This window comes from Enterobacter sp. BNK-34 (assembly GCF_048684445.1).
Classification (GTDB): domain Bacteria; phylum Pseudomonadota; class Gammaproteobacteria; order Enterobacterales; family Enterobacteriaceae; genus Enterobacter; species Enterobacter pseudoroggenkampii.
Window position 1 is genome coordinate 4,439,970 of sequence record NZ_JBLQUA010000001.1, and the last position, 410,817, is coordinate 4,850,786.

Consider the following 410,817-nt stretch of genomic DNA (forward strand, 5'->3'; position numbering starts at 1 on the left):
GCTGTCGCGGCGGATCACCGCTTTGAGCGTGTTGAGGGCGTTGAACAGGAAATGCGGATTGACCTGGGCATGCAGCAGCTTAATTTCGGACTGCGTCAGCAGCGCTTTCTGCCGTTCATACTGCCCGGCCAGAATTTGCGCGGACAGCAGCTGGGCGATCCCCTCCCCCAGCGTGCGGTTGATCGAGCTGAACAGACGGTTTTTCGCCTCATACAGCTTGATGGTGCCCATCACCCGCTGATTCTCGCCGCGCAGCGGAATCACCAGCGTGGAGCCCAGCTTGCACTGCGGATGCAGCGAACAGCGATAAGGCACCTCGTTACCGTCGGCGTACACCACCTCACCGGTTTCAATGGCGCGCAGCGTGTAGGCTGAGGAGATGGGTTTCCCCGGCAGATGGTGATCGTCCCCGGTGCCGGTAAAGGCCAGCAGCCGCTCGCGGTCGGTGATAGCCACCGCGCCGATATCCAGCTCCTTGTAGAGCACCTGCGCGACCTTCATGCTGTTCTCTTCGTTGAACCCCTGGCGCAGGATCCCTTCGGTCGAGGCGGCGACCTTCAGCGCCGTCGCGGAAAAGGCCGAGGTGTACTTCTCAAACATGGCGCGCTTGTCGAGCAGAATGCGCATAAACAGCGCCGCACCCACGGTGTTGGTTACCATCATCGGGGCGGCAATACTGCCGACCAGGTGCAGCGCATCCTCAAACGGACGGGCAATGAGCAGAATGATCGCCATCTGCGCCATTTCGGCTACAAAGGTAATGGCACCGGCGGTGAGCGGGCTAAAGACTTTATCCGGGCGGCCGCGTTTGATCATGTAGCTGTGCACGAGCCCGCCGAGCAGACCTTCCACGATCGTGGAGATCATGCAGCTGAGCGCCGTCATCCCGCCCATGGAATAGCGATGCAGCCCCCCGGTTAAACCGACAAGGCCACCGACGACGGGACCGCCCAGCAGCCCGCCCATCACCGCGCCGATAGCGCGCGTATTGGCAATAGAGTCTTCGATATGGAGACCAAAATAAGTCCCCATGATGCAGAAAATAGAGAAGGTGACGTAGCAGAGCAGCTTATGCGGCAGACGTACGGTGACCTGCATCAGCGGGATAAACAGGCGCGTTTTGCTCATCAGCCAGGCAATGACAAGAAACACGCACATCTGCTGAAGCAACAGCAGCACCAGATTAAACTCGTACATACTCAAAACCGCACACGCTAAAAACGCGTAACATACACTGATGCGGGTTTACTTTCTTTGAAGCATTCCAAAAAAGCGCAAAATCGTGTCCGTTATCACACCTTTTTCTGAATATCGCGCATGCTTCGCATTGTTTGTTCAAAAATCAATCAATCTTTCCTGGTTCGCCAAAGTGAGTCTACAGTTAAGCTGGGGACGCGTAAGCCAGGGGGCGAATATGGCGCTTTACACAATAGGTGAAGTGGCACTCCTTTGTGATATCAATCCCGTTACCCTACGGGCGTGGCAGCGACGGTATGGATTACTCAAACCGCAGAGGACCGACGGTGGGCATCGCCTTTTCAATGAAGCCGATATCGACCGCATTCGCGAAATTAAAAGCTGGATCGACAACGGGGTGCAGGTCGGCAAGGTGAAGTCCCTGCTGAGCCACGACGACCCGGACACGCAGCACCTCTGGCGCGAACAGCAGGAAACCCTGCTGCGACTCCTGCAGGCGGGCAACCTTCAGCGCCTGCGCGCATGGATAAAAGAGCAAGGCCGCGATTATCCGGCACAGACGCTGATCAACCATCTTTTCATTCCGCTCCGTCGACGCCTGCAGTGTCAGCAGTCCACCCTGCAGGCGCTGCTCAGCATGCTCGACGGGGTGCTGATCAACTACATCGCCGTCTGCCTTGCCTCGGCAAAGAACAAAGCCGGAAAAGATGCGTTGGTGGTCGGCTGGAACGTGCACGATACCACCCGCCTGTGGCTGGAAGCGTGGATTGCCACCCAGAAGGGCTGGCGCGTGGATGTCCTGGCGCATTCGCTGGCGCAGCTTAAGCCTGAGTTTTTTGAGGGCCAGACCCTGCTGGTCTGGTGTGGTGAAGTACCGTCCGCCACGCAGCAACAGCTGCTGACGGAATGGCGTGAGAATGGTTACCCGGTTTATTCCCTTGGCCCGGATGAGCCATAACGGCATTTTATGGTTCATTAACAGCTGCGCTTCACCGTATAATTGTTCCGTTAACAACAGGAGCACATGATGAAGGCAACCAAACTGGCCATTATTACCCTTTTTGTCCTGATGGCCGTAAGCGGTATCGGCGGCGTGATGCTGGCAGGATACTCGTTTATTGTTCGCGGCGGTGTCGGCTGAGGTATAGCGCGAGCCGCTCAAAAAGGCGATCGACGACGATTGCCGCCAGCGCGACCAGCACCGCTCCCTGCACTATATAAGCCGTATTAAACCCGCTCAGGCCGATAATAATCGGCGTTCCCAGCGTATTGGCACCAACCGTAGACGCAATGGTCGCCGTCCCGATGTTAATGATGACCGACGTGCGGATCCCGGCAATGATAACCGGTGCCGCAAGCGGCAGTTCAACCTTGCGCAGCCGCTGGCCGCGACTCATCCCCATCCCTTCAGCCACGCTCAGCACCGACGCCGGTACCGCCGCGAGGCCCGCCAGCGTGCCCTGCAGAACCGGCAGTACGCCGTATAAAATCAGCGCAATAATGGCAGGCTGCTGGCCAAAGCCCATCACCGGAACCGCTATCGCAAGCACCGCCACCGGCGGAAACGTCTGTCCAATGGCCGCTATCGTCTCTACCAGCGGACGAAACTCACGGCCCGCAGGCCGCGTGACCGCGATGCCTGCCCCTACCCCCAGCACAACCGCGATGGCGCTTGAGAGCGCCACCAGCCAGAGATGCGCCAGGGCGAGATTAATAAAGCTCTCCTGCTGATAGACCGGCCGCGGCAGCCCGGGAAAAAGGGCGTTAAACAGCGCCGCGCTGTGAGGCATCAGAAACAGCAAGGCGACAAAGAGCGCTACCAGCCAGAGGAGCGGATCACGCAGTGCCTTCACGCGTCACCTCCCCGGCCAGCAGATCGCGAAAATGTAAGGTTCCGCACGGCGTCCCGCGAGCGTCCGAGACGGGCAATACCTCGCACTGGCGCGCGACAAACGCGGACAGGGCATCCCGCAGGCTCATCTGCGCCTGCAGCGGTTCGCCGCTTAGCGATGTCTCCTCCCGACGCATATAGTCGCTGACCGTCCGCAGGGAGAGCAGCCTCACGCCCAGCTCGCTGCGGCCAAAAAACTCGCGCACAAAGTCGTTCTTCGGCCAGGTTAACAGCTCAAGCGGCGAGCCCTGCTGCACCACTTCGCCATGATCCATCAGCACCAGATGGTCGGCCAGGCGCAGGGCTTCATCAATATCGTGCGTCACGAGTACGATCGTGCGTCCGAGAATGCGGTGAATACGGGTCATCTCCGCCTGCAGCGCCCCGCGCGTGACCGGATCCAGCGCGCCAAAGGGTTCATCCATCAGCAGCACCTGCGGGTTGGCCGCCAGCGCGCGCGCCACGCCCACGCGCTGCTGCTGGCCTCCGGAAAGCTGGTGCGGATAGCGGTCGCGCAGCGCGGGCTCGAGCCCCAGCAAAGACATCAGCTCATCCACCCGATCGGCAATTTTTGCCCGCGACCATTTTTCCAGCTGCAGCACGGTGGCGATGTTCTGCGCCACCGTCCAGTGTGGAAACAGGCCGATAGACTGAATGGCATAGCCCATCCGACGGCGCAGCTCCAGCACCGGCAGGCTGCGGATCTCTTCTCCGGCAAAGCGGATCAGCCCGCTGTCGTGCTCAACCAGACGGTTGATCATCTTCAGGGTGGTGGATTTTCCCGAGCCTGAGGTGCCAATCAGCACGGAAAACGCCCCCTCGGCAAAGTTCAGGTTCAGGTGGCTCGCCGCCGGGCGACCGGCAAACGTTTTACTGACATCGTGAAATTCAATCATTGGCTCTTCTCCTGAGCAGCGCGAGCCATAAGGCAAACAGCGCGTCGACGACAACCGCCAGCGCAATCGTCGGAACCACGCCCAATAACACCAGATCGAGCGCACTGCTTAGCAGCCCCTGGAACACCAGGGCGCCAAAGCCGCCCGCACCAATCAGCGCCGCAATCACCGCCATGCCGACGGTCTGTACCGTTACCACCCGCAGGCTGCGCAGCAGCAGGGGCAGCGCCAGCGGGAGCTGAATTTTCCAGAAACACTGCCGCGCGCTCATGCCCATCGCATGGGCGCTTTCCAGCACGTCAGGTGCGACCTGGCCCAGGCCCGCGACCACGCCGCGCACCAGCGGCAGCAGGGCGTACAGCACCAGAGCGATAAGGGCGGGCGTTAACCCCGTTCCGGCTATGCCGAGCGTCCCCAGCACCGGAAATGACTTCACCAGCCCGGCCAGCGGCGCAATCAGCAGGCCAAACAGCGCAACGGAAGGAATGGTTTGGATCACGTTGAGCACGGCAAAGACACCGCCCTGACGTGAAGGATGGCGATAGCACCACATGCCCAGGGGGATCCCGAGCAGCAGCGCCGGAAAGAGCGTGCCGAAGAGGATCGTCAGGTGTTGCGCCAGGGCATCGTCAAACACCTCCTGGCGGTTGGCGTACTCTTTTAACAGCGAGAGATTGTTCAGTTCCCCGCTGAACAGCAGGAACAAGGGAATGCACCATATCTGCGCGTTGAGCACCCAGCGCCAGACGGCGCTGGAGATGAGTCGACGAATGGCATCGCTGCTGACCAGCAGACAGAGCGCCAGCCACAGCCAGAGGCCGCTACCCACCGTGGTTCTCGCCAGCGGACTTTCTGCCGACGCCATGTGCGTCGCCGCCAGCCCGCCACTCCAGAACAGAATGATAAACAGCCCTTCAGCGAGGAGCAGCGTCAGCCACTGCGCCGTGCGCCCTTGCCAGAACGATAGCGCAACCCACGCGGCCAGCGCCGCCGCCAGCCACCCCGGCGTGAAAGACCAGACCTGCCAGAGCGCTTTGCCCTCCCCCGACATCAGACGGTTTGGGGCTACGTTGACAAACGGCAGCGCGACCGCCGCGATGGCCACGCAGGCCAGCAGCAGCAGGACGCGGTTATGACATTTTATTGGCACAGCCCTTTCCCGTTACTTCACAAGCCCTTGTTGTTTCAGGAAGTCGGCGGCCACTTTTTTGGCATCCAGCCCCTCGACGGCAATGCTGGCATTCAGCTGTTGCAGCGTTTTTTCATCCAGTTTTTCGAAGACCGGTTTGAGCCAGTCGGCAATCTCCGGATAGGCTTTCAGCACCGCCTCACGCACGACCGGGGTCGGGGCGTAAATCGGCTGTACGCCTTTAGGATCGGTCAGGGTTTGCAGGCCGAGCGCCGCCACCGGACCGTCGGTACCGTAGGCCATGGCCGCGTTAACGCCAGAGGTTTGCTGCGCCGCCGCTTTGATGGTCACCGCAGTATCCCCGCCCGCCAGAGAGAGCAGCTGCGCCTGGTCGAGCTTGAAGTCGTAGGCTTTTTCAAACGCGGGCAGCGCGTCGGGACGCTCGATAAACTCCGCAGAGGCCGCGAGCTTGAAATCGCCCTTCTCTTTCAGGTAGCGGCTGAGATCCGCAAGCGAGGTTAACTTGCCTTTCTCCGCCACGTCCTTGCGCACGGCGATAGTCCAGGTGTTATTGGCGGGAGCCGGGGTCAGCCAGACCAGTTTGTTCTGTTCCGCGTCGAGTTTTTTGACTTTCTCATACCCGGCGTTAGCGTTTTTCCATGCCGGATCGTTTTCTTGTTTGAAGAAGAACGCGCCGTTGCCGGTGTATTCCGGGTAGATATCCAGCTCGCCGGAGGTGATCGCACCGCGCACGACGGGCGTAGTGCCGAGCTGAACTTTATTGACGGTTTTCACGCCGTGGCTGTCCAGCACCTGCAAAATAATATTGCCGAGCAGCGCCCCTTCGGTATCGATCTTTGAGCCCACCTTTACCGGCTCCGCCGCCTGTAGCGGCAGACTTAGCGCCGCCAGCAGCACCACAGATCCCAACATCCCCTTTGCAATCGTCATTCTACTATCCTCATTTATTTTGCTGCCTTTTTCAGAGGCTTGAGAGAAAAGCGTAGCTTAAAACGGCAGAATTAACCGTCAAAATGCCTTTTTAGCATAAGGTAAGACGCCTCCCCCGCAGGACGGGGGGAGGCAAAGGAGGGACAGGTTACAGCAGTTCGAACTCGCCTTTATTCACGCGGGCGGAGTCCACGCCGATAAAGACGTTAAACTTGCCCGGTTCCGCGTCATATTTCATCTGCTGGTTCCAGAACTTCAGCGCATCCACGTCGATCGGGAAGCTGATAGTTTGGGTTTCGCCAGGCTTCAGGTTGACCTTCTCAAAGCCGCGCAGCTGCTTCACGGGACGGCTCATCGACGCGGTGACATCCTGAACGTACATCTGAATCACCGTTGCCCCTTCGCGCTTGCCGGTGTTGGTCACCTCAACGCTAGCGGTGACTTTGCCGTCACGCTTCATCGTAGGCGCTGACATTTTCACGTCAGAGACCTTGAAGGTGGTGTAGCTCAGGCCGTAACCAAACGGATACAGCGGGCCGTTAGCTTCGTCGAAGTAACGAGACGTGTACTTGTTCGGCTTGTCGGCGTTGTACGGGCGACCGGTGTTCAGGTGGCTGTAGTAGACCGGGATTTGCCCGACGGAGCGCGGGAAGGACATCGGCAACTTGCCCGACGGGTTGTAATCGCCAAACAGAACGTCGGCGATGGCGTTACCGCCTTCGGTACCGGCGAACCAGGTTTCCAGAATGGCGTCAGCCTGCTGGTCTTCTTTCACCAGCGCCAGCGGACGACCGTTCATCAGCACCAGCACCAGCGGCTTGCCGGTGGCTTTCAGGGCGGCGATCAGATCGCGCTGGCTCTGCGGAATGGTGATATCGGTCCGGCTGGAGGCTTCGTGCGCCATACCCTGCGCTTCCCCCACGACCGCGACAACGACGTCAGACTGCTTCGCGGCGTTCACCGCCTCGTCAATCATCTCCTTCGGCGTGCGCGGATCGACCTTGACCGCTTCCTCGTACTGGTTGAGGAAAGTGACGATGTCTTTATCGTTGGTGACGTTCGCCCCTTTGGCGTAGACCACTTTGGCGTTATCACCGACGGCACTCTTGATACCGGTCAGCACGGTCACCGACTGGTCAGCCACGCCTGCGGCAGACCAACTGCCCATCACGTCGCGCTTGCTGTCGGCCAGCGGGCCCACCACGGCAATGGTGCCAGATTTTTTCAGCGGCAGCGTGTCGAGGCGGTTTTTCAGCAGCACCAGGCTTTCGCGCGCCACGTCACGCGCTTCTTTGCGGTGCAGACGGCTTTCGGCGTTGGTATCTGCCGGGTCAGACTCTTTCGGGCCCAGGTGGCTGTACGGATCGTTAAACAGCCCCATGTCGTATTTCACGTTCAGCACGTGGCGCGCGGCATCGTCCAGCTCCGCCATCGTTACCTTGCCGCTCTTCACCAGCCCCGGCAGGTATTTGCTGTAATACTCATCGCTCATGCTCATGTTGATGCCGGACTTGAGCGCCACGCGCACCGCGTCTTCCGGATCGGAGGCGGTACCGTGCTTGATCAGCTCTTTAATCGCGCCGTGGTCAGAAACGGTGATGCCTTTAAAGCCCCACTGGTCGCGCAGAACGTCTTTCAGCAGCCAGGAATCGGACGTCGCCGGCGTGCCGTTCAGGGAGTTCAGCGCCACCATCACCGCGCCGCTGCCCGCATCCAGCCCTGCCTTGTACGGCGGCATATAGTCGTTAAACAGGCGCTGCGGGCTCATGTCGACGGTGTTGTACTCTTTACCGCCTTCCACTGCGCCATAGGCTGCGAAGTGTTTGACGCTGGTCATCACCGAGTAGCGGTCCGCCGGGCTTTTGCCCTGCATCGCTTCCACCATGGTTTTGCCCATCGTGGAGGTTAAATACGTATCTTCACCAAAGCCTTCCGAGCCGCGGCCCCAGCGCGGATCGCGCGAGACGTCCACCATAGGTGCCCAGGTCATGTTCAGGCCGTCGTCCGCCGCTTCATAAGCCGACACGCGCCCGACGGTTTTCACCGCGTCGAGGTTAAAGGAAGACGCTAAGCCGAGGCTAATCGGGAAGACGGTACGCTGGCCGTGCACCACGTCATAGGCAAAGAACAGCGGAATTTTCAGGCGGCTGAGATCCATCACCTGGTCCTGCATCTTGCGGATATCCTGGCGGGTGACGGTATTAAAGATGGCCCCTACCTGACCGTCTTTGATCATCGCCCGGATGGCCTCTTTCGGGTTATCCGGGCCGACGCTGATAAGGCGCAGCTGGCCGATTTTCTCATCGACCGTCATTTTCTTGAGCAATTCCGTGACAAACGCATCCCGTGCTTCAGGCGTGAGCGGGTGATTGCCAAACAAATCCTCTGCCAGCGCAGGTTGCAGCGCCAGGCTGACGGCGACACCTACAGAACATAGCCATTTCATGTCGTTTTACTCTCTCATCAATAACCGCCGGACGATCTCGGCCATACCGTGCGAAAAGCGCAGTGTGCCACAAACCCTCAGAACGTTGCAGGGTTATTCTCTGATTTTTCTCGTGAATACTCGACCGCTTAACAGTTAATCGCGCTATGCTTTACAGCGAGAAATTTGCCCCACCACAAGGAGTGGAAGATGTCTTCTGTTCGAACAAACGATAACACGGCTTTTATTAACGAACTGTCGCGCCTGGTTGGCTCCTCTCACCTGCTTACCGACCCGGCCAAAACCGCCCGCTACCGTAAGGGTTTCCGCTCCGGCCAGGGCGAGGCGCTGGCGGTTGTCTTCCCCGGCACGCTGCTGGAGCTGTGGCGCGTGCTGAGCGCCTGCGTCGCCGCCGACAAGATCATTTTAATGCAGGCCGCCAATACCGGCCTGACCGAAGGCTCCACGCCGAACGGCAACGATTACGATCGCGACATCGTGATTATCAGCACCCTGCGCCTCGACAAGCTGCACCTGCTGGACAAAGGCGAGCAGGTGCTCGCGTTCCCCGGCACCACGCTCTATTCCCTGGAAAAAGCGCTTAAGCCGCTGGGTCGTGAGCCGCACTCGGTGATTGGCTCCTCCTGTATTGGCGCCTCGGTGGTCGGTGGGATCTGCAACAACTCCGGCGGCTCGCTGGTGCAGCGCGGCCCGGCCTATACCGAGATGTCGCTGTTTGCCCGTATTGACGAAAACGGCAAGCTGACGCTGGTCAACCATCTGGGGATCGATCTCGGCGTGACGCCGGAACAGATCCTCAGCAAGCTCGACGACGATCGCGTGAAGGACGAAGACGTGCAGCACGACGGCCGCCACGCGCACGATCACGACTACGTGACCCGCGTGCGGGATATCGACGCCGATACACCGGCGCGCTACAACGCCGACCCGGACCGCCTGTTTGAATCCTCCGGCTGCGCCGGGAAGCTTGCCGTTTTTGCCGTGCGCCTGGATACCTTCCCGGCAGAAAAAAAGCAGCAGGTATTTTACATTGGTACCAATCAGCCTGAGGTTCTGACCGAGATCCGCCGTCATATTCTGGGTGAATTCACCCACCTGCCGGTGGCGGGCGAGTACATGCACCGGGACATTTACGACATCGCCGAGCGTTACGGCAAAGACACGTTCCTGATGATCGACAAGCTGGGCACCGACAAAATGCCGTTCTTCTTCACCATGAAGGGCCGCACCGACGCGATGCTGGAGAAAGTGTCGCTGTTCAAACCCCACTTCACCGACCGCTTTATGCAGAAGCTGGGCAACGTTTTCCCGGCGCATTTACCGGAGCGAATGAAAACCTGGCGCGACAGGTACGAACACCACCTGCTGCTGAAAATGGCCGGAGACGGGATCGCCGAAGCGCAGTCCTGGCTGACTGAATTTTTCAAAACCGCTGAGGGTGATTTCTTTGCATGCACGCCGGAAGAAGGCAGCAAAGCCTTCCTGCACCGCTTCGCTGCTGCGGGTGCCGCCATCCGTTACCAGGCGGTGCATTCCGAAGAGGTGGAAGATATTCTGGCGCTGGATATCGCTCTGCGGCGTAACGATACCGAGTGGTTTGAACACCTGCCGCCGGAAATCGACAGCAAGCTGGTGCATAAGCTCTATTACGGCCACTTTATGTGTTATGTCTTCCATCAGGATTACATCGTCAAAAAAGGGGTCGATGCACACGAACTGAAGGAGCAGATGCTCGCCCTTCTGCGTGAACGTGGCGCACAATATCCTGCGGAACATAACGTCGGACATCTTTATAAAGCCCCCGACGCACTTAAGCAGTTTTATCGCGAGAATGACCCTACAAACAGCATGAATCCCGGCATCGGTAAAACAACGCGGAAGAAATACTGGAAAGAAAGCGCGGACGCGGAGCAGCGCATAACGCAAGCGTCTGATTAATTCCTACAGCCAAATTTGAGAGATTGTTAAGCGCTCCTTAATCGTAATAGAGTAACTGTCTGACGCCGGAGAAACGTTTCTCCGGCTTTCTATAACGAGGAGCAGGCTCATCATGTCGGCTATTGATGTTTTATCCGAGACCGAACTGGAAGTGCGCGATGCCCTTCCCGATGATGTGCATGCCATCGCCGCGATCTATGCCTGGCATGTGCTTCACGGGCGCGCGTCATTTGAAGAAGTCCCCCCCACTATCGACGAAATGCGTCATCGAATGAAAAGCGTGGCTGAGAATGGTTTACCGTGGCTTATCGCGCTGTATCGCGGCATCGTGGTGGGCTACTGCTACGCCACGCCTTACCGTCCGCGACACGCCTACCGCTATACCCTGGAAGAGTCGATTTACGTGGATGCCAGCATCACCGGGCGCGGTTTTGGCACGGCGTTAATGTCTGCGCTAATTGAACGCTGCGAACAAGGTCCGTGGCGGCAGATGATTGCCGTGGTGGGAGATGGCAATAATAATGCCGGTTCGTTACGCCTGCATAAAAAGCACGGCTTCGTGATTGTCGGTCAGCTGCGCAGCGTAGGCTATAAGAAAGGCGACTGGCGGGATACGGTGATTATGCAGCGCCCGCTCAACGATGGTGACTGGACGCTGCCGGAATAAAAGCAAAACGGTAACCTGGGTTACCGTTTTTAGTGTTTTCTCCCTCTCCCTGTGGGAGAGGGTCGGGGCGAGGGCATCAGCGCGCAGAGGCGCATCAGTCGTTCTGCGCCGTCGCCATCTGCTCCGCTTTCTGCTTTTTATACGTCAATGCGGCGGCCGGAACGGGCTGCACTTTTCCTGTTTCAATCCAGGTACGCAGGCGGCTCGCATCCGCAAAGTGCGTGTATTTGCCGAAGGCATCCATCACCACCAGCGCCACCGGCTTACCGTTAAACACCGTGCGCATCACCAGACAGTGCCCTGCCGCATTGGTAAAACCGGTTTTTGTTAACTGAATATTCCAGTTATCACGGTAAACCAGATGGTTAGTATTGCGGAACGGCAGCGTATAGGCCGGGTTCGCAAAGGTCGCCATCTCTTCACGGGTGGTACTGAGCTGACCAATCAGCGGGTACTGTTTGCTGGCAATCAGCAGTTTCGTCAGATCGCGGGCCGTGGAGACGTTGCTGATCGACAGACCCGTCGGTTCAACATAATGCGTATTGTTCATCCCCAGCGATTTGGCTTTGGCGTTCATTGCGCGGATAAACGCGTCGTAGCCGCCCGGATAATGGTGCGCCAGGCTCGCCGCCGCGCGGTTTTCAGACGACATCAGCGCCAGCAGCAGCATATTTTTACGGCTGATTTCACTGTTCAGCCGCACGCGGGAGTAGATCCCTTTCATCTCCGGCGTGTGGCTGATATCCACTTTCAGCTTTTCGTCCAGCGGCAGATGGGCATCAAGCACCACCATCGCGGTCATTAATTTGGTAATCGAGGCGATCGGGCGCACCAGGTCCGGATGGCTGGCGTAGATCACCTTATTGGTGTTGAGATCGACAATCATCGCGCTGCCTGAAGCAATTTGCGGTTGGGCAGCGGCAGCGGTCACCGCGGGCGTTTTGGCGACGGCCGGCACGGCAGCGGACGCACCCAGCAACAGCGCCAGGCTAAGTAAAGAGACTCGGAATTTCAGCATGGTGAGACTTCTGATAATTATTCACGCACGTCATGACGTACACCGCCTGTATCAACGGATAAACACAGGCTGGCTTCGGCATCATAGCCGTCAGCGGGCGTTGTCGCCAGAGGATAATCGTGAACAGATGCTGCATTGCTGGCATTTACGCCAGCAATGCAGTGAACTCAGAAGAGACGGTATCCATAACCCCAAAGGATCACCGTCAGCGCCAGTAGCGCCTCCAGCACCAGCACCCCGATAGCGAGTGTTGAACTGGAAAAACTCAGGCCTTCTTCTTTATTGATATTCAGGAAGGTTGGAACCCCCAGATACAGCAGATACCCGGTGTAAAAGAGGGCAATGGTACCGATCAGCGCGCACAGCCAGACCAGTGGATAGAGCGCAACAATACCGCTTAAGAACAGCGGGGTCGCGACATATCCGGCAAAGACCATACAGTGCGCCAGCGATGGACGTTGCGGGTAGTTACGCGCCATCCAGTGAATGACTCGCCCCATGACCGCCACACCCGCCAGCATCAGACCATAAAAGACGATGGCCAGATAGAGTCCGGTAAACCAGGAAAGCTGAACCACGGTGCCATCACCGAAGTTCCAGCCGATTTGTGTCGTTCCGATAAAAGCGCATATTACCGGCACCGCAGCCATCAGCAGCACGTGGTGCGTGTAATGATGCGAGACCGTTTCGTTCTCACTTTTAATGACATGCATTTCACGATCGGGATGGGAGAAAAGTCCCCAGACATGGTTCATAGCGCCCCCTTGTTGTCGGCCCGTCAGCGATACCTTAAGTATAATGCAGGCTTTAGATTATTTTATGTACAGTGGGAAATTTCCGTTGATTTCCCCGCTGTTGATTCATGGGGTATATGATTAAACGAGGTACGCAGAGGGAGATAACAGTTACGTAATGGATATTAACGCACTCATTGAACAATATGGCTATGCCGCGCTGGTCATCGGTAGCGTGGCAGAAGGCGAAACCATCACCCTGTTAGGCGGCGTCGCCGCGCATCAGGGATTGCTGAAATTCCCGCTGGTCGTCGCCGCGGTTGCGCTGGGGGGGATGATTGGCGATCAGCTGCTCTACTTTCTCGGGCTGCGCTTCGGGCCAACGCTGCTTAAGCGTTTCACAAAGCATCAGAAGAAAATTCGCCGCGCTCAGCGGCTCATTCAACGCCACCCCTATCTGTTCGTCATTGGCACGCGCTTTATGTATGGCTTTCGCATTATCGGGCCGATACTCATTGGTGCCAGCCATCTGCCACCAAAAATTTTCCTGCCGCTCAATATTGTGGGTGCGATTGCCTGGGCGCTGATCTTTACGACGCTCGGTTATGTGGGGGGCGAAGTGATTGCGCCCTGGCTGCATAATCTCGACCAGCACCTCAAGCACTGGGCGTGGCTGATTCTGGTGGTCGTGGCGGTGATTGGGGTTCGACTGTGGCTGAAGCAACGGGAAAAGAGGCGGGATGAGGAGTGAGTGCGGCCTGATGCCCTCACCCTAACCCTCTCCCACAGGGAGAGGGAACTAAAAACACCCTCTCTCACAGGGAGAGGGGAACCTACCCCTCCGGCTTAAACTGCGGGTTCGCCAGCATAAAGCCCCCGTCGACGATAAACGATTGCCCCGTCGTGTAGCTGGCGTCGCTGTCGCACAGCCACGCGACCAGGCTGGCAATCTCTTTGGTATGGCCCGGCCTTGCCAGCGGGATTTCCGGCATTGAACCGTCCTTCACTTCGCTGTCGTCCATGTCATTCATCGGCGTGGCAATGGCACCCGGCGCGACGGCGTTCACCAGAATATTGTGCTTAACCAGCTCCATCGCCATGGATTTGGTTAACCCGCCGAGCGCGTGTTTCGCCGCAGTATAGGCGCTGGCCTCCGGAAGCGGCGTGTGCTCATGCACCGAAGTGATGTTTACAATCCGTCCCCCTTTCCCCTGCTTCACCATCTGCCTTGCGGCAATTTGTGAACAGAGAAACGCGCCGTCCACGTCGACGGTGAAAATGTTCCGCCAGTCGTCAAACGGCATCTCGAGGAACGGCGCTTTGGTCATCGCCCCTGCATTATTGACCAGCACGTCCAGCCGACCAAAACGCGCAATCAGCGTTTCAATAGCCTCAGCGCCTTCCGGCAGCGTGCTTAAATCAAGATGGATAGCCTCCGCGCGCTGCCCCTGCGCTTCGACTTCGCGGCAGGTTTCCAGCGCCCCTTTCTCATCCGAGTGCCAGGTGACGCCAATATCAAACCCGCGCTCAGCCAGCATCAGGGCCGTGGTTTTCCCAATCCCGGAATCCGATGCGGTAACAATCGCTACTCTGGTCATACTCACCTCCTGAAAAACTGCAAAGAGGTAAGTATAGATAATGGCCTTTTTTAGCCATGATGATAGCCACCGCCCAGCGCCGAGGTCAGCTGCAGGGTAGCGTCGACATATTGCCCCTTCAGCAGCACGCCTTCGAGGTGCTCTTTGAGGGCCGGTATTCTGGCTTCACTGACACGGGAGCCCGCAATTATCCCCGCGCTGAAACGCGCCTGTGCCAGCGCCACAACCCGTGCCGCATCTTTTTCAACATGCTGCTGATGGCTGTTCTTCGCCATTAGCGTTTCGACTTCGCTGGCGGTGCGTGCCACCTGATTGACGGCCTCCACCACCGCTTTGTTGTAGTTGGCTACCGAAAGGTTGTTCTGCGCCTGGGCGATATCCAGGCTGGCGTTCAGCCTGCCGCTGTCAAAAATCGGCAGCGTCAGCCCGGCGGTGACGCCCATCTGCTGCGCGGATGAACGGAACAGATCGCTCAGGTGGAGGGCATCCTGCTGTAAGAACGCCATCAGGTTCACGTCAGGATAGAACGCCGCTCTGGCGGCCTCTACCTCGCTCATGGAGGCTTCGATATACCAGTGCGCCTCCTGAAGATCCGGACGGCGTGCCAGCAGTTCATATCCGAGCGTCGACGGTAACGAGGCTTCCACCGTCGGCAAGGCGTGCCGCGTTAGCTTCACGGAGGAGGAGTTCGTCAGCGCGACCAGACGCGCCTCTATGGCTTTCATCTTCCCGTTGACCTCGGCCAGCTGCTCTTCGGTTTTGCTGGCGTTGATATCCGTTTCGACACCCTCCACGGAGGAGGTGATGCCGTGCTGATACAACTCGCGATCGGCACCGATAATATTGTCCTGCTCATGTTTGATCTGCGCGAGAACCTCCCCCGCGGCGGCCTGAGTTTGCCACTCCCAGTAGAGCCGCGCCACGCTGCTGGCCAGCAGCTGACGGGTCTGCTCCAGCTCCGCTTTTTGCGCATTCACTTTGCCAATCCGGGCTTCGACCTGCGCGCGATTTTTACCCCACAGATCGAGATCCCAGCCTGCGGTCAGGCCAAAGGTGCCGTTGGTGTACCACGGCCCGGTGGTCCCTGCCGCCGGGTCGGTAATGGCAAAGGGCCCCATCAGCCCTTCGGCGGACATTTTCTGGCGTTCAGCATCGGCGGAAAAATCAATTTGCGGACCGTCGGCAGCCATAGCCGCTTTGGCCTGAGCTTCGGCAAGCGTAATCCGCTGACGGGCAATCTGCATATCCGGCGCATCGCTTAATGCTTTTGCAATAAGCCCGTTAAGCTGGGGATCGTTATACGCCTTCCACCACGCATTTTTCGGCCAGTCGGTATAATGCAATGAGGTATTCACAGACTTGGCGGCCGGTTGTGTATTTAGCGGAGAGACGGTGGCATGTTCAGGTGCGCAGGCTGCCAGAATTAATGCAAAGGGGACACTCAGAGATAAAATAAGAGAACGTTTCATTACGCCATATACTCAAAAAATAAAGGCGAAAAATACGCTTGATACTATTTATTTTTTTAGTAATGCGTGGCAATCCGTAAATTGTTATACATTTACATAATCAGAAAATTATTCACCAAATGAATAAATTACTTTGACTGAATAACCCGTGCAATATCAGAGGACGTCTGTAATGTACGAATCTCCTGAAATAACCCCAGCGCTTCATCGTACTCTTTACGTAAATAACTCAGCCACTGCTTAATTCGCGCGACGTGATACAAACCGGTGTCCCCCTGCTTTTCCAGACGACTGTATTTTTGCAGCAGCGTGACGACGTCTGCCCAGGGCATACGCGGTTCGTTATATTTCACCACCCGGCTGAGGTTCGGCACATTCAGTGCGCCGCGGCCAATCATGACCGCATCGCAGCCGGTGGCATGCAGACAGGCCTGCGCGCTCTCGTAGTCCCAGATTTCGCCGTTGGCGATCACCGGAATGGTGAGGCGTTTGCGGATCTCACCGATCGCCTGCCAGTTAATGCGATCGGCTTTGTAGCCATCTTCTTTGGTACGGCCATGCACCACCAGCTCGGTGGCCCCGGCCTGCTGCACCGCATCGGCGATTTCAAACTGCCGCGCGTCGCTGTCCCACCCAAGGCGCACCTTAACCGTCACCGGCAAATGCGAAGGCACGGCCTCGCGCATGGCTTTCGCGCCGCGGTAAATCAGCTCAGGATCTTTCAGCAAGGTCGCCCCGCCGCCGCTGCCGTTGACCAGCTTCGACGGGCAGCCGCAGTTGAGATCCACCCCGTAAGAGCCCAGCTCAACCGCGCGGGCGGCGTTTTCCGCCAGCCATTCCGGATACTGGCCGAGCAGCTGAATACGCACCAGCGTGCCGGAAGAGGTTCGGCTCTGGTTGTGCAGCTCGGGACACAGTCGGAAGAAGGATTTTACCGGCAACAGCATATCGACCACGCGCAGAAACTCCGTCACGCAGAGATCGTAATCGTTCACCTCGGTCAGAAGCTCGCGCACGAGGGAGTCGAGCACGCCTTCCATTGGGGCCAGTAAAACACGCATAGCAGTACCTGTGAAAAAAGACGCGCTATAGTAGCCGCTCTCTATATCGCTGGGAAGCGCTTCTGTTCAGGCAGAAAGTCACCCGGCGTTGCCCCAACAATGGCGCGAAACGCCGCCGCAAATGCCGCCGGGCCGGAAAAGCCCAGCATCCAGGCCACCTGCTTAACCGGGTATCCGTTGGCGAGCAGGTCCAGCGAGGCACAAATCCTGGCACGCTGTCGCCAGGCCCGGAAGCTAAAGCCGGTATCGTTGATAAACGCGCGTGAAAACGTGCGTTCAGACATCGCGGCCCGTTCCGCCAGCCTTTCCAGAGAAAGATCCCAGAGATTGTTGGCAATGATGTCACAGGCAATGCGATGTAAGCGCTCATCCACGGGCATCGGTAATTCGGCCGAGATTTGCTGAGCTTCACTGAGGATATCGAGCAGCAAAACGGCCATGCTGCGCTGACTGGCTGGCCGGTATTCCGCGCTGAACAGCCCGGCAATCAGCTCTTTGAACAACGCTGTGGCCATAATCACATGAACCTCGTCTTTCCGTTTAAAAGGCTCGCATTGCGCTATCAGCGCCGGGCTAAACCAGACCGCGCGCAGCTCCGTTGTGGATAACACGCTGTAGGTATGCTCCTGAAAGGGAGGGATCCACAGCGCGCGCTGTGGCGGTATGACCCAGCGTTTGCTGCCGGTTTCGACCAGCATGACCCCTTTGATGGCAAACAAAAGTTGTCCCTGCGAATGCTGGTGAGGCGGATCGACTTCGCCGCGCGTATAGCGAATCGCCCCTCTTGACCATCCGATAGCATCGTCGTGAATTGGCGTTTTATCGATAACGGTTGGCATTTCACATTCCCCCCTTCCTCTTATGATGCTGCTTGTACATGTAACCAGAGAGAGACGCAATGCACATCCATTTTATTATTCATGAACATTTCGAGGCGCCAGGCGCCTATGAAATCTGGGGGAAAAGTCGCGGCTGCAGTCTGAGCTACACCAGAGTGTATCAGGGCGATCCTGTACCCGAAACGCCAGGGCACACAGACTTGCTCATCATCATGGGAGGCCCGCAGTCACCCGCCACCACGCGTGAGGAATGCCCCTGGTTTGATGCGCAGGCGGAAAAGACGCTCATCAGCCGCGCGATAGAGGCGGGTAAAACGGTGATTGGCGTTTGTCTGGGCTCGCAGCTTATCGGCGAAGCGCTGGGCGCAGCGTTTTGTCATAGCCCGGAAAAAGAGATCGGCAAATTCCCCATCAGGCTCACAGATGCAGGCAAGGCGAACCCGCTGTTTGAGGATTTTGGCAGCGTGCTGAACGTCGGTCACTGGCATAACGATATGCCTGGGTTGACGCCACAGGCTAAGGTGCTCGCTTACAGCGAGGGCTGTCCCCGCCAGATCGTGCAATACAGCGAACGGGTTTACGGTTTCCAGTGCCATATGGAGCTGACGCCGGAGCTGGTAGAGTTGCTGATTGAGCATTCGCAGAGTGACCTCCGCCGCGCGGGTGAATTCCGTTTTGTCGAAACGGCAGAAAAACTCCGCTCCCATGATTATTGCGAAATGAACCAGGTGCTGTTTTCTTTTCTCGATAAACTGACAGCCTGTCGCTGATACCTTCTCTGGCACGCCGTTTCGCCAGCGCAATCCCTTTCCTCTAAACTGTAGCCTGCACCGTTATGGTGATACCGGACGTTCCATTCCGGAATGTCTGGTGTGCTCAAAATTCATGATGTGATCCATGGCACATTTTTAGGTTTAATTGTATGATGAATGCGTTTCAGCAAGGACTATCACCATGAGCAAATCATTGAACATTATCTGGCAATATCTGCGCGCATTCGTCCTGATTTACGCCTGTCTGTATGCCGGGATTTTCATCGCGTCGCTGCTGCCCATCACCATCCCCGGCAGCATTATCGGCATGCTGATCCTCTTCGTTTTGCTGGCGCTGCAAATCCTGCCCGCAAAATGGGTCAACCCCGGCTGCTTCGTCCTCATTCGCTATATGGCGCTGCTTTTCGTGCCTATCGGCGTCGGGGTCATGCAGTATTTTGATTTGCTCAAGGCCCAGTTCGGCCCGATCGTGGTCTCCTGCGCGGTCAGTACGCTGGTGGTTTTCCTGGTGGTGAGCTGGAGTTCACATCTGGTGCATGGCGAACGTAACGTGATCGGGGAGAAAACAAAAAAATGATGGCCAATATCTGGTGGTCGCTGCCGTTAACCCTGGTGGTGTTCTTCGCCGCGCGCAAGCTTGCCACACGTTTCAAAATGCCGTTGCTGAACCCGCTGCTGGTGGCGATGGTGGTGATTATTCCGCTCCTGCTGCTTACCGGTATTCCTTACGAGCGTTATTTTGCCGGCAGCAAAATTTTAAACGACCTGCTGCAGCCCGCTGTCGTGGCGCTCGCCTTTCCTTTATACGAGCAGCTGCACCAGATCCGCGCCCGCTGGAAATCCATCATTACCATCTGTTTTGTCGGGAGCCTGGTGGCGATGATCACCGGTACGTCGGTGGCGCTGATGATGGGTGCCTCGCCGCAGATTGCCGCCTCTATTCTGCCAAAATCGGTGACCACGCCTATCGCGATGGCGGTTGGGGGCAGCCTCGGCGGTATTCCGGCCATCAGCGCGATGTGCGTCATTTTCGTCGGTATTCTCGGCGCGGTGTTTGGCCACACCCTGCTGAACGCGATGCGTATTCATACTAAAGCGGCACGGGGGCTGTCGATGGGCACCGCCTCCCACGCCCTGGGCACGGCCCGCTGCGCGGAGCTGGATTATCAGGAAGGGGCGTTTAGCTCCCTGGCGCTGGTGATCTGCGGGATTATTACCTCCCTGCTGGCCCCGTTCATTTTCCCGCTGATTCTGGCGGTGATGGGCTAAAATTTGCGATGCGTCGCGCAAATTTCATTTTGATTTCATAAGTTGCATACATAATGAGAAGTGGATCACATATAAAGCCCTGACGGCTCCGTAAACTACCGATCCATTAACCTTTATGAGGCAAACGCCATGCACCCACGTTTTCAAGCTGCTTTCGCCCAGCTTGCAGAGAATTTGCAGTCAGCCCTTGCTCCCGTTCTGGCAGATGCGCACTTCCCCGCCCTGCTGACCGCGGAGCAGGTCACGATGCTGAAACAGGCAACGGGACTGGATGAAGACGCGCTGGCTTTCGCACTGCTTCCTCTGGCTGCTGCCTGCGCGCGGGCCGATCTCTCCCACTTTAACGTCGGGGCCATTGCGCGCGGCGTCAGCGGCACCTGGTACTTCGGCGGCAACATGGAGTTCCTGGGCGCAACCATGCAGCAGACCGTTCACGCCGAGCAGAGCGCCATCAGCCACGCCTGGCTGCGCGGTGAAAAAGCCCTGAGCGCCATTACCGTTAACTACACCCCCTGCGGCCACTGCCGTCAGTTTATGAACGAGCTGAACAGCGGGCTGCAGCTGCGCATCAATCTGCCAGGCCGCGCGCCGCACACGCTGGGGGATTATCTGCCTGACGCGTTTGGCCCGAAAGATCTGGAGATCAAAACCCTGCTGATGGACGAGCAGAACCACGGTTTCGCCCTGTCCGGCGATGACCTGAGCCAGGCGGCGATTACCGCCGCCAACAAGAGCCACACGCCGTACAGCAAGTCCCCGAGCGGCGTGGCGCTGCAGTGCCGCGATGGCCGAATCTTCACCGGCAGCTATGCGGAAAACGCCGCGTTTAACCCAACGCTGCCGCCGCTGCAGGGCGCACTTAACCTGCTGAGCCTGAACGGCTATGACTATCCGAACATTCAGCGCGCCATTCTGGCCGAGATTGCCGATGCGCCGCTGATCCAGTGGGATGCCACCGCCGCAACGCTCAAAGCGTTAGGCTGTACGACAATTGACCGCGTACTGCTGGCGTAATCCTTCCGGCGGGCAGAAATGCCCGCCAGTTTGCTGAAAAACCCCTCAGTTGAGTCGCTGTTTCTTGCGCTAACCAGGCGGGTAAAGTAGCCTGAGTTAAATTTCATCCACGCACGAGCCATCTGCATGTTAAAGCGCGTTTTTTACAGCCTGTCTGTCCTGGTCGGCATACTGCTGTTGATCGTGCTCGGTCTCGACCGCTGGATGAGCTGGAAAACCGCCCCCTACATCTTTGACGACCTGCAGGACCTGCCCTATCGTCAGGTTGGCGTGGTGCTCGGCACCGCCAAGTATTACCGCACCGGCGTCATCAACCAGTATTACCGTTACCGCATTCAGGGCGCGCTGAACGCCTACAACAGCGGCAAGGTGAACTACCTGCTGCTGAGCGGGGATAACGCCCTGCAAAGCTACAATGAACCGGTGACGATGCGTAAGGACCTGATTGCAGCGGGCGTGGATCCTGCCGATATCGTGCTCGACTACGCCGGGTTCCGCACCCTGGACTCCATCGTGCGCACGCGCAAAGTCTTCGACACCAACGACTTCATCATCATCACCCAGCGCTTCCACTGCGAACGCGCGCTGTTTATCGCCCTGCACATGGGCATTCAGGCACAGTGCTACGCGGTGCCGTCGCCAAAAGATATGCTGAGCGTGCGCGTCCGCGAGTTCGGTGCCCGCTTTGGTGCCCTGGCCGATCTGTATATCTTCAAACGCGAACCGCGCTTTTTAGGCCCGCTGGTGCCGATTCCGGCGATGCACGAAGTGCCGGAAGACGCCCAGGGTTACCCGGCCGTCACGCCCGAGCAGCTGCTCGATATGCAGAAAAAAGAGAAATAACAGCACCGCCTTTATACTTTCTTTACGCCGGGCCTGACGCTTTTTATCTCCCCTTTACGTCGGCTCTTTTAAGCTGAGTTCACTGCCGCTACGGCTTCATTGAAGAATGACTATGAACTCGATAATGAATGCGTTTTTCCTCAAAAGTCTCCGTCCGTATTTTAACCTTCCCGGTTTATCACTTCCTGGCGCACTCAATTCCGGTCTCTGGCTTGATGAAAAAATTGACGCCCTGCAGCACAACATTTCAGTGGAAGTAGCCGATTACCTGGAACGTTACCCGCAGACGAAACATGTAGACGTTTACCTGAACGATATCAACGGCACGATGCGTGGCAAGCGTCTGTCGGTGGAGAGCATGCTGAGTCTGGAAAAAGGCTGTTACTTTCCCCTTTCGGTCTACTCGATGGATCAGAAGGGAAAAATCGCCGCCCCGCTTCATGATGAACCGGACCGACTCTGCGTTCCGGTCGCCGGCTCCCTGCGTCCCTGCCCGCAGGATCCGCAGCACAACGCGCAGATCCTGCTGACGATGAAAGACAGCGACGATAGTCCCTGCCCGCTTGAGCCGCGCGTGATACTGCAGAACGTACTGGCCCGCTTCCACCGGCACGGCCTTTTCCCGGTGATTGCCCCGGAAATCGAGTTCTATCTGACGGGGCATGACGATCGGGATCCGCAAAATCAGGGCTGTTTTCATATGGATACCTCGTCGGCGCATGCCGCGCTGTTTGACGAACTGGAACAGCTGGCGCACCTGCAGCACATCCCGCTGTCAGGGGTCGTAGCGGAAGCCGAGTCCGGTCAGTACGAATTAAACCTGAAGCACAGCCATCGCGTCGTTGAGGTCTGCGATAACGTGCTGGCGCTGCGTCGCCTGACCCGATACGTTGCCGAAAAGCACGGCCTGCAGGCCAACTTTATGGCCAAGCCCTTCAGCGAACTTTCCGGCAGCGGCTTGCACTTCCATTTCAGCCTCAACGACAGCCGCGGCGAAAACGTCTTTGCTTCCCCGGTTAACGCGCTGAACAGCATGGTGCGTTTGTGCATCGCGGGCCAGCTGGCGCTGATGCCCGCCTCTATCGCCATTCTTGCGCCAGGCGTCAACGCGTTTCGTCGCCTGCGTAAAAACCTGACGGAACCCGTATTTAACTCCTGGGGCTATAACACCCGCTCCGCCGCTTTGCGTATTCCCTGCTCGGAAGACCACAACCGTCGTATCGAGTACCGGCTGGCCGGGGCTGACGCCAATCCGTATCTGGTGGCTGCTACTATTCTGACCGGCATGCTGTACGGGCTGGAAAATATCGACGAGGAGGAGTTGCCCGAACCGCAGCACGATCAACCTGAACTGCCGCTGTTTCAGCAGGAGGCGATTGAGACTTTTGCCCGCTGTCAGTACCTCACCGACAGCCTGGGCGACGCCTTTTCCGAACAGTGGATCGCCTGCAAGCTCTCTGAACTCGACTGGTTTGAACGCATTGTGACCCGAGAGGAGTCACAGCTGGCATAAGGCATAAAAAAAGCCCGCTCGGTGAGCGGGCCGGGTATCGCGAGAGACGATTATTTCTTACGCGCGTACTTCAGTGAATCCAGCGCAACCGCGAAGATAATGATGGCGCCTTTGATGATGTACTGCCAGTACGGGTTCACGCCGATATAGGTCAACCCGTAGTTGATGACGGTGAAGATGATCACACCAGTCACCACGCCGAGTACGGTACCCACACCGCCGCTGAAGGAGACGCCTCCCACCACACAGGCTGCGATCGCATCCAGCTCGTACATGAAGCCAAGGTTGTTGGTTGCAGAGCCGATACGGCCGGCTTCCAGCATCCCGCCGAAGGCATAGAACACCCCGGAAAGGGCATAGATGATGAGCAGGTTCAGGGCAACGTTTACGCCGGACACTTTCGCCGCTTCCGGGTTACCGCCGATGGCGAAGATGTTTTTGCCAAAGCGCGTTTTGTTCCACAGGATCCAGACGAAGGCGACCGCAATCAGCGCATAGAAGGTGATATACGACAGGCGGAAGCTGCCCAGCGCAATAAACCCTTGCGTAAAGGTCGAGAAGCCGCTGTCAAAGCCCGAGATGGGTGAAGCACCGACAAAGTCGTAATACAGGGAGTTGATACCGTAAACGATGATCATCGTACCCAGGGTGGTGATAAATGGCGTCACGTTCAGGTAGGCGATGATGATACCGTTGATCAGACCAATCACCGCACCGATGGCGCAGACAATCAGGATCACCACGAAAATCGGCATAGTGGCCATTTCCGGGAAGACCTTGTTGGCGTTTTCCATCGACTGCAGCAGGGTTGCCGCGATAACCGCCGCCAGACCCACCTGACGACCGGCAGAAAGGTCCGTCCCCTGGGTCACGATCAGGCCCGCCACGCCCAGCGCAATGATAATACGCACGGAGGACTGGGTCAGAATGTTACTCAGGTTCAGCAGGCTTAAGAACGTAGGGTCCTGGAAAATAATGATAGCCAGCAGTACTAAAAGAACAACGTAAATACCGCCTTCTTTCAGGTAAGTGAGAAAACTTTTTTTATTTAACGCACTCATGAGGAGCCCCTGATCTTAAAGGTGCAAAGACGCAAGACGCAAAATTTCGTTTTGCGTTGTCGTTTTGGTGTCAACAATACCGGCGACGAGACCATTGCTCATAACCAGGATACGGTCTGTGATCCCTAACAATTCCGGCATTTCGGAAGAAATAATAATGATCCCTTTATTCTTTTTCGCCAGCTCGGCAATCAGCTGATAAATTTCAAACTTCGCGCCGACGTCAATACCGCGGGTCGGTTCATCCAGCATCAGAATTTCTGGCTGGGTTAATAACCAGCGGCCGATAATAACTTTCTGCTGGTTACCGCCTGACAGCGAACCAATTTGGGTGCGGTGGCCTGGCGTTTTCACGCGCATGGAGTCAATCACCCATTGGGTATCGCTCTTCATGCGGGAGTTATCCAGTAGCCCGACTTTGTTTTTGTAATTGCGAATGTTAGAAATTAACGAGTTAAAGTTAATATCCAGATAGGCATAAATACCGGTCGAACGACGCTCTTCCGTCACCAGCGCAAAACCATTATTAATGGCTTCGTTGGCGTTGTGGTTATTGATTTTCTTTCCGTGCAGCGTAATGGTGCCTTCGGCTTTCTCACGAATGCCAAACAGGGTTTCCACGATGTCGGTACGCTTTGCCCCCACCAGCCCGGCAATCCCCAGGATTTCACCCTTGTGCAGGTCGAAGGAGACATCGCGGATAGACGGTTGACGCAATGAGGTCAGATTGCGCACTTCCAGAATCACTTCACCCGGCTTGTTTTCTTTGTCCGGAAAGCGCTGGTTCAGGGAACGGCCGACCATCATGGCGATGATCTTGTCCATGTCCAGTCCTTCCAGCGGCTGTGTGGCAATCCACTGGCCGTCGCGCAGGATGGTGATCTCATCGCACAGCTGGAAGATCTCTTCCATTTTGTGAGAGATATACACAATGCCGCAGCCGCGATCTTTCAGCTTGCGAATAATGGTAAAAAGGTGATTAACCTCTTTTTCCGTTAATGACGATGTCGGTTCGTCCATGATGACGATTTTCGCATCATAGGAGAACGCTTTGGCGATTTCGATCATCTGCATCTGGGAGACGGATAATGTTCCCACGCGGGCGCGCGGATCGATATCAATATCCAGCTCGTCGAAAATCGCTTTGGTGTCGCGATACATTTTGTCCTGATCGACAAAGACACCTTTGGTGGGATAACGCCCCAACCACATGTTATCCATGACTGAACGCTGCAGCACCAGGTTTAATTCCTGGTGAACCATCGAGATACCGTTTTCCAGTGCTTCTTTCGCTGAATGGAAATCGATCTCTTTCCCCTGAAAAAGAATGCTGCCAGAATCTTTTTGATAGATCCCAAAAAGACATTTTAATAATGTTGATTTACCCGCACCGTTCTCACCCATTAAGGCGTGAATAGAGTGAGGACGAACTTTTAAATTAACATTATCGAGTGCCTTAACGCCGGGAAATGACTTGTTGATACCGCTCATTTCCAACAGGTATTCACCGGATGACTGAGTAGTTGTGCTGACCATAATTATACCTTGTTGGCCTCGCATATCGCGTTATAAAAGGGCGCAACGAATTGCGCCCAGTGGAGACAGTACCGCTAACTTATTTACCGATAAACTCAGCCAGGTTGGACTGGTCTACGCCCACGTAAGGTACGCGAACGATTTTGTTTTCAATTTTCCAGTTGGTGCCGTCTGCCGCACCTTTGCCATCGGCCAGGTTTTTCGCCAGATCGAAGGTCGCTTTCGCCTGGTTGTTGGCATCGTTCAGAACGGTACCGGCCATCGCACCGGATTTAACCAGCGCCAGCGCTTCTGGCAGCGCATCCACACCGAATACCGGGATGGACGATTTGTTGTGCGCTTTCAGCGCTTCTACCGCACCCATTGCCATCGCATCGTTGTTGGCGATAACCACTTCGATTTTGTTCGCGTTAGGGCCGGACAGCCACGCGTCCATCTTATCTTTCGCCTGAGCGGTATCCCACATCGCGGTATCTAACGCCAGCTGCTGGGTTTTCAGACCCTTGTCGTTCAGCTCTTTGATAACGTAAGTGGTACGCGCTTCAGCATCCGGGTGGCCTGGTTCGCCTTTCAGCAGCACGAACTGAATCTGACCGTCTTTGTTCAGGTCCCAGTTCGGGTTCGCCGCCCAGTGTTTGGCGATCAGATCGCCCTGAATAATACCGGACTCTTTGGAGTCGGTACCGACGTAATACGCTTTATCGTAGCTATCCAGCGCCTTACGGGAAGGTTCTTTGTTGAAGAAGACGATCGGCACGTTCTGGCCGCGCGCTTTTTCAATAACCGTGCCTGCTGCAGCCGGGTCAACCAGGTTGATGGCCAGGGCTTTCACGCCTTTCGCCAGCAGAACGTCGATCTGATCGTTCTGTTTGGACTGGTCGTTCTGGGAGTCGTTCATCAGCAGCTGAACGTCTGGCGCTGCTTTCGCATCTTTCTCAATCGCTTTACGCACAACAGACATGAAGTTGTCGTCGTATTTATAGATGGTCACACCAATACGGGTATCCGCAGCGTGCGCTGCTGCACCAAAAAGCATGCTTGCCATTACAGCAGACAGGGTCAACACCTTCTTATTCATGGTATCTCCGGTTTTTTTATGCAGGGTAGTTCTTGTGAATAACGATCGGCGGGCAGGTGTTAATAAAACGTTACTGACAGCCGAAGTTCACTTATAAAATTTCTATCTTCCGTGTTCGGTAACGCTCCAGAAATGCGTTTTATTCGTTGTTTGCGGCACGTTGGCTATAGTGAAAGTGAATAATCACCGTTACATAGCGTTTCAGCTCCTAAAACGCTGACATCATAGTCAGCGCCTTGTTAAGATACTGTGAATTTACTCACAGATTGAAAACGGTTACATCACCTCATGTAATCAGTTAGTGATCGGAACCACAGTTTGCCTGGCCGCGACGGAGTGGCGGCGCACTAAAGTCGGCATGAAACAGTGCGTTGCGCCCGGATCCAGCAGCCCTGCCGCCCCCTGTAACGCCAGCTCAGTCGCCAGTTTCGCCATAGAGGCAATGGGGTAGCGCACCGTTGTCAGCTGCGGGTCGGTGTAACGGGCAATCGGAATATCATCAAAGCCAATGAGTGATAAATGCTGTGGCACCGCAATGCCGTTATCCTTCAGCGCAGTCAGGGCCCCTGCCGCCATGCTGTCGTTATAGGCAAACACCGCAGACAGCTGCAGGTTGCGGCCCAGCAGCTCCACCATCGCCGCTTCACCGCCCTGCATGTCCGGCGTACCGGTTCCCACCCAGCTTTCGGATGGCATAATGCCGTGCTCTTTCAGGGCGTTTTGCCACCCTTCGCGCCGCAGGTCATCATCTTCGATCTGATGGCTGGAGGCCAGATAACCGATCCGCTGATGCCCGTTGTTAATGAGCATTTTCGTGGCCATCATGGCACCGCTGACGTTATCCAGCCCGACGCAGCGATGGGCATAGCCGGGGACGATACGGTTAATCAGCACCATGCCCGGGATCTGATCCATAAAGCCGGTTAGCTCTTCATCGCTCAAGGCTTTTGAGTGGACAATCAAGGCGTTACAGCGCTGGCGAATCAGCACTTCGATGGCATGGCGCTCTTTTTCCGCCTCATGATAGCTATTGCCGATCAGGACATATTTCTGATGCTGCTGGGCGACCACGTCGACCGCTTTCACCAGCGCGCCGAAAAAGGCATCTGATACATCCATCACCACCACGCCGATGGTGTCGCTGACCTGCGTCGCAAGCGCCTGCGCATTGGCATTTGGCCGGTACCCGAGCTGGGTCACGGCTTTCATTACGGTTTCACGGGTTTCAGGGCTGACCAGCGCGCTGTTGTTCAGCACGCGCGAGACGGTAGCCACAGAAACGCCCGCCTGACGGGCGACGTCACGAATGGTGATCATATTCACCATCCTTCAAAGGATTGCAGCAACTCACAGACACCCCCTGTGTTTAGCAAGGTGGCTATTTTGGCAGCGAGAGAAAGGGGACTACGTGAAGAAGCTCACACTCATGAAAACGTTTACATCCGTTTTGTTAATGATTGTGATCCAGATCGTTATCTGGATGTGTTTTTCAATGATACCCCTGAAGCATGTGCGGTTAACTGACGCCACACCCACTCCAGCGGTCCCTGGCGGAAATAACGTAGCCAGAGAAAAGAAAACGCCAGGTTAACCACCCAGACCGGGATAACAAACGCCAGCAGCGTGAGGCGGTCGAATTTCATAAACAGGCCAAAGCGATAGAAAAGCGTGGTGCAGAGAAGCGTTTGCAGGAGGTAGTTGCTCAACGCCATACGGCCCACGCAGGCGATAGCGCTGACGATCCACAGGCGGGAAAGCGTTGGCCAGAAGCCATAGATCAGCGCCGCGTAGCCGATGGTCTGGAACGGTGCGCTCAGTTCGCGCGGCACCTGGAGCAGGAACGCGCACCAGCGGTAATCCCAGTGGATGTGCCACTGCGTAATGACCGCCGGGAGGTTAATCAGCACGCCGAGCAGCACCAGCCCCACACCCGTTCGCCGATAGTGACGCAGGCTGAATTCGCCTTTCAGCCAGCCGGTGCGCATCAGTGACGCGCCCATCAGCATCATGCCCGCCAGCTGCCAGCCGTATTGCGCGCCCAGCGCAAGGAGGTTGTCCCCCAGCATATCCGCGCGGTTGCTTATCGCTTCCGTACCGCCTTTCAGCTTCCAGAACTGCTCGTACTGCAGGTTAGCGGCATCCGGGATCCAGGCACGGTTTGTCGTCTCGCCGGAGATCATCCCCAGCAGCAGCAGTACAGCAAGCCCCATGACATAGAGCATCACGCCAGTGTTAAACAGGCTTTTAACGCTGTGCGCATCGCGAATCAGACGCCAGCAGATGAGCCCGACTAACCCATACGCGAGAAGAATATCGCCGTCCCAGAAGAACAGGCCGTGAATAAAGCCGAGGATAACCAGCAGCGTCAGGCGCGACTGGATCCAGCGCGTACCGCGTTTGAGGAGAAGCTGCAGGCCTGCGCCAAACAGCAGGGCAAAGAGCGTGAGGAATTTGACCTGCGCAAAGAGATCGAGGATCGCCCACGTCCAGGCATCACTGCGGGTGATGTCGCCATACCATGCAGGATTGAGATAAGCCGCCTTCGGCAAACCGAAGGCGGTGATATTAAGCAGCAGGATACCGAGAATGGCGACGCCGCGAACAAAATCGAGCGTGACGTTTCGCTCCATGGTCCCTGCCCTGTAAGACTTAGTTGTGGTGACGTACGGCGCGCAGGAACTCCTGGCGGGTATTCTGGCTCGATTTAAACAGACCGCCCAGCGAGGTAGTGGTGGTCGCACTGGTGGCATCGCGCACGCCGCGCGCCTTCACGCAGTAGTGAACCGCATCGATAGAGACGGCTACGTTATTGGTGCCCAGCAGCGTTTGCAGCGCGGTCAGGATTTGCTGGGTCAGGCGCTCCTGCACCTGCGGACGCTGAGCGAAGAACTGCACGATGCGGTTGATCTTCGACAGGCCAATCACCGTGTCTTTAGGGATATACGCCACGGTCGCTTTACCGTCGATGGTCACGAAATGGTGTTCGCAGGTGCTGGTCAGCGTGATATCGCGAACCGTCACCATCTCATCCACTTTCATCTTGTTTTCAATGACGGTGATTTTCGGGAAGTTGGCGTAATCCAGGCCGGAGAAAATTTCGTCGACGTACATTTTCGCGATGCGGTGCGGCGTCTCCATCAGACTGTCGTCACTCAGATCGAGATTCAGCAGCTCCATGATGTCGGTCATATGACCGGCAATCAGACGCTTGCGGGTTTCATTGTCCAAGTCCTGTACGGGCGGACGCAGTGGCGTTTCAAGACCGCGCGCAACCAGGGCTTCGTGGACCAGGGCAGCTTCTTTACTGAGTGATGACATTTTGTTCTCCTGCAGGTGTGGCGTCTTTTGCCCTCGTTGTGGCAAAAGTATGCGTTCATTGTGCGTGAGGCGGCGCACATAATCCAGTATTCACGACGATAATTATTGCAATTGCTGTTGCCTTTCAGCGTGACGATTCCAGACCAGGGCTCCTCCAACGAACAGCGCCACGCCCGCCAGCCCCAGCGCCGGCTCCAGCCGGTGGGTAAGCCAGGTTGATAACGCCGAAGTGACGGGGCCAATCAACTGCCCAATCGCATACCCGGTGGTGAGCAGGCCCGCCATATAGCGCGTGTGGTTTGGCGCCAGCTCGCGACCGTATAAAAGAGAGAGCTGCACGGCACACAAAAAGCCGCCGCCCACCAGCAGCCCGCCCGTCAGTAACCCGCCAATCCCCGGCAGCAGCCAGGCCGCCAGCACGCCCGCCCCCTGTAACCACAGTACGATAGCCAGCCTGCGGTTAGCCGTTGAGGTATGGCGTAACAGAATACTGAGCGCAATCCCCACCACGGCGGCGAGACCAAAAATCGGCCAGACAAACTGGGCAAACAGGCTGCCGGGAAAACGCACGGCCGCCATTTGCGACAGGAAGGTCGCCGGAAGGATATAGCCAAACCCGGCCAGGCTGTAGCTCCAGACCAGACGCGTTAAATCCGCCGTCAGCACCAGCGGCTCCGGCGCGGTGCCGGGTCGATGGAGCTGTCCGGATCGCGGCAGGTAGCGCGCCACCAGGGCAATCAGCACCAGCGCCAGCACGCCGTAGATTTGCCATGCCGCCCCGGCCGACAGGGACTTCGCCTGGATATAGACGGCGAGCAGCCCGCTCAGGGCGATGCCCGCCCCCGGTCCGGCAAACACCGCAGCGCTCAGGCCCGGTTTACCGAGCTGCCCCAGCCGTTCGTTAGTCCAGGCGGCAATGAGTACCATCGACCAGCCGCTCATGCAGCCGATGACAAAACGCAGCAGGCCGTGCACGACGGCGTTATCCGCCGCCGCGGAGAGCAGCGTCAGCGCCACCGCGCCGGTGATGCCAAGCCAGAGGCGCGTTTCCACAAAGCGGTGCGCACGCATGGCATCCCATGCGCCCACCAGATAGCCCAGGTAATTCATCGCCGCCACCAGACCCGCGCTGGTCAGCGTAAGCTGTCCGGCAGCAATCATCAGCGGCACCTGGGGCGTAAAGGCAAAGCGCCCTATCCCCATCGCCACCACCAGCACGACAAACCCACTGAGCGCAATACGCAGCGCCATGACCGCTCCAAATGTTAAAGAAAAGTAAATTTATGATGCAGCATCTCGCCCTCTGGCGAAAGTGAAAGTTACTCACAGGCCAATGAAAAGGCTGTATTATGGTTTTTATGAATACGCATTCTCATTAAGGAGCCCTGCATGGAACTGCTCGAAGAGCACCGTTGTTTTGAAGGTCGACAGCAGCGCTGGCGGCACGACTCCACCGTCCTGAACTGTGCGATGACGTTCAGCATTTTCCTGCCCCCGACGGAAAATCCGCCGGTTCTGTTCTGGCTGTCAGGTCTGACCTGCAATGACGAAAACTTCACCACCAAAGCGGGCGCGCAGCGTATTGCCGCCGAGCTGGGCATTGCGCTGGTGATGCCAGACACCAGCCCGCGTGGCGATGATGTGGCCGACGATGCAGGATACGACCTGGGCAAAGGCGCCGGGTTTTATCTCAATGCGACCGAGCAGCCCTGGGCGCGCCACTACCGCATGTATGATTACCTTCGCGATGAGCTGCCCGCGCTGATACAGTCCGGGTTTGCGGTAAGCGACCGCTGCGCCATCAGCGGCCACTCCATGGGCGGACACGGCGCGCTCATCATGGCGCTGAAAAATCCAGGAAAATACGTCAGCGTGTCGGCATTTGCGCCAATTGTGAACCCTACTCAGGTGCCGTGGGGGCAGAAAGCCTTCGCGAACTATCTGGGGGAAGATGAAGCGAATTGGCAGGAATGGGACAGCTGTGCGCTAATGCTGGCCAGCAAAGCGGAAGCGGCGATTCCCACCCTTATCGATCAGGGTGATGCGGACCAGTTCCTCGCCGGACAGCTGCAGCCTGCGGTGTTTGCTGAAGCCGCGCGCCAGAAGGACTGGCCGCTGACGCTGCGCATTCAGCCGGGATACGATCACAGCTATTACTTCATTGCGTCCTTTATTGAGGATCATCTCCGCTTCCATGCGGAGCATTTGTTCGGGTAAGTGCGGCCGATTGCCGGGTGGCGGCTTTGCCTTACCCGGCCTACATTCGCGGGTTTTGTAGGCCCGGTAAGCGAAGCGCCACCGGGCATAAAGGTTACATCAGAACTTATAATCCACACCGACAAAGTAGCGACGGCCATCTTCCGTGTAGCTGTAATCGTCGCGGCTCAGATCTTTGTCCAGCAGGTTTTGCACGCCCGCACGCAGCTTCACGCTTTTCGTCGCCTGCCACGCGGCGCCGGTATTCCAGATAACATAGCCACCCGGCGTTGGGTCGCTGCTGGTCAGCGCGCGTTTCTCACCGGTGTAGTTGCCCTGAACATAGAACGACCAGTCCTGCGTCGCCTTCCAGTCAACGGTCCCGTTGGCGGTGTGGAACGGCAGATCGGACAGCGGCTTGTTGCCGCCGTTGCTGATATCACGACCGTCGTTGTAGGTGTAGTTCAGCGTCACTTTCCAGTCGTCCGCCAGCGGGAATTTCAGCTCGGTCTCCACCCCACGGATGCGCGCCTTGTTGACGTTGTAATAGCGGAATATCGGTTCACCGTCAGCATTCAGGCCAACGTAGTTAGGGTAGCTCTGCGCCTGCTTCGCATTGGCCGTACGGCTGATGCTGATGCGGTCATCGACGTTATTCTGGAAGGTGGTCACGCTGGCCTGCACGCCCTCTAACCAGCCCTCTTCCCCGCTGTAGTAGAGACCTAACTCGAAGCTCTCGCTGGTCTCTGGTTTCAGATCCGGGTTACCGACAATCTCACAGGCACCTCGGCACGAGCCGGTGACCCAGTCCGGGCTCAGCTGCAGCAGTGACGGCGCTTTAAACGCGGTCGCCCAGCCCCCTTTCACCGTTACGGTATCGGTCGCGTTGTAGACCAGATAGGCGCGCGGGCTCCAGTGGTCGCCGTAGGTATCATGGTCATCCATACGGATGCCGGTGGTCAGCGCCAGAGGTTCAAAGATACGCCACTCGTCCTCCAGGAACAGGGCATACTGGCTTGTCGACGTACTGCTGCCGGAACCGCCCGTCAGGTTGACCGGATCCTTCAGCTTATCGTGACGCCATTCGCCGCCGAAGGTCATCAGCTGGTTGATGTCGCCCAGCGGCAGCACGTATTTCCCGTCCACCGCGTTGCTCTCGGAGGTGATCGGATTGCTGTTGCCCGGGTTTTTGTTATCCACCTTCTCGCCGTACACCTTCAGCTCGCTGTTGCCGACGCCCCAGCGGCCGTTGTGGCTGAGAGAGTAGTTCTGACGCTCAAGGCGGTTTTTGTCGAGAGAATCCGAGTCACGATCCTGACGGTCGAAACCGTAGCCCGCCGTAAAGTCATGATTTTCAGACGGCGTCCAGGCGAATTCCACATTCGCATCGCGGCTGGTGAAGCCTTCAATGCGCGGTGTTTCACCGCTCGCCGTGGTAGAGGACTTCTGCTGACCGTCTTTCTCACGCTTTGCGAGGCTACCGTAGGCTTTCAGCCCCAGCAGACCGTCCACCAGCGGACCGCTGGTATAGAATTGACCGTTGTAGGTGTCTCCACGGTCGCGATGTTCCTGAACCGTGGAATCTGCGCTCAGGGTACCCGTCCATTTCTGGCCGATTTTTTTGGTGATAATGTTCACCACGCCGCCCAGCGCATCGGAGCCGTAAAGAGAAGACATCGGTCCGCGCACCACTTCAATTCGTTCGATGGCGTCAACCGGCACCCAGTTGAGGTCGAAATCATTATGGCGGAATACCGCGTTACGGGAATTGACGCGCTTGCCGTCAATTAGGATCAGCGTGTAGCTGCTGTCCAGTCCGCGAATACTTACCCCTTTACGGTTGTCCCCTTCGCTCGTGAGCTGCACGCCCGGCACATCCCGTAACACATCTTTCAGGTTCTGAACGGGTTTGCGCTGCAAATCTTCCTGGGTGATGACGCTGATGCTTGCCGGTGCGTCTTTCAGGTTTTGCTCGGTCGCGGAGGCCGTGATAACCATTGTGTCGCCGGATTCCGCTGCGATAACAGGCAGGGCCAGGGACATTGCGGACGCGCAAAGTCCTCCCCTGACGAAGGGATTCAACCTAAACATTCCATATCTCCATGAGGTAAATACAACTCAATCAAATCATCATTGCTCACAGCGTCTTCCCTGCCGCCCACATCTGCGGTGGGTCGGTAGCACGCTTATTTTTGATAACGATAAAGCAAACGATAATTATTATCAATTGAATTGTTAAGAAATATATCTTTGTTTCAGAATGTGGGAATAAAAAAGCCCGCTCAAACGAGCGGGCTAATAGAGAGGAAGTGCGGTTATTGTTTAAATCGTTCCGGGAATTCCATTTCACTGTAGCGAACGAATTTTGTTCCTTTCGTCAGCTTGTAACCAAACCAGATAACGAGGAACAGCGGAATACCAATGTAGGTCGCCGTGACGGCGCCCCAGTCAATGGTGTCCGCCAGGAACGCTTCATAGTTCTGTCCCAGCGTAATGATCAGGCACAGAATGAAGGCGAAAATGGGACCCAGCGGGAAGAAGCCGGAGCGATACGGCAGCGAGTTAATATCGTGACCCTGTTTGACGAAGCCGCGGCGGAAACGGTAGTGGCTAATGGCAATCCCCAGCCAGGCAATAAAGCCCGTCATCCCGGACGTGTTAAGCAGCCACAGGTACACCGTCTGGTTGCCAAACATAGAGGTCAGGAAGCACAGACCGGCAATCACCGTGGTGGCATACAGCGCGTTACGCGGAACGCCGCCACGGGACAGCTTCGCGAAGATACGCGGGGCTTTACCGTCGCATGCCAGCGTGTAGAGCATACGGGTGGACGCGTACATCCCGGAGTTACCGGCTGAAAGCACAGCGGTCAGGATAACGGCGTTCATCACTGCCGCAGCAGAAAGCAGACCGGCGTGCTGGAAGACCAGCGTGAACGGGCTGACGCTAATGTCTTTAACGTCATTACGCAGCAGGCTGGGATCGGTGTACGGAATGATCAGGCTGATAATCAGGATCGCGAACACGTAGAACAGCAGGATTCGCCAGAAGACCTGACGAACCGCGCGCGGAATATTTTTCTCCGGGTTCTCGGATTCACCGGCGGCGATACCAATCAGCTCGGTCCCCTGGAAGGAGAAGCCGACAATCATCGCCACGCCAATCATCGCCGACAGTCCACCGGCAAACGGCGCATCGCCTGTTGTCCAGTTACTCCAGCCCGCAGGTTCTGCGCCTTTGAAAATACCAACGATCATCGCCACACCGACGACGATAAAGATGATGACGGTTGCCACTTTGATCAAAGAGAACCAGTATTCCGCTTCGCCGAAACCGCGCACGGAGATGTAGTTCAGCAGGAAGATGACGGCCAGGAACAGGGCGCTCCAGATCCAGCCCGGCGTATCGGGGAACCACCAGTTCATTACCAGCTGCGCGGCGACAAGGTCAACGGCGATAGTGACCGCCCAGTTGTACCAGTAGTTCCAGCCCAGCGCGAAGCCGAAGCCTTCTTCAACGTATTTTTGACCGTAGGTCGAAAACGAACCGGATACCGGCATGTACGCGGCCAGTTCGCCGAGACTGGTCATCAGGAAGTACACCATCAGTCCAATCAGGATATAAGAGAAAAGTGCCCCACCCGGGCCGGCTGCCGAAATCGTTGCGCCAGAGGCAACGAAAAGACCTGTACCGATTGAGCCTCCAATGGCGATCATCGTCAGGTGACGCGCCTTGAGTTCACGACGTAGCGTGGGCGCTTCTGTGGTTTTAATTTCTGAAACCATATGAAAATGCTGTCCATTTAATAAATGAGGCGCGATTGTAGCAGACGATCCGCGTTCCTTCCGGCAGAAATACTCAGTTATAAGAGAGCTTCATGACTCGGCCAGGATTATAAGTAAAGCATAATTTTTCCCTCTCCCCTTTGGGGAGAGGGTCAGGATGAGGGGAAGATTACATCTCGCAGTAGCGCAGAAAACGCTGCAGCGAGCTGGAAAGGTGTTTCTGACGATGATGGATGCACCACAGCGTGCGCACCAGCTTCGGCAATGGAACCGGGATTTCAACCAGCGACCCCGTTTCAAGCTGTTCGGCAATGACGCGCCGGGAAAGACAGCTGATCCCCAGGCCATGACGCACCGCGTGCTTGATGGCCTCAGAGTTCCCCAGCTCCATCCCTAACTGGAAATGCGGCAGATGGGAAAGCAGCAGATAATCGACAATTTCACGCGTGCCGGAGCCCTGTTCACGCAGGATCCACTGCGCCTGCGCCAGGCGCTCCAGCGTCACCTCGCCCTGCAATAACGACGAGGCCGGGGACGCAAACACCACCAGCTCATCTTCCAGCCAGGGCTCGGCAATGATATCGACGTTATGGCAGGGTCCTTCGATGAGACCAATATCCACGCGGAAATCGATCACCGCGTTGATGACGTCCTGGCTATTGCCCACGCTCATCTCCAGCGGCAGAGTCGGGAAATCCCGGCGGTAGCGGGCAATCACTTCCGGCAGGATGTAGTTCCCGATGGTGCTGCTGGCATAGACGCGGATCGCACCGTTGTCTTCGCGGAACAGCTGCTCGATTTCGATAGCCTGCTCCAGCAGCGCCAGCGCGCGCGGATAAAGAAGACGGCCGTGCTCGTTCACCACAAGCCGCTTCCCTACCCTGTCGAAAAGCTGAACGCCCAGCTGTCCTTCAAGATCGGTCAACGCCGCGCTGACCGCAGACTGCGAGAGCGCCAGCATTTGTGACGCCTGGGTCGTCGAGCCGCTTTTCAGCACCTCGGCAAACACTTCCAGCTGACGCAATGTAATGTGCATGGTTGCTTACCACTTATATAGATTGATTATAAGTATATAATCAATTTTATTTTTAAGCCAGAGCGCCGTAACCTTTAGCCAGACAAAGGAGAAGGTTATGTCAGAAATCACCTTACAACATCATCGTACAGTGTGGCACTTCGTGCCGGGTCTTGCGCTCAGCGCCGCAGTGACCGCCGTCGCGCTATGGGGCGGCAGCATCCCGGCTATCGCAGGCGCAGGTTTTAGCGCGCTGACGCTCGCCATTTTGCTGGGCATGGTCGTGGGTAACACCGTTTACCCACATATCTGGAAATCCTGCGACGGCGGCGTGATCTTTGCCAAACAGCACCTGCTGCGTCTCGGGATCATCCTTTACGGCTTCCGTCTCACCTTTTCGCAGATTGCGGATGTGGGCGTGAGCGGAATCGCCATCGACGTCCTGACCCTGACCAGCACCTTTTTGCTGGCCTGCTTTATCGGCCAGAAAGTCTTTGGCCTGGATAAGCAAACCAGCTGGCTGATCGGTGCCGGGAGCAGTATCTGTGGAGCCGCGGCGGTGCTGGCAACAGAGCCCGTCGTTAAAGCCGAAGCCAGCAAGGTAACCGTGGCGGTGGCGACGGTGGTGATCTTCGGTACGCTGGCGATCTTCCTCTATCCGGCCATGTATCCGCTGGTGGCGCACTGGTTTAGCCCGGAAACCTACGGCATCTATATCGGTTCGACCATGCACGAAGTGGCCCAGGTGGTGGCGGCAGGACATGCCATTAACCCGGAAGCTGAAAACGCGGCGGTGATTGCCAAAATGCTGCGCGTGATGATGCTGGCCCCGTTCCTGATTTTCCTTGCCGCTCGGGTTAAACAGCTGGCTCCGGCGGGCGGCAGCGAGAAAAGCAAAATCACCATTCCGTGGTTTGCGATCCTGTTTATCGTGGTGGCGATTTTCAACTCCTTCCACCTGCTGCCGAAAGCCGTTGTCGATATGCTGGTAACGCTGGATACCGTGCTGCTGGCGATGGCCATGGCGGCGCTGGGTGTCACCACACACGTCAGCGCGCTGAAAAAAGCCGGTGCGAAACCGCTGCTGATGGCGCTGGTGCTCTTCATCTGGCTGATTGTCGGAGGCGGTGCCATTAACCTCGCGGTGCACAGCCTGATGGCATAAACCATCTCGTCCTTCTCCTGCTAACCCGCTATCATAAGCGTTTCGGGTTAGCAGGAGTTTTTTTATGAAATATGTTGGAGCGCACGTCAGCGCTGCAGGTGGCCTTGCGAATGCCGCCATTCGCGCCGCCGAAATCGAGGCGACCGCTTTCGCCCTGTTCACCAAAAACCAGCGCCAGTGGCGCGCCGCAGCGCTCACCGCCGAAGTGATTGATGATTTCAAGGCTGCCTGTGAGAAGTACCACTACGGGCCAGGACAAATCCTTCCCCACGACAGCTACCTGATCAACCTCGGTCACCCGGTTGAAGAGGCGCTGGAAAAATCCCGCGAGGCGTTTCTTGATGAAGTACAGCGCTGCGAACAGCTCGGGCTGACGCTGCTGAACTTCCATCCGGGCAGCCATCTGATGCAGATCGACGAAGATGCCTGCCTGGCGCGCATTGCCGAGTCCATCAACATCACCCTGGACAAGACCAAAGGAGTCACCGCGGTGATTGAGAATACCGCCGGTCAGGGCAGCAACCTCGGCTTCAGGTTCGAACATCTGGCGGCGATTATCGACGGCGTGGAGGATAAATCCCGCGTTGGCGTGTGCATTGATACCTGCCACGCGTTTGCCGCCGGCTATGACCTGCGCACAACCGAGGCAACGAAAAACACGTTTGATGAGTTCGAGCGCATTGTGGGCTTTAAGTACCTGCGCGGCATGCACTTAAACGATGCGAAAAGCGCCTTTGGCAGCCGCGTTGACCGCCATCACAGCCTCGGCGAAGGCAACATCGGCCACGATGCGTTCCGCTTCATTATGCAGGACGCCCGCTTCGACGGTATTCCGATGGTGCTGGAAACCATTAATCCGGACATCTGGGCAGAAGAGATTGCCTGGCTGAAGGCACAGCAAACCGCTGAACAGGCGGCATAAAAAAAGCCGGGTGCGTAATGCAACCCGGCTTTTTTGTTGTTTATCGCTTACGCTGCTTTTGCCACGACTTCCGCTTCCGGACGTTTCAGCACTGCGTAAGAGAGACCCGCCACCAGCGTACCGGCAACAATCGCCAGCAGGTAGCCCAGCACCGGCGTGATAGCGCCAGGGATCAGCAGCACGAACAGACCGCCGTGTGGTGCCATCAGCTTCGCGCCAATCGCCATGGAGATTGCCCCCGTTACCGCGCCACCCGCGATACAGCAAGGCAGTACACGCATTGGGTCACGGGCCGCGAACGGAATTGCCCCTTCGGTGATGAAGCACAGACCCAGCACCAGCGCCGCTTTGCCGCCTTCCTGCTGTGCTTTATCGAACTTACGACGGGCAATAATCGTCGCCAGGCCGAGCGCCAGCGGAGGCACCATACCTGCCGCCATGATGGCTGCCATTGGCGCGTAGGTCTGGGTACTCAGCAGGCCAACACCAAAGGCGTAAGCCGCTTTGTTCACCGGACCACCCATGTCGGTACACATCATGCCGCCGAGGATTGCACCCAGCAGAACCGCGTTTGCGGTACCCATGGTTTGCAGCCAGTGGGTCAGACCCGCCAGGATGCCCGCAACCGGCTTACCAATCAGGTAAATCATCGCCAGACCGACCACCAGGCTGGAAATCAGCGGGATGATCAGGATCGGTTTCAGCGCTTCCATACTCTGCGGCAGCTTGAGCTTCGAGCTGATGAGCTTCGCGACGTAACCGGCCAGGAAGCCCGCGATAATCCCGCCGATAAAGCCGGAACCCGTGCTCACGGCCAGCATACCGCCGATAAGGCCCGGCGTCAGGCCAGGACGGTCAGCGATGGAGAAGGCAATAAAGCCCGCCAGTACCGGCACCATCAGAGCGAAGGCTGAGCCACCGCCGATCTGCATCAGCGCAGCCGCCAGCGTCCCTTGTTCTTTAAACGCGGTGATACCAAACGCGAACGAGAGAGCGATACACAGACCACCCGCCACCACCATCGGCAGCATGTAAGACACGCCGGTCAACAGATGGCGATAGGCGCCCGCAGACTCTTTCTTACCTTCCGTCGCGGTTTGACGCGCGCCGGTTGCCTGATACGGCTTCGCTTCCACCAGCGCTTTATCAAACTCCTGCGCGGTCTTTTTCAGCGCCAGGCCGGTAGACGTACGGTACATTGGCTTACCGGCAAATTTCGCCAGGTCCACTTCAATATCCGCCGCCACGATCACCAGATCGGCCTCAGCCACTTCTTCTGGGGTGATAGCGTTGCCGGCACCGACGGAGCCACGCGTTTCAACTTTTACCCACCAGCCGCGTTTTTTCGCTTCGGTTTCAATGGCTTCAGCCGCCATAAAGGTGTGAGCCACACCCGTCGGGCAGGCCGTCACCGCAACAATGCGTTTTGGACCCGTGGCCGCAGCCGGTGCCGTCGCGACAGGCGCGCTGTAGACAGACGCGTGACCTTTCGCTTCGCTCAGGAACAGTTCCGGGTGTGCCACCGCGCGATTAATATCACCCAGCCACACTTTTTTGCCGTTCAGCGCACTGTCAGCCGGGATTTTGTCGCCCAGTACAATGGCCAGTTCTGCATCGCCTGGATTATCGATAATCTCCAGATGTGCTTTTTGTGCCGCAGCGCCCAGCAAGGTCTTCGCCATATAGGCGCGAGCCTGTCCGAGACCGGAGTCAATGATCAGCAGCGTTTTCATTATTCCTCTCCTGCTGTTAGTTAAAAGGTTTTAAGTCAACGCGCGCCATCATCGCGGCTAACTGGGTACGATCGGTAATACCGACATTGCTCTGGCTGACGGCCAGGGCAGCAACGGCAGTGGCAAGACGTAAAGTATGTTCACTGGATTCACGCATCAGCAGACCATAAATCAGGCCGCCAACCATGGAATCCCCTGCGCCAACGGTACTCACAACTTCCATTGACGGCGGTTTGGCGATCCATTCGCCAGACGCGTTAACCCACAACGCGCCTTCTGCACCAAGCGAGATCACCACGTGAGCGATACCCTGCTCGCGCAGCGCATGGGCAGCGTCAATCACATCTTTTAATTCTGGCAGCTTACGACCCGCCCAGATCTCCAGCTCGCGGCGATTCGGCTTCACCAGCCACGGCGAGGCTTTCAGGCCCGCAACCAGCGCATCGCGGCTGCTGTCAAAAATGATGCACGGGCACTGGCTGCGCAGGCGCGTCATCCAGTCGGTAAACGCTTCCGGGCTCACGCCGGACGGCAGGCTGCCGCTGACGCAGACCATGTCAAACTGACCGAGCCAGGTCAGAGAATCGTTAACAAAACGCTCCCAGTCTGACGGCGTCACTTCGAAGCCAGAGAAGTTCAGGTCAGTCACTTCACCGTCTTTCTCCGTCAGCTTAACGTTGATGCGGGTACGGCCCTGAACAATCTGAAAACGGTTGGCAATGCCCAGCTCGCTGAACAGCTGCTGGAAACCATCCTGGTTATCTTTACCGAGGAATCCACCCACGGTGACGTCGATACCGAGATCCTTGAGCACTTTCGCGACGTTAATCCCTTTACCCGCAGCATGCAGGCCAGTGGTACGCACGAGGTTGACTTCGCCGCGCTCAATTTCCGGGCAAAATCCTACCAGGTCATAAGCCGGGTTCAGCGTAATAGTCGCAACACGTCTGCTCATTATGCGCCCTCCCCCAGACCCGCCGCGATGGCATCGCCAATCGCTTTCAGCGCCTGTTCAGCATCAGCACCCTGTGCGGTGAAACGCAGACGGTGCCCTTTCTTCACGCCCAGCGCGACAACTTTCATCAGACTACGGCCGTTGGCCGGTTTGCCCGTGCCATCAAGATTCGCCACGGTGATCTCACTCTCGAATTGTTTAATGGTATTCACCAGCATGGTGCCCGGACGGGCATGCAGGCCGTGCTCGTTACGTACCACGAACTCAGCGGTCTGCACGTCTTCAGTCGGCGCATCATCACTGGTCAGCAGTGCCAGCACGGTGGAGGCATCAGCGTTCAGCAGTTTTTCAGCTTTGTTGTTCAGCAGCAGATCGCCCAGACGCTTCAGCACGGAAACCGGCTGTTCATCGTTCATCGCCACGGTCACCAGCATGGCTGCAGGCTCGCCTTCTACTTCAAACGCATTGGCCGCGCGGCTCACGGCGATAGCGCTGCGCAGGTTGCCTTCAGCACTGTCGTTCAGCCAGATACCCTGACCCAGATTCAACGGCTTATCGTTAATCACGCGCGTCACAAACGTGGCATCCGCCGCGCCGGCTTCTTTCAGACGGCCCGCGTTCAGCGCCTGCAGCGTCACCAGATCGGAGGCAACCACATCCAGCGTCAGCGTTTCATTATCCAGTTTCAGCGCTTCGCTCTGTTTTTCGCCCATCAGCAACGCACGCAGCTCTTCAGCTGTGGTGGCGGACTTAAGCTGTTCAGCCACATCGTCATCGCTCAGGACATGCGTCAGCTGACGCAGCAGGCCTAGGTGTTCGTCGCTGCTGGCCGCGATACCGATGGCCACATAGGCTACCTGACCGTCGCCCCAGAGCACGCCCTGTGGGAACTGATAAACCTTAACGCCGGTTTTCAACACCTGATCGCGGGTATCGGTTGTGCCGTGCGGAATGGCAATGCCATTGCCGAGGAAGGTTGAGGTCTGCTGCTCGCGCGCCAGCATGCCGTTGACATAGCCGTCCGCGACGTTACCCGCCTGCACGAGCGCAGCGGCAACCTGGCGAATAGCCTCTTCTTTATCCCCGGCCTGAGCGCCCGGGTGGATATCCTGAACAGATAACTGGAACATGGTTCTCCACTCCTGCTGAACTTGAATCGTTTCAGCTTTAATGAGAAAAAATGCGCTAGCCTGCTCCGTTTGTTAAAACAAGATAGCGCTGAAACGTTTCAAAAAGTCTTGCGCTTTCTGCAATGTCTTGCAAGTAAACTCGTATTTCCGATCTCAGAATTTAGAGATACAGCACATTTCTTCTTCGTTCAGCTGAATTTTGCTGAAGTTCAGCAAGCCAGTTTCAGCTAAGGTCAGCCGGGTGAGAGGTAAGTTGAAATGCCATTTTGATTTTTCGTGGCATCATTGACCGCACCCACTGTTTATTTTTTAGCTGACGGCGTAAACTCCGCCCCTCTCTGCTACTCGCTAATTATAAAACATGCATAACACCCCTGCGGCGGTCTCGCCGAAGCCCTTTGATTTGACCTCTGCGGCATTCCTCGTTGTTGCCTTCTTCACGGGCATTGCCGGCGCGTTACAGACGCCGACATTGAGCTTATTCCTGACAAATGAGGTTCACGTCCGTCCGGCGATGGTGGGATTCTTTTTTACCGGAAGCGCCATTATCGGCATCCTGGTCAGCCAGTTTCTGGCGGGGCGATCCGACAGAAAAGGCGATCGTAAGAGCCTGATCGTTTTCTGCTGCCTGCTGGGGGTCATGGCCTGCGTTCTGTTTGCCTGGAACCGCAACTATTTCATTCTGCTCTTCGTCGGGGTATTTCTGAGCAGCTTTGGCTCAACGGCAAACCCTCAGCTGTTCGCCCTTGCCCGCGAACACGCCGACCATACCGGACGTGAAGCGGTGATGTTCAGCTCTGTCCTGCGTGCGCAGGTATCGCTGGCATGGGTGATTGGTCCACCGCTGGCCTACGCGCTGGCGATGGGTTTTGGCTTTACGGTGATGTACCTGAGTGCGGCCGTTGCGTTTGTGGCATGCGGCGCGCTGGTGTGGTTCTTCCTGCCGTCCATGCGCAAAGAGCCCAAAGTGGCAACGGGCGTGCTGGAAGCGCCGCGCCGTAACCGCCGCGATGCCCTGCTCCTGTTTGTTATCTGCACGTTGATGTGGGGCACCAACAGCCTGTATATCATCAATATGCCGCTGTTTATTATTGATGAACTGCACCTGTCGGAGAAGCTGGCGGGCATCATGATGGGCACCGCGGCCGGGCTTGAGATCCCGACGATGCTCATCGCGGGCTATTACGCTAAGCGCTTCGGAAAGCGGTTTTTAATGCGCATCGCCGCTGTCGCCGGTCTGCTGTTTTATATCGGTATGCTGACGGTACATACGCCTGGGCTGTTGCTGGCGTTACAGCTGCTGAACGCCATCTATATTGGCATTCTCGCCGGGATAGGCATGCTCTATTTCCAGGATCTGATGCCGGGTCAGGCAGGCTCAGCCACCACCCTTTATACTAATACCACCCGCGTGGGCTGGATTATCGCGGGCTCAATGGCCGGTGTCGTGGCCGAAATCTGGAACTATCACACGGTGTTCTGGATTGCGCTGGTGATGTGTGCGCTGACGATGGGCTGCCTGGCGAGAATTAAAGACGTTTAAGGCGCGGTGAGCGTTTCAAGTTCAAGAAGGTACGTCATCGCCTGCTCTCGCGTGCTGCCGCACATTTCGGCAGCGGGCTGAAGCCCGGAGCAGACTTTCGGGCGCAACGGTGAGCCAAAGATCATGCACAGGTTCGTTTCCGAGAGCTGAACGCAGCGGGTATTGGCAGGCTTGCCCTCGGGCATTCCTGGAATGGGGCTTGAAATGGACGGTGCAGTACAGCACGCGCCACAATCGGGACGGCAATCCATAAATGCTCTCTTTCGCTGACGATCGCCCGCGAGTCGGGCATCGCGCGCACAGTAACACCTTTTGCGTATTGATAGCAAAAGCCACGAATTCCTCTTGCCTGAAAGGCCGCGCGCGAGTAATTTGGCGCGATATTTTTTACCTCCCGTAAACAGGATTACTGCAATGCCAAGAGCGAACGAAATTAAGAAAGGTATGGTGCTGAATTACAACGGCAAACTGCTGATTGTGAAAGATATCGACATTCAGGCCCCGAGCGCCCGTGGTGCAGCAACGCTGTACAAAATGCGTTTCGCCGATGTGCGTACCGGCCTGAAAGTGGAAGAGCGCTTTAAAGGTGACGATATCGTCGATACCGTGACCCTGACCCGTCGCTATGTTGATTTCTCCTACATCGACGGCAACGAATACGTGTTCATGGATAAAGAAGATTACACCCCGTACATCTTCACCAAAGATCAGATTGAAGAAGAGCTGCTGTTTATCCCTGAAGGCGGCATGCCTGACATGCAGGTTCTGACCTGGGACGGCGTGCTGCTGGCGCTGGAACTGCCTCAGACCGTCGATCTGGAAATCGTTGAAACGGCGCCTGGCATCAAAGGCGCATCCGCCAGTGCCCGCAACAAACCGGCTACCCTGACGACCGGCCTGGTTGTGCAGGTACCGGAATACCTCTCTGCTGGCGAGAAGATCCGCATCCATATCGAAGAAAAACGCTATATGGGTCGCGCTGACTGATTGCGGCGTTTGTCGGGTGGCGCTACGCTTACCCGACCCACGAAAAAAACCGGCCCTGAAGCCGGTTTTTGTGTTTTTGTAGGCCGGGTAAGGCGAAGCCGCCACCCGGCAACTCCGGTTACAGAAGTTCCGGATACTTCGTCATTTTCAGCGCCAGCTCAACGCCGCGCACTTCCGCCATGCCTTTAAGACGGCCAATCGCCGAATAGCCCGGGTTGGTTTTCTTACGCAGATCGTCCAGCATCTGGTGACCGTGATCCGGACGGAACGGGATAGGACGCACATCGCCCGCCTGCTTACGACGCGCCTCTTCCGCCAGAATGGCGTCTACCACCGCCACCATATTCACATCGCCGCCCAGGTGCGCCGCCTCGTGGAAGGTTTTTGGATTCTCTTCGCGGCAGGTCGCTCGCAGATGCGTGAAGTGGATACGATCGCCGAAGGCTTCAATCATCCGCACCAGGTCGTTATCCGCACGCACGCCGTAGGAGCCGGTACACATGGTAAAACCGTTGTAAATGCTGTTTACCGTCTCTTTCAGCCACTGCATATCTTCAATCGTAGACACGATACGCGGCAGGCCGAGGATAGGACGCGGTGGATCGTCCGGATGCACGGCCAGGCGAACCCCTACCTCTTCCGCAACCGGCACGATAGCGCGCAGGAAATACGCCATGTTTTCACGCAGCTGCTGCTTATCAATATCGCCGTATTCCGCCAGGCGCGCGCGGAACTGATCCAGCGTATACCCCTCTTCAGCCCCGGGCAGGCCCGCAATAATATTACGGGTCAGCTTTTCGATGTCCGCATCACTGGCAGCGTTAAACCACGCGCGCGCCTGCTGCTGCTCTTCCGCGGTGTAATCCGCTTCGGCGCCAGGGCGTTTCAGAATGTGCAGCTCGAATGCCGCAAAGGCAATCTGATCGAAACGCAGCGCTTTCGAGCCGTCCGGCATCTGATATTCAAGGTCGGTTCGCGTCCAGTCGAGGATAGGCATGAAGTTATAGCAGACCGTATCAATGCCGCAGGTCGCCAGGTTACGGATGCTCTGCTGGTAGTTAGCAATCCAGGTCTGGTACTCCCCTGAATGGGTTTTAATGTCTTCATGAACCGGGATGCTTTCCACCACAGACCAGGTTAACCCCTTCTCCGCCAGCAGCGCCTGACGCTGTTGAATTTCCTCTACCGGCCAGACCTGACCGTTTGGAATATGATGCAGCGCCGTGACGACACCCGTTGCGCCAGCCTGGCGCACATCATCAAGAGAAACCGGATCGTTCGGCCCGTACCAACGCCAGGTTTGTTCCATTGCCTCACCCTCTTAAGTTGTTATACCAATATGTGCTACTGCAATGACGACTACCATACATGTTTGCCGTGAAGGGTCAATACACCGCCACACATTGATTGATCAAACTCACATAACGGGGATATTTACGGCTCACCAATTTTATTTGCTGTCATATAACTTTACACTGGCATTGTTAATTAATGGTTAATCAGGTGTGTACCTCATGAAGACAATTGCCTCCACCGCCCTTCCTGCCCGGGTTCAGCAACCGCGCTACGATCGCACGCAATTACGCTCCCGCATCGTCCACTTTGGCTTTGGCGCGTTTCACCGTGCGCACCAGGCATTGTTAACAAATCGGGTGCTGAATGAAAAAGGCGGCGACTGGGGGATTTGTGAGATTAGCCTTTTCAGCGGCGATGTGCTGATGAGCCAGCTGCGCGCGCAGGATCATTTGTTCACCGTGCTGGAGAAAGGTGCAGAAGGCAATGAGGCCATTATCGTCGGTGCCGTCCATGAATGCCTGAACGCAAAGCTGGACTCCCTGCCCGCCATTATTGAGAAATTTTGCGAGCCTCAGGTTGCGATTGTCTCGCTCACCATCACGGAAAAAGGCTATTGCATCGATCCCGCGACCGGAAAACTCGATCTGAATAACCCCCGGATCGTCCACGACCTTGAAAACCCCTCCGGGCCACATTCGGCCCCAGGGATCCTGGTCGAAGCCCTCCACCGCCGCCGCGAGCGCGGCTTGCCTGCGTTTACCGTGCTGTCCTGCGACAATATCCCTGACAACGGGCACGTGGTGAAAAACGCGGTGCTGGGCATGGCGCAAAAACGTTCCGCAGGGTTATCTGAATGGATTGATAGCCACGTGAGTTTCCCGGGGACGATGGTCGACAGGATTGTGCCCGCCGCAACGGAGGCCTCGCTGGCGGAAATCACCGACGCGCTCGGCGTGGAAGATCCGTGCGCCATCAGCTGCGAGCCGTTCATTCAGTGGGTCGTAGAAGATAATTTTGTCGCCGGGCGTCCCGAGTGGGAAGTGGCGGGTGTCCAGATGGTGCAGGATGTGCTGCCGTGGGAGCAGATGAAATTACGCATGCTCAACGGCAGCCACTCTTTCCTGGCGTATCTGGGGTACCTCGCGGGCTACGCCCATATAAATGAATGCATGGAGGACTCGGCGTTCCGTGAAGCCGCCCGTCGACTCATGCTGGACGAGCAGGCCCCAACATTACGCATTAAGGATGTCGACCTCACCGCCTACGCCGATAGCCTGCTGGAGCGCTTTGCCAACCCGGCCCTCCAGCACCGGACCTGGCAAATCGCGATGGACGGTAGCCAGAAACTTCCGCAAAGAATGCTGGACGGGATCCGCGTTCACCTTGAGCGAAAAACACCGTGGTCGCTGCTGGCCCTGGGCGTGGCCGGCTGGATACGCTACGTCAGCGGCACCGACGATCATGGCAACGCGATTGACGTACGCGATCCCCTTAGCGATAAAATCCGCGCCATCGTCAATGCCAGCAGCGACGCCAACCGCGTCCACGCGCTGCTGGGGCTGAGTGAGGTCTTCGGTCACGATCTTGCGCATAATCGCGTTTTTGTGGAGGCTGTCAGCCAGGCCTATGAGCGCATAACCCGCCACGGCGCACGTCAGGCTGTTATCGAAACGTTAAATCTTTAACGATTATTGCGCTTAATGCGAACGGATGAGGCCTCCGTTCGCCCTTCCCCTTCTCACAGGGCACGTTTTTCGCCAGGATAGAGAATAGTGTTATAGCATCACCATTCTCATCCGGAGCGCACGTGACCAAAACCAACCTCATCACCGGTTTTCTCGGCAGCGGTAAAACCACCTCAATTCTCCACCTGCTGGCAAATAAAGATCCGGCCGAGAAATGGGCCGTGCTGGTCAATGAATTTGGCGAGGTGGGCATTGACGGCGCGTTGCTGTCATCCAGCGGCGCAATGATTAAAGAGATCCCCGGCGGGTGCATGTGCTGCGTCAATGGCCTGCCGATGCAGGTCGGGCTCAATACCCTGCTGCGTCAGGGCAAACCTGACCGCCTGCTGATTGAACCCACCGGGCTGGGTCACCCGAAGCAGATCCTCGATTTACTGACAGCCCCGGTTTACGAGCCGTGGATCGATCTGCGCGCCACCCTGTGCCTGCTCGATCCGCGTCAGCTTCTGGATGACAAGTCGCTGGCCAATGAGAACTTCCGCGATCAGCTCGCTTCGGCTGACGTTATTGTCGCGAATAAAGCCGATCGCGCCACGGCTGAAAGCCAGACCGCGCTGGAGTCGTGGTGGCAGCATTTCGGCGGCAATCGCACACGGGTGCAGACTACCCAGGGGAATATTGATAGCGCCCTGCTTGACCTTCCTCGTCTGAACCTGGCTGAGCTTCCGGCCAGTGCGGAACACGCTCATCGCCATCCGGTGAAACAGGGTTTAGCTGCCCTTAGCCTGCCAGAACACCAGCGCTGGCGCCGTAACCTGAACAGCGGTCAGGGATATCAGGCCTGCGGGTGGATTTTTGATGCTGAAACCGTTTTCGACACCATTGGGATCCTCGAATGGGCCCGACTTGCGCCCGTCGATCGCGTGAAAGGGATCATGCGCACGCCAGACGGGCTGGTGCGAATCAACCGTCAGGGCGACGATTTCTTTATTGAAACGCAAAATGTGGCGCCGCCTGACAGCCGTATAGAGTTAATTAGTGCGGTTAACGCCGACTGGAATGCCCTCCAGTCCAGCCTGTTGAGGATTCGTTTAAGTTCAGGCGGCTAACGTTGCCCCTGTTTTCACACTATACAGAACGTTATGACAACTCGATTTCCCCTGATATTACTGCTTAATGTCGCCGGTCTGGCGCTTTTCTTCTCCTGGTATATCCCGGCGGATCATGGTTTCTGGTTCCCGCTGGATTCTGCCATTTTCCACTTCTTCAACCAGGAGCTGGTGAAGAGCAACGCGTTCCTGTGGCTGGTAGCAATTACCAACAACCGCGCCTTCGACGGCTTCTCGCTGCTGGCGATGGGCTGCCTGATGCTCTCTTTCTGGCTGAAAGAGGACAAAGCCGGGCGCCGGCGTATTCTGATTATCGGTCTGGTGATGCTGCTGTTTGCCGTCGTCATTAACCAGCTGGCCACCGCGATTATTCCGGTTAAGCGCTCCAGCCCAACGCTCTTTTTCACCGATATTTATCGCGTGAGTGAACTGCTGCATATTCCAACAAAAGATGCGTCGAAGGACAGTTTCCCCGGCGATCACGGCATGATGCTGCTTATTTTTTCCGCAATTATGCTTCGCTATTTCGGCAGAAAAGCGTTTGCCATAGCCCTGATTATTTTTGTGGTTTTTGCCTTCCCGCGCGTAATGATTGGCGCTCACTGGTTCACCGATATTGCCGTCGGTTCGCTCTCCGTTGCGCTGATTGCGCTGCCGTGGTGTTTGATGACCCCACTGAGCGACAGGATAATAGCGCTGTTCGATCGTTATCTTCCCGGTAAAGCGCAACAATAATTGAACAAATAACTAACCTAAATTAACGTGAGCTATCAGGGATCGACATGATCCCTGATAGTCTTCCCGCCACGATCTTTTCCCAGTGTCATATTCTTGTCATCACATTCATGATAAAAATGAAGCAATTGCGCGATAAAGCCTCGGATCTGACCGCATTTTAAGCAATTACGGATTTTTACTTTCTGTATCACATTTTCTTATAAAAAAAAGGCTTTTTTTACTCGCAATACCCCTGGCAATCGGTTAATCTCGAACTCGTTTTGCCCCATAGGGATAATTATTTCGATGGTGAATAATTTTGTGCGCTATGCCACAAATGTGACCAGAAAGAATTGTCTCAATGTGAACAGATAATTAGTCTCGTCACGTTTGGCATTTTTATAACGATATTTGTCGTTAAGGACTTCAAGGGATAATAAACAAAATGGTCAAATCTCAACCGTTTCTGAGATATATCTTACGGGGGATCCCGGCGATAGCAGTCGCGGTACTGTTATCTGCATGTAGTACATCGAACACCGCAAAGAATATGCATCCTGAGACGCGTGTTGTGGGAATGGAAGATTCCTCGTCACTGCAAGCCTCTCAGGATGAATTTGAAAATATGGTACGTAATCTGGACGTGAAGTCCCGCATTATGGACCAGTATGCTGACTGGAAAGGCGTGCGCTATCGTCTTGGCGGCAGCACAAAAACAGGTATTGATTGTTCCGGTTTTGTACAGCGTACGTTCCGTGAGCAATTTGGGTTAGATCTTCCGCGTTCAACCTATGAACAGCAGGAGATGGGCAAGTCGATTTCACGTACCAAACTGCGCACCGGTGATTTAGTCCTGTTCCGTGCCGGTTCTACAGGTCGACATGTTGGCATCTACATTGGTAACGACCAGTTCGTACATGCCTCCACCAGCAGCGGTGTGACCATTTCCAGCATGAATGAACCATACTGGAAGAAGCGCTACAACGAAGCACGCCGCGTACTGACCCGCAGTTAATATGACTATTGTATCGTTGGTTATCCCTTGGCTGACGATATGATGAAAAAAAGCACTGCTTCGGCAGTGTTTTTTTTTGCCCATTACACTGAATACATCCAGCGGCATTTCAGGAATCACGACGTCTATGCTCACCCGCTACTTCTCCAGTAATCGTAAGATACTGATCCTCAGTATTATCACGGGTCTCATCACCGCCCTGCTCCTGGGTTCACTGCAATTTTCCTGGAGTTACCACAAGCGGGAAGTCAAATTCGACACTCTGGTGAATGATGTAAGCGCCTATATGGGGAGCTATTTCGACGATTTAAAAAAAGCGGTCAATGTTCTCCAGCCCCTCACGCTGAACACATGCCACGACGTCAATCAGGAACTCACCTCACGCGCGGCCTTCAGCATTAACGTTCGCGCCTTCCTGCTGGTCAGGGACAAGATGGCGTTCTGCTCTTCCGCCACGGGCCCGATGAATGTCCCGATGGAGACGCTGATACCTGAGCTGAATATCGATAAACCGATCGATATGGCGCTGCTCCCGGGTACCCCCATGCTGCCTGATGAACCTGCAATTGCGATCTGGTACCGCAACCCATTAGTAAAGGGCGGCGGTGTGTTCACTTCAGTGAATATTAATCTGACGCCTTACCTGCTCTACACGGAGCGCCAGGACGAGTTCGCGGGTATAGCCATCATCATCGGCGATAACGCATTGTCGACCCAGTCCAGTACCCTGGTTCATGCGCACGAATTACACGACATCCCGGTCCGCACGGCGACGCTGAAAGACGTCCCCCTGACCATCAACCTGTATGCGGACGCATGGACCAGCGATGAAATTCTCTACGCCGTGTTCTTCGGGCTGGTATGCGGCATTTGTGCCGGATCGCTCAACTACTACATCCTCAGCATTCGGCTCAACCCGGGTAAAGAGATTTTAAGCGCCATTAAGCGCGGCCAGTTTTACGTGGTCTATCAGCCCGTCGTTGATGCCAAATCGCTCAAAATGACCGGGCTTGAAGTGCTGATGCGCTGGAAGCACCCGACAATGGGGGAAATTCCGCCTGACGCGTTTATCAATTTTGCCGAAGCGCAGAAGCTGATTGTCCCACTGACGCTGCATCTCTTTGACCTTATCATTCACGATGCACCCGTGTTACAAACGCTGTTACCCCCGGGTGCCAAGGTGGGCATTAACATTGCACCGGGGCATCTGCACGCGGAAAGCTTCAAGGACGATATGCGCACCGTCAAAGCGCTACTGCCGCCGGATTATTTCCAGATCGTGCTGGAAATTACCGAACGCGACATGCTGAATCATCGGGAAGCCAACAGCCTCTTCGAATGGCTGCATAACGAAGGGTTTGAAATCGCCATTGATGATTTTGGAACCGGCCACAGCGCGCTGATTTACCTTGAGCATTTCACCATGGACTACCTCAAAATCGACCGTGGTTTTGTTAATGCGATCGGTACTGAGACCGTGACGTCGCCGGTGCTGGATGCCGTTCTGACGCTGGCAAGACGACTGAATATGTCGACCGTCGCCGAAGGGGTAGAGACGCCGGAACAGGCGGCCTGGCTGCGCGAACACGGCGTTAACTTCCTGCAGGGATACTGGATTAGCCGTCCGATGCCGCTGGCGCAGTTCCGCGAATGGCGTCCTGATATTTCGCCCGAGGGCGATTAATTTCACATTGTCCGCGACGTCACTTATTATTCAGCTTAACCGAGCCGGTCTGTAAAAGAGGGAGCCGCCGCGAGATGCTTATGCGCTTTATGTTGCTGATGTTGGCATTCACCAGCCTGTCCAGCCAGGCGCAAGCCATCAAAGAAAATATCGCCTTCGCGGTGATTGGCGAGCCGAAATACGCGGTCAATTTTACGCACTTCGATTACGTCAACCCTGCCGCGCCGAAGGGCGGTAAGGTGACGCTTTCCGCCACGGGAACCTTCGACAACTTCAACCGCTTCGCCCTGCGCGGCGTGGCGGCAGCGCGGACGGAATCGCTTTACGATACGCTCTTTGTCACCTCTGACGATGAACCCGGCAGCTACTATCCGCTGATTGCCGAGAACGTGCGTTACGACGATAACTTCGCCTGGGCGGAAATCTCGCTGAACCCGCGGGCACGTTTTCACGATGGCACACCGGTTAAAGCCAGCGACGTTGCGTTCACCTTCCATAAATTTATGACCGAAGGCGTGCCCCAGTTCCGCATCGTATATAAGGGCGCGTCCGTCAGAGCCATTGCGCCGCTCACCGTGCGCATCGAGCTGAGCGAACCCAATAAAGAGAACATGCTGAGCCTGTTCTCGCTGCCGGTAATGCCTGAATCGTTCTGGAAAAATCATAAGCTAAGCGATCCCCTTTCGACTCCCCCACTGGCAGGTGGCCCTTACCGCATTACCGACTGGCGCATGGGGCAATATGTCGTCTATTCCCGCGTCAAAGACTACTGGGCGGCCAATCTGCCGGTAAACCGCGGACGCTGGAACTTCGACACCCTTCGCTATGATTACTACCTCGACGATAACGTGGCGTTTGAAGCGTTCAAAGCCGGGGCCTTCGATTTGCGCGTCGAGAGCAGCGCCAAAAACTGGGCGACCCGCTATATCGGCAAAAATTTCGCAAAAGGCTATATCGTCAAAGACGAGCACAAAAATGAGTCTGCCCAGGACACCCGCTGGCTGGCGTTTAATATTCAGCGTCCGGTATTTAATGACCGCCGGGTGCGGGAAGCCATCTCCCTGGCCTTTGATTTTGAGTGGATGAACAAAGCGCTGTTTTACGGGGCCTACAGCCGCGCCAACAGCTATTTTCAGAATACCGAATACGCCGCGCGCGATTACCCGAAAGCCGACGAGCTGGTCCTGCTGGCACCGCTAAAAGCGGAGGTTCCGCCGCAAGTGTTCACCACCGTGTTTCAGCCGCCCGCATCGAAGGGTGACGGCTACGACCGTGACAACCTGCTGAAGGCCAGCAAGCTGCTGGATGACGCGGGCTGGCACCTGAAAAATCAAAAGCGTGTGGATGCCAAAACGGGTAAGCCGCTCAGCTTTGAGCTGCTGCTCTCGTCCGGAGGCAACGATCAGTGGGTGCTGCCGTTTAAGCACAATCTTGAGCGGCTGGGTGTGACTATGAACATTCGCCAGGTGGATAACGCGCAGATCACCAGCCGCATGCGCAGCCGTGATTACGACATGATGCAGCGCCTGTGGCCCGCCCAGCCGTGGCCCAGCTCGGACCTGCAAATCTCCTGGGCCTCCAGCTACATTGACTCCTCGTACAACGCGCCGGGGGTAAAAAGCCCGGCGATTGACGCGCTGATTGCGAAAATCGTGGCGGCGCAGGGGGATAAAGAAAAGCTCCTGCCGCTCGGGCGCGCCCTCGACAGGGTCTTAACCTGGAACTACTACATGCTGCCGATGTGGTATATGGGCGAAGATCGCCTTGCGCGCTGGGATAAGTTCTCCGTGCCTGCCGTGCGCCCTGTCTACTCCCTGGGCTTTGATACCTGGTGGTATGACGTTAACAAAGCCGCCAGACTTCCCGCTGAGCGGCGATAAGGAATTATCATGGGTGCCTATCTTCTCCGCCGTCTCCTGCTGGTCATCCCCACCCTGTGGGCCATCATCACGATTAACTTTTTTATCGTGCAAATCGCCCCCGGTGGGCCGGTCGATCAGGCCATTGCCGCCATTGAATTTGGCAACAGCGGCGGCATGCCCGGCGGCGGCGGTGAAGGGATGGGCGCCAGCCATGCGCGAACCGGCGTAGGGAATATCAGTGAAAGCCACTACCGCGGCGGACGCGGGCTGGATCCGGAAGTGATCGCCGAGATCACCCACCGCTACGGCTTTGACAAACCGATTCACGAGCGCTATTTCAAAATGCTCTGGGATTACATCCGCTTCGATTTTGGCGATAGCCTGTTTCGCAGTGCGTCAGTGCTGACGCTGATCAAGCAAAGCCTGCCGGTTTCGATCACGCTGGGGCTGTGGGGAACGCTGATTATCTATCTGGTCTCTATTCCGCTCGGGATCCGCAAAGCGGTGTACAACGGCAGCCGGTTCGATATCTGGAGCAGCACGTTCATCATTATTGGCTATGCCATCCCGGCGTTTCTGTTTGCCGTCCTGCTGATCGTCTTTTTTGCCGGGGGAAGCTATTTCGACCTCTTCCCGCTGCGGGGGCTGGTTTCCGCCGATTTCAGCTCCCTACCGTGGTATCAGAAAATCACCGACTACCTCTGGCATATCACGCTGCCGGTGCTGGCCACGGTCATCGGCGGGTTTGCGGCCCTGACCATGTTGACCAAAAACGCCTTTCTCGATGAAATTCGTAAACAGTACGTCGTCACGGCCCGCGCCAAGGGCGTGAGCGAGAAGCAGATCATGTGGAAACACGTGTTTCGCAACGCCATGCTGCTGGTGATCGCCGGATTTCCGGCCACGTTCATCGGCATGTTTTTTACCGGCTCGCTGCTGATAGAGGTGATGTTTTCGCTCAACGGCCTGGGGCTGCTGGGCTATGAGGCTACCGTGTCGCGCGATTATCCGGTGATGTTTGGCACACTCTATATTTTCACCCTGATTGGCCTGCTGCTGAATATCATCAGTGATATCAGCTATACGCTGGTCGATCCCCGAATCGATTTTGAGGGCCGCTGATGCCGCGTTTAAGCCCCGTCAATCAGGCCCGCTGGGCCCGTTTTCGCCACAACCGCCGCGGCTACTGGTCGCTGTGGATTTTTGCCGTGCTGTTTGCCTTAAGCATGTGTTCGGAGCTGATCGCCAACGACAAACCGCTGCTGGTGCATTTTAACGACCGCTGGTACGTGCCGGTTATCGCCAGCTACACCGAAAGCGACTTTGGCGGCCCGTTTGCGACCCCGGCTGAATATCAGGATCCGTGGCTTCGCGATCAAATCGACAGGCACGGCTGGGCGCTCTGGGCACCGGTGCGCTTTGGCGCAAACAGCATTAACTTCGCCACCACGACCCCCTTCCCTTCCCCGCCCTCCGCGCAAAACTGGCTGGGAACCGATGCGAACGGCGGCGACGTGCTGGCCCGCATCCTGTACGGCACGCGAATCTCGCTTCTCTTTGGGCTGATGCTGACGATCTTCTCAAGCGTCATGGGCGTCGTGGCGGGCGCCGTTCAGGGCTACTACGGCGGGAAAATTGACCTGTGGGGCCAGCGGATTATTGAAGTCTGGTCAGGCATGCCGACGCTGTTTCTGATCATCCTGCTTTCCAGCGTCGTACAGCCCAACTTCTGGTGGCTATTAGGCATCACCGTCCTGTTCGGCTGGATGGCGCTGGTGGGCGTGGTGCGGGCGGAGTTTCTGCGCACCCGAAATTTCGACTATATTCGCGCCGCGCAGGCGCTTGGCGTGAGTGACCGCGGGATCATCTTCCGCCATATGCTGCCCAACGCGGTGGTAGCAACGCTCACCTTCCTGCCGTTTATTCTGTGCAGCTCCATCACCACCCTCACTTCGCTGGATTTTCTTGGTTTCGGGCTACCGCTGGGTTCCCCGTCGCTCGGCGAACTGCTGCTGCAGGGTAAAAACAACCTGCAGGCACCGTGGTTAGGCATCGCCGCCTTTCTTTCCGTGGCTGTTCTGCTGTCGCTGCTGATTTTTATTGGCGAAGCCGTGCGCGATGCCTTCGATCCGAACAAGGCGGTATAAAATGCCCCAGCCTCTTCTCAGTATTGATAACCTGTCGATTGCTTTTTCAACGCAGGGCGAGACGCGCACCGTGGTCACCGACCTGTCGCTGCAGATCCAGCGCGGTGAAACGCTGGCCCTGGTGGGTGAATCGGGTTCAGGCAAGAGCGTTTCGGCGCTCTCCATCCTGCGGCTGCTGCCCTCTCCGCCGGTGAGCTATCCGCAAGGGGATATTCTCTTTCACGGCAGCTCGCTGCTGCACGCCGACGAACAGACCCTGCGCGGCATTCGCGGCAACAAAATCGCCATGATCTTCCAGGAGCCGATGGTTTCCCTCAACCCGCTGCACAGCCTGGAGAAACAGCTCTATGAAGTGCTCTCCCTGCACCGGGGGATGCGCAAAGAGGCCGCACGCGGAGAAATTCTGGACTGTCTGGAGCGAACAGGCATACGCAACGCGGCCAAACGGTTGAATGATTTTCCGCACCAGCTCTCCGGCGGCGAACGCCAGCGCGTGATGATCGCCATGGCCCTGCTCACGCGCCCCGAACTGTTGATTGCCGACGAGCCCACAACGGCGCTGGACGTAACGGTACAGGCGCAAATACTGACGCTGCTGCGGGAACTGCGTGACGAGCTGAACATGAGCCTGCTGTTTATTACGCATAACCTGAGCATTGTGAGAAAGCTGGCCGACAGCGTCGCGGTGATGCAAAACGGACGCTGTGTTGAACAGAATACCGCGTCAACGCTGCTGAGCGCGCCGCAGCACCCCTATACGCAGCGCCTGCTTGACAGCGAACCCTCCGGCGACCCGGTTCCTCTCACGGCTGACAGCACACCGCTGCTGCGCGTTGAGGATCTGTCCGTCTCGTTCCCGATCCGCAAAGGTATTCTGCGGCGCATTGTCGATCGGAACCCGGTATTGAAAAACATCCGCTTCTCGCTGCGCCCGGGAGAATCCCTGGGGCTGGTGGGCGAATCCGGCTCGGGTAAAAGCACCACCGGTCTGGCGCTGCTGCGCCTGATCGCCTCCCAGGGCGAGATCCTCTTTGACGATATGCCGCTGCACCGCTGGAACCGCCGTCAGATGCTGCCCGTGCGGCCCCGCATGCAGGTGGTGTTTCAGGATCCTAACTCCTCGCTTAACCCGCGGCTCAGCGTGTTACAGATTATCGAAGAGGGTCTGCGCGTCCATCAGCCCGACCTGAGCGCGCAGCAGCGCGAGCAGGAGGTCATTCGGGTCATGGCCGAAGTGGGTCTAGATCCCGAGACGCGCCACCGCTACCCTGCGGAATTTTCCGGTGGGCAGCGCCAGCGTATCGCCATTGCCCGCGCGCTGATCCTGAAACCGGAGCTGATTATTCTGGATGAACCGACGTCGTCGCTGGACAGAACCGTTCAGGCGCAGATCCTGGCCCTGCTGAAAGGGCTTCAGGAAAAGCACCGGCTGGCCTATATCTTTATCAGCCACGATCTACAGGTGGTGCGGGCGCTATGCCATCAGGTGATAGTGTTGCGACAGGGAGAAGTGGTCGAGCAGGGTGAGTGCCAGCGCGTATTTAGCGCGCCAACGCAGCGCTACACGCGCCAGCTGTTGTCGGCAGACTAGCGGTCAGAACGGGTACTGGCCGGAGAAAGGCTCAGCGATGGCAACGCCAAAATTCTTCAGACGGCAGGTGGCGGCAAATTCGTCCTGGCTTTTCACAAACAGGCACGGCTCACCTTCACACTCCAGGACGGAACTGTCCACTTCGATATCCGTCAGGGCCTGACTGAGACGCTCCATCACCCGCCATGCATTTTCGTCGCTCGGGCTCAACAGCTTGAGTGCCACCAGACAATTTTCACAGCCCGCGACGTTTTGCGGAATCGGTTCAACTTTCAAACCTGCAAAACCCGCCGACCAGCGATAGCTCTGGGGCAAGCGATGGACAATGGAGAGTTGTAATGTATTCACGTTCGTTCCCCGGAAGCAAAATTTACTTCACAATTTATTTACATTTATAGTAACACATCATCGCCAGCCTGCACTATTCAGCGCTTTTTTATCCGTTTCCAGGCTCGCGTCGGCGCTATATGTACCCGTTTCTGCGATCTAACTCAACCTTTTTGAATACAATGATGTGACTTTTTACACAAATAGATTTTACATAAAATAAACAAACACGGAATAAACGAACGAGGGTTTGGTTGATATGCATCAACAAAAAAGGCCCTGCCGGGCCTTCTCTGTGTTTTAGTGGGCCGCTTTTCGCGGTCGACTGGCGTAAAGATAGAAGAGTATCGAGCTGGTTGCGCAAAAAGCCATCGCCCACAGCATGGGCCATGCCGTCGTAAAGGTGGCCATCGAAAGCAACGCGCCAACGATAGCGCCGATGCCGAAGCGGAACGTCCCTGCCAGAGATGATGCGGTCCCCGCCATGTGCGGGAACTCATCCAGGATCACCGCCATCGCATTGGATGACACCATCGACACGCAGCCGACAAAAGCCGCCACGCCGACCACCAGCGCCCAGAAGCCCACGCCCAGAAACGCGCTCACCACCAGCCAGATCGCCATCACAAACTGTATCCACAGCCCGGCGCGGAACATGTTCAGCGCCCCCACCCGCCGGACAAAGCGGCTGTTGATGATGGTCATGATGAACAGGAAGACAATGTTCAGGGCAAAGTAATAGCCGAAGTGCTGCGGGGAAACGTGGTTCAGCTCGATGTAGACAAACGGCCCGGCGCTCAGGAAGGAGAACATCCCGGCGAAGCTGAACCCGCTTGCCAGCATATAGCTGAGCACGCGCTTGTGGCGAAACAGCGAGGCAAAGTTGCCGATGGTGGTTCGGATGTGGAATTTCTGCCGGCGCTCGACGGGAAGCGTTTCATCAATAAAGAAGAAAATCATCGCGGAGGCCAGCAGCGCGGCCAGGGCCAGGATCCAGAAAATCACATGCCAGCTAAACCACACCAGCACCGCACCACCGGCCATGGGTGCCACCAGCGGCGCAATCGTCGTCACCAGCATCACGAACGACATCATGCGGGAGAACTCTTCCTTCGGGTAGATATCGCGCATCAGGGCGTTAATCACCACGCTTGCCGCTGCCGCCGCCAGACCGTGGAAGAAGCGCATGACAATCAGATGATCGATGGTCTGCGCCAGCGCACAGGCAACCGCAGCGGCCGCAAAGACCAGCGTCCCGCCCAGAATGACGGGCTTGCGTCCAAGGCTGTCCGCCATCGGGCCATAAAACAGCTGGCCGAGGGCAAAGCCAAGAATATAGGTGCTGAGCGTCATCTGCGCGCTGCCCGCCGGGACGCCAAACTGTGCAGAAATCACCGGCAGCGCAGGCAGGTACATATCAATAGACAGCGGCATCAGCATGGCCAGCAGGCCAAGAATGAAGACGATTTTGAACGACGAGTGTGGCCTGGTGGTCACAGAGTTCTCCTGAAATTAGTGCGAAGGCAGACCGACGCTGGCGATCTCTTCTTCCGTTAACGGGCGATATTCGCCTGGCGCCAGCTCGGGATCGAGTTCGATCGCACCAATCCGCTCACGATGCAGGCCAACAACGTGGTTCCCCACCGCGGCAAACATACGTTTCACCTGATGGTAGCGCCCCTCGCTGATGGTCAGGCGGACCTCCGTCGGGGTGATGACTTCGAGCACCGCCGGTTTGGTCAGATCTTTTTCATTATGCAGCTGAACGCCTTTCGCGAAGTGCTCTGCCGTGTCATCCGACACCGGCGACTCCAGCGTCACGAGGTAGGTTTTCTCGCAGTGGTGTCGTGGAGAGGTGATGCGGTGCGACCACTGCCCGTCGTCGGTCATCAGCACCAGACCGGTGGTGTCGATGTCGAGGCGGCCTGCGGCATGCAACTTGTGCGCCACCGGTTCGTCGAGGAAATAGAGCACCGTCGGGTGATCCGGATCGTCCGTTGAGCAGACGTAGCCTTCCGGCTTATTGAGCATGAAGTAGCGCGGACCGTGCTGCTGGGTCAGCGGATTGCCGTCATACTCCACCTGATGGTCAGGTTGCAGTTTGAACGCGCTGTCTCTCACAATGTCGCCATCCACGGTAACGCGGCTGGCGCGAATTTCGCGCCCGGCAATAGCGCGGCTTACGCCGAGTTGCTGAGCGATAAACTTATCAAGTCGCATGAAATCTTTTTAGCCTTAATGGTGCAGGAAGTCGGACAACAGGTCCGATAAAAGAAGCAGTCTGGAACGGTTCAGTATAATGGTCTGGTTGCGCCACTCAAGGGAAAAAGTTTCGTGGCATACTATGTGCGGAATAACGAAACCGAGACCCCATGACTTTTACACTTCGTCCCTATCAGCAGGAAGCCGTTGACGCCACCCTCGCCTGGTTCCGTAAACATCGCGAGCCGGCGGCGATTGTGCTCCCGACCGGCGCAGGCAAAAGCCTGGTCATTGCCGAACTGGCGCGTCTGGCCCGCGGCCGCGTGCTGGTGCTGGCGCACGTTAAAGAGCTCGTCGCGCAAAACCATGCCAAGTATTGTGCGCTTGGGCTGGAAGCCGACATTTTCGCCGCCGGGCTAAAGCGTAAAGAGAGCCACGGCAAAGTGGTGTTTGGCAGCGTGCAGTCGGTGGCCCGCAATCTGGATCTGTTTCGCAGCGAATTTTCGCTGCTGATTGTCGACGAATGTCACCGCATCAGCGATGACGACGACAGCCAGTATCAGCAAATCCTGTCACACCTGAAAGCGGTGAACCCTCACCTGCGCCTGCTGGGCCTGACGGCGACCCCGTTTCGCCTGGGGAAAGGCTGGATCTATCGCTACCATTATCACGGCATGGTGCGCGGCGATGACAAGGCCCTGTTTAGCGACTGCATTTACGAGCTTCCGCTGCGCTACATGATTAAACATGGCTACCTGACGCCGCCTGAACGGCTGGATATGCCGGTGGTGCAGTACGACTTCAGCCGCCTGCAGGCGCAAAGCAACGGGTTATTCAGCGAAGCGGATCTTAACCAGGAGCTGAAAAAGCAAAAGCGCATTACGCCGCACATCATCAGCCAAATAGAGGAGTTTGCGCAGACGCGCAAAGGGGTGATGATCTTTGCCGCCACCGTTGAGCACGCGCGGGAAATCACCGGGTTACTGCCTTCCGGCGACGCGGCGCTCATCACCGGCGAGACGCCCGGCCCGGAGCGCGACAGCCTGATTGACGCGTTTAAAGCCCAGCGGTTCCGCTATCTGGTTAACGTGTCGGTATTGACCACCGGCTTTGACGCACCGCACGTCGACCTGATCGCCATTTTGCGCCCGACCGAATCGGTGAGTCTGTATCAACAAATTGTTGGCCGCGGCCTGCGCCTGGCCCCCGGGAAAACCGACTGCCTGATTCTGGATTATGCAGGTAACCCGCACGATCTCTATACGCCTGAAGTCGGCGCGCCAAAAGGGAAAAGCGACAACGTGCCCGTGCAGGTCTTTTGCCCTGCCTGTGGGTTTGCCAACACTTTCTGGGGCAAAACCACCGCCGACGGCACGCTGATCGAACATTTTGGCCGCCGCTGTCAGGGCTGGTTTGAAGATGATGACGGGCATCGCGAGCAGTGCGATTTTCGTTTCCGCTTTAAAAACTGCCCGCAGTGCAACGCCGAAAATGACATTGCCGCTCGCCGCTGTCGGGAATGTGACACGGTGCTGGTTGACCCGGACGACATGCTGAAAGCAGCATTAAAGCTGAAAGATGCGCTGGTACTGCGCTGTTCCGGCATGGCGTTGCAGCCCGGCGCCGATGAAAAAGGCGAATGGTTGAAAATCACCTATTACGACGAAGACGGGGCGGACGTCAGCGAGCGCTTCCGGGTCCAGACGCCTGCTCAGCGAACGGCCTTCGAACAGCTGTTTATCCGCCCGCACACCCGCACCCCGGGCGTGCCCCTGCGCTGGATCACCGTGGCCGATATCGTGCGCCAGCAGGTGCTGTTGCGCCATCCGGATTTTGTGGTCGCCCGTAAGAAAGGCCAGTTCTGGCAGGTGCGCGAGAAACTCTTTGACTACGAAGGTCGCTTCCGTCGCGCCAATGAATTGCGCGGTTAGCGGGACTTTTCATTGATGTGAGGGGCATTTGAGTATAAAATGCCGCCCGCTTCACATCCGTGAGGCAGAACACTCACCTGCTGCTGGGTCGCCTGTAGTAGGGTTTTAAATACAGAGAGAAATCAATGTTTACTATCGAAGCAGAAGTACGTAACGTGCAGGGTAAGGGTGCGAGCCGCCGCCTGCGTACCGCTAACAAGTTCCCGGCTATCGTTTACGGTGGCGAAGCTGCTCCAGTTGCAATCGAACTGGATCACGACAAACTGTGGAACCTGCAGACCAAAGCTGAATTCTACAGCGAAGTTCTGACCATCGTTGTTGGCGGTAAAGAAGAAAAAGTGAAAGTTCAGGCTGTTCAGCGTCACGCGTTCAAGCCAAAACTGACTCACATCGACTTCGTTCGCGCGTAATCGCAAACCTGTCGAAAAAAACCCCGCTTCTGCGGGGTTTTTTGTGCCTGCTATTTACCGCCCGAGGTGCGGCGCTGAAGCTGATCGCGCAGATTCGGCGGCGTACCCTTAATGGTCAGCGTATCGGTGGCCGGATCCCAGAAGATACGTTCCCCCAGCAGCATCGCATCAAAGTTGATGGTTAACCCGCCGCCGCTGCCGGCAAACTTGGTTAACTGGCGCAGCGTGCTGCGATCCGCCGGGAAGCTCTCTTCAAGCTCATAGCCCTTTTCTGCGGTAAATTCCTGGAAGCTGACTTCGCTGACGCCTGCCAGCTCTTTTGACAGCGACTCCAGCTCAATCTCTTCCCCTGCCTGCAGCTGTTCGTTGCAGTAGCTGTAAACCTGCTGGCGCACCGTCTGGCGCTCGGATTTATCGAGCTGCGCTTCTGCTGTGAAATCGTCAACCGCCTGGAGCAGCCCTTTGTTCTGCGCTTTGGCGTTAAGCCCTTCACTGGCACCGAGGAAGTCCATAAAGAAATCCGCCACTTTGCGGCCCACGCGCCCCTTCAGGAATGTCAGGTAGCGGGTCGATTCCGGGTTGGTTTCCCACTCGGTCAAATCAATACGCGCCACGATATCCGCATGGTTGATATCCAGATAATGCGTCGAGCTGATGTCCAGCTGCTCATTCACGCGCATGCTGCTTAAGTTATTCAGTACGGTAACCAGCAAATACTCGACCGCCAGGTAGCGGTAGTGGCAGAACAGCACGATCCCACCATCGGCGAACGGATATTTCGCCAGCTCGTCGCGCAGACGCCCGGTTGCCGCACGGCTAAACGCCAGAAAATCCTCTTCACCCTGACGCTGCAGGCGCAGGCTATCGGCCAGCTCACTCTCTTCGCTGAACAGGCCATAGGCTTTATTTTTGGCGCTGTAGACGCGATGCAGCTCTGCCATCATCTCCACAACGGTCGCCGTGGGTTCCAGTAACGAATCGCGCAGCACCACTTCAAGGGTTTGCTCATCACGCTTGATAAGCTGGTGCAAGGCAATCTGGTTGATTTCCAGACTCATGATAAACTCTCCTTTTAGACCGGGCGGTATTCAACCACCACCAGGACATGTGTGCAACAACAGATAAAAAAGGGGAAAAAAAGCTGTTGCTACGGTAATATGTTGCCCTTTCATCAACAAACTGATTTTGATTTATGCCACAACATTCCCGCTACAGTGATGAACACGTTGAACAACTGCTCAGTGAGCTGGTCAACGTACTGGAAAAACATAAAACGCCGACCGATCTCTCCCTGATGGTTTTGGGAAATATGGTCACCAACCTGATTAACACCAGCGTTGCTCCGGCTCAGCGTCAGGCGATCGCAAAATCGTTCGCCCAGGCTTTACAGTCGTCCGTCAGCAACGACCCGGCCCATTAAGGGATACGAACAACAGTTTATGGTGACGAATCGTCAGCGCTACCGTGAAAAAGTCTCCCAGATGGTCAGCTGGGGGCACTGGTTTGCCCTGTTCAACATTCTGCTGGCGACGGTCATTGGCTGTCGTTATCTGTTTGTCGCAGACTGGCCAACAACGCTCACCGGGCGTATCTACTCCTGGATAAGCGTTGTCGGTCACTTTAGCTTTTTGGTTTTCGCCACCTATCTGCTGATCCTGTTCCCCTTGACGTTTATCGTCATGTCGCAGCGTCTGATGCGATTCTTGTCCGCCATCCTTGCGACGGTGGGGATGACGCTGCTGCTTATCGACAGTGAAGTGTTCACCCGCTTCCACCTGCATCTCAACCCCATCGTCTGGGAACTGGTGATTAACCCCGACCAGAACGAAACGGCCCGTGACTGGCAGCTGATGTTTATCAGCGTCCCGGTGATCCTGTTGATTGAGATGCTGTTTGCCACCTGGAGCTGGCAAAAACTGCGTAGCCTGACCCGGCGACGCCACTACGCGAAGCCCGTCGCCGCGCTCTTCTTCGTCTCCTTTATCAGTTCGCACATCATGTATATCTGGGCGGATGCGAACTTCTATCGTCCTATTACCATGCAGCGCGCGAACCTGCCGCTCTCATATCCGATGACGGCCCGTCGCTTCCTCGAAAAACACGGCCTGCTTGATGCGCAGGAATATCAGCGCCGTCTTATCGAGCAGGGTAACCCGGAAGCTGTCAGCGTGCAGTATCCTCTGAGCGACCTGAACTACCGCGATATGGGACGAGGCCAAAACGTCCTGCTGATCACCGTCGATGGACTGAACTATTCCCGTTACGAGAAGCAGATGCCTGCGCTGGCCAATTTCGCGAGTCAAAACGTCTCGTTTACTCAACATATGAGCTCCGGTAACACAACCGACGCGGGCATCTTTGGCCTTTTCTATGGCATTTCAGCCGGCTACATGGACGGCGTACTGTCTACCCGCACACCTGCGGCGCTGATCACCGGGCTGAATCAGCAGGGCTATCAGTTAGGGTTGTTCTCATCCGATGGCTTTAACAGCCCGCTCTACCGCCAGGCGCTGCTGTCTGATTTCTCACTGCCGACGGCACAAAATCAGTCTGATGCGCAGACCGCCAGCCAATGGATAAACTGGCTGCAGCGCTACGCCCAGGAAGATAACCGCTGGTTCTCATGGGTTGCCTTTAACGGCACAACGCTTGCAAACAGCAATAAGAGTGATTTTGCGCGCCGCTACGGCCGCGCGGCGGGTGATGTTGATGCGCAGATTGGTCGCGTGCTTGACGCGCTACGTGAGTCCGGCAAGCTTGATAACACCGTGGTGATCGTGACCGCAGGCCATGGCGTCCCGTTAGGTGACGAGACGAAGAGTATGAGCTGGTCACGCCCGAACCTGCAGGTTCCGCTGGTGATCCACTGGCCGGGCACCCCGGCGCAGCGCATCAATATGCTTACCGAGCATAAAGATGTGATGACCACCCTGATGCAACGCCTGCTGCACGTCAGCACGCCAGCAAACGAGTATTCGCAGGGCCAGGATCTCTTCAGCGCCGCGCGCCGCCATAACTGGGTCACGGCTGCGGGTAATAATACGCTGGTGGTGACTACGCCGAAGCTGACACTGGTGCTGAACAACAACGGGAATTATCAGACGTATAACCTGCAGGGTGAACGACTGAAAGCCCAGAAGCCGCAGCTGAGCCTGCTGCTGCAGGTTCTGACGGATGAGAAGCGCTTCATCGCTAACTGATTAATAATAAACCAGTTAGCGACGGATTCCCTTGCATTCAAAACGGAATCGAGTAGTATTCTTTTCATGCGTCGGCACGTAGCGCAGCCTGGTAGCGCACCGTCATGGGGTGTCGGGGGTCGGAGGTTCAAATCCTCTCGTGCCGACCAAAATCACATTGAAAACCAGCCTCTTATGGCTGGTTTTTTTATTTCGCCTCGTCCGGCGTTTTGCGCAGGTACACCAGCGTAACCAGACAAATCACCGCTCCGGCATAGAACGTATATTCTGCGCCAAACGTCTCCCAGATGGCTCCTGCCCCCAGGCTGGCGACTAACAATCCCACGCCGCTGACCAGACTAAAAATGCCGTAGGCGGTACCGCGCAAATCCGCAGGCGCAGTTTTCGCAATCATTGCCGCCAGCAGCCCCTGCGTCATCCCCATATGCACTCCCCAAAGCGCAACGCCCAGAAGCATTCCAGCCCAGTGGGTGCTCAGCGCCAACACAACATCTGCTCCAATCAGCATCACCAGCCCCCACTGCAGTAATCGGGTGTGGCACATCCCGTCAGATAACTTGCCAAACGGATAGGCAGAGAGGAAATAGAGCAGATTCATGGCCACCATCACCAGCGGGATCAGCGCCAGCGGCACACCCGACTGCTGAGCGCGAAGCACAAGAAATGCTTCACTGAAACGTGCGAGCGTGAAGATGGCCCCCAGACCAATAACCCACCAGCAGCCTTTCCCGAGGCGCCTGAGGTTCTCTTTTTTGATAGGGTTCGTTCGTTTGTGCTCGACAGGGGTTTTAGGCTCATGCAGGCCGAAGAAAAGCAGCGCCACGGCGAGCACGCCGGGGATCACCGCGATCCAGAAAATGGTACGAAAATCATCGTTCCACAGCAGCATTAAGCCTACGGCCAGCAACGGCCCGAGAAATGCGCCAATGGTGTCCATCGACTGACGCAAACCAAAGGCCGCGCCGCGGAGTTCCGGCGGCGTAACGTCAGCGACCAGCGCATCGCGCGGCGCTCCCCGGATCCCCTTCCCCACCCGGTCGATTAAGCGAGCCCCAAGGATCATGCCGGAGGAAGAGGCAATAGCAAACAGCGGTTTACTCAACGCGCCAAGACCGTAGCCCAGAACAGCCAGCCCTTTACGCTTGCCCAGATAGTCACTGATGGCGCCGGAAAACACCTTGATAAACAGCGCCGTGGCCTCAGCCAGGCCTTCAATCAAACCAATGAAAATCACGCTGGCTCCCAGCGTCGTAACCATAAACAACGGCAGCAGGCTATGAATGATCTCCGAAGAGATATCCATCAGCATACTGACGCCGCCCACAACCCAGACTCCTTTCGGGATCCGGCTGAGCGTTGCAAACCGGGATAACATTGCGCATCTCCTGCTTTATGTCGAACAGTCTTGTTCGAAACAGAATATCCTGGAAATGCGAATAAAAATCATCTGATATAAAAAAAGCCAGCCCGCAGGCTGGCTTCATTATCTGAGGTGAAGGCTTAGTGCTTCTCACGTCCGCCCAGGAAGAAAATGCCCAGCGGGATGGCCAGCAGAACGGTGAACACCAGACTGTAGACGAAGATCATCGCCGATTGCAGGACATACATGCTGGTTGTCCAGGCAGAGAGAGGAATGTTGTACTGTTCGATGACGCCAACAATGGTGGCCCGCCCCACGCATGCGGCAGCAATCATAAACACGACCAGCAGCGCCAGGAGGAACTTGCGGCCTTCAGGCGTTTTCAGTTTTGCTCGAACCATCTCTCTTCCCTTTTACAGATGAATAACATTATAGAGGATCTAAAATAACACAAACGCCTGCCGGACTCCACGCCAGGACAAACATCTACCTAAATGGCAAATATGTGGTTTATTACGCTATTCATATTGAAAATGTAAGTAAATAACACCAATCATTCATAATTGATATGTTAACCTGTGCAGGATCGTTTTGACATAAAGGAATGACAATGAAAAACGCACCTAAATTTGCCATCGCACTCATCGCCGCCGCGTGTGTCAGCACCAGTGCTTTCGCCAGCGAAACACCTAAAGAGCAGCCGCTGGAAAAAGTCGCCCCGTATCCGAAAGCGGATAAAGGGATGAAGCGTCAGGTGATTCAGCTGCCGGCACAGCAGGATGAAGCGAATTTCAAAGTGGAGCTGTTAATTGGCAAGACGCTGGAAGTGGACTGCAACCAGCATCGCCTGGGTGGTCAGCTGGAAAGCAAAACGCTGGAAGGCTGGGGTTACGACTACTACGTCTTTGATAAAGTCACCTCGCCGGTCTCCACCATGATGGCCTGCCAGGATGGCAAGAAAGAGAAGAAATTTGTGACAGCGTATCTGGGCGACAATAGCCTGCTGCGCTACAACAGCAAGTTGCCGATCGTGGTCTATACGCCTGAAAACGTGGAAGTGAAGTATCGCGTATGGAAGGGAGAAGAGACTGTCGGACAAGCGGTAGTACGTTAAAAGTCGGGTGGCGGCTTCGCCTAACCCGACCTACAAAACAACACCGAACATAGGCCGGGTAGGCGTCAGCGCCACCCGGCTTTTTTACCTTACAGCGCGATATCCGCAACCGGTTTGTTTTCCGGCTGAGGCTTCAGCTCCGCTTTTGGCGCAGCATCCGCAGCCTGCGGTTTGATGTACTGCAGCTGCAGTACGCGGCTGGTGTATTCCAGCTCCTGCTCCGTCGCGCTCACGTTGCCGTTCAGCTTCGTGCCATAGGATGGAATAATGGTTTTCAGCTTCGCCTGCCATTCCGGGCTGGCGATTTTATCTTTAAACACTTTTTCCATCAGGTGCAGCATGATTGGCGCAGCGGTAGACGCACCCGGTGACGCACCCAGCAGCGCGGCGATGGTGCCGTCCTTATCGCTCACCACTTCGGTGCCCAGACGCAGCACGCCACCCTCTTTCGGATCGCGCTTGATGATCTGTACGCGCTGACCCGCCTGCCACAGACGCCAGTCTTCTTTCTTCGCCTGCGGATAGTACTCTTTCAGCGCCTCGAAACGATCGTCGTCAGAGAGCATCACCTGGCTAATCAAGTATTTCACCAGGTCGAAGTTATCCAGACCCACGTCCATCATCGGCTTGACGTTAGAGGTGGTGGTTGCGCTGAGCAGGTCCCACAGGGAACCGTTTTTCAGGAACTTCGTGGAGAAGGTCGCGAACGGCCCAAACAGCACCACGCGTTTGCCGTCAAGCATACGGGTATCGATGTGCGGAACAGACATCGGCGGTGCGCCAACAGAGGCCTGACCGTACACTTTTGCCAGATGACGGTTCACCACTTCCGGGTTATCGGACACCAGGAACTGACCGCCCACCGGGAAGCCCGCGTAGTCGTCAGCTTCCGGAATACCGGACTCCTGCAGCAGCTTCAGCGCCGCGCCGCCCGCACCGATAAAGACAAACTTCGCCTTGATGACGTGCTCGGCTTCGTTGTTTTTCAGATCGGCAACGGTCACGCTCCAGCTGTTATCCGCGTTGCGCTTGAAACCACGCACTTCAGTGCTGAGCTGCAGGTTGAAGTTCTCTTTTTTCTTCAGAGACGTCACCAGCTGACGGGTAATTTCACCGTAGTTAACGTCGGTACCAATTTCGGTACGGGTCGCCGCCACTTTCTGATTCGGGTCACGACCTTCCATGACCAGCGGAGCCCACTCTTTAATCTGCGCGTGGTCTTCAGAATATTTCATCCCGCGGAACAGCGTGCTCTGCTGCAGAGCGGCGTAGCGCGCGCGCAGGAAGTTGACGTTCTGCTCACCCCACACAAAGCTCATGTGCGGTACGGTGTTGATGAAGGAGTGCGGGTCGTGCATCACGCCGCTGTTGACCTGATGAGACCAGAACTGGCGAGAAACCTGGAATGCTTCGTTGATCTCTACCGCCTTCTCGATACTAATGGAACCGTCCTTTTTCTGCGGCGTATAGTTCAGTTCCATGAGTGCCGAATGGCCGGTACCGGCGTTGTTCCAGCCGTTCGAACTCTCCTGCGCCACGCCATCAAGGCGCTCGACCATGGTCATTGACCAGTCCGGCTGCAGTTCTTGCAGATAGGTTCCCAGCGTGGCGCTCATGATACCGCCACCAATTAAAAGGACGTCCGTTTCCTGCTCTTTTGGTGCGTCAGCTTTCGCCGCCATGGAGACGGTGTTAAGCCCCACGGCCAGAGAAAAGAGCATGGCAGTCATTTTTTTCATAATTTATGCCTTAGTGTAAAAGTGCTTGATGCGTGGAAATTGCAGGTGAAAAAAGCTGCGGGGGCACGGTAACAACTTTTAAATATTGTTTAAAGGTTACGAAATTATTGTAATTGTGAAATTTAATGATGGATTGTTTGTGAGGAATTATCGATGCGTCTGGTAAAGCGCGGTTTTACTGGCTAGTATGTTGCGTTTTGTGATCGCGCGCACGGAAGCCTGCCCTAACCAGCGAACTGTTATGTCCTTACCCCATTCTGCCGTATCCCCCGAAGACCGCGTAGCCAACGTACTGCGTTCCCCTAAGCAGCTGACGCGTGAAACGCTGGCGGGCGTGATTACCGCCCTGGCGCTGATCCCCGAGGTCATCTCATTTTCGGTGGTGGCGGGCGTTGACCCGAAGGTCAGCCTGATCGCCTCCGTGGTGCTGTGTCTTGCCCTGTCCGTGCTGGGCGGTCGTCCGGCGATGGTCACGGCCGCGGCCGGTTCCGTGGCGCTGGTTATTGGGCCCATGGTGCATCAGCACGGCGTACAGTATATTCTTCCCGCCGTGCTGATGGCAGGCGTAATTCAGATTCTGTTTGGCGTGCTGGGCATGGCAAGGCTGATGCGCTTTATTCCCCAGTCGGTCATGACCGGGTTTGTTAACGCCCTGGGCATTTTGATCTTCTTCGCTCAGGTGCCGCATTTCTGGAGCCGAAGCCCGCTGATTGTGGGCCTGTTCGTGCTGACGCTGCTGATCGTGCTGTGGGTGCCGCGCTATCTCAAAAGCATCCCTTCCCCGCTGATTGCGATTGTTGTGCTTACCGTGTTCACCGTTTCAACCGGTCAAATCCTGCCGACCGTGGGCGATGAAGGCTCCATGAGCGGCGGTTTACCGGGTCTTACCGAACTTCTGGTCCCCCTCAATGTACAGACGCTGAGCATTATCTGGCCGTGCGCGTTGAGCATCGCCTTTGTCGGCCTGCTGGAATCCCTGCTGACGGCAAAGCTGGTGGATGAGCTGACCGCAACGCCGTCGAGCAAGCGCCGTGAGAGCATCGGGCTGGGCGTGGGTAATATTCTGGCCGGATTTTACGGTGGTATTGCGGGCTGCGCGATGATTGGGCAAACCATCGTTAACGTGGAGATGGGAAAAGGCCGAAGCCGCATTTCAACCCTTGCAGCGGGCATTGTGCTGCTGATCCTGGTCACGGCACTCAGCGACGTGATGGCCAACATCCCGATGGCGGTGCTGGCGGGCATTATGGCGATCGTCGCCGTCAAAACCTTCAGCTGGCACAGCCTTCAGCCCGCCACGGTGAAAACGGCCCCGATTGCAGAAACGGTCGTCATGCTGGTGACCGTTGCCGCCACGGTATCAACCGGCAATCTGGCGATTGGCGTGCTGGGCGGGATTATCGTTATGGCGCTACTCCCCGCCCGCATTAAGCGTCGGCTTAAAGAAGAAAAATCGTCGCCAGCCCAAGAAAAATAAAGAAACCGCCGGTATCGGTGATGGCGGTGATCATCACGCTCGACCCCACCGCGGGGTCGCGCCCCAGTTTGGTCATCGTCAGCGGGATAATGACCCCCATCATCGATGCCACCAGCAGATTTAGCACCATCGCCAGCATCATCACCCCACCCAGCGCCATATCGTTATACAGCCACCAGGTAATGCCGCCCATAATACCGCCCCATACCAGGCCGTTGATCAGCGCCACGCCCATCTCTCTGAAGATCAGAAAGGCGAAGTTACCGGGCTGAATATTTTCCAGCGCCAGCGCGCGGACGATCATGGTGATGGTCTGGTTTCCGGTGTTGCCGCCGATTCCGGCCACAATCGGCATCAGCGAGGCCAGCGCCACCAGCTGCGAAATGGTGTGTTCAAAACCGTCAATCACCCGGGAGGCGATAAAGGCGGTACACAGGTTAATGGCCAGCCACGCCCAGCGGGTTTTCACCGCCTTGCCGACGGAGGCATGGACGTCATCTTCGGCGCTGATCCCCCCGAGCGCACGCAGATCGTTGTCGGTTTCTTCGTAGACCACATCAACGATCTCATCGATGGTCAGACGCCCCATCAGTTTGCCGACGGAGTCCACAACGGCGGCACTCACCAGGTCATCACGTTCGAAGGTACGCGCCGCTTTCTCCGCATCGTCTTCCGGGGAGAAGACCATCGGCTCGTTTTCCATCACCTCGCTCACCTTCCGCTGGGTGCTGTTGAGCAGGATGGTTTTCAGCTCCAGTTCGCCGAGCAGGGTTTTATCCCGGGAGGTGACAAACAGTTTATCGGTGTTGTCCGGCATTTTTCCCAGGCGACGCAGGTAGCGCTGCACGGTACCCAGCGTCACGTCCGGGCGCACCGTGATAACGCCGAACTCCATGATCGCGCCGACGCTGTTTTTCTCGTAGTGCATCACCTGACGCACGCGCGCGCGTTCATCGGCAGGCAGTGATGCCAGCAGGCGACCGGTCAGGTTGCGCGGCAGGTGCTGAACGAGGTAAATCTGCTCGTCGATATCCAGGGTTTGCAGAGCGTCAAGAATATCCCGGTCGCTCATCTCGTCGATCAGGTCATCCCAGACGTTTTCAGAGGCCTCGAGCAGCACCTGCCCGCGCTCGTGATCCTGCACCAGACGCCACAGGGCGTGACGTTCTTCCGAGGGAAGCGCTTCCAGGGTATCCGCCAGATCCGGCGGGGGTAAGTGAGCAACCAGCGCACCTACCTCAGCAATATCGTCGGCTAAAGTGCCGACATCATATTGCTCAGCCAGGGTGAGTTTGCCTAATAGCGTAGAGGTGACCGCTTTATCGGTCGTGAGAAGCCAGATCAGTCGCGCGCGCTCCTGGTCACGCTGTCTGGCGCTGTTTTTCTTTAATACCGACATCAATCATAAATCCATTAAATGAGTTGGGGTTAAGCATAGCGCGGGGATATGTAAATAAGAATAAACAACGGGGTGGGATGGAGAAAAAAGCGGCATTACGGCCACGATCTATCCCCTCTCCCTGTGGGAGAGGGTTAGGGTGAGGGCTTCAGGCCGTACGCGCCACCGCGTCACGCGAGGCTGCATCGCGCTCTTCACCGGTCAGCTCGCTCAGCCTGCCGTCGCGCATCTCCAGCAGGCGGTCAGCATGAATGAAGTAGTGATCGTCATGGCTGATGGCGAAAATGGTTTTGCCCATCTCCTGCATCAGCGGCAGCAGCACCTGATAAAACTCGCGTCGGAAGTGCGGGTCCTGATCCGCCGCCCACTCATCCAGCAGAATGATGTCACGCTCTTCCGCTAGCGCCAGCAGCAGCGCCACGCGCTTTTTCTGCCCTTTGGAAAGCTTCAGATTCAGGATCTTCCCGTCCTGTAACTCCAGCTTGTGCGACATCTGCAGCTGCGCCAGCCATTTTTCCACCAGCGCAGGATTGGCCTGCTGCCCTTCCGGACCCAGCAGCCGATCGAACAGCCAGACGTCGGTGAACACCGCCGAGAAAAGCTTGCGGTAATCCTCGGGTTTCTCCGCGCTCAACGCTCTGCCATCCAGCAAAATCTCGCCCGACTGCGGCTGATAAAGCCCGGTAAGCAGCATCGCCAGCGTCGATTTACCGCTGCCGTTGCCGCCGATCAGGAACAGCAGCTCGCCGCGACGGATTGTCAGGTTGACTGGCCCCACGGAGAAGGCGCTGTCCTGATAGCGGAACGTGACGTTACGCAGCTCCAGCGTCTGCCAGTTCGGGAAGGCCTGCGGGCGCGGAAATTCGGCCTTAAACGGCGCGAGATCGAATTTTTTGAGCTTATTAAAGGCCACCTGCGCACTCAGCAAGGTGGGCAACGCGCCGACCGCCGAGAGCAGCGGCGTGCGCAAAAACAGCAGCGTCAGCGAGTAGGTTGCCGCGACGTTGGTGTCCGCCCAGCCCAGGCTGTTCGCCATCCAGAATACCAGGCCAATGGCACCCAGCATCATGATGTTTGACCAGTTCACCGCACTCAGGTGGAAGGTATCGGCGCGAATAATATGATGACGATATTCGCGCGCGTCCGGGATATAGAGATGGTTAAAGATATACTCGGCGCGCTCGCGGTTCAGGGTGAGCTCTTTGCGCCCTTCCAGTACCGTCTGGTAATCGTTATAGAGCTTATCTTCGGTTTCACGCAGCACCGCCATGTGTTTGTAGACGCGCGACACCAGCACAAAGCCGCCCCAGATGGTGATGGCAATCCACAGCGCGGTCACCGCCAGCATTTTGCTGGAGAGCCAGGCGAGATAAGCGGCCGATCCAAAGGTCAGAATGATCCCCTGCACCAGCTCCGGCAGACGAACGAACGCGATGGTAATGGCGCGCACGTCGCTGGTCAGCCCCGCCAGCAGGGAAGCGCTCCCGAGCTGCTCAACGCGCTCTATCTGGGTGTCCAGGATCCGCTTGATAAACTCACTGCGCAAACGGAAAACGAAATGGTGCCCAAGCGCGGTCAGCGCAAGCTGGGAACCGAGCGTAACCGCCATCAACAGGAGCAGCAGACCGAGAAACTCCGGCAATACGGAGAGCGAGGTGTCGACCATTTCAATCAACCGCACGTTAATGAACGCGATCAGGCCAATACCCAGCGCGGCGCTGGCAAGGCTTAATGCCATTACGGCAATGAAGGGCCAGCGATACTGACGCCAGACAAGGAGAAGTAGTTGCATGCAGGCAATCCGGACAATAAAAATCAGCCAGCAGTGTAAACTGCCAGGCGCGTACATCAAGAATAATTCTTATTTTTGTTTACGCATCCCCGCCTGACGGAAGGTCAGGTTATAACGGTACTCGCCCGTGAGGGGGTGGATCCCGGGTTTCAGCGGCTGAATGCCGTGATAATAAAGCCGAGATTCCCTGCCCCACACCACCACATCGCCATGTTCCAGCATGATGCGTTTGAGCGGATCGTTGCGGCGTAATCCCCCGAACTGGAAGACGGCGGGCAGACCTAACGATACAGAGACGATAGGCGCGCGCAGATCGGGCTCATCCTTGTCCTGATGCAGCGAGAGCTTCGCACCGACGGCGTAGCGGTTAATCAGACAGGCATCAGGGCGAAAGTCAGGATAATCCGCCGCCACGGCAGCCTCGTGGCAGAGAGCCTGAAAAACGGCAGGCATCGGGGGCCACGGCTGGCCGGTCGTGGGGTCGTGCGGGGCATACAGATAGCCCCGCTCGTTCGTCGCCCAGCCCAGTTCCCCGCAGTTGGCCATGGCCACCGACATGGTGTAGCCGCCCGGCGTCACCATATGGCGAAACGGCGAAACCGCCGTCACCTCGTCGATACCGGCAAGCAGCGCCGCCGCACGGGAGAGTGCAAAGCGGCGCAGGATCGCTGCCCCCGGCGCAAGCGGCTCCTGCCAGGGTTCAGCATCCGCAAAAAGATCGAGCATTATCCCTCCTGGCGTTTCGCCTCACGTTTCAGTAATAGCGCTTTTCGCGCCGTCCCCCAGCGGTAGCCCGACAGCGCACCGTCGTTACGAACCACCCGATGACAGGGGATCACAATTGCGAGCGTGTTTGCCGCACAGGCGCCTGCTACGGCGCGTACCGCATTAGGTTGACCAATCGCCTGCGCCACCTGCTGGTAACTTGCCGTTTCGCCGCAGGGAATGTTGCGAAGGGCCTGCCAGACGCGCTGCTGGAACGCGGTTCCGCGAATATCCAGCGGCAGCGCAAGCGGTACATCGCGGTTATCAATACTGGCAATCACCTGGTGGATCCGCTGCACAAAGGCGTCGTCCAGCGGTGCGTGCGCAGCTTTTGGAAATTGCGTGGCAAGCTCTGCGGTTACTTCCGCATCGGTGTCACCCAGCAGAATCGCGCAGATTCCCCGCTCGCTTTCTGCGACCAGACAGCGTCCTAACGAACAGTCATCGATGGCATACCGCACGGCCACCTCTCCTTTACGGTACTGCTTCGCCGTCATGCCCAGCGCATCGTCGGCTTTACGATAATAGCTGCTGCTGTCAGGAAACCCCGCCGCCAGCACGGCGTCGGTAATTTTGTCTCCCTGTGCAAGCGCGGCGCGCAGGCGCTGGCCCCGTGCCGCCTGCTGCCAGGCTTTTGGCGTCATGCCGGTCACGGCCTTAAACAGACGGTGGAAATGGAAAGGACTCATGGCAACCTGCTGCGCCAGCCCTTCCAGGGTTAGCGTAGGCTCCTGCTCCAGAAGACGGCAGGCCTGTTCCACTTTCGCCAGCTTCTGCGCCTGCGGATCGCGTTTGTCCGGCATGCAGCGCTTGCACGGACGAAAGCCGGCCTGTACGGCATGATGGGCATCAGGATAAAAGCGGACATTTTTACGCAGCGCGTGGCGGGCACGGCATGACGGGCGGCAGAAAATACCCGTGGTCTGCACGGCGAAGACAAACTGATCGTCAGCGATCGGATCGCGGGCCAGCACGGCCTGCCAGCGATCCTCATCGGTAATAAAGGTTGAGTTTCTCATTATCGGCTCCTCTTACAAGCATACATAGAGCGTGCCTGAGCGCCACTGATAAAAAACCCGCAACCTTGCTTTTTAATTTTTGTCGCTAACCAGGAAACTGTTGAACTGCGGCGAGCTCCAGGTTTTGAACCCGTCGCCCTCTTTGGTGATCATATAAACCGCCAGCCCTTCCTGACGAACCACCTCTTTGGCTTTTTCCGGACCGAGAACCATTAATCCGGTATCCCAGGCATCCGCTTCCAGCGCGGTGGGGGCAATGACCGTCACCGAGACCAGGTTATGCGTGATGGGGCGCCCGGTCTGCGGATCGATAACGTGCGAAATACGCTTCCCCTCAAGCTCGTAATAGTTACGGTAGCTGCCGGAGGTACTGATGCCATGTCCGTTGATATCCACTATCGCCTGCACGGCATTTTGCCGATCGGTCGGCTTTTGAATCGCTACGCGCCACGGCTTATCGCTGGCGTTCATGCCCCGACTGACCAACGCGCCGCCCACCGAGACCAGATAACGGGAAATTCCTTCCTGGGCCATCAGCGCAGCAAGATGATCCGCCGCATAGCCTTCCCCGACCGTCGACAGATCGACAAACAGATCGGGGATATCTTTTTGCAGGTACTGTTGCCCGTACTGATTGATCACCGTCAGATGCTGCAGCCCTGTCCTGGCGCGGGCGTCATCAATGGCTGCCTGTTCGGGCGTCTTCACCGGCTGTTTATTCGGGCCAAATCCCCAGAGGTTTACCAGCGGTCCGACGGTCACATCCATCGCCCCGTTGGTTTTGTAACCCACGCGCATTGCCTCGGTCACGATATCGGCCATCGCCTCGCTCACTGGCCACAGGGAGGTGCTGGTTGAGAGGTTAAAGCGCATCAGCGCCGAGTCATTTTTATAGGTCGACAGCAGCTGATCGTCGGCGTCCAGCTGCGACTGGATTTTGCCGCGAAGTTCGTCTGTGCGTGTTTTATCGAGGTTCATCACGCTGACGCGCCAGAAGGTCCCCATCGTTTTGCCTTCGAGCACCGTCGCGGCGGGTGCGTCGGTTTTCGCCACGGGTGTGGGATCGTTACACGCGGTCAGGAAAAAAAGCATAGCCAGAAAGCTGGCGCGTAAAAAAGTCATGTCCATTCATTATTATCCTCATGCCAGGGCGGCAAGAGTACACCAAAACGGGTGAGTTGTGAGAATCAGAGAGGCACAAAAAAGGGGCCATCAGGCCCCTTACGTCACACGATGACGCGATTAGAACTGGTAAACCAGGCCCAGCGCGACGATATCGTCAGTACCGATACCCGCCTGACGGGTAAATTCATTTTCATCAACCAGGTTGATTTTGTAATCAACATAGGTGGACATGTTTTTGTTGAAGTAGTAAGTCGCACCCACATCAACATATTTCAGCAGATCCTGATCGCCGTAACCTTCGATGTCTTTGCCTTTAGACTGCAGGTAAGCCACGGATGGACGCAGACCGAAGTCGAACTGGTACTGAGCAACCACTTCGAAGTTCTGCGCTTTGTTAGCGAAGCCGTAAGCGGTAGTCGGGTTGCTGCCGTTAGAAGTACCGAAACGGGTTGCGTTGTAGGTCTGAGAGTACTGCGCTGCCAGATAGATGTTGTTGGCATCGTATTTCAGGCCACCAGAATAGACTTCTGCGTGATCGCCATTACCGTATACGCCAGCTGCATTCTGGTCGGCGGTACGTTTGGAGGAGGACATCGCACCACCCACGCTGAAGCCTTCGCCCAGGTTATAGGTCACGGATGCACCGTAGCCGTCGCCGTTCTGGTTCAGCAGGCTGCGACCGTTAGTGTTTTCACCCTCTACGCTGCCGTTTTTGCCCTGATACTGCAGAGCAAAGTTCAGGCCGTCCACCAGACCAAAGAAGTCCTGGTTACGGTAGGTCGCGACGCCGTTAGCACGTTGCTGCAGGAAGTTGTCAGCGCCGTAGGTATCGCCGCCAAATTCTGGCAGAACGTCAGTCCAGGAAGTTACGTCGTAGATTACGCCGTAGTTACGACCGTAATCGAAAGAACCCGCCTCAGCGAATTTCAGACCCGCAAACGCCACACGCGTCCATGACTGATTGTCACCTTCAGTGGTGTTGCCCTGAATCTGGTATTCCCACTGGCCGTAACCGGTCAGCTGATCGTTAACCTGAGTTTCGCCTTTGAAGCCAAGACGCATGTAGGTCTTGTCGCCGTCATTACCCTTGTCGTCAGAGAAATAGTGCAGACCATCAACTTTACCGTACAGATCTAATTTGTTGCCATCTTTGTTATAAATTTCGGCCGCATTTGCTGCGCCTGCCACCAGGAGTGCTGGTACCAGGAGGGACAGTACTTTAACTTTCATTTTATTAACCCTCTGTTATATGCCTTATAATTGCCACTGCTTACTGGTTAACCCTCATTAACCAGTCGGCAATTTCATTCTCCGCAAAATCACAGAATAATCCAATGCGAATATGATACGAAAACTTTGAAGATGTTTCATTTATCCATGAACATGTTTCAAAATGTAAATATCAAGGAACTTTTACAAAGCACAAATAGCTTAGAAATTTAGCACTTATAATCAAAAGAAAAATAACACACATAAAAATCAACTACTTATAATAAAAATCGTTACAGCACTGAATGACAAAACAAGATCGCGCCTAATCTCTAAAATATCTCTCGCTATCATCATTAACTTTATTTATTACCGTCATTCAGTTTTGAATGTCTGTTTATCCCTAATTGAGCCGAATGCTTCGCATTCGGTTTTTTTTTACCTTTCTTTACGTAACTTTTGATTTTTTGTGCTACCGCACCGAAACTGTAACGACTATTAACTAAATCCTCACCGCTATCCTTCGCTGGCGAAATATTGATGTAAAACTTAATTTCTTGTTAATTCGTGCTATTTGCTGGCTAAGCGCACTTATTATTTGTACGCGCACGGCGTGTTTGTACATGTTTAGTGCGCCACCTGCCGCCGATATTGTCCGTTGAAAAAGTCGACTCTTCCCGGGCAGTGGCGCTGGAAATTCAGTTATTACCCTTTATACTGCCCTATCGCCACAGAGCATGACCATGACGGGTTAAAGATATCAATGAGTCAGACTGAAACTACCGCCCCGAGCAAATTTTCCCTCCTTCCCGGGAGCATCACCCGTTTCTTTCTTCTTCTGATCGTTGTGCTGTTAGTGACCATGGGGGTGATGGTACAAAGCGCGGTTAACGCCTGGCTGAAGGATAAGAGCTATCAGGTCGTCGATATCACCCACGCCGTGCATAAGCGCATCGATACCTGGCGCTACGCCACCTGGCAGATTTACGACAATATCGCGGCCGCCCCGGCCTCCTCGTCCGGAGATGGACTTCAGGAGACACGGCTTAAGCAGGATGTCTACTATCTCGAAAAACCGCAGCGTAAGACCGAGGCGCTTATTTTTGGCTCTCACGACAGCGCGACGCTTGAGATGACGCAGCGTATTTCGACCTATCTGGATACCCTCTGGGGTGCCGAAACGGTGCCATGGTCGATGTACTATCTGAACGGTCAGGACAACAGCATGATCCTGATCTCCACGCTGCCGTTAAAAGATCTCTCTTCCGGGTTTAAAGAGACCACCGTGGGCAGCATCGTCGATTCCCGCCGGGCAGAGATGCTGCAGCAGGCGAATGCCCTCGATGAACGTGAGAGCTTCTCTTCCCTGCGTCGTCTGGCCTGGCAAAACGGTCATTATTTTACCCTGCGCACTACGTTCAACCAGCCAGGACACCTGGCGACGGTGGTGGCCTTCGATTTACCGATTAATGATTTAATCCCACCGGACATGCCGCTCGACAGCTTCCGTCTGGAGCCCGACAGCAGCACCCAGAACATGCGGGCGGCGTCTGACAAAGAGGCCGCAGAGAGCGTATCGATCTCCTTTAACGGCTCGAAAATCGAAATTGCCTCATCGCTGAATTCGACCGGTATGCGTCTGGTGTGGCAGGTGCCGTTTGGCACGCTGTTGCTCGATACCCTGCAAAATATCCTGCTGCCTCTGCTGTTAAATATCGGTCTGCTGGCGCTGGCGCTGTTTGGCTACAGCACCTTCCGTTTCCAGACGGGGCGTCAGAGCGACGCCTCTGCGGTGCCGGCCGGCACCAGCAATGAGCTGCGCGTATTGCGTGCATTGAATGAAGAGATTGTTTCCGTGCTGCCGCTTGGGGTCTTAGTTCACGACCAGGAGGCGAATCGTACGGTGATGAGCAACAAAATTGCCGACCATCTGCTGCCGCATCTTAACCTGCAGAACATCACCACCATGGCGGATCAGCATCAGGGAGTGATTCAGGCCACCATCAACAATGAACTGTACGAAATCCGTCAGTTCCGCAGCCAGGTGGCTCCCCGCACGCAAATCTTCATTATTCGCGACCAGGATCGCGAAGTGCTGGTCAATAAAAAGCTCAAGCAGGCACAAAGACTGTATGAGAAAAACCAGCAGGGGCGCGCCGCATTCATGCAGAACATTGGCGATGCCTTCAAGCAGCCGTTAAAAACGCTGGCAACCCAGGCGGCGGCGTTAAACACCGCTGAAAGCCACCAGCTTGCCTGCCAGGCCGATTCGCTGGTCAGAATGGTCGATGAGATCCAGCTGGCGAACATGCTGGAGAATGATTTCTGGAAGGGTACGCCAACCCTCTTCTCCATTCAGGAACTGATCGATGAAGTGGTGCCGGAAGTGCTGCCCGTCATTAAGCGCAAAGGGTTGCAGCTGCTGATCAATAACAATCTCCCTGCGAATGACGAACGCCACGGCGATCGTGAAGCGCTGCGGCGCATTCTGCTGATGATTATTCAGTACGCTGTGACCACCACGCAGATTGGCAAGATCACCCTCGAAGTTGGCACTGAGGAGTCAGCAGAAGACCGCCTAACGTTCCGCATCCTGGACACCGGGGAAGGCGTCACCACGAGTGAAATTGATAATCTGCACTTCCCGTTCCTGAATGACACGCAAAGCGATCGCTACGGCAAGGCCAATGCCCTGACCTTCTGGCTGTGCGACCAGCTGGCGCGTAAGCTCGGCGGCCATCTGAATATCAAAGCCCGTGAATCCCTCGGCACCCGTTATTCTCTGCACGTGAAAATGGCGGCCAATCCGCAGGAAGAAGATGAAGAACGTCTGCTGGATGATGTTGTGGTGATGGTCGATGTGACCTCGAACGAGATCCGCAATATTGTCGTTCGCCAGTTAGAAAACTGGGGTGCGGCCTGCATCACGCCGGATGAAAGACTTGCAAGTCAAGAATTTGATCTGTTTTTAACTGATAATCCGTCTAATCTTACTGCCTCCGGCTTGCTTTTAAGCGATGATGAGTCAGGCGTGCGGAAAATCGGCCCTGGCCAGCTGCGCGTCAACTTTAATATAAGCAATGCAATGCAGGAAGCTGTACTACAACTAATAGAAGAGCAGCTGGCGCAGGAAGAGATAGCGGAATCCCCGTTAGGCGGCAATGAAAATGCCGAGCTTCACGCCAGCGGATACTATTCACTCTTTGTTGATACAGTACCAGATGATGTTAAGCGGTTGTATACTGAGTCCGCTGCGAATGATTTTGCAGCGCTGGCACAGACAGCACACCGGCTTAAAGGGGTGTTTGCCATGCTTAATCTGGTTCCCGGCAAGCAGTTATGTGAAACGCTGGAACATCTAATTCGTGAGAAAGATGCCTCTGGCATTGAAAAATACATCAGCGACATTGACGCCTACGTCAAAAGCTTGCTGTAGCAAGGTAGCCTTATACATGAACAATATGAACGTAATTATTGCCGATGACCATCCGATTGTACTGTTCGGTATTCGCAAATCACTTGAACAGATCGAGTGGGTGAATGTAGTCGGTGAATTTGAAGACTCTACAGCACTGATCAATAACCTCCCAAAGCTTGATGCACACGTGCTCATTACCGATCTCTCCATGCCTGGAGACAAGTACGGTGATGGGATCACGCTCATCAAATATATTAAACGCCACTTCCCGGATATCTCGATCATTGTTCTGACCATGAACAACAACCCGGCGATCCTGAGCGCGGTACTGGATCTGGACATCGAAGGGATTGTGCTGAAACAGGGCGCACCGACCGATCTGCCAAAAGCGCTTGCTGCGCTGCAGAAAGGCAAGAAGTTCACGCCTGAGAGCGTCTCTCGTCTGCTGGAAAAAATCAGCGCGGGTGGCTACGGTGACAAACGCCTGTCGCCGAAAGAGAGTGAAGTTCTGCGCCTGTTCGCCGAAGGTTTCCTGGTGACCGAGATCGCCAAGAAGTTAAACCGCAGCATTAAAACCATCAGCAGCCAGAAGAAATCAGCGATGATGAAACTGGGCGTGGACAACGATATTGCACTGCTGAACTATCTCTCCTCCGTCACGCTGAGCGCAACGGACAAGGATTGATCTCAACGGGTGTGCGGCCTGATGCCCTCACCCACCGGGAGAGGGTGAAAAGCTTAAAAGGCCCTTGCGGGCCTTTTTTATATTCTTGTTTTTCTCACGCGCTCCGCGTAAATCGACAATGTCTGCTTCAGCACGTCCAGCGTCACCGGTTTCGACAGACAGCTGTCCATGCCTGACTCCAGACAGCGCTGCTTCTCTTCCGCCAGCGCGTTCGCCGTTACGCCCACCACCGGCAGCGTCAGGCCCAACTGTCGGATGCGCTGCGTCAGACGGTAGCCGTCCATGTTTGGCATGTTGACGTCGCTAAGTACGATATCAATATGATTTTTACTCAGCACGTTCAGCGCATCCACACCGTCATTGGCCGTTTTGCACTGGTAGCCCAGCGATCCAAGCTGGTCAGCCAACAGGCGGCGGTTAATCGGATGGTCGTCCACCACCAGAATCATCATATCGTCATTCACTGACGCCAGAGACTCGGGTGACGGCAATCCGCCCGCGCCGTCGCGCTCTTCCAGCTCCACTTTGTAGATGCGCGCCAGCAGGCTCAACAGCTCGTGCGGGGTGGCGACACTGTGTACCCATTCCCCAGGCGCACGCTCGACAGGAATGCCGATGTGGCGACGACAGAAGAGCACCGACCCTCTTCCCTGCCACGGCTGATCCGGCATCTCGTCGGCGATCAGCACATCGTCCACGTCCGGCGTTTGACCTTCATAGCGGCACACCCTCACGCCGCTGTGGGCAAGCAGCGCCGTCAGGTAGTCATTCAGCGAGGCGTTATGCACCGCCAGCCAGCAGCGCTTATCGCTCAGCCCGTCTACCGTGGATTTTGCCGGATACTGCGCCGAATAGAGCGGAATGCGGATGGTGAACTGGCTGCCCATGCCGGGCTCGGTATCCACCGAGATATCACCGTCCATCATGCTGACGAGCTTCTCACAAATCGCCAGCCCCAGTCCGGTTCCCTGGAAGTTACGCTGCACGCCGGTACCGACCTGGAAGAACGGATCGAACAGACGAACCACTTCTTTCGCCGGGATGCCGACGCCCGTGTCGCGCACGCGAATGCTCAGGTAATCCCCCGCCCGACAGACGTGCAGCACAATACAGCCGGTATCGGTGAATTTAATGGCGTTGCTGAGCAGGTTAGAGATGACCTGCTGCAGGCGCATCGGATCGCCGTGCAGCGTCAGCGGCACATCCGGCTCAATAAAGCAGTAGAGCCCCAGCTGTTTACGCACGACCAGTGGCAGATAGTTGGCGCTGATATGGTTCATGACCTCGCGCGGCGAGAACTCCCGCGGCTCGATTTTCAGCTGCTCAGACTCAATTTTAGAGAAGTCGAGAATATCGCTGATGATTTTCAGCAGCAGGCTGGAGGAGTTGTTCATCGCCGTCACCAGCCTGTCGACCCCTTTCGGCAGCTCTTTCGTCTGCAGCAGGTCGAGGTTACCGATGATCCCGTACAGCGGCGTTCGCAGCTCGTGGCTGACGGTCGCAAGGAACATGGATTTCGACTGGCTGGCCTGCTCTGCCGCCTGCGCCATCTCCTGCAACGACTCTTCCATTTTCACGCGCGCGGAGACATCCACCAGCACGCAAATCGCCACGTTTTCATTGCGATAGCGGGAATGGACAAAGCTAATCTGCAGGTTGGTGTGCGTGCTGGTAAGCACGTCGACAAAGTTAACCTGCTGACCGCAGATAATCTGCGTCAGCCTTTGCCGGTCCTCATGCGTCAGCATATTCAGGTAGTTATGCGCCAGTTCGTTACTCAGGATGTTGGTCCCGTCCTGGGTACGCAGAATACAGATCCCCACCGGCGCCGAAGCGACAATCTTCCGGTTAAACTGCTCGTGTTCCTCCAGCCGCTGGGCGTCGCTCTCGGCGGGAATAAAGATTTTCCGCTCATACATGCGCGCCAGGGTGAACAGCGCCCCACCCGCGATCAGGTTCAGCAGAATGGCATTCATGATGAGAATGCGTATCCGCTCAAGCACCATATCCACCGGCAGCGAATAGACGATACTCAGCGAGGAAGGCGGCAGGCTCTTCTTCAGCACCAGCTCGCGGAAACCCGAGGTATAGCCAAACCACGACCGCTCCTGCATCCAGTGGGGTTCGACGTTAAGCCGGTTATCCGGCCCGGCAAGCGAGATCAGCTGATGACCGTTTTCATCCAGAATGGTCACCCCCATGGGCAGGCTGCCCGGGGTGAAGAAGTTTTCCATGCGAATGGTCTGCTCAATCCCCAGCAGCGCCTGCAGGCGATTACCGAGATACACCGGCGTCAGGGCGTAGAAATAGCCTACGCCCGGACGCGGGCCCTGGCTCACCCAGAAGATGTTATTGCCGCGCTCGTCCTGCGGCGCATTGCGGTATTTGACAATACGTTCATGCAGGCTTTTCAGCGCATCGTCACGCTCAACGGGCACGTCGCGCAGGCCAAAGTCAGCCATGCAGAGATTCTCGCTGCCAATCAGAAAGACGCGGTTCAGGTCATAGGCGGCGGAGAAATTGTCGCGCCAGTAGCGCATAAACCAGGCAAGGGACTCCAGCGACCCGCGCCAGGAATTGCTCATGGTGGAGCAATCGGAGTCCGGGAACAGCGGCTGGAAGTCCGGAACTTCGGTTTTGTCATCACGCCCGCGAAGCGCAAGGATGCCGTTTTCCGCCGTCAGACGATTTTCGGCAATATACTTCAGCTCCTTCATCACGTCAGACGTTCGCTGAATGTAACGCTGGGCCTGGTCGGAGCTTAAGTTAAACTCCTGGCGGATCTCCGCTTCTTTCTGGTGCAGCGCGTTAACGATGTAAAACACCGAGAACAGGGCCACCAGCAGCCAAAGCAAGAGCGCCAGCGCCCGAAACAGATAGCGAGAGACTTTCAGCGTAGTACGAAAGGAGACGAGGTATTTCAAGGGGGCGAGGCTCCGCCGTCGGGGTCAAAAGAATGTGGTTAAGGTAGCGGTAAACGCGCCAGGTCGCAACGTTGACTTATCTGCTTGTGCAAAAGAAAAGGGCCGGAATCCGGCCCTTTTTTGCATCAGAAGACATTACTCGTCAGCGTCATCCGCTGCGTCATCGTCAGTGTCGACTTCCGGCGCGATATCATCATCGCCTTCCGCAACGCTACCGTCGATGGAATCGAGCTCTTCCTCATCCACCGGCTCAGCAACACGCTGCAGACCCACCACGTTCTCATCTTCCGCTGTACGGATGAGGATTACGCCCTGGGTATTACGCCCTACCACGCTGATCTCAGACACGCGGGTACGCACCAGCGTACCGGCATCGGTGATCATCATGATCTGGTCCGCATCGTCCACCTGCACCGCGCCCACAACGGAACCGTTGCGCTCGGTAACTTTGATAGAGATAACGCCCTGCGTGCCGCGAGACTTGGTTGGGTATTCCCCTTCCGCCGTACGTTTACCGTAACCATTCTGCGTTACGGTCAGGATAGCCCCTTCACCGCGCGGAATAATCAGAGAAACCACGCTGTCTTCGCCAGCCAGCTTGATACCACGCACGCCCGTCGCGGTACGACCCATCGCACGGACGGCGTTCTCTTTAAAGCGCACCACTTTACCGGCCGCAGAGAACAGCATCACTTCATCAGAACCGGAGGTCAGATCCACACCGATCAGCTCGTCGCCTTCGTTCAGGTTCACGGCGATAATACCGGCAGAACGCGGACGACTGAACTCGGTCAGCGCGGTTTTCTTCACGGTACCGCTGGCGGTCGCCATAAAGACGTTCACGCCCTCTTCGTACTCGCGTACCGGCAGGATGGCGGTGATACGTTCGTCCGCTTCCAGCGGCAGCAGGTTAACGATTGGACGACCACGTGCGCCACGGCTCGCTTCCGGCAGCTGATAGACTTTCATCCAGTACAGACGACCGCGGCTGGAGAAGCAGAGGATCGTGTCATGGGTGTTAGCCACCAGCAGGCGGTCAATAAAGTCTTCTTCTTTAATACGTGCCGCAGACTTGCCTTTACCGCCACGACGCTGTGCTTCGTAGTCGGTCAGCGGCTGATACTTCACATAGCCCTGGTGAGACAGGGTGACCACCACGTCTTCGCGGTTGATCAGATCTTCAATGTTGATATCAGAGCTGTTCGCGGTGATTTCGGTGCGGCGCTCGTCGCCGAACTGATCGCGGACCAGTTCCAGCTCTTCACGGATCACTTCCATCAGACGCTCTGCGCTGCCCAGGATGTGCAGCAGCTCAGCAATCTGTTCCAGCAGCTCTTTGTATTCGTCGAGCAGTTTTTCATGCTCAAGGCCGGTCAGTTTCTGCAGACGCAGATCCAGAATCGCCTGGGCCTGCTGTTCAGTCAGGTAATACTGACCGTCACGCACGCCGAATTCAGGTTCCAGCCACTCAGGACGCGCCGCGTCATCGCCCGCACGTTCCAGCATCGCGGCGACGTTACCCAGATCCCACGGACGGGAAATCAGGGCAGCTTTCGCTTCCGCCGGGGTTGGTGCACGACGGATCAGTTCGATGATCGGGTCGATGTTGGCCAGCGCAACCGCCAGCGCTTCAAGGATGTGCGCACGGTCGCGCGCTTTGCGCAGTTCGAAGATGGTACGGCGGGTCACCACTTCACGGCGGTGACGCACGAACGCGCTCAGGATCTCTTTCAGGTTCATGATCTTCGGCTGACCATGGTGCAGTGCAACCATGTTGATACCGAAGGAGACCTGAAGCTGAGTCTGGGAGTACAGGTTGTTCAGCACAACCTCACCCACCGCGTCGCGTTTAATCTCAATCACGATGCGCATACCGTCTTTGTCAGACTCGTCACGCAGCGCGCTGATGCCTTCAACGCGTTTTTCTTTTACCAGCTCGGCGATTTTTTCAATCAGACGCGCTTTGTTCACCTGATACGGGATCTCGTGAACAATGATGGTTTCACGGCCGGTTTTAGCGTCCGCTTCCACTTCGGCGCGGGCACGGATGTAAATCTTGCCGCGACCGGTGCGGTACGCTTCTTCAATACCACGACGACCGTTGATGATCGCCGCCGTCGGGAAGTCCGGGCCCGGGATGTGTTCCATCAGCCCTTCAATGCTGATGTCTTCATCGTCGATATAGGCCAGGCAGCCGTTGATCACCTCGGTGATATTGTGCGGCGGAATGTTGGTTGCCATACCGACCGCGATACCGGACGAACCGTTAACCAACAGGTTCGGGATCTTGGTGGGCATCACATCTGGGATGCGCTCGGTGCCGTCGTAGTTATCGACGAAATCAACGGTCTCTTTTTCCAGGTCGGCCATCAGCTCATGAGCGATTTTCGACATACGGATTTCCGTATAACGCATCGCCGCAGCGGAGTCGCCGTCGACTGAACCAAAGTTACCCTGGCCATCTACCAGCATGTAGCGCAAGGAGAATGGCTGCGCCATACGAACGATGGTGTCATAAACGGCGGTATCACCATGCGGGTGATATTTACCGATGACGTCACCGACGACGCGGGCAGATTTTTTATAGGCTTTATTCCAGTCATTGCCCAATACGTTCATGGCGTATAGTACGCGACGGTGTACCGGCTTAAGGCCATCGCGGACGTCCGGCAGCGCACGGCCAACAATGACCGACATCGCATAGTCCAGATAGGAGCTCTTCAGCTCTTCCTCGATGTTAACCGGTGTAATTTCTCTCGCAAGGTCGCTCATCTAACCGCTATCCCTCTACTGTATCCCGGATTCAAAGGTCGCAAATTATAACACAGCCGAGGTGATTGAGGTAAACCTATACGCTTTATTCACGGGGATTGCCTGATATACTCATTCGTCTTGCTAAATAAGGAGTAAAAGCGCCCATGAATGCCGAAAAATCCCCGGTGGTTCACAACGTTGACCACGAAGAGATTGCCAAATTTGAAGCGGTGGCGTCCCGCTGGTGGGATCTCGAAGGTGAGTTCAAACCGCTGCACCGTATTAACCCGCTGCGTCTGGGCTATATCGCGGAGCGTTCCGGCGGTCTGTTCGGTAAGAAAGTGCTCGACGTCGGCTGCGGCGGCGGTATCCTGGCGGAAAGCATGGCGCGCGAAGGGGCGAATGTTACGGGCCTGGATATGGGCTTTGAACCGCTGCAGGTGGCCCGCCTTCATGCGCTGGAGTCCGGTATACAGGTGGAATACGTGCAGGAAACCGTAGAAGAGCACGCGGCAAAACACGCCCATCAGTACTATGTGGTGACCTGCATGGAGATGCTGGAGCACGTTCCCGATCCGCAGTCGGTGGTGCACGCCTGTGCAAAACTGGTAAAACCGGGCGGCCAGGTCTTCTTCTCAACCCTCAACCGCAACGCTAAAGCCTGGCTGATGGCCGTTGTCGGCGCGGAGTATGTGCTGCGCATGGTGCCGAAAGGGACCCACGACGTGAAGAAATTCATAAAGCCTGCAGAGCTGTTAAGCTGGGTTGATCAGACGTGGCTCAAAGAGCAGCACATCATCGGCCTGCACTACAATCCGCTGACCAATAAATTCAAACTCGCACCGGGCGTTGATGTTAACTATATGTTGCACACAACCGCCAAAAACGACTAACGTCATTCGTTATTCTTATAAAGATTGCGCGACATCATGTTGCGCAATTCTGACCTCTCGTTGAAGAAATCAGCACTCGATCAAATTTTGAATTTTTTTTCTTAATTATTGACATGTCTTCCAGGCCTTACGGTACGAGGACTTAGCCTTTTTTACCCTTTCACAACCTCAATTTAACGTCAAAATCAACCCTTGTGCTGAAAAGATTCGATACTAGAATACTCACCATATAGCGTTTTTCTTATCGCAAACCCCCTATATGTAGTATTTATCCACAGAGTTAGTCACAAGACGGATCTGTGGATAAGCGGGGGATATTTTTTATTTCACGGACAGGTAAAACCCACATGAATCAGAGTCTGCTGGTGACAAAGCGCGACGGTACTACCGAGCGTATCAATCTGGACAAAATCCATCGAGTTCTCGACTGGGCAGCAGAAGGACTGAACAACGTATCTATCTCCCAGGTTGAACTGCGTTCTCATATTCAGTTCTACGACGGCATCAAAACGTCTGATATCCACGAAACCATCATCAAAGCGGCGGCAGACCTCATCTCCCGCGAAGCACCGGATTATCAGTACCTCGCTGCACGTCTGGCGATTTTCCACCTGCGTAAAAAAGCCTACGGCCAGTTTGAGCCGCCGAAGCTTTACGATCACGTGGTGAAAATGGTTGAGCTGGGCAAATACGACACGCATCTGCTGGAAGACTATACGGAAGAAGAGTTCGAGCAGATGAACGGGTTTATCGATCACTGGCGCGACATGAACTTCTCCTACGCGGCGGTGAAGCAGCTCGAAGGCAAATACCTGGTCCAGAACCGTGTAACCGGTGAGATCTACGAAAGCGCCCAGTTCCTCTACATTCTGGTGGCCGCCTGCCTGTTCTCTAACTACCCGCGTGATACCCGTCTGGATTACGTGAAGCGTTTCTACGATGCGGTATCGACGTTCAAAATCTCTCTGCCGACGCCAATCATGTCTGGCGTGCGCACCCCTACCCGTCAGTTCAGCTCCTGCGTCCTGATCGAGTGTGGTGACAGCCTGGATTCCATCAACGCTACCTCCAGCGCCATTGTGAAATACGTTTCCCAGCGTGCCGGTATCGGCATCAACGCCGGCCGCATCCGTGCGCTGGGCAGCCCGATTCGCGGCGGTGAAGCGTTCCACACCGGCTGTATCCCGTTCTATAAGCACTTCCAGACGGCAGTAAAATCCTGCTCTCAGGGCGGCGTGCGCGGCGGTGCTGCGACCCTGTTCTACCCGATGTGGCACCTGGAAGTGGAGAGCCTGCTGGTTCTGAAAAACAACCGTGGTGTCGAAGGCAACCGCGTGCGTCACATGGACTACGGCGTGCAGATCAACAAGCTGATGTACACCCGTCTGCTGAAAGGTGAAGACATCACCCTGTTCAGCCCGTCCGACGTTCCAGGCCTGTATGACGCGTTCTTCGCCGATCAGGACGAGTTCGAGCGTCTGTACACCAAATATGAAAAAGACGACAGCATCCGCAAGCAGCGCGTGAAGGCGGTAGACCTGTTCTCCCTGATGATGCAGGAACGTGCCTCTACCGGCCGTATCTACATCCAGAACGTTGACCACTGCAACACCCACAGCCCGTTTGACCCGGTTGTTGCACCAGTGCGCCAGTCTAACCTGTGCCTGGAGATCGCTCTGCCGACCAAACCGCTGGAAGACGTGAACGACGAAAACGGCGAAATCGCGCTGTGTACGCTCTCCGCGTTCAACCTGGGCGCGATTAAAAGCCTGGACGAGCTGGAAGAGCTGGCCGTGCTGGCGGTTCGTGCCCTCGACGCCCTGCTGGACTACCAGGATTACCCAATCCCGGCAGCGAAACGCGGTGCGATGGGCCGCCGTACCCTGGGTATCGGCGTGATCAACTTCGCCTACTGGCTGGCGAAAAACGGCAAGCGTTACTCCGACGGCAGCGCTAACAACCTGACGCACCAGACGTTTGAAGCCATTCAGTACTACCTGATGAAAGCCTCTAACGAGCTGGCGAAAGAGCAAGGCGCGTGCCCGTGGTTCAACGAAACCACCTATGCGAAAGGCATTCTGCCGATCGACACCTACAAAAAAGACCTGGATGCGATCGTCAGCGAGCCGCTGCATCTCGACTGGGAAGGCCTGCGCGAGTCCATTAAAACGCACGGCCTGCGTAACTCCACGCTCTCAGCTCTGATGCCGTCCGAGACCTCTTCGCAGATCTCTAACGCCACCAACGGTATCGAACCGCCGCGCGGCCACGTCAGCATCAAAGCGTCGAAAGACGGCGTGCTGCGTCAGGTCGTACCGGACTACGAAACGCTGGGCAACAACTACGAGCTGCTGTGGGAAATGCCAAACAACGACGGCTACCTGCAGCTGGTGGGTATCATGCAGAAGTTTATCGACCAGTCGATCTCTGCCAATACCAACTATGACCCGACGCGCTTCCCGTCAGGCAAGGTTCCGATGCAGCAATTGCTGAAAGACCTGCTCACCGCCTACAAGTTTGGCGTGAAAACGCTGTACTATCACAACACCCGTGACGGTGCGGAAGACGCGCAGGACGACCTGGTTCCGTCAATTCAGGACGATGGCTGCGAAAGCGGCGCATGTAAGATCTAATGTAAATGCCGGGTGGCGCTACGCTTACCCGGCCTACGTTTTTAGGACACACTCATGGCATATACCACCTTTTCACAGACGAAAAACGACCAGCTCAAAGAGCCGATGTTCTTCGGCCAGCCGGTCAACGTGGCACGCTACGATCAGCAAAAATATGACATCTTCGAAAAGCTGATTGAAAAGCAACTCTCCTTCTTCTGGCGCCCGGAAGAAGTGGATGTCTCCCGCGACCGTATTGACTACCAGTCGCTGCCGGATCACGAAAAGCATATCTTCATCAGCAACCTGAAGTACCAGACGCTGCTGGACTCTATTCAGGGCCGTAGCCCGAACGTGGCGCTGCTGCCGCTGATCTCCATTCCAGAGCTGGAAACCTGGGTGGAAACCTGGGCGTTCTCCGAGACGATCCACTCCCGCTCTTACACCCACATCATCCGCAACATCGTGAACGATCCGGCGGTGGTGTTTGACGATATCGTCACCAACGAGCAGATCCAGAAGCGCGCGGAAGGCATTGCCCATTACTACGACGAGCTGATCGAGATGACCAGCTACTGGCATCTGCTGGGCGAAGGCACCCACAACGTGAACGGTAAAACCATCACCGTAAACCTGCGTGCGCTGAAAAAGCAGCTGTACCTGTGCCTGATGAGCGTCAACGCGCTGGAAGCGATCCGCTTCTACGTGAGCTTCGCCTGCTCCTTCGCCTTTGCCGAGCGCAAGCTGATGGAAGGCAACGCCAAGATTATCCGTCTGATTGCCCGCGATGAAGCCCTGCACCTCACCGGTACCCAGCACATGCTGAACCTGCTGCGCAGCGGTACGGACGATCCGGAGATGGCGGAAATCGCCGAAGAGTGCAAACAGGAGTGCTACGACCTGTTCGTACTGGCGGCTCAGCAGGAGAAAGAGTGGGCAGATTACCTGTTCCGCGACGGCTCCATGATTGGCCTGAACAAAGACATCCTGTGCCAGTACGTTGAGTACATCACCAACATCCGCATGCAGGCTGTCGGTCTCGACCTGCCGTTCCAGACGCGCTCTAACCCTATCCCGTGGATCAACACCTGGCTGGTGTCCGATAACGTGCAGGTCGCGCCGCAGGAAGTGGAAGTGAGTTCTTATCTGGTCGGTCAGATTGATTCTGAAGTCAACACCGACGACCTGAGCAACTTCCAGCTCTGATGCCACGCGTCACGTTAAGTCTTTCCGGCACTGAGGTACTGTGTCGGGAGGAGCACCCTTCTCTGCTGGTGGCGCTTGAGGCGCATCAGGTAGAAGTAGAGTACCAGTGTCGTTCCGGCTACTGCGGCTCCTGCCGCTGCCGTCTGGTCGCAGGCCAGGTAGACTGGCTGACCGAGCCGCTGGCCTTTATCAACGAAGGGGAAATTTTGCCCTGCTGCTGCCGGGCAAAAGGCGATATCGAAATCGAGATGTGATTGCCCTTATTCCCTCTCCCTGTGGGAGAGGGTTAGGGTGAGGGCATCAGGCCGCAGAGCCTGATTGTCGGGTGGCGGCTTTCGCCTTACCCGACCTACAAAACCTACTTCCGGTGAATGAATTCAACCGCTTTATCCGGGAAATCCGTAAACAGTCCGTCCACGCCTGCCTGGTTATACAACACCTCATAAAGCTGATTCACATCCGTGGCATACGGCGGCAGCTGGTCTGCACGCACGGTATACGGATGCACCTGCATCTTGCTGGCGTGCGCCTCTTTCACCATCGCCGTCAGCTTCACGTGGCCCGGCGCTGAACCCTCCGCCACCAGCATGTGATAATCCGGCCCGATGCCGTCGGCGTACTGCGCAATCTGCTTCATCGCGCCCGGCTTAAACATCCAGTCGTAGTTGTAGTTCACCCACTTCCCGTCCGGCTGTTTCTCCTGAGTTTCATTCCAGTCAGTGTAGGCAATCAGCTGCACCAGGTTGAGGTTCATGCCCATCTTCGGCTCCAGCTCGGTTTTGATGCGCTTCAGCTCGGCGGCATCAAAACACTGCAGGTAGACTTTGTCCTTCTTGCTGGTGTAGCCGTACTGCTTCAGCACCTCCAGCGTCTTCGCGGCAATGTCTTTCCCTTCCTGATGATGGAACCACGGCGCTTTGATCTCCGGGTAGATACCGATATTTTTACCGGTTGAGTGGTTCAGCCCCTGAACAAACTCAATCTCTTCCTGGAAGGTATGAATGCGGAAGTCAGATTTGCCCATCGGGAAACGTCCCGGATAGACCTGCACCTTCTTGCCGTTTTCAATCTCGAAGCCTTCGGTAAACTTCAGGGAACGGATCTCCGCCAGGGTGAAATCAATGGCGTAGTAGCGGCCATCTTTTCGCGCGCGGTCCGGGAAACGCTCCGCCACGTCCGTCACGCGGTCCAGATAGTGGTCATGCAGGACCACCAGCTGGTCGTCCTTCGTCATCACCAGATCCTGTTCGAGGTAATCCGCGCCCTGCGCATAGGCCATCGCTTTCGCCGGCAGCGTATGCTCCGGCAGATAGCCACTCGCGCCACGGTGGGCAATAACGATTTTATCCGCCGCCAGCGCGGAGCCTGTCATCAGGCCCGCCAGCAGCAGGCCTGTCGCTAACTGAGTTAATTTCATCGTAAAGCTCCTTATTGACGACGTGCCAGCACTTCCGCGTGGTGACGTTTCTCACCGATCATCACAACAATCAGCAGCAGTACCGCCAGCACGCTACCGCCGATCATCACCATAAAGCCGCCGTCCCAGCCGAAGAAGTCAACGGTGTAGCCCACAATGGCGCTCGCCGCGACCGAACCGCCGAGGTAACCGAACAGGCCGGTAAAGCCTGCCGCCGTGCCTGCCGCTTTTTTCGGTGCCAGCTCCAGCGCATGCAGGCCGATCAGCATTACCGGACCATAAATCAGGAAGCCGATGACGATCATGCAGGCCATGTCTACTGATGGGTTGCCCGGCGGGTTGAGCCAGTAAACAACGGTCGCGATGGTCACCAGGGTCATAAAGAACACGCCCGTCGCACCGCGGTTACCCTTAAACACCTTGTCCGACATCCAGCCGCAAAGCAGCGTGCCTGGGATCCCGGCGTATTCATACAGGAAGTACGCCCAGGAGGATTTATCCAGCGCGAAGTGCTTCACCTCTTTCAGGTAGGTTGGCGACCAGTCGAGGATGCCGTAGCGCAGCAGGTAAACGAACACGTTCGCCACCGCGATGTACCACAGCAGCTTGTTCGGCAGGACGTACTTCATGAAGATCTGTTTTGCGGTCAGCTCCTCTTCGTGCTCCTTGCTGTAATCATCCGGATAGTCGTTTTTGTACTCTTCAATCGGCGGCAGGCCGCAGGACTGCGGCGTATCACGCATCAGCGCGAAAGCGAAAATCGCCACCACGATGGCGCCAAAGGCAGGCATATACAGCGCAGCGTGCCAGTCGTTGAACCAGGCCATCCCCAGCAGGAACAGCAGCGGCGGAATACCGCCACCCACGTTATGGGCACAGTTCCACACCGACACGATGCCGCCGCGCTCCTTCTGCGACCACCAGTGCACCATGGTGCGTCCGCACGGCGGCCACCCCATCCCCTGGAACCAGCCGCAGAGGAACAGCAGCACGAACATGATGGCAATGCTGGAGGTTGCCCACGGCACAAAGCCCATGAACAGCATCACCGCGGCCGCCAGGATCAGACCGGCGGGCAGGAACACGCGCGGATTCGAGCGATCCGACACGGAGCCCATGATGAATTTGGAAAAACCGTAGGCGATGGAGATCCCCGACAGCGCGAACCCCAGATCGCCGCGGGAAAAGCCCTGCTCCACCAGATACGGCATGGCGAGCGCGAAGTTTTTACGTACAAGGTAGTACGCCGCGTACCCGAAGAAGATCCCCAGGAAGATTTGCCAACGCAGACGGCGATAGAGCGGATCTATTTCTGCCTCTGGCAGACGCGCCCTGTGGGGCGCAGGTTTGAAGATACTGAGCATAACAGCCTCCGTGGCCTTGAAATGAATGAGCAGGTGGCTCGCACCTGAATTCCAGAGGCGGGGATGTTAAGAAATCACGGTGATTGTTACTGTGAATCAACGCACAGATTGTTACAGAAATATGACAGAATGCGCAAAAAAGCGCATGAAATCACGTTTCACTTTCGAATTCCGCGCGTTTATGTTCGAAATCAAACAAACCACAAAATTAATATGGCTAAATGATAAAAAACGAACATAGAGGGTAAACAATGACCATTCACGATCCTCGCTACAGCGATGTGATAATCATTGGCGGTGGCGCAACCGGCGCCGGGATCGCACGCGATTGCGCCCTTCGCGGCCTGAGCGTCACGCTTCTGGAACGCCATGATATCGCTACGGGCGCAACCGGGCGTAACCACGGCCTGCTGCACAGCGGCGCGCGGTATGCGGTCACCGACGCTGAATCCGCGCGCGAATGTATTGCTGAAAACCAGATCCTCAAGCGTATCGCCCGCCACTGCATTGAGCCGACGGACGGCCTCTTTATTACCCTTCCCGAAGATGACCTGGCCTTTCAGGACACCTTTATTACCGCCTGCAGCGCCGCGGGCATTCAGGCTGAGGCCCTGGATCCGGCGCTGGCGCGGCGGCTGGAACCGTCGGTTAACCCGGCGCTTATCGGCGCGGTGAAGGTCCCTGACGGCACCGTCGATCCGTTCCGCCTGACCGCCGCCAATATGCTGGACGCCCGCGAGCATGGCGCGCATATCCTGACCGGGCATGAAGTGACCGGGCTTATCCGCGAAGGCCATCGTATCTGCGGCGTGCGGATTCTTGATACGCAATATAACGAACACAGCGAGCTGTATGCCGCCGTTGTGGTCAACGCGGCGGGGATCTGGGGGCAGCGGATTGCGGAATACGCGGACCTGTCGGTGCGCATGTTCCCGGCGAAAGGCTCGCTGCTGATCCTCGACCACCGCATCAATAACCACGTGATCAACCGCTGCCGCAAACCGTCTGACGCCGATATCCTCGTGCCGGGAGATACCATTTCGTTAATCGGGACGACCTCAACCCACGTGGACTACAGCGAGATTGACTACAACCGCGTCACTGCTGAAGAGGTGGACATCCTGCTGCGCGAAGGGGAAAAACTGGCGCCGGTGATGGCGCAGACGCGCATTCTGCGCGCCTACGCGGGCGTGCGTCCGCTGGTCGCCAGCGACAACGACCCGAGCGGACGTAACGTCAGCCGGGGCATCGTGCTGCTCGATCACGCCGAACGCGACGGCATGGACGGGTTTATCACCATCACCGGCGGCAAGCTGATGACCTACCGCCTGATGGCCGAGTGGGCGACCGATGCCGTCTGCCGCAAGCTGGGCAATACCGAACGGTGCGTAACGGCAGAACAAGCCCTGCCCGGCTCGCGTCAGTCCACCGAGAAGACGCTGCAAAAAATTATCTCCCTGCCCGCGCCGCTGCGCGGGTCCGCTATTTACCGCCACGGCGACAGAACGCCACAGTGGCTCGGTGAAGGACGACTGAGCCGCAGCCTGGTGTGCGAGTGCGAAGCCGTCACCGCCGGTGAGGTGCAGTACGCGGTGGAGAATCTGACGGTCAACAGCCTGCTCGATCTTCGCCGTCGCACCCGCGTCGGAATGGGCACCTGTCAGGGCGAGCTGTGCGCCTGTCGTGCCGCCGGTCTGCTGCAGCGTTTTCACACCACCACCGCCACCCAGTCGCTCGATCAGCTCAGCGCGTTTTTAAACGAGCGCTGGAAAGGCATTCAGCCTGTCGCCTGGGGCGATGCCCTGCGCGAAAGCGAATTTACCCGCTGGGTCTACCAGGGGCTTTGCGGTCTTGAGAAGGAGCAACGCGATGAAATTTGATACCGTAATCGTCGGCGGCGGGCTGGCAGGCCTGCTCTGCGGCATCAAACTCACGAAGCAGGGGCTGCGCTGCGCCATTATCACCCGGGGCCAGAGCGCCCTGCACTTCTCGTCGGGCTCGCTGGATCTGGTGGACGAAGCGTACCGCGATAAGCTGCCGCCGGAGCACCCGTATCACCTGATTGGCGCGCAGCATATTGACCGCTTTGCGCTGGAAACCGAAGCGCTGCTGGCGGACTGCGGCGCGCGTCTGCAGGGCAGCGCCCGGCTCAATCACCAGCGCGTTACGCCGCTCGGCACCCTGCGTTCCGCGTGGCTCAGCCCGGAGGAGGTGCCCATTGCCCCCATTCGCGCGGGACGTGTGCGGGTGGTAGGGATTAGCGGCTTTCTGGATTTCCAGCCCCATCTCGCAGCGGCGTCGCTCTGTCGCCAGGGCGTTAACGCGGAAACGGCAGAGATAGAGCTGCCCGAGCTTGATGTCCTGCGCGATAACCCGAGCGAGTTTCGCGCGGTGAATATCGCCCGTTTTCTTGATAACGAGGACAAATGGCCGCTGCTGTATGACGCGCTCAGGCCGCTCGGCGAAACCTGCGATGCCCTGCTGATGCCCGCCTGCTTCGGTTTACGTGACAACCGGCTCTGGCGCTGGCTCTCGGATCGTCTGCCCTGCTCGCTCGGCCTGCTGCCAACGCTGCCCCCTTCCGTACCCGGCATTCGCCTGCATACCCAGCTCCAGCGTCAGTTTGTCGCGCAGGGCGGCGTGTGGATGGCGGGTGATGAGGTGAAAAAAATCACCCTGACCGACGGCGCGGTGAGCGAAATCTGGACGCGCAACCACGACGATATTCCGCTTCGCGCCCGCTATACGGTGCTGGCAAGCGGCAGCTTCTTCAGCAACGGACTGCTGAGCAGCCGGGAGGGCATCCGGGAAGCCATTATGGGGCTGGATGTTCGCCAGCATGCCTCACGCGCGGACTGGTATCAGAGTGATTTCTTCTCGCCGCAGCCCTGGCAACAGTTCGGCGTGATTGTCGATAACCAGCTGCATCCGCAGCTTTCCGGTAAACCCGTCAGGAATCTCTTTGCCATCGGCTCGCTGCTGGGCGGGTACGATCCCATTGCCCAGGGATGCGGTGGCGGGGTCTGCGCCGTCACGGCGCTGTATGTGGCAGAGCAGATTAGCCAGCGCACGGAGGCTGAACAATGAACGACACCCGTTTTGAAAGCTGCATCAAATGCACGGTGTGTACCACCGTCTGCCCGGTCAGCGGCGTTAACCCACGCTATCCCGGACCAAAGCAGGCCGGGCCGGACGGCGAGCGCCTGCGCCTGAAGGACGGCAAGCTGTACGATGAAGCGCTGAAATACTGCATTAACTGCAAACGCTGCGAAGTCGCCTGCCCGTCGGATGTGAAAATCGGCGATATCATTCAGCGCGCCCGGGCGCGCTACAGCACGCAAAAACCGACACTGCGCGATGCGATCCTGAGCCACACCGATCTGATGGGCAGCGTCTCGACGCCCTTTGCCCCCATCGTGAATGCCGCGACCGCTCTCAAACCGGTGCGTCAGCTGCTGGATGCCACGCTGAAGATAGACCATCACCGCAGCCTGCCGAAATATTCTCACGGCACCTTCCGCCGCTGGTACAAATCCGTCGCGGCGCAACAGGCGCAGTACGCCGACCAGGTGGCCTTTTTCCACGGCTGCTATGTGAACTACAACCACCCGCAGCTGGGTAAAGATCTGCTGAAGGTGCTGAATGCCATGGGCACGGGCGTTCAGTTACTGAACAAAGAGAAGTGCTGCGGCGTACCGCTAATTGCCAACGGGTTTACCGATAAAGCGCGCAGGCAGGCTCAAAGCAATGTCACCTCTCTGCGCGAAGCCATTGTCGATAAAGGTATTCCGGTGCTGGCGACCTCGTCCACCTGTACCTTCACCCTTCGCGATGAGTATCCGCATCTGCTGGACGTGGATAACACCGGCCTGCGCGAGCACATCGAGCTGGCGACACGCTTCCTGTGGCGCAAACTGGATAGCGGGCAGACGTTGCCGCTGGGGACATTACCGCTGAAAGTGGTCTATCACACGCCGTGTCACATGGAAAAAATGGGCTGGTCGCTCTATACGCTTGAGCTGCTGCGGCTTATTCCAGGCCTGGAGCTGACGGTGCTGGATTCGCGCTGCTGCGGGATTGCGGGGACCTACGGCTTTAAGCGTGAAAACTACGAAACGTCACAGGCAATTGGCGCCCCGCTGTTCCGTCAGATTGAAGAGAGCGGCGCGGATATCGTGGTAACGGACTGCGAAACCTGCAAGTGGCAGATTGAAATGTCCACCAGCAAGCGCTGTGAACATCCGATTACCCTGCTGGCGAAGGCGCTGGGCTGAACAGTGCCGGGGCGAAAGGCCCCGGCACAGGTTTTACTCGATGAACAGCGACTCGACCACATGGATCCAGCCGTGCTCGCTGGCAACCTCTTTGCCATTCAGCCAGCGGCGCAGCATGTTCAACGCCATCATCGCGCAAACCTCCTGACGCACCGCCAGGCTATGGCGGGTGATGCTCATTTTAACCCGCAGCGCCCAGGTGCCTTCCGGCGTCGCCAGCGCGAAGTTAAGGTATTCCTCGTCCAGCCCCCCGACAAACAACGCCAGACCGGCAAAATGCTTCACCCTTCTCTCGGACGCCCAGCGGGCGGTTTGCGCGAGAGTCTCCTGCTGGAACGGCACCACTTCGCTGGCCAGCAGCGGCGCGTTGACGCGCGACAGCTGCAGCGCCAGCAGGCCACCGGTGAACTGCTCGCTTAAGGTCACGCTCAGCTGACGCGCCTGCAGATGCGTCGCAATCTGCGCGGGCAACCCTTCCGTCCCTTCAAAGATCAGGCTTTCGCCCGCCACGCGCTGCACCTCGGGCCACAGGGCCAGCATCGCCTCTTTCTGTTCGGCCGGGCCTGTCAGCTTAAGTTCAATGATCGGCATGGAGGAGCGATAGCCCATGGACACGCCTGGCGGCAGCGGAAGATGATCGAGGCTCTGGGCCAGATCGCTTTCCGAGCGGCCAAAGGTGGTCAGACGCAGGCACAGCGGCGGTTCAGGCAGGGTAAAACGATCGCGAAGGCGCGGCAGGATCTGCTGCTCGACCATCACTTTAAATTCTGAGGGCACACCCGGCGTAAAGAACATCAGGCAGCGGTTCAGCTGCATAGCAAACCCGCACGCGGTACCCACCGGGTTATCGACCAGTTCAGCACTGGCGGGAATTTCAGCCTGTTTGCGGTTGCTTGGGGCCATGACGCGGCCACGTTCGGAGAAAAAGCGCTCCATCTGCGAAAGCCACGCCTCGTGCAGCACCAGCCCTTCGCCTTTTGCGGTCGCGGCGGCCAGCGCGCTGAGATCGTCGCCGGTGGGGCCGAGTCCGCCGTTCACAATCAGCACGTCGCAGTGCTCGCTGCGCTCACGCAGAATAGCGACCAGCGACTCAAGATTGTCGCCTACGGTATTGCGGCGCGTTAACGGTAATCCTTGCTCAAAGAAAAGATCGGCAAGCCAGGCAGCATTGGTATCAATAATTTGTCCATGCAGCACTTCGTCGCCGGTGGATAACATCTCCACGTTAATCATTATGTTCTCCCGCTTATATGGTCAAAACACTATAGCGCAAACGCGGGGTGGAGAAGAGAGAAACTGGCGCGACAGAACGCCGCGCCGGAGTGATTAGAAGCCTGCGCTAACGCCCACGTACGGGCCGTCGGCCAGCGCGTTGTCACGGTTGCCGTCTTTACCGGCCAGGTTCAGATAGCGATAGCCAGCTTCGATGGTAATCGGACGCATGATGGTCCAGCGCGCACCGGCGTTGGCCTCTTCATAGCTTTCGATACCGCTGGAGAGGGAGTCCGGCGAATAGTAGTACTCACCAAACAGGCCGACGCTGTCGCCAATTTTCCACTGCAGGCCGCCGCCCACTGCCGCCGCGTACCCTTCATCACCGTCATTTGGGTTGGTATAGATACCTTTACCGCCAACGGTGGCCAGGAACGGGCCAAGAGGAACGTTGAGACCCAGGCCGAGGCTGGCCGCGTCGCCGTCGTCATCGTTATGCGTCCAGCCGCCGGTCATCGCCAGACCGGATGTCTCGGTACCCATGCCAAAGCCCAGGTGGGTATAATCCTGACCCGCCGAGCCGTTAATGCTGATGGCGTTCGCCGCCGCCGATACAACCATCAGGCCGAAGCCCAGTGATGCCACTTTTTTCATTGTCGTGATCCCGCACAATTATTATAAAGAAGTCCCAAAACCGCGAGATTTTAACCGGAGTCTCCCGGGGATCAAGCACTCTGCGTGCGGCCGGTCAGTAGATTGTAACTATTTGAAACGGCTATTATCCCTTCAGCGATGCGTTCACCCACTGCTGCAGCGCGCGGCGTGAGACTTTGATGCCGCCATTTTTGAGTTCAGTCGGCAACAGCAGCCAGCGGACGGGTTGCTCAAAACGCGCGACCTTATCCCTGACCCAGTCGGGTAAGCAGGTGATATCCGTTCCCGGTTCGCACTCCACCACCGCCACCGGACGTTGCCCGAACTCAGCGTCGTCCAGCGGGACGATAAACACCTGGTTAACCTGCGGGTGCGTGGCGATAACGCGCTCCAGCGATTCCGGCTGGATCCCTTCTCCGCCGCTAAAAAAGAGGTTGTCCATGCGGCCGAGGATCGTCAGACGGCCGTCATGCCATTCGCCGCGATCGCGTGTGGCGAACCAACCCTGCGCGTTGGTCAGCGGAATCATTTCGCCGTCTCGCCAGTAGCCTGAGGCCATGCTTTGCGCCCGGATCCAGACTTCACCGTTAACCACCTGCACCTCTCTGCCCGGCAGCGCACAGCCCACGTCCGGCTCGCCGTCCGCCTCTTTCGCACAAACGGTAGAGGCAAACTCGGTCAGACCGTAGCCGCAGAAGGTGCGTATATCCTGCTCTCGCGCCTGTTCGGTCAATTCAACAGGGATGGCCGCCCCGCCCAGCAGCACCGCTTTCAGTGCGACAGGCTGGTGCGCATTCAGCAAGCGCCAGAGCTGGGTCGGCACCAGTGAGGCGTGGGTGCAGCCGCGCAACGCCTGCTCAAGAGGCTGTTTCTCGCGTACGGTTAACCGCGCGCCGGCCTGCAGCCAGCGCCATAAAATTCCCTGGCCGGAAACGTGAAACAGCGGTAGCGAGAGCAGCCAGTCGTCGTCTTCACCGTAGGGCATCAGCGACAAAACGCCGCGCGCGCTGGCGAGATGCGCCTCGCACGTATGCACCGCTGCCTTAGGCCGCCCGGTGGAGCCGGAGGTCAGCGTCATGGAGGCCAGCCGCGCCGGTTGCCACGCAGCGCAATACGCATCGGCTGTCTCGTGCATGCGCAGGGCAGGAAGAGCGTCGTAGCTGCCGTCCAGCACCAGCGCAAAGCGCAGCGTCATCTGCGGGAGCAGCACGTCCAGCAGCGGACGCGGCAGCTGCGGATTAGCGGGAAGAATACGCGCCCCGCACTGGAGCAGCGCCAGCCACGCCAGCAGGGTTTGCGGATGATTATGGGCCTGCAGCAGCACGCCGCAGCCCTCCTCCACGCCCTGCCGGTGAAAGCCTGCCGCAAGGCTGTCGATGCGTGCGCACAGCTGTTGCCAGCTGAGCACCTCGTCGTTCAGCCTCAGGGCCGGTTTATCGGCAAACAGCGCGCACCAGTGTCGCCACGGCCAGTCGGTAAAACTCATCGCAACGGCTCCAGCGCCGCGACGTCGAGGCACGGCAGCGCGCTGTCCGGCCAAGGGCGGAGAAGCTGAGCCTGCATCAGGTTCAGCGTGTCGAGGCCAGGAACCGTATCCGGCGTTAGCCAGGCGGCCACGCGCGCCAGCTGGGTTAGCCCAAGGCTGGACTCAATTGACGAGCTGATCACCGCCGTCAGCCCTAAGGCGTGCGCCGCCGCGACCTGCTCGCGCACTTTCGCCAGGCTGCCGGTCAGCGTCGGTTTAATCACTACCGCGCTGACGCCGGGCTCGGCAGCAAATTCAAAATCGGCCTCGCGCAGGCTTTCATCCCAGGCGATGGCAATCCCCGTTTCGCGGGCGAACGCGCGCGAATCCTCGCGGGTTTTGCACGGCTCTTCGAGGAAGGCAATGCGGCTGCGGTACGCCGGATTGACGTACTTCGCAAACTGCTGCGCCTTAAGCGGGGTCCAGGCGCGGTTGGCGTCCAGACGCAGATGCAGATCGGGGATCGCCTCCAGCAGCAGGTTGGCGACCATGCCGTCACGCACCGCTTCATACAGCCCGACTTTGATTTTCGCCACCTTCTCGCCCGGCATGGCGGAGAGCAGCGCGAACAGCTCGTCCGGATCGCCCGTGCAGAGCGGCGCCGCGCGGTAATTCCCCGCTTCCGGCAGGCTGCCGTCCAGCTCCGCCAGCGCGCAGCTGATACCAAAAGCCGCGGAAGGCACCTCCGGCAGCGCCGGATCCGCACCCTCGCGCCACGCGTCCGCCCACGCCAGCAAGGCCGTCTGAGCGTCATCCAGCGACTCGAGGCTAAAGCCCGGCAGAGGCGAAATCTCGCCCCAGCCTTCCCGCTCGCCCTGCTGCAGATGCACGAAGAAGCCGTCACGGGTTTTTAACCGCCGTTCACGCAGCACCACGCCCGCGTCCATCGGTATCTGCCAGCGGTAAACCTGCGCGCGACGCATTACGGATTCCGTTTGTATTTGCTGAAGTTTGGCTGGCGTTTTTCGTTAAACGCGTTGCGCCCTTCCTGACCCTCTTCGGTCATGTAGAACAGCATGGTGGCGTTACCCGCCAGCTCCTGCAGACCCGCCTGACCGTCGCAGTCGGCGTTGAGTGCCGCTTTCAGGCAGCGCAGCGCCATCGGGCTGTTTTGCAGCATTTCACGGCACCAGCGCACGGTCTCTTTTTCGAGCTCGGCAAGCGGCACCACGGTGTTCACCAGGCCCATATCCAACGCTTCCTGCGCGTTGTACTGACGGCACAGGAACCAGATTTCGCGGGCTTTTTTCTGACCGACGATGCGCGCCATGTAGGAGGCCCCCCAGCCGCCATCGAAAGATCCCACTTTCGGGCCCGTCTGGCCAAAGATGGCGTTCTCGGCGGCAATGGTCAGGTCGCACATCATGTGCAGCACGTGGCCACCGCCGATAGAGTAGCCCGCCACCATCGCCACCACCGGTTTTGGACAGGTGCGGATCTGACGCTGGAAATCGAGGACGTTCAGGTGATGCGTACCCGCGTCGTCCTGGTATCCGCCGTAGTCACCGCGCACTTTCTGATCGCCACCGGAGCAGAACGCTTTCTCGCCTTCGCCGGTCAGGACAATCACGCCGATGTTGTCGTCGTAGCGCGCATCCGCCAGGGCCTGAATCATCTCTTTCACGGTCAGCGGACGGAAGGCGTTACGCACCTGCGGGCGGTTGATGGTGATTTTGGCAATGCCGTCGGTGGATTTGTGGTAACGAATGTCGGTGTAGCCTTCGGAGCAGTCCTGCCATTCAACCGGAGCGTAAAGCATGTGTTCATCAGGGTAGATCATAGAGTGTCCTTTATTCGAAGACGCAGTATCTGAGCCAGACTTGCCGCAACCGCATCGGGATTTTCCCGGTGGGCGTTGTGTCCGGCGTTGGGAATTGCATGGCGAACGGCGTTCACTTCCGCGGCAAGGGCCGCGAACTTCTCATCACGTTCGCCATAGAGATAATCAAAAGAGAAATCGCGCGCGCTCAGGGCAGTACGCAGGTCGGGCTGCACGGCCAGCGACGTTGCCTCGAGCATCATCGCCAGCATCGCGCCGTTGTTCTGGCTGCGCAGGGTAATCAGCGCGTCGCGCTGGACGTCCGTCAGGGAGGCAAACACGGGCTGTTGGTACCAGTCAGCGAACACCTTATCCAGCGGTTCGTTGCGAAAACGTGCTGCCCAGCGGCGGTCGGATGCCAGCCGCGCCTGTCGCACATCGGCATCCTGCAGGCCCGGATGTCCCCCTTCTACCGTCAGGCCCAACAGCCCCTTTGGCTGCTGGCAGGCATGGAACATCGCAATGCGGCCGCCGAGGGAGTACCCGACGAGCCAGAATTTCAGTATGTTGTAACTAATCAGAGTTCGGGTGAGCAACGCGCTCATCTCGTCAAAGCCCGCGACGCCCAGATTCCGGGATCCACCGTGCCCCGGCAGATCCAGATACAGCCGGGGGTAGTCACGGAGTCGCTCACCAACACCCTGCCACTCGCGGCAATCTCCGGAAAAACCGTGCAAAAAGACCAGCCAGGGATAGCCTGATTTTCCGTCATGCTGCACGCCCGAGAGGATCACAGCTGGCTCACCTGCGCCAGCAGGCTTTGCAGGGTCTGCGCACCGTCAGCATCGTTTACCACCAGCTCAATCAGTGTCGCACCCGGCTGCTTCCAGGCGCTGCTTAACGCCGCGTCCAGCTGTTCCCAGCTTTCCGGGCGATGATATTTCAGGCTGAACATCGCCGCGGCGTGTTCGAACTGCACGTTCTGCGGCATCAGATAGAAGCGCTCGCGCTCGCTCTGCGGCGTAGGCAGCAGGGAGAAAATCTGCCCGCCGTTGTTGTTGACCACAATCAGCACAAACGGGGCTGACGCCTGACGCAGCAGCGCCAGCGCGTTGAGATCGTAGAGCGCGGAGAGATCGCCCACTATCGCCAGCGTTGATTTCGCGCTGGCGCGCTGCACGCCCGCCGCCGTGGAGATCAGCCCGTCGATACCGCTGGCGCCACGGTTGCTGTACACCGGGTAGCCCGCGGGCAGCTTCGAAAAAGCGTCAATCAGCCGCACCACCAGGCTGTTGCCGACAAACAATTGCCCCTGTTCAGGCAGGCACTGGCGAATACGGTGCGCCAGTCCGGCCTCGCTAAACGCTTCACAGTGCGCTTTAGTCAGTTCCCACGCCTGGCGCGAAAGGTCCGGGATGGCCACCGCCCAGGGCTTGCGTTTTTCAGCCGGATGAAGCGTCAGCCAGGCGTCGATATGGCTGACCAGACGACGTCCGCGATGGTGCGCCGGGTCAAGCCGCCCTTCCAGCGCGTCCACCAGCCAGTACTCTTCCGGCGTGCAGGTGGCCTGCCACTGCAGTAACCGTTTGCCGGTTAAACTCGATCCAAGCTGAACCACAATCTGCGCCTGCGCCAGCTCGGTGACCGCTTTGGCATTACCCAGCCAGAGGTCGGCGCACGGCAGCGGCTGACCGGTCTGGGAAAGCACGTCGCCTATCAGCGGCCAGCCCAGGGTTTGCGCCCATTCGGCGACCAGCTTGCCTTCGGCGGCGCTCATGCGCCCGGCAATCACCACGCCGCGCTTCTGCCGCCAGAAGAACCAGTCGCGCTGCTTCGCGCTCTCAAGGTGCGTCTGCTCGCGAAGCCACGGTTTTTCACTCTCCCACCAGTCGCCAAGGGATTGCTGCCAGTCAAGACCCGTATCGTCCAGCTCACCGTACAGCGGCTCGGCAAACGGGCAGTTAATGTGCAACGCCCCGCTGCGCAACGTCTCCAGAGCGTGATCGACGGTGGAGACCAGCCAGCTTGCCGGAATATCCTGGGTGGGACGGGGCAGCGAAATCGTCTGCGAAGGATGCGAAGCAAAGAGCCCCGGCTGACGGATGGCCTGATTGGCGCCGCAGTCGATAAGCTCAGGGGGGCGGTCGGCCGTCAGTAAGATCAGTTTTTCACCGGTTAACCCGGCTTCAATCAGAGCCGGATAGAGGTTCGCCACGGCGGTACCGGAAGTGACGATCACCGCCACGGGTTCTTTGCTGACCTTCGCCAGACCCAGCGCGAGATGCCCGAGACCACGCTCATCAAAGTGGGTGTGGTGAATCAACGCCCGGTTTTCAGCGGCCGCCAGCGTAAGCGGCGTTGAGCGAGAGCCCGGTGCAATACACACGTGCCTGACGCCATGGCGCGTCAGGGCTTCAAGGATCACCGCCGCCCAGCGTCGGTTAAAAGAACTTACTGACATGAGATTGTCCGGTATCAAGAATGCGACACAGTATAAATAATAGAAAAAATTGGAATTTTGATATGAATCGGGATTGCGCGATTCAGTATTAATCCCTTAGGAGCAGAGAGCGCAATCCGGCGGCTTTGTTTTCGATCTCCTGCCACTCCTGTTCCGGGTCAGACCCGCTGACAATGCCGGCACCGGCATAGAGCCGCAGGGAGTCATCCTGGACGCGCGCGGAGCGCAACGCCACGCAAAATTCACTCTGGTCAGGCGATAAATACCCGGCAGAACCGGCGTACCACTCGCGGTTAAAGGGCTCAACCTTCTGAATAAACTCGCGCGCAGGCTGTCGGGGTAATCCGGCTACGGCCGCGGTCGGCTGTAGCATGAGCAGACACTGCTCATCATCGGCCTGTTTGAGCTCGGTCCAGATACAGCGGCGCAAATGCTGCACTTTACGCAGGCGCACCACCTGAGGGGGCAGTACCTCAAGCGTCTGCGTGTAGTGCTGAAGACGCTGACAGATATCTTCCACGACCAGCATATTTTCGCGCTGGTTTTTATCGTCGTTAAGCAACCACTCGCCGAGACGCTGCGCCTGGCTATCATCGGTATGGCTGGCAACGGTGCCCGCCAGCGCTTCCGTGCGCAGCAGCGTGCCGCGCCGCCGCCAGAGACGCTCGGGCGTCGAGCCAAGAAACGCGTTGCTGGCGTTGAATACCATGCAGAAATGGTAGCAGTGTAAATTCAGGGCGCGGCTGGCCGCCATCAGCGCGACAGGGTTAACGCGCTGTGTAACCTGAATATCGGTTGCCCGGGCGAGAACCACTTTTTCAAAATCACCGCGCGCGATGGTCTCTGTCGCCATGCGGATAAGCGTCATCCATTCGGCCTGCTGCGGCTGATGGGTTTCGTGCTCAACCTGAACGGACAGCGGACGGATAGATCTCGCAGGACGGAGCTGCTGTAAAAAATCCAGCGCGGCGCGGGCATCCTCCTCAAGCGAGCGGTCGCTCCACAGCTGCAGGCGCAGCGTGGCGTTGCCGGCGGTGCGTCGCCAGAGCAGCCGCGGTAAAAAGAGGCTGCTCTGCTCCGGATTAAAGGCGTTCAGCCCGCAGATACAGGTATCACCTGCTGCGTTTTGCTCGCGCAAAAACTGCGAGGCTAACGCCAGAGAGGAAAAAGGGATAACCGCTCCCAGCGCAGCCAGCTCTTCATCGCCGTTACGCTGCTGCCAGTAAAACTGCGGATAACACTGCTGCTCGCCCAGCCAGGCGAGGGGATCAAAGGCGTCGTTTAACGGGAAAGAGACGTCGAAATGACGTATGCCGGGTGCTGCGGGTAACGCTTGCGATAGCTGGGTACGCAGTTGCTCCAGCGCGAGGAAAATCGAATTCACGCGAACCTCTCCCTGTTAAAGCCTCGTATTATACGGGGTACCATACGAAATATCAGTACCCACGTATAGGGAGTGGTTAAACGGCTTAACGACGGGCCAACAGCAGCCCCAGCACCAGGCCTACGGCAGCACCTACTCCAATGCCCTGCCACGGTTTTTCATGCACGTAATCATCGGCACGGTACACCGCTTTTTTAGCGCGGTAGTAGTAGGTATCAGACGCATGGCTGACGCGGTTTTTCACTTCATGCAGCGCCTGCTCGGCGCGGGCTTTTAGCTCAATATATTTCTGATCGGCAGGGTCGCCCGAGGAACGTAACACCTCTTCCAGCGTTTCGCTCAGTAAGGCCAGGTCGTCGTCGATACGGGTATCCCAGGATTGAAATGACATATTTTTCTCCATGTTAGTACACCAGTCCGCTAACTATAGCCAACGACTCGCTATTACGCCTGCTTCGCTTCTCGCGCCATGCCGACGTGGGGAATACCATCTTCATCGTACACCTCGGTGACGGGCACGAAACCAAAGTGGCCGTAGAAGGACTGCAGGTGCGCCTGCGCACCCAGGTATAACGCCTTGTTCGGCCACTGTTTCTGGCACGCCTCCAGCGTTTTTTCCATCAGCTGATAGCCGAGTTTTTCACCACGCGCGCTACCGCTGATGATGACGCGGCCAATGACAACAGGCTCAAAATCGTCTTCGCTTTTCAGAATCCTCGCATACGCCACCAGCTCGTTATCCCGCCAGCCGAGGATATGGCGGTTCTCGCCAACGAGGTCATCGCCGTCTATGTCCTGATACGGGCAGGTCTGTTCAACCACAAACACTTCGCAGCGCAGCTTCAGCAGGGCGTAAAGTGAATGAACGGTGAGGTCACTATGGTGTAAATCTTGCCACTGGATCATGTCAGTCTCCTTCCTGGGGTTCATCACGTTATACTAAACCCCTCCCCGTTCGGCAAAGGGCTGATTGCGTTATGGAACTGATTTTTCTGGGTACGTCCGCTGGCGTGCCAACCCGCTCACGGAACGTGACGGCGATCCTGCTGGATCTTAAGCACCCCACCCGCGGTGGGCTGTGGCTGTTTGACTGTGGTGAAGGGACGCAGCATCAGCTGTTACATACCGTTTATCACCCCGGCAAGCTGGATAAAATTTTTATTACCCATCTGCATGGCGACCATCTGTTTGGCCTTCCCGGTCTGCTGTGCAGCCGCTCGATGGCCGGTAACGCCAACCCGCTGACGATTTACGGGCCAGTGGGTATTCGCGAATTTGTTGAAACCACGCTGCGCCTGAGCGGGTCGTGGACCGATTATCCGCTGGAGGTCGTTGAGATTACCGAAGGCCTGGTATTCGATGACGGGGATTATCGGGTTACTGCTCAACCACTTAATCATCCAGTGGAATGCTATGGCTACCGTATTGAAGCGCATGACAAACCCGGCGCGCTGGATGCCGCTGCGCTGATGGCCGACGGCGTAAAACCCGGACCGCTGTTCCAGCGTCTGAAGCACGGTGAGACCGTCACGCTGGAGGACGGGCGCGTCATTAACGGCCAGGATTATCTCGCCGCACCGCAGCCCGGCAAGAAGCTGGCAATTTTTGGCGACACGGCCCCGTGCCCGGCGGCGCTCACGCTGGCCCAGGGCGTGGACGTGATGGTGCATGAAGCGACGCTTGAAAAGGCGATGGAAGAGAAAGCCAACAGCCGGGGACACAGCTCCACGCGTCAGGCGGCGCAGCTTGCCCGTGACGCGGGCGTCGGGAGGCTCATCGTCACCCACGTCAGCTCGCGCTACGACGCGCGGGGATGCGCAAGCCTGCTGGCAGAGTGCCGCACGCTGTTTCCGGAATGTGAGCTGGCCGAAGATTTCGCTCAGGTCAGCGTTTAGTCCTTCATTTTTCCCTCAGGATGCCGATAACGATTAAAAGGTCAGCATTTCTCTCGAGGGTAGAATGGATAATTTCCAGAAAGATATTGATGACAGGGCGAATCTGACCCTGTCGAACCGTTTTGAACTGTTGCTGTTCCGTCTTGGCACCTCTCTGAACGAAAATAAATCTGAGCTGTTTGGCATTAACGTCTTTAAGCTGCGTGAAATTGTGCCGATGCCGGAGTTCACGAAACCCGCCGGGATGAAGTCACCGCTGATGGGAATGGTGAATATTCGCGATCAGGTGATCCCGGTGATTGACCTGGCCGCCGTGGCGGGCTGTAAGCCCACCACCGGGCTGAACATTCTGCTGATCACCGAATACGCGCGCAGCGTGCAGGCGTTTGCCGTGGAATCGGTTGAGAACATCATGCGTCTGGACTGGAAGCAGGTGCACGCGGCGGAAACCGCCGTCAGCGGCCGCTACATCACCAGTATCGCGTGTCTTGACGAGAAGACCGATACCAACGATCTGGCGATGGTGCTGGACGTTGAGCAGATCCTGTATGACATCACCCCGGCCAATCACGATCTGCACGCCACGAACCTGAAGACCACCAAATTCCATATCAAGCCAGGCGCTGTCGCCATCGTCGCGGAAGACTCCAAAGTGGCGCGCTCGATGCTGGAGAAAGGTCTGCAGGCAATGGAGATCCCGGCCCAGCTGCATATCACCGGCAAAGAAGCGTGGGAGAAAATTGGCGTGCTGGCGGCACAGGCCCAGGCTGAAGGGGTTCCCATCACCGATAAGATCGCGCTGGTGCTGACCGACCTCGAAATGCCAGAAATGGACGGCTTTACGCTGACGCGCAAAATCAAAACCGACCCGGTACTGAAAGATATTCCGGTGGTGATCCACTCTTCCCTTTCCGGCAACGCCAACGAAGACCATATTCGCAAGGTGAAGGCGGACGGGTATGTGGCGAAGTTTGAGCTGAACGAGCTGTCGTCAGTGATTGAGGAAGTGCTGGACCGCTCGATGAAGAAGATTGACGGGCCGTTGATTAGCCGGAAGCAGCTGGCTTAAGCATGGTGCGGGCTGGTGCCCTCACCCCGGCCCTCTCCCACAGGGAGAGGGAGAAAACCATAAAAAAACCCGCCGAGGCGGGTTTTTTGTTTTTACATTAATGGCATTGCTCGCTGCACGATCTCAATCAGCGGTTGCGGATAGATACCGAAGATCAGCACCAGCAGCGCGGAGATAAGCACTACGATACCACCGGCGCTGTACTGCCAGTTGGTTGGGGCATCGCGGTTGAGCTGCTGAGGCGCGCTCAGGTACAGGCTCACGGCCACGCGCAGGTAGTAGTAGAGACCAATCGCGGAGCCGATCACCACGCCCGCAGTCAGCCACCACAGGTGCGCCTGCACACCGACGGCCAGCACGTAGAACTTACCGATAAAGCCGAGCGTCATCGGAATACCTGCCAGAGAGAGCATCATCACCGTCATCACTGCGGACAGGATCGGACGGTGCCAGAACAGACCACGGTAGGAGAACAGTGAATCGGCATCCGGACCACGGTACGGGCTGGACATCAGACTCACCACGCCGAAGGCGCCGAGGCTGCTGAACAGGTAACCGGCCAGATAGACGCCCACGGCTTCCATCGACATCTCACCGCTCTGCAGCGCAATCAGCGCCACCATCAGGTAGCCCAGATGAGAGATAGACGAGTAGCCCAGCAGACGCTTGATGTTGGTCTGGCTCAGCGCCATCAGGTTACCGAAGATGATGGAGACGAACGCGATAATGCCCAGCACCACGCGAACCGCTTCGCTGTCACCTACCGGTGCGTACAGGAACAGACGCATGACCACACCGAAGATAGCGATTTTGCTCGCCGTCGCCAGGAAGGTCGACACCGGAGCCGGAGCGCCCTGGTATACGTCTGGCGTCCACAGGTGGAACGGAACCAGAGAGAGTTTAAAGCCGAGACCAACGATCATCATGCCCAGACCCGCCAGCAGCAGCGGCTCATGCAGCATGCCGTCACCGAGGCTCTTGCCGAGCGCCATGAAGGAGAGGTTACCGGACTGTGCGTACACCAGCGCAATACCAAACAGCAGGAACGAGGACGCCGCCGCAGACAGGATGGTGTACTTGATGCTTGCTTCCAGGGAGCGCTTCTGGCGGAAGGCGTAACCAATCAGACCGAACAGCGGCAGAGAGATCAGCTCAATGCCGAGGAACAGCGCGGCCAGGTGGTTCGCATTCGCCAGCAGAATGCCGCCCAGCGCGGCAATCAGAACCAGCAGGTAAAACTCTTCTTTGTTGTCGTTGTAGCCTTCGAGCCACGGGTACGCAAAGGTACAGGTTGCCAGGCTCGCCAGCAGCACCAGACCGGTATACAGCATGGCGTAACCGTCAACGCGCATCAGCGGGGTGACGTCCATCGCCCCACCCTGACCAACAAACCAGAGAGAGACTAACGCGGCGTTCAGGCCGATGACCGACAGCGTGGCATTCAGGAAGTGATTGCGTCGCCACGCAATGGAGAGCATCACAACCACCACCGTCAATCCGACGATCAGCAGCGGTAGCAGCGCGATCAGTTGTTGTGGAGTTATTGTCATGGCGAATTACGGCCTTGTAGTAGAAACAGAATTAACAAACCACTGCTGGATATTGCCCATCGCGCTGTGCGAGGTATCCAGAATCGGCTGCGGGAAGAAGCCCAGCAGCACCAGCAGTACGACCAGCAGCAGGATGATGAACAGCTCACGCAGCGACATCCCCGGCAGTTCTTGTGCAGCAATTTCGCTCTTCGCTTTACCGAAGTACGCGCGGTGCAGCATCGCCAGCGAGTAGACGGAAGCGAACACCAGACCAAAGGTGGAGATCACGGTAATCACCGGTACCACTTTGAAGCTGCCGAACAGAATCATAAATTCGCCGACGAAGTTACCGGTACCCGGCATCCCCAGAGTCGCCACCGCGAAGAACATGGAGAGCGCTGGCAGCCACTTAATTTTGCTCCACAGACCGCCCATCATACGCATGTCACGGGTGTGCAGACGTTCATACAGCTGGCCGCACAGAATGAAGAGACCGGCTGCGGACAGACCGTGCGCAATCATCTGGATCACCGCCCCCTGGTACGCCAGCTGGCTGCCGGTGTAGATAGCAATCAGCACGAAGCCCATGTGGGAAACGGAGGTGTAGGCAATCAGACGCTTGATGTCGTACTGCGTGAAGGCCATCCAGGCACCGTAGAAGATACCGATCACACCCAGCCACATGGCAATCGGTGCGAATTCTGCGGAGGCGTTCGGGAACAGCGGCAGAGCGAAACGCAGCAGACCGTAGGCCGCCGTTTTCAGCAAGATGCCCGCCAGGTCAACGGAACCCGCCGTTGGTGCCTGAGAGTGCGCGTCTGGCAGCCAGCCGTGCAGCGGAACCACCGGCATTTTCACCGCGAAGGCGATGAAGAAGCCCAGCATCAGCAGGTATTCAACGCCGTGGGACATTGGCGTCTTCAACAGTTCTTCGTAGTTGAAGGTCCAGGTTCCGGTCGCGTTATGGTGAACAAACACCAGCGCCAGAATGGCAATCAACATCACCAGACCACTCGCCTGGGTATAGATGAAGAACTTGGTTGCCGCCGTGATACGCGTTTTACCGTCGGACGCCTTGTGGCCCCACAGCGCGATCAGGAAGTACATCGGCACCAGCATCATCTCCCAGAAGAAGAAGAACAGGAACATGTCGATGGCAAGGAACACGCCGATCACGCCGCCCAGGATCCACATCAGGTTCAGGTGGAAGAAGCCCTGGTATTTTTCGATTTCACGCCAGGAGCAGAGTACCGCCAAAACACCGAGCAGACCGGTCAGCACCACCATCAGCAGCGACAGACCGTCAATCGCCAGGTGGATCGTAATGCCGAAACGTGGGATCCACGGCAGGATGAACTCAGACTGCCACTGCGGAATGCCCGCAGACTGGGTCAGTGAGTAACCGCCCTGCAACCACAGTTGCAGGCCAAGCGCGAGCGTCAATCCCATGGTGATCAGCGCAATCCAGCGCGGCATCTTCACGCCAAAGCGTTCAGTCTGCCAGCACAGGAAGCCGCCGATGAAGGGAATTAATATTAGCCAGGGTAGTAACATGGCGATTTACATTCCTTTTTAAGGCCCCCAGTAGGGGCCTGATTTTCAACGAATTCGAATAAAATTCACTTAACGATCAACGCAACACCATCAGCAGCGCCAGCACGACAACCGCACCGATGCTCATGGACGCCACATACCAGCGCAGGTAACCGTTCTCGCTGTACAGCAGGCCTTTACCTGCAAAGCGGGAGAGGATCGCCGGGATATTCATCAGGCTGTTCAGTGGGTCGCGCTTCACCAGCCACGCAATGCCCAGGAACGGCTTAACGAAGATCATGTCGTACAGCCAGTCGAAGCCCCACGCGTTGTACCACCAGGTGCCCAGCAGGCGGCCTGGCGCACTGTTGGCAACGGCAGTCACCAGCGTACGTTTGCCCAGCCACAGCCATGCAGCGATCAGGATGCCCACGATAGCGACCACACCGGAGGTGATTTCAAGCGTCAGAACGCGACCGTGCTCAAGCTCGGTGGTGTCTGGCAGTACGCCCTGCAGCGGCGGCACAATCATCGCGCCAACGAAGGTGGACAGTACCAACAGCACAATCAGCGGCAGGTGATGGGTAATCCCCTTCCCTGCGTGAGCGTGAATTTGTTCTTTACCGTGGAATACGATGAAAATCATACGGAAGGTATACAGGGAGGTCATGAACGCACCGACCAGACCCGCAACCATCAGATTGATATGACCATTCGCCATGGCACCCGCAAGGATTTCGTCCTTACTGAAGAAGCCCGCGGTGATCAGCGGCAGTGCCGCCAGCGCCGCGCCGCCCACCAGGAAGCAGACATAAACCAGCGGAATGGACTTACGCAGTCCGCCCATTTTGAAGATGTTCTGCTCGTGATGGCAGGCCAGGATCACCGAACCGGATGAGAGGAACAGCAGCGCTTTAAAGAACGCGTGCGTCATCAGGTGGAAAATGGCTGCGTCCCACGCCTGAACGCCCAGCGCCAGGAACATGTAACCAATCTGGCTCATGGTGGAGTACGCGAGGACGCGTTTGATGTCGGTCTGCACCAGCGCGGCAAAGCCTGCCAGCACCAGCGTGACCGCACCGACGATACCCACCAGATGCAGAATTTCCGGGGTCATCAGGAACAGGCCATGGGTACGCGCAATCAGGTAGACACCGGCGGTGACCATGGTCGCAGCGTGGATCAGCGCGGAGACAGGGGTTGGACCCGCCATCGCGTCGGCCAGCCATGTCTGCAGCGGCAGCTGCGCGGATTTACCCACAGCACCACCCAGCAGCATCAGCGTTGCCCACCACAGCATGTTGTTACCTGCAGCGAAGTGCGCTGGCGCCAGTTCCACCATTTCGCGGAAGTTCAGCGTGCCCAGTTCGTTGTAAAGAATGAACAGCGCGAAAGCGAGGAAGACGTCACCCACGCGGGTCACGATGAACGCTTTCATGGCCGCTGCGCCATTCTTCGGATCGGTATAGTAGAAACCGATCAGCAGGTAAGAACACAGACCCACGCCTTCCCAGCCCAGATACATCAGCAGCAGGTTATCGGCCAGGACCAGAACCACCATGCTGGCGATAAACAGGTTGGTGTAGGCGAAGAAGCGGGAGTAACCCTCTTCACCGCGCATATACCAGGAGGCGAACATGTGGATCAGGAAGCCAACGCCGGTAACCACGGAAAGCATGGTCAGCGAGAGGCCGTCCAGCACCAGGTTGAAACCGATGTTGAAATCACCGACCGACATCCAGGTCCACAGCGGCACGCTGAAAGGCTGACGCCCGTTGTTAAAGAAGTCGATACCCGCATACGCTGTCACCAGCGCGGCCAGGCCAACAGAGCCCATGCCAACGGTTGCAGACAGATTCTCAGACCAGCGGCCGCGAGAAAACGCCAGCAGCACGAAGCCAATCAGCGGGAAAATAATGGTTAAGGCAAGCATGTTCATCCACGCAACTCACTTACTGAATCGATGTTCAGATTCTGGCGGCGACGATGGAGCTGCAGCAACAGCGCCAGGCCAATACTCGCTTCGGCAGCCGCGAGGCTGATGGCGAGAATGTACATCACCTGACCATCGGTCTGGCCCCAGTAGCTTCCGGCGACCACGAAGGCCAGCGCGGAGGCGTTAATCATGATTTCCAGCCCGATCAGCATAAACAGCAGATTGCGGCGGATAACCAGACCGGTCAGACCCAGAACGAATAAAATCGCAGCGAGGATCAGTCCATGTGTTAAGGGGATCATGCGCGCTCCTCCGTTTTTCTTTTCGCGCGGTCGTCAGTGCGGTTGCTCAGCACCTCGCCAGCACGCTCTTCACGGCCAACGTGGAAAGCCACAACCAGACCTGCCAGCAGCAGCATTGAGGCCAGTTCCACTGCCAGAACGTATGGGCCAAAGAGCGTGATACCGACCTCTTTCGCGCCAATCGGCGTGCCGTCGATGCCCTGATCGTTAACACCCAGAATGGCGTAAACGATCACCACCAGCATGATGGCCGACAGAATTGCCGGGCCAATCCACACCTGCGGTTTTAACCACTGACGTTCCTGCTCAATTTCAGAGCCGCCCAGGTTCAGCATCATCACCACGAACACGAACAGCACCATAATGGCCCCGGCGTAGACGATGATTTCCAGCGCACCGGCGAAGTGCGCGCCCAGTGCAAAGAACACCCCGGAAATGGCCAGCAGCGAGATGATTAAGTACAGCAGCGCATGCACCGGATTGGTGTGCGTGATCACTCGCAGCGTAGCCAGGATGGCGATAAGGCCACAGATATAAAAAGCGAATTCCATTGCCCTCTCCTTACGGTAACAGGCTCTTGACGTCGATAGGCTTAGCTTCGTTCTCTGCTTCGCCCTTATCTTTGCCGTCGATTGCCATACCCGCCATCCGGTAGAAGTTATATTCCGGGTATTTGCCCGGACCGGAAATCAGCAGATCCTCTTTCTCGTACACCAGGTCCTGACGCTTGTACTCACCCAGCTCGAAGTCTGGAGTCAGCTGAATCGCCGTGGTTGGGCACGCTTCTTCACACAGACCGCAGAAGATGCAGCGTGAGAAGTTGATGCGGAAGAACTCAGGGTACCAGCGGCCGTCTACCGTCTCGGCTTTCTGCAGAGAGATACAGCCTACCGGACACGCTACCGCACACAGGTTACAGGCAACGCAGCGCTCGGAACCGTCCGGGTCGCGCGTCAGCACGATACGGCCACGGTAGCGCGGCGGCAGATATACCGGCTCTTCCGGGTACATCCGGGTTTCGCGTTTGGCAAACGCGTGCAGGCCGATCATCCAGATACTGCGTACCTGGGTACCGAAGCCTACCAGTAATTCTTTTAAGGTCATGGTCTATTGCCCCTTATGGCTGCTGCCAGAGAATGACAGCGGCCGTTACCAACAAGTTGACGAGCGTCAGCGGCAGGCACACTTTCCAGCCGAAGGACATTACCTGGTCATAACGCGGACGCGGTAACGCTGCGCGAATCAAAATGAACATCATCATGAAGAACGCGGTTTTCAGCGCGAACCAGATGAACGGCGGTAAGAACGGGCCATGCCAGCCACCGAAGAACAGCGTTACCATCAACGCGGAAATGGTGACAATACCGATGTACTCGCCCACGAAGAACAGACCGAATTTCATACCGGAATATTCGATGTGGTAACCGTCGGCCAGTTCCTGTTCGGCTTCTGGCTGGTCAAACGGGTGACGGTGACACACGGCCACGCCCGCGATGGCAAAGGTGATAAACCCAAAGAACTGCGGAATAACGTTCCAGATGTCGGCCTGGTTGTTGACGATGTCGGTCATGTTGAATGAACCGGCCTGCGCCACCACGCCCATCAGGGAAAGACCCAGGAACACTTCGTAGCTCAGGGTCTGCGCGGAAGCACGCATCGCCCCCAGCAGCGAGTATTTGTTGTTACTGGACCAGCCTGCGAACAGGACCGCGTAAACCGCGAGGCCTGCCATCATCAGGAAGAACAGAATGCCGATGTTCAGGTCAGCGACCACCCAGGTCGGGCTGACCGGCACGATAGCAAACGCCAGCAGCAGCGAGGTGAAGGCGATCATCGGTGCCAGAGTAAAGATCACGCGATCCGAGAAGCGCGGGATCCAGTCCTCTTTAAAGAACATCTTGATCATGTCCGCGACCAGCTGGAGTGAACCACCCCAGCCCACGCGGTTCGGTCCGTAACGGTTCTGGAACAGACCGAGCAGACGACGTTCACCAAAGCTCATGAACGCGCCGCAGGTGACCACCACCAGCAGGATAACAACCGCTTTCAGAATGCTCAGCAGGATGTCGATAAGATCCGGCGTTAACCAACTCATGCTTTTGCCTCCTGCAGGTTATCAAGACGCGCACCCGCCAGAACCGGCGCGATGCCAGGCATACCCATCGGCAGACCGACCTGCCCTGCTGTCAGGCTTTCAGAAATAATCAGCGGCAGGCTGATGGTCTGGCCGTCATAGCTAAAGGCGATGTTCGCACCCGCGTTAACGCCAAGCTTCGCGGCATCCGCCGGGTTAAGCTTGATGTACGGCTGCGGCATACGGGTCTGGAAGACCGGTGAACGCTGGGACAGCTCGTCGCTACCGAACAGGTGGTAGTACGGCGCAATACGCCAGCTACCGTCCTGCGCCTGGAAGCTCGCCGGTACGGTGGTGAAGAAGTCCAGACCGGTTTCAGAAGCTTCAATCAGACGCACGCCCGGATCGCCGTGGCGCAGGGAGCCGCCCACTTCAGCCTGGAACTTGTTCCATGCCTGCGGGGAGTTCCAGCCCGGTGCCCATGCGAACGGGATTTGCGAACGCGGCGCAGACGGCTGGTTATTCCCTTCCATGGAGAAGGCGAACATGGTGTCTTTATCCTGCGGCTGGCGCGGTTCGTGCACGCTGATATTGGCGCGCATTGCGGTACGGCCGCTGTAGCGGTGCGGTTCACGCGCCAGTTTCTGGCCGCGAATGCGGAAGCTTGCTTCAGGCGCGGCATCTTTAATGCCTGCCAGCTGAGGCAGTTTTTCGACTACCGCGTCGATAACGTGGTCGAGCTGCGTCCAGTCCACTTCACGGCTCTGCACGGTGCTGTGCAGGGAGTGCAGCCAGCGCCAGCTCTCCAGCATCACGGTGTTGCTGTCGTAGTACGCCGGGTCATAAACCTGGAAGAAACGCTGGGCGCGGCCTTCGTTGTTAATAACCGTACCGTCGCTTTCTGCGAAGCTTGCCGCAGAGAGCACCAGGTGAGCTTTGTCCATAATCGCGGTGCGCTGATGGTCAATGACCATCACCAGCGGCGCTTTGGAGAGCGCGGCGTCAACGCGAGCGGCAGAGGCGTGGCGATGCAGGTCGTTTTCCAGCACCACAACGGCGTCAGCAGAACCGGATTCCAGTTCGCTTAACGCAGCTTCCAGCGAGCCGCCGCCGATCATGCCCAGACCAATGCTGTTCACCGCACGGGCAATCATGGTCACGCCGACGTCAGCACCGCGGCCTTTCAGGGCTTTGGCCACGTTGGCTGCCGCCTGAATGATCTCCGCGCTGCCGGCGTTGGTCCCGGAAATAATCAGCGGTTTCTTCGCACCTGCCAGGGCCTGAACAATCACGTCAACCTTGTTCTGCAGGTCGCGATCCAGTTCTACCGCCGGTGAGCTGTTGTCCAGCGCGTGGGCAATGGCAAAGCCAAGGCGCGCCTGATCTTCAACCGGTGCGCAGTAGGTCCACGCCGCGATGTCGTCCAGACGGGTGTTGTCGACGTTGGTCACAAACAGAGGATGCTTCGCGCGCTGACCGATGTTCAGGATCGCCGCAATCTGCCAGTCAGCCACTTTCTGCGCCGCTGCCATTTCACGTGCTTTACCCTTCACCGCCTGACGAACCGCCAGGGCCGCGCGGGCGCCGGTCTGGGTCAGGTCTTCACCCAGCACCAGGACCGCATCATAGGATTCGATTTCGCGCAGCGCAGGGGTATGGATACCGCCTTCACGCAGCACTTTCAGTACCAGCTGCAGACGTTCCTGCTCGCCCTGGGCGATGCCGGTATAGAAGTTTTCCGCCCCGACCAGCTCGCGCAGCGCGAAGTTGCTTTCGATGCTGGCCCGCGGGGAGCCGATACCGATCACTTTCTTCGACTGGCGCAGAATATCTGCCGCGCCCTGCATCGCCTGTTCAGCGTTCAGGGTAATGAAGTCGTCGCCACGGCGCTGAACCGGCTGACGCGGACGGTCTTTCAGGTTCACATAGCCATAGCCGAAACGACCGCGGTCGCAGAGGAAGTAGTGGTTAACGGTACCGTTGTAACGGTTTTCGATACGGCGCAGTTCGCCGTAGCGCTCACCCGGGCTGGTGTTACAGCCGAGGGAACACTGCTGGCAGATGCTTGGCGCAAACTGCATGTCCCATTTACGGTTGTAACGCTCGGAGTGAGTTTTATCCGTAAAGACGCCGGTCGGGCAGATTTCTACCAGGTTACCGGAGAATTCGCTCTCCAGCACGCCGTCTTCCGGACGACCGAAGTAGACGTTGTCATGCGCGCCATACACGCCCAGATCCTGACCGTCTGCATAGTCTTTGTAGTAACGCACGCAGCGGTAGCAGGCGATGCAGCGGTTCATTTCGTGAGAGATGAACGGCCCCAGGTCCTGGTTACGGTGGGTACGCTTGGTAAAGCGATAGCGACGGAAGCTGTGACCGGTCATCACGGTCATATCCTGAAGGTGGCAGTTACCGCCCTCTTCACAAACCGGACAGTCGTGCGGGTGGTTGGTCATCAACCACTCCACCACGCTTTCGCGGAACTGTTTGGCTTCTTCGTCATCAATCGAAATAAAGGTGCCTTCGGTGGCTGGCGTCATACAGGACATCACCAGGCGACCACGCGTGTCTTCCGCGTTTTGATATTGCTTCACCGCACACTGGCGGCAAGCACCGACGCTGCCCAGCGCCGGATGCCAGCAAAAGTACGGAATATCGAGGCCAAGAGACAGACAAGCTTCCAGCAGGTTGTCCGCCCCGTTGACTTCGTATTCTTTGCCGTCTACATGAATCGTAGCCATTAGCATGCTTCCAGTTGGCTCGGTCGAAACCGAGCGTTAATCAAAATTCTTGTCGTTACCAGCGCGCTTTAAGCAGGTTCGGCTGAATCCCATTGATCGCATGGGTATTGCTGAACGGCTGCTTGATGCCTGCTTCGAACTCGTCGCGGAAATATTTGATCGCGCTCTGCAGAGGTTCGACGGCACCCGGTGCGTGGGCACAGAAGGTTTTACCCGGGCCTAAGAATCGACACAGTTGCTCAAGCGTCTCGATATCCCCAGGCTGGCCTTCGCCACGTTCGATTGCACGCAGGATCTTCACGCTCCACGGCAGACCATCACGGCACGGTGTACACCAGCCGCAGGACTCGCGGGCGAAGAACTCTTCCAGGTTACGCACCAGCGAGACCATGCCGATCTCGTGGTCGACGGCCATCGCCAGCGCCGTACCCAGACGGCTGCCTGCTTTACCAATGCTTTCGAATTCCATCGGCAGGTCAAGGTGGGCTTCGGTCAGGAAGTCAGTCCCTGCCCCACCCGGCTGCCAGGCTTTGAATTTCAGGCCATCGCGCATGCCGCCCGCGTAGTCTTCAAGAATTTCACGTGCGGTAGTACCGAACGGCAGTTCCCAGACGCCAGGATTTTTAACGCGACCGGAGAAGCCCATCAGCTTGGTACCGGCATCTTTGCTTGAGGAGATGCCCTGATACCACTCCACGCCGTTGGCGAGGATAGCCGGAACGTTACACAGGGTTTCGACGTTGTTTACGCAGGTCGGTTTACCCCATACGCCGGAGCTTGCCGGGAACGGTGGCTTGGAACGCGGGTTCGCGCGGCGGCCTTCCAGGGAGTTAATCAGCGCGGTTTCTTCACCGCAGATGTAACGCCCGGCGCCGGTGTGCACGAACAGTTCGAAGTCAAACCCGGTGCCCAGGATGTTTTTACCCAACAGGCCCGCTTCGGTGGCTTCGGCAATCGCACGACGCAGGTTTTCCGCCGCTTCGATGTACTCACCGCGCAGGAAGATGTAGCCACGGTACGCTTTCAGCGCAAACGCGGAGATCAGCATGCCTTCCACCAGCAGGTGCGGCAGTTGTTCCATCAGCAGGCGGTCTTTATAGGTGCCCGGCTCCATTTCATCGGCGTTACACAGCAGGTAACGGATGTTCATGGATTCGTCTTTTGGCATCAGGCTCCACTTCAGACCGGTGGAGAAGCCCGCACCGCCGCGCCCTTTCAGGCCAGACTCTTTAACCGCGTTAACGATGTCGTCCGGCGCCATGCCGCCAAGGGCTTTACGCGCGCCGGCATAGCCGTTTTTGCTCTGGTATTCGTCGAGCCATACCGGCTGTTTGTCATCGCGCAGACGCCAGGTCAGCGGATGCGTCTCAGCAGTACGAATTACAGTTTTCATTTGTACTGCTCCAGCAGGTCAGGAATCGCTTCCGGCGTCAGATGGCTGTGAGTGTCCTCATCAATCATCATGGTCGGCCCCTTGTCGCAGTTACCCAGGCAGCAGGTTGGCAGCAGAGTAAAGCGTCCATCGAACGTGGTCTGGCCCGGCTTGATATTGAGCTTCTTCTCAATCGCAGCCTGAATGCCCTGATAACCGGTGATGTGGCAGACTACGCTGTCACAGTAGCGGATCACATGGCGGCCTACCGGCTGACGGAAGATCTGGCTGTAGAACGTGGCTACGCCTTCTACGTCACTTGCCGGAATACCCAGCACTTTCGCGATCTCATAGATCGCCCCATCCGGCACCCAACCACGCTGTTTCTGTACGATTTTCAGCGCTTCAATGGACGCCGCACGCGGGTCTTCGTAGTGGTGCATCTCGTGCTCAATGGCGGCACGTTCTGCTTCACTCAGCTCAAAAGCCTCGGTTTGTGGTTGTTGATTCTCGTGCATAATTAGCGGTCCACATCTGACATAACAAAGTCGATACTACCCAGATACACAATCAGGTCGGAGACCAGACTGCCGCGGATGGCGGACGGGATCTGCTGCAGGTGCGCAAAGCTCGGCGTACGCACGCGGGTACGGTAGCTCATGGTGCTGCCGTCACTGGTCAGGTAGTAACTGTTAATACCCTTGGTCGCTTCAATCATCTGGAAGGATTCTTGCGCCGGCATGACCGGACCCCAGGAAACCTGCAGGAAGTGGGTGATCAGGGTTTCGATATGTTGCAGCGTGCGCTCTTTCGGTGGCGGCGTCGTCAGCGGGTGATCCGCCTTGAACGGGCCTTCCGGCATGTTGTTGAGGCACTGCTCAAGGATGCGCAGACTCTGGCGCAGCTCTTCTACTTTCAGCATCACGCGGGTGTAGCAGTCGGAAACACCGCCGCCCACCGGGACTTCAAAGTCGAAGTTCTCATAGCCAGAGTAAGGACGGGCTTTACGCACGTCGAAATCAATACCGGTCGCACGCAGACCTGCACCAGTCGTCCCCCACTCCAGCGCTTCTTTCGCGCCGTAGGCAGCAACGCCCTGGGAACGGCCTTTCAGGATGGTATTGCGCAGCGCGGCTTTCTCGTAAGAGGCCAGACGTTTTGGCATCCAGTCGAGGAATTCACGCAGCAGACGGTCCCAGCCGCGCGGCAGATCGTGCGCCACACCGCCGATACGGAACCAGGCCGGGTGCATACGGAAACCGGTAATCGCTTCCACCAGATCGTAGATTTTCTGACGGTCGGTGAAGGCGAAGAAGACCGGGGTCATCGCGCCGACGTCCTGAATGAAGGTGGAGATATACAGCAGGTGGCTGTTGATACGGAACAGCTCTGACAGCATGACGCGAATCACGTTAACGCGATCCGGCGTAACGATACCCGCCAGTTTCTCAACGGCCAGCACGTATGGCATCTCGTTGACGCAGCCGCCGAGGTACTCAATACGGTCGGTATACGGAATGTAGCTGTGCCAGGACTGACGCTCGCCCATCTTCTCAGCACCACGGTGGTGGTAACCGATGTCAGGTACGCAGTCGACAATCTCTTCGCCATCAAGCTGAAGAATAATACGGAATGCACCGTGCGCAGACGGGTGGTTCGGACCGAGGTTAAGGAACATGAAGTCCTCGTTGTCGGTACCGCGCTTCATGCCCCAGTCTTCCGGTTTGAAGGTCAGCGCTTCCATCTCCAGATCCTGCTTGGCTTTGGTCAGCTCAAACGGATCGAATTCGGTGGCACGTGCCGGGTAGTCTTTACGCAGCGGGTGGCCTGTCCAGGTCTGCGGCATCATGATGCGCGTCAGGTGCGGGTGGCCGTCAAAGGTCATGCCGAACATTTCCCAGGTTTCACGCTCGTACCAGTTGGCGTTCGGGAAAAGTTTGGTGATCGTCGGCAGATGCATGTCGTTTTCAGACAATGCCACCTTGAGCATGATATCCGTATTACGGTCTATTGAGATCAGGTGGTAGAAAACGGAAAAATCCGCAGCAGGGAGACCCTGGCGGTGGGTACGCAGACGTTCATCCATGCCGTGTAAGTCAAACAGCATGACGTACGGTTTTGGCAATTTCTTGAGGAAATCGACAACTTCCAGCAATTGCTCACGCTTCACCCAAACAACGGGTACCCCGGTGCGGGTAGCCTGAACAGTAAAGGCATCCGGCCCAAAACGGTTGCGCAGTTCGCCAATGACTGGGTCATCCAGATGATCCCGGGTCTGCCAGGCGGCTTCTTGCGCGGTTAAGTCGGTCATATTGTTCACCATTGCAAATGGTCCGTGGTGACTGTTGAGCCTGGCTTCGCGCTATTTGAGTAGTGATATGCGAAGGTGTTCTCCAGGCCTACAGGCGCAAATTAAATTTCGTCAGGCGTACGCAGATTGGTGACGGCAATACGTTCACCACGTTTACGCTCGCGCTCAGACTGCATGTTCGCGCGATACACACCCTGATCGCCAACAACCCACGACAGTGGGCGACGTTCTTTACCGATAGACTCCTGCAGCAGCATCAGCGCCTGCATGTAGGCTTCCGGACGAGGCGGACAACCCGGGATGTACACATCCACTGGGATAAACTTATCTACGCCCTGCACGACGGAATAGATGTCGTACATACCGCCAGAGTTTGCACATGCGCCCATGGAGATAACCCATTTAGGCTCCAGCATCTGGTCATAAAGACGCTGAATAACAGGTGCCATCTTGGTAAAGCAGGTACCGGCTACCACCATCAGGTCAGCCTGACGTGGTGAAGCACGCAGTACCTCGGCCCCAAAACGCGCAACGTCATGCACCGCAGTGAATGACGTCACCATTTCAACGTAGCAGCAAGAAAGGCCAAAGTTGTACGGCCAGATGGAGTTCTTACGACCCCAGTTGACCATATCGTGCATGGCATGTTCGAGTTTGCCCATGTACACGCTTTTATTGACTTCTTGCTCCAGGGGGTCGGTTACGATCTCCTGTTTTTGCAGGGGGTAACGGTCATTCTCACCGTTAGGATCTATGCGGGTGAGCGTATAATCCATCTTATTGCCTCGCTGTTACTGCTGACGATTAGAGATACTGTTTTCCGGGTTGATGTGTTCACGACGTGAACGCGCAGGCGTCCAGTCAAGCGCGCCAATACGCACCAGATAAACCAGACCGGCCAGTAGCACTAAAATGAAAATTGCGGCCTCGACAAAGCCCACCCAACCACTTTCGCGGATGGACGTTGACCATGCGAAAAGGTAAAGCGCTTCCACGTCGAAGATGACGAAGAACATGGCTACCAGATAGAACTTGGCAGACAGGCGTAAGCGAGCGGAACCTACTGAATCAATACCTGATTCGAAAGGTGTGTTTTTGTGCCTTGCGCGGGCGCGACCGCCCAGGAACCAGCCGCCGACTAACATCAGGCAGCACAGGCCAATGGCTACAATAAGAAAGATTGCGAATGCCCAGTGATGAGCGATGACTTCTGTGGATGTTGACATACTCATTGCTTACTCATCAAAAGTGATACCAACGACACTGCTCTTGCTGGCAGATGGGCATCACATCGATTCATGGGGAGGAACAAATAACCTTACACTAACTGTCAGAAATGAGACGTAGACAGCAAAATGATGGGGTTTTTTACTCCTTTCTATAACCTATTGTCAACTTTAACAAAGGTTTCTTCACATTAAATTACATCGAGCGATTCTCATTAACATTTGGTGCCCTTTAACCCTGGTGGGTCCATGACTTTCCGTCAAATGTATGTTGTTGAATCGTGTCCGTTTCGGAAGTAAAAAAAATAACCCTCCTATTTTGACAGGATTTGCCAACGATTCCTCCCCCCAAATAGGAGTATTTTCTTGATCTGTGACACGCTTTTGTTAATTCAACCAGGAAAACGGCAACATATTTCCTGTTTTTTTAACATGGGAGGTAGGTGGTTGAAGTTAGAACGGAAAACGGACAAGTTTTAAGCAAAAGCATTTAGCATGTTGATAAATATGAAGTATCCTGAAAACCCATACGCCATAAGCGGATATTTTTGCTAAAAAAAAGCCACTGCATGTGAAAATCACACGAGTGGCTTTTTTTTACACTTACATTTTGTTACCAGAATTTTGAGCTATCGATCACTCGAAATCCCCTTCAACGATCAGGGAATCATCCCCCCCTTCGGAGGTAACGCGTTCGAACTGCCACGGGTTATGGTAGTTTTCCATCGCCTCGAACACCACTTTGGCCAACTCGTTATGGCTGGACGAATTGTGGCAGAGCAGATACTCCGTATCCGGCAGCGCAGGAAGACCATCGGATTTTCCCAGGACGCGCAGATCGGGGCTCATCATCTCAACCGGACGGGCCGTCACACCCAGACCGGCCTTCACGGCAGCACGGACCGCTGGCAGCGTAGAAGCCACATACGCCAGACGCCACGGAATGTTGGCCTCATTCAGTGCCGTGAGCACCATATCGCGGAACGGGCTCGGGTCATCCAGTAAGACCAGTGGAACCGGCTCCCCTTTTTGCAGCACATATTCGGCCGCGCAATACCAGTGCGTAGGCGATGTACGCAGTGTCAGGCAGTCAAACTGCCCGGGACGATGCGTGGTGACCACCAGGTCAACTTTATTCTCATTTAACATCTCAACCATAAAGGCATTACGCTTTACGCTAACGTCCAGCGCAAGCTTCGGATAAACCGAACTAATACGATTGAGTAGAAACGGCAATATAGTATCCGCTGACTCATCAGATGCGCCTAACGTTAGCACCCCTTGAAGGTTGCTAAACATTAATGACATACATGCTTCATCATTAAAGCGAAGAATTTTCCTGGCATAACCCAGAAGCTGAATACCGTGTTCCGTTAAGAGCTTATTACGCCCATGACGCGCAAAAAGCTCTTTACCAACCAGTTGCTCCAGCCGCTGCATTTGCTGGCTGACGGCAGACTGAGTTCGGCAAACGGCGGCAGCAGCGGCTGCAAAAGTGTTGAGATCGGCGACCGCAACAAACGTTCTCAGCAGATCGAGGTCGAGATTCATTATCGGACGATTTGCATTTATCATATCTATTCACTTTCAGGTTGCTCGTGCGGAGCTGCCCGGGTTGAAGCTGTGTGTGTACAGTTAAGCAATTCCCTCTGAAGATTTTCCCTCGCATCCCGGCCCGGCAGACTGCCTGACAGATAGTTATTGTGCTGCTTTATATCAACAGTCAGAAAGCACGTTTCATGACGTTATTTTTATTCTCTTAAACGTTCAGGATATTTAGATGTTCGCAGGTTTATGTAAATTACATTAAAGGTATAACACCTTTTCTGCCATCTGTATCGCAGCGCTGTCAACGTAGCAGGAGATGTTCGACACATTCCAGCCAGAGATAACTCCAACAATAACAATCAATTAATGAGGAAAACCAGTCACAGATATACAAAAAACGTGTATCTGCACTCTGCTTTCCTGGAAGACATCTTAACCCAAATCCACTTTATTTATAAGTCTTATTGCAATATTGAGGATTAAAGAAGAATGTTAAGCTTCTAAACTAATTTTATTAGAATTAACTAAAGTTGCATTTTTTAGGTTAATAATAAATAAATTTTAATTTAGATTAAGACCATTCATTAATGGCACTTAACATTAATTTCACATGAGTAACTTTTAGCCACAGCATGCTATTACAGAAACAGGTATCAAGCATTCAGGTTTAACGAAATGTCACTCAAGGTGATTGCCACCTTTGTCCTGCTTTCCACCTATTTTCACCAGCACAATATACACAATTTTGACAAATGAATAGCACATTTAACCCAATATGGCACCGTGCGCACAACTTTAAGCCAGCATAAAAGCATACACCCAGAGAAAAAGATTTATCAAAATTTTGCTCCCGGCACAAAATCTTCTACTGCACACCCTTCAAAACGAAGCGAGGGGGGAGTACATTATTCCGTGCTGACTTCCACGGCAGGGAGTGGCAATCATAGCGAAAAGGTTAAAGGTTCATGTCCCCTATCGAAAAATCCAGCAAGCTAGATAACGTCTGTTATGACATCCGCGGCCCGGTTCTGAAAGAGGCAAAACGCCTTGAAGAAGAAGGCAACAAGGTTCTGAAACTCAACATTGGTAACCCAGCGCCATTTGGTTTTGAAGCGCCGGATGAAATTCTGGTTGATGTGATCCGCAACCTTCCTACTGCACAAGGCTATTGCGATTCAAAAGGACTTTACTCCGCACGTAAAGCCATCATGCAGCACTACCAGGCACGCGGTATGCGTGATGTTACCGTTGAAGATATCTATATCGGCAACGGCGTCTCCGAACTGATCGTGCAGGCGATGCAGGCACTGCTGAACAGCGGTGACGAAATGCTGGTACCCGCGCCGGACTATCCGCTGTGGACGGCAGCCGTGTCACTGTCCAGCGGTAAAGCGGTGCACTACCTGTGCGACGAGTCCTCTGACTGGTTCCCGGACCTCGATGATATTCGCGCGAAAATTACGCCCCGCACGCGCGGCATCGTGATCATTAACCCGAACAACCCAACGGGCGCGGTATACTCGAAAGAGCTGCTGATGGAGATCGTCGAGCTGGCCCGTCAGCACAACCTGATCATTTTCGCCGACGAAATCTACGACAAGATCCTGTACGACGCGGCACAGCACCACTCAATCGCTGCGCTGGCCCCGGATCTGCTGACCGTCACCTTTAACGGCCTGTCTAAAACCTATCGCGTGGCCGGTTTCCGTCAGGGCTGGATGGTACTGAACGGTCCGAAAAAGCACGCCAAAGGCTATATTGAAGGGCTGGAGATGCTGGCCTCCATGCGTTTATGCGCCAACGTTCCGGCGCAGCACGCGATCCAGACGGCGCTGGGTGGCTATCAGAGCATTAGCGAGTTCATCGTTCCCGGTGGTCGCCTGTACGAACAGCGCAACCGTGCGTGGGAACTGATCAACGATATTCCGGGCGTCTCCTGCGTGAAGCCGAATGGCGCGCTCTACATGTTCCCGAAAATTGACGCGAAGCGCTTTAATATTCATGACGACCAGAAAATGGTGCTCGATTTCCTGCTCCAGGAAAAAGTGCTGCTGGTTCAGGGTACGGCGTTTAACTGGCCGTGGCCGGATCACGTGCGTATCGTGACGCTGCCGCGCGAAGATGACCTGGAAATGGCCATTAGCCGCTTCGGGCGCTTCCTCTCCGGATACCATCAGTAATCTTAAAATCAGGCTACTTCGGTAGCCTGATTTGCATCTTCCCTCCCCTCCCCGCACAATGAACGCCTGTCGCAGTGAAGACAAAAGGTACCCTATGAGTCAGAGTCATTTCTTTGCCCACCTCTCCCGCCTGAAACTCATCAACCGCTGGCCGCTGATGCGCAATGTCCGCACGGAAAATGTGTCAGAGCACAGTCTGCAGGTTGCGATGGTCGCTCACGCGCTGGGCGCCATTAAAAACCGCAAATTCAACGGTCAGGTCAATCCAGAGCGCATTGCCCTGCTGGCGATGTACCACGATGCGTCAGAAGTGCTGACCGGCGATCTGCCTACGCCGGTAAAGTATTTCAACTCGCAGATTGCGCAGGAATATAAGGCCATCGAGAAAATTGCCCAGCAGAAGCTGATTGACATGGTGCCTGAAGAACTGCGCGACATCTTTGAGCCGCTCATCGATGAGCATCAGTACACGGAAGATGAAAAGTCGCTGGTCAAACAGGCCGACGCGCTCTGCGCCTACCTCAAGTGTCTGGAAGAGCTGTCCGCGGGGAATAACGAATTTTTACTGGCAAAAACGCGTCTGGAAAAAACGCTGGAATCCCGCCGCAGCGAAGAGATGGATTACTTTATGCAGGTGTTTGTGCCGAGCTTCCATCTATCGCTGGATGAGATTAGCCAGGATTCTCCCCTCTGACTGTCGCCCAGCGGCGCTGCGCTTGCAGGGCCTACGGGGTTGTAGGCCGGGTAAGGCGTAGCCGCCACCCGGCAAAATGCTCAGAACGGGAACAGAACCGGTATCAATATCACGCATACCACCATCACCAGCACGGTGAACGGCACGCCCAGCTTCACGAAATCACTGAATGTGTAGTTCCCCGGCCCCAGCACCAGCGTGTTCACCGGTGAAGAAACTGGCGTCATAAATGCCGCTGAGGCCGCCATTGCGACCATCATCGCAAAAGGATACGGCGACACGCCCATGGATTTGGCCATCGCCAGCGCAATCGGCGCCATCAGAACCGCCGTCGCGGTATTGGAGATAAACAGACCGATAGTGGCACACATGATAAACAGACAGACCATCATCATGTACGGCCCATACCCGCCGCCCACGTCCATTAAGCCTTTAACGATAAGATCCACCCCGCCGGTTTTTTGCAGCGCCAGGGCGAAAGGCATCATCCCGACAATGAGAATGATGCTCGGCCAGTTAATGGCTTTATAGGCGCTTTCGGCGTCAATACAGCGGAATTTGCCCATCAACAGGCAGGCAATAATTGCCGCGACCGGATTGGGGATCTCATCGGTCAGCATCAGCGCCACCATCAGCACCAGACAGAAAATTGCGTGCGGGGCCTGGCTGTGCGCCGGGGAGGCATCGCTCTCCTCAACAGGCATGTTGAGCACCACAAAATCACGCCCTTTTTGCCCGAGCTGGCTTATCAGCTTCCAGTTACCGACGACGAGAAAAATATCGCCCAGCAGGATCGGTTCATCCACCACCGCCCCTTCCATCGCTACGCCATCGCGCTTCAGCCCCACGACGTTCAGGCCATAGCGGGTTCGGAACCCCATTTCCCGCACGGTTTTGCCCAACAGTTCCGATTCAGGGATGAGCGATACTTCGGCCATGCCAACATCCAGCGCCTGATCGGAGAAATACTCCCCGCGCAGCACCATTGGTTCCAGCAGCTGTTCGCTGCAAAACTCGCGCAGATCCACATCCGCGGTGGACATATCAATCAGCAGGACGTCCCGCGCGCGGAATTCCGACACCCCGTTGACGTTGACGATCACCCGACGAAACCGCCGCCAGCGCTCTACGCCGATCACATTCGCGCCATAGCGCTCACGCAGCTTCAGGTCATCCAGCCGCTGCCCCACCATCGGCGAGCCAGGACGAATAGCCAGACGGCGCGCGCGCCCGGTAAGGCGGTACTCTTTAATCAAATCGCGGAAGGTGCGTCGCTTCCACCCTTCTTTATTTTTTTCCTGTTTTTCACCTTTCAGGGCAAACCGGGTCAGCAGCATGTAGACCACGCCCAATACCAGAATGACCAGCCCCAGCGGGGTGACGCTGAAAAAGCTGAAGCCCTCAAATCCTTCGCGGATCAGTTCGCTGTTGACGACCAGGTTCGGCGGCGTTGCCACCAGCGTCATCATGCCGCTGATCAAACCGGCAAAACTCAGAGGCATCATCAGGCGTGACGGCGAGCTCTGCATCCGCATGGAGACGCTCAGCACCACCGGGATAAAGATGGCGACCACGCCCGTGGAGCTCATAAACGCCCCCAGCCCGGCGACGGTCACCATCAGGTAGATCAGCATTTTGGTTTCGCTGTTGCCCGCCACCTTCACCAGCCACGACCCCATGATGGTCGCCACACCGGTGCGCACCAGCCCATCGCCGATGATAAACAGGGCAGCAATCAGGATAACGTTGGGATCGCTAAATCCGGAGAAGGCTTCCGGTAGCGTGAGCGTACCGCTCAGCACAAACGCGACGATGACAAACAGGGCGACGGCGTCCATGCGTACCTTGCCCGTTGCAAAAAGAAGGATGGCGATTAAAAGCAGGCTCAGGACCCAAATCAGTTCACCGTTCACAACTTATCCTTGTCAGTGGAAGATGAGGAATTTTGCCATAAAAAAGCCCCAGCAATGTGGGGCCATATCATGGGATTACACTTTTAGCGAGACGGTTACAACTCCGTCAGAGGCTTTTGAAACAGACAGGGCCGTCAGTGAATCCAGCACCAAATCTGCCTCGTCCAGCCGGGGGGATCCGGCCGGAACGTTAACAGCGATGACGTGACTTCCTGCGTTCAGCCCGGCCAGTACGCCAGCGGCAGCGTCTTCCACCACCACACACTCTGCGGGGTCGAGGCCCAGCAGTTCAGCCCCCAGTAAAAATGCATCGGGTTCAGGTTTGCCGCGCTTAACGCGCTCCGCGGTGATAAACACTTCCGGTTTCGGTAAACCTGCTGCCTTATGACGGGCGTGGGCAACCGGAATGGAGCCTGAGGTGACGATAGCCCACGGGATCTGCGCCTCGTTCAGATGCTCAAGCAGCTCGCGCGCGCCCGGTAACGCAGTAATGCCGTCCGTATCCGTGGCTTCAATGTGTTCCAGGTATTTGAACTCCGCCTGAATTTCTTCCTCAGAACGTCCGGCCAGGAAGTGCCGTAACGAGGTAATGGCCTGTTTGCCATGGATAAAATTCAGCACCTCCTGATGGTCGATGCCATGTCTGTCAGCCCAATGGCACCAGGAACGCTCCACCACCGGCAGCGAATCCACCAGCGTACCGTCCAGATCAAACAGAAAACCTCTACACTGCACACGTACCTCCGTCAGGCATTAATGATTTGTTGAATTTCGTTGCTGCTTAAATGGTACTGACGCGGACAGGCATGCCACGCGCTCAGCATACGCTGATATTTATCCCACATCGGGGTCTGCGCGTTGAAGCCGTGGGTGCCCGCGTCAAAGTGGGTATAGCGCCCTTCCGTATTCACCATAAAGCGAACATAGCTCAGATAACGCGCTTCCGTTGCCGCATCAAAGCCTAAGAAGGTCACACGGCGCTCGTCAATGGACTGCTGATCTTTGAGATTCGTCCAGGAGACGTGCAGGGCGTGATACATCTCCATAATGTCGATCACGATGCGACAGGTTTCTTCTTTCAGCTCGCCAAACTCGCGGTCCAGTTCGCGCATTTGCAAACCAAAGCCGCGTTCGACGATGGTTTGCAGGCGGCTGTAGCGCGCAGCGTTATCGGGATCAAGCATAGTCATCATTTTGTACTGATTGGACAAAATCAGACGTTGAGCATGGGTCATTTCCATCTTTCGACTCCTGTAGCGCATTGCACTTAAAAAAAAGACACGGTAACTGATTGTTACTGTGCCTTCTTTTCGTCGTCGTTTCGATGATCAATCACAAGTCATCGAGGAATGTTTTATCGAGTTGCTTAAAAGCACGCTTTAACGTGTCCGCCAGCGCCTGGTAATCCGGCTTGCCTTCCACCGGGGCGAGCGCCTGCCCGGCCTCTTCCAGCTTACCGCGCACTTCATAAAACCAGTGTAAAATAGAAGGGGGAAGTGGCGTGATGGACCGTTTACCTAACCACCACAGTCCCTGCATCGGCAGGCTTAATGCGAAGAGCGCCGTCGCGACCGCAGGTCCAAGCTGCCCGCCCAACGCAATCTGCCAGCACAGCGTAAAGATAGCGACAGGCGGCATAAAGCGAATCGCATAGCGCGTGGCGCGGATGGTGCGATTCTCAATAAACATAGGCGCAAGGCGCTTTTCCATCGGCCACGTCTTTGCGTAATGCTGTCCCCGACGAAACAGACTAAAGAAATTTACGGACGGGTTCTCTGGTGTCGACATGGCTGTACCTCAACTTCACATATAAAAATTAAAATTTTCGTGCAAAACCACAACAAGCTATGACAACGTTCAAAATATTTTGTCATCTCTACCCCGTATCGGGTATCCTGTGCCAGCCTGATAGGGCCATAGACGAGAATCAGTAACTCGTCAAATTATTGCATATTATGCCATTGGCTGAAAATTGTGCAAAATGGCATAAAATCATAGTTATTTCTTCCATCATGCCACAATGTTCGTTTGGCATGATGTTAATCATAAATGTCTGAGTCATCATGCGTTACGCTGTTAGACTCACTGACGTTTTTTTAGCCACGTATCAATAATAGGTACTTCCATGTCGAGTAAGTTAGTACTGGTTCTGAACTGCGGTAGCTCCTCACTGAAATTCGCCATCATCGATGCGCTCAACGGTGACGAATACCTCTCTGGTTTGGCCGAATGTTTCCATCTGCCTGAAGCACGTATCAAGTGGAAGATGGACGGCAGCAAACAAGAAGCGGCTTTAGGTGCAGGCGCCGCTCACAGTGAAGCGCTGAACTTTATCGTTAACACTATTCTGGCACAAAAACCAGAACTGTCTGCTCAGCTGACTGCAATTGGTCACCGTATCGTCCACGGCGGCGAAAAATACACCAGCTCTGTCGTTATCGACGAGTCTGTGATTCAGGGTATTAAAGACTCTGCATCCTTCGCACCGCTGCACAACCCGGCTCACCTGATCGGTATCGCTGAAGCGCTGAAATCCTTCCCGAATCTGAAAGACAAAAACGTGGCCGTGTTCGACACCGCGTTCCATCAGACCATGCCGGAAGAATCTTACCTCTATGCCCTGCCGTACAGCCTGTACAAAGAACACGGCGTACGTCGTTATGGCGCACACGGCACCAGCCACTTCTATGTAACTCAGGAAGCGGCAAAAGTGCTGAACAAGCCGGTTGAAGAAGTGAACATCATCACTTGCCACCTGGGCAACGGTGGTTCTGTTTCTGCTATCCGTAACGGTAAATGTGTTGATACCTCCATGGGTCTGACCCCGCTGGAAGGTCTGGTGATGGGTACCCGTTCCGGTGACATCGACCCGGCGATCATCTTCCACCTGCACGACACCCTGGGCATGAGCGTTGACCAGATCAACAAAATGCTGACCAAAGAGTCTGGCCTGCTGGGTCTGACCGAAGTCACCAGCGACTGCCGTTATGTTGAAGACAACTACGCAGACAAAGAAGACGCTAAACGTGCAATGGACGTTTACTGCCACCGTCTGGCGAAGTACATCGGTTCTTACACTGCGCTGATGGAAGGCCGTCTGGACGCGGTTATCTTCACCGGTGGTATCGGTGAGAACGCAGCGATGGTTCGTGAACTGTCCCTGGGTAAACTGGGCGTTCTGGGCTTCGAAGTTGATCACGAGCGTAACCTGGCTGCCCGCTTCGGCAAGTCTGGCTTCATCAACAAAGAAGGCACCCGCCCGGCTATCGTTATCCCAACTAACGAAGAGCTGGTCATTGCGCAAGACGCGCACCGCCTGACTGCCTGATTCCACACCGCCAGCAATGCTGGCGGTGCTGTTTTGTAACCCGCTACATTTGGGCGGTAACGAAAGAGGATAAACCGTGTCCCGTACTATTATGCTGATCCCTACCGGAACCAGCGTCGGCCTGACCAGCGTCAGCCTTGGCGTTATCCGTGCTATGGAACGCAAAGGCGTTCGTCTGAGCGTCTTTAAGCCAATCGCCCAGCCACGTGCCGGTGGCGATGCGCCAGACCAGACCACCACCATCGTTCGCAAGAATTCCAATCTGCCAGCGGCTGAACCGCTGAAGATGAGCCACGTTGAGTCTCTGCTGTCCAGCAACCAGAAAGACGTGCTGATGGAAGAGATCATCGCCAACTACCATGCTAACGCGCAAGACGCGGAAGTGGTGCTGGTTGAAGGCCTGGTCCCGACCCGCAAACACCAGTTTGCCCAGTCTCTGAACTTTGAAATCGCGAAAACCCTGAACGCAGAGATCGTTTTCGTGATGTCTCAGGGCACTGATACCCCAGAGCAGCTGAACGAGCGTATCGAACTGACGCGCAGCAGCTTCGGCGGCGCGAAAAACACCAACATCACCGGCGTGATCGTGAACAAACTGAACGCACCGGTGGATGAGCAGGGTCGTACTCGCCCTGACCTGTCCGAGATCTTCGACGACTCGTCCAAAGCGAAAGTCATCAAAGTTGACCCGGCTAAGCTGCAGGAATCCAGCCCGCTGCCAGTACTGGGCGCGGTGCCATGGAGCTTCGATCTGATTGCCACCCGTGCAATCGATATGGCGCGTCACCTGAACGCCACCGTGGTTAACGAAGGCGACATCAACACCCGCCGCGTGAAGTCCGTGACCTTCTGTGCGCGCAGCATTCCGCACATGCTGGAACACTTCCGCGCAGGTTCCCTGCTGGTGACTTCCGCAGACCGCCCTGACGTGCTGGTTGCAGCCTGCCTGGCCGCGATGAACGGCGTGGAAATCGGTGCGATCCTGCTGACCGGTGCCTACGAGATGGACCCACGCGTCAGCAAGCTGTGCGAACGCGCGTTCGCCACCGGCCTGCCGGTCTTCATGGTGAACACCAACACCTGGCAGACCTCCCTGAGCCTGCAGAGCTTCAACCTCGAAGTGCCGGTTGATGACCACGAGCGTATTGAGAAAGTTCAGGAATACGTTGCAGGCTACATCAACGCAGATTGGGTCGAATCCCTGACTGCGACCTCCGAGCGCAGCCGCCGTCTGTCTCCTCCAGCATTCCGTTACCAGCTGACCGAGCTGGCGCGTAAAGCAGGCAAACGCGTTGTTCTGCCAGAAGGCGACGAACCACGTACCGTTAAAGCGGCGGCTATCTGTGCAGAGCGCGGCATCGCGACCTGTGTGCTGCTGGGTAACCCGGATGAGATCACCCGCGTAGCGGCGTCTCAGGGCGTTGAGCTGGGCGCTGGCATCGAAATCGTTGACCCGGAAGTGGTTCGTGAAAGCTACGTTGCCCGTCTGGTTGAGCTGCGTAAGAGCAAGGGCATGACCGAAGCCGTTGCGCGCGAACAGCTGGAAGACAACGTGGTGCTGGGCACGCTGATGCTGGAGCAGGACGAAGTTGACGGTCTGGTTTCCGGTGCGGTTCACACCACGGCGAACACCATCCGTCCACCGCTGCAGCTGATCAAAACCGCACCGGGCAGTTCTCTGGTTTCTTCCGTGTTCTTCATGCTGCTGCCTGAACAGGTTTACGTTTACGGTGACTGCGCGATCAACCCGGATCCAACCGCAGAGCAGCTGGCAGAAATCGCTATCCAGTCCGCGGACTCTGCGATTGCCTTCGGTATCGAACCGCGCGTAGCGATGCTCTCCTACTCCACCGGCACCTCGGGTGCAGGTAGCGACGTAGAGAAAGTGCGTGAAGCGACCCGTATTGCTCAGGAAAAACGTCCTGATCTGATGATCGACGGCCCGCTGCAGTATGACGCCGCGGTTATGGCTGACGTTGCGAAATCCAAAGCGCCGAACTCGCCGGTTGCAGGTCGCGCTACCGTGTTCATCTTCCCGGATCTGAACACCGGTAACACCACCTACAAAGCGGTACAGCGTTCTGCAGACCTGATCTCCATCGGGCCGATGCTGCAAGGGATGCGCAAACCTGTGAACGACCTGTCCCGTGGCGCGCTGGTTGACGATATCGTCTATACCATCGCTCTGACCGCGATTCAGTCTTCGCAGCAGCAGTAATGTTAAAAAACCCGGTGGCGCTAGCGCTTACCGGGCCTACGGTTTTGTAGGCCGGATAAGCGAAGCGCCATCCGGCAAGAAAGGCGACAACTTAACCGGTCGCCTTTTTTATTTACAGCAGCTCGCGCGCCGCCGACACAATGTCATGTGCCGTCAGGCCATACTCCTTCTGCAGGAAATCCTGCGTCCCTACCTGACCGTAGCGCTCCTTGACGCCCACCCGCCGCATCGGCACCGGGCAGGTTTCCACCAGCACTTCCGCCACCGCCGACCCCAGGCCGTTGTGAATGCTGTGGTTTTCACAGGTGACGATGCGTCCGGTTTTCTCGGCGTAGTTTTTCACCAGCATCCGATCGATGGGCTTCAGGGTAAACATGTCGATGACCGCCGCGCTGACGCCCTCCTGCTCAAGCTGGCGTGCCGCTTCCAGCGCTTCCGCCACCATGATGCCGTTGGCAATCAGGGTAATATCGGTTCCTTCACGCAGCACGTTGCCTTTGCCGATGGTGAAGGTGGAACCCGGGGCATAGACGCTCGGCGCCTGCTTACGGATGGTCCGCACCCAGTAGAAACCTTCGAGGTCGATAAGCTGGCGCAGCACGTCCTCGAACATCACCGCGTCGGTCACCTCCAGCACCACCGAGTGGGCCAGACCGCGTACGATGCCCATATCCTCAAACGACATATGCGTTCCGCCGTTGTGGCAGGCCGTCACGCCCGCGTCCGAGGCAATCACCTTCACGTTGTTGCGCTGATAGTCCAGGGACATAAACAGCTGATCAAAACAGCGGCGGCTGGCAAACGCGGTGAAGGTGTGCACGAACGGCTTGCGTCCGGTCAGCGACAGCCCCGCCGCGGTGCCAATGACGTTGGCCTCCATAATGCCGCAGTTAATCACGTGCTGCGGATAATCGCGCGCCACGCCGTCCATCGCCATTGAGCTCATCAGATCCGCTTCCAGGGCGATAATCTCGCTTCCTGCCTCAATCTGCTTTGCCACAAAGCCCGCGTAGACCTTACGCATCTCAACGGCGTCTTTCTGTCCTGCCGGTGCAACCTTAATCATGTGAAGCCTCCAGTTGGCGAATGGTCTCGTTGAGGGCCGCTTTGCTCTCCGCGGTCAATCGCAGGTGGTGCGAGTTGCTGAGCTGCTCCAGATACGGCACACCCTGCCCTTTGATACTGTCGAGGATGACGACTAACGGACGCGCATCAGCAGCCGGAACCCGCGACGTCACCTCCAGCAGCACAGGAATGTCGTCCCCCTTCACCGTCACCACATCAAAGCCAAAGGCGCGGAATTTGCCCTCCAGGTCAAACGCGCTGATGATCTCGTCCAGCTCGCCGTCGAGCTGCTGTTTGTTCCAGTCGACAAATACCGTCAGGTTATTCAGGCGATGGTGGGCAATAAACTGGAACGCCTCCCAGCACTGCCCTTCGTTCAGCTCGCCGTCGCCGACGATGCAGAAGACCCGATTCGGTCGCCCGGCCAGCCTGTGCGACAGCGCCATGCCGCCCGCGATGGAGATCCCCTGCCCCAGCGAACCGGTGGTGGCGTCCACGCCGCGCGTTTTCAGGCGGTCCGGGTGGCTGGGCAGGCGCGTGCCGTTCTGGTTTAGCGTGCTCAACTCTTCTGTCGGGAAGTAGCCCTTGATCGCCAGGGTACTGTAGAGCGCCGGGCCCGCATGGCCTTTCGACAGGACAAAGTAGTCTCGCTCCGGCCAGTCCGGATCCGCCGGGTCGATTTTCATCACCGCGCCGTACAGCACGGCCAGGGTTTCGACCACCGACATGCTGCCGCCATAGTGGCCAAAGCCGAGCTGCGTCAGGGATTTCAGCGTCTCAAGACGGATCTGACGCGCGAGTTCGGTTATCTCTTTCTCATTCATGATTTGGCTCCGGTGTTTTCCTGCGCGTTACCGCCCGCAGGTTTGTTTTTCGCGAAGACGTTGTACGCCACCAGCAGCGCGAACAGCGCCACGACCAGCCCGGTGATAGCAAGCGGCGACAGGAAGCGCGCAAGGTTGCCGAGGACAATCCCGACCGCGCCGAAGTCGGCGTCAGAGAAGGTGGTGTTGGCAAAGCCAATGGCGCCCAGTACCGGCAGCAGCAGGACCGGCAGGAAGGTGATCAGCAGGCCGTTGGCAAAAGCGCCAATCATCGCCCCGCGACGTCCGCCGGTGGCGTTACCAAACACGCCCGCCGTTGCGCCGGTGAAGAAGTGCGGTACGACGCCCGGGAGGATTAGCACCCAGCTAAACTGACCGCAGATGAACAACCCCACAATCCCACCAAGGAAGCTGAACAGGAAGCCAATCAGCACCGCATTTGGCGCATACGGATAGACCACCGGGCAGTCCAGCGCAGGACGCGCATTGGGTACCAGCTTTTCCGAGAAGCCGGTAAAGGCAGGAACGATTTCCGCCAGAATCAGGCGTACGCCCTGCAGGATGATGAACACGCCTGCCGCAAAGGTAATCGCCATGATGATGGCGTAGACCAGGTAGTTCTGACCGCCGCTGAAGGTGGCCTCCACGTACTCGCGCCCGGCGCTCACCGCCATGATCAGGTAGATAATCATCATGGTCAGGGAGATGGAGATCGAGCTGTCGCGCAGGAAGCTCAGGTTCTTCGGCAGGTTCATCTCTTCCGTTGAGCGGGAGCCTTTGCCGACCTTGCTGCCAATCCAGCCGGACAGCACGTAGCCCAGCGTGCCGAAGTGGCCGAAGGCAATCTCATCGTTGCCGGTAATGCGCTTCATGTAGCGCTGGGCAATCGCCGGGAAGAAGGCCATGATCAGGCCAAGGATCAGCGACCCGGTAAAGACCAGCCCCACGCCCTCAAAGCCCGCCACCGTCAGGATCACGCCAATCATGCACGCCATGTAAAACGTGTGGTGTCCAGTCAGGAAGATATACTTCAGGCGGGTAAAACGCGCGACGATAATATTCGCCACCATCCCGAAGGCCATAATCAGCGCGGTCGCTGCACCGTATTTTTCCAGTGCAATGGACACGATCGCTTCATTGTTTGGAATAATGCCCTGGATAGTAAAGGCGTGTTCAAACATACCGCCTAAGGGATTTAATGACCCGACCAGCACCGTGGCGCCGCCGCCCAGTACAATAAAGCCCAGGATGGTTTTAATGGTCCCTTTCACCACGTCGGAAAACGCTTTTTTCTGCGCAACCAGACCGATTAACGCAATTAACCCCACCAGCACCGAAGGGACTTTTAAAATATCAACAACGAAATTCAGCGTTTCAAGGATAAACATATCCACCTCGCCTTATCAGGGTTATTGTCTTTCGAACCAGCTGCGCAGCTGCGCTTCAAGTTCGTTGATGTCGATGATGTTGTTGATCACCACCAGCTGGCTTTCCGGCACGCTGGCGCTGGCGGCAATGTCTTTTGCCATCACGAACAGATCGGCCGCGCCCGGCGTGGCTGAGGAGAGATCGGAGTGTTCAACCTCAGCTTCAATCTCCAGCTTTTTGAGCACCTTTTTAATATTCATTTCGACCATAAAACTACTGCCCAGGCCAGAACCGCAAATAGCCATGATTTTCATTGTTGTCCCCTTATTTTGAGTAGAGTACGCCCCATCACGCTGACGCGTAATGTTGTGAAAAATCGGATTAAAGAATTAAATCAGAAGCGGTTAATAATCGTTTTAATTTCCTCCAGGGTATTCACCTGATGCAGTTCGTCCATATCGGTATCGCTGGAAAATAACTCTGCCAGCGACGAGATCATCTCGATATGGCTATTTTTGTCGGGTGCCGCGAGCATAATAATGACGTCGACAGGGTCAAACTCACCGGCACCAAACGAGACGCCCTGTTTTAGTTTTAATAACGACAACCCCAGTCCTTTGGCGCCTTCCTCCGGCCGCGCATGCGGCATCGCCAGCCCTGGTGCCAGCACATAATAGGGTCCTAACGTGTGGTGCTGCTGGATGATGGCGGTGACGTATTCAGGCTCAATCACCTGCAAATCCAGCAGCGGCTTCGCGCACAGCTCCAGCGCCTGCGGCCAGCCTTCCACGCTCTCCTGCAGCGTGATGGTTGTATCATATATCCATTTTTTGAGCACTTTTCACTCCCGCGACACGCTTAAGATGAGCAAACTTTATTCAACGCATCAGTGATTGACTGTGATCGCCATCACAAAGATAGCGCTACCAATCGTTATCATGCAGAAATGTGATAGCGCTATCAAATTGCAATCACGTTGCTAAATCACAGCAAAAAAAGGGATTTAAGGCGTATACTGCCTGTCACGTGAAACGAAGGAAAAGAAGAACGCGTCTGGTCAGCAGGAAGGTGTATGTCTCTAACCCGAAAACGGCGCAGTACTGGTAAAGTGACACTCGCCGATGTCGCACAGCTTGCCGGTGTGGGCACGATGACCGTGTCCCGTGCACTCCGCACGCCCGAACAGGTTTCCGATAAACTACGTGAAAAAATTGAAGCTGCCGTGCAGGAGCTGGGTTATATGCCTAATCTTGCCGCCAGCGCGCTGGCCTCGGCGTCGTCATGGACGATAGCCATGGTGGTGCCTAATCTCTCCGAAGCCGGCTGCTCGGAGATGTTCGCAGGGCTACAGCAGGTGCTACAGCCTGCCGGGTATCAGATCATGCTGGCTGAATCCCAGCATCGTCTTGAGCAGGAGGAGAAGTTGCTGGAGACGCTGCTGGCGTCGAATATTGCCGCCGCTATCCTGCTCAGCGTTGAACATACCGACACCGTTCGCCACTGGCTGAAAAATGCCTCTATCCCGGTGATGGAGATGGGTGCCATGCGCGCCGATCCGATTGATATGAATATCGGGATTGATAACGTGGCGGCCATGTATGAACTCACGGAAATGGTGATTAAGCGCGGCTACCAAAACATAGGCCTGCTGTGCGCCAACCAGGAACAGTGGATTTTCCAGCAGCATCTGCAGGGCTGGTACAAAGCCATGCTTCGCCACCATATGTCGCCGAACCGGGTCATTAACGCGGCGATGCCGCCGAGCTTCTCGACCGGTGCAGCACAGCTGCCCGAGTTCCTGCTGGCCTGGCCGGAGCTGGATGCGCTGGTGTGCGTCTCTGACGAACTGGCGTGCGGCGCGCTGTACGAGTGCCAGCGCAGGCGAATCAAAGTGCCGGACGATCTGGCGGTGGTAGGCTTTGGCGATAGCGACGTGAGCCGCGTCTGCCAGCCGCCGCTGACGACCATGGCGGTGCCGCATCGTAAGATTGGTATTGAAGCCGGGAAAGCGTTACTGGAGCGCCTGAATGGCGGAGACTGGCGCGATCAAAAGCCCATCGCGTCCAGTCTGTGTCTGCGAGAGAGTTGCTGAAGCTTACTCAGCCTCTTCCTCTTTCTCTGATTTTGTCGATTCGTTATTGGCGTTGCGGCTCATCCAGAGCGCCAGCGCTTTTAACGAATCCGGCGTGAACTCGTCGCAGCGCGCGGTGATCTCTTCCGGCGTCATCCAGCTGACCTCACTCACCTCTTCTTCCTGCAGGGCAAACGGGCCGTGAGAAACGCAGCTAAACAGCCCGCCCCAGACGCGGCAGTTTTCGTCTTCAAAATAGAACTGACCGTGCTCGGCAAACGGCACACCGGCAATGCCTAGCTCTTCTTCTGCTTCACGACGTGCGGAATCCAGCAGTACTTCATCTGCCTGGACAACACCGCCTGCAGTGGCATCCAGCATACCCGGGAGAAAATCTTTGGTATCCGTACGGCGCTGGACCAGAATTTTGCCCATCCCGTCATGCACAACGATGTACGTTGCGCGGTGGCGCAGACGCTCCGCACGCATTTGTTCGCGGCTGGCCTGCGCGATCACTTCATTCTCTTCGCTGACAATGTCAACCCACTCTGTACTTGCCAAATGACTCTGCTCCACCATCGGGAAACCTTCTCTTCTAAGCGCTCTTTCGGCGCGTTTGCAGTTGAGGTGTAACTTACGGATTAATCGCTACTTGCGCAATAACTTGCTGATCATTAAGTGCGATAACACTCAGGGTATTTCCATCCAGCATGCCATAGCTCGCAGAATACCCACCTTTCGGGATACTGACCGAACCCGGGTTGAAGTGATAAATCTCACCGCGCTTTTCAGCAACCGGAATATGAGTATGACCGTAAACCAGGACATCGCCACCCGCGAGCGCCGGAAGATTATCCGGGCTAAAAAGATGCCCATGGGTCAGAAACAGTCGGCTTTGTTCCAGCAGCACCTGCTGCCACGGCGCAGTAAGGGGAAAATGCAGCAGCATCTGGTCCACTTCGCTGTCGCAGTTGCCGCGAACGGCGATGATGCGCGAGGCATACGGGTTGAGCTTTTCCGCGACCTGCGCAGGGGCGTAGCCTTCCGGCAGCGCGTTGCGCGGGCCATGATTGAGCACGTCGCCCAGAATAATCAGCCACTGCGCGCCGCTTTGTGCAAACAGGGAGAGGACACGCTCGGTAGCGGGCAGCGATCCATGGATATCCGACGCAAACATCAGTTTCATCAGTCACTCCTCGGGAAAACAGACTGCCCCCATCATACCTGAAGCGTCAGGGCTTATCAGCCCGCACGCTTAGCCGAGAGTGCCACATAGCGCTGCACGGAGGCACGCTGCCACTGAAACGCGGCATAATCCACCAGCAGTTGCGGCACCTCATCGCCGTTGAGGATCAGGCGGTTTAGCATCAACGCCAGATCGGCATCAGCAATGCACCACTCGCCGAACAGGTTCGGGTTGCCGTGTGCGAGGAGCGAGGTGGCGGTTTCAATGAGTTTTTGCGCGCTTTCTGCACCTTCTGCGCTGAGAGCTGGTTTTTTCACCCCGGCAAACACGACGTCCGTCGAGCGTTCCACGCGAATCGGTACCAGATCGCTTCGCAACCACGCCTGGATCTGCCGCGCCCGGGCGCGTTTTTGCAGGTCGTGAGGATAGATGCGCTCCCACTCCGGCGGCGCGAACCGATCTTCCAGATATTCATCAATCGCCGAGGATTCGCTCAGGGCAAAACCGTCAATCTCCAGCACCGGCACGCGTCGGGTCAGGTCGTAACCCTGCCACTGCGGTTTAAGATGTTCACCGCCGTCGAGATCAACGGTCTTCAGCGTAAACGTGAGCCCTTTTTCGGCCAGCGCAACGTATACGCTCATAACATAGGGAGAAAAGAAATTCGCATCGGACCACAACGTGATGACGGGCTGGTTCATAACATCCTCATAGGCTGATCGGTTTTTACTCAACATATAATCTCTTTGCCTCGCTGTCACTTGATGAAAACTCACGATTTACAACAACCACCTATACTCATTTGTCATGGCACCACTCTTCGCATGGACAGGAGTTGAGAATGATCGACCTTTATTACGCCCCTACCCCAAACGGCCATAAGATCACCCTCTTTCTTGAAGAAGCCGAGCTGGATTACAGGATCATTCGCGTGGATATCAGCAAGGGCGAACAGTTCAGCCCCCTCTTTCTGGCTATCTCGCCGAATAATAAAATCCCGGCCATTATTGATAACCATCCGGCGGACGGGGGCAGACCGTTGAGCCTGTTTGAATCCGGTGAAATTTTGCTCTATCTGGCAGAGAAAACCGGCAAGTTGCTGAGCGGCGAGCTGCGAGAGCGTCACCATACCCTGCAGTGGCTCTTCTGGCAGGCGAGCGGGCTGGGGCCCATGCTGGGTCAAAACCATCACTTTACCGCTTACGCCCCGCAGCCCATTCCCTATGCGATAGAACGCTATCAGGTCGAGACGCAGCGGCTCTATGACGTTCTGAACCGTCGGCTGAAGAAAACGCCATGGCTCGGGGGGGATCATTACAGCATTGCCGATATCGCCTGCTGGCCATGGGTGAATACGCATGAAAAACACCGAATTGACCTGGCCTCTTACCCGGCGGTGAACAACTGGTTTGAGCGCATCCGGACCCGCCCGGCGACCGAGCGGGCGATGCAAAAAATCCAGCAGATTTAACCCCCTATGAGGCTGGGTGCCTGCGAGCCTCTCATGTATGATGAGCAGGAAATACTGACACGGAGAAGACCTGCAATGTCACAGCCAGATGCTGTTATTCGTATAAAAAATTTACGCTTGCGTACCTTCATCGGTATCAAAGAGGAAGAGATCGCCAACCGTCAGGATATTGTCATTAACGTGGTGATTCACTATCCCGCAGACAAAGCGCGCGCCAGCGAAGATATCAATGACGCGCTGAACTACCGCACAATCACCAAGAACATTATCCAGTTTGTGGAGAATAACCGCTTCTCTCTGCTGGAAAAATTAACTCAGGATGTGCTCGATATCGCACGCGAACATCACTGGGTCACTTATGCTGAAGTTGAGATCGATAAACTTCACGCCCTGCGCTACGCCGATTCCGTCTCCATGACGTTAAGCTGGCGGCGCCAGGCGTAAACCTGGAGGTTGTATGAAGATTTTGCTGACCGGCGGTACAGGCCTGATTGGTCGTCACCTCATTGCGCGTCTGCAGGCCTTGCATCACGACATTACCGTGGTCACGCGCAGCCCGGAGAAAGCGCGTCAGGTGCTGGGGGCGGGTGTCGATATCTGGAAAAATCTGGCCGAGCAGCAAAATCTGGACGGTTTCGACGCCGTCATTAACCTCGCGGGTGAACCCATCGCCGATAAGCGATGGACGGAAGAGCAAAAACAGCTGTTATGCAGCAGCCGGTGGAACATTACCGAAAAGCTCGTCGAGCTGATCCGTAATAGCCACACCCCACCTTCAGTGCTTATTTCGGGTTCAGCGGTGGGCTATTACGGCGATCTCGGCGAGGTGGTGGTGACCGAGGAAGAGCCGCCCCATAACGAGTTTACCCATAAACTTTGCGCCCAGTGGGAGCGTATCGCCTGTGCGGCGCAAAGCGATCGTACCCGCGTCTGCCTGCTGCGGACCGGGGTCGTCCTCGCGCCGAAAGGCGGCATCCTGGCGAAGATGCTTCCCCCTTTCAGGCTCGGACTCGGCGGTCCCATCGGTAATGGCCGTCAATATATGGCGTGGATCCATATCGACGATATGGTCAACGGTATTCTCTGGCTGCTGGATAACGATCTGCGCGGGCCGTTTAACATGGTCGCGCCGTATCCAGTGCGTAATGAACAGTTTGCCCACGCGCTGGGGCATGCCCTGCACCGTCCGGCGATACTGCGCGTGCCTGCCACGGTCATTCGTCTGCTGATGGGAGAAGCGTCTGTACTGGTATTAGGCGGGCAGCGGGCGCTGCCAAAACGGCTGGAAGCGGCCGGCTTTGCGTTCCGCTGGTATGAATTAGAAGAGGCGCTGGGGGATGTGGTGCGGTGAATATGTTACAGTGACAGGCCATGTTCCGAAAATATGGCGTCACAATGGCAACGATCACCACTCCCCGGCTTTACCTCACCCCTTTCGAACCCACTGACTGGGCCTTCTTCCGCTCGCTGCGTGAAGATCGCCGCATCATGCGCTACATGGCCGCCATCGCGCCAGAAAAAGAGACCCGACGCGTGTTTGCCGCGCGACTCGCTGCTGCTCATGTGTTTGTCATTCGCGCCCGGGATGATGATACGCCGCTTGGCGATATCGGCCTGCAAATCAGCCCTGAGAATCGTGAGGAGGCCGATATCGGCTATACGGTTGTACCTGCCGCGCAAGGGAAAGGTATCGCCAGCGAGGCGCTGCGCGCGGTGTGTGATTATGCGTTCAACCAGACCAGCGTGAAGGCGATTAACGCGTACGTGCTGGCGGACAACGGCGGATCGGTGCGCGTGCTGGAGAAAGCCGGGTTTGTGCGTACGCAGGTGCTGGAAAAGGCGTATGAAATTGACGGCGTGCGCTATGACGATTGGGTCTATCGGCTGGCGTATGCCGGCCAGCAACAGAATTAGTAGGCCCGGTAAGCGAAGCGCCACCGGGCGATTGGGCTGTACTGCGGCCTGATGCCCTCACCCCGCCCCTCTCCCACAGGGAGAGGGAGAAAGGCAAACCTACTTCAACGACCCCTTCAGGAACTGCTGCAAACGTGGGCTTTGCGGGTTCGCCAGCACCTCGTCCGGATGCCCCTGCTCTTCAATTTTCCCCTGATGCAGGAAAATCACGTGGTTCGAGACGTTACGGGCGAAGCCCATCTCGTGCGTCACCACCACCATCGTTTTGCCCTCTTCAGCCAGCTTCTGCATGATGCGCAGCACTTCGCCAACGAGTTCCGGGTCGAGCGCGGAGGTCGGTTCGTCGAACAGCAGCACCTCGGGTTCCATCGCCAGCGCGCGCGCGATGGAGACACGCTGCTGCTGACCGCCGGAGAGATGCACCGGGTATTTCATCTGCTGGCGCTCGTCGATGCCCACTTTTGCCAGATATTTCACCGCACGCTCGCGGGCTTCCTGCTTGCTCAGCCCCAGTACCTGAACCGGCGCTTCCATCACGTTCTCCAACACCGTCATGTGGCTCCAGAGGTTAAAATGCTGGAACACCATCGTCAGGCGCGTACGCAGCAGGCGCAGCTGGTGTTTATCCGCCACCTTCAGCTGACCGTCTTTGTCACGCACCAGGTTGATGTTCTGCCCGCTCACCACGATCGAGCCTTCGCTCGGCTTTTCGAGGAAGTTAATGCAGCGCAGGAAAGTACTTTTACCCGAGCCGGATGAGCCGATGATACTGATTACATCGCCTGCGTTAGCCTGCAGCGACACCCCTTTCAGCACTTCATGTTCGCCGTAGCGTTTGTGCAAATCAATAACGTTTAATTTGTTCTCAGCCATCATCTTTCTCAGTGCGTCGAAGAAGGTTTTATATGCTGCAACCAGCGTTTTTCAGCCTTACGGAACAGGCTAATCAAAACATAAGAGATAATTAAATAGAGCACCGCCGCAATGCCAAACGCGGTAAACGGCTGATAGGTCGCGGAGTTAATATCGCGCGCGATTTTGAGCAGATCCGGCACCGTCGCGGTAAAGGCAAGCGCGGTGGAGTGCAGCATCAAAATCACTTCGTTACTGTACGCCGGTAACGCGATACGCAATGCCGACGGCAGAATAATGCAGCGATAAAGTTTCACTGAGGAAAAGCCGTACGCGCGCGCCGCCTCAATTTCACCGTACGGAACCGAACGAATGGCTCCCGCGAAAATCTCGGTGGTATAGGCGCAGGTGTTGAGCGTCAACGCCAGCACCGTACAGTTCAGACCGCTGCGGAAGAACGCATTCAGCATCTCAGTGCCTTTTACGATCTCAAGCGTATACATCCCCGAATAGAACACCAGCAGCTGCACGTACAGCGGCGTACCGCGAAACACGTAGGTAAACAGCCAGATCGGGAACTGGATAAATTTATTGTTCGACACGCGGCCAATGGCAAGAAACACCGCCAGAATGCCGCCCATCACCACGGAGGAGATCAGCAGCCAGAGCGTAATCGCCACGCCGGTAAAGCGGTAGCCATCTGTCCACAGCAGCGATTTCCAGTATTCCTGAATAATCTCAATCACAGGTCAGCCCTCTTCACACCCACGGAGTAGCGACGCTCGAGCAGAAGCAGCACACCATTGGAGACGGTCGTAAAGACCAGATAAATCACGCCGCAGACCACCGCAAAGTAAAACGGCTCCCAGGTGCTCTTGCCCGCCAGCTGAGTCGCTTTCACGACGTCTTCCAGACCGAGCAGCGAGACCAGCGCTGTCGCTTTGAGGATAACCTGCCAGTTGTTGCCGATGCCCGGCAGCGCGTAACGCATCATGGCCGGGAACATAATCCGACGAAACGTTTGTGAAGAGGTAAAACCAAATGCGGTTGCCGCCTCAATGTGCCCCTTCGGCACGGCCATGTAAGCACCGCGGAAGGTTTCGGTGAAGTAGGCACCGTAGATAAAACCGAGGGTAATAATACCGGCCACCATCGGGTCGATATCAATTTGTCCCATCCCCATCGCGTCCGTCACGCTGTTCAGCGCAATCTGCAGACCGTAAAAGATAAGCAGCATCAGCACCAGATCGGGAACGCCGCGAATAAGCGTGGTGTAGCCTTCAAAAATTAGCGCCAGCGGTTTGTTAGCCGAAAGCTTCGCCCCTGCGCCTGCCAGACCTATCAGCACCGCCAGCACCACGGAGCTGATAGCCAGCTCAAGGGTGACAAGCGCGCCATGTAAAATAACGCCAGAAAATCCGTACAGCATACCGCGAGCCCTGTCGTATCGTGAGTGGTGGAACCGTGTCTTTCCCCCTCCCACGGAGGGAGGGGCCGCACGTTATTTGACGGGGCGATTAGCCGCCGTAAACATTAAAATCAAAGTACTTTTTCGCCAGCTTGTCGTAGGTGCCGTCAGCGCGCATTTCAGCAAACGCTTTGTTCAGCGCCTCACGCAGCTCGTTGTCTTCTTTGCGCAGGCCCATACCGGTGCCCACACCAAACAGCTTCACGTCCTTAATGGACGGGCCGCCAAACTTGTAATCTTTACCGACCGGCGTTTTCAGGAAGCCTTCGCTTGCCGCGACTTCATCCTGGAATGCCGCATCAATTCGGCCTGCCGTCAGGTCAGCGTAGATATTTTCCTGGCCCTGATAGGAGACGATTTCAATCCCCTTCGGCGCCCAGTGTTCGTTACCGTAGGTTTCCTGGGTAGTGCCCTGCAGCACGCCGACACGTTTACCTTTCAGGGACTCCAGCGTTGGCTGAACGTCAGACGATTTAGCCACCACCAGACGAGAATCGGCCGCGTAGAGTTTGTCTGTGAAGGCAATCTCCTGCTGGCGTTTTTCAGTGATGGAGAGCGAGGACATGATCACGTCGATTTTTTTCGCTTTCAGGGACGGGATCAGCGCATCCAGCGGGTTCTCAACGTAGGTACACTGTGCTTTGATGCGTTTGCACAGCTCATTGGCCAGATCGATGTCAAAACCAACCAGTTCACCCTTTGAATTCTTCGATTCGAACGGCGCATAGGTGGGATCGGTACCGATCCGAATTTTCTGCGGAATGGCTGCGAATGCCGCGGTAGCGCTGGAAAAGGCCAGCACCAGAGATAGTGACAACACGAGTTTTTTCATATTTGTCCTCAACAAACTGTCTTCATACGGGATTTTTACGACGACGGGGTGGTGCTAATGTGCCATTAATTCCCTCTGACAGGCAAAGACTAATGCCCTTCAGGCGGGAATTTTTGCATTATAAATGCGTAAGTATGCACAAAGCGATCCAATACGGTGCAACGAGCGCACCGTATTGGGTCAACCGTTCCCGTAACGCACCTTTCCGGTGCGTTAGAGCCAGGTATTATTCACCGTATACGTTGAAGTCGAAGTATTTCTTCGCCAGTTTGTCGTAAGTACCGTCTTTACGCAGCTCTGCAAAGGCTTTGTCGAAGGCGGCTTTCAGCTCGGTATCATCCTTACGCAGGCCAATACCGGTGCCGTCACCAAAGTATTTTTTGTCTTTCACCGACGGGCCCGCAAACGCATAGTCTTTACCCGCAGGCTGTTTCAGGAAGCCTTCGCTCGCGGCGACTTCATCCTGGAATGCGGCATCCAGACGGCCTGCGGCCAGGTCAGAGTAAATCAGATCCTGGTTCTGATAGGCCACCACGTCTACACCCTTCTCACGCCAGGTAGCATTGGCATAACCTTCCTGGGTCGATCCCTGAAGCACGCCAACATGCTTGCCTTTCAGCGAGTCGATGGTTGGCTTAATCGGGGAGCCTTTTGGCGCAATCAGGCGAGAATCCGCGGCGTAGAGCTTGTCAGAGAAGGCAATCTCCTGCTGGCGTTTTTCGGTGATGGAGAGAGAAGAGATAATGGCGTCGATTTTCTTGGCTTTCAGCGACGGGATTAACGCGTCAAAGTCGCTGCCCACCCATGTGCATTTCACCGCAATGCGCTTGCACATTTCATTTCCCAGATCGATATCAAACCCCACGAAATCGCCTTTCGCATCCTTGGAAGAGAATGGCGCGTAGGTTGCGTCTGTACCGATACGAACCGTCTGTGGAAGCGCTGCGTAGCTACCTGCTGCCGCACTTAACCCCACGAGCAAAGACAGAGCCAGAACCGTCTTCTTCATACATTTACCCTCAAGTACCGTGATTTTATTATGTATTGTGTTGTGTGTTGTGTTGCAGGCTTCATCTTGCAGGTCTTATGCCACATTGCCGTCTGGTCAAAACTTCGACGTTAAATATGTTAATAAAACGTTGCGATACTGCCTTAATGGTGAAAGATAGCAGGTCTGCCGAACGAACCGGAGAGAGAAAAAGGGAAAAAACGAATTAAATGTCGAGGATATGATCGCCGTTGCATAATTGCCCTGAAACAGGGCAACTTGTCTTTTCATGCACCTGGTTTGTGCACAGATTCAGGCACCCTGCCAGCGGGTGAAGAGATCTTCAGGCAGGTCGATGTCAAACTGATCCAGCACGCGGTTAACGGTCTGATTAATCACATCATCCAGCGAGGTCGGGCGATGATAAAATGCCGGTACCGGCGGCATGATGATGGCTCCCAGCTCCGCGGCCTGGGTCATCAAACGCAGGTGGCCAAGGTGCAGCGGCGTTTCCCGCACGCAGAGCACCAGAGGACGACGCTCCTTCAGCACCACATCCGCCGCGCGCGTTACCAGGGTATCGGTATAGCTGTTCACAATGCCGGAGAGGGTTTTAATGGAACAGGGCAGGATAACCATGCCAGCCGTTTTAAACGAGCCTGAGGAGATGCTGGCGGCGATATCACGGGCATCGTGAACCACGTCCGCCAGTGCCTGAACATCGCGCAGGGAGAGATCGGTTTCCAGAGAGAGGGTCTGACGCGCCGCCTGGCTCATCACCAAATGGGTCTCGACTTCCGCCACGTTACGTAGAACCTGTAACAGACGTACGCCGTAAATCGCGCCGCTGGCGCCGCTGAGCCCAACAATGAGTCGTTTCATGATTTTCGCCCTTACTGATTTCAGGGCAGACTGTGCAGGATTTTGCGGGGAGTTGCAAGTGAGGGCATTCGCCCTCACCTGCCGGAGCATCAACCTTCGTTGTGCATCTCTAAACTTTCGAGATCGTTCTGCATCTGGACGGCTTTCGCATCGTCGTTGCGCAGCGAATCAAGATAGTCGAGGTACTGCTGGTCAACGTCTTTGGTCACGTAAATACCGTTGAACACGGAGCATTCAAACTGCTGAATTTCCGGGTTCTCGGCACGCACCGCGTCGATGAGATCGTTCAGATCCTGGAAAATCAGGCCGTCGGCACCGATGATCTGGCGAATTTCATCCACTTCACGCCCGTGAGCGATCAGCTCGTTGGCGGTTGGCATATCGATGCCGTACACGTTCGGGAAGCGAATCTCCGGCGCAGCAGAGGCCAGATAGACTTTCTTCGCACCCGCTTCGCGCGCCATCTCGATAATCTGCTCAGAGGTGGTGCCGCGAACGATGGAGTCATCCACCAGCAGAACGTTCTTGTCGCGGAATTCCGCGCGGTTGGCGTTCAGCTTGCGGCGCACGGACTTACGACGCAGGTGCTGACCCGGCATGATAAAGGTGCGGCCAACGTAGCGGTTCTTCACGAAGCCCTGACGGTATGGCTTGTCCAGAATGCGGGCGATCTCCAGCGCGATATCGCAGGAGGTCTCCGGGATAGGAATCACCACGTCAATGTCGAGATCGTCCCACTCGCGGGCAATCTTCTCGCCCAGCTTGGTGCCCATGTTGACGCGCGCGCTGTAGACGGAAATCTTGTCGATGAAGGAATCCGGACGGGCAAAGTAAACGTATTCAAACAGGCACGGGTTGCTGACCGGGTTGTCGGCACACTGGCGGGTAAACAGCTGGCCCTTCTCGGTGATGTAGACTGCTTCGCCCGGCGCAACGTCGCGCAGGAATTCGAAGCCCAGGGTATCCAGCGCCACGCTCTCAGAGGCAACCATATATTCAGTACGGCCATCGCCGAGGTCGCGCTTACCGAGCACCAGCGGACGAATGCCGTTAGGATCGCGGAAGGCGACCATACCGTGACCGATGATCATCGCAACGCAGGCGTACGCGCCGCGGATCTGACGGTTTGTCGCGGCAATCGCGGCAAAAATGTTGTCTGCTTCCAGCGGATAGTGACGGAAGTTATCCAGCTCGCTGGCGAACACATTGAGCAGGATTTCAGAATCAGAGGTGGTGTTAATGTGGCGACGTTTCTCTTCGAACAGCTTTTTACGCAGCTCATGCGCGTTGGTCAGGTTTCCGTTATGAGCAAGAGTAATGCCATACGGTGAGTTGACGTAGAAAGGCTGTGCCTCAGAGGCGCTGGAACTGCCAGCAGTAGGATAACGAACGTGACCGATCCCCATATTACCTTGCAGACGCTGCATATGGCGGGCTTCAAACACATCGTTTACCAGGCCATTCGCCTTGCGTAAACGGAAGCAGTTGTTTGCATCAATGGTGATGATACCCGCAGCATCCTGCCCACGGTGCTGAAGCACCGTTAACGCGTCATAAATCGACTGGTTTACCGGCATGAAACCGGCGATACCGACAATACCGCACATTCGTCTTTTCCTCGTTAAGCCACATCTCAGGGTTTATGCCCTGGGCAAAAAACTTGACGAGCTTTGCAGATAGTCAAAGAACCATCTGATGATGAAGCTGAACTCTGGAATGAGCTGCGATTTTTGCCAGTCTTCGCTTTTGGAGAACCCGGTGAAGGTATCCAGGAAGAACAGGATCGCGGCCACAATCAGCACGCCTCGTAATGCCCCGAAACAGATCCCGAGCACTCTGTCCGTTCCTGACAGACCGGTTTTCTCGACCAGCTGACCTATCACGTAATTCACGATAGCGCCGACAATCAGCGTTGCGATAAACAGCACCGCGATAGCGATTCCATTTCGGACCAGTTCATCTTCAAAGCCCGTGAACCAGACAGACAGGTAAGTGTAGTAATGACTGGCAACAAAGAAAGCACAACCCCATGTCACCAGCGATAACGCTTCACGAACAAAGCCACGGATCAGGCTAACCAGACAGGAAAAACCAATCACCGCAATGATGGCGTAATCAATCCAGACCATATGTGTCCCACGATTTAACGCCCTGTCATCCAGTTCGGGGCGAATTCTAACAGAAAAAGAAAACGTTTGCGTAGGGATTTCCTTCCCGCGCGTAAATAAAAAAGGCGCTGAAAAAATGTTCAACGCCACGGTCCATTTGACGTCTCTGTGGACGTCTGCTCTCCACTCACCCCAACCCTCTCCCTCAAGGGAGAGGGAGCAAACCATTCCGGGGATGGGTAAGATCTTATCAGTTCGCGCTGTAGCCCATCACCACACCGCTCAGGCCGGAGATCTGCTTCAGCTCACCGAGCGAACCTTTAAGCTTATCTTTAGACGCTTCTGGCCCCACGAGGATACGGGTAATTTTACCCTGCACCGGCGTGGAAGGTGAAGTGTAAACACGATATCCCGCACTGCGCAGTTTGCTCACGACCTCGTTGACCTTATCGGCGTTTTTCAGCGCACCAAGCTGCACCACGTAGGCTCTACCCGTTGGGGCGGCGGCATCCTGCTGCGCCGGTTTTGCTGGCGGAGGTGTCTCTGACGCCGCGGCTAGCTGTTCTGCTGCTTTATCCCGCTGCGGTTTCGGCTGCGGCTTCTCAACCGGCTTCGGTTTTTCAACCGGTTTAGGCTGCTCGACCGGCACCGGATCGATATCGCTGTTGCTCGCTGCCGCCAGGCGAGACGGATCGAGCGATGGTGCGGCGGCATCGCCTGCACGCACCTCTTCCGCCGCCCCTTCCGGCGGCTGAGCAGGCAGCGCCTGCGTCGCCGCGGGCAGCATATCCGGCTCATCGCGGTCACCCGGTTTCGGCACCAGCGGAATAGCGGCAAACTCATCCTGATAATGCTTTTTCTGCCCGTCGAGCAGACCCGGGAGAATAATCACCCCGAGCGCGACCAGCACAATGGTTCCTGTTAAACGGTTCTGAAACTTACTCGCCACCGGTTCTCCCCGCGTCCATCACTTCCATGACATGTGCCACCGTGTGGAATGACCCACACACCAGCACGGTATCTTCTGGTTTAGCATCCGCCATCGCGGCATGCCAGGCCTGAGCCACGCTACTGTAGATTGCGCCTTTGCCGAGATGTTCCATCAGTTGCTCAGCCGTCGCGCCGCGCGGCCCCTCCAGAGGAGCACAATACCAGCTATCGACCACACTCTCCATGCAGGCCAGCGTCCCGCCGATATCTTTATCATGAAGCATACCGATAACCGCCAGCACGCGCCCGGTTTTTGGTAACGAATTGAGACGTCCCGCGAGATACGCCGCCGCATGGGGGTTATGCGCCACGTCCAGAATCAGGCGCGGTGACTCGCTGACGATCTGGAAACGCCCGGGCAACAGCGCATTCTTAATGCCGTCGCGGATCGCCTGCTCGCTGACCGTGAGGCCACTGGCGCGCAGTGCCGCCAGCGCGGTTGCTGCGTTCGGCTGCGGTACCTGCGGCAGCGGCAGGTTGTCGAGCGCGCCCTGCGCGTCGCTAAAGCGCCAGCCGTTATCCTGGACCTCGTACTGCCAGTCAACATCGCGGCGCAGCAGACGCGCGCCCTTCTCGTTCGCCACGTCAGCAATGGTATGCGGCATATCCGGCTCGCCGACCACCGCGGGCTTATTTGCGCGGAAAATACCGGCCTTCTCGCGGCCAATGCTTTCACGATCCGGTCCCAGCCAGTCGATATGGTCCAGCGCGATGCTGGTGACCACCGCCACGTCCGCATCCACCATATTGGTCGCATCAAGACGTCCGCCGAGGCCAACCTCAAGAATCACCACATCCAACTGCGCCTGTTTGAACAGCCACAGCGCCGACAGGGTGCCGTATTCAAAATAGGTTAATGAGATCTCACCGCGTGCGGCTTCAATTTCCGCGAACGACGCCGTATGCGCCGATTCCGGCAGTTCGCGGTTCTGCACACGAACGCGCTCGGTATAGCGGACCAGGTGTGGCGAGCTGTACACGCCAACTTTGTAACCCGCGGCCATCAGGACAGATTCCAGCGTGCGGCAGGTCGTGCCTTTACCGTTGGTCCCCGCGACGGTGAACACGAAAGGTGCCGGTTTGAGCACATCAAGACGCGCGGCGACCTGGCTTACGCGCTCAAGCCCCATATCGATGGTTTTACTGTGCAGGTTTTCCAGATAAGAAAGCCACGCGGCCAGGGGCGACGTGGCTTGGGGAATGCTTTTATTTTCCATAATGCCCGGTTGTCATTAACAGATTAGAAAGCAAAAGGGCAGCGCCAACCGGCCCTGCCCTTTTCAGTTATCAGGCCTCGGGTTCCTGATCCGGTACCACCACGCCTTCGCGCGGCTCATCCGGGTTCGGCGCTGGCAGATTCATCAGCTTCGCCAGGATGCTCGCCAGCTTCAGGCGCATTTCCGGACGGCGGACGATCATGTCGATGGCGCCTTTCTCGATGAGGAACTCACTGCGCTGGAAGCCCGGCGGCAGTTTCTCGCGAACGGTCTGCTCGATAACGCGAGGACCGGCAAAGCCGATCAGGGCCTTAGGCTCAGCGATGTTCAGGTCGCCCAGCATCGCGAAGCTCGCGGAGACGCCGCCCATGGTTGGGTCGGTCAGCACGGAGATGTACGGCAGACCGCGCTCCTGCATTTTCGCCAGCGCAGCAGAGGTTTTCGCCATCTGCATCAGCGACATCAGCGCTTCCTGCATACGCGCACCGCCGGAGGCAGAGAAGCAGATCAGCGGACAGTTGTCTTCCAGCGCCTGCTCAACGGCACGCACGAAGCGCGCACCAACCACAGAGCCCATTGAGCCGCCCATAAAGGAGAACTCAAACGCAGCGGCAACAACCGGCATCTCATGCAGGGTGCCTTTCATGACGATCAGCGCGTCTTTCTCGCCAGTCTCTTTCTGTGCAGAGGCCAGACGATCTTTGTATTTTTTGGAATCGCGGAACTTCAGCACGTCTTTTGGCTCAAGTTCGCTACCCAGCTCTACCAGAGAGCCTTCGTCCAGCAGGCTATGCAGGCGGTTGCGCGCCGACATACGCATATGGTGGTCACACTTCGGACACACCTCAAGGTTGCGCTCCAGCTCTGCGCGATACAGAACCTGACCGCAGCTATCACACTTCGTCCATACCCCTTCAGGAATGCTCGCTTTACGCGTTGGGGTAATGTTGCTTTTAATTCGTTCAATCCAGCTCATTGATAACCTTTCTGCCTGAACCTGGTCGTTTGCCAGTTTTGCTATAAGAGGCGAATAATGCCATTTTTGCCTCCAACAGACCATGAATGTTGCACATTAAAACATAACAGCCCGAAACTTTGGATAAAAAAGTGGTCGAACCGCCAGCGTGCATTTACTTCGCTTGTTTTGCCGCCGCACGTTTATGACGAATAATTTCGATAACGCCCGGCAGTACGGAAAGCACAATAATCGCTACAATCAGTAACTTAAGATTTTCCTGAACCACCGGGAGATCGCCAAACAGGTAGCCTGCATAGGTAAACAACAGCACCCACAACAGCGCCCCCACGACGTTATACATGGCAAAATGACGATAGGACATATGCCCCATTCCCGCCACAAACGGTGCAAATGTGCGCACAATAGGCACAAAGCGCGCAAGGATAATGGTTTTTCCGCCATGGCGTTCATAAAACGCATGGGTTTTGTCTAAATAGCTGCGACGGAAAATTTTCGAATCCGGATTGCTGAACAGCCGCTCACCGAATACGCGTCCAATCGTGTAGTTGACCGCATCACCGACAATAGCGGCAATCACCATCAGCACCACCATAAGATGCACGTTCAGATCGTTAGTGGGTAACGCCGATAGCGCGCCGGCAACGAACAGCAGGGAATCCCCTGGCAGGAATGGGGTAACGACCAGACCGGTTTCACAAAACAGAATGAGGAACAGAATAGCGTAAACCCAGACGCCATACTGCGCGACCAGCTCCGCCAGGTGAACATCAATATGCAGGATGAAATCAATCAAAAAACGAATTACGTCCATATTGTCTAAGCCCTAATTGCACCTTTGTTTAGTCCGCTAAAAAAAGCGGGCCCATTGGCGGTTTCGGCAGGTCAAACCGATCCGGATAGTCTACCGAGACCAGATACAACCCTTCCGCTTTCGCCGTAGCTGCCGCAAGCGTTCTGTCCTTCGCTGCCAGCAGGTCTGCAATCCAGCTCTCCGGCTGGTGTCCGGCGCCCACTTCCATCAGGCTGCCCACAATATTCCGAACCATATGATGTACAAAGGCATTGGCTTTGATATCCACCACCACATACGCGCCAAAACGGCTGACGTTTATGTGCATGACGTTTCGCCACGGCGTGCGGGACTGACACTGCACCGCACGAAACGACGTAAAGTCATTTTCACCAATCAGACACTGCGCCGCGCGATGCATACGTTCAGCATCAAGCGGTTCATAAAAATGCGTCACGCCCTGGCTTAACACCGCCGGACGCAGGCGCTGGTTGTAGATGACATAACGGTAGCGACGCGCCGTGGCGCTGAAACGCGCGTGAAAATCATCCGGCACAGCTTTTACCCAACACACCGCAATGTCACCAGGCAAATTCGCATTTACACCCAGGGTCCAGGCGGCATCCTTACGCACGGCGGTGGTTTCAAAGTGCACGACCTGCCCCGTACCGTGAACACCCGCGTCCGTACGTCCTGCGCACAGGACGTTAATCGGCTCGTTTGCCACCTGAGAGAGCGCTTTTTCCAGCTTCTCCTGGACGCTGCGCACCTCGTTCTGACGCTGCCAGCCATAATACTTACTGCCGTCGTACTCAATGCCGAGGGCAATTCTATGGACCGGCTTTTGTTCCACGTCTGACATCAGTACAGGTACTCCTGCACCAGTTTTTCAGCAATTTTGACCGCCATCAGCGCGCCGCCAAAGCGAACGTTGTCGGCAACGGACCAGAACTGAACCTGTTCCGGCATGCCGTAATCGTTACGCACGCAGCCAACGGAAAGATGCGCGCTGCCGGTGGCATCGCCCACCTGGGTCGGGAACTCGCTCTCTTCAGAGAGCACGATGTCTTCACCGCGGCCAAACGCATCGCGCGCCTCTTCTGCTGCCAGCGGACGCAGCGCTTCAAAGCCGACCATCTGCGCGTGGCCGTAAAAGACCGGGGACTGCACGACGTTCGCAGAGATCATCAGGCCATCGTCCTGCAAAATCTTACGCACTTCATCGACGATACGACGCTCTTCGCGCACGGAACCCTCGCGGTCCGGCAGCAGCGGCAGCATGTTGAACGCCAGCTGGCGGCCAAAGAAATCATCTTCATCAATCGGGATACCGTTCAGCAGCTTCGCGCTCTGCCCGGCCAGCGCGTCAACGGCCTTTTTACCGTTCGCGGACGCGGACAGCAGGCTGGTGACGGTAATGCGCGACAGGCCGCCGTCGTCGATCAGCGGTTTCAGGGCAGTCAGCAGCTGGCTGGTCAGGCTGTTCGGCACCGCAATGACGTTACGGTTGCGGTAGTCAGCCAGCACAAACGGGTTCACGTCCGGCACCACCAGCGGCACATCCGGCTCCATCGAGAACAGGCCGCTCAGGTCGATCACCAGGCAGCCTGCGTTGGTCGCCTCTTCAACGTACGCAGCAGTGGCTTCAGCGCCCGCAGCGAAAAACGCCAGCTGCGCCTGGGTCCAATCGAATGCTGCCGCGTCCTGGACCATCACGGATTTACTGTTAAAACGCAGATGCTCACCTGCACTGTCGGTACGCGCCAGCGCATAGATATCGCCCACCGGGAACTGACGCTCAGCAAGGGTTTCGAGCAGGGCTTCGCCCACGGCACCCGTGGCACCTAAAATGGCAATGTTCCAGCCTTCAGACATGGTGGTTTACTCCAGAAATAAAAAAGCGTCCCTGTCAGAGTATCCGACAGGGAGCATTAAGAAGACATTAACGTGCCGGATGATGAACGGCGTTAAACCCCAGCTTATGCAGCAGCGTCGCCGCCGACGCGTCGTCGCACATCACATACAGGGAAGACCACTCGCGGCGCTCAACATAGTTCTTGCGCAGCTTATCAAACTCACCCGGGATCCCCGCCACTTTACGCAGCAGCGCATCATCGCGGCGCACATCATACACCAAATGCACCAGCCTTTTCAGCGTTGCCTGATCGAGCGGACCATGCAGGGTAATGCGGCCAAATTCAGGCGCGGGGAGTAAGGTATCCAGCGCCACCTGCTGCGGATGGCCGATAAAAGCGCTGTAGGCCTCGAAGACCTGCGTCGTGCCGCGCGCTTTCCCCTCGAGGGTATAACCGGCGATATGCGCTGTGCCCACGTCCACCTTGTTAAGCAACTCAACGTTGAGATCCGGCTCCGGCTCCCAGACGTCCAGCACCACGCTGAGGTCTTGTCCTTCATTCAGACATGTCAGCAGCGCAGCGTTATCTACAACCGGACCACGGCAGGCATTTATCAGAATAGTGCCAGCCTTCAGACGACGGATCAGCGCCTCGTCAGCAAGATGCAGCGACTTATACGGCCCCTCTTTAAACAGCGGCGTGTGGAAAGTCAGCACGTCGCATAGTTCGACCAGCTCGTCCAGCGAGCGGAAATCCCCGTCATCACCGTTGTCTTTGCGCGGCGGATCGCACAGCAGCGTGCGGATCCCTAACGCTTCAAGACGCTTTTGCAGGCGTCCGCCGACGTTACCCACGCCAACAATCCCCACGGTGCGGTCCTTCAGCGCAAACCCGTCGCGCTCGGCCAGCATCAGCAGCGAGGAGAAAACGTATTCCACAACGGCAATGGCGTTACAGCCCGGCGCGGCGGAAAAACCGATTCCAGCCTGCTTCAGCCACTTATCATCCACATGATCGGTCCCTGCCGTTGCGGTTCCGACAAACTTAATCGCTTTACCGGCGAGCAACGCCTCATTTACTTTGGTCACCGAGCGCACCATCAGCGCGTCTGCGTCATCCAGTTCGTTGACCGGGATCGGGCGACCAGGGACAGCCTTAACGTTACCCAGGCGGCTAAACAGCTCACGGGCATAAGGCATATTTTCATCAACGAGGATTTTCACGTCTGAGTACCTGTTTGAGAGGAAGAAAACCTGCCAAGTGTGCCATAATCTGGCCGCCAGGCATATACGTATACCTGGTTTACGCTGAGTTTTGACTTTAAGGATTTTTGACGATGCAGCCCATTTCAGGTACGCCGCCACGCCCTCCGGGTGAAGGCCCCGTCACGCCAAACGTTGCCGGTGAACAACCGCTATCCACGCAACAGCGCACCGTGCTGGAGCGACTGATCACGCGCCTGATTGCGCTGACTTCACAGCAAAATGCGGAAGTCTGGGCAGGGGTAAAGCATGATTTAGGCGTGAGGAACGACGCACCGCTGCAGTCGCGTCATTTCCCTGCTGCCGAGCAAAATCTGAACCAGCGTATTACGACCGCGCAGCAGAACCACACCACGCGCCAGATTGTTGCTCAGCTGACGGAGCTGCTGGGCCAGGGTAATAACCGCCAGGCGGTGAGTGATTTTATTCGCCAGCAGTATGGTCAGACCGCGCTAGGGCAGCTGACGCCCGACCAGCTTAAAACCGTGCTGACCCTGCTGCAGAACAACGAGCTGTCTATTCCGCAGCCTCAGGTGCGCCCGTCGACCGAGCGTCCGCTGCTGCCCGCCGAGCACAACACGCTCAAGCAGATGGTGACAAAGCTGGCTGCGGCCACCGGCGAACCGACGAAGCTTATCTGGCAATCCATGCTGGAGCTGTCCGGCGTGAAGGCGGGTGAACTGATCCCGGCCAAACAGTTTACTCATCTGGTGACCTGGCTCCAGGCGCGCCAGACGCTCAGCACCCAGAACGCCCCTACCCTGCATACCGTCCAGGCGGCACTGAAGCAGCCGCTTGAGCCGCATGAGTTCGACGTGATTCGGGATTACGCCCAGCAAAACTGGCAGGCCACGCCGCAGACGGTGCTGACCACCGCGCAGGTGCAGGATCTGCTCAATCAAATCTTCGTTCGTCGCGCCGAGCGCGAGGGCGGCGTGCCGGAGGTGAGAAACGTTCAGCCGATCTACAGCCCGCTGTTTGCGCCGGTCGTCGAGACATTCAGAACGCTCTCTGCGCGTCCGGGGTTGATGTTAATTGCACTGCTGATTGCGCTGGCGATTTTCTGGCTGGTTGCTTAATACTGCCGGGTGGCGGCTTCGCCTTACCCGGCCTACGGCTAGTGCGGTTGTAGGCCCGGTAAGGCGAAGCGCCACCGGGCAAAAACTACGACCTGCGAAACGCCACCAGCGTCACCACGATCCCCACCACCGCAGAAACCGCACCGGCCAGAAAGACGGACGGATAGCCAAACGAGGTGGCTAACACCCCGGCCAACGGCCCGGTTACCCCGTATGAGATATCCTGAAATGCCGCATAGCCGCCGAGCGCCGTCCCGCGCACCTGCGGGGCCACGCGCTTCACCACTTCAACACCCAGCGCCGGGAAGATCAGAGAACAGCCGCAGCCGGTCAGCGCCGCACCCAGCAGGGCCACGGATGCCACGGGGGCATTCCACAACAGCAGAAGACCGATAGCTTCAATGACCAGCGATGCCGCCGCCACCTTCACGCCGCCGAAGCGATCCGGCATCCAGCCAAAAAGCACGCGCATCAGCACAAACGCGCCGCCAAAGGCAGTAAGCGTAAAACCGGCCATCGCCCAGCCTCGGCTCATAAAATAGAGCGATACAAACGTCCCTATTACCGCAAAACCCACGCCCTGCAGCGCCAGGCCCAGGCCCGGCTGCCAGATTTGGCCGACCACGCTCCACAGGGAAGGACGCTCGCCTTTGTGCGCAGGTACCTTACGCACCGAGCCGTTAAACGCCCATGCCACCAGCGGCAGCGCCATGGTCGTTGCAGCCAGCGCCGCAAACCCGAACTGGCTGTTGATCAGCAGGCCAAGCGGTGCACCGGCGGCCAGCGCGCCGTAGATGGCCATGCCGTTCCAGGACATCACCTTGCCGGAACGTGCTGGCCCCACCAGCCCCATTCCCCAGGTCAGGGTGCCGGTCAGCAGCTGGCTTTCACCGAAGCCAAGAATTAAACGGCCTAGCACCAGCAGCGCAAATTTATACGCGGCGTCTACCGGCAGGAGAGCCGCCAGCAGCCAGGCGCCGCCCGCCAGCCCGCAGGCAAACATCCCCTGCAGCGCCGAGCGTTTGGCACCGTGCTGATCCGCCAGCCGTCCGGCGTAACCGCGGGTTAATACCGTGGCTAAAAACTGAATGCCCACGGCAATGCCGACCATGGTGTTGCCATAGCCCAGCTCCTGATGAACGAACAGCGGGATCACCGGCAGCGGCAGGCCAACGGTCATATAGGTCAGGAATACCGCAAAGGCGATACGGAACAGCGAGACGTTCGCTGAAGGGGTTGTTTCTGTTTGAGTTACTGCAGTCATGCTTTACTCCGAAATGAAGAGTAAGGCGAGGAAATGCCACGCCCCCTCTACCTGATAATCAGGATTAAGGTGCGTTGGTTGACGTTAAACGCTTACGCATTATCGTGAGGATAATGTTGAGGGGTGAAGTTTGCCTGTGAGATCAGCTGCTTGTCAATGCATAAAAAAGGGAGCCTTATGGCTCCCCTTCTGAATCAAATATAAAACTTATGCTTTCAGCTTACGCATGACCAGCGTGGCGTTGGTGCCGCCGAAGCCGAAGCTGTTGGACATGACGGTGGTCAGCGTCGCTTCCGTTGGTTTGGTCACGATGTTCAGGCCAGCAGCCTGCTCGTCCATCTCTTCGATATTGATACTTGGGGCGATAAAGCCGTTTTCCAGCATCAGCAGCGAGTAGATCGCTTCCTGAACGCCAGCCGCACCCAGAGAGTGACCGGTCATGGCTTTGGTCGCGGAGATCGCCGGGCTGTTGTCGCCGAAGACTTCACGGATCGCACCCAGCTCTTTTACGTCACCTACCGGCGTAGAGGTACCGTGGGAGTTCAGGTAGTCGATTGGGGTGTCAACGCCGTGCATCGCCATCTTCATGCAGCGCACCGCGCCTTCGCCGGATGGCGCAACCATGTCGGCGCCGTCAGACGTTGCGCCGTAGCCCACGATTTCAGCGTAGATGTGCGCGCCACGCGCCAGTGCGTGCTCCAGCTCTTCAACCACAACCATACCGCCGCCGCCCGCGATAACGAAACCGTCACGGTGTGCATCGTAGGTACGAGATGCTTTGTCCGGGGTCTCATTGTACTTGGTGGACAGTGCGCCCATCGCGTCGAATTCACAGGCCATTTCCCAGCCCAGCTCTTCGCCGCCGCCAGCAAATACGATGTCCTGTTTACCCAGCTGGATCTGCTCAACAGCGTTACCGATGCAGTGCGCGGAAGTCGCACACGCGGAGCTGATGGAGTAGTTCACACCGTGGATTTTGAATGGGGTCGCCAGGCACGCGGAAACCGCAGAACCCATGGCTTTGGTGACCACGTACGGACCTACCGCTTTCAGACCACGCGGGCTACGCATTGCGTCAGCACCGAATACCTGCGCTTTAGATGAGCCGCCGGAACCGGCGATCAGACCCACGCGCGGGTTGTTCTGATAAACCTCTTCGCTCAGGCCAGAATCTTTGATCGCTTCCTGCATGGAGAGATAAGCATAAATAGAGGCATCGTTCATGAAACGAACCACTTTGCGGTCAATCAAACCGGTGGTGTCCAGTTTGACGTTACCCCATACGTGGCTACGCATACCTGAATCTTTAAACTCTTCAGAGAAAGTGATCCCGGAGCGTCCTTCACGCAGAGATGCCAGGACTTCCTGCTGGTTATTACCGATGCTGGAAACAATGCCCAGGCCAGTAATCACTGCACGTTTCATTCAATACCTCTGTAAGTCGCACTATAGTAAGTTTCGAGTCGCACAATAGCGTACACTTGTACGCCGAACAAGTCCGATCAGACATTTTCTGCGGAAATTTGCACCGATGGACTCACATCGTTAAGATCGTGCCACTGCCTGTCAGACGAGTAACTTACGTGAAACAAAACGCTATACAACCCGCCAACCTCGAATTCAACGCTGAGGGTACACCTGTTTCCCGAGATTTTGATGACGTCTATTTTTCTAATGATAACGGACTCGAAGAAACTCGCTATGTTTTCCTCGACGGAAACCAGCTCAGCACCCGCTTCCCGGCGCACCCGCGGAGCCTGTTTGTGGTCGCGGAAAGTGGATTCGGCACCGGGCTGAATTTTTTAACCCTCTGGCAGGCGTTTAACCAGTTCCACGCTGCTCACCCCGAGGCTACGCTACAAAGATTACATTTCATCAGTTTCGAAAAATTCCCGCTCACCGCGCACGATCTGCGGCTCGCTCATCAGCGCTGGCCAGAGCTTGCCGCCTGGGCGGAACAGCTTCAGGCACAGTGGCCGCCTCACATCGGCGGCTGTCACCGTCTGATTCTGGACGGCGGACGCGTGACGCTGGATTTATGGCTTGGCGACATCAATGACCTGACCGATACGCTCGATGATTCGATGAATCAGAAGGTCGACGCGTGGTTCCTGGACGGCTTTGCCCCCGCCAAAAACCCGGACATGTGGAGCCAGCATCTGTTTAGCGCGATGGCCCGGCTGGCGCGCCCTGGCGCAACGCTTGCCACCTTCACCTCGGCGGGCTTTGTCCGCCGCGGGCTGCAGGAGGCGGGCTTTACCATGCAGAAGACCAAAGGCTTTGGCCGCAAGCGCGACATGCTGGTCGGAAGGATGGATCAGACGCTGGACGTTCCCGCTCAGGCGCCCTGGTTTGCACGCCGCGCCAGTGCATCACGTGAGGTGGCGATAGTCGGCGGGGGGATCGCCAGCGCCCTGCTGTCTCTCGCGCTTCTCCACCGTGGCTGGCAGGTCACGCTCTACTGTGCTGACGATGTGCCAGCTAGCGGCGCGTCCGGCAACCGCCAGGGGGCGCTCTATCCGCTTTTAAGCGCGCACGACCCGGCCCTGTTCCGGTTTTTCCCGGCGGCGTTTACCTTTGCTCGTCGCCTCTACGACGCCCTGCCTGTGGCGTTCGATCATGACTGGTGCGGCGTGACGCAGCTCGGCTGGGATGAAAAGAGCCAGCAAAAAATCACGCAGATGCTGTCGCTGGGCCTGCCTGGCGAGATTGCCCGCGCGGTAAGCGCGCAGGAGATGGCAGCCACCGCTGGCGTGGAAACCGGCTGTGGGGGCATTCAGTATCCGCTCGGCGGCTGGCTGTGCCCGGCTGAACTGACCGCGGCGGTCATTTCCCTGGCGCAGTCGCGCGGGCTGACGGCGCATTATGCTCACACCGTTGAATCGCTGAGCCGAAGCGAGCGCTGGAATCTGCGTTTTGCGGATGGCAAAGCGGTAAGCCATGCCAGCGTTGTGCTGGCAAACGGGCATAACATCAATCAGTTTATCCAGACAGAAACGTTGCCGGTTTATCCGGTCGGCGGCCAGGTGAGCCATATTCCTTCCGCACCCGAACTGAGCAAACTGCATCAGGTGCTGTGCTATGACGGCTACCTGACGCCACAAAATCCGTCTAACGGCCATCACTGCATCGGGGCCAGCTATCATCGTGGCGAAACGGATATGCGCTACAGCGACGCGGATCAGGTGCAAAACCGCCAGCGCCTGATTGACTGTTTCCCGGATGCGGCATGGGCGCAAGAGGTTGACGTCAGCGAGGGGGAAGCGCGCTGCGGCGTTCGCTGTGCCACCCGCGATCATCTGCCGATGGCGGGAAATGTGCCGGACTATGAGGCAACGCTTGAGGCCTATCAGGACCTTGCTGATAACCGGGATAACGCGGTAAGCGCGCCGGTTTATCCGGAGCTGTATATGCTGGGTGGATTAGGGTCTCGCGGGTTGTGCTCTGCCCCACTGCTGGCAGAAGTGTTGGCCGCGCAAATGAGCGACGAGCCGGTTCCGCTGGACAGTGTTACGCTTGCGGGGCTGAATCCGAATCGCTTGTGGGTACGGAAACTGCTGAAGGGGAAGAAGGTTAAGTAGGGGGCGGCCTGGTGCCCTCACCCGTCCCTCTCCCACAGGGAGAGGGTGGTGAAACACTTACTTCGCTTTCGCCTGCTGGAACAAATTGTCCCACATACCCAGCACCAGTGACTGGTCGCGCGGAGAGAGCTCCCCGGCCAGAATGGCTTTTTCCAGGCTGCGGGTGACTTCAGCGTGAACAGCGTCGGCAGAGTGATCGTCACCCGCTTCCAGCTCGGCTACCGCGAGCGTCAGGTGACCACGCAGATAACCGCTGGCGAACAGCTCATCATCACTGGCGTGTTCCACCATGTCATCAATTAACGCCAGAATGCGTGATTCAAATTCTGCGATCATCTTCTTTCCTCTGTTAAAGATCTTCCGGCCAAGGGAAGCATTCCGCCGCTATCGCCGGCGTGTGGTAATAATTCTGTAAGGCCTCGATCAGGCGCGCCGGACGTTCCGGGATGCCTTTCTCAAGATATTCCATCACCTGCGCATGAACGCGGCGCTGGAAGACGATACGGTCTGGCTCGAAGTCGCCTTCAAGGTTGTCACAGCTCACGTTGAACGGGAAACCCGCCGCGACGCAGAATAGCCATTCCAGCGCCTGCGGCTTCACTTCCACATCCTCAAACTGCCCCTGGGTGGCGGCATCACGTCCGTCCGGGCAGTACCAGTAACCGAAATCCACCAGCTCGCGCCGCGCTTTCCCCGCAATGCACCAGTGCGAAATCTCGTGAAGACCGCTGGCGTAAAAGCCGTGCGCAAACACGATACGGTTATACGGAACCTCTGCATCAGCAGGAAGATAGATCGGTTCGTCGTCGCCTTTAATCAGACGGGTATTAAAATCGTCAGCAAAACAGCCGTCGAAAATCTCAATCAGCTGTTCGTAGTGATGCGTACTGTTCATTAATTCATCCCCAACCAGGTGAGGATCTCCTGTCCATGGCTGTCATAAAGAAGTTTGGCGCTCATTACGGCCGAGACGATGACAATCATCGGGCGAATAAGTTTTTGTCCTTTGCTTAACACCAGACGCGAACCCGCGCGTGCGCCCAGGAACTGCCCTGCCATCATGACGAATCCGGTTGCCCAGATGACCTTGCCGCCAATGATAAACAGCAGCAGACCGCCGAGGTTCGAGGTCGCGTTGAGCACTTTGGCATGAGCGGTCGATTTGGCGAGGTTAAACCCGGCCAGCGTCACGAACGCCAGCGCATAAAACGAGCCTGCCCCCGGGCCGAAGAATCCGTCGTAAAAGCCGACGCAGCCCCCGGCAATCAGGGCAAACGGCAGGCCGTGCAGACGACGCTGGCGGTCTTCCTCGCCGAGCTTTGGCATCAGCAGGAAGTAGAGACCGATGCAGATGACCAGAACCGGCAGGATCTGGCGCAAAATATCCGACTGCACGTGCTGAACCAGCAGCGCGCCCGACGTGGAGCCGATAAAGGTCATCAGGATATTGAGCTTCTGGTCGGCCAGGCTCACCACCTTGCGGCGGATAAAATAGAGCGACGCCGAGAGCGAGCCGCCGCAGGCCTGCAGCTTGTTGGTGGCAAGCGCCTGCGCCGGGCTCATGCCCGCCGCCAGCAGCGCGGGTACGGTTAATAACCCGCCACCGCCCGCAAGGGCATCAATAAAACCGGCCAGCATGGCCACGAAGAACAGCACCACCAGCAGCAGCGGTGACACCATAAACAGATCGACGAAATTATCCATTAAAGTACATGCTCATCCAGTAGCGCCTGGCAGGAAGGCGGCAACGGAGGCGGTGTCTTCTTCTCAGGCTTTGAGGTTCCAGGTTTTGCCGGTTCAAACCAGCTTTGCAGTTCCGCACCGCAGCCATCGCCTGGCGGAGGTAGCGGCTGATCTTCACATTCCAGGCTATTCGCCGGACAGCGCAGACGAACGTGCATGTGCGCACGATGCTGGAACCACGGGCGCACTTTGCGCAGCCAGTCGCGATCGGTTCCGGCATCCAGACAAAGCTGCTGCTTGATGGCCGGGTTAACGAAAATCCGCGTGACGTCGTTATCTTCCGCGGCCAGCTTGATCATGCTGGATACGTCCCGCGTCCACAGGGATGGCACAACGCGCTTGCCGTCGCTCGCCACCAGATCCAGCGCCTGCGGCTTCAGCAACTGGGCGGAGGTCCAGCGGGTTTTCGGCAGCTGCAGGAAGATATCGACATCCAGTCCGGTCTGGTGACTGGCGTGTCCACCGTTAAAGCGACCCCCGGCAGGCATCCCCATATCGCCAATCAGCATCGTGCCCAGCCCCAGGTTATGCACCTGATTTCCCAGACGCTGGATGAACAGCACCAGATCCGGGTGGCCGAAATAACGCCGCTGATCGGTGCGCATCACCTGATAGGTATCAGACTGGAGAGGAAGCTCCTGGGCACCGACGATACAGCCGTTGGAAAAGGCGCCAATGGACTGCGCGCTCCCCGCCACCGGGTGGATGATTTTTTGCCATGGCGTTGCGGCCAGACTGGCTCCACTGGCCAACAGCGCCAGCAGAGCAATTGCGGTTTTTTTCATGTTTACCAGCGTGGAATGGTGGTCGTCACGTCCGCATTCTGCGCGCGCTGGCGCAGGAAGTGATCCATCAGCACGATCGCCAGCATCGCTTCTGCGATCGGCACCGCGCGGATCCCCACGCACGGATCGTGACGTCCTTTGGTGATCATCTCAACTTCTTCGCCATCGCGGTTAATCGTGTGGCCCGGCACGGTAATGCTGGAGGTAGGCTTCAGCGCGATGTTGGCAATAATCTGCTGCCCGCTGCTGATACCGCCCAGAATGCCGCCCGCGTGGTTGCTCTGGAAGCCCGCCTTCGTGATCTCGTCACGGTTCTGGCTGCCGCGAAGGGATACCACGTCAAAACCGTCGCCAATCTCAACGCCCTTCACCGCGTTGATGCTCATCAGCGCGTGGGCGATGTCGGCGTCGAGACGGTCAAATACCGGCTCGCCCCAGCCTGGCGGGACGCCGTCGGCCACGACGGTCACTTTCGCCCCAATGGAGTCGCCCTCTTTTTTCAGGCCGCGCATCAGTTCGTCCAGCGCGTCCAGCTTGTCGGCATCGGCACAGAAGAACGGGTTTTGCTCGACCAGATCCCAATCTTTGATCGCCAGCGGAATGTCGCCCATCTGGGTCAGACAGCCGCGGATAACGATGCCAAATTTCTGCTGCAGGTATTTTTTGGCAATGGCGCCAGCCGCCACGCGCATCGCGGTTTCACGCGCGGAAGAACGCCCGCCGCCGCGATAGTCGCGGAAGCCGTACTTTTGTTCGTAGGTGTAGTCGGCGTGGCCCGGACGGAACACGTCTTTGATGGCGCCGTAGTCCTGGGAGCGCTGATCGGTGTTTTCAATCAGCAGACCAATGCTGGTGCCTGTAGTGCGTCCTTCAAAGACGCCAGAGAGAATTTTGACCTGGTCCGGCTCGCGACGCTGCGTAGTGTAGCGAGAGGTGCCCGGACGACGGCGGTCGAGGTCGTGCTGCAAATCGGCTTCGGTCAGTTCGATGCCTGGCGGTACGCCATCAACGATACAGCCCAGCGCCAGCCCGTGCGACTCGCCAAAGGTGGTCACGCGGAATAACTGTCCAATACTGTTTCCTGCCATCACGGCTCCGATGTTGTTGTTTGTGTTTGAGCGTTGTGAAACGGGCCGAAGCCCGCTGGATTAATCTTTATAGATGCTGAAGTGTTCGCGCGCGTCGAGCAGTTGCGCTTTCGTCAGCATAAAGACGCCGTCACCGCCGTTGTCGAACTCAAGCCAGGTGAACGGCACATCCGGGTACTGCTCTATCAGATGTACCATGCTGTTGCCCACTTCACAAATCAGAACGCCGTCGTCGGTCAGATAATCCGGCGCGCAGGCCAGAATGCGGCGGGTCAGCTTCAGGCCGTCAGATCCTGACGCCAGACCCAGCTCCGGCTCGTGACGGTATTCGCTCGGCAGATCGGACATGTCTTCCGCATCGACGTACGGCGGGTTAGTGACGATCAGATCGTACTGCAACGTCGGCAGATCGCGGAACAGATCGGAGCGAATTGGCGTGACGTGATGGATCAGACCGTGCTCTTCAATGTTGTGCTCGGTCACGGCCAGCGCGTCGGTGGAGATATCGACGGCGTCCACTTCCGCTTCCGGGAAGGCATAAGCGCAGGCGATGGCGATACAGCCGCTGCCGGTACACATATCCAGAATGTGCTGCGGCTGATGGCCGATCAAGCCTTCAAAATGGTTGTTGATCAGCTCACCAATCGGCGAGCGCGGCACCAGCACGCGTTCATCGACATAGAACTCGTGGCCGCAGAACCAGGCTTTATTGGTCAGATAGGCGACCGGAATACGTTCGTTCACGCGGCGGATCACGCGCTCAACGATGCGGTGTTTTTCGCTGGAGGTCAGGCGCGCGGTGCGCATGTCTTCCGGAATATCCAGCGGCAGGTAGAGGGACGGCAGCACCAGCTGCACGGCTTCATCCCACGGGTTATCGGTACCATGACCGTACCAGATATTGGCGGCGCTGAAGCGGCTAACCGACCAGCGCAACATGTCCTGTATGGTATGCAGCTCGTTTACTGCTTCATCGACGAAAATTTTATCCACTCTTTCCTCCAGGGCATGCTCGCATAATTTTCGGCGGCTAGTTTGCCATGAAGACGGCGATAAATCAGCAATGACGCGTCTCGCTTGAGGTTAAAAAATGCGTTTAGTCGGGTACACTGTCGGAAATACGAGATGAGAATGACGAATGAAAAAGAAAACATCGCTCAGCGAGGAGGATCAGGCGCTCTTCCGGCAGCTAATGACCGGGACGCGTAAAATCGCGCAGGACACCATTGTCCATCGCCCGCAGCGTAAAAAAATCAGCGAAGTACCGGTCAAACGTCTGCTGCAGGAGCAGGCGGATAACAGCCACTATTTTTCAGATGAATTTCAGCCGCTGCTCAATACTCAGGGTGCGGTGAAATACGTACGCGAAGACGTCAGCCATTTTGAGCTGAAAAAGTTACGTCGCGGAGATTATTCGCCGGAGCTGTTTCTCGATCTGCACGGTTTAACGCAGATGCAGGCGAAACAGGAGCTGGGGGCATTGATCGCCGCCTGTCGACGCGAACATGTTTTTTGCGCCTGCGTGATGCATGGCCACGGTAAACATATCCTCAAGCAGCAGACGCCGCTGTGGCTGGCTCAGCATCCACACGTGATGGCGTTTCATCAGGCACCCAAAGAGTACGGCGGAGATGCCGCATTGCTGGTGTTGATTGAAGTGGAAGAGTGGCAGCCGCCAGAATTACCCTGACAGAATGGCGGGAAACATATTGCCCCCGCCATATCGCACGTCACGTCAGATGGCTTTTGCCATCTTCAGGTTGCACGGACTCATTTGCCAGTTGAAGACACCTTTGCCCGTTTCGTCGAGAGAAACATTAGCAATGGCGGATGTCGTGAACATCGGCGGGGTCTCGCCAGGGCACAGCTCAGATACCAGATAGCCAACCAGTGGCAGGTGGGAAATGACCAGCGCGGAAGCGACACCTTCATTGCACAGCGCCTGAAGATAGGCGCTGACAAGGCCGACATCACCACACGGGGTGAGTTCAGGGAGAACATCCACACTGGATGGCAGGTTCATACACTCCCCTACCACGTCCAGCGTCTGTTCTGCACGCAGGAACGGACTCACCAGAACGCGTTCGATGTCCACTTTTTGACCGTTAAGCCAGTTCGCCATCAGACGAGATTCGTCGCAGCCACAGACGGTCAAAGGACGTACTGAGTCACTGGCGGCATCGAGTGCCGCGTCGCCGTGACGCATGATAAAAACTTGCATATTGCACCGCTTTTGTTAACCAGAATCACCGGCGTTAACTACCCGCGATAAATGCTGCGAGGTAGAAAACCCGATGGTCGGGCATTGTGCCTGATCCATTCGGTGAATGAAACGCTGTTTTTTACCTCAATGGCGTAAGTATAGTCAATCTCTGTTTACAAAATCGCCAGAACAGGTTCATTCACTTCAGGATTTACCCTTCTTTGACCTCAGCTTACGAGGACAGTTTCCCTTGCAGGCCAAAATGTCTGGCCCCGTTCCGCCATCTGCAATAATTCGTCACACGGTGTAAACCGTGGACCATATTGCGAAGCCAGACGTTGCAGGATAGCAACCACTTCACCCGCGCCGAGCGTATCCATGTAACGGAACGGGCCGCCAAGGAACGGCGGGAAACCAATGCCAAATACCGCGCCGATGTCGCCATCGCGCGCGCTCTTGATCACCTGTTCACCAAAGCAGCGCGCCGCTTCATTGAGCATCATCATCACGCAGCGTTCAGCGCACTGAACAGCGGACAGTTTTCCCTGACCGATGGTCGAAATAAGCCCATAAACCGAAGGGTCGACCTGTTTCTTGCTTTTACGCCCTTTCGCGCCGTAAAGATAGAAACCGCGTTCATTTTTTCTGCCTTTGCGATCGTCCTTCAAAATTGCAGAAACAATGTTTGCAGGCGGGCTAAAACGATCGCCATAAGCCGCCTCCAGTACAGGTATAATTTTAGTGCCGGTGTCTATTCCCACCTCATCCAAAAGTTGGATTGGGCCAACGGGGAAACCAAACTTTACCAGCGCCTCGTCGACATGTTCGATCTTCTCGCCTTCCGTCAGCAGCCGCATGGCTTCATTAATGTAGGGCGCCAGAATGCGGTTGACGTAGAAGCCGGCTTTGTCTGCGACCACGATCGGCGTTTTACCCTGCTTCTTCGCAAGCTTGACTACCGTGGCGATGGTTTGCGGACTGGTGGTCGCGTGTGGAATAACTTCCACCAGCGGCATTTTTTCGACCGGGCTAAAGAAGTGAAGTCCAATCACCTGCTCCGGACGCGCGGCTTTCGCCGCGATATCGCCAATCGGTAATGATGACGTGTTGGAGGCAAAAATGGTATACGGGGCGCAATGGTGCTCAACGTCTGCCACCATCTGCTGCTTAAGCGCCAGATCCTCAAACACGGCTTCAATCACCAGATCGCGGTGCGCAAAACCGCTGTAATCCGTCGTGCCGGAGATCATCGCAAGGGTTTTATCGCGCTCGCTTGCCTTGATATGGCGGCGTTTGACCTTTTGATCAAGGTTCTGCCAGCTGTACTGCAGCGCGTGGTTGATCCCCTTAGGAGTAATGTCTTTGATTCGTACCGGCAATTTGCCTTTGCTGGCGGTAACAAAAGAGATTCCGCCGCCCATGAGCCCACCTCCCAGCACGCCAATAGCACGCAGCGGAGCGGGCTGCGCCTCGCTACCGGGATCTTTTTTCACGTCCGTGCTGGCGAAGAAGATGCTGCGCAGCGCCTGTGACTGCAGCGTCATCGCCAGTTCGCCAAAGGCTTTGGCCTCCGCGGCATAGCCGCTGCTGCTGCCCTGCGACAGCCCGGTTTCGATTACTTCCAGGATCCGCTTTGCCGCCGGGTAATTGCCTTTGGTTTTTTGTTCGGTCTTTTTGCCCACCATGCTGAACAGGAGCGTTCTCCCCAGCGGACCGGCCAGCACGCGCTCGCGTACCGGCAGAGGCCGTCTTGCCTGACGCCCTTTCAGCGCAAGCTCAACCGCGGCCTCCAGCAAAATGGAGTGAGGCACGACGTCATCGACCAGACCGGCCTTCAGCGCCTGACGAGCTCGCAGCTGTTTACCGGTTAAGATCATCTCCAGCGCCGTGCTGACGCCCACCAGGCGCGGCAGTCGTTGCGTTCCGCCGGAGCCAGGCAGCAGCCCCAGCTGCACTTCCGGCAGGCCCAGAATGGTTTTCGGATCGTCGGTACATATACGGCTGTGGCACGCCAGAGCCAGCTCCAGCCCGCCGCCCAGACAGGCACCGTGGATCGCGGCAATGACCGGGATCGGCAGGCCGTTTATCTCCGCCATCACCTGCTGGCCCTGACGCGCCAGCTCTTCGGCTTCCCGCGCGCTTTGCGCCCGGGCGATCATGTTGATATCGGCCCCGGCGATAAAGTTATCCGGCTTGGCAGAGATAAACACCAGGCCGCGAATGGCTTTGTTCTCGCGGATCTGCTTTAGCATCGCGCGCACCTGAACACCAAATTCGGCCTTCAGGGTATTCATCTTTTCATCCGGCACATCAATAGTGATAACGGCCACGTTATCGAGGCGAACCGTCAGATTAAATGCAAATGGCATATCCATTATTCAGCCTCCAGAACCATTGCTGCGCCAAGGCCGCCCGCCGCACAGGCGGTAACAAGGCCAAACCCGCCGCCACGGCGACGGAGTTCATGTAATGTTTGCGTGATCATTCGCGCGCCGGTGGCGGCAAACGGATGACCATAGGCGATAGAGCCGCCCAGCACGTTGAATTTACTCTGATCCACTTCGCCCGTAGCATGGGCGCGGCCCAGCACATCGCGTGCGAAACGCTCGCTTGCCAGCAGCTGGACGTTGGCCAGGGTTTGCGCGGCAAACGCTTCGTGCATATCAATCAGGGTTAAATCCGCCAGCGTCAGCCCCGCGCGATCCAGCGCCAGCGGCGTGGACCATGCCGGACCTAACAGCATGTCCTGCCAGACATCAATGGCGGTGAAGGCATAGCTGCGTAAATAGCCGAGGGGAGTAATGCCCAGCTCCTTCGCACGGGATTCGGTCATCAGGATCACGGCGGCCGCCCCGTCCGTCAGCGGCGTACTGTTCGCCGCCGTCACCGTGCCGTGCTTGCGGTCAAACGCCGGGCGCAGTTTGGCGTAATCTGCCAGCGTCGAGGTGCCGCGAATATTGTTATCTTCCGCGAGCGGTTCCCGGTAGGGGGGAATATAGGCGGTCATGACCTCGTCGGTCAGCTTGCCTTCCGACCAGGCTTTTGCCGCAAGCTGATGTGAACGATGCGCCAGCGCATCCTGCTGTTCACGGGTAATGCCGTAGGTTTTCGCCATCTGCTCGGCGGTATCGCCCATGCGCAGACCGGTGGAGTATTCCGCTACGGCAGGTGGCACGGGCATCAGATCGCGCAGACGTAAACGCGAGAAGAGTTTGAGTTTCTGACCCGTCGTACGGGCTTTGTTAGCATCGACCAGGATACGCGCCAGCCTTTTACTGACCCCAATCGGCAGTACCGAAGAGGAGTCCGCCCCGCCCGCAATCCCGGCGCGGATAGTCCCCGCCATCAGGCTTTCGGCGACGTTAGCCACGGCCTGGAAACTGGTTGCGCAGGCGCGGCTGACGCTATAGGCATCGGTATGCACGTTCATCCCGGTACCGAGGACGATTTCCCGCGCAATGTTGGGGGCTTCAGGCATCTGCACAACCTGGCCGAAAACCAGCTGTTCGATGACCTCAGGCGGAATTTCGCTGCGAGCCAGCATCTCCCCCACTACCATTTTCCCCAGGTCGACGGCCGGTATGCCATGAAACGCCGTTGCCTGACGCGCAAATGGCGTGCGCAATCCACTGACTATGGCAATGCGATCGCCCTGACGGGTAATAAGCGGTAATGCCTGACTCATAACACTCCCCTGTAAAAAATTTTTGCAAACTCAAAGTGGTCTGACCTGATAATAGTCTTAACCATTTTTTTACATTCAGCCAATCGGGGAAACGAAAAAGTGCGAGCTAAAACACAGAGAAGAAAAAGAAAATGCCCCTGCATGGCAGGGGCATTTGTGCGGTATGTTGCCGGGTGCGCAAGGTAAAAGCAAAACGGTAACCCGTAGGTTACCGTTTTTAATGTTTGCGCCCTCTCCCGTGGGAGAGGGTCGGGGTGAGGGCATCAGGCCGCAGAAATTAACGCAGACCCAGCTGGAAAATCAGCGTTTCTGCTTCGCAGGCGAAGACAAAGTCGATGTCCAGCTTCACGCCACCTTCCACTTCGGTAAAGGTAGACTTGATTTCACAAGGATCGGATTCAACGTCACGCGCACGCTTGCTCAGCGCAGTAAGGGTCTCTTCCGCTTCGGCACGGTTGGTGAATACGCGGCTGTAAGAGGCGGTGCAATCGGTGTTGTCCATGATGGTTCCAACATCCATACAGCAGCAAACCGGGGTTTCATCAGCACTGCATTTACTCATAGCTCAATTTCCTCTGTACTCGCGCAGCGCGCGAGATAAACACGATGCTGCTATTTTACGCCCCGGCGCGGGCTCTCTCCAGCCGTTAATGGCGCAAAATCGGATAAGTGACCAATATCACACTAAAAAATGATCTAAAACAAAAACCACCCTTTTGGGTGAGTCTCGATGGTCACAATTTTGCCAACCAGATCTCGTTTCACGAAACATGTTTGAAAATATTAATAAACAAACTTGCAACATTCCGGCTGGTCAGACCTATACTCTGGCCACTGGTCTGATTTGTCTGTCATACCTCAGACCCTACACTTCGCGCTCCTGTTACGGTATGTAACAATTATTGAATAAAAATAACTCAATGAGGTTATGGTCATGAGCCAGAAAACCCTGTTCAACAAGACTGCGCTGGCAGTCGCAGTGGCACTCGTCTCCACTTCCGCATGGTCAGCGGGCTTTCAGTTAAACGAATTTTCTTCCTCTGGCCTTGGCCGCGCATATTCCGGGGAAGGCGCTATTGCTGATGATGCAGGTAACGCGAGTCGTAACCCTGCATTGATCATGATGTTTGATCGTCCGACCTTCTCTGCTGGTGCGGTTTATATCGATCCTGATGTAAACATTTCCGGTAAGTCGCCTTATACGGGTGCGAGTCTTAAAGCGGACAATATTGCCCCAACAGCATGGATCCCTAACCTGCACTTCGTTGCGCCTATCAATGAACAGTTTGGCTGGGGTGCATCCGTAACGTCTAACTACGGCCTTGCTACCGAGTTCAATAACAACTACCCGGCAGGTGAATACGGCGGTAAAACAGACCTTACCACGCTGAACCTCAACCTGAGCGGTGCGTATCGCCTGAACGATAACTGGAGTTTTGGCCTGGGCTTTGACGCCGTCTACGCCGATGCCAAAATCGAACGTTATTCCGGGGAACAGACTGCTCGCCTGCCAAAAAACAGCAATAAAATTGCCAGCCTTGAAGGTGATGAGTGGGGCTATGGCTGGAACGCCGGTATCCTGTACGAACTGGATAAAAACAACCGCTGGGGTCTGACCTATCGTTCCGAAGTGAAAATTGACTTCGACGGCGATTACAAGAGCGGCATCCTGAAGCCTGTGAACAACCTGGTTCCAGGCGCAGGTACCACCATTCCTTGGGGAACGTCAAACCAGACCGTTCCAGGTTCACTGTCGCTGCATTTGCCAGAAATGTGGGAAGTGTCCGGTTACAACCGCGTTGCACCACAATGGGCTATTCACTATAGCCTGGCCTATACCAGCTGGAGCCAGTTCCAGGAGCTGAAAGCGACCGGAACCAATGGTCAAACGCTGTTCTATAAGGATGAAAGCTTCCACGACGCCTATCGTATTGCGCTGGGTACCACCTACTACTACGATAAAAACTGGACTTTCCGCTCCGGTATCGCATTTGACGACAGCCCGGTTCCGGCAGACAAGCGTTCCATTTCGATTCCGGATCAGGACCGCTTCTGGTTAAGTGCAGGCGCGACATATGCGTTCAACGAGAATGCATCCATCGATGCGGGCGTTTCTTATATGCACGGTCAGAAAGTGACGTTCCAGGAAGGCCCTTACGAGTTTACCTCTGAAGGTAAAGCCTGGCTGTTCGGTACGAACTTCAACTACGCGTTCTAATCGTACTGGAATCAAAAAAGGTGAGCATTGCTCACCTTTTTTATTTACTGTGAATCGATATCTTTTAGTTCGTTTTCGATAGCCTTCGCGTTTGGATTCTCTTCCGGCTTCAGCTTACCGCCGTTGGCGATAAAGTCATGATTCTGGAAGTACGCTTCACGCACCATAATGTACGGGTCAGAAGACTGGCGCAGCAGACCGTCAGAGTCGAGCAGTTGCGCGCGGGTTTCAATCCCTTCCACCGTCCATTTACCCACCGACAGCGGCCAGGTCAGCCACGACAGAACCGGATACAGCGTATCGACCATATCACCGCCGTCATCACGCACGGTGAAGCTGCCATAGAACGGCAGATGAACGTAAGGGCCGTAACCGACACCATAATGCCCCAGCGTACTACCAAAACGGTGCGGCTGTTCACGCTGCAGTTTCGGGTTCGCCATACCTGCGACATCAATAAAGCCGCCCATCCCCAGAATGGAGTTCAGGAAGAAGCGAGTAAAGTGCACCATCCCCTGATACGGATCGCCCTGCAGGAAATAGTTCACCATTACCGCAGGCTCTTCGAGGTTGCTGGTAAAGTTACTTAATCCGTTACGCGCGGGCTGTGGAACATAATCGCGCCATGCTACTGCCACCGGGCGAACCACATACGGGTCCAGCACGTTGTAGTTGAAGCTATACATTGAGCGGTTAAATCCTTCAAGAGGATCGGAGCGTCCCGTTTGCTCACCGGAGCTGGCGCAGCCCACAAGCATCGTCGCGCCCAGCGCAAGCGCCGACAGCCGAAGTTTCATAAATATCTCCCTGTTCAGTATGGCTATCGTTGATTGCCATCCGTAACGGAGCCGTTGACGCTCCGTCTGTAAACGTGCAAGCGATTGTAACAGCACGTTTACCGATGTCTATGAGCACAATTACGGGCAGTAACCACCGTGACTCTGATCTCAGCATAGCCTGGCTTTTGGAATTCGTTTCGCTGGCAATTTTATAATGTCTTTTGAAAGAGATGTATCACCTTTGTTGCCATTGCCGCCAATTTAAGAGCATCCCCACAGGCATTCCGATAAAAGCCGCTACGCTTAACAAAAAGATCAACCTCCGGGAGCAAATATGAAAGACGTGGGCGAAGAAAAAATTGGCGAGAACAGTGAGGAACTTGAAATTGAAAGCGAGGAGAAAGCGCGCGGCGAGAAGATAGAAATTGATGAAGATCGCCTCCCCTCCCGCGCGATGGCCATCCACGAACATATACGCCAGGACGGTGAAAAGGAGATGGAGCGCGACGCGATGGCCCTCTTCTGGTCAGCCATCGCTGCCGGGCTCTCAATGGGCGCATCTCTGCTTGCGAAAGGGATATTTCATGTGCAGCTGGAGGGTGTGCCCGGCGGATTTTTACTCGAGAATCTCGGCTATACCTTCGGCTTTATTATTGTCATCATGGCCCGCCAGCAGCTGTTTACCGAAAACACGGTGACCGCCGTTCTGCCTGTAATGCAAAACCCCACCCTCGGCAATTTCGGTTTATTGATGCGTCTGTGGAGCGTCGTCCTGCTGGGTAATATCATCGGCACAGGCATCGCGGCCTGGGCGTTTGAATACATGCCGATCTTTGATGAACCCACCCGGGACGCGTTTGTAAAAATCGGCATGGATGTGATGAAAAACACGCCGGTGGAGATGTTCTCGAATGCCATCATCTCCGGCTGGATCATCGCCACAATGGTCTGGATGTTTCCTTCAGCGGGGAGCGCCAAAATTGTGGTGATCATACTGATGACCTGGCTGATTGCGCTGGCTGATACCACGCATATCGTGGTCGGTACCGTTGAAATACTGTATCTGGTCTTCAACGGTACGCTTCACTGGAGCGATTTTTTCTGGCCGTTCGCCCTTCCGACACTGGCAGGAAACATCTGCGGCGGAACGTTTATCTTCGCGCTGTTAAGCCATGCTCAAATCCGTAACGACATGTCGAACAAACGCAAAGCCGAGCTTAAGGCCCGGGAAAATGATGATAAATCGACAAAAAAACCGACCTGAATGGTGACTCTTTGAGCAGTCAGGCGGCGATGCGCTTAACGCATAGTGTAAATAAGGCTATACTCGTGCCGCCTCGTCCCCTTAGTTAAATGGATATAACGAGCCCCTCCTAAGGGCTAGTTGCAGGTTCGATTCCTGCAGGGGACACTTTGACTTCCACGCGTTGTTGAACACATTCGCCTGTCCACCGCAGAGTACACTGCGAAGAAGAATCCCGTTTTATTTGAGCGTAACGCGTTGCCAGCTGTTTAAGACGCAACTCCAGCTGGGTCTTTTCGGCTTCAGGAAGCACACCTCCTGTTGGATGCTGTGACAGGCGTCTGAGTTGTTCTTCAGCCGGTATTGTTTGGTTAAATGACTGTATAGTCGAAAAAACCACCGATTTAAGCTCACTCACCGTGATGTATTTTCCTTTTTGCTCATCCAGACTACTCAGCCGGTGGCTCAGTTGCTGAAGCTTCATCATTCCCTGATACCAGCTGTTCATGGCCTCAGCAGGCAACGCCGCCGCGTTAAATTTTTGCTGCCACTGTACGGCGAGCGGCTTTGCTTCCTCCGGCCGCAATGCCTGGAGTTGCGCTAACAGCTGAAGGCTGTAGGAAATATTCCAGTCAGGAGGCAATTTATCCAGTCGGGCAAGCTGCTGCTGCGTTTCTGTGATAAACGTGGACGGGAAAGTGCCTCGCTGTGCTAACGCGTCTTGCTGAGCAGGTGTAAGCGCTTCAGGTAACGGTGCCAGCGAGGCAATAGCCTGAGCCGTTAAAGGATCGGGTCTGGACAGAAAGCCCCCTCCCCACGCCACGGCGACGCTGACCACCAGCATAGAACACATCCCGGCGACAAAGGGTTTCCATGGTCTGACAGCCCCATGCGCTGTCGCACGATCCTCTGCATTCGGCTGATTTTCCGGCTGCACAACATAAACCCATTTCACTTCGTCACTCGGTTCTGCCCTCTCCAGAGGTAATTCGCGACCGGGCATTATGCTCGCATTCAAATCTGATGCGTCATTACTGTTTTCCAGCCGTTCGGCATTTGAACGTATCAACGTTCGTAACGTATCGAACTGGCTAAGGTGTTTGAGCTCAAGGCGCCGGAGCACCGCACTCAGGCGGGTAAGCAACGCTTCAGCGCTATACAACTCACTAAGACGGTTGTTGTTGAATGGAAGCATACGCATGCACTGCTGCAGGCGCTGGCTCAGGCTGCTCAGGATTTCCATACGAGCGTGTAGCGTCTTCGGCCAGAAAACGTCCCACTGGTGGCTAATCAGGGCCTCCAGAATCGCTAGCCCTTCGTTCATGCCAGCCACCACGCTTTCCCCGCCAGCAGTATTATTTTGTACAGACATGAGCATTCCTTGATTAATCCGTTAAAACAGCATGATGGTTAAGGTTTTTTTGAAGCCAGTGCGGATAGTTCATTTCGCAACTCAGCACTAAGTGACTGGTCAAGAACGATTTTCTCCAGCTCTTTTCGGAAAGTCTGGTTATCCAGCAGGTTGGCTTTCAGATCGCGGAGCAAGTTGCGCATCGCCAGCATCGCCTTCAGCTGTGGAATTTGGGCTGCCACCTGCTCTGGCGTGAAATCTTTCATGCTCTGGAAAGTCAGCTGAATGTTGTCCTCACCACCATCGTCAGACAGCGTATTTTTAACGGCCAGATTAACTTTTGTGGAATATTCGGAAAGAACGCTATCGAAATTATTTTTCGTGATGTTAACTTTTTCACGATCAGATATTGAAGAAGACTCCCGCCCATTACTGAAATCACCTGTAACCAGTAATTTCAATGGCAATTCCATTTTCTTGCTTGCCCCGCCAGTATGCAGATCAAGCTTCAGGTTAATACGTGCCTTAGGCACCTCATTCTGAAAACTGTCAGCCATCTAATCATCCCTCTTTGTTTTGCTATGCCAACTTCACGGTATCGTTCTTGATGCGCAATAATAGAATAATGATCGGAACAAAATCAAATACACAGATCATTAATCCGAAACAAGAATTTTCTTAAGAATTTTCCACTAAGACATTATCGTAAATAGGCCAACTAAATCAGGAAAAGAAACTGCTCTTTTCGCACAAATCGAATATTTGTATCGCAGAAGGGGTTGTAGCCAGAGAGATGTTTATAAAAACATCTTGTTTTGATTTGCATCACAGCATTACGTCAAAAAGCGCGAAAGAACGACAATATCTTATTGCGGCACGATTAAAAGAAGACAGGAATGGATGAAAGCAGATGACTATTCCATTGATGGTATGAATAACGCTTAAGAATTTTCACGAAGAAAATTCTTATTTATTATGCGGAGGAATAAATAAAGGCGTAAATGTTTAATTTGGCGCAAATCAACTATGCCGTTTTTTTCTTTACGCCTTCCCTCTGAGCGCTAACGCTTTTGCCTTTCGCTCAGGCAGGAAAGGCGCTTTCATGCGACTGCCTATAAAATCTGTAAAATCAATCACCTTCCTAACTGCCGCTTTTTTAATCAAAAACGAGTAATAGCACATATCGTATAACGGTGCTACATTACGCCGCCCGCCCAAATCAGCAGTGGCCAGGCAACGCCGTAAAGTTCGGTAAAGCCTGCAACCATCACCTTGAAGAACGGTCTTATCGGCACGTCGTATCGCAAACTCTGCGCTACCTTTACAGGCTTCACATAGGTTTTACTATTTTGTCTCAATCCAAATTTCAACGCGCGTTTTTACACCCGCGTTACTGGTTTACATGGTTTGGTCTTGGCGTTCTCTGGCTGCTGGTTCAACTTCCGTACCCTGTACTGCGTTTGCTGGGGTCGAAACTGGGCAGCGCTTCCCGCTTCTTCCTGAAACGTCGCGAATCCATCGCGCGTAAAAATATTGAGCTTTGCTTTCCGCAGTACAATGCCGAAGAGCGCGAGAAGCTCATCGCTGAAAACTTTAAGTCTATCGGCATGGCGCTGCTTGAAACCGGCATGGCCTGGTTCTGGCCGGATGAGCGTGTCCGCAAGTGGTTTGACGTGGAAGGCCTGGATAATCTTAAGCGCGCGCAGATGCAAAAACGCGGCGTGATGGTCGTTGGCGTTCACTTTATGTCGCTGGAGCTGGGCGGCCGCGTGATGGGGCTTTGTCAGCCAATGATGGCAACCTACAGACCCCACAACAGTGCGCTAATGGAGTGGGTACAGACGCGAGGCCGCATGCGTTCCAATAAGGCGATGATCAGCCGTAACAACCTGCGCGGCATGGTCGGTGCCCTGAAGAAAGGTGAAGCCGTCTGGTTTGCACCCGATCAGGATTATGGACGTAAAGGCAGCAGCTTTGCGCCTTTCTTTGCGGTTAAAGATGTTGCTACGACTAACGGCACCTTTGTCATTTCTCGTTTGTCAGGCGCCTCCATGCTGACCGTGACGATGGTGAGAAAAGCAGATAAGTCAGGCTATCGTCTGCACATCTCCCCTGAAATGGCTAACTATCCGGAAAACGAGTGCGAAGCCGCAGCGTTTATCAATAAAGTCATCGAAACTGAAATCATGCGTGCGCCAGAGCAGTATCTGTGGATGCATCGCCGTTTCAAAACCCGCCCTCTTGGCGAAGCCTCTCTCTATATTTAAGTCTTTCAGGAAGGTTAGTTTCGCTAAGAAACTAACCTTTTCAATCACCTGTCATCCCGTTGAGAAGCCCTCTTTCATTGCGTCGCCCAAAGTGAATTTATTGCGATGCGAAATCAAACTGTCGCCGTTCCACGACACTCGTAAGTAACGGAAATTATTTAAAAAAATGCCTCTTGTCACCCCTCATTTTTAGGCGTACATTAGCGCCGTCTGGCAACAGGAAAGCACAGAATTCTGAACTGGAGTTAACGGCGTAACGGGAAAATTCTCATTTTCGTTTTGACCGGATTTCAGTTCTCTATAATCAGGTGGACTCTGTTTTTAAATGCGTACCACAAGATACGCGGAGCGATGAAACGTGAAATATTTCTTTATGGGCATTTCGGTGATTGTTTTAGTCTGGGCCGGAACCTTTGCCCTGATGATCTAGTGAAGAACATGCAGTCAAAAAAACAGGAGCCATCGGCTCCTGTTTTTTTATGTCATGACGACGCGGGATGTTCAGCGACGCTCTTTGAAGTGAGAAGACCGTCGGCCCGGAACATACTCTTGATGCCCCTCACCGCCTGACGGATACGATCGCTGTTTTCAATCAGGGCAAATCGCACATGGGTGTCGCCGTAATCACCAAAGCCAATGCCCGGTGACACACACACCTTCGCATCCTGCAGCAGCTTTTTGGCAAACTCCAGCGATCCCATCGCCGCGTACGGCTCCGGAATTTTCGCCCAGACGTACATGGACGCCTTCGGCATTTCCACCATCCAGCCTGCTTCATGCAAGCCCTTTACCAGCACGTCACGGCGGCGCTTATACTGGGCGGCAATCTCGTGAACGCACTGCTGGTCGCCTTCCAGGGCAGCGATAGCCGCGACCTGTAGCGGCGTGAAGGTACCGTAGTCGTGGTAACTCTTAATGCGCGCCAGGGCACTCACCAGCGTTTTGTTACCCACCATAAAGCCAATACGCCAGCCTGCCATGTTGTAGCTTTTTGACAGCGTAAAGAACTCTACCGCCACGTCACGCGCCCCCGGGACCTGCATAATGGAAGGGGCTTTCCAGCCGTCATAGACGATGTCAGCGTAGGCTAAATCATGAACCACCAGCACGTCATAACGTTTAGCCAGGGCGACGACTTTCTCGAAGAAATCGAGCTCCACGCACTGGGCCGTTGGGTTCGACGGGAAACCGAGGATCATCATCTTCGGTTTCGGATAACTTTCGCGAATCGCACGCTCCAGTTCGTTAAAGAAATCGACACCTTCCACCAGCGGAACGGAACGGACCTGCGCCCCGGCAATCACCGCGCCGTAGATATGGATCGGGTAGCTTGGATTAGGCACCAGCACCGTATCGCCATGATCCAGCGTGGCCAGCATCAGGTGTGCCAGCCCCTCTTTCGAGCCGATGGTGACAATCGCTTCACTTTCCGGATCGATATCAACCTGATAGCGATCCTGATACCAGCGCGAGATCGCGCGACGTAATCTGGGAATACCGCGAGAGGTTGAGTAGCCGTGCGTATCCGGACGCTGGGCAACCGTGCAGAGCTTTTCAACGATATGCGGCGGCGTTGGGCCGTCAGGGTTACCCATGCTGAAATCAATAATATCTTCGCCGCGCCGACGCGCAGCCATTTTCAGTTCAGCAGTGATATTGAAAACATAAGGGGGGAGACGATCGATACGCGTAAAACGGCGTTCAGGACTGAATTCAGCCATAGATTCCTCAGATTAACGTTAGCGCCCGGACCGTCCGAGCGACGCTGCCACCGATGTGGCATGCTTAGAAAATAACCTGAAAAAAATCATGCTGTCGAGAGGGAAATGAAAAAAAAGCGATCGCCTGAAAACCGGAACCCGGCAGTGCCAAAAAGCGGAAGCCCCTGTTTCAGGGTTGGCTTTCTGATAGCCATTATTTAACAGGATGATATCAAAACAGTTACCTGACGATGCGCTGGCTATAAAAAATCAGGCCGTGTCCGTTACCGCCGGACAATCCCCTTTAAGAATTATGGTTTTTCCTCATTTGATAAACCTGACGGATAGCTGGTCAATACGCGCCAGGTTTTTTATCATGGTTCTTTCCCGTTTTCCCAGGTCTACTCGTGCACGAAATATTCACTATGCTGCTGGCGGTTTTTGACCGTGCGGCATTAATGCTGATTTGCCTGTTCTTCCTCATCCGCATTCGCCTGTTTCGCGAGCTGTTGCACAAATCCGCCCACTCGCCAAAAGAGCTGCTGGCCGTTACCGCCATCTTTTCGCTGTTCGCCCTGTTCAGCACCTGGTCAGGCGTGCCGGTAGAGGGCTCGCTGGTTAACGTGCGCATTATCGCCGTGATGTCCGGCGGAATTTTGTTTGGCCCGTGGGTGGGCGTTATCACCGGCGTGATTGCCGGAACCCATCGCTACCTGATTGATATCGGCGGCGTAACGGCGGTGCCGTGCTTTATTACCAGCATTATCGCCGGGGTGCTCTCCGGCTGGATCAGCCGCAAAATCCCGAAAAAACAGCGCTGGCGCGCCGGGATCGTCGCAGGCATGGTGTGCGAAACGCTGACTATGATCCTGGTCGTCGTCTGGGCCCCCACCACCGCGCTGGGGCTGGATATCGTCTCGAAAATCGGGATTCCGATGATCCTGGGCAGCGTGTGCATCGGTTTTATCGTGCTGCTGGTGCAAAGCGTTGAAGGGGAAAAAGAGGCCAGCGCCGCCCGTCAGGCCAAGCTGGCGCTGGATATCGCCAACAAAACGCTGCCGCTTTTCCGCCACGTTAACGCGGAATCGTTGCGTCAGGTCTGCGAGATTATCCGCCACGACATCCACGCAGACGCCGTCGCCATCACCAATATTGACCACGTGCTGGCCTATGTTGGCGTCGGGGAACACAACTATCGCGATAATGATGACACCATCAGCCCGACCACCAGACAGGCGATCAATTACGGTAAAATCATTATTAAAAACAATGACGAAGCCCACAGAACGCCGGAAATCCACTCCATGCTGGTGATTCCGCTGTGGGAGAAAGGCGTCGTGACGGGCACGCTGAAAATTTATTACTGTCACGCGCATCAGATCACCTCCTCCCTGCAGGAGATGGCGATTGGCCTGTCGCAGATTATCTCCACTCAGCTGGAAGTCTCCCGTGCAGAACAGCTGCGTGAGATGGCAAATAAGGCAGAGCTGCGCGCGCTGCAGAGCAAAATCAATCCCCATTTCCTGTTTAACGCGCTGAACGCGATCTCCTCGTCCATTCGTCTTAATCCGGACACCGCGCGCCAGCTGATTTTTAACCTGTCCCGCTATCTGCGCTACAACATCGAGCTGAAAGATGACGAGCAGATCGACATCAAAAAAGAGCTGTATCAGATCAAGGATTACATCGCGATTGAACAGGCGCGCTTTGGTGACAAGCTCACGGTCATTTACGATATTGATGAAGAGGTCAACTGCGTGATCCCGAGCCTGCTTATCCAGCCGCTGGTCGAAAACGCGATTGTTCACGGCATTCAGCCCTGTAAAGGCAAAGGGGTGGTCACCATCAGCATCACCGAAAGCGGTAACCGGGTACGCATTGCCGTGCGCGATACCGGCCACGGGATTGACCCAAAAGTCATTGAGCGCGTGGAGTCTAACGAGATGCCCGGGAATAAAATCGGCCTGCTGAACGTGCACCACCGGGTCAAGCTGCTTTACGGCGACGGACTGCATATTCAGCGTCTTGAGCCGGGCACCGAAATTGCTTTTTACGTCCCGAATGAGCGCTCTCCCGTTCATTCGACAACATCACTGTTGCCCCAGGTGGAGTAACCCATGAAAGTTATCATCGTAGAAGATGAATTCCTGGCTCAACAGGAGCTCACCTGGCTTATCAACACCCACAGCCAGATGGAGATTGTGGGTACGTTTGATGATGGTCTGGACGTGCTGAAGTTTTTGCAGCATAACCGGGTCGACGCCATCTTCCTGGATATCAACATTCCGTCGCTGGATGGCGTATTGCTGGCGCAAAACATCAATCAATTTGCCCATAAGCCGTTTATTGTTTTCGTTACCGCATGGAAAGAGCACGCCGTAGAGGCCTTCGAGCTGGAGGCGTTTGACTATATCCTTAAGCCTTACCAGGAGTCGCGGATTGTCAGCATGCTGCAAAAGCTGGAGGCCGCATGGCAGCAGCAGACCGCCCCCGCTAGCGCCACCCCAACGGTACGGGAAAACGACACCATTAATCTGGTCAAAGACGAGCGCATCATCGTGACGCCGGTCAATGATATCTACTATGCCGAAGCCCATGAAAAGATGACGTTTGTTTATACGCGGCGGGAATCTTACGTGATGGCGATGAACATCACCGAGTTTTGCAGCAAGCTGCCTGCGTCGCACTTTTTCCGCTGCCACCGCTCGTTCTGCGTGAATTTAAACAAGATCCGCGAAATCGAACCGTGGTTTAACAACACCTATATCTTGCGTCTGAAGGATCTGGATTTTCAGGTGCCGGTGAGCCGCAGCAAGGTGAAAGAGTTCCGCCAACTGATGCACCTGTAAAGAAAAAGCCCTCTCCAGCGGGAGAGGGCTATACGTCACAGGATTTGACCGAGAACCTGACGCAGATGGGCACCCGAACCCAGCAGGCCTGGATTATCATGCACGATCAGATAAACCGGAATGTCCTGCACGTAGCTTCTGAAGCGCCCTTTATCCTCAAACCCGCCGCGGAAGCCGGAGGCTTTAAAGAAGTCGAGGAAGCGCGGCACAATTCCGCCTGCGATATAAACGCCCCCGAAGGTGCCCAGCGTCAGCGCCAGGTTGCCGCCGAAGCGTCCCATAATCACGCAGAACAGCGACAGCGCACGACGACAGTCAATGCAGCTGTCCGCCAGCGCGCGTTCGGTGACGTCTTTCGGCTGCAGGTTTTCCGGCAGACGACCGTCAGATTTCACAATCGCACGGTACAGGTTCACCAGCCCCGGACCCGAAAGGACGCGCTCGGCGGAGACGTGGCCGATCTCAGCGCGTAATTCTTCAAGGATAATGCCCTCTTCTTCGCTGTTTGGCGCAAAATCTACGTGGCCGCCTTCACCCGGCAGGCTCACCCAGCGCTGAGCAACGTGCACCAGATGTGAAACGCCCAGTCCGGTACCGGCCCCGTAAACCGCAATCGGCTTACCTTCGACAGGTTCAGCGCCGCCAAACTGGATCAGATGCTCCGGCTTCAGCATCGGGATCGCCATGGACACCGCGGTGAAGTCATTGATGATTTCAAGATGCGCAAAGCCGAGGTTTTTTTTCATCTCGGCGATGGAGAATGCCCAGGTATGGTTGGTCATTGCGACCCAGTCGCCTGTTATCGGACAGGCAATGGCGATGCAGCCATCTTCGACGCTAACCTGATGCTCGTCCAGATAGACGCGGACAACGGCCTCAAGGCTTGGATAATCCAGCCCTGAGTAGGTTTTCGCCCGGGAAATTTCACCGCTACTTACATCGCATAATGCGAGGCGCGCGTTCGTGCCGCCCACATCACCTACCAAAGCATACTTTGTCATTCTTCTACTGCTCCGCTAAAGTCAGAATAAATCTTTGGGACACTGTAAATTCAAGGCGTGATAACAACAACGGCCGTAAGGTGAATGCCCATGGATTATCGATCTTCGTCACAGAATAACTTTACCGTTTCAGCACCTTTTGCACTATTGCCATAAAGCTTAATGTGCAAAGTAACGTAATACCGTTTTGTACAAGGAAATCATCATGCTCCACCCGCGAGCCAGAACCATGCTGTTGCTGGCCATTCCGGCGCTAATCATTGGCGTGGTTTCAAGCCTGGTGCTCATTGTCGTGATGAAAGTCGCGTCGGTGCTGCAAACACTATTATGGAACGCGCTTCCTGCAGGACTGGGGGTCACCGCGGATTCTCCTGCCTGGATCGTTGTGATGCTAACGTTGACCGGTATTGCGGTGGGCCTGGTGATCCGTTTCAGTCCTGGCCATGCTGGACCAGACCCGGCACAGGAACCGCTGATTGGTGCCCCGGTTTCCCCTTCGGCACTGCCGGGGCTGATTATTGCGTTGATTCTCGGTCTGGCCGGCGGCGTCAGCCTGGGACCAGAGCATCCGATTATGGCGGTCAACATTGGCCTGGCGGTTTTCCTCGGTTCACGCATTTTGCCCCGCGTCGGCGCGCTGGACTGGACCATTCTCGCCTCCGCAGGCACCATCGGGGCGCTTTTCGGTACACCCGTCGCTGCCGCACTGATCTTTTCGCAGACGCTCAGCAGCAATAACGACGTCCCCCTTTGGGATAAACTCTTTGCGCCGCTGATGGCCGCCGCCGCCGGGGCGTTGACCACCAGCCTGTTTTTCCATCCTCATTTTTCACTCTCACTCCCCCACTACGGCCAGATGCAAATCGCCGATATTTTCAGCGGCGCCATCGTCGTCGCTATCGCCATTGCGCTGGGGATGGTGGCGGTATGGTGTCTTCCGCGTCTGCACCGGCTAATGCATAGACTCAAACACCCGGTGTTAATTCTGGGGGCTGGCGGTTTGATCCTCGGTATTTTAGGGGCAATCGGTGGGACGGTGACGCTGTTTAAAGGTCTGGACGAGATGCAGCAGCTGGCCTTCAGCCAGGTATTTAGCGTCTCCGACTATCTGCTGTTTGCCGTAATCAAGCTGGCAGCGCTGGTGGTGGCGGCCGCCTGCGGTTTCCGCGGTGGACGCATCTTCCCGGCGGTCTTTGTCGGCGTCGCGCTGGGGCTGATGCTGCACGAACATGTCGATGCGGTGCCGGCGGCGATTACCGTCTCCTGCTCTATTCTGGGACTGGTTCTGGTGGTCACGCGCGACGCGTGGCTCAGCCTGTTCATGGCGGCGGTAGTTGTACCGGATTCGACGCTTTTCCCTCTGCTTTGTATCGTGATGTTGCCCGCCTGGCTCCTGCTGGCGGGCAAACCGATGATGATGGCCTGGCGAAACGACAAGTAGTCAGGCGTTATTGCGCGCTTCCAGCGCTTTGGTAAGCGCCCCCAGCAGCGGTGGGATATCTGCTTTCGGCAGCATCACCTCAATCAGCGAGAGCCGCTCGTGGTGCGCTACTTTTTCAAGGACGTCCGCCAGCTGCTCCGCTTCACTGACCCGCCAGCACTGGGCCTGAGGATCAAGGCTCAGTGCCTGCGGGATTTGCGTCCAGTTCCATAACGCAATGTCGTTATACCGCTGCTCCGGCCCGTGGATCGCCCTTTCTACCGTGTACCCTTCGTTGTTAAGGACCAGAATGATGGGGTGCTGTTTATCCCGCAGCATCGAGCCTAGCTCCTGAATGGTGAGCTGTGCCGCGCCATCCCCCGTCAGCACAATTACGCGCCGGTTCGGACAGGCCGTTTGTGCGCCAAATGCCGCCGCCAGCGTATAGCCGATCGATCCCCACAGCGGCTGGACGATAAAATTCACGTCAGCCGGCAGACGAAGGTCGATCGCGCCGAAGGCCGAGGTGCCCTGATCCGCAAGAATGATGTCCCCCGGGCGGATAAACGTCTGCAACGTTTTCCAGAAATTCTCCTGCGTCAGCGAGCCATCCGGCTGCGGGTAGGCCATCGCGCTTTGAGAGGCCGGTACCGGCGTATCGTGCACGTGCTGTTTACACAGCTCCACCAGCGTTTCGATTGCCTGGAGCATGGGGATGCCGGTAAACCAGATATCACCGACGCGTGAGGCGTGAGGCTGAACTTCTATCGTTTGAGCCGGGGTAAGCTGATGCGTGAAGCCGGCGGTCAGGGTATCGGTAAAACGTGTGCCGATGCACAGCACGGTATCCGCCCCTTCAATCGCCTCTTTTACCGCGCCGGCGCTCGCCGAACCGCTGTACGTGCCGTAAAAACCGGCGTGACGCTCGTCGAATATCCCTTTGCCCATCAGCATGGTGGCGTGTGCCATCGGCACGTCTTTTACCCATTTCTGTAGCGCATGCTTCAGGCCATGGCGCAGGACAAGGAAATCGGCCAGCAGCGCAGTACGCTTGCTCCTGGCAAGCCTGTTCTCTGCGGCATCCCGGAACGCTTTCAGGCAGGCGCTATCGGCATGCGCGTGCCGGAGCGTGAGAGCGTTTACAGGCGGTGTGGCGGCCTTTTTAGCCACGTCGGCGGGCAGCATCAGATAGCCGGGACGACGTTCCCGAAGCATGGTCGTTAATACCCGGTCGATTTCATAACAGGCGTTTTGTTCGGTCAGGATCGCCTGTGCAGCGGTGATCGGCTCGCTCATATGGTAAAAATGACGAAACTCACCGTCGCCCAGCGTATGGTGCAGCAGCTCACCTCTTTGCTGTGACGCCGTACCCGGCGCACCCACAATATGCAAGACCGGAACGTGCTCGGCGTAGCTGCCCGCAATGCCGTTCATGGCGCTTAACTCTCCTACGCCAAATGTCGTCAGCAGCGCGGCGAAGCCCTTACATCGGGCATATCCGTCCGCGGCGTAAGAGGCGTTTAATTCGTTGGCACAGCCCACCCAACAGATATCCGGGCTGTCTATCACATGGTCGAGAAACTGCAGGTTATAGTCGCCCGGCACGCCAAACAGATGATCGGCTCCACAATCTGTAAGACGGTCCAGCAGGTAATCGGCGACGCAGTATGGGGTACGCATAAACAGGTATCCTTCTAATGTTTTGACCTCACCTTGAGTATTAAATAAGCGTGATGGCTGTCCAGAATTGGCGATAAGAAGACCATGGAAAGAATGCTTTACAAAAAAGGCTGCGCTATGCTGCTTTTTTTCACGTAAATGTAAACGCATACACTGATTTTTTACTTCAGCGCCAGAGGTTACGAAAATGGGTTATCAGCCGGATAAAAATCGTTACGGGACAATGGAGTATCGCCGCTGCGGGCAAAGCGGGCTCAGGTTGCCCGCCATCTCGCTTGGGCTGTGGCATAACTTTGGTGACGCCACCCTTATCGAAAACAGCCGTCAACTTTTACAGCGTGCGTTCGATCTGGGCATTACGCATTTCGACCTTGCCAACAACTATGGCCCGCCTCCCGGATCGGCCGAACGTAATTTCGGCCGTATTTTGCAGGAGGATTTCCTGCCCTGGCGCGATGAGCTGATCGTCTCTACCAAAGCGGGTTATACCATGTGGGAGGGGCCTTACGGCGACTGGGGGTCACGCAAATATCTGCTGGCGAGCCTCGATCAAAGCCTGAAGCGCATGGGGCTGGAGTATGTGGATATCTTCTATCATCACCGGCCAGATCCGGAAACGCCGCTGCAGGAAACCATGAAAGCGCTTGACCATGTGGTGCGCCAGGGAAAAGCCCTGTATGTCGGGTTATCCAACTACCCGGCGGTTCTGGCTCGCCAGGCGATTGATATCCTTAATGACCTCGGTACGCCCTGCCTGATCCACCAACCGAAATACTCCCTCTTTGAACGTGCGCCGGAAGCGGGACTGCTGAACGTGCTGCAGGAAAAAGGGGTTGGCTGTATTCCCTTCTCGCCCCTGGCCGGCGGGCAACTGACCAACCGCTATCTGAACGGCATTCCGGCAGACTCACGCGCGGCAAGCGGCAGTAAGTTCCTTAACCCTGACCAGATAACCGAAGAGAAGCTGGAGAAGGTTAGAAAGCTGAATGCCATGGCGGAAGAGCGCGGCCAGAAGCTGTCCCAGATGGCGCTGGCCTGGGTATTACGCCATGAGAATGTGACGTCAGTACTGATTGGGGCAAGTAAAGCGGCGCAGATTGATGACGCCGTGGGCATGCTGGCAAACCGCCATTTCTCTGCGGAAGAACTGTCCCGTATAGAAGGCATTCTGAACAGCTCAAAATAGAACCACTTTTAGCAAAAAGTGCTCTCCCTCAGGAATTCGGAGTTGAGGCGATGAAACGAGGCTTTACCAACTCGTAAAATTGCGTTAACAGGCCCCACAAAGGCCCCGATCGTGAAGGAGAAAGAGTATGTTCAGGTCACTGATTCTTGCAGCGGTATTACTGGCTTCAGCCCCGCTGATCGCCACTGCGGGCGAAATCACCCTGTTGCCATCAGTAAAATTACAAATTGGCGATCGTGATGACTACGGCAGATACTGGGACGGTGGCTACTGGCGCGACCGTGACTACTGGAACCGTCACTATGAGTGGCGCGGAGACCGCTGGTGGAAACATGATAACGGCAGACACCGCGGCTGGTATAAAGACAGCGCCTACGAGCGCGGCTACCGTGAAGGGTGGAACGATCGTGATGACCGTCGCGGCGGCTGGGGTCGCGGCAAAGGTCACGGACATGGCCACCACGGTCATGACGATTAACAGCAAAAAGGAGCCTCACGGCTCCTTTTTCTTTTAGAGTCCCAACGCTGTCCCAATCAGCAGCCACAGGTTCAGCGCCACCACCACCACCACGATGGCCCACCCGGTCCGTTTCACCAGCGTTGAGTTGACCAGTTCACCCATCAGGTTTTTGTCGCTGGTAAAGATCAGCAGCGGCACCAGCGCCAGCGCGATACCAAAGCTCAGCAGCACCTGGCTCATGACCAGAATTCGCGTGGGGTCGAGCCCCATCAGAATCACCACAAATGACGGCAGCATGGTGACGGAGCGACGCACCCACAGCGGAATATGGAACCGGACAAACCCCTGCATCACCACCTGGCCTGCCAGCGTGCCCACCACCGTGGAAGAAAGACCGGCAGCCACCAGGCTAAGACCAAATATCGTGGCGGCAGCATGGCTCAGTAGCGGCTCCAGCGTGAGATACGCCTGGTCGAGATCGGCAATACCGGTGTGACCGTTAAAGTGGAAAGCGGCAGCTGCGGTAGCCATCATCGCCAGATTGACAAACCCGGCGATGGTCATGGCGATCGCCACGTCCCATTTGGTGGCGGAGTAACGCTCTTTGCGCGTCCCACCGTGGAGATGCTGCGTCAGCGAGGAGTGCAGGTAAATCACATGCGGCATGATGGTCGCCCCCAATACCCCGGCGGCCAGGAACACCGCTTCCGAGGTTGGCAGGCTTGGGATCGCCATCCCTTTAGCGAGCTGCGCCAGATTCGGCTGTGAGAAAATCAGCTCGACGATATAGGCCGCCGCGACAAACAGCAGCAGACCGCCAATGACCTTCTCCAGCGGCTTTTGACCCCGACGCTGTAGCATCAGGATTAGGAACGTGGCAATCCCGGTGAGTACCGCCCCCTGCAACAGCGACACGCCCAGAATCAGCTTAAAGCCGATCGCTGCGCCGATAAACTCAGCGAGGTCAGTGGCCATAGCGATGATTTCCGCCTGGATCCAGTAGAGCCAGACGGCCGGACGCGGATAATGGTCGCGAATTTGCTCCGCCAGGTTTTTGCCCGTGGCAATCCCCAGCTTTGCAGAGAGCATCTGAATCAGCATCGCCATCAGGTTAGCCCAGACGACCACCCACAGCAGCTTATAGCCGAAGCTGGCCCCGGCCTGAATATTGGTCGCAAAGTTACCTGGATCGATATAGCCAATGGCAGCGATGAACGCAGGTCCCATTAATGCGAACCGCAACTTGCGCGCGGCTCTGCCACTGCTACCCTCTACGCGACTGTTTGTCATTTCTGCCTCTGAAATATAGCCTTTGCTATGTTTAATGCTATCAAAATGAGAATGATTATCAAGTTCATTTGTGAAGTTTACAGTGATTTCTCTGATAGCTTTGAACGATAGACGGGCGGGTAAGTGGGGCGATCTAACAGAAACTGAAATCGCGCGCGCTTTTGTGAAGACTAGCACACAAACTTAACTTTTCACTCATTTACCTAACATAACAAAAATGTATTGTGGATCACTATTTTTGAGACTCGTCACAGGATGTAACTATAGTGTGTCCTCGATCTCGTTTTCTTTTCCCTTGTTACATAGAATGTGCACGAAAATTAAACCTGCCTCATATTTGGAGCAAATATGGACCGCGTCCTTCATTTTGTCCTGGCACTTGTTGTCGTTACTGCACTCGCATTGCTGGTCAGCACAGACCGCAAAAAAATTCGTATCCGTTATGTTGTCCAGCTGCTGGTCATTGAAGTTTTACTTGCGTGGTTCTTCCTGAACTCCAACGTAGGCCTCGGCTTCGTAAAAGGCTTCTCCGAAATGTTCGAAAAACTGCTCGGATTCGCCAATGAAGGGACCAACTTTGTCTTCGGAAAAATGAACGACGAAGGCCTGGCGTTCTTCTTCCTGAAGGTTCTCTGCCCAATCGTCTTCATCTCCGCACTGATCGGTATTCTGCAGCACATCCGCGTTCTGCCGTTCATTATTCGTGGAATTGGCTTCCTGTTATCCAAAGTGAACGGCATGGGCAAGCTGGAATCCTTTAACGCCGTCAGTTCCCTGATCCTCGGTCAGTCTGAGAACTTCATCGCGTATAAAGATATTCTCGGCAAAATGTCCCGTAACCGCATGTACACCATGGCGGCAACCGCAATGTCTACCGTTTCCATGTCTATCGTGGGCGCGTATATGACCATGCTGGAGCCAAAGTATGTTGTTGCGGCGCTGGTTCTGAACATGTTTAGCACCTTTATCGTTCTGTCGCTGATCAACCCGTACCGCGTTGACGCCAGCGAAGAGAACATCCAGATGTCAAACCTGCACGAAGGCCAGAGCTTCTTCGAAATGCTGGGTGAGTACATTCTGGCCGGTTTCAAAGTGGCGATTATCGTTGCCGCCATGCTGATCGGCTTCATTGCGCTGATTTCTGGCCTGAACGCCCTGTTCGCCGCGGTGCTGGGTATCTCCTTCCAGGGGATTCTGGGCTACATCTTCTACCCAGTTGCATGGGTGATGGGTGTTCCGGCTCACGAAGCGCTGCAGGTGGGCAGTATCATGGCAACCAAGCTGGTTTCTAACGAATTCGTTGCGATGATGGATCTGCAGAAAATTGCCAGCACGCTTTCTCCGCGCGCGGAAGGCATTCTCTCCGTGTTCCTGGTCTCCTTCGCTAACTTCTCGTCAATCGGGATTATCGCGGGTGCGATTAAAGGCCTGAACGAAGAACAGGGTAACGTGGTTTCTCGCTTTGGCCTGAAGCTGGTTTACGGCTCTACGCTGGTGAGCGTCCTGTCTGCTTCCATCGCGGCACTGGTACTGTAACGTTTACCGTTAAACAAAAAACCGGGAGCCTGGCTCCCGGTTTTTTTATGCCCGCAACTCTTCCAGCGGTTTGGGTTTACCTATCAGGTAGCCCTGCAGGTAATCCACGCCGAAGCGAAGCAGCATCTCCCGCTGCTCAGGTGTTTCTACATATTCCGCAACAACGCACAGCGATTTCGTCTTCGCCAGATTACACATCGACTGGACGATCATCGCATCCATATCGTCGGTACAAATGTCTTTAACAAAACAGCCGTCAATTTTAATGATATCTGCCTGCAGGCGTCTGAGACGCTCGTAGTTGGCGTAGCCAGTACCAAAATCATCAATGGCAATCCGGAAACCGTAATCCCGCAGCTGCTGAATATTGTGGATGCTGCAGCCAGAGTTTGAGAAGGCCTGCTCTTCGGTGATCTCAATCACGACGGCCTGCGGCGCAACGCCGTAGCGTTCAAAGAGCGCGCAAATCTCGTTCGCCACCTCTTTTTGCATCAGCGTGAGCGGCATCAGATTGACGGAAAAACGGGCACCGGCCTGCGTTGCAGGGTGATCGCGCAGCCACAGCAGTAATTTCTCCATAATGCACATATCAAACCGATGGCTGAGGTTGAACTGGGCAATCAGCGGAATAAAGCGGTCAGGGGTGAAGATCTCGCCCTCGCTCTCCATACGCGCCAGGATTTCGTAATACCCGCTCCCGTCCGCCTTCTGGATCGGTTGCGCGTATAAATGGAACTGCCCCGCCTCAAGGGCATGCTTAATTCGCGCCAGCATCAGGACACGCTCTGTCGTTTGGCCTGATGCCGCCTCAAGGCTATTTGTGAGCGCGAGAACGTTTTGCTCTCCGCAGGCCTGCTCTGCCAGCCAGCTCAGCTGTCCCAGCGTGTGATGCAGCTTTTCGCCGTTTTCGACCATTCCCCAGGACGCGCCAAATTCAATATCCAGCCCGGTGTTGTTCCAGAAAATCTTACGGCTGTTCAGCCGATCGACCATGTGCTGGAGACGCTCGGCGGTTCCCGGTCCCAGTAATACCAGCACCAGTTCGCTTCCCGGAAGCTGGAAGAGCGTCTCATCTTTCTGCAAAAGCGGCTGTAGCGACGTGGCGATCGTACGTTTGCAGTGGACCCGCATGATAATCCCGTAGTGGCGGCTCAAAAACTCCAGGTTATCCATACGCAGAATGCACACTTTGGCATCCGGATGAATCTCTAGGTAATCCTCCAGCGCACGAATATTGGGCAAACCGGTCAGCGGATCGGTCAGCGCCCTGCCCTGCCAGCCCCGTTTCAGCCACTCGCTGCGCTGGTAAATTCTTGACATGTAAAGCAGACAGATAGCAAAAGAGATAAGCACGGACAGGATAAAAGAGAGCGAATGGCCCGATTCCACCCCGTTAAGGAAGTTGTAGTTGTAGGTCAACAGCAGGAGCGCGGATGCCGCCCACAGCAGAGAGATAAGCGCATAGGTCAGGCGGCTTATCGCTAAGGTAAAAAGAATAAAAATCAGCGGCATCAAATAGCCCGCAATGACCGGTGATTCAAAAGGACCACATAAAATGACGAGAATGAAGCCTAAAAGCGTCAGCCAAACAAAAATAAATAATAGATTCTTGTGATAAAACACGGGCTTCACGCTTCGCCGCCAGAAGGTCATGGCATAACGAGGATTAATTATCATTCTTAATGGGTAATAGAACATCATGGTAAAAATCAATGCCGCACATATCAGGCTTTGTATATCCACAACGTTATAAATTACCGTTCCTTCGCCGAAAAAGGTGGAAATAGTCACCGGAAAATCAAACAAATAGCCTGCCATATACATCGACAGTTTAATACCTAATGGCACAATAAAACCGAGCCAGAATATACGTAGCCCGATGTGCTTGTTAGGGATGCTGTGACGCCAGCGCTTGCCCAGCATGAGGCGTAACAGGCCGCACGCCGCGAACAGCGCAAAGGTCTGACAGAACAGTAAAACTGAATATTGTAGCGGTGCTAAATTAACATAAAATAAATTAGTGACAGTAAAACCTAACACAATGGGAAGAATTGCCCTGCGCCCAAATAGCAGAATTACTGCCAGCATAACGCTTAGCGGTAGCCATGCTAAATAAACGTCGTGACCATTAACCATTGCGCGGGGGGAGAGATAACGGGAGACAGGTACCGCAATCAGACAAAGTGTCAGGGCAATTATAAATATCTTTACATTATTGTACGTTTTTCTATTCATTAAGCTGATGAGTATATTATCCGTTCGAATCATTGACCGGGTGGATAATAGGTTTATTAATTGCACGAATCAAGTTCAAGTCTATTTATAGACTGCTTTATTGATGTCGATTGAGGTGAGGTACGAGAATACCTTCTTTTTGATAACAAAATACGGGAGAGGGTGTTACAAACACATAAAAAAACCCTCGTCTTTTGACGAGGGTTTACAATTTTGGTGGAGCTAAGCGGGATCGAACCGCTGACCTCTTGCATGCCATGCAAGCGCTCTCCCAGCTGAGCTATAGCCCCACATGTTACTTTACTAACCGCACTCTGTTGGGTTCAGAGTTTGGTGGAGCTAAGCGGGATCGAACCGCTGACCTCTTGCATGCCATGCAAGCGCTCTCCCAGCTGAGCTATAGCCCCATCGTAAAGCTGTCATGTTGACGGGCGGCATAATATGAATTCCGCTGCGGAGTGTCAACGGCAAAATCAATTCAAGCCATTCAATCGCCGAAAAATCATGCAAATGAATCACTTTGCGAGCCTGCTCGCAGTCAGGAGTTAAGCCTGTCACGTTTTCACGTAAAACGGTGCTATAAAATGAGCCGTTAATTAACCCCACAGATATTCAGGAAATTGCATGATCAAGGAACGAATGACGCCAGAAGAGTTAGCCCTCCTCACTGGCTATAGCCGCCAGACCATCAATAAATGGGTACGCAAAGAGGGTTGGATTACATCACCAAAGCCAGGCGTCCAGGGCGGGAAAGCGCGCCTGGTGCATGTGAACGAAAAAGTCCGTGACTTTATCCGCAGCGCACGTCGGGCAAGTGAAACGTCCGAACTGCCGGAAGGCACCAGCCTTGACGGTTCGCTTCACACCCTACTCCTGACGCTAGCCAATGAAATGACGCCGGAAGAGCAGAAGCAGATGACATCGCTGTTAATGCGGGAAGGGATTACCGGATTGTTGCAACGTTTAGGGATTCGCGATCAGAACTGATATGAAAAAATTACGTAGCAAAATGACCACGGAAGAGCTGGCGGAGTGTTTAGGCGTTGCCAGACAAACGGTTAATCGCTGGATACGCCAGCAGGGGTGGAAAACGGAAGGACTCAACGGCGTAAAGGGGGGTCGGGCTCGGCTCATTCATGTTGATGCGCGCGTGAAGGAACATATTATAAGCCTTCCAGCGATCCGTAACCGTCAGGCGGTTTACCATCTCGCTGAGGCCACGTCTGCCTATAATGGACCCTCTTCAAACCTGTCTCCGGGCATTATTGAGACGCTGGAGAGTATGACTCCGTCAGAGCAGAAGCGTCTGGACGCTTTATTGAAACGCGAGGGTATACACGGTTTTCTTACACGTCTGGGTATCGCGGAAAAAGAGGCATAAAAAAACGGCAGGTTACCCTGCCGTTTTTGTAGACGTGATTACTGCTGATTTTCACGTTCAGCGATGAAGTCCAGCGCCTTGTTAATGCGCGCCACGCTGCGCGACTTGCCGATGGCATGAACCGTTACGTCCAGCGCCGGAGACTGACCCGCACCGGTCACCGCGACGCGCAGTGGCATACCGACTTTACCCATGCCGACTTCCAGCTCGTCTGCCGTCGCCTGAATGGCGTGATGCACATTCTCAGCGGTCCACTCGGTGAGGGCAGCCAGCTTATCACGCACCACTTCCAGCGGCTGACGTGCAACCGGACGGAGGTGTTTCTTCGCGGCGTCCGCGTCGAACGCATCAAACTCTTCATAGAAGTAGCGGCAGCTTTCGGCAATCTCTTTCAGGGTTTTGCAGCGCTCGCCGAGCAGTTTCACCAGATCCGCCAGCTCAGGGCCAGTGCGGGTATCAATATTTGCCTGCTCAATGTGCCACTGCAGATACGTCGCCACATATTCTGGCGGCATGGTATTGATGTAGTGATGGTTCAGCCACAGGAGCTTGTCGGTATTAAATGCGCTCGCTGATTTGCTCACAGAGCTCAGAGAGAACAGTTCGATCATCTCTTCGCGGCTGAAGATCTCCTGATCACCGTGGGCCCAGCCCAGGCGCACCAGATAGTTCAGCAGCGCTTCCGGCAGATAACCGTCGTCACGATACTGCATGACGCTCACCGCACCGTGACGTTTAGACAGTTTTTTGCCGTCATCACCGTTGATCATGGAGACGTGCGCATAAACAGGCACCGGCGCGTTCAGCGCCTTCAGGATGTTGATCTGACGTGGCGTGTTGTTGATGTGGTCTTCACCGCGCACAACGTGGGTAATTTCCATATCCCAGTCGTCAACCACAACACAGAAGTTGTAGGTTGGGGAACCATCGGTGCGACGGATGATCAGATCGTCCAGCTCCTGGTTGCTGAATTCGATCGGGCCACGGATCTGGTCGTCAAAGATCACCGAGCCATCCTGCGGGTTAGCAAAACGCACGACGCAAGGCTCATCAGCAGCATGCTCGCTGTGGTCGTGGCGGCAGCGGCCGTCATAACGCGGCTTCTCACCGTTCGCCATCTGCTCTTCGCGCAGCGCATCCAGACGCTCTTTTGAGCAGTAGCACTTATACGCCGTGCCCGCGACCAGCATCTCATCAATGACGGCGTTATAGCGGTCAAAGCGTTTGGTCTGGAAATACGGGCCTTCGTCCCATTCCAGATTCAGCCAGTTCATCCCATCCATAATGGCTTCAATTGCTTCCGGCGTGGAGCGCTCAAGATCGGTGTCTTCAATACGCAGCACGAACTCACCTTTGTTGTGGCGTGCGAAAAGCCAGGAATAGAGAGCGGTACGTGCACCACCGACGTGCAGATAGCCTGTCGGGCTCGGCGCGAAGCGAGTTTTGATTTTCATGAAATGGCCTTACGTTATAAAGATGCCGGCAATCGGCAAATCCTGGGGAAAAAACGATGGGCAATATTCTATCACTGTGGGGGGAATCCTCAATGTTGATCCCTTTATCATGACCGGGTTTGCGATTTTTGTTTAGAAATCATGCGCCACAGCCCGTTTCGCGATCGTTTTGTTTAATTTTACGACGAACGAATAAAAACTTTAGAAAATGCGTTGACTCATTTTCAACTCTCCCTATAATGCGACTCCACACAGCGGGGGTGATTAGCTCAGTTGGTAGAGCATCTCCTTTACACGGAGGGGGTCGGCGGTTCGAGCCCGTCATCACCCACCATCTACTTCGGTAGACTCGCAGTGTAGATAAGAATTGAGATTGGGCGATTAGCTCAGTTGGTAGAGCATCTCCTTTACACGGAGGGGGTCGGCGGTTCGAGCCCGTCATCGCCCACCATTCTCACCTTATCGCAGCAGTTCCGAAATGGGCGATTAGCTCAGTTGGTAGAGCATCTCCTTTACACGGAGGGGGTCGGCGGTTCGAGCCCGTCATCGCCCACCATTTCGGGTCGTTAGCTCAGTTGGTAGAGCAGTTGACTTTTAATCAATTGGTCGCAGGTTCGAATCCTGCACGACCCACCAATGTAAAAAAGCGCCCTAAAGGCGCTTTTTTGCTATCTGCGATTTGTCTACTTCCCAGCCGTCAACGTCGCAATTAACGTCTTCACCGCTGGCGTCGCCTGCTTCTCGTCATACACCACATATAAATCTGCCGGTATCCGCTCTTTCAGCGGACGGAACACCACGCCCGGCCACTGCATTTGCGCGTAGCTGTCTGCGGCGAGCGTAATTCCCATGCCCATGCTGATCATCGCCAGCACCGTTTGCGGTTCAACGGCTTCGCGCACAATCATCGGCGAAAAACCGGCCTGCTGGCAGACGCGATGTAAAAACGCCCAGTCAGAGTGAGCCGACGGCATCGTGACAAAATACTCGTCCTGCAATTCTGCGAGCGCAATAGAAGGTTCCCTGACCAGCCGGTGATCTTCCGGCATCGCCACCAGAAAAGCCGCCTCACGTAACCGCACGCTGGTAAACCCCGCGGTAGGTTCCGTTGCCATTCGCCAGATCCCGACATCCAGCTCCCGGCGCTCAAGCAGCGCCATCTGCATGACCGGGGATTTCTCGCGAAAAACGACATCAACATTCGGATGTTCTTTCAAAAAAGCGCGCATAACCGTGCGCACCTCACTCCACATGGCGGTGCCCACAATCCCCAGCTCAATGCGCCCTGCTTCCCCCCGGCCAATTTGCTCGACGCGAGCCAGAGCCTGGTTTGCGCTGGCGAGCAGCCGCCGTGACTCTTCCATCAGCACTTTACCGGCATGCGTCAACGCGACGCTCCGCGAGTGGCGAATAAACAATAACGTGCCCAGCTGGCTTTCCAGCTCTTTAATATGCAGGCTTAACGGCGGCTGAGACATATTGAGACGGGCCGCAGCCCGTCCAAAATGCAGTTCCTCCGCCACGGCCAGAAAATAGCGCAGCAGCTTGAGATCGGTCCGATAGACGCGTTCCATCAAAACATATCCTGGCGATAACACTTATGCGCCTACCTTAAAGCCTTTCCGCGTCCGGAGGGGAAATTTAGTGCGCAACTGTGCGCATCCCGCTGTTTTTGCTGGTGTGGCGATAGTTAAAGCTGAAGTAAAAGACTACCGCGAGCGCCAGGGCATAGGCCGCAAATACCAGCCAGATCGTCTGCCAGTCCTTCACCCCGTCCAGCGAGAAATAATCAACGGCCATACCGCTCAATACCGATCCGAAATACGCCCCGATACCGTTAACGGTCGTCATAAACAGCCCTTGCGCGCTGGCGCGGATATCGGCGCTGACCTCCTGTTCAACAAATACCGAGCCGGAAATATTGAAGAAGTCGAACGCGCAGCCGTAGACAATCATTGAGAGCATGAGCAGCACGAAGCCCGTCGCGGACGGATCGCCAAAGGCGAATAGACCGAACCGCAGCATCCAGGCCACCATGCTCATCAGCATAACGGCTTTAATGCCAAAGCGTCCGAGGAAGTACGGAATGGTCAGAATGAAGAACACCTCAGACATTTGCGAAACGGAGAGCAGGATGGACGGGTATTTGACAATAAAGCTATCTGCATACGCCGGATTACGCGCAAAATCATGCAGAAAGGGGCTGCCAAACGTGTTGGTTATCTGCAGCACGGCGCCCAGCAGCATCGCGAATAAAAAGAACACCGCCATGCGGGGCTGTTTAAACAGGATAAACGCATTGAGGCCCAGCTTGCTTGCCAGCGACTGAGAGGTTTTCGCCTGTGCAACTGGAATGGCTGGCAATGTCAGAGAATAGAGCGCCAGCAGCAGGGACGCGGCAGCCGCAATATAGAGCTGCACGTTGCTCAGCTCCGCCCCCATCAGGCTTATGGCCCACATCGCGGCAATAAAGCCCACGGTGCCATACACCCGTCCTCGCGGAAAATGGCTCACCGTATCCAGCCCTGCCTGTTCAAGACATGAGTAAGAAATCGTATTCGACAGCGCAATCGTGGGCATGAAGGCCATCGCATTCACCAGCATGACCCAGAACATCAGGCCAGGCTCATTGACCTGTGCGGCATAGCAGAGCGCGACGGCGCAGACGAGGTGGCAAATCACGTAAGCACGATCTGCCCGCAGCCATTTGTCGGCAATAATTCCCACCAGCGAGGGCATAACAATCGCGGCAAGTCCTTTGGAGCTGTACACCATGCCCACGTCGGAGCCGGTAAAGTGTAGGGTGTTAATCATGTAAGCGCCGAGGGTTACCAGCCAGCTCCCCCAGATAAAATATTGCATAAAGGACATCAGCTTTAAGCGAGTCGTGATGTTCATAACCCATTCCTTATAGCATTGTGGCCCTGGCGGGCCACTTTATTGTTTTACTCAGGCAATATGGCGAAGAAAACCGCAGATAAGATTGATAAAGTTCTGGCGGGAGAGCTCGGCGGCAGCGAGGGTTTGTTCATGCGAGAGTTTGACCTCCCCCAGCCCTTCGGCGAGATTGGTAATTGCAGAAACGGCCACGACCTTCAGGCCGCAGTGACGGGCGGAAATCACTTCCGGCACCACGGACATGCCCACCACATCGCCGCCGATAATTTGCATCATGCGGATCTCGGCCGCCGTCTCAAAGTTCGGGCCGGGATAAGAGACAAACACCCCTTCATGCAGCGGGAAGCCTTCTTTCGTTGCCACGGTTTGCAGAACGGCACGGTAATCCGCGTCGTAAGCATTGGCCAGAGAGAAGAAACGATCGCCAAAGCGCTCATCGTTCAGCCCCACCATCGGCGTGCCCGGCATGGTGTTGATATGGTCGCTCAGGGCAACCAGGCTTCCTGGCTGAACCTCCGGGCGCAGTGAGCCCGCCGCATTGGTGCTAAACAGCAGCTCGCACCCCAGCAGCGTAAAGGTGCGGATCGCATCGGTCATGATGGTCATCCCGCGCCCTTCATAGAAATGGCCGCGCCCCTTCATGCAGGCAACCGGCACCCCGGCCAGATGCCCGAGCACCAGCTCGCCGGCATGGCCATGCACGGTGCTCACCGGGAAGCCCGGCAGCTTTTCGTAGCTCAGGGAAACGGCGTCATCAATCTGGTCGGCAAGTGCGCCCAGGCCAGAGCCGAGAATAAACGCCACGCGAGGCGTGAAGTTCGGCTTAGCGGCGCGAATGATATCGGCGCAGTACCACGGGTTATTCGAGAGGGTCATAGAGGCTCCTTAAGGATGAAAATCGCGATAGCGGGGATCGCATGACTTACGTCTTATATCCGCAGCCTGCCGGTGACCTCCAATACACTTTCACCGCACCATCAATACTGATTGTGTATCGATGCAACTCCCTGCCAGATATGGCAGTTTTGCTCAAGCTAATCCCGTCGGTGCCGATACCTCTGTTTTATAACGCGAGGAAAAAGTATGACGACCATTCAGGCTTCAACCCAACAGATTCAAACCAGCGGCGCGAGTGGCACTTCGAGCAGTAACGATATCTCTGCGCAAATCACCCGCATTCTCGACAAGATCAAAAAGCTGACCCAGCAGTTAAAAGAGCTGGCGAACAGCCCCGTCAGCACGGATGAGAAGAAGAAGCAGCAGGAACTTATTCAGACCCAGATCAAAGTGCTGCAGGCGCAGCTCGCCGCACTGCAGCGCCAGCAGGCTGAAGAGGCCCAGAAGAAGCAGGATCAAAAACTGGGCAAAGTGGAAGGAGTGAACAGCCCGTCAGACAAAAATCAGATCGATATCTACATCTAATCTTCTGATGCGTTAAACAGTGGGTCGCGTATGCGGGCTTCGGTTAATCGTTGTGCCTGAATACGCACCACTTCCCAGATAGCCTGCGCCGCCCCCGAGAGTGAACGATTTTTTCGCCGCACCAGCATCAGCTTTCGCTCGACAACGGGCGTTAATCGCTTGACGGCCAGCCGGCTTCCCTGCGGCAGGGGAAGCGCCAGGGCTGGCAACACGCTGATGCCAATCCCGGCTTCCACCATCGGAAACAGCGTCGCCGGGTGACCAATCTCCTGGACAATCGTTGCCTCTACGCCCTGATTCACCAGCGCGGAATCAATCAGCGGACGGCTGCCCGAGGCATAATCCTGTAAAACCAGGTTCGCGCCCTGCAGGGACTGCCAGCTGACTTCCGGCAATGTGGCCAGCGGATCGTCGTCACGACAGAGCAGCAAAAAGGGCTCCGAAAGTATGCTTTCGCACGCCAGATCGCTCACCTGACCGGGATCGATAACAATACCAAAATCCACATCTCCCTGACGGATGCTCTCCAGCACCCACTGTTGCGGCCTGTCATGCAGGACAAAATCAATGTCCGGGTAGCGATGACTGCCCTCGGCTATACACTGCGGAATAAGGTGCGCAGAGATCGTCTGGCTGGCCGCGACCCGCACGGTACCCGAAAGCTGCTGCCCCAGCCTCCCCACGTCTCTGAGCGTGCTGTTCAGCTCATCCAGCAGCCGCTCGAGGCGCAGGGCCAGCTGCTGACCTGCTTCGGTCAACACCACTTCGCGCGTGGTGCGGTCAAGCAACTTCACCCCGGTCTGATTCTCCAGCTCTTTCACGCTGTGGCTGACCGCCGACTGGCTCAGGCCAATCATCTCCCCTGCCCGGCTAAAACTACGAGCCTGCGCCACGGTGACAAAAACACGAAGCTGACGTAATGAATAATTCATCTATTTAATTCATGAATGGATGCAATAAATCAATTTTATTTCTCAAACGGAAGAAAGCACAATAGCGACATCTGTTTTCAGGAGAGATTATGAAACTTTTTCGTATCCTTGATCCGTTCACGCTTACCCTGGTGGTTACCGTTTTACTGGCCTCGTTTTTCCCGGCTCGCGGCGGTTTCGTCCCATTCTTTGAAGGCTTGACCACGGCGGCCATCGCCCTGCTGTTCTTTATGCACGGCGCCAAACTCTCCCGCGAAGCCATTATCGCAGGCGGCGGACACTGGCGACTGCATCTGTGGGTGATGTGTAGCACCTTTATTCTCTTCCCGATCCTCGGGGTGCTGTTTGCCTGGTGGGCACCGGTTAACGTCGACCCGGCGCTCTACACCGGCTTCCTGTATCTCTGTATTCTGCCGGCCACCGTGCAGTCCGCCATCGCTTTTACCTCGCTGGCAGGCGGCAACGTGGCGGCCGCGGTCTGCTCGGCATCCGCATCCAGCCTGTTAGGGATTTTCGTCTCTCCGCTGCTGGTGGGCCTGCTGATGAACATGCACGGGGCGGAAGGTAACCTGGAGCAGGTCGGAAGAATTTGTCTGCAGCTGTTGCTGCCGTTTGTCCTGGGCCATCTCTCCCGTCCGTGGACCGGCGCATTTGTGGTGAAGCATAAAAAGTGGATCTCAAAAACCGACCAGACCTCGATTCTGCTGGTGGTTTACTCTGCCTTCAGCGAAGCGGTCGTGAACGGGATCTGGCACAAGGTGGGGGCAGGCTCGCTGCTGTTTATCGTGGTGGTCAGCATTGTCCTGCTGGCGATTGTAATAGCGGTAAACGTCTTTGTGGCACGCAAGTGCGGCTTCAACAAAGCGGATGAAATTACGATTGTGTTCTGCGGTTCGAAGAAGAGTCTGGCTAACGGTATCCCGATGGCCAACATTCTGTTCCCGACCTCGGTGATTGGAATGATGGTGCTGCCGCTGATGATTTTCCATCAGATCCAGCTGATGGTCTGCGCGGTGCTGGCGCGTCGCTACAAACGCCAGACCGAAAAGCTGGCGCAGGAAGAGACCCGCGCCGCGAAGGCTTAAGGGCGTTTCAGGGGCTGAACCAGCTGGGTCAGCCCCTCGGTTTTGATCAGTAACGTGATAGCCATCAGCTCGCCCAGTCGCCCTGCCGGGAATTCATCCTTGCGGGCAAACCACAGCAGATACTCCTCCGGCAAATCGATCAGCCTGCGGCCCTTGTATTTACCGAACGGCATCTCGGTATTGGCGATCTCAACGAGCTGCTCTTTCTCCACGTTACTCTCCTAACAGACGCATCATTTCCGCTTCGTCGATAACCTCAATGCCGAGCTCCTGGGCTTTCGCCAGCTTAGAACCCGCCGCTTCCCCGGCGATCACCAGGTCGGTTTTCTTCGACACGCTGCCCGCCACTTTTGCCCCCAGCGCCACCAGACGCGCTTTTGCATCGTCGCGTGAAAGCTGGCTCAGGCTGCCGGTCAGCACCACCGTTTTACCGGCGAACGGGCTGTCGATCTCTTCGGCGTTGACCACTACCGGTGCTGGCCACCTGATGCCCTCTTCCAGCAGTTTGCCGATGACTTCGCGGTTGCTCTCTTCGGCGAAGAAGTTAAAGACGTGCGTGGCGACAACGATGCCGACATCCGGAACTTTCTGCAGCTCCTCGATGCTCGCCTTTTCCAGCGCCTCCAGCGTACCAAAGTATGCTGCCAGACCTGCTGCGGTTGCTTCACCCACTTCACGAATGCCCAGCGCGTACAGGAAGCGGGCGAAGGTGGTCTCTTTGGCGGCTTCCAGCGCGTTAACCACGTTCTGGGCTGACTTCGGCCCCATGCGGTCCAGACCAGTCAGTTTGCCCGCCGTCAGTTTGAAGAGATCCGCTGGCGTGTGGACATACTCTTTCTCAACCAGCTGATCGATAATTTTATCGCCCATGCCGTCGACGTCCATCGCCCGACGGGAGACGAAGTGCTTCAGTGACTCTTTACGCTGTGCGCCACAGATTAAGCCCCCCGTGCAGCGCGTCACCGCTTCACCTTCCACACGCTCTACGTCAGATCCGCACACCGGGCAATGGGTCGGGAAGACAATTTCGCGCGTATCATCAGGACGTTCTGACTCCACAACGTTAACCACCTGCGGGATCACGTCGCCCGCGCGGCGAATCACCACTTTGTCACCAATGCGCAGGCCCAGGCGTTCGATTTCATCGGCGTTATGCAGCGTGGCATTACTCACCAGCACGCCCGCAACCTGCACAGGCTCCAGACGGGCAACCGGGGTAATGGCGCCCGTACGGCCGACCTGGAACTCCACGTCGCGGACGAAGGTCATCTGCTCCTGAGCCGGGAACTTAAACGCCACCGCCCAGCGCGGCGCGCGCGCCACAAAGCCCAGCTGCTCCTGCAGCGCCAGTGAGTTCACCTTGATGACCACGCCATCAATATCAAACCCGAGCGTCGGACGGTCCTCTTCCACTTTGTGGTAGAAAGCCAGTACCGCTTCCGGCGAGTCGCAGAGCTGAACGCGGTTGCTCACCGGCAGGCCCCACGCTTTAAACTGCAGCAGACGCCCGAGATGGGTATCCGGCAGCTCGCCGCCCTCCAGAATACCGACGCCGTAGCAGAAGAAAGTAAGCGGTCGCTTCGCGGTGATACGCGGGTCAAGCTGGCGCAGAGAGCCCGCCGCCGCATTACGCGGGTTAGCAAACACCTTCCCACCGGTGCGACGCGCCTCTTCGTTAATTTTCTCGAAGCCCGCCTGGGGCAGGAACACTTCGCCGCGCACTTCCAGACGCGCAGGAATGTTGTCGCCCTGCAGCTTCAGCGGGATCGCTCGGATGGTACGCACGTTGGTGGTGATGTCTTCACCCGTCGTGCCGTCGCCACGCGTCGCGGCGCGTACCAGCACGCCGTTTTCGTAGAGAAGGCTGACTGCCAGGCCATCCAGCTTCAGCTCGCAGCACCAGGTGAGGGAGTCGCTGCTTTTCAGGCGATCCTGCACGCGCTTGTTAAACGCGAGGAAGCTCTCTTCATCGAAGACGTTATCCAGCGACAGCATCGGCACTTCATGACGCACCTGGCTAAAAGCCCCCAGCGGCTCAGCGCCGACGCGCTGGGTGGGGGAATCCGGTGTGATGAGGTCAGGATGCTGCGCCTCTAATTCGCGCAGCTCGCGCATCAGGCGGTCATACTCCGCGTCCGGAACTTCCGGTGCGTCCATAACATGATAGAGGTATTCATGATGGCGAAGCGTGGTTCGCAGTTCAGTGAGTTGTTGTTCGATTGAGTCCATATCGCACCATCAATGAGAAAAAACCCCCGACAGGCGGGGGTTGAGGAGGAGTTGAAGTCAACGCGGCGATTACGCGTTGGCTTCCTTAACTTCGCGGATGCGGTCCTGATACTCGCGCAGTTTCTGCGGGGTCATCATTCGACGCTGATCGTCGAGCACCACACCGCCGACTTCGTCAGCGATATGCTGGGCAGACTGCAGCATCAGCTTAAAGTTTTGCAGTTCGTCGCCGTAGGACGGCACCTGCATAAAGATAGTCACACCCGGGGTCACGAAATCACCGGTCATTTCCGGATCAAAGGTGCCAGGGTTAACCATGTTGGCCAGGCTGAACAGCGCCGGGCCGCTACCGTCAGGACTCAGGTGGCGATGGAAAATGTTCATATCGCCAAACTTGAAGCCTGCCTGTTGAATACTGTTAAGCAGCACGTCACCGTTGAGATGGCTACCGTGATGCGCGGCCACGTTCATAATGATCACCGCTTCTTTACGCTGCGGTTTTTCAACAACCGGCTCTGGCTCTACAACGGGCTCAGGCTCAACGTGCGGTGCCGGAGCGGGCTGAGGCGCAGGCTGTACATGAACAGGCTGCTGCGGTTGTTGTACCGGCTGAGCAGGCTGTTGTTGCACGGGCTGCTGCACCGGTTGCTGTTGAACCGGCTGGGCAGGCTGCTGATAGACAGGCTGTTGCGGCGGCTGGCGCACCGGCTCTTCCACAGGCTGCTGCGCTGGCTGGCGCGGCTGTGCGGAAGCATACGGCGGTTGATACTGGTGCTGCGAAGGACGAGGTGCTTCTTGCTCCCCATGGCCTGCGCCGGGCGCAGTATTGACCCGATGAACACGAACTTCACCCACGCCGTCGTCGTCGCTGCCGTCGATGTCATCTTCACTGTCATCGTCATCACGACTGGACTTCATGCGCTTCAGTGGGCGATCGCGAAACATCGAGGAACGCTCTTTACGGCTGGTCCAGAAACCATGTACCAGTAAAGCGATTATGGCGATCGCGCCAACAATGATTAATATCAGACGCAAATCCTGCATCATTATATTCTCTGTTGTTCTAACACCTTGCCACCACGGCAAACATTTACTCACTAAGAGTATTTGCCGTTTACGTCAAGTGCAAGTGTGTGCAGAGCATTCACAGCATAAAGATGAAGGAAATCGTGCTTTTTGCTGGTTTTTCGAACATTTCCGAACTGGTCATTGCTCCGTAAGTGGATAATATAGGCGGGCAATTCCACTGGTTGTGTAAAAAGGAGTACAGCCTGGCTATGGTTTCAACATCTTCTTCTCCCCCGCGCAGCGGCGTCTGGTATTTTTCTCAGGGCTGGAAACTGGTCTCCCTGCCGGGGATTCGACGCTTCGTCATTCTCCCACTGTTGATCAATATTATTCTGATGGGCGGCGCGTTCTGGTGGCTGTTCACCAAGCTGGAGAGCTGGATCCCGTCGCTGATGAGCCATGTGCCGGACTGGCTGCAGTGGCTGAACTACCTGCTCTGGCCGGTGGCGGTGATTTCCGTGCTGCTGGTGTTTGGCTATTTCTTCTCGACGATTGCGAACTGGATAGCCGCACCGTTTAACGGTCTGCTGGCGGAACAGCTGGAAGCGCGGCTTACCGGCGCGACGCCGCCGGACACGGGCATATGGGGGATCATGAAAGACCTCCCTCGCATTATGAAGCGTGAATGGCAGAAGTTTGCCTGGTACCTGCCCCGCGCGGTTGTGCTGCTTATCCTCTACTTTGTGCCAGGCATTGGCCAGACGGTGGCACCCGTGCTGTGGTTCCTGTTCAGCGCCTGGATGCTGGCCATCCAGTACTGTGATTATCCGTTCGATAACCACAAGGTGCCATTTAAAACGATGCGCACCGCCCTGCGCAGCCAGAAGGTCGCCAATATGCAGTTTGGCGCGCTGACCAGCCTGTTCACCATGATTCCCTTCCTGAATCTGTTCATCATGCCCGTCGCCGTCTGCGGCGCGACGGCGATGTGGGTCGACTGCTACCGTGCTAAGCACGCGTTATGGAAATAATGCAAAAATGTGTAAAGCAGGGGTGGCTTATGCCGCCCCTTATTCCATACTGATCCCCATTATTTCCTTGCAGTATATAGATATGCGAATTCCTTACTTCCCCCTACCTGCTCAACAGGTATGCTGGGTCGGTATCCCAATTTCATACAGTTAAGGACAGGCCATGAGTAAGATTTATGAAGACAACTCGCTGACTATCGGTCATACGCCCCTGGTTCGACTGAACCGTATCGGTAATGGACGCATTCTGGCGAAGGTCGAATCACGTAACCCGAGCTTCAGCGTAAAATGCCGTATCGGTGCAAACATGATTTGGGATGCTGAAAAACGTGGCGTACTAAAGCCAGGCGTTGAGCTGGTGGAACCGACCAGCGGCAATACCGGTATCGCCCTGGCCTATGTGGCTGCCGCGCGCGGCTACAAGCTGACGCTGACCATGCCAGAAACCATGAGCATCGAGCGTCGTAAGCTGCTCAAAGCGCTTGGCGCGAACCTGGTGCTGACCGAAGGCGCGAAGGGCATGAAGGGCGCCATTCAGAAAGCCGAAGAGATTGTGGCCAGCGATCCGGCTAAATATCTCCTGCTGCAGCAGTTCAGCAACCCGGCTAACCCGGAAATTCACGAGAAGACCACCGGTCCGGAAATCTGGGAAGATACCGACGGCCAGGTTGACGTCTTTATCTCCGGCGTGGGTACCGGCGGTACGCTGACCGGCGTGTCGCGCTATATTAAAGGCACAAAGGGTAAAAAAGACCTGATCACCGTTGCCGTTGAGCCAACCGACTCACCGGTTATCACCCAGGCACTGGCGGGTGAAGAGCTCAAACCCGGCCCACACAAAATTCAGGGTATTGGCGCAGGCTTCATTCCGGGCAACCTGGATCTGAAGCTGATCGATAAAGTGGTTACCATCACTAACGAAGAAGCCATCTCTACCGCGCGTCGCCTGATGGATGAAGAAGGCATTCTGGCGGGTATCTCTTCCGGTGCGGCCGTTGCGGCAGCGCTCAAGCTTCAGGAAGATGAAGCCTTTACCAATAAGAATATTGTGGTTATCCTTCCGTCCTCGGGTGAGCGTTACTTGAGCACCGCACTGTTTGCCGATCTGTTTACCGAAAAAGAACTGCAACAGTAGTGCCAGCATGTTAATAACGCGTAAAAAAGCACCTTTTCAGGTGCTTTTTTGTGGCCTGCTTCAAACTTTTACCCCTCCTGGCATTGCTTCACCCCGAAGGGTCTGGTATTTAAACCAGCAATTATTTTGATGCGTGAAATTAATCGGCAAACGAAATAGCCTTGCTGAATCGATTTTATGATTTGGTTCAAGTCTTGCTTTCGCTGCATAATGTTTAATGACGATCGAAACGTCAGCGCTAACAATACAGGCTAAAGTTCAGTCGCCAGGCTAGACTTTAGTTCCACAACACTAAACCTATAAGTTGGGGAAATACAATGTTCCAGCAAGAAGTTACCATTACCGCTCCGAACGGTCTGCACACCCGCCCTGCTGCTCAGTTTGTTAAAGAAGCAAAAGGCTTCACTTCTGAAATCACTGTGACTTCCAACGGCAAAAGCGCGAGCGCAAAAAGCCTGTTCAAACTGCAGACTCTGGGCCTGACTCAGGGCACCGTTGTCACCATCTCTGCAGAAGGTGAAGACGAGCAGAAAGCAGTTGAGCATCTGGTTAAACTGATGGCTGAGCTCGAGTAAGTTTCCGGGTTCTTTTAAATATCAGTCACAAGTAAGGTAGGGTTATGATTTCAGGCATTTTAGCATCCCCGGGTATCGCTTTCGGCAAGGCACTGCTGCTGAAAGAAGACGAGATCGTCATCGACCGGAAAAAAATTTCTGCCGACAAGGTTGATCAGGAAGTTGAACGTTTTCTGAGCGGTCGTGCCAAGGCATCTGCGCAACTGGAAGCAATCAAAACTAAAGCTGGCGAAACTTTCGGTGAAGAAAAAGAAGCCATCTTCGAAGGGCACATCATGCTGCTCGAAGATGAGGAGCTGGAGCAGGAAATCATAGCCCTGATTAAAGATAAAGGCATGACGGCCGACGCGGCTGCGCATGAAGTTATCGAAGGTCAGGCAACTGCCCTGGAAGAACTGGATGATGAATACCTGAAAGAGCGTGCGGCTGACGTACGTGACATCGGTAAGCGCCTGCTGCGCAACATCCTGGGCCTGGCCATCATCGACCTGAGCGCGATTCAGGATGAAGTGATCCTGGTTGCCGCTGACCTCACCCCGTCTGAAACCGCACAGCTGAACCTGAAAAAGGTCCTCGGTTTCATCACCGACGCGGGCGGCCGTACCTCCCACACCTCTATCATGGCTCGTTCTCTGGAACTGCCTGCCATCGTGGGTACCGGTAGCGTCACCTCTCAGGTGAAAAATGGCGACTATCTGATTCTGGATGCCGTAAACAATCTGGTTTACGTCAACCCAACCAATGAAGAGATCGATAAACTGCGCGCGGTTCAGGAGCAGGTTGCGACTGAAAAAGCGGAACTCGCTAAGCTGAAAGACCTGCCAGCCATCACCCTGGACGGCCATCAGGTTGAAGTGTGCGCAAACATCGGTACCGTCCGCGACGTTGATGGCGCTGAGCGCAACGGTGCGGAAGGTGTCGGTCTCTATCGTACAGAATTCCTGTTCATGGACCGCGACGCGCTGCCAACGGAAGAAGAGCAGTTTGCTGCTTACAAAGCCGTGGCTGAAGCGTGTGGCTCTCAGGCGGTTATCGTCCGTACCATGGACATCGGTGGCGACAAAGAGCTGCCGTACATGAACTTCCCGAAAGAAGAGAACCCGTTCCTGGGCTGGCGTGCCGTGCGTATCGCGATGGATCGTAAAGAGATCCTGCGTGACCAGGTTCGTGCGATCCTGCGTGCCTCTGCTTTCGGTAAACTGCGCATCATGTTCCCGATGATCATCTCTGTTGAAGAAGTGCGTGCACTGAAGAAAGAGATCGAAATCTACAAACAGGAACTGCGTGACGAAGGTAAAGCGTTTGACGAGTCAATCGAGATCGGCGTGATGGTGGAAACACCAGCGGCGGCGACCATTGCGCGTCATTTAGCCAAAGAAGTTGATTTCTTTAGTATCGGTACCAATGATTTAACGCAGTACACCCTGGCAGTTGACCGTGGTAATGATATGATTTCACATCTCTACCAGCCAATGTCACCGTCCGTACTGAACTTGATCAAGCAAGTTATTGATGCTTCTCATGCAGAAGGTAAATGGACTGGCATGTGTGGTGAGCTTGCAGGCGACGAACGTGCTACACTTCTGTTGCTGGGTATGGGTCTGGACGAATTCTCTATGAGCGCCATTTCCATCCCGCGCATTAAGAAGATTATCCGTAACACGAACTTCGAAGATGCGAAGGTATTAGCAGAGCAGGCTCTTGCTCAACCGACAACGGACGAGTTAATGACGCTGGTTAACAAGTTCATTGAAGAAAAAACAATCTGCTAATCCACGAGATGCGGCCCAATTTACTGCTTAGGAGAAGATCATGGGTTTGTTCGATAAACTGAAATCTCTGGTTTCTGATGATAAAAAAGACTCCGGAACTATTGAGATTGTTGCTCCGCTCTCCGGCGAGATCGTCAACATCGAAGACGTGCCGGATGTAGTGTTTGCTGAGAAAATCGTTGGTGATGGCATTGCTATCAAACCAACTGGCAACAAAATGGTTGCACCAGTTGACGGCACCATCGGTAAAATTTTTGAAACCAACCATGCGTTCTCTATCGAATCTGATAGCGGTATCGAACTGTTCGTTCACTTCGGTATCGACACCGTTGAACTGAAAGGCGAAGGCTTCAAACGTATCGCGGAAGAAGGCCAGCGTGTTAAAGTTGGCGACCCGGTGATTGAATTCGATCTGCCACTGCTGGAAGAAAAAGCCAAGTCTACCCTGACTCCGGTTGTTATCTCCAACATGGACGAAATCAAAGAACTGATCAAACTGTCTGGCAGCGTCACCGTGGGTGAAACCCCGGTTATCCGCATCAAGAAGTAATTCTTGCCGCACAGAAAAATGGCGCCTTCGGGCGCCATTTTTGTTTATGCGGGAAGAATGAGCTCGTCGTAGCCTTTCGACTGGGTATAAAGCATCACGTCCGTCACCCGATCGCCGGCCATGCGAATGGCATCGGCAACGGTTTTCCCCTCAACAATGCCGCTCACCAGCTCTGAACAGAACAGGTCTCCCGTCCCTTTCAGATCGGTTTCTACCCGCGGATGCGCGCTGACGGTCACGCCTTCATTCGTCACCAGCACCACGTGGATGTTTTGCGGGTCGTCAGCGACCGGCGCGCTGGTGATCGCCACCCATTTCAGGCTATCAGAGAGCAGTCCCTGTGCCGCCGCGATGGCGCTTTCCGGCGTGCGGCACGGTTTGCCGCTTAACACTTCCAGTTCATAGACGTTTGGCGTAATCCCCTGCGCCAGCGGCAGCAGGTGCTCCCGATACGCTTCGGGGATCTCGGGCTTCACGTACATTCCGCTGTCGATATCGCCGATAACCGGGTCGACAAGCACCAGCAGGTCGGGATGCTGCGCTTTGACCGCCTTCAGCCACTGCGCCAGCAGAACGATCTGGCTGGCACTGCCCATATAGCCGGTGGTGACCGCTTTAAGCTCGCGCAAGATCTCGCGCTCTTCCAGCGCCTTAAGGTAGCCGCTGAACCACTCGTCGGGGATCACTCCACCATAAAATGTGTCGTAGTGCGGCGTGTTGCTAAACAGTACCGTCGGCACGGCGGTAACGTTCAGCCTGTGGGTACGAATATTCGGTACCGCAATGCTGTTCCCCACGCTGCCGTAAACCACCTGCGACTGCACGGCGACAATATCGGTTTGCTGCGCCCGGGTATTATCCCGGAATAGAATCATCTCCATGACGCTTAAATCCCCGCCCCCTGCGAATAACTCTCTTCACCAAAGACGCCGGTAGACAGATAGCGATCGCCGCGATCGCAAATAATCGCCACCACCACCGCGCCCGGATTTGCCTTTGCTACCCGAATCGCACCCGCTACCGCGCCGCCCGAGCTGACGCCGCAGAAGATGCCTTCTCGCACGGCCAGCTCACGCATGGTATTTTCCGCCTCGCGCTGGTGAAGATCCAGCACCTGGTCCACAAGCTGCGCATTAAAGATGCCGGGCATATACTCCGCAGGCCAGCGGCGAATGCCCGGAATGCTGCTCCCCTCTTCCGGCTGCAGGCCAACAATGGTGACGGCTTTATCCTTCTCGCGCAGAAAGCGCGATACCCCGGTAATGGTGCCGGTAGTGCCCATGCTGGAGACAAAATGAGTGATCCGCCCGTCGGTTTGCTGCCAGATTTCCGGGCCGGTGGTGGTGTAGTGCGCGTACGGGTTGTCCGGGTTATTAAACTGATCGAGCAGTTTACCTTCGCCGCGCTCGGCCATTTCTAACGCCAGGTCGCGCGCGCCTTCCATCCCCTGCTCTTTGGTCACCAGAATCAGCTCGGCTCCGTAGGCACGCATCGCGGCGCGGCGCTCCTGGCTCATGTTGTCCGGCATCAGCAGCTTCATGCGGTAGCCTTTCAGCGCCGCAATCATCGCCAGCGCGATACCGGTGTTGCCGCTGGTGGCTTCAATCAGCACGTCGCCCGGCTTAATCTCGCCGCGCTTTTCGGCCTGGACAATCATCGACAGCGCCGCGCGGTCTTTCACCGACCCCGCCGGGTTATTGCCTTCGAGTTTGACCCAGATTTCGCTGCCGTTGTCTGGCCCCATGCGCTGAAGCTTGACCAGAGGCGTGTTGCCGATGGTGTTTTCGAGTGTATTCACGTTTTTTACTCAATAAAAAAGCCGGGCGCGCGCAGCGATCCCGGCCTACAAGACGCAGTGATAACTGTAGGCCCGGTAAGCACAGCGCCACCGGGCGATAAACATCCTAATAACCTATCAGGCTGACTCCGCCAGAGCAATATCCTCGCGCGTCTCGATGCGCTCCTTGCCGTGATAGATACGGGCGTGCTGCAGACCGACAAACAGGCGCTCTCCCCGGTGCGGCGGCACGTCGTCGCGCATGACCACGGTCAGCGGCTCGGTATACCAGCCCAGGGGCTGTACCACCAATTGGGTGTAGTGACCTTTAGGGCTAGCTTCCAGCACCTGCACCGGCAGCGGTGAATCCAGGCTGGTTCGGCGGCTCACGTCCACTTCCCACGGACGCAGGAACAGATCGACCGGTCCCTGATGCGCGGAGGTATAGCCCAGCGGCCAGCGGTGCGCGCCCACGTGGAACTGCCCACCGCGTATAGTACCCTGAAGACGGTTTACCTCGCCCATAAACTCCAGCACGAAGCGGGTCGCCGGTTCGCGCCAGAGCTGCTCCGGCTCGTCAACCTGCTCAATGTTGCCCTGGCTCATGACCACCACGCGATCCGCGACTTCCATCGCCTCTTCCTGGTCATGGGTTACGAAGACGCTGGTGAATTTCAGCTCTTCATGGAGCTGACGCAGCCAGCGGCGCAGCTCTTTACGCACCTGTGCATCCAGCGCGCCGAAAGGTTCATCCAGCAGCAGAATTTGCGGCTCAACGGCCAGCGCACGCGCCAGCGCCACACGCTGTTTCTGCCCGCCGGACAGCTGGGCCGGGAAACGGTCCGCCAGATGAGCCAGCTGCACCATCTCCAGCAGTTTGGTCACCTTCGCCTTAATGGTTGCCGCATCCGGGCGCTCGCGACGCGGCAGCACGGTCAGGCCAAACGCGATGTTGTCGAACACGGTCATGTGGCGGAACAGCGCGTAATGCTGGAACACAAAACCTACTTTACGATCGCGGGCATGCAGGCGGCTCACGTCGGTGCCGTGAAAGCGGATATGCCCGCTGGTCTGATGCTCAAGCCCGGCGATAATACGCAGCAGCGTAGTTTTACCCGAGCCAGACGGCCCCAGCAGCGCCACCATTTGTCCGGAAGGGATATCCAGCGAGATATCATTCAGCACCTGGGTGCGACCAAAAGACTTCTTAATATTGGCAATCTCAATGCTCATGATTTCCCTCCTGATGCTGACGTTTTTCCTGATTTTCTAAACGCCACTGCACCACACTCTTCAAAAACAGGGTCAAAATGGCCATCAGCGTCAGCAACGCTGCGGCAGTAAACGCGCCGATGGTGTTGTAGTCCTGCTGCAGCAATTCAATCTGTAGCGGCAGCGACAGGGTTTCACCGCGAATGGAACCGGAAACAACGGAAACGGCACCGAACTCGCCAATCGCGCGGGCGTTGGTCAGCACCACGCCGTAAAGCAGCGCCCAGCGAATGTTCGGCAGCGTCACGCGGCGGAACATCTGCCAGCCCGAAGCCCCCAGCAGCACCGCCGCTTCGTCTTCGTTGCTCCCCTGGCTTAACATCACCGGCACCAGCTCGCGCACCACAAATGGACAGGTCACGAAGATGGTAACCAGCACCATACCCGGCCAGGCGAACATGATCTGCAGGTTATGCGCATCCAGCCAGCCGCCAAGCGGGCCGTTGGAGCCGTAAAAGAGCAGGTACACCAGACCCGCCACCACCGGCGATACGGCGAAAGGAATATCCAGCAGGGTCAGCAGCAGCTGACGTCCCGGGAAGTTAAAGCGCGTCACCAGCCAGGCCAGCAGAGTCCCGAACACGAGGTTCACCGGCACGGTGATCAACGCAATCATTACGGTCAACCAGATGGCATGCAGCATATCCGGGTCTGCCAGGTTTTCCAGCGCGGGCATCAGGCCCTTGCTGAACGCCTGAACGAAGATATAAACCGTCGGCACGACGAGAATGAGGGCGGAAACCAGCACGCCCGCCCCAATCAGAAACCATTTACCCCAGTTGATGCGGGGTGCATCGTATCGCTTCAATTGCGTAACTTCCGCCATCAGTGACCTACCACACGTCGACCAAAGCGACTTTGCAGAGTGTTAATTGAGTACAGCAGCAGCAGCGAGGCTGCGAGGATCACCGAGGCAATTGCGCTCGCCGCCGGATAATCAAACTCCTGCAAACGGATGAAAATCATCAGCGAAGTGACTTCCGTTTTCCAGGCGATGTTCCCGGCGATAAAAATCACGGCGCCGAACTCGCCGAGGCTGCGGGTAAACGACAGCGCGACGCCCGCCATCAGCGCCGGAGAGAGCTCCGGCAGCACCACCTTGCGGAAGCTCTGCCAGCGCGTGGCGCCCAGCGTTTCCGCCGCTTCTTCGTATTCCGGACCCAGCTCTTCCAGCACCGGCTGCACGGTACGGACCACAAACGGGATGCTGGTAAAGGCCATCGCCACCGCGATACCGAGCCAGGTATAGGTCACCTTGATGTCAAATTTCGCCAGCCACTCGCCGTACAGCCCGTTCACGGAGAAGAGCGACGCGAGGGTTAAGCCCGCCACCGCCGTCGGCAGCGCAAACGGCAGATCCATCAGAGCGTCAAGCAGCGTGCGGCCCGGGAAGCGATAGCGGGTTAAAATCCACGCCATCAGCAGGCCAAACACGCCGTTAAAAATGGAGGCGACAAACGCCGACAGCAGCGTCACCTTATAGGCCGCCACCACCTGCGGGTTGGTGACCACGTCCCAGTACTGCGCCCAGCTCATCTGCGCAAGCTGCATCACCAGCGCGCTGAGCGGCAACAGCAGGATCAGGCAGACGAACAGCAGGCTGGTCCCGAGGCTTAAGGTAAAGCCCGGCAGCACGCGTTTTGTCGAAACTGCAAACATTACTTATGCCCCGCCGCCAGCAGTTTGTCTAACTCACCGCCGCTGGCAAAATGCGTTTTCATCACATCAGGCCAGGAGCCAAAATGATCTTCCACGCGGAACAGCGCGGTCTGCGGGAATTTATCTTTCAGTTTGTTCATTACGTCCGGGTTGTTCACGCGGTAGTAGTAATCGGTAATGATGGTCTGCGCCTGAGGGCTGTACAGGTAGTTGAGATAGGCTTTTGCCGCTTTCTCGGTACCGTTTGCCTGCACGTTTTTATCCACCCATGCGACCGGGAATTCGGCCAGAATGTTGGTTTTCGGGATAACCACCTCGAAGCCCTGCGCTTCGTACTGTTTGCGGATGTTGTTCACTTCCGATTCAAAGCTGATCAGCACATCGCCGAGACCGCGTTCTGCGAAGGTCGTGGTCGCCCCACGGCCGCCGGTATCAAACACTTCGACGTTTTTCAGGAACTGGGTCATGAACTGCTCGGTTTTGGCTTTATCGTTACCGTCAGCCTTGTCCGCCGCGCCCCACGCGGCTAAATAGGTATAACGCGCGTTACCGGAGGTTTTTGGGTTCGGGAAAATCAGCTTCACGTCGGAACGGACCAGGTCGCTCCAGTCGTGGATATTCTTCGGGTTGCCCTTACGGACCAGAAAGCCCATGGTGGAGTAGAACGGCGAGCTGTTGTTCGGCAGACGGCTCTGCCAGTCCGCCGGAAGCAGCTTGCCTTTGTCGTGCAGGATCTGCACGTCAGTGACCTGATTGTAGGTCACCACATCCGCTTTCAGGCCCTGCAAAATCGCCAGCGCCTGCTTGGACGACCCGGCGTGGGACTGCTTGATGGTCAGCTTATCGCCGTTATTGTCTTTCGCCCACTGCTGTTCGAACGGTGGGTTAAGGGCGGCAAACAGCTCGCGGGAGACGTCATACGAACTGTTTAAAAGTTCAGTCGCCTGCGCCTGTGCCACCAGCAGTAAACCTGCCAGCGCCAGAGTTCCTTTTTTTAGTACAGTAACGGCCATTGCGCACCCTTATAAATGTGATGACTATCTTATAGTCATAATATTTATAACGGGGATGAAAGGAGTAACGGTTTTATATACCGTTTGGTGATTTAGAAGCAGAAAAGGGAATAAGGGGTGCGGGGAAAATTGCCGGGTGGCGCTAACGCTTACCCGGCCTACGTATGGAGAGCGGTTTTACAGCGCCAGCAGACGCTCAACGGACGGCGCAAAGTAGTAGCCGCCGGTCACCGGTTTGGTGAAGCGCAGCATGGCGTCGCGCTTACCGTCGGTATCGCCGAACATGCTCAGCAGCTGCTGCTCAATGTTATACAGGCGCGCGCAGTAGGCGCAGAAGTAGAGGCCGTGCGTGCCGCTTGCGGTACCGTACGGCAGGCTCTGGCGAACAATCTTCAGCCCTTTGCCGTCTTCCTTGAGGTCAACGCGGGTCAGGTGAGAGGTAACGGGACGGTCGTCGCCGTCGATCTCTTCGTTGGCTTCTTTAGTACGACCAATCATCATCTCCTGGTCGTGCACGCTCATACGGTTAAGCTGCTTGAGGTTGTGCTCCCAGCGCTGCACGAACACGTAGCTGCCGCCCGCGTCCACGCCGTCTTTAATCACCGCCACGTCGCGACGAACCTCTTCACCCGCCGGGTTTTCCGTCCCGTCGACGAAGCCGCTCAGATCGCGCTCTTCGACCCAGCGGAATCCGTGAACCTCTTCCTGCACCTCAATGCTGTCGCCAAAGGCCGCCACAGCGGCCTGGGCAACGGAAAAGTTCACGTCGTGACGCAGGGAGAGAATGTGGATCAGCACATCATATTGGGTCGCAGGTGCCAGACCTTTGCCGTAAGGGATGAAGTCCTTCAGCTCTTCCGCCCCTTCGCCACCGCTCAACTGACGCCAGACGTTATTGCCAAAGGCAACAACGGCGCCGAGGTGGGCTTCCGGGAATTTGGCCTGGAAGGTGGCCAGCTTATCAACAAACGCTTTACTGGCCGCACGCAGGGCATCCACGTCCCCCTTAACATTGGCTTCAATCCAAATCGCCGCACGGCAATGTTCTGGCAAAATGCCACTCTGAACCTGAGACATCGCTCCTCCTGAAATAAAGATGCCACGTCAGCGTGGCATTGATGGCGGGTATTATACCCGGATTTCAGCGAGGCGGTTTGTTCAGGCGCAAATTACTGCTTCCAGAGTATTTTGCTCACTTTCCAGCTCTTGAGCGTGTCGTCAGACGGCATCAGTCCTTCCGGTCCGCTCCAGGTTCCGGTGAAGACATAGCTGATGTGCTGGCTGCCTTCCGCCTTACATTCCACCGCGACCTTGTCGTCAGACGGCAAGCTGGTGCAATTGCCAAAAGCCTGCTTATAAAGATCGCTAAACGGGGTCCCTACTTTCACGCCGCTAGCGGTCGGAATATCTTCATCCATCACCGCAATTCGGTTTACCGTGCCTTTGTCACCGTTGATCACCAGCGCCAGCTTATCGCCCTTCAGCGCTTCGTAATAGCGAACAATATTGCCATTCTCCGTTTTCATGCCGCTGCGCAGACGGTAATCGCTGCTGAGCGCATCCTGAATAGCATTCTGATCCAGCGCCGTCGCGGCGGTAATTTTCCCCACGCCCTGCTCGGTCACTTCCGTTGATGAGCCAAACCAGTTCCACGGATACGCGGCGGACCAGTTAATGGAGGAGAGCGTCGAACAGCCGGTCAACGCCAGCGGGAGAGCGCATAAAAGTAAACGCAGCGATTTCATTGAAACGTCCTTTCTAATTAAATCAACGCTTGTTGGAGTGCGACATCGGCAAAAAGTGCCGGATTAATCATCCTGAGGCGCAAAACAGGCGCGAAGACGCGGGTTTGTCAGCAGCCACAGCAGCGCCACAATATCGGCAACCACCAGCGCAACGCCGGTGCCCGTCAGCGGCTCACCGTACCACCAGAGTACCGGCTGCCAGAAGAGCAGCGCAATCTGGGCAAGGATCAGCAGCCCGAGAAGCGCGCGCCACAAACGCGGGATCGCCTGCCGCCGGCCGCTGCACAAAAACGCCACCACCGCCGGTACGCCCGGCAGTAGTCCGAGCCAGAAGGCGTCGTGATCGGGATAAAAGAGATTCAGCAGCGTGTCGCCCTGCCCGCGCGACGCGGCGGCCATCACAAACAGCACCCAGGTCCGGGCCTGGAGCAGCAGAACGCACCAGAATAAAAAGGGCAGCCTGACGCGGCCCTGCGCGTCATAGTCAGCCGGATGGATCTCAGTACTCTTCATCTTCGATCAGACGCTTGCCCAACGTCAGCACGTCAGCATGTTCATAGCCCAGACGCTCATACATGCCCAGTACGACGTCGTTATCTTCCCGCACCATGATCTGGATTTTTGGGCAGCCGCGGGCGATCAGCTTCTTCTCGAGTCGGTTCAGCAGCGCATTGGCAATGCCGCGGCCACGGTATTCCGGGTGAACGCCCAGATAATAGGCCGAGCCGCGATGGCCGTCGTAACCGCCCATTACCGTCCCCACAACCTCGCCATTGACTTCCGCGACCAGAAACAGACTGACGTCATGATTCACCTTACGTTCGATATCCATTTCCGGATCGTTCCACGGACGCAGCAGATCGCAGCGCTCCCAAAGGGTGATCACCTCTTCGAAATCTTCCTGGCGAAAAACGCGTATCTCCATGGTATTAACCGCCTTTTCGGGTTTAAAAACAGTGATTATGGCGCGAAGCACGCCTTTAGCCAATAACCGGGGAAAATCTCGCCAAAATTTGGCATAATGTCACTTTGTCACGTATTGAAATGAAAAGTAAAACAATTCTCGATATGGACTGTCGTAACGGGAAACACGATACGATATAACACCAGGACCCCATTTTTTAGTATTCAGGCCGCATGAGCACATTCAAACCATTAAAAGCACTCACATCGCGTCGTCAGGTTCTCAAAGCGGGGCTGGCGGCCTTAACGTTAACGGGCATCGCAAAGCAGGCTCAGGCGAAAGACGAGAGCACGCTCAAAACCAGTAACGGACACAGCAAACCGAAAGCCAAAAAGCCGGGCGCGAAGCGTCTGGTGATGCTCGACCCAGGGCACGGCGGCATTGATACCGGCGCCATCGGCAAAAACGGGTCGAAAGAAAAACACGTCGTGCTGGCAATTGCAAAAAATGTGCGCGCAATTTTACGCAGTAACGGCATTGACGCCCGTCTGACGCGCTCTGGCGATACCTTTATTCCGCTGTATGACCGCGTAGAGATCGCCCACCAGCACGGTGCGGATCTGTTTATGTCGATCCACGCCGACGGCTTTACCAACCCTTCTGCGGCCGGTGCCTCGGTGTTTGCGCTTTCCAACCGTGGCGCCAGTAGCGCCATGGCGAAATACCTCTCCGACCGCGAAAACCGGGCGGATGAAGTCGCCGGGAAGAAAGCCACCGACAAAGACCACCTGCTACAGCAGGTGCTGTTCGACCTCGTGCAGACGGATACGATCAAAAACAGCCTGACGCTCGGCTCGCATATTCTGAAGAAGATTAAGCCAGTGCATCGTCTGCACAGTAAAGGCACCGAGCAGGCGGCGTTCGTGGTCCTGAAATCACCGTCCATCCCGTCCGTGCTGGTGGAAACCTCCTTCATTACCAACCCGGAAGAGGAGCGACTCCTCGGCACCACGGCGTTTCGTCAGAAGATCGCCAACGCCATCGCCTCCGGCATTATCAGTTACTTCAACTGGTTCGATAACCAAAAAGCGCACTCCAGGAAACGTTAATGAAACCCGATGCTCAACTGGTCAAAATCTTCCTGCTGCAGCTGCAGGATGAGATCTGCCAGAAACTGGCCGCCGCAGACGGCGGTGAATTTCAGGAAGATACCTGGCAGCGCGAGGCCGGAGGCGGCGGGCGCAGCCGCGTGCTGCGAAACGGCGGCATCTTCGAACAGGCGGGCGTGAATTTTTCCCACGTTCACGGCGACGCCATGCCTGCGTCTGCGACGGCACATCGTCCCGAGCTCGCAGGCCGCAGCTTTGAGGCAATGGGCGTCTCGCTGGTGGTGCATCCGCACAACCCGTTTGTGCCGACCAGCCACGCCAACGTGCGCTTTTTCATTGCGGAAAAACCGGGCGCCGACCCGGTCTGGTGGTTCGGCGGCGGTTTCGACTTAACGCCCTATTACGGCTTCGAAGAGGATGCCGTGCACTGGCACACCACCGCGCGGGATCTTTGCCTGCCGTTTGGCGAAGACGTCTATCCGAAATTTAAAAAGTGGTGCGACGACTACTTTTACCTGAAGCACCGCGACGAGCAGCGCGGCATCGGCGGGCTGTTCTTTGACGATCTCAACACGCCGGATTTTGATACCGCGTTCAGCTTTATGCGCGCGGTGGGTGAAGGCTATACCGACGCGTACCTGCCGATTGTCGAACGCCGTAAAAACACCAACTATGGCGTGCGCGAACGTGAGTTCCAGCTCTACCGTCGGGGGCGCTACGTGGAATTTAATCTGGTGTGGGATCGCGGGACGCTGTTCGGCCTGCAGACCGGCGGGCGCACGGAGTCGATTTTAATGTCGATGCCGCCGCTGGTGCGCTGGGAATATGACTGGCAGCCGGAAGCGAACAGCCCGGAAGCCGCCCTTAGCGAGTTTATTCAGATCCGCGACTGGGTGTAGTTTACCTGACCTGATGACGGCTAGCGCCTTATCAGGCCTGCAATGACTGAGGCACCGCCCCGCAGGCTGGATAAGGCGCAAAGCGTCGTATCCGGCACAATAATGTCATCACGCCCACTGGCGCATACGCTGATGCAGCGTCAACGACGGTTTCTCCGCAAACAATTGCTGATAGTCAGTGGCAAACTGCCCCAGATGCCAGAATCCCCACTGCATGGCGGCGTCTTTTACCGTCACGCTTTGCGACCACGGGCTTATCAGCTCGCGACGCACGGCGTTCAGACGAATACGTTTTAACCAGGCATTCGGACCAATTCCGAGTATCGTATGAAAGGCGTTTTGCAGCGTCCGACGGCTGACGTGCAACTGATTACACAGGTCAAGTACGGTCAGCGGCTCTGACATATTTTCCAGCACATATTCGCGCGCACGCGACAGCAGGCGACGATAGCTCTGATGGCTGATACTCTCGGCCGTGATTATCGGCTGCGCTTCTTCCAGCATTGTGCCCATCGCCAGCAGCAGGTTGTCGCCCAGCACTTTGCGTACCGCAGGTTGATGGAGGTTTACCGGATTCTCGCTAAATGTCGCCAGCGCCTGCTGCACAAAGCCCCATAGAGCAGCTTTGTGTTGTTCTTTCACTTCCAGCGCCGACTGGTTACGCAGCATATGCATCACCCTTTCCGGGTTATGCAGGAAGTTGGCCTGACGGGCAATGGCCTCTTCAGAAATGACGACGCCCAGAATGGTGTAATCATCCGGCGTACTCAGTTCAAACTCCGTCCCGCCCGGGCGGGTGGCAATTTCAGCGTTACCCAGACACTGGGTGCCAATAAATCCCTGTTCGCAGCGCGTGGCCGGAATACCAAACCAGAACGAGTTCGGCCAGACAAGACATGACTGACGCAGCGCCAGTCCGGTGTATTCACGGAACACCTGAATATCGTCGAGCAGGATTTCCGTGAACTCGCCATGAAATTTTCCCGGATGCAGCTGGTCGTAGATTTGCTGCCAGGCGGTAATCGTCAGCGCATGCTCATACACATCCGTTGTTCGCCGCTGATGAACGTTGTCCACCTCCACTTTCGGCGTAAGTTTAACGTCTTCGGGTAATGCTTCATGATAAAGATGGTGCAGGTTTGCAGTTCGGGTCTTTTTCATGATCTTTTAAGCCGGAAGCCTCCACGAAGCCCCGGCCCTCCGACAGGTTAATTTTTTAAGCGATAGCGACTACTGCGTTTACGCAACGCTCCGTGAGAAAAGAGCTCTTCCAGCGCCTTTCTGGCTTCATCAAGTGACCAGCCAAAGTGGGCAGCCACTTCCCCTGCCGTCATTCCTTGACGGACCGATGCCAACAGCGCCAGAAGTTGCTCAGAGGATTCAGACGTCAACGGGGCATCCTGCGTCTTCTGCGGATTTACCTCTGTTTTCACTTCTGGCTTCTGTTCTGGTTTCTTCGGCTGGCGCGTAAAACCGCCGATCAGCCACTGGGTGTCATCGTCCGGCCGGCCTATTTCCTTACGGCTGATAACACGGCCTGTACGCGCTGCGGCAGCGCTGCCGGCATCCAGTGCTGCGCGGCACGCAGCCAGATCGCCTTCCACCACCAGCGTCAGCCGGCCAGGATCGAGCACTTCGTGGCTCAACAGACGCACGTTAGCGGCTTTCAACATGGCATCTGCCGCGTCGACGGCAGCCACCATGCCATCCACTTCCAGTAATCCCAGTGCATTGATCATCACTACCTCTCTTACGCGCGCTGGACTGGATTACGGGCAATATCCAGCACGGCATCAGCAAAGGCGTTACAGGCGGCTTTACAGGCGGCCTGGCTACCTGTCAAAAACGCGGCCGAATAGTTGGTTTCTGACGGTGGCGGCACATAGGTGACAATCTGCACATCAGCAGATTTCAGCGCAGCATCAATACCCAACGTCGCCTCCAGCGGCGGCGCCACCAGATACGCCATCGGATCGCCAGGTCGGCATCCTGCGGTCGCCGAGAGATACGACCCGGTACGCGAAACCACATGCGCCAGGAAAGCGGTATCTTCTGCGTCATTTGCCCACTGGAACGCCGCACCGCTTTCAATATTGGCCACCATCGCGTCCAGACCTGCGCGAACTTCGGCCGGGTTTGGCCCTCCGAGCATAATCAGCACTTCGCCCGAGGTTGGAGAGGGGCTGTGCGCCGCGCCGGCATACAGCGAGCGGCCATAAACCACTTCGACCATTGCCTGTTTTGTCGCTTCGTCTGCGGCAATATACGCCACGTCATCAGAATCTGCTGTGATGAGTCCAAGGCTACGTATATGTGGCGGTAATTTAAGTTCACGGGCAAAACCGTCATTTACCGAGGCAATCACGCGCATTGCGGTGACTGAAGGTCTAATCAAATCTAATGCTGGCATGATGCCTCCTTAACGGGTCATATTGATGCCGGATGCTTTTTGCTCCAGCATGCGCCTGGCCAAATCCACAATCACCGCCGCCGCTTCAACCGGTGGCGTACCGCCCTGATGAATATTCGAGATACAGGTACGGTCAGCTTCAACGGTCGTCGCCACGCGCGGCGAATAGACGGCATAGCAGGAAAGGCTTTCAGACTGGCCAAGGCCCGGACGTTCCCCAACCAGCAGGATCACCGCTTTCGCACCAAGCAGTTCGCCGATCTGATCTTCGATTTTCACGCGACCATAGCGAACAAAGAACGGTGTCCCAACCTTCAATCCGGCCTGTTTTAAGCCCGACAACAGCGGCGGCAGGATCTCTTCGTAGTTGGCGGTGATGGCGTCGGTAGACAGGCCATCAGAGATAATCACCTGCACATCCGGGTTCATTACACACTGTGATTTCAGCGCTTCAATGGCTTCCGCACTCAGACGACGCCCCAGATCCGGGCGCGTCAGGTACAGGTTTTTGTCACTGATTTCCGAGCGTACTTCCAGCAGCCCCTGGGCTTTTACCCACTCTTCGGGCACTTCTTTCAACACCGTGTCTTTTGAACGCGAGTGATCGGCCAGGAAACGCAGCAGCGCCTGAGTGCGCGGGCGTGGACCGGCACGGCCGGTACATACACGCGCGGCGGTGCTGCGACGCAGCTCGGTTAACACCTCTGCGCGATGCGGGTTCTCAACGCCAATCCACGCTTTGGCCTCGGCTGAGCCTAAATCCATTGCACAGCTTTCACCCGTTGGTGCAGCACACTGCGCGGTGCTACATTTCTCTTCAGGTGACGACGCTTGCGCCTGCGGCTGCGACTCTCCCATTGACGCCATAACGCTGCGTACAATTTCTTCAATCTGTTTTTGATCCATCGTGTGTCATCCCCGCGTCATCAGAAGAACAGTGACGGATCGCCCGCCCGTTTGGTCAGGCGACCGTTTGCCATAATGCCCATGGTTTCCAGCCAGCGTTCAAACTCCGGCGACGGCCGTAAATTCAGCAACTGACGGACGGTGGCGGTATCGTGAAAGGCGGTGGTCTGATAGTTGAGCATGATGTCGTCACCGAGCGGCATGCCCATGATGTAGTTGCAGCCAGCGGTGGCGAGCAAAATCATCAGGTTTTCGTTGAGGTTCTGGTCAGCATCAGCATGGTTGGTGTAGCAGCAGTCGCAGCCCATTGAGATGCCACTCAGCTTGCCCATAAAGTGATCTTCCAGACCCGCGCGAATAATCTGACGATCGTTGTACAGATACTCCGGCCCGATAAAGCCCACCACGGTGTTCACCAGAAACGGATCGTAGTGACGCGCCAGCCCGTAGTTACGCGCTTCCATCGTCACCTGATCGGCACCGAAGTTAGCGCCTGCGGAGAGCGCAGACCCTTGTCCGGTTTCGAAGTACAGGCAGTTTTCACCGGCGATGCGGTTGAACTCCGCACCCACCGCACGTGCTTCATCCAGCATGGCCAGCTCAACGCCGAACTCTTTTAAGCCTTTCTCGCTGCCGCAGATACTCTGGAAAATCAGTCCGCCCGGCGCGCCGCGACGGATCGCTTCGATCTGGGTGGTAACGTGTGCCAGTACGCAGCCCTGGGTCGGGATGTTGAATTTATCGATAACGCCGTACACGGTATTCAGTACGCGGCTTAAGTTTTCCACATCATCCGTTACCGGGTTTACGCCAATTACCGCATCGCCCGCACCGAAGGAGAGTCCCTCGTAGATTTGTGCCGCAATACTCTGCACGTCATCACGGGTGTCGTTCGGCTGTAAACGGCAGCTGAAAGTGCCAGGAAGACCAATAGTGGTGTTGGCCTTTTTGATCACCGGCATTTTCTTACCGCCGTAGATCAGGTCCGCGTTAGAGCAGATTTTTGCTACCGCGGCGACCACTTCCGACGTTAACCCTTTACGCGTAAACGCAATGTCATCAACGGAGGTTTCATCGCTCAGCACGTACTCGCGCAGTTCGCTGATGCTCCAGTTTTTGATGCGGTTATAGGCCGTTTCGTTGACGTCATCCTGAATCAGACGCGTGACGCAGTCCTCTTCATAGGAAATCACCGGGTTATTGCGGATATCCGCCACCGTCATTTCTGACAGCACCTGCTTGGCCGCCACGCGCTCCTGCGAACTGGTTGCAGCTACCCCTGCCAGCACATCCCCCGAACGCAGTTCGTTGGCTTTTGCCAGCACCTCTTTCACATCCTTAAACTGATAAACATTGCCGAACAATGTGGTCTTTAGTTTCATAAGTCGTTCCCTCAGGAAGGAAATGCGAGTGATTTCACCGTCACCGGCACAACCGATCCGCCAAAAAGAGGCGTACCAATGTCGATATAGTCCCCCGCCCGAACAACCACCTCATCGATGACCGCCAGCGGGTGTTGCTGTAACTGTGGGCGTAACAGCATGCCCAGGGCTTTACCAAAATCCTGCTCGGCTACCACCAGCAGGGGATGCGGATTCGGATAGCGCGCGACAAAGGCCAGCAGCGCATCAATCACCGTTAATAGCGCGGCGTAGCGCACCGGCAGCGAACCGGGCAGCGCCAGCACGTAGGCGTCCGTTTGCGGATCCAGATCGAGTTGCATCAGCGCTTGCTGCCAGGCGGCAACCAGATCAGCCTCATCAACCGGAATCGCCACCGGCAGATTGCGCAGCGGAAGCGCCACGCCTTCCAGCCAGATAGTGCTGCCCGAAAGCGACAGCGTATGCGCACCGGCACCAATCACCGTGGCACGCACGGTCTGCGCCGGGAACTGCACGTTCATCTCACGCAGACGCGGATGTTCATGCAGCGCCGTGGCAAGAAGCGGCCCGATATCGGAAAAACAGAACGGATCGGCAGGTTGGTTGCGGTAGCATTCGCCCACTCCCCCTGAAAGCGTAATCACATCCGGTTTCACACCCGCAGGCAGTAAACCGGTTTGCATCATCGCCTGCGCCAGCGGTGAAAGCGTGCCGTCAATCACCTCCACAATCAGCGCCGCCATCCGTCTGGCCACCTGAACAAGCTGCGCCGCATTGAGGGCTCGGGCGTCAAAGCCCGGACCAAATACGTCATCAACAATCATCTGCCCCGGTTGATGCGCATGCACCACTCGCCCCTGACCGTCCGTTTCCAGAAGCCTTCCACCAACGTTCAGGCAGGCCGAACCGCTGACCTTTCCGGCATCGAACAGGACGTAGTTCGACGTCCCGCCGCCGATGTCGATATTCAGTACCCGGCACATTTTTTGCTCGGACAGGGTTTGCACTCCCGCGCCTTGACCGGCAATCACCGATTCCAGATGCGGGCCGGCGCTGGCAACCACAAAGTCCCCCAGCGACTGGGAGAGCGCCATCACTGCGGGTCGTGCGTTGCGGGTTTTGGCGCTTTCTCCGGTAATGATGATCGCACCGGAATCGACGGCCTCAGGCTTGATGCCCGCCGCCTGATACTGGGCGAGGATCAGCGCCTTAAGTTCGGCCTCTTTCAACCCGCCCTGTTTATCAACCGGGGTAAAGAACACCGGGCTTTGCCAGCTAATTTCGCGTTTGATGAATTCGTAGCGCGGCACCTGCGACACTGCCGCACGGTTGACCAGCTCAAGGCGCGAGAAGATCACCTGAGTGGTGGTGGTGCCGATATCGATACCGACGCTGAGTAGCTGGCGAATATTCACGATTGCGCCTCCGGATGAGTGTCTGCTGGTGCCGGAACATCTTCATCTTTCGGTACTAACAGCATAGCCACGCCAATCGCCGTCACACCGCCGATCAACTTGCCGACAATCATTGGGAAGATCATCGCGTTCATGTTGGCAGCAGCGAAGCCTAAGTGGTCCCCCAGAGCAAAGGCCGCAGAGACCGCAAAGGCGCAGTTGATCACTTTGCCGCGGGTATCCATATTCTTCATCATGCCGAACATCGGGATGTTGTTCGCCAGCGTCGCGACCATCCCCGCAGCCGCAATGTTATTAACGTTTAACAGGTTGCCGACGCTCATCAGCGGTTTTTCAAACCAGCGGGTCAACAGCAGCACCATCGGGTAGGCGCCCAGCAGCACACAGGAGATAGAACCGATAACTTCGATGGCGCGCATCACTTCACCCGGCCTGTCTCCCGGTGCCATGAAGATAGGATCAAGACCCGGAATCAGCTCCCAGCCGAGCAGGAATTTGATCACCGCAGCCGCCAGACCGAGGGTGATCAGCGCCACAAGGAATTTCGCGAAGATCTGGAAGCCGTTGATCATTTTTTCCGGGATGAATTTCAATCCCAGCGCCACCAGCACGGCCACGATCAGCACCGGGATCATGTTCATCAGGATCAGCGCAAAAGTGAACTCTACCGGCTGACCATTGATTTCGACGCTGGAGTACATCGCGACCAAACCACCCGCAATACAGCCAACTGGAATGGTGACAATACCGGCCAGCACGCCCAGCGCCAGATAACGACGATCGGACGGTTCAATAATTCCCAGCGCAACCGGAATGGAGAAGACCAGCGTCGGCCCCATCATCGCTCCGAGGATCAGGCCAGAGTACAGCCACGCCGCAACGTCGCCGCCCGCCAGTTCTTTCGCCAGGAAGAAGCCGCCCATATCGCACGCCAGCAGCGTTCCGGCAAACATCGACGGGTTTGCGCCCAGCATTTCGTACAGCGGAATAATCACCGGCCCAAGCACATGCGCCAGTACGGGTGCCAGCGCGGTCATACCGACCATTGCCAGGCCCAGCGCGCCCATCGCCATGAAACCTTCTTCAAACTGGCCGCCCGAACCCTCAATACTCTTACCGAACTTACCGAGGAAGCGCGCCGAACCGCCGAACTGCGACAGGATCCTGTCCACGGCGGCAATCAGCATAAAGAACATCATGATGTACATGATGATTTCGTTAATTCCCATAACCTTCACTCCCTGTCATATGTGTATTTATTGTGCCGTCGCATACAACGCGATAATGTCGGCCTGCGTGGCGGTGCGTGGGTTACTGCGAATACAAATATCCTCCAGCGCGGCATGCGCCCATGCGCTGTAATGCTCGGGCTTTGCCCCAACGTCAGAGAGTCGTTTTGTCTGGCCCACTTCACTAATCAACTCGCTGACGGCGTTGATGGCATCGCGATCGTCCGACTTCTTGTTAGTTAACGCCCGTCCGATATGGCTGAAGCGCTCACGACACACCATGCGGTTGAACCCCATTACCGTGGGCAGCAGCATGGCGTTAGCCTGTCCGTGCGGGATATGCAGCGCAGCGCCCGGCTGGTGCGCCATCGCATGACACAAGCCCAGTCCCGCGCTTGAAAACGCCATTCCCGCCATGCAGGACGCCAGCAGCATGCTTTCCCGCGCCACCAGATCCTGACCGTAGCCGACGGCCTTTGGCAGCGATTTACCGATCATCGCAATCGCGCCAATCGCCAGGCTGTCGGTAAACGGCGTCGCGTTCAGCGCGCTATATGCTTCAACGGCGTGCGTCAACGCATCGATCCCGGTCATCGCCGTGACGTGTGCGGGCACACCTTCCGTCAGCGCGGCGTCAAGGATCGCCACATCCGGCATCAGCAGTGCGTGGGCCAGCACTTGTTTAAGTCCTGTCGCGGCGTCGATAATCACCGTGACGTTAGTGGTTTCTGAACCCGTTCCGGCGGTAGTTGGCACCGCAATCAGCGGCAGACGCGCACGCAACACGCTGTGCTCCGTCATGTCAGCCAGCGTCTGCGTGGGGTTGGTCACCAGCAACGCGACTGCCTTTGCGGCATCCAGTACGGAACCGCCGCCGAAGGCCACAACGCTATCGCACTTCGATTCACGCAATTGCGCGACCGCCGCGCAGACGTCCGTAATGCACGGTTCGCCCGCCGGACATGGCCACAGCGTCATCGCCACGCCTTTCATCGCCAGGCTGCGCTCCAGTGCAGCGGTCATCCCCGCCTGATGCAGGAAACGATCAACCATGACGAACATATGCGTCAGTCCGCGCGCTTTTGCTTCCTGCCCACAGGTACTCAGCGCTCCCAGTCCACATAACGTAACCGGTGGAACGCTAAACGTTTTTACGCGTTGCAGATTCAGGGTATCGAATGCCTGAAAGAGCGCGGTCTGCAATTCAGCTTGCATAGATTCCCTCCGCTTTTTCTTTTCCGCTATTTGCAATCGCCAGCGGAGTCATAAACAGGCTGTGCTGGGGTAAATGCACCTGCAGCTTCGGGAAACGCTTACGGAACAGTTCATCAACGCCCGGCTGCATACAGGAGCCACCGGCCAGCCACAAGTCAGCGACGCCCTGTCCGGCTATATGGTGAGCCACGATTTCCGCCATCTTTTCGTAGACCGGCTTAACCACTGGCCAGATTTCTTTGCCATTGCTGCGCTTGTACTGCTCGGCTTCCTCCAACTGGATGCGACGGTTCCCGGCGAGCGTCAGGGAAATATGGTGCCCGCCGGTCGCTTCATCGGCGGAATAGATCACTTTGCCCTGTTTAACAATGGCAATCCCGGTGGTACCGCCCCCGATATCCACCACGCCAGCGTTATCGAGCTGCAACAGGTCCGCCACCGCGGTCGGTTCGTCGAGCACATGACTCACTTCAAGTCCGGCAGACTCCAGCACGTTGATCGAAATGCGCCGGTCCGTTCCCGGTGGAAACGAGGTTGCCGCATGGGTAAAGCGGCAACCCAGCTGTTGTTCGAGCGTATCGAGATGGCGACGAACGAGGGTCACCGCGCCGAAGAAATCCCAGACGATGCCATCGCGCACGACATCGGCCCAGTCCAGGCAAACCGCAACCGGCTGTCCGTCACTGTCGACAACCATCGACACCACATCACACGTTCCCAAATCAACGCCCAGCCACAGCGGTGAATCGCTCACAGCAGGCGTCTGGTTACATAGCGCTGCCGCTTTTAGCAGCCTGGGTGTCAGCCAACGCTGTTCGTCGTGCGCCATCCCTTTTACTCCTTATACAATTCTGAAGGCGTCCACCAACACACAGCGACGCAGACGCACAAACGTGCGCGCGCTGGTCACCCCTTCCCCGGTTGGTGTGGTAATGGTCATCGTGGTCCAGCCTTCGCCGCCGAGTCCAAGCCCCGCAATACACGGTCCGTTCTTGACGAAAATGCTGGTATCAATGGCGTTTGCCATGCGGTTCATGTTGTCGATATTGCGCGAATGCATCGCCGCCGTATGGTGACAGCCGCCTTCAAGCTTGACCGCCAGTTCAATGGCCTCATCGACGCTGGCGACCCGCACGACAGGCAGCACCGGCATCATCAATTCGGTGACGGCAAACGGATGCGTCGCTGAGGTTTCGACGAATAACAGCCGCGTTTGCTCTGGTACGGTCAGACCAATCGTCGCCGCGATTTTTCCTGCATCGCGGCCTACCCAGTCACGACTGACCGTGCCTTTACCGCGCTCATCGATATTTTTCAGCAGCACAGGTTGCAGCTGTTCGGCCTGAGCCGCTGTCAGTTTCACCGCATGCTGGCTTTCCATCAGGCGCATCAGTTCGTCGGCAACGCTATCCACGACGATCAGGACTTTTTCATCGGCGCAGATGATGTTGTTATCAAACGATGCGCCTTTGACGATCGACTGCGCCGCGCGGGCCAGGTCGGCCGTTTCATCCACCACCACCGGCGGGTTACCCGCGCCGGCGGCAATCAGACGCTTGTTGGTGTGCTTACGCGCAGCATCCACTACGGCTTCACCGCCGGTCACCACCAGCAGGCCGATGCCTGGGTACTTGAACAGGCGCTGGGCGGTTTCGATATCCGGATTGGCAACGGTCACCAGCAGGTTTGCCGGGCCGCCTGCGGCAACAATCGCCTGGTTAAGCAGCGTAATGGCGCGCTGAGAGACTTTTTTTGCCGCAGGATGCGGAGCGAAGACCACGCTGTTGCCAGCGGCAATCAGGCTGATGGCGTTGTTAATAACGGTTGCGGCAGGGTTGGTAGACGGCGTCACCGAGGCCACCACGCCCCACGGCGCATTTTCAATCAGCGTCAGGCCGTTATCGCCGGTCAGGACCTGTGGAGACAGGCATTCCACCCCCGGCGTACCGCGTGCCTGCGCCACGTTTTTGGCAAATTTATCGTCAACGCGTCCCATGCCGGTTTCTGTGACGGCAAGTTCCGCTAATTCTCTGGCGTGCTTTTCGCCCGCCTCGCGAAGAGCCGTGATAGCCAACTGACGCATGGCGACGCTTTTCAACCCCTGCTGGGCCAGTTTTGCTGCCGTCACTGCGTCATCCAGGGAGGCAAAAACGCCCATTTCTTGAACGGCACTGACGGGCTGGCTGCTGTCTTTCATTTTCAGCAGCACCGCTTTCACGACCTGTTCAATATCCTGTTGATTCATGATTTTCTGCCTTATTTATGGAAGATCACCTGGCCACCAGCCACCACTTCATCGACGATGCCAATCACGCACAGATCGACAGGTGATGATTCGTGACGGTGCGCCTGACGGGCTGAGCTGCCGCTGACCAGCAGCACCCACTCCCCGGTTCCCGCTCCGATGCTGTCGATAGCAACAGAGCACTGGCCGTCGGGATTACCCTGGGCATCAATCATTTCCACCATCAGCAACTTGTCGTGCGCGAGCCCCTGATGGCGTACGGTACAAACAATTTGTCCTGTGACGATTGCCAGTTTCATACGCGCCTCCGTGGCATATTTCAGGTAAAACCTCCCCCTACCCTCCGCAGAAGGTAATGTGAAAAGGAGAGAGGGTGACGCCAGCAATGAAATTTGTGGCGTCACATGGACGACTTACATGTCGTTGCTGTCGCCTTTAAAGCTAATCGGGAACACTTCTTCCAGATCGCCATGCGGACGCGGGATCACGTGTACGGAAACCAGCTCGCCAATACGCTGTGCAGCCGCAGCACCTGCGTCTGTTGCCGCTTTACATGCCGCTACGTCGCCGCGGACCATAGCAGTGACCAGACCGCCACCGATCTGCTTCACGCCAACCAGTTTCACACGTGCCGCTTTAACCATTGCGTCAGAAGCCTCAATCAGTGCAACCAGGCCCCGGGTTTCAATCATTCCTAATGCTTCCATTTTGCTTTCCTCTTAAGTCACAGGGGTCCAGAACGGGACCTTATACAACCAGTGTGTGCGAGGCGTTTTCACGACTCACGTCAGTCTGGCGCGGCACAGCGGCCACCAACGCCAGTTCGATAATTTCCTGTACGCTACAGCCGCGAGAGAGGTCGTGAAGCGGTGCGGCAAGCCCCTGAATCAAGGGGCCAACGGCGCGATACCCTCCCAAACGCTGGGCAATTTTGTAGCCAATATTGCCTGCCTCCAGCGACGGGAAAACCATCACGTTGGCATTGCCCTTTAACGGACTGGCGGGCGCTTTTTGCGCGGCGACTTCCGGAACAAAGGCGGCATCAAATTGCAGTTCGCCATCCACGATAAGCTGCGGGGCACGCTCACGAACAATCTCCGTCGCCTGCTGCACGTTAGCGACGTTGGGATGGCGAGCGCTGCCATTACTTGAAAACGACAGCATGGCCACGCGCGGCTCTTCCCCCGTGATCCCCTGCCATGTCTGCGCGCTGGCAATCGCAATATCCGCCAGCTGTGCGGCGGTGGGCTGCGGCACGACGCTGCAATCGGCAAACCCTAATGACGGCCCGAGATACTGCGGCAGCATCAGGAAAATTGACGACAGCGTTTTACAGCCTGGCTGTAGCCCAATAATGCGCAAACCGGCGCGCAGCACGTTGGCCGTCGACGATAGATTGCCCGCAATACAGACGTCAGCTTTACCCGCGCTGACCATTGCCGCGGCGAACATCAGCGGATCGTTGAGTTTTTCCCGGGCATCCGAAGGCGTTTTATCTCCCGCGCGGGTCAACCAGCGCAGCGCAAACTCTTCACGCATTGGCAGGTTGCTTTGCGGATCGATAACCTGAATGCCATCCATCGCCACCCGGTGGCTGAGAGCAAACTGGCGCAGCGCAAACGGACTGGCGACGAGAATGGGACGCGCCAGACGGTGCTGATGCAGATAATTTGCCGCCTTCAGTACCCGAACATCCAGCGCATCCGGAAACACCACCCGTGCAGGTGAGCGGTGGGAGAGTTGACGAGCACGTTCAATGATCATGGTTTCTCCCCCAGTCGCTGTTGAATTTGGCTAACCGTCAGCGGGTGCTTCGCAACGCTCAGAATCATCATGACGTAGACCGTACTGGAAAGGCGGTTGAGCGCCTGCATGATGTCCGGTCGCATGACTTCAAAACTACGGGTGATGAAAACCTGGGCCGCCACCGTCTCCGTTTCACGGACTTTGGTACGCAGCAGATTAAGCAGCGCGCAATCATGTCCGTGACTGGCTTCAGGCACCAGATGGTCGTGGTCCAGATAGCGCAGCGGCTGATGCGAAAGGCGGTGTAAATCGTCGTCACTTAAGCCGACGATAGCTTGTGCTCCCAGCAGCTCGTCCATCGCATCGGCGCGCATAATGTTGCCCAGGCGCGAACGGATATCCGAAAGCCACGGCTGCCACGGTTGCCCAAGCTCTATCTGCAACCACACGGCCAGCGCGATGGTGCTGTCCAGCGCGGCGCGAAATCCCAGGCGCGGATCACTTTTGGCAACCATCTTGTTCGCCGTCAGATGCGTCAGCGTGTCAGGTTTCTTCACCACCGGTTGATGACACAGTTCGCAGCTGGCCTGTGGATGCGTATCGCTGCTGGTTAACCCATGCACCGGCTGCGGCTGCTGGTCTTCGTCAGCAATAAACAGGCTGCCCTGCTCGTCGATAAACTTAATGCGCAGATGTCGGCTTTCCAGTAATTCCCGGGCAGACGGCGTCAGGCGAGCGTCAGCGGGGAGATGAATTTCAGCCCCTTCGCTGAGCGTATGATTCGCTCTGAGCCATGCTTCGGTAATGAAATCCTTCATACATCCGCCTTAGCAGGACTGCCAGTTCGCAGGCCAGGCCACATACAGAAACTTCACCGTCGAGGGCGTACCAAATTCGATGCTGGAGCCTTTCGGGATAAACATCACGTCCCCGGCTTTAGCAATCATGGTTTCACCTTCGTGACGAACGTGCAGCTCACCTTCCAGAATCATGTCGATTTCGTCGTAGTTCAGCGTCCATGGGAAAAAGGCGTTATCCCACTGCATGAACCCGGCGGCCATACTGCTGCCGTCCTGGTCGGTCACCAGATCGGTTAACCCCACACAGTGCGGCTGTGCGCCGTCAAAACGACCAAACTTCACGCTACTGCCGTCGATGACTTTGACGCCGCCTTTGCCAGTTACCGAGTTAAAGCTCGGCTGCATTCCGCCCTGCTCCAGCGACTGCTTCTCCTTCATGACTTTGTCCATCAGTTGGGCAACCAGGCTTTCGGTAAACTGTCCTTCCGGTAACTGTGCAATGATGGTTTCGCGAATGCGTTGGTTTTCCGTTTTGCCATCAATCACCGCAGCCGGTTTAGCAGCGGCTGCGCATGGCGTGGATTCATCGCATTCGCTGATGGTGACGCCCAGCAGCTCCGCAACTTCGCGCGCCTCCGGGGTGATGATGCTGGCGCGCAGAACAACTGACATTTCCTGTTCGCCGCGTGCGTGGGCCGCACGAATATCGTTAGCTGTGATGAGTTTTTTCACCTGCCCTTTCCTCCTTTTGGCTGAGCTCAGTCAGATAATCCACCAGATGCTGCACGCTGCGCGGGTCATGGCTATTGAGCTCAAAAATCGGCTCCTGAAACCCCATCCCGCAAAGAAGTTGTTGCGTTGCGGCGACGTCGGCATCCGGCAGGTCCGTTTTGCTGATAACGGCGATTTGTCGTTTACTTGCGCCAATATCCAGCAGCCCGGCAGGTAAGCGACTTTCTTTATCATTTGCCGCATGTATATAAATCAACGTATCGACATCCTGCAGCGTGGTAATTAAGGCGTGATACCAGCGAGGATGGCTAAAATATTCCCCTGGCGTATCGATATCGCCATTCTCATTAAACTCCACGGCCTGTGTTTTTCTGGCGAGGGAATAATTTCCCTGTAGCGCATTAAAGAGCGTCGTTTTCCCCGCCCCCACCGTACCGACAAACGCAATACGTTTCATCGCCGCCTCTGATTAACTTTTTGTCAGATTGCACAATGTGAAATTTAATAACCGGCCCAGACCACTTACCGTCTGTAATAACGCTTCTTCTACCGCGCCTACCGAGCCGTAGATAACCAGCGCACCGCTGAATCTATCGAGAAAACCGATATGTACATCTGCCGCCTTCAGGGCTAAGTCACCGGCAATCATCGCCGTTTCCCCTGGCGTCAGCGTCATGATGCCGATGGCACCGGCTTCGGGAACGCCGATCTTTTTTGCCAGTTCCTCTCCGGGGTGCGCAATGAGATGCGCCAGCGTGACCTGTTTCCCCGGCACAAATTCCTGAATAATGCGTTCTTTTTCCATTGCTCACCGCCTCCTCTAAAACTGCCCTCATCGTGGCAATTTTTTGTCAGAGCAAATAACAAAATTCGGCAACCAGGTTTAAAAGGTGAAGTGGATCACTAAGAAAGGGAAAATAAAAAGGCGCGGGAGAAACCCGCGCCGGAAATAAATTAAAGTGATATTACAGCGGCTGCGTCTGCGCCTCAACCACCGCCAGCGCCACCATGTTCACGATACGACGCACGGAGGCAATCGGCGTTAACACATGCACCGGTTTTGCCACGCCCATCAGTACCGGTCCTACGGTCACCCCTTCAGAGCTGGAGACGCGCAGCAGGTTATAGCTGATACGTGCCGCTTCCACGTTCGGCATAATCAGTATATTGGCCGATCCCTTCAGCGGGCTGTCCGGCATACGTTCGTTACGGATGCTCTCTACCAGCGCCGCATCGCCATGCATTTCCCCGTCAATCATCAACTCCGGCGCGCGCTCGCGCACCAGCGCCAGCGTCTCACGCATTTTGCAGGCCGCCGCGGATTTAGACGAACCAAAGTTAGAGTGCGACAGCAGCGCCACCTTCGGCTCGATACCAAAGCGACGCAAGGTCTCGGCGGCCATCACGGTGATCTCCGCCAGCTCGTCCGGAGTCGGATCGTCGTTAACGTAGGTATCAGCAATAAAGGTGTTGCCGCTTGGCAGCAGCAGCGCGTTCATCGCCCCGGCGGTATGGACGCCATCGCGATAGCCAAAGATCTCCTGCACCACGCTAAAGTGCTCGTGGTAATCGCCGATGGTGCCGCAGATCAACGCATCCGCCTCGCCGCGATGGACCATGATCGCGCCGATCACCGTCGTGTTGCTGATCACCGCTTTCTGCGCCTGCTCCTGAGTGATCCCCCGACGCTTCATGATCGCGTAGTATTCGCTCCAGTACTCTTTGAAGCGCGGATCGGATTCGTTGTTGACGATCTCGAAGTCGACGCCCGGCTTAATCTGCAGGCCCAGCTTCTGGATACGCATCTCAATCACGCTCGGACGACCAATCAGGATCGGTTTCGCCAGGCCTAAGGTGATCAGCTCCTGGGTGGCGTGCAGCACGCGCGCCTCTTCCCCTTCCGCCAGCACTACGCGCTTCGCGTCGGCGCGCGCCTGGGAGAAGATCGGCTTCATGAACAGGTTGGTTTTATAGACAAACTCGGTGAGCTTATCGACGTAAGCGTCGAAATCGTGAATCGGACGCGTCGCCACGCCGGAGTCCATCGCCGCTTTGGCCACCGCGGGAGCAATTTTGACAATCAGACGCGGGTCGAACGGTTTTGGAATGATGTAGTCCGGACCGAAGCTCAGATCCTGATCGCCGTACGCAGACGCGACCACTTCGCTCTGCTCGGCGTGCGCCAGTTCCGCGATGGCGTGAACGGCGGCAAGCTTCATCTCTTCGTTGATCGCCGTTGCGCCGACGTCCAGCGCACCGCGGAAGATGAACGGGAAGCAGAGCACGTTGTTGACCTGGTTCGGGTAGTCAGAACGCCCGGTACAGATAATGGCGTCTTCACGCACCGCTTTCGCCAGCGGCGGCAGGATTTCCGGTTCCGGGTTCGCCAGGGCCAGGATCATTGGCGCACGCGCCATCTTCTTCACCATCTCCTGGGTCAGCACCTTCGGACCCGAGCAGCCGAGGAAGATATCCGCGCCGTCGATCACGTCGTCCAGGGTGCGTTTACCGTCGTCTTCCACCGCATAGGCCGCTTTGGTTTCCGCCATGTTCGGCTCGCGGTCTTTATAGATAACGCCTTTGGAGTCGCAGACCACAATGTTGTGTTTCTGCATACCCAGCGCCACCAGCAGGTTCATACAGGCGATGGCCGCGGCGCCTGCGCCAGAAACCACCATGCGCACGTCGGAGAGATTTTTCTCTACCACGCGCAGGCCGTTCAGAATCGCGGCGGTGCTGATAATCGCGGTGCCGTGCTGGTCATCATGGAACACGGGAATGTTCATACGCTCGCGCAGCTTCTGCTCGATATAGAAACATTCCGGCGCTTTGATGTCTTCCAGGTTAATCCCGCCGAAGGTCGGCTCCAGCGCGGCCACCACGTTGATGAATTTGTCAGGGTCGAGCTCATCCACCTCGATATCGAACACGTCGATACCGGCGAATTTCTTGAACAGTACCCCCTTCCCTTCCATCACCGGTTTACCGGCCAGCGCACCGATGTTGCCCAGCCCCAGCACCGCCGTGCCGTTAGAGATCACGGCGACAAGGTTGCCACGCGCGGTGTATTTGTAGGCCGCCAGCGGGTCTTTTTCAATTTCCAGACACGGGGCAGCTACGCCCGGCGAATAGGCCAGCGCCAGATCGCGCTGGGTTGCCAGCGGCTTGGTTGGGGAGACCTGGATTTTCCCCGGGACAGGAAACTCGTGAAAATCGAGGGCACTCTGTTTTAACTGATCGTCCATCTTGTTATTCCTTTTACGTATCGGTCAGATAGTATCGCCGCAGGACAGCGCATAAACTTTGAAGGCTGCCAAACTCTCACCATCACACATTAAAAATTGTTATCAATTTATAACAGCCATGTTACCCGTCTCAAAAGCAATGCCTCCCCCGTCTGCTATGCTTTTTTGTTAAGTCCATCATGATTTTTCCAGAAGTGTGAACTAACGCACTCAGCTAACGCTTTTATTTCCAAGGAGTAATCATTTATGAACCAGCTAGACGGCATCAAAAAATTCACCACCGTGGTTGCAGACAGCGGCGATATCGAGTCGATTCGCCACTATCAGCCGGAGGATGCGACCACCAACCCTTCGCTGCTGCTCAAAGCGGCCGGGCTTGCCCATTTTAGCCATCTGATTGATGACGCCATTGCCTACGGTAAACAGCGCGGGAAAACGCAGGAGCAGCAGGTCGCCGAAGCCAGCGACAAGCTGGCGGTTAATTTTGGTGCAGAAATTCTGAAAAGCATTCCGGGACGCGTCTCGACCGAAGTCGATGCCCGCCTCTCATTCGATAAAGAAAAAAGCATTAATAAGGCGCGTCGTCTGGTGGAGCTCTACCAGGATCAGGGCATCGATAAATCACGCATTCTGATCAAGCTCGCCTCCACCTGGGAAGGCATCCGCGCGGCAGAGGTGCTGGAAAAAGAGGGTATCCACTGCAACCTGACGCTGCTGTTCTCGTTTGCCCAGGCGCGCGCCTGCGCGGAAGCGGGCGTGTTCCTCGTCTCGCCGTTTGTCGGGCGCATCTACGACTGGTATCAGGCAAAACAGCCGATGGATCCGTACGTGGTGGATGAGGATCCGGGCGTGAAATCGGTCCGTAACATCTACGATTACTACAAACAGCACCGCTACGAAACCATCGTGATGGGGGCCAGCTTCCGCCGTACCGAGCAGATCCTCGCCCTGGCAGGCTGTGACCGTCTGACCATCTCCCCTAACCTGCTCCAGGAACTACAGGACAAAGAAGAGACGGTGATCCGTAAGCTGGTGCCCACCTCTACCGTTCTGCCAAAACCGAAAACCATGACCGAAGCGGAGTTCCGCTGGGAGCACAACCAGGACGCAATGGCTGTGGAAAAACTGGCGGAAGGTATCCGCCTGTTCGCCGTCGACCAGCGCAAACTTGAAGACCTTCTCGCCGCCAAACTTTAACCTTGCCACGGAGTGAACTATGTCCCGTAAAGAGCTCGCCAATGCCATTCGCGCCCTCAGCATGGATGCCGTGCAGAAAGCCAATTCCGGCCACCCCGGCGCACCGATGGGCATGGCCGATATTGCCGAAGTGCTGTGGAATGACTTCCTGAAGCACAACCCGAATGACCCCACCTGGTACGATCGCGACCGCTTTATTCTCTCCAACGGTCACGCCTCAATGCTGCTCTACAGCCTGCTGCACCTTTCCGGCTACGATCTGCCGCTTGAGGAGCTGAAAAACTTCCGCCAGCTGCACTCCAAAACGCCGGGGCACCCGGAGATTGGCTATACGCCGGGCGTGGAGACCACCACCGGGCCGCTCGGTCAGGGGCTGGCCAATGCGGTCGGGCTGGCGATTGCCGAGCGTACGCTGGCGGCACAGTTCAACCAGCCGGACCACGAGATTGTCGATCACTACACCTACGTGTTTATGGGTGACGGCTGCCTGATGGAGGGGATCTCCCACGAGGTCTGCTCGCTGGCAGGCACGCTGGGGCTCGGCAAGCTGATCGGGTTCTACGATCACAACGGCATCTCCATCGACGGGGAGACCGAGGGCTGGTTTACCGACGACACGGCAAAACGCTTCGAGGCCTACCACTGGCACGTGGTGCATGAGATTGACGGTCACGACCCTGAGGCGGTGAAAAAAGCGATTCAGGAAGCGCAGAGCGTGAAGGACAAACCGTCCCTGATTATCTGCCGCACGGTCATCGGCTTCGGCTCGCCGAACAAGGCGGGCAAAGAGGAGGCGCACGGCGCGGCGCTGGGCGAGGAGGAAGTGGCGCTGACCCGGCAGAAGCTGGGCTGGAAATACCCGCCGTTTGAGATCCCAAAAGAGATCTACAGAGCCTGGGATGCCCGTGAAGACGGCGAGAAGGCCCAGCACGCCTGGAACGAGAAGTTTGCCGCTTATAAAAAAGCGCACCCGGAGCTGGCCGCCGAGTTCTCCCGCCGCATGAGCGGCGGTCTGCCGGAAGACTGGGACGATAAAACCCAGGCGCTGATTGAAAACCTGCAGTCCAACCCGGCGAAGATCGCCACCCGTAAGGCGTCGCAAAATACGCTGAACGCAATCGGCCCTATTCTGCCCGAACTGCTCGGCGGCTCGGCGGACCTGGCGCCAAGCAACCTGACGATCTGGTCCGGCTCGAAATCGCTGAAAGAGGATATTGCCGGGAACTATATCCACTACGGCGTGCGCGAGTTCGGGATGACCGCGATCGCCAACGGCATCGCCCATCACGGTGGGTTTGTGCCGTACACCGCCACTTTCCTGATGTTCGTCGAGTACGCCCGTAACGCGGCGCGCATGGCGGCGCTGATGAAGGCGCGGCAGATTATGGTCTATACCCACGACTCCATCGGTCTGGGAGAAGACGGCCCCACCCACCAGGCGGTTGAACAGCTGGCTAGCCTGCGCCTGACGCCAAACTTCAGCACCTGGCGTCCGTGCGATCAGGTCGAAGCGGCGGTGGGCTGGAAGCTGGCGGTAGAACGCCACAATGGTCCAACGGCACTGATTTTGTCACGCCAGAATCTGGCGCAGATTGAGCGCACGCCGGAACAGGTGAAAAACATCGCCCGCGGCGGCTACATTCTGAAGGACAGCGGCGGCAAGCCGGACGTGATCCTGATTGCGACCGGTTCCGAGGTGGAAATCACGGTGAAAGCGGCGGAAAAGCTGACTGCAGAAGGCCACGCGGTGCGCGTGGTGTCCCTGCCTTCTACGGATATTTTTGACGCTCAGGACGAGGCGTACCGGGAGTCGGTGCTGCCCTCTAACGTCGCGGCGCGCGTGGCGGTGGAGGCCGGTATCGCCGACTACTGGTACAAGTATGTCGGGCTCAAAGGGGCGATTGTCGGCATGCGGGGCTACGGTGAGTCCGCCCCTGCCGATAAGCTGTTCCCGTACTTCGGCTTTACGGTTGAGAACGTGGTGGAGAAGGCGCTGAGCGTGCTGTAGTGCGGTCTGCGTTGCCGGGTGGCGCTGTCGCTTACCCGGCCTGGAAAATCGGGTGGCATTGCCACCCTTTTTTATACCACCCGGACGCCCGCCGCCATCGCCCGCTCCGGCGTTAACAACACGCTTTCGCTGGCGTCATCGGTTTCCGCGCAGAGCAGCATGCATTCAGACGTTTCGCCGCGCATCTTCGCTTTCGCCAGATTACACAGCACCACCACCGTTTTTCCCATAAGCTCTTCTTCCCGGTAATACGGCACCAGGCTGGTGACGGTTTGCAGCGTTTTTCCGCCCACATCAATCTGCGCGATATAGAGTTTGTCTGCGTTGGCGTGGCGCTTAACGTCCACAATCGTCCCCACGCGGATCTCCAGCTTTGCAAAGTCATCGTAAGCTATCGTGTCCATGCTCTCTCCTTGGTAAAGTTTTACTAAATACTAGCACGCTATTTGCCGGAAGCAATGGGCAGGATATTTAGTAAAAACGGATGCATGTCCTGATTCATCCTTTACAATGGGTCATCACGTGGGGGAATAAGGACAAACATGGCTACGCTCAAAGACATCGCGACGGAGGCTGGCGTTTCGCTGGCGACGGTATCCCGGGTTTTAAACGATGACCCAACGTTGAACGTAAAAGAAGAGACCAAGCACCGCATTCTGGAGATTGCGGAAAAGCTGGAATACAAGAGCACAACGTCCCGCAAAATGCAGTCTGCCGCGGTGGGTCAGCAGCACATTCTGGCGCTCTACAGCTACCAGCAAGAGCTGGAGATTAACGACCCTTACTACCTTGCCATCCGCCACGGTATTGAGACACAGTGTGAAAAGCTGGGCGTCGAGTTGAGCAACTGTTACGCCAATGCCACCCTGCCAGAGAGTAAAAAACTTACCGGCGTACTGATTGTGGGCAAGCCCTCTTCAGCCGTCCTGCGCGCTGCAACTGCGTTAACGGACAACGTCTGCTTTATCGATTTTCACGAGCCCGGCAGCGCGTTCGATTCCGTCGACATTGACCTCTCGCGCATCAGCAAGCAGATCGTTGATTTCTTCATTGATCAGGGCGTTAAGCGCATTGGCTTTATCGGCGGGGAAGATGAGCCCGGCAAAGCCGATATCCGCGAAGCCGCTTTTGTCGAGTATGGTCGCCTGAAAGGGGTGGTGTCAGAACAGGATATCTGGCGCGGCGGTTTTTCCAGCTCATCCGGATACGAACTGGCAAAAACCATGCTGGCTCAGACAAGCTGGCCTACCGCCCTGTTTGTGGCCTCTGATTCGATAGCCATCGGCGTCTTGCGCGCTATCCATGAAAAAGGGCTGGCGATCCCGGAGGACATTTCGCTCATCAGCGTGAACGATATCCCGACCGCCCGCTTCACCTTCCCGCCGCTCTCTACCGTACGCATCCACTCGGAAATGATGGGCAGCCAGGGGGTTAACCTGCTGCTGGAAAAAGCCCGCGATGGCCGGACGCTGCCGCTGCAGGTTTTCGTGCCGAGCGTGCTGAAACTGCGCGGCACCACCCGCTAATTCCCCTCGTTTAACACACTGCCGGGCATGCCCGGCATTTTTTATTTCGTGATCGAGTTAAAGCAAATCAATTTTACTGATTTTATTTAGTAAAATATTTACTAAAATCTCCAGCAATGATGTTTACCCCCTACAGGGAGATCGCATGAATCGCTGGGAAAATATTCAACTCACGCATGAGAACCGGCTTCCGCCGCGGGCGTACTTCTTCTCATACGACACCGTCGCGCAGGCTCGCACCTTTGCCCGCGAGGCCAGCAGCCGCTTTCTGTCTCTGAGCGGTAAGTGGAACTTTCGCTTTTTCACCCACCCCCTTCTGGTACCGGAAAACTTTACCTCTGAGTATATGGCCGACTGGGGCGACATTACCGTCCCCGCCATGTGGCAGATGGAAGGCCACGGCCAGCTGCAGTACACCGACGAAGGCTTCCCCTTCCCGGTCGACGTGCCGTGGGTGCCTACAGACAATCCGACCGGGGCGTATCAGCGCCACTTCACGCTATCGGACGGCTGGCAGGGGAAGCAGACCCTCATCAAGTTTGACGGCGTCGAAACCTATTTCGAAGTCTACGTGAATGGTCACTACATTGGCTTTAGCAAGGGCAGCCGGCTGACCGCCGAGTTTGATATCAGCCACGCGGTGCACGGTGGGCAAAACCTGCTGTGCGTACGGGTGCTGCAGTGGGCGGATTCGACCTACATTGAGGATCAGGACATGTGGTGGACGGCCGGTATTTTCCGCGACGTCTATCTGATCGGCAAAAATCCCACTCACGTGCGCGACGTCACGATCAAAACCACCTTCGACGAGGCATGGAAAGACGCCACCCTCTTCTGTCAGCTTGAGCTGGAAAACCTGGCCCCGCACGCATCCGCCGTGTCGCTGGAGTATGCCCTGTATGATGGCGAAGCAGCGATCCATCAGGGCTCGACCGACAGCCTGACCGTGACCCGCAGCGCGGAAACCGCCTTTAGCATTGAGGTCAAACAGCCTCAGCAGTGGTCTGCGGAATCGCCCTACCTCTACCATCTGGTCGTAACGCTTAAAGATGAGCACGGACAGACGCTGGAGGTTATCCCTCAGCGCATTGGGTTCCGCGACATCAAGGTGCGAGACGGCCTGTTCTACGTGAACAACCGCTACCTGAAGCTGCACGGCGTAAACCGTCACGACAACGATCACCAGAAAGGCCGCGCCGTGGGCATGGATCGCGTCGAGCGCGACCTGATCCTGATGAAGCAGCACAACATCAACTCGGTACGCACCGCCCACTACCCTAACGATCCGCGCTTCTACGAGCTGTGCGACCTCTACGGCCTGTTCGTCATGGCGGAGACGGATGTGGAATCCCACGGCTTTGCCAACGTCGGCGACCTGAGCCGCATCACGGACGATCCGGTGTGGGAACATGTCTACGTTGAGCGCATCGAGCGCCATATTCACGCCCAGAAAAACCACCCTTCCATCATCATCTGGTCGCTTGGAAACGAGTCCGGCTACGGCTGCAATATTCGCGCCATGGCCCGGGCTGCAAAGGCGCTGGACGACACGCGCCTGCTGCATTACGAAGAAGATCGCGACGCCGAGGTGGTGGATATCATCTCCACCATGTACACCCGCGTGCCGCTGATGAATTTGTTCGGCGAGTATCCCCACGCCAAACCGCGCGTTATCTGCGAATACGCCCACGCGATGGGCAACGGCCCCGGCGGTCTGAGCGAGTATCAAAACGTCTTCGATCGCCACGACTGCATTCAGGGCCACTACGTCTGGGAGTGGTGCGACCACGGTATTCAGGCGGTAGATGCCAGCGGCAATACGTATTACGCCTACGGCGGCGACTTTGGTGACTATCCGAATAACTACAACTTCTGCCTCGACGGGCTGATCTACTCCGATCAAACGCCGGGTCCGGGGCTGCGCGAATATAAGCAGGTGATTGCCCCGGTCAAACTGCGCTGGCAGAACGGCGAGCTGCACGTTGAAAACCGCTTCTGGTTCACCAGCCTGGACGATTACACCCTGCTCGTTGAGGTGCGTGCCGAAGGTGAAACCCTGCACAGCCAGCCGCTGACAATTACCGGGCTGGCCCCCAACAGCACCCGCAGCGTGAGCCTGAACCTGCCCGGACTCGACGAGCGCGAAGCGTTCCTGACCGTGCGCATCAGCAAAAACAGCCGCACGCGCTACAGCGAAGCCGGGCACGAGATTGCGGTGTATCAGTTCCCGCTAAAAGCGTGTACGGCTCACGTCACGCCGTTTAGTAACGCTAACGCCACACCGCTGCGGCTGGCAGAAGACCGTCTGAACTGTACCGTGATCGGGCATAACTTCCGCGCACGCTTCTCAAAAGTGACGGGGAAACTCTGCTCCTGGCTGGTTAACGGTGAAGAAAGCATCACCCGTGAACCAAAGATTAACTTTTTCAAACCGATGATTGATAACCACAAGCAGGAGTATGAGGGGCTGTGGCAACCCAACCATCTGCAGATTATGCAGGAGCACCTGCGCGGTTTTGAGGTCGAGCAGCAGGACGATGCGATCTTCATTACCACCCGCACGCTGATTGCCCCGCCGGTGTTTGATTTTGGTATGCGCTGCACCTATCGCTGGCGCATTGCCGCCGACGGGCAAATTAACGTTGAGCTGAGCGGTGAACGCTACGGTGATTACCCGCACATTATCCCGTGCATCGGCTTTACCCTCGGCATCAACGGCGAATTCGACCAGGTAAGCTACTACGGACGCGGCCCTGGAGAGAACTACCCGGACAGCCAGCAGGCCAGCACCATAGACCTGTGGCACACCACGGTGGACGAAATGTTCGAAAACTACCCGTTCCCGCAGAACAACGGCAACCGTCAGCAGGTGCGCTGGGCAACGCTCGCCAGCCGTCACGGCAGCGGCCTGCTGGTAGTGCCTGAACAGCCGATTCACCTCAGCGCCTGGCGCTACACGGCAGAGAACATCCACGCCGCGCAGCACTGCAACGAACTGCGTCGCAGCGAGGATATCACCCTCAATCTCGACCATCAGGTACTGGGCTTAGGCTCTAACTCCTGGGGAAGCGAAGTGCTGGATAGCTGGCGCGTCTGGTTCAGGCCGTTCCGCTACGGCTTCACCCTGCTCCCGCTGGAAGGCGGACACACCGCCGCGCAGGCACTGGCGCGCCATCGGTTCGGCAGCGGTTTCTTCTCCATGAATTCGCACAGCGAGGCAGAAAAATGATCGTTCTCGACAGCCTGGAACAGTTCCAGCAGCGTTATCGCACGGGCCGCAAATGGCAGCGCTGCACAGAGGCCATTAATAACATCGACCACATCCAGCCCGGCGTTGCCCACTCGATTGGTGACTCTCTGGCCTATCGCGTGACCAATGATGCCAGCACCGACGCGCTGTTCGTCGGCCATCGCCGCTATTTCGAGGTGCATTACTACCTGCAGGGCGCGCAGAAAATTGAGTACGCCGCAAAAGACGCCCTTCAGCTTGTGGAGTGCTACCGGGATGAAACCGACCGCGAATACCTGAAAGGCGTGGGTCATACCGAACAGGTGCGGGAGGGACAGATCGTGATATGTGAAAACCACGAGGCGTATCGCTTTATCAGCGAAACGCCAGCCAAAAAAGTCGTCCTCTATGTGACCATCGAAGACGGTTATTTCCATAACAAATAAAAAATCCAGCGGTGCCAATGAAGCACCGCTATCCTCCTCGTACCCGGAGATAGGTTATGTCTGAAACTACCAAGCGTAATACCATCGGCAAATTCGGCCTGCTGTCGCTGACGTTTGCCGCCGTATTCAGTTTTAACAACGTGATTAATAACAACATCGAGCTGGGGCTGGCCTCCGCGCCGATGTTCTTTTTAGCCACCCTGTTCTACTTTATTCCTTTCTGCTTAATCATCGCGGAGTTTGTCTCCCTGAATAAAAACTCCGAAGCGGGCGTGTACGCCTGGGTGAAAAGCTCGCTGGGCGGGCGCTGGGCGTTTATTACCGCCTACACCTACTGGTTCGTGAACCTGTTTTTCTTCACCTCGTTATTACCGCGCGTCATCGCCTACGCCTCTTACGCCTTTTTGGGCTATGAGTACATTCTTACGCCGTTTGCCACCACGGTACTGAGCATGGTGCTGTTCGCCTTCTCGACCTGGGTGTCCACCAACGGGGCGAAGATGCTGGGGCCGATCACGTCGGTGACCTCAACGCTCATGCTGCTGTTGACCCTCTCCTATATTCTTCTGGCCGGCGCGGCGCTGGTGGGCGGCGTGCAGCCAGCCGACCCGATTACCGTTGACGCGATGATCCCCAACTTCAACTGGGCCTTCCTCGGCATCACCACCTGGATATTTATGGCCGCCGGGGGCGCAGAGTCCGTTGCGGTATACGTTAACGACGTGAAGGGCGGCTCAAAATCCTTTGTCAGGGTGATCATTCTGGCGGGGATTTTCATCGGCGTGCTCTACTCCATCTCCTCGGTGCTGATTAACGTCTTTATCAGCAGCAAAGAGCTGAAATTCACCGGTGGTTCGGTACAGGTGTTCCACGGCCTGGCGGTATGGTTTGGCCTGCCGGAAGTGCTGATGAACCGCTTCGTCGGCCTGGTCTCCTTTACCGCGATGTTCGGCTCCCTGCTGATGTGGACGGCAACCCCGGTCAAAATCTTCTTTTCTGAAATCCCGAGCGGCATCTTTGGGCCAAAAACCGTGGCGCTGAACGAGAACGGCGTACCGGCGCGGGCGGCGTGGATCCAGTATCTGATCGTCATTCCGCTCATGATTATCCCAACTATGGGGTCGAATACCGCGCAGGAGCTGATGAATACCGTCATTAATATGACCGCCGCCGCGTCAATGTTACCACCGCTGTTCATTATGCTGGCCTACCTGAACCTGCGCCGTAAGCTCGATCATCTCCCGCGCGACTTCAAAATGGGCTCACGCACCACGGGCATGGTAGTGGTGTCGATGCTGATTGTGATTTTTGCCATCGGCTTTGTGGCCTCAACTTTCCCCACCGGTGCCAATATTCTGACGATTATTTTCTATAACGTCGGGGGCATTGTGTTATTCCTCGGATTTGCCTGGTGGAAATACAGCAAATACGTCAAGGGATTATCAAAAGAACAACAACAAACAGAAGCGTCACCTGCCTCAAATCTTCACTAACGCTGAAGACATGGATATTTTTTCACTGGGATGAGTGCATGAAAATTAAAGAGAAAACAATTGGGGCACTCGCTGCCCTCTCTTTCTGCTGCCCGGCATTTGCCGCAGAAGAAGCCCGACCCGCTGAACATGACGATACCCGAACCCCGGAAATTACCTCTCCGTCGTTTCGTTTTTATGGCGAGCTGGGGGTTGGCGGATATATGGATTTAGAAGGTCAGAATAAACATAAATACAGTGACGGCACCTACATTGAGAGTGGTCTGGAAATGAAATACGGGCACTGGTTCGGCCTGATTTACGGCGAGGGCTGGACCGTACAGGCTGACCATCAGGGGAACGCCTGGGTGCCCGACCACAGCTGGGGCGGATTCGAAGGTGGGCTTAACCGCTTTTACGGCGGCTACAAAACCGACGGCAACACCGAGATCATGCTCAGCCTGCGTCAGGACTCCTCCCTTGATGACCTGCAGTGGTGGGGAGATTTCACGCCCGATCTGGGCTACGTGATCCCCAACACTCGCGACATTATGTACGCGCTCAAGGTACAAAACCTCTCCGGGAACCTGCGCTACAGCGTCACCGCCACGCCTGCGGGGCACCATGACGAGAGCAAAGCCTGGCTGCATTTTGGTAAATACGATCGCTATGACGATAAGTATACCTATCCGGCGATGGCGAACGGCTATATCCAGTATGACATCGTCAAAGATGTCACCTGGATGAACGGACTTGAGGTCACCGACGGCACGGGACAACTGTTTCTGACCGGCATTCTGTCGCCCAACCTGGCAGCGCGCGCCTGGCATCACACCGGACGCGCCAGCGGCAAGGACGTCTCCGGGACTGAAACCGGCTATATGGTCAGCGCCATGGTTGAAGCGTTAAAAGGCGTCTATCTCTCCACCGCTTACAGCTACGCAAAGCATCGCCCGGACAATGCCGCCGATGAAACGACCTCATTTATGCAGTTCGGCATCTGGTATGAGTACGGCGGTGGACGCTTTGCCACCGCAGCCGACAGCCGTTTCTATATGCAAAATGCCTCCGGCGACCCGAGCGACCAGGTCTTCCTGATGCAATACGTCTACTGGTAAAAGGATCTTCCAATATGAAACTCAGCCTTACACCGCTGGCCTGCGCGCTGGCGCTCAGCTTTTCGGCTCACGCCACCGCTCCTGCTGATTTTAAAAACGTCATCAACCGTACCGGTGCGCCGGAATACATGCACGATTTCGACGCTGACGACCACCAGCGGTTTAATCCCTTTTTCGATCTGGGTGCCTGGCATGGTCATTTGCTGCCGAACGGGCCGCAGACCCAGGGAGGATTTCCCGGCGTAGCGCTGCTCACCGAAGAGTACATCAACTTTATGGCGACCAATTTCGATCGCCTGAATGTGTATCAGAACGGCAAAAAAATCGATTTTACCCTTGAGGCTTACAGCCTTCCCGGCGCGCTGGGGCAAAAGCTGAGCGCGAAAGATGTGCAGATCGTGATGACGCTGCGCTTTGCCACCGCGCGCACCTCGCTGCTGGAGACCCGCATCATCAGCAAGGCACCGCTGGAACTGGTGTGGGACGGCGAACTGCTGGAAAAGCTGGAGGCCAAAGAGGGCAAACCGCTGTCGGATAAGACCATCGACGGCGCGTATCCGGACTATCAGCGCAGGCTGGTCCCCACCCGTGACGGCCTGAAAGTGACCTTTGGCAAAGTGCGCTCCATCTGGGATCTGCTGACCTCCGGCAGTTCCGAATATCAGGTGCATAAATCCCTCCCCGTCGAGACCACCGTCGACGGGCATCGCTTTACCAGCCGGGCACACATTACCGGCAGCACCACGCTGTATACCACCTACTCCCATCTGCTGAATGCCGATGAGGTGAAGCGCGAGCAGGTGCAGATCCGCGATATTCTGGCGCGCCCGGCCGCTTATATGACGGCCTCGCAGCAGCGCTGGGAGGGCTATTTGCAGAAAGGGTTAACTAACCCTAACGCCACGCCAGAGCAAACCCGCGTGGCGGTGAAGGCCATCGAAACGCTGAACGGCAACTGGCGCTCGCCGGGCGGCGCGGTACGCTATAACACGGTGACGCCATCCGTCACCGGACGGTGGTTCTCCGGCAACCAGACCTGGCCGTGGGATACCTGGAAACAGGCGTTTGCCATGTCGCATTTCAACCCGGATATCGCCAAAGAGAACATTCGCGCGGTCTTCTCCTGGCAAATCAAACCCGACGATCCGGTACGCCCGCAGGATGCCGGCTTTGTGCCGGATCTCATCGCCTGGAACCTGAGCCCGGAACGCGGCGGCGACGGCGGCAACTGGAATGAGCGCAATACTAAACCGAGCCTGGCAGCGTGGTCGGTGATGGAGGTATATAACACCACGCAGGATAAAGCCTGGCTGGCAGAAATGTACCCTAAACTGGTGGCCTACCACGACTGGTGGCTGCGCAACCGCGACCATAACGGCAACGGCGTGCCGGAGTACGGCGCGACGCGTGACAAAGCCCATAACACCGCCAGCGGGGAGATGCTCTTTACGGTCAAAAAAGGCGATAAAGAGGAATCGCTTTCCGGCCTGAACAACTATGCCCGGGTGATCGACAAGGGCCATTACGACAGTCTGGAGATCCCGGCGCAGGTTGCGGCCTCGTGGGAATCAGGTCGCGATGACGCCGCCGTATTCGGTTTTATCGATAAAGCCCAGCTGGATAACTACGTCGAAAACGGCGGCAAGCGCAGCGACTGGACGGTGAAGTTTGCTGAAAATCGCGATAATGAGGGTAAGCTGCTGGGCTATTCGCTGCTGCAGGAGTCCGTCGATCAGGCGAGCTACATGTACAGCGACAATCACTATCTGGCGCAAATGGCGAGCCTGCTGGGTAAAGAGCAGGAGGCCAGCCGCTACCGCCAGCTGGCGGATAAGCTCGCGACCTACATCAATACCTGCATGTTCGACGCGAAGAGCGGTTTTTACTACGACATCCGTATCGAGGATAAACCGCTGGCGAACGGCTGTGCGGGCAAGCCTATCGTCGAGCGCGGTAAAGGACCGGAAGGCTGGTCGCCGCTGTTTAACGGTGCGGCAACGCAGGCGCATGCGGATGCCGTGGTGAAGGTGATGCTGGATCCGAAAGAGTTCAACACGTATGTGCCGCTCGGGACTGCCGCGCTAACCAACCCGGCCTTTGGTCCGGATATCTACTGGCGTGGCCGGGTGTGGGTCGACCAGTTCTGGTTTGGGCTGAAAGGGATGGAACGCTATGGCTACCGGGAGCAGGCTCAAACGCTGGCAGAAAACTTCTTTAAGCACGCGAAGGGGTTAACGTCCGACGGCCCGATTCAGGAAAACTACAACCCGCTGACCGGCGCGCAGCAGGGCGCGCCTAACTTCTCCTGGAGCGCGGCGCATCTTTACATGCTGTATAACGACTTTTTCCGTAAACAGTAACGAGGGTGCGGTCTGCTTTGCCGGGTGGCGCTGGCGCTTACCCGGCAGAAAAGCTACCGCGTGATCCACAGCGTGGGCCAGGCATCTGGCCCATTCCAGTTGTCGCAGCTGGGCTCCTCGGCGTAGCGCACCAGGCGGAAACGCTGGCCGTCAAAACGCCAGCGCGTCTGGATCCCGCAATCGCCCATACCGCGTCCCAGCGCGAGCGTTGTCAGCTCGCGCGTCTTCTCATCGAAGCTGGCGTTCATCAACTCCATCTCACTGCCGTCGCTTGACGGCGTAAACGGCAGACGCAGCCTGACGCTGCGGGCGGTGAACGGTTTTTTACGTGATACCAGCCACGCCAGATCGACCGTGTTATAGGCCCCCGCCTCGCAGCTGACGATCAGCAGCGCTTTATCATCGGTTAACGCGGTGACGCGCACTTCCCGGCGGTTAGGATCCAGCGAGCACTGGCTGCTGTTCATCCGTCCGGTACCATAGTCCAGCAGGTCGTTCAGTTCGGCGTGGGAGAGTGGCGTCGGGGTCGGGTTGACGACCGCCACCTTTTTTAAGGCGGGTGCAGGCGGAACGCTTAACGGCGGATCGTCACCTTTCTTGATCCACGCGGTTTCGCTGCCGACGCGCTTTTGCTGCGCATCAATGAACAGCAGCGCGGCTTTCAGACCGCTCAGTGAAATGACCTGCTTACCACCGCGCAGGGTCAGGGACTTCCCTTCCTGGATGTTTTTCAGAAAGGCGGTGATGGTGGCCGCATCGTCCGTTTTCAGATGCCAGGGCGTGAGCTGCCAGCGCTGTTTGTCGAGCTTCAGAGGAACGTTATCCAGCAGCAGGCGGGGAGCAATCTCAGGCTCTTTAACGGAGGGCGTATCAAGACCGCCGAGATCGATACGCAGCGTGGCATCCGTTTTCGCCCCGGCGCTTCGGGTGAGCGTCATGACCAGGCCACGATGTTCGCCCGTGTTGCGGGCAAGGCAAAAGTTCTGGTTATTGCAGGTCACCTGCCAGTCAGAAAAGGCTTGCTGCGCGGGTGCAGCCCGCACCTGCGGCGCGAGGAGCACCCAAAACAGGGAAAATAAAAAGACGCTGTAGCGCATGAATGACACAATCCCGGAACGAAAACGCATAACTGGGCAGTATCTTCGTGTTCCCGCCGGGGTTGCTCAATCGGATTTATCAGATATACCCGAAAAACAGGCTATATCCGTTCGAAAGGGGTATTCATCAGCCCGGTAGTCTGTAAATACTGCAGTAATATCACCGCCTTACCATCCCTGATTTCCCCTGATCGCACCATCTCCAGCGCTCGGGAAAAAGGAAGCTCCAGCACTTCGATATCTTCATCCTCGACGCCACCGCCCCGGTGAGTGCGCTGCGCGTCGCTGTATTCCGCGATGAAGAAATGGACGATTTCCGTCACGCCGCCGGGCGACATAAACAGCTCGAAGACCTTTTTGACCTCGCCCACTTCGAAGCCGGTTTCTTCAACGGCCTCTTTGCGGATGCAGACTTCCGGCTCATCATCATCGAGCAGGCCCGCGCAGGTTTCAATCAGACGTCCGTCAGGGTTGCCATTGACCCATGTCGCCACCCTGAACTGGCGGATCAGCACCACGCTCCGCTTTTCACGGTTATAGAGCAGAATAGTTGCTCCATTGCCACGGTCGTAGACCTCGCGTTTGTGGCGGATCACTTCACCGTTGTTACGTGTAAGATCATAGGTGATGTTACGCAGGACAAAGTAGTTTTCAGAGAGAATTTTGTCTTTGATAACGTCAATTTTCAGGGTCATACGGGCTCCACGACACAATGAGTCGCCCTATACTACGCCGTGAATCCCGCTTTGTCGCCCGCCGGTTTAATGATGTTTTGGCGCGTTAACCCCAAGCCAGTCGAGTATCCCTTGCGCCGCATGACGCCCTTCCGCCATGGCGGTCACCACCAGATCCGCGCCGCGTACCGCATCGCCCCCGGCGAAGATCTGCGGGTTAGTCGTCTGGTAACGGTAACGGCTCTCGACCGAGGCTACGATCCGCCCCCAGTCATCCGTTTCGACACCCTGCGCCTGCAGCCACGGCATCGCGTGCGGGTTAAAACCAAACGCCATGATGACCGCATCCGCGGCCATCACGAACTCACTGCCCGCCACGGGAACCGGTCGCCGCCGTCCCTGCGCATCCGGCTCTCCGAGCTCGGTACGCAGCATCCGGATACCGTTGACCTTACCGTTCGGATCCAGCGTCAGCTCAACCGGCTGGACGTTAAATTCAAACGCCGCGCCCTCTTCTCTGGCGTTCTTCACCTCTTTCTTCGAGCCCGGCATGTTGGCCTCATCCCGACGATAGGCGCAGGTCACCTTCGCCGCACCGTGGCGTAACGCGGTGCGGACGCAGTCCATGGCGGTATCGCCCCCGCCAAGCACCACCACGTTTAAGCCATGGGTGTCGATGAACGGTTCGCTGGCCGTCGCCTCCAGCCCCATAACATGCCGCGTGTTGCCCACCAGGAAAGGCAGCGCGTCATAGACCCCTGGCGCGTCTTCATGCGGGATACCCGCCTTCATCGAACGATAGGTTCCCACGCCAATAAACAGGGCGTCGTAATCGTGCTTTAACTGCGACATCGACACGTCCTGGCCCACCTCGCAGTTCAGCTCGAAGCGGATCCCCATCGCGGTAAATATCTCTCTGCGCCGCGCGAGCAGCGATTTGTCCAGCTTGAATGCCGGGATGCCAAAGGTCAGCAATCCACCGATTTCCGGATGCCGGTCATAGACCGTCACGCTCACGCCGCGACGCGCCAGCACGTCGGCGCACGCCAGCCCGGCAGGCCCCGCGCCGACAATCGCGACACGTTTATCTGTCGGCGTGACGGCGGACATATCCGGCCGCCAGCCCATCGCCAGCGCCCGATCGGAGATATAGCGCTCGATGTTACCGATGGTCACGGATCCCGCCTCTTCACGTATTGTGCAGGCCCCTTCGCATAATCGGTCCTGCGGGCAGACGCGGCCGGTAATTTCAGGTAAACAGTTGGTCTGATGAGAAAGCTCGACCGCGCCGGCGATATCCCCCGCGTTGAGGCGCTCAATCCACTGTGGGATGTGGTTATGCAGCGGGCAGGTCCATTCGCAAATGCTGTGCTCTCCGCATTTCAGGCAGCGCGACGCCTCGCGGGCGGCCTGCCCGTCCCGAAACGGCAGGTAAATTTCGTTAAAATGGCTTACGCGCTCTGCGGCAGCCAGTTTGTCGGGCTCGCCGCGTGGCGCCGTCCCCTGCATCTGCTGCAGTTTGGTGCGCGGAGCATCTTCTCCGACGGCCTCCGCATGCCAGGGCTGCGCCTCCAGGCAGGCCGTGCGCTGTCGGCGTGATTTCGCCAGATTATCAAGGACAGCCGGCGTCGCTAGTGAGAGGACATCTGCCGGGCAATTTTCGATACAGGCCGGGCCGTGTGGCCGCGTCAGACAGAGATCGCATTTATCCGCCGAGGCCTTCACGCTGCCGTTGTCGAGCGGGGTGACGATAATCTCCATCGTGCCAAACGGGCAGGCCACTACGCAGGCCTTACAGCCGATGCATTTTTGTTGATTCACCTGTACGCTGTCATCGCATTTGCTGATGGCACCGTTCGGGCAGCTTTGCGCGCAGGGTGCATTTTCACAATGATGACAGGTCACGGGGCTGCTCTTCTCACCGGATCTCAGGACCGTAATACGGGGATGAAAATGGCGCTCGCTCAGGACATGCTGCTCATCGTTGTGCGCCATCACGCAGGCCACTTCGCAGGCGCGACACCCAATGCACTGCTGGCTGTTAGCCATAATAAAACGATTCATAACCACACCTGTTTTTGGTTCAATAACCTTTCTTTTTATAAGAGTATGGTATTTACGCATCACGGCGCGATCGGGCAATGTTCAAATGCCCGGAATGCCCAATTATTTCCAGTGAACCTGTGGCAGATCAATTTTATTCAGAGAGCCGTTCTGTGACCGTTAAACGACCCGTTTCCGGAAGCCTTGCCTGGGCTTTCTTTTCGATCATTGTCTTATCCGTGCTGACCAGCACCGTCGCGCTGCTGACGCTGGCCAGCAGCCAGCGTGACGCCGAAGCCATCAATATCGCCGGCTCGCTGCGCATGCAGAGCTATCGTCTGGGCTACGAGATGCAGCGCAACAGCCCTTCCCTTGCCGCGCATCGCGAGAGCTGGCAACAGACGCTGAGCGCGCCTGCCTTGCAGAAGCTGAACCGCTGGTACGTTCCGGACAATGTTAAAGCGCGCTACCAGCAGTTGCATGTGGCCTGGCAGGAGATGGATGCTCACATCGCCCGCGGCGACAGCGCGTGGTATCAAACCCATATTGAGGATTTTGTCGGCCGCATTGATGCCTTTGTGCTCGCCCTTCAGCACTACACCGAACATAAAATTCAGACGGTGACCCTGCTTTCCCTGGCAGGCGCTCTCGGGATCCTGCTGCTGACGCTGTTTACCCTGCGACGCATCCGTCGCCAGGTGGTGGTGCCGCTTAACAATCTGGTGGCGGCCAGCGAACGGGTTGAGCGCGGGGAATTTGCAACCCCGGCGCCGGATTCCGCCCTGCCGAATGAGCTGGGCCAGCTCTCCCGCGCCTTCAACCACATGTCCGCCGAATTAGATACGCTCTACCGTTCGCTTGAGGCTTCGGTCGCGGAAAAAACGCGGCACCTGCACGAAGCCCACCAGCAGCTCGACATGCTGTTCAAGTGCTCGCAGGCGCTGAATACCGGCCAGATAGACAGCCACTGTTTCCGGCATATCCTGCAGATTGTCCATGACTATACGCAGATGAATTATCTGGAGCTGCGCACCAGCGACGACTGGCGGCTGTGTGAAGGGAAGGAGTCCAGGGGGATCCCTCTACAAAACCTGCCGGTACTGATGCAGGACACCCTTTACGGCGAGCTGCGCTGGCAAAGCGAAACGGACAGCGTCCCCCTTCCGCTGATGAGAAGCGTGGCGACCATGCTCGGGCGCGGGCTGTACTTTAACCAGGCGCAAAAACATTACCAGCAGCTGCTGCTGATGGAAGAGCGCGCCACCATCGCCCGCGAGCTGCACGATTCGCTGGCGCAGGTGCTGTCGTATCTGCGCATTCAGCTTGCGCTGCTCAAACGCGCCGTGCCGGAGGAAAATACTCCGGCGCAGGCCATCATCTCCGACTTCTCCCGCGAGCTGAACAACGCCTGGCAGCAGCTGCGCGAACTGCTCACTACCTTCCGCCTGACGCTGAACCACGCGAATTTACCCGCGGCGCTGCAGGAGTCCCTCGACGTCCTGCAGAGCCAGACGCAAGCTAAGCTGCATCTCGACTGTCGCCTCTCCTCGCTGGCGCTGGACGCGCAAAAGCAGGTGCATCTTTTACAGATCGTGCGTGAGGCCGTGCTAAACGCCATTAAGCACGCGCAGGCCAGCGAAATCGCGGTGAACTGCGTGACGGCAGCGGACGGTACGCACTGCGTCAGCATTCGTGACAACGGGATCGGAATTGGCGAGGCCAGCGAGCCGCCGGGACACTACGGGCTGAACATTATGCGTGAACGCGCGCAACGGCTTGGGGGAACACTACACTTTTCACAGCCGCAAAACGGCGGCACGCTGGTCAGCGTGACGTTCCCGGTGCCCACACCGTTAACAGGTAAATAACGGTAAAGGGACAAGCGCAGGGAAAAGCGCATGATAATTTACATTATCTCCTTTATTTCTCCACGTTTGACCTTGCCCTTACCGCTAAAGTTATGCGGGCAATAAACAATAATGACGTGCAGCAAAACGAGGTCACACTTTCATGGCGAATTTCTTCATCGATCGCCCCATTTTTGCCTGGGTGCTTGCCATCCTGTTGTGTCTGACAGGTGTCCTGGCGATTACTTCACTTCCCGTTGAGCAATACCCCGACCTGGCACCGCCGAACGTGCGCGTCACCGCAAACTATCCCGGCGCGTCGGCACAAACGCTGGAAAATACCGTGACGCAGGTTATCGAGCAGAACATGACGGGTCTGGATAACCTGATGTACATGTCCTCACAAAGCAGCGCCACGGGACAGGCGACGGTCACCCTGAGCTTTAAGGCGGGCACCGACCCGGACGAAGCGGTGCAGCAGGTCCAAAACCAGCTGCAGTCGGCCATGCGCAAGCTGCCCCAGGCGGTGCAGAACCAGGGCGTGACCGTGCGTAAAACCGGTGATACCAACATTTTGACCATCGCGTTTGTCTCGACAGATGGCTCGATGGATAAACAGGACATCGCGGACTACGTCGCCAGTAATATTCAGGATCCCATCAGTCGTATCAACGGCGTCGGGGATATCGACGCCTACGGCTCACAATACTCCATGCGTATCTGGCTCGATCCCAACAAGCTGAACAGCTATCAGATGACGGCAACCGACGTGACGGATGCCATTAAAGCCCAGAACGCCCAGATTGCCGTGGGGCAACTGGGGGGAACGCCTTCCGTTGATAAGCAAGCCCTGAACGCCACCATCAATTCGCAATCCCTGCTGCAGACGCCGGACCAGTTCCGCAACATCACCCTGCGCGTGAATCAGGACGGGTCGGAAGTGCGTCTGGGCGATGTCGCCACGGTGGAAATGGGGGCGGAGAAATACGACTACCTGAGCCGCTTTAACGGCAATCAGGCCTCTGGCCTGGGGATTAAACTGGCCTCCGGCGCGAACGAAATGGCGACGGCGAAACTGGTGTTAGATCGTCTGGACGAGCTGTCGCAGTATTTCCCGCACGGGCTGGAGTATAAAGTCGCCTATGAAACCACCTCCTTCGTTAAAGCGTCGATTGAGGACGTGGTGAAGACCCTGCTGGAAGCCATCGCGCTGGTGTTCCTGGTCATGTACCTGTTCCTGCAAAACTTCCGCGCGACGCTGATCCCCACCATTGCCGTCCCGGTGGTGCTGCTGGGGACCTTTGCGGTGCTGTACGCGTTCGGGTACAGCATTAATACCCTGACGATGTTTGCCATGGTGCTGGCGATTGGCCTTCTGGTGGATGATGCCATCGTGGTGGTTGAAAACGTCGAGCGCATCATGAGCGAAGAAGGACTCACTCCGCGCCAGGCGACGCGCAAATCCATGGGGCAAATTCAGGGGGCGCTGGTCGGGATTGCGATGGTGCTGTCGGCCGTCTTTATCCCGATGGCCTTCTTTGGCGGCACCACCGGGGCGATTTACCGTCAGTTCTCGATAACCATTGTCTCGGCGATGGTGCTCTCCGTGCTGGTGGCGCTGATCCTCACCCCCGCGCTGTGCGCCACCATTCTGAAACCGCTGCACAAAGGGGAGCATCACGGTCAGAGAGGCTTCTTCGGCTGGTTTAACCGGATGTTCAACCGCAACGCCGCGCGGTATGAATCTGCCGTCGGTCGCGTACTGCACCGCAGTCTGCGCTGGATGATGATTTACGTTGTGCTGCTGGGCGGCATGGTCTGGCTGTTCCTGCACCTGCCCACCTCGTTCCTGCCGATGGAAGACCGGGGGATGTTCACCACCTCGGTGCAGCTTCCGAGCGGCGCAACGCAGCAGCAGACGCTGAAAGTGGTCCAGAAAGTGGAACAGTACTTCTTCACCAAAGAGAAAGATAACGTGGTGTCGGTCTTCTCTACCGTCGGCTCCGGTCCGGGCGGGAACGGGCAGAACGTCGCCCGCATGTTCGTCCGCCTGAAGGACTGGGACGAGCGCGATACCAGAACGGGAACGTCATTTGCCATCATTGAACGTGCGACCAAAGCCTTTGCGCACATCAAAGAGGCGCGCGTCTTTGCCAGCAGTCCGCCGGCGATAAGCGGGCTGGGCAGTTCTGCCGGTTTCGATATGGAGCTGCAGGATCACGCCGGGGCGGGCCACACGGCGCTGATGGCGGCACGCGATAAGCTGCTAGCGCTGGCGGGCAACGATCCGGGCCTGACCCGCGTTCGCCATAACGGTCTTGATGATAGTCCACAGCTCCAGGTGGATATCGATCAGCGTAAGGCACAGGCGCTGGGCGTCTCGATCAACGATATCAATGACACCCTGCAGACGGCGTGGGGCTCGAGCTATGTGAATGACTTTATGGACCGCGGCCGCGTGAAAAAAGTATATGTCCAGTCCGCCGCGCCGTTCCGCATGCTGCCGGATGATATCAACCGCTGGTTTGTCAGAAATAATGCTGGCGGCATGGTGCCGTTCTCCGCCTTTGCTAATTCGCACTGGGAGAGCGGCTCGCCGCGCCTGGAGCGCTATAACGGCTATTCTGCGGTTGAAATCGTCGGGGAAGCCGCGCCAGGCGTCAGTACCGGTACTGCCATGGACACCATGGAAAAACTGGTGCAGCAGCTGCCCGCCGGTTTTGGTCTCGAGTGGACGGCCATGTCTTACCAGGAGCGTCTCTCCGGGGCGCAGGCCCCTGCGCTTTACGCGCTCTCTCTGCTGGTGGTCTTCCTCTGCCTTGCCGCACTGTATGAGAGCTGGTCGGTCCCGTTCTCGGTCATGCTGGTGGTGCCCCTTGGCGTCATCGGTGCGCTGCTGGCGACCTGGATGCGCGGCCTGGAGAACGATGTCTACTTCCAGGTGGGCCTGCTCACCGTTATTGGGCTGTCGGCGAAAAACGCCATTCTGATCGTTGAGTTTGCCAACGAGATGAATGCCAAAGGCCACGAGCTGATGGCCGCTACGCTGCACGCCTGCCGTCAGCGCCTGCGTCCGATCCTGATGACGTCGCTGGCGTTTGTCTTTGGTGTTCTGCCAATGGCAACCAGCACGGGCGCGGGCTCCAGCAGCCAGCATGCGGTCGGGACCGGGGTGATGGGCGGCATGATTTCGGCCACCATTCTGGCCATTTACTTCGTTCCGCTGTTCTTTGTGCTGGTGCGTCGCCGCTTCCCGCTGAAGGAACGTCCTGAGTAAGTGGTTGAAATAAAAAAAGGCGGCTTTATCGGCCGCCTTTTTATTGTGTGATTAATTCACACTATGGTTATTTTAGTGCTCTTGCAATTCTTACTGAATGTCATTTACGAAGCATGCCTTCGATAAAATCTTTCCAGTTCCCCAGTTCACGTTCAATCATAACAACCTCTCTTATTATTATGCGCATTCTACAAAAACGTACCATCATTGTGAAGACTATTTAACCAATTGCTGTGATTGTACCCCACGTCCCGCGGGGATTTATGATAAATATGAACGGAGAGCCCTCAATTTTTTGTGACGGCCAGCAATATTTTGAAATAACCCTACGGACGGGTGAGTTTTATTTTATTGGCTGACTTTATTGGGTTTTTAAAGTTTATGGACATCTATGCTTAAATGATGAAAGAATATTCAGCGTACAGTTGTGAGTCGAATTAAGAAGACACATTAATCCAGACGATTCCTGAATGTGTTATATTCCACTTAAGGATATATCTTCGAATTTACTGAACATTTAATTATCAGAACATCAAAAGGATTCACCATGGTTGTGATGTACGGCATTAAAAATTGCGACACCATCAAAAAAGCCCGCCGCTGGCTGGAAGCAAACAGCGTGGCGTACCGCTTCCACGATTACCGTGCCGATGGGCTCGATGCAGAATTTCTGCATAGCGCTATTCGCGAACTGGGCTGGGAAGCCCTGCTGAATACCCGCGGTACCACCTGGCGTAAACTGGACGACTCTCTGCGCGCCAGCATCAAAGATGCCGACAGCGCGGCAAAACTGATGCTCGAGATGCCGGCAATTATCAAACGCCCATTGCTCTGCGCGCCAGGGCAGCCTATGCTGCTGGGTTTCAGTGAAACCCTTTATTCCGACTTTTTTCGTTGAGGTGTAGTTTATGTCATGCCCGGTCATTGAGCTGACTCAGCAGCTTATTCGCCGTCCTTCCCTTAGCCCGGACGACGCAGGTTGTCAGGCTCTTATGATTGAACGCCTGCGTGCCATCGGTTTTACCGTTGAACACATGGATTTTGGCGATACCCAGAACTTCTGGGCGTGGCGCGGCCAGGGTGAAACGCTGGCCTTTGCCGGGCATACTGACGTCGTTCCGGTAGGTGATGCGGATCGCTGGATTAACCCGCCGTTTGAGCCGACCATTCGCGATGGCATGCTGTTTGGTCGCGGCGCGGCAGACATGAAAGGCTCTCTGGCGGCGATGGTCGTGGCGGCAGAGCGCTTTGTGGCGCAGCATCCGAACCACAAAAACCGTCTCGCGTTTTTGATAACCTCCGACGAAGAAGCCAGCGCCCATAACGGTACCGTAAAGGTCGTTGAAGCGCTGATGGCGCGCAACGAGCGTCTGGACTACTGCCTGGTCGGTGAGCCGTCCAGTACCGAAGTGGTGGGTGATGTCGTCAAAAACGGGCGCCGTGGCTCGCTGACCTGTAACCTGACCATTCACGGCGTTCAGGGGCACGTTGCGTATCCGCATCTGGCCGATAACCCGGTACATCGCGCTGCGCCGATGCTGAACGAACTGGTGGGCATCGAGTGGGATAAAGGCAACGAATTCTTCCCACCAACCAGCATGCAGATTGCGAACGTCAAGGCCGGGACCGGCAGCAACAACGTGATCCCGGGTGATTACTTCGTCCAGTTTAACTTCCGCTTCAGCACCGAACTGACCGATGAGATGATCAAGGCGCGCGTTATCGCCCTGCTGGAAAAATATCAGCTGCGCTACACCGTGGAGTGGTGGCTTTCCGGCCAGCCGTTCCTGACGCAGCGCGGTAAGCTGGTGGATGCGGTGGTGAACGCCATCGAGCACTATAATGAAATTAAGCCACAGCTGCTGACAACGGGTGGCACTTCAGACGGACGCTTTATCGCCCGTATGGGCGCCCAGGTTGTCGAACTGGGGCCAGTAAACGCAACCATTCATAAAATAAATGAGTGTGTCAATGCGGCAGATTTGCAACTGCTGGCCCGTATGTATCAACGTATTATGGAGCAACTCGTCGCCTGACGAACGCTCTGAGAGGAATAGCGAATGGATTGGCTTTCAAAGTACTGGTGGATTCTGGTGTTGGTTTTTCTGGTTGGCGTATTGCTGAACGTGATTAAAGACCTTAAGCGCGTGGACCATAAAAAATTTCTCGCCAACAAACCGGACCTTCCCCCGCACCGTGATTTCAACGACAAGTGGGACGATGACGACGACTGGCCGAAGAAAGACCAGAAGAAGTAATCGGTCTGTATCCCCTCTCCTGTAGAGAGGGGATAACCTCACATAAACTCAACAATATCATCATTATCCGGCTTACCGCCGCTGAGCGCTTCATCAAAGTAGTGCTTCGGTACGGTATAGCGCAAACGATCGAGCGCGAACTGCATGCTCCGGTCGTCGATGGCGTGGCCCAGATCGTCAACGATATCCAGCGTCACATCCCCACCTTCGCGAATCAACGCTTCCTGGGCAGCAACCGCATGCGAGAGCTCGATCACCCGGTCTTCGCCGCCGTGGATCAGGTGGATCGTGGTCTGCGTGGTTGCGCTTGTCGGTAACGTCGCAAAACGGCCGTTAAACGCGATCACCCGTGAAACCAGACCCGGCTGCGCTTTAACGCTTTCCAGCGACATGATTGACCCCTGCGAGAAGCCAATCAACGCGGTCGCGTCGGCACCCACGCCGCTCTGCTGTTGCCAGTAGCGGACGATATCGATAAAGGTCGGCATGATGGCATCAATGCGCGCCTGACGGTTCTCTTCCGTCACGCCCTGAACCGAGAACCACTGGCGCCCGTTCGGCCCGCATGGCTCTACGCCACCGATGCTGACAATCAGCGCTTCGGGGAAAACGGGCGCAAACCAGCTGCCAATCTGACCCATATTGACGGCATTATCGCCAACCCCATGAAACAGAAGCAGTAACTGTTTAGCCGGTTTGTCAGGGCTTTGAACAACAAAATGGTCGTGTTTCATGGTGGTCTCCTTAATAGATGACCTGGATTCTACGCCTCCCGGCGGGAATGACCATGCCACTTTACTGAAGAAGTCATTGAAAAAATTGCCATTGCAAAATGGCTTCCTTCAACCGCTGGCAGCGCGGATAATCAAGGCTTTCAAGCGCTTGCGCGGTTTCACTGCGCAGCTTTGCCAGCAACGCTTTTCGCCCGACCTCATCCGCTTTCCCTGCCATTTTCCCCCGCAGGGCCGGAAGCGGCATATCAATGGTGAGCAACAACCGCGTCAGCGCGGCAACCGAGGTTGAAAACGCCCGATGGGCGAACGCAAACCCCGCCAGCTCCCGCCAGTCGTCACTATTAAGGGTAGCTTCCCAGCCGTCTTCCACCGGGATCTTTTCACCGTTCCGGGCCGACAGGACGCGCATATCCCGGCACAAACGCTGATGTTCCTGCGCGCACAGCTGACGCCCGGCTTCGCTCAGCGGCAGCAGCGCCATCGCCGTGTAGCAGCCGCTGCTGGCTTCCCGATGGCTCCCCATCCGCACCAGCACAAACCCACATTGATGCCAGAAATGCCACAGCTCGTCGGTATAACCAAAACTCACCGACAGATAGTCTTCCCCGCTGGCGCTACGGATAAGCCGTTGCCCGATGCCTTCCCGCTGGCGCAGGGGGTGAACCGCAATGCGGCTAACCCGTCGCCCTTTCAGCGTCGCCGCGAGTGGCGATCCGCCGTGCGCCGCCAGCGACTGCGCCACGAGATTCCCGCGTGGACGCCGGTATCCCGCCCACACGGCGCGGCTAAGCTCAGGGGACAGCCCGCCCTCTTCCACCAGCCAGAGCGCGCCGGCAATCTCTGCCTCCGTCCCGGCAACAGCAAAGTGCTGGCCGGGCGCGTCCATCATCCGGCGTAAATCGAGCGGTGAAGTACGGTAATGTGCAGCACACAGCAGTTCATAAACGCTTGCCACGCATGCCGGGTCACTATCCCACGTCCGCGGTGTCAGCGGCTTTATACGCACATCGCCTTCCGGTTTGCGATCGATAAGCGCATCATCAAATAACAGCGCATTCGCCACGAATCGCTCAAGCGGGCATCCGGCAGCCCAGCGAATGGGGGTCGATAAGGCATAATGCCGCAATCCACTGAAACGAGCGCAGAACTTCAGCAGGAATCCCCTGCCCGTCCCCTCATAGCCCTGGACCGTGGTGGTTAACACTACGCGCGGAAAACGCGTCACCAGCTTCTCCAGCAGCGGACCCGGGATCGCAGCCGCTTCATCGACAATCAACCAGTCAGCCTGATGTGAAGAGGCCAGCAGCGCGTCCGGAGCCATAAAGTGGAAATGCTCGCCCGCAAAGCGCGCAATGACATCCGTTGCCCCTTTAGCCGGTGCAGTGACCACCGCACTCCCCTGAATGCGACTGAGCAGCATCCCCGCCAGCGCTGACTTTCCGCGTCCGCGCGGTGCCGTTACGGCTGCAATGCCCGCAGGCATGGTCAGAAGCACGTCGAGGATCTCCGCCTGCTCGCGCTGCGGTGCGCCGCTGGCAGGCTGCCAGGCGGGTAAATCCGGCGCAACGGGAACGGACAAGGGACGATGCTGATGCAAGACAATCGCATCCGAATCGGCGGCAAGCGTCCGGCAGAAGTGGTGCACAAAGTGTGGAGTGGCGATCGGCTCCGCGCTGTCGCTCCAGCGCAAAGAATCGCTGTCAGGCCTGTCGGCCCAGTCAGTAAGCGGCGGAACCCGCAACACCAGAAGGCTTCCGGCGCTCAGCGTTCCACTCAGGGCGGCAAACGCGGCGACATCAAACCCGGTGCTGGCGTCAAAAACGGCATGCTGGAACTCGCGTCCCAGCAGGCTGCTGATGGCTTTTGAAGGATGTTCGTCAAGCCTTACCCAGTCTCCGGGCAAGGCGTCACGCAGGGCAACCGCCTGGCTTAACGTCCACTGCGCCTCACCGCTGAGCACCACCAGCCGACGATGGCCGGTGCGCTCAAGCTCGCGTATCAGCTGATCAAACGCCAGCATTACATCGCTTTGCCGAAGGTATTACACTGCGCCGGGTCGCCGCTGTCGAAACCGCGTTTAAACCAGCTGTAGCGCTGCTGTGAGGTACCGTGAGTGAAGCTGTCCGGTACGACGCGCCCCTGGCTCTGCTGCTGAAGACGGTCGTCACCGATAGCCTGAGCGGCATTCAGCGCCTCCTCAAGATCGCCGGATTCCAGCACGCCCTGCTGCTGCATGCTGTGACCCCAGACGCCCGCGAAGCAGTCCGCCTGCAGCTCCATTTTGACGGACAGGCGGTTCACTTCTGCCTGCGACGCATTTTGCTGCAGCTGGCGTACTTTTGGCTCAATCCCCAGCAGCTTTTGCACGTGATGGCCAACCTCATGTGCGATCACGTAGCCCTGAGCAAAATCACCGTCGGCACCAAGCTTGCGTTTCATGTCATCGTAAAAAGAGAGATCGATATAGACGGTACCGTCTGCCGGGCAGTAGAACGGCCCCATCACGGATTGTCCGGTGCCGCATCCGGTGCGGGTTGCCCCCCGGTACATCACCAGCTTCGGCTGCTGGTAGGTACGCCCCATTTTCTCAAACAGCTGACTCCAGGTGTCTTCTGTTGTGGCGAGAATAACGGAGGTAAATTTGGCCGCTTCATCTTCATTCGGGCTGATGGAGCGCTGAGAATGCTGCTGCTGTTGCAGCGGCTGACCGGTCATCAACCCGGTGAGGTCAACGCCGTAGTAACCCGCGACTAACACCACAATCAGCAGGATGATGCCGCCCTTGCCGCTGGGTAACCGGAAGCCGGGCCCCCCCATTGAAGGACCGCCGCCACCATCACTGCGTCTGTCTTCTACATTGTCACTTTCACGACGCCCTTGCCAGCGCATAACCACCTCGAACTATTCCATTTATAATAGCTATGATCGTAGGCGGTTAACGGCAAGATTACCATAGGAAACAAAGGTAAGACGCCAAAGGATGCGAACATCCTTTGGCAGGTGAGGGAGTTAGTCGAGCTTAACGCCTAAACGGTGAGCAACCGCTTCGTACGCTTCAATCAGGCCACCCAGGCTCTGACGGAAACGGTCTTTGTCCATTTTATCCAGGGTTTCTTTGTCCCACAGGCGGCTACCGTCTGGAGAGAACTCATCGCCCAGCACCACTTCGCCTTTGAACAGACCAAACTCCAGCTTGAAGTCGACGAGGATCAGGCCCGCGTCATCAAACAGTTTTTTCAGCACGTCGTTGGCCTTATAGGTCAGCTCCTGCATACGCGCCAGGTTCTCTTTGCTCACCCAGCCGAAGGTTTCGCAGTAGGATTCGTTGACCATCGGGTCGTGCATGGCGTCGTTTTTCAGGAACAGGTCGAACAGAGGTGGGTTCAGCTCGATACCTTCTTCAATGCCGAGACGCTTCACCAGGGAGCCCGCCGCACGGTTACGAATAACGCACTCAACCGGAACCATATCCAGTTTCTTCACCAGACATTCCGTATCGGACAGCAACGCTTCCATCTGGGTCGGGATACCCGCTTCGGCCAGTTTGGTCATAATGAAGTGGTTGAACTTGTTGTTCACCATGCCTTTACGATCGAACTGCTCAATGCGTGCGCCATCCCCTGCTGACGTATCATTGCGGAACTCGAGCACCAACAGATCCGGGTTTTCCGTGCTGTATACGGTCTTCGCTTTGCCACGATACAACTCAGCTTGCTTCTGCATCTTCATTACTCCTGGTGTGATGATTTGTGTTCAAAACTGGGCATATTATGCCACGCACACGTTTGCGTGGCACGAAAATAAAAAGGGCTGGATTCACCAGCCCTCGTATTTATTTGCTGAATGCTGCCTGGAAGACAGCGACCAGCGCATCGTTCTGCGACTGGGTCAGCGTGTGACCTTTCGGATCGATAAACTGCAGGCTACTGCGGTTATCAAGGTCACCGACCTGAATTTTGTAGTCACCGGAGGCAAGCTGAGGATCTTTCGCGCCCAGTTCCTGCCATGCGCTGTCGGAGAGCGGCTTATAGGTTGCCGTCATGCTACCGGTTGAGCGGGTGCTGTCGGTCACTTTCATGCCCACTTTTTCCAGCGTCGCTGGCAAACGCTGCCAGGTCTGGTTAAACGGTGCACGAACCACCAGCATTGGCAGACCGGTATCATCCGCACCGCTTTGCACATCGAAGGTCACACCGTTGCGGCTCTGCGCGGCGTTGGCGGCATCGGTCGCGGTTTTATCCAGACCCGCGGCAATCACGTTCAGCATTTCGGTGCTGTAACGCTGCAGGGACGCGGCATCCGCAACCGGTTTACCCGCCTGCTCCAGGTTCAACAGCTTAACGTTAACCGCCTGCTGGTAACCCTGTGGTTTTACGGAGACTTGATAACGACCGCGGTACTGCTGGTCTTCATCCAGACGGTTCCACTCGATCCAGTCGGTGGTTAACGTCTGGCTGGCGTCATCGCGTTTATCGATGGTGTAGTTCTTCGACTGAATGACGCTGACAACCTGCGGCCACAGCGTGCTACCGCGCGCGCTCTCAACCATCAGAGACGCCGTATCACCGGTGAACTGGGTACGCGCCCCGTTAACCAGCGCCAGAGGCTGTGCTGGCGGACGAATATCAAGCGCTTTACCGACCTGGCCGCTGCCGTTGGTCACGGGAATATTATAATCGCCGTTCTGAATCGGCAGGATCATACCAGCCGGTGCGTGAAGTTCAGCAAGCGGGGTCGCATCCAGATAGGATTCATCACCGCTCACCTGGCGCTTGTAGCGCGAGTCTGAACTACAGGCAGCGAGCAGCATAACAAGCGAAACACTCGCAACCTTCGCCAGGCGCGACTTCTGTACTGAATAAGCCATCAAATCTCCCTAAACTCTACAGCAAACCGGCATGCTTCAGCGCCGCCCTGACGATGTCACGACCGTGGTCGGTAATCGGTGTCATTGGCAGACGCAGCGTATCGGTTGCTACAAGCCCCAACTCCTTACATGCCCATTTCACTGGGATCGGATTGGGTTCGACAAATAATTTATTGTGCAGCGGCATCAGACGCTGATTAATGACACGGGCTTCATCAAAGTGACCAGCTGCGGCCAGTTTGCACATTTCAGCCATATCGCGCGCCGCAACGTTTGCCGTTACGGAAATCACGCCATGGCCACCGAGCTGCATAAAGTCCAGCGCGGTCGCATCATCACCACTCAACAGGATAAAGTCGTCTGAAACCAGCTCTTTGATCTGATGAACGCGGCTTAAGTTCCCTGTCGCCTCTTTAATACCGATAATATTTTTTACTTCCGAGAGACGACCAACGGTTTCCGGCAGCATATCGCAACCGGTACGGGACGGCACATTATACAGAATTTGTGGCAAGTCAGTATGCTCAGCGATGGCTTTGAAGTGCTGGAACAAACCTTCCTGAGTAGGACGGTTGTAATAAGGGGTCACCGTCAGACAGCCAACGATGCCGCTGTCGTTAAAACGTTTGGTCAGGCTGATAGCTTCTGCGGTTGCATTAGCCCCTGTCCCCGCGATGACCGGAATACGTCCGTCAGCCAGTTCCAGGGTCAGCATCACTACATCGCCGTGCTCGTCGTGGCTCAGCGTTGCGGATTCACCGGTAGTCCCTACCGAAACGATCGCCGAGGTTCCATTGGCGACATGGTAATCAATGAGCTTCTTCATGCTTGACCGGCAGACATTACCTTTTTCATCCATCGGTGTAACAAGCGCGACAATACTTCCCGTGAACATGAGCCATCCTCTGTGCGAACAAGAGCCTCAATGTTACGTTTGGAACTGTAATAAAAGCAAGCGACCTGAGGCTCTCAGGCGGTTGTATGCATGTTTTTTTTATGCTTTCCTTAGGAAGACTTAACCATGCAAAGGAAGAACAGGTTTGACAACCTCATCACAACATTACCTGGTTATCACTGCGCTGGGTGCCGACAGGCCGGGTATCGTGAACACCATCACCCGCCACGTAAGCAGCTGCGGCTGTAATATCGAAGACAGCCGTCTGGCCATGCTTGGCGAAGAGTTCACATTTATTATGTTGCTTTCCGGGACATGGAACGCCATTACGTTGATTGAATCGACCCTGCCGCTGAAAGGCGCCGAGCTGGATTTGCTGATTGTCATGAAGCGCACCACGGCGCGACCGCGTCCGGCTATGCCTTCTACCGTCTGGGTGCAGGTTGAAGTGCCTGATTCTCCCCATCTGATAGAGCGCTTCACCGCGCTGTTTGACAGCCATCAGATGAACATTGCCGAGCTCGTTTCCCGCACACAGCCGGGCGACGCAAGTACGGTTCCCACGCTCTTTATTCAAATTACCGCGCACAGTCCTGCATCACAGGATGCGTCAAATATCGAGCAAGCGTTCAAAGCCCTCTGTACAGAATTAAACGCGCAGGGCAGTATAAGCGTCGTCAATTATTCGCAGCACGAACAGGATGGAGTTGAGTAATGAACCCACTGAAAGCCGGTGACATCGCACCGAAATTTAGCTTACCGGATCAAGACGGCGAGCAAGTAAATTTGACCGACTTCCAGGGACAGCGTGTTCTGGTCTATTTCTACCCGAAAGCCATGACCCCCGGCTGCACCGTACAGGCCTGCGGCTTACGCGACAACATGGACGAGTTGAAAAAAGTCGGCGTGGAAGTGCTGGGTATCAGCACGGATAAACCAGAAAAGCTGTCACGATTTGCTGAAAAAGAGCTGCTGAACTTCACGCTGCTTTCTGATGAAGACCATCAGGTGTGCGAGCAGTTCGGCGTCTGGGGCGAGAAGACGTTTATGGGTAAAACCTACGACGGTATTCACCGCATCAGCTTCCTGATTGACGCTGACGGAAAAGTTGAACACGTGTTTGACGACTTCAAAACCAGCAACCACCACGACGTGGTGTTGAACTGGCTGAAAGAAAGCGCCTGATAAACAGCAAAACGGCAACCCAGGTTGCCGTTTTTCGTGTTTTCCCCCTCTCCCCGTGGGAGAGGGTCGGGGTGAGGGCATCAGGCCGCTCAAAACTACTTCTCTTCCACCGCCGGCACATCCGGCCACGCGTGGACCACGGCTTTAATCAGCGTCGCCAGCGGAATGGCGAAGAACACGCCCCAGAATCCCCACAGCCCGCCGAAAATCACCACCGATAAGATAATCACCAGCGGATGCAGGTTCACCGCTTCGGAGAACAGCACAGGTACCAGCAGGTTACCGTCCAGGCCCTGAATAATCAGGTACACCGCGAAGCAGCTCCAGAACTCAGTTCCCAGCCCAAACTGGAACAGCGCCACGCCAACCACCGGAATGGTCACCACAAACGCACCGATATACGGAATCAGGACAGACAGCCCCACCAGCACCGCCAGCAGCAGCGAGTAGTTCAGGCCGAAAATCAGGAAGCCAATCCAGGTGGCGACCCCCACGACAATCATCTCCAGCACCTTGCCGCGAATGTAGTTGGTGATCTGCTGGTTCATCTCTTCCCAGACCTGCCCCGCCAGCCCGCGGTTGCGCGGCAGAATACGGCGAACGGCGTTGAGCATCTGGTCTTTATCTTTCACCAGGAAGAAGACCATCAGCGGCACGAGCACAAGGTAAACCGCCAGCGTCAGCAGTCCGACCAGCGAGGCCAGAGAGTATTTCACCACCGAATCGCCCATCGTCATGATGCGGGCGCGCATATTTTCCGCCATCGCGTCGATAATCCCGGCATCCATCAGGGCTGGGTAACGGCGCGGCAGCGTGGCGGCAAAATCAGAAAGCTTGTTCAGCATGCCGGGCATATCGCGAATAAGGTAGATCCCCTGCTGCCAGGCAACCGGCATCACCACAAAGGCCATTAACAGCAGGATACCGACAAACAGCACCAGCACGATGCTGGTCGCCCAGCGACGGGAACAGCCGATGTGCTCCAGGCGCACCGTTGGCCACTCCAGCAGGTACGCCAGCACAATCGCCACCAGCAGGGGCGCGAGCAGGCCGCTGAAGAAGAACAGAATACCGAACCCGGCAACCAGAATAACCAACAAAGCAATGGCTTCCGGGTCGCTGAACCGACGCCGGTACCACTGCATTAACATTTCGAGCATACAACCCTTCCCTGAATCGAATGGCGGGAGTGAGACGATGAATTGTATCTAACTGTCACAAAAAAGACTTTCGCTTTTTGTATCCCGATCACAATCCGCAAAAGCCTGATGAATTGGATTTTCTTCATGCTACAACACGGCTACACTCCCAGAGCAGCAGAGATGAACGATATACCGGTTCATCGGTCAAATTAGCACATCCAACATACAGGACAGTGGTTATGTTCAGGCAGTTGAGAAAAACACTGGTTGCGACACTGATTGCCGCGGTGACGGTCGGTCAGGTGTTGCCCGCTTTTGCTGACTCGTCCGATACATTGCCGGACATGGGCACCACAGCAGGAAGCACGCTCTCTATTGGGCAAGAGATGCAAATGGGGGATTACTATGTTCGCCAGCTGCGCGGCAGCGCCCCGCTGATTAACGACCCTTTGCTGGTACAGTACATTAACGGGCTGGGGATGCGTCTGGTTTCGCACGCCGACTCGGTAAAAACCCCCTTCCATTTCTATTTAATCAATAACGACGAAATCAACGCCTTCGCCTTCTTTGGCGGTAACGTGGTGCTGCATTCGGCGTTATTCCGTTACTCTGACAACGAAAGCCAGCTGGCCTCGGTAATGGCGCACGAAATTTCGCACGTCACCCAGCGTCATCTCGCACGTGCGATGGAAGACCAGAAACGTAACGCCCCCCTCACCTGGGTGGGTGCACTGGGCTCTATTCTGCTGGCGATGGCCAGCCCGCAGGCCGGGATGGCAGCACTGACCGGTACGCTGGCGGGAACGCGCCAGGGGATGATCAGCTTCACCCAACAAAACGAGCAGGAAGCGGACCGCATCGGGATTCAGGTGCTGCAGCGTTCGGGCTTTGACCCGCAGGCCATGCCGAGCTTCCTCGAAAAACTGCTCGATCAGGCGCGTTACTCTTCCCGTCCGCCGGAAATTCTGTTGACCCACCCGCTGCCGGAAAGCCGTCTGTCGGACGCACGTAACCGTGCCAACCAGATGCGCCCGGTCGTGGTCCAGTCTTCGCAGGATTTCTACATGGCGAAAGTGAGAACGCTGGGGATGTACAATTCCGGGCGTAACCAGCTCACCAGCGACCTGCTGGATACCCTGGCGAAAGGCAACGTGCGCGAGAAGAACGCCGCGCAGTATGGTCAGGCGCTCCAGGCGATGGAAGCCAGCAAATACGACGAGGCGCGTAAGGCGCTGCAGCCGCTTCTGGCAGCCGATCCGAACAACCCGTGGTACCTCGATCTGTCGACGGATATCGATCTGGGGCAGAAGAAGCCTGCCGATGCGATTAACCGCCTGAAAGGGGCGAAAGACGTCCGTACCAACCCGGTGCTGCAGCTTAACCTGGCGAACGCTTACTTGCAGGGCGGCCAGCCCGGCGAGGCGGCGACCATCCTCAACCGCTACACCTTTAATAATAAAGACGATCAAAACGGCTGGGATCTGCTCGCTCAGGCGGAAGCCCAGCTCGGCAACCGCGATCAGGAGCTGGCGGCGCGTGCCGAAGGTTTTGCCCTGGTGGGCCGCCTCGATCAGGCGATTTCCGCGCTCAGCAGTGCCAGCTCGCAGGTCAAACTCGGCAGCCTCCAGCAGGCTCGCTACGACGCGCGTATCGATCAGCTACGCGGTCTGCAGCAGCGCTTTAAGCCGTACGAGAAGATGTAATAAAGGAGAATTCACGTCATGACAGACGCCGTAAAAATCTATCATAACCCTCGCTGCTCCAAGAGCCGCGATACCCTGAGCCTGCTGAAGTCTAACGGCGTGGAGCCGGAGGTGGTGCTGTACCTTGACACCCCACCTGACGCGCAAACCCTCCGCCAGCTGCTGCACATGCTGGGAATGGGCAGTGCAAGAGAACTGATGCGCCAGAAAGAAGATCTGTATAAGTCGCTTAACCTGGATGACAACCGTCTCACCGAGGCTGAGCTGGTCCAGGCGATGGTTGAAAATCCCAAGCTGATTGAGCGCCCGATTGTGGTGGCGAACGGCCAGGCGCGCATTGGACGCCCGCCGGAAGACGTGCTCGAGATCCTCTAGTCCTTATGCCGCAGCGCTTCCAGAAAGGCCTGCGGCGTACTCTCTCCCAACTTTTTCTGCGTTTTTCCCCGGTTGTAAAATTCGCACAGCTGGATCAGCAGCTCGCCTGCCGGTTCACTGTTCAGACGTGGAATGATGTCGCATAGCGGCAGAGCAACCTGAACGGCGGGGAATTGCTGTGGATGCACTGTCACGGCGGTATTGCGTTTCTCAAGCTTCACCTCGAAACCAAAAGTCTCAATAGATTGAATATCAGCCGGACAGGCTTCCAGCACGTCGTTCACCCAGTGGACCAGCAGCTGTGGAGAAATGCCCGCGTACAGCCGGGCGGAGCACCAGCCGCTCACGGGCTCACGCGCCCAGAGCAGGTGCTGTTCACCGCCATCGTCCATATGCAGAGACAGAGGCTGATGATGTAACAGGATTTTTTGCGGTACGATGCCTGCCTTCAGCGCCTTTTTCCCCTGCAACGTCGCGCCCTTCTGCTTTACCGAAGCCGGTTTAAGGTAGCGGTTCAGGGTCGCTCGGGATACGGCGATCCCGAGTCCGTTATTGACCATCTGCAGCAGTTCGTCCAGCGGGGCACCCGTGATATCCCGCAGGGCATTAACCAGCGCAACCTGCTCCTGTCTCAATGCTTTGTGTATCACTTTTGGCGTCGTGTGGTTATCCGAAACCTGGTCGCGGTTACGCCAGCGCCTGACTGTAGTGACCGAGATCCCCAGCTCAACGGCCAGCTCCCTGTCGCTTTTATCTGATTGCTGAAGATAGCGACGGATGCGCGGCGTCGTGGTGGCATTAGCATGCAGTTTAATTTCCATCGCAGGATCCTCAGAACCAATCTTGTGAGATTTATACTATACCAGCGATTGCTTTGTGACCGATTTCACCTTTCGCTCGCCACGCTTCACTGATAATCCTCAGACATAACACAAACAACACCCCTCAATCTTGTACGGAGTTCACAATGAACAATGTTCTGGGATTTCTTGAAGCAAAACTGATGCCGCTGGCGGCCAAAACGGCCCAGCAGCGGCATCTCGGGGCCATTCGCGGCGCCTACGTCTCCTTCATGCCGTTTATCATCGTCGGCTCTATTCTGCTGGTGATCTCGTCGTTCCCGAATCAAGCCTATCAACAGTTTATGTCTCAGGCCTTTGGTGAGAGCTGGAGCGCCATTATCGAAATCCCGTTCAACGCGGTGTTCTCCACCATGTCGCTGTTCATCAGCTTCCTGGTCGCCTTCCGCCTGGCGGAACACTATGGCGAGGATCGCATCTCCTGCGGCATCCTGGCGCTGGTCGCCTTTCTCATCCTGACGCCCTTTATCAAAGTGGCGGAGAACGGCGGTATTACCGTCATTCCGGTGGAATGGATTGGCAGCAAAGGGCTGTTCGTGGCGATGATTGGTTCCCTGCTCTGGACGGAGCTGTTCTGCTGGCTCAAGCGCAAAAAACTGGTGATCAAAATGCCGGACGGCGTGCCTCCGGCGGTGCAGGAGTCGTTCGCCGCGCTGATCCCGGCCCTGCTGGTGATGATTCTGGTTCTGGGTATCCGCATCGTGTTTGAAAACACCCACTACAACACCATCCACCAGTTTATTTACGAAGTGGTCGCCACGCCGGTGCGCCACTACGGCACCTCTTACTTTGGCGCGCTGATGACGGTGTTCAGCATCACCATTCTGTGGTCAGTGGGCATTAACTCCGGCTCGATGATCAACGGCATCATTCGACCGCTGTGGATGGAGAATCAGACCGACAACATCGCCGCGATTCAGGCAGGCACGACGCCGCCGCACATTATCACCGAACAGTTTTTTGACATGATCTGGATGGGCGGCGCGGGGGCCACGCTGTCGCTGGTGATTGCAATGCTGATTTTCGCCCGCAGCAAAAACATGCGTGAAGTGGCGCGCCTCGGCGCCGGGGCATCGGTGTTTAACATCAACGAACCGATCCTGTTTGGCCTGCCGGTGATCATGAACCCGATCATGCTTATCCCGTTCAACCTGGTGCCGCTGGTGCTGGTCACCGTGCAGTATGCGGCAATGAAGATTGGCGCGGTTGCCGTCACCACCGGGGTGTTTATTCCCTGGACGCTGCCGCCGGTCATCAGCGGTTTTATCGTCACCGGTCACCTGAGCGGCAGCGTGATGCAGCTTATCAACCTGCTGATTGGCGCCATGCTGTATCTGCCTTTTATGCGTATCGTGGACAAACAGTACCGCGCGGCGGAAATGGCCACCGTTACGCAAACCGACACCACCCTTGCAAAACAGGAGTAACGCATGTGGGGAATTATCGCGACCTGGCGAATGGCGCTTGAAGGCGTCACCGAGTCTGCATCTGCACTGGCTGCGGGGAAACCGGTCTCGGCAGCGGTGGTGGATGCCGTCGCCGCCGTCGAAGACTTTCCGTTTTATAAATCCGTCGGCTACGGCGGGCTGCCCACCGAAAATGGTGAGGTGGAGCTGGACGCCGCCTACATGGACGGCGACACGCTGGCGTTTGGTGCCGTGGGCAACCTGGTGGATATCGCCAACCCGGTGCGCGTGGCGCATGCGTTAAGCCGCCAGCGCTACAACAGCCTGCTGGTCGGCCAGGGCGCGAGGGAATGGGCGCTGAGCCAGGGTTTTGCCGACAAAACCATGCTCACCGACCGCGCCATGCAGCACTACCGCAAACGCTGCCGCGAAACGCTGGATAAGGGCTTAAGCCCTTACGACGGACATGACACCGTCGGCATTATCGGCCTCGATAAACAGGGCTCAATGAGCGTCGCCACCTCCACCAGCGGCCTGTTCATGAAAAAACGCGGTCGACTCGGGGATTCGCCCATTATTGGCTCCGGTTTTTACTGTGACAGCGAAACCGGCGCCGCAACCGCCACGGGCGTCGGTGAAGATCTGATGAAAGGCTGCACCAGCTACGAAATCGTTCGCCGCATGGCGCAGGGTATGACGCCGCAGCAGGCAGCAGATTCGGTGGTGTTCGAACTGGAGGACAAGCTGATGTCGCGCTTTGGCCGCGTGGGCGATCTCTCCGTGGTGTGCATGAATAACAGGGGCGAATTTGGTGCCGCTACCAACATCAAAACCTTTTCGTTCGTGGTGGCGACGGCTCGCCAGCCCCTCACCGTTTTTCGTACCGAACGCCTGCGGGAGAAAACGCATTATCACGCGGTAGACGATGAGTGGATGCAGGCCTATGCCGCGCGGATCCGCGCGCCGATTGAGGAGTCATGATGATTACGTATCAGTTTATCACCGCGCTTTCCGACGCGAAGCCGCAGAGCCATTTGATTGCCTCCGCCTCCTGTACGCTTTTGCCCGAAACGGCGCTTGTCGCGGAAATGCGCGAGTCTGCCAGCATCGCTGACACCCGCTTTGGCTGCGCCCCGTTTGCCCGGATCACCCTGCTGTCCGATGCGCTCTGGCAGGATAGCCTGACCGAAGAATTACTGACGGCGCTGCGCCCGCTGCTGGCCTCGCCCGTCAGTCCCGAGCTGATACTGGACGTGACTGATATCGACGATGTGGTGCTGGCGCAGGTGCTGCGTTTTCTCTTTAATCAGGCGCACAGGCTAAGCGATTTGCAGTTGAAGAAAACCAGCGACAGCGTCCGTCTTGAGCGCATCACCGCGCTCTGCTTACCCGAACAGCAGGAGCGACTGGCGGTTATTTTCCGCCAGCAGCAGGCCATCGCCCACGGCATGGTCGCGGCGCGACGTCTGGCGGATACCCCGTCCGACCGCTGCACGCCGCAGTTTGTGGTGGAAGAGGCGCAAAGACTCTGTGCCGCCTTCCCTGCCCTGCGGTGCGAAGTGCTGAATGAAAAGGCTATTGCCGAGCACGGTCTGGGGCTGCTGCACGCCGTCGGCAAAGGGGCGACCTGTCCGCCGCGCCTGCTGGCAATTCACTATGACGGTGTCAACGACGGCCCGGTGCGCTGCTATGTGGGTAAAGGCATTACCTTTGATACCGGTGGCCTGTGGCTGAAGGAAGGCGCGGGCATGTACACCATGAAATACGACATGTGCGGTGCGGCTAACGTGCTGGGCCTGATGCTGACCGTCGCAGAGCTGGCGCTGCCCGTACGCATCATGGGCGTGCTGGCGCTGGCGGAAAACGCCATCGGCCCGGACGCCATGCAGCCCGGCACGGTAGCAACGGCCTGCAACGGGATCACCGTTGAAATCAACAACACCGATGCCGAAGGCCGACTGGTGCTGGCGGACGCCATCGCCTGGGCCAGCCAGCGCCATCCGCAGGCGCGCTATATCATTGATATGGCCACCTTAACCGGTGCGGTCGTGAAGGCGCTGGGGTATGAGCTGAGCGGGCTGATGACGCAGGATGAACCGCTGCGCGCGGCGCTGACGCTGGCGGGTAAGCAGAGCGGCGATGAAGTGTGGTCCCTGCCGCTGGATGCGCGGCTGAAAAAGCAGACCGACAGCGCGATTGCCGATCTGTGCAACACGCCGACCAACAATGCGGCGATCAGCGCCTCGGCGGCGTGGCTGCTGCATCACTTCTGCCCGCCAACTATTCCGTGGGCGCATCTGGACATCAGCGGTACGGCGCTGTGGCGTGAAAGTGGGCGAAGCGTGGCATCGGGAAGACCGATTCCACTGCTGGTTGAGCATCTAATGGGGGATCTTTAGCCGAGTGGCGGCTGCGCCTTACCCGGCCTACAAAGTGCGGCAGGTTTTCGTAGGCCCGGTAAGGCGAAGCCGACACCGGGCGAGCAAATTCAAAGCTTGAGAATATCTTTAACAAACGGGATGGTCAGCTTGCGCTGGGCGGTAATGGAGGCGCGATCGAGCTGATCGAGCGTATCAAACAGCGTGCGCATTTCGCGATCCAGTCGTTTAAGCAGGAAACGGCCCACGTCTTCCGGCAGCTCAAACCCGCGCTGCTTCGCACGCAGCTGTAACGCCTGAAGCTTATCTTCATCCGACAGCGGCTGAAGCTTGTAGATTTGCCCCCAGTCCAGGCGAGACGCCAGATCCGGCAGTCCCAGATTCAGCTGGCGAGGCGGACGATCGCCGGTGATCAGCAGCCGTGTTTTCCCCGATTCCAGAATGCGGTTGTAGAGGTTAAAGATCGCCATTTCCCACGGCTCATCCCCCGCCACGCATTCGATATTATCAATGCACACCAGCGAGAGATGTTCCATTCCCTCAAGCACCTCAGGCACGAACCAGGTACGTTTATCCAGCGGCACGTAGCCTACCGCATCGCCGCGCGCCGAAAGCTCCGCGCAGGCGGCATGCAGCAGGTGGCTGCGCCCCGCGCCTTCGCGTGACCAGATATAGATGTATCCGCTGTGTTCCTGGCGCAGCACGTTTTGCAGTGCAGCCAGTAAAGAGGGGTTATCACCCGGCCAGAAACTCGCGAAAGTTTCGTCGTCAGGGAGATAGAGTGGCAGAGAGAGCTGTGCCGGTCCGTTCAGAAGTACCTCAACCAGATCTTACATAAAATCGGCATGGAGTTTAACACGGAACCTGCAAGGAGAGAACCGGGCGGATCGTCCACCCGGTTATAGGATCAGTGTGACGCTTTTTCGTTTTCGTCAGCGTCCAGCACCACCTCTTCCGGACGGATCACGGAGATCAGCTTGAAAATCAGGCTCAGGCCCACGCCGACGATGGTCGCCAGCGCCATGCCTTTCAGCTCGGCCGCACCAATGTGCACCTTCGCGCCGCTCACGCCGATAATCAGGATCACCGAGGTCAGGATCAGGTTCTGCGCCTTGCTGTAATCCACTTTGGATTCAATCAGCACGCGAATACCGGAGGCACCGATCACGCCGTACAGCAGCAGAGAAACGCCGCCCATCACCGGAACCGGGATGATCTGAATCGCTGCCGCCAGCTTACCGACGCAGGAGAGCAGAATGGCGATGATCGCCGCGCCGCCGATAACCCAGGTGCTGTAGACGCGGGTAATCGCCATCACGCCGATGTTTTCACCGTAGGTGGTGTTTGGCGTAGAACCAAAGAAACCGGAGATGATGGTGGAGAAACCGTTCGCAAACATGGAGCGGTGCAGACCCGGGTCGCGGATTAAATCGCGCTTAACGATGTTCGCCGTTACCACCAGGTGGCCGACGTGCTCCGCAATCACCACCAGCGCCGCAGGCAGAATGGTGAAAATCGCAAACCATTCGAAGCGTGGCGTATAGAAGGTTGGCAGGGCAAACCAGTGCGCCTCGGCAATCGGAGTGGTGTCCACCACGCCCATCACGAAGGAGAGCGCGTAGCCCGCCAGCACGCCGATCAGGATCGGGATAATCGCCATAAAGCCGCGGAACAGCACGGAACCAAACACCGTTACGCCCAGGGTCACCAGCGAGATGATAATGGTTTTGGAATCCGGTGACTGGCCGTCAGCAGGCAGCAGGCCGGCCATATTCGCCGCGACGCCCGCCAGCTCAAGACCGATGACGGCCACGATGGCGCCCATCGCCGCAGGTGGGAACATCACGTCCAGCCAGCCGGTACCGGCTTTCTTCACAATGAAGGAGACCAGGCAGAACAGCACGCCACACATGATAAAGCCGCCCAGCGCGACCTCATAACCCAGCGGCAGCAACAATAACACCGGAGAGATAAAGGCGAAGCTCGACCCGAGATACGCCGGAATTTTGCCTTTACAGATGAAGAGGTACAGCAGCGTACCGATGCCGTTGAACAGCAGCACGGTAGCCGGGTTAATGTGGAACAGGATTGGCACCAGCACGGTTGCGCCAAACATGGCGAACAGGTGCTGCAAACTAAGCGGGATAGTCTGTAAAAGCGGCGGTCTTTCACTCACCCCGATAGCACGGCGCGTCATAGTGTTTTCCTCTGAGTAGTATCGTTGTTGGTGTTTTATTCAAAAAAAAGCCGACTATCAAAGTCGGCTTATTTATCGTTATTCGATTATTTCGTACCAAAGATCTTATCGCCGGCATCGCCGAGCCCCGGGATGATGTACCCGTGCTCGTTCAGGCCCTGGTCGATAGAGGCGGTATACAGCTCAACGTCCGGGTGCGCTTTTTCCAGCGCCGCGATCCCTTCCGGTGCCGCAACCAGCACCAGCACTTTAATGCTGCTGCAGCCCGCTTTTTTCAGCAGGTCGATGGTGGCAATCATTGAACCGCCGGTTGCCAGCATCGGGTCAACCACCAGCGCCATACGCTCGTCGATGTTGGACACCAGCTTCTGGAAGTAAGGAACCGGCTCGAGGGTTTCTTCGTTACGGTAGATCCCGACCACGCTAATGCGCGCGCTTGGCACGTGCTCCAGCACGCCTTCCATCATGCCGAGACCGGCACGCAGGATTGGCACAACGGTAATTTTCTTACCTTTGATCTGCTCAACCTGCACCGGGCCGTTCCAGCCTTCGATGGTGACTTTTTCCGTTTCCAGATCGGAGGTCGCTTCGTAGGTCAGCAGGCTGCCGACTTCAGAGGCCAGTTCACGAAAACGCTTCGTGCTGATGTCATGCTCACGCATCAGGCCCAACTTGTGTTTAACGAGTGGGTGTTTCACTTCCACAATCTTCATTCTCTTTCTCCTCTGAATGGCATCCGCAAAAAAATCGCGGGATTATACCGCTTTTTTCGGATTAGGCCATACCCATGTTGCTTGACAGGGATCAAGCAAAGACAAAAAAGCCGGAGGCTGAGTTCCGGCTTGGGTGCGGGTTCTGCCCGGTGGCGCTGCGCTTACGCGGGCCTACGTGTATTGTAGGTCGGGTAAGCGTTAGCGCCACCCGACAATTACAGGTTATCCCCGTTGCTCGCAATCACCTGCTTATACCAGTCGAACGACTTCTTCTTGCTGCGGTTCAGCGTGCCGTTGCCTTCGTTGTCTTTATCGACAAAGATAAAGCCGTAGCGTTTTTTCATTTCGCCCGTACCGGCAGACACCAGGTCGATACAGCCCCACGGGGTATAGCCCATCAGGTCTACGCCATCTTCCACCACCGCTTTTTTCATCTCGCTGATGTGGGCGGCCAGGTAGTCAATGCGGTACTGGTCGTTCACCGTGCCGTCACTCTCCTGCACGTCGATTGCGCCAAAGCCGTTCTCAACGATAAACAGCGGCAGCTGGTAGTGATCCCAGAACCAGTTGAGGGAGTAGCGCAGCCCCACCGGGTCAATCTGCCAGCCCCAGTCGGATTTCTGCACGTACGGGTTAGAGACCAGGCTCTTGCTCTCGTCGTAATCCAACTGCGGGTTGTCCGCCGTCGCCTTGGTGGCGAAGGACATATAATAGCTAAACCCGATGTAGTCCACGCAGCCCTGCGTCAGCGCCGCTTTATCTTCTTCGGTAATATCCAGCGCGAAGCCGCGACGTTCGAAGTAGTTGAGCAGATGCTGCGGGTACTTGCCACGCACGTGCACGTCGGTGAACCAGTAGCGGCGGTGCATGGCGTTCATCGCCATCATCATATCGTCCGGCGCGCAGGTCAGTGGATAGATAGGACACATGGCAATCATGCAGCCGATCTGCAGGGACGGGTTAATCTCGCGCCCCGCCTTCACCGCCAGCGCGCTGGCCACCAGCTCATAGTGCGCGGCCTGGAACATTACCGGCTCGCGATCTTCGCCCGGCGCGTACTTCAGCCCCGAGTTGGTGAATGGGGCAAAGTCTTCGTGGAAGTTGGCCTGGTTGTTGATCTCGTTAAAGGTCATCCAGTACTTAACCTTGTGCTGATAGCGCTGGAAAACCACTTTTGCAAAACGAACGAAGAAGTCGATCAGCTTACGGTTGCGCCAGCCGCCGTATTCCGTGACCAGATGGAACGGCATCTCGAAGTGAGACAGGGTAATAACCGGTTCGATGCCGTGCTTCAGGCACTCGTCGAACAGGTCGTCATAGAATTTCAGGCCTGCCTCGTTCGGCTCAAGCTCGTCGCCTTTCGGGAAGATCCGCGTCCAGGCAATAGAGGTGCGGAAGCATTTGAACCCCATCTCGGCAAAGAGTTTGATGTCTTCTTTATAGCGGTGGTAGAAATCGATGGCTTCATGGTTAGGGTAGTTTTTCCCGTCCAGCACGCCGTTGGTGATTTCACGCGGCACGCCGTGCGCGCCTGCGGTCATCACATCGGCCACACTCACCCCCTTGCCGCCCTCTTTCCAGCCGCCTTCGAGCTGGTGCGCCGCAACCGCACCGCCCCACAGAAAATCTGCTTTAAATCCTGACATTCACTTTCCCTCATTCTGCGTTATTTTCTGCAAAAACAATTACAGAAACCGGTTTCAGTTGAATGATGTGCAAAGCCGTTTCGGGTTGCAAGGAGAATGCCGAAACCGGTTTCATTTTCGTGAACAGACGCAAGTTTGGGCGCACTGGCAGGCTGCGCGTAAAAAAAGATCCCTACGTCCAGAATAGGCTCGCAAACGTTTGCCTGGACTGTTAGAATTGCGCCGATTTTTCTTACTAGCTATGCAATCGCGTGGGGATTTAAGCCGTGACCAACAAAACTTCTCTCAGCTACAAAGATGCCGGTGTTGATATTGACGCAGGTAATGCGCTGGTTGACCGAATCAAAGGTGTGGTGAAAAAAACCCGCCGCCCGGAAGTGATGGGTGGTCTGGGTGGATTCGGCGCACTGTGCGCGCTGCCGCAAAAATATCGTGAACCTGTTCTGGTCTCGGGAACTGACGGTGTAGGCACTAAACTGCGCCTGGCGATGGATTTAAAGCGTCACGACACGATCGGTATCGATCTGGTCGCGATGTGCGTGAATGACCTGGTGGTTCAGGGCGCAGAGCCGCTGTTCTTCCTCGATTACTACGCGACCGGCAAACTGGACGTAGATACCGCGGCAAGCGTGATCAACGGTATCGCCGAAGGGTGCCTGCAGTCTGGCTGTGCGCTGGTTGGCGGTGAAACCGCGGAAATGCCGGGCATGTATCACGGCGAAGATTATGACGTCGCGGGCTTCTGCGTCGGTGTAGTAGAAAAATCAGAAATTATCGACGGCAGCAAAGTGGCCGATGGCGATGTGCTGATCGCGCTGGCCTCCAGCGGCCCGCACTCCAACGGCTACTCCCTGGTGCGTAAAATCATCGAAGTGAGCGGCTGTGACCCGCTGACGACCGAACTTGACGGTAAACCGCTGGCTGACCATCTGCTGGCCCCGACCCGCATCTACGTGAAAAACGTGCTTGAGCTTATCGAGAACGTCGACGTTCACGCTATCGCTCACCTGACCGGCGGCGGCTTCTGGGAAAACATCCCGCGCGTCCTGCCGGACAACACCCAGGCGGTGATCGACGAATCCTCATGGCAGTGGCCAGCCGTGTTTAACTGGCTGCAGACCGCAGGCAACGTGAGCTCCCACGAAATGTACCGCACCTTTAACTGCGGCGTGGGCATGGTTATCGCCCTGCCGGCAAGCGAAGCGGATAAAGCGGTCAAGCTGCTGACTGAAAAAGGTGAAAACGCGTGGAAAATCGGTACGATTAAAGCCTCCGATTCCGAACAGCGTGTGGTCATTGAATGAAAAACATCGTGGTGCTCATTTCCGGCAACGGAAGCAATTTGCAGGCGATAATTGACGCCTGCAAACAGAAGAAAATCAATGGCACCATTCGGGCAGTTTTCAGCAACAAGGCCGACGCGTTCGGCCTTGAGCGCGCGCGGGAAGCGAACATCCCTGCGCACGCGCTGGAAGCCAGCCAGTTCGCCGGGCGTGAAGCCTTTGACCGCGAGCTGGTGCATGAGATTGATGCCTACGCGCCGGACGTGGTCGTACTGGCGGGCTATATGCGTATTCTGAGCCCGGCTTTTGTAGAACACTTCGCCGGACGTCTGCTGAATATCCACCCTTCCCTGCTGCCGAAATATCCCGGCCTGCACACCCATCGTCAGGTTCTGGAAAACGGCGATGAGGAGCACGGCACCTCCGTGCATTTCGTTACCGACGAGCTGGACGGCGGTCCGGTGATCCTGCAGGCAAAAGTCCCGGTCTTTGACGGCGATAGCGAAGAAGACGTGACCGAACGCGTGCAGACCCAGGAGCATGCCATCTACCCGCTGGTGGTAAGCTGGTTTGTCGACGGGCGTCTCGAAATGCGCGACGGCGCAGCCTGGCTGGACGGCGTGAAGTTACCCCCGCAGGGTCATGCGGCGGAAGAGTAGTTTGTTATGTCGGGTAGCGCAGCTGCGCTTACCCGACCTGTTCATTGCATTACCCGATATCCCCTTCTCCAACCCTCTAAAATCCCCAACAAAAAAAATAACTGTCATACTTTTCTGGCACTGTTGGACATATCGTGGAAATGCTCGCCATAATAAGGACGAGACGGATTTACCACGTCCTGTGATTGAACTGGAGTGTGAGCTGTAATGGGTCAGGAAAAGTTATATATCGAGAAAGAGCTAAGCTGGTTAGCATTTAACGAACGTGTACTCCAGGAAGCGGCAGACAAAAGTAACCCGCTGATCGAGCGCATGCGTTTTTTGGGCATCTATTCCAACAACCTGGATGAGTTCTACAAGGTTCGCTTTGCCGAGCTGAAAAGACGCATCATCATCAGCGAAGAACAGGGCCTAAACTCGCACTCGCGGCACCTGCTGGGCAAAATCCAGTCCCGCGTGTTGAAAGCCGATCAGGAATTTGACGGCCTGTATAACGAACTGCTGCTGGAGATGGCGCGTAATCAAATCTTCCTGATTAACGAACGTCAGCTTTCCGTTAACCAACAAAACTGGCTGCGCCACTATTTTAAACAGTACCTGCGCCAGCACATTACCCCGATTCTCATCAACCGCGAAACCGATCTGGTGCAGTTCCTGAAAGATGACTACACCTATCTGGCCGTGGAAATTATTCGCGGTGAATCCATCCGTTACGCGCTGCTGGAGATCCCGTCCGACAAGGTGCCGCGCTTTGTGAACCTGCCGCCGGAAACCCCGCGCAGACGCAAGCCGATGATCCTGCTCGATAACATCCTGCGCTACTGTCTGGACGATATCTTCAAAGGCTTCTTCGATTACGATGCGTTAAACGCCTACTCGATGAAGATGACCCGTGACGCCGAATATGACCTGGTGCACGAGATGGAAGCCAGCCTGATGGAGCTGATGTCGTCCAGCCTGAAACAGCGCCTGACGGCCGAGCCGGTGCGCTTTGTCTATCAGCGCGATATGCCGGACGCCATGGTGGAGATGCTGCGCGAGAAACTGACCATTTCGCGCTATGACTCCATCGTACCGGGTGGTCGTTACCACAACTTTAAAGACTTTATTGGCTTCCCGAACGTCGGCAAAGCCAATCTTGTGAACAAGCCGCTGCCGCGCCTGCGCCATCTGTGGTTCGATAAATTCCGCAACGGATTCGACGCCATCCGCGAACGCGATGTCCTGCTCTACTATCCGTATCACACCTTTGAGCACGTGCTGGAACTGCTGCGTCAGGCCTCGTTCGACCCGAGCGTGCTGGCGATCAAAATCAACATCTACCGCGTGGCAAAAGATTCCCGCATCATCGACGCGATGATCCATGCGGCGCACAACGCCAAAAAAGTCACCGTGGTGGTTGAGCTGCAGGCGCGCTTCGACGAAGAGGCGAACATTCACTGGGCGCGTCGTCTGACGGAAGCCGGTGTGCACGTCATCTTCTCCGCGCCGGGGCTAAAAATTCACGCCAAGCTGTTCCTCATCTCCCGTAAAGAGGGCGACGAGGTAGTGCGCTACGCCCACATCGGTACCGGGAACTTTAACGAGAAAACGGCGCGAATCTATACCGACTATTCGCTGCTGACCGCCGATGCCCGCATCACTAACGAAGTGCGCCGGGTCTTTAACTTTATTGAGAATCCGTACCGTCCGGTGAACTTTGACTATCTGCTGGTCTCGCCGCAGAACTCGCGCCGTCTGCTGTACGATATGATCGATAAAGAGATCGCCAATGCCCAGAAAGGGCTGTCGTCCGGCATCACGCTGAAGCTTAACAACCTGGTTGATAAAGGGCTGGTGGACAGGCTGTACGCCGCGTCCAGCTCCGGCGTGCCGGTTAATCTGCTGATCCGCGGCATGTGCTCGCTGATCCCGGAACTGGAAGGCATCAGCGACAATATTCGCGTGATCAGCATTGTTGACCGCTACCTGGAACACGATCGCGTCTATATTTTCGATAATGCGGGTGATAAACAGGTCTATCTCTCATCGGCAGACTGGATGACGCGCAATATTGACTACCGAATTGAAGTCGCGGCACCGCTGCTGGATCCGCGCCTGAAGCAGCAGATCCTCGACATCATCGAGATTCTGTTCAGCGATACCGTGAAAGCACGCTATATCGACAAAGAACTCAGTAACCGCTATGTGCCGCGCGGCAACCGCCGCAAAGTGCGGTCGCAACTGGCGATTTACGACTATATCAAATCACTCGAGCAACCCGATTAACCTATGCCGATAAATGATAAGACCCCACGCCCGCAGGAATTCGCCGCGGTCGATCTTGGCTCTAACAGTTTCCACATGGTCATCGCCCGTGAGGTGGATGGCGCGCTGCAGATCATCGGTCGTCTGAAGCAGCGGGTACACCTGGCGGATGGCCTTGATGAACGCAGTATGCTCAGCGAAGAGGCAATGGAGCGTGGGTTAAACTGCCTGTCGCTGTTTGCTGAACGCCTGCAGGGCTTCTCGCCCTCCAGCGTGTGCATCGTGGGCACCCACACCCTGCGCCAGGCGCTAAACGCGCCGGAGTTCCTCAAGCGAGCTGAAAAAGTGATCCCCTACCCGATTGAGATCATCTCCGGCAACGAGGAAGCGCGTCTGATTTTCATGGGCGTTGAGCACACCCAGCCGGAAAAAGGGCGCAAGCTGGTTATCGATATCGGCGGCGGCTCAACGGAGCTGGTGATCGGCGAAGACTTTGAGCCTCGCCTGGTGGAAAGCCGCCGTATGGGCTGCGTCAGCTTCGCGCAGATGTATTTCCCGGGCGGCACCATCACCCGCGAGAACTTCCAGCGTGCGCGTATGGCGGCCGTCCAGAAGCTGGAAAACCTGGCCTGGCAGTACCGAATTCAGGGCTGGAACGTGGCGCTGGGCGCGTCAGGCACCATCAAAGCGGCGCATGAGGTGCTGCTGGCGATGGGTGAAAAAGACGGGTTTATCACGCCTGAACGCCTGACATTGCTGACCGAAGAAGTGCTGAAGCATAAAAGTTTTGACGCCTTAAGCCTGCCGGGTCTTTCCGACGAGCGTAAGGCGGTCTTCGTGCCGGGGCTGGCTATTCTCTGCGGCGTGTTTGATGCCCTCGCCATTAAAGAGCTGCGCCTTTCCGACGGCGCGCTGCGCGAAGGCGTGCTGTACGAAATGGAAGGCCGCTTCCGCCATCAGGATATTCGCAGCCGTACCGCGCAAAGCCTGGCCAACCAGTACAACATCGACCGCGAGCAGGCGAAGCGCGTGCTGGACACCACGGTGCAGATGTACGAACAGTGGGAAGAACAGAATCCGAAGCTCGCACACCCGCAGCTTGCTGCGCTGTTAAAATGGGCCGCGATGCTGCACGAGGTGGGGCTGAACATCAACCACAGCGGGATGCATCGCCATTCGGCCTACATTCTGCAAAACAGCGATCTGCCTGGCTTCAACCAGGAACAGCAAACCATGATGGCGACCCTGGTGCGTTATCACCGCAAAGCCATCAAGCTCGACGATCTGCCGCGCTTCACGCTGTTCAAGAAGAAGCAGTTCCTGCCGCTTATTCAGCTGCTGCGCCTGGGCGTGCTGCTCAATAACCAGCGCCAGGCCACCACCACGCCGCCCACGCTGAAGCTTAAAACTGACGATCATCACTGGACGCTGAGCTTCCCGCACGACTGGTTCAGCCAGAATGCGCTGGTCCTGCTGGACCTGGAAAAAGAGCAGCAATACTGGGAAGCGGTCACCGGCTGGCTGCTCAAAATTGAAGAAGAGAGCGCCGACGTCGCCGCGTAACGGCTCAGGTGTCCGCGCAGGACGTCTCAGCTTCCAGCAGTGACTCAAGCGGTGCCGGCCTGCCAATCAGATAGCCCTGCACATAATCGATACCTAGCGCGTGAACCGCGCTACGTATCTCTTCCGTCTCGACGTACTCAGCCACCACCAGCATCTTCTTCATGCGCGCCAGATGGCAGATAGACGCTACGATCTGATAATCCAGGCTGTTATTGACGATATTGCGGATAAAGCTGCCGTCAATCTTGAGAATGTCGGCATCCACGCTTTTCAGCCGCGCATAGCTCGCATACCCGGTACCAAAATCATCAATCGCAATGCGTACCCCCATTTTCTGCAGCTGCTGGAGAATATGTAGCGCCTGCTCCCCGCTGCCGAAGGTGCTGCACTCCGTCACCTCAAAAATCAGCTGCCACGGCTCAATGGCGTATTTTGCCAGCAGGCGACTTACCTCAAGCGGGAACTGTACCCGACACACGGTCGACGGGGCCAGATTAATGGCAAAGCGCTGACCGGGAAGTGTTTCGCGATGCGCAGCAAGGAAGCGCAGGGTATGCTCCAGCACCCACAAATCCACCCGCGAGGAGAGACCAAACTCCTGCGCGACGGGCAGGAATTGGTCGGGGGAGATCAATAGCCCGTTGATATCCGGCATCCGCAGCAGAACTTCGTGATAGCGATCGCCACGCAGGCCGCGAACGGGTTGAACCAGCAGGGCGAATTCGTCGTTATCGAGTGCCTTTTGCAGGCGGCTCATCATCGCGACTTTATCCTTCAGGCTGCGCTGCAAATGGATGGCCCCACGCTGCTGAAGATTTTCCGGATGGTTGGAGGAGAGCGACAGATCGGCAACCACGCCCAGTTCGCCCAGCACCAGATAAAGATGGTTAACCGGGGAGCGGACATAGCAATAGCTCACGCCCACCTGCGGCTGCAGCGGCATCCCGTCCCAGACAAAGCGAAACTGTTTGATATGCTCGTCCAGGGCTTCAATCCGCTGCTGGTGTGATTCCGCATTGAGTCGTACCGCCATATCGTACCCGGTCAGGTGATACACCTGCTCATTGGGCTGGAGCGTGCCATTCACCCACTGCGCCAGCTGCTGTTTGTACTGAATGCGCAGCAACACGCCGTAATTTCGGCCCAGAATTTCCAGCTCCGGAATGCGCAGCAGGCAGAGAGCCGACCACGGATTTTTCGCCAGATCGCGCGACAGCGCCCGCAGGTTAGGCATATGGACGACCGGGTCGAGTAGCGCCAGCCTGCGGGAGCGTTTGTTCACCGCGCGCTGCCGGGTCGCCAGCATCGACATATAAATCACCACAAACGAGAAGACCAGGTAACTGGAAGAGGTGATCGCCAGCTGAATGTCATCCCCCTGGTTCACCGGGATATAGTGGTAAAAATAGTGAATAGACACCAGCAGCACCGGTATCCAGATCAGCGACACCAGCTTATAGCCAAAACGCATCGCGCCCCAGAGCATCACCGGCATCAGCAGCGACAGGGTGTAGTTGGTGGTAAAAATGGAGCTGTTTTCATTCATCGGGAGCAGCAGCAGCGAAAGCAGCCCGCCAAGCGCGATTGCCCACACCAGAAACTCAACGATCGTCACCTTTTTGTCTATCTGGGAACGGACCTGCGAGATAAGGCTTTTAAGATAGCGCGGATGACGAATCAGGCGGATCAGCAGATAGCTCAGCGGCACGCCCGTCAGTCCGCTGACCAGCAGCGCCTGGTAGTTGATGAGCGTGCGAATATTAAGAGGGTTTAATCCCGCCAGGCTCTGGCGGCTCTCATACACGCCTAAATACACCGCAAACTGAAACAGCAACAGAAACAGCGTCGCGGGGCAGAAGGCCTGCCAGAAGATACGCTGCGCCATCAGCCGGATGTCGCCGTACGCGGTCATATTCCGTCTGGGCGCAAACACCCGGTAGCCGCCCCAGCTGAGCACTAAAGGGACGATAAAATGGAGCACGCCGGCGACGGTTTCAAACATCCCGACCGAGGGGTAATAGCGGATAAACAGTGACAATACGATCCCGGGCAGCGCTTCCAGACCAAAGAACATCATCAGCGAAAGCAAAAATGAGAGGGGTAAATAATAGAGTGCCACAATGCCGTCGCCCAGCTGCGTGAGCGTATTCGCAATGCTCAGCACGGGAAGTAAAACCACCGGTAAAATAAGCGGCAATGCCCACCAGCGGTTTTCATTTTTTTTCAGGAAAGCGAGAATGTTCATAGATGCCCGGTTAAACCCCTATCGCTCCAGAGGGAAATAAAGACAGGCATCCGACCTGACGTACGTCCCGCCCGGCAGCGTGCCGGGCGAACAGTGTGGAGGAAGGATTTTAAATATCAGGGCCAGGAATCCGTTGACATAAATCAAACTACTTTACGCAAATAACGTTTTGCGACGTTTTTCTACAATTATTTTCTTCATATTATCAATATGGTAAATGTATTAATTAATCTCAATAACATTAATTAATGTAAACATTGACGGTTATTTACACATCACAGAATTGACCCCATCTTCCCGCTGTGCCTTAATATCCTCATCGCCCAAAAGGGCTTACCCAGGAAAAACAGAGTGAGTCAGGTCACGCGTATGCGCAAACGACATCGATTTAACACCCGAATGACCCGCATCATACTGCTCATCAGCTTCCTGTTTTTCTTTGGCCGCTTCGTTTACTCTTCGATTGGCGCCTGGTACCACCATCAGGATAAAACCCAGTCACAGCAATCCAGCCTGACCGTCGACACCGCTGACCGCTAAACCGCCGAAGGATATTGCACGAGCCGAATAAGGGCCGCGATCCCTTTGCTGAGGATTTTGTCCTGTCGCATCACAACGGCCAACTGCCGCTGCAGCATGGGCGTCAGCGACATCACGCATAGCCCTTCACGATCGACATCCTGTTCGACCGCCATGCGCGGCACAATACTGTAGCCCAGCCCCGCGCGAACCATGCGTTTGATCGCCTCGATGCTGCCAAGCTGCATCACCGGCGCGATTGCTAATCCACTGGCTGCAAACCAGCCATCGATCAGCGCCCGGGTCCCGCTGCCTGATTCAAAGGCAATCAGTGGATGAGCGTGCAGCGCCTCCGGCGTGAAATCCCGGAAAACATCCTGCTGCTCCCGCGAGGCGATAAACACAAACTCTTCGTCCATCACCGGCATGACGTCCAGCGCTCTGCCGCTCACCGGCAGCGTGACCAGCCCCACATCGAGACGGTTCTCTTCGATGGCCCTGACGATGTCGAGGGTGTTGCCCGTTGTCACCCCCACGCTCAGGAGCGGATAGTCGCGGCGCAACTGCTCCAGCAGGGGCGGGAGAAGATGGATGCAGGCCGTTGCCCCCGTGCCAAGCGTAATGGTGCCGCTCACGTCGTGACTGAACGCACTCACGGATCGGATGGCGTCATCCACCGCCTGCTGAATACGCTCCCCATGCGTCAGCAAAGCCTGCCCGGCAGCCGTCGCCTTAATCCCCCGCCCGGTACGCTCTACCAGCCGCGTTTGCAGAAACTGCTCCAGCTGGCGTATTTGCAGGCTGACGGCGGGCTGTGAAATGCCCAGCACGTCCGCTGCCGCTGAAAAGCTGCCGCGCTGGATCACCAGACGGAAGGTGGCGAGATAGCCCAGATTAAGCGTCGTCATTCAAAGTTTCTCTTATACCGCGCATAAGGTTACGGCCCTGCCAGCACAATACCGCGCCCGTTATGCTCAGGACAACTGCATAACGGAATGAAAAATAATGGAAACACCTGCCCTGCCACGCCGCCTCGCTCTCATGGCGGGATGTAATCAACTCATCAACTGGGGGATCTCGTTTTATATGCCCGGCACCCTTGCGCTGGCCATTTCAGCCGACCGGGGATGGTCGTCACCGCAGATTTACCTCGGCCTGACGCTGGCGATGCTGGTGATGGCGGCGGTTTCGCCGTTTGTGGCCCACCTGCTGGCACGCTTTGGCGGCCAGACGGTGGTGATGAGCGGCACGCTGCTGATCGCCGCAAGCTGCGCAGGGATGGCGTATACCCAGACGCTATTTGGCTGGTACTGCGCCTGGCTGGTCACCGGCGTAGGAATGCGCCTGTCGCTGTACGATGCGCTATTCGCCGCGCTGGTGAATCTTTACGGACAGCAGGCGCGAAGAACGATCTCACGCGTCACGCTGGCGGGCGGGCTGGCCTCCGCCGTCTTCTGGCCACTGGGCGATGCTCTGCTTCAGGTGATGAGCTGGCAGGGGGCGCTGCGCGTCTATGCTCTCTTCGGTCTGCTGAGCGCGACGCTGATAAGAACGCTCCCCCGTCAGCGGCTGACGGTGACGACACAGGTCGCCGCGCCGCCCCTGAACAACGAACGGCGCAACGGCTGGCTTTATGCCGCCTTCATTGCCCTCATCACCTTTGTCTCTAACGGCACCTCCACCCATCTGCCGGAGTTTATTGCCCACTTCGGCCTGCCGGTCGCCATCGGCATGCTGTGGGGGATCGGCCAGACGGCTGCTCGCTCGCTGGAAGTGCTGGCGGGTGCCCGTTTAACCCCCTTCAAACTCACGCTTTTTACCGCGCTCGCCATGCCGCTCTGCTTTCTTCTGGGGTTGAGCAGCGCTCTGTTTGTATGCTGTGCGGCCGGGTTTGTGCTGGGCTATGGCGCCATGAACGGGCTGGTCACCATCGTGAAAGCCACGCTGCCGCTGGAACTGTTCAGCGCGGAAAGCTATGCCCGCCGCACCGGCACGCTGCTTATCCCCGGCCAGCTGATGGCGGCAGCCTCGCCGTTTGCCTATGCGTGGCTGAACAAAACGCTGGGGATCGCGGGTGCAATGTGGGTTTCAACCGGGCTGACGCTGGTGATTGCCGGGCTGGCGATAGCCATTGTGCGCCGTCCCGGCAGGCAAAGTGTATCGCACTGTATCCCACGGGCCACGGTGACAAACGGGTACAAAACGCCCCCTCCGGCAAATATCTCCGATACATAAAAATGGTTTTCTTTCCCTGTCGCCATTGAGAACCGATGAGGAGAGAGAGCAATGATTCGTCGCTATGTACTTTTCCCCCTGCTTGTCCTGACATCTGTAGCACGTGTCCAGGCCACACCGCTGGACAATCTGAGCGCCGCTGACGTTAACGGCCCCGCCGCCGTTGCCCCGTTGGCGCAGCCGCAGCCGCCCGCAAAGCTGATCGTCGATCCGCCGCTTGCCGGGCCGCTGAGCAAAGGCGCGGTGTTTATCCAGTACCGTGCCGAAAACCTTCGCATCGAACCGGTATTCGGCCCCGACGCGCTCAAGGTCACCCCGCGCATTGGGCACATTCACGTGGTGGTGGATGACGCGCCGTGGCACTGGGCTGACGCCAGCGGAGAGCCGGTGATCCTGGTGGGGCTGCCCGCAGGGAAACACAAGGTGACCATTATTCTGGCCGGCCCGACGCATAAGCCGCTCGATCACAAAACCCTTGAATTCACCGTACCGCCCCACGCGGCGGTCCACCATTTTTAAGGAATCTGAAAATGAAAGCACTGTCTGTACTGACGGCAGGCCTGCTGGCGCTTTCCGCCAGCGCCTTTGCACAGAGCAAAACCAGCGTCGTGCTGGTACACGGCGCATTTGCCGACGGCAGCAGCTGGAATAAGGTCATTACCCTGTTGCAGAAACAGCACGCAGAGGTCATTGCCGTCCAGCTACCGCTCACGTCGCTAAAAGATGATGTTGCCGCCACGCGACGAGCCATCGAACGCGCCCAGGGGGATGTCGTACTGGTGGGTCACTCCTGGGGCGGCACCGTGATTAGCGAGGCAGGCAACGATGCGCGAGTAAAATCACTGGTGTATGTGGCGGCGTTCGCGCCGGATTCCGGTCAGTCGACGGCGGATCTGGCAGAAAGATTCCCTGCGCCGCCGGGCAGCGCGGGCATTGCCAAAACGGCGGACGGCTATTTATATCTGCCAACGGACGCCGTCAGGAAGGATTTCGCGCCGGATGTGACGCCAGACATTCAAAACACGATTGCAGCGACGCAGGGGCCGATTAAGACCGAGGCGTTTGGTGAAAAGGTCGCCCACGCGGCGTGGCATGATAAACCGAGCTGGTTTGTGATCAGCAAGAATGACCGAATGATCAACCCCGATCTTGAGCGTGCGATGGCAAAGACGATCCATGCGAAAACCGCAGAGGTGGCCGCGAGCCACGTGTCGATGGTCAGCCAGCCGCAGATCGTTGCCCGCACGATTGAGCAGGCGATCAGGAGCAATTAACAACAGCGGCGGCTTATTCAACTTTCTGCACTTCCGTATCCCCAGGCAGCAGCACAGTGCCGTCCTGCGCTGCTGGCGCCATAAAGGGAACCGGTTTGCCCGTTCGCCTGTCGACCAACAGCGAGTGGCGCTCGCCCTGCGCAAACAGATGCTGTTCTCCCCACTGACGCAGCGCCACGACCACGGGGAAAAGGCTCTCACCTTTGTCGGTCAGGACATATTCCTGATACGCCGTGCCGTCTGATGCCCCCTGTAACGTCAGGATGTCCGCATCTACAAGCTTGCGAAGCCGGTCAGAAAGGATGTTGCGCGCTACCCCGAGGCTACGCTGAAAATCCCCGAAGCGCGTCATACCGTCAAACGCATTGCGCACGATAAGCAGCGACCAGCGATCCCCGATCGCCTCGACGCTGCGGGCAACGGGACAATATTCCGCTTTAACCGTCTTTTGGGACATCTTGTATTTTCCTCGCAAAGGCCACCCCGCAACCAGTTGCATTTTAAAACCACATAGCCTAGCATTCAACAAGTTTCATTTTAAAACCAGGTTATCTCAGGCGAGGAATGTTAAACATGTCAGTGACATCAGCCCCTCTTTCAGCCGACATGCCACGCAGCATGGTCTGGCTGTTCGCCACCGCCAGCGGCTTAAGCGTGGCAAATGTCTATTACGCCCAGCCTTTGCTTGACGCGCTGGCGAACGATTTCGGCATCAGCCATGCGGCCGTGGGTGGCGTGGTGACCGCGACACAAATTGGCTGCGCGCTGGCTCTTTTGCTTGTGGTTCCTCTGGGTGACAAAGTGGATCGTCGAGGGCTAATGGCAATACAGCTGATTGCTCTGGTGGTTGCGCTGGTTTCCGTCAGCCTGGCACAGTCCCCCTCGGCGCTGCTTTTCGGTATGCTTGCGACCGGTATGCTGGGTACGGCCATGACACAGGGGCTGATTGCCTACGCCGCCAGCGCCGCGTCGCCGCATGAACAAGGCCGCGTTGTCGGCGCAGCGCAGGGCGGCGTGTTCATGGGTCTGCTGCTCGCGCGCGTCTTTGCTGGCGGCATCAGCGATATCGCGGGCTGGCGCGGGGTTTATCTGTGTGCCGCCGCGCTGATGCTCATCATTGCGTTACCGCTGTGGTGGAGGCTCCCCACTCTGCCAGCCGTCACTGCCACGATGAGCTACCCGCGGCTGATTGGCTCAATGCTTACACTGTTGCGGCAGGAAAAAGTGCTGCAGATACGCGGCGTGCTGGCGCTGCTGATGTTTGCATCGTTCAACATTTTCTGGAGCGCGCTGGTGCTGCCGCTGAGCGCCCCGCCCTTTAGCTTCTCGCATACCGTGATTGGCGCGTTTGGACTGGCAGGCGCGGTGGGGGCGCTGGCGGCTGGCCGGGCAGGACGCTGGGCCGATCGGGGATATGCCCAACGCACCAGCGCCGCGGCGCTGGTGATGCTGCTGTTGGCATGGTGGCCGTTGTCGCTGATGGACCGTTCACTCGGGATCATGCTTATCGGCATCATACTGCTCGATTTGGGGGGACAGGCGCTGCACGTCACCAACCAGAGCATGATCTTTCGCACCCGTCCCGAGGCGCACAGCCGGCTGGTCGGGCTTTACATGCTGTTTTATGCCGTCGGCAGCGGGCTCGGCGCACTCGGCACGACGATGACGTATGCCTTTGCCGGCTGGCCGGGCGTCTGCCTGCTTGGCGCCTCGGTCAGCCTGCTGGCGCTGGTGTTCTGGTGGCTAACCCGCGTTAGCTAGCGCCATCCGCGGGATAATCCCGATTAATCCAAGCGTGGTCCTCCTCCCAGGTGAACATCCATTTGCGCACCGGCCCCGCCATCACATTGAGGTAGTAGCTGTCATACCCGGCCATCGTCGCCACCGGATGGTAGCCCTTCGGCACCATGACCACGTCACGGTTATAGACCGCCATACACTCATCCAGCGTTCTGTCGTCGGTGTAGACGCGCTGCATGCAGAACCCCTGCTCCGGGTTGAGGCGATGGTAGTAGGTCTCCTCCAGATACGTCTCCTGAGGCGGGTTATCCGTGTCGTGCTTGTGGCTCGGATACGAGCTGGTGCAGCCCTCGTTGGTCCACACCTCCACCACCAGCAGGCTGTCAGCAGGCTTGTCTTCCGGCAAAATGTTATGCACATAGCGCTGGTTGTGCCCCTTACCGCGCGCTTCGCCGGCGATATCCTGCGGGGCAATCAGCCGTGTCGGATGCGTGCCCTTGCCCGGCGCGGCGCAGACCGCCAGCTCCAGCGTCGTCAGCGCCTTCACCTGCACCGTCTCCTGCGGGGTGACGTACACCGCCCACGGCTTGATGCGCTCGAACGGGCTCATCCGCTCGCCGATGTCGTCAAACTGCGCGGAAGGCGTGCTGATGGAGGCGCGTCCGGCGACCAGCACCAGACAGCGCTCTTCGCGCACGGCGGGCAGCGTCAGCGTCTGCCCCTCCTGCAGCTCATACGCCTCAAAACCGACGTATCCCCACCCTGCGCTCTCCGGCGTGACGGACTGGGTGCGCCCCTCCGCGTTCGGCTGTTGCCAGCGTGATAACAGACGTGACATGTCACCTCCTTAAATCAGTCCGGCGTCGCGCGCCAGGCGGTTCAGGTTGTTATATCCCAGACGGGCGTAGGTCAGCGGATGGGCGATGGCCGGATCCTGCTCGGCCTCGACCACCAGCCAGCCGTGATAGTCCTGCGCCTTCAGCAGCCGCATAATCGGCGGATAATCGACGCAGCCGTCGCCCGGCACGGTAAAGACGCCGCTCAGCACCGCGTCGAGGAAGCTGGTTTTACGGTTTTTCACGTCCGCCAGCACGTCGGCGCGCACGTCTTTACAGTGAACGTGGTTGATGCGCGACGCCCAGCGCTGCGCCACCGCCAGCGGATCGGCCCCGGCAAAGGTCAGATGGCCGGTATCAAGCAGTAGCCCCACCGCGTCGCCGGTGTGGGTCATCAGGTTGTCCACGTCGTCGGCGGACTCAATCACCGTGCCCATATGGTGATGGTAGGCAATCTGGACTCCCTGCTGCTGGGTGTAGCGGGCAAATTCGGTGAGCTTCTCGCCGTACTCTTTCCAGCGCGCCTGCGGGAAGCGCGGGCGCAGGTGCACCGGGGTCTGCTGCTCGCCGTGAATGCAGCCGCTCACTTCCGCAAAGACCAGCACCTTCGCCCCCAGCTCGCGCAGCAGCGTCAGGTGAGACTGCACGGCGGCAATCTCCTCCTCCACGCTGCGCTCCAGCAGGCGGCCGGAGTACCAGCCGGAGACCAGCTGCAGGTCGTGGCGCTGCAGGATGGGGCCAAGCAGGCGCGCTTCGCGCGGGAACTTATTGCCCAGCTCGAAACCGACGAAACCGGCCTCTTTCCCTTCACTCAGACAGGTCTCCAGCGACGTTTCCGCGCCGAGAGAAGGCAGATCGTCATTCGTCCACGTCAGCGGGTTAATGCCCAGTTGTACACTCATTGTCGTCTCCATTATGCGTGTCCGCGCTCGCGCCACCAGGCGATAAGCTGCAGGTAGTTGTCCCGGATGCGCTCCACCAGCTGCGCATCGTCAATATCGTGCTTCAGCCACGCGCGGGAGGCATCGCCAAACAGCGTGCGCCCCACGGCGAAGCCTTTCACCAGCGTCTGCCCCGCTGCCGCTTTAAAGTCGGCGCGCAGCTGTTCCGCCGGGGCGTCCAGACCGAGGATCACCACCCCGCGGCAGTGCGGGTCCCGGCGTTCGATAATCTCGCTCAGCGCCGTCCAGCCGTCGGCGGAGAGCGGCGGTAGCTTCCACCAGTCCGGGTAAATGCCGAGGTTGTAGAAGCGGGAGATGGCGCGCAGGTAGAGCTCGTCGCTGCGCGGCATGGTCGCAGGCAGGATCACCTCCAGCAGCAGCTCGTGCCCGGACCGGCAGCAGGCGTGGTACACCTCAGCGATTTTCTGCTCCTGCTCCAGGCGCAGGCCGTGGGCATCTTCCGGGTGGAAAAAGACCAGGCACTTCACCACATGCTCCTGCGGCCAGCTGATAAGCTGGGTGCCGATGTTGCCATGCTCCATCTCCAGCGGACGCGAGCCCGGCAGCTCGATGGGGCGACCAATCCACCACCCTTCCCCGGTGATGGCGTTCAGCGCGTCCTGACCAAAGGTGCCGTCGCACAGCAGACCGGCTTTGCCCTCCAGCCCCGCGCGGCTCGCCGCCTCGCGGCTGGCCTGCAGGATCAGCTGCTTCAGCGCCGGAATGCGCTTAAGCGACGCGCCGCACTGCAGCGCCATATCCTCAAGCTGGCTGCGGTGGTCGAAGGCCATCACGCACAGCTCCGGCCACTCGCGGCGGCGGGTGGTCACCCGGTGGAGGTGGTTAAGACGCGGGTCGAGATCCGGGCGCGGCACGTTCGCAGCGCGGGTGAGATAGTCATCCAGCTCGATTTTGCTCGGCATGGCCGGGGCGCAGCCGTGGCGCGAGACCACCAGCGCGCCGCAGGCGTTGGCGTAGCGGCACGCCTGCTCCCAGCCCTCATCGTTCAGGTAGCCGCGCAGCAGGCCGGACATAAACGCGTCCCCCGCCCCGAGGACGTTCAGCACCTCCACGCGCACGCCGGTCACCGTCAGGCCGTCGTCCAGCCGGGGCGGAATGGCGTCGGTGTAGACCGAGCAGCCGAGCGCACCGCGTTTGCAGACCAGCGTAGCTTCACTGACTGAGCGCACCTGCCCCAGCGCCTGCAGGGTCTCCGTGCTGCCGCCCGCAATGTGAAACTCCTCTTCGGTGCCGACAATGACGTCGAAGAGGTGCAGCACCTCCTGCAGCTCGCGGGTGACCTTATCGGCGGCGATAAAGCGCGTTTCACCGTCGCCTAAGGAGGTCAGCCCCCACAGCACCGGACGGTAGTCGATGTCCAGCACCGTGCGCACGCCGTGACGGCGGGCATAGCCCAGCGCCGTCAGCACCGCCTCGCGGGTCTGAGGATGAGAAAGGTGAGTCCCGGTGATGGCAAGACAACGTGCGGAGGCAATGTAGCGTTCGTCCACATCGCTGGCCGTAATGGCCATATCCGCGCAGTTATCGCGATAAAAAATCAGAGGAAAGGTGTCCCGGTCTTTAATGCCGAGTAGCACCAGCGCCGTGAGGCGGTCTTTATCGGTGATCAGATGGCTGGTATCGCAGCCCACCTGGTTGAGCTCTTCGCGCAGGAAGCGGCCCATATGTTCATCGCCGACGCGCGCCAGCATCGACGAACGTAAACCCTGACGCGCGGTGCCGTACGCCACGTTGCCCGACGACCCGCCGAGATATTTGGCGAAGCTCGACGCGTCCTCCAGACGGGCACCAATCTGCTGGCTGTAGAGGTCTACCGCCACGCGGCCCATGCATATCACATCAAACTGCTTTTCCACGTTGATACCTCATCAGACAATGTCGTTCACGTTCAGCCAGCGGCCTTCCCGGTGCGAGAGCGCGATCGCGTCCAGCACGCGCGACACCTTCCAGCCCTCTTCGAAGTCCGGCCACATCGGCGCGTCGGCGGCAATCCCGTCCACCAGGTCGCGCACCTCCACCGTTTTTTGATCGTTAAAGCCAATCCCGTGGCCTGCGCCCATGCAGAACGCGGCGTAGTCGGGGTGCGCCGGGCCGACGAGTAAGGTGCGGAACCCCTGGCGGTTTACCGGATCGTCATGCAGATAGAGCTTCAGCTCCGCCATGCGCTCCTGGGTGAAGCTGATGGCGCCTTTCGTGCCGGTAATGACGTACGACAGCCCCATCTTGCGGCCGCAGGCAACGCGGGAGGTTTCAATCACGCCCTGCGCCCCGCCCGCGAAGCGCACCATCGCGTGGGCCTGATCCTCGTTTTCGACGGCAACCATGTCCGACGAGCCGGCCTTCGCCGGGCGTTCCGGGACCACGATCTTCAGGTCGCCGCAGACCTGCTCAATCTCCCCGACCAGGTACTGGGCCATGTTGACGATATGCGCCGCGAGGTCGCCCAGCGCCCCCAGCCCGGCGGTCTCTTTAAAGCAGTGCCAGTGAATGGGCGAGCGCGGGTCGGCCATATAGTCTTCGTTGTGGGTGCCGTAGAAGTGGATCACCTCGCCAATCTCGCCGCGGGCAATAATCTCCTTCGCCAGCTGCGCCGTCGGGTTTTTCATGTAGTTGAACCCCACCAGCGTTTTCACCCCGGCCCGCTTCGCGGCGTCGACCATCTCGCGCGCGTCGTGGGCGTTCAGCGCCAGCGGCTTCTCCGAGTAGACGTGCTTGCCGTGGCGGATCGCCTCCAGCGCCATCTCCTTATGCAGATGGTTGGGTGAGCAAATATCCACAACGTCAATCGCCGGGTCGGCCACCAGCGCCCGCCAGTCGCCGGTGGAGCGGTTGAAGCCAAACGCCTGCGCGCGCGCTGCCGCCAGCTCCGGCGTGACTTCCGCCACCATCTCGCGCACCAGCCTGCCGCGCAGGTTGAACACCGTCGGGGCCTGGGCATAGGCGATAGCGTGCGCCTTGCCGATATACCCGGTGCCAATCAATCCAATACGAACCTCTTTCATCGTGATCCTCACAGTGCGCCGCGACGGCTCTTGGCGTAGGTATCAAACGCCACCGCCAGAACGATAATTAATCCGGTGATAATCTGCTGGTAATAGGCCGAGACGTTCATCAGCACCAGGCCGTTAATCAGAATCCCCATGATGATGGAGCCGATAATGGTGCCGCCGATGCGCCCGTAGCCACCCATCAGCGAGGTGCCGCCAATCACCACCGAGGCAATGACGCGCAGTTCAAAGGAGATCCCGGCCACCGCCTCGGCGCTCCCCAGGCGCGCGCTCAGAATGAAGCCCGCCAGCCCCGCCAGGCAGCCAATCAGCACGTAGACGCTGACCAGCACGCGCTTGACGTTCACCCCCGCCAGGCGCGCTGCCTCCGGGTTACCGCCGATGGCGTAGACGAAGCGGCCCCAGCGGGTTTTATGCAGCGCCAGATAACCGCCGAGGGCGACGATGGCGAAGATCCAGATCGGAATGGAGATGCCGAGCAGCTCCCCGCGCCCCCACCAGCGGTAGCCCTGATCGAAACCGGCGATCGGCGCGCCGTCGTTGATCACCAGCGTCAGGCCGCGCCAGATGGTCATCCCGCCGAGGGTCACGATGAACGGCGGCAGGCGCAGGCGGGTCACGCCCAGACCGTGCAGGAAGCCAATCGCCGTGCCCATCGCCAAACAAATCCCCAGCCCGATCAGCCAGCTCATGCCGCCCCAGGCGTTCGGATCGACGGTGGTGAAGTTGTCGCCCTTAATCACGTACGCCGCGGTCATGGCGCACACCGCCAGAATGGAGCCCACGGAGAGGTCAATCCCGGCGGTCAGGATGACAAAGGTCATCCCCACGGCCATGATCCCGTAGATGGAAACTTCGGTCAGGATGTTGAAAATATTGCGTTCAGAGAAAAAGTTGCTGTTCTGCGACTGGAAGAAGATCAGCAGCAGGATCATGAAAATCAGTACCCCGAAGCGCTCGAAGAAGGCGATGGGATCGATGCGTCCGGCGCGTTTGACCGGGGCCTGCGTTTTAGAAATCATCTGCGTCATGAGAAACTCCGTTATGCCGCGTTCAGGGCGTTGTGGTTGATGGCCATCATCGTCATCAGCCGTTCTTCGTTAGCGTCGTCACCGTGGATCTCGCCGGTCACCCGGCCTTCGCTGAGGGTGATGATCCGGTCTGACACCGCCATCACTTCAGGCAGATCGGAGGAGATCACGATCACCGCCACGCCCTTTTTCGCCATGTCAAACAGCACCTGGTGCACTTCCGATTTGGTCCCCACGTCGATGCCGCGCGTCGGCTCATCGACAATCAGCACCCGCGGGTTGAGCGCCATGCAGCGCGCGAGGATCACTTTTTGCTGGTTGCCGCCGGAGAGCTTGCGCACCTCCTGCGCGCTGTTGACCATTTTGATCTGCAGCGCCTTGCGGTAGGACTCGATCAGATCGTCCTCTTTGCGGGTGTTCACGAACCAGCGCCACTGCAGCAGCGAGGAGAGGCAGGAGAGCGACAGGTTGTCGCGAATCGACAGCCCCAGCACCGCCCCCTCTTTTTTGCGGTCTTCCGGCACCAGCGCCACGCCCTGATCGAGGGCATAGAGCGGGTCGCGCGGCTGGTACGGCACGCCGTCCAGCTCAAAGCTCCCAGAGGTAAACGCATCTGCGCCAAACAGGCAGCGGGCCACCTCGGTGCGTCCGGCGCCCACCAGCCCGGCAATGCCTAAGACTTCCCCGGCGTGGACGTGGAAGCTGATGTCGTGCAGGGCGATGCCGTGCGGATCCAGCGGCGGCTTTTCGCGGCTCAGCCCCTTCACCGCCAGGCGGACGGGTTTGTCCTCATGATGCGTTTCGCTGGCGGGGCGACGGTTAAAGGCCACGTCGCGTCCGACCATCAGGCGGATGAGCTGTTCGACGTTGGTCTCCGCCACCGCGCCGGTGCCGGTGAAACGGCCGTCCTGGAAAACGGTGAAGCGATCGCAGAGCTGGAAAACTTCGTGCAGACGGTGGGTAACGTAAATAATGCTCACGCCGCGGTTTTTAAGCTCCCGCACCACGCGGTGCAGGCTTTCCACCTCGCTGTCGCTCAGCGCAGCGGAGGGTTCGTCCATAATGATGAGCCTGGCGTTGAGGGTCAGCGCCCGGGCGATCTCCACCATCTGCTGCTGGGCAACGCTCAGACGGGCGACCGGCGTGGTCGGCGCAACGTTCAGCTGCAGATAGTCGAGAATGACCTGCGCCTCCTGATTGACCGCCTTTTCGTCGACGATCAGATTACGTTTACGCGGCTCGCGCCCGAGAAACATGTTTTCCGCGACGGTCATGTTGGGCAGCAGGTTGAATTCCTGATAGATGGTGATAATGCCCTTGTTCTGCCGTTCCACCGGGGAGTCGTCCACCGGCAGCGTTTCGCCGTTGAACCAGATATCCCCGCGGGTTTGCGGCTGCGCCCCCGCGAGCGCCTTCAGCAGCGTGGATTTACCCGCCCCGTTTTCCCCCAGCAGGGCGTGGATCTCGCCCGCGCCGACGGTCAGCTGGGCGCTGCTTAACGCCCAGACGCCGGAAAAGCTTTTTGCCAGGTCGGTCACTTTCAGTAAGGGTTGCGACATCAGTCTGCTCCTCCTCATGATGAGCCGCCAGAGGCGGCTCGGGACATATTAGTTACCGGCCTCACCGATACGCTCAGCCTGCTGCAGGTTCTCTTTGGTGATCAGCGTCGGCGGGTAGTCGGCACCGGTGATGGCTTTCTTCTCGCGCACGTTGGCCACCAGCTGGCTCATCGCCGTCTGCACCGCAAAGCCCGGACGCTGGTCCGCCGTCACCGCCAGCCAGCCATCGCGCACGCGGGCCAGCGCTTCCGGCACCGCATCAAAGCCGGTGACCAGAATTTCGCCCGGCTTCACGCCCTGGCTCTGCAGCGCTTCAATCGCCCCCAGCGCCATGTCGTCGTTAGCAGAGAGGATTACCTGCGGGCGTTTCGGCAGAGAGGGCAGCACGCTTTCCACGATGCGCATCCCTTCAGAACGCATCCAGTTGCCGGTCTGATCGGCGACGATCTTGTACTTATCCCCGCCCGCCTTCAGGCTGTCGCGGATCCCTTTAGTGCGTTCGATGTTGGAGGAGGAGCCCGGCTGGCCGGTCAGCAGAATGATTTCCGCCCCGTCGGGGAATTTGGTTTTGACGAAGTCGCCAATCGCCTGGCCGCCCTTGTAGTTGTTGGCGCCAAAGTGCGGCACCTTCTTCTGGCTGTCGACGGAGCGGTCAAGGGTGACCACCGGCAGCTTCGCATCCTGAATTTCATCCACCGCGCTGGAGACCGCGTTCACGTCATTCGGGGAGACGATAAAGCCCTGCGCCCCGCGGGTGATGGCGTTTTCCAGGTCAGCCACCTGCTTCGGCGAGCTGCCCTGCCCGTCCAGCACCTGAAGCTTCACGCCCATCTCTTTTGCGGCTTTCACCGCCGTGCGCTGCATGTGAACTTCAAACGGCATGGCCAGGTTTGGCGTACTGAAAACAATTTGCTCGTTTTCGGCGAGGGCGGCCCCGGACGTCATGGCGATGAGGGCGGCTACGATCAGTTTTTTCATTATTATGTCTCTCTGTGTAGGGTTGTTGTGTTTAGAGGACGATCTCGCGCTGAGTACGCAGCGACTCCAGCGCTTTATCCGCAAGGTACAGCGCACGTTCACCATCATCGCCGCTGCAGTCAGGTACCGCTTCGCCGCGCAGGACCGCAACAAAGTGTTCCCATTCCGCGGCGTAAGCGGATTTGTAGCGCTGCAGGAAGAAGTGTTCCGGCAGCGCGCTGGTGCAGCCCTGTTTGCCGTAGTGCTGCACCTGGTTTTCCAGAATGTTGCCCGCGCACAGCAGCCCTTCGGAGCCGTGCAGCTCCAGGCGCTGGTCGTAGCCGTAAGATGAACGGCGGCTGTTAACGATGGTCGCCATCGCGCCGGAAGCGTATTTCAGAACGATAAACGCGGTATCGATGTCGCCTGCCTCGCCAATCGCCGGATCCACCAGGTTGCTGCCCTGGGCATACACCGACACCGGCTCTTCGCCCATGATGAAGCGGGCCATGTCAAAGTCGTGAATGGTCATATCGCGGAACATGCCGCCGGAGACGCGCACGTACTCCGCAGGCGGCGGAGACGGGTCCCGGGAGATGATGAGCAGCGATTCCGGCTTGCCGATGCGCCCGGCCTGCGCGTCGGTTTTCACGCGGCGAAACTGCGGGTCAAAGCGGCGGTTAAAGCCGATAAACAGCGGCACGTCGTACTCTTTGACCACCTTCAGGCAGTCGCGCACGCGGGCGAGGTCAAGGTGGACCGGCTTTTCGCAGAAGATGGCCTTGCCGTGGCGGGCGGCCATTTCAATCAGGTCCGCGTGGGTATCGGTCGCGGAGGCGATCAGCACGGCGTGAACGTTAGGGTCGGTCATCGCCTCCTCCAGGCTCTGCTGGCGGGCCTGATACTGCGCGGCGAGACGGGTGGCAAATTCCTGATTCGGGTCAACCACGGACCAGAGCGTGGTCGCGGCGTGGCTGGCGATGTTAGCTGCATGTACCTGGCCAATTCGGCCAGCGCCCAGTAAAGCAATGTTAAACATAACGGCTCCCGGTGTTGGTGAATGCTGTGAACTAACGACCCTATAAATAAAACATTTATTTCATTTTTATAAATAGTGAAAATTATATTTTTGAGTGTAGGTTAACACTTTTGAGATGAATGAGATAAATTTTGTTATCAATCTCACAACATGGGAGGACATACAGCAGCTCCCCTCACCCCGGCCCTCTCCCCAAAGGGGCGAGGGAGAAAAGAGTGCACCACACCATCCCCTCTCCCCTTTGAGGAGAGGGTTAGGGTGAGGGGAAAATGAAATGAAAATTTCGTTACGGCGGAAAATCTTAATACTGACGGGCTTTTTTCACCTGCGCCTGCGTTTGCTCCGCGGCCTCACGCACGGCAGACGATTCCGCCACCTGCGCATCACCGGTTCGCCACCAGGAGGCGTAGTCGTGGGTCATGGTCTTCGGCAGCACCTTGATGTCCAGCAGCGTCGGGCCCGGATGGGCGCGTGACGCCTCCAGCGCCGCCAGCAGGGTTTGCTCGTCGTGCACCCGCCACGCGCGGCAGCCGTAGCTTTCCGCGTTTTGCGCAAAGTCGACCTTCACCAGCGGCCCGTCAAGCCGTCCGGTTTCCGGGTTGCGATGACGGTTTTCCGTGCCAAAGCTGCCCATGCCGTGCCCCATCTGCAGGTTGTTAATGCAGCCGAAGCTGGCGTTATCAAACAGTAGAACGGTGATCTTAATCCCCTCCTGCACGGCGGTTTGCAGCTCGGAGTGCAGCATCATGTAAGAGCCATCCCCCACCATGGCATAAACCGGCTGCTCGGGTCGGGCAAGCTTCGCGCCGATAGCCGCCGCAATCTCATAGCCCATGCAGGAGTAGCCGTACTCCAGGTGATAGCTTTCCGGCGTTTTGACCTGCCAGAGGCGCTGTAAATCCCCCGGCAGCGAACCGGCCGCGCCCACCACGATGGCGTTATCTTCAATATGCTGGTTGATCAGCCCCAGTACCCGCGTCTGGGTCAGGCGGGTGTTGAGCGTCTCGCCGTACTCCGCCAGCTGCGCGTCCAGGTGCCCCGCCACTTCGGGCGCGTCGTCCGGACGCCACTGGCGATCCCACAGGCGACGGCACTCGTCGCGCCAGGCGGACTTCGCCTCAGCGATCGCCTCTCCCCAGCCGCTGCGGTAATCACCGAGCATGTGGGTCAATGCCTGGAGCCCGGTTTGGGCATCGGCAATCAGCGCCGTAGCATCCAGCTTCAGGGCGTCAAACTCGGCCACGTTCAGCAGCAGAAATTCGACGTCCGGATGGGAAAAGAGCGCCTTGGAGCCGGTGGTAAAGTCGGTCAGGCGCGTGCCGATACCAATCACCAGGTCAGCCTGCGGCGCGAGCTGGTTGGCCGCCATCCCGCCCGTCACCCCTACGCCACCGAGGTTAAGTGGGTGGTCACTCACCAGCGCCCCCTTTCCGGCCTGGGTTTCGGCAAACGGCAGCTGCAGCGTCTCGACAAAGTCGCGAAACGCCTCATGCGCGCCGGAATAGCGCACCCCTCCGCCGCATACCACCAGCGGACGCCGCTTGCGGGCGATCAGCGCCCGCGCCTGCGCCAGACGCTGCGGATCGGGCGGACGACGCTCGATGTGGTGCACGCGACGCGCGAAGAAGCTCAGCGGGTAATCCCACGCTTCCCCCTGCACGTCCTGCGGCAGGCAAATCGTTACCGCACCGGTATCTGCCGGGTCAGTAAGCGTTCGCATCGCGCTGAGCATCGCGCTCATGAGCTGCTCGGGACGGTTAATGCGGTCCCAGTAGCGGGAGACCGGACGGAAGCAGTCGTTGGTGCTGATGCTGAGGTCGTGATACTGCTCGATCTGCTGCAGCACCGGGTCCGGCTGGCGGCTGGCGTAAATATCGCCCGGGAGCAGCAGCAGCGGGATGCGGTTCGCCGTGGCGGTTGCCGCCGCCGTGACCATATTGGCGGCGCCCGGCCCGACGGAGGAGGTGACGGCAAAGATGCGCTGACGACGGTGCTGTTTGGCGAATCCCGTCGCCATATGGGCAATGCCCTGCTCGTTGCAGCCCTGCATCACCTGCAGATGACCGGGGTCCTGCTCCAGCGCCTGGCCGATACCCAGCACGTTGCCGTGCCCAAAGATGGTGGCGACGCCCTCCACGAAGGGCGTTTCGTTGCCGTCCACGCTAACGTACTGTTGATTAAGGAACCGGACCAGCGCCTGGGCCATGGTCATACGTTCGGTTTGCATAACGCCTCCTGTCAGCCCAGCGTCGGCATGGAGAACGCAGCGCCTGTCTCCTGCTGCATTTCCGGCCAGCGCGCGGTGATGGTTTTCATTCGGGTGTAGAAACGCACGCCGTCGTTGCCGTGGACGTTGAGCGCCCCGAAGATAGAGCGCTTCCAGCCGCCGAAACTGTGGAATGCCATCGGCACCGGGATTGGCACGTTGACCCCCACCATGCCCGCCTGCACCTCTTCGCAGAAGCGGCGCGCGCAGCCGCCATCGCGGGTGAAGATTGCCGAGCCATTACCATATTCATGGCGGTTAATCAGATCCACCGCGCTTGCGTAATCTGCTACGCGCACCACAGAAAGCACCGGGCCGAAAATTTCTTCTTTATAGATGGTCATCTCCGGGGTGACGTTATCGAACAGCGTCGGCCCGACGAAGTAACCCTGCTCGTGCCCCTTCACGCTGAAGCCGCGACCGTCCACGCGAAGTTTCGCTCCCTGCGCTTCCCCGCTGTCGATATAGCCCAGCACCTTGCTGCGGTGTGCGGAGGAGATAAGCGGTCCCATTTCGTTTTCCGGCGTCTGGTCAAGACCCGGTCCGACGCGCAGCGCGGCAATCTGTTTTTCCAGCCGGGCGCAGAGGTCATCGGCGGTGTTATCCCCCACCGCCAGCACCACCGAGAGCGCCATGCAGCGTTCCCCCGCCGCGCCGTAGGCCGCGCCCATGATGGCGTTGGTCGCCATCTCCATGTCCGCATCCGGCATTAAAATGCAGTGATTTTTCGCGCCGCCCAGCGCCTGGCAGCGCTTACCGTGGGTGGAGGCGGTCTGGTAAATGTATTCCGCAATCGGCGTGGAGCCGACAAAGCTCACCGCCTGCACGCGCGGGTCGGTCAGGAGCACGTCAACAGACTCCTTATCGCCCTGCACCACGTTGAAGACGCCGTCCGGCAGGCCGGCCTCTTTCAGCAGCTGCGCCAGCGCGAGCGCGAGTGAAGGATCTTTTTCCGACGGCTTCAGCACGAAGGTGTTGCCGGTCGCCAGCGCAATCGGGAACATCCACATCGGCACCATAGCCGGGAAGTTAAACGGCGTGATCCCGGCGCAGACCCCGAGCGGCTGCATCAGCGAGTGGCTGTCAACGCCGGTACCGACGTTCGCCGAGTGTTCGCCCTTTTGCAGATGCGGAATACCGCAGGCAAACTCCACCACCTCCAGGCCGCGGGTCAGCTCGCCCACCGCGTCGGAGAAGACCTTGCCGTGCTCTTCGCTGATGAGGCGGGCCAGGCGATCCATGTTCTCTTCCAGCAGCGCTTTGAAGCGGAACATCACGCGCGCGCGCTTAAGCGGAGCATGACGCGCCCACGCCGGAAACGCCTGCTGCGCGGCGGCAATCGCCTGCTCCGTTTCCTGTGCCGTACTCATCACCACCTGGCGGATCTGCTCGCCGGTGGCCGGGTTGAAGATCGCCTGAACGCGCTGGCCTGAACCGGTGACACATTCGCCGTGAATAAAATTCGCTACCGTCTCCATCCTTAACCTCTCGCTGTTGATACGTGACTGTGACCTGAACACTGTGTACTGACCACTATATATGAAACAAATATTCCATTTTAAGTTGAAATAAAATAAATGATGATTATTGTGATCAAGGATGGATTTTTATGTTAACAGCCAGCACCACTGACGCAGCGTGCGCTATTAAGGGATTTCGGGCGAGGAAATGACTGAAGCTTCTGTTTCATTTTTGCTGCCAGATGGATGGCCGACATTTAAAAGACGCGGTTTTGCGTTTAGAATCATAAGACTGTATTTGGGGGATAAGATGACGACAGCAACCAGCCTGAACGAACTGCAGCAGCAAATCCGCGATCGCTACGATAGCCTGAGCAAGAGGCTGCAGCAGGTCTCCCGCTACGTGCTGGACAATACCAACAGCGTGGCCTTCGATACGGTTGCCGTCATTGCCGAGCGCGCCGACGTGCCGCCCTCGACGCTGATCCGCTTTGCTAATGCCTTTGACTTCACCGGCTTCAACGAAATGAAACAGCTGTTTCGCATGAACCTGGTGGAGGAGACCGCCAGCTACAGCGACCGCGCCCGACTGTTCCGCGAGATGGAGAGCGAGGCCGTGCCGGAAACGCCGCTCGATATCCTGCAGGAGTTCGCCCGTTCAAACGCGCAGGCGCTACAGCAGCTGGCCGCCCGCGCCGAGCCGGAGATGCTGGAGCGCGCGGTACAGCTGCTGGCCGATGCCGACACCATCTACATCGCCGGACTGCGTCGCTCCTTTAGCGTTGCCGCGTATCTGACCTACGCCCTGAGCCACCTGGAGTGTCGCCCTATCCTACTCGACGGGATGGGCGGCATGCTGCGCGAGCAGATCAGCCGCATTAAGGCGCGCGACATCGTGGTGTCGATCAGCTTCTCGCCGTACGCGGAAGAGACGGTGATGGTCAGCGAAACCGCCGCCAGCGTCGGCGCGCGGCAGATCGTGATTACGGACAGCCAAATCAGCCCCCTGGCGACGTTCAGCGATCTCTGCTTTGTGGTGAAAGAGGCGCAGGTGGACGCGTTTCGGTCTCAGTCGGCGACGCTGTGCCTGGTGCAGTCGCTGGTGGTGGCGCTGGCATATCGACTGGGGAGCGGGGAGAAATAGCCCCCAATACACTTTGGTGGGCCGGGTAAGGCATAGCCGATACCCGACCACCTGAAGAGCATCAGCCAGACATTAACGGCTCCTTATCTCGGGGCAATCAGAATAACTGACGGAAGAGAGGGAATTCAGACGTTGCCCCGTAATCTGTAACACCCGCAATAAAAGCATAATGCCGCGGCGGGTATCAGGATCGTTAAGCATGGTGAACACCTGCCGAAGCGAGATATCCCCTTCCCGGTTAATTTGCTCTCCCCACGCCATGCGTAGCGCGGTTCCCCCTTCCCAGCCGACTGTCACGACATCTTCAAAAACGCCAGCCAGTTTTTCGACCATCGCGCTATCGGCCATTTCCAGCAGGTCTGCGACGACGGCGAGCAGATCAACCAGATTATTCAGGCGATTGCCCGCCATAAGCGGGGCAAGGCTTTTTAGTAACTGTTCCTGGTCACTCATCAGAACATCCCCCTCACGACGCCCCAATACAGTCCACGGTTAAAACCGTTTCGCAGCATGCCGCCGAGTTTAGTCGCCGGCGTGGGGGTCACGTCATTGCGATAGTCATATACCAACGGCATGCCGGCCCAGAGCCCCATCTGCGCGACGGCCTGAACCCGTCCATCATAATGGTTACCGCTTCCGGGCGGTCTGCCGTACAGCTCCGCCACAATGTTGTCAGCAATGATGGGCGCCTGGTTGTGGCACGACCCTCCCGCTTTACTGATCGGGAGGTCAACGGTATCGCCGATCACATACACGCCTTCTAAGCCGTAGACGCCGAGCGTCTGGTGATCCGTCGGCAACCAGCCTTCACCGTTCTGAACCTCACTCAGTCCCGTATCACGCACCGCTTCGACCGCCCTGATGGGAGGCGTTGCCATCAGGATGTCGAAGTTCTGTGAATCGCCCTCGGCGGAATAGGCAATTTTGCTGTCAGGATCGACATGGCTTAGGGTAAAACCGCGCTGATGCTGTATTCCTTTGGCGGCAAAAATATCGCCCAGCGCCTCCCCCACCGGACGCTGCAGGAACAGACAGTTTCGCAGCAACTGCGCGACGGTCGGATAGGTATAAACAATCTCAACCTGATTACGCACCCCACGCTGGCGCAGATAGTCGTCAACCATCAGCGTGGTTTCAATAGGGGCAATGCCGCACTGGTGGGGAACATTCGGCGTTTCCGGGAAAGAGACGGTAATAAATATTCGCCCCTTTTTGATGGTGGCGAGCTTATGCGCTAGCTGTCTTGCCGCCGCATATTGATAAAAATGGTCGCCCGCGTCGGCAAGGCCAGGGATTTTTTGGGGGAAAGGCGTGCAGCCCGTTGCGATAACCAGCAGGTCCCAGTCGTAATATCGTTTACTGGCACCGTACAGTCGCCGCTGCTTAAAATCGAAAGATTCAATCCTGTCGGTAATAAATTGAATTTCAGGACTCAGTAACTGCCGTTCAGGCCGGGCCAGCTCATGATGATGGAAGAGGTTAAAAGCGACGTACATAAAGGCGGGTTTGTAGTAGTGCACCGGTGATTCGGAAATCAGTACCAGCTCTACCTGACCGGCAGCAATTTCACGTCGTAATTTCCTGGCCAGAAGGTTGGCGACAATTGTTCCTCCCGTGCCGCCGCCGACAATCATTATGCGGTTTTTCATTCCTTTATTCGCTCATGGTAGTGAATGGGAATTCACGTAACCAGACCGCTTCACTGTTACGCTCAGCTAAAGCGTAGTAACAGAGTAATATTCCGCAATGCAACCATTAATAAGAAATTTAATTTTGACAAACAGATCATCATTTATAATATACACTACAAAATATAATTTATATCTCTATAACGTCGCCTTTCACTGTGGTCTCTTTTCATCACCATTATTCGCCAAACAGCAGCGTTGTGTACTTTTTAGATACCGCCCCGGAGCGCTGTCCGTTCGCGCCATAATAGCGATCTTCACGGCACAGTCGCTCCTTCACATTGCAGAAAATACCGTTGGCAAAGGTGAATTCAGTCAGATCGACATTGCTCGACGTGAACACCTCGTTTGCAGCAGCCTTCTTACCGAGATAGGTCTCTGTCAACGCGCGGGATAATCCCTTGTCATTGGCGCATACATATCGGTCGCAGAGCACGCCCGATACTGGCGACTTGAGCCTGGCGGGGGTCCTGGCCTGGGCGGACATGGCGGACACGGCCAGCAGCGCGGCCACAGAGCATGCGAGTATTGACTTGTTCAAGATGATAATCTCCGTTGGTTAATGAGTGTCGGCTTTGCACCGGGCGCGGTGGAACCATGATGAGGGTGAAAAATCCTGGAGGGTTCTGAGTTTCAGCAGGAAATGCCCCGTATGGCTTTTTGTTGACCTAACAGTTGTCGAAAGTTCGGCTCGGAGGCAATTGTAAGGGCCCTATCCTGGTTAGGTCCAGTGTGAGCAAGGAGCGGATCTACAGTTATGCTATTTTTATCAACAGTGCATGTCTTTCCCACAGTACTTCAGCCGGCACTACGGGCAAGCTCATCTATTTTGGTGCCAAAAACCCGATGATAGTTAACACTCTTGATAACTTGAGCACCGAGAGACTCATAAAACTTCTGCGCCAATGGGTCTGCTGCAACAGATAACCAATCGAGTTGTAAACACCCCCGCTCTTGTGCTCGACAGGCTATAAAACTCATCAGCTTTCTACCAATTCCAGTCCTTCTGAAAGGTGCAGAAACAAAAAGCTCTTTGATAAACATTTGCCCGCTGAAACGTGGTGAAGGGTACATCACTGATACACATGAAAACGCAGCTATTACTCCATCAAAAACCACTTTGTGAACTTCGGTATTAGAGCCGACGGCAAAGACCTTATCCCTCAGATATGCGGTCATGTCATTCCTGGACAAGCAAAGCTCCTGATTATAGTAGTTTTCCATCTCGAGAAAAATATCAACTAAATCAGGATATTCGTGTGGTTTGCAGATGGTAATGTTCACGCATGCCTCCTTAAGCAAAATATATCAATTTAAAATTAATATAAAAGCAATAAAGCTATATCTATAAAGTTTCTACCGCAAATTGTTAAAATAACGCAGTTGTTCCATAGTTGATTAAAGCATTTTTAGCGAAAAGCGGACGCTGACCTTTCAGCTTTGTACGATTTACGCTCTGGCCTGATCTGACGTATGTATCATAGATACATGAACTCACTAGCATGATCGGAGATTGCATATGCTGATATATAACGTTTTTGGACGGCATATTGGCGTTCAACGTAAGCACGATCGGTGGCTGGTATTTCGTGCTGACCTGACGGAGAGAAAGTTTTCTCGACTCTATGACATCGCTATTCCAGACGATATGGCTGAAGGCGATATTGCCGGCTGGCTGGGTGACATTTTCCATGAATCCGCAAACGATCGTCATCCAAATGTGGAACGCATCGAATAAGGATTTAATGGATAGCATTACGTTGCGCCCGCACCTGGCACTCACCTGACATGATGCTACCAGCCATGGCCCAAAAAAAGCCCGCAATCCGCGGGCTTAGAGATAATTTAGAACCTGTTAGTACCAGACGTATCCGGTTGGGAAATCATTCCCACTCAATCGTAGCCGGTGGCTTACCGCTGATGTCATACACCACGCGGGAAATACCGTTCACTTCGTTGATGATGCGGTTAGACACGCGGCCTAAGAAGTCATACGGCAGGTGCGCCCAGTGCGCGGTCATGAAGTCGATGGTTTCCACCGCACGCAGGGAAACAACCCAGTCGTACTTGCGGCCATCGCCCATTACGCCGACGGAGCGAACCGGCAGGAACACGGTGAACGCCTGGCTTACCTTGTTGTACAGGTCAGCTTTGTGCAGCTCTTCGATGAAGATCGCGTCCGCGCGACGCAGCAGGTCGCAGTACTCTTTCTTAACTTCGCCCAGCACGCGCACGCCCAGACCCGGGCCCGGGAACGGGTGACGGTAGAGCATGTCGTACGGCAGACCCAGTTCCAGACCGATCTTACGCACTTCGTCTTTGAACAGCTCGCGCAGCGGTTCAACCAGACCCATCTTCATCTCTTTCGGCAGGCCGCCCACGTTGTGGTGAGATTTGATGACGTGCGCTTTACCGGTGGCGGATGCCGCGGATTCGATCACGTCAGGGTAGATGGTACCCTGCGCCAGCCACTTCACGTCGTCCAGCTTCAGCGCTTCTTCGTCGAACACTTCCACGAACACGCGGCCGATGATCTTACGTTTCGCTTCCGGATCGTTCTCGCCTTTCAGCGCGTCCAGGAAGCGCTGCTCGCCTTCTACGTGAACGATGTTCAGACCGAAGTGGTCGCCAAACATGTCCATAACCTGCTGGGCTTCGTTCAGGCGCAGCAGGCCGTTATCCACGAACACGCAGGTCAGGTTTTTACCGATGGCGCGGTGTAGCAGCATCGCGGTCACGGAGGAGTCCACGCCGCCGGAGAGGCCGAGGATCACTTTGTCATCGCCAACCTGCTGGCGGATACGCTCAACGGCGTCGTCGATGATTTTTGCCGGGGTCCACAGGGCTTCACACTGGCAGATGTCACGCACGAAGCGCTCCAGCATGCGCATACCCTGACGGGTGTGGGTCACTTCCGGGTGGAACTGCACGCCGTAGAAGCGTTTTTCTTCGTTCGCCATGATGGCAAACGGGCAGCTCTCGGTGCTGGCAACGGTGACGAAGTCAGACGGGATAGCGGTGACTTTGTCGCCGTGGCTCATCCACACGTCCAGCAGCGGTTTGCCGTCTGCGGTCAGGGAGTCTTCGATACCGCGCACCAGCGCGCTGTCGGTCACCACTTCTACCTGCGCATAGCCGAACTCACGCTCGTTAGAACCTTCTACGTGGCCGCCCAGCTGCATTGCCATGGTCTGCATACCGTAGCAGACGCCGAATACCGGCACGCCAGCTTCGAACACGTACTGCGGCGCGCGCGGGCTGTTCTCTTCGGTGGTGCTTTCCGGGCCGCCGGACAGGATGATGCCGCTTGGATTGAATTCGCGAATCTGTGCTTCCGTGACATCCCACGCCCACAGCTCACAGTAAACGCCCAGTTCACGTACGCGACGCGCCACCAGCTGAGTGTACTGAGAACCGAAGTCCAGGATGAGAATGCGATGTTTATGAATGTTTTCCGTCATTGACGCTAATTCCGAGGCAAGTGAAACAAAAACAGAGCGCCCGGCAGAAGCCGGGCGCGGAAACTTATCAGGAGCCCAGACGGTAGTTCGGGGACTCTTTGGTGATCGTCACGTCGTGAACGTGGCTCTCCTGGATACCCGCACCGCTGATGCGTACGAATTCCGCTTTAGTACGCAGCAGGTCAATGGTACCACAGCCGGTCAGACCCATACAGGAGCGCAGGCCGCCCATCTGCTGGTGAATGATCTCTTTCAGACGGCCTTTATAGGCAACGCGACCTTCGATACCTTCCGGTACCAGTTTGTCAGCGGCGTTATCGGTCTGGAAGTAACGGTCAGATGAACCTTTGGACATCGCGCCCAGGGAGCCCATGCCGCGGTAGGATTTGTAAGAACGGCCCTGGTAGAGTTCGATTTCACCCGGGGATTCTTCGGTACCGGCCAGCATGGAGCCTACCATCACGGCAGCTGCGCCCGCAGCGATCGCTTTGGCGATATCGCCAGAGAAGCGGATACCGCCGTCAGCGATAACCGGAATACCGGTCCCTTCCAGGGCTTCAACCGCGTCAGACACGGCGGTGATCTGCGGAACGCCCACGCCGGTCACGATACGCGTGGTACAGATAGAGCCAGGGCCGATACCCACTTTCACCGCGCTGCAGCCAGCGTCAGCCAGCGCACGAGCGCCTGCGCCAGTGGCCACGTTACCGCCGATGATCTGCAGGTCAGGGTATTTGGCACGGGTATCACGAATACGCTGCAGAACGCCTTCGGAGTGGCCGTGAGAGGAGTCAATCAGCAGGACGTCAACGCCCGCAGCAACCAGCGCGTCAACGCGCTCTTCGTTACCGGCACCTGCGCCAACCGCAGCACCGACGCGCAGACGGCCATGCTCGTCTTTACAGGCGTTCGGTTTACGTTCTGCTTTCTGGAAATCTTTAACGGTGATCATGCCGCGCAGGTGGAAGTTGCTGTCAACAACCAGCGCTTTTTCAACGCGTTTTTCGTGCATTTTTGCCAGCACCACGTCGCGGGTTTCACCTTCGCGAACGGTGACCAGACGCTCTTTTGGCGTCATGTAGACGCTGACAGGCTGGTTCAGGTCAGTCACGAAACGCACGTCACGACCGGTGATGATACCGACCAGCTCGTTCTCCTCGGTCACAACCGGGTAACCGGCGAAGCCGTTACGTTCGGTCAGGGCCTTCACTTCGTGCAGCGTGGTGGTTGGCAGAACGGTCTGAGGATCGGACACGATGCCGGATTCATGTTTCTTCACGCGGCGAACTTCTTCCGCCTGACGTTCGATAGACATGTTTTTGTGAATAAAGCCAATGCCACCTTCCTGTGCCAGGGCAATAGCCAGGCGCGCTTCAGTCACGGTGTCCATTGCCGCAGAGAGCATAGGAATGTTCAGGCGAATGGTTTTCGTCAACTGCGTGCTGAGATCGGCAGTATTCGGCAGAACGGTGGAGTGAGCGGGAACGAGGAGGACGTCGTCAAACGTCAGTGCTTCTTTAGCGATACGTAGCATGGGCAATATCTCTGACCTGGGTGGTTAAATATTGCCGTGGCATTATACAGAGCGTAACCGATTGCATCCACACTTTTTTAAAAAAAATGCTTGCGCTCACCTCTCAGCAGGTTACTATCGACTGAATAACTTGCTGATTTAGAATTTGATCCCGCTCACATGTTATCCTCTCAATCCCCCTCAATTTATACCGTCAGCCGCCTGAATCAGACGGTGCGTTTGCTGCTTGAGCAGGAAATGGGGCAGGTCTGGATCAGCGGTGAGATCTCTAACTTCACGCAGCCCTCCTCCGGACACTGGTACTTTACCTTAAAAGACGATACCGCCCAGGTGCGCTGCGCGATGTTCCGCAACAGCAACCGCCGCGTGACGTTCCGTCCTCAGCACGGCCAGCAGGTTCTGGTGCGCGCCAATATCACCCTGTATGAGCCGCGCGGTGATTATCAAATTATCGTCGAGAGCATGCAGCCTGCGGGCGAAGGCCTGCTGCAGCAAAAGTATGAACAGTTAAAGGCTAAGCTCTCGGAAGAGGGACTTTTCGACCAGCAGTTCAAAAAGCCGCTACCCTCGCCTGCCCACTGCGTGGGTGTCATCACCTCGAAAACCGGTGCAGCACTGCACGATATTTTACACGTTCTGAAGCGTCGCGACCCTTCCCTGCCCGTGATCATCTACCCGACCGCCGTGCAGGGTGACGATGCGCCGGGCCAGATTGTGCGCGCCATAGCGCTGGCGAACGCGCGTCAGGAGTGCGACGTCTTAATCGTCGGACGCGGCGGCGGCTCGCTGGAAGATCTGTGGAGCTTCAACGACGAGCGCGTGGCGCGGGCAATCTTTGCAAGTCAGATCCCCGTGGTGAGCGCCGTCGGCCACGAAACGGACGTGACGATTGCCGATTTTGTCGCGGATCTGCGCGCGCCTACGCCGTCCGCGGCGGCGGAAGTGGTCAGCCGAAACCAGCTGGAGCTGCTGCGTCAGATTCAGAACGGCCAGCAGCGTCTTGAGATGGCGATGGACTACTTCCTTGCCAACCGTACCCGCCGCTTTACCCAGCTTCATCACCGTCTCCAGCAGCAGCACCCGCAGCTGCGCCTGGCGCGTCAGCAAACCGTGCTGGAGCGTCTGCGTCAGCGCATGAACGTGGCGGTGGACACGCAGATCAAGCGCGCGGTGTCGCGCCAGCAGCGCGTGACGCAGCGCCTGAACCAGCAGAACCCACAGCCGAAAATTTATCGCGCGCAAACGCGGATACAGCAGCTGGAGTACCGTCTGGCAGAGACTCTCCGCGCCCGACTGAGCACCACCCGCGAACGTTTTGGCAATGCGGTGACCCACCTTGAAGCGGTCAGCCCCCTCTCCACGCTGGCGCGCGGCTATAGCGTGACGACGGCGACGGACGGCAAAGTGCTCAAGCAGACCAAACAGGTAAATACCGGCGATGTGCTGACGACGCGTCTTTCAGACGGCTGGGTAGAAAGCGAAGTGAAATCAATTAAACCGGTGAAAAAGACGCGTCAGCGTAAAACCGGATAATTCTTCGCCGGTTACTTACTATACTGCTGCTATTCCCTTTTTTAATAAGGAGAGCAGCATGTCCCATCTTTATAGCGTGATTCCCCCTTATATTCTTCGTCGTATTATCGAAAGCGGTTCCGAACCGCAGCAGCGCTGTGCCCGTCAGACCTTAACCCACGTCCAGACGCTGATGGCCCACATGCCGGGCAAACCCGCCGCGCCGCATGTGAATAAAGTCGGACAGCTGGAGCGGGACATCTACGATGCGAAGCAAACTCAGGAGCTGCCGGGTACGCAGGTGCGTTACGAAGGCCAGTCGTCGAACGGCGATGTGGCGGTAGACGAAGCCTACGATTATTTGGGTATTACCCATGATTTTTTCTGGAAGGAATATCAGCGCGATTCGCTCGATAACAAAGGGCTTATTTTAACCGGCACCGTTCATTACGGTCGGGAATATCAGAACGCCTTCTGGAATGGTCAGCAGATGGTATTTGGCGACGGCGACGGGGAAATATTTAACCGCTTTACCATCGCCATCGACGTGGTGGCGCACGAGCTGAGCCACGGCGTGACCGAGACCGAAGCCGGGCTTATCTACTTTGAGCAGTCCGGCGCGCTGAACGAGTCGCTGTCGGACGTGTTTGGCTCACTGGTGAAGCAGTACCATCTGAAGCAAACCGCCGATAAAGCGGACTGGCTGATTGGTGAAGGGCTGCTGGCGAAAGGGATCAACGGTAAAGGGCTGCGCTCAATGTCTGAACCCGGCACCGCCTACAACGATCCGCTGCTCAGCAAAGACCCGCAGCCCGCGCACATGAAAGATTTCATTAAAACGCGCGAGGATAACGGCGGCGTTCATCTCAACTCCGGCATCCCCAACCGGGCATTTTATCTGGCCGCGACGGCGATCGGCGGCTACGCCTGGGAAAAAGCGGGTTATGCCTGGTACGACACGGTTTGCGATCGCAATCTGGCGCAGGATGCAGATTTTGAGGCCTTCGCAAAACTGACGATCGCGCACGGAGAGAAACGCTCCGGCGGCGACGTTGGGGCGGCCATTAAACAAGCCTGGGAACAGGTAGGAGTGTTGTAAATGCAGGTTCCGGAACTGACGGATGACGCCGTGGTTGAGCTGGCCCGGGAAGGCGGCGTCGCCTATATTCCCAAGCTGAGCGGCCAGCGCACCATCGCGCTCTCATCGCTCAATGAGGCCCAGCGCCAGCGTCTGGTAAGCATCCTGGAGCAGGCCTTTCCGCGCGGTCAGCCGCCGGGACAGGCCTCGTCACCCGGCAGCGGCGACCAGCGCTATTTCCGCATCCAGATTATCTGGACCGGGCAAAATCAGGCGCACTACGCCGATATCATCGTGCTGGTACCGGAGCAGGAAGCGCCCGAGTCGCTGGTCGAGCTGTGGAAGAAAGGCGAAGGCTGCGTGTGCGATTAACCTTCGGCCCGAACAAACTCCACGCGTTTTTTAGAAATAAGACCGTGGCCGTTCTGACAGAAATAATCCACCGCCCCGCAGGATTTTAAGACCTGGAGTGGCTGATGGCACTCCGGGCAGCGGGCTTCAAGCGCAATATCCTTATTACAGCTCTCGCAGTGTGCCACCCCGTTCAGGGGCTCAAGCGGTGCCTGGCAATCCGGGCAGGTAATCGTCATGGTGACTCCTTAATAGCATTCTGGTCTGCAATAATTTTACCACGTTGCGTTCAGTGCGGGCCACGCAGCTGTTGCTGCAAGGTCAGCAGCAGCGTCACTTCCTCGATTCGGCGACGCGTTGTGCGGATCACCTCGTGCGGATCCCGTTCAAACAAGCTGTTGGTGCCCAGAATATGCCCGGCAAGACAGTGCTCGTAGATTGTGCCGGGAATTGTCCAGCATTGCCGCGTGTCGCCATCGATCATCTCCAGTACATCTTCAGCGCCGCGCCGGTCGTAACTGATGGTCCGCCCGTCACGCAACCAGAGCCGTAAGCCTTTTTGCCCGCCAGCGGGTCCCGCATATTTATTAAGCCAGATATCCACCGGCACGCCGCTGATGAGGCCCTGCAGATGCGCCTCGCCCTCCGCCGTGGTCAGGTCGCCTTTTGCGATATCGCGGCCCAGGCGGTCTTTAGCCGTCACCACCTGCAACGTCATCTCATCATTCCCTCCCAGATAACGCACCGTTTCGCGCAGCATCTTCAGCACGTGCGTACCGATATCCAGAATCACGCCGTCCGGGTGGCGAAGCGTACGGGTGTCCGGCTCGCCGGTGGCAAAGTTAAGCGCGATGGGTTGCCCAGCGGCGTTAACTCCGCTCGGCTCCTGCAAAAAGCCGTCGATTTTGACGATGTCAGAGACATTGCCAACCAGCGACCGCTTCACCGTTTCGATGCGCGCCATCCAGTGATCGAGCGCCAGCACGCGGGATGCGACGTTGGGGTTTGCCAGCAGCGCGTTGAGCTTTTCGATTTGGGACAGCGTGGCGACAATCGGTTTTTCAACTACGATGCGGGAAACCGATGAGGCGAGAGCGTGTTCAAGCACCTCAAGATGGTGCAGCGACGCCGTGGTAATAAACAGGGTATCAAGCGGCTGGGAGAGGAGTTCAGCCAGTGTGGCGCAGCGCGTTACCCCCTCCGGCTGTTTTACGGGCTGGATATCAAAGCCTAAACAGTGAGGGGGATTATCAAAGCATTTTCGTATTGCGGGCAGGTAAGCTGTTTCAACGACTGCGCCAAGACCCACAAACCCTAACAGCATATTCTTACCTCGTTGAGTAAATTGCCGGGGCATAACGCCGCCCCGGCAAGCTCGAGGTTTATGAGGCGTTAGCTGCCGGTTTAGTCTGCGCATTTTCCAGCATGCGGCGTACCGGAACAATGAGGACGATCAGTACCGCGGCACAAATCAGCAGCGCGACGGAGCAGCGCGCAAAGAGATCCGGCAGCATATCCAGTTGGTCGGCCTTCACGTGGCCGCCAATCAGGCCCGCCGCCAGGTTACCCAGCGCGCTCGCACAGAACCACAGCCCCATCATCTGACCGCGCATTCTCTCCGGCGCCAGCAGCGTCATGGTCGCCAGGCCAATCGGGCTGAGACACAGTTCGCCGAGCGTCAGCATCAGGATGCTGCCCACCAGCCAGAACGGCGACACGCCCGCCCCACCGTTGCTCAGCACGTTTTGTGCCGCCAGCATCATCAGGCCAAAGCCCGCTGCGGCACACAAAATACCGATAACAAACTTGGTGATGCTGCTCGGGCGAATGTTCATGCTCGCGAGCTTCGGCCACGCCCAGCTGAACACCGGTGCCAGCAGGATGATGAACAGGGCGTTGATTGACTGGAACCACACCGCCGGGATTTCAAAATCGCCGATCATGCGGTTAGTGTAGTCGTTGGCAAACAGGTTGAACGAGGTTGGCTTCTGTTCAAACGCGGACCAGAAGAACGCCGCGGAGATCAGCAGAATAAAGCAGACCAGCAGTCTGGCGCGCTCTTTACGGTTCAGACCCGCAAAAACAAACAGATAAATGAAGTAGAGGGCAACGGACGCCGCGATCACGTAGACCAGCACGCTAGCCACCGCGACCGGGTTAATCACAATCACGCCCTGCGCAATCAGCGTTACTATCGTTGCCACGCCAGCCGCCAGCGCCAGCAGCCAAACGCCCACGCCGTTACGCTTCACCACCGGGCTATTCCAGGTGGAGTCGAGGCCGACTTCGCCGTCATAGCGTTTCATTGCCGGAACGGCAAACACGCGGAAGATAATCAGCGCCACCAGCATCCCGATACCGCCAATGCCAAAGCCCCAGTGCCAGCCGTGGGTTTTAATCAGCCAGCCGGAAATCAGCGGCGCGATGAACGAGCCCATGTTGATACCCATATAGAACAGCGAGAAGCCGCCGTCGCGACGCGCGTCGCCTTTTTTATACAGGGTACCGACCATCACTGAAATACAGGTCTTGAACAGCCCGGAGCCGAGCACGATGAACATCAGGCCGATAAAGAACAGGTTGTTGCCCATCACCGCCGAGAGCGCAATCGACAGGTGACCGAGCGCAATAAGGATCGAACCGTACCAGACGGCTCTCTGCTGACCGAGCCAGTTATCCGCCAGCCAGCCGCCCGGCAGCGCGGCCAGGTACATGGTACCGGCAAAGATGCCGACAATCGCCGAGGCGTTTTCACGCGCCAGGCCCATCCCGCCGTCATAGACGGTGGCGGCCATAAACAGGATCAGTAACGGACGAATGCCGTAAAACGAGAAACGCTCCCACATCTCGGTGAAGAACAGCGAACCGAGCGGATACGGATGGCCGAAGAACGTTCGGCTCTCTTTTTGATTAACAGTGGTTTGCATAATTCTCCCGAAAGGTATGTCGTCGTGCTTGTAAACACCAGCAGGTACGCCGGCCAGTTACGTATCTGGCCGATTTTTTACGTGCGGCGAAAAGTTAGTTAACCATTTGATAACCAGGCGCTAGTTTTGTCTAGTACCGGACCCTGGACTTTAAGATGAAAATTCGACGATTGTCTACTTTCTTAGATTTAAACATGGTTAAAAGTGAATAGTGATTGACTTCACACTGAGAAAACCGGCGGTATGATTCGGCAAAAAAAAAGCCCGCGATAATCGCGGGCTTTCATGAGAGCGGCAAAGCTTATTTGCTTTTCTTAATGTGCTTAATCAGGCGTTTACGCTTACGCATCTGATTTGGCGTCAGGGTGTTGCGCTTGTTGGCGAACGGGTTTTCCCCTTCCTTGAACTGGATACGGATAGGCGTGCCCATCACGTCCAGCGATTTACGGAAGTAGTTCATCAGGTAGCGCTTGTAGGAATCCGGCAGGTCTTTCACCTGGTTGCCGTGGATCACCACGATTGGCGGGTTATAACCACCGGCGTGGGCATATTTCAGCTTCACGCGACGGCCGCGCACCAGCGGCGGCTGATGGTCTTCTGCAGCCATGTTCATGATGCGCGTCAGCATCGCGGTGCTCTGACGACGGGTGGAGCTGTCATACGCTTCACGCACGGATTCGAACAGGTTACCGACGCCGCTGCCGTGCAGCGCAGAGATGAAGTGCACGCGGGCAAAGTCGATAAAGCCCAGACGGAAGTCTAGGGTCTCTTTCACCTGCTCACGAACCTCGTTGCTCAGGCCATCCCATTTGTTGACCACGATAACCAGTGAGCGCCCACTATTGAGGATAAAGCCGAGCAGAGAGAGGTCCTGATCGGAGATCCCTTCGCGTGCGTCGATGACGAGCAGCACGACGTTGGCATCTTCAATAGCCTGCAGGGTTTTGATAACGGAGAATTTTTCCACCACATCGGTGATTTTCCCGCGCTTACGCACCCCGGCGGTGTCGATGAGGACATATTCACGCTCATCGCGCTGCATAGGGATGTAGATACTGTCGCGGGTGGTGCCCGGCATATCGTAAACGACCACGCGCTCTTCACCCAGAATACGGTTAGTAAGTGTAGACTTACCTACGTTTGGACGACCCACGATTGCCAGCTTGATCGGCAGATCCTGCGGGTTGAAGTCGTCTTCAGGCTCTTCTTCTTCGCCCTCTTCTCCGTCTTCGAACTGCGCCCAGTATTCAGCGTCTTCGTCTACTTCTTCCGGCGGGTTCACTTCGTCAACCCACGGCAGCAGAACGGTTTCCAGCAGGCTGGTGACGCCACGGCCATGCGATGCCGCAATCGGGTAGATTTCACCCAGGCCCAGAGACCAGAAATCCGCGATGGCCTGATCGGCATCGATGCCGTCGGTTTTGTTCGCCACCAGGAAGGTCGGTTTTTCGCGTGAACGCAGGTGCTTAGCGATAGCGGAATCCGCCGGCATCAGGCCAGCGCGAGCATCCACCATAAACAGCACCACATCCGCTTCTTCAATCGCCAGCAGCGACTGTTCCGCCATGCGGGTTTCAACGCCGTCTTCTGTGCCGTCAATACCACCGGTATCAATACAGATGAACTCGCGTCCTTCCACCTCTGCACGACCGTACTTACGGTCACGCGTCAGCCCCGGGAAATCCGCAACCAGCGCATCACGGGTGCGTGTTAAACGGTTAAAAAGAGTGGATTTTCCAACGTTAGGGCGCCCGACAAGCGCGACCACAGGTACCATGTTTGAAGCCTCATAAAATTCAAAATAACGTCGCTTTCGCGGCGTTTTTAAAAATGTCAAAACGGCTCCTGAGTGAACAGGAGCCGTTTAGTATACTACAACCGCCGGGTAATTAACGCGTGATCGCGTACAGCGTGCCGTCTTTTGCCTGAATCAGCAGCTTGCCATCGGCCACAACCGGATCGGTCAGGAAACCAGAGCTGTCGACTTTTTGCTGTGCAACAAAGCGGCCGTTATCCGGATCGATCCAGTGCATATACCCTTCGCTGTCGCCCACAACCAGGCTACCGTTGTACAGCGCTGGCGAGGTCAGCAGACGGTGCAGCAGGTCGCTTTGCGTCCACAGCGTTACGCCGCCTTCGGTGCTCAGAGCCAGCAGACGGTCGTTCTGGTCAACCATATAGATACGGTTACCCTCAACGATGAAATCGTTCACAGAGCCCAGCTCACGTTTCCACATGATCTGGCCGCTGCGCAGATCCAGCGCGGTCAGGTTGCCGTTATAGGCCAGCGCGTAAACCACACCGTTAACGATGACCGGCGTTGTGTCTACGTCGCTCAGACGGTCAATTTCCGTTGAGCCAGTGGCCTGAGAGATACGCTGCTGCCAGATCATCTGGCCCTGCTGCATCAGCACTGCGCTCACGCGACCGTTGTCACCGCCCACAATGGCAGCGCCAAATGCGGTAGCCGGAGCGGATTCGCCGCGCAGAGAGAGTGCAGGCATATCCAGGTTAACGGTCCATTTCACCAGACCGTCCGCTTCGTTCAGCGCCTGCAGCTGGCCGTTGCTGGTATGAATCAGCACCAGGCCGTCGCTCACCACCGGGCGAGACAGGGATTCACCCGCTACGGTTGTTTGCCAGGCAATGGAGCCGTCGCTGCTGTTCAGGGCATAAACCTGCGCTTTTTCGCTGCCCACGTAGACGTGGCCACCGGCAACGGTCAGGCCGCCAGACAGCAGTGCAGGCTTACGGGAGAACCAGCCGTCTTTTTCCGCCAGGTTAACGGACCACACTTCTTTTCCGTCATCGGCGTTCACCGCTTTCACGGTACCTTTGCGGTCAGCGGCATAGACAACGCTGTCTGCATAGGCCGGATGAAGGTTGGAATAGAAATCACCAATCCCACTGCCCACGGAGACATCCCACGCGGTGGATGGGGTAAACTGGTTTTCAACCGTCGGCAGTGGGGACATTTTCACAACGTCTTCTTCGCCACTGAACAGTGAACAACCACTCAATAACGTAACAGAAAGCAGTCCTGGCAGAAGTAATTTACGCAATTGCATCGGGTCCCTCTCAGACGGACAAATTATTTATTTTCATCTGCATCATTTCGCTCAGCGCAGGTGAAGCGTTGCTCTCTACGCCAGCTTGCCACGCTTTACGCGCGCCCGCTTTGTCACCTTTGCTCAGCAGTGCTTCACCGCGCAGATCGGCAACGATGGCAGCAAAACCTTCGCCTTTGATGGTATCGAGCGTTTTCAGCGCATCGTCAGCTTTCTTCTGCTGAACCTGAATACGTGCCAGGCGCAGATTGATCACCGCTTTCAGGTTATCATCGCTGGCCGCAGCAAGGCTCTGAGAGAGCTGAGCAGCGGCTTTATCCAGTTCGTTCTTATCAACGTACTGCTGAGCCACTTCCAGCGCAGCCAGTGCACCGTAGGTGTTTTTGTTGTCAGCCGCAAATTTCTCTGCCGCCGTCAGCGTTTGCGGCTGATCGGCACGAATTGCGCTCACGGTATTTTCATAGGACAGGGACGCGCCGCGCGCAGAATCTGCCTGATGATTGTTCCAGTAACGCCAGCCCACCAGCGCACCGACACCTAAAATAACCCCAACAACCAGCGCTTTGCCGTTTTCAACAAAGAAGCGTTTAATCGCGTCGACCTGATCGTGTTCGTTCTCGTAAATTTCCACGCAGTCCTTCTCCTTAGCCCAATAGAGTGCGCAAGTGCGCCGCAACGCCGTCCTGCGTTACCGTTGTCTGCTCACCAGAGCGCAGGTCCTTCACCACCACTTCGCCGTTAGCCACTTCGGACTCGCCCAGCACCAGTGCAATACTTGCGCCCCACTTATCGGCACGAGCAAACTGTTTTTTGAAGTTGCCGCCGCCATGGTTGGTCATCAGCTTAACGCCCGGCAGCGCATCGCGCACGCGTTCGGCAAGCTGCATCGCCGCAGACTGCGTTTCCGCGCCTGAGGCCACCAGGTATATATCGACAACGGATTCTGCTTTAAATTCCGGATTAACTGCCTGAACCAGCAAAACAAGTCGTTCAAGGCCCATAGCAAAGCCCACAGCAGGCGCTGCGCGACCACCAAGTTGCTCAACCAGACCGTCATAACGGCCGCCCGCGCATACGGTGCCCTGAGAGCCGAGGCTGCTGGTCACCCACTCAAACACGGTACGGTTGTAGTAGTCCAGTCCGCGCACCAGGCGCTGATTCACGGTATAGGCGATGCCTGCCGCTTCAAGCAGCTTGCACAGGCCCGCGAAGTGTTCGCGAGATTCTTCATCCAGGTAGTCGCCAAGCGCAGGCGCATCGTTCAGCAGTGCCTGAACATCCGCGTTTTTGGAATCCAGAACACGCAGCGGGTTGCTGTACATGCGACGCTTGCAGTCTTCGTCCAGCTTCTCTTTATGCTGCTCCAGGAACGCAACCAGCGCATCTCGGTAGTTAGCGCGAGCTTCCAGAGAACCAATAGAGTTCAGTTCAAGGGAAACGTGATCGGCGATACCGAGCGCACGCCACCAGCGGGCGGTCAGCATAATCAGTTCGGCGTCGATGTCCGGGCCCTGCAGACCAAAGACTTCCACACCCAGCTGATTGAACTGGCGATAACGACCTTTCTGAGGACGTTCGTGGCGGAACATCGGGCCGATATACCACAGGCGCTGCTCCTGATTGTACAGAAGACCATGTTCGATGCCGGCGCGTACGCAGCCCGCCGTACCTTCCGGACGCAGGGTCAGGCTGTCGCCGTTGCGGTCCTCAAAGGTGTACATCTCTTTTTCAACCACGTCGGTGACTTCACCAATCGCGCGTTTGAATAACGGGGTCTGCTCTACAATCGGCAAACGGATTTCGCTGTAACCGTAGCTGCCGAGCACCTGCTTCAGTGTGCCTTCAATGCGCTGCCAGATGGCGGTTTCGCCAGGCAGATAATCGTTCATGCCGCGGATGGCTTGAATGTTTTTTGCCACGTTTATTCTCTTTCTATATACAAAAAAAACCCAAAGAATGGGTTCAATCATACATGGGAAGCGGCACGCTTCCCATCACGTTATTTTTCAACCTGCTGAACGCTGATACGCTGTGTTTCGTCCATCATGGCGGCTTTGGCGCGGATGCGGGCTTCAAGCTGGTCGATCATGTCGCTATTATCCAGACGATCTTTACGAACGCCATCTTCATAGAGACCACTTTTCTTGTTACCGCCGGTTACGCCCAGGGTTGACACCAGCGCTTCACCCGGACCGTTTACCACACAGCCGATGATGGAAACGTCCATCGGGGTGATAATGTCTTCAAGACGTTGCTCAAGGGCATTCACCGTCCCGATCACATCAAACTCCTGACGTGAACAGGTTGGGCAGGCAATGAAGTTGATCCCACGCGCGCGAATACGAAGTGATTTCAGAATATCGAAACCGACTTTGATCTCTTCGACCGGATCGGCCGCCAGCGAGACGCGCAGGGTGTCACCGATCCCTTCAGAGAGCAGCAGCCCCAGACCGATCGCGGATTTTACCGAACCGCTGCGCAGGCCGCCCGCTTCGGTGATCCCGAGGTGCAGAGGCTGGTCGATCTGCTTTGCCAGCAGGCGGTAAGATTCTACGGCAAGGAACACGTCGGACGCTTTTACGCTGACTTTGAACTGATCGAAGTTGAGACGATCGAGATGATCGACGTGGCGCATCGCGGATTCGAGCAGCGCCTGCGGCGTAGGCTCACCGTATTTTTCCTGCAGATCTTTTTCCAGTGAACCGGCGTTAACGCCAATACGGATAGGAATATTTTTATCCCGGGCGCAGTCCACGACCATGCGGATACGCTCTTCGTTACCGATGTTGCCCGGGTTAATACGCAGGCAATCGACGCCGTATTCGGCCACTTTCAGTGCGATGCGGTAGTCGAAGTGGATATCAGCCACCAGCGGAACGCTGACCTGCTGTTTGATCAGTTTGAACGCCTCAGCGGCATCCATGGTTGGGACGGAGACGCGAACAATGTCCGCGCCTACACGTTCTAATGCTTTGATTTGATTGACCGTCGCTTCCACATCGGTGGTGCGCGTGTTGGTCATCGACTGAACGGCGATAGGTGCCCCATCGCCGATTGGCACATTCCCAACGTAAATCCGTTTCGATTTTCTACGTTGAATCGGAGCCTGGTTATGCATGAAAAATCTCCCGCGTTGCCCGTCTGTTACTGTGCTGCTGATTGTTCGGCATTAACGGTAAGACGTGCAACCTGGTTAGTTCTGATAAAGCGGCTCAGGTCGACAGGTTTTCCTTGATACTGGATCTGTACCGCTGCCGGAGCGCCGATTTTAAGTTTATAAGGAGCCTGGCCGGTTAGGTTTAACGTGCCATCTTTGCGCTGCAGGCCGCTGAACAGTTTTTTACCTGTCGCGTCAGTTACTTCCAGCCAGCAGTCGGCGCTGAAGTTCATCACCAGCGCGTTGGGATCGGCTGCTGTCGCCGTACCCGCCGGGCTGGTTGGCAGAGTCGCTGCGCTATTGTCTGCAGGCTGGGTAGCCGCAGGCGCGTTCGCCGCCGTATCAACATTCGCCTGAGAAGGGGCAACAACCGCGTTTTGATCCTGAGCCTGCGGCGCAGCGGTGTTAGCCGTTGCTGCCGGGGCCTGTGCTGCACCGGTCGCCGACGCGTCTGGCGCTGCGGTCTGTGGCTCGCTGGAGGACGCTGCGCCGTCGGTATTCAGCGGCACGCTCTGGCCGTTCTCACTTCCGGCCTGGTTAAGTTCGGCGGAGGATTGATCGGCCATGGTGGTGATCTCTTCCTGCTGCGCCTTGTGGTTTTGCCACCACCATGCACCGGTCAGACCGATGACCACAAACAGCACCAGCCAGGTAAAGCTCATCAGCCAGCCATCACGTTTTTTACGACGTTTCCCCAGGGAGAAGGTCTGCATCGGCGCAACTTTTGCTGCACGGACCGGCGCCTGCTTCTCCATCATTGGCAGTAATTCGTTTTCGGGGATGTGCACCAGTTTTGCGTAAGAGCGGATATAACCGCGCAAGAACGTTGAAGCCAGATCGGCAGGCGCCTTATCTTCTTCAATATCGCGAACCGTGGAAACCTTCAGGCACAAGCGTTCCGCAACGGCTTGCTGGCTGAGTCCGAGTTGTTCACGGGCGTTGCGAAGACGAACGCCAGTGGAGAGTGCTTCATGTTGGTCGTGAGTGGCTTCAGTATTCATTCGCTACAACTACTGGTACGTGAAAAATAAGGGTTCAGGCGCCGGTGAGTCACAATGCCACCCGCACCGCGAAACTTCTGGTCAGTTAACCTTGAACAGAGAGTATAAGACTGTCAGCCCAGAGATGACAGTACAGCCCTGCCCGTACGGCTAAACTGTTGTTACGTCGTTACATACTGCCCGAAAGTCGAATGAAACGCACCGTAATTATTGATCAGTCATCACGAATCTGACTGATTATTCAGTAAGGTTATGCTTCACGGCGCAGATAATGCGCCGCGAGTGCATAATAATCAAACAGCTTTAACCGCGATCGTCTCGCCCTGCATGCGTTTACGCAGGGTACGTTTAGTACGGTCAATGACATCACCTGCCAGCTGTCCGCATGCGGCATCAATGTCGTCACCACGGGTTTTACGCACGATGGTGGTGAAACCATACTCCATCAGCACCTTGGAGAAACGGTCGATACGGCTGTTCGAGCTACGGCCATACGGCGCGCCCGGGAACGGGTTCCATGGGATCAGGTTGATTTTGCACGGCGTATCTTTCAGCAGTTCAGCCAGCTGATGCGCATGTTCGGTGCCGTCGTTGACGTGATCCAGCATCACGTACTCGATGGTCACGCGGCCCTGGTTGGCGTTGGATTTCTCCAGGTAGCGACGTACGGCAGCGAGGAAGGTTTCGATATTGTACTTTTTGTTGATCGGCACAATTTCGTCACGAATTTCATCGTTTGGCGCGTGCAGGGAGATCGCCAGCGCAACGTCAATCATGTCGCCAAGCTTGTCCAGCGCAGGCACAACGCCTGAGGTAGACAGCGTGACGCGACGCTTAGACAGACCAAAGCCAAAGTCATCCAGCATGATTTCCATCGCCGGAACGACGTTGGTCAGGTTCAGCAGCGGCTCACCCATCCCCATCATCACCACGTTGGTGATAGGACGCGTGCCGGTCACTTTTGCCGCGCCCACGATTTTCGCGGCACGCCAGACCTGGCCGATAATTTCTGACACGCGCAGGTTACGGTTAAAGCCTTGCTGCGCGGTTGAGCAGAATTTGCACTCCAGCGCACAGCCAACCTGGGAGGAGACGCACAGCGTCGCGCGGTCTTCTTCAGGGATGTAGACGGTTTCAACGCGCTGATCGCCGACCGCAATCGCCCATTTGATGGTGCCATCCGCGGAGCGCTGCTCTTCCACCACTTCCGGTGCACGGATTTCAGCCACTTCTTTGAGCTTATTGCGCAGGACCTTGTTGATGTCAGTCATGTCATCAAAATTGTCGCTGCAGTAATGGTACATCCACTTCATGACCTGATCGGCACGAAACGGCTTTTCGCCCATCTCTTTAAAGAACTCGCGCATCTGCTGACGGTTCAGATCCAGCAGGTTGATTTTTCCATTTTTATTGGGAACCGCAGGAATGGCGACTTCGGAGGTATTCACTAGTTCAGACATAATATTTTCCGGCCTCGTTGTTACACGTTATGGCCCATGGAGGGTTGAATAGAAACGCCCCGGAAAGCGGTCTGCTCGTCCGGGGCGTTGCATTGTACAAAGTCTGGCGCAGGGATGCCACGTCTGGACGCGGCATTTACGAAAATAATGTGTAAACGAAACCGTTAAATTAACGGGTACGTGGACACACTTCGCCTTCTGCAAAGAAGAAAGCGATTTCGCGTGCAGCAGATTCAACAGAGTCAGAACCGTGGGTGCCGTTCTCGGTGAAGCTGTCAGCGTAGTCAGCGCGCAGAGTACCGGCCAGCGCGTTGTCCGGGTTGGTTGCGCCCAGCAGGTCGCGGTGACGCTGTACTGCGTTTTCGCCTTCCAGCACGGATACCACGATTGGACCGGAGGTCATGAACTCCACCAGGCCGTCAAAGAATGGGCGACCTTCGTGCTCAGCGTAGAAGCCGCGAGCCTGCTCAACGGTCAGGTGCAGCATTTTGGTGCCAACAATTTTGAACCCTGCAGATTCAAAGCGAGCGAAGATGCTGCCAATAACGTTTTTTGCCACCGCGTTTGGTTTGATGATGGAAAAAGTACGTTCAATAGCCATGATAACCTCTGTCAATGTTCTGTTGTTTTGCATACCTGAGTATGGTGTGGCGCGGATTATAATGAGCAATAGCGCCATTGCCTATGGATTCAGGTAACATTTTTTTAAAATAAGACGAGTTTTAGCAACAGCTCACATCTGAAAGCTGTTTTCAGATCACTGCAGCGTAAAATTCACCGTCGCGACCTGCCCGGTCTCATCCATAACGAGTAACTGATAATCACCCGACTTATCAAGCTGTAATGTGTAAACCCTTCCCTTCACACTCAGCGGTTCACCGTTCAAAAACCACCAGCGCTCACCGCTGTTGCCGGTCGCCTGAAGCGGCAGCGAAACGCGGGATTCACCCGGCAGACGTTTGATAACGGCCCCTTCGCGTACGCCTGTCAGGATGAGTGGCGCAGGTGAGTCCTGCGACAGCGGAGGACAGGTTGTTGATGAAGGCGGGATCCGTACCGCGCGACGCTCGGTTGCGGGCAGCCACGGTTCCAGCGGTAGCGGCCAGACATCCAGGGCTTTTTCAGTTGCATCAGGGCAATCTGCCGCCACACGTTTACCCGTTTTATCCAGCCAGACCGGGAAACGAATGCCGCGTATGCCTTCCTGCTCCGGCAACAGCAGCGTGGGCGGTTCACTGCCTTCCAGAAGCCAGGTCGACAGGCGACGTCGACAGTTTTCACTGCCTTCCGGCAGCGGTTGGCCACCCGGCCAGCAGATCACGCCCCGCCCGACACTCTCCGGACGCGGATCGCGAGGCAGGCGGGCTTCGTCTACCGTTGAGCGCGACTGAAGCAGGTTATTGACCTGGTTTAATAGCGGAACCGCGCTGGCGAAACCAAACTGCCCCGCCACCGGCGTGCCGTCCGGTCGTCCGGTCCAGATGCCAATCACGTAGCGGGCATTCAGACCAATGGCCCAGGCATCACGGTAGCCGTAGCTGGTGCCGGTTTTCCACGCCAGGGGCGCAACCTGCGGTAGCGCATTATCCGGTAGCGGCTGCGCTTCATTGGCCAGAATACGGCGAATAATCCACGCCGAGCCTGATGATAACAGCGGACGTTCAGTCAGTGGATCGCCCGGCTGCAGGCGCAGCCGTCCCGCCTTACCGTGTCGGGCAAAGGCGCTGTAGGCAGCGGCGATATCTGCCAGCCGCGCGCCTGCCCCGCCGAGGATCAGAGAAAGATTCGGCTGCGCCCCCGCGGGCAGGATCAGCGGCAAACCTGCGTTACTGAGCATACCGGCAAATCGTTTTGGTCCGTAGGCTTCCAGCACCTGTACCGCGGGCAGGTTGAGGGAGCGCACCAGCGCTTCACTCATGCTGACCGGCCCGTGGAACCCGCTGTCAAAATTCCCTGGGCGATAATCACTGGTTTTTCTGGGAACGTCCTGAAGCAGCGAGGCGGGATGGATCAGGCCATCGTCCAGCGCCATACCGTAGATAAAGGGCTTCAACACCGATCCCGGGGAGCGGATCGCATTGACCATATCCACGTGGCTAAAACGACTGTCATCGTTAATATCCACCGATCCGACCCAGCCGCGCACTTTCATATCGGTATGATCGACCACGATCATCGCCAGCGAGCTGCGTGCCGGCAGGCGGGATTTCCAGTTCATCGCCAGTTCTTCCAACTGCCGCTGTAGCCCGGCATCCAGCGTGGTGACAATTTTCGTGTCGCGGCTTTTGCCGAGCATCATGCGCGCAAAGAGCGGCGCCAGCTGCGGCATCTGCCGGGGCGCCAGCCATACCGATTCTTCCCGTGACTCTTTGACCTGCTTCGCGGGCCAGACGCCCTGCGTCGCCATGCGGTCGAGCACTTTATTGCGCGCCGCTTCGGCCCGTTCAGGCCAGCGATCCGGGCGTAAACGACTAGGTGCCTGCGGCAGCACCGCCAGCAGCGCCGCGTCGGAATAGCTGAGCTGCGACGGCGGCTTGCCCAGATACGTCCAGCTTGCCGCCCCGACGCCCTGCAGCGTACCGCCAAACGGCGCGCGGTTGAGATAAAGCGTCAGGATGTCGCGTTTAGAGAGGTGCCACTCCAGCTGCATCGCCCGCCAGAGCTGACGAATTTTGCCGCCAAAGGTGCGGGGATGCGGGTCCAGCAGGCGTGCCACCTGCATGGTCAGCGTACTGCCGCCAGAGACGACTTTGCCAGAACTGAGATCCTGCCAGGCGGCGCGCAGGACAGAGAGCGGGTTTACGCCGGGGTGATCCCAGAACCAGCGATCTTCGTACTGGATCAGCGCCTCAAGATAACGGGGAGAGACCTCTTCGATCGTCACCGGATAGCGCCAGATCCCGTCGCTGTCCGCAAAGCGCCACAGCGGCGTGCCCTTCTCATCCACCACCACCCGGGCGGGGTTAACCTCTTTCAGCGGTAACGGCCACAGGCGGTCGGCGGCGACAATCAGCCCCCATAAAACGAGAAGCGCTCCCGCCAGCCACAGCCAGCGGGAGCGTGTCAGACGTGCCATTCGCATATTACGGAACAACAATCAGCGGGCCGCTGGCCGCCCCCGTTGCCCGCCACTGCGGCACATACATAGACTCGACCATCGGCACCGGCACCTGGTAGGTTCCTGGCGTCACGGCACGGGCCAGATAGACCAGCGTGACCGGCTGACCTTCGTTTACCGGCACGGCAGCCACAAAGCGGTCATCGCGGAATTCCATATGCTGAATATCCGCCTGCTGCATCTGGCTGAGCAGGTTCTGCACTTCGCTACCGCTGTCCTGCAGGCTGGCGCTGCTGCTTGCCAGGTTCTGGTTTTCCAGCTCCAGACCCGCAGGGAGGAGATCCACCACCAGCGCGTCCGGCACGTTCTGGCTGGCTTTAACTTCCAGCCACACCAGCACCAGTTCGCCGCTCTTCAGGGAAGAGAGCGATTTACTGCTGCCATCGGTTGCCAGGATATGACGTTCAACCTGCAGCACGTTCGAGCTCGGCTGAGGAGCATAGTCAGGATAACCGGTGCTATCAAGGCGGACCCACAGCGGTGTCGTTCCGGTATTGGTGACCTGCAGCGCGCCAAGCTCGTCGCCGTTCACGTTTTGCACCAGTGACTTATCGCCGCCTGATGCTGTCTCAGACAGAGAGGTTTTCGCCTGCCACGTACCGGACAAGGTTTGCAGCGAACGTCCTGCCAGGAACAGCGCGTTGCTCTCCTGCGTTGACAGCCAGCGCTGGCTGAAGGCCTGTTCAGACAGGGCATTCAGCAGCGTATTTTGCGCATCCGGCAGCAGCTTGTACTCCTCGAGAAGAGAGAGCATCAGCGCGTTATCGCGAAGCTGGCTGCCATAATCGGCCATCCAGTTTTTGCTGTCGTTACGCGGCGTTTTAAGTGCCAGGTCCAGCGCCTGCTGGCTGCGCGGCGCATCGCCCATCAGTTTGAGCGCCATGCCCAGCTGCATCAGCGGCAGACCGGAAGCCGCCTGTCCGTGACGATCCCAGATTTCACGCAGCGCGCCCAGCGGCGCTTTTTGCTGACGTGCCAGTACCAGTGCGGCATAGGCCTGCACAGCGAACTTGCTGGCCTGAGTATCGTCGCTATAGCGAATGGACATCATGCCCGGGTCCTGCAGATAGCGCAGCAGGCGGCTATTGGCGTTATTCACTGCATCTGCAGGTACGCTGTAACCCTGCTCGCCCGCGCGCACCAGGAAGTCGGTCACGTAGGCCGTCAGCCAGTACTCTTCCGGACCGTTTTTATCCCACAGCGCGAACCCGCCGTCTTCACGCTGCATCTGCAGCAGACGGGAGATGCCAATATCAATCGCTGCACGGCGCTTGTCATCGGTGTCGCCCTTGATGCCAAGTGCAGTAAGCTGCGCCGCGTTGGTGTAGAGCGACGGGAACAGTCCGCTGGTGGTTTGCTCCAGGCATCCGTACGGGTAGGCCTGCAGTTCACGAATATAGCGCGCCAGGTTGAGCGGTGGTTTGCCGCTCAGCAACAGTTGCCCCTGCAGGGCGGCAGGAGAGAAGCCGTTGCTATGCTGCGCCGGTGCGGTCCACGATTCGCCAGGGTTCAGCATGGCACCGGTATTGACCGTCTGCGCCGGGAACGCCGGACGCACGCCGATTTTCCAGCTCTTTTGCTGCGGTGCGAAAGTCTCGCCCGGAAGCTGCAGGCCGGTCACCTGCGCGGTCACTTCACCGTCACCATAGCCTTCCAGTGCGCGTACCGGAATAAACAGCGTGCTGCGCGCACCTGGCGGCAACTGAACCGGCTGCGGCTGTGCGCCTTCAAGCACCAGTTTGCCGGTAGAGGTCAGGGCAACGTGCAGCGTTTGCGGCTTGTCGGTCAGGTTGGTGATATCCAGCGTCAGCCGCGAGGTATCTCCGCTTGCCAGGAAGCGCGGGGTATTCAGCTCGGTAATGACCGGCGCGGCCACAATAACCTTGCTTTCACTGCTGCCGAAATCGTCTTCCGTCCAGGCCTGCGCCATCAGACGCAGCTCGCCGTTGAAATCACCAATCGGCAGCGTAATTGTGCCTTCCCCGTTGGCATCCAGCGTGACCGGCTGTGCCTGCTGGGCAATGATGGTGACGTGGTTCACCGGCGGTTTTCCGCCGCGCTTCAGCTCATCACCGTCACCACCAAAGCGCAGCGCGGCCAGGCGGCCCTGCCCTTCAATGACCTGGCCATAGATATCGTAAATATCCGCGCCGTAGCGCTTCTGACCAAAGAAAGCCTGCCACGGATCCGGCGTGACGTAATCGGTAATGTTCAGCACGCCGCTGTCCACCGCCGAGACCAGAACGTTCACCTTCTGCGGCACGGCCCCCTCTTTCACGCTGGCTTTCACCTTCACCGAGAGCGTCTGGTTTGGACGCATCTTCTGCGGGTTATCGAGCGCAATATTCAGGCGGCGATTTTCGTCGCCCATCGGCAGATGCAGCAGGCCAACCGCGCGCTTCGGCGTGGCGGATTTGGATTTATCCCCAGGCCGTACCACCAGCGTACTCAGGTAGAGATCGTGACGTTTCCAGGCCTTGTCGACCGGGATAGCAAGATCCAGCCCGTTTGCCGGTACGTCGATCTCCTTCCACCACAGCGGCCCTTCGCTGGACTCGATCATCGCATAGCCCTTGCCTGCGGCTGGCGCGGCAATGTGCAGGTTGATGGTGTCACCCGGCTGATAGGCTGGCTTATCCAGCTTCAGCGTCACGCGGTCAGGGCGCGCAGCCCCGGTGCCGTCGCTGTTATCCTGCCAGCTATACCCTGCCCAGAAGCGCACGCTGCTGACCATCTCATCAGGTGCTTTCACTTCGAGACGATAAGAGCCCCACTCCACCGGGAAGGTGACTTTACCCGTCTCGTCGGCCTTGAGCGTCAGCTCCTGCTCGCCTTCAACCAGGTCTTTCTGATCGAACTGAGACTGCCAGCCTTCGCTCTCAGACCAGTTCCAGAAGTAGTCACGGCGCTCGCGGATCAGGCGAACCTGCAAACCGGACACCGCTTTTTTCGCGCCGCTGGCATCGGCGTAAACGATATCGAAGCTGGCGTTGCCGTTCTCGTCAACAATCGGCTGGTTGACGGTGGTATCGGTGCGGTAGTCGTAAACGGCTTTACTGGCGAACTGAGGGCGAATACCCGGCAGCTCAGCCGCCGGCCAGATGGCCTGCTCAGCACGACGCGTTACCGGGCGGCCGCCGGACTCCAGCAGGCTGGCCTGCAGAATCAGCTGCAGCGGAGAGTGCACCTCTTTCCACTGGCTTTCGGTAGAAACCTGTCCACGCCCCTGCTCATCCAGCGTAAGCTGCACCTCATCCAGGCTGCGGCTCAGGTTCTCCTCGGCGATATCGCCAAACTGGAAGCCCGGCAGCGCTGCCACCGCGTCACGCAGCGGACGCAGGAAGAGCTGGCCCTGCAGAGAATTACCGTTGGCCGGAGCGCCATACAGGTAATAGCCCACCACGTTAAAGTCCACGTTATCCTGCGGTGAAACCGGCGTTTTTTGTCCGCTCAGGTTGAGCGACATGCGCTCTGGCATGAAGTCTTCGACGTGGAAGTCCCACAGGCGCTGCAGGTTATCGCCGGTGTTGGCGCGGATATGCCACATACCGGTCTGCGCCCCGCTGTCCAGCGGATAGTTGAAGCGATAGAGACCGTTCTCTGGCTTGACGACAATCGTACGGGCGACCTGTCCATCCGGACGCAGCACGTCGAGCTTCACAGGCTGATCCGGAAGTGGCTTACCGTCACTGTCGCGCAGCAGACCGTTGAGGATCACCGTTTCACCCGGGCGGTAGAGATCGCGTGGGCCAAACATAAAGAACTGCTTGCTGTAGCCCGGGCTCCCCGCGATATCAAACTCCGCCAGATCAAGAGCCGGCAGCTTGAGATCGAGCAGCGTGGTCTGGCCATCTTTACTGGCCAGGATCAGCGCGGCCTCTTTGTCGGTCTCAAGCTTTGCGTGGCCATCACCGTCGCTTTTCGCTTCGGCAAGCGTCTGCCCTTTGTCGTTCAACAGGGTGACGGTGACGCCGGACTGCGCCGCACCGTTTTCCAGGCTCTGGGTGAAGATGTCCAGGCGGTTGTGATAACGGTGAGCGGACAGTCCAATATCGCTTAAGGTAAAGAGCGTCGCGGCGTTGCTGTAGTTGTAGTGCCCGGCCTGGTTCATGACCGCAATATAAACGCCAGACTGCTGGAGCGGTTTAATATCCTTCAGGGGCAGCAGCAATTTTTCGCGCGTATTGCGCGCCGGATTAAGATCGAATCGACCGGTGTAAACCAGCTCCGCCATCTTCAGCAGGTTATCGGACTCCCAGTTGGTCAGCGAGTTACGGTACTCCCACTGGCTGACAAGAGAGGCCAGCGATTCCGGCTTCACGCGGTAGAAGTTGACGTCAACATTGTTGACGTTGAGCGCCATCACCGGCAGACCTTCCACCACCTTACCCGGCAGCAGCGAGCCGCGGCTGGCAAAACCAACGGTGGGTTCAACGTCCCGCGTGGTCAGGGCTTTCTCATAATCAATGCCGAACGTCGCCTTGTTCAGCGCCTGCAGGCCCCGTTCAACGGTGACGACCAGGTTGCGGTTGGGCTCAAGATGGCGCAGGCGAAGCTCTTTCAGGTTAGGCGCAAGTTCCCACGCCCCGTCAACCTTGCCGCTTTTTTTATCCACGACGTGCACTGTTTTCGCGAAATCCTGATCGGGATTCAGCGGAACCGAGAATGTCAGCACCAGCGTGGCGGCACCGTCGAGCTGAACTTCAGAGGTATCCAGCAGGGTCAGCGCTTTTCCCTGACTCTGGGCGGCGAGCTTAGCCAGCGTTTCAGCATTTGGCTTTTCCGCAGCTTTCGGTGTGGATGCGGTGGATGCCGCGGGAGCCGCAGCCTGAGATTTATCGTCGCTGTTATCACAGCCGACAAGCGTAAACGTGGTAAGCAGCGCGAGAGAGAGCGCGGCTAAGCGAAACGGTTTCATCCTTTGTCCCTGGCCCATGGAGCCTGTTGGTCGTCGTCCGGATAAGTATTATCCGCAAGTTTCATTAATTCAAAAAGTCCAATTTTAGAATCTGGAAAGCGCCTCGCAGAATGGCAACACGCCGCTACGCCGTGATGGAACCGCGATCACAGCACATAACGTCACATGTAACCTTTTACGTCATTTGTTTTTAAAACAAGAAGATAGCTGGATAAGCGCGCCTGAAGACTGCTAGTTTTATGACCATGACGCACCCCGAGTGCGCGGTTCAATAAGAGAGAAAGCCATGAAACGAGCCGTGAACGCCCTACAAAATTTCGGAAAATCATTGTACGGACCGGTACTTATCTTACCGATCGTCGGTCTGTTTATCGCCTTTGGTAACGTGCTGGGTAACGGTAATCTCGCGGAGTATCTGCCGTTTCTTGGCCATCCCCTGATTCAGCATATTGGTCAGCTTATCGCGAAATCTGCCGTGTCGGTGCTGGTGAACCTGGCGCTGGTGTTTGCCGTAGGGATCCCGATTGGTCTGGCGACGCGTGATAAAGGCTATGCCGCGCTGATTGGTCTGGTGACCTTTGTCGTATTCATCAACGCCATGAACGTCACGCTGCAGCTGCAGGGCGCGCTGGCGCCAGCTGCTCAGATGAAAGCGGCCGGACAAACCATGGTGCTGGGCGTGCAGGTGCTGGAGATGGGCGTTTTTGCCGGGATCCTGACTGGTGCGCTCTCCGGGTATCTGTACAACAAATACTCCGGCGTAGAGTTTAACGGCGCGATGGCGATTTACTCCGGCCACTGTTTTGTCGCTATCGTCATGCTCCCCGTCTCCATGCTGCTCGGCGTGGTGATGAGCGAACTGTGGCCGTTTGCCCAGCACGGCATTAGCGCCCTGGCGCTGGCCATCAAAGGCTCCGGGCCGTTCGGCGTGGCAATCTACGGTTTCCTGGAACGCATTCTGGTCCCCACCGGACTGCACCATCTGGTTTATACGCCGTTCCTCTATACCGAGCTGGGCGGCACGCAGGAGGTATGCGGAGCAACCTATCAGGGCGCGCGCAATATCTACTTCGCCGAGATGGCCTGCCCGGACGTGAAGCAGCTCAGCAGCACCGTGGTGTGGGACGCGCGCGGCATCAGCAAGATGTTCGGCCTGCCTGCCGCCGCGCTGGCGATGTACATGACCGCGAAGCCGGAGCGTAAAGCCATTGCGAAAGCCATTTTGATCCCGGCGGCGCTGACTTCGCTGCTGGTCGGCGTGACCGAGCCGATTGAGTTCTCCTTCCTGTTTGTCGCCCCGCTGCTCTTCGTGGTGCACGCGGTGCTGACCGGCATCGGCATGATGCTGTTCTCGCTGCTGGGCGTTCACGCCATCGGTGCCAACGGGATTATCGACTTCATCCTCTACAACCTGCCGCTCGGCACGGAGAAGTCCAACTGGCCGATGTATATCGTGGTCGGGCTGATCATGTTTGCTCTCTACTTCGTGGTGTTCCGCTTCCTGATCCTGCGCTTCAACATGAAAACGCCGGGCCGTGAAGATGAGGACCAGGAGACGCGCCTCTACAGCAAGCAGGAGTACCAGGCTAAAGGCAATAACGACGGGCTGGGCGAGTCCATCGTGGTGGGTCTGGGCGGTCGGGAAAACATTGAAGTGGTGGATAACTGCTACACCCGCTTACGCGTCACGGTGAAGGACGTCGCCATCATCGACGAGCCGCGGCTGAAGGCGACCGGCGCGAAAGGGATTATCAAACAAGGTAACAACGTTCAGGTGGTCTACGGGCTGCACGTCAAAAAAATGCGAGAAGCCGTTGAGACGTTTCTCTGAAAGGAGCTAAAGATGTTTACACCCCCATTTATCCTGTCGATTGCCGGCGGCGGCAGCACCTACACGCCGGGTATTGTGAAAAGTCTGATGGTGCGCCTGCAGGATTTCCCGCTGGCCGAAATTCGCCTTTATGACATCGACGAGGCGCGTCAGAACATTATTGCGCCCGTCGTAGAGAAGGTCATTCGCGACCACAGTCAGAGCATCAAATTTACCGTCACCAGTGACCCGGAAGTCGCCTTCAGCGGCGCGCATTTCGTCTTCGCACAGATGCGCGTCGGCCAGTATAAAATGCGCGAGCAGGATGAGAAGATCCCGCTGCGTCACGGCGTGGTCGGCCAGGAAACGTGCGGACCCGGGGGTCTGGCGTACGGACTGCGCACGATCCTGCCGATGGTGGAGCTTATCGATCTGGTGGATCGCTATGCGCACGAGAAGGCCTGGATCGTGAACTACTCCAACCCGGCGGCGATCGTCGCGGAGGGCGTACGCCGCCTGCGCCCGAACGCGCGGGTGCTGAACATCTGCGATATGCCGGTAGCCGCGATGCGCAATATGGGGGCGATTCTGGGCGTCGATCGCCACAAGCTCGAAGTCGACTACTTCGGCCTGAACCACTTCGGCTGGTTTACCCGCGTTCTGGTGGACGGCGAGGACAAGCTCCCGGCGCTGCGTAAGCATATCGCGAAGTTTGGCCTGCTGACGGAAGATGCAGCTAAAACCGACCCGCAGCACTCGGATCCTTCGTGGGTAAAAACCTGGCGCAACATTAAGCCGATTATGGACAACTTCCCGGAGTATCTGCCGAACCCGTATCTGCAGTATTACCTGATGCCGAACCAGATTGTGGCGCACCAGAACCCGGACTATACCCGCGCCAATGAAGTGATGGACGGGCGCGAGAAAAAGCTGTTCGCCGCCGCCGAAGAGTATAAGCGCACCGGGATCCTGCCGGATGCCTTCCACGTGGGCGTGCACGGCGAGTTTATCGTCGATGTCGCCCGCTCGCTGGCCTTTAACCTGCGAAGCCGCCATCTGGTGATGGTGGAAAACTGCGGCGCGATTACCAACCTGCCTTACGATGCCGTGGTGGAAGTACCCGCTTATATCACCTCCGAAGGCCCGGAACCGATTCGCGTCGGTCAGGTGCCGCTGTTCCATCAGACCCTTTTGCAACAGCAGCTCGCCTCGGAACAGCTGCTGGTGGAGGCGACCATAGAAGGCAGCTATGAGAAAGCCCTGCAGGCATTCACCCTCAACCGCACCGTGCCGACCATGGAACATGCGAAAGCAATTCTGGATGAGATGATCGAGGCCAACCGCGACTACTGGCCTGCGCTGCAAAAAGCCTGGCAGGACGGCGAAACGGTGAAAAAATAGGGGCTTGCTCGCGAGTTGAACGTGGTTTGCTTGTCGGTGTCAGAAAAAACACCGACAATCCTTTTTTACGGAAAAGAATGGAGGCAACCCATGTCCACCTCATATTTTGTCGCCGCCGACTGGCTGATTGAGCACGGCGACGATCCGGAAGTTCAGATTATCGACGCGCGTATGGCCCCTCCGGGACAAGAGCATCGTGACGTGCCCGGTGAATACCGTGCCGGGCATCTGCCGGGTGCGGTATTTTTTGATATTGAAGCCCTCTCCGATCACACCTCTCCCCTGCCGCACATGCTGCCGCGCCCGGAAGCGTTTTCCGTGGCGATGCGCGAGCTGGGCATCAGCAAAGACAAACACCTCGTTGTCTATGATGAAGGTAACCTCTTCTCCGCACCGCGCGCGTGGTGGATGCTGAAGAACTTCGGTGTGGAAAAAGTGTCGATTCTGGCGGGCGGGCTGGCGGGCTGGAAGCGCGACGAGCTGCCGCTTCAGCAGGGTGACGTGACGCTGCCGGAAGGTGAATTCGACGCGACCTTTGACACCCATGTGGTAAAACGCCTGACCGACGTGCTGGTCGTGAGCCACGAAAAAACGGCGCAAATCGTCGATGCCCGTCCTGCTCCGCGCTTCAATGCCCAAGCGGATGAACCGCGTCCGGGGCTGAAGCGTGGACATATTCCGGGCGCGCTGAACGTGCCGTGGGGCGACCTGGTGTTTGAGGGCGAGCTGAAAACCACCGACGAGCTGCGCGCCATTTTTGACCGTGCTGGCGTGGATTTACATCGTCCGATTATTGCCAGCTGTGGCTCCGGTGTTACGGCCTGCGTGGTGATCCTGGCGCTCGCCACGCTCGGTGCGAACGACGTCACGCTCTACGACGGCGCCTGGAGCGAATGGGGTGCGCGAGACGATCTGCCTGTCGAACCCGCGAAATAATGGATAACCGCCTGGCCACGCTGTTAACGCGCGGGGCATCGCTGACCCGCGCGGAGTATCGCGTCCTCGCCCACCTCACGGAGCATCCGCTGCTGGTGGGCAATATTACGGTTCGCGAGCTGGCACAGGCGACGTTCGTTTCTACCGCCACCATTATGCGGCTGTGCCAGAAGCTGGGGTTCAGCGGCTTTAGCGAGTTTATCTGGCACTGCAAGCAGCTGCTCTCCGACACGCCGCATATTGCCGTTCAGGGGCAATCGCGTCCTGAGCTCCCGGCGCTGTTTAATCAGTTTATCGCCAACTATCAGCACACCTTTCAGTGGGTCACGCAGGAGAAGCGACAGCAGTTTGCCGACCTGCTGCGCCAGAAAGAGAGCTTCTTTCTCTACGGCGCCGGGTTTTCCTATCTCTTTGCGGAGTACCTGACCAAGAAGCTGCAGGTGTTGGGCAAAACGGCGTTTATCTCCGGGCCGGGGGACAGCAGGAATATTTTCCTCAGCAACGCCGCGCGCTATCAGGTGTTTATTGCCGTCTCGCGCAGCGGCGAAACGGAGCAGGTGCTGGATAAAGCGCGGATTGCCAAAAACGTCGGCATGACCATCGTCGCGTTTACCCGCGCCTCGGCCAATACGCTGGCGGGGATGGCGGACGTGCATTTTGCGCTCTATGACGAAGCGGTACACTACGCCGCCGAAGCCGCAGGGGTGACGTCGTTTGAGTCGAATCTGGTGCTGCTGATGGATTTACTGCTGCTGGAAGCAACGGGGTGACATTCACCCCGCTGAAATCAGATGATGCGGTTGGTTTTGAGATCGCGCAGGAAGCCGCCCCAGCGACGCTCGTAGAACGGGGTGATGTGCTCGGTAATAAAGTGGCTGATACCCTTCTCACCGTTTTTCACCTGACAAATATCAATCGGCTCATCGCCCGGTAGCGTGTCGGTCGCCACGCTGCCCGCAGCCTGAACGATCTCGTCGAAATCGCCATCGGCCTCAATACCGATCAACAGTACCGGCTTTTCGTCCGCGCGCTCTTTGATGGAGCAGAGAAACGCGCGCCTGACGGGCTTGAGCGTTTTGAACAGCGTCGTCAGGGAATCAATCATCTGCGCGGGCGGCTCGGCCACCTCAGACAGCAGAAGCGTTGCGCCCCCTTCAAGCACTTCCTGGGTGCTGAGCGGGTTGCCCTCTTCACCTATCAGGTGGCTGATTTCACGCGGCGTGAACTCTTTCCCGGTCGGCAATTTAGCGTTGAGGAACAGCGTCTGGCCCAGCGTCATTTCAAACAGGGTACGCACCGGCATTACCACGAACGCCTGTTCGTCTTCTACCGCTTCCTGCAGGGCTTCCAGCGAAGTAAAGAACGGGATCACCGACGTGCCGTCATCTTTCTCCCAGTGCAGCAGATCCAGCGCGCTGTCTTCGACAACCTGCTCACCTTCCGCCGCGGTGCCCGGCACCCAGACGGTGGATTCCAGCAGCGTGCGGAAAAATGCCGGACGGTGGGCGGGCTCGGTCGCAGCCTGCTCCAGCAGGGTTTCTAATTCGTTTTTGGTATCTGACATAGTTTGGCTACTTCAAAAAACGCCGGGTGGCGCTTCGCTTACCCGGCCTACAAAACCGTAGGCCCGTGCAAGCGCAGCGCCGCCGGGCAATATGATGACTCCGAAGGCGCGCGTAAGCGCAGCGCCACCCGGCTAAAAAGATTACTCAGCCGTCAGCAGGTTCGCCACGGTACGCACGCCCAGACCGGTTGCGCCCGCAGACCACTGCTCAACCGCGGCTTTACGGTACGTTGCGGAGCAGTCGATGTGCAGCCAGCCTTCATGATAATTCTCGACGAAGTGAGACAGGAAGCCTGCCGCGGTGCTTGCGCCCGCAGGGTACGCCGCGCTGGCGGTATTGTTCAGCTCGGCAAAATTGGACGGCAGCTGGCTGCGGTGGAACTCGGCCAGCGGCAGACGCCAGAACGGTTCATTTTCTGCAGCGGCGCTGGCCAGCAGGCGAGCGGCCAGCTTGTCGTCGAAGCTGAACAGCGCATGGTAGTCGTTACCCAGCGCGGTTTTCGCCGCGCCGGTCAGGGTCGCCATATCGATAATCAGCTCTGGCTTCTGGGCAGACGCGTCGATCAGGCCATCGGCCAGCACCAGACGGCCTTCGGCGTCGGTGTTCATCACTTCGACGTTTTTGCCGTTGCGATAGCGAATGATGTCGCCCAGCTTGAAGGCGTTACCGCTCACCATGTTGTCCGCGCAGCACAGGTACAGCTTCACGCGCTTGTTCAGACCGCGGGTAATCGCAAACGCCAGCGCGCCGGTGATGGTGGCCGCGCCGCCCATGTCGGACTTCATGGAGTCCATGAACGCGCTCTGCTTCAGGCTGTAGCCGCCGGTGTCGAAGGTGATGCCTTTACCTACCAGGCAGGCAAAGACAGAAGCGTCTTTATCGCCGGTTGGGTTGTAGTCCAGCGCCAGCAGCACTGCTGGACGCTCAGAACCACGGCCCACGGTATGGATACCCATGTAGTTCTGCTCGCGCAGGTCTTCACCCTTGGTGATGCGGTAGGACATCTTGTCGCCCGCCACGCCGCACAGCAGGTCAACCGCGCGCTGCGCCAGCTGCTCAGGGCCTAACTCTTCCGCCGGGGCGTTGATGGTGTCGCGCACCCAGTCGATAATTTGCAGGCGGCTTTCAAGCTCTTTCTGACCAGCGGCATCAAGGTTTGCCCACTCAATTTTGCGGGTGCCTTTTGGGCCTTTGTAGCCTGCCCAGAATGCCCAGCTGCGGTCGGTGTCCCAGCCTTCGCCTTCCAGGGAGACATGCTTAATGCCCAGGCCATCAATTTTACGCGCGGCTCGCTGGATCAGGCCCAAATCATCGTTGCCCGTCAGGTGCAGGGTAATACCGTCGTTGTTGATGCTGTAGCTGGCTTTCTCGCCCCAGCGCGCGTCGGCGGGCTGCGTAGAGAGCGTAATCTTCATCGCTTCGGTCATTTTATTTTTCCTTATTAGCAACTAGCAAACGGGCCGCCTGAAGGCAGCCCGTTTTGTTATTTATTCTGCTTCATCTAACCAGACTAACAGAATCGCCTCCAGAATTTTTTCATTGGATGCGTTTGGATCGTCGTCGAAATCCTCTAAATCGCAGATCCACTGGTGCATGTCGGTGAATCGTACGGTCTTCGGATCGAGATCCGGGTTCGCGTCGTAGAGCGCTTCGCCGATTTCACGGCTGTCTGTCCACTTCAGTCCCATATTAATGCTCGCGTGCGTGGTTGATGGTGTAGCGTGGGAACTCCACGACCAGATCTTCATCAGTCACCGCAGCCTGGCAGCTTAAGCGGCTGTCTGGCTCCAGACCCCATGCTTTATCCAGCATGTCGTCTTCGTCTTCGGTGCTCTCGGCGAGAGAGTCAAAACCTTCACGCACGATGCAGTGGCAGGTGGTGCAGGCACAGGATTTTTCACAGGCGTGTTCCACTTCGATACCTGCACGCAGGGCAACATCGAGAATGGTTTCACCGGTCTTCGCTTCCAGAACAGCGCCATCCGGACAGAGGTCCGCATGAGGCAAAATTACAATCTTTGGCATATTAAACCTCGTCCACGGACTGGCCTTTCAGCGCGACGCGGACAGATTTGTCCATGCGGCGAGCAGCAAAGTCCTGGGTTTGTTTATCAACGTTTTTAATGGCTTCTTCTATTGCGTCAGCGTCATTACCTTCGGCCACGACGCTTAAGCGCGCGGCGGCTTCGTCAATCACCTGACGCTCAGCGGCGCTGAGCAGCGCGGCGTCGGCAGCGAGCGCGCCGGTCAGGCTTTCCAGCACGCGGGCGGCTTCAACTTTCTGCTCCGCCAGCATACGCGCCTTCACATCCTGCTCGGCGTAGCTCATTGAGTCCTGAATCATGGAGGCGATTTCGCCATCGGTCAGGCCGTAGGACGGCTTCACCTGGATGGACGATTCCACGCCGGTGGATTTTTCCATCGCCGTGACGCTCAGCAGGCCGTCGGCATCCACCTGGAAGGTGACGCGAATATGCGCCCCGCCCGCAGGCAGCGCCGGGATACCGCGCAGCGCAAAGCGCGCCAGAGAGCGGCAGTCCTGCACCAGCTCGCGTTCGCCCTGCATTACGTGGATGGACATCGCGGTCTGGCCGTCTTTAAAGGTGGTGAACTCCTGCGCGCGCGCCACCGGAATAGTGGTGTTACGCGGGATCACTTTCTCCACCAGGCCGCCCATGGTTTCTAACCCCAGCGACAGCGGGATGACGTCCAGCAGCAGCATTTCGCTGTCCGGCTTGTTGCCGACCAGAATATCGGCCTGGATCGCGGCACCTACGGCAACCACTTTGTCCGGGTCGATGGAGGTCAGCGGCGTGCGGCCAAAGAATTCGCCCACGCGCTCACGCACCAGCGGCACGCGGGTCGAACCGCCCACCATGACCACTTCCAGCACCTCGTTCGCCTCAACGCCCGCATCTTTCAATGCGCGACGGCAGGCCAGTAAGGTGCGTTTCACCAGTGGGGCGATCAGATCGCTGAACTGATCGCGAGAGATCTCACCCTGCCAGCCCGCAACATTGACGGTAACCGTCTGCGCATCGCTCAGGGCGATTTTGGCGTCGATGGCCGCATCCAGCAGTTCACGCTGTACGCGCGCATCGCTGCGATCGCTGATGCCCGCCTGCTCGCGGATGTAGTCCGCCAGAAGATGGTCGAAGTCATCACCGCCCAGCGCGGAATCCCCGCCGGTCGCCAGCACTTCAAACACCCCGCGGCTCAGGCGCAGGATAGAGATATCAAACGTCCCGCCGCCAAGATCATAAACCGCGATCACCCCTTCCTGACCGGAATCGAGGCCGTAGGCAATCGCCGCCGCCGTCGGTTCGTTCAGCAGACGCAGCACGTGCAGGCCCGCCAGACGCGCGGCGTCTTTGGTGCCCTGACGCTGTGCATCGTCAAAGTAGGCAGGAACGGTGATCACCACGCCGTCCAGATCGCCACCGAGCGTTGCCGTAGCGCGCTCAGCCAGCGCTTTGAGGATGTCAGCAGAAACACGAATCGGGTTCAGCAGACCGGCCGCGGTCGCAATCATCGGCAGGCCGTTTTCACTTGCCTGCAGCTGATACGGTAGATGCGGGTAGCGGGTCTGAATATCGGCCAGCGAGCGGCCCATCATGCGCTTGACGGAGCTGATGGTATTCGCCGGATCGCGCGCGGCATTAGCGCGGGCGTCATAGCCTACCGCGTGACCCTGCTGCTGGTAGTGGACCACGGAAGGCAGCAGATGGCGCCCCTGCTCGTCAGCCAGCGTTTCCGCCTGGCCGCTGCGCACGGTCGCCACGAGGGAATTGGTGGTGCCCAGGTCAATACCCACCGCCAGACGACGCTGGTGCGGTGCGGCACTTAAGCCAGGCTCACTAATTTGTAATAAGGCCATAATTGCTTCCGAAATTAAAAATCGAGCAGCTTTTCTTCGAGTTGTTCAGCACTGCTTCGCAGTTTATCGAGAAAACGGAGTTTGCGCACAGTATCTGCCGCCACGTCCCAGGTCTCGTTGTTCAGTTGCTCCACCATCTGCTGATGGCGGGTATCGAACATGCCCTTCACGCGCGTAATAAAGCTTTCCAGACGCGCTTCGTCTTTGGCCTGTTCAATCTCATCGAGCTCTTCGCGAAGCTCCAGCTGCTCCATCAGAAACGCCGTGTCACGCACGGTATGCTGTTCGCTCGCCAGATCAAAACCGTGGAGCGAGAGCAGATATTCAGCGCGCGCCAGCGGATGGCGCAGCGTCTGCCAGGCCTGGTTGATGGTGGCAGAGTGGGAAACCGCAGCCAGCTGCTCTGCCTGAGTACCGCTCGCGAATTTGTCCGGATGGTACTGACGCTGCAGATCCTGAAAACGGATCGTCAACGCCTGGAGATCAATCGGGTATTGAGCGGGTAGTCCGAAGAGAGTGAAGTAATCCATAACAATCTCAGGGGTAGCCTGTTAAAACAAACCCCACGCGTAGCGGGTAACGCCACGGTGGGGTTTCGGATGACGCGCGGTTAAACGTGGAAGCTTTCGCCGCAACCACACTCGTCTTTGACGTTCGGGTTCGTGAATTTGAACCCTTCGTTCAGGCCTTCTTTAACGAAGTCCAGCTGAGTGCCGTTGAGGAATTGCAGGCTTTTGCCATCGACCACCACCTTCACGCCCTTGTCTTCAAACACGGTGTCGTCAGACGCCGGTTCGTCAACAAACTCCAGTACGTAAGCCATACCAGAACAGCCGGAGGTACGTACACCCAGTCGCAGGCCAAAGCCTTTACCACGGTTCGCCAGAAAAGAGCTTACTCGCGCGGCAGCGCTGTCGCTAAGGGTAATCGACATACTCAAACCTCAATTATTTTGCTTCACGTTTGCTTTTGTAATCCGCAATGGCGGCTTTGATCGCGTCTTCTGCCAGAATTGAGCAGTGAATTTTCACCGGTGGCAGTTCGAGTTCTTCAGCAATATCCGTGTTCTTGATTGCCTGTGCTTCGTCCAGAGACTTGCCCTTCACCCATTCGGTGACCAGGGAGCTGGACGCAATTGCAGAACCGCAGCCGTAGGTCTTGAAGCGCGCGTCTTCAATGATACCTTCATTGTTGACTTTAATCTGCAACTTCATCACGTCGCCACACGCTGGCGCACCGACCATGCCGCTACCAACAGATTCGTCGCTGTTGTCAAAAGAGCCAACGTTGCGTGGGTTTTCGTAATGATCGATGACTTTTTCGCTGTATGCCATGATTGAATTCTCCTTATGTACCGATTAGTGATGTGACCATTCAATGCTGTTCAGATCCACGCCCTGCTTGAACATTTCCCACAGTGGAGAAAGGTCGCGCAGACGGCCAATGGAGTTGCGAACCAGCTTGATGGTGTAGTCAATCTCTTCTTCGGTAGTGAAACGACCTAAAGAGAAACGGATAGAGCTGTGTGCCAGCTCGTCAGTCATACCCAGCGCGCGCAGCACGTAGGATGGCTCAAGGCTTGCAGAAGTACAGGCAGAACCGGAAGAAACGGCCAGGTCTTTCAGCGCCATGATCAGCGACTCGCCTTCAACATAGTTGAAGCTGACGTTGAGGATGTTTGGTGCGCCCTGCTCGAGATCGCCGTTCAGATACACTTCTTCCATATCTTTCACGCCGTCCCACAGACGGTTACGCAGCGTGCGCAGGCGTGCCATCTCGGTTTCCATCTCTTCTTTTGCAATGCGGTAAGCTTCTCCCATGCCCACGATCTGGTGAACAGGCAGCGTACCGGAACGCATGCCACGCTCGTGACCGCCACCGTGCATCTGTGCTTCGATGCGGATACGTGGTTTACGACGAACGTACAGCGCGCCGATCCCTTTCGGGCCATAGATTTTGTGGCCGGAGAAGGACATCAGGTCCACTTTCAGTTGGCTCAGGTCGATAGGCAGTTTGCCCACGCTCTGGGTCGCGTCCACGTGGTAGATGATACCGCGCGCGCGGCACATTTCGCCGATGGTCGCGATGTCCTGCACCACGCCGATTTCGTTGTTGACGTGCATGATGGAGACCAGAATGGTGTCATCACGCATGGCCGCTTCGAGCTCTTTCAGGTCGATGATGCCGTTGCTCTGTGGCGCCAGGTAGGTGACTTCATACCCTTCACGCTCCAGCTGACGGCAGGTGTCCAGCACGGCTTTATGTTCGGTTTTGCTGGTGATGATGTGCTTGCCTTTTTTCTGATAAAAGTTGGCTGCACCTTTGATCGCCAGGTTGTCGGATTCGGTCGCACCGGAGGTGAAAACAATCTCACGCGGGTCGGCACCCACCAGGTCAGCAATCTGATTACGGGCGATATCAACCGCCTCTTCAGCATGCCAGCCAAAACGGTGTGAACGGGAAGCTGGGTTACCAAAGTTTCCGTCCAGGGTCAGACACTGCATCATTTTCTCGGCAACACGCGGGTCCACCGGCGTGGTTGCGGAGTAATCGAGATAAATCGGTAATTTCATTGCTCTTTAAACTCCGTACATCGCTTCAATGCAAGGAATCAGGCAACCGGCTGGATGTACGACCGAGTACACGGGGCGAGTCTTCGCCCCGGCCTGATTCTGAAATACTTATCGTTTTATTACGCGCGCAGTTTGACGTCGATAGCGTCCTGCGCGCGGGTGCTGCGTTGGGAATCCTGACTGTGCTGACGGCCCGAAACATCCAGAACTTCCTGGTTATTGACCAGTTCACCCAGGGTGATGTTGTTCAGGAAGCCGGTGAGACGGTCGCTCAGATCGCGCCACAGCGCGTGGGTCAGGCACTTATCGCCGCCCTGGCAGCCGCCTTTACCCTGGCAACGGGTCGCGTCAACGGATTCGTCAACTGCGCTAATCACTTCACCAACTGCAATACTGCCCGCGTCTTTACCCAGCAGATAACCGCCGCCTGGGCCACGAACGCTGGAAACCAGTCCATTTTTACGCAGTCTGGAGAACAGCTGTTCCAGATAAGAGAGGGAGATCCCTTGTCGTTCAGAAATATCAGCCAACGGAACCGGGCCCGCTTCGGAGTTGAGCGCAACGTCCAGCATCGCGGTCACGGCATAACGCCCTTTAGATGTCAGTCTCATGTCTTACTTAACCTCAAACTCGCCCCTGCCCGGGGTTTTTTATAGTAAAATGGGGTATTGCATAGCAGGGCCAAGTCTGACATTCCTGACTAAAATGGTCAACTATTTACTTGACTGTTTTAGTCAGGTATTTAACCTTCTGTGCCTTCATAATACAGGTGCGGCCTGATGCCCTCACCCCGCCCCTCTCCCACAGGGAGAGAGAAAACAAACCGGCACTACTCTTTATTCTTCTGCTCAATCGACGCCAGAATTCCGCGCAGGATGTTCAGCTCCTGGCTTTCCGGACGCGCGCGGGTAAACATACGGCGCAACTTGTTCATTACCTGGCCCGGGTGGCCTTCACGGATAAAGCCGGTTGAGAGCAGCGTCTGCTCCAGGTGACCGTAGAAACGCTCAAGGTCGTCCACCAGCGGGTAAGCCGTCTCTTCTTTCGGCTCGACCTCTTTTTCCTGCGTTGCCAGCCACGCCATACGGACTTCATAAGCGATAACCTGCACCGCCATCGCCAGGTTCAGCGAGCTGTACTCCGGGTTTGCCGCAATCGCGACGTGATAATGGCACTTCTGCAGCTCGTCGTTGGTCAGGCCAACGCGCTCGCGGCCAAACACCAGCGCAACCGGCGCCTGTTCTGCCTCCGCGACACTTTTCAGGCCGCATTCACGCGGATCGAGCATTGGCCACGGCAGCGTGCGCGAACGCGCGCTGGTACCCACAACGAGGCTGCAGCCGGCCAGCGCTTCGTCAAGGGTATCGACGATCTGGGCATTACCGATCACGTCGCTGGCCCCGGCCGCCAGCGCGATAGCCTGCGAGTCGGGTTTCACCAGCGGGTTAACCAGCCACAGGTTCGTTAAGCCCATGGTTTTCATAGCGCGGGCAACGGAGCCCATGTTGCCGGTGTGCGATGTTTCGACCAGCACGATTCGAATGTTTTGCAGCATAATTTTTAATGTCTGAATTCAGCGTCTGAAGAATATTCGGGCATATTATCATAAACGGGAGACATAATCCGATCCCGCTGCTATACTCTGCGCCGATTTTCCTGTTCTTTAACATCCAGTGAGAGAGACCGATGCATCCGATGCTGACCATCGCCGTGCGCGCAGCGCGCAAGGCGGGTAATGTAATTGCCAAACACTACGAAACGCCAGACTCCGTAGAAACCAGCCAGAAAGGCAGCAATGATTTCGTGACGAACGTCGATAAAGCCGCAGAAGCGATTATTATCGAAACGATCCGCAAATCTTACCCACAGCACACCATCATCACCGAAGAAAGCGGTGAACATGAAGGTACCGATCAGGATGTTCAATGGGTTATCGATCCACTGGATGGCACCACCAACTTCGTCAAACGCCTGCCACACTTCTCTGTGTCTATCGCAGTACGCATTAAAGGCCGTACTGAAGTCGCCGTTGTGTACGATCCAATGCGTAACGAACTGTTCACCGCGACCCGCGGTCAGGGCGCACAGCTGAACGGCTACCGTCTGCGCTGCAGCAACGCACGCGATCTGGACGGCACCATCCTGGCGACCGGTTTCCCGTTCAAGGCAAAACAGCACGCGACCACCTATATGAATATCCTGGGCAAACTGTTCACCGAATGCGCGGACTTCCGTCGCACCGGTTCTGCTGCGCTGGATCTGGCCTATGTTGCCACCGGCCGCGTTGACGGTTACTTCGAACTCTCACTGAAGCCATGGGATTTTGCAGCGGGCGAGCTGATCGCGCGTGAAGCAGGCGCCATTGTTTGCGACTTCACCGGCGGCCATAACTATCTGTCTACCGGCAACATCGTTGCGGGTAACCCACGCGTTGTTAAAGCCATGCTGGCAAACATGCGTGATGAACTGAGCGATGCGCTGAAGCGTTAATCCCGGTAATTCCCTCTCCCTGTGGGAGAGGGAATTGAAACTAAAAAGGCCGCAATCCCCTTCCCACCGGCACCGCACTCATCCACATCGTTACCGCCGCTACCAGCAGAATCACCCCGCCCGCCAGCGCGAGCGTTGTCCAGCCAACCTGCCGCCACAGCACCGGTGTTTTATTGCCGCTGAGTTTGACCGCCAGCTGACGGAAGCTGTGTACCAGCAGCGCTAAAGACGAAATGGTGAGAGAGGTTCCTGCCGCCATCGCCAGCGCGGACAGCATGCCCCAGCCGAACACGCCTATCACCTTACTGAACAGCAGCACCATGATGGCACCCGAACACGGGCGCATGCCCATAGAGAGAACAATCACCAGCCGCGCGCGCCAGTCGTCGCCGTTCTGTAATTGTTCCTGCGTGGGCAAATGCTGATGCCCGCAGCCGCAGTTTTCATCATGAACGTGGTGCGGCGTAAAGGTTTTGAATTTCGGCTTTTGCAGCAGCACGCGCAGCTTTTTGAGCGCCCGCCAGCAGAGGATCAGCCCCAGCAGGCCCACCAGCGCGTAGCTGCCCTTCTCCAGCCAGAAGCTGCTCAAGTGCAGCTGGCGCGCGGGAAGCTGTAACAGCGAAAGCACGACCACCACGAGCGCAATCGCCACGCCGCCCTGAAGCAGCGAGGAGGCCAGCGTCAGGCCGATACTCGATTTCAGCTTTGACGGATGGGTGGCGAGCCAGGTCGTGATGACGATTTTGCCGTGCCCCGGCCCCAGGGCGTGCAGAACGCCATAGACAAAACTGAACGCCAGCAGGGAACCACCCGCTTTGGTCGGGTTCTCCGCCACCGCCTTCAGCAGACCGCTCATCTGCTGGTTAACCTCACGCTGCCAGATAATGCTTTTCATCATGACCTGCGGCCAGGCCTGCCACAGCCACAGCGCACCGCCAGTTGCTAACAGTAAAAAGAGCGCCAGCGGCCAGAGGTGCAGCCAGCGGCGCGGTTTCCGAACCGGAGAGGAGATCACTGACATTGTAACGTCACCTCCTGCGCAAACTGTTTACCCAATTCCATATCCTCGGGCGGTGCATCTTCTTTATCAAGCGAGACCGCAAAGTTCAGCGTCTCTTCGCTGGGTTTGGGGGTGTGCACGCCAATTTTGCAGCTTTTTTGCAGCGCGTCCGGCAGCCGTACGTCGCTGTCTTTGTCATAGCGCATGTCAACATAGTAGGTAGGGTCAAAGGTGGAAAAGCGGTACGTTTGCCCCGCCAGCGGCTGCGGATGCGCCAGCGGAAGCACGAACGTCAGCACCGCCTGGTGCCCTTCACGCGTCATCCCGTATTCCGTGGGTCGGTTCAGAAATTTGACCTTTTGCCCGTTGTGCCAGAATTCAGTGAAGTAGTGCTGGCCGAGCACGTTGGCCATTACTTCCGCCGCCAGCTTTTTCCAGATTTCATCGCCGGGCTTCGCATTTCCCGCATCGTAGAGCAGATCGGCCGAGGTGATTTCATCCATCGTCCAGCGCATTTTCAGGCCGCTCAATTGCGTGCCGTCGGTGACCAGCTCGGTTTTGAGGTCGATAAAGCTGTGAGGGTGTGCGCTGGCGGTTAAGCTGATAACCGCCAAAAATAACGCCATCGCACATTGTTTAACTGTTTGCATCAATTCCTCACGTCAAAAATTCTGTGATGTTCCCCAGCAATCCTGAGTGAAAGGCCTGCCGGCGCGCTTTTCAGCGCTCATCCTTTAGCTATTCTTATCAAACATTCACACTGGATACCCGACAGATGATGACGACGCTTGAAATTCCATCTGTGCTTTCCAGTTCGCAGCGCCGCTGCCAGGTGCTTTTGATGCTTTACCTGCCCGATGCTGCCGTCACCGCACAGAGCATAATCGCTGCCAACGGCGTGGACGACGCGATGGCACGGCAAGATATAGCCGAGACGCGCGATGAAATCCAGCGCTATCACCGGCTGGATATCGTTACGCACCACGACGGCTGCTACCGGATTGAAGGCACAGCCCTGAATCAGCGTTTATGCCTGCTGCACTGGCTGCGCCGGGCGCTGCGGCTTTGCCCGCAGTTCGTCTCGCACCAGTTTACCCCCGCATTAAAAACCGCGCTTAAACAACACGGCATCGCGCGGCCGCTTTACGACGATGCGAACCTGCGGGCACTGATCGGCTTCTGCTCACGCAAGCTCCAGCGCCAGTTTGAATGCCGCGACGTCCAGTTTTTACAGCTTTATCTGCAATACTGCCTTATTCAGCACCAGCTCGGGAATACGCCGCAGTTTTCCCACGTTCAGCGCAGCTGGACCCAGTCGAGAGGGGAGTATTTTACGGCGCAGGAGATCGTGCGCCACTGGAGACGGCGCGTCCCGCAGGGTGCCCACGGGGATGAACAGCTGTTTCTGGCGCTGCTGTTTATGATGCTCCGCACCCCCGATCCGGTGCTTGATAAGCACCAGCAGGATCAGCGTCTACGCCGGGCCATCGTGCGCATGGTGGCCCGCTTTCGTTCCCAGACCGGGATGAACTTCAGCGATGAACAAGGGCTGACCGATCAGCTGTATATCCATCTGGCTCAGGCGCTGGACCGTTCGCTGTTTGAGATCGGCATCGACAATAGCCTGCCGGAGGAGATCCACCGCCTTTATCCCCGACTGTTACGCACCACGAAAGAGGCGCTGTTTGAGCTGGAGGCGGAATTTGGCCTGCGTTTTTCCGATGAAGAGATGAGCCTCGTGGCGGTGATTTTTGGTGCCTGGCTGATGCAGGAGACTGACCTGCATGAAAAACAGGTGATCCTGCTGACGGGAGACGATAAAGCCAGCGAGGAGCAGATCGAACAGCAGCTTCGCGAGCTGACGCTGCTGCCGCTCAACATTCGCTACCTGACGCTGCAGGCCTTTCAGAAAGAGGGGGCACCGCGCGAGGCCGCGCTGGTTATCACCCCCTACCCTACAGCCCTGCCGCTGTTCTCGCCGCCGCTGATCCATGCCGTTGAGACATTGAACGCGCAGCAGCAAGAACATATTCGCGCCATGCTGGAATCATAGCGACGCGCGGGCGGCCACTTTAGGGCGAACAACGATGGCGGGCAAGGCGACCAGCGCCATCACCCAGAAGACGCCGTGCCCCAGATGCTGATAGAGGAACCCCGCAAACACCGTCATGATCGCGATACTGCCCCCCATTGCCACTGCCGAGTAGACGGCCTGCAGGCGAATCACGTCCCCGCCCTCACGCGCAGCGATATAGCGCATGGCTGCCAGATGGCACACGGTAAAGGTGCCGCAGTGAAGAATTTGCGCCACAATCAGCCACGGCAGATCGGTCGTCCAGCCCATAATCCCCCAGCGCGCCACCCCACACACGGCGGAAAGCAGCAGCAGGTCACGCGCGCCAAAGCGGCGGAACAGTTTTTTGCTCAGGGCAAAGATAATGACTTCGGCCACCACGCCCAGCGACCACAGATATCCCACGGCGGAAGCGGAATACCCTGCCCCCTGCCAGTAGATAGCGCTGAAGCCATAGTACGCCGCATGTGCCCCCTGAAGGAGGCACACGCACGCCAGAAAACGCCAGCTCTGTGCGACCAGGCTCCGCCATGCGGGCCAGCCGGCGCTCTCCTGATGGCGGCTTTCCCCTTGTGGCATCACCGACGGTCGCAGCAGCATGCCCAGCAGCATCGAGGCAATACCGATGCTCAGCAGGGCAAGAATGGCGCGATAATCGTAAAGGCTGACCAGTTTGCCCACCAGCGCCGAGCCAATCACAAAGGCGATAGAGCCCCACAGGCGCACGCGACCATAGTCCATGGTGATCTGCTTTTGCCAGGTGTTCGCCAGGGCATCCGTCAGCGGCACCAGCGGTGAGAAGAACAGGTTAAAGCCGACCATCACCACCATCAGCCAGGCAAACTGGTGGCTGACCCAGAAGCAGGCCACAAAGACCAGGGTCAGCAGAGCAAGAATGCGCACGGCCTTGATCAGTAAGGAGGGATCGCTGACGCGCGGGGCAATCAGCAGGCTGCCGAGGAAACGCGCCACCAGCCCGGCCCCCAGCAGGACGCCGATGGTCTCGGGCGTCAGGCCGATACCCTTGAGCCAGACGCTCCAGAAGGGCAGAAAAATGCCGTAGCTAAAGAAATAGGTGAAATAACTGAGCGCCAGCCAGCGCGTGGAATGCAAGACCATGAATCCCTCCCGAAATCGAGGCCATAGTCTGGCGAGAATATAAAAATTAAGCAAGTAGATAGCCTGCTATAAATTAACGAAAAATTAACATCTTGTGCAGTCGCCTGGCTTATGGCAGGGAATGGAAATATGTATTACGTTTAAATTACTCCACTTGCAGAGGTTTTCTGCCATGAACTCACTACGTTATCTCGATTTCGGTCAGTCGCGTCACCTGCTGCTGTTGATCGGCCGCATCGCACTTGTCGTGCTGTTTATTATCTTTGGTTATCCAAAACTGACGGGATTTAGCGGCACCGTACAATACATGACCTCGCTGGGGACGCCGATGCCCATGCTGGCGGCCATTATTGCGGTGGTGATGGAAGTGCCTGCCGCTATCCTGATCGTACTGGGCTTTTTCACCCGTCCTCTCGCGGTACTGTTTGTGTTCTACACCCTCGGAACGGCGGTGATTGGGCATCACTACTGGGATATGACCGGTGATGCGGTCGTACCGAATATGATTAACTTCTACAAGAATATCAGTATTGCTGGCGCCTTTATTTTGCTGGCGATTGTTGGTCCCGGCGCGATTTCCCTTGACCGGCGTTAAGCCATAAAAAAAGGCCGCAAGCGCGGCCTTTTTTATTTCTGCAAAGCAGAGGAATTATGCGTATACCGGGAAGCGTGCGCAGATATCCAGAACTTTGCCTTTGACGCGCTCGATAACCGCTTCGTCATTGATGTTGTCCAGAACGTCACACATCCAGCCAGCCAGCTCTTTCACTTCCGCTTCTTTGAAGCCGCGGCGAGTCACGGCCGGAGAACCGATACGGATACCGGAGGTCACGAACGGGCTCTTCGGATCGTTTGGCACGCTGTTTTTGTTCACGGTGATGTTGGCGCGGCCCAGGGCAGCGTCAGCTTCTTTACCGGTCAGGTTCTTATCAACCAGATCCAGCAGGAACAGGTGGTTTTCAGTACCGCCGGATACCACTTTGTAGCCACGGTTCAGGAACACTTCCACCATCGCTTTGGCGTTCTTAGCAACCTGCTGCTGATAAACCTTGAACTCAGGCTCCATCGCTTCTTTCAGCGCGACCGCTTTTGCCGCGATAACGTGCATCAGTGGGCCGCCCTGCGCGCTTGGGAACACCGCGGAGTTCAGTTTTTTGTACAGCTCTTCGTCACCGCCTTTCGCCAGGATCAGGCCACCGCGTGGACCCGCCAGGGTTTTGTGGGTGGTGGTGGTCACAACGTGAGCGTGTGGAACCGGGTTCGGGTAAACGCCTGCGGCGATCAGACCCGCAACGTGCGCCATATCAACGAACAGGTAAGCACCGATGCTGTCTGCGATTTCACGCATTTTTGCCCAGTCAACGATACCGGAGTAAGCGGAGAAGCCACCGATGATCATCTTCGGCTTGTGCTCTTTAGCCTGCTTCGCCATGTCTTCGTAGTCAATTTTACCGGACTCATCGATACCGTAAGGGATGATGTTGTACAGTTTGCCGGAGAAGTTAACCGGGGAGCCGTGAGTCAGGTGGCCGCCCTGCGCCAGGTTCATACCCAGAACGGTATCGCCCGGCTGCAGCAGCGCGGTGTAAACCGCGAAGTTAGCCTGAGAGCCAGAGTGCGGCTGCACGTTCGCGTAGTCAGCGCCAAAGAGTTCTTTCGCACGGTCGATAGCCAGCTGCTCAACGATATCAACGTACTCGCAACCGCCGTAATAGCGTTTGCCAGGGTAACCTTCAGCATATTTGTTGGTCAGCTGAGAACCCTGCGCCTGCATGACGCGCGGGCTGGTGTAGTTTTCGGAGGCGATCAGTTCGATGTGCTCTTCCTGACGTACTTTTTCCTGCTCCATAGCCTGCCACAGTTCGGCATCATAATCGGCAATGTTCATTTCACGCTTTAACATCCGCATCTCCTGACTCAGCTAACAAGTAAATTTTGGCCTGAAAAGGCAGTCCTGTTGGACGACGGGCAACAGTATAACTGATTAGTTCTGTGATAACAGGTCTTGACAAACGATTTTACGCAAACGTTTTCCTACCCGCCACGCAAGGGTTTGAGGAATAAAGCTCTCGCCCTTTCCAGCGGATTTCTTTTCAGGTTTGTGATGCATATTTTTCATCTTGCAAAGAACCATTTACAACGCAGGGGTATTTTTTATAAGATGCATTTAAAATACATCATTAAAGTGACATCAAAAGGACGCGCTCATGCTCGACGCTCAAACCATCGCTACCGTAAAAGCCACCATTCCCCTGCTGGTGCAAACCGGCCCTAAACTCACCGCTCATTTCTACGATCGCATGTTCACGCACAACCCGGAGCTCAAAGAGATTTTCAACATGAGCAACCAGCGTAACGGCGATCAGCGTGAAGCGCTGTTCAACGCCATCGCGGCCTACGCCAGCAATATTGAAAACCTGGCTGCACTGCTGCCCGCGGTGGAAAAAATCGCGCAGAAGCACACCAGCTTCCAGATCCAACCCGAGCAGTACAACATTGTGGGCGGCCACCTGCTGGCCACGCTGGACGAGATGTTCAGCCCGGGCCAGGAGGTGCTGGACGCGTGGGGTAAAGCCTACGGCGTGCTGGCAAACGTGTTTATCAACCGTGAAGCACAGATCTACAGTGAAAACGCCAGCAAGAACGGTGGCTGGGAAGGCACGCGGGCGTTCCGCATCGTCGAGAAAACCCCGCGCAGCGCATTGATTACCAGCTTTGAGTTTGAGCCGGTGGACGGACAGCCGGTGGCCGATTACCAGCCAGGGCAGTATCTGGGCGTGTGGCTGAAGCCAGAAGGCTTCCCGCATCAGGAGATCCGTCAGTATTCTCTTACCCGCAAGCCAAACGGCCAAGGCTACCGCATTGCGGTGAAGCGTGAGGACGGCGGTCAGGTTTCCAGCTGGCTGCACAACGAAGCGAACGTGGGCGACGTGGTCCATCTGGCCGCGCCGGCGGGCGACTTCTTTATGGCCGTTGAAGCAAACACCCCGGTTACGCTGATCTCTGCGGGCGTCGGCCAAACGCCAATGCTGGCGATGCTCGATACGCTGGCAAAATCACACCACGGTGCGCAGGTAAACTGGTTCCACGCTGCGGAAAACGGCGACGTGCACGCCTTTGCGGATGAGGTGAAAACGCTCGGGGCCTCCCTGCCGCGCTTTACCGCGCACACCTGGTATCGCCTGCCGACGGAGGCAGACCGCGCAGCTGCACGCTTTGACAGCGAAGGTCTGATGAATTTAAGCCAGATGGAAGGGGCGTTTAGCGCGCCGGACATGCAGTTCTACGTCTGTGGGCCGGTGGCGTTTATGCAGTATGCCGCGCAGCAGCTGGTGGGGCTGGGCGTGAACAAAGACAGCATTCATTACGAGTGCTTCGGCCCGCATAAGGTGCTGTAATGCAAAAAGCCCCTCGGTCGAGGGGCTTTTTTTCGCCGGGTGGCGGCTGCGCCTTACCCGGCCAGGAAAATGTTTAAATCGCGGCGTCGTCTTCTTCGCCGGTACGGATACGGATCACGCGCGCCACGTCAAAGACGAAGATTTTACCGTCGCCAATTTTGCCCGTCTGCGCGGTGCGGATAATGGTATCCACGCAGGTATCGACGATATCGTCGCTGACCACGATTTCAATTTTTACTTTCGGCAGAAAGTCGACCATGTACTCTGCGCCACGGTAAAGCTCGGTGTGGCCCTTCTGACGACCAAAACCTTTCACTTCCGTCACGGTCATCCCGGTGATGCCGACTTCCGCCAGCGCTTCACGCACATCATCCAGTTTGAAAGGTTTAATAATCGCATCAATCTTTTTCATGGTGGGTCCTTAAACTCTTGCCTGTAAGCTGCCTCGTAATCGATTGCTCACAGTACCATACGGCATTACTCTTTAAAATCGTTTGCTTCCAGCTCGTGGCGCGACAGCAGCTTGTAGAACTCGGTGCGGTTGCGTCCGGCCATGCGCGCGGCGTGGGTCACATTGCCTTTGGTGATCTGCAATAGCTTGCGCAGATAGTTGAGCTCAAACTGATTCCGCGCTTCCGCAAACGTCGGCAGCGCCGTGTTTTCCCCTTCCAGCGCCTGCTCCACCAGCGCGTCGCTGATGACCGGTGAAGAGGTCAGCGCCACGCACTGCTCAATCACGTTGACCAGCTGACGCACGTTGCCCGGCCAGCTTGCGGCCATCAGCCGCTTCATTGCATCGGTGGAAAATGCGCGCACGAATGGTTTATGGCGATCGGCCGCCTGGCGCAAAAGATGGTTCGCCAGCAGCGGAATGTCTTCCGCCCGTTCCGCCAGCGCCGGGATCTTCAGGTTCACCACGTTCAGGCGGTAGTAGAGATCTTCGCGAAACTCGTTGCGGGCCATCACTTTCGGCAGATCGCGGTGGGTGGCGGAAATAATTCGCACGTTAATATCAATGTCGCGGTTGCTGCCCAGCGGACGCACTTTGCGCTCCTGCAGCACGCGCAGCAGCTTGACCTGCAGCGGCGCGGGCATATCGCCAATCTCGTCCAGGAACAGCGTGCCGCCTTCCGCGGCCTGGAACAGCCCTTCCCGGCTGCTTACCGCCCCGGTGAATGCGCCGCGGGCGTGACCAAACAGTTCAGATTCGAGCAGCTGCTCCGGGAGCGCGCCGCAGTTAATCGCAATAAAAGCGTTCTTGCTGCGCGGGCTGGCGTTATGGATCGCCTGGGCCAGGATCTCTTTCCCGGTACCGCTCTGGCCGTTGATGAGCACGCTGACGTCGGACTGCGCCACCATCCGGGCCTGTTCAAGCAGACGCAGCATCACGGGGCTGCGGGTGACGATGGACTCCCGCCACGCTTCATCCCCCGCCGGGACGGCGTGTTCCAGCGCGCTGTCGATTGCCTTATACAGCGCGTCTTTATCTACCGGCTTGGTCAGGAAGCTGAATACTCCCTGCTGCGTCGCGGCAACCGCATCCGGGATCGACCCGTGCGCCGTCAGGATAATCACGGGCATACCCGGCTGCTGCTTCTGGATCTCCGCGAACAGCTGCAGGCCATCCATTTCGTCCATCCGCAGGTCGCTTATCACCAGATCGATTTTCTCGCGGCTGAGGATCTTAAGCCCCTCCATCCCGCTTTCCGCGGTCACGACGCTGTAACCTTCACTCACCAGACGCATGCCCAGCAGCTTTAACAGCCCGGGATCGTCATCCACCAGTAACAGATGGGCTGGTTTACGGCTCGTCATGCTTCACATCCTCTTGTTTCGGCGTATCGCTGTCCGGTGCCGCAGATGAACTCCCCGGCTGATATTTGCGCGACGAGAGCTGCCTTTCGATATCGGTCAGGTTTTCCAGCTTACGCGTTGTGGTATCGAGCTGCGTACGTAAATGTTGCTGCTGCTGACGCAGCGTATCAAGCTCGCTGTCGGTTGACTGTTGCAGCTTGCTGTAGCGGGAGCGTTCTTCAGACAGCTGAAGCTGTAATGTCTGCCCATCGCGCCAGAGCTGGTATACCGGGCGTACCTGCACGGGAAGATTGACCACGAACGTGTCCAGTCGGGTCACGTTGGCGCGCCGTTCGACGGGGGTGATTTTCGCATCAGCCAGCAAAATGCCGCGCTTGAAAGCGTCCTGCCAGGTGTCGTCATCCAGCATCGCCGCCTTCGAGCGAGCGTCTACCGGGGCCAGACGCTGGGCGCAATCTATTCCACGCAGCCAGAACAGCGGGTTGCTTTCAACGTCATGACCTGACAGGTTCCAGATATCGTCGCAGCGGGTTGAGAGGAAATCGGCCAGCTGGTTATCGGGCCATTTATCTTCTTGTTTATCGCTAATTGCACTTTGTGGCGCATGGGAAACACACCCTGCCAGAAATAAACAGGGCAGGCTCAGGCGAAGCGTGTTGCGGGAAAACACCGCGCGTACGGCGCGGGAAAAGACGTGTGACATACTCACCAGACATAGATTCATTTTATTGATTTTTCCGGCTCAGGGGCAGTTCAATACGGAAGCAAACATCCGAACGTTCGTCCGTGGCAATGTTTAGCTCACCCTGCATGCGTCGTATGCAGTCCCGGGCGATGCTCAAGCCCAGACCACTGCCTTTCACCGCACCTTTCCGCTGATGACTCCCCTGGAAAAAGGGCTCGAAGATCATGGTTTTTTCGTCATCGGGGATCGGGGTGCCGGTGTTAGCGACGTCTATAAACACCCGGGAACCCTTCGTATAACTTCGGATATAAATGTTACCGGATTCAGTACCATAGTGCACCGCATTGGAATAAAGATTATCCAGCACGCTCATTAAGAGCATGGGTTCAGCGAGACAGGTCGGCGCATTCAGTTCTACACCGGTATGCATCATTTTAGCTCTTGCTGGCAAGCTATGGGCGGATATCACCATATCCACCAGAGGCTCAATCTCAACGTTTTCCAGAACGACCGCCCCGTCAGCCAGCTTGCGGTTGTAATCCAGCAGTTGCTCAATCAGCTTTTGCAGATTGCGGCTGCTGTTATCCAGGATCTCGACAATTTCTTTCTGTTCTGGCGTAAGGGGTCCTGCCACTTCGTCCGCCAGCAGCTCCGTCCCTTCGCGCATGCTGGCCAGCGGCGTTTTAAGCTCATGGGAGATATGGCGCAGGAACTGATGACGCTGTGATTCAAGCCACGCCAGGCGCTCGGACAGCCAGATAATGCGCTGGCCTACGGATCGCAGCTCGCGCGGACCTTTAAAGGCGACCGTATCTCCGAGCGATTTCCCTTCACCCAGGCGGTTGATCATCCGCTGAATGCCCTTCACCGGGCCGATGATCATGCGGGTAAAGAGCAGAACCAGCCCGAGGCTCACGAGGAACAGCACCAGCGCCTGCCAGCCGAAGAACTGGCCGCGCTCGGCAATCTCCTGCTGGAGCTGCTGGCCGCGAGAGAAAATGACCGTGCGCGTTGACTGCACCATCTCGGTGTTGGCGCTGGCAAAAGCTTCAAGACGCGCGGCGGCGGCGGCATCCGGGCCGCTGTTACTGCACTGTAGCTGCGCAAGATCGTTTAAATCCTGACGTAACGCCTGATAGAGCTTGTCGTCAGGCAATACGCCGGCGTGGGCATCCAGCATTTCGCTGTAGCGCTTGCGCTGACTCTGATACACCTTTTCCAGCGTCCGATCGTCAAGCACGCAATACTGACGATAGCTACGTTCCATCTCCAGCGCGGCGTTGGTCATCGCTTCACTGCGTCTGGCGTCGATGAGCGTCGTGCGGTTGGTCAAAGCCGCCTGCGCGCTCAGCGCGTTCAGACTTTGCCACGCCTGCCAGGCAAGGATCAGCAGCGGCAGCAGGATCAGCAGGAAGGCCATCATGACAAGCTGTCGCAGGGAGCGGGGAAAAACGGGCCAGCGTTTCAACGCATTACTCTCTTAATGGGGGTTTACGCAGAGCGTAACTGAGTCTGCCCTTCAGATACAACAAAGCCGGGTAAAAACCCGGCTTTGTCATGGAATGAGGCGGTGCCTAACTCGACGTTTCGCCCTGGCCTGATAAAGCATCGCTATGATCAGTAGTTGGACGGCAGGCACCTTTTTGTGCGTCATTCGAAGTTTATGTAGCGCGTCCCGAAGGGGCTGACATAAGAAGGTGAATGAGCCACTGGTTAATATTATGCAACACCCGTGCCAGAACGCAAAACAAAATATTAACACATTGAAATATATGATTTTTACTTGTTAAACCTGTTAATTATCGGTTGAATGATTTCCAGGCTAAGTGTCGCTATTAAGCAACACCTCAATGGGAACCTTTACTGCTATATATAAATCAATAAGTTAAATGTCTCCTTTTGGAGACACTCAAACCAGAGGGTTGTCGCGATTTTGCGACAGAGACAAAAAAGCCCGGTAGCGCTCACGCTTACCGGGCCTGCAGGTGTTGCCTAAAACTTAACCCAGCTGTTTACGCGCGTTGCGGAAGATACGCATCCACGGGCTGTCCTCGCCCCAGTTTTCAGGGTGCCAGGAGTTGCTCACGGTGCGGAACACGCGTTCCGGGTGCGGCATCATGATGGTCGCACGACCGCTTTCGCTGGTCACCGCGGTAATACCGTTGGCGGAGCCGTTCGGGTTGGCCGGGTAGGTTTCCGTGACCTTGCCGAAGTTATCGACAAAGCGCAGCGCCACCAGACCTTTGCTCTCCAGCTGAGCCAGATGCGCGGCATCACGCACTTCTACCTGACCTTCGCCGTGGGAGACCGCGATTGGCATCTGTGAACCGACCATTCCCTGCAGCAGCAGAGACGGGCTTTGGGTCACTTCCACCAGGCTGAAGCGCGCTTCGAAGCGGTCAGACTGGTTACGCACAAAGCGCGGCCAGGCTTCGCTGCCCGGGATCAGTTCGCGCAGGTTGGACATCATCTGACAACCGTTACACACGCCCAGCGCCAGGGTCTGCGGACGGTGGAAGAAGGTTTCGAACTCGTCGCGCACGCGGCTGTTGAACAGGATGGACTTCGCCCAGCCTTCGCCCGCGCCCAGCACGTCGCCGTAGGAGAAACCACCACACGCCACCAGCGCCTGGAAATCTTCCAGACCGATACGCCCGGCCAGCAGGTCGCTCATGTGAACGTCGATAGCGTCAAAGCCCGCACGGTGGAAGGCAGCCGCCATCTCAACGTGGGAGTTAACGCCCTGCTCGCGCAGCACGGCCACTTTCGGACGCGCGCCGGTCGCAATGTACGGCGCGGCAATGTCTTCGTTGATGTCGAAGGAGAGCTTCACGTTCAGGCCAGGATCCTGGTCATTGGCCTTCGCGTTGTGCTCCTGATCGGCACATTCCGGGTTATCACGCAGGCGCTGCATCTGCCAGGTGGTTTCCGCCCACCACATGCGCAGCGTGGTGCGGCTTTCGCTGAACACGGCGTGACCGTCTGCTTCAATGACGAAGCGGTCGCCCTGAACGGCTTTACCCAGATAGTGCACGCAGTCTGCCAGACCGTGCTTCGCCAGAATCGCTTCAACCGCGTCGCGATCTGCCGCGCGCACCTGAATCACGGCGCCCAGCTCTTCGTTAAACAGCGCCGCCAGACGGTCTTCGCCCAGCGTTGCAATGTTGGCTTCAACCCCACAGTGGCCGGTGAAGGCCATCTCTGCCAGCGTCACCAGCAGGCCGCCGTCGGAACGGTCATGGTAGGCCAGCAGCTTACGCTGCGCCACCAGCGCCTGGATGGCGTCGTAGAAGCCTTTCAGCTGCGCCACGTCGCGCACGTCGGCTGGCTTGTCGCCGAGCTGACGGTAAACCTGCGCCAGAGCGGTGGCACCCAGCGCGTTGTTGCCTTTACCCAGGTCAATCAGCAGCAGGGCGTTGTCTTCGGTGGAAAGCTGCGGCGTAACGGTATGACGCACGTCTTCCACGCGGGCAAACGCGGTAATCACCAGCGACAGCGGAGAGGTCATCTCGCGCTGCTCGCTGCCTTCCTGCCAGCGGGTTTTCATCGACATGGAGTCTTTACCCACCGGAATGGTCAGGCCGAGAGCAGGACACAGCTCCTCGCCCACCGCCTTCACGGCTTCATACAGGCCTGCGTCTTCGCCAGGGTGACCGGCAGCGGCCATCCAGTTTGCGGAGAGTTTGATACGTTTGATGTCGCCAATCTGCGTCGCGGCGATGTTGGTCAGCGCTTCACCGACCGCCAGACGGGCAGAGGCCGCGAAGTCCAGCAGCGCCACCGGGGTGCGTTCGCCCAGCGCCATCGCTTCGCCGTAGTAGCTGTCGAGGCTCGCGGTGGTCACGGCGCAGTTCGCCACCGGGATCTGCCACGGGCCAACCATCTGATCGCGCGATACCATACCGGTCACGGTACGGTCGCCGATGGTCACCAGGAAGGTTTTCTCAGCAACAGCCGGCAGGTGCAGCACGCGATTAACGGCTTCAGCCACGGTGATGCCCTGGCGATCCAGCGCTTTGCCCGCCGCTTTACGGGTCTGCACGTCGCGGGTCATCTTCGGCGTTTTACCGAGCAGAACGTCGAGCGGCAGATCGATCGGCTGGTTGTCGAAATGGGTGTCGCTCAGAGTCAGGTGCTGCTCTTCGGTCGCTTCACCGATGACGGCATACGGCGCGCGCTCGCGGCGGCACAGCTCGTCAAACAGCGGCAGCTGATCCGCCGCAACGGCCAGCACGTAGCGCTCCTGGGATTCGTTACACCAGATTTCCAGTGGGCTCATGCCCGGCTCATCGCTCAGGATATCGCGCAGGTTGAAACGGCCACCGCGGCCGCCGTCGCTCACCAGCTCCGGCATGGCGTTGGACAGACCGCCCGCGCCCACGTCGTGGATAAAGAGGATCGGGTTAGCATCGCCCAGCTGCCAGCAGCGGTCGATCACTTCCTGGCAGCGACGCTCCATCTCAGGGTTGTCACGCTGCACGGAGGCGAAATCGAGATCCGCGTCAGACTGGCCGGAGGCCATAGAAGAGGCCGCTCCGCCACCCAGACCGATATTCATCGCCGGGCCGCCGAGCACGATCAGCTTCGCGCCGACGACGATCTCGCCTTTCTGCACGTGATCGGCACGGATGTTGCCGATCCCGCCCGCCAGCATGATCGGTTTGTGGTAGCCGCGCAGCTCTTCGCCGTTGTGGCTGTCCACTTTCTCTTCATAGGTACGGAAGTAACCGTTCAGCGCCGGACGACCAAATTCGTTGTTAAACGCCGCGCCGCCCAGCGGGCCTTCGGTCATGATATCCAGCGCGGTCACAATGCGCTCTGGCTTGCCGAAATCTTCTTCCCACGGCTGTTCAAAGCCCGGGATACGCAGGTTAGAGACGGAGAAACCGACCAGACCCGCTTTGGGTTTTGCACCACGACCGGTCGCCCCTTCGTCACGGATTTCACCGCCGGAGCCGGTCGCCGCACCCGGCCACGGGGAGATCGCGGTCGGGTGGTTGTGGGTTTCAACCTTCATCAGGATATGCGCGGGCTCCTGATGGAAGTCATAGCGCCCTGCTTCGCGATCGGCGAAGAAGCGGCCCACCTCGGAACCTTCCATCACCGCGGCGTTGTCTTTATAGGCAGACAGCACGTGGTCAGGGGTTTGCTCCATGGTGTTTTTGATCATTTTGAACAGCGACTTTGGCTGCTGTTCGCCGTCAATAATCCAGTCGGCATTGAAAATCTTGTGGCGGCAGTGCTCAGAGTTTGCCTGCGCGAACATATAGAGTTCGATGTCGTTCGGGTTACGGTTGAGCTTAACGAACGCATCCTGCAGGTAGTCGATTTCGTCTTCTGCCAGCGCCAGGCCGAGACGCAGGTTGGCGTCAATCAGCGCCTGACGGCCCTGCCCCAGCAGGTCTACGCTCTGTACCGGCGCAGGCTGATGGTGAGAGAAAAGCTTCTGCGCGTCATCGAGAGAGGCAAATACGCTCTCCATCATGCGGTCGTGCAGTTCAGCCGCAACCGCCTGCCACTGTGCTTCGCTCAGGGTAGAGGCTTCCACGTAGTACGCCACGCCGCGTTCCAGACGGTTAATCTGGCTCAGGCCACAGTTGTGGGCGATGTCGGTGGCTTTGGAAGACCAGGGGGAGATGGTGCCCGGACGAGGCGTCGCAAGGATCAGTTTGCCGGTTGGCGTATGGCTGCTCAGGCTTGGGCCATACTTGAGCAGGCGTTCCAGCTGTACGCGCTCCTCTGCATTCAGGGGGGCATTCAGGTCAGCAAAATGGACATACTCAGCGTAAATATTGCTTACCGGAAGGTCGGCCGCCTGAAAACGTGCCAGCAGTTTAGTGATACGGAAGGCAGACAGTGCAGGCGAACCACGCAGAATTTCCATCATAAGTCTCTCGTCTTCGAAGCGCCGGGGCGCTTACAGTGTGCGCAAGGGGGGAAAACGGGCGTCATTATAGAGAATCCTGAGCGCCGACGAAACCGTTTGCGTCGAAATAAAATTTGCACAGAGATTTAACAATAGATGTGACCAGTCTCTCTAATTGGTTGCCAAGTGGCGCAAGTTTACGCAAAATGCCGCTCATTCAATGGCAAACCTTATGATTAACATGGCTACAGCAGACTGAGGCAACCGGCGTCGCAGAGAATTAACTAATTGAAAAAATTAAAGATTAATTATCTGCTCATCGGCATTGTAACGTTGCTGCTGGCAGTGGCCCTCTGGCCTTCCATCCCCTGGTTCGGCAAAGCCGAAAACCGTATCGCCGCCATTCAGGAGCGGGGGGAATTGCGCGTCAGTACCCTCAACTCTCCGCTGATTTACAGCGACATCAACGGTAAAATCATTGGTCTGGATTACGAGCTGGCACAACAGTTCGCCGATTATCTTGGCGTGAAGCTTAAAATCACCGTCCGCCAGAATATCAACCAGCTGTTTGACGACCTCGATAACGACGATGCAGATATGCTTGCCGCCGGGCTGGTGTATAACAGCGAGCGCAGCAAAAACTACCAGCCAGGCCCGACCTACTACTCCGTTTCGCAGCAGCTGGTTTACCGCGTCGGGGGCCTGCGCCCGCGTTCGCTGGCCTCGATTGACGATCGGCAGCTGACGATTGCGCCTGGCCACGTGGTGATTGACGATCTGCGTGAGCTCAAGGAGAAGAAATATCCCGACCTGAGCTGGACGGTGGATCCGAAACTCGGCACGACGGAGCTGCTGGAGCAGGTAAAAGACCAGAAAGTGCCCTACACCATCGCCGATTCGGTCGCGATCAGCCTGTTCCAGCGGGTGCATCCTGAAATCGCCGTGGCGCTGGACGTCACCGACGAGCAGCCTGTGACCTGGTTTAGCCAGCTTGATGACGATCAGACCTTCTCTGCCGCGATGCTTGATTTCTTCAACACCATCAATGAAGACGGTACCCTGGCGCGCCTGGAGGAGAAGTACCTCGGTCACGGTGACGACTTTGACTACGTTGACACCCGCAGCTTCCTGCGCGCGGTAGACAGCGTCCTGCCAGATCTGCAGCCGCTGTTCGAAAAATACGCCCAGGAGATTGACTGGAAACTGCTGGCGGCTATTTCGTATCAGGAATCCCACTGGGATACCCAGGCCACGTCGCCCACGGGCGTACGTGGTTTGATGATGTTAACTAAAAATACCGCGCTGAGCCTGGGCGTCAATGACCGTACCGATGCCGAACAGAGCATCAGCGGCGGTGCGCGCTATCTGCAGGATATGATGGCCAAAGTCCCGGAAACGGTGCCGGAAGAGGAGCGGATCTGGTTTGCGCTGGCGGCCTACAATATGGGCTATGCGCATATGCTGGATGCGCGAGCGCTGACGGCTAAAACGAAAGGCAACCCGGACAGCTGGTCAGACGTAAAGCAGCGGCTGCCGCTGCTGAGCCAGAAGCCATGGTATAACAAGCTGACATACGGCTACGCGCGCGGACATGAAGCCTACGCCTACGTGGAAAATATCCGTAAATATCAGATTAGCCTGGTCGGGTATCTGCTGGAGAAAGAGAAAGAGGCAACGGAGGCCAAACAGCTGGCTCAAAGTTACCCGGTCGTGGCGCCGGACGAGCTTAATCGTCCGACAGCTTCAATTCTGCCTTTTGCTGCTTTTTCTGCTGACGGCGCATTCGAAAGAAATCGCTTAATAGCCCCGAACACTCTGGTGCAAGCACCCCGCCGATAGTCTTCACCTGGTGGTTCATCCCCGGGTGACCCAGCACGTCCATCAGCGAACCGGCCGCACCGGTTTTTTCATCCCGCGCACCGAAGACCAGAGTCCCGATCCGGCTGTGCACCATCGCGCCGGAGCACATCACGCACGGCTCCAGCGTCACATACAACGTAGTATCAAGCAGGCGATAGTTTTGCAGCACCAAACCGCCCTGGCGAAGCGCCATGATTTCGGCATGTGCAGTAGGATCGTGGCGGCCAATGGGACGGTTCCACCCTTCACCAATCACCTGGTTATTGTGGACCAGCACGGCGCCTACGGGCACTTCGCCCTCGTCCCAGGCACGCTGAGCCAGCGTCAGCGCATGGCGCATCCAGTATTCATGGTCGAGTTCAGGGTTGGACAACGGTTGATACTCCAGTCGAAAAGCGGGCGGCATTATACACGCCCATTATGGATAAGACTATTCGAGTTGCTGGAGTTCACCTGATGGCGTGACGCGCCAGCGATGCTGGCAAAAATAGAGCAGCGGGTTGTCCTGTTTACTGTCGCTGTAGCCGCTGTACAGGCGCAGCGGCGTACCGATGCGTTTCTCCAGCTGGACCACTTTTTCATGCCCCAGGCAGCGCATCGTCAGCACCCAACCGCCATAGCCGCGGGCAATTTGTGTGGCAATAAGATTCACGCGAGGAAGCCAGGGGGTATCAAAATAGACCTGCTCCACCAGCGTCTGCGGGGAGCCGGTAATCAGCCAGATGTCGGCATCGTTCGCGTCGAGGTAGCCAGTCAGGCGCGCCTGCACCACCGGAAAGGCGGCGACGTGGCCACGGAACCAGTGCGCAAAATCCTTTTCGAGCTGTTTGAGGCGCGCTTCGCTGTGCCCAAAGGTACATCCCCACAGCAGCAGACTCATCGGCCATCGCGCCGCACGGCCTTTCACCAGCTGCGCGATACCGATAACCGGTAAGAGCGGTAGCACGAGCAACGCATTCAGGGGCTGACGCCGCAGCAGGTAACGCATAAACGTACCAAACATATCCTGCTGATGCAGCGTTCCATCCAGGTCGAAAAAGACAACGCGACGCGCGTGATTTGCCAAACCTTACTCCTCTGGATCGTTGAAACCTAACAGCCAGGTAAACAGGAACCCGGCGATCACCGCTACTAAATAGCCTAACAGATAGAGCATCACTTTTCCGGTCACGATGGTTAATGCCAGCGGTAAACCGGAAAGCCCAAAGGTGATAACGGTGGCGACCTTCCAGTAGCTGATCAGTGCCCCACCTACCGCACCGCCCAGACACGCCGCGAGGAACGGTTTACCCAGCGGCAGCGTAACGCCGAAAATCAGCGGCTCGCCAATGCCGAGCAGTCCAACCGGGAGTGCGCCTTTAATCACTTTCTTCAGTCGCGCGTTGCGGGTTTTCATCAGTACGGCAATCGCCGCGCCGACCTGCCCCACGCCCGCCATCGACAGGATAGGCAGCAGCGCGTTATAGCCGTGCGACTGCACCAGCTCGACGTGGATCGGCACCAAACCCTGGTGCAGGCCCGTCAGCACCAGCGGCAGGAAGGTACCTGACAGCACCGCCCCCACTAACAGGCCGCCGCGATCAATCGCCAGCGACGCGCCGTGGGCGATGGCTTCAGAGATCCACCCGCCTAACGGCTGGAGGGCCACAATCGCTACGCTACCGGTAATCAGCGTGGTCAGCAGCGGGTTGAGGATAAGCTCAATCGAGCCGGGCAGAACCGCGCGCAGCCTTTTCTCGATCCAGCACATCAGGATGACCACCAGCAGCACGGCGATCACCCCGCCGCGCCCGGGCTGGAGCGCCTCACCAAACAGCGTGATCTGCGCCAGCTGCGGGCTGGACAAGATGCCCGCCATCACGCCGCCCATGGCCAGCGATCCGCCAAACACCTTCGCGGTATTCACCCCGACGAGAATGTTCATGATGGCGAAAACAGCGCTGCCGAAGATCCCCAGAATCCCCAGCAGGTTCGGATACTGCGTGGCGAAATCCCCCACAATATCCGGCCGCTTGAGAATATTGATGATCCCGGTGATCAGGCCTGAGGCAATAAACGCCGGGATCAGCGGAATGAAGACGTTTGCCAGCTGACGCAGCGCATCGCTCATCGGGGCTTTGTATTTGGCCTTTGCCTGCGCTTTGGTGCGCTCCGCATCGTCAATCGACACGCTCGCGCTAACGCCCATCAGCGCTCGCATGGCATCGACAACCTGCGCCGCTTTCCCCGGCCCGACGATCAGCTGATGCTGCTGGCCCTGTTTCACGTAGCCGCTGACGCCGGACAGTTGCTTCAGGCGCGGCACGTCAAGCTGGTCGTCGTTATGCACCTCGACGCGCACGCGCGTCATGCAGTTTTCGAGACGCTGAATATTTTTTTCCCCACCGATCCCCTGCAGGATACCGCTGGCGAGCGCTGCTGTTTTGTCCATACACGCCTCTGTTAGTTTTCTAATGCCGCCCGTAAGAAGCCGTTATGCGCATCGAGTTTGGCTCTGGCGCTTGCCGCATCCAGCCCGCTTAAGATCATCAGAATGGCCGGTTTAACATCGTGATCGGTCTGCTTGAGTACCGCTTCTGCCTCTTCACGTCCTGCGCCCGTCGCCTCCATCACCATGCGGCAGGCTCTGTCCACCAGCTTGACGTTGGTGGCCTGCATATCCACCATCAGGTTCTGATACACCTTGCCGAACTTCACCATCGCGCCGGTGGAGATCATATTGAGCACCAGCTTTTGTGCGGTCCCGGATTTCAGGCGCGTGGAGCCGGTGAGCGCTTCCGGCCCAACCACCGGAGAGATAGCGATAACGGCCACCTGTGCAATCGGGGAGCCTGGGTTACAGGAGATGGCGACCGTCGTGCAGCCGGTCTGGTTAGCGTATTCCAGCCCGCCAATCACGTACGGCGTGCGCCCGGATGCCGCCAGCCCGACCACCAGATCCTTTGCCGTCAGATTCAGCGCCTTCAGGTCATCCTCGCCCAGCTGTTTGTTATCTTCCGCCCCTTCAACGGCTTTCAGCAGCGCACCGGGTCCACCGGCAATCAGCCCAACCACCAGACCATGCGGCACCCCAAAGGTTGGCGGGCATTCTGACGCGTCCAGGACCCCAAGACGCCCGCTGGTGCCCGCGCCCATGTAAATAATGCGTCCACCGGCCTTGAGGGATTTCGCCGCCGCATCGACCGCTTTCGCCACCTCGGGTAATGTCTCTTTCACAGCCTGCGCGACCAGCGTATCCTGTTGATTAAAGCGGTGAACCAGCTCCAGGGTGGAGAGCGCATCCAGATCCATGGTTTGCGGGTTACGCGTTTCAGAAACAAGTGAGCCAAGATTCATTTTTGTACCTCAAGAATTTTTAATTCATAATAATCACACTATAATGGAATATAAAATTCATTCAGGCGAGCAAAATCCGTATTTGCGCAGATAATCACATTTTCGCCAGGAGACCGTATGAACTGTTTAATTCGCATTCGCCAGCGCTACGCAGGCTTTGCCCAAAGCGACAAGAAGCTGGCGGATTTTCTGCTTTCTCAACCCGATCGCGCGCGCCATCTCAGCTCGCAGCAGCTGGCGAGTGAGGCCGGCGTGAGCCAGTCCAGCGTAGTGAAATTTGCGCAGAAGATTGGCTTTAAAGGGTTCCCCGCCCTCAAGCTGGCGATCAGTGAAGCGCTGGTCAGTAACCCCAACCCGCAGTCCATGCCGGTGCATAATCAGATCCGCGGAGACGATCCGATGCGGCTGGTCGGCGAAAAGCTGATCAAAGAGAACGTGGCGGCCATGCATGCGACGCTCGATGTGAATACGGAAGAGAAGCTGCTGGAGAGCGTGGCGATGCTGCGCGGCGCGCGGCGGATCATTCTGACCGGCATCGGCGCGTCCGGGCTTGTGGCGCGTAACTTTGGCTGGAAGCTGACAAAAATTGGGCTTAACGCCATCGTCGAGCAGGATATGCACGCCCTGCTGGCGACCGTACAGGCGATGGATCCTGACGATCTGCTGCTGGCGATCTCCTATTCCGGCGAGCGCCGCGAGATCAACATGGCCACCGATGAAGCGCTGCGCGTCGGCGGTAACATTCTGGCGATCACCGGTTTTACGCCGAATGCCCTGCAGCAGCGGGCCACGCGCTGTTTATATACCATTGCCGAGGAGCAGGCCACGCGCAGCGCGGCTATCTCGTCCACCAGTGCACAAATGATGCTGACGGACCTGCTGTTTATGGCGCTGGTGCAGCAGGATCTGGAGCGTGCGCCCGAACGCATTCGTCACAGCGAAGAACTGGTAAAGAAACTGGTTTGACGCGTATAATGCCCGCCCAGTTTGTGTTGTTTCTGAGAATTTCCTGATGGCGCTGTTAATTACCAAAAAATGCATTAATTGCGATATGTGCGAGCCCGAATGCCCAAACCAGGCGATTTCGATGGGCGACAGCATTTATGAGATTAACAGCGACCGCTGCACGGAATGCATCGGCCACTATGAAACGCCGACCTGTCAAAAAGTGTGCCCGATCCCGAATACCATCCTGAAGGATCCGGCACACGTCGAGAGCGAAGAGCAGCTGTGGGATAAGTTTGTCCTGATGCACCACGCGGACAAGCTTTAACTTTCGATGATCACCGTTGCGCTGGCATAGTGGCGTTCATCGGCGATCGTCACGTGCACGTGATTCACCCCCAGCTTTTCTGCCAGCTTTTGCGCCTCACCCCATAAGCGCAGGCTTGGCTTACCCAGCTCATCGTTAAACACTTCAAACTGGTTGAACGCCAGACCGTTACGAATTCCGGTCCCGAAGGCTTTGGCGGCCGCCTCTTTTACCGCAAAGCGCTTTGCCAGAAAGCGCACCGGCTGCTGATGCGCTTCCCAGATGGCCCATTCGTTATCGCTCAGCACGCGTCTCGCCAGGCGATCGCCGCTACGGGCGATCACCGCTTCTATGCGGGCTATTTCAACGATATCGGTGCCTAAGCCCAGAATGGCCATTACTGACGCGCTTCCTGCATCAGGCGTTTCATTTCTGAAACCGCCTCTTTCAGGCCGCTCATCACCGCGCGGCCAATGATGGCGTGGCCGATGTTCAGCTCGTGCATTTCAGGCAGGGCGGCAATGGCTTTCACGTTGTGGTAGGTCAGGCCGTGACCGGCGTTAACCTTCAGCCCCAGGCTCGCCGCGTAGGTGGCCGCTTTAGCAATACGCTCCAGCTCTTTGGTCTGCTCGGCATCATTTTTGGCATCGGCATAGCAGCCGGTGTGGATTTCGATATACGGTGCGCCCACGTCGGCTGCCGCTTTAATCTGGGTGAAATCGGCGTCAATAAACAGCGAAACCAGGATACCGGCATCCGCCAGACGTTTGCAGGCATCGCGCATTTTGTCGAGCTGACCGGCCACATCCAGCCCGCCTTCGGTCGTGACTTCCTGGCGTTTTTCCGGCACCAGGCAGCAGAAATGCGGTTGGGTCTCGCAGGCGATGGTCAGCATCTCTTCGGTGACCGCCATCTCCAGATTCATACGGGTGTCCAGCGTCTGACGCAGAATGCGCACGTCGCGGTCAGTGATGTGGCGACGGTCTTCACGCAGGTGAACGGTAATGCCGTCGGCGCCAGCCTGTTCAGCGATAAACGCCGCCTGAACCGGATCGGGATACGCCGTGCCGCGCGCATTACGCAGCGTGGCGATGTGATCGATATTGACGCCTAACAGTAATTCAGCCATGACAATCCTCGGTTTTCTTTTCGATTCTGTGGTCTAACGTTTCGGTACAAACTGCCTGAATAATTCGCGGCTCTTTAAGGGCTTGCCGCCAAGATACGGCTTGAGGGCAATCCGGGTAAAGCGTTTTGCTGCGCGCAGGGTATCCTGATCGGGAAACTCGCGCTCATACAGCGCCCGGAGCTGGCGCCCGGTAAAGGTGCTGTTGTCTATCACGATACTGGCAATGAAGCCCTTTTCTTCGCGGTAGCGGTAGGTCATGGTGTCTTCCACTTCGTCACCGCTGCCCGCACAGTGCAAAAAATCGACCCCGTACCCAAGATGGCCCAGCAGCGCCAGTTCAAAACGACGCAAGGCGGGTTCGGGCGTGCCGGTTGCGCCAGCCAGCGACTGGATACAGTGCAGATAATCGAAGAAAAGTTCAGAGAAGCGAGTCTCATGCTCAAGAACCCGTGAGATGAGTTCGTTGATATACAGGCCGCTGTAGAGCGTGATGCCAGAAAGAGGAAGCGCCAGAGAGACGGCTTCGGCACTGCGCAGGGTTTTGACTTCCCCTCGCCCGCCAAAGCGAACCAGCAGAGGCGTGAAAGGCTGTAGGGCACCTTTCAGATTAGAACGTTTGGAACGTGCGCCTTTCGCAACCAGGCGCACGCGACCCGACTCTTCCGTGAAGACGTCCAGCATCAGGCTGGTTTCGCTCCAGGGGCGACTATGCAGGACGAAAGCGCGCTGCCATCCATCCATATGCTCGTCGTCTTAAGTTACTGGTCTTCGCCGTAACCGAGGCTGCGCAGAGCACGCTCATCATCGGCCCAGCCAGATTTCACTTTCACCCACAGTTCGAGGTGAACCGGCGCTTCAAACATCTCCTGCATGTCCTTACGGGCTTCAATGCCGATGGTTTTGATTTTGGCCCCTTTGTTGCCGATCACCATCTTCTTCTGCCCTTCGCGCTCAACAAGGATCAGGCCGTTGATGTCGTAGCCACCGCGCTCGTTGGTCTGGAAACGCTCGATCTCCACCGTTACAGAGTACGGCAGTTCAGCGCCCAGGAAACGCATCAGCTTTTCACGGATGATTTCAGACGCCATAAAGCGCTGAGAGCGATCGGTGATGTAGTCTTCCGGGAAGTGATGAATCGCTTCCGGGAGGTGCTTACGCACGATGCCCGCGATGGTGTCCACGTTCAGCCCCGTCTCCGCAGACAGCGGGACGATATCAAGGAAGTTCATCTGGCTACCGAGCCACTGCAGATGCGGCAGCAGGTCGGCCTTTTCCTGCACGTTATCAACTTTGTTGACCGCGAGGATGACCGGCGTTTTGCCGTCACGCAGCTTGTTCAGCACCATCTCGTCGTCCGGCGTCCAGCGGGTGCCTTCCACAACGAAAATCACCAGCTCTACGTCGCCAATCGAGCTGCTCGCCGCCTTGTTCATCAGGCGGTTGATGGCACGCTTCTCTTCCATGTGCAGGCCCGGGGTATCGACGTAGATCGCCTGATACGCGCCTTCAGTATGGATGCCAACGATGCGGTGACGCGTGGTCTGCGCCTTACGCGAGGTGATAGAAATCTTCTGCCCAAGCAGATTATTCAGCAGGGTGGATTTGCCGACGTTCGGGCGCCCGACGATGGCAATAAATCCGCAATAGGTCTTTTCTTCGCTCATTCCAGCTCCAGCATTTTTAACGCCTGTTCGGCGGCAGCCTGTTCAGCCTTACGACGGCTTGAACCTGTGCCCACCACCGGTTCACTCAGGCCACTGACCTGGCAATGGATGGTAAATTCCTGATCGTGCGCTTCGCCACGAACCTGCACCACCAGATAAGATGGCAGCGGCAGATGACGACCCTGCAAATATTCCTGCAGACGCGTTTTCGGATCTTTTTGTTTATCGCCCGGGCTGATTTCGTCCAGACGGGTCTGATACCAGTTCAGGATCAGCTTTTCTACGGTCTGGATATCGCTGTCCAGGAACACACCACCAATTAATGCTTCGACCGTATCGGCAAGAATAGATTCACGACGGAAGCCGCCGCTTTTCAGTTCACCCGGTCCAAGACGCAGACATTCGCCCAGTTCAAATTCGCGCGCGATTTCCGCAAGGGTATTACCCCGAACCAGCGTGGCACGCATGCGGCTCATATCACCTTCATCCACACGCGGGAAACGATGATAAAGCGCATTCGCAATCACGAAACTTAAAATAGAGTCGCCTAAAAACTCGAGACGCTCATTATGTTTGCTGCTGGCACTGCGGTGGGTTAATGCCTGTTGCAACAACTCCTGATGATGAAAAGTGTAGCCCAGCTTCCGTTGAAGCCGATTAATTACGATGGGGTTCATGCGATACCAATAAATGAATGCGTCAAAAATGCAGCACACGAAACCGACCTGAGAAAACCAACGCGGTTTCGTGTGCCGTGGCACCCTTGCAGGGCCAACCTTAAACTTCGGGGGAATATTCTATACACAACGACAGGGGATGTCGTTAGTTCGAAGAGATTTATCGGTGAAATAATTCGTGTAGCCGCTTTAATTAGCGGCTACACGTTCATTTAGTGAGAATTAATGGATTCCGCCGATACGACTCAGGCGAACACCGGTCGGCCATTCGCCTTCCTGTTTCTCAAAACTCATCCAGATGGCGGTGGCTTTACCGACCAGATTCGCTTCCGGCACAAAGCCCCAGTAACGGCTGTCCGCAGAGTTATCGCGGTTGTCACCCATCATGAAGTAATGTCCTGGCGGTACAATCCAGCTCGCCAGCTGCTGGCCCGGCTGGCGATAGTACATACCCAGCTGATCCTGTGCGATTGGCACGGTGAGGATCCGGTGCGTCACATCGCCCAGCGTCTCTTTGCGCTCCACCAGACGAATGCCGTCCTCTTTGGTTTCACCTTTCGGTACCTGGAAGAATCCGCTGGTCGCTTCGCCGCCGTTACGACGGGCGAAGGTCTGCACAAAATCACTTGGCTCAACGTTTGAGTAGGTGATTGGCAGCGCGTTTTCGCATGCGGTACCGGAGCTGCAGCCCGGCTGAACGGTGACTTCTTTCGCAACCGGATCGTAAGTCACTTTATCACCCGGCAGACCTACCGCGCGCTTGATGTAGTCCAGGCGCGGATCTTCCGGATATTTGAACACCACGATGTCGCCACGTTTCGGATGACCGGTTTCGATCAGCGTTTTCTGGTAGATCGGGTCTTTAATGCCGTAGGCAAACTTCTCTACCAGAATAAAATCACCAATCAGGAGCGTTGGCATCATTGAACCTGATGGGATCTGGAACGGCTCGTAAATAAACGAACGTACCACCAGCACAATCGCCAGCACCGGAAATACCGAGGCACCCGTTTCCAGCCAGCCCGGTTTCGGGCCGACTTTCTTCAGGGTTTTCGCGTCAATCCCATCGCCAGTGGCTGCCTGTGCGGCAGCCTGACGTTCACGACGTTTTGGGGCGAAGATAAACTTATCCAGACACCACAGCAGACCTGTCACCAGGGTAGCAATGACCAGGATCAGGGCAAACATGTTCGCCATGCCAACTCCTTAGGGTTATTTGCCGTCTTTACCAACATGAAGGATGGCAAGGAATGCTTCCTGCGGCAGCTCGACGTTACCGACCTGCTTCATACGCTTCTTACCTTCTTTCTGCTTCTGCAGCAGCTTTTTCTTACGGCTGACGTCGCCGCCATAGCACTTCGCCAGAACGTTTTTACGCAGCTGTTTCACGGTGGAACGCGCGATAATATGGTTGCCAATGGCCGCCTGAATCGCGATATCGAACTGCTGACGCGGGATCAGATCTTTCATCTTCTCAACCAGCTCGCGGCCACGGTACGGCGCATTGTCGTTGTGGGTGATCAGCGCCAGCGCATCCACACGCTCGCCGTTGATCAGCACGTCCACACGCACCATGTTGGAGGCCTGGAAGCGTTTGAAGTTGTAATCCAGCGACGCATAGCCACGGGAGGTGGACTTCAGACGATCGAAGAAGTCGAGTACCACTTCCGCCATCGGGATCTCATAGGTCAGCGCCACCTGGTTACCGTGGTAAACCATGTTGGTCTGCACGCCACGCTTCTCAATACACAGCGTAATAACGTTACCCAGGAATTCCTGCGGCAGCAGCATGTGACACTCTGCAATAGGCTCACGCAGTTCCTGAATGTTGTTCAGCGGCGGCAGCTTGGACGGGCTATCGACGTAGATCACTTCTTTCGAGGTGGTTTCAACTTCATAGACTACGGTCGGTGCCGTGGTGATCAGGTCCAGATCGTATTCACGCTCCAGACGCTCCTGAATGATCTCCATGTGCAGCAGACCGAGGAAGCCACAGCGGAAGCCGAAGCCCAGCGCCGTTGAGCTTTCTGGCTCGTAGAACAGGGACGCATCGTTCAGGCTCAGTTTACCGAGCGCATCACGGAAGTTTTCGTAGTCGTCAGAGCTAACCGGGAACAGACCCGCGTAAACCTGCGGTTTTACCTTTTTAAAGCCTGGCAGCGCTTTATCTGCCGGGTTACGCGCACCGGTCAGGGTATCGCCCACCGGCGCACCGAGGATGTCTTTGATGGCGCATACCAGCCAGCCTACCTCGCCGCATGTCAGCTCGGTACGGTCAACCTGTTTTGGCGTGAAGATGCCCAGACGGTCGGCATTGTAGACCTGTCCGGTACTCATGACCTTGATTTTGTCGCCTTTACGCATGGTGCCGTTTTTAATACGCACCAGGGAGACAACGCCCAGATAGTTATCGAACCAGGAGTCGATAATCAGCGCCTGCAGCGGAGCATCCGGATCGCCTTCCGGGGCCGGAATGTCACGCACCAGGCGTTCCAGCACGTCGGTCACGCCCACACCGGTTTTCGCGGAGCAGCGCACGGCATCGGTCGCGTCAATGCCGACAATATCTTCAATCTCTTCCGCAACGCGCTCAGGATCGGCGGCTGGCAGGTCGATTTTGTTCAGAACCGGCACAACTTCGAGATCCATTTCCATCGCGGTGTAGCAGTTTGCAAGGGTCTGGGCTTCTACGCCCTGCCCGGCATCCACTACCAGCAGCGCGCCTTCACAGGCCGCGAGCGAACGTGAAACCTCATAGGAGAAGTCAACGTGGCCTGGGGTGTCGATAAAGTTCAGTTGATAGGTTTCACCATCAGCCGCTTTATAATCAAGCGTAACGCTCTGCGCTTTGATGGTGATACCGCGTTCGCGTTCCAGGTCCATGGAGTCCAGAACCTGGGCTTCCATTTCACGATCAGACAGGCCACCGCAAATCTGGATAATACGGTCAGACAGCGTCGACTTACCGTGGTCAATGTGAGCAATGATCGAAAAGTTACGTATGTTCTTCATATAGTTAAATAATTATGCCTTACGAATTCCTGGAGGCCGCTGTTCTTAGCCTGACGTTTTTCAGTGCGAAAACGCAGCATTCTACACTACATCCTCGCTACCTGGAAATGCACTTAGAGGCAGCTATAGCGTGAAGAAAGGACGTTTTCTGTTTTGGAACGTAAAAAATGATAAAGCCCGATGGATCACCGGGCCTCAGAAGAGAGCGTTTCAACACGAAGCTGGTCTGGCGCCAGCCCAACGCTGAGAATGACAGGCTGCCACTCCTCGCGTGCGGCGAGCGTCGGGGAGAGGCCTTTGGCGAGCCAGAATCCCCCCAGACCACCTAATGCGGCACCGCACATGGCGGCTCCGTCGGTGCCAAACAGCATCTGGAAAACGCCGCCCATGATAAACAGCCCGATCAGCGGAGAGAGATAGACCAGCATGGCGGAGCTGAGCAGACTGCCTTCCGCGATGCCCAGTTCAACCTTCTGCCCGGCCATCAGCGGCTGTTCACTTGGCACAGAAATCGTGTGCGATGTTTGCGGCCCGAGCTTATTCAGCACGCGGCTACCGCAGCCGGCCCGGGATGCACAGCTATTACATGAAGCTTTTACATCGCAGCTCACCAGCGCAATGCCGTTCTGCCACGAGACAACCGTCGCCCACTCTTTGATCATTGTGCGGCCCTGAATTTAATGCTGTCGGAAATGCGCTTCGCCGTTTGCGGAGGGAGTTCTCCCACAATGGTGATCTCCGCGTTATCGCGTACCGTTGTACTCACCGTACGGCGCCCGGTACGCAGCATTTGTTCGGCGCTGTTTGCCGTTGCGCGATTGATATTCACCGAGAAACTGAACAAACCATCGGAATAGAGGCGCGATTCCACTGGCGTTTCAATCGTTGGCAGCTGACGACGGCTGCTGGACACTTCGCTAAACCCTTGCGGGATCCAGGCAGGTACCCAGTTGAAATTAACGGAGTCTCCTGCCGGAACAGAAAGCAGCGGCGGCAGGCTGGCCTTAGCCAGGTTCTGCATGCTGTTACCAACCTGATTGTTCACGCTGAAGGAGATAACGCGGAACTGTTCCAGCGTTTCACCGTCGCGGTCGAGGAGGTCAACACGCATGGGGAGTTTGGTTTCCGCGTCGATCCAGACAATATAGCTGTAACGCGTTCCGTCCCGGGCAACAACCCGAATCACCTCGCACAGTCTGTCCGCGATACGGGTACGCCCTACCGAAATAAAATCGTAGTAAGGGGCAAGCCGTTTGAAATCGGTGTAAATGAGTGACGGCAGAGAATCAACGATATAATCGCCATTCAGCGTGAAAGGTTCCAGGCCTGGCTCGAAATAGCTGATTTCATTACCACGCTGGACAACTTCCCGACGCGGGCCATCCATCTGTAAAAGCTGGGCGAGCGGCTGGTTATCAAGACGGGCATGACGATAGCGTAACGACTCGACGCCCTGCTTATTGATGCTGATAAATGCCAACTCGTAATTGAGTGACTGGCTGGCCAGATTCATTTGCTGCAACAACGCCCCGGATGATACATCAGCCGAGGCGTTGGCAGAGAAGAACAGGCTACCCGCCATCAGAGACATGGCGAACCAAAGTTGCTTCATTACTGCGATTGCGTTCCTAAAGTTTGGTTTCCGGGCACCTGCACAGCAGCTTGCTGTGTCTGGGCCTGCTCAAACTGAAGCTGTTCAGAGTGCAGGCGACGCTGCAACTCGTAATCCTGCAACATCGCATTAATGCGACGGCGCTGCTCCTGAACCTGCTGCTGCTGACCGCCGCTGGCGGAAGCATCAGCCGGTACGCCCAGGCTTACCGGGCTGGCTTTGCCCATCATCGGCAGTGTGTTAAACACTGGCGCTTCTGGCTGCTGATTAGTTTCAGACTGAGTATTATAGTGCTGGACGCCAACGATAACTGCAAGCGATACGCATGCAGCCACACCCATTTGGGTAAGCTGGCTGGCCCACGGACGCACCTTTTGCCAGAACGGCATTTTCTGCCACTGGTGAGGTGCGGGTTGAGCTTCAGGAATCAGCGGAGTGGTCTGATGAACAGGCTCATTCTCAATCGCCGCCATGACGCGGGCTGAGATATCGAAATGGAGAACCTCGCCGGTGTCACCGCGAAGGGTGTCACGGATGAGATGGTAACTCTCCCAGGTCTCTTGCATTTCGGGAGAATGAGACAGCTCGTTGAGCAGCTCACTATCAACCGTTTCACCATCCATTAAAGCGGAAAGTTTTTCTTTCTGCATGCCTAATACCTTTTCCAGTATCCCGCTATCGTCAACGCCTGATAAGCGGTTGAACTTTATTATCAATAGCTTCTCGCGCACGGAAAATTCGTGAACGTACCGTGCCGACCGGACAATCCATGATAGCGGCTATCTCTTCATAGCTCAGACCATCAAGCTCCCGTAACGTAATTGCCATGCGTAAATCTTCCGGGAGCGACTCGATCGTGCGAAAAACGATTTGTCTCAGTTCTTCTGACAACATTAAGTTCTCAGGGTTCGAAATTTCTTTCAATGCGCCGCCACTTTCGAAGTTTTCGGCGTCGATTGCGTCCACATCACTTGAAGGCGGACGACGGCCCTGAGCGACCAGATAATTCTTTGCCGTATTGACCGCAATACGGTACAGCCAGGTATAAAAAGCACTATCTCCCCGGAACGAATCCAGCGCGCGATAGGCCTTAATAAAAGACTCTTGCACCACATCAGGCACATCGCCTGACGGTACATAGCGGGAAACCAGGCTCGCCACCTTATGCTGGTAGCGCACCACCAGTAAGTTAAAGGCTTTCTGATCTCCCTTCTGGACCCGTTCAACCAGGACCTGGTCCGTTAACTGCTCGCTCATCCGAGGTAATGTCTCCCCAAACCTAAATTCCACGCGTTATCGAAACGCCACTCTAAAAATACCGCACTTTGAGCAAGCACCGAATTAGAGTGTCTGATCTTCAATAAGTTCCGTAACGCCTTTGTTTTTGTTCATCGCGCCGCAGACTGTTCATTTTCTCTCATTATAAGTCTGTTCACGATACGCACCACTTTCTGACAAGAAACATCTTTTTCCCGCCAGAAGAGTAACGCAACACAGGCTTTATTTCATCACAAAATCTGACGCTAACGATCTGCTTCGCAAAATAATTTCACTCATTTACCCTCCGTTTACCTCTGCTTACGCGTTTAGCCATTGCAACAGCCTATAAAAAAAACGTGCGATAAATCGCATTCGAGTGCTATTCTGACCCAACACTGTTTAGTAAATTAAACAACAATCATGAACACAACACCTGAACTCCATTGTGATGTACTGATCATCGGCAGCGGCGCTGCCGGTCTCTCTCTGGCGCTGCGCCTGGCCGAGCATCAAAACGTTATCGTTCTGAGTAAAGGACCGATAAGTGAAGGTTCCACGTTTTATGCCCAGGGTGGCATTGCCGCCGTGTTTGATGAGACAGACAGCATTGCTTCCCACGTCGACGATACGCTGATTGCCGGGGCCGGGATCGTGGATGCGCATGCCGCAGAGTTTGTCGCCAGCAATGCCCGCCACTGCGTGCAGTGGCTCATCGACCAGGGCGTATTGTTCGATACGCAGGTTCAACCCAACGGTGAAGAGAGCTACCACCTGACGCGCGAAGGCGGCCATAGCCACCGCCGCATCCTGCACGCAGCGGATGCCACCGGTAAAGAAGTGGAAACGACGCTGGTCAGTAAAGCGCTGAACCATCCTAATATTCGGGTGCTCGAGCGAAGTAACGCCGTTGATCTGATTATCTCAGACAAGATTGGCCTGCCGGGCACGCGTCGCGTCGTGGGCGCCTGGGTCTGGAACCGCAATAAAGAGAAGGTGGAAACCTGCCAGGCGAAGGCCGTGGTGCTGGCCACGGGCGGCGCCTCTAAAGTGTATCAGTACACCACGAACCCGGACATTGCCTCCGGTGACGGTATCGCGATGGCCTGGCGCGCCGGCTGCCGGGTGGCGAACCTCGAGTTTAATCAGTTTCACCCAACCGCCCTGTTCCACCCTCAGGCGCGCAACTTCCTGCTGACGGAAGCCCTGCGCGGTGAAGGTGCTTATCTGAAACGCCCTGACGGCTCCCGCTTTATGCCGGACTTTGACGCCCGGGGTGAACTGGCCCCGCGCGATATCGTTGCCCGCGCCATCGATCATGAAATGAAGCGTCTTGGCGTGGACTGCATGTATCTTGATATCAGCCATAAGCCAGCAGCATTCATTCGTCAGCATTTCCCGATGATCTACGAAAAGCTGCTCAATCTTGGCATTGATTTAACGCGCGATCCGGTGCCGATTGTGCCAGCGGCCCACTATACCTGCGGTGGGGTCATGGTTGACGATCATGGGCGTACCGATGTGGATGGTCTGTATGCTATCGGTGAGGTCAGCTATACCGGGCTACACGGCGCGAACCGTATGGCCTCTAACTCACTGCTTGAGTGCCTGGTGTACGGCTGGTCAGCAGCGGAAGACATCGCGAAGCGCATGCCTTATGCCCGTGAAACAGAGCATCTGCCTGCCTGGGATGAAAGCCGGGTGGATAACCCGGACGAGCTGGTCGTGATCCAGCACAACTGGCATGAGCTACGGTTGTTTATGTGGGACTACGTGGGGATTGTGCGTACCACGAAACGCCTGGAGCGCGCCTTGCGCCGCATCACCATGCTGCAGCAGGAAATTGATGAGTATTATGCCAATTTCCGCGTATCCAATAACCTGCTGGAGCTGCGCAATCTGGTGCAGGTTGCCGAGCTGATCGTTCGCTGCGCGATGATGCGTAAAGAGAGCCGTGGACTGCACTATACGCTGGACTACCCGGATCAGCTTGCTGAATCCGGCCCCTCGATCCTCGCCCCTCAGGTTTACATAAACAGATAAAACGCCTGGGTCAGAGCAGTGTAATCTTCGGAATAACGCTGGTCTGGCCCACGGATCACCATTCGGTCATTAAAGCATTCACCCTCTTTTGGCGAGAGCGCCAGCAGCACGCGGTGCGGCAGTCGTCCTTCCGTATCCGAAATATCGGTACGCAGACGTAACGTCCAGCCGATCTCCTGCGCGATACCGATGAACGTGTTGCCGGTACTCTCAGGCAGGACCACGCAGAAAAAACCTTCTTCGGAGATGAGTTCCGCCGCACTGGTGAGCAGCGCTTTATGATCGAGGGAGCCGGTATAACGCGCCTGTTCACGCTCGGGTGTCCCGCACTCAACGCCGGGCTCGTAGTAGGGAGGGTTACTGACGATCAGATCGTAACGCGCGGTTTGTTCAGGTGCCCAGGCCAGCACATCTGCGCATTCCACCTTCATTCGGGCTGCCCAGGGAGATTCGGCCATATTGTCACTCGCCTGCTCTGCGGCCTGAGCATCCAGTTCGACGGCATCGATGGTGACATGTTCTTCCGTACGCTGCGCCAGCATCAACGCCACCAGCCCGCTGCCGGTACCGATATCAAGAATACGCTTAACACCTGCGACAGGCGCCCACGCTCCCAGTAAAATACCGTCTGTACCGACCTTCATGGCACAGCGATCGTGAGCGACAAAAAATTGTTTAAACGTAAAACCATCGCGGCGCAGCTGCGCTTTGAGTTGAGACATGTCAGGGCAACCTTCTAAGTGAAACTGGAGTAGCATAGGGGAAAGCGAAGTGGCCGAAAAGCGATATCCATACAAACAGATGAAGATTACAGCCGTAACGTCTATAATCAGCGCCCCACACAGAGGTAGAACATGACTGTAACGACTTTTTCCGAACTTGAACTCGATGAAAGCCTGCTCAATGCACTTGAGAGCAAAGGCTTTACACGCCCGACCGCCATTCAGGCAGCGGCCATTCCGCCTGCGCTTGAGGGCCGCGATGTGCTCGGTTCTGCGCCAACCGGCACGGGGAAGACAGCAGCCTATTTGCTGCCTGTGTTGCAGCATCTGCTCGACTTTCCACGTAAAAAATCTGGCCCGCCGCGTATTTTAATCCTGACGCCTACGCGCGAACTGGCCATGCAGGTTGCCGATCACGCGCGTGAACTTGCGGCAAATACCCATCTGGATATCGCCACCATTACCGGCGGCGTTGCGTATATGAACCACGCCGAAGTGTTCAGCGAAAACCAGGACATCGTCGTTGCGACGACGGGCCGCCTGCTGCAGTACATTAAAGAAGAGAACTTCGACTGCCGCGCGGTTGAAACGCTGATCCTCGACGAAGCCGACCGCATGCTGGACATGGGCTTCGCACAGGATATCGAGCACATTGCCGGGGAAACACGCTGGCGTAACCAGACGATGCTGTTCTCTGCCACCCTCGAAGGGGAAGCGATCAAAGACTTCGCAGAGCGTCTGCTGGAAGATCCGGTGGAAGTCTCAGCGACGCCGTCCACCCGTGAGCGTAAGAAGATCCACCAGTGGTACTACCGCGCGGACAACCTCGAGCACAAGGTCGAATTGCTGAAACACCTGCTGAAGCAGGAAGATGCGCTGCGCACAATCGTATTTGTGCGTAAGCGCGAGCGCGTGCACGAGCTGGCTGAAATGCTGCGTAACGCCGGGATCAACAACTGCTATCTTGAAGGCGAGATGGCGCAGATCAAGCGTACCGAAGGCATTAAGCGCCTGACCGATGGCCGCGTTAACGTGCTGGTTGCCACAGACGTTGCCGCTCGCGGGATCGACATCCCGGACGTCAGCCACGTCATTAACTTCGATATGCCGCGCAGCGGCGATACCTATCTGCACCGTATTGGCCGTACCGGCCGCGCGGGCCGCAAAGGGATTGCTATCTCACTGGTTGAAGCACATGACTACCTGCTGCTGCAGAAAATTGGCCGCTATGTTGACGAGCCGCTGAAAGCGCGCGTTATTGACGGCTTGCGCCCAACCACACGTGCGCCGAGTGAAAAAATGACGGGTAAACCGTCCAAGAAAGCGCTCGCGAAACGTGCTGAGAGAAAAGAGAAAGAAAAAGAGAAACCGCGCGTGAAGCAGCGCCACCGCGATACCAAAAATATTGGTAAGCGCCGTAAGCCAAGCTCTGCCGCACCAGAGACGAAAACTGAAGAGTAAAAAAAGCCGGGGAAATCCCCGGCTTTTTTATTCCCCCCTGCTGAAGCCGTTACAGGCTTTCAGTAAAGGTACGGGCGATAACGTCGCGCTGCTGTTCTGGAGTCAGTGAGTTAAAGCGAACCGCATAGCCGGACACGCGGATAGTCAGCTGTGGGTATTTTTCAGGGTGCTCAACCGCGTCCATCAGCGTTTCGCGGCGTAGTACGTTTACGTTCAGGTGCTGACCACCTTCGACGCGCACTTCCGGTTTCACTTCCATTGGAATTTCACGGTACTCGATTTCGCCCAGTTTGCTCACCGGCACGATTTCATCTTCAGCAAAACCCGCTTTCGCAACGACACAGCGCGCTTCGTTTTTCTCGCTGTCCAGCAGCCAGAAAGAATTGAGCAGATCGTCATTTGCAGCTTTAGTAATCTGGATACCTGTAATCATGTGTTGCCTCCCTAGGCTACATTAACTGATGTCGGCCTCTCGCGGCCAATTGGTAAAACCATTGTTTCTTGTGTGTATATATATCATTCACACTCCGGTGATTTATTGATTTAAATCAACAAAAATACCAACCACATAAAGAGTGTGGTTTGAATTTATTGTTTTAGATCAATTTCACAACCTTACCAATTCAACTTGTACTGCATCTTTTCAAAATAAATTTAGCCACTTAGCGCACATTTCAGCGTGTAATTTTGCTCACCGGGGTTAAACAGGTAAGCTAGTCACAGATTGAGATTCGCAGGAGAGCGAGATGACAACACCTTTAACCTGGCATGACGTGCTGGCAGAAGAAAAGCAGCAGCCTTATTTTGTCAATACGCTCAGCACCGTTGCCGCTGAGCGTCAGTCCGGACAGACGATTTACCCGCCGCAGAAAGATGTGTTCAACGCCTTTCGCTACACCGAACTGAGCGATGTGAAAGTGGTCATTCTGGGTCAGGATCCCTATCACGGCCCGGGTCAGGCGCATGGGCTGGCGTTTTCCGTCCGTCCGGGCGTGGCTATCCCCCCTTCTCTACTCAACATGTATAAAGAGCTTGAGGGAACCGTGCCCGGTTTTACCCGGCCAAACCACGGCTACCTGGAAAGCTGGGCGCGTCAGGGCGTGCTGTTACTGAATACGGTGCTTACCGTACGGGCGGGCCAGGCGCACTCGCACGCCAGCCTTGGGTGGGAGACCTTTACCGATAAAGTCATCAGCCTTATCAACGAGCATCGTGAAGGGGTTGTGTTTTTACTCTGGGGATCGCATGCGCAGAAGAAAGGGGCGATTATTGACCGTCAGCGTCATCACGTGTTGAAAGCACCGCACCCGTCACCGCTGTCTGCACATCGCGGTTTCTTTGGCAGTAATCATTTTGTTCTGGCGAATGAATGGCTGGAAAAACGTGGCGAAACGCCGATTGACTGGATGCCTGTGTTACCGGCAGAGAGCGAGTAGGATTTGAATGTGCCGGGTTAGACCCGGCACACTAAGAGGCTTATGCCTTGTTCTGACGCCACCACTCGGCCAGCAGCACGCCGGTCGCAACGGATACGTTCAGACTTTCCACGTTGCCTGTTCCGTCGATAGAGACGCTCAGATCCGCACTCGAGAGCGCCGCGTCAGACAGACCATCACGTTCCTGACCTAATACCAGCACCATTTTACGCGGCAGCGTCGCTTTAAACAGCGGCGTACCGGCATGGCTCGAGGTAGTCACGATGGAATAGCCCGCTTTACGGAACTGCTCAAGGGCATCCAGAACGCTGTCGCCGGTGATCGGCTGTACGTGCTCGGCTCCGCCTTCCGCAGTACGGATCGCGGCGCCGGACTCCAGCAGCGCGGCATCCTGCAACAGCACGCCTTTCACGCCAAAGTGCGCGCAGCTGCGCATCATTGCGCCCAGGTTGTGCGGGTTACCCACATCTTCCAGCGCCAGCACGCAGTCATCGGCATCCGCCTGGCTGACCCACTGCTGCACGGTCGTGCCGTTACGTTTTTTGATCAGGAAGCAGACGCCACCGTGGTGTTCAGTACCGGAGGCTTTGGTCAGCTCGGCATCATCCACGACGTGGTAGGCTTTACGGTTCGCGGCCATCCAGCGCAGTGCTTCTTTAAAGCGCGGAGTCACGCTCTGGATGAACCAGGCGCGGACGATACACTCAGGACGGCTCTGGAACAGCGCCTGGCAAGCATTCTCACCGTACACGCGGGTCTCTTCCGCACGCTGACGGCGCAGCACTTCCGGATCGATAAAGCTTTTACCGCTGATACCGCCGTGATCGGCTTTTTCCGGCGTCTCATCGCCAGGGGCGCGAGAAACGGTGCGCCACGGGGAGCCGTTATCGCGTGAGAAGTCATCACGCGGACGATCGTCGCGTGGACGGTCACTACGTGGGCGGTCGGAACGCGGACGGTCATCGCGTTTGCGATCGTCACGTTTGCGGTCATCACCGCGGGAATTTCTGTCATCGCGGGCGGGGCGACGGCCACCGTCTGCACGAGAAGACGCCGGACGCCCGCCACCTTTTCCGGTACGCGGATTTTGGGTGCGTTTATCAGAGTCATCATCACTGCGGACATACATCACTTTGACCTTGCCGCTTTTGTTTTTCATTTCGTCGTTCATGCTTTTCTCCACCAGCGCTGCGCGAAGCGCGCAGATTACCCGATGTGCCAGCGCATAGCCATAATTTCGTACAAAAGCCTGTGACTATTGTTCTCATTGAATAAAACGCATTGTTGTTTCAAACAGGCTCATTGATAATATGTAACATATTAGAAACATTATCGGCGTTCTGCCGCTGTCCCACGGCTCTATCAGAGGTTAGTTATGAATACCGTATGTGCCAACTGTCAGGCTCTTAACCGCATTCCGGACGATCGGATGGAAGATGGTGCGAAATGCGGACGTTGTGGCCATGAATTATTTGATGGCGAGGTCATTAATGCGACGGGTGCTACGCTGGACAAACTCCTCAAGGACGATCTTCCTGTCGTGATCGATTTCTGGGCGCCATGGTGCGGCCCATGCCGTAGCTTCGCGCCGATCTTCGAAGACGTGGCCGAAGAGCGCAGCGGAAAAATACGCTTCGTGAAGGTCAATACCGAAGCCGAACCCGAACTGAGCGCCCGTTTTCGTATTCGCAGCATCCCGACCATCATGATTTTCAAAAATGGTGAAGTGATCGATATGCTTAACGGTGCGGTTCCAAAAGCACCTTTTGAAAGCTGGTTAAACGAGTCGCTGTAACATTCACGGGGCACATCTTGTGCCCCGCTCCCACCTCTGCGAAAATAGTGTTTTTCCTGCATTTCGCCCATGACTGATAACGCTGTTCTTCAATTACGCGCCGAACGCCTTGCGCGCGCTACCCGACCGTTCCTCGCCCGAGGCAACCGTATTCGCCGCTGTCAGCGCTGTCTGCTGCCGCTGAAGGTTTGTCTGTGCGAGACGCTGGTCCCGAGTACGGCGGAGAGTCGTTTTTGTCTGGTCATGTTCGATACCGAGCCGATGAAACCCAGCAATACGGGGCGTCTTATCGCCGATATTCTGCCGGATACCGCCGCGTTTCAGTGGTCCCGTACGGAGCCGCCTCAGGCCCTGCTCGATTTAGTGGCAAGCAAGGACTATCAGCCGATGGTCGTTTTCCCTGCGTCATACGCAGGTGCGGATCGCCAGGTGCTTTCAGTGCCGCCATCCGGCAAACCACCGCTGTTTATTATGCTGGACGGCACCTGGACTGAAGCGCGAAAAATGTTTCGCAAAAGCCCGTATCTCGACGCACTGCCGGTGATTTCTGTCGATCTTTCCCGCGTCTCCGCCTACCGCCTGCGTGAAGCGCATGCTGACGGGCAATACTGCACCGCTGAAGTAGCCATTGCGCTTCTGGATTTAGCGGGAGATACCGCTGCGGCTGGGGCTCTTGGTAACCATTTCTCATGCTTCCGGGAGCGCTATCTGGCGGGAAAAACAGTTCATAAGGGCAGCGTCACAGCAGCCGAGACGGAAAGCGTTTAAAATCATCAGGTCGCTTGCATTCACAGGAGGCCTGCATGAGCCAGCGAGGGTTAGAAGCGCTACTTCGTCCTAAATCCATTGCCGTCATTGGCGCATCAATGAAACCGGATCGTGCTGGCTATCTGATGATGCGTAACCTGCTGGCCGGGGGGTTTAATGGCCCCGTTATGCCCGTCACGCCGGCGTATAAGGCGGTTCAGGGAGTGCTTGCATGGCCTGATGTACAGAGCCTGCCTTTCGTGCCGGATCTTGCCGTACTCTGTACAAACGCGAAGCGTAATCCGGAACTGCTGGAATCGCTCGGCAAGAAAGGCTGTAAAACCTGCATTATTCTCTCGTCCCCCCCTGAACAGAAAGCGGAGCTTCTGGCCTGCGCCAGCCGCTATCAAATGCGTATTCTTGGGCCAAACAGTCTGGGCCTGCTCGCCCCCTGGCAGGGGCTGAACGCCAGTTTCTCTCCGGTTCCGATCCGCAAAGGCAAACTCGCGTTTATCTCGCAGTCGGCTGCGGTATCGAACACCATCCTTGACTGGGCGCAGCAGCGTGAAATGGGATTCTCCTACTTCATTGCCCTTGGCGACAGTCTGGACATCGACGTTGATGAGCTCCTGGATTTTCTGGCGCGCGACGGTAAAACCAGTGCGATCCTGCTTTATCTTGAGCACCTCAGCGACGCGCGTCGTTTTGTCTCGGCTTCGCGAAGCGCGTCGCGCAATAAGCCGATCCTGGTGATCAAAAGCGGACGTAGCCCTGCGGCACAGCGTCTGCTGCATTCGCATTCCGGCATGGATCCCGCCTGGGACGCCGCCATCCAGCGCGCGGGGTTGCTGCGGGTACAGGATACGCACGAGCTTTTTTCCGCCGTTGAGACCTTAAGCCATATGCGCCCGTTGCGCGGCGAGAAGTTAATGATTGTCAGTAACGGTGCAGCCCCTGCGGCACTCGCCCTGGATGAGCTGTGGCGGCGCTTCGGCAAGCTGGCAACGCTGAGTGAAGAGACGCTGCAGCGCCTGAAAGACGCGCTTCCGACCAGCGTGACGCCCGGTAATCCGCTTGATTTACGCGATGACGCCAGCAGCGAGCGCTATATCAAGGCAATTTCCATTTTGCTGGATAGCCAGGATTTCGATGCGCTGATGATTATCCACTCCCCCAGCGCGGTCGCGCCGGGCAGCGAAAGCGCGCGCGCGCTCATTGACGCCGTGCACAACCATCCGCGAGGCAAATATGTCACCCTGCTGACCAACTGGTGCGGCGAGTTTTCTTCGCAGGAGGCCCGGCGCTTGTTCAGCGAGGCCGGGCTGCCAACCTACCGCACGCCGGAAGGCACCATCACCGCCTTTATGCATATGGTGGAATATCGCCGCAACCAGAAACAGCTGCGTGAGACGCCGGCTTTGCCCGGGAATCTGACGGCGAACACCGTCGACGTTCACCGGCTGTTGCAGCAAGCCATTGAAGAAGGCGCGACGTCGCTGGATACGCATGAGGTCCAGCCCATTCTGGGCAGCTACGGGATGCAAACCCTGCCGACCTGGATCGCCAGCGACAGCGCTGAGGCCGTGCATATTGCCGAGCAAATTGGCTATCCGGTTGCCCTGAAGCTGCGCTCTCCGGATATCCCGCATAAGTCTGATGTTCAGGGGGTGATGTTATACCTGCGAACGGCGACTGAGGTGCAGCAGGCCGCCGATGCCATTTTCGATCGGGTCAAAATGGCCTGGCCGCAGGCAAGGATCCACGGATTGCTGGTGCAAAGCATGGCCAACCGCGCAGGCGCTCAGGAATTACGGGTGGTGGTCGAACACGATCCCGTCTTTGGCCCGCTCATCATGCTGGGAGAAGGTGGCGTTGAGTGGCGTCCGGAGGAGCAGGCCGTGGTCGCTTTACCGCCGCTGAACATGAACCTGGCGCGTTATCAGATCATCCAGGCAATTAAAAGTAAAAAGATCCGTGGCCGGAGTGCGCTGCGTCCGCTTGATATTGCCGGGTTAAGTCAGTTCCTGGTGCAGGTGTCTAACCTGATTGTGGATTGTGCCGAGATCCAGCGGCTGGATATTCATCCGCTGCTCGCCTCCGGCAATGAGTTTACGGCGCTGGACGTAACCCTGGATATCGCGCCCTTCGAAGGAGACAGAGAGAGCCGTCTGGCGATCCGCCCGTATCCCCTGCAGCTGGAGGAGTGGGTTGAGATGAAGAATGGGGAACGCGCCTTGTTCCGCCCTATCCTGCCGGAAGATGAGCCCCAGCTGCGGGCTTTTATCTCTCAGGTCACGAAAGAGGATCTTTATTATCGCTATTTTAGCGAAATCAACGAATTTACCCACGATGATTTAGCCAATATGACCCAGATCGACTACGATCGAGAAATGGCGTTTGTTGCCGTTCGCCGCTCCGAAAAGGGAGATGAGATCCTCGGCGTCACGCGTGCTATTTCTGACCCGGATAACGTCGATGCGGAGTTTGCGGTGCTGGTGCGCTCCGATCTTAAAGGCCTGGGTCTGGGAAGACGGCTGCTGGAAAAACTCATCAGTTATACGCGAGATCACGGATTATTACGCCTCAATGGCATTACTATGCCTAACAATCGCGGTATGGTGACCCTGGCGCGAAAACTTGGGTTTGACGTTGATATTCAGCTGGACGAAGGTATTGTGGCTTTGTCCCTCAGTCTGACATCAGCAAACAAACGCGAGTAAGCTACTGGAAATGTTACCCACTTTGGACGGGACTGGTGGTATCATTGTCCGCTTATGTTGTTTGCATGGTACAGACAACCCTTCAATGAACAGAGAAGAAACGCACTGTGATGTTGTCAAAATTTAAGCGTAATAAACATCAACAACACCTTGCTCAACTACCGAAGATTTCTCAGTCAGTTGATGATGTAGAGTTCTTTTACGCTCCCGCTCATTTTCGGGAGACGCTTCTGGAAAAGATTGCCAGCGCCACGCGACGCATTTGCATTGTGGCGCTTTATCTTGAACAGGATGAAGGCGGGCGCGCGATCCTGAACGCGCTCTATGAAGCCAAACGTCAGCGGCCGGAACTTGATGTTCGCGTGCTGGTCGACTGGCATCGCGCTCAGCGTGGCCGTATTGGCGCTGCCGCGTCAAACACCAATGCCGACTGGTATTGCCGCACGGCGCAGGAAAATCCTGGCGTTGATGTGCCTGTTTATGGCGTCCCGGTGAATACCCGTGAAGCACTCGGCGTTCTTCATTTTAAGGGGTTCATCATTGATGACAGCGTGCTTTACAGCGGCGCAAGTCTGAATGATGTTTACCTTCATCAGCTCGATAAATATCGCTACGACCGCTACCATCTGATCCGTAATCCGCAGATGGCCGATATCATGTTCAACTGGGTTGATAAAAATCTGGTCCATGGCCGCGGCGTTAATCGCCTTGACGATCCCGAGCGCCCTAAAAGCCCGGAAATCAAAAATGATGTTCGCGCCTTCCGCCAGGAGCTGCGTGATGCGGTCTATCATTTCCAGGGTGATGCGAACAACGAAGAGTTATCCGTTACCCCGCTGGTCGGGCTCGGCAAATCAAGCCTGCTGAACAAAACGATTTTCCATCTGATGCCGTGCGCGGAGCAGAAACTCACCATCTGTACGCCGTACTTCAACCTTCCTGCCGTGCTGGTGCGTAATATCATTCAGCTGCTACGCGACGGTAAAAAAGTGGAAATCATCGTGGGTGATAAAACGGCAAACGACTTCTTCATTCCTGAAGATCAGCCGTTCAAAATCATCGGTGCGCTGCCTTATCTCTATGAGATTAACCTGCGCCGTTTCCTGAGCCGTTTACAGTATTACGTCAACACTGACCAGCTGGTTGTGCGTCTCTGGAAAGACGAAGATAACACTTACCATCTGAAAGGAATGTGGGTCGACGATGAGTGGATGCTGCTGACCGGTAACAACCTGAACCCACGCGCGTGGCGACTGGATCTGGAAAACGCTATCCTGATCCATGACCCGCAGCATGAGTTAGCCGCAAAACGTGAGCGTGAGCTGGAGCTGATTCGCACCCACACGACAGTGGTTAATCATTACCGAGAACTGCAGAGCATTGCCGATTACCCGGTGAAAGTCCGCAAGCTTATCCGCCGCTTACGTCGTATCCGTATCGACCGACTTATCAGCCGTATTCTGTAATATCCAGGCCCTGCCACCCGCAGGGCTTTTTTATGGGGCCCGTTGATGCGTATTCCTCTGTTACTGAGCGTCTTCTTCCTGAGTGGCTGTAGCCATATGGCCAACGATAACTGGTCCGGACAGGATAAAGCACAGCATTTCCTCGCTTCTGCGATGTTGTCCGCAGCTGGTAATGAATATGCGCAGCATCAGGGATACAGCCGGGATCGTAGCGCGGCGATAGGGCTGATGTTCTCAGTGGGTCTTGGGGCATCAAAAGAACTGTGGGATAGCCGCCCCGCAGGGAGCGGCTGGAGCTGGAAAGATTTCGCATGGGATGTCGCCGGCGCAACGACCGGCTATGCCGTGTGGCAGATGGCACGCTATTAAAGTCGAATACCTTTCCCTTTCCGATGCAGCATCAGGGAAACAACAAAGGCCAGTGCACCCATTATCGTTACGTACCAGAAGAATGTCGTTTCACTTCCCCATGATTTAAGCGACAACGCAACGTACTCCGCCGATCCGCCAAATAGCGCATTAGCCACCGCATAAGAGAGCCCTACCCCTAAAGCACGTACCTGCGCCGGGAACATTTCAGCTTTCAGTATCCCGCTGATAGAGGTATAGAAACTGACAATCACCATCGCCAGCATCACCAGTGCAAACGCGGCATAGGGCGAAGTCACATGCTGAAGGGCAGACAGAATAGGTACGGTACATAATGCCGACAGCCCGCCAAAAATCAGCATCGACGTACGTCGACCGATTTTATCTGAGAGCGCACCGATAACGGGTTGTATGAGCATAAAGACAAACAGCGCAACGGTCATGACTACGCTGGCGACATTTGCGTGCATGCCGGTAGTGTTCACCAGGTACTTCTGCATATAGGTGGTGAACGTGTAGAAACTGAGAGAGCCGCCCGCCGTAAAGCCAAGCACCATAAGGAAAGCTTTGCGGTTACGCCATAACCCTTTGAATGTTCCCGCCTCCTTCAGCATCCTGACCTCTTTCTGAGAGGTTTCATCTAGCTGACGGCGTAGCCAAAGTGCAACGACCGCCAGTACAGCGCCCATCGCGAAAGGAATTCGCCATCCCCATGCATGAAGCTGTTCGTCCGTCAGAATCTGCTGCAGGATCACCACCACAAGAATGGCCAGCAGCTGACCACCAATCAGCGTGACGTACTGGAATGAGGCGTAAAAACCTTTACGGCCCTCGAGGGCAATCTCGCTCATGTAGGTCGCACTGGTACCGTATTCACCACCCACCGATAATCCCTGGAACAAGCGGGCCAGTAAAAGTAGCGCCGGTGCCCAGGTGCCAATTGATTCATATCCCGGTAAGCAGGCGATCACCAGCGAGCCAAAGCACATCATACAGACCGAGATCAGCATTGAAGCCTTACGCCCGCGACGATCCGCAATGCGACCGAACAGCCAGCCCCCGATGGGGCGCATTAAAAACCCTGCGGCAAAAACCCCCGCCGTTTGCAGCAGTTGCGTTGTGGTGTTGCCGGATGGGAAGAAAATATGTGCGAAGTAGAGTGAACAGAATGAGTAGACGTAAAAGTCGAACCATTCAACCAGATTCCCTGAAGAGGCGCTGATGATTGCCCATACCCTTCTTCGGGTATCACTGTGAGCCAGCGTCCCGTTTGATGTCATGCTTTCTGTCATTGTGATTATGCTCCTGCCATAAACTGCGGCGTATTGAGCCAGAAGACTCAACAACCTCGTAAATGAAATGTTATAATTTTGTTATAAATCACATTGAGACAGAGATCACACATTCCATTAGCAGGATAAGGGATTAGGAGAAAGGCCAGAGAGGGAAAGCACAAAGCAAAAAACCCCGCACCTTACGGTACGGGGTTTTTCTTAA

The 410,817-nt window shown here is 56.7% G+C and carries 368 protein-coding genes, 8 tRNA genes and 1 pseudogene (1 of these 377 cut by a window edge); 134 read left to right on the top strand and 243 right to left on the bottom strand.

All coding sequences use genetic code 11. The annotated features are described in order from the left end of the window. On the bottom strand, nucleotides 1-1,197 hold the 5' portion of the coding sequence (locus ACMGG5_RS21885; protein WP_048992500.1) for a sensor histidine kinase. 489 nt of this gene lie to the left of the window's left edge; 1,197 of the gene's 1,686 nt are visible here — the first part of the coding sequence; its start codon is at nucleotides 1,195-1,197; its stop codon lies beyond the left edge, outside the window. A 217-nt stretch (nucleotides 1,198-1,414) separates the two neighbouring features. On the opposite strand from ACMGG5_RS21885, the gene mlrA reads away from it, so the two are divergent. After that, the gene (gene mlrA, locus ACMGG5_RS21890; RefSeq protein ID WP_024908146.1) at nucleotides 1,415-2,155 is read left to right on the top strand and encodes an HTH-type transcriptional regulator MlrA; all 741 of its coding nucleotides are present in this window, start codon (nucleotides 1,415-1,417) and stop codon (nucleotides 2,153-2,155) included. Between the two features lie 69 nt (nucleotides 2,156-2,224). Further along, complete coding sequence (locus ACMGG5_RS21895; protein ID WP_008500895.1) at nucleotides 2,225-2,338, top strand: protein YohO; 114 nt, start codon at nucleotides 2,225-2,227, stop codon at nucleotides 2,336-2,338. Here ACMGG5_RS21895 and ACMGG5_RS21900 read toward each other — a convergent pair. From ACMGG5_RS21900 to bglX, 5 genes are all read right to left on the bottom strand, one after another. Continuing rightward, nucleotides 2,313-3,050 carry an ABC transporter permease gene (locus ACMGG5_RS21900; RefSeq protein ID WP_061714768.1) on the bottom strand — a complete coding sequence of 246 codons (738 nt, stop codon included), beginning with the start codon at nucleotides 3,048-3,050 and terminating at the stop codon, nucleotides 2,313-2,315. The two genes, ACMGG5_RS21895 and ACMGG5_RS21900, sit on opposite strands and share 26 nt — an antisense overlap. Continuing rightward, nucleotides 3,034-3,984, bottom strand: a complete 951-nt coding sequence (locus tag ACMGG5_RS21905) for an ABC transporter ATP-binding protein (protein ID WP_032646538.1) — start codon at nucleotides 3,982-3,984, stop codon at nucleotides 3,034-3,036. Before ACMGG5_RS21905 ends, ACMGG5_RS21900 begins: the two co-directional genes overlap by 17 nt. Beyond that, complete coding sequence (locus tag ACMGG5_RS21910; protein ID WP_208763086.1) at nucleotides 3,977-5,134, bottom strand: ABC transporter permease; 1,158 nt, start codon at nucleotides 5,132-5,134, stop codon at nucleotides 3,977-3,979. The genes ACMGG5_RS21905 and ACMGG5_RS21910 overlap by 8 nt, the downstream gene beginning before the upstream one ends. A 12-nt stretch (nucleotides 5,135-5,146) precedes the next feature. Next, nucleotides 5,147-6,064 carry an ABC transporter substrate-binding protein gene (gene osmF, locus ACMGG5_RS21915; RefSeq protein WP_267216905.1) on the bottom strand — a complete coding sequence of 306 codons (918 nt, stop codon included), beginning with the start codon at nucleotides 6,062-6,064 and terminating at the stop codon, nucleotides 5,147-5,149. Nucleotides 6,065-6,212: 148 nt separating this feature from the next. Next, complete coding sequence (gene bglX / locus ACMGG5_RS21920) at nucleotides 6,213-8,510, bottom strand: beta-glucosidase BglX (protein WP_024908151.1); 2,298 nt, start codon at nucleotides 8,508-8,510, stop codon at nucleotides 6,213-6,215. 189 nt (nucleotides 8,511-8,699) lie between these two features. Here bglX and dld point away from each other — a divergent pair, with 189 nt between their 5' ends. Together dld and ACMGG5_RS21930 are read left to right on the top strand one after the other, a co-directional pair. Next, nucleotides 8,700-10,448 (top strand): D-lactate dehydrogenase, encoded by a 1,749-nt coding sequence (gene dld / locus ACMGG5_RS21925; RefSeq protein ID WP_024908152.1) that lies wholly within the window; start codon nucleotides 8,700-8,702, stop codon nucleotides 10,446-10,448. A 112-nt stretch (nucleotides 10,449-10,560) separates the two neighbouring features. Next, nucleotides 10,561-11,115 carry a GNAT family N-acetyltransferase gene (locus tag ACMGG5_RS21930; protein WP_024908153.1) on the top strand — a complete coding sequence of 185 codons (555 nt, stop codon included), beginning with the start codon at nucleotides 10,561-10,563 and terminating at the stop codon, nucleotides 11,113-11,115. A 94-nt stretch (nucleotides 11,116-11,209) separates the two neighbouring features. Here the strand turns inward: ACMGG5_RS21930 and pbpG are convergent, their stop codons facing one another. Next, complete coding sequence (pbpG, locus tag ACMGG5_RS21935; protein ID WP_024908154.1) at nucleotides 11,210-12,133, bottom strand: D-alanyl-D-alanine endopeptidase; 924 nt, start codon at nucleotides 12,131-12,133, stop codon at nucleotides 11,210-11,212. A 167-nt stretch (nucleotides 12,134-12,300) separates the two neighbouring features. Then, a complete protein-coding gene (locus ACMGG5_RS21940; RefSeq protein ID WP_023312454.1) occupies nucleotides 12,301-12,888 on the bottom strand; it encodes a Yip1 family protein in 588 nt (195 codons plus the stop codon). Between the two features lie 157 nt (nucleotides 12,889-13,045). Between ACMGG5_RS21940 and ACMGG5_RS21945 the strand changes: the two genes are divergently transcribed. Continuing rightward, the gene (locus tag ACMGG5_RS21945) at nucleotides 13,046-13,618 is read left to right on the top strand and encodes a DedA family protein (protein WP_032646544.1); all 573 of its coding nucleotides are present in this window, start codon (nucleotides 13,046-13,048) and stop codon (nucleotides 13,616-13,618) included. A gap of 82 nt (nucleotides 13,619-13,700) precedes the next feature. Here ACMGG5_RS21945 and ACMGG5_RS21950 read toward each other — a convergent pair whose 3' ends face one another. From ACMGG5_RS21950 to ACMGG5_RS21965, 4 genes are all read right to left on the bottom strand, one after another. Continuing rightward, on the bottom strand, nucleotides 13,701-14,465 hold the full coding sequence (locus ACMGG5_RS21950; protein ID WP_024908156.1) for an SDR family oxidoreductase: 765 nt from the start codon (nucleotides 14,463-14,465) through the stop codon (nucleotides 13,701-13,703). A gap of 50 nt (nucleotides 14,466-14,515) precedes the next feature. Further along, nucleotides 14,516-15,934: a multidrug resistance outer membrane protein MdtQ gene (mdtQ, locus tag ACMGG5_RS21955; protein ID WP_420278510.1), complete on the bottom strand. Its 1,419-nt coding sequence runs from the start codon at nucleotides 15,932-15,934 to the stop codon at nucleotides 14,516-14,518. A 128-nt stretch (nucleotides 15,935-16,062) separates the two neighbouring features. After that, nucleotides 16,063-16,995 carry a tRNA dihydrouridine(16) synthase DusC gene (gene dusC, locus ACMGG5_RS21960; protein ID WP_090419533.1) on the bottom strand — a complete coding sequence of 311 codons (933 nt, stop codon included), beginning with the start codon at nucleotides 16,993-16,995 and terminating at the stop codon, nucleotides 16,063-16,065. A 41-nt stretch (nucleotides 16,996-17,036) separates the two neighbouring features. Next, nucleotides 17,037-17,834 (bottom strand): AraC family transcriptional regulator, encoded by a 798-nt coding sequence (locus ACMGG5_RS21965; RefSeq protein WP_148769715.1) that lies wholly within the window; start codon nucleotides 17,832-17,834, stop codon nucleotides 17,037-17,039. Nucleotides 17,835-17,893: 59 nt separating this feature from the next. On the opposite strand from ACMGG5_RS21965, the gene ACMGG5_RS21970 reads away from it, so the two are divergent. The 6 genes from ACMGG5_RS21970 to ACMGG5_RS21995 all read left to right on the top strand — a co-directional run bounded on the left by ACMGG5_RS21970 (nucleotide 17,894) and on the right by ACMGG5_RS21995 (nucleotide 23,246). Then, the gene (locus ACMGG5_RS21970; RefSeq protein ID WP_248165237.1) at nucleotides 17,894-18,604 is read left to right on the top strand and encodes a type 1 glutamine amidotransferase; all 711 of its coding nucleotides are present in this window, start codon (nucleotides 17,894-17,896) and stop codon (nucleotides 18,602-18,604) included. A gap of 184 nt (nucleotides 18,605-18,788) precedes the next feature. Beyond that, entirely contained in the window at nucleotides 18,789-19,184 is a 396-nt protein-coding gene (locus ACMGG5_RS21975; protein WP_014884558.1) for a CidA/LrgA family protein, read from the top strand. Next, nucleotides 19,181-19,876: a CidB/LrgB family autolysis modulator gene (locus tag ACMGG5_RS21980; RefSeq protein ID WP_420278511.1), complete on the top strand. Its 696-nt coding sequence runs from the start codon at nucleotides 19,181-19,183 to the stop codon at nucleotides 19,874-19,876. Before ACMGG5_RS21975 ends, ACMGG5_RS21980 begins: the two co-directional genes overlap by 4 nt. A 129-nt stretch (nucleotides 19,877-20,005) precedes the next feature. Continuing rightward, nucleotides 20,006-20,890: a cytidine deaminase gene (cdd, locus tag ACMGG5_RS21985; RefSeq protein WP_420278512.1), complete on the top strand. Its 885-nt coding sequence runs from the start codon at nucleotides 20,006-20,008 to the stop codon at nucleotides 20,888-20,890. A gap of 126 nt (nucleotides 20,891-21,016) precedes the next feature. Beyond that, nucleotides 21,017-21,733, top strand: a complete 717-nt coding sequence (sanA, locus tag ACMGG5_RS21990; RefSeq protein WP_008500918.1) for an outer membrane permeability protein SanA — start codon at nucleotides 21,017-21,019, stop codon at nucleotides 21,731-21,733. Nucleotides 21,734-21,857: 124 nt separating this feature from the next. Continuing rightward, nucleotides 21,858-23,246: a glutamine synthetase family protein gene (locus ACMGG5_RS21995; protein ID WP_090419504.1), complete on the top strand. Its 1,389-nt coding sequence runs from the start codon at nucleotides 21,858-21,860 to the stop codon at nucleotides 23,244-23,246. Nucleotides 23,247-23,296: 50 nt separating this feature from the next. Here the strand turns inward: ACMGG5_RS21995 and mglC are convergent, their stop codons facing one another. The 7 genes from mglC to ACMGG5_RS22030 all read right to left on the bottom strand — a co-directional run bounded on the left by mglC (nucleotide 23,297) and on the right by ACMGG5_RS22030 (nucleotide 31,490). Continuing rightward, nucleotides 23,297-24,307: a galactose/methyl galactoside ABC transporter permease MglC gene (mglC, locus tag ACMGG5_RS22000; protein WP_008500921.1), complete on the bottom strand. Its 1,011-nt coding sequence runs from the start codon at nucleotides 24,305-24,307 to the stop codon at nucleotides 23,297-23,299. A gap of 15 nt (nucleotides 24,308-24,322) precedes the next feature. Then, the gene (gene mglA, locus ACMGG5_RS22005) at nucleotides 24,323-25,843 is read right to left on the bottom strand and encodes a galactose/methyl galactoside ABC transporter ATP-binding protein MglA (RefSeq protein ID WP_008500922.1); all 1,521 of its coding nucleotides are present in this window, start codon (nucleotides 25,841-25,843) and stop codon (nucleotides 24,323-24,325) included. A 79-nt stretch (nucleotides 25,844-25,922) separates the two neighbouring features. After that, nucleotides 25,923-26,921, bottom strand: coding sequence for a galactose/glucose ABC transporter substrate-binding protein MglB (mglB, locus tag ACMGG5_RS22010; RefSeq protein ID WP_024908164.1), 999 nt, complete (start codon nucleotides 26,919-26,921; stop codon nucleotides 25,923-25,925). Nucleotides 26,922-27,215: 294 nt separating this feature from the next. Next, nucleotides 27,216-28,238, bottom strand: coding sequence for an HTH-type transcriptional regulator GalS (gene galS / locus ACMGG5_RS22015; protein ID WP_024908165.1), 1,023 nt, complete (start codon nucleotides 28,236-28,238; stop codon nucleotides 27,216-27,218). Between the two features lie 155 nt (nucleotides 28,239-28,393). Next, nucleotides 28,394-29,551, bottom strand: a complete 1,158-nt coding sequence (yeiB, locus tag ACMGG5_RS22020) for a DUF418 domain-containing protein YeiB (protein WP_420278513.1) — start codon at nucleotides 29,549-29,551, stop codon at nucleotides 28,394-28,396. Between the two features lie 19 nt (nucleotides 29,552-29,570). Then, on the bottom strand, nucleotides 29,571-30,239 hold the full coding sequence (gene folE / locus ACMGG5_RS22025; protein WP_008500927.1) for a GTP cyclohydrolase I FolE: 669 nt from the start codon (nucleotides 30,237-30,239) through the stop codon (nucleotides 29,571-29,573). 102 nt (nucleotides 30,240-30,341) lie between these two features. Continuing rightward, nucleotides 30,342-31,490 (bottom strand): YbfB/YjiJ family MFS transporter, encoded by a 1,149-nt coding sequence (locus ACMGG5_RS22030; RefSeq protein WP_063622101.1) that lies wholly within the window; start codon nucleotides 31,488-31,490, stop codon nucleotides 30,342-30,344. A 138-nt stretch (nucleotides 31,491-31,628) separates the two neighbouring features. Between ACMGG5_RS22030 and fghA the strand changes: the two genes are divergently transcribed. Beyond that, nucleotides 31,629-32,456: an S-formylglutathione hydrolase gene (fghA, locus tag ACMGG5_RS22035; protein WP_048992535.1), complete on the top strand. Its 828-nt coding sequence runs from the start codon at nucleotides 31,629-31,631 to the stop codon at nucleotides 32,454-32,456. Between the two features lie 99 nt (nucleotides 32,457-32,555). Here fghA and cirA read toward each other — a convergent pair whose 3' ends face one another. The 3 genes from cirA to yieE form a co-directional block, all read right to left on the bottom strand. Beyond that, nucleotides 32,556-34,526 carry a catecholate siderophore receptor CirA gene (cirA, locus tag ACMGG5_RS22040; RefSeq protein ID WP_420278514.1) on the bottom strand — a complete coding sequence of 657 codons (1,971 nt, stop codon included), beginning with the start codon at nucleotides 34,524-34,526 and terminating at the stop codon, nucleotides 32,556-32,558. Nucleotides 34,527-34,750: 224 nt separating this feature from the next. After that, entirely contained in the window at nucleotides 34,751-36,220 is a 1,470-nt protein-coding gene (locus tag ACMGG5_RS22045) for an amino acid permease (RefSeq protein ID WP_024908170.1), read from the bottom strand. A gap of 169 nt (nucleotides 36,221-36,389) precedes the next feature. Further along, a complete protein-coding gene (yieE, locus tag ACMGG5_RS22050) occupies nucleotides 36,390-37,256 on the bottom strand; it encodes a DNA-binding transcriptional regulator YeiE (protein WP_024908171.1) in 867 nt (288 codons plus the stop codon). Nucleotides 37,257-37,353: 97 nt separating this feature from the next. On the opposite strand from yieE, the gene ACMGG5_RS22055 reads away from it, so the two are divergent. Next, nucleotides 37,354-38,400: a YeiH family protein gene (locus tag ACMGG5_RS22055; RefSeq protein ID WP_033146035.1), complete on the top strand. Its 1,047-nt coding sequence runs from the start codon at nucleotides 37,354-37,356 to the stop codon at nucleotides 38,398-38,400. 64 nt (nucleotides 38,401-38,464) lie between these two features. Beyond that, nucleotides 38,465-39,322 carry a deoxyribonuclease IV gene (gene nfo, locus ACMGG5_RS22060; protein ID WP_024908173.1) on the top strand — a complete coding sequence of 286 codons (858 nt, stop codon included), beginning with the start codon at nucleotides 38,465-38,467 and terminating at the stop codon, nucleotides 39,320-39,322. A 47-nt stretch (nucleotides 39,323-39,369) separates the two neighbouring features. Here the strand turns inward: nfo and fruA are convergent, their stop codons facing one another. From fruA to fruB, 3 genes are read right to left on the bottom strand one after another with little or no spacing between them, the layout of a single operon-like run. Next, entirely contained in the window at nucleotides 39,370-41,055 is a 1,686-nt protein-coding gene (gene fruA, locus ACMGG5_RS22065) for a PTS fructose transporter subunit IIBC (protein WP_267216893.1), read from the bottom strand. A gap of 16 nt (nucleotides 41,056-41,071) precedes the next feature. After that, complete coding sequence (fruK, locus tag ACMGG5_RS22070; RefSeq protein WP_023312480.1) at nucleotides 41,072-42,010, bottom strand: 1-phosphofructokinase; 939 nt, start codon at nucleotides 42,008-42,010, stop codon at nucleotides 41,072-41,074. After that, nucleotides 42,010-43,140: a fused PTS fructose transporter subunit IIA/HPr protein gene (gene fruB / locus ACMGG5_RS22075; RefSeq protein WP_420278515.1), complete on the bottom strand. Its 1,131-nt coding sequence runs from the start codon at nucleotides 43,138-43,140 to the stop codon at nucleotides 42,010-42,012. Before fruB ends, fruK begins: the two co-directional genes overlap by 1 nt. Before the next feature lie 361 nt (nucleotides 43,141-43,501). On the opposite strand from fruB, the gene setB reads away from it, so the two are divergent. After that, complete coding sequence (setB, locus tag ACMGG5_RS22080; protein WP_420278516.1) at nucleotides 43,502-44,683, top strand: sugar efflux transporter SetB; 1,182 nt, start codon at nucleotides 43,502-43,504, stop codon at nucleotides 44,681-44,683. On the opposite strand, the gene ACMGG5_RS22085 is transcribed toward setB, so the two are convergent. Continuing rightward, on the bottom strand, nucleotides 44,680-44,934 hold the full coding sequence (locus ACMGG5_RS22085; protein WP_032645293.1) for a YkgJ family cysteine cluster protein: 255 nt from the start codon (nucleotides 44,932-44,934) through the stop codon (nucleotides 44,680-44,682). The two genes, setB and ACMGG5_RS22085, sit on opposite strands and share 4 nt — an antisense overlap. 163 nt (nucleotides 44,935-45,097) lie before the next feature. Here ACMGG5_RS22085 and yeiP point away from each other — a divergent pair, with 163 nt between their 5' ends. Continuing rightward, entirely contained in the window at nucleotides 45,098-45,670 is a 573-nt protein-coding gene (yeiP, locus tag ACMGG5_RS22090; RefSeq protein ID WP_008500940.1) for an elongation factor P-like protein YeiP, read from the top strand. Nucleotides 45,671-45,788: 118 nt separating this feature from the next. Here yeiP and uxuA read toward each other — a convergent pair whose 3' ends face one another. After that, nucleotides 45,789-46,979: a mannonate dehydratase gene (uxuA, locus tag ACMGG5_RS22095; RefSeq protein WP_267215081.1), complete on the bottom strand. Its 1,191-nt coding sequence runs from the start codon at nucleotides 46,977-46,979 to the stop codon at nucleotides 45,789-45,791. 205 nt (nucleotides 46,980-47,184) lie between these two features. On the opposite strand from uxuA, the gene ACMGG5_RS22100 reads away from it, so the two are divergent. From ACMGG5_RS22100 to yejF, 9 genes are all read left to right on the top strand, one after another. Further along, complete coding sequence (locus ACMGG5_RS22100) at nucleotides 47,185-48,651, top strand: mannitol dehydrogenase family protein (RefSeq protein WP_420278517.1); 1,467 nt, start codon at nucleotides 47,185-47,187, stop codon at nucleotides 48,649-48,651. A 122-nt stretch (nucleotides 48,652-48,773) separates the two neighbouring features. Beyond that, nucleotides 48,774-49,760 carry a CobW family GTP-binding protein gene (locus tag ACMGG5_RS22105; protein ID WP_420278518.1) on the top strand — a complete coding sequence of 329 codons (987 nt, stop codon included), beginning with the start codon at nucleotides 48,774-48,776 and terminating at the stop codon, nucleotides 49,758-49,760. Between the two features lie 33 nt (nucleotides 49,761-49,793). After that, nucleotides 49,794-50,495, top strand: coding sequence for a phosphatase PAP2 family protein (locus tag ACMGG5_RS22110; protein ID WP_032646574.1), 702 nt, complete (start codon nucleotides 49,794-49,796; stop codon nucleotides 50,493-50,495). Nucleotides 50,496-50,922: 427 nt separating this feature from the next. Then, nucleotides 50,923-51,492 carry a bifunctional murein DD-endopeptidase/murein LD-carboxypeptidase gene (mepS, locus tag ACMGG5_RS22115; RefSeq protein ID WP_008500946.1) on the top strand — a complete coding sequence of 190 codons (570 nt, stop codon included), beginning with the start codon at nucleotides 50,923-50,925 and terminating at the stop codon, nucleotides 51,490-51,492. Nucleotides 51,493-51,619: 127 nt separating this feature from the next. Then, the gene (locus ACMGG5_RS22120) at nucleotides 51,620-53,176 is read left to right on the top strand and encodes a cyclic di-GMP phosphodiesterase (protein ID WP_420278519.1); all 1,557 of its coding nucleotides are present in this window, start codon (nucleotides 51,620-51,622) and stop codon (nucleotides 53,174-53,176) included. Nucleotides 53,177-53,250: 74 nt separating this feature from the next. After that, nucleotides 53,251-55,056, top strand: a complete 1,806-nt coding sequence (locus ACMGG5_RS22125; RefSeq protein ID WP_420278520.1) for an extracellular solute-binding protein — start codon at nucleotides 53,251-53,253, stop codon at nucleotides 55,054-55,056. Nucleotides 55,057-55,065: 9 nt separating this feature from the next. Continuing rightward, nucleotides 55,066-56,160, top strand: coding sequence for a microcin C ABC transporter permease YejB (locus ACMGG5_RS22130; protein ID WP_024908182.1), 1,095 nt, complete (start codon nucleotides 55,066-55,068; stop codon nucleotides 56,158-56,160). Next, nucleotides 56,160-57,185 carry an ABC transporter permease gene (locus tag ACMGG5_RS22135; protein WP_024908183.1) on the top strand — a complete coding sequence of 342 codons (1,026 nt, stop codon included), beginning with the start codon at nucleotides 56,160-56,162 and terminating at the stop codon, nucleotides 57,183-57,185. The genes ACMGG5_RS22130 and ACMGG5_RS22135 overlap by 1 nt, the downstream gene beginning before the upstream one ends. Nucleotide 57,186: 1 nt before the next feature. Next, the gene (yejF, locus tag ACMGG5_RS22140; RefSeq protein WP_420278521.1) at nucleotides 57,187-58,776 is read left to right on the top strand and encodes a microcin C ABC transporter ATP-binding protein YejF; all 1,590 of its coding nucleotides are present in this window, start codon (nucleotides 57,187-57,189) and stop codon (nucleotides 58,774-58,776) included. A 3-nt stretch (nucleotides 58,777-58,779) separates the two neighbouring features. Here yejF and ACMGG5_RS22145 read toward each other — a convergent pair whose 3' ends face one another. The 3 genes from ACMGG5_RS22145 to rsuA all read right to left on the bottom strand — a co-directional run bounded on the left by ACMGG5_RS22145 (nucleotide 58,780) and on the right by rsuA (nucleotide 61,323). Beyond that, nucleotides 58,780-59,124, bottom strand: a complete 345-nt coding sequence (locus tag ACMGG5_RS22145; protein WP_420278522.1) for a YejG family protein — start codon at nucleotides 59,122-59,124, stop codon at nucleotides 58,780-58,782. Between the two features lie 279 nt (nucleotides 59,125-59,403). After that, the gene (locus tag ACMGG5_RS22150; RefSeq protein ID WP_045402783.1) at nucleotides 59,404-60,600 is read right to left on the bottom strand and encodes a Bcr/CflA family multidrug efflux MFS transporter; all 1,197 of its coding nucleotides are present in this window, start codon (nucleotides 60,598-60,600) and stop codon (nucleotides 59,404-59,406) included. 15 nt (nucleotides 60,601-60,615) lie between these two features. Continuing rightward, nucleotides 60,616-61,323, bottom strand: coding sequence for a 16S rRNA pseudouridine(516) synthase RsuA (rsuA, locus tag ACMGG5_RS22155; protein WP_208763098.1), 708 nt, complete (start codon nucleotides 61,321-61,323; stop codon nucleotides 60,616-60,618). A 152-nt stretch (nucleotides 61,324-61,475) separates the two neighbouring features. On the opposite strand from rsuA, the gene ACMGG5_RS22160 reads away from it, so the two are divergent. Both ACMGG5_RS22160 and rplY read left to right on the top strand, forming a co-directional pair. Continuing rightward, nucleotides 61,476-63,236, top strand: coding sequence for a DEAD/DEAH box helicase (locus tag ACMGG5_RS22160; RefSeq protein WP_061714741.1), 1,761 nt, complete (start codon nucleotides 61,476-61,478; stop codon nucleotides 63,234-63,236). A 125-nt stretch (nucleotides 63,237-63,361) separates the two neighbouring features. Continuing rightward, the gene (gene rplY, locus ACMGG5_RS22165; RefSeq protein WP_008500956.1) at nucleotides 63,362-63,646 is read left to right on the top strand and encodes a 50S ribosomal protein L25; all 285 of its coding nucleotides are present in this window, start codon (nucleotides 63,362-63,364) and stop codon (nucleotides 63,644-63,646) included. A 50-nt stretch (nucleotides 63,647-63,696) separates the two neighbouring features. Here rplY and yejK read toward each other — a convergent pair whose 3' ends face one another. Next, nucleotides 63,697-64,704: a nucleoid-associated protein YejK gene (yejK, locus tag ACMGG5_RS22170; protein ID WP_008500957.1), complete on the bottom strand. Its 1,008-nt coding sequence runs from the start codon at nucleotides 64,702-64,704 to the stop codon at nucleotides 63,697-63,699. Between the two features lie 134 nt (nucleotides 64,705-64,838). Between yejK and ACMGG5_RS22175 the strand changes: the two genes are divergently transcribed. The 3 genes from ACMGG5_RS22175 to ACMGG5_RS22185 all read left to right on the top strand — a co-directional run bounded on the left by ACMGG5_RS22175 (nucleotide 64,839) and on the right by ACMGG5_RS22185 (nucleotide 66,995). Beyond that, nucleotides 64,839-65,066 (top strand): YejL family protein, encoded by a 228-nt coding sequence (locus tag ACMGG5_RS22175; protein ID WP_008500958.1) that lies wholly within the window; start codon nucleotides 64,839-64,841, stop codon nucleotides 65,064-65,066. A 19-nt stretch (nucleotides 65,067-65,085) separates the two neighbouring features. Then, nucleotides 65,086-66,846, top strand: coding sequence for an LPS biosynthesis-modulating metalloenzyme YejM (gene yejM / locus ACMGG5_RS22180; RefSeq protein WP_420278523.1), 1,761 nt, complete (start codon nucleotides 65,086-65,088; stop codon nucleotides 66,844-66,846). Nucleotides 66,847-66,918: 72 nt separating this feature from the next. Then, nucleotides 66,919-66,995: transfer RNA gene (locus ACMGG5_RS22185), tRNA-Pro, on the top strand. Between the two features lie 38 nt (nucleotides 66,996-67,033). Here ACMGG5_RS22185 and ACMGG5_RS22190 read toward each other — a convergent pair. Both ACMGG5_RS22190 and ACMGG5_RS22195 read right to left on the bottom strand, forming a co-directional pair. Further along, complete coding sequence (locus ACMGG5_RS22190; protein ID WP_157189485.1) at nucleotides 67,034-68,221, bottom strand: MFS transporter; 1,188 nt, start codon at nucleotides 68,219-68,221, stop codon at nucleotides 67,034-67,036. 125 nt (nucleotides 68,222-68,346) lie between these two features. Continuing rightward, nucleotides 68,347-68,607 (bottom strand): DUF2534 family protein, encoded by a 261-nt coding sequence (locus ACMGG5_RS22195; protein ID WP_008500962.1) that lies wholly within the window; start codon nucleotides 68,605-68,607, stop codon nucleotides 68,347-68,349. A gap of 209 nt (nucleotides 68,608-68,816) precedes the next feature. Here ACMGG5_RS22195 and eco point away from each other — a divergent pair, with 209 nt between their 5' ends. Next, nucleotides 68,817-69,320: a serine protease inhibitor ecotin gene (eco, locus tag ACMGG5_RS22200; protein WP_420278524.1), complete on the top strand. Its 504-nt coding sequence runs from the start codon at nucleotides 68,817-68,819 to the stop codon at nucleotides 69,318-69,320. Between the two features lie 89 nt (nucleotides 69,321-69,409). Here eco and mqo read toward each other — a convergent pair whose 3' ends face one another. Next, nucleotides 69,410-71,059 (bottom strand): malate dehydrogenase (quinone), encoded by a 1,650-nt coding sequence (gene mqo / locus ACMGG5_RS22205; protein ID WP_024908193.1) that lies wholly within the window; start codon nucleotides 71,057-71,059, stop codon nucleotides 69,410-69,412. 187 nt (nucleotides 71,060-71,246) lie between these two features. Here mqo and ACMGG5_RS22210 point away from each other — a divergent pair, with 187 nt between their 5' ends. Beyond that, nucleotides 71,247-72,536, top strand: a complete 1,290-nt coding sequence (locus tag ACMGG5_RS22210) for a SulP family inorganic anion transporter (RefSeq protein ID WP_420278525.1) — start codon at nucleotides 71,247-71,249, stop codon at nucleotides 72,534-72,536. Here the strand turns inward: ACMGG5_RS22210 and mgtE are convergent. The 6 genes from mgtE to ACMGG5_RS22240 form a co-directional block, all read right to left on the bottom strand. Next, a complete protein-coding gene (mgtE, locus tag ACMGG5_RS22215; RefSeq protein WP_090419915.1) occupies nucleotides 72,499-73,935 on the bottom strand; it encodes a magnesium transporter in 1,437 nt (478 codons plus the stop codon). The genes ACMGG5_RS22210 and mgtE overlap by 38 nt on opposite strands. A 148-nt stretch (nucleotides 73,936-74,083) precedes the next feature. Beyond that, nucleotides 74,084-75,727: a multidrug ABC transporter permease/ATP-binding protein gene (locus ACMGG5_RS22220; RefSeq protein WP_090420248.1), complete on the bottom strand. Its 1,644-nt coding sequence runs from the start codon at nucleotides 75,725-75,727 to the stop codon at nucleotides 74,084-74,086. 69 nt (nucleotides 75,728-75,796) lie between these two features. Next, nucleotides 75,797-76,453 (bottom strand): DNA oxidative demethylase AlkB, encoded by a 657-nt coding sequence (alkB, locus tag ACMGG5_RS22225; protein WP_090419919.1) that lies wholly within the window; start codon nucleotides 76,451-76,453, stop codon nucleotides 75,797-75,799. Next, nucleotides 76,453-77,511, bottom strand: a complete 1,059-nt coding sequence (gene ada, locus ACMGG5_RS22230; protein WP_420278526.1) for a bifunctional DNA-binding transcriptional regulator/O6-methylguanine-DNA methyltransferase Ada — start codon at nucleotides 77,509-77,511, stop codon at nucleotides 76,453-76,455. The genes alkB and ada overlap by 1 nt, the downstream gene beginning before the upstream one ends. Nucleotides 77,512-77,583: 72 nt before the next feature. Further along, nucleotides 77,584-78,639: an FAD:protein FMN transferase ApbE gene (gene apbE / locus ACMGG5_RS22235; RefSeq protein WP_032646590.1), complete on the bottom strand. Its 1,056-nt coding sequence runs from the start codon at nucleotides 78,637-78,639 to the stop codon at nucleotides 77,584-77,586. Nucleotides 78,640-78,753: 114 nt separating this feature from the next. Next, complete coding sequence (locus ACMGG5_RS22240; protein WP_024908199.1) at nucleotides 78,754-79,866, bottom strand: porin OmpC; 1,113 nt, start codon at nucleotides 79,864-79,866, stop codon at nucleotides 78,754-78,756. A 742-nt stretch (nucleotides 79,867-80,608) separates the two neighbouring features. Between ACMGG5_RS22240 and rcsD the strand changes: the two genes are divergently transcribed. Beyond that, complete coding sequence (rcsD, locus tag ACMGG5_RS22245; protein WP_024908200.1) at nucleotides 80,609-83,281, top strand: phosphotransferase RcsD; 2,673 nt, start codon at nucleotides 80,609-80,611, stop codon at nucleotides 83,279-83,281. Between the two features lie 16 nt (nucleotides 83,282-83,297). Next, nucleotides 83,298-83,948 carry a response regulator transcription factor RcsB gene (gene rcsB / locus ACMGG5_RS22250; protein ID WP_003859405.1) on the top strand — a complete coding sequence of 217 codons (651 nt, stop codon included), beginning with the start codon at nucleotides 83,298-83,300 and terminating at the stop codon, nucleotides 83,946-83,948. Between the two features lie 77 nt (nucleotides 83,949-84,025). On the opposite strand, the gene rcsC is transcribed toward rcsB, so the two are convergent. Together rcsC and gyrA are read right to left on the bottom strand one after the other, a co-directional pair. Then, complete coding sequence (gene rcsC, locus ACMGG5_RS22255; RefSeq protein ID WP_061714731.1) at nucleotides 84,026-86,872, bottom strand: two-component system sensor histidine kinase RcsC; 2,847 nt, start codon at nucleotides 86,870-86,872, stop codon at nucleotides 84,026-84,028. 135 nt (nucleotides 86,873-87,007) lie between these two features. Beyond that, the gene (gene gyrA / locus ACMGG5_RS22260; protein WP_420278527.1) at nucleotides 87,008-89,644 is read right to left on the bottom strand and encodes a DNA topoisomerase (ATP-hydrolyzing) subunit A; all 2,637 of its coding nucleotides are present in this window, start codon (nucleotides 89,642-89,644) and stop codon (nucleotides 87,008-87,010) included. A gap of 146 nt (nucleotides 89,645-89,790) precedes the next feature. Between gyrA and ubiG the strand changes: the two genes are divergently transcribed. The 4 genes from ubiG (at nucleotide 89,791) to yfaE (ending at nucleotide 94,591) form a co-directional block, all read left to right on the top strand. After that, complete coding sequence (ubiG, locus tag ACMGG5_RS22265; protein ID WP_420278528.1) at nucleotides 89,791-90,519, top strand: bifunctional 2-polyprenyl-6-hydroxyphenol methylase/3-demethylubiquinol 3-O-methyltransferase UbiG; 729 nt, start codon at nucleotides 89,791-89,793, stop codon at nucleotides 90,517-90,519. A 347-nt stretch (nucleotides 90,520-90,866) separates the two neighbouring features. Further along, nucleotides 90,867-93,152 carry a class 1a ribonucleoside-diphosphate reductase subunit alpha gene (gene nrdA / locus ACMGG5_RS22270; protein WP_032646595.1) on the top strand — a complete coding sequence of 762 codons (2,286 nt, stop codon included), beginning with the start codon at nucleotides 90,867-90,869 and terminating at the stop codon, nucleotides 93,150-93,152. Between the two features lie 54 nt (nucleotides 93,153-93,206). Further along, nucleotides 93,207-94,337: a class Ia ribonucleoside-diphosphate reductase subunit beta gene (gene nrdB, locus ACMGG5_RS22275; protein WP_023312514.1), complete on the top strand. Its 1,131-nt coding sequence runs from the start codon at nucleotides 93,207-93,209 to the stop codon at nucleotides 94,335-94,337. Continuing rightward, nucleotides 94,337-94,591, top strand: coding sequence for a class I ribonucleotide reductase maintenance protein YfaE (yfaE, locus tag ACMGG5_RS22280; protein WP_023325749.1), 255 nt, complete (start codon nucleotides 94,337-94,339; stop codon nucleotides 94,589-94,591). Before nrdB ends, yfaE begins: the two co-directional genes overlap by 1 nt. Before the next feature lie 104 nt (nucleotides 94,592-94,695). Here the strand turns inward: yfaE and glpQ are convergent, their stop codons facing one another. Further along, nucleotides 94,696-95,754: a glycerophosphodiester phosphodiesterase gene (gene glpQ, locus ACMGG5_RS22285; RefSeq protein WP_420278529.1), complete on the bottom strand. Its 1,059-nt coding sequence runs from the start codon at nucleotides 95,752-95,754 to the stop codon at nucleotides 94,696-94,698. An 11-nt stretch (nucleotides 95,755-95,765) separates the two neighbouring features. Then, complete coding sequence (gene glpT, locus ACMGG5_RS22290; RefSeq protein WP_024908206.1) at nucleotides 95,766-97,118, bottom strand: glycerol-3-phosphate transporter; 1,353 nt, start codon at nucleotides 97,116-97,118, stop codon at nucleotides 95,766-95,768. A 251-nt stretch (nucleotides 97,119-97,369) separates the two neighbouring features. Here glpT and glpA point away from each other — a divergent pair, with 251 nt between their 5' ends. From glpA to glpC, 3 genes are read left to right on the top strand one after another with little or no spacing between them, the layout of a single operon-like run. Continuing rightward, nucleotides 97,370-98,998 carry an anaerobic glycerol-3-phosphate dehydrogenase subunit A gene (glpA, locus tag ACMGG5_RS22295; RefSeq protein WP_420278530.1) on the top strand — a complete coding sequence of 543 codons (1,629 nt, stop codon included), beginning with the start codon at nucleotides 97,370-97,372 and terminating at the stop codon, nucleotides 98,996-98,998. Next, complete coding sequence (gene glpB / locus ACMGG5_RS22300; protein ID WP_407858816.1) at nucleotides 98,988-100,205, top strand: glycerol-3-phosphate dehydrogenase subunit GlpB; 1,218 nt, start codon at nucleotides 98,988-98,990, stop codon at nucleotides 100,203-100,205. Before glpA ends, glpB begins: the two co-directional genes overlap by 11 nt. Beyond that, on the top strand, nucleotides 100,202-101,392 hold the full coding sequence (gene glpC / locus ACMGG5_RS22305) for an anaerobic glycerol-3-phosphate dehydrogenase subunit GlpC (RefSeq protein WP_024908209.1): 1,191 nt from the start codon (nucleotides 100,202-100,204) through the stop codon (nucleotides 101,390-101,392). Before glpB ends, glpC begins: the two co-directional genes overlap by 4 nt. Before the next feature lie 33 nt (nucleotides 101,393-101,425). On the opposite strand, the gene ACMGG5_RS22310 is transcribed toward glpC, so the two are convergent. The 10 genes from ACMGG5_RS22310 to ACMGG5_RS22355 all read right to left on the bottom strand — a co-directional run bounded on the left by ACMGG5_RS22310 (nucleotide 101,426) and on the right by ACMGG5_RS22355 (nucleotide 111,293). Further along, nucleotides 101,426-102,625: a nicotinamide mononucleotide deamidase-related protein YfaY gene (locus ACMGG5_RS22310; RefSeq protein WP_024908210.1), complete on the bottom strand. Its 1,200-nt coding sequence runs from the start codon at nucleotides 102,623-102,625 to the stop codon at nucleotides 101,426-101,428. Between the two features lie 93 nt (nucleotides 102,626-102,718). Continuing rightward, nucleotides 102,719-103,258, bottom strand: coding sequence for a YfaZ family outer membrane protein (locus ACMGG5_RS22315; protein WP_290093478.1), 540 nt, complete (start codon nucleotides 103,256-103,258; stop codon nucleotides 102,719-102,721). A 124-nt stretch (nucleotides 103,259-103,382) separates the two neighbouring features. Beyond that, nucleotides 103,383-104,744: an o-succinylbenzoate--CoA ligase gene (gene menE / locus ACMGG5_RS22320; RefSeq protein ID WP_090419934.1), complete on the bottom strand. Its 1,362-nt coding sequence runs from the start codon at nucleotides 104,742-104,744 to the stop codon at nucleotides 103,383-103,385. After that, nucleotides 104,741-105,706: an o-succinylbenzoate synthase gene (gene menC / locus ACMGG5_RS22325; protein WP_090419937.1), complete on the bottom strand. Its 966-nt coding sequence runs from the start codon at nucleotides 105,704-105,706 to the stop codon at nucleotides 104,741-104,743. The genes menE and menC overlap by 4 nt, the downstream gene beginning before the upstream one ends. Then, entirely contained in the window at nucleotides 105,706-106,563 is an 858-nt protein-coding gene (gene menB / locus ACMGG5_RS22330) for a 1,4-dihydroxy-2-naphthoyl-CoA synthase (protein ID WP_420278532.1), read from the bottom strand. Before menB ends, menC begins: the two co-directional genes overlap by 1 nt. Beyond that, complete coding sequence (gene menH, locus ACMGG5_RS22335; protein WP_090419940.1) at nucleotides 106,560-107,336, bottom strand: 2-succinyl-6-hydroxy-2,4-cyclohexadiene-1-carboxylate synthase; 777 nt, start codon at nucleotides 107,334-107,336, stop codon at nucleotides 106,560-106,562. The genes menB and menH overlap by 4 nt, the downstream gene beginning before the upstream one ends. Continuing rightward, entirely contained in the window at nucleotides 107,333-109,003 is a 1,671-nt protein-coding gene (menD, locus tag ACMGG5_RS22340; protein ID WP_090419943.1) for a 2-succinyl-5-enolpyruvyl-6-hydroxy-3-cyclohexene-1-carboxylic-acid synthase, read from the bottom strand. Before menD ends, menH begins: the two co-directional genes overlap by 4 nt. Nucleotides 109,004-109,091: 88 nt before the next feature. Then, the gene (gene menF, locus ACMGG5_RS22345; protein WP_420278533.1) at nucleotides 109,092-110,387 is read right to left on the bottom strand and encodes an isochorismate synthase MenF; all 1,296 of its coding nucleotides are present in this window, start codon (nucleotides 110,385-110,387) and stop codon (nucleotides 109,092-109,094) included. A gap of 85 nt (nucleotides 110,388-110,472) precedes the next feature. Continuing rightward, nucleotides 110,473-110,778 carry a stress response protein ElaB gene (gene elaB, locus ACMGG5_RS22350; RefSeq protein WP_008500219.1) on the bottom strand — a complete coding sequence of 102 codons (306 nt, stop codon included), beginning with the start codon at nucleotides 110,776-110,778 and terminating at the stop codon, nucleotides 110,473-110,475. Between the two features lie 53 nt (nucleotides 110,779-110,831). Next, nucleotides 110,832-111,293: a GNAT family N-acetyltransferase gene (locus ACMGG5_RS22355; RefSeq protein WP_420278534.1), complete on the bottom strand. Its 462-nt coding sequence runs from the start codon at nucleotides 111,291-111,293 to the stop codon at nucleotides 110,832-110,834. A 71-nt stretch (nucleotides 111,294-111,364) separates the two neighbouring features. On the opposite strand from ACMGG5_RS22355, the gene rbn reads away from it, so the two are divergent. After that, complete coding sequence (gene rbn / locus ACMGG5_RS22360; protein ID WP_420278535.1) at nucleotides 111,365-112,282, top strand: ribonuclease BN; 918 nt, start codon at nucleotides 111,365-111,367, stop codon at nucleotides 112,280-112,282. A 64-nt stretch (nucleotides 112,283-112,346) separates the two neighbouring features. Beyond that, the gene (locus ACMGG5_RS22365; protein ID WP_024908219.1) at nucleotides 112,347-113,351 is read left to right on the top strand and encodes a chemotaxis protein; all 1,005 of its coding nucleotides are present in this window, start codon (nucleotides 112,347-112,349) and stop codon (nucleotides 113,349-113,351) included. Between the two features lie 92 nt (nucleotides 113,352-113,443). Here the strand turns inward: ACMGG5_RS22365 and nuoN are convergent, their stop codons facing one another. From nuoN to lrhA, 14 genes are all read right to left on the bottom strand, one after another. Next, complete coding sequence (gene nuoN, locus ACMGG5_RS22370) at nucleotides 113,444-114,901, bottom strand: NADH-quinone oxidoreductase subunit NuoN (RefSeq protein ID WP_061714719.1); 1,458 nt, start codon at nucleotides 114,899-114,901, stop codon at nucleotides 113,444-113,446. Nucleotides 114,902-114,907: 6 nt separating this feature from the next. Beyond that, nucleotides 114,908-116,437 carry an NADH-quinone oxidoreductase subunit M gene (gene nuoM, locus ACMGG5_RS22375; protein WP_024908970.1) on the bottom strand — a complete coding sequence of 510 codons (1,530 nt, stop codon included), beginning with the start codon at nucleotides 116,435-116,437 and terminating at the stop codon, nucleotides 114,908-114,910. Between the two features lie 76 nt (nucleotides 116,438-116,513). Next, the gene (gene nuoL / locus ACMGG5_RS22380) at nucleotides 116,514-118,355 is read right to left on the bottom strand and encodes an NADH-quinone oxidoreductase subunit L (RefSeq protein WP_420278536.1); all 1,842 of its coding nucleotides are present in this window, start codon (nucleotides 118,353-118,355) and stop codon (nucleotides 116,514-116,516) included. Then, on the bottom strand, nucleotides 118,352-118,654 hold the full coding sequence (gene nuoK, locus ACMGG5_RS22385) for an NADH-quinone oxidoreductase subunit NuoK (RefSeq protein WP_003861496.1): 303 nt from the start codon (nucleotides 118,652-118,654) through the stop codon (nucleotides 118,352-118,354). The genes nuoL and nuoK overlap by 4 nt, the downstream gene beginning before the upstream one ends. Further along, a complete protein-coding gene (gene nuoJ, locus ACMGG5_RS22390) occupies nucleotides 118,651-119,205 on the bottom strand; it encodes an NADH-quinone oxidoreductase subunit J (RefSeq protein WP_008500212.1) in 555 nt (184 codons plus the stop codon). Before nuoJ ends, nuoK begins: the two co-directional genes overlap by 4 nt. Nucleotides 119,206-119,215: 10 nt before the next feature. Next, nucleotides 119,216-119,758: an NADH-quinone oxidoreductase subunit NuoI gene (nuoI, locus tag ACMGG5_RS22395; RefSeq protein ID WP_003861491.1), complete on the bottom strand. Its 543-nt coding sequence runs from the start codon at nucleotides 119,756-119,758 to the stop codon at nucleotides 119,216-119,218. A 13-nt stretch (nucleotides 119,759-119,771) separates the two neighbouring features. Then, the gene (gene nuoH, locus ACMGG5_RS22400) at nucleotides 119,772-120,749 is read right to left on the bottom strand and encodes an NADH-quinone oxidoreductase subunit NuoH (protein WP_047346615.1); all 978 of its coding nucleotides are present in this window, start codon (nucleotides 120,747-120,749) and stop codon (nucleotides 119,772-119,774) included. Then, on the bottom strand, nucleotides 120,746-123,469 hold the full coding sequence (nuoG, locus tag ACMGG5_RS22405; RefSeq protein ID WP_420278537.1) for an NADH-quinone oxidoreductase subunit NuoG: 2,724 nt from the start codon (nucleotides 123,467-123,469) through the stop codon (nucleotides 120,746-120,748). The genes nuoH and nuoG overlap by 4 nt, the downstream gene beginning before the upstream one ends. A gap of 55 nt (nucleotides 123,470-123,524) precedes the next feature. Continuing rightward, nucleotides 123,525-124,862 carry an NADH-quinone oxidoreductase subunit NuoF gene (nuoF, locus tag ACMGG5_RS22410; protein WP_008500209.1) on the bottom strand — a complete coding sequence of 446 codons (1,338 nt, stop codon included), beginning with the start codon at nucleotides 124,860-124,862 and terminating at the stop codon, nucleotides 123,525-123,527. Beyond that, nucleotides 124,859-125,359, bottom strand: a complete 501-nt coding sequence (nuoE, locus tag ACMGG5_RS22415; protein ID WP_006176513.1) for an NADH-quinone oxidoreductase subunit NuoE — start codon at nucleotides 125,357-125,359, stop codon at nucleotides 124,859-124,861. Before nuoE ends, nuoF begins: the two co-directional genes overlap by 4 nt. Nucleotides 125,360-125,361: 2 nt before the next feature. Beyond that, nucleotides 125,362-127,164 carry an NADH-quinone oxidoreductase subunit C/D gene (nuoC, locus tag ACMGG5_RS22420; protein WP_023312537.1) on the bottom strand — a complete coding sequence of 601 codons (1,803 nt, stop codon included), beginning with the start codon at nucleotides 127,162-127,164 and terminating at the stop codon, nucleotides 125,362-125,364. Nucleotides 127,165-127,253: 89 nt separating this feature from the next. Further along, complete coding sequence (nuoB, locus tag ACMGG5_RS22425) at nucleotides 127,254-127,928, bottom strand: NADH-quinone oxidoreductase subunit NuoB (protein WP_003861482.1); 675 nt, start codon at nucleotides 127,926-127,928, stop codon at nucleotides 127,254-127,256. A 15-nt stretch (nucleotides 127,929-127,943) separates the two neighbouring features. Next, complete coding sequence (nuoA, locus tag ACMGG5_RS22430; RefSeq protein WP_014171000.1) at nucleotides 127,944-128,384, bottom strand: NADH-quinone oxidoreductase subunit NuoA; 441 nt, start codon at nucleotides 128,382-128,384, stop codon at nucleotides 127,944-127,946. Nucleotides 128,385-129,014: 630 nt separating this feature from the next. Then, nucleotides 129,015-129,953 (bottom strand): transcriptional regulator LrhA, encoded by a 939-nt coding sequence (lrhA, locus tag ACMGG5_RS22435; protein WP_021241557.1) that lies wholly within the window; start codon nucleotides 129,951-129,953, stop codon nucleotides 129,015-129,017. 938 nt (nucleotides 129,954-130,891) lie between these two features. Here lrhA and alaA point away from each other — a divergent pair. Together alaA and yfbR are read left to right on the top strand one after the other, a co-directional pair. Next, nucleotides 130,892-132,106 (top strand): alanine transaminase AlaA, encoded by a 1,215-nt coding sequence (gene alaA / locus ACMGG5_RS22440; RefSeq protein WP_008500204.1) that lies wholly within the window; start codon nucleotides 130,892-130,894, stop codon nucleotides 132,104-132,106. A 94-nt stretch (nucleotides 132,107-132,200) separates the two neighbouring features. Further along, on the top strand, nucleotides 132,201-132,800 hold the full coding sequence (gene yfbR, locus ACMGG5_RS22445) for a 5'-deoxynucleotidase (RefSeq protein WP_061714715.1): 600 nt from the start codon (nucleotides 132,201-132,203) through the stop codon (nucleotides 132,798-132,800). A gap of 80 nt (nucleotides 132,801-132,880) precedes the next feature. On the opposite strand, the gene ACMGG5_RS22450 is transcribed toward yfbR, so the two are convergent. From ACMGG5_RS22450 to yfbV, 4 genes are all read right to left on the bottom strand, one after another. After that, nucleotides 132,881-134,713: an SLC13 family permease gene (locus ACMGG5_RS22450; RefSeq protein WP_420278538.1), complete on the bottom strand. Its 1,833-nt coding sequence runs from the start codon at nucleotides 134,711-134,713 to the stop codon at nucleotides 132,881-132,883. Nucleotides 134,714-134,788: 75 nt separating this feature from the next. Beyond that, nucleotides 134,789-135,448, bottom strand: a complete 660-nt coding sequence (locus ACMGG5_RS22455) for a sugar phosphatase (protein ID WP_148770472.1) — start codon at nucleotides 135,446-135,448, stop codon at nucleotides 134,789-134,791. 11 nt (nucleotides 135,449-135,459) lie between these two features. Then, the gene (locus ACMGG5_RS22460) at nucleotides 135,460-135,954 is read right to left on the bottom strand and encodes a YfbU family protein (protein ID WP_008502874.1); all 495 of its coding nucleotides are present in this window, start codon (nucleotides 135,952-135,954) and stop codon (nucleotides 135,460-135,462) included. Between the two features lie 91 nt (nucleotides 135,955-136,045). Continuing rightward, a complete protein-coding gene (gene yfbV, locus ACMGG5_RS22465; protein ID WP_008502875.1) occupies nucleotides 136,046-136,501 on the bottom strand; it encodes a terminus macrodomain insulation protein YfbV in 456 nt (151 codons plus the stop codon). A gap of 337 nt (nucleotides 136,502-136,838) precedes the next feature. Here yfbV and ackA point away from each other — a divergent pair, with 337 nt between their 5' ends. Then, on the top strand, nucleotides 136,839-138,041 hold the full coding sequence (gene ackA, locus ACMGG5_RS22470; protein WP_208763110.1) for an acetate kinase: 1,203 nt from the start codon (nucleotides 136,839-136,841) through the stop codon (nucleotides 138,039-138,041). Nucleotides 138,042-138,117: 76 nt separating this feature from the next. Continuing rightward, nucleotides 138,118-140,259, top strand: a complete 2,142-nt coding sequence (gene pta, locus ACMGG5_RS22475) for a phosphate acetyltransferase (protein WP_032646614.1) — start codon at nucleotides 138,118-138,120, stop codon at nucleotides 140,257-140,259. A gap of 112 nt (nucleotides 140,260-140,371) precedes the next feature. Here pta (ACMGG5_RS22475) and ACMGG5_RS22480 read toward each other — a convergent pair whose 3' ends face one another. The 5 genes from ACMGG5_RS22480 to ACMGG5_RS22500 all read right to left on the bottom strand — a co-directional run bounded on the left by ACMGG5_RS22480 (nucleotide 140,372) and on the right by ACMGG5_RS22500 (nucleotide 144,354). Further along, nucleotides 140,372-141,325, bottom strand: coding sequence for a transketolase family protein (locus tag ACMGG5_RS22480; RefSeq protein WP_048992666.1), 954 nt, complete (start codon nucleotides 141,323-141,325; stop codon nucleotides 140,372-140,374). Then, nucleotides 141,318-142,148, bottom strand: a complete 831-nt coding sequence (locus tag ACMGG5_RS22485; RefSeq protein WP_024908961.1) for a transketolase — start codon at nucleotides 142,146-142,148, stop codon at nucleotides 141,318-141,320. Before ACMGG5_RS22485 ends, ACMGG5_RS22480 begins: the two co-directional genes overlap by 8 nt. Further along, a complete protein-coding gene (locus ACMGG5_RS22490; RefSeq protein WP_023312548.1) occupies nucleotides 142,145-143,536 on the bottom strand; it encodes a PTS ascorbate transporter subunit IIC in 1,392 nt (463 codons plus the stop codon). The genes ACMGG5_RS22485 and ACMGG5_RS22490 overlap by 4 nt, the downstream gene beginning before the upstream one ends. 21 nt (nucleotides 143,537-143,557) lie before the next feature. Further along, the gene (locus tag ACMGG5_RS22495; protein WP_262802414.1) at nucleotides 143,558-143,830 is read right to left on the bottom strand and encodes a PTS sugar transporter subunit IIB; all 273 of its coding nucleotides are present in this window, start codon (nucleotides 143,828-143,830) and stop codon (nucleotides 143,558-143,560) included. An 80-nt stretch (nucleotides 143,831-143,910) separates the two neighbouring features. Beyond that, nucleotides 143,911-144,354 (bottom strand): PTS sugar transporter subunit IIA, encoded by a 444-nt coding sequence (locus tag ACMGG5_RS22500; protein ID WP_024908959.1) that lies wholly within the window; start codon nucleotides 144,352-144,354, stop codon nucleotides 143,911-143,913. Nucleotides 144,355-144,588: 234 nt separating this feature from the next. Here ACMGG5_RS22500 and ACMGG5_RS22505 point away from each other — a divergent pair, with 234 nt between their 5' ends. Then, on the top strand, nucleotides 144,589-145,608 hold the full coding sequence (locus tag ACMGG5_RS22505) for a LacI family DNA-binding transcriptional regulator (RefSeq protein WP_024908958.1): 1,020 nt from the start codon (nucleotides 144,589-144,591) through the stop codon (nucleotides 145,606-145,608). Between the two features lie 3 nt (nucleotides 145,609-145,611). Here the strand turns inward: ACMGG5_RS22505 and yfcD are convergent, their stop codons facing one another. The 3 genes from yfcD to yfcF are packed head-to-tail and all read right to left on the bottom strand — an operon-like array spanning nucleotide 145,612 to nucleotide 147,474. Beyond that, nucleotides 145,612-146,166 (bottom strand): NUDIX hydrolase YfcD, encoded by a 555-nt coding sequence (gene yfcD, locus ACMGG5_RS22510; protein ID WP_032646619.1) that lies wholly within the window; start codon nucleotides 146,164-146,166, stop codon nucleotides 145,612-145,614. A 55-nt stretch (nucleotides 146,167-146,221) separates the two neighbouring features. Continuing rightward, nucleotides 146,222-146,773, bottom strand: a complete 552-nt coding sequence (gene yfcE, locus ACMGG5_RS22515; RefSeq protein ID WP_420278539.1) for a phosphodiesterase — start codon at nucleotides 146,771-146,773, stop codon at nucleotides 146,222-146,224. A gap of 56 nt (nucleotides 146,774-146,829) precedes the next feature. Further along, nucleotides 146,830-147,474, bottom strand: coding sequence for a glutathione transferase (gene yfcF / locus ACMGG5_RS22520; RefSeq protein WP_032646620.1), 645 nt, complete (start codon nucleotides 147,472-147,474; stop codon nucleotides 146,830-146,832). Nucleotides 147,475-147,614: 140 nt separating this feature from the next. Here yfcF and yfcG point away from each other — a divergent pair, with 140 nt between their 5' ends. The 4 genes from yfcG (at nucleotide 147,615) to ACMGG5_RS22540 (ending at nucleotide 150,158) form a co-directional block, all read left to right on the top strand. Further along, the gene (yfcG, locus tag ACMGG5_RS22525) at nucleotides 147,615-148,244 is read left to right on the top strand and encodes a GSH-dependent disulfide bond oxidoreductase (protein ID WP_024908954.1); all 630 of its coding nucleotides are present in this window, start codon (nucleotides 147,615-147,617) and stop codon (nucleotides 148,242-148,244) included. 75 nt (nucleotides 148,245-148,319) lie between these two features. After that, on the top strand, nucleotides 148,320-148,688 hold the full coding sequence (gene folX, locus ACMGG5_RS22530) for a dihydroneopterin triphosphate 2'-epimerase (protein WP_395304324.1): 369 nt from the start codon (nucleotides 148,320-148,322) through the stop codon (nucleotides 148,686-148,688). Between the two features lie 13 nt (nucleotides 148,689-148,701). Beyond that, nucleotides 148,702-149,595, top strand: coding sequence for a TIGR01777 family oxidoreductase (locus tag ACMGG5_RS22535; RefSeq protein ID WP_032646624.1), 894 nt, complete (start codon nucleotides 148,702-148,704; stop codon nucleotides 149,593-149,595). Nucleotides 149,596-149,639: 44 nt separating this feature from the next. After that, entirely contained in the window at nucleotides 149,640-150,158 is a 519-nt protein-coding gene (locus ACMGG5_RS22540; RefSeq protein WP_407858833.1) for a GNAT family N-acetyltransferase, read from the top strand. Nucleotides 150,159-150,257: 99 nt separating this feature from the next. Here ACMGG5_RS22540 and hisP read toward each other — a convergent pair whose 3' ends face one another. The 15 genes from hisP to pdxB form a co-directional block, all read right to left on the bottom strand. Next, nucleotides 150,258-151,031, bottom strand: coding sequence for a histidine ABC transporter ATP-binding protein HisP (gene hisP, locus ACMGG5_RS22545; protein WP_010433274.1), 774 nt, complete (start codon nucleotides 151,029-151,031; stop codon nucleotides 150,258-150,260). Between the two features lie 8 nt (nucleotides 151,032-151,039). After that, complete coding sequence (locus ACMGG5_RS22550) at nucleotides 151,040-151,756, bottom strand: ABC transporter permease (RefSeq protein WP_008502590.1); 717 nt, start codon at nucleotides 151,754-151,756, stop codon at nucleotides 151,040-151,042. Beyond that, nucleotides 151,753-152,439 carry a histidine ABC transporter permease HisQ gene (locus ACMGG5_RS22555; RefSeq protein WP_024908951.1) on the bottom strand — a complete coding sequence of 229 codons (687 nt, stop codon included), beginning with the start codon at nucleotides 152,437-152,439 and terminating at the stop codon, nucleotides 151,753-151,755. Before ACMGG5_RS22555 ends, ACMGG5_RS22550 begins: the two co-directional genes overlap by 4 nt. Before the next feature lie 88 nt (nucleotides 152,440-152,527). After that, complete coding sequence (hisJ, locus tag ACMGG5_RS22560; protein WP_024908950.1) at nucleotides 152,528-153,310, bottom strand: histidine ABC transporter substrate-binding protein HisJ; 783 nt, start codon at nucleotides 153,308-153,310, stop codon at nucleotides 152,528-152,530. A gap of 226 nt (nucleotides 153,311-153,536) precedes the next feature. Beyond that, on the bottom strand, nucleotides 153,537-154,319 hold the full coding sequence (argT, locus tag ACMGG5_RS22565) for a lysine/arginine/ornithine ABC transporter substrate-binding protein ArgT (protein WP_023312560.1): 783 nt from the start codon (nucleotides 154,317-154,319) through the stop codon (nucleotides 153,537-153,539). A 291-nt stretch (nucleotides 154,320-154,610) separates the two neighbouring features. After that, the gene (locus tag ACMGG5_RS22570; protein ID WP_029740194.1) at nucleotides 154,611-155,180 is read right to left on the bottom strand and encodes a UbiX family flavin prenyltransferase; all 570 of its coding nucleotides are present in this window, start codon (nucleotides 155,178-155,180) and stop codon (nucleotides 154,611-154,613) included. Nucleotides 155,181-155,269: 89 nt separating this feature from the next. Beyond that, the gene (gene purF / locus ACMGG5_RS22575; RefSeq protein WP_024908947.1) at nucleotides 155,270-156,787 is read right to left on the bottom strand and encodes an amidophosphoribosyltransferase; all 1,518 of its coding nucleotides are present in this window, start codon (nucleotides 156,785-156,787) and stop codon (nucleotides 155,270-155,272) included. Between the two features lie 33 nt (nucleotides 156,788-156,820). Continuing rightward, a complete protein-coding gene (gene cvpA / locus ACMGG5_RS22580) occupies nucleotides 156,821-157,309 on the bottom strand; it encodes a colicin V production protein (protein ID WP_000262116.1) in 489 nt (162 codons plus the stop codon). A 229-nt stretch (nucleotides 157,310-157,538) separates the two neighbouring features. After that, entirely contained in the window at nucleotides 157,539-158,237 is a 699-nt protein-coding gene (gene dedD, locus ACMGG5_RS22585) for a cell division protein DedD (protein ID WP_420278541.1), read from the bottom strand. Further along, on the bottom strand, nucleotides 158,227-159,495 hold the full coding sequence (gene folC, locus ACMGG5_RS22590) for a bifunctional tetrahydrofolate synthase/dihydrofolate synthase (protein ID WP_032646627.1): 1,269 nt from the start codon (nucleotides 159,493-159,495) through the stop codon (nucleotides 158,227-158,229). The genes dedD and folC overlap by 11 nt, the downstream gene beginning before the upstream one ends. A gap of 70 nt (nucleotides 159,496-159,565) precedes the next feature. Then, entirely contained in the window at nucleotides 159,566-160,471 is a 906-nt protein-coding gene (accD, locus tag ACMGG5_RS22595; protein ID WP_003861408.1) for an acetyl-CoA carboxylase, carboxyltransferase subunit beta, read from the bottom strand. Between the two features lie 154 nt (nucleotides 160,472-160,625). Continuing rightward, the gene (locus tag ACMGG5_RS22600) at nucleotides 160,626-161,285 is read right to left on the bottom strand and encodes a DedA family protein (protein ID WP_008502599.1); all 660 of its coding nucleotides are present in this window, start codon (nucleotides 161,283-161,285) and stop codon (nucleotides 160,626-160,628) included. A 28-nt stretch (nucleotides 161,286-161,313) separates the two neighbouring features. Continuing rightward, nucleotides 161,314-162,126, bottom strand: coding sequence for a tRNA pseudouridine(38-40) synthase TruA (truA, locus tag ACMGG5_RS22605; RefSeq protein WP_420278542.1), 813 nt, complete (start codon nucleotides 162,124-162,126; stop codon nucleotides 161,314-161,316). Beyond that, a complete protein-coding gene (locus ACMGG5_RS22610) occupies nucleotides 162,126-163,139 on the bottom strand; it encodes an aspartate-semialdehyde dehydrogenase (protein WP_024908943.1) in 1,014 nt (337 codons plus the stop codon). Before ACMGG5_RS22610 ends, truA begins: the two co-directional genes overlap by 1 nt. 67 nt (nucleotides 163,140-163,206) lie before the next feature. Further along, complete coding sequence (pdxB, locus tag ACMGG5_RS22615) at nucleotides 163,207-164,343, bottom strand: 4-phosphoerythronate dehydrogenase PdxB (RefSeq protein ID WP_420278543.1); 1,137 nt, start codon at nucleotides 164,341-164,343, stop codon at nucleotides 163,207-163,209. 113 nt (nucleotides 164,344-164,456) lie between these two features. Here pdxB and flk point away from each other — a divergent pair, with 113 nt between their 5' ends. Further along, nucleotides 164,457-165,461 (top strand): flagella biosynthesis regulator Flk, encoded by a 1,005-nt coding sequence (gene flk, locus ACMGG5_RS22620; RefSeq protein ID WP_157189505.1) that lies wholly within the window; start codon nucleotides 164,457-164,459, stop codon nucleotides 165,459-165,461. 85 nt (nucleotides 165,462-165,546) lie between these two features. Here flk and ACMGG5_RS22625 read toward each other — a convergent pair whose 3' ends face one another. Beyond that, nucleotides 165,547-166,725, bottom strand: a complete 1,179-nt coding sequence (locus ACMGG5_RS22625) for an MFS transporter (protein WP_420278544.1) — start codon at nucleotides 166,723-166,725, stop codon at nucleotides 165,547-165,549. A 207-nt stretch (nucleotides 166,726-166,932) separates the two neighbouring features. Beyond that, nucleotides 166,933-168,150, bottom strand: coding sequence for a beta-ketoacyl-ACP synthase I (gene fabB, locus ACMGG5_RS22630; RefSeq protein ID WP_014832795.1), 1,218 nt, complete (start codon nucleotides 168,148-168,150; stop codon nucleotides 166,933-166,935). Nucleotides 168,151-168,308: 158 nt separating this feature from the next. Here fabB and mnmC point away from each other — a divergent pair, with 158 nt between their 5' ends. Further along, nucleotides 168,309-170,306, top strand: coding sequence for a bifunctional tRNA (5-methylaminomethyl-2-thiouridine)(34)-methyltransferase MnmD/FAD-dependent 5-carboxymethylaminomethyl-2-thiouridine(34) oxidoreductase MnmC (gene mnmC / locus ACMGG5_RS22635; RefSeq protein ID WP_420278545.1), 1,998 nt, complete (start codon nucleotides 168,309-168,311; stop codon nucleotides 170,304-170,306). Between the two features lie 57 nt (nucleotides 170,307-170,363). Here mnmC and ACMGG5_RS22640 read toward each other — a convergent pair whose 3' ends face one another. Genes ACMGG5_RS22640 through prmB form a run of 6 tightly spaced genes read right to left on the bottom strand, consistent with a single transcriptional unit; the run spans nucleotide 170,364 to nucleotide 174,915 of the window. Continuing rightward, nucleotides 170,364-170,642 (bottom strand): YfcL family protein, encoded by a 279-nt coding sequence (locus tag ACMGG5_RS22640; RefSeq protein ID WP_024908938.1) that lies wholly within the window; start codon nucleotides 170,640-170,642, stop codon nucleotides 170,364-170,366. A gap of 13 nt (nucleotides 170,643-170,655) precedes the next feature. After that, a complete protein-coding gene (locus ACMGG5_RS22645) occupies nucleotides 170,656-171,201 on the bottom strand; it encodes an elongation factor P hydroxylase (RefSeq protein WP_024908937.1) in 546 nt (181 codons plus the stop codon). Next, nucleotides 171,201-172,010 carry a sulfite exporter TauE/SafE family protein gene (locus tag ACMGG5_RS22650; protein WP_024908936.1) on the bottom strand — a complete coding sequence of 270 codons (810 nt, stop codon included), beginning with the start codon at nucleotides 172,008-172,010 and terminating at the stop codon, nucleotides 171,201-171,203. The genes ACMGG5_RS22645 and ACMGG5_RS22650 overlap by 1 nt, the downstream gene beginning before the upstream one ends. Continuing rightward, nucleotides 172,010-172,834 (bottom strand): penicillin-insensitive murein endopeptidase, encoded by an 825-nt coding sequence (gene mepA, locus ACMGG5_RS22655; RefSeq protein WP_420278546.1) that lies wholly within the window; start codon nucleotides 172,832-172,834, stop codon nucleotides 172,010-172,012. Before mepA ends, ACMGG5_RS22650 begins: the two co-directional genes overlap by 1 nt. A 2-nt stretch (nucleotides 172,835-172,836) precedes the next feature. Continuing rightward, nucleotides 172,837-173,922: a chorismate synthase gene (gene aroC / locus ACMGG5_RS22660; RefSeq protein ID WP_024908934.1), complete on the bottom strand. Its 1,086-nt coding sequence runs from the start codon at nucleotides 173,920-173,922 to the stop codon at nucleotides 172,837-172,839. Between the two features lie 60 nt (nucleotides 173,923-173,982). Beyond that, the gene (gene prmB, locus ACMGG5_RS22665) at nucleotides 173,983-174,915 is read right to left on the bottom strand and encodes a 50S ribosomal protein L3 N(5)-glutamine methyltransferase (RefSeq protein WP_025757143.1); all 933 of its coding nucleotides are present in this window, start codon (nucleotides 174,913-174,915) and stop codon (nucleotides 173,983-173,985) included. Nucleotides 174,916-175,060: 145 nt separating this feature from the next. On the opposite strand from prmB, the gene smrB reads away from it, so the two are divergent. After that, nucleotides 175,061-175,612 (top strand): endonuclease SmrB, encoded by a 552-nt coding sequence (gene smrB, locus ACMGG5_RS22670; protein ID WP_008502613.1) that lies wholly within the window; start codon nucleotides 175,061-175,063, stop codon nucleotides 175,610-175,612. A 45-nt stretch (nucleotides 175,613-175,657) separates the two neighbouring features. On the opposite strand, the gene sixA is transcribed toward smrB, so the two are convergent. From sixA to ACMGG5_RS22690, 4 genes are all read right to left on the bottom strand, one after another. Continuing rightward, nucleotides 175,658-176,143, bottom strand: a complete 486-nt coding sequence (gene sixA, locus ACMGG5_RS22675) for a phosphohistidine phosphatase SixA (protein WP_024907662.1) — start codon at nucleotides 176,141-176,143, stop codon at nucleotides 175,658-175,660. 209 nt (nucleotides 176,144-176,352) lie between these two features. Further along, nucleotides 176,353-178,500, bottom strand: coding sequence for a fatty acid oxidation complex subunit alpha FadJ (fadJ, locus tag ACMGG5_RS22680; RefSeq protein ID WP_420278547.1), 2,148 nt, complete (start codon nucleotides 178,498-178,500; stop codon nucleotides 176,353-176,355). Beyond that, nucleotides 178,500-179,810 (bottom strand): acetyl-CoA C-acyltransferase FadI, encoded by a 1,311-nt coding sequence (gene fadI, locus ACMGG5_RS22685; protein ID WP_090419992.1) that lies wholly within the window; start codon nucleotides 179,808-179,810, stop codon nucleotides 178,500-178,502. The genes fadJ and fadI overlap by 1 nt, the downstream gene beginning before the upstream one ends. A gap of 277 nt (nucleotides 179,811-180,087) precedes the next feature. Then, nucleotides 180,088-180,372: a YfcZ/YiiS family protein gene (locus tag ACMGG5_RS22690; RefSeq protein ID WP_024907659.1), complete on the bottom strand. Its 285-nt coding sequence runs from the start codon at nucleotides 180,370-180,372 to the stop codon at nucleotides 180,088-180,090. A gap of 372 nt (nucleotides 180,373-180,744) precedes the next feature. Between ACMGG5_RS22690 and fadL the strand changes: the two genes are divergently transcribed. Beyond that, entirely contained in the window at nucleotides 180,745-182,028 is a 1,284-nt protein-coding gene (fadL, locus tag ACMGG5_RS22695) for a long-chain fatty acid transporter FadL (RefSeq protein ID WP_024907658.1), read from the top strand. Between the two features lie 44 nt (nucleotides 182,029-182,072). On the opposite strand, the gene mlaA is transcribed toward fadL, so the two are convergent. Continuing rightward, nucleotides 182,073-182,825, bottom strand: a complete 753-nt coding sequence (gene mlaA, locus ACMGG5_RS22700; RefSeq protein WP_024907657.1) for a phospholipid-binding lipoprotein MlaA — start codon at nucleotides 182,823-182,825, stop codon at nucleotides 182,073-182,075. Between the two features lie 316 nt (nucleotides 182,826-183,141). Between mlaA and ACMGG5_RS22705 the strand changes: the two genes are divergently transcribed. Beyond that, entirely contained in the window at nucleotides 183,142-184,071 is a 930-nt protein-coding gene (locus ACMGG5_RS22705) for a formate/nitrite transporter family protein (protein WP_048992644.1), read from the top strand. Nucleotides 184,072-184,146: 75 nt separating this feature from the next. Beyond that, nucleotides 184,147-184,218 (top strand) — tRNA-Arg (locus ACMGG5_RS22710). On the opposite strand, the pseudogene ACMGG5_RS22715 reads toward ACMGG5_RS22710, so the two are convergent. From ACMGG5_RS22715 to ACMGG5_RS22725, 3 genes and pseudogenes are all read right to left on the bottom strand, one after another. Next, nucleotides 184,181-185,377, bottom strand: a pseudogene (locus ACMGG5_RS22715) (VasL domain-containing protein); the annotation flags it as partial. The gene ACMGG5_RS22710 and the pseudogene ACMGG5_RS22715 overlap by 38 nt on opposite strands. An 83-nt stretch (nucleotides 185,378-185,460) precedes the next feature. Then, a complete protein-coding gene (gene tssB, locus ACMGG5_RS22720; RefSeq protein ID WP_420278549.1) occupies nucleotides 185,461-185,958 on the bottom strand; it encodes a type VI secretion system contractile sheath small subunit in 498 nt (165 codons plus the stop codon). 639 nt (nucleotides 185,959-186,597) lie between these two features. After that, nucleotides 186,598-186,735, bottom strand: coding sequence for a hypothetical protein (locus ACMGG5_RS22725; protein ID WP_159427010.1), 138 nt, complete (start codon nucleotides 186,733-186,735; stop codon nucleotides 186,598-186,600). 12 nt (nucleotides 186,736-186,747) lie between these two features. Between ACMGG5_RS22725 and lpxP the strand changes: the two genes are divergently transcribed. Then, nucleotides 186,748-187,668, top strand: coding sequence for a kdo(2)-lipid IV(A) palmitoleoyltransferase (gene lpxP / locus ACMGG5_RS22730; protein ID WP_090420251.1), 921 nt, complete (start codon nucleotides 186,748-186,750; stop codon nucleotides 187,666-187,668). A gap of 358 nt (nucleotides 187,669-188,026) precedes the next feature. After that, a complete protein-coding gene (gene ypdK / locus ACMGG5_RS22735; protein ID WP_099458937.1) occupies nucleotides 188,027-188,098 on the top strand; it encodes a membrane protein YpdK in 72 nt (23 codons plus the stop codon). 52 nt (nucleotides 188,099-188,150) lie between these two features. Here ypdK and alaC read toward each other — a convergent pair whose 3' ends face one another. Continuing rightward, the gene (alaC, locus tag ACMGG5_RS22740) at nucleotides 188,151-189,389 is read right to left on the bottom strand and encodes an alanine transaminase (RefSeq protein WP_023308710.1); all 1,239 of its coding nucleotides are present in this window, start codon (nucleotides 189,387-189,389) and stop codon (nucleotides 188,151-188,153) included. A 386-nt stretch (nucleotides 189,390-189,775) separates the two neighbouring features. On the opposite strand from alaC, the gene ACMGG5_RS22745 reads away from it, so the two are divergent. Both ACMGG5_RS22745 and ACMGG5_RS22750 read left to right on the top strand, forming a co-directional pair. After that, nucleotides 189,776-191,482 carry a sensor histidine kinase gene (locus ACMGG5_RS22745; protein ID WP_024907633.1) on the top strand — a complete coding sequence of 569 codons (1,707 nt, stop codon included), beginning with the start codon at nucleotides 189,776-189,778 and terminating at the stop codon, nucleotides 191,480-191,482. A 3-nt stretch (nucleotides 191,483-191,485) separates the two neighbouring features. Continuing rightward, entirely contained in the window at nucleotides 191,486-192,217 is a 732-nt protein-coding gene (locus ACMGG5_RS22750) for a LytR/AlgR family response regulator transcription factor (protein WP_024907632.1), read from the top strand. 35 nt (nucleotides 192,218-192,252) lie between these two features. Here the strand turns inward: ACMGG5_RS22750 and glk are convergent, their stop codons facing one another. Then, nucleotides 192,253-193,218: a glucokinase gene (glk, locus tag ACMGG5_RS22755; RefSeq protein ID WP_048029635.1), complete on the bottom strand. Its 966-nt coding sequence runs from the start codon at nucleotides 193,216-193,218 to the stop codon at nucleotides 192,253-192,255. Between the two features lie 205 nt (nucleotides 193,219-193,423). On the opposite strand from glk, the gene ACMGG5_RS22760 reads away from it, so the two are divergent. Continuing rightward, nucleotides 193,424-194,659, top strand: a complete 1,236-nt coding sequence (locus tag ACMGG5_RS22760; protein ID WP_024907630.1) for an ion channel protein — start codon at nucleotides 193,424-193,426, stop codon at nucleotides 194,657-194,659. On the opposite strand, the gene ipdC is transcribed toward ACMGG5_RS22760, so the two are convergent. Next, a complete protein-coding gene (ipdC, locus tag ACMGG5_RS22765) occupies nucleotides 194,660-196,318 on the bottom strand; it encodes an indolepyruvate decarboxylase (protein WP_290093546.1) in 1,659 nt (552 codons plus the stop codon). Nucleotides 196,319-196,505: 187 nt separating this feature from the next. On the opposite strand from ipdC, the gene mgrA reads away from it, so the two are divergent. Together mgrA and ACMGG5_RS22775 are read left to right on the top strand one after the other, a co-directional pair. Continuing rightward, a complete protein-coding gene (gene mgrA, locus ACMGG5_RS22770) occupies nucleotides 196,506-197,504 on the top strand; it encodes an L-glyceraldehyde 3-phosphate reductase (protein ID WP_267215127.1) in 999 nt (332 codons plus the stop codon). 127 nt (nucleotides 197,505-197,631) lie between these two features. Further along, nucleotides 197,632-197,982 (top strand): DUF2502 domain-containing protein, encoded by a 351-nt coding sequence (locus ACMGG5_RS22775; RefSeq protein WP_024907627.1) that lies wholly within the window; start codon nucleotides 197,632-197,634, stop codon nucleotides 197,980-197,982. Nucleotides 197,983-198,015: 33 nt separating this feature from the next. Here ACMGG5_RS22775 and ACMGG5_RS22780 read toward each other — a convergent pair whose 3' ends face one another. Continuing rightward, nucleotides 198,016-199,254: an Nramp family divalent metal transporter gene (locus tag ACMGG5_RS22780; protein ID WP_024907626.1), complete on the bottom strand. Its 1,239-nt coding sequence runs from the start codon at nucleotides 199,252-199,254 to the stop codon at nucleotides 198,016-198,018. Between the two features lie 348 nt (nucleotides 199,255-199,602). Between ACMGG5_RS22780 and ACMGG5_RS22785 the strand changes: the two genes are divergently transcribed. Then, the gene (locus ACMGG5_RS22785; protein ID WP_024907625.1) at nucleotides 199,603-200,790 is read left to right on the top strand and encodes a NupC/NupG family nucleoside CNT transporter; all 1,188 of its coding nucleotides are present in this window, start codon (nucleotides 199,603-199,605) and stop codon (nucleotides 200,788-200,790) included. 45 nt (nucleotides 200,791-200,835) lie between these two features. Here the strand turns inward: ACMGG5_RS22785 and ACMGG5_RS22790 are convergent, their stop codons facing one another. From ACMGG5_RS22790 to ACMGG5_RS22800, 3 genes are all read right to left on the bottom strand, one after another. After that, entirely contained in the window at nucleotides 200,836-203,025 is a 2,190-nt protein-coding gene (locus ACMGG5_RS22790; protein WP_420278550.1) for an EAL domain-containing protein, read from the bottom strand. Between the two features lie 214 nt (nucleotides 203,026-203,239). Further along, nucleotides 203,240-203,315, bottom strand: a tRNA-Ala gene (locus tag ACMGG5_RS22795). Nucleotides 203,316-203,356: 41 nt separating this feature from the next. Beyond that, nucleotides 203,357-203,432 (bottom strand) — tRNA-Ala (locus tag ACMGG5_RS22800). A gap of 217 nt (nucleotides 203,433-203,649) precedes the next feature. On the opposite strand from ACMGG5_RS22800, the gene ACMGG5_RS22805 reads away from it, so the two are divergent. Continuing rightward, nucleotides 203,650-204,012, top strand: coding sequence for a YfeC-like transcriptional regulator (locus ACMGG5_RS22805; RefSeq protein ID WP_024907623.1), 363 nt, complete (start codon nucleotides 203,650-203,652; stop codon nucleotides 204,010-204,012). A gap of 1 nt (nucleotide 204,013) precedes the next feature. Then, nucleotides 204,014-204,406, top strand: coding sequence for a YfeC-like transcriptional regulator (locus ACMGG5_RS22810; RefSeq protein ID WP_032645222.1), 393 nt, complete (start codon nucleotides 204,014-204,016; stop codon nucleotides 204,404-204,406). 38 nt (nucleotides 204,407-204,444) lie between these two features. Here ACMGG5_RS22810 and gltX read toward each other — a convergent pair whose 3' ends face one another. Then, a complete protein-coding gene (gene gltX / locus ACMGG5_RS22815; RefSeq protein ID WP_024907621.1) occupies nucleotides 204,445-205,860 on the bottom strand; it encodes a glutamate--tRNA ligase in 1,416 nt (471 codons plus the stop codon). A gap of 258 nt (nucleotides 205,861-206,118) precedes the next feature. Here gltX and ACMGG5_RS22820 point away from each other — a divergent pair. The 4 genes from ACMGG5_RS22820 (at nucleotide 206,119) to ACMGG5_RS22835 (ending at nucleotide 206,496) form a co-directional block, all read left to right on the top strand. Beyond that, nucleotides 206,119-206,194, top strand: a tRNA-Val gene (locus ACMGG5_RS22820). Nucleotides 206,195-206,235: 41 nt separating this feature from the next. Further along, nucleotides 206,236-206,311: transfer RNA gene (locus ACMGG5_RS22825), tRNA-Val, on the top strand. A gap of 29 nt (nucleotides 206,312-206,340) precedes the next feature. Further along, nucleotides 206,341-206,416, top strand: a tRNA-Val gene (locus ACMGG5_RS22830). A gap of 4 nt (nucleotides 206,417-206,420) precedes the next feature. Then, nucleotides 206,421-206,496, top strand: a tRNA-Lys gene (locus ACMGG5_RS22835). A 47-nt stretch (nucleotides 206,497-206,543) separates the two neighbouring features. Here the strand turns inward: ACMGG5_RS22835 and ACMGG5_RS22840 are convergent. The 3 genes from ACMGG5_RS22840 to xapA form a co-directional block, all read right to left on the bottom strand. Continuing rightward, on the bottom strand, nucleotides 206,544-207,434 hold the full coding sequence (locus ACMGG5_RS22840) for a LysR family transcriptional regulator (RefSeq protein ID WP_061714688.1): 891 nt from the start codon (nucleotides 207,432-207,434) through the stop codon (nucleotides 206,544-206,546). A 67-nt stretch (nucleotides 207,435-207,501) separates the two neighbouring features. Beyond that, a complete protein-coding gene (locus ACMGG5_RS22845) occupies nucleotides 207,502-208,758 on the bottom strand; it encodes a nucleoside permease (protein ID WP_420278551.1) in 1,257 nt (418 codons plus the stop codon). A 51-nt stretch (nucleotides 208,759-208,809) separates the two neighbouring features. Further along, nucleotides 208,810-209,634 (bottom strand): xanthosine phosphorylase, encoded by an 825-nt coding sequence (xapA, locus tag ACMGG5_RS22850; protein ID WP_024907618.1) that lies wholly within the window; start codon nucleotides 209,632-209,634, stop codon nucleotides 208,810-208,812. Nucleotides 209,635-209,841: 207 nt separating this feature from the next. Between xapA and ACMGG5_RS22855 the strand changes: the two genes are divergently transcribed. After that, a complete protein-coding gene (locus tag ACMGG5_RS22855) occupies nucleotides 209,842-210,180 on the top strand; it encodes a FlxA-like family protein (protein WP_024907617.1) in 339 nt (112 codons plus the stop codon). Here ACMGG5_RS22855 and ACMGG5_RS22860 read toward each other — a convergent pair. After that, nucleotides 210,177-211,112, bottom strand: coding sequence for a LysR family transcriptional regulator (locus ACMGG5_RS22860; RefSeq protein WP_420278552.1), 936 nt, complete (start codon nucleotides 211,110-211,112; stop codon nucleotides 210,177-210,179). The genes ACMGG5_RS22855 and ACMGG5_RS22860 overlap by 4 nt on opposite strands. Before the next feature lie 89 nt (nucleotides 211,113-211,201). Between ACMGG5_RS22860 and ACMGG5_RS22865 the strand changes: the two genes are divergently transcribed. Continuing rightward, nucleotides 211,202-212,197, top strand: a complete 996-nt coding sequence (locus ACMGG5_RS22865) for a bile acid:sodium symporter family protein (RefSeq protein ID WP_420278553.1) — start codon at nucleotides 211,202-211,204, stop codon at nucleotides 212,195-212,197. On the opposite strand, the gene ACMGG5_RS22870 is transcribed toward ACMGG5_RS22865, so the two are convergent. From ACMGG5_RS22870 to zipA, 3 genes are all read right to left on the bottom strand, one after another. Next, complete coding sequence (locus ACMGG5_RS22870) at nucleotides 212,194-212,409, bottom strand: DUF3820 family protein (RefSeq protein ID WP_003861328.1); 216 nt, start codon at nucleotides 212,407-212,409, stop codon at nucleotides 212,194-212,196. The two genes, ACMGG5_RS22865 and ACMGG5_RS22870, sit on opposite strands and share 4 nt — an antisense overlap. 1 nt (nucleotide 212,410) lies before the next feature. After that, entirely contained in the window at nucleotides 212,411-214,426 is a 2,016-nt protein-coding gene (gene ligA / locus ACMGG5_RS22875; protein ID WP_061714685.1) for an NAD-dependent DNA ligase LigA, read from the bottom strand. Between the two features lie 69 nt (nucleotides 214,427-214,495). Continuing rightward, nucleotides 214,496-215,473: a cell division protein ZipA gene (gene zipA, locus ACMGG5_RS22880; protein WP_032646698.1), complete on the bottom strand. Its 978-nt coding sequence runs from the start codon at nucleotides 215,471-215,473 to the stop codon at nucleotides 214,496-214,498. A gap of 230 nt (nucleotides 215,474-215,703) precedes the next feature. Here zipA and cysZ point away from each other — a divergent pair, with 230 nt between their 5' ends. The 5 genes from cysZ (at nucleotide 215,704) to crr (ending at nucleotide 220,497) form a co-directional block, all read left to right on the top strand. Next, a complete protein-coding gene (cysZ, locus tag ACMGG5_RS22885) occupies nucleotides 215,704-216,465 on the top strand; it encodes a sulfate transporter CysZ (RefSeq protein ID WP_024907612.1) in 762 nt (253 codons plus the stop codon). 163 nt (nucleotides 216,466-216,628) lie between these two features. After that, nucleotides 216,629-217,600 (top strand): cysteine synthase A, encoded by a 972-nt coding sequence (gene cysK, locus ACMGG5_RS22890; RefSeq protein ID WP_014884739.1) that lies wholly within the window; start codon nucleotides 216,629-216,631, stop codon nucleotides 217,598-217,600. 317 nt (nucleotides 217,601-217,917) lie between these two features. Further along, entirely contained in the window at nucleotides 217,918-218,175 is a 258-nt protein-coding gene (gene ptsH, locus ACMGG5_RS22895) for a phosphocarrier protein Hpr (protein ID WP_000487600.1), read from the top strand. A gap of 44 nt (nucleotides 218,176-218,219) precedes the next feature. Further along, a complete protein-coding gene (gene ptsI / locus ACMGG5_RS22900) occupies nucleotides 218,220-219,947 on the top strand; it encodes a phosphoenolpyruvate-protein phosphotransferase PtsI (protein ID WP_032646702.1) in 1,728 nt (575 codons plus the stop codon). 40 nt (nucleotides 219,948-219,987) lie between these two features. Continuing rightward, nucleotides 219,988-220,497 carry a PTS glucose transporter subunit IIA gene (gene crr / locus ACMGG5_RS22905; RefSeq protein ID WP_003861316.1) on the top strand — a complete coding sequence of 170 codons (510 nt, stop codon included), beginning with the start codon at nucleotides 219,988-219,990 and terminating at the stop codon, nucleotides 220,495-220,497. Between the two features lie 44 nt (nucleotides 220,498-220,541). Here crr and pdxK read toward each other — a convergent pair whose 3' ends face one another. The 10 genes from pdxK to ACMGG5_RS22955 all read right to left on the bottom strand — a co-directional run bounded on the left by pdxK (nucleotide 220,542) and on the right by ACMGG5_RS22955 (nucleotide 228,888). Next, the gene (pdxK, locus tag ACMGG5_RS22910) at nucleotides 220,542-221,378 is read right to left on the bottom strand and encodes a pyridoxine/pyridoxal/pyridoxamine kinase (protein WP_407858848.1); all 837 of its coding nucleotides are present in this window, start codon (nucleotides 221,376-221,378) and stop codon (nucleotides 220,542-220,544) included. Between the two features lie 5 nt (nucleotides 221,379-221,383). After that, complete coding sequence (gene cysM / locus ACMGG5_RS22915) at nucleotides 221,384-222,295, bottom strand: cysteine synthase CysM (RefSeq protein WP_370883420.1); 912 nt, start codon at nucleotides 222,293-222,295, stop codon at nucleotides 221,384-221,386. A 117-nt stretch (nucleotides 222,296-222,412) separates the two neighbouring features. After that, on the bottom strand, nucleotides 222,413-223,507 hold the full coding sequence (cysA, locus tag ACMGG5_RS22920) for a sulfate/thiosulfate ABC transporter ATP-binding protein CysA (protein ID WP_008501607.1): 1,095 nt from the start codon (nucleotides 223,505-223,507) through the stop codon (nucleotides 222,413-222,415). Then, complete coding sequence (gene cysW / locus ACMGG5_RS22925; RefSeq protein WP_032646707.1) at nucleotides 223,497-224,372, bottom strand: sulfate/thiosulfate ABC transporter permease CysW; 876 nt, start codon at nucleotides 224,370-224,372, stop codon at nucleotides 223,497-223,499. Before cysW ends, cysA begins: the two co-directional genes overlap by 11 nt. Next, nucleotides 224,372-225,205 (bottom strand): sulfate/thiosulfate ABC transporter permease CysT, encoded by an 834-nt coding sequence (gene cysT / locus ACMGG5_RS22930; RefSeq protein ID WP_004123378.1) that lies wholly within the window; start codon nucleotides 225,203-225,205, stop codon nucleotides 224,372-224,374. The genes cysW and cysT overlap by 1 nt, the downstream gene beginning before the upstream one ends. Further along, nucleotides 225,205-226,218 carry a sulfate ABC transporter substrate-binding protein gene (locus ACMGG5_RS22935; protein ID WP_032646709.1) on the bottom strand — a complete coding sequence of 338 codons (1,014 nt, stop codon included), beginning with the start codon at nucleotides 226,216-226,218 and terminating at the stop codon, nucleotides 225,205-225,207. Before ACMGG5_RS22935 ends, cysT begins: the two co-directional genes overlap by 1 nt. 177 nt (nucleotides 226,219-226,395) lie before the next feature. Further along, nucleotides 226,396-227,295 (bottom strand): Dyp-type peroxidase, encoded by a 900-nt coding sequence (locus ACMGG5_RS22940; protein WP_023332959.1) that lies wholly within the window; start codon nucleotides 227,293-227,295, stop codon nucleotides 226,396-226,398. A 92-nt stretch (nucleotides 227,296-227,387) separates the two neighbouring features. Next, on the bottom strand, nucleotides 227,388-227,963 hold the full coding sequence (locus ACMGG5_RS22945; RefSeq protein ID WP_024907606.1) for an RpoE-regulated lipoprotein: 576 nt from the start codon (nucleotides 227,961-227,963) through the stop codon (nucleotides 227,388-227,390). Nucleotides 227,964-228,026: 63 nt separating this feature from the next. Beyond that, the gene (locus tag ACMGG5_RS22950; protein ID WP_420278554.1) at nucleotides 228,027-228,476 is read right to left on the bottom strand and encodes a DUF2919 domain-containing protein; all 450 of its coding nucleotides are present in this window, start codon (nucleotides 228,474-228,476) and stop codon (nucleotides 228,027-228,029) included. Beyond that, complete coding sequence (locus tag ACMGG5_RS22955; RefSeq protein WP_024907604.1) at nucleotides 228,463-228,888, bottom strand: GNAT family acetyltransferase; 426 nt, start codon at nucleotides 228,886-228,888, stop codon at nucleotides 228,463-228,465. Before ACMGG5_RS22955 ends, ACMGG5_RS22950 begins: the two co-directional genes overlap by 14 nt. Nucleotides 228,889-229,100: 212 nt before the next feature. Between ACMGG5_RS22955 and amiA the strand changes: the two genes are divergently transcribed. Both amiA and hemF read left to right on the top strand, forming a co-directional pair. Further along, the gene (amiA, locus tag ACMGG5_RS22960) at nucleotides 229,101-229,976 is read left to right on the top strand and encodes an N-acetylmuramoyl-L-alanine amidase AmiA (RefSeq protein ID WP_024907603.1); all 876 of its coding nucleotides are present in this window, start codon (nucleotides 229,101-229,103) and stop codon (nucleotides 229,974-229,976) included. Then, nucleotides 229,976-230,875 (top strand): oxygen-dependent coproporphyrinogen oxidase, encoded by a 900-nt coding sequence (hemF, locus tag ACMGG5_RS22965; protein ID WP_061714679.1) that lies wholly within the window; start codon nucleotides 229,976-229,978, stop codon nucleotides 230,873-230,875. The genes amiA and hemF overlap by 1 nt, the downstream gene beginning before the upstream one ends. A 108-nt stretch (nucleotides 230,876-230,983) precedes the next feature. Here hemF and eutR read toward each other — a convergent pair whose 3' ends face one another. The 18 genes from eutR to maeB all read right to left on the bottom strand — a co-directional run bounded on the left by eutR (nucleotide 230,984) and on the right by maeB (nucleotide 248,200). Next, nucleotides 230,984-232,036, bottom strand: a complete 1,053-nt coding sequence (gene eutR, locus ACMGG5_RS22970) for an HTH-type transcriptional regulator EutR (protein WP_024907601.1) — start codon at nucleotides 232,034-232,036, stop codon at nucleotides 230,984-230,986. Nucleotides 232,037-232,083: 47 nt separating this feature from the next. Then, on the bottom strand, nucleotides 232,084-232,614 hold the full coding sequence (gene eutK / locus ACMGG5_RS22975; protein ID WP_048989351.1) for an ethanolamine utilization microcompartment protein EutK: 531 nt from the start codon (nucleotides 232,612-232,614) through the stop codon (nucleotides 232,084-232,086). An 11-nt stretch (nucleotides 232,615-232,625) separates the two neighbouring features. Continuing rightward, the gene (eutL, locus tag ACMGG5_RS22980) at nucleotides 232,626-233,285 is read right to left on the bottom strand and encodes an ethanolamine utilization microcompartment protein EutL (protein WP_024907599.1); all 660 of its coding nucleotides are present in this window, start codon (nucleotides 233,283-233,285) and stop codon (nucleotides 232,626-232,628) included. Between the two features lie 9 nt (nucleotides 233,286-233,294). Continuing rightward, a complete protein-coding gene (gene eutC, locus ACMGG5_RS22985) occupies nucleotides 233,295-234,191 on the bottom strand; it encodes an ethanolamine ammonia-lyase subunit EutC (protein ID WP_024907598.1) in 897 nt (298 codons plus the stop codon). 20 nt (nucleotides 234,192-234,211) lie between these two features. After that, nucleotides 234,212-235,573: an ethanolamine ammonia-lyase subunit alpha gene (eutB, locus tag ACMGG5_RS22990; RefSeq protein WP_048989349.1), complete on the bottom strand. Its 1,362-nt coding sequence runs from the start codon at nucleotides 235,571-235,573 to the stop codon at nucleotides 234,212-234,214. 11 nt (nucleotides 235,574-235,584) lie between these two features. Then, nucleotides 235,585-236,988, bottom strand: coding sequence for an ethanolamine ammonia-lyase reactivating factor EutA (gene eutA / locus ACMGG5_RS22995; RefSeq protein ID WP_061714677.1), 1,404 nt, complete (start codon nucleotides 236,986-236,988; stop codon nucleotides 235,585-235,587). Next, nucleotides 236,985-238,217: an ethanolamine utilization protein EutH gene (eutH, locus tag ACMGG5_RS23000; protein WP_290093579.1), complete on the bottom strand. Its 1,233-nt coding sequence runs from the start codon at nucleotides 238,215-238,217 to the stop codon at nucleotides 236,985-236,987. Before eutH ends, eutA begins: the two co-directional genes overlap by 4 nt. Nucleotides 238,218-238,244: 27 nt before the next feature. Then, the gene (eutG, locus tag ACMGG5_RS23005) at nucleotides 238,245-239,432 is read right to left on the bottom strand and encodes an ethanolamine utilization ethanol dehydrogenase EutG (protein WP_290093581.1); all 1,188 of its coding nucleotides are present in this window, start codon (nucleotides 239,430-239,432) and stop codon (nucleotides 238,245-238,247) included. Beyond that, on the bottom strand, nucleotides 239,422-240,261 hold the full coding sequence (eutJ, locus tag ACMGG5_RS23010; RefSeq protein ID WP_024907594.1) for an ethanolamine utilization protein EutJ: 840 nt from the start codon (nucleotides 240,259-240,261) through the stop codon (nucleotides 239,422-239,424). Before eutJ ends, eutG begins: the two co-directional genes overlap by 11 nt. Nucleotides 240,262-240,273: 12 nt before the next feature. Further along, nucleotides 240,274-241,677, bottom strand: a complete 1,404-nt coding sequence (locus tag ACMGG5_RS23015; protein WP_420278555.1) for an aldehyde dehydrogenase family protein — start codon at nucleotides 241,675-241,677, stop codon at nucleotides 240,274-240,276. Nucleotides 241,678-241,688: 11 nt separating this feature from the next. Beyond that, a complete protein-coding gene (gene eutN / locus ACMGG5_RS23020) occupies nucleotides 241,689-241,976 on the bottom strand; it encodes an ethanolamine utilization microcompartment protein EutN (protein WP_090420087.1) in 288 nt (95 codons plus the stop codon). 114 nt (nucleotides 241,977-242,090) lie between these two features. Then, on the bottom strand, nucleotides 242,091-242,384 hold the full coding sequence (gene eutM / locus ACMGG5_RS23025; RefSeq protein WP_003835054.1) for an ethanolamine utilization microcompartment protein EutM: 294 nt from the start codon (nucleotides 242,382-242,384) through the stop codon (nucleotides 242,091-242,093). A 40-nt stretch (nucleotides 242,385-242,424) separates the two neighbouring features. Next, on the bottom strand, nucleotides 242,425-243,441 hold the full coding sequence (gene pta, locus ACMGG5_RS23030) for a phosphate acetyltransferase (protein WP_420278556.1): 1,017 nt from the start codon (nucleotides 243,439-243,441) through the stop codon (nucleotides 242,425-242,427). Next, entirely contained in the window at nucleotides 243,438-244,241 is an 804-nt protein-coding gene (gene eutT, locus ACMGG5_RS23035) for an ethanolamine utilization cob(I)yrinic acid a,c-diamide adenosyltransferase EutT (protein ID WP_370883414.1), read from the bottom strand. Before eutT ends, pta (ACMGG5_RS23030) begins: the two co-directional genes overlap by 4 nt. 9 nt (nucleotides 244,242-244,250) lie before the next feature. Further along, a complete protein-coding gene (gene eutQ, locus ACMGG5_RS23040) occupies nucleotides 244,251-244,955 on the bottom strand; it encodes an ethanolamine utilization acetate kinase EutQ (RefSeq protein WP_024907589.1) in 705 nt (234 codons plus the stop codon). Next, complete coding sequence (eutP, locus tag ACMGG5_RS23045; RefSeq protein ID WP_032646741.1) at nucleotides 244,933-245,412, bottom strand: ethanolamine utilization acetate kinase EutP; 480 nt, start codon at nucleotides 245,410-245,412, stop codon at nucleotides 244,933-244,935. The genes eutQ and eutP overlap by 23 nt, the downstream gene beginning before the upstream one ends. 12 nt (nucleotides 245,413-245,424) lie before the next feature. Beyond that, nucleotides 245,425-245,760: an ethanolamine utilization microcompartment protein EutS gene (gene eutS / locus ACMGG5_RS23050; protein ID WP_024907587.1), complete on the bottom strand. Its 336-nt coding sequence runs from the start codon at nucleotides 245,758-245,760 to the stop codon at nucleotides 245,425-245,427. Between the two features lie 160 nt (nucleotides 245,761-245,920). Then, entirely contained in the window at nucleotides 245,921-248,200 is a 2,280-nt protein-coding gene (gene maeB / locus ACMGG5_RS23055; protein ID WP_420278557.1) for an NADP-dependent oxaloacetate-decarboxylating malate dehydrogenase, read from the bottom strand. A gap of 246 nt (nucleotides 248,201-248,446) precedes the next feature. Here maeB and tal point away from each other — a divergent pair, with 246 nt between their 5' ends. Continuing rightward, a complete protein-coding gene (tal, locus tag ACMGG5_RS23060; protein ID WP_024907585.1) occupies nucleotides 248,447-249,397 on the top strand; it encodes a transaldolase in 951 nt (316 codons plus the stop codon). Between the two features lie 19 nt (nucleotides 249,398-249,416). Further along, nucleotides 249,417-251,405, top strand: a complete 1,989-nt coding sequence (gene tkt, locus ACMGG5_RS23065; protein ID WP_032646746.1) for a transketolase — start codon at nucleotides 249,417-249,419, stop codon at nucleotides 251,403-251,405. A 71-nt stretch (nucleotides 251,406-251,476) separates the two neighbouring features. Here the strand turns inward: tkt and ACMGG5_RS23070 are convergent, their stop codons facing one another. Next, nucleotides 251,477-251,809, bottom strand: coding sequence for a tRNA-binding protein (locus ACMGG5_RS23070; protein WP_024907583.1), 333 nt, complete (start codon nucleotides 251,807-251,809; stop codon nucleotides 251,477-251,479). A gap of 138 nt (nucleotides 251,810-251,947) precedes the next feature. On the opposite strand from ACMGG5_RS23070, the gene ebgR reads away from it, so the two are divergent. The 6 genes from ebgR to ygjK all read left to right on the top strand — a co-directional run bounded on the left by ebgR (nucleotide 251,948) and on the right by ygjK (nucleotide 261,556). Further along, nucleotides 251,948-252,931: a transcriptional regulator EbgR gene (gene ebgR, locus ACMGG5_RS23075; protein ID WP_048989340.1), complete on the top strand. Its 984-nt coding sequence runs from the start codon at nucleotides 251,948-251,950 to the stop codon at nucleotides 252,929-252,931. Nucleotides 252,932-253,076: 145 nt separating this feature from the next. Continuing rightward, a complete protein-coding gene (ebgA, locus tag ACMGG5_RS23080; RefSeq protein ID WP_420278558.1) occupies nucleotides 253,077-256,160 on the top strand; it encodes a beta-galactosidase subunit alpha in 3,084 nt (1,027 codons plus the stop codon). Beyond that, nucleotides 256,157-256,606, top strand: a complete 450-nt coding sequence (locus ACMGG5_RS23085) for a beta-galactosidase subunit beta (RefSeq protein ID WP_024907580.1) — start codon at nucleotides 256,157-256,159, stop codon at nucleotides 256,604-256,606. The genes ebgA and ACMGG5_RS23085 overlap by 4 nt, the downstream gene beginning before the upstream one ends. A 56-nt stretch (nucleotides 256,607-256,662) precedes the next feature. Further along, nucleotides 256,663-258,099, top strand: coding sequence for an amino acid permease (locus ACMGG5_RS23090; RefSeq protein WP_024907579.1), 1,437 nt, complete (start codon nucleotides 256,663-256,665; stop codon nucleotides 258,097-258,099). 38 nt (nucleotides 258,100-258,137) lie between these two features. Beyond that, nucleotides 258,138-259,196, top strand: coding sequence for a protein YgjJ (gene ygjJ, locus ACMGG5_RS23095; protein ID WP_290093592.1), 1,059 nt, complete (start codon nucleotides 258,138-258,140; stop codon nucleotides 259,194-259,196). 14 nt (nucleotides 259,197-259,210) lie between these two features. After that, complete coding sequence (gene ygjK / locus ACMGG5_RS23100; protein ID WP_420278559.1) at nucleotides 259,211-261,556, top strand: alpha-glucosidase; 2,346 nt, start codon at nucleotides 259,211-259,213, stop codon at nucleotides 261,554-261,556. A 53-nt stretch (nucleotides 261,557-261,609) separates the two neighbouring features. On the opposite strand, the gene ACMGG5_RS23105 is transcribed toward ygjK, so the two are convergent. From ACMGG5_RS23105 to aegA, 3 genes are all read right to left on the bottom strand, one after another. After that, nucleotides 261,610-262,653, bottom strand: coding sequence for a DUF1176 domain-containing protein (locus ACMGG5_RS23105; protein WP_208763926.1), 1,044 nt, complete (start codon nucleotides 262,651-262,653; stop codon nucleotides 261,610-261,612). A 101-nt stretch (nucleotides 262,654-262,754) separates the two neighbouring features. Beyond that, nucleotides 262,755-263,348, bottom strand: a complete 594-nt coding sequence (gene nudK / locus ACMGG5_RS23110) for a GDP-mannose pyrophosphatase NudK (protein ID WP_090420112.1) — start codon at nucleotides 263,346-263,348, stop codon at nucleotides 262,755-262,757. A 66-nt stretch (nucleotides 263,349-263,414) separates the two neighbouring features. Then, the gene (gene aegA / locus ACMGG5_RS23115) at nucleotides 263,415-265,391 is read right to left on the bottom strand and encodes a formate-dependent uric acid utilization protein AegA (RefSeq protein WP_420278560.1); all 1,977 of its coding nucleotides are present in this window, start codon (nucleotides 265,389-265,391) and stop codon (nucleotides 263,415-263,417) included. A gap of 152 nt (nucleotides 265,392-265,543) precedes the next feature. Here aegA and narQ point away from each other — a divergent pair, with 152 nt between their 5' ends. Both narQ and acrD read left to right on the top strand, forming a co-directional pair. Next, nucleotides 265,544-267,238: a nitrate/nitrite two-component system sensor histidine kinase NarQ gene (narQ, locus tag ACMGG5_RS23120; protein ID WP_420278561.1), complete on the top strand. Its 1,695-nt coding sequence runs from the start codon at nucleotides 265,544-265,546 to the stop codon at nucleotides 267,236-267,238. A gap of 142 nt (nucleotides 267,239-267,380) precedes the next feature. Next, nucleotides 267,381-270,494 carry a multidrug efflux RND transporter permease AcrD gene (gene acrD, locus ACMGG5_RS23125; RefSeq protein WP_420278562.1) on the top strand — a complete coding sequence of 1,038 codons (3,114 nt, stop codon included), beginning with the start codon at nucleotides 267,381-267,383 and terminating at the stop codon, nucleotides 270,492-270,494. 100 nt (nucleotides 270,495-270,594) lie between these two features. On the opposite strand, the gene ypfM is transcribed toward acrD, so the two are convergent. Beyond that, nucleotides 270,595-270,654, bottom strand: a complete 60-nt coding sequence (ypfM, locus tag ACMGG5_RS23130; protein WP_015572204.1) for a protein YpfM — start codon at nucleotides 270,652-270,654, stop codon at nucleotides 270,595-270,597. A gap of 387 nt (nucleotides 270,655-271,041) precedes the next feature. Between ypfM and ACMGG5_RS23135 the strand changes: the two genes are divergently transcribed. From ACMGG5_RS23135 to ACMGG5_RS23145, 3 genes are read left to right on the top strand one after another with little or no spacing between them, the layout of a single operon-like run. Continuing rightward, complete coding sequence (locus ACMGG5_RS23135) at nucleotides 271,042-271,392, top strand: ArsC family reductase (protein WP_248165340.1); 351 nt, start codon at nucleotides 271,042-271,044, stop codon at nucleotides 271,390-271,392. Nucleotides 271,393-271,402: 10 nt separating this feature from the next. Next, nucleotides 271,403-272,530: a succinyl-diaminopimelate desuccinylase gene (dapE, locus tag ACMGG5_RS23140; RefSeq protein ID WP_248165341.1), complete on the top strand. Its 1,128-nt coding sequence runs from the start codon at nucleotides 271,403-271,405 to the stop codon at nucleotides 272,528-272,530. Nucleotides 272,531-272,554: 24 nt separating this feature from the next. Further along, complete coding sequence (locus ACMGG5_RS23145; protein WP_014171111.1) at nucleotides 272,555-272,752, top strand: YpfN family protein; 198 nt, start codon at nucleotides 272,555-272,557, stop codon at nucleotides 272,750-272,752. Between the two features lie 38 nt (nucleotides 272,753-272,790). Here ACMGG5_RS23145 and ypfH read toward each other — a convergent pair whose 3' ends face one another. The 6 genes from ypfH to dapA all read right to left on the bottom strand — a co-directional run bounded on the left by ypfH (nucleotide 272,791) and on the right by dapA (nucleotide 279,248). Beyond that, complete coding sequence (gene ypfH / locus ACMGG5_RS23150) at nucleotides 272,791-273,486, bottom strand: esterase (RefSeq protein ID WP_048991268.1); 696 nt, start codon at nucleotides 273,484-273,486, stop codon at nucleotides 272,791-272,793. 73 nt (nucleotides 273,487-273,559) lie between these two features. Then, a complete protein-coding gene (locus ACMGG5_RS23155) occupies nucleotides 273,560-275,506 on the bottom strand; it encodes a tRNA(Met) cytidine acetyltransferase TmcA (protein WP_420278563.1) in 1,947 nt (648 codons plus the stop codon). Continuing rightward, a complete protein-coding gene (locus tag ACMGG5_RS23160; RefSeq protein ID WP_023308754.1) occupies nucleotides 275,506-276,375 on the bottom strand; it encodes a neutral zinc metallopeptidase in 870 nt (289 codons plus the stop codon). Before ACMGG5_RS23160 ends, ACMGG5_RS23155 begins: the two co-directional genes overlap by 1 nt. A 120-nt stretch (nucleotides 276,376-276,495) precedes the next feature. Next, nucleotides 276,496-277,209, bottom strand: coding sequence for a phosphoribosylaminoimidazolesuccinocarboxamide synthase (gene purC, locus ACMGG5_RS23165; RefSeq protein WP_023332985.1), 714 nt, complete (start codon nucleotides 277,207-277,209; stop codon nucleotides 276,496-276,498). 109 nt (nucleotides 277,210-277,318) lie between these two features. Then, nucleotides 277,319-278,353: an outer membrane protein assembly factor BamC gene (gene bamC, locus ACMGG5_RS23170; RefSeq protein WP_024907567.1), complete on the bottom strand. Its 1,035-nt coding sequence runs from the start codon at nucleotides 278,351-278,353 to the stop codon at nucleotides 277,319-277,321. Nucleotides 278,354-278,369: 16 nt separating this feature from the next. Next, nucleotides 278,370-279,248: a 4-hydroxy-tetrahydrodipicolinate synthase gene (gene dapA / locus ACMGG5_RS23175; RefSeq protein ID WP_008501633.1), complete on the bottom strand. Its 879-nt coding sequence runs from the start codon at nucleotides 279,246-279,248 to the stop codon at nucleotides 278,370-278,372. Nucleotides 279,249-279,393: 145 nt separating this feature from the next. Between dapA and ACMGG5_RS23180 the strand changes: the two genes are divergently transcribed. Both ACMGG5_RS23180 and bcp read left to right on the top strand, forming a co-directional pair. After that, the gene (locus tag ACMGG5_RS23180) at nucleotides 279,394-279,963 is read left to right on the top strand and encodes a glycine cleavage system transcriptional repressor (RefSeq protein WP_023325845.1); all 570 of its coding nucleotides are present in this window, start codon (nucleotides 279,394-279,396) and stop codon (nucleotides 279,961-279,963) included. Then, nucleotides 279,963-280,433, top strand: a complete 471-nt coding sequence (gene bcp / locus ACMGG5_RS23185; protein WP_008501635.1) for a thioredoxin-dependent thiol peroxidase — start codon at nucleotides 279,963-279,965, stop codon at nucleotides 280,431-280,433. Before ACMGG5_RS23180 ends, bcp begins: the two co-directional genes overlap by 1 nt. Before the next feature lie 95 nt (nucleotides 280,434-280,528). Here the strand turns inward: bcp and ACMGG5_RS23190 are convergent, their stop codons facing one another. Further along, on the bottom strand, nucleotides 280,529-281,593 hold the full coding sequence (locus ACMGG5_RS23190) for an AI-2E family transporter (RefSeq protein ID WP_061714661.1): 1,065 nt from the start codon (nucleotides 281,591-281,593) through the stop codon (nucleotides 280,529-280,531). A 221-nt stretch (nucleotides 281,594-281,814) separates the two neighbouring features. Between ACMGG5_RS23190 and bepA the strand changes: the two genes are divergently transcribed. Both bepA and arsC read left to right on the top strand, forming a co-directional pair. Then, the gene (bepA, locus tag ACMGG5_RS23195; protein WP_048991275.1) at nucleotides 281,815-283,278 is read left to right on the top strand and encodes a beta-barrel assembly-enhancing protease; all 1,464 of its coding nucleotides are present in this window, start codon (nucleotides 281,815-281,817) and stop codon (nucleotides 283,276-283,278) included. 18 nt (nucleotides 283,279-283,296) lie between these two features. After that, nucleotides 283,297-283,653 (top strand): arsenate reductase (glutaredoxin), encoded by a 357-nt coding sequence (arsC, locus tag ACMGG5_RS23200; RefSeq protein WP_024907564.1) that lies wholly within the window; start codon nucleotides 283,297-283,299, stop codon nucleotides 283,651-283,653. Here the strand turns inward: arsC and ACMGG5_RS23205 are convergent. After that, nucleotides 283,650-284,474 carry an XRE family transcriptional regulator gene (locus ACMGG5_RS23205; protein ID WP_420278564.1) on the bottom strand — a complete coding sequence of 275 codons (825 nt, stop codon included), beginning with the start codon at nucleotides 284,472-284,474 and terminating at the stop codon, nucleotides 283,650-283,652. The genes arsC and ACMGG5_RS23205 overlap by 4 nt on opposite strands. 146 nt (nucleotides 284,475-284,620) lie before the next feature. Between ACMGG5_RS23205 and celB the strand changes: the two genes are divergently transcribed. The 3 genes from celB to ACMGG5_RS23220 are packed head-to-tail and all read left to right on the top strand — an operon-like array spanning nucleotide 284,621 to nucleotide 288,318. Further along, on the top strand, nucleotides 284,621-285,940 hold the full coding sequence (celB, locus tag ACMGG5_RS23210) for a PTS cellobiose transporter subunit IIC (protein ID WP_024907562.1): 1,320 nt from the start codon (nucleotides 284,621-284,623) through the stop codon (nucleotides 285,938-285,940). 3 nt (nucleotides 285,941-285,943) lie between these two features. Beyond that, nucleotides 285,944-286,900 carry a N(4)-(beta-N-acetylglucosaminyl)-L-asparaginase gene (locus ACMGG5_RS23215; protein WP_024907561.1) on the top strand — a complete coding sequence of 319 codons (957 nt, stop codon included), beginning with the start codon at nucleotides 285,944-285,946 and terminating at the stop codon, nucleotides 286,898-286,900. After that, a complete protein-coding gene (locus ACMGG5_RS23220) occupies nucleotides 286,900-288,318 on the top strand; it encodes a M17 family metallopeptidase (RefSeq protein WP_248273303.1) in 1,419 nt (472 codons plus the stop codon). Before ACMGG5_RS23215 ends, ACMGG5_RS23220 begins: the two co-directional genes overlap by 1 nt. A gap of 89 nt (nucleotides 288,319-288,407) precedes the next feature. Here ACMGG5_RS23220 and ACMGG5_RS23225 read toward each other — a convergent pair whose 3' ends face one another. From ACMGG5_RS23225 to ACMGG5_RS23240, 4 genes are all read right to left on the bottom strand, one after another. After that, nucleotides 288,408-289,109 carry a DnaA inactivator Hda gene (locus tag ACMGG5_RS23225; protein WP_166792068.1) on the bottom strand — a complete coding sequence of 234 codons (702 nt, stop codon included), beginning with the start codon at nucleotides 289,107-289,109 and terminating at the stop codon, nucleotides 288,408-288,410. A gap of 95 nt (nucleotides 289,110-289,204) precedes the next feature. Then, nucleotides 289,205-290,494: a uracil permease gene (gene uraA, locus ACMGG5_RS23230; RefSeq protein ID WP_032675304.1), complete on the bottom strand. Its 1,290-nt coding sequence runs from the start codon at nucleotides 290,492-290,494 to the stop codon at nucleotides 289,205-289,207. Between the two features lie 86 nt (nucleotides 290,495-290,580). After that, the gene (gene upp, locus ACMGG5_RS23235; protein ID WP_008501641.1) at nucleotides 290,581-291,207 is read right to left on the bottom strand and encodes a uracil phosphoribosyltransferase; all 627 of its coding nucleotides are present in this window, start codon (nucleotides 291,205-291,207) and stop codon (nucleotides 290,581-290,583) included. A 215-nt stretch (nucleotides 291,208-291,422) separates the two neighbouring features. After that, a complete protein-coding gene (locus ACMGG5_RS23240) occupies nucleotides 291,423-292,853 on the bottom strand; it encodes a 6-phospho-beta-glucosidase (protein WP_148769809.1) in 1,431 nt (476 codons plus the stop codon). 266 nt (nucleotides 292,854-293,119) lie between these two features. Between ACMGG5_RS23240 and purM the strand changes: the two genes are divergently transcribed. From purM to ppx, 4 genes are all read left to right on the top strand, one after another. Beyond that, the gene (purM, locus tag ACMGG5_RS23245; RefSeq protein ID WP_024907556.1) at nucleotides 293,120-294,157 is read left to right on the top strand and encodes a phosphoribosylformylglycinamidine cyclo-ligase; all 1,038 of its coding nucleotides are present in this window, start codon (nucleotides 293,120-293,122) and stop codon (nucleotides 294,155-294,157) included. Continuing rightward, entirely contained in the window at nucleotides 294,154-294,795 is a 642-nt protein-coding gene (gene purN / locus ACMGG5_RS23250; RefSeq protein WP_032646794.1) for a phosphoribosylglycinamide formyltransferase, read from the top strand. The genes purM and purN overlap by 4 nt, the downstream gene beginning before the upstream one ends. 207 nt (nucleotides 294,796-295,002) lie before the next feature. Beyond that, a complete protein-coding gene (gene ppk1 / locus ACMGG5_RS23255) occupies nucleotides 295,003-297,063 on the top strand; it encodes a polyphosphate kinase 1 (protein WP_024907554.1) in 2,061 nt (686 codons plus the stop codon). A gap of 3 nt (nucleotides 297,064-297,066) precedes the next feature. Beyond that, nucleotides 297,067-298,605, top strand: coding sequence for an exopolyphosphatase (gene ppx, locus ACMGG5_RS23260; protein WP_024907553.1), 1,539 nt, complete (start codon nucleotides 297,067-297,069; stop codon nucleotides 298,603-298,605). A gap of 4 nt (nucleotides 298,606-298,609) precedes the next feature. On the opposite strand, the gene ACMGG5_RS23265 is transcribed toward ppx, so the two are convergent. Further along, a complete protein-coding gene (locus ACMGG5_RS23265; RefSeq protein ID WP_420278565.1) occupies nucleotides 298,610-300,850 on the bottom strand; it encodes an EAL domain-containing protein in 2,241 nt (746 codons plus the stop codon). Between the two features lie 351 nt (nucleotides 300,851-301,201). Between ACMGG5_RS23265 and ACMGG5_RS23270 the strand changes: the two genes are divergently transcribed. Next, nucleotides 301,202-301,390: a YfgG family protein gene (locus ACMGG5_RS23270; RefSeq protein WP_021241815.1), complete on the top strand. Its 189-nt coding sequence runs from the start codon at nucleotides 301,202-301,204 to the stop codon at nucleotides 301,388-301,390. Here ACMGG5_RS23270 and ACMGG5_RS23275 read toward each other — a convergent pair. Then, nucleotides 301,387-302,277, bottom strand: a complete 891-nt coding sequence (locus tag ACMGG5_RS23275) for a LysR family transcriptional regulator (RefSeq protein ID WP_420278566.1) — start codon at nucleotides 302,275-302,277, stop codon at nucleotides 301,387-301,389. The genes ACMGG5_RS23270 and ACMGG5_RS23275 overlap by 4 nt on opposite strands. A gap of 97 nt (nucleotides 302,278-302,374) precedes the next feature. Here ACMGG5_RS23275 and ACMGG5_RS23280 point away from each other — a divergent pair, with 97 nt between their 5' ends. Genes ACMGG5_RS23280 through ACMGG5_RS23290 form a run of 3 tightly spaced genes read left to right on the top strand, consistent with a single transcriptional unit; the run spans nucleotide 302,375 to nucleotide 304,878 of the window. Beyond that, a complete protein-coding gene (locus tag ACMGG5_RS23280; RefSeq protein WP_420278567.1) occupies nucleotides 302,375-303,604 on the top strand; it encodes an MFS transporter in 1,230 nt (409 codons plus the stop codon). Between the two features lie 51 nt (nucleotides 303,605-303,655). Further along, nucleotides 303,656-304,123 (top strand): DUF6130 family protein, encoded by a 468-nt coding sequence (locus ACMGG5_RS23285; protein WP_420278568.1) that lies wholly within the window; start codon nucleotides 303,656-303,658, stop codon nucleotides 304,121-304,123. An 11-nt stretch (nucleotides 304,124-304,134) separates the two neighbouring features. Then, nucleotides 304,135-304,878 carry an alpha/beta fold hydrolase gene (locus ACMGG5_RS23290; protein ID WP_420278569.1) on the top strand — a complete coding sequence of 248 codons (744 nt, stop codon included), beginning with the start codon at nucleotides 304,135-304,137 and terminating at the stop codon, nucleotides 304,876-304,878. A gap of 13 nt (nucleotides 304,879-304,891) precedes the next feature. Here the strand turns inward: ACMGG5_RS23290 and ACMGG5_RS23295 are convergent, their stop codons facing one another. Next, nucleotides 304,892-305,335: a winged helix-turn-helix transcriptional regulator gene (locus tag ACMGG5_RS23295; protein WP_420278570.1), complete on the bottom strand. Its 444-nt coding sequence runs from the start codon at nucleotides 305,333-305,335 to the stop codon at nucleotides 304,892-304,894. A gap of 116 nt (nucleotides 305,336-305,451) precedes the next feature. Between ACMGG5_RS23295 and ACMGG5_RS23300 the strand changes: the two genes are divergently transcribed. Beyond that, a complete protein-coding gene (locus ACMGG5_RS23300; protein WP_420278571.1) occupies nucleotides 305,452-306,639 on the top strand; it encodes an MFS transporter in 1,188 nt (395 codons plus the stop codon). Here the strand turns inward: ACMGG5_RS23300 and iolB are convergent. The 10 genes from iolB to ACMGG5_RS23350 form a co-directional block, all read right to left on the bottom strand. Continuing rightward, complete coding sequence (gene iolB / locus ACMGG5_RS23305; protein ID WP_420278572.1) at nucleotides 306,632-307,456, bottom strand: 5-deoxy-glucuronate isomerase; 825 nt, start codon at nucleotides 307,454-307,456, stop codon at nucleotides 306,632-306,634. The genes ACMGG5_RS23300 and iolB overlap by 8 nt on opposite strands. 9 nt (nucleotides 307,457-307,465) lie before the next feature. Further along, entirely contained in the window at nucleotides 307,466-308,356 is an 891-nt protein-coding gene (gene iolE, locus ACMGG5_RS23310) for a myo-inosose-2 dehydratase (RefSeq protein ID WP_420278573.1), read from the bottom strand. Nucleotides 308,357-308,367: 11 nt separating this feature from the next. Next, entirely contained in the window at nucleotides 308,368-310,272 is a 1,905-nt protein-coding gene (locus ACMGG5_RS23315; RefSeq protein ID WP_420278574.1) for a bifunctional 5-dehydro-2-deoxygluconokinase/5-dehydro-2-deoxyphosphogluconate aldolase, read from the bottom strand. A gap of 12 nt (nucleotides 310,273-310,284) precedes the next feature. Continuing rightward, a complete protein-coding gene (locus ACMGG5_RS23320) occupies nucleotides 310,285-311,418 on the bottom strand; it encodes a Gfo/Idh/MocA family protein (RefSeq protein ID WP_032646810.1) in 1,134 nt (377 codons plus the stop codon). An 8-nt stretch (nucleotides 311,419-311,426) separates the two neighbouring features. After that, entirely contained in the window at nucleotides 311,427-312,455 is a 1,029-nt protein-coding gene (locus ACMGG5_RS23325) for an ABC transporter permease (protein WP_008502116.1), read from the bottom strand. 11 nt (nucleotides 312,456-312,466) lie between these two features. Beyond that, nucleotides 312,467-314,014, bottom strand: coding sequence for a sugar ABC transporter ATP-binding protein (locus ACMGG5_RS23330; protein WP_025912800.1), 1,548 nt, complete (start codon nucleotides 314,012-314,014; stop codon nucleotides 312,467-312,469). Between the two features lie 48 nt (nucleotides 314,015-314,062). Further along, on the bottom strand, nucleotides 314,063-314,992 hold the full coding sequence (locus ACMGG5_RS23335) for a sugar ABC transporter substrate-binding protein (protein WP_008502118.1): 930 nt from the start codon (nucleotides 314,990-314,992) through the stop codon (nucleotides 314,063-314,065). Nucleotides 314,993-315,023: 31 nt separating this feature from the next. Next, nucleotides 315,024-316,010 (bottom strand): inositol 2-dehydrogenase, encoded by a 987-nt coding sequence (gene iolG, locus ACMGG5_RS23340; protein ID WP_024907542.1) that lies wholly within the window; start codon nucleotides 316,008-316,010, stop codon nucleotides 315,024-315,026. A 301-nt stretch (nucleotides 316,011-316,311) separates the two neighbouring features. After that, a complete protein-coding gene (gene iolD / locus ACMGG5_RS23345; RefSeq protein ID WP_420278575.1) occupies nucleotides 316,312-318,237 on the bottom strand; it encodes a 3D-(3,5/4)-trihydroxycyclohexane-1,2-dione acylhydrolase (decyclizing) in 1,926 nt (641 codons plus the stop codon). An 11-nt stretch (nucleotides 318,238-318,248) separates the two neighbouring features. Next, the gene (locus tag ACMGG5_RS23350; RefSeq protein ID WP_420278576.1) at nucleotides 318,249-319,754 is read right to left on the bottom strand and encodes a CoA-acylating methylmalonate-semialdehyde dehydrogenase; all 1,506 of its coding nucleotides are present in this window, start codon (nucleotides 319,752-319,754) and stop codon (nucleotides 318,249-318,251) included. Between the two features lie 292 nt (nucleotides 319,755-320,046). On the opposite strand from ACMGG5_RS23350, the gene ACMGG5_RS23355 reads away from it, so the two are divergent. Continuing rightward, nucleotides 320,047-320,880 (top strand): MurR/RpiR family transcriptional regulator, encoded by an 834-nt coding sequence (locus ACMGG5_RS23355; RefSeq protein ID WP_024908667.1) that lies wholly within the window; start codon nucleotides 320,047-320,049, stop codon nucleotides 320,878-320,880. A gap of 72 nt (nucleotides 320,881-320,952) precedes the next feature. Here the strand turns inward: ACMGG5_RS23355 and ACMGG5_RS23360 are convergent, their stop codons facing one another. From ACMGG5_RS23360 to ACMGG5_RS23375, 4 genes are all read right to left on the bottom strand, one after another. Then, a complete protein-coding gene (locus ACMGG5_RS23360) occupies nucleotides 320,953-321,333 on the bottom strand; it encodes a DUF1641 domain-containing protein (RefSeq protein WP_061714647.1) in 381 nt (126 codons plus the stop codon). Then, the gene (locus ACMGG5_RS23365) at nucleotides 321,333-322,529 is read right to left on the bottom strand and encodes an NAD(P)/FAD-dependent oxidoreductase (protein ID WP_420278577.1); all 1,197 of its coding nucleotides are present in this window, start codon (nucleotides 322,527-322,529) and stop codon (nucleotides 321,333-321,335) included. Before ACMGG5_RS23365 ends, ACMGG5_RS23360 begins: the two co-directional genes overlap by 1 nt. Before the next feature lie 217 nt (nucleotides 322,530-322,746). Further along, the gene (locus ACMGG5_RS23370; protein WP_420278578.1) at nucleotides 322,747-323,109 is read right to left on the bottom strand and encodes a YcgJ family protein; all 363 of its coding nucleotides are present in this window, start codon (nucleotides 323,107-323,109) and stop codon (nucleotides 322,747-322,749) included. Between the two features lie 257 nt (nucleotides 323,110-323,366). Beyond that, a complete protein-coding gene (locus tag ACMGG5_RS23375; protein ID WP_048991314.1) occupies nucleotides 323,367-323,852 on the bottom strand; it encodes a GNAT family N-acetyltransferase in 486 nt (161 codons plus the stop codon). Nucleotides 323,853-324,087: 235 nt separating this feature from the next. On the opposite strand from ACMGG5_RS23375, the gene ACMGG5_RS23380 reads away from it, so the two are divergent. Further along, nucleotides 324,088-324,306, top strand: a complete 219-nt coding sequence (locus tag ACMGG5_RS23380) for a DUF7661 family protein (protein WP_048991318.1) — start codon at nucleotides 324,088-324,090, stop codon at nucleotides 324,304-324,306. A 145-nt stretch (nucleotides 324,307-324,451) separates the two neighbouring features. On the opposite strand, the gene guaA is transcribed toward ACMGG5_RS23380, so the two are convergent. Next, the gene (guaA, locus tag ACMGG5_RS23385; protein WP_024908661.1) at nucleotides 324,452-326,029 is read right to left on the bottom strand and encodes a glutamine-hydrolyzing GMP synthase; all 1,578 of its coding nucleotides are present in this window, start codon (nucleotides 326,027-326,029) and stop codon (nucleotides 324,452-324,454) included. A 67-nt stretch (nucleotides 326,030-326,096) separates the two neighbouring features. Continuing rightward, nucleotides 326,097-327,563 carry an IMP dehydrogenase gene (guaB, locus tag ACMGG5_RS23390; RefSeq protein ID WP_008502128.1) on the bottom strand — a complete coding sequence of 489 codons (1,467 nt, stop codon included), beginning with the start codon at nucleotides 327,561-327,563 and terminating at the stop codon, nucleotides 326,097-326,099. 159 nt (nucleotides 327,564-327,722) lie between these two features. Between guaB and xseA the strand changes: the two genes are divergently transcribed. From xseA to ACMGG5_RS23405, 3 genes are read left to right on the top strand one after another with little or no spacing between them, the layout of a single operon-like run. Continuing rightward, nucleotides 327,723-329,096 carry an exodeoxyribonuclease VII large subunit gene (xseA, locus tag ACMGG5_RS23395; RefSeq protein ID WP_420278579.1) on the top strand — a complete coding sequence of 458 codons (1,374 nt, stop codon included), beginning with the start codon at nucleotides 327,723-327,725 and terminating at the stop codon, nucleotides 329,094-329,096. A 58-nt stretch (nucleotides 329,097-329,154) separates the two neighbouring features. After that, entirely contained in the window at nucleotides 329,155-330,174 is a 1,020-nt protein-coding gene (locus tag ACMGG5_RS23400; protein WP_420278580.1) for a M4 family metallopeptidase, read from the top strand. Further along, the gene (locus tag ACMGG5_RS23405) at nucleotides 330,175-330,525 is read left to right on the top strand and encodes a protealysin inhibitor emfourin (protein WP_021241848.1); all 351 of its coding nucleotides are present in this window, start codon (nucleotides 330,175-330,177) and stop codon (nucleotides 330,523-330,525) included. Here ACMGG5_RS23405 and ACMGG5_RS23410 read toward each other — a convergent pair. The 13 genes from ACMGG5_RS23410 to ACMGG5_RS23470 form a co-directional block, all read right to left on the bottom strand. Then, nucleotides 330,522-330,743, bottom strand: a complete 222-nt coding sequence (locus ACMGG5_RS23410; RefSeq protein WP_061714638.1) for a zinc ribbon domain-containing protein — start codon at nucleotides 330,741-330,743, stop codon at nucleotides 330,522-330,524. The genes ACMGG5_RS23405 and ACMGG5_RS23410 overlap by 4 nt on opposite strands. Nucleotides 330,744-330,793: 50 nt before the next feature. Further along, nucleotides 330,794-331,828, bottom strand: coding sequence for a Gfo/Idh/MocA family oxidoreductase (locus ACMGG5_RS23415; RefSeq protein WP_420278581.1), 1,035 nt, complete (start codon nucleotides 331,826-331,828; stop codon nucleotides 330,794-330,796). Between the two features lie 58 nt (nucleotides 331,829-331,886). Beyond that, the gene (locus tag ACMGG5_RS23420) at nucleotides 331,887-333,431 is read right to left on the bottom strand and encodes a peptide MFS transporter (RefSeq protein ID WP_420278582.1); all 1,545 of its coding nucleotides are present in this window, start codon (nucleotides 333,429-333,431) and stop codon (nucleotides 331,887-331,889) included. Between the two features lie 301 nt (nucleotides 333,432-333,732). Beyond that, entirely contained in the window at nucleotides 333,733-335,208 is a 1,476-nt protein-coding gene (gene der, locus ACMGG5_RS23425; RefSeq protein WP_024908655.1) for a ribosome biogenesis GTPase Der, read from the bottom strand. Between the two features lie 112 nt (nucleotides 335,209-335,320). Next, complete coding sequence (gene bamB / locus ACMGG5_RS23430) at nucleotides 335,321-336,499, bottom strand: outer membrane protein assembly factor BamB (RefSeq protein WP_024908654.1); 1,179 nt, start codon at nucleotides 336,497-336,499, stop codon at nucleotides 335,321-335,323. Between the two features lie 10 nt (nucleotides 336,500-336,509). After that, nucleotides 336,510-337,130 carry a YfgM family protein gene (locus ACMGG5_RS23435; protein ID WP_024908653.1) on the bottom strand — a complete coding sequence of 207 codons (621 nt, stop codon included), beginning with the start codon at nucleotides 337,128-337,130 and terminating at the stop codon, nucleotides 336,510-336,512. Nucleotides 337,131-337,143: 13 nt separating this feature from the next. Continuing rightward, nucleotides 337,144-338,418 carry a histidine--tRNA ligase gene (gene hisS, locus ACMGG5_RS23440; protein ID WP_023333028.1) on the bottom strand — a complete coding sequence of 425 codons (1,275 nt, stop codon included), beginning with the start codon at nucleotides 338,416-338,418 and terminating at the stop codon, nucleotides 337,144-337,146. A gap of 80 nt (nucleotides 338,419-338,498) precedes the next feature. Further along, nucleotides 338,499-339,617: a flavodoxin-dependent (E)-4-hydroxy-3-methylbut-2-enyl-diphosphate synthase gene (gene ispG, locus ACMGG5_RS23445; RefSeq protein ID WP_023308814.1), complete on the bottom strand. Its 1,119-nt coding sequence runs from the start codon at nucleotides 339,615-339,617 to the stop codon at nucleotides 338,499-338,501. A 26-nt stretch (nucleotides 339,618-339,643) separates the two neighbouring features. Further along, complete coding sequence (gene rodZ, locus ACMGG5_RS23450; protein ID WP_024908652.1) at nucleotides 339,644-340,657, bottom strand: cytoskeleton protein RodZ; 1,014 nt, start codon at nucleotides 340,655-340,657, stop codon at nucleotides 339,644-339,646. 293 nt (nucleotides 340,658-340,950) lie between these two features. After that, the gene (locus ACMGG5_RS23455) at nucleotides 340,951-342,117 is read right to left on the bottom strand and encodes a bifunctional tRNA (adenosine(37)-C2)-methyltransferase TrmG/ribosomal RNA large subunit methyltransferase RlmN (protein WP_014171168.1); all 1,167 of its coding nucleotides are present in this window, start codon (nucleotides 342,115-342,117) and stop codon (nucleotides 340,951-340,953) included. 169 nt (nucleotides 342,118-342,286) lie between these two features. Further along, entirely contained in the window at nucleotides 342,287-342,718 is a 432-nt protein-coding gene (gene ndk / locus ACMGG5_RS23460; RefSeq protein ID WP_003860625.1) for a nucleoside-diphosphate kinase, read from the bottom strand. A 156-nt stretch (nucleotides 342,719-342,874) separates the two neighbouring features. Then, complete coding sequence (pbpC, locus tag ACMGG5_RS23465) at nucleotides 342,875-345,199, bottom strand: peptidoglycan glycosyltransferase PbpC (protein ID WP_407858883.1); 2,325 nt, start codon at nucleotides 345,197-345,199, stop codon at nucleotides 342,875-342,877. A 1-nt stretch (nucleotide 345,200) separates the two neighbouring features. Continuing rightward, on the bottom strand, nucleotides 345,201-350,153 hold the full coding sequence (locus tag ACMGG5_RS23470) for an alpha-2-macroglobulin family protein (RefSeq protein ID WP_420278583.1): 4,953 nt from the start codon (nucleotides 350,151-350,153) through the stop codon (nucleotides 345,201-345,203). Between the two features lie 286 nt (nucleotides 350,154-350,439). Between ACMGG5_RS23470 and ACMGG5_RS23475 the strand changes: the two genes are divergently transcribed. From ACMGG5_RS23475 to ACMGG5_RS23490, 4 genes are all read left to right on the top strand, one after another. Continuing rightward, nucleotides 350,440-351,984: a PTS transporter subunit EIIC gene (locus ACMGG5_RS23475; RefSeq protein ID WP_420278584.1), complete on the top strand. Its 1,545-nt coding sequence runs from the start codon at nucleotides 350,440-350,442 to the stop codon at nucleotides 351,982-351,984. 12 nt (nucleotides 351,985-351,996) lie between these two features. Next, the gene (locus tag ACMGG5_RS23480) at nucleotides 351,997-353,364 is read left to right on the top strand and encodes a 6-phospho-alpha-glucosidase (protein ID WP_420278585.1); all 1,368 of its coding nucleotides are present in this window, start codon (nucleotides 351,997-351,999) and stop codon (nucleotides 353,362-353,364) included. 90 nt (nucleotides 353,365-353,454) lie between these two features. Beyond that, nucleotides 353,455-354,300 carry a 3-mercaptopyruvate sulfurtransferase gene (gene sseA, locus ACMGG5_RS23485; protein WP_208763167.1) on the top strand — a complete coding sequence of 282 codons (846 nt, stop codon included), beginning with the start codon at nucleotides 353,455-353,457 and terminating at the stop codon, nucleotides 354,298-354,300. Then, entirely contained in the window at nucleotides 354,300-355,070 is a 771-nt protein-coding gene (locus ACMGG5_RS23490) for a MurR/RpiR family transcriptional regulator (protein WP_061714628.1), read from the top strand. Before sseA ends, ACMGG5_RS23490 begins: the two co-directional genes overlap by 1 nt. 17 nt (nucleotides 355,071-355,087) lie before the next feature. On the opposite strand, the gene sseB is transcribed toward ACMGG5_RS23490, so the two are convergent. The 11 genes from sseB to trmJ all read right to left on the bottom strand — a co-directional run bounded on the left by sseB (nucleotide 355,088) and on the right by trmJ (nucleotide 363,870). Next, complete coding sequence (sseB, locus tag ACMGG5_RS23495; RefSeq protein WP_420278586.1) at nucleotides 355,088-355,864, bottom strand: enhanced serine sensitivity protein SseB; 777 nt, start codon at nucleotides 355,862-355,864, stop codon at nucleotides 355,088-355,090. 141 nt (nucleotides 355,865-356,005) lie between these two features. Then, on the bottom strand, nucleotides 356,006-357,292 hold the full coding sequence (gene pepB, locus ACMGG5_RS23500) for an aminopeptidase PepB (protein ID WP_420278587.1): 1,287 nt from the start codon (nucleotides 357,290-357,292) through the stop codon (nucleotides 356,006-356,008). A 60-nt stretch (nucleotides 357,293-357,352) separates the two neighbouring features. Beyond that, nucleotides 357,353-357,553: a Fe-S cluster assembly protein IscX gene (gene iscX / locus ACMGG5_RS23505; protein WP_003860650.1), complete on the bottom strand. Its 201-nt coding sequence runs from the start codon at nucleotides 357,551-357,553 to the stop codon at nucleotides 357,353-357,355. A 1-nt stretch (nucleotide 357,554) separates the two neighbouring features. Further along, nucleotides 357,555-357,890 carry an ISC system 2Fe-2S type ferredoxin gene (gene fdx, locus ACMGG5_RS23510; protein ID WP_003860652.1) on the bottom strand — a complete coding sequence of 112 codons (336 nt, stop codon included), beginning with the start codon at nucleotides 357,888-357,890 and terminating at the stop codon, nucleotides 357,555-357,557. 1 nt (nucleotide 357,891) lies between these two features. Then, nucleotides 357,892-359,742 carry a Fe-S protein assembly chaperone HscA gene (hscA, locus tag ACMGG5_RS23515; RefSeq protein ID WP_157189591.1) on the bottom strand — a complete coding sequence of 617 codons (1,851 nt, stop codon included), beginning with the start codon at nucleotides 359,740-359,742 and terminating at the stop codon, nucleotides 357,892-357,894. A 14-nt stretch (nucleotides 359,743-359,756) separates the two neighbouring features. Then, nucleotides 359,757-360,272: a co-chaperone HscB gene (hscB, locus tag ACMGG5_RS23520; RefSeq protein ID WP_024908642.1), complete on the bottom strand. Its 516-nt coding sequence runs from the start codon at nucleotides 360,270-360,272 to the stop codon at nucleotides 359,757-359,759. 80 nt (nucleotides 360,273-360,352) lie between these two features. Further along, nucleotides 360,353-360,676: an iron-sulfur cluster assembly protein IscA gene (gene iscA / locus ACMGG5_RS23525; RefSeq protein WP_003860659.1), complete on the bottom strand. Its 324-nt coding sequence runs from the start codon at nucleotides 360,674-360,676 to the stop codon at nucleotides 360,353-360,355. A 13-nt stretch (nucleotides 360,677-360,689) separates the two neighbouring features. Next, nucleotides 360,690-361,076, bottom strand: a complete 387-nt coding sequence (gene iscU / locus ACMGG5_RS23530; protein WP_003860661.1) for a Fe-S cluster assembly scaffold IscU — start codon at nucleotides 361,074-361,076, stop codon at nucleotides 360,690-360,692. 24 nt (nucleotides 361,077-361,100) lie between these two features. Further along, nucleotides 361,101-362,315 (bottom strand): cysteine desulfurase, encoded by a 1,215-nt coding sequence (iscS, locus tag ACMGG5_RS23535; protein ID WP_008502157.1) that lies wholly within the window; start codon nucleotides 362,313-362,315, stop codon nucleotides 361,101-361,103. 119 nt (nucleotides 362,316-362,434) lie between these two features. Continuing rightward, complete coding sequence (gene iscR / locus ACMGG5_RS23540; RefSeq protein ID WP_024908641.1) at nucleotides 362,435-362,926, bottom strand: Fe-S cluster assembly transcriptional regulator IscR; 492 nt, start codon at nucleotides 362,924-362,926, stop codon at nucleotides 362,435-362,437. Between the two features lie 218 nt (nucleotides 362,927-363,144). Further along, nucleotides 363,145-363,870 (bottom strand): tRNA (cytosine(32)/uridine(32)-2'-O)-methyltransferase TrmJ, encoded by a 726-nt coding sequence (gene trmJ / locus ACMGG5_RS23545; protein WP_267215169.1) that lies wholly within the window; start codon nucleotides 363,868-363,870, stop codon nucleotides 363,145-363,147. Between the two features lie 131 nt (nucleotides 363,871-364,001). Between trmJ and suhB the strand changes: the two genes are divergently transcribed. Next, nucleotides 364,002-364,805 (top strand): inositol-1-monophosphatase, encoded by an 804-nt coding sequence (suhB, locus tag ACMGG5_RS23550; protein WP_024908639.1) that lies wholly within the window; start codon nucleotides 364,002-364,004, stop codon nucleotides 364,803-364,805. A 40-nt stretch (nucleotides 364,806-364,845) separates the two neighbouring features. On the opposite strand, the gene ACMGG5_RS23555 is transcribed toward suhB, so the two are convergent. After that, nucleotides 364,846-365,826, bottom strand: a complete 981-nt coding sequence (locus ACMGG5_RS23555; protein ID WP_267215170.1) for a nickel/cobalt transporter — start codon at nucleotides 365,824-365,826, stop codon at nucleotides 364,846-364,848. Continuing rightward, the gene (locus ACMGG5_RS23560; protein WP_024908637.1) at nucleotides 365,817-366,455 is read right to left on the bottom strand and encodes a DUF1007 family protein; all 639 of its coding nucleotides are present in this window, start codon (nucleotides 366,453-366,455) and stop codon (nucleotides 365,817-365,819) included. Before ACMGG5_RS23560 ends, ACMGG5_RS23555 begins: the two co-directional genes overlap by 10 nt. Before the next feature lie 125 nt (nucleotides 366,456-366,580). On the opposite strand from ACMGG5_RS23560, the gene csiE reads away from it, so the two are divergent. Beyond that, nucleotides 366,581-367,858, top strand: a complete 1,278-nt coding sequence (csiE, locus tag ACMGG5_RS23565; RefSeq protein WP_126534752.1) for a stationary phase inducible protein CsiE — start codon at nucleotides 366,581-366,583, stop codon at nucleotides 367,856-367,858. On the opposite strand, the gene ACMGG5_RS23570 is transcribed toward csiE, so the two are convergent. Beyond that, nucleotides 367,853-368,998, bottom strand: coding sequence for a 3-phenylpropionate MFS transporter (locus ACMGG5_RS23570; protein WP_008502163.1), 1,146 nt, complete (start codon nucleotides 368,996-368,998; stop codon nucleotides 367,853-367,855). The genes csiE and ACMGG5_RS23570 overlap by 6 nt on opposite strands. A gap of 172 nt (nucleotides 368,999-369,170) precedes the next feature. On the opposite strand from ACMGG5_RS23570, the gene ACMGG5_RS23575 reads away from it, so the two are divergent. Next, a complete protein-coding gene (locus tag ACMGG5_RS23575; RefSeq protein ID WP_024908634.1) occupies nucleotides 369,171-369,593 on the top strand; it encodes a DoxX family protein in 423 nt (140 codons plus the stop codon). A gap of 54 nt (nucleotides 369,594-369,647) precedes the next feature. Here ACMGG5_RS23575 and glyA read toward each other — a convergent pair whose 3' ends face one another. Continuing rightward, nucleotides 369,648-370,901, bottom strand: coding sequence for a serine hydroxymethyltransferase (gene glyA, locus ACMGG5_RS23580; protein WP_008502165.1), 1,254 nt, complete (start codon nucleotides 370,899-370,901; stop codon nucleotides 369,648-369,650). Nucleotides 370,902-371,205: 304 nt separating this feature from the next. Between glyA and hmpA the strand changes: the two genes are divergently transcribed. Next, a complete protein-coding gene (gene hmpA, locus ACMGG5_RS23585; RefSeq protein ID WP_148768702.1) occupies nucleotides 371,206-372,396 on the top strand; it encodes an NO-inducible flavohemoprotein in 1,191 nt (396 codons plus the stop codon). Between the two features lie 73 nt (nucleotides 372,397-372,469). Here hmpA and glnB read toward each other — a convergent pair whose 3' ends face one another. The 5 genes from glnB to purL form a co-directional block, all read right to left on the bottom strand. Then, the gene (glnB, locus tag ACMGG5_RS23590) at nucleotides 372,470-372,808 is read right to left on the bottom strand and encodes a nitrogen regulatory protein P-II (RefSeq protein WP_003860685.1); all 339 of its coding nucleotides are present in this window, start codon (nucleotides 372,806-372,808) and stop codon (nucleotides 372,470-372,472) included. A 65-nt stretch (nucleotides 372,809-372,873) separates the two neighbouring features. Continuing rightward, entirely contained in the window at nucleotides 372,874-374,211 is a 1,338-nt protein-coding gene (glrR, locus tag ACMGG5_RS23595; protein WP_267215171.1) for a two-component system response regulator GlrR, read from the bottom strand. Beyond that, nucleotides 374,198-374,935, bottom strand: coding sequence for a two-component system QseEF-associated lipoprotein QseG (gene qseG, locus ACMGG5_RS23600; RefSeq protein WP_024908631.1), 738 nt, complete (start codon nucleotides 374,933-374,935; stop codon nucleotides 374,198-374,200). The genes glrR and qseG overlap by 14 nt, the downstream gene beginning before the upstream one ends. 1 nt (nucleotide 374,936) lies before the next feature. Then, nucleotides 374,937-376,364: a two component system sensor histidine kinase QseE/GlrK gene (gene qseE / locus ACMGG5_RS23605; RefSeq protein WP_024908630.1), complete on the bottom strand. Its 1,428-nt coding sequence runs from the start codon at nucleotides 376,362-376,364 to the stop codon at nucleotides 374,937-374,939. A gap of 531 nt (nucleotides 376,365-376,895) precedes the next feature. After that, nucleotides 376,896-380,783, bottom strand: a complete 3,888-nt coding sequence (gene purL, locus ACMGG5_RS23610) for a phosphoribosylformylglycinamidine synthase (protein WP_420278588.1) — start codon at nucleotides 380,781-380,783, stop codon at nucleotides 376,896-376,898. A 267-nt stretch (nucleotides 380,784-381,050) separates the two neighbouring features. Here purL and mltF point away from each other — a divergent pair, with 267 nt between their 5' ends. After that, nucleotides 381,051-382,601, top strand: coding sequence for a membrane-bound lytic murein transglycosylase MltF (gene mltF, locus ACMGG5_RS23615; protein ID WP_032648672.1), 1,551 nt, complete (start codon nucleotides 381,051-381,053; stop codon nucleotides 382,599-382,601). On the opposite strand, the gene tadA is transcribed toward mltF, so the two are convergent. The 4 genes from tadA to murQ are packed head-to-tail and all read right to left on the bottom strand — an operon-like array spanning nucleotide 382,489 to nucleotide 385,958. Then, nucleotides 382,489-383,028 carry a tRNA adenosine(34) deaminase TadA gene (gene tadA, locus ACMGG5_RS23620; RefSeq protein WP_032645359.1) on the bottom strand — a complete coding sequence of 180 codons (540 nt, stop codon included), beginning with the start codon at nucleotides 383,026-383,028 and terminating at the stop codon, nucleotides 382,489-382,491. The two genes, mltF and tadA, sit on opposite strands and share 113 nt — an antisense overlap. A 24-nt stretch (nucleotides 383,029-383,052) precedes the next feature. Continuing rightward, nucleotides 383,053-383,688: a phosphatidylglycerophosphatase C gene (gene yfhb / locus ACMGG5_RS23625; RefSeq protein WP_420278589.1), complete on the bottom strand. Its 636-nt coding sequence runs from the start codon at nucleotides 383,686-383,688 to the stop codon at nucleotides 383,053-383,055. Nucleotides 383,689-383,691: 3 nt separating this feature from the next. Then, nucleotides 383,692-385,053 carry a PTS transporter subunit EIIC gene (locus tag ACMGG5_RS23630; RefSeq protein WP_048991362.1) on the bottom strand — a complete coding sequence of 454 codons (1,362 nt, stop codon included), beginning with the start codon at nucleotides 385,051-385,053 and terminating at the stop codon, nucleotides 383,692-383,694. Between the two features lie 11 nt (nucleotides 385,054-385,064). Next, on the bottom strand, nucleotides 385,065-385,958 hold the full coding sequence (gene murQ, locus ACMGG5_RS23635) for an N-acetylmuramic acid 6-phosphate etherase (protein ID WP_420278590.1): 894 nt from the start codon (nucleotides 385,956-385,958) through the stop codon (nucleotides 385,065-385,067). Between the two features lie 117 nt (nucleotides 385,959-386,075). On the opposite strand from murQ, the gene ACMGG5_RS23640 reads away from it, so the two are divergent. Together ACMGG5_RS23640 and ACMGG5_RS23645 are read left to right on the top strand one after the other, a co-directional pair. Then, the gene (locus ACMGG5_RS23640; RefSeq protein ID WP_420278591.1) at nucleotides 386,076-386,924 is read left to right on the top strand and encodes a MurR/RpiR family transcriptional regulator; all 849 of its coding nucleotides are present in this window, start codon (nucleotides 386,076-386,078) and stop codon (nucleotides 386,922-386,924) included. A 46-nt stretch (nucleotides 386,925-386,970) separates the two neighbouring features. After that, on the top strand, nucleotides 386,971-387,231 hold the full coding sequence (locus tag ACMGG5_RS23645) for a YfhL family 4Fe-4S dicluster ferredoxin (RefSeq protein ID WP_008502177.1): 261 nt from the start codon (nucleotides 386,971-386,973) through the stop codon (nucleotides 387,229-387,231). Here the strand turns inward: ACMGG5_RS23645 and acpS are convergent. The 12 genes from acpS to rseD all read right to left on the bottom strand — a co-directional run bounded on the left by acpS (nucleotide 387,228) and on the right by rseD (nucleotide 396,641). Next, nucleotides 387,228-387,608 carry a holo-ACP synthase gene (gene acpS / locus ACMGG5_RS23650; RefSeq protein WP_008502178.1) on the bottom strand — a complete coding sequence of 127 codons (381 nt, stop codon included), beginning with the start codon at nucleotides 387,606-387,608 and terminating at the stop codon, nucleotides 387,228-387,230. The genes ACMGG5_RS23645 and acpS overlap by 4 nt on opposite strands. Then, a complete protein-coding gene (gene pdxJ / locus ACMGG5_RS23655; protein ID WP_420278592.1) occupies nucleotides 387,608-388,339 on the bottom strand; it encodes a pyridoxine 5'-phosphate synthase in 732 nt (243 codons plus the stop codon). The genes acpS and pdxJ overlap by 1 nt, the downstream gene beginning before the upstream one ends. Nucleotides 388,340-388,372: 33 nt before the next feature. After that, nucleotides 388,373-389,080 (bottom strand): DNA repair protein RecO, encoded by a 708-nt coding sequence (gene recO / locus ACMGG5_RS23660; RefSeq protein WP_048991368.1) that lies wholly within the window; start codon nucleotides 389,078-389,080, stop codon nucleotides 388,373-388,375. 17 nt (nucleotides 389,081-389,097) lie between these two features. Next, entirely contained in the window at nucleotides 389,098-390,003 is a 906-nt protein-coding gene (gene era / locus ACMGG5_RS23665; protein ID WP_024908621.1) for a GTPase Era, read from the bottom strand. Next, nucleotides 390,000-390,680 carry a ribonuclease III gene (gene rnc / locus ACMGG5_RS23670; protein WP_003860711.1) on the bottom strand — a complete coding sequence of 227 codons (681 nt, stop codon included), beginning with the start codon at nucleotides 390,678-390,680 and terminating at the stop codon, nucleotides 390,000-390,002. The genes era and rnc overlap by 4 nt, the downstream gene beginning before the upstream one ends. Nucleotides 390,681-390,902: 222 nt before the next feature. Beyond that, the gene (gene lepB / locus ACMGG5_RS23675) at nucleotides 390,903-391,877 is read right to left on the bottom strand and encodes a signal peptidase I (RefSeq protein WP_024908620.1); all 975 of its coding nucleotides are present in this window, start codon (nucleotides 391,875-391,877) and stop codon (nucleotides 390,903-390,905) included. A gap of 15 nt (nucleotides 391,878-391,892) precedes the next feature. Continuing rightward, on the bottom strand, nucleotides 391,893-393,692 hold the full coding sequence (gene lepA / locus ACMGG5_RS23680) for a translation elongation factor 4 (RefSeq protein WP_024908619.1): 1,800 nt from the start codon (nucleotides 393,690-393,692) through the stop codon (nucleotides 391,893-391,895). Between the two features lie 185 nt (nucleotides 393,693-393,877). Then, nucleotides 393,878-394,354, bottom strand: coding sequence for a SoxR-reducing system protein RseC (gene rseC / locus ACMGG5_RS23685; RefSeq protein ID WP_032653064.1), 477 nt, complete (start codon nucleotides 394,352-394,354; stop codon nucleotides 393,878-393,880). Continuing rightward, a complete protein-coding gene (rseB, locus tag ACMGG5_RS23690; RefSeq protein ID WP_023308851.1) occupies nucleotides 394,351-395,304 on the bottom strand; it encodes a sigma-E factor regulatory protein RseB in 954 nt (317 codons plus the stop codon). The genes rseC and rseB overlap by 4 nt, the downstream gene beginning before the upstream one ends. Then, a complete protein-coding gene (gene rseA / locus ACMGG5_RS23695; RefSeq protein ID WP_008502186.1) occupies nucleotides 395,304-395,954 on the bottom strand; it encodes an anti-sigma-E factor RseA in 651 nt (216 codons plus the stop codon). Before rseA ends, rseB begins: the two co-directional genes overlap by 1 nt. 31 nt (nucleotides 395,955-395,985) lie before the next feature. After that, nucleotides 395,986-396,561: an RNA polymerase sigma factor RpoE gene (gene rpoE / locus ACMGG5_RS23700; protein ID WP_006176728.1), complete on the bottom strand. Its 576-nt coding sequence runs from the start codon at nucleotides 396,559-396,561 to the stop codon at nucleotides 395,986-395,988. Next, nucleotides 396,558-396,641, bottom strand: a complete 84-nt coding sequence (gene rseD, locus ACMGG5_RS23705; protein ID WP_223605340.1) for a rpoE leader peptide RseD — start codon at nucleotides 396,639-396,641, stop codon at nucleotides 396,558-396,560. Before rseD ends, rpoE begins: the two co-directional genes overlap by 4 nt. Before the next feature lie 343 nt (nucleotides 396,642-396,984). Here rseD and nadB point away from each other — a divergent pair, with 343 nt between their 5' ends. Continuing rightward, complete coding sequence (gene nadB / locus ACMGG5_RS23710) at nucleotides 396,985-398,604, top strand: L-aspartate oxidase (protein WP_248273249.1); 1,620 nt, start codon at nucleotides 396,985-396,987, stop codon at nucleotides 398,602-398,604. Here the strand turns inward: nadB and trmN are convergent. Further along, the gene (gene trmN, locus ACMGG5_RS23715; RefSeq protein ID WP_023344703.1) at nucleotides 398,589-399,326 is read right to left on the bottom strand and encodes a tRNA(1)(Val) (adenine(37)-N(6))-methyltransferase TrmN; all 738 of its coding nucleotides are present in this window, start codon (nucleotides 399,324-399,326) and stop codon (nucleotides 398,589-398,591) included. The two genes, nadB and trmN, sit on opposite strands and share 16 nt — an antisense overlap. Nucleotides 399,327-399,458: 132 nt before the next feature. Between trmN and srmB the strand changes: the two genes are divergently transcribed. Beyond that, nucleotides 399,459-400,787, top strand: a complete 1,329-nt coding sequence (srmB, locus tag ACMGG5_RS23720; protein WP_023344704.1) for an ATP-dependent RNA helicase SrmB — start codon at nucleotides 399,459-399,461, stop codon at nucleotides 400,785-400,787. 49 nt (nucleotides 400,788-400,836) lie between these two features. On the opposite strand, the gene grcA is transcribed toward srmB, so the two are convergent. Further along, the gene (gene grcA, locus ACMGG5_RS23725; RefSeq protein WP_008502190.1) at nucleotides 400,837-401,220 is read right to left on the bottom strand and encodes an autonomous glycyl radical cofactor GrcA; all 384 of its coding nucleotides are present in this window, start codon (nucleotides 401,218-401,220) and stop codon (nucleotides 400,837-400,839) included. A gap of 313 nt (nucleotides 401,221-401,533) precedes the next feature. Here grcA and ung point away from each other — a divergent pair, with 313 nt between their 5' ends. After that, nucleotides 401,534-402,223, top strand: a complete 690-nt coding sequence (gene ung, locus ACMGG5_RS23730; RefSeq protein WP_420278593.1) for a uracil-DNA glycosylase — start codon at nucleotides 401,534-401,536, stop codon at nucleotides 402,221-402,223. Between the two features lie 40 nt (nucleotides 402,224-402,263). Here the strand turns inward: ung and ACMGG5_RS23735 are convergent, their stop codons facing one another. Continuing rightward, nucleotides 402,264-403,394 (bottom strand): tRNA/rRNA methyltransferase, encoded by a 1,131-nt coding sequence (locus tag ACMGG5_RS23735; RefSeq protein ID WP_032648656.1) that lies wholly within the window; start codon nucleotides 403,392-403,394, stop codon nucleotides 402,264-402,266. 204 nt (nucleotides 403,395-403,598) lie between these two features. Here ACMGG5_RS23735 and trxC point away from each other — a divergent pair, with 204 nt between their 5' ends. The 5 genes from trxC to ACMGG5_RS23760 all read left to right on the top strand — a co-directional run bounded on the left by trxC (nucleotide 403,599) and on the right by ACMGG5_RS23760 (nucleotide 409,320). Next, on the top strand, nucleotides 403,599-404,018 hold the full coding sequence (gene trxC / locus ACMGG5_RS23740; protein WP_024908614.1) for a thioredoxin TrxC: 420 nt from the start codon (nucleotides 403,599-403,601) through the stop codon (nucleotides 404,016-404,018). Nucleotides 404,019-404,087: 69 nt separating this feature from the next. After that, entirely contained in the window at nucleotides 404,088-404,786 is a 699-nt protein-coding gene (locus tag ACMGG5_RS23745; RefSeq protein ID WP_048991376.1) for a tRNA-uridine aminocarboxypropyltransferase, read from the top strand. A gap of 35 nt (nucleotides 404,787-404,821) precedes the next feature. Then, nucleotides 404,822-407,485: a bifunctional acetate--CoA ligase family protein/GNAT family N-acetyltransferase gene (locus tag ACMGG5_RS23750; protein ID WP_420278594.1), complete on the top strand. Its 2,664-nt coding sequence runs from the start codon at nucleotides 404,822-404,824 to the stop codon at nucleotides 407,483-407,485. A gap of 110 nt (nucleotides 407,486-407,595) precedes the next feature. Beyond that, nucleotides 407,596-408,951: a CDP-diacylglycerol--serine O-phosphatidyltransferase gene (gene pssA, locus ACMGG5_RS23755; protein WP_023333068.1), complete on the top strand. Its 1,356-nt coding sequence runs from the start codon at nucleotides 407,596-407,598 to the stop codon at nucleotides 408,949-408,951. Nucleotides 408,952-408,996: 45 nt separating this feature from the next. Continuing rightward, entirely contained in the window at nucleotides 408,997-409,320 is a 324-nt protein-coding gene (locus tag ACMGG5_RS23760) for a YfiM family lipoprotein (protein WP_024908611.1), read from the top strand. Here the strand turns inward: ACMGG5_RS23760 and ACMGG5_RS23765 are convergent. Further along, entirely contained in the window at nucleotides 409,317-410,612 is a 1,296-nt protein-coding gene (locus ACMGG5_RS23765) for an MFS transporter (RefSeq protein ID WP_024908610.1), read from the bottom strand. The two genes, ACMGG5_RS23760 and ACMGG5_RS23765, sit on opposite strands and share 4 nt — an antisense overlap. Nucleotides 410,613-410,817 lie beyond the last annotated feature (205 nt).

Bases quoted from the DNA above. Each gene is read 5' to 3' on its own strand.
- mlrA (WP_024908146.1), top strand. From the start codon at position 1,415: ATGGCGCTTTACACAATAGGTGAAGTGGCACTCCTTTGTGATATCAAT.
- ACMGG5_RS21895 (WP_008500895.1), top strand. From the start codon at position 2,225: ATGAAGGCAACCAAACTGGCCATTATTACCCTTTTTGTCCTGATGGCC.
- ACMGG5_RS21905 (WP_032646538.1), bottom strand. From the start codon at position 3,984: ATGATTGAATTTCACGATGTCAGTAAAACGTTTGCCGGTCGCCCGGCG.
- osmF (WP_267216905.1), bottom strand. From the start codon at position 6,064: ATGACGATTGCAAAGGGGATGTTGGGATCTGTGGTGCTGCTGGCGGCG.
- bglX (WP_024908151.1), bottom strand. From the start codon at position 8,510: ATGAAATGGCTATGTTCTGTAGGTGTCGCCGTCAGCCTGGCGCTGCAA.
- dld (WP_024908152.1), top strand. From the start codon at position 8,700: ATGTCTTCTGTTCGAACAAACGATAACACGGCTTTTATTAACGAACTG.
- ACMGG5_RS21930 (WP_024908153.1), top strand. From the start codon at position 10,561: ATGTCGGCTATTGATGTTTTATCCGAGACCGAACTGGAAGTGCGCGAT.
- pbpG (WP_024908154.1), bottom strand. From the start codon at position 12,133: ATGCTGAAATTCCGAGTCTCTTTACTTAGCCTGGCGCTGTTGCTGGGT.
- ACMGG5_RS21940 (WP_023312454.1), bottom strand. From the start codon at position 12,888: ATGAACCATGTCTGGGGACTTTTCTCCCATCCCGATCGTGAAATGCAT.
- ACMGG5_RS21945 (WP_032646544.1), top strand. From the start codon at position 13,046: ATGGATATTAACGCACTCATTGAACAATATGGCTATGCCGCGCTGGTC.
- ACMGG5_RS21950 (WP_024908156.1), bottom strand. From the start codon at position 14,465: ATGACCAGAGTAGCGATTGTTACCGCATCGGATTCCGGGATTGGGAAA.
- mdtQ (WP_420278510.1), bottom strand. From the start codon at position 15,934: ATGAAACGTTCTCTTATTTTATCTCTGAGTGTCCCCTTTGCATTAATT.
- dusC (WP_090419533.1), bottom strand. From the start codon at position 16,995: ATGCGTGTTTTACTGGCCCCAATGGAAGGCGTGCTCGACTCCCTCGTG.
- ACMGG5_RS21965 (WP_148769715.1), bottom strand. From the start codon at position 17,834: ATGCCAACCGTTATCGATAAAACGCCAATTCACGACGATGCTATCGGA.
- ACMGG5_RS21970 (WP_248165237.1), top strand. From the start codon at position 17,894: ATGCACATCCATTTTATTATTCATGAACATTTCGAGGCGCCAGGCGCC.
- ACMGG5_RS21975 (WP_014884558.1), top strand. From the start codon at position 18,789: ATGAGCAAATCATTGAACATTATCTGGCAATATCTGCGCGCATTCGTC.
- ACMGG5_RS21980 (WP_420278511.1), top strand. From the start codon at position 19,181: ATGATGGCCAATATCTGGTGGTCGCTGCCGTTAACCCTGGTGGTGTTC.
- cdd (WP_420278512.1), top strand. From the start codon at position 20,006: ATGCACCCACGTTTTCAAGCTGCTTTCGCCCAGCTTGCAGAGAATTTG.
- sanA (WP_008500918.1), top strand. From the start codon at position 21,017: ATGTTAAAGCGCGTTTTTTACAGCCTGTCTGTCCTGGTCGGCATACTG.
- ACMGG5_RS21995 (WP_090419504.1), top strand. From the start codon at position 21,858: ATGAATGCGTTTTTCCTCAAAAGTCTCCGTCCGTATTTTAACCTTCCC.
- mglC (WP_008500921.1), bottom strand. From the start codon at position 24,307: ATGAGTGCGTTAAATAAAAAAAGTTTTCTCACTTACCTGAAAGAAGGC.
- mglA (WP_008500922.1), bottom strand. From the start codon at position 25,843: ATGGTCAGCACAACTACTCAGTCATCCGGTGAATACCTGTTGGAAATG.
- mglB (WP_024908164.1), bottom strand. From the start codon at position 26,921: ATGAATAAGAAGGTGTTGACCCTGTCTGCTGTAATGGCAAGCATGCTT.
- galS (WP_024908165.1), bottom strand. From the start codon at position 28,238: ATGATCACCATTCGTGACGTCGCCCGTCAGGCGGGCGTTTCTGTGGCT.
- yeiB (WP_420278513.1), bottom strand. From the start codon at position 29,551: ATGGAGCGAAACGTCACGCTCGATTTTGTTCGCGGCGTCGCCATTCTC.
- folE (WP_008500927.1), bottom strand. From the start codon at position 30,239: ATGTCATCACTCAGTAAAGAAGCTGCCCTGGTCCACGAAGCCCTGGTT.
- ACMGG5_RS22030 (WP_063622101.1), bottom strand. From the start codon at position 31,490: ATGGCGCTGCGTATTGCGCTCAGTGGGTTTGTCGTGCTGGTGGTGGCG.
- fghA (WP_048992535.1), top strand. From the start codon at position 31,629: ATGGAACTGCTCGAAGAGCACCGTTGTTTTGAAGGTCGACAGCAGCGC.
- cirA (WP_420278514.1), bottom strand. From the start codon at position 34,526: ATGTTTAGGTTGAATCCCTTCGTCAGGGGAGGACTTTGCGCGTCCGCA.
- ACMGG5_RS22045 (WP_024908170.1), bottom strand. From the start codon at position 36,220: ATGGTTTCAGAAATTAAAACCACAGAAGCGCCCACGCTACGTCGTGAA.
- yieE (WP_024908171.1), bottom strand. From the start codon at position 37,256: ATGCACATTACATTGCGTCAGCTGGAAGTGTTTGCCGAGGTGCTGAAA.
- ACMGG5_RS22055 (WP_033146035.1), top strand. From the start codon at position 37,354: ATGTCAGAAATCACCTTACAACATCATCGTACAGTGTGGCACTTCGTG.
- nfo (WP_024908173.1), top strand. From the start codon at position 38,465: ATGAAATATGTTGGAGCGCACGTCAGCGCTGCAGGTGGCCTTGCGAAT.
- fruA (WP_267216893.1), bottom strand. From the start codon at position 41,055: ATGAAAACGCTGCTGATCATTGACTCCGGTCTCGGACAGGCTCGCGCC.
- fruK (WP_023312480.1), bottom strand. From the start codon at position 42,010: ATGAGCAGACGTGTTGCGACTATTACGCTGAACCCGGCTTATGACCTG.
- fruB (WP_420278515.1), bottom strand. From the start codon at position 43,140: ATGTTCCAGTTATCTGTTCAGGATATCCACCCGGGCGCTCAGGCCGGG.
- setB (WP_420278516.1), top strand. From the start codon at position 43,502: ATGCATAACACCCCTGCGGCGGTCTCGCCGAAGCCCTTTGATTTGACC.
- ACMGG5_RS22085 (WP_032645293.1), bottom strand. From the start codon at position 44,934: ATGGATTGCCGTCCCGATTGTGGCGCGTGCTGTACTGCACCGTCCATT.
- yeiP (WP_008500940.1), top strand. From the start codon at position 45,098: ATGCCAAGAGCGAACGAAATTAAGAAAGGTATGGTGCTGAATTACAAC.
- uxuA (WP_267215081.1), bottom strand. From the start codon at position 46,979: ATGGAACAAACCTGGCGTTGGTACGGGCCGAACGATCCGGTTTCTCTT.
- ACMGG5_RS22100 (WP_420278517.1), top strand. From the start codon at position 47,185: ATGAAGACAATTGCCTCCACCGCCCTTCCTGCCCGGGTTCAGCAACCG.
- ACMGG5_RS22110 (WP_032646574.1), top strand. From the start codon at position 49,794: ATGACAACTCGATTTCCCCTGATATTACTGCTTAATGTCGCCGGTCTG.
- mepS (WP_008500946.1), top strand. From the start codon at position 50,923: ATGGTCAAATCTCAACCGTTTCTGAGATATATCTTACGGGGGATCCCG.
- ACMGG5_RS22120 (WP_420278519.1), top strand. From the start codon at position 51,620: ATGCTCACCCGCTACTTCTCCAGTAATCGTAAGATACTGATCCTCAGT.
- ACMGG5_RS22125 (WP_420278520.1), top strand. From the start codon at position 53,251: ATGCTTATGCGCTTTATGTTGCTGATGTTGGCATTCACCAGCCTGTCC.
- ACMGG5_RS22130 (WP_024908182.1), top strand. From the start codon at position 55,066: ATGGGTGCCTATCTTCTCCGCCGTCTCCTGCTGGTCATCCCCACCCTG.
- ACMGG5_RS22135 (WP_024908183.1), top strand. From the start codon at position 56,160: ATGCCGCGTTTAAGCCCCGTCAATCAGGCCCGCTGGGCCCGTTTTCGC.
- yejF (WP_420278521.1), top strand. From the start codon at position 57,187: ATGCCCCAGCCTCTTCTCAGTATTGATAACCTGTCGATTGCTTTTTCA.
- rsuA (WP_208763098.1), bottom strand. From the start codon at position 61,323: ATGCGACTTGATAAGTTTATCGCTCAGCAACTCGGCGTAAGCCGCGCT.
- ACMGG5_RS22160 (WP_061714741.1), top strand. From the start codon at position 61,476: ATGACTTTTACACTTCGTCCCTATCAGCAGGAAGCCGTTGACGCCACC.
- rplY (WP_008500956.1), top strand. From the start codon at position 63,362: ATGTTTACTATCGAAGCAGAAGTACGTAACGTGCAGGGTAAGGGTGCG.
- yejK (WP_008500957.1), bottom strand. From the start codon at position 64,704: ATGAGTCTGGAAATCAACCAGATTGCCTTGCACCAGCTTATCAAGCGT.
- ACMGG5_RS22175 (WP_008500958.1), top strand. From the start codon at position 64,839: ATGCCACAACATTCCCGCTACAGTGATGAACACGTTGAACAACTGCTC.
- yejM (WP_420278523.1), top strand. From the start codon at position 65,086: ATGGTGACGAATCGTCAGCGCTACCGTGAAAAAGTCTCCCAGATGGTC.
- ACMGG5_RS22190 (WP_157189485.1), bottom strand. From the start codon at position 68,221: ATGTTATCCCGGTTTGCAACGCTCAGCCGGATCCCGAAAGGAGTCTGG.
- ACMGG5_RS22195 (WP_008500962.1), bottom strand. From the start codon at position 68,607: ATGGTTCGAGCAAAACTGAAAACGCCTGAAGGCCGCAAGTTCCTCCTG.
- eco (WP_420278524.1), top strand. From the start codon at position 68,817: ATGAAAAACGCACCTAAATTTGCCATCGCACTCATCGCCGCCGCGTGT.
- mqo (WP_024908193.1), bottom strand. From the start codon at position 71,059: ATGAAAAAAATGACTGCCATGCTCTTTTCTCTGGCCGTGGGGCTTAAC.
- ACMGG5_RS22210 (WP_420278525.1), top strand. From the start codon at position 71,247: ATGTTGCGTTTTGTGATCGCGCGCACGGAAGCCTGCCCTAACCAGCGA.
- mgtE (WP_090419915.1), bottom strand. From the start codon at position 73,935: ATGTCGGTATTAAAGAAAAACAGCGCCAGACAGCGTGACCAGGAGCGC.
- ACMGG5_RS22220 (WP_090420248.1), bottom strand. From the start codon at position 75,727: ATGCAACTACTTCTCCTTGTCTGGCGTCAGTATCGCTGGCCCTTCATT.
- alkB (WP_090419919.1), bottom strand. From the start codon at position 76,453: ATGCTCGATCTTTTTGCGGATGCTGAACCCTGGCAGGAGCCGCTTGCG.
- ada (WP_420278526.1), bottom strand. From the start codon at position 77,511: ATGAGAAACTCAACCTTTATTACCGATGAGGATCGCTGGCAGGCCGTG.
- apbE (WP_032646590.1), bottom strand. From the start codon at position 78,639: ATGGACATGACTTTTTTACGCGCCAGCTTTCTGGCTATGCTTTTTTTC.
- ACMGG5_RS22240 (WP_024908199.1), bottom strand. From the start codon at position 79,866: ATGAAAGTTAAAGTACTGTCCCTCCTGGTACCAGCACTCCTGGTGGCA.
- rcsD (WP_024908200.1), top strand. From the start codon at position 80,609: ATGAGTCAGACTGAAACTACCGCCCCGAGCAAATTTTCCCTCCTTCCC.
- rcsB (WP_003859405.1), top strand. From the start codon at position 83,298: ATGAACAATATGAACGTAATTATTGCCGATGACCATCCGATTGTACTG.
- gyrA (WP_420278527.1), bottom strand. From the start codon at position 89,644: ATGAGCGACCTTGCGAGAGAAATTACACCGGTTAACATCGAGGAAGAG.
- ubiG (WP_420278528.1), top strand. From the start codon at position 89,791: ATGAATGCCGAAAAATCCCCGGTGGTTCACAACGTTGACCACGAAGAG.
- nrdA (WP_032646595.1), top strand. From the start codon at position 90,867: ATGAATCAGAGTCTGCTGGTGACAAAGCGCGACGGTACTACCGAGCGT.
- nrdB (WP_023312514.1), top strand. From the start codon at position 93,207: ATGGCATATACCACCTTTTCACAGACGAAAAACGACCAGCTCAAAGAG.
- yfaE (WP_023325749.1), top strand. From the start codon at position 94,337: ATGCCACGCGTCACGTTAAGTCTTTCCGGCACTGAGGTACTGTGTCGG.
- glpQ (WP_420278529.1), bottom strand. From the start codon at position 95,754: ATGAAATTAACTCAGTTAGCGACAGGCCTGCTGCTGGCGGGCCTGATG.
- glpT (WP_024908206.1), bottom strand. From the start codon at position 97,118: ATGCTCAGTATCTTCAAACCTGCGCCCCACAGGGCGCGTCTGCCAGAG.
- glpA (WP_420278530.1), top strand. From the start codon at position 97,370: ATGACCATTCACGATCCTCGCTACAGCGATGTGATAATCATTGGCGGT.
- glpB (WP_407858816.1), top strand. From the start codon at position 98,988: ATGAAATTTGATACCGTAATCGTCGGCGGCGGGCTGGCAGGCCTGCTC.
- glpC (WP_024908209.1), top strand. From the start codon at position 100,202: ATGAACGACACCCGTTTTGAAAGCTGCATCAAATGCACGGTGTGTACC.
- ACMGG5_RS22310 (WP_024908210.1), bottom strand. From the start codon at position 102,625: ATGATTAACGTGGAGATGTTATCCACCGGCGACGAAGTGCTGCATGGA.
- ACMGG5_RS22315 (WP_290093478.1), bottom strand. From the start codon at position 103,258: ATGAAAAAAGTGGCATCACTGGGCTTCGGCCTGATGGTTGTATCGGCG.
- menE (WP_090419934.1), bottom strand. From the start codon at position 104,744: ATGAGTTTTACCGACTGGCCGTGGCGACACTGGTGCGCGCTGTTTGCC.
- menC (WP_090419937.1), bottom strand. From the start codon at position 105,706: ATGCGTCGCGCGCAGGTTTACCGCTGGCAGATACCGATGGACGCGGGC.
- menB (WP_420278532.1), bottom strand. From the start codon at position 106,563: ATGATCTACCCTGATGAACACATGCTTTACGCTCCGGTTGAATGGCAG.
- menD (WP_090419943.1), bottom strand. From the start codon at position 109,003: ATGTCAGTAAGTTCTTTTAACCGACGCTGGGCGGCGGTGATCCTTGAA.
- elaB (WP_008500219.1), bottom strand. From the start codon at position 110,778: ATGTCATTTCAATCCTGGGATACCCGTATCGACGACGACCTGGCCTTA.
- ACMGG5_RS22355 (WP_420278534.1), bottom strand. From the start codon at position 111,293: ATGATCCAGTGGCAAGATTTACACCATAGTGACCTCACCGTTCATTCA.
- rbn (WP_420278535.1), top strand. From the start codon at position 111,365: ATGGAACTGATTTTTCTGGGTACGTCCGCTGGCGTGCCAACCCGCTCA.
- ACMGG5_RS22365 (WP_024908219.1), top strand. From the start codon at position 112,347: ATGGATAATTTCCAGAAAGATATTGATGACAGGGCGAATCTGACCCTG.
- nuoN (WP_061714719.1), bottom strand. From the start codon at position 114,901: ATGACAATAACTCCACAACAACTGATCGCGCTGCTACCGCTGCTGATC.
- nuoM (WP_024908970.1), bottom strand. From the start codon at position 116,437: ATGTTACTACCCTGGCTAATATTAATTCCCTTCATCGGCGGCTTCCTG.
- nuoL (WP_420278536.1), bottom strand. From the start codon at position 118,355: ATGAACATGCTTGCCTTAACCATTATTTTCCCGCTGATTGGCTTCGTG.
- nuoK (WP_003861496.1), bottom strand. From the start codon at position 118,654: ATGATCCCCTTAACACATGGACTGATCCTCGCTGCGATTTTATTCGTT.
- nuoJ (WP_008500212.1), bottom strand. From the start codon at position 119,205: ATGGAATTCGCTTTTTATATCTGTGGCCTTATCGCCATCCTGGCTACG.
- nuoI (WP_003861491.1), bottom strand. From the start codon at position 119,758: ATGACCTTAAAAGAATTACTGGTAGGCTTCGGTACCCAGGTACGCAGT.
- nuoH (WP_047346615.1), bottom strand. From the start codon at position 120,749: ATGAGTTGGTTAACGCCGGATCTTATCGACATCCTGCTGAGCATTCTG.
- nuoG (WP_420278537.1), bottom strand. From the start codon at position 123,469: ATGGCTACGATTCATGTAGACGGCAAAGAATACGAAGTCAACGGGGCG.
- nuoF (WP_008500209.1), bottom strand. From the start codon at position 124,862: ATGAAAACTGTAATTCGTACTGCTGAGACGCATCCGCTGACCTGGCGT.
- nuoE (WP_006176513.1), bottom strand. From the start codon at position 125,359: ATGCACGAGAATCAACAACCACAAACCGAGGCTTTTGAGCTGAGTGAA.
- nuoC (WP_023312537.1), bottom strand. From the start codon at position 127,164: ATGGTGAACAATATGACCGACTTAACCGCGCAAGAAGCCGCCTGGCAG.
- nuoB (WP_003861482.1), bottom strand. From the start codon at position 127,928: ATGGATTATACGCTCACCCGCATAGATCCTAACGGTGAGAATGACCGT.
- nuoA (WP_014171000.1), bottom strand. From the start codon at position 128,384: ATGAGTATGTCAACATCCACAGAAGTCATCGCTCATCACTGGGCATTC.
- lrhA (WP_021241557.1), bottom strand. From the start codon at position 129,953: ATGATAAATGCAAATCGTCCGATAATGAATCTCGACCTCGATCTGCTG.
- alaA (WP_008500204.1), top strand. From the start codon at position 130,892: ATGTCCCCTATCGAAAAATCCAGCAAGCTAGATAACGTCTGTTATGAC.
- yfbR (WP_061714715.1), top strand. From the start codon at position 132,201: ATGAGTCAGAGTCATTTCTTTGCCCACCTCTCCCGCCTGAAACTCATC.
- ACMGG5_RS22460 (WP_008502874.1), bottom strand. From the start codon at position 135,954: ATGGAAATGACCCATGCTCAACGTCTGATTTTGTCCAATCAGTACAAA.
- yfbV (WP_008502875.1), bottom strand. From the start codon at position 136,501: ATGTCGACACCAGAGAACCCGTCCGTAAATTTCTTTAGTCTGTTTCGT.
- ackA (WP_208763110.1), top strand. From the start codon at position 136,839: ATGTCGAGTAAGTTAGTACTGGTTCTGAACTGCGGTAGCTCCTCACTG.
- ACMGG5_RS22480 (WP_048992666.1), bottom strand. From the start codon at position 141,325: ATGATTAAGGTTGCACCGGCAGGACAGAAAGACGCCGTTGAGATGCGT.
- ACMGG5_RS22485 (WP_024908961.1), bottom strand. From the start codon at position 142,148: ATGAATGAGAAAGAGATAACCGAACTCGCGCGTCAGATCCGTCTTGAG.
- ACMGG5_RS22490 (WP_023312548.1), bottom strand. From the start codon at position 143,536: ATGTTTATCCTTGAAACGCTGAATTTCGTTGTTGATATTTTAAAAGTC.
- ACMGG5_RS22495 (WP_262802414.1), bottom strand. From the start codon at position 143,830: ATGAAAATCATGGCTATTTGCGGTTCTGGCCTGGGCAGTAGTTTTATG.
- ACMGG5_RS22505 (WP_024908958.1), top strand. From the start codon at position 144,589: ATGTCTCTAACCCGAAAACGGCGCAGTACTGGTAAAGTGACACTCGCC.
- yfcD (WP_032646619.1), bottom strand. From the start codon at position 146,166: ATGGTGGAGCAGAGTCATTTGGCAAGTACAGAGTGGGTTGACATTGTC.
- yfcE (WP_420278539.1), bottom strand. From the start codon at position 146,773: ATGAAACTGATGTTTGCGTCGGATATCCATGGATCGCTGCCCGCTACC.
- yfcF (WP_032646620.1), bottom strand. From the start codon at position 147,474: ATGAACCAGCCCGTCATCACGTTGTGGTCCGATGCGAATTTCTTTTCT.
- yfcG (WP_024908954.1), top strand. From the start codon at position 147,615: ATGATCGACCTTTATTACGCCCCTACCCCAAACGGCCATAAGATCACC.
- folX (WP_395304324.1), top strand. From the start codon at position 148,320: ATGTCACAGCCAGATGCTGTTATTCGTATAAAAAATTTACGCTTGCGT.
- ACMGG5_RS22535 (WP_032646624.1), top strand. From the start codon at position 148,702: ATGAAGATTTTGCTGACCGGCGGTACAGGCCTGATTGGTCGTCACCTC.
- ACMGG5_RS22540 (WP_407858833.1), top strand. From the start codon at position 149,640: ATGGCAACGATCACCACTCCCCGGCTTTACCTCACCCCTTTCGAACCC.
- hisP (WP_010433274.1), bottom strand. From the start codon at position 151,031: ATGGCTGAGAACAAATTAAACGTTATTGATTTGCACAAACGCTACGGC.
- ACMGG5_RS22555 (WP_024908951.1), bottom strand. From the start codon at position 152,439: ATGCTGTACGGATTTTCTGGCGTTATTTTACATGGCGCGCTTGTCACC.
- hisJ (WP_024908950.1), bottom strand. From the start codon at position 153,310: ATGAAAAAACTCGTGTTGTCACTATCTCTGGTGCTGGCCTTTTCCAGC.
- argT (WP_023312560.1), bottom strand. From the start codon at position 154,319: ATGAAGAAGACGGTTCTGGCTCTGTCTTTGCTCGTGGGGTTAAGTGCG.
- ACMGG5_RS22570 (WP_029740194.1), bottom strand. From the start codon at position 155,180: ATGAAACGACTCATTGTTGGGCTCAGCGGCGCCAGCGGCGCGATTTAC.
- purF (WP_024908947.1), bottom strand. From the start codon at position 156,787: ATGTGCGGTATTGTCGGTATCGCCGGTTTCATGCCGGTAAACCAGTCG.
- cvpA (WP_000262116.1), bottom strand. From the start codon at position 157,309: ATGGTCTGGATTGATTACGCCATCATTGCGGTGATTGGTTTTTCCTGT.
- folC (WP_032646627.1), bottom strand. From the start codon at position 159,495: ATGGAAAATAAAAGCATTCCCCAAGCCACGTCGCCCCTGGCCGCGTGG.
- accD (WP_003861408.1), bottom strand. From the start codon at position 160,471: ATGAGCTGGATTGAACGAATTAAAAGCAACATTACCCCAACGCGTAAA.
- ACMGG5_RS22600 (WP_008502599.1), bottom strand. From the start codon at position 161,285: ATGGACGTAATTCGTTTTTTGATTGATTTCATCCTGCATATTGATGTT.
- truA (WP_420278542.1), bottom strand. From the start codon at position 162,126: ATGTCAGACGTGGAACAAAAGCCGGTCCATAGAATTGCCCTCGGCATT.
- ACMGG5_RS22610 (WP_024908943.1), bottom strand. From the start codon at position 163,139: ATGTCTGAAGGCTGGAACATTGCCATTTTAGGTGCCACGGGTGCCGTG.
- flk (WP_157189505.1), top strand. From the start codon at position 164,457: ATGCAGCCCATTTCAGGTACGCCGCCACGCCCTCCGGGTGAAGGCCCC.
- ACMGG5_RS22625 (WP_420278544.1), bottom strand. From the start codon at position 166,725: ATGACTGCAGTAACTCAAACAGAAACAACCCCTTCAGCGAACGTCTCG.
- fabB (WP_014832795.1), bottom strand. From the start codon at position 168,150: ATGAAACGTGCAGTGATTACTGGCCTGGGCATTGTTTCCAGCATCGGT.
- ACMGG5_RS22640 (WP_024908938.1), bottom strand. From the start codon at position 170,642: ATGATCGCAGAATTTGAATCACGCATTCTGGCGTTAATTGATGACATG.
- ACMGG5_RS22645 (WP_024908937.1), bottom strand. From the start codon at position 171,201: ATGAACAGTACGCATCACTACGAACAGCTGATTGAGATTTTCGACGGC.
- ACMGG5_RS22650 (WP_024908936.1), bottom strand. From the start codon at position 172,010: ATGGATAATTTCGTCGATCTGTTTATGGTGTCACCGCTGCTGCTGGTG.
- mepA (WP_420278546.1), bottom strand. From the start codon at position 172,834: ATGAAAAAAACCGCAATTGCTCTGCTGGCGCTGTTGGCCAGTGGAGCC.
- aroC (WP_024908934.1), bottom strand. From the start codon at position 173,922: ATGGCAGGAAACAGTATTGGACAGTTATTCCGCGTGACCACCTTTGGC.
- smrB (WP_008502613.1), top strand. From the start codon at position 175,061: ATGAAAAAGAAAACATCGCTCAGCGAGGAGGATCAGGCGCTCTTCCGG.
- sixA (WP_024907662.1), bottom strand. From the start codon at position 176,143: ATGCAAGTTTTTATCATGCGTCACGGCGACGCGGCACTCGATGCCGCC.
- fadJ (WP_420278547.1), bottom strand. From the start codon at position 178,500: ATGGATATGCCATTTGCATTTAATCTGACGGTTCGCCTCGATAACGTG.
- fadI (WP_090419992.1), bottom strand. From the start codon at position 179,810: ATGAGTCAGGCATTACCGCTTATTACCCGTCAGGGCGATCGCATTGCC.
- ACMGG5_RS22690 (WP_024907659.1), bottom strand. From the start codon at position 180,372: ATGAGTAAATGCAGTGCTGATGAAACCCCGGTTTGCTGCTGTATGGAT.
- fadL (WP_024907658.1), top strand. From the start codon at position 180,745: ATGAGCCAGAAAACCCTGTTCAACAAGACTGCGCTGGCAGTCGCAGTG.
- mlaA (WP_024907657.1), bottom strand. From the start codon at position 182,825: ATGAAACTTCGGCTGTCGGCGCTTGCGCTGGGCGCGACGATGCTTGTG.
- ACMGG5_RS22705 (WP_048992644.1), top strand. From the start codon at position 183,142: ATGAAAGACGTGGGCGAAGAAAAAATTGGCGAGAACAGTGAGGAACTT.
- tssB (WP_420278549.1), bottom strand. From the start codon at position 185,958: ATGGCTGACAGTTTTCAGAATGAGGTGCCTAAGGCACGTATTAACCTG.
- alaC (WP_023308710.1), bottom strand. From the start codon at position 189,389: ATGGCTGAATTCAGTCCTGAACGCCGTTTTACGCGTATCGATCGTCTC.
- ACMGG5_RS22750 (WP_024907632.1), top strand. From the start codon at position 191,486: ATGAAAGTTATCATCGTAGAAGATGAATTCCTGGCTCAACAGGAGCTC.
- glk (WP_048029635.1), bottom strand. From the start codon at position 193,218: ATGACAAAGTATGCTTTGGTAGGTGATGTGGGCGGCACGAACGCGCGC.
- ACMGG5_RS22760 (WP_024907630.1), top strand. From the start codon at position 193,424: ATGCTCCACCCGCGAGCCAGAACCATGCTGTTGCTGGCCATTCCGGCG.
- ipdC (WP_290093546.1), bottom strand. From the start codon at position 196,318: ATGCGTACCCCATACTGCGTCGCCGATTACCTGCTGGACCGTCTTACA.
- mgrA (WP_267215127.1), top strand. From the start codon at position 196,506: ATGGGTTATCAGCCGGATAAAAATCGTTACGGGACAATGGAGTATCGC.
- ACMGG5_RS22775 (WP_024907627.1), top strand. From the start codon at position 197,632: ATGTTCAGGTCACTGATTCTTGCAGCGGTATTACTGGCTTCAGCCCCG.
- ACMGG5_RS22780 (WP_024907626.1), bottom strand. From the start codon at position 199,254: ATGACAAACAGTCGCGTAGAGGGTAGCAGTGGCAGAGCCGCGCGCAAG.
- ACMGG5_RS22785 (WP_024907625.1), top strand. From the start codon at position 199,603: ATGGACCGCGTCCTTCATTTTGTCCTGGCACTTGTTGTCGTTACTGCA.
- ACMGG5_RS22790 (WP_420278550.1), bottom strand. From the start codon at position 203,025: ATGAATAGAAAAACGTACAATAATGTAAAGATATTTATAATTGCCCTG.
- ACMGG5_RS22805 (WP_024907623.1), top strand. From the start codon at position 203,650: ATGATCAAGGAACGAATGACGCCAGAAGAGTTAGCCCTCCTCACTGGC.
- ACMGG5_RS22810 (WP_032645222.1), top strand. From the start codon at position 204,014: ATGAAAAAATTACGTAGCAAAATGACCACGGAAGAGCTGGCGGAGTGT.
- gltX (WP_024907621.1), bottom strand. From the start codon at position 205,860: ATGAAAATCAAAACTCGCTTCGCGCCGAGCCCGACAGGCTATCTGCAC.
- ACMGG5_RS22840 (WP_061714688.1), bottom strand. From the start codon at position 207,434: ATGGAACGCGTCTATCGGACCGATCTCAAGCTGCTGCGCTATTTTCTG.
- ACMGG5_RS22845 (WP_420278551.1), bottom strand. From the start codon at position 208,758: ATGAACATCACGACTCGCTTAAAGCTGATGTCCTTTATGCAATATTTT.
- xapA (WP_024907618.1), bottom strand. From the start codon at position 209,634: ATGACCCTCTCGAATAACCCGTGGTACTGCGCCGATATCATTCGCGCC.
- ACMGG5_RS22855 (WP_024907617.1), top strand. From the start codon at position 209,842: ATGACGACCATTCAGGCTTCAACCCAACAGATTCAAACCAGCGGCGCG.
- ACMGG5_RS22860 (WP_420278552.1), bottom strand. From the start codon at position 211,112: ATGAATTATTCATTACGTCAGCTTCGTGTTTTTGTCACCGTGGCGCAG.
- ACMGG5_RS22865 (WP_420278553.1), top strand. From the start codon at position 211,202: ATGAAACTTTTTCGTATCCTTGATCCGTTCACGCTTACCCTGGTGGTT.
- ligA (WP_061714685.1), bottom strand. From the start codon at position 214,426: ATGGACTCAATCGAACAACAACTCACTGAACTGCGAACCACGCTTCGC.
- zipA (WP_032646698.1), bottom strand. From the start codon at position 215,473: ATGATGCAGGATTTGCGTCTGATATTAATCATTGTTGGCGCGATCGCC.
- cysZ (WP_024907612.1), top strand. From the start codon at position 215,704: ATGGTTTCAACATCTTCTTCTCCCCCGCGCAGCGGCGTCTGGTATTTT.
- cysK (WP_014884739.1), top strand. From the start codon at position 216,629: ATGAGTAAGATTTATGAAGACAACTCGCTGACTATCGGTCATACGCCC.
- ptsH (WP_000487600.1), top strand. From the start codon at position 217,918: ATGTTCCAGCAAGAAGTTACCATTACCGCTCCGAACGGTCTGCACACC.
- ptsI (WP_032646702.1), top strand. From the start codon at position 218,220: ATGATTTCAGGCATTTTAGCATCCCCGGGTATCGCTTTCGGCAAGGCA.
- crr (WP_003861316.1), top strand. From the start codon at position 219,988: ATGGGTTTGTTCGATAAACTGAAATCTCTGGTTTCTGATGATAAAAAA.
- pdxK (WP_407858848.1), bottom strand. From the start codon at position 221,378: ATGGAGATGATTCTATTCCGGGATAATACCCGGGCGCAGCAAACCGAT.
- cysA (WP_008501607.1), bottom strand. From the start codon at position 223,507: ATGAGCATTGAGATTGCCAATATTAAGAAGTCTTTTGGTCGCACCCAG.
- cysW (WP_032646707.1), bottom strand. From the start codon at position 224,372: ATGGCGGAAGTTACGCAATTGAAGCGATACGATGCACCCCGCATCAAC.
- cysT (WP_004123378.1), bottom strand. From the start codon at position 225,205: ATGTTTGCAGTTTCGACAAAACGCGTGCTGCCGGGCTTTACCTTAAGC.
- ACMGG5_RS22935 (WP_032646709.1), bottom strand. From the start codon at position 226,218: ATGGCCGTTACTGTACTAAAAAAAGGAACTCTGGCGCTGGCAGGTTTA.
- ACMGG5_RS22940 (WP_023332959.1), bottom strand. From the start codon at position 227,295: ATGTCTCAGGTTCAGAGTGGCATTTTGCCAGAACATTGCCGTGCGGCG.
- ACMGG5_RS22945 (WP_024907606.1), bottom strand. From the start codon at position 227,963: ATGAAATCGCTGCGTTTACTTTTATGCGCTCTCCCGCTGGCGTTGACC.
- ACMGG5_RS22950 (WP_420278554.1), bottom strand. From the start codon at position 228,476: ATGAAGAGTACTGAGATCCATCCGGCTGACTATGACGCGCAGGGCCGC.
- ACMGG5_RS22955 (WP_024907604.1), bottom strand. From the start codon at position 228,888: ATGGAGATACGCGTTTTTCGCCAGGAAGATTTCGAAGAGGTGATCACC.
- amiA (WP_024907603.1), top strand. From the start codon at position 229,101: ATGAGCACATTCAAACCATTAAAAGCACTCACATCGCGTCGTCAGGTT.
- hemF (WP_061714679.1), top strand. From the start codon at position 229,976: ATGAAACCCGATGCTCAACTGGTCAAAATCTTCCTGCTGCAGCTGCAG.
- eutR (WP_024907601.1), bottom strand. From the start codon at position 232,036: ATGAAAAAGACCCGAACTGCAAACCTGCACCATCTTTATCATGAAGCA.
- eutK (WP_048989351.1), bottom strand. From the start codon at position 232,614: ATGATCAATGCACTGGGATTACTGGAAGTGGATGGCATGGTGGCTGCC.
- eutL (WP_024907599.1), bottom strand. From the start codon at position 233,285: ATGCCAGCATTAGATTTGATTAGACCTTCAGTCACCGCAATGCGCGTG.
- eutC (WP_024907598.1), bottom strand. From the start codon at position 234,191: ATGGATCAAAAACAGATTGAAGAAATTGTACGCAGCGTTATGGCGTCA.
- eutB (WP_048989349.1), bottom strand. From the start codon at position 235,573: ATGAAACTAAAGACCACATTGTTCGGCAATGTTTATCAGTTTAAGGAT.
- eutH (WP_290093579.1), bottom strand. From the start codon at position 238,217: ATGGGAATTAACGAAATCATCATGTACATCATGATGTTCTTTATGCTG.
- eutG (WP_290093581.1), bottom strand. From the start codon at position 239,432: ATGCAAGCTGAATTGCAGACCGCGCTCTTTCAGGCATTCGATACCCTG.
- eutJ (WP_024907594.1), bottom strand. From the start codon at position 240,261: ATGGCGCACGACGAACAGCGTTGGCTGACACCCAGGCTGCTAAAAGCG.
- ACMGG5_RS23015 (WP_420278555.1), bottom strand. From the start codon at position 241,677: ATGAATCAACAGGATATTGAACAGGTCGTGAAAGCGGTGCTGCTGAAA.
- eutN (WP_090420087.1), bottom strand. From the start codon at position 241,976: ATGAAACTGGCAATCGTCACAGGACAAATTGTTTGTACCGTACGCCAT.
- eutM (WP_003835054.1), bottom strand. From the start codon at position 242,384: ATGGAAGCATTAGGAATGATTGAAACCCGGGGCCTGGTTGCACTGATT.
- pta (WP_420278556.1), bottom strand. From the start codon at position 243,441: ATGATCATTGAACGTGCTCGTCAACTCTCCCACCGCTCACCTGCACGG.
- eutT (WP_370883414.1), bottom strand. From the start codon at position 244,241: ATGAAGGATTTCATTACCGAAGCATGGCTCAGAGCGAATCATACGCTC.
- eutP (WP_032646741.1), bottom strand. From the start codon at position 245,412: ATGAAACGTATTGCGTTTGTCGGTACGGTGGGGGCGGGGAAAACGACG.
- eutS (WP_024907587.1), bottom strand. From the start codon at position 245,760: ATGGAAAAAGAACGCATTATTCAGGAATTTGTGCCGGGGAAACAGGTC.
- maeB (WP_420278557.1), bottom strand. From the start codon at position 248,200: ATGGACGATCAGTTAAAACAGAGTGCCCTCGATTTTCACGAGTTTCCT.
- tal (WP_024907585.1), top strand. From the start codon at position 248,447: ATGAACCAGCTAGACGGCATCAAAAAATTCACCACCGTGGTTGCAGAC.
- tkt (WP_032646746.1), top strand. From the start codon at position 249,417: ATGTCCCGTAAAGAGCTCGCCAATGCCATTCGCGCCCTCAGCATGGAT.
- ACMGG5_RS23070 (WP_024907583.1), bottom strand. From the start codon at position 251,809: ATGGACACGATAGCTTACGATGACTTTGCAAAGCTGGAGATCCGCGTG.
- ebgR (WP_048989340.1), top strand. From the start codon at position 251,948: ATGGCTACGCTCAAAGACATCGCGACGGAGGCTGGCGTTTCGCTGGCG.
- ebgA (WP_420278558.1), top strand. From the start codon at position 253,077: ATGAATCGCTGGGAAAATATTCAACTCACGCATGAGAACCGGCTTCCG.
- ACMGG5_RS23085 (WP_024907580.1), top strand. From the start codon at position 256,157: ATGATCGTTCTCGACAGCCTGGAACAGTTCCAGCAGCGTTATCGCACG.
- ACMGG5_RS23090 (WP_024907579.1), top strand. From the start codon at position 256,663: ATGTCTGAAACTACCAAGCGTAATACCATCGGCAAATTCGGCCTGCTG.
- ygjJ (WP_290093592.1), top strand. From the start codon at position 258,138: ATGAAAATTAAAGAGAAAACAATTGGGGCACTCGCTGCCCTCTCTTTC.
- ygjK (WP_420278559.1), top strand. From the start codon at position 259,211: ATGAAACTCAGCCTTACACCGCTGGCCTGCGCGCTGGCGCTCAGCTTT.
- ACMGG5_RS23105 (WP_208763926.1), bottom strand. From the start codon at position 262,653: ATGCGCTACAGCGTCTTTTTATTTTCCCTGTTTTGGGTGCTCCTCGCG.
- nudK (WP_090420112.1), bottom strand. From the start codon at position 263,348: ATGACCCTGAAAATTGACGTTATCAAAGACAAAATTCTCTCTGAAAAC.
- aegA (WP_420278560.1), bottom strand. From the start codon at position 265,391: ATGAATCGTTTTATTATGGCTAACAGCCAGCAGTGCATTGGGTGTCGC.
- acrD (WP_420278562.1), top strand. From the start codon at position 267,381: ATGGCGAATTTCTTCATCGATCGCCCCATTTTTGCCTGGGTGCTTGCC.
- ACMGG5_RS23135 (WP_248165340.1), top strand. From the start codon at position 271,042: ATGGTTGTGATGTACGGCATTAAAAATTGCGACACCATCAAAAAAGCC.
- dapE (WP_248165341.1), top strand. From the start codon at position 271,403: ATGTCATGCCCGGTCATTGAGCTGACTCAGCAGCTTATTCGCCGTCCT.
- ACMGG5_RS23145 (WP_014171111.1), top strand. From the start codon at position 272,555: ATGGATTGGCTTTCAAAGTACTGGTGGATTCTGGTGTTGGTTTTTCTG.
- ypfH (WP_048991268.1), bottom strand. From the start codon at position 273,486: ATGAAACACGACCATTTTGTTGTTCAAAGCCCTGACAAACCGGCTAAA.
- ACMGG5_RS23155 (WP_420278563.1), bottom strand. From the start codon at position 275,506: ATGCTGGCGTTTGATCAGCTGATACGCGAGCTTGAGCGCACCGGCCAT.
- ACMGG5_RS23160 (WP_023308754.1), bottom strand. From the start codon at position 276,375: ATGCGCTGGCAAGGGCGTCGTGAAAGTGACAATGTAGAAGACAGACGC.
- purC (WP_023332985.1), bottom strand. From the start codon at position 277,209: ATGCAGAAGCAAGCTGAGTTGTATCGTGGCAAAGCGAAGACCGTATAC.
- bamC (WP_024907567.1), bottom strand. From the start codon at position 278,353: ATGGCTTATTCAGTACAGAAGTCGCGCCTGGCGAAGGTTGCGAGTGTT.
- dapA (WP_008501633.1), bottom strand. From the start codon at position 279,248: ATGTTCACGGGAAGTATTGTCGCGCTTGTTACACCGATGGATGAAAAA.
- bcp (WP_008501635.1), top strand. From the start codon at position 279,963: ATGAACCCACTGAAAGCCGGTGACATCGCACCGAAATTTAGCTTACCG.
- ACMGG5_RS23190 (WP_061714661.1), bottom strand. From the start codon at position 281,593: ATGCTCGAAATGTTAATGCAGTGGTACCGGCGTCGGTTCAGCGACCCG.
- bepA (WP_048991275.1), top strand. From the start codon at position 281,815: ATGTTCAGGCAGTTGAGAAAAACACTGGTTGCGACACTGATTGCCGCG.
- arsC (WP_024907564.1), top strand. From the start codon at position 283,297: ATGACAGACGCCGTAAAAATCTATCATAACCCTCGCTGCTCCAAGAGC.
- ACMGG5_RS23205 (WP_420278564.1), bottom strand. From the start codon at position 284,474: ATGGAAATTAAACTGCATGCTAATGCCACCACGACGCCGCGCATCCGT.
- celB (WP_024907562.1), top strand. From the start codon at position 284,621: ATGAACAATGTTCTGGGATTTCTTGAAGCAAAACTGATGCCGCTGGCG.
- ACMGG5_RS23215 (WP_024907561.1), top strand. From the start codon at position 285,944: ATGTGGGGAATTATCGCGACCTGGCGAATGGCGCTTGAAGGCGTCACC.
- ACMGG5_RS23220 (WP_248273303.1), top strand. From the start codon at position 286,900: ATGATTACGTATCAGTTTATCACCGCGCTTTCCGACGCGAAGCCGCAG.
- uraA (WP_032675304.1), bottom strand. From the start codon at position 290,494: ATGACGCGCCGTGCTATCGGGGTGAGTGAAAGACCGCCGCTTTTACAG.
- upp (WP_008501641.1), bottom strand. From the start codon at position 291,207: ATGAAGATTGTGGAAGTGAAACACCCACTCGTTAAACACAAGTTGGGC.
- ACMGG5_RS23240 (WP_148769809.1), bottom strand. From the start codon at position 292,853: ATGTCAGGATTTAAAGCAGATTTTCTGTGGGGCGGTGCGGTTGCGGCG.
- purN (WP_032646794.1), top strand. From the start codon at position 294,154: ATGAAAAACATCGTGGTGCTCATTTCCGGCAACGGAAGCAATTTGCAG.
- ppk1 (WP_024907554.1), top strand. From the start codon at position 295,003: ATGGGTCAGGAAAAGTTATATATCGAGAAAGAGCTAAGCTGGTTAGCA.
- ppx (WP_024907553.1), top strand. From the start codon at position 297,067: ATGCCGATAAATGATAAGACCCCACGCCCGCAGGAATTCGCCGCGGTC.
- ACMGG5_RS23265 (WP_420278565.1), bottom strand. From the start codon at position 300,850: ATGAACATTCTCGCTTTCCTGAAAAAAAATGAAAACCGCTGGTGGGCA.
- ACMGG5_RS23275 (WP_420278566.1), bottom strand. From the start codon at position 302,277: ATGACGACGCTTAATCTGGGCTATCTCGCCACCTTCCGTCTGGTGATC.
- ACMGG5_RS23280 (WP_420278567.1), top strand. From the start codon at position 302,375: ATGGAAACACCTGCCCTGCCACGCCGCCTCGCTCTCATGGCGGGATGT.
- ACMGG5_RS23285 (WP_420278568.1), top strand. From the start codon at position 303,656: ATGATTCGTCGCTATGTACTTTTCCCCCTGCTTGTCCTGACATCTGTA.
- ACMGG5_RS23290 (WP_420278569.1), top strand. From the start codon at position 304,135: ATGAAAGCACTGTCTGTACTGACGGCAGGCCTGCTGGCGCTTTCCGCC.
- ACMGG5_RS23295 (WP_420278570.1), bottom strand. From the start codon at position 305,335: ATGTCCCAAAAGACGGTTAAAGCGGAATATTGTCCCGTTGCCCGCAGC.
- ACMGG5_RS23300 (WP_420278571.1), top strand. From the start codon at position 305,452: ATGTCAGTGACATCAGCCCCTCTTTCAGCCGACATGCCACGCAGCATG.
- iolB (WP_420278572.1), bottom strand. From the start codon at position 307,456: ATGTCACGTCTGTTATCACGCTGGCAACAGCCGAACGCGGAGGGGCGC.
- iolE (WP_420278573.1), bottom strand. From the start codon at position 308,356: ATGAGTGTACAACTGGGCATTAACCCGCTGACGTGGACGAATGACGAT.
- ACMGG5_RS23320 (WP_032646810.1), bottom strand. From the start codon at position 311,418: ATGAAAGAGGTTCGTATTGGATTGATTGGCACCGGGTATATCGGCAAG.
- ACMGG5_RS23325 (WP_008502116.1), bottom strand. From the start codon at position 312,455: ATGACGCAGATGATTTCTAAAACGCAGGCCCCGGTCAAACGCGCCGGA.
- ACMGG5_RS23330 (WP_025912800.1), bottom strand. From the start codon at position 314,014: ATGTCGCAACCCTTACTGAAAGTGACCGACCTGGCAAAAAGCTTTTCC.
- ACMGG5_RS23335 (WP_008502118.1), bottom strand. From the start codon at position 314,992: ATGAAAAAACTGATCGTAGCCGCCCTCATCGCCATGACGTCCGGGGCC.
- iolG (WP_024907542.1), bottom strand. From the start codon at position 316,010: ATGTTTAACATTGCTTTACTGGGCGCTGGCCGAATTGGCCAGGTACAT.
- iolD (WP_420278575.1), bottom strand. From the start codon at position 318,237: ATGCAAACCGAACGTATGACCATGGCCCAGGCGCTGGTCCGGTTCCTT.
- ACMGG5_RS23350 (WP_420278576.1), bottom strand. From the start codon at position 319,754: ATGGAGACGGTAGCGAATTTTATTCACGGCGAATGTGTCACCGGTTCA.
- ACMGG5_RS23355 (WP_024908667.1), top strand. From the start codon at position 320,047: ATGACGACAGCAACCAGCCTGAACGAACTGCAGCAGCAAATCCGCGAT.
- ACMGG5_RS23360 (WP_061714647.1), bottom strand. From the start codon at position 321,333: ATGAGTGACCAGGAACAGTTACTAAAAAGCCTTGCCCCGCTTATGGCG.
- ACMGG5_RS23365 (WP_420278577.1), bottom strand. From the start codon at position 322,529: ATGAAAAACCGCATAATGATTGTCGGCGGCGGCACGGGAGGAACAATT.
- ACMGG5_RS23380 (WP_048991318.1), top strand. From the start codon at position 324,088: ATGCTGATATATAACGTTTTTGGACGGCATATTGGCGTTCAACGTAAG.
- guaA (WP_024908661.1), bottom strand. From the start codon at position 326,029: ATGACGGAAAACATTCATAAACATCGCATTCTCATCCTGGACTTCGGT.
- guaB (WP_008502128.1), bottom strand. From the start codon at position 327,563: ATGCTACGTATCGCTAAAGAAGCACTGACGTTTGACGACGTCCTCCTC.
- xseA (WP_420278579.1), top strand. From the start codon at position 327,723: ATGTTATCCTCTCAATCCCCCTCAATTTATACCGTCAGCCGCCTGAAT.
- ACMGG5_RS23400 (WP_420278580.1), top strand. From the start codon at position 329,155: ATGTCCCATCTTTATAGCGTGATTCCCCCTTATATTCTTCGTCGTATT.
- ACMGG5_RS23405 (WP_021241848.1), top strand. From the start codon at position 330,175: ATGCAGGTTCCGGAACTGACGGATGACGCCGTGGTTGAGCTGGCCCGG.
- ACMGG5_RS23410 (WP_061714638.1), bottom strand. From the start codon at position 330,743: ATGACGATTACCTGCCCGGATTGCCAGGCACCGCTTGAGCCCCTGAAC.
- ACMGG5_RS23415 (WP_420278581.1), bottom strand. From the start codon at position 331,828: ATGCTGTTAGGGTTTGTGGGTCTTGGCGCAGTCGTTGAAACAGCTTAC.
- ACMGG5_RS23420 (WP_420278582.1), bottom strand. From the start codon at position 333,431: ATGCAAACCACTGTTAATCAAAAAGAGAGCCGAACGTTCTTCGGCCAT.
- der (WP_024908655.1), bottom strand. From the start codon at position 335,208: ATGGTACCTGTGGTCGCGCTTGTCGGGCGCCCTAACGTTGGAAAATCC.
- bamB (WP_024908654.1), bottom strand. From the start codon at position 336,499: ATGCAATTGCGTAAATTACTTCTGCCAGGACTGCTTTCTGTTACGTTA.
- ispG (WP_023308814.1), bottom strand. From the start codon at position 339,617: ATGCATAACCAGGCTCCGATTCAACGTAGAAAATCGAAACGGATTTAC.
- rodZ (WP_024908652.1), bottom strand. From the start codon at position 340,657: ATGAATACTGAAGCCACTCACGACCAACATGAAGCACTCTCCACTGGC.
- ACMGG5_RS23455 (WP_014171168.1), bottom strand. From the start codon at position 342,117: ATGTCTGAACTAGTGAATACCTCCGAAGTCGCCATTCCTGCGGTTCCC.
- ndk (WP_003860625.1), bottom strand. From the start codon at position 342,718: ATGGCTATTGAACGTACTTTTTCCATCATCAAACCAAACGCGGTGGCA.
- pbpC (WP_407858883.1), bottom strand. From the start codon at position 345,199: ATGCGAATGGCACGTCTGACACGCTCCCGCTGGCTGTGGCTGGCGGGA.
- ACMGG5_RS23470 (WP_420278583.1), bottom strand. From the start codon at position 350,153: ATGAAACCGTTTCGCTTAGCCGCGCTCTCTCTCGCGCTGCTTACCACG.
- ACMGG5_RS23475 (WP_420278584.1), top strand. From the start codon at position 350,440: ATGAAACGAGCCGTGAACGCCCTACAAAATTTCGGAAAATCATTGTAC.
- ACMGG5_RS23480 (WP_420278585.1), top strand. From the start codon at position 351,997: ATGTTTACACCCCCATTTATCCTGTCGATTGCCGGCGGCGGCAGCACC.
- sseA (WP_208763167.1), top strand. From the start codon at position 353,455: ATGTCCACCTCATATTTTGTCGCCGCCGACTGGCTGATTGAGCACGGC.
- ACMGG5_RS23490 (WP_061714628.1), top strand. From the start codon at position 354,300: ATGGATAACCGCCTGGCCACGCTGTTAACGCGCGGGGCATCGCTGACC.
- sseB (WP_420278586.1), bottom strand. From the start codon at position 355,864: ATGTCAGATACCAAAAACGAATTAGAAACCCTGCTGGAGCAGGCTGCG.
- pepB (WP_420278587.1), bottom strand. From the start codon at position 357,292: ATGACCGAAGCGATGAAGATTACGCTCTCTACGCAGCCCGCCGACGCG.
- iscX (WP_003860650.1), bottom strand. From the start codon at position 357,553: ATGGGACTGAAGTGGACAGACAGCCGTGAAATCGGCGAAGCGCTCTAC.
- fdx (WP_003860652.1), bottom strand. From the start codon at position 357,890: ATGCCAAAGATTGTAATTTTGCCTCATGCGGACCTCTGTCCGGATGGC.
- hscA (WP_157189591.1), bottom strand. From the start codon at position 359,742: ATGGCCTTATTACAAATTAGTGAGCCTGGCTTAAGTGCCGCACCGCAC.
- hscB (WP_024908642.1), bottom strand. From the start codon at position 360,272: ATGGATTACTTCACTCTCTTCGGACTACCCGCTCAATACCCGATTGAT.
- iscA (WP_003860659.1), bottom strand. From the start codon at position 360,676: ATGTCGATTACCCTTAGCGACAGCGCTGCCGCGCGAGTAAGCTCTTTT.
- iscU (WP_003860661.1), bottom strand. From the start codon at position 361,076: ATGGCATACAGCGAAAAAGTCATCGATCATTACGAAAACCCACGCAAC.
- iscS (WP_008502157.1), bottom strand. From the start codon at position 362,315: ATGAAATTACCGATTTATCTCGATTACTCCGCAACCACGCCGGTGGAC.
- iscR (WP_024908641.1), bottom strand. From the start codon at position 362,926: ATGAGACTGACATCTAAAGGGCGTTATGCCGTGACCGCGATGCTGGAC.
- trmJ (WP_267215169.1), bottom strand. From the start codon at position 363,870: ATGCTGCAAAACATTCGAATCGTGCTGGTCGAAACATCGCACACCGGC.
- suhB (WP_024908639.1), top strand. From the start codon at position 364,002: ATGCATCCGATGCTGACCATCGCCGTGCGCGCAGCGCGCAAGGCGGGT.
- ACMGG5_RS23555 (WP_267215170.1), bottom strand. From the start codon at position 365,826: ATGTCAGTGATCTCCTCTCCGGTTCGGAAACCGCGCCGCTGGCTGCAC.
- ACMGG5_RS23560 (WP_024908637.1), bottom strand. From the start codon at position 366,455: ATGCAAACAGTTAAACAATGTGCGATGGCGTTATTTTTGGCGGTTATC.
- csiE (WP_126534752.1), top strand. From the start codon at position 366,581: ATGATGACGACGCTTGAAATTCCATCTGTGCTTTCCAGTTCGCAGCGC.
- ACMGG5_RS23570 (WP_008502163.1), bottom strand. From the start codon at position 368,998: ATGGTCTTGCATTCCACGCGCTGGCTGGCGCTCAGTTATTTCACCTAT.
- ACMGG5_RS23575 (WP_024908634.1), top strand. From the start codon at position 369,171: ATGAACTCACTACGTTATCTCGATTTCGGTCAGTCGCGTCACCTGCTG.
- glyA (WP_008502165.1), bottom strand. From the start codon at position 370,901: ATGTTAAAGCGTGAAATGAACATTGCCGATTATGATGCCGAACTGTGG.
- hmpA (WP_148768702.1), top strand. From the start codon at position 371,206: ATGCTCGACGCTCAAACCATCGCTACCGTAAAAGCCACCATTCCCCTG.
- glnB (WP_003860685.1), bottom strand. From the start codon at position 372,808: ATGAAAAAGATTGATGCGATTATTAAACCTTTCAAACTGGATGATGTG.
- glrR (WP_267215171.1), bottom strand. From the start codon at position 374,211: ATGACGAGCCGTAAACCAGCCCATCTGTTACTGGTGGATGACGATCCC.
- qseG (WP_024908631.1), bottom strand. From the start codon at position 374,935: ATGAATCTATGTCTGGTGAGTATGTCACACGTCTTTTCCCGCGCCGTA.
- purL (WP_420278588.1), bottom strand. From the start codon at position 380,783: ATGATGGAAATTCTGCGTGGTTCGCCTGCACTGTCTGCCTTCCGTATC.
- tadA (WP_032645359.1), bottom strand. From the start codon at position 383,028: ATGCCGCCCGCTTTTCGACTGGAGTATCAACCGTTGTCCAACCCTGAA.
- ACMGG5_RS23630 (WP_048991362.1), bottom strand. From the start codon at position 385,053: ATGGACAAAACAGCAGCGCTCGCCAGCGGTATCCTGCAGGGGATCGGT.
- murQ (WP_420278590.1), bottom strand. From the start codon at position 385,958: ATGAATCTTGGCTCACTTGTTTCTGAAACGCGTAACCCGCAAACCATG.
- ACMGG5_RS23640 (WP_420278591.1), top strand. From the start codon at position 386,076: ATGAACTGTTTAATTCGCATTCGCCAGCGCTACGCAGGCTTTGCCCAA.
- ACMGG5_RS23645 (WP_008502177.1), top strand. From the start codon at position 386,971: ATGGCGCTGTTAATTACCAAAAAATGCATTAATTGCGATATGTGCGAG.
- acpS (WP_008502178.1), bottom strand. From the start codon at position 387,608: ATGGCCATTCTGGGCTTAGGCACCGATATCGTTGAAATAGCCCGCATA.
- pdxJ (WP_420278592.1), bottom strand. From the start codon at position 388,339: ATGGCTGAATTACTGTTAGGCGTCAATATCGATCACATCGCCACGCTG.
- recO (WP_048991368.1), bottom strand. From the start codon at position 389,080: ATGGATGGATGGCAGCGCGCTTTCGTCCTGCATAGTCGCCCCTGGAGC.
- era (WP_024908621.1), bottom strand. From the start codon at position 390,003: ATGAGCGAAGAAAAGACCTATTGCGGATTTATTGCCATCGTCGGGCGC.
- rnc (WP_003860711.1), bottom strand. From the start codon at position 390,680: ATGAACCCCATCGTAATTAATCGGCTTCAACGGAAGCTGGGCTACACT.
- lepB (WP_024908620.1), bottom strand. From the start codon at position 391,877: ATGGCGAACATGTTTGCCCTGATCCTGGTCATTGCTACCCTGGTGACA.
- lepA (WP_024908619.1), bottom strand. From the start codon at position 393,692: ATGAAGAACATACGTAACTTTTCGATCATTGCTCACATTGACCACGGT.
- rseC (WP_032653064.1), bottom strand. From the start codon at position 394,354: ATGATCAAAGAGTGGGCGACGGTTGTCTCGTGGCAGAACGGCATTGCG.
- rseB (WP_023308851.1), bottom strand. From the start codon at position 395,304: ATGAAGCAACTTTGGTTCGCCATGTCTCTGATGGCGGGTAGCCTGTTC.
- rseA (WP_008502186.1), bottom strand. From the start codon at position 395,954: ATGCAGAAAGAAAAACTTTCCGCTTTAATGGATGGTGAAACGGTTGAT.
- rpoE (WP_006176728.1), bottom strand. From the start codon at position 396,561: ATGAGCGAGCAGTTAACGGACCAGGTCCTGGTTGAACGGGTCCAGAAG.
- nadB (WP_248273249.1), top strand. From the start codon at position 396,985: ATGAACACAACACCTGAACTCCATTGTGATGTACTGATCATCGGCAGC.
- trmN (WP_023344703.1), bottom strand. From the start codon at position 399,326: ATGTCTCAACTCAAAGCGCAGCTGCGCCGCGATGGTTTTACGTTTAAA.
- srmB (WP_023344704.1), top strand. From the start codon at position 399,459: ATGACTGTAACGACTTTTTCCGAACTTGAACTCGATGAAAGCCTGCTC.
- grcA (WP_008502190.1), bottom strand. From the start codon at position 401,220: ATGATTACAGGTATCCAGATTACTAAAGCTGCAAATGACGATCTGCTC.
- ung (WP_420278593.1), top strand. From the start codon at position 401,534: ATGACAACACCTTTAACCTGGCATGACGTGCTGGCAGAAGAAAAGCAG.
- ACMGG5_RS23735 (WP_032648656.1), bottom strand. From the start codon at position 403,394: ATGAACGACGAAATGAAAAACAAAAGCGGCAAGGTCAAAGTGATGTAT.
- trxC (WP_024908614.1), top strand. From the start codon at position 403,599: ATGAATACCGTATGTGCCAACTGTCAGGCTCTTAACCGCATTCCGGAC.
- ACMGG5_RS23745 (WP_048991376.1), top strand. From the start codon at position 404,088: ATGACTGATAACGCTGTTCTTCAATTACGCGCCGAACGCCTTGCGCGC.
- ACMGG5_RS23750 (WP_420278594.1), top strand. From the start codon at position 404,822: ATGAGCCAGCGAGGGTTAGAAGCGCTACTTCGTCCTAAATCCATTGCC.
- pssA (WP_023333068.1), top strand. From the start codon at position 407,596: ATGTTGTCAAAATTTAAGCGTAATAAACATCAACAACACCTTGCTCAA.
- ACMGG5_RS23760 (WP_024908611.1), top strand. From the start codon at position 408,997: ATGCGTATTCCTCTGTTACTGAGCGTCTTCTTCCTGAGTGGCTGTAGC.
- ACMGG5_RS23765 (WP_024908610.1), bottom strand. From the start codon at position 410,612: ATGACAGAAAGCATGACATCAAACGGGACGCTGGCTCACAGTGATACC.